412 protein-coding genes, 4 tRNA genes, 3 pseudogenes and 1 riboswitch (1 of these 420 cut by a window edge) are annotated in these 461,373 nt (G+C 60.1%); of the genes and pseudogenes, 203 read left to right on the top strand and 216 right to left on the bottom strand.

The window, feature by feature from the left end; all coding sequences use genetic code 11:
* Nucleotides 1–424: the 3' portion of an NUDIX hydrolase gene (locus IB285_RS03210; RefSeq protein ID WP_190786819.1), read on the top strand. Its footprint begins 164 nt before the window's first position; the window shows 424 of its 588 coding nt (coding positions 165–588); the start codon falls outside the window, past its left edge; its stop codon occupies nt 422–424.
* Nucleotides 421–1,215 (top strand): SDR family oxidoreductase, encoded by a 795-nt coding sequence (locus tag IB285_RS03205; protein ID WP_190786818.1) that lies wholly within the window; start codon nt 421–423, stop codon nt 1,213–1,215. The genes IB285_RS03210 and IB285_RS03205 overlap by 4 nt, the downstream gene beginning before the upstream one ends.
* 96 nt (nt 1,216–1,311) lie before the next feature.
* Here the strand turns inward: IB285_RS03205 and IB285_RS03200 are convergent, their stop codons facing one another.
* Genes IB285_RS03200 through IB285_RS03185 form a run of 4 tightly spaced genes read right to left on the bottom strand, consistent with a single transcriptional unit; the run spans nt 1,312 to nt 1,974 of the window.
* Nucleotides 1,312–1,524, bottom strand: coding sequence for a PspC domain-containing protein (locus IB285_RS03200; protein WP_190786817.1), 213 nt, complete (start codon nt 1,522–1,524; stop codon nt 1,312–1,314).
* Nucleotides 1,521–1,667: a hypothetical protein gene (locus IB285_RS03195; protein WP_190786816.1), complete on the bottom strand. Its 147-nt coding sequence runs from the start codon at nt 1,665–1,667 to the stop codon at nt 1,521–1,523. The genes IB285_RS03200 and IB285_RS03195 overlap by 4 nt, the downstream gene beginning before the upstream one ends.
* A gap of 46 nt (nt 1,668–1,713) precedes the next feature.
* Nucleotides 1,714–1,824 (bottom strand): enoyl-CoA hydratase, encoded by a 111-nt coding sequence (locus tag IB285_RS03190; protein WP_190786815.1) that lies wholly within the window; start codon nt 1,822–1,824, stop codon nt 1,714–1,716.
* 36 nt (nt 1,825–1,860) lie between these two features.
* A complete protein-coding gene (locus IB285_RS03185) occupies nt 1,861–1,974 on the bottom strand; it encodes an enoyl-CoA hydratase (protein ID WP_190786814.1) in 114 nt (37 codons plus the stop codon).
* 242 nt (nt 1,975–2,216) lie between these two features.
* On the opposite strand from IB285_RS03185, the gene recF reads away from it, so the two are divergent.
* A complete protein-coding gene (gene recF, locus IB285_RS03180) occupies nt 2,217–3,305 on the top strand; it encodes a DNA replication/repair protein RecF (protein WP_190786813.1) in 1,089 nt (362 codons plus the stop codon).
* 7 nt (nt 3,306–3,312) lie between these two features.
* On the opposite strand, the gene IB285_RS03175 is transcribed toward recF, so the two are convergent.
* Complete coding sequence (locus IB285_RS03175; RefSeq protein ID WP_234033052.1) at nt 3,313–4,071, bottom strand: arylesterase; 759 nt, start codon at nt 4,069–4,071, stop codon at nt 3,313–3,315.
* Nucleotides 4,072–4,121: 50 nt separating this feature from the next.
* Here IB285_RS03175 and IB285_RS03170 point away from each other — a divergent pair, with 50 nt between their 5' ends.
* Nucleotides 4,122–4,850 (top strand): ABC transporter ATP-binding protein, encoded by a 729-nt coding sequence (locus IB285_RS03170; RefSeq protein WP_199803411.1) that lies wholly within the window; start codon nt 4,122–4,124, stop codon nt 4,848–4,850.
* Nucleotides 4,847–7,396, top strand: coding sequence for an ABC transporter permease (locus IB285_RS03165; protein WP_190786811.1), 2,550 nt, complete (start codon nt 4,847–4,849; stop codon nt 7,394–7,396). Before IB285_RS03170 ends, IB285_RS03165 begins: the two co-directional genes overlap by 4 nt.
* A 182-nt stretch (nt 7,397–7,578) precedes the next feature.
* Here the strand turns inward: IB285_RS03165 and IB285_RS03160 are convergent, their stop codons facing one another.
* On the bottom strand, nt 7,579–10,281 hold the full coding sequence (locus tag IB285_RS03160) for a TonB-dependent receptor (protein ID WP_190786810.1): 2,703 nt from the start codon (nt 10,279–10,281) through the stop codon (nt 7,579–7,581).
* A gap of 407 nt (nt 10,282–10,688) precedes the next feature.
* Between IB285_RS03160 and typA the strand changes: the two genes are divergently transcribed.
* On the top strand, nt 10,689–12,521 hold the full coding sequence (gene typA / locus IB285_RS03155; RefSeq protein ID WP_190786809.1) for a translational GTPase TypA: 1,833 nt from the start codon (nt 10,689–10,691) through the stop codon (nt 12,519–12,521).
* Here the strand turns inward: typA and IB285_RS03150 are convergent.
* On the bottom strand, nt 12,518–13,405 hold the full coding sequence (locus IB285_RS03150) for a LysR family transcriptional regulator (protein ID WP_190786808.1): 888 nt from the start codon (nt 13,403–13,405) through the stop codon (nt 12,518–12,520). The genes typA and IB285_RS03150 overlap by 4 nt on opposite strands.
* Before the next feature lie 100 nt (nt 13,406–13,505).
* Between IB285_RS03150 and IB285_RS03145 the strand changes: the two genes are divergently transcribed.
* The 6 genes from IB285_RS03145 (at nt 13,506) to IB285_RS03120 (ending at nt 18,312) form a co-directional block, all read left to right on the top strand.
* Nucleotides 13,506–14,291, top strand: a complete 786-nt coding sequence (locus IB285_RS03145) for a hypothetical protein (RefSeq protein WP_190786807.1) — start codon at nt 13,506–13,508, stop codon at nt 14,289–14,291.
* 56 nt (nt 14,292–14,347) lie between these two features.
* Nucleotides 14,348–15,826 carry a sodium/proline symporter PutP gene (gene putP, locus IB285_RS03140; RefSeq protein WP_190786806.1) on the top strand — a complete coding sequence of 493 codons (1,479 nt, stop codon included), beginning with the start codon at nt 14,348–14,350 and terminating at the stop codon, nt 15,824–15,826.
* Between the two features lie 102 nt (nt 15,827–15,928).
* Nucleotides 15,929–16,330 carry a thioredoxin family protein gene (locus IB285_RS03135; RefSeq protein WP_190786805.1) on the top strand — a complete coding sequence of 134 codons (402 nt, stop codon included), beginning with the start codon at nt 15,929–15,931 and terminating at the stop codon, nt 16,328–16,330.
* A 33-nt stretch (nt 16,331–16,363) separates the two neighbouring features.
* Nucleotides 16,364–17,083, top strand: coding sequence for a cytochrome c biogenesis CcdA family protein (locus tag IB285_RS03130; protein ID WP_190786804.1), 720 nt, complete (start codon nt 16,364–16,366; stop codon nt 17,081–17,083).
* Between the two features lie 69 nt (nt 17,084–17,152).
* Complete coding sequence (locus IB285_RS03125; RefSeq protein WP_190786803.1) at nt 17,153–17,542, top strand: VOC family protein; 390 nt, start codon at nt 17,153–17,155, stop codon at nt 17,540–17,542.
* Nucleotides 17,543–17,673: 131 nt separating this feature from the next.
* Complete coding sequence (locus tag IB285_RS03120; protein WP_407925597.1) at nt 17,674–18,312, top strand: extensin family protein; 639 nt, start codon at nt 17,674–17,676, stop codon at nt 18,310–18,312.
* Nucleotides 18,313–18,321: 9 nt separating this feature from the next.
* On the opposite strand, the gene IB285_RS03115 is transcribed toward IB285_RS03120, so the two are convergent.
* From IB285_RS03115 to IB285_RS03085, 7 genes are all read right to left on the bottom strand, one after another.
* Entirely contained in the window at nt 18,322–18,978 is a 657-nt protein-coding gene (locus tag IB285_RS03115) for a response regulator transcription factor (protein WP_328705839.1), read from the bottom strand.
* A gap of 138 nt (nt 18,979–19,116) precedes the next feature.
* Nucleotides 19,117–19,863 carry a proteasome-type protease gene (locus tag IB285_RS03110; RefSeq protein WP_190786801.1) on the bottom strand — a complete coding sequence of 249 codons (747 nt, stop codon included), beginning with the start codon at nt 19,861–19,863 and terminating at the stop codon, nt 19,117–19,119.
* Between the two features lie 108 nt (nt 19,864–19,971).
* Complete coding sequence (locus tag IB285_RS03105; RefSeq protein ID WP_190786800.1) at nt 19,972–20,811, bottom strand: transglutaminase family protein; 840 nt, start codon at nt 20,809–20,811, stop codon at nt 19,972–19,974.
* Nucleotides 20,808–21,752 carry an alpha-E domain-containing protein gene (locus IB285_RS03100; protein WP_190786799.1) on the bottom strand — a complete coding sequence of 315 codons (945 nt, stop codon included), beginning with the start codon at nt 21,750–21,752 and terminating at the stop codon, nt 20,808–20,810. The genes IB285_RS03105 and IB285_RS03100 overlap by 4 nt, the downstream gene beginning before the upstream one ends.
* A gap of 16 nt (nt 21,753–21,768) precedes the next feature.
* Nucleotides 21,769–23,208, bottom strand: a complete 1,440-nt coding sequence (locus IB285_RS03095; protein WP_190786798.1) for a circularly permuted type 2 ATP-grasp protein — start codon at nt 23,206–23,208, stop codon at nt 21,769–21,771.
* A gap of 79 nt (nt 23,209–23,287) precedes the next feature.
* Nucleotides 23,288–24,070, bottom strand: a complete 783-nt coding sequence (locus tag IB285_RS03090) for an esterase/lipase family protein (RefSeq protein WP_190786797.1) — start codon at nt 24,068–24,070, stop codon at nt 23,288–23,290.
* Between the two features lie 85 nt (nt 24,071–24,155).
* Complete coding sequence (locus IB285_RS03085) at nt 24,156–24,701, bottom strand: DUF3617 domain-containing protein (RefSeq protein ID WP_190786796.1); 546 nt, start codon at nt 24,699–24,701, stop codon at nt 24,156–24,158.
* Between the two features lie 183 nt (nt 24,702–24,884).
* Here IB285_RS03085 and uvrB point away from each other — a divergent pair, with 183 nt between their 5' ends.
* The 3 genes from uvrB to IB285_RS03070 all read left to right on the top strand — a co-directional run bounded on the left by uvrB (nt 24,885) and on the right by IB285_RS03070 (nt 29,256).
* A complete protein-coding gene (uvrB, locus tag IB285_RS03080) occupies nt 24,885–27,080 on the top strand; it encodes an excinuclease ABC subunit UvrB (protein ID WP_190786795.1) in 2,196 nt (731 codons plus the stop codon).
* Between the two features lie 102 nt (nt 27,081–27,182).
* Entirely contained in the window at nt 27,183–28,646 is a 1,464-nt protein-coding gene (locus IB285_RS03075; RefSeq protein WP_190786794.1) for an amidohydrolase family protein, read from the top strand.
* A 43-nt stretch (nt 28,647–28,689) separates the two neighbouring features.
* Nucleotides 28,690–29,256 (top strand): hypothetical protein, encoded by a 567-nt coding sequence (locus IB285_RS03070; protein ID WP_190786793.1) that lies wholly within the window; start codon nt 28,690–28,692, stop codon nt 29,254–29,256.
* Here the strand turns inward: IB285_RS03070 and IB285_RS03065 are convergent.
* A complete protein-coding gene (locus tag IB285_RS03065) occupies nt 29,222–31,285 on the bottom strand; it encodes a protein-disulfide reductase DsbD family protein (protein WP_328705838.1) in 2,064 nt (687 codons plus the stop codon). The genes IB285_RS03070 and IB285_RS03065 overlap by 35 nt on opposite strands.
* Nucleotides 31,286–31,349: 64 nt before the next feature.
* Here IB285_RS03065 and IB285_RS03060 point away from each other — a divergent pair, with 64 nt between their 5' ends.
* Nucleotides 31,350–32,576 carry an FAD-dependent monooxygenase gene (locus IB285_RS03060; RefSeq protein WP_190788966.1) on the top strand — a complete coding sequence of 409 codons (1,227 nt, stop codon included), beginning with the start codon at nt 31,350–31,352 and terminating at the stop codon, nt 32,574–32,576.
* Nucleotides 32,577–32,582: 6 nt separating this feature from the next.
* On the opposite strand, the gene IB285_RS03055 is transcribed toward IB285_RS03060, so the two are convergent.
* From IB285_RS03055 to hemC, 3 genes are read right to left on the bottom strand one after another with little or no spacing between them, the layout of a single operon-like run.
* A complete protein-coding gene (locus tag IB285_RS03055; protein ID WP_190786792.1) occupies nt 32,583–33,518 on the bottom strand; it encodes a hypothetical protein in 936 nt (311 codons plus the stop codon).
* Nucleotides 33,519–33,575: 57 nt separating this feature from the next.
* Nucleotides 33,576–34,211 carry a uroporphyrinogen-III synthase gene (locus IB285_RS03050; RefSeq protein ID WP_190786791.1) on the bottom strand — a complete coding sequence of 212 codons (636 nt, stop codon included), beginning with the start codon at nt 34,209–34,211 and terminating at the stop codon, nt 33,576–33,578.
* A gap of 32 nt (nt 34,212–34,243) precedes the next feature.
* Entirely contained in the window at nt 34,244–35,167 is a 924-nt protein-coding gene (gene hemC / locus IB285_RS03045; protein ID WP_190788965.1) for a hydroxymethylbilane synthase, read from the bottom strand.
* Nucleotides 35,168–35,244: 77 nt separating this feature from the next.
* Between hemC and tsaD the strand changes: the two genes are divergently transcribed.
* The 11 genes from tsaD to IB285_RS02990 all read left to right on the top strand — a co-directional run bounded on the left by tsaD (nt 35,245) and on the right by IB285_RS02990 (nt 48,773).
* Nucleotides 35,245–36,291, top strand: coding sequence for a tRNA (adenosine(37)-N6)-threonylcarbamoyltransferase complex transferase subunit TsaD (tsaD, locus tag IB285_RS03040; RefSeq protein ID WP_190786790.1), 1,047 nt, complete (start codon nt 35,245–35,247; stop codon nt 36,289–36,291).
* Nucleotides 36,288–37,283 carry an NAD(P)H-dependent glycerol-3-phosphate dehydrogenase gene (locus IB285_RS03035; protein WP_190786789.1) on the top strand — a complete coding sequence of 332 codons (996 nt, stop codon included), beginning with the start codon at nt 36,288–36,290 and terminating at the stop codon, nt 37,281–37,283. Before tsaD ends, IB285_RS03035 begins: the two co-directional genes overlap by 4 nt.
* The gene (locus tag IB285_RS03030; RefSeq protein ID WP_190786788.1) at nt 37,280–38,830 is read left to right on the top strand and encodes a lipopolysaccharide biosynthesis protein; all 1,551 of its coding nucleotides are present in this window, start codon (nt 37,280–37,282) and stop codon (nt 38,828–38,830) included. Before IB285_RS03035 ends, IB285_RS03030 begins: the two co-directional genes overlap by 4 nt.
* Before the next feature lie 113 nt (nt 38,831–38,943).
* Complete coding sequence (locus IB285_RS03025; protein ID WP_190786787.1) at nt 38,944–40,608, top strand: vWA domain-containing protein; 1,665 nt, start codon at nt 38,944–38,946, stop codon at nt 40,606–40,608.
* 146 nt (nt 40,609–40,754) lie between these two features.
* On the top strand, nt 40,755–41,345 hold the full coding sequence (locus tag IB285_RS03020; RefSeq protein ID WP_190786786.1) for a hypothetical protein: 591 nt from the start codon (nt 40,755–40,757) through the stop codon (nt 41,343–41,345).
* A 79-nt stretch (nt 41,346–41,424) separates the two neighbouring features.
* Nucleotides 41,425–41,778, top strand: coding sequence for a response regulator (locus tag IB285_RS03015; RefSeq protein WP_190786785.1), 354 nt, complete (start codon nt 41,425–41,427; stop codon nt 41,776–41,778).
* A gap of 75 nt (nt 41,779–41,853) precedes the next feature.
* Entirely contained in the window at nt 41,854–43,791 is a 1,938-nt protein-coding gene (gene acs, locus IB285_RS03010) for an acetate--CoA ligase (RefSeq protein ID WP_190786784.1), read from the top strand.
* A 25-nt stretch (nt 43,792–43,816) separates the two neighbouring features.
* Nucleotides 43,817–45,628 carry a gamma-glutamyltransferase family protein gene (locus IB285_RS03005; protein ID WP_190786783.1) on the top strand — a complete coding sequence of 604 codons (1,812 nt, stop codon included), beginning with the start codon at nt 43,817–43,819 and terminating at the stop codon, nt 45,626–45,628.
* Between the two features lie 86 nt (nt 45,629–45,714).
* Nucleotides 45,715–46,893, top strand: a complete 1,179-nt coding sequence (locus IB285_RS03000; protein ID WP_190788964.1) for an acyl-CoA dehydrogenase — start codon at nt 45,715–45,717, stop codon at nt 46,891–46,893.
* A 210-nt stretch (nt 46,894–47,103) separates the two neighbouring features.
* A complete protein-coding gene (gene maiA / locus IB285_RS02995) occupies nt 47,104–47,745 on the top strand; it encodes a maleylacetoacetate isomerase (protein WP_190786782.1) in 642 nt (213 codons plus the stop codon).
* 17 nt (nt 47,746–47,762) lie between these two features.
* On the top strand, nt 47,763–48,773 hold the full coding sequence (locus tag IB285_RS02990) for a fumarylacetoacetate hydrolase family protein (RefSeq protein WP_190786781.1): 1,011 nt from the start codon (nt 47,763–47,765) through the stop codon (nt 48,771–48,773).
* On the opposite strand, the gene IB285_RS02985 is transcribed toward IB285_RS02990, so the two are convergent.
* From IB285_RS02985 to ald, 3 genes are all read right to left on the bottom strand, one after another.
* Nucleotides 48,770–49,657 carry a hypothetical protein gene (locus IB285_RS02985; RefSeq protein WP_190786780.1) on the bottom strand — a complete coding sequence of 296 codons (888 nt, stop codon included), beginning with the start codon at nt 49,655–49,657 and terminating at the stop codon, nt 48,770–48,772. The genes IB285_RS02990 and IB285_RS02985 overlap by 4 nt on opposite strands.
* Nucleotides 49,658–49,760: 103 nt before the next feature.
* Nucleotides 49,761–50,456, bottom strand: a complete 696-nt coding sequence (locus IB285_RS02980; protein ID WP_190786779.1) for an alternative oxidase — start codon at nt 50,454–50,456, stop codon at nt 49,761–49,763.
* Nucleotides 50,457–50,549: 93 nt separating this feature from the next.
* Nucleotides 50,550–51,635 carry an alanine dehydrogenase gene (gene ald, locus IB285_RS02975; protein ID WP_190786778.1) on the bottom strand — a complete coding sequence of 362 codons (1,086 nt, stop codon included), beginning with the start codon at nt 51,633–51,635 and terminating at the stop codon, nt 50,550–50,552.
* A gap of 179 nt (nt 51,636–51,814) precedes the next feature.
* Here ald and IB285_RS02970 point away from each other — a divergent pair, with 179 nt between their 5' ends.
* Entirely contained in the window at nt 51,815–53,266 is a 1,452-nt protein-coding gene (locus IB285_RS02970) for an NAD-dependent succinate-semialdehyde dehydrogenase (protein ID WP_190786777.1), read from the top strand.
* 6 nt (nt 53,267–53,272) lie between these two features.
* On the opposite strand, the gene IB285_RS02965 is transcribed toward IB285_RS02970, so the two are convergent.
* From IB285_RS02965 to IB285_RS02955, 3 genes are read right to left on the bottom strand one after another with little or no spacing between them, the layout of a single operon-like run.
* Nucleotides 53,273–54,496 carry an alpha-hydroxy-acid oxidizing protein gene (locus IB285_RS02965; protein WP_234033051.1) on the bottom strand — a complete coding sequence of 408 codons (1,224 nt, stop codon included), beginning with the start codon at nt 54,494–54,496 and terminating at the stop codon, nt 53,273–53,275.
* 22 nt (nt 54,497–54,518) lie between these two features.
* Entirely contained in the window at nt 54,519–54,905 is a 387-nt protein-coding gene (locus IB285_RS02960; protein ID WP_190786776.1) for a thiol-disulfide oxidoreductase DCC family protein, read from the bottom strand.
* A 30-nt stretch (nt 54,906–54,935) separates the two neighbouring features.
* Nucleotides 54,936–55,655 (bottom strand): hypothetical protein, encoded by a 720-nt coding sequence (locus IB285_RS02955; protein WP_190786775.1) that lies wholly within the window; start codon nt 55,653–55,655, stop codon nt 54,936–54,938.
* Nucleotides 55,656–55,826: 171 nt separating this feature from the next.
* Here IB285_RS02955 and IB285_RS02950 point away from each other — a divergent pair, with 171 nt between their 5' ends.
* Entirely contained in the window at nt 55,827–56,798 is a 972-nt protein-coding gene (locus tag IB285_RS02950; protein WP_190786774.1) for a transglutaminase-like cysteine peptidase, read from the top strand.
* Between the two features lie 21 nt (nt 56,799–56,819).
* On the opposite strand, the gene IB285_RS02945 is transcribed toward IB285_RS02950, so the two are convergent.
* The 6 genes from IB285_RS02945 to IB285_RS02920 are packed head-to-tail and all read right to left on the bottom strand — an operon-like array spanning nt 56,820 to nt 75,969.
* A complete protein-coding gene (locus IB285_RS02945; protein WP_190786773.1) occupies nt 56,820–58,085 on the bottom strand; it encodes an HlyD family type I secretion periplasmic adaptor subunit in 1,266 nt (421 codons plus the stop codon).
* Entirely contained in the window at nt 58,082–59,071 is a 990-nt protein-coding gene (locus IB285_RS02940) for a cell wall hydrolase (RefSeq protein WP_190786772.1), read from the bottom strand. Before IB285_RS02940 ends, IB285_RS02945 begins: the two co-directional genes overlap by 4 nt.
* Nucleotides 59,071–61,212: a type I secretion system permease/ATPase gene (locus IB285_RS02935; protein WP_190786771.1), complete on the bottom strand. Its 2,142-nt coding sequence runs from the start codon at nt 61,210–61,212 to the stop codon at nt 59,071–59,073. Before IB285_RS02935 ends, IB285_RS02940 begins: the two co-directional genes overlap by 1 nt.
* A 25-nt stretch (nt 61,213–61,237) precedes the next feature.
* Nucleotides 61,238–62,638, bottom strand: coding sequence for a TolC family protein (locus tag IB285_RS02930; protein WP_190786770.1), 1,401 nt, complete (start codon nt 62,636–62,638; stop codon nt 61,238–61,240).
* A gap of 16 nt (nt 62,639–62,654) precedes the next feature.
* Nucleotides 62,655–63,371 carry an OmpA family protein gene (locus IB285_RS02925; protein WP_190786769.1) on the bottom strand — a complete coding sequence of 239 codons (717 nt, stop codon included), beginning with the start codon at nt 63,369–63,371 and terminating at the stop codon, nt 62,655–62,657.
* A gap of 34 nt (nt 63,372–63,405) precedes the next feature.
* Nucleotides 63,406–75,969, bottom strand: a complete 12,564-nt coding sequence (locus IB285_RS02920; RefSeq protein ID WP_190786768.1) for a DUF5801 repeats-in-toxin domain-containing protein — start codon at nt 75,967–75,969, stop codon at nt 63,406–63,408.
* Nucleotides 75,970–76,443: 474 nt separating this feature from the next.
* Here IB285_RS02920 and IB285_RS02915 point away from each other — a divergent pair, with 474 nt between their 5' ends.
* The gene (locus IB285_RS02915) at nt 76,444–77,100 is read left to right on the top strand and encodes a hypothetical protein (RefSeq protein ID WP_190786767.1); all 657 of its coding nucleotides are present in this window, start codon (nt 76,444–76,446) and stop codon (nt 77,098–77,100) included.
* Nucleotides 77,101–77,105: 5 nt separating this feature from the next.
* Here IB285_RS02915 and IB285_RS02910 read toward each other — a convergent pair.
* Nucleotides 77,106–77,195 (bottom strand) — tRNA-Ser (locus IB285_RS02910).
* Between the two features lie 184 nt (nt 77,196–77,379).
* Between IB285_RS02910 and hspQ the strand changes: the two genes are divergently transcribed.
* Nucleotides 77,380–77,760, top strand: a complete 381-nt coding sequence (hspQ, locus tag IB285_RS02905; protein WP_190786766.1) for a heat shock protein HspQ — start codon at nt 77,380–77,382, stop codon at nt 77,758–77,760.
* A 21-nt stretch (nt 77,761–77,781) separates the two neighbouring features.
* Here the strand turns inward: hspQ and IB285_RS02900 are convergent, their stop codons facing one another.
* Nucleotides 77,782–78,681, bottom strand: a complete 900-nt coding sequence (locus tag IB285_RS02900; protein ID WP_190786765.1) for an ABC transporter permease — start codon at nt 78,679–78,681, stop codon at nt 77,782–77,784.
* Nucleotides 78,682–78,758: 77 nt separating this feature from the next.
* Between IB285_RS02900 and IB285_RS02895 the strand changes: the two genes are divergently transcribed.
* The 3 genes from IB285_RS02895 to IB285_RS02885 all read left to right on the top strand — a co-directional run bounded on the left by IB285_RS02895 (nt 78,759) and on the right by IB285_RS02885 (nt 81,007).
* Entirely contained in the window at nt 78,759–79,460 is a 702-nt protein-coding gene (locus IB285_RS02895) for a GcrA family cell cycle regulator (protein ID WP_190786764.1), read from the top strand.
* 91 nt (nt 79,461–79,551) lie between these two features.
* Nucleotides 79,552–80,076 carry a DUF1993 domain-containing protein gene (locus IB285_RS02890; RefSeq protein WP_190786763.1) on the top strand — a complete coding sequence of 175 codons (525 nt, stop codon included), beginning with the start codon at nt 79,552–79,554 and terminating at the stop codon, nt 80,074–80,076.
* Nucleotide 80,077: 1 nt separating this feature from the next.
* Nucleotides 80,078–81,007: a DUF481 domain-containing protein gene (locus tag IB285_RS02885; RefSeq protein ID WP_190786762.1), complete on the top strand. Its 930-nt coding sequence runs from the start codon at nt 80,078–80,080 to the stop codon at nt 81,005–81,007.
* Between the two features lie 20 nt (nt 81,008–81,027).
* Here the strand turns inward: IB285_RS02885 and IB285_RS02880 are convergent, their stop codons facing one another.
* From IB285_RS02880 to IB285_RS02850, 7 genes are all read right to left on the bottom strand, one after another.
* Nucleotides 81,028–81,711: a spermidine synthase family protein gene (locus IB285_RS02880; protein ID WP_190786761.1), complete on the bottom strand. Its 684-nt coding sequence runs from the start codon at nt 81,709–81,711 to the stop codon at nt 81,028–81,030.
* A gap of 32 nt (nt 81,712–81,743) precedes the next feature.
* Entirely contained in the window at nt 81,744–82,802 is a 1,059-nt protein-coding gene (locus IB285_RS02875; RefSeq protein ID WP_190786760.1) for a class I SAM-dependent methyltransferase, read from the bottom strand.
* Between the two features lie 156 nt (nt 82,803–82,958).
* Entirely contained in the window at nt 82,959–83,894 is a 936-nt protein-coding gene (locus IB285_RS02870; RefSeq protein WP_190786759.1) for a homocysteine S-methyltransferase family protein, read from the bottom strand.
* A gap of 129 nt (nt 83,895–84,023) precedes the next feature.
* Nucleotides 84,024–86,312: a polyribonucleotide nucleotidyltransferase gene (pnp, locus tag IB285_RS02865; RefSeq protein WP_190786758.1), complete on the bottom strand. Its 2,289-nt coding sequence runs from the start codon at nt 86,310–86,312 to the stop codon at nt 84,024–84,026.
* Between the two features lie 173 nt (nt 86,313–86,485).
* Nucleotides 86,486–86,755: a 30S ribosomal protein S15 gene (gene rpsO, locus IB285_RS02860; protein ID WP_190786757.1), complete on the bottom strand. Its 270-nt coding sequence runs from the start codon at nt 86,753–86,755 to the stop codon at nt 86,486–86,488.
* Between the two features lie 12 nt (nt 86,756–86,767).
* Complete coding sequence (gene truB / locus IB285_RS02855; protein ID WP_190786756.1) at nt 86,768–87,691, bottom strand: tRNA pseudouridine(55) synthase TruB; 924 nt, start codon at nt 87,689–87,691, stop codon at nt 86,768–86,770.
* The gene (locus IB285_RS02850; RefSeq protein ID WP_190786755.1) at nt 87,688–89,142 is read right to left on the bottom strand and encodes an SLC5 family protein; all 1,455 of its coding nucleotides are present in this window, start codon (nt 89,140–89,142) and stop codon (nt 87,688–87,690) included. The genes truB and IB285_RS02850 overlap by 4 nt, the downstream gene beginning before the upstream one ends.
* Nucleotides 89,143–89,200: 58 nt before the next feature.
* Between IB285_RS02850 and IB285_RS02845 the strand changes: the two genes are divergently transcribed.
* From IB285_RS02845 to galK, 4 genes are read left to right on the top strand one after another with little or no spacing between them, the layout of a single operon-like run.
* Entirely contained in the window at nt 89,201–91,357 is a 2,157-nt protein-coding gene (locus IB285_RS02845) for an alpha-galactosidase (RefSeq protein WP_190786754.1), read from the top strand.
* On the top strand, nt 91,354–92,859 hold the full coding sequence (gene glpD / locus IB285_RS02840) for a glycerol-3-phosphate dehydrogenase (protein WP_190786753.1): 1,506 nt from the start codon (nt 91,354–91,356) through the stop codon (nt 92,857–92,859). Before IB285_RS02845 ends, glpD begins: the two co-directional genes overlap by 4 nt.
* Nucleotides 92,856–93,935, top strand: a complete 1,080-nt coding sequence (locus IB285_RS02835; protein WP_190786752.1) for a galactose-1-phosphate uridylyltransferase — start codon at nt 92,856–92,858, stop codon at nt 93,933–93,935. Before glpD ends, IB285_RS02835 begins: the two co-directional genes overlap by 4 nt.
* A complete protein-coding gene (gene galK, locus IB285_RS02830; protein WP_190786751.1) occupies nt 93,932–94,981 on the top strand; it encodes a galactokinase in 1,050 nt (349 codons plus the stop codon). The genes IB285_RS02835 and galK overlap by 4 nt, the downstream gene beginning before the upstream one ends.
* Here the strand turns inward: galK and IB285_RS02825 are convergent.
* Genes IB285_RS02825 through IB285_RS02815 form a run of 3 tightly spaced genes read right to left on the bottom strand, consistent with a single transcriptional unit; the run spans nt 94,978 to nt 96,843 of the window.
* Nucleotides 94,978–95,694: a site-2 protease family protein gene (locus tag IB285_RS02825; protein ID WP_190786750.1), complete on the bottom strand. Its 717-nt coding sequence runs from the start codon at nt 95,692–95,694 to the stop codon at nt 94,978–94,980. The two genes, galK and IB285_RS02825, sit on opposite strands and share 4 nt — an antisense overlap.
* 28 nt (nt 95,695–95,722) lie before the next feature.
* A complete protein-coding gene (locus tag IB285_RS02820) occupies nt 95,723–96,274 on the bottom strand; it encodes a GNAT family N-acetyltransferase (protein ID WP_190786749.1) in 552 nt (183 codons plus the stop codon).
* On the bottom strand, nt 96,271–96,843 hold the full coding sequence (locus IB285_RS02815) for a thymidine kinase (RefSeq protein ID WP_190786748.1): 573 nt from the start codon (nt 96,841–96,843) through the stop codon (nt 96,271–96,273). Before IB285_RS02815 ends, IB285_RS02820 begins: the two co-directional genes overlap by 4 nt.
* A gap of 203 nt (nt 96,844–97,046) precedes the next feature.
* Between IB285_RS02815 and IB285_RS02810 the strand changes: the two genes are divergently transcribed.
* On the top strand, nt 97,047–98,633 hold the full coding sequence (locus IB285_RS02810; RefSeq protein WP_234033049.1) for an AbgT family transporter: 1,587 nt from the start codon (nt 97,047–97,049) through the stop codon (nt 98,631–98,633).
* 75 nt (nt 98,634–98,708) lie between these two features.
* Complete coding sequence (locus IB285_RS02805; RefSeq protein WP_190786746.1) at nt 98,709–99,281, top strand: YceI family protein; 573 nt, start codon at nt 98,709–98,711, stop codon at nt 99,279–99,281.
* On the opposite strand, the gene rbfA is transcribed toward IB285_RS02805, so the two are convergent.
* The 7 genes from rbfA to pspF all read right to left on the bottom strand — a co-directional run bounded on the left by rbfA (nt 99,278) and on the right by pspF (nt 106,929).
* Nucleotides 99,278–99,691 (bottom strand): 30S ribosome-binding factor RbfA, encoded by a 414-nt coding sequence (gene rbfA / locus IB285_RS02800; protein ID WP_190786745.1) that lies wholly within the window; start codon nt 99,689–99,691, stop codon nt 99,278–99,280. The two genes, IB285_RS02805 and rbfA, sit on opposite strands and share 4 nt — an antisense overlap.
* A complete protein-coding gene (locus IB285_RS02795; RefSeq protein ID WP_190786744.1) occupies nt 99,691–100,128 on the bottom strand; it encodes a PaaI family thioesterase in 438 nt (145 codons plus the stop codon). The genes rbfA and IB285_RS02795 overlap by 1 nt, the downstream gene beginning before the upstream one ends.
* Before the next feature lie 21 nt (nt 100,129–100,149).
* On the bottom strand, nt 100,150–102,690 hold the full coding sequence (infB, locus tag IB285_RS02790; protein ID WP_190786743.1) for a translation initiation factor IF-2: 2,541 nt from the start codon (nt 102,688–102,690) through the stop codon (nt 100,150–100,152).
* Nucleotides 102,691–102,749: 59 nt separating this feature from the next.
* Nucleotides 102,750–103,511: a DUF448 domain-containing protein gene (locus tag IB285_RS02785; RefSeq protein WP_190786742.1), complete on the bottom strand. Its 762-nt coding sequence runs from the start codon at nt 103,509–103,511 to the stop codon at nt 102,750–102,752.
* Nucleotides 103,492–105,135 carry a transcription termination factor NusA gene (gene nusA, locus IB285_RS02780; RefSeq protein ID WP_190786741.1) on the bottom strand — a complete coding sequence of 548 codons (1,644 nt, stop codon included), beginning with the start codon at nt 105,133–105,135 and terminating at the stop codon, nt 103,492–103,494. Before nusA ends, IB285_RS02785 begins: the two co-directional genes overlap by 20 nt.
* Complete coding sequence (rimP, locus tag IB285_RS02775; protein WP_190786740.1) at nt 105,135–105,704, bottom strand: ribosome maturation protein RimP; 570 nt, start codon at nt 105,702–105,704, stop codon at nt 105,135–105,137. The genes nusA and rimP overlap by 1 nt, the downstream gene beginning before the upstream one ends.
* 169 nt (nt 105,705–105,873) lie before the next feature.
* Nucleotides 105,874–106,929: a phage shock protein operon transcriptional activator gene (pspF, locus tag IB285_RS02770; RefSeq protein WP_190786739.1), complete on the bottom strand. Its 1,056-nt coding sequence runs from the start codon at nt 106,927–106,929 to the stop codon at nt 105,874–105,876.
* A gap of 195 nt (nt 106,930–107,124) precedes the next feature.
* Here pspF and IB285_RS02765 point away from each other — a divergent pair, with 195 nt between their 5' ends.
* The 11 genes from IB285_RS02765 (at nt 107,125) to IB285_RS02715 (ending at nt 111,358) form a co-directional block, all read left to right on the top strand.
* Complete coding sequence (locus IB285_RS02765; protein ID WP_190786738.1) at nt 107,125–107,298, top strand: hypothetical protein; 174 nt, start codon at nt 107,125–107,127, stop codon at nt 107,296–107,298.
* 155 nt (nt 107,299–107,453) lie between these two features.
* A complete protein-coding gene (gene pspA, locus IB285_RS02760; protein WP_190788962.1) occupies nt 107,454–108,269 on the top strand; it encodes a phage shock protein PspA in 816 nt (271 codons plus the stop codon).
* Nucleotides 108,270–108,272: 3 nt separating this feature from the next.
* Nucleotides 108,273–108,578, top strand: a complete 306-nt coding sequence (gene pspB / locus IB285_RS02755; RefSeq protein ID WP_190786737.1) for an envelope stress response membrane protein PspB — start codon at nt 108,273–108,275, stop codon at nt 108,576–108,578.
* Entirely contained in the window at nt 108,575–108,949 is a 375-nt protein-coding gene (pspC, locus tag IB285_RS02750) for an envelope stress response membrane protein PspC (RefSeq protein ID WP_190786736.1), read from the top strand. Before pspB ends, pspC begins: the two co-directional genes overlap by 4 nt.
* A 27-nt stretch (nt 108,950–108,976) precedes the next feature.
* On the top strand, nt 108,977–109,276 hold the full coding sequence (locus tag IB285_RS02745; RefSeq protein ID WP_190786735.1) for a hypothetical protein: 300 nt from the start codon (nt 108,977–108,979) through the stop codon (nt 109,274–109,276).
* On the top strand, nt 109,273–109,638 hold the full coding sequence (locus IB285_RS02740) for a hypothetical protein (protein WP_190786734.1): 366 nt from the start codon (nt 109,273–109,275) through the stop codon (nt 109,636–109,638). Before IB285_RS02745 ends, IB285_RS02740 begins: the two co-directional genes overlap by 4 nt.
* Complete coding sequence (locus IB285_RS02735) at nt 109,638–109,940, top strand: hypothetical protein (protein ID WP_190786733.1); 303 nt, start codon at nt 109,638–109,640, stop codon at nt 109,938–109,940. Before IB285_RS02740 ends, IB285_RS02735 begins: the two co-directional genes overlap by 1 nt.
* Nucleotides 109,940–110,281, top strand: coding sequence for a hypothetical protein (locus IB285_RS02730; RefSeq protein WP_190786732.1), 342 nt, complete (start codon nt 109,940–109,942; stop codon nt 110,279–110,281). The genes IB285_RS02735 and IB285_RS02730 overlap by 1 nt, the downstream gene beginning before the upstream one ends.
* On the top strand, nt 110,278–110,535 hold the full coding sequence (locus tag IB285_RS02725) for a hypothetical protein (RefSeq protein WP_190786731.1): 258 nt from the start codon (nt 110,278–110,280) through the stop codon (nt 110,533–110,535). The genes IB285_RS02730 and IB285_RS02725 overlap by 4 nt, the downstream gene beginning before the upstream one ends.
* Before the next feature lie 55 nt (nt 110,536–110,590).
* The gene (locus tag IB285_RS02720; RefSeq protein WP_190786730.1) at nt 110,591–110,998 is read left to right on the top strand and encodes a SufE family protein; all 408 of its coding nucleotides are present in this window, start codon (nt 110,591–110,593) and stop codon (nt 110,996–110,998) included.
* 12 nt (nt 110,999–111,010) lie between these two features.
* Nucleotides 111,011–111,358 (top strand): YbaN family protein, encoded by a 348-nt coding sequence (locus IB285_RS02715; protein ID WP_190786729.1) that lies wholly within the window; start codon nt 111,011–111,013, stop codon nt 111,356–111,358.
* Between the two features lie 3 nt (nt 111,359–111,361).
* On the opposite strand, the gene IB285_RS02710 is transcribed toward IB285_RS02715, so the two are convergent.
* The 3 genes from IB285_RS02710 to IB285_RS02700 form a co-directional block, all read right to left on the bottom strand.
* The gene (locus IB285_RS02710) at nt 111,362–111,862 is read right to left on the bottom strand and encodes a sterol desaturase family protein (protein WP_190786728.1); all 501 of its coding nucleotides are present in this window, start codon (nt 111,860–111,862) and stop codon (nt 111,362–111,364) included.
* Complete coding sequence (locus IB285_RS02705; protein ID WP_234033048.1) at nt 111,859–112,539, bottom strand: fatty acid desaturase; 681 nt, start codon at nt 112,537–112,539, stop codon at nt 111,859–111,861. Before IB285_RS02705 ends, IB285_RS02710 begins: the two co-directional genes overlap by 4 nt.
* Nucleotides 112,540–112,736: 197 nt before the next feature.
* Nucleotides 112,737–113,150, bottom strand: coding sequence for an acyl-CoA thioesterase (locus tag IB285_RS02700; RefSeq protein WP_190786727.1), 414 nt, complete (start codon nt 113,148–113,150; stop codon nt 112,737–112,739).
* A gap of 122 nt (nt 113,151–113,272) precedes the next feature.
* On the opposite strand from IB285_RS02700, the gene leuC reads away from it, so the two are divergent.
* From leuC to IB285_RS02655, 9 genes are all read left to right on the top strand, one after another.
* Nucleotides 113,273–114,703, top strand: coding sequence for a 3-isopropylmalate dehydratase large subunit (gene leuC / locus IB285_RS02695; RefSeq protein ID WP_190786726.1), 1,431 nt, complete (start codon nt 113,273–113,275; stop codon nt 114,701–114,703).
* A complete protein-coding gene (locus IB285_RS02690) occupies nt 114,703–115,110 on the top strand; it encodes a GFA family protein (protein ID WP_190786725.1) in 408 nt (135 codons plus the stop codon). The genes leuC and IB285_RS02690 overlap by 1 nt, the downstream gene beginning before the upstream one ends.
* Before the next feature lie 58 nt (nt 115,111–115,168).
* On the top strand, nt 115,169–115,336 hold the full coding sequence (locus IB285_RS02685; protein ID WP_190786724.1) for an isopropylmalate isomerase: 168 nt from the start codon (nt 115,169–115,171) through the stop codon (nt 115,334–115,336).
* Nucleotides 115,337–115,347: 11 nt separating this feature from the next.
* Nucleotides 115,348–115,947, top strand: coding sequence for a 3-isopropylmalate dehydratase small subunit (leuD, locus tag IB285_RS02680; RefSeq protein ID WP_190786723.1), 600 nt, complete (start codon nt 115,348–115,350; stop codon nt 115,945–115,947).
* 14 nt (nt 115,948–115,961) lie between these two features.
* On the top strand, nt 115,962–116,957 hold the full coding sequence (locus IB285_RS02675) for an NADPH:quinone oxidoreductase family protein (protein ID WP_190786722.1): 996 nt from the start codon (nt 115,962–115,964) through the stop codon (nt 116,955–116,957).
* Between the two features lie 76 nt (nt 116,958–117,033).
* On the top strand, nt 117,034–117,357 hold the full coding sequence (locus IB285_RS02670; protein ID WP_190786721.1) for a DUF1476 domain-containing protein: 324 nt from the start codon (nt 117,034–117,036) through the stop codon (nt 117,355–117,357).
* A 4-nt stretch (nt 117,358–117,361) separates the two neighbouring features.
* The gene (locus tag IB285_RS02665; protein WP_190786720.1) at nt 117,362–117,595 is read left to right on the top strand and encodes a BolA/IbaG family iron-sulfur metabolism protein; all 234 of its coding nucleotides are present in this window, start codon (nt 117,362–117,364) and stop codon (nt 117,593–117,595) included.
* A gap of 37 nt (nt 117,596–117,632) precedes the next feature.
* The gene (gene grxD, locus IB285_RS02660) at nt 117,633–117,965 is read left to right on the top strand and encodes a Grx4 family monothiol glutaredoxin (protein ID WP_190786719.1); all 333 of its coding nucleotides are present in this window, start codon (nt 117,633–117,635) and stop codon (nt 117,963–117,965) included.
* A 307-nt stretch (nt 117,966–118,272) separates the two neighbouring features.
* Entirely contained in the window at nt 118,273–119,061 is a 789-nt protein-coding gene (locus IB285_RS02655) for an NUDIX hydrolase (RefSeq protein ID WP_190786718.1), read from the top strand.
* A 5-nt stretch (nt 119,062–119,066) separates the two neighbouring features.
* Here IB285_RS02655 and IB285_RS02650 read toward each other — a convergent pair whose 3' ends face one another.
* The gene (locus IB285_RS02650; RefSeq protein WP_190786717.1) at nt 119,067–119,411 is read right to left on the bottom strand and encodes a hypothetical protein; all 345 of its coding nucleotides are present in this window, start codon (nt 119,409–119,411) and stop codon (nt 119,067–119,069) included.
* 123 nt (nt 119,412–119,534) lie between these two features.
* Nucleotides 119,535–119,611: transfer RNA gene (locus tag IB285_RS02645), tRNA-Arg, on the bottom strand.
* Between the two features lie 60 nt (nt 119,612–119,671).
* Here IB285_RS02645 and IB285_RS02640 point away from each other — a divergent pair.
* Nucleotides 119,672–120,535 carry a queuosine precursor transporter gene (locus tag IB285_RS02640; protein ID WP_190786716.1) on the top strand — a complete coding sequence of 288 codons (864 nt, stop codon included), beginning with the start codon at nt 119,672–119,674 and terminating at the stop codon, nt 120,533–120,535.
* Here IB285_RS02640 and IB285_RS02635 read toward each other — a convergent pair.
* From IB285_RS02635 to IB285_RS02585, 11 genes are all read right to left on the bottom strand, one after another.
* Nucleotides 120,526–122,109 carry a Ppx/GppA family phosphatase gene (locus tag IB285_RS02635; protein ID WP_190786715.1) on the bottom strand — a complete coding sequence of 528 codons (1,584 nt, stop codon included), beginning with the start codon at nt 122,107–122,109 and terminating at the stop codon, nt 120,526–120,528. The genes IB285_RS02640 and IB285_RS02635 overlap by 10 nt on opposite strands.
* Entirely contained in the window at nt 122,106–124,313 is a 2,208-nt protein-coding gene (locus tag IB285_RS02630) for an RNA degradosome polyphosphate kinase (protein WP_234033047.1), read from the bottom strand. Before IB285_RS02630 ends, IB285_RS02635 begins: the two co-directional genes overlap by 4 nt.
* A gap of 135 nt (nt 124,314–124,448) precedes the next feature.
* Nucleotides 124,449–125,489, bottom strand: a complete 1,041-nt coding sequence (gene virB11, locus IB285_RS02625) for a P-type DNA transfer ATPase VirB11 (RefSeq protein WP_190786714.1) — start codon at nt 125,487–125,489, stop codon at nt 124,449–124,451.
* Between the two features lie 12 nt (nt 125,490–125,501).
* Nucleotides 125,502–126,635 (bottom strand): TrbI/VirB10 family protein, encoded by a 1,134-nt coding sequence (locus IB285_RS02620; protein ID WP_234033046.1) that lies wholly within the window; start codon nt 126,633–126,635, stop codon nt 125,502–125,504.
* A gap of 37 nt (nt 126,636–126,672) precedes the next feature.
* Nucleotides 126,673–127,473 carry a TrbG/VirB9 family P-type conjugative transfer protein gene (locus IB285_RS02615; RefSeq protein WP_190786713.1) on the bottom strand — a complete coding sequence of 267 codons (801 nt, stop codon included), beginning with the start codon at nt 127,471–127,473 and terminating at the stop codon, nt 126,673–126,675.
* Complete coding sequence (locus tag IB285_RS02610) at nt 127,470–128,663, bottom strand: type IV secretion system protein (protein ID WP_190786712.1); 1,194 nt, start codon at nt 128,661–128,663, stop codon at nt 127,470–127,472. The genes IB285_RS02615 and IB285_RS02610 overlap by 4 nt, the downstream gene beginning before the upstream one ends.
* Nucleotides 128,660–131,107 carry a VirB4 family type IV secretion/conjugal transfer ATPase gene (locus IB285_RS02605; RefSeq protein ID WP_190786711.1) on the bottom strand — a complete coding sequence of 816 codons (2,448 nt, stop codon included), beginning with the start codon at nt 131,105–131,107 and terminating at the stop codon, nt 128,660–128,662. Before IB285_RS02605 ends, IB285_RS02610 begins: the two co-directional genes overlap by 4 nt.
* A gap of 42 nt (nt 131,108–131,149) precedes the next feature.
* On the bottom strand, nt 131,150–131,434 hold the full coding sequence (locus tag IB285_RS02600) for a type IV secretion system protein VirB3 (RefSeq protein ID WP_190786710.1): 285 nt from the start codon (nt 131,432–131,434) through the stop codon (nt 131,150–131,152).
* Nucleotides 131,435–131,443: 9 nt separating this feature from the next.
* Nucleotides 131,444–131,755, bottom strand: a complete 312-nt coding sequence (locus IB285_RS02595) for a TrbC/VirB2 family protein (protein ID WP_190786709.1) — start codon at nt 131,753–131,755, stop codon at nt 131,444–131,446.
* Nucleotides 131,756–131,801: 46 nt separating this feature from the next.
* Nucleotides 131,802–132,350, bottom strand: coding sequence for a lytic transglycosylase domain-containing protein (locus IB285_RS02590; RefSeq protein WP_234033044.1), 549 nt, complete (start codon nt 132,348–132,350; stop codon nt 131,802–131,804).
* A 370-nt stretch (nt 132,351–132,720) separates the two neighbouring features.
* On the bottom strand, nt 132,721–133,119 hold the full coding sequence (locus tag IB285_RS02585) for a tetratricopeptide repeat protein (RefSeq protein WP_190786707.1): 399 nt from the start codon (nt 133,117–133,119) through the stop codon (nt 132,721–132,723).
* Between the two features lie 324 nt (nt 133,120–133,443).
* Here IB285_RS02585 and IB285_RS02580 point away from each other — a divergent pair, with 324 nt between their 5' ends.
* Both IB285_RS02580 and IB285_RS02575 read left to right on the top strand, forming a co-directional pair.
* On the top strand, nt 133,444–135,003 hold the full coding sequence (locus tag IB285_RS02580; protein WP_190786706.1) for a hypothetical protein: 1,560 nt from the start codon (nt 133,444–133,446) through the stop codon (nt 135,001–135,003).
* Between the two features lie 120 nt (nt 135,004–135,123).
* Nucleotides 135,124–137,826 carry a TonB-dependent receptor domain-containing protein gene (locus tag IB285_RS02575; RefSeq protein WP_190786705.1) on the top strand — a complete coding sequence of 901 codons (2,703 nt, stop codon included), beginning with the start codon at nt 135,124–135,126 and terminating at the stop codon, nt 137,824–137,826.
* A gap of 49 nt (nt 137,827–137,875) precedes the next feature.
* On the opposite strand, the gene IB285_RS02570 is transcribed toward IB285_RS02575, so the two are convergent.
* The 9 genes from IB285_RS02570 to IB285_RS02530 form a co-directional block, all read right to left on the bottom strand.
* On the bottom strand, nt 137,876–138,901 hold the full coding sequence (locus IB285_RS02570; RefSeq protein ID WP_190786704.1) for an aldo/keto reductase: 1,026 nt from the start codon (nt 138,899–138,901) through the stop codon (nt 137,876–137,878).
* Between the two features lie 194 nt (nt 138,902–139,095).
* A complete protein-coding gene (locus IB285_RS02565; protein ID WP_190788958.1) occupies nt 139,096–139,836 on the bottom strand; it encodes an SDR family NAD(P)-dependent oxidoreductase in 741 nt (246 codons plus the stop codon).
* A gap of 50 nt (nt 139,837–139,886) precedes the next feature.
* Entirely contained in the window at nt 139,887–140,561 is a 675-nt protein-coding gene (locus IB285_RS02560; RefSeq protein WP_234033043.1) for a hypothetical protein, read from the bottom strand.
* 34 nt (nt 140,562–140,595) lie between these two features.
* Entirely contained in the window at nt 140,596–141,738 is a 1,143-nt protein-coding gene (locus IB285_RS02555; RefSeq protein WP_190786703.1) for an acyl-CoA dehydrogenase family protein, read from the bottom strand.
* Nucleotides 141,739–141,852: 114 nt separating this feature from the next.
* Nucleotides 141,853–142,434 (bottom strand): GNAT family N-acetyltransferase, encoded by a 582-nt coding sequence (locus tag IB285_RS02550; protein ID WP_234033042.1) that lies wholly within the window; start codon nt 142,432–142,434, stop codon nt 141,853–141,855.
* Between the two features lie 150 nt (nt 142,435–142,584).
* Nucleotides 142,585–143,400 (bottom strand): ferredoxin--NADP reductase, encoded by an 816-nt coding sequence (locus tag IB285_RS02545; RefSeq protein ID WP_190786701.1) that lies wholly within the window; start codon nt 143,398–143,400, stop codon nt 142,585–142,587.
* 142 nt (nt 143,401–143,542) lie between these two features.
* The gene (locus IB285_RS02540) at nt 143,543–144,238 is read right to left on the bottom strand and encodes a hypothetical protein (RefSeq protein WP_190786700.1); all 696 of its coding nucleotides are present in this window, start codon (nt 144,236–144,238) and stop codon (nt 143,543–143,545) included.
* A gap of 2 nt (nt 144,239–144,240) precedes the next feature.
* A complete protein-coding gene (locus tag IB285_RS02535; RefSeq protein WP_190786699.1) occupies nt 144,241–145,275 on the bottom strand; it encodes a Fe(3+) ABC transporter substrate-binding protein in 1,035 nt (344 codons plus the stop codon).
* A 60-nt stretch (nt 145,276–145,335) separates the two neighbouring features.
* Entirely contained in the window at nt 145,336–146,355 is a 1,020-nt protein-coding gene (locus IB285_RS02530; RefSeq protein ID WP_199803326.1) for an ABC transporter ATP-binding protein, read from the bottom strand.
* An 89-nt stretch (nt 146,356–146,444) separates the two neighbouring features.
* Here IB285_RS02530 and IB285_RS02525 point away from each other — a divergent pair, with 89 nt between their 5' ends.
* From IB285_RS02525 to IB285_RS02505, 5 genes are all read left to right on the top strand, one after another.
* Complete coding sequence (locus IB285_RS02525) at nt 146,445–148,070, top strand: ABC transporter permease (RefSeq protein ID WP_190786698.1); 1,626 nt, start codon at nt 146,445–146,447, stop codon at nt 148,068–148,070.
* Between the two features lie 355 nt (nt 148,071–148,425).
* The gene (locus IB285_RS02520; protein WP_190786697.1) at nt 148,426–149,427 is read left to right on the top strand and encodes an ATP-binding protein; all 1,002 of its coding nucleotides are present in this window, start codon (nt 148,426–148,428) and stop codon (nt 149,425–149,427) included.
* Entirely contained in the window at nt 149,424–151,127 is a 1,704-nt protein-coding gene (locus tag IB285_RS02515; RefSeq protein WP_190786696.1) for a magnesium chelatase subunit D, read from the top strand. The genes IB285_RS02520 and IB285_RS02515 overlap by 4 nt, the downstream gene beginning before the upstream one ends.
* Nucleotides 151,124–152,020, top strand: a complete 897-nt coding sequence (bchO, locus tag IB285_RS02510; protein WP_190786695.1) for an alpha/beta fold hydrolase BchO — start codon at nt 151,124–151,126, stop codon at nt 152,018–152,020. The genes IB285_RS02515 and bchO overlap by 4 nt, the downstream gene beginning before the upstream one ends.
* Nucleotides 152,021–152,034: 14 nt before the next feature.
* Nucleotides 152,035–152,202 carry a hypothetical protein gene (locus IB285_RS02505; RefSeq protein WP_190786694.1) on the top strand — a complete coding sequence of 56 codons (168 nt, stop codon included), beginning with the start codon at nt 152,035–152,037 and terminating at the stop codon, nt 152,200–152,202.
* 3 nt (nt 152,203–152,205) lie between these two features.
* Here IB285_RS02505 and IB285_RS02500 read toward each other — a convergent pair whose 3' ends face one another.
* Nucleotides 152,206–152,925, bottom strand: coding sequence for a hydroxyneurosporene dehydrogenase (locus IB285_RS02500; protein ID WP_190786693.1), 720 nt, complete (start codon nt 152,923–152,925; stop codon nt 152,206–152,208).
* A 119-nt stretch (nt 152,926–153,044) separates the two neighbouring features.
* Nucleotides 153,045–154,616: a 1-hydroxycarotenoid 3,4-desaturase CrtD gene (crtD, locus tag IB285_RS02495; RefSeq protein WP_190786692.1), complete on the bottom strand. Its 1,572-nt coding sequence runs from the start codon at nt 154,614–154,616 to the stop codon at nt 153,045–153,047.
* Nucleotides 154,617–154,720: 104 nt separating this feature from the next.
* Here crtD and IB285_RS02490 point away from each other — a divergent pair, with 104 nt between their 5' ends.
* The 9 genes from IB285_RS02490 to pufM all read left to right on the top strand — a co-directional run bounded on the left by IB285_RS02490 (nt 154,721) and on the right by pufM (nt 163,373).
* The gene (locus tag IB285_RS02490) at nt 154,721–155,863 is read left to right on the top strand and encodes an acetylserotonin O-methyltransferase (RefSeq protein ID WP_234033041.1); all 1,143 of its coding nucleotides are present in this window, start codon (nt 154,721–154,723) and stop codon (nt 155,861–155,863) included.
* A gap of 131 nt (nt 155,864–155,994) precedes the next feature.
* Nucleotides 155,995–156,930, top strand: coding sequence for a chlorophyll synthesis pathway protein BchC (gene bchC, locus IB285_RS02485; RefSeq protein WP_190786691.1), 936 nt, complete (start codon nt 155,995–155,997; stop codon nt 156,928–156,930).
* Nucleotides 156,927–157,916 (top strand): chlorophyllide a reductase iron protein subunit X, encoded by a 990-nt coding sequence (locus IB285_RS02480; RefSeq protein ID WP_190786690.1) that lies wholly within the window; start codon nt 156,927–156,929, stop codon nt 157,914–157,916. The genes bchC and IB285_RS02480 overlap by 4 nt, the downstream gene beginning before the upstream one ends.
* Nucleotides 157,917–158,012: 96 nt before the next feature.
* A complete protein-coding gene (gene bchY, locus IB285_RS02475) occupies nt 158,013–159,461 on the top strand; it encodes a chlorophyllide a reductase subunit Y (protein ID WP_190788954.1) in 1,449 nt (482 codons plus the stop codon).
* The gene (gene bchZ, locus IB285_RS02470; protein WP_190786689.1) at nt 159,458–160,939 is read left to right on the top strand and encodes a chlorophyllide a reductase subunit Z; all 1,482 of its coding nucleotides are present in this window, start codon (nt 159,458–159,460) and stop codon (nt 160,937–160,939) included. Before bchY ends, bchZ begins: the two co-directional genes overlap by 4 nt.
* Nucleotides 160,940–161,080: 141 nt before the next feature.
* Nucleotides 161,081–161,233: a light-harvesting antenna LH1, beta subunit gene (gene pufB, locus IB285_RS15075; protein WP_190786688.1), complete on the top strand. Its 153-nt coding sequence runs from the start codon at nt 161,081–161,083 to the stop codon at nt 161,231–161,233.
* A gap of 86 nt (nt 161,234–161,319) precedes the next feature.
* Nucleotides 161,320–161,514: a light-harvesting antenna LH1, alpha subunit gene (gene pufA, locus IB285_RS02460; RefSeq protein ID WP_190786687.1), complete on the top strand. Its 195-nt coding sequence runs from the start codon at nt 161,320–161,322 to the stop codon at nt 161,512–161,514.
* Between the two features lie 97 nt (nt 161,515–161,611).
* A complete protein-coding gene (pufL, locus tag IB285_RS02455) occupies nt 161,612–162,448 on the top strand; it encodes a photosynthetic reaction center subunit L (protein WP_190786686.1) in 837 nt (278 codons plus the stop codon).
* 1 nt (nt 162,449) lies between these two features.
* Complete coding sequence (pufM, locus tag IB285_RS02450; RefSeq protein ID WP_190786685.1) at nt 162,450–163,373, top strand: photosynthetic reaction center subunit M; 924 nt, start codon at nt 162,450–162,452, stop codon at nt 163,371–163,373.
* A gap of 155 nt (nt 163,374–163,528) precedes the next feature.
* Here the strand turns inward: pufM and IB285_RS02445 are convergent, their stop codons facing one another.
* The 7 genes from IB285_RS02445 to IB285_RS02415 form a co-directional block, all read right to left on the bottom strand.
* Nucleotides 163,529–163,786, bottom strand: a complete 258-nt coding sequence (locus IB285_RS02445) for a hypothetical protein (RefSeq protein WP_190786684.1) — start codon at nt 163,784–163,786, stop codon at nt 163,529–163,531.
* 55 nt (nt 163,787–163,841) lie between these two features.
* Nucleotides 163,842–164,324 (bottom strand): TspO/MBR family protein, encoded by a 483-nt coding sequence (locus IB285_RS02440; protein WP_190786683.1) that lies wholly within the window; start codon nt 164,322–164,324, stop codon nt 163,842–163,844.
* A gap of 10 nt (nt 164,325–164,334) precedes the next feature.
* Nucleotides 164,335–165,531 (bottom strand): geranylgeranyl diphosphate reductase, encoded by a 1,197-nt coding sequence (locus IB285_RS02435; RefSeq protein WP_190786682.1) that lies wholly within the window; start codon nt 165,529–165,531, stop codon nt 164,335–164,337.
* Nucleotides 165,528–166,901: a BCD family MFS transporter gene (locus tag IB285_RS02430; protein ID WP_190786681.1), complete on the bottom strand. Its 1,374-nt coding sequence runs from the start codon at nt 166,899–166,901 to the stop codon at nt 165,528–165,530. The genes IB285_RS02435 and IB285_RS02430 overlap by 4 nt, the downstream gene beginning before the upstream one ends.
* Nucleotides 166,901–167,803, bottom strand: coding sequence for a chlorophyll synthase ChlG (gene chlG / locus IB285_RS02425; protein WP_190786680.1), 903 nt, complete (start codon nt 167,801–167,803; stop codon nt 166,901–166,903). The genes IB285_RS02430 and chlG overlap by 1 nt, the downstream gene beginning before the upstream one ends.
* A gap of 248 nt (nt 167,804–168,051) precedes the next feature.
* Nucleotides 168,052–169,482, bottom strand: a complete 1,431-nt coding sequence (gene ppsR / locus IB285_RS02420) for a transcriptional regulator PpsR (protein WP_190786679.1) — start codon at nt 169,480–169,482, stop codon at nt 168,052–168,054.
* 12 nt (nt 169,483–169,494) lie between these two features.
* On the bottom strand, nt 169,495–170,406 hold the full coding sequence (locus IB285_RS02415; RefSeq protein WP_190786678.1) for a cobalamin B12-binding domain-containing protein: 912 nt from the start codon (nt 170,404–170,406) through the stop codon (nt 169,495–169,497).
* Nucleotides 170,407–170,647: 241 nt separating this feature from the next.
* On the opposite strand from IB285_RS02415, the gene bchF reads away from it, so the two are divergent.
* From bchF to hemA, 14 genes are read left to right on the top strand one after another with little or no spacing between them, the layout of a single operon-like run.
* Nucleotides 170,648–171,196: a 2-vinyl bacteriochlorophyllide hydratase gene (gene bchF, locus IB285_RS02410; RefSeq protein WP_190786677.1), complete on the top strand. Its 549-nt coding sequence runs from the start codon at nt 170,648–170,650 to the stop codon at nt 171,194–171,196.
* Nucleotides 171,193–172,485, top strand: a complete 1,293-nt coding sequence (locus tag IB285_RS02405; RefSeq protein WP_190786676.1) for a ferredoxin:protochlorophyllide reductase (ATP-dependent) subunit N — start codon at nt 171,193–171,195, stop codon at nt 172,483–172,485. Before bchF ends, IB285_RS02405 begins: the two co-directional genes overlap by 4 nt.
* 3 nt (nt 172,486–172,488) lie before the next feature.
* The gene (gene bchB / locus IB285_RS02400) at nt 172,489–174,057 is read left to right on the top strand and encodes a ferredoxin:protochlorophyllide reductase (ATP-dependent) subunit B (protein WP_190786675.1); all 1,569 of its coding nucleotides are present in this window, start codon (nt 172,489–172,491) and stop codon (nt 174,055–174,057) included.
* The gene (locus IB285_RS02395) at nt 174,047–177,685 is read left to right on the top strand and encodes a magnesium chelatase subunit H (protein WP_190786674.1); all 3,639 of its coding nucleotides are present in this window, start codon (nt 174,047–174,049) and stop codon (nt 177,683–177,685) included. The genes bchB and IB285_RS02395 overlap by 11 nt, the downstream gene beginning before the upstream one ends.
* A gap of 16 nt (nt 177,686–177,701) precedes the next feature.
* On the top strand, nt 177,702–178,598 hold the full coding sequence (gene bchL, locus IB285_RS02390; RefSeq protein ID WP_190786673.1) for a ferredoxin:protochlorophyllide reductase (ATP-dependent) iron-sulfur ATP-binding protein: 897 nt from the start codon (nt 177,702–177,704) through the stop codon (nt 178,596–178,598).
* Nucleotides 178,598–179,317 (top strand): magnesium protoporphyrin IX methyltransferase, encoded by a 720-nt coding sequence (gene bchM, locus IB285_RS02385; RefSeq protein ID WP_190786672.1) that lies wholly within the window; start codon nt 178,598–178,600, stop codon nt 179,315–179,317. The genes bchL and bchM overlap by 1 nt, the downstream gene beginning before the upstream one ends.
* Entirely contained in the window at nt 179,314–180,774 is a 1,461-nt protein-coding gene (locus IB285_RS02380) for a BCD family MFS transporter (protein WP_190786671.1), read from the top strand. Before bchM ends, IB285_RS02380 begins: the two co-directional genes overlap by 4 nt.
* 45 nt (nt 180,775–180,819) lie before the next feature.
* Entirely contained in the window at nt 180,820–181,620 is an 801-nt protein-coding gene (gene puhA, locus IB285_RS02375) for a photosynthetic reaction center subunit H (RefSeq protein WP_190786670.1), read from the top strand.
* Nucleotides 181,611–182,309 (top strand): photosynthetic complex putative assembly protein PuhB, encoded by a 699-nt coding sequence (gene puhB, locus IB285_RS02370; protein ID WP_328705837.1) that lies wholly within the window; start codon nt 181,611–181,613, stop codon nt 182,307–182,309. Before puhA ends, puhB begins: the two co-directional genes overlap by 10 nt.
* A complete protein-coding gene (gene puhC, locus IB285_RS02365) occupies nt 182,306–182,791 on the top strand; it encodes a photosynthetic complex assembly protein PuhC (protein ID WP_190786669.1) in 486 nt (161 codons plus the stop codon). The genes puhB and puhC overlap by 4 nt, the downstream gene beginning before the upstream one ends.
* On the top strand, nt 182,791–183,105 hold the full coding sequence (locus IB285_RS02360) for a hypothetical protein (RefSeq protein WP_190786668.1): 315 nt from the start codon (nt 182,791–182,793) through the stop codon (nt 183,103–183,105). Before puhC ends, IB285_RS02360 begins: the two co-directional genes overlap by 1 nt.
* Nucleotides 183,102–184,163, top strand: a complete 1,062-nt coding sequence (gene acsF / locus IB285_RS02355; protein WP_190786667.1) for a magnesium-protoporphyrin IX monomethyl ester (oxidative) cyclase — start codon at nt 183,102–183,104, stop codon at nt 184,161–184,163. Before IB285_RS02360 ends, acsF begins: the two co-directional genes overlap by 4 nt.
* Entirely contained in the window at nt 184,157–184,960 is an 804-nt protein-coding gene (gene puhE, locus IB285_RS02350; RefSeq protein WP_190786666.1) for a putative photosynthetic complex assembly protein PuhE, read from the top strand. The genes acsF and puhE overlap by 7 nt, the downstream gene beginning before the upstream one ends.
* Nucleotides 184,961–184,983: 23 nt before the next feature.
* A complete protein-coding gene (gene hemA, locus IB285_RS02345) occupies nt 184,984–186,204 on the top strand; it encodes a 5-aminolevulinate synthase (protein WP_190786665.1) in 1,221 nt (406 codons plus the stop codon).
* A 117-nt stretch (nt 186,205–186,321) separates the two neighbouring features.
* Here hemA and IB285_RS02340 read toward each other — a convergent pair whose 3' ends face one another.
* Nucleotides 186,322–186,909, bottom strand: a complete 588-nt coding sequence (locus tag IB285_RS02340; protein ID WP_190786664.1) for a plastocyanin/azurin family copper-binding protein — start codon at nt 186,907–186,909, stop codon at nt 186,322–186,324.
* A 250-nt stretch (nt 186,910–187,159) separates the two neighbouring features.
* Between IB285_RS02340 and IB285_RS02335 the strand changes: the two genes are divergently transcribed.
* Complete coding sequence (locus IB285_RS02335) at nt 187,160–187,954, top strand: DUF1499 domain-containing protein (RefSeq protein WP_190786663.1); 795 nt, start codon at nt 187,160–187,162, stop codon at nt 187,952–187,954.
* Nucleotides 187,955–187,960: 6 nt separating this feature from the next.
* On the opposite strand, the gene IB285_RS02330 is transcribed toward IB285_RS02335, so the two are convergent.
* Genes IB285_RS02330 through eda form a run of 5 tightly spaced genes read right to left on the bottom strand, consistent with a single transcriptional unit; the run spans nt 187,961 to nt 193,848 of the window.
* On the bottom strand, nt 187,961–188,566 hold the full coding sequence (locus tag IB285_RS02330) for a CDP-alcohol phosphatidyltransferase family protein (RefSeq protein ID WP_190786662.1): 606 nt from the start codon (nt 188,564–188,566) through the stop codon (nt 187,961–187,963).
* 12 nt (nt 188,567–188,578) lie between these two features.
* Nucleotides 188,579–189,871, bottom strand: coding sequence for a NupC/NupG family nucleoside CNT transporter (locus IB285_RS02325; protein WP_190786661.1), 1,293 nt, complete (start codon nt 189,869–189,871; stop codon nt 188,579–188,581).
* A 5-nt stretch (nt 189,872–189,876) separates the two neighbouring features.
* Entirely contained in the window at nt 189,877–192,015 is a 2,139-nt protein-coding gene (locus tag IB285_RS02320; protein ID WP_190786660.1) for an FAD-dependent oxidoreductase, read from the bottom strand.
* A 59-nt stretch (nt 192,016–192,074) separates the two neighbouring features.
* On the bottom strand, nt 192,075–193,199 hold the full coding sequence (locus IB285_RS02315; protein WP_190786659.1) for an FAD-dependent oxidoreductase: 1,125 nt from the start codon (nt 193,197–193,199) through the stop codon (nt 192,075–192,077).
* Between the two features lie 10 nt (nt 193,200–193,209).
* The gene (gene eda / locus IB285_RS02310; RefSeq protein ID WP_190786658.1) at nt 193,210–193,848 is read right to left on the bottom strand and encodes a bifunctional 4-hydroxy-2-oxoglutarate aldolase/2-dehydro-3-deoxy-phosphogluconate aldolase; all 639 of its coding nucleotides are present in this window, start codon (nt 193,846–193,848) and stop codon (nt 193,210–193,212) included.
* Between the two features lie 266 nt (nt 193,849–194,114).
* Here eda and IB285_RS02305 point away from each other — a divergent pair, with 266 nt between their 5' ends.
* From IB285_RS02305 to IB285_RS02295, 3 genes are read left to right on the top strand one after another with little or no spacing between them, the layout of a single operon-like run.
* On the top strand, nt 194,115–195,902 hold the full coding sequence (locus IB285_RS02305) for an ABC transporter transmembrane domain-containing protein (RefSeq protein WP_190786657.1): 1,788 nt from the start codon (nt 194,115–194,117) through the stop codon (nt 195,900–195,902).
* Nucleotides 195,899–196,942 (top strand): HlyD family secretion protein, encoded by a 1,044-nt coding sequence (locus IB285_RS02300; RefSeq protein ID WP_190786656.1) that lies wholly within the window; start codon nt 195,899–195,901, stop codon nt 196,940–196,942. The genes IB285_RS02305 and IB285_RS02300 overlap by 4 nt, the downstream gene beginning before the upstream one ends.
* A gap of 2 nt (nt 196,943–196,944) precedes the next feature.
* Nucleotides 196,945–198,411: a TolC family protein gene (locus IB285_RS02295; protein WP_190786655.1), complete on the top strand. Its 1,467-nt coding sequence runs from the start codon at nt 196,945–196,947 to the stop codon at nt 198,409–198,411.
* Nucleotides 198,412–198,424: 13 nt separating this feature from the next.
* Here IB285_RS02295 and IB285_RS02290 read toward each other — a convergent pair whose 3' ends face one another.
* The 5 genes from IB285_RS02290 to IB285_RS02270 all read right to left on the bottom strand — a co-directional run bounded on the left by IB285_RS02290 (nt 198,425) and on the right by IB285_RS02270 (nt 203,195).
* The gene (locus IB285_RS02290; protein ID WP_190786654.1) at nt 198,425–199,009 is read right to left on the bottom strand and encodes a nucleotidyltransferase family protein; all 585 of its coding nucleotides are present in this window, start codon (nt 199,007–199,009) and stop codon (nt 198,425–198,427) included.
* On the bottom strand, nt 199,002–199,895 hold the full coding sequence (locus tag IB285_RS02285) for an XdhC family protein (RefSeq protein WP_199803406.1): 894 nt from the start codon (nt 199,893–199,895) through the stop codon (nt 199,002–199,004). The genes IB285_RS02290 and IB285_RS02285 overlap by 8 nt, the downstream gene beginning before the upstream one ends.
* 70 nt (nt 199,896–199,965) lie before the next feature.
* Entirely contained in the window at nt 199,966–200,394 is a 429-nt protein-coding gene (locus tag IB285_RS02280; RefSeq protein ID WP_190786652.1) for a c-type cytochrome, read from the bottom strand.
* A 56-nt stretch (nt 200,395–200,450) separates the two neighbouring features.
* Complete coding sequence (locus IB285_RS02275) at nt 200,451–202,700, bottom strand: xanthine dehydrogenase family protein molybdopterin-binding subunit (protein WP_190786651.1); 2,250 nt, start codon at nt 202,698–202,700, stop codon at nt 200,451–200,453.
* 3 nt (nt 202,701–202,703) lie between these two features.
* Complete coding sequence (locus IB285_RS02270) at nt 202,704–203,195, bottom strand: (2Fe-2S)-binding protein (RefSeq protein ID WP_190786650.1); 492 nt, start codon at nt 203,193–203,195, stop codon at nt 202,704–202,706.
* An 87-nt stretch (nt 203,196–203,282) separates the two neighbouring features.
* Here IB285_RS02270 and IB285_RS02265 point away from each other — a divergent pair, with 87 nt between their 5' ends.
* Nucleotides 203,283–203,621 (top strand): tRNA-binding protein, encoded by a 339-nt coding sequence (locus IB285_RS02265; protein ID WP_190786649.1) that lies wholly within the window; start codon nt 203,283–203,285, stop codon nt 203,619–203,621.
* Here IB285_RS02265 and IB285_RS02260 read toward each other — a convergent pair.
* The 3 genes from IB285_RS02260 to IB285_RS02250 all read right to left on the bottom strand — a co-directional run bounded on the left by IB285_RS02260 (nt 203,618) and on the right by IB285_RS02250 (nt 210,248).
* Nucleotides 203,618–205,582 (bottom strand): tetratricopeptide repeat-containing sulfotransferase family protein, encoded by a 1,965-nt coding sequence (locus IB285_RS02260; RefSeq protein ID WP_190786648.1) that lies wholly within the window; start codon nt 205,580–205,582, stop codon nt 203,618–203,620. The genes IB285_RS02265 and IB285_RS02260 overlap by 4 nt on opposite strands.
* 78 nt (nt 205,583–205,660) lie before the next feature.
* Nucleotides 205,661–208,321, bottom strand: coding sequence for a TonB-dependent receptor (locus IB285_RS02255; RefSeq protein ID WP_190786647.1), 2,661 nt, complete (start codon nt 208,319–208,321; stop codon nt 205,661–205,663).
* Between the two features lie 208 nt (nt 208,322–208,529).
* Complete coding sequence (locus IB285_RS02250; protein WP_190786646.1) at nt 208,530–210,248, bottom strand: BCCT family transporter; 1,719 nt, start codon at nt 210,246–210,248, stop codon at nt 208,530–208,532.
* 245 nt (nt 210,249–210,493) lie between these two features.
* Between IB285_RS02250 and gdhA the strand changes: the two genes are divergently transcribed.
* Nucleotides 210,494–211,849 (top strand): NADP-specific glutamate dehydrogenase, encoded by a 1,356-nt coding sequence (gene gdhA / locus IB285_RS02245; RefSeq protein WP_190786645.1) that lies wholly within the window; start codon nt 210,494–210,496, stop codon nt 211,847–211,849.
* A 27-nt stretch (nt 211,850–211,876) separates the two neighbouring features.
* On the opposite strand, the gene IB285_RS02240 is transcribed toward gdhA, so the two are convergent.
* The 3 genes from IB285_RS02240 to IB285_RS02230 all read right to left on the bottom strand — a co-directional run bounded on the left by IB285_RS02240 (nt 211,877) and on the right by IB285_RS02230 (nt 217,546).
* A complete protein-coding gene (locus tag IB285_RS02240; protein WP_190786644.1) occupies nt 211,877–213,088 on the bottom strand; it encodes an Nramp family divalent metal transporter in 1,212 nt (403 codons plus the stop codon).
* Between the two features lie 3 nt (nt 213,089–213,091).
* Entirely contained in the window at nt 213,092–216,718 is a 3,627-nt protein-coding gene (locus IB285_RS02235) for a hydantoinase B/oxoprolinase family protein (protein WP_190786643.1), read from the bottom strand.
* A gap of 156 nt (nt 216,719–216,874) precedes the next feature.
* Nucleotides 216,875–217,546 carry an OmpW/AlkL family protein gene (locus IB285_RS02230; RefSeq protein ID WP_190786642.1) on the bottom strand — a complete coding sequence of 224 codons (672 nt, stop codon included), beginning with the start codon at nt 217,544–217,546 and terminating at the stop codon, nt 216,875–216,877.
* Nucleotides 217,547–217,717: 171 nt separating this feature from the next.
* On the opposite strand from IB285_RS02230, the gene IB285_RS02225 reads away from it, so the two are divergent.
* From IB285_RS02225 to IB285_RS02180, 10 genes are all read left to right on the top strand, one after another.
* Nucleotides 217,718–218,506 carry a helix-turn-helix domain-containing protein gene (locus IB285_RS02225; protein WP_190786641.1) on the top strand — a complete coding sequence of 263 codons (789 nt, stop codon included), beginning with the start codon at nt 217,718–217,720 and terminating at the stop codon, nt 218,504–218,506.
* Nucleotides 218,506–220,161, top strand: a complete 1,656-nt coding sequence (ccoN, locus tag IB285_RS02220; protein WP_190786640.1) for a cytochrome-c oxidase, cbb3-type subunit I — start codon at nt 218,506–218,508, stop codon at nt 220,159–220,161. Before IB285_RS02225 ends, ccoN begins: the two co-directional genes overlap by 1 nt.
* Nucleotides 220,162–220,172: 11 nt before the next feature.
* Entirely contained in the window at nt 220,173–220,937 is a 765-nt protein-coding gene (gene ccoO, locus IB285_RS02215) for a cytochrome-c oxidase, cbb3-type subunit II (RefSeq protein ID WP_234033040.1), read from the top strand.
* The gene (locus IB285_RS02210; protein ID WP_190786639.1) at nt 220,934–221,098 is read left to right on the top strand and encodes a cbb3-type cytochrome c oxidase subunit 3; all 165 of its coding nucleotides are present in this window, start codon (nt 220,934–220,936) and stop codon (nt 221,096–221,098) included. The genes ccoO and IB285_RS02210 overlap by 4 nt, the downstream gene beginning before the upstream one ends.
* Nucleotides 221,088–222,023, top strand: a complete 936-nt coding sequence (gene ccoP, locus IB285_RS02205; RefSeq protein ID WP_190786638.1) for a cytochrome-c oxidase, cbb3-type subunit III — start codon at nt 221,088–221,090, stop codon at nt 222,021–222,023. Before IB285_RS02210 ends, ccoP begins: the two co-directional genes overlap by 11 nt.
* Nucleotides 222,010–223,584, top strand: a complete 1,575-nt coding sequence (gene ccoG, locus IB285_RS02200) for a cytochrome c oxidase accessory protein CcoG (protein WP_190786637.1) — start codon at nt 222,010–222,012, stop codon at nt 223,582–223,584. Before ccoP ends, ccoG begins: the two co-directional genes overlap by 14 nt.
* The gene (locus IB285_RS02195) at nt 223,581–224,033 is read left to right on the top strand and encodes a FixH family protein (protein ID WP_190786636.1); all 453 of its coding nucleotides are present in this window, start codon (nt 223,581–223,583) and stop codon (nt 224,031–224,033) included. The genes ccoG and IB285_RS02195 overlap by 4 nt, the downstream gene beginning before the upstream one ends.
* A complete protein-coding gene (locus IB285_RS02190; RefSeq protein ID WP_190786635.1) occupies nt 224,030–226,165 on the top strand; it encodes a heavy metal translocating P-type ATPase in 2,136 nt (711 codons plus the stop codon). Before IB285_RS02195 ends, IB285_RS02190 begins: the two co-directional genes overlap by 4 nt.
* Nucleotides 226,162–226,317, top strand: a complete 156-nt coding sequence (gene ccoS / locus IB285_RS02185; RefSeq protein ID WP_190786634.1) for a cbb3-type cytochrome oxidase assembly protein CcoS — start codon at nt 226,162–226,164, stop codon at nt 226,315–226,317. The genes IB285_RS02190 and ccoS overlap by 4 nt, the downstream gene beginning before the upstream one ends.
* Nucleotides 226,318–226,558: 241 nt before the next feature.
* Complete coding sequence (locus tag IB285_RS02180) at nt 226,559–227,869, top strand: radical SAM protein (RefSeq protein WP_190786633.1); 1,311 nt, start codon at nt 226,559–226,561, stop codon at nt 227,867–227,869.
* A gap of 9 nt (nt 227,870–227,878) precedes the next feature.
* On the opposite strand, the gene IB285_RS02175 is transcribed toward IB285_RS02180, so the two are convergent.
* Nucleotides 227,879–229,060 (bottom strand): capsule biosynthesis protein, encoded by a 1,182-nt coding sequence (locus tag IB285_RS02175; protein ID WP_190786632.1) that lies wholly within the window; start codon nt 229,058–229,060, stop codon nt 227,879–227,881.
* A gap of 306 nt (nt 229,061–229,366) precedes the next feature.
* Between IB285_RS02175 and IB285_RS02170 the strand changes: the two genes are divergently transcribed.
* Nucleotides 229,367–230,866, top strand: coding sequence for an LTA synthase family protein (locus IB285_RS02170; protein ID WP_328705836.1), 1,500 nt, complete (start codon nt 229,367–229,369; stop codon nt 230,864–230,866).
* On the opposite strand, the gene IB285_RS02165 is transcribed toward IB285_RS02170, so the two are convergent.
* On the bottom strand, nt 230,863–231,633 hold the full coding sequence (locus IB285_RS02165; RefSeq protein ID WP_190786631.1) for an SDR family NAD(P)-dependent oxidoreductase: 771 nt from the start codon (nt 231,631–231,633) through the stop codon (nt 230,863–230,865). The two genes, IB285_RS02170 and IB285_RS02165, sit on opposite strands and share 4 nt — an antisense overlap.
* A 107-nt stretch (nt 231,634–231,740) precedes the next feature.
* On the opposite strand from IB285_RS02165, the gene IB285_RS02160 reads away from it, so the two are divergent.
* Complete coding sequence (locus tag IB285_RS02160; RefSeq protein ID WP_190786630.1) at nt 231,741–232,400, top strand: sterol desaturase family protein; 660 nt, start codon at nt 231,741–231,743, stop codon at nt 232,398–232,400.
* Nucleotides 232,401–232,408: 8 nt separating this feature from the next.
* On the opposite strand, the gene IB285_RS02155 is transcribed toward IB285_RS02160, so the two are convergent.
* The 5 genes from IB285_RS02155 to IB285_RS02135 all read right to left on the bottom strand — a co-directional run bounded on the left by IB285_RS02155 (nt 232,409) and on the right by IB285_RS02135 (nt 237,818).
* The gene (locus IB285_RS02155; RefSeq protein ID WP_190786629.1) at nt 232,409–233,602 is read right to left on the bottom strand and encodes a glycosyltransferase family 4 protein; all 1,194 of its coding nucleotides are present in this window, start codon (nt 233,600–233,602) and stop codon (nt 232,409–232,411) included.
* The gene (locus IB285_RS02150) at nt 233,599–235,167 is read right to left on the bottom strand and encodes a capsular polysaccharide export protein, LipB/KpsS family (protein WP_234033038.1); all 1,569 of its coding nucleotides are present in this window, start codon (nt 235,165–235,167) and stop codon (nt 233,599–233,601) included. Before IB285_RS02150 ends, IB285_RS02155 begins: the two co-directional genes overlap by 4 nt.
* A gap of 137 nt (nt 235,168–235,304) precedes the next feature.
* Nucleotides 235,305–235,964, bottom strand: a complete 660-nt coding sequence (locus IB285_RS02145) for a histidine phosphatase family protein (protein ID WP_234033037.1) — start codon at nt 235,962–235,964, stop codon at nt 235,305–235,307.
* Nucleotides 235,961–236,782: a 3-deoxy-manno-octulosonate cytidylyltransferase gene (locus IB285_RS02140; protein WP_190786627.1), complete on the bottom strand. Its 822-nt coding sequence runs from the start codon at nt 236,780–236,782 to the stop codon at nt 235,961–235,963. Before IB285_RS02140 ends, IB285_RS02145 begins: the two co-directional genes overlap by 4 nt.
* 49 nt (nt 236,783–236,831) lie before the next feature.
* Nucleotides 236,832–237,818 carry a KpsF/GutQ family sugar-phosphate isomerase gene (locus IB285_RS02135; protein WP_190786626.1) on the bottom strand — a complete coding sequence of 329 codons (987 nt, stop codon included), beginning with the start codon at nt 237,816–237,818 and terminating at the stop codon, nt 236,832–236,834.
* Nucleotides 237,819–238,034: 216 nt separating this feature from the next.
* On the opposite strand from IB285_RS02135, the gene kdsA reads away from it, so the two are divergent.
* On the top strand, nt 238,035–238,889 hold the full coding sequence (gene kdsA, locus IB285_RS02130) for a 3-deoxy-8-phosphooctulonate synthase (protein ID WP_190786625.1): 855 nt from the start codon (nt 238,035–238,037) through the stop codon (nt 238,887–238,889).
* Between the two features lies 1 nt (nt 238,890).
* Complete coding sequence (locus IB285_RS02125) at nt 238,891–239,922, top strand: phytanoyl-CoA dioxygenase family protein (protein WP_190786624.1); 1,032 nt, start codon at nt 238,891–238,893, stop codon at nt 239,920–239,922.
* A 32-nt stretch (nt 239,923–239,954) separates the two neighbouring features.
* Here the strand turns inward: IB285_RS02125 and IB285_RS02120 are convergent, their stop codons facing one another.
* Complete coding sequence (locus IB285_RS02120; RefSeq protein WP_190786623.1) at nt 239,955–241,079, bottom strand: polysaccharide biosynthesis/export family protein; 1,125 nt, start codon at nt 241,077–241,079, stop codon at nt 239,955–239,957.
* A gap of 251 nt (nt 241,080–241,330) precedes the next feature.
* Here IB285_RS02120 and IB285_RS02115 point away from each other — a divergent pair, with 251 nt between their 5' ends.
* Nucleotides 241,331–242,965, top strand: coding sequence for a glycosyltransferase family 2 protein (locus IB285_RS02115; RefSeq protein ID WP_190786622.1), 1,635 nt, complete (start codon nt 241,331–241,333; stop codon nt 242,963–242,965).
* A 56-nt stretch (nt 242,966–243,021) separates the two neighbouring features.
* Here the strand turns inward: IB285_RS02115 and wecC are convergent, their stop codons facing one another.
* Together wecC and wecB are read right to left on the bottom strand one after the other, a co-directional pair.
* Complete coding sequence (wecC, locus tag IB285_RS02110) at nt 243,022–244,278, bottom strand: UDP-N-acetyl-D-mannosamine dehydrogenase (RefSeq protein WP_190786621.1); 1,257 nt, start codon at nt 244,276–244,278, stop codon at nt 243,022–243,024.
* Nucleotides 244,278–245,417, bottom strand: a complete 1,140-nt coding sequence (gene wecB, locus IB285_RS02105) for a non-hydrolyzing UDP-N-acetylglucosamine 2-epimerase (protein ID WP_190786620.1) — start codon at nt 245,415–245,417, stop codon at nt 244,278–244,280. The genes wecC and wecB overlap by 1 nt, the downstream gene beginning before the upstream one ends.
* 219 nt (nt 245,418–245,636) lie before the next feature.
* Between wecB and IB285_RS02100 the strand changes: the two genes are divergently transcribed.
* The 7 genes from IB285_RS02100 to IB285_RS02070 all read left to right on the top strand — a co-directional run bounded on the left by IB285_RS02100 (nt 245,637) and on the right by IB285_RS02070 (nt 254,730).
* Complete coding sequence (locus IB285_RS02100) at nt 245,637–247,256, top strand: glycosyltransferase family 4 protein (protein ID WP_190786619.1); 1,620 nt, start codon at nt 245,637–245,639, stop codon at nt 247,254–247,256.
* Between the two features lie 249 nt (nt 247,257–247,505).
* The gene (locus IB285_RS02095) at nt 247,506–247,943 is read left to right on the top strand and encodes a hypothetical protein (protein ID WP_190786618.1); all 438 of its coding nucleotides are present in this window, start codon (nt 247,506–247,508) and stop codon (nt 247,941–247,943) included.
* A gap of 64 nt (nt 247,944–248,007) precedes the next feature.
* Entirely contained in the window at nt 248,008–249,750 is a 1,743-nt protein-coding gene (locus IB285_RS02090) for a glycosyltransferase (RefSeq protein ID WP_190786617.1), read from the top strand.
* Nucleotides 249,747–251,894 carry a glycosyltransferase gene (locus IB285_RS02085; protein WP_190786616.1) on the top strand — a complete coding sequence of 716 codons (2,148 nt, stop codon included), beginning with the start codon at nt 249,747–249,749 and terminating at the stop codon, nt 251,892–251,894. The genes IB285_RS02090 and IB285_RS02085 overlap by 4 nt, the downstream gene beginning before the upstream one ends.
* 8 nt (nt 251,895–251,902) lie before the next feature.
* Nucleotides 251,903–252,556: a class I SAM-dependent methyltransferase gene (locus IB285_RS02080; protein ID WP_190786615.1), complete on the top strand. Its 654-nt coding sequence runs from the start codon at nt 251,903–251,905 to the stop codon at nt 252,554–252,556.
* Nucleotides 252,557–252,671: 115 nt separating this feature from the next.
* Nucleotides 252,672–253,412 carry a class I SAM-dependent methyltransferase gene (locus IB285_RS02075; RefSeq protein WP_190786614.1) on the top strand — a complete coding sequence of 247 codons (741 nt, stop codon included), beginning with the start codon at nt 252,672–252,674 and terminating at the stop codon, nt 253,410–253,412.
* A gap of 88 nt (nt 253,413–253,500) precedes the next feature.
* Entirely contained in the window at nt 253,501–254,730 is a 1,230-nt protein-coding gene (locus IB285_RS02070) for a hypothetical protein (RefSeq protein WP_190786613.1), read from the top strand.
* Here the strand turns inward: IB285_RS02070 and IB285_RS02065 are convergent.
* From IB285_RS02065 to rfbA, 11 genes are all read right to left on the bottom strand, one after another.
* Nucleotides 254,708–257,470 (bottom strand): glycosyltransferase, encoded by a 2,763-nt coding sequence (locus tag IB285_RS02065; protein WP_190786612.1) that lies wholly within the window; start codon nt 257,468–257,470, stop codon nt 254,708–254,710. The two genes, IB285_RS02070 and IB285_RS02065, sit on opposite strands and share 23 nt — an antisense overlap.
* Nucleotides 257,471–257,482: 12 nt before the next feature.
* Nucleotides 257,483–257,896, bottom strand: a complete 414-nt coding sequence (locus tag IB285_RS02060; protein WP_190786611.1) for a hypothetical protein — start codon at nt 257,894–257,896, stop codon at nt 257,483–257,485.
* Between the two features lie 107 nt (nt 257,897–258,003).
* Nucleotides 258,004–258,651 carry an ABC transporter ATP-binding protein gene (locus IB285_RS02055; RefSeq protein WP_190786610.1) on the bottom strand — a complete coding sequence of 216 codons (648 nt, stop codon included), beginning with the start codon at nt 258,649–258,651 and terminating at the stop codon, nt 258,004–258,006.
* Nucleotides 258,648–259,430: an ABC transporter permease gene (locus tag IB285_RS02050; RefSeq protein ID WP_190786609.1), complete on the bottom strand. Its 783-nt coding sequence runs from the start codon at nt 259,428–259,430 to the stop codon at nt 258,648–258,650. Before IB285_RS02050 ends, IB285_RS02055 begins: the two co-directional genes overlap by 4 nt.
* Before the next feature lie 3 nt (nt 259,431–259,433).
* A complete protein-coding gene (locus IB285_RS02045; RefSeq protein ID WP_190786608.1) occupies nt 259,434–260,597 on the bottom strand; it encodes a capsule biosynthesis protein in 1,164 nt (387 codons plus the stop codon).
* A gap of 246 nt (nt 260,598–260,843) precedes the next feature.
* Nucleotides 260,844–261,659 (bottom strand): DUF5672 family protein, encoded by an 816-nt coding sequence (locus IB285_RS02040; protein WP_190786607.1) that lies wholly within the window; start codon nt 261,657–261,659, stop codon nt 260,844–260,846.
* Nucleotides 261,660–261,668: 9 nt separating this feature from the next.
* On the bottom strand, nt 261,669–263,069 hold the full coding sequence (locus IB285_RS02035) for a glycosyltransferase family 2 protein (protein ID WP_328705835.1): 1,401 nt from the start codon (nt 263,067–263,069) through the stop codon (nt 261,669–261,671).
* 380 nt (nt 263,070–263,449) lie between these two features.
* Nucleotides 263,450–264,508: a dTDP-glucose 4,6-dehydratase gene (gene rfbB / locus IB285_RS02030; protein ID WP_190786605.1), complete on the bottom strand. Its 1,059-nt coding sequence runs from the start codon at nt 264,506–264,508 to the stop codon at nt 263,450–263,452.
* The gene (gene rfbD / locus IB285_RS02025; RefSeq protein ID WP_190786604.1) at nt 264,501–265,349 is read right to left on the bottom strand and encodes a dTDP-4-dehydrorhamnose reductase; all 849 of its coding nucleotides are present in this window, start codon (nt 265,347–265,349) and stop codon (nt 264,501–264,503) included. The genes rfbB and rfbD overlap by 8 nt, the downstream gene beginning before the upstream one ends.
* Nucleotides 265,346–265,891: a dTDP-4-dehydrorhamnose 3,5-epimerase gene (gene rfbC / locus IB285_RS02020; protein WP_190786603.1), complete on the bottom strand. Its 546-nt coding sequence runs from the start codon at nt 265,889–265,891 to the stop codon at nt 265,346–265,348. The genes rfbD and rfbC overlap by 4 nt, the downstream gene beginning before the upstream one ends.
* Nucleotides 265,891–266,781: a glucose-1-phosphate thymidylyltransferase RfbA gene (rfbA, locus tag IB285_RS02015; protein ID WP_190786602.1), complete on the bottom strand. Its 891-nt coding sequence runs from the start codon at nt 266,779–266,781 to the stop codon at nt 265,891–265,893. The genes rfbC and rfbA overlap by 1 nt, the downstream gene beginning before the upstream one ends.
* Before the next feature lie 468 nt (nt 266,782–267,249).
* On the opposite strand from rfbA, the gene IB285_RS02010 reads away from it, so the two are divergent.
* From IB285_RS02010 to IB285_RS02000, 3 genes are all read left to right on the top strand, one after another.
* Entirely contained in the window at nt 267,250–267,759 is a 510-nt protein-coding gene (locus tag IB285_RS02010) for a PilZ domain-containing protein (protein WP_190786601.1), read from the top strand.
* A gap of 179 nt (nt 267,760–267,938) precedes the next feature.
* Nucleotides 267,939–268,364, top strand: coding sequence for a hypothetical protein (locus tag IB285_RS02005; RefSeq protein ID WP_190786600.1), 426 nt, complete (start codon nt 267,939–267,941; stop codon nt 268,362–268,364).
* A gap of 44 nt (nt 268,365–268,408) precedes the next feature.
* A complete protein-coding gene (locus IB285_RS02000) occupies nt 268,409–269,620 on the top strand; it encodes a cell wall hydrolase (RefSeq protein ID WP_328705834.1) in 1,212 nt (403 codons plus the stop codon).
* Between the two features lie 48 nt (nt 269,621–269,668).
* On the opposite strand, the gene IB285_RS01995 is transcribed toward IB285_RS02000, so the two are convergent.
* Nucleotides 269,669–270,361: a response regulator transcription factor gene (locus IB285_RS01995; protein WP_190786598.1), complete on the bottom strand. Its 693-nt coding sequence runs from the start codon at nt 270,359–270,361 to the stop codon at nt 269,669–269,671.
* Nucleotides 270,362–270,668: 307 nt separating this feature from the next.
* The gene (locus tag IB285_RS01990; RefSeq protein WP_234033036.1) at nt 270,669–271,202 is read right to left on the bottom strand and encodes a polysaccharide biosynthesis/export family protein; all 534 of its coding nucleotides are present in this window, start codon (nt 271,200–271,202) and stop codon (nt 270,669–270,671) included.
* Between the two features lie 341 nt (nt 271,203–271,543).
* Here IB285_RS01990 and IB285_RS01985 point away from each other — a divergent pair, with 341 nt between their 5' ends.
* From IB285_RS01985 to IB285_RS01960, 6 genes are all read left to right on the top strand, one after another.
* Nucleotides 271,544–272,296, top strand: coding sequence for a sugar transferase (locus IB285_RS01985; protein ID WP_234033035.1), 753 nt, complete (start codon nt 271,544–271,546; stop codon nt 272,294–272,296).
* A 290-nt stretch (nt 272,297–272,586) separates the two neighbouring features.
* Entirely contained in the window at nt 272,587–273,960 is a 1,374-nt protein-coding gene (locus IB285_RS01980) for an outer membrane beta-barrel protein (protein WP_190786596.1), read from the top strand.
* Between the two features lie 90 nt (nt 273,961–274,050).
* Nucleotides 274,051–276,165 carry a GumC family protein gene (locus IB285_RS01975; protein ID WP_190786595.1) on the top strand — a complete coding sequence of 705 codons (2,115 nt, stop codon included), beginning with the start codon at nt 274,051–274,053 and terminating at the stop codon, nt 276,163–276,165.
* A 73-nt stretch (nt 276,166–276,238) separates the two neighbouring features.
* Entirely contained in the window at nt 276,239–277,303 is a 1,065-nt protein-coding gene (locus IB285_RS01970) for a glycosyltransferase (protein WP_328705833.1), read from the top strand.
* Nucleotides 277,304–277,312: 9 nt separating this feature from the next.
* Complete coding sequence (locus tag IB285_RS01965; RefSeq protein ID WP_190786593.1) at nt 277,313–278,809, top strand: glycoside hydrolase; 1,497 nt, start codon at nt 277,313–277,315, stop codon at nt 278,807–278,809.
* Complete coding sequence (locus IB285_RS01960; RefSeq protein ID WP_190786592.1) at nt 278,806–280,293, top strand: lipopolysaccharide biosynthesis protein; 1,488 nt, start codon at nt 278,806–278,808, stop codon at nt 280,291–280,293. Before IB285_RS01965 ends, IB285_RS01960 begins: the two co-directional genes overlap by 4 nt.
* 48 nt (nt 280,294–280,341) lie before the next feature.
* Here IB285_RS01960 and IB285_RS01955 read toward each other — a convergent pair whose 3' ends face one another.
* Nucleotides 280,342–281,397, bottom strand: a complete 1,056-nt coding sequence (locus IB285_RS01955; protein ID WP_190786591.1) for an NAD-dependent epimerase/dehydratase family protein — start codon at nt 281,395–281,397, stop codon at nt 280,342–280,344.
* A 364-nt stretch (nt 281,398–281,761) separates the two neighbouring features.
* On the opposite strand from IB285_RS01955, the gene IB285_RS01950 reads away from it, so the two are divergent.
* Nucleotides 281,762–282,475 carry a hypothetical protein gene (locus tag IB285_RS01950; RefSeq protein WP_190786590.1) on the top strand — a complete coding sequence of 238 codons (714 nt, stop codon included), beginning with the start codon at nt 281,762–281,764 and terminating at the stop codon, nt 282,473–282,475.
* 63 nt (nt 282,476–282,538) lie between these two features.
* Here the strand turns inward: IB285_RS01950 and IB285_RS01945 are convergent, their stop codons facing one another.
* On the bottom strand, nt 282,539–283,414 hold the full coding sequence (locus IB285_RS01945) for a glycosyltransferase family 2 protein (RefSeq protein ID WP_190786589.1): 876 nt from the start codon (nt 283,412–283,414) through the stop codon (nt 282,539–282,541).
* 160 nt (nt 283,415–283,574) lie between these two features.
* Between IB285_RS01945 and IB285_RS01940 the strand changes: the two genes are divergently transcribed.
* The 9 genes from IB285_RS01940 to IB285_RS01900 all read left to right on the top strand — a co-directional run bounded on the left by IB285_RS01940 (nt 283,575) and on the right by IB285_RS01900 (nt 293,485).
* Entirely contained in the window at nt 283,575–284,849 is a 1,275-nt protein-coding gene (locus IB285_RS01940) for a glycosyltransferase family 4 protein (RefSeq protein WP_190786588.1), read from the top strand.
* A 37-nt stretch (nt 284,850–284,886) separates the two neighbouring features.
* Entirely contained in the window at nt 284,887–285,792 is a 906-nt protein-coding gene (locus IB285_RS01935) for a glycoside hydrolase family 16 protein (protein ID WP_190786587.1), read from the top strand.
* Nucleotides 285,793–285,819: 27 nt separating this feature from the next.
* Complete coding sequence (locus IB285_RS01930; protein WP_190786586.1) at nt 285,820–286,920, top strand: NAD(P)/FAD-dependent oxidoreductase; 1,101 nt, start codon at nt 285,820–285,822, stop codon at nt 286,918–286,920.
* A 151-nt stretch (nt 286,921–287,071) separates the two neighbouring features.
* On the top strand, nt 287,072–288,343 hold the full coding sequence (locus IB285_RS01925; protein WP_190786585.1) for a class I SAM-dependent methyltransferase: 1,272 nt from the start codon (nt 287,072–287,074) through the stop codon (nt 288,341–288,343).
* On the top strand, nt 288,340–289,716 hold the full coding sequence (locus IB285_RS01920) for a protoporphyrinogen/coproporphyrinogen oxidase (RefSeq protein ID WP_199803324.1): 1,377 nt from the start codon (nt 288,340–288,342) through the stop codon (nt 289,714–289,716). Before IB285_RS01925 ends, IB285_RS01920 begins: the two co-directional genes overlap by 4 nt.
* The gene (locus IB285_RS01915; RefSeq protein ID WP_190786583.1) at nt 289,716–290,612 is read left to right on the top strand and encodes a DUF707 domain-containing protein; all 897 of its coding nucleotides are present in this window, start codon (nt 289,716–289,718) and stop codon (nt 290,610–290,612) included. Before IB285_RS01920 ends, IB285_RS01915 begins: the two co-directional genes overlap by 1 nt.
* A gap of 33 nt (nt 290,613–290,645) precedes the next feature.
* Nucleotides 290,646–291,572 (top strand): phytanoyl-CoA dioxygenase family protein, encoded by a 927-nt coding sequence (locus IB285_RS01910; RefSeq protein ID WP_190786582.1) that lies wholly within the window; start codon nt 290,646–290,648, stop codon nt 291,570–291,572.
* A 28-nt stretch (nt 291,573–291,600) separates the two neighbouring features.
* Nucleotides 291,601–293,055 carry a GMC oxidoreductase gene (locus IB285_RS01905; protein ID WP_190786581.1) on the top strand — a complete coding sequence of 485 codons (1,455 nt, stop codon included), beginning with the start codon at nt 291,601–291,603 and terminating at the stop codon, nt 293,053–293,055.
* 7 nt (nt 293,056–293,062) lie between these two features.
* Nucleotides 293,063–293,485, top strand: a complete 423-nt coding sequence (locus IB285_RS01900; protein WP_190786580.1) for a hypothetical protein — start codon at nt 293,063–293,065, stop codon at nt 293,483–293,485.
* On the opposite strand, the gene rfbF is transcribed toward IB285_RS01900, so the two are convergent.
* Nucleotides 293,408–294,268, bottom strand: a complete 861-nt coding sequence (gene rfbF, locus IB285_RS01895; RefSeq protein ID WP_190786579.1) for a glucose-1-phosphate cytidylyltransferase — start codon at nt 294,266–294,268, stop codon at nt 293,408–293,410. The two genes, IB285_RS01900 and rfbF, sit on opposite strands and share 78 nt — an antisense overlap.
* Nucleotides 294,269–294,385: 117 nt before the next feature.
* On the opposite strand from rfbF, the gene IB285_RS01890 reads away from it, so the two are divergent.
* Nucleotides 294,386–295,312 carry an NAD-dependent epimerase/dehydratase family protein gene (locus IB285_RS01890; protein ID WP_190786578.1) on the top strand — a complete coding sequence of 309 codons (927 nt, stop codon included), beginning with the start codon at nt 294,386–294,388 and terminating at the stop codon, nt 295,310–295,312.
* Here IB285_RS01890 and IB285_RS01885 read toward each other — a convergent pair.
* Complete coding sequence (locus IB285_RS01885; protein WP_190786577.1) at nt 295,309–297,588, bottom strand: efflux RND transporter permease subunit; 2,280 nt, start codon at nt 297,586–297,588, stop codon at nt 295,309–295,311. The two genes, IB285_RS01890 and IB285_RS01885, sit on opposite strands and share 4 nt — an antisense overlap.
* A 198-nt stretch (nt 297,589–297,786) precedes the next feature.
* On the opposite strand from IB285_RS01885, the gene IB285_RS01880 reads away from it, so the two are divergent.
* Nucleotides 297,787–298,329, top strand: a complete 543-nt coding sequence (locus IB285_RS01880; protein WP_234033034.1) for a hypothetical protein — start codon at nt 297,787–297,789, stop codon at nt 298,327–298,329.
* Nucleotides 298,330–298,380: 51 nt separating this feature from the next.
* Here IB285_RS01880 and IB285_RS01875 read toward each other — a convergent pair whose 3' ends face one another.
* Nucleotides 298,381–298,944, bottom strand: a complete 564-nt coding sequence (locus IB285_RS01875; protein ID WP_234033033.1) for a LuxR C-terminal-related transcriptional regulator — start codon at nt 298,942–298,944, stop codon at nt 298,381–298,383.
* Nucleotides 298,945–299,381: 437 nt separating this feature from the next.
* Here IB285_RS01875 and IB285_RS01870 point away from each other — a divergent pair, with 437 nt between their 5' ends.
* The 4 genes from IB285_RS01870 (at nt 299,382) to IB285_RS01855 (ending at nt 303,979) form a co-directional block, all read left to right on the top strand.
* Nucleotides 299,382–299,882 (top strand): hypothetical protein, encoded by a 501-nt coding sequence (locus IB285_RS01870; RefSeq protein WP_190786574.1) that lies wholly within the window; start codon nt 299,382–299,384, stop codon nt 299,880–299,882.
* A gap of 138 nt (nt 299,883–300,020) precedes the next feature.
* Entirely contained in the window at nt 300,021–300,695 is a 675-nt protein-coding gene (locus IB285_RS01865) for a fimbrial biogenesis chaperone (RefSeq protein ID WP_234033032.1), read from the top strand.
* A 7-nt stretch (nt 300,696–300,702) separates the two neighbouring features.
* The gene (locus IB285_RS01860; protein ID WP_190786572.1) at nt 300,703–303,312 is read left to right on the top strand and encodes a fimbria/pilus outer membrane usher protein; all 2,610 of its coding nucleotides are present in this window, start codon (nt 300,703–300,705) and stop codon (nt 303,310–303,312) included.
* Nucleotides 303,263–303,979 (top strand): hypothetical protein, encoded by a 717-nt coding sequence (locus IB285_RS01855; protein WP_190786571.1) that lies wholly within the window; start codon nt 303,263–303,265, stop codon nt 303,977–303,979. The genes IB285_RS01860 and IB285_RS01855 overlap by 50 nt, the downstream gene beginning before the upstream one ends.
* Nucleotides 303,980–304,133: 154 nt before the next feature.
* Here the strand turns inward: IB285_RS01855 and IB285_RS01850 are convergent, their stop codons facing one another.
* Nucleotides 304,134–305,138: a DUF6607 family protein gene (locus tag IB285_RS01850; protein WP_190786570.1), complete on the bottom strand. Its 1,005-nt coding sequence runs from the start codon at nt 305,136–305,138 to the stop codon at nt 304,134–304,136.
* Between the two features lie 50 nt (nt 305,139–305,188).
* Nucleotides 305,189–307,348, bottom strand: coding sequence for a TonB-dependent receptor domain-containing protein (locus tag IB285_RS01845; protein WP_190786569.1), 2,160 nt, complete (start codon nt 307,346–307,348; stop codon nt 305,189–305,191).
* Between the two features lie 209 nt (nt 307,349–307,557).
* Between IB285_RS01845 and IB285_RS01840 the strand changes: the two genes are divergently transcribed.
* From IB285_RS01840 to IB285_RS01820, 5 genes are all read left to right on the top strand, one after another.
* Nucleotides 307,558–309,834 carry a M3 family metallopeptidase gene (locus tag IB285_RS01840; RefSeq protein WP_234033031.1) on the top strand — a complete coding sequence of 759 codons (2,277 nt, stop codon included), beginning with the start codon at nt 307,558–307,560 and terminating at the stop codon, nt 309,832–309,834.
* Between the two features lie 166 nt (nt 309,835–310,000).
* Entirely contained in the window at nt 310,001–310,369 is a 369-nt protein-coding gene (locus tag IB285_RS01835) for a cupin domain-containing protein (protein ID WP_190786568.1), read from the top strand.
* 1 nt (nt 310,370) lies between these two features.
* A complete protein-coding gene (gene fghA / locus IB285_RS01830; protein ID WP_190786567.1) occupies nt 310,371–311,216 on the top strand; it encodes an S-formylglutathione hydrolase in 846 nt (281 codons plus the stop codon).
* A gap of 235 nt (nt 311,217–311,451) precedes the next feature.
* Entirely contained in the window at nt 311,452–312,903 is a 1,452-nt protein-coding gene (locus IB285_RS01825; RefSeq protein ID WP_190786566.1) for a GMC oxidoreductase, read from the top strand.
* A 16-nt stretch (nt 312,904–312,919) separates the two neighbouring features.
* Complete coding sequence (locus IB285_RS01820) at nt 312,920–313,366, top strand: hypothetical protein (RefSeq protein WP_190786565.1); 447 nt, start codon at nt 312,920–312,922, stop codon at nt 313,364–313,366.
* A gap of 152 nt (nt 313,367–313,518) precedes the next feature.
* On the opposite strand, the gene IB285_RS01815 is transcribed toward IB285_RS01820, so the two are convergent.
* From IB285_RS01815 to IB285_RS01775, 9 genes and pseudogenes are all read right to left on the bottom strand, one after another.
* On the bottom strand, nt 313,519–313,974 hold the full coding sequence (locus IB285_RS01815) for a (2Fe-2S)-binding protein (RefSeq protein ID WP_190786564.1): 456 nt from the start codon (nt 313,972–313,974) through the stop codon (nt 313,519–313,521).
* A 15-nt stretch (nt 313,975–313,989) separates the two neighbouring features.
* Entirely contained in the window at nt 313,990–316,374 is a 2,385-nt protein-coding gene (locus IB285_RS01810) for a xanthine dehydrogenase family protein molybdopterin-binding subunit (RefSeq protein WP_328705832.1), read from the bottom strand.
* A 273-nt stretch (nt 316,375–316,647) separates the two neighbouring features.
* Nucleotides 316,648–317,631 (bottom strand): phytanoyl-CoA dioxygenase family protein, encoded by a 984-nt coding sequence (locus IB285_RS01805; RefSeq protein WP_190786563.1) that lies wholly within the window; start codon nt 317,629–317,631, stop codon nt 316,648–316,650.
* 54 nt (nt 317,632–317,685) lie between these two features.
* Entirely contained in the window at nt 317,686–319,020 is a 1,335-nt protein-coding gene (locus tag IB285_RS01800) for a TylF/MycF/NovP-related O-methyltransferase (RefSeq protein WP_190786562.1), read from the bottom strand.
* 751 nt (nt 319,021–319,771) lie between these two features.
* Nucleotides 319,772–320,482, bottom strand: a pseudogene (locus IB285_RS01795) (IS6 family transposase).
* A gap of 74 nt (nt 320,483–320,556) precedes the next feature.
* The gene (locus IB285_RS01790) at nt 320,557–320,823 is read right to left on the bottom strand and encodes a hypothetical protein (RefSeq protein ID WP_190786561.1); all 267 of its coding nucleotides are present in this window, start codon (nt 320,821–320,823) and stop codon (nt 320,557–320,559) included.
* Between the two features lie 2 nt (nt 320,824–320,825).
* Entirely contained in the window at nt 320,826–322,412 is a 1,587-nt protein-coding gene (locus IB285_RS01785) for a PepSY-associated TM helix domain-containing protein (RefSeq protein ID WP_190786560.1), read from the bottom strand.
* A gap of 27 nt (nt 322,413–322,439) precedes the next feature.
* Entirely contained in the window at nt 322,440–322,667 is a 228-nt protein-coding gene (locus IB285_RS01780) for a hypothetical protein (protein WP_234033029.1), read from the bottom strand.
* Between the two features lie 80 nt (nt 322,668–322,747).
* On the bottom strand, nt 322,748–324,778 hold the full coding sequence (locus tag IB285_RS01775; RefSeq protein WP_190786558.1) for a TonB-dependent receptor: 2,031 nt from the start codon (nt 324,776–324,778) through the stop codon (nt 322,748–322,750).
* Nucleotides 324,779–325,212: 434 nt separating this feature from the next.
* On the opposite strand from IB285_RS01775, the gene IB285_RS01770 reads away from it, so the two are divergent.
* Nucleotides 325,213–327,873 (top strand): TonB-dependent receptor, encoded by a 2,661-nt coding sequence (locus IB285_RS01770; RefSeq protein ID WP_190786557.1) that lies wholly within the window; start codon nt 325,213–325,215, stop codon nt 327,871–327,873.
* The gene (locus IB285_RS01765) at nt 327,873–329,255 is read left to right on the top strand and encodes an alkaline phosphatase D family protein (protein ID WP_190786556.1); all 1,383 of its coding nucleotides are present in this window, start codon (nt 327,873–327,875) and stop codon (nt 329,253–329,255) included. Before IB285_RS01770 ends, IB285_RS01765 begins: the two co-directional genes overlap by 1 nt.
* A gap of 81 nt (nt 329,256–329,336) precedes the next feature.
* On the opposite strand, the gene IB285_RS01760 is transcribed toward IB285_RS01765, so the two are convergent.
* Nucleotides 329,337–330,338 (bottom strand): AraC family transcriptional regulator, encoded by a 1,002-nt coding sequence (locus tag IB285_RS01760; RefSeq protein WP_190786555.1) that lies wholly within the window; start codon nt 330,336–330,338, stop codon nt 329,337–329,339.
* Between the two features lie 97 nt (nt 330,339–330,435).
* On the opposite strand from IB285_RS01760, the gene IB285_RS01755 reads away from it, so the two are divergent.
* A complete protein-coding gene (locus tag IB285_RS01755; protein ID WP_190786554.1) occupies nt 330,436–333,837 on the top strand; it encodes a TonB-dependent receptor in 3,402 nt (1,133 codons plus the stop codon).
* A 146-nt stretch (nt 333,838–333,983) separates the two neighbouring features.
* Entirely contained in the window at nt 333,984–335,552 is a 1,569-nt protein-coding gene (locus IB285_RS01750; protein WP_199803322.1) for an alkaline phosphatase D family protein, read from the top strand.
* Between the two features lie 326 nt (nt 335,553–335,878).
* Here the strand turns inward: IB285_RS01750 and IB285_RS01745 are convergent, their stop codons facing one another.
* Nucleotides 335,879–337,534 carry an alpha/beta fold hydrolase gene (locus tag IB285_RS01745; RefSeq protein ID WP_190786552.1) on the bottom strand — a complete coding sequence of 552 codons (1,656 nt, stop codon included), beginning with the start codon at nt 337,532–337,534 and terminating at the stop codon, nt 335,879–335,881.
* A 35-nt stretch (nt 337,535–337,569) separates the two neighbouring features.
* On the opposite strand from IB285_RS01745, the gene IB285_RS01740 reads away from it, so the two are divergent.
* Complete coding sequence (locus IB285_RS01740) at nt 337,570–337,725, top strand: hypothetical protein (protein WP_190786551.1); 156 nt, start codon at nt 337,570–337,572, stop codon at nt 337,723–337,725.
* 214 nt (nt 337,726–337,939) lie between these two features.
* On the opposite strand, the gene IB285_RS01735 is transcribed toward IB285_RS01740, so the two are convergent.
* The 7 genes from IB285_RS01735 to IB285_RS01705 form a co-directional block, all read right to left on the bottom strand.
* On the bottom strand, nt 337,940–338,740 hold the full coding sequence (locus tag IB285_RS01735) for a hypothetical protein (protein WP_190786550.1): 801 nt from the start codon (nt 338,738–338,740) through the stop codon (nt 337,940–337,942).
* A 20-nt stretch (nt 338,741–338,760) separates the two neighbouring features.
* Complete coding sequence (locus IB285_RS01730) at nt 338,761–339,477, bottom strand: Fic family protein (RefSeq protein WP_190786549.1); 717 nt, start codon at nt 339,475–339,477, stop codon at nt 338,761–338,763.
* 79 nt (nt 339,478–339,556) lie between these two features.
* The gene (locus IB285_RS01725; protein ID WP_190786548.1) at nt 339,557–340,141 is read right to left on the bottom strand and encodes a sulfotransferase family 2 domain-containing protein; all 585 of its coding nucleotides are present in this window, start codon (nt 340,139–340,141) and stop codon (nt 339,557–339,559) included.
* A 5-nt stretch (nt 340,142–340,146) separates the two neighbouring features.
* Entirely contained in the window at nt 340,147–342,387 is a 2,241-nt protein-coding gene (locus IB285_RS01720; protein WP_190786547.1) for a peptidase domain-containing ABC transporter, read from the bottom strand.
* Nucleotides 342,387–343,628 carry an HlyD family secretion protein gene (locus IB285_RS01715; protein WP_190786546.1) on the bottom strand — a complete coding sequence of 414 codons (1,242 nt, stop codon included), beginning with the start codon at nt 343,626–343,628 and terminating at the stop codon, nt 342,387–342,389. Before IB285_RS01715 ends, IB285_RS01720 begins: the two co-directional genes overlap by 1 nt.
* 386 nt (nt 343,629–344,014) lie before the next feature.
* A complete protein-coding gene (locus IB285_RS01710; protein WP_190786545.1) occupies nt 344,015–345,172 on the bottom strand; it encodes a copper resistance protein B in 1,158 nt (385 codons plus the stop codon).
* Complete coding sequence (locus tag IB285_RS01705; RefSeq protein ID WP_190786544.1) at nt 345,172–346,887, bottom strand: copper resistance system multicopper oxidase; 1,716 nt, start codon at nt 346,885–346,887, stop codon at nt 345,172–345,174. Before IB285_RS01705 ends, IB285_RS01710 begins: the two co-directional genes overlap by 1 nt.
* Before the next feature lie 76 nt (nt 346,888–346,963).
* Between IB285_RS01705 and IB285_RS01700 the strand changes: the two genes are divergently transcribed.
* Together IB285_RS01700 and IB285_RS01695 are read left to right on the top strand one after the other, a co-directional pair.
* The gene (locus tag IB285_RS01700; RefSeq protein ID WP_190786543.1) at nt 346,964–347,230 is read left to right on the top strand and encodes a metal-sensitive transcriptional regulator; all 267 of its coding nucleotides are present in this window, start codon (nt 346,964–346,966) and stop codon (nt 347,228–347,230) included.
* 14 nt (nt 347,231–347,244) lie between these two features.
* Entirely contained in the window at nt 347,245–347,991 is a 747-nt protein-coding gene (locus IB285_RS01695; protein WP_190786542.1) for a MauE/DoxX family redox-associated membrane protein, read from the top strand.
* Between the two features lie 82 nt (nt 347,992–348,073).
* On the opposite strand, the pseudogene IB285_RS01690 reads toward IB285_RS01695, so the two are convergent.
* The 10 genes and pseudogenes from IB285_RS01690 to IB285_RS01645 all read right to left on the bottom strand — a co-directional run bounded on the left by IB285_RS01690 (nt 348,074) and on the right by IB285_RS01645 (nt 357,212).
* Nucleotides 348,074–348,704, bottom strand: a pseudogene (locus IB285_RS01690) (tyrosine-type recombinase/integrase).
* Between the two features lie 126 nt (nt 348,705–348,830).
* Nucleotides 348,831–349,937: a M14 family metallopeptidase gene (locus tag IB285_RS01685; protein WP_190786541.1), complete on the bottom strand. Its 1,107-nt coding sequence runs from the start codon at nt 349,935–349,937 to the stop codon at nt 348,831–348,833.
* Nucleotides 349,938–349,948: 11 nt separating this feature from the next.
* Entirely contained in the window at nt 349,949–350,200 is a 252-nt protein-coding gene (locus tag IB285_RS01680; RefSeq protein ID WP_190786540.1) for an alpha/beta hydrolase family protein, read from the bottom strand.
* A 94-nt stretch (nt 350,201–350,294) separates the two neighbouring features.
* On the bottom strand, nt 350,295–351,551 hold the full coding sequence (locus IB285_RS01675; protein WP_190786539.1) for a DUF3526 domain-containing protein: 1,257 nt from the start codon (nt 351,549–351,551) through the stop codon (nt 350,295–350,297).
* On the bottom strand, nt 351,551–352,987 hold the full coding sequence (locus tag IB285_RS01670; protein WP_190786538.1) for a DUF3526 domain-containing protein: 1,437 nt from the start codon (nt 352,985–352,987) through the stop codon (nt 351,551–351,553). The genes IB285_RS01675 and IB285_RS01670 overlap by 1 nt, the downstream gene beginning before the upstream one ends.
* The gene (locus IB285_RS01665) at nt 352,984–353,703 is read right to left on the bottom strand and encodes an ABC transporter ATP-binding protein (RefSeq protein WP_199803321.1); all 720 of its coding nucleotides are present in this window, start codon (nt 353,701–353,703) and stop codon (nt 352,984–352,986) included. The genes IB285_RS01670 and IB285_RS01665 overlap by 4 nt, the downstream gene beginning before the upstream one ends.
* Nucleotides 353,704–353,722: 19 nt before the next feature.
* On the bottom strand, nt 353,723–355,921 hold the full coding sequence (locus tag IB285_RS01660; protein WP_199803320.1) for a TonB-dependent siderophore receptor: 2,199 nt from the start codon (nt 355,919–355,921) through the stop codon (nt 353,723–353,725).
* Between the two features lie 6 nt (nt 355,922–355,927).
* Nucleotides 355,928–356,284 (bottom strand): MerC domain-containing protein, encoded by a 357-nt coding sequence (locus IB285_RS01655; RefSeq protein WP_190786536.1) that lies wholly within the window; start codon nt 356,282–356,284, stop codon nt 355,928–355,930.
* A gap of 1 nt (nt 356,285) precedes the next feature.
* Nucleotides 356,286–356,879, bottom strand: coding sequence for a DUF1826 domain-containing protein (locus IB285_RS01650; protein WP_328705903.1), 594 nt, complete (start codon nt 356,877–356,879; stop codon nt 356,286–356,288).
* 242 nt (nt 356,880–357,121) lie between these two features.
* Nucleotides 357,122–357,212: transfer RNA gene (locus IB285_RS01645), tRNA-Ser, on the bottom strand.
* Nucleotides 357,213–357,666: 454 nt separating this feature from the next.
* Between IB285_RS01645 and IB285_RS01640 the strand changes: the two genes are divergently transcribed.
* A complete protein-coding gene (locus tag IB285_RS01640) occupies nt 357,667–358,707 on the top strand; it encodes a peptidylprolyl isomerase (protein WP_190786534.1) in 1,041 nt (346 codons plus the stop codon).
* Complete coding sequence (locus tag IB285_RS01635) at nt 358,700–359,017, top strand: DUF1905 domain-containing protein (RefSeq protein ID WP_190786533.1); 318 nt, start codon at nt 358,700–358,702, stop codon at nt 359,015–359,017. The genes IB285_RS01640 and IB285_RS01635 overlap by 8 nt, the downstream gene beginning before the upstream one ends.
* A gap of 29 nt (nt 359,018–359,046) precedes the next feature.
* Here the strand turns inward: IB285_RS01635 and IB285_RS01630 are convergent, their stop codons facing one another.
* A complete protein-coding gene (locus IB285_RS01630; RefSeq protein WP_190786532.1) occupies nt 359,047–361,137 on the bottom strand; it encodes a RelA/SpoT family protein in 2,091 nt (696 codons plus the stop codon).
* A 245-nt stretch (nt 361,138–361,382) separates the two neighbouring features.
* Between IB285_RS01630 and IB285_RS01625 the strand changes: the two genes are divergently transcribed.
* Nucleotides 361,383–364,667, top strand: a complete 3,285-nt coding sequence (locus IB285_RS01625) for an autotransporter domain-containing protein (protein ID WP_190786531.1) — start codon at nt 361,383–361,385, stop codon at nt 364,665–364,667.
* Nucleotides 364,668–364,740: 73 nt separating this feature from the next.
* Here the strand turns inward: IB285_RS01625 and IB285_RS01620 are convergent, their stop codons facing one another.
* Nucleotides 364,741–365,091, bottom strand: coding sequence for an I78 family peptidase inhibitor (locus IB285_RS01620; RefSeq protein ID WP_190786530.1), 351 nt, complete (start codon nt 365,089–365,091; stop codon nt 364,741–364,743).
* Nucleotides 365,091–365,945 (bottom strand): oxygen-dependent coproporphyrinogen oxidase, encoded by an 855-nt coding sequence (gene hemF / locus IB285_RS01615; RefSeq protein ID WP_190786529.1) that lies wholly within the window; start codon nt 365,943–365,945, stop codon nt 365,091–365,093. Before hemF ends, IB285_RS01620 begins: the two co-directional genes overlap by 1 nt.
* 45 nt (nt 365,946–365,990) lie before the next feature.
* On the opposite strand from hemF, the gene pdeM reads away from it, so the two are divergent.
* From pdeM to IB285_RS01600, 3 genes are all read left to right on the top strand, one after another.
* Nucleotides 365,991–366,698 carry a ligase-associated DNA damage response endonuclease PdeM gene (gene pdeM, locus IB285_RS01610; RefSeq protein ID WP_190786528.1) on the top strand — a complete coding sequence of 236 codons (708 nt, stop codon included), beginning with the start codon at nt 365,991–365,993 and terminating at the stop codon, nt 366,696–366,698.
* Nucleotides 366,699–367,023: 325 nt separating this feature from the next.
* The gene (gene infC, locus IB285_RS01605; protein WP_190786527.1) at nt 367,024–367,542 is read left to right on the top strand and encodes a translation initiation factor IF-3; all 519 of its coding nucleotides are present in this window, start codon (nt 367,024–367,026) and stop codon (nt 367,540–367,542) included.
* Nucleotides 367,543–367,722: 180 nt separating this feature from the next.
* Nucleotides 367,723–369,270, top strand: a complete 1,548-nt coding sequence (locus IB285_RS01600) for an SLC13 family permease (protein ID WP_190786526.1) — start codon at nt 367,723–367,725, stop codon at nt 369,268–369,270.
* Between the two features lie 168 nt (nt 369,271–369,438).
* Here the strand turns inward: IB285_RS01600 and IB285_RS01595 are convergent, their stop codons facing one another.
* A complete protein-coding gene (locus IB285_RS01595) occupies nt 369,439–370,176 on the bottom strand; it encodes a DNA/RNA non-specific endonuclease (RefSeq protein ID WP_190786525.1) in 738 nt (245 codons plus the stop codon).
* Between the two features lie 253 nt (nt 370,177–370,429).
* Between IB285_RS01595 and IB285_RS01590 the strand changes: the two genes are divergently transcribed.
* Nucleotides 370,430–371,746 (top strand): cystathionine gamma-synthase family protein, encoded by a 1,317-nt coding sequence (locus IB285_RS01590; protein ID WP_190786524.1) that lies wholly within the window; start codon nt 370,430–370,432, stop codon nt 371,744–371,746.
* Between the two features lie 35 nt (nt 371,747–371,781).
* The gene (locus IB285_RS01585; protein ID WP_190786523.1) at nt 371,782–372,615 is read left to right on the top strand and encodes an SDR family NAD(P)-dependent oxidoreductase; all 834 of its coding nucleotides are present in this window, start codon (nt 371,782–371,784) and stop codon (nt 372,613–372,615) included.
* Nucleotides 372,616–372,627: 12 nt separating this feature from the next.
* Here the strand turns inward: IB285_RS01585 and IB285_RS01580 are convergent, their stop codons facing one another.
* The gene (locus IB285_RS01580) at nt 372,628–373,098 is read right to left on the bottom strand and encodes a winged helix-turn-helix transcriptional regulator (protein ID WP_190786522.1); all 471 of its coding nucleotides are present in this window, start codon (nt 373,096–373,098) and stop codon (nt 372,628–372,630) included.
* 114 nt (nt 373,099–373,212) lie between these two features.
* Here IB285_RS01580 and IB285_RS01575 point away from each other — a divergent pair, with 114 nt between their 5' ends.
* Together IB285_RS01575 and IB285_RS01570 are read left to right on the top strand one after the other, a co-directional pair.
* Nucleotides 373,213–373,704, top strand: a complete 492-nt coding sequence (locus IB285_RS01575) for a nuclear transport factor 2 family protein (protein WP_190786521.1) — start codon at nt 373,213–373,215, stop codon at nt 373,702–373,704.
* Between the two features lie 7 nt (nt 373,705–373,711).
* Nucleotides 373,712–374,110: a DoxX family protein gene (locus IB285_RS01570; protein WP_268888659.1), complete on the top strand. Its 399-nt coding sequence runs from the start codon at nt 373,712–373,714 to the stop codon at nt 374,108–374,110.
* On the opposite strand, the gene IB285_RS01565 is transcribed toward IB285_RS01570, so the two are convergent.
* Nucleotides 374,107–374,640, bottom strand: a complete 534-nt coding sequence (locus tag IB285_RS01565; protein ID WP_190786519.1) for a J domain-containing protein — start codon at nt 374,638–374,640, stop codon at nt 374,107–374,109. The two genes, IB285_RS01570 and IB285_RS01565, sit on opposite strands and share 4 nt — an antisense overlap.
* 186 nt (nt 374,641–374,826) lie before the next feature.
* Here IB285_RS01565 and IB285_RS01560 point away from each other — a divergent pair, with 186 nt between their 5' ends.
* Nucleotides 374,827–374,991: a hypothetical protein gene (locus IB285_RS01560; RefSeq protein ID WP_190786518.1), complete on the top strand. Its 165-nt coding sequence runs from the start codon at nt 374,827–374,829 to the stop codon at nt 374,989–374,991.
* Nucleotides 374,992–375,009: 18 nt separating this feature from the next.
* Here the strand turns inward: IB285_RS01560 and pal are convergent, their stop codons facing one another.
* From pal to hisB, 13 genes are all read right to left on the bottom strand, one after another.
* On the bottom strand, nt 375,010–375,537 hold the full coding sequence (pal, locus tag IB285_RS01555; protein WP_190786517.1) for a peptidoglycan-associated lipoprotein Pal: 528 nt from the start codon (nt 375,535–375,537) through the stop codon (nt 375,010–375,012).
* Nucleotides 375,538–375,597: 60 nt separating this feature from the next.
* Complete coding sequence (tolB, locus tag IB285_RS01550) at nt 375,598–377,016, bottom strand: Tol-Pal system beta propeller repeat protein TolB (RefSeq protein WP_190786516.1); 1,419 nt, start codon at nt 377,014–377,016, stop codon at nt 375,598–375,600.
* Nucleotides 377,013–377,813 carry an energy transducer TonB gene (locus IB285_RS01545; RefSeq protein WP_190786515.1) on the bottom strand — a complete coding sequence of 267 codons (801 nt, stop codon included), beginning with the start codon at nt 377,811–377,813 and terminating at the stop codon, nt 377,013–377,015. The genes tolB and IB285_RS01545 overlap by 4 nt, the downstream gene beginning before the upstream one ends.
* Before the next feature lie 13 nt (nt 377,814–377,826).
* Nucleotides 377,827–378,270, bottom strand: a complete 444-nt coding sequence (locus IB285_RS01540) for an ExbD/TolR family protein (RefSeq protein WP_190786514.1) — start codon at nt 378,268–378,270, stop codon at nt 377,827–377,829.
* A 115-nt stretch (nt 378,271–378,385) separates the two neighbouring features.
* On the bottom strand, nt 378,386–379,087 hold the full coding sequence (gene tolQ / locus IB285_RS01535; protein WP_190786513.1) for a protein TolQ: 702 nt from the start codon (nt 379,085–379,087) through the stop codon (nt 378,386–378,388).
* Nucleotides 379,087–379,536 carry a YbgC/FadM family acyl-CoA thioesterase gene (locus IB285_RS01530; RefSeq protein WP_190786512.1) on the bottom strand — a complete coding sequence of 150 codons (450 nt, stop codon included), beginning with the start codon at nt 379,534–379,536 and terminating at the stop codon, nt 379,087–379,089. The genes tolQ and IB285_RS01530 overlap by 1 nt, the downstream gene beginning before the upstream one ends.
* Before the next feature lie 96 nt (nt 379,537–379,632).
* The gene (locus IB285_RS01525; protein WP_190786511.1) at nt 379,633–380,013 is read right to left on the bottom strand and encodes a histidine triad nucleotide-binding protein; all 381 of its coding nucleotides are present in this window, start codon (nt 380,011–380,013) and stop codon (nt 379,633–379,635) included.
* 1 nt (nt 380,014) lies between these two features.
* The gene (locus IB285_RS01520; RefSeq protein WP_190786510.1) at nt 380,015–380,329 is read right to left on the bottom strand and encodes a phosphoribosyl-ATP diphosphatase; all 315 of its coding nucleotides are present in this window, start codon (nt 380,327–380,329) and stop codon (nt 380,015–380,017) included.
* A 50-nt stretch (nt 380,330–380,379) separates the two neighbouring features.
* Entirely contained in the window at nt 380,380–381,162 is a 783-nt protein-coding gene (gene hisF, locus IB285_RS01515; protein WP_190786509.1) for an imidazole glycerol phosphate synthase subunit HisF, read from the bottom strand.
* Complete coding sequence (locus IB285_RS01510; protein ID WP_190786508.1) at nt 381,159–381,473, bottom strand: hypothetical protein; 315 nt, start codon at nt 381,471–381,473, stop codon at nt 381,159–381,161. The genes hisF and IB285_RS01510 overlap by 4 nt, the downstream gene beginning before the upstream one ends.
* A 3-nt stretch (nt 381,474–381,476) precedes the next feature.
* A complete protein-coding gene (gene hisA, locus IB285_RS01505) occupies nt 381,477–382,205 on the bottom strand; it encodes a 1-(5-phosphoribosyl)-5-[(5-phosphoribosylamino)methylideneamino]imidazole-4-carboxamide isomerase (RefSeq protein WP_190786507.1) in 729 nt (242 codons plus the stop codon).
* Nucleotides 382,206–382,296: 91 nt separating this feature from the next.
* On the bottom strand, nt 382,297–382,923 hold the full coding sequence (hisH, locus tag IB285_RS01500) for an imidazole glycerol phosphate synthase subunit HisH (RefSeq protein ID WP_190786506.1): 627 nt from the start codon (nt 382,921–382,923) through the stop codon (nt 382,297–382,299).
* A 54-nt stretch (nt 382,924–382,977) separates the two neighbouring features.
* On the bottom strand, nt 382,978–383,595 hold the full coding sequence (gene hisB / locus IB285_RS01495) for an imidazoleglycerol-phosphate dehydratase HisB (protein WP_190786505.1): 618 nt from the start codon (nt 383,593–383,595) through the stop codon (nt 382,978–382,980).
* A 136-nt stretch (nt 383,596–383,731) separates the two neighbouring features.
* Between hisB and IB285_RS01490 the strand changes: the two genes are divergently transcribed.
* From IB285_RS01490 to gmk, 3 genes are all read left to right on the top strand, one after another.
* On the top strand, nt 383,732–384,235 hold the full coding sequence (locus IB285_RS01490) for an SspB family protein (protein WP_190786504.1): 504 nt from the start codon (nt 383,732–383,734) through the stop codon (nt 384,233–384,235).
* 49 nt (nt 384,236–384,284) lie between these two features.
* Entirely contained in the window at nt 384,285–384,692 is a 408-nt protein-coding gene (locus tag IB285_RS01485) for a hypothetical protein (RefSeq protein ID WP_190786503.1), read from the top strand.
* 91 nt (nt 384,693–384,783) lie between these two features.
* On the top strand, nt 384,784–385,428 hold the full coding sequence (gene gmk, locus IB285_RS01480; RefSeq protein ID WP_190786502.1) for a guanylate kinase: 645 nt from the start codon (nt 384,784–384,786) through the stop codon (nt 385,426–385,428).
* Between the two features lie 47 nt (nt 385,429–385,475).
* On the opposite strand, the gene IB285_RS01475 is transcribed toward gmk, so the two are convergent.
* From IB285_RS01475 to IB285_RS01460, 4 genes are all read right to left on the bottom strand, one after another.
* Nucleotides 385,476–386,105, bottom strand: coding sequence for a hypothetical protein (locus tag IB285_RS01475; protein WP_190786501.1), 630 nt, complete (start codon nt 386,103–386,105; stop codon nt 385,476–385,478).
* A 78-nt stretch (nt 386,106–386,183) separates the two neighbouring features.
* Nucleotides 386,184–386,987 (bottom strand): SDR family oxidoreductase, encoded by an 804-nt coding sequence (locus tag IB285_RS01470; RefSeq protein WP_190786500.1) that lies wholly within the window; start codon nt 386,985–386,987, stop codon nt 386,184–386,186.
* A gap of 3 nt (nt 386,988–386,990) precedes the next feature.
* Nucleotides 386,991–388,130, bottom strand: coding sequence for an acyl-CoA dehydrogenase family protein (locus IB285_RS01465; protein WP_190786499.1), 1,140 nt, complete (start codon nt 388,128–388,130; stop codon nt 386,991–386,993).
* Nucleotides 388,131–388,277: 147 nt separating this feature from the next.
* Nucleotides 388,278–389,471: an acyl-CoA dehydrogenase family protein gene (locus IB285_RS01460; protein WP_190786498.1), complete on the bottom strand. Its 1,194-nt coding sequence runs from the start codon at nt 389,469–389,471 to the stop codon at nt 388,278–388,280.
* Nucleotides 389,472–389,693: 222 nt separating this feature from the next.
* On the opposite strand from IB285_RS01460, the gene IB285_RS01455 reads away from it, so the two are divergent.
* From IB285_RS01455 to IB285_RS01440, 4 genes are all read left to right on the top strand, one after another.
* Entirely contained in the window at nt 389,694–391,133 is a 1,440-nt protein-coding gene (locus IB285_RS01455; protein ID WP_190786497.1) for an MFS transporter, read from the top strand.
* 99 nt (nt 391,134–391,232) lie between these two features.
* Nucleotides 391,233–392,570, top strand: a complete 1,338-nt coding sequence (locus tag IB285_RS01450; RefSeq protein ID WP_190786496.1) for an acyl-CoA dehydrogenase family protein — start codon at nt 391,233–391,235, stop codon at nt 392,568–392,570.
* Nucleotides 392,571–392,620: 50 nt separating this feature from the next.
* Nucleotides 392,621–393,709, top strand: coding sequence for a Zn-dependent alcohol dehydrogenase (locus IB285_RS01445; protein ID WP_190786495.1), 1,089 nt, complete (start codon nt 392,621–392,623; stop codon nt 393,707–393,709).
* A gap of 224 nt (nt 393,710–393,933) precedes the next feature.
* Nucleotides 393,934–395,007 carry a phosphotransferase family protein gene (locus tag IB285_RS01440; RefSeq protein ID WP_190786494.1) on the top strand — a complete coding sequence of 358 codons (1,074 nt, stop codon included), beginning with the start codon at nt 393,934–393,936 and terminating at the stop codon, nt 395,005–395,007.
* A 3-nt stretch (nt 395,008–395,010) separates the two neighbouring features.
* On the opposite strand, the gene IB285_RS01435 is transcribed toward IB285_RS01440, so the two are convergent.
* Nucleotides 395,011–397,173: a S8 family peptidase gene (locus IB285_RS01435; RefSeq protein ID WP_328705831.1), complete on the bottom strand. Its 2,163-nt coding sequence runs from the start codon at nt 397,171–397,173 to the stop codon at nt 395,011–395,013.
* A gap of 427 nt (nt 397,174–397,600) precedes the next feature.
* On the opposite strand from IB285_RS01435, the gene dapD reads away from it, so the two are divergent.
* From dapD to IB285_RS01415, 4 genes are all read left to right on the top strand, one after another.
* Complete coding sequence (gene dapD, locus IB285_RS01430) at nt 397,601–398,437, top strand: 2,3,4,5-tetrahydropyridine-2,6-dicarboxylate N-succinyltransferase (protein WP_190786492.1); 837 nt, start codon at nt 397,601–397,603, stop codon at nt 398,435–398,437.
* Between the two features lie 72 nt (nt 398,438–398,509).
* Complete coding sequence (locus tag IB285_RS01425; protein WP_190786491.1) at nt 398,510–398,674, top strand: hypothetical protein; 165 nt, start codon at nt 398,510–398,512, stop codon at nt 398,672–398,674.
* Nucleotides 398,675–398,743: 69 nt separating this feature from the next.
* The gene (locus IB285_RS01420; protein WP_190786490.1) at nt 398,744–398,971 is read left to right on the top strand and encodes a hypervirulence associated TUDOR domain-containing protein; all 228 of its coding nucleotides are present in this window, start codon (nt 398,744–398,746) and stop codon (nt 398,969–398,971) included.
* A complete protein-coding gene (locus IB285_RS01415) occupies nt 398,971–399,162 on the top strand; it encodes a DUF3008 family protein (protein WP_190786489.1) in 192 nt (63 codons plus the stop codon). The genes IB285_RS01420 and IB285_RS01415 overlap by 1 nt, the downstream gene beginning before the upstream one ends.
* A 60-nt stretch (nt 399,163–399,222) precedes the next feature.
* Here IB285_RS01415 and IB285_RS01410 read toward each other — a convergent pair whose 3' ends face one another.
* Complete coding sequence (locus IB285_RS01410; RefSeq protein WP_190786488.1) at nt 399,223–400,542, bottom strand: dipeptidase; 1,320 nt, start codon at nt 400,540–400,542, stop codon at nt 399,223–399,225.
* Nucleotides 400,543–400,588: 46 nt separating this feature from the next.
* Between IB285_RS01410 and IB285_RS01405 the strand changes: the two genes are divergently transcribed.
* Genes IB285_RS01405 through IB285_RS01395 form a run of 3 tightly spaced genes read left to right on the top strand, consistent with a single transcriptional unit; the run spans nt 400,589 to nt 401,672 of the window.
* A complete protein-coding gene (locus IB285_RS01405; RefSeq protein WP_190786487.1) occupies nt 400,589–401,044 on the top strand; it encodes a cupin domain-containing protein in 456 nt (151 codons plus the stop codon).
* Complete coding sequence (locus IB285_RS01400; RefSeq protein WP_190786486.1) at nt 401,041–401,439, top strand: DoxX family protein; 399 nt, start codon at nt 401,041–401,043, stop codon at nt 401,437–401,439. The genes IB285_RS01405 and IB285_RS01400 overlap by 4 nt, the downstream gene beginning before the upstream one ends.
* Nucleotides 401,436–401,672 (top strand): DUF3253 domain-containing protein, encoded by a 237-nt coding sequence (locus IB285_RS01395; protein WP_190786485.1) that lies wholly within the window; start codon nt 401,436–401,438, stop codon nt 401,670–401,672. Before IB285_RS01400 ends, IB285_RS01395 begins: the two co-directional genes overlap by 4 nt.
* Before the next feature lie 29 nt (nt 401,673–401,701).
* Here the strand turns inward: IB285_RS01395 and IB285_RS01390 are convergent, their stop codons facing one another.
* The gene (locus IB285_RS01390; RefSeq protein ID WP_190786484.1) at nt 401,702–401,953 is read right to left on the bottom strand and encodes an SWIB/MDM2 domain-containing protein; all 252 of its coding nucleotides are present in this window, start codon (nt 401,951–401,953) and stop codon (nt 401,702–401,704) included.
* Nucleotides 401,954–401,980: 27 nt separating this feature from the next.
* On the bottom strand, nt 401,981–402,574 hold the full coding sequence (locus tag IB285_RS01385; protein ID WP_190786483.1) for a YbhB/YbcL family Raf kinase inhibitor-like protein: 594 nt from the start codon (nt 402,572–402,574) through the stop codon (nt 401,981–401,983).
* A gap of 233 nt (nt 402,575–402,807) precedes the next feature.
* On the opposite strand from IB285_RS01385, the gene IB285_RS01380 reads away from it, so the two are divergent.
* Nucleotides 402,808–404,253, top strand: coding sequence for a S41 family peptidase (locus tag IB285_RS01380; RefSeq protein WP_190786482.1), 1,446 nt, complete (start codon nt 402,808–402,810; stop codon nt 404,251–404,253).
* Between the two features lie 21 nt (nt 404,254–404,274).
* Here the strand turns inward: IB285_RS01380 and IB285_RS01375 are convergent, their stop codons facing one another.
* From IB285_RS01375 to IB285_RS01355, 5 genes are all read right to left on the bottom strand, one after another.
* Entirely contained in the window at nt 404,275–404,646 is a 372-nt protein-coding gene (locus IB285_RS01375) for a response regulator (protein WP_190786481.1), read from the bottom strand.
* A complete protein-coding gene (locus tag IB285_RS01370; protein WP_328705830.1) occupies nt 404,646–405,728 on the bottom strand; it encodes a PAS domain-containing protein in 1,083 nt (360 codons plus the stop codon). The genes IB285_RS01375 and IB285_RS01370 overlap by 1 nt, the downstream gene beginning before the upstream one ends.
* Before the next feature lie 133 nt (nt 405,729–405,861).
* Nucleotides 405,862–406,269: a GFA family protein gene (locus IB285_RS01365; protein ID WP_190786480.1), complete on the bottom strand. Its 408-nt coding sequence runs from the start codon at nt 406,267–406,269 to the stop codon at nt 405,862–405,864.
* A gap of 163 nt (nt 406,270–406,432) precedes the next feature.
* Complete coding sequence (locus IB285_RS01360) at nt 406,433–406,879, bottom strand: COG3650 family protein (protein WP_190786479.1); 447 nt, start codon at nt 406,877–406,879, stop codon at nt 406,433–406,435.
* 104 nt (nt 406,880–406,983) lie between these two features.
* Complete coding sequence (locus IB285_RS01355) at nt 406,984–407,556, bottom strand: fasciclin domain-containing protein (RefSeq protein ID WP_190786478.1); 573 nt, start codon at nt 407,554–407,556, stop codon at nt 406,984–406,986.
* Between the two features lie 195 nt (nt 407,557–407,751).
* Between IB285_RS01355 and IB285_RS01350 the strand changes: the two genes are divergently transcribed.
* Nucleotides 407,752–409,035, top strand: coding sequence for an FAD-binding domain-containing protein (locus IB285_RS01350; protein ID WP_190786477.1), 1,284 nt, complete (start codon nt 407,752–407,754; stop codon nt 409,033–409,035).
* A 77-nt stretch (nt 409,036–409,112) separates the two neighbouring features.
* On the opposite strand, the gene IB285_RS01345 is transcribed toward IB285_RS01350, so the two are convergent.
* The 3 genes from IB285_RS01345 to IB285_RS01335 all read right to left on the bottom strand — a co-directional run bounded on the left by IB285_RS01345 (nt 409,113) and on the right by IB285_RS01335 (nt 410,057).
* Entirely contained in the window at nt 409,113–409,463 is a 351-nt protein-coding gene (locus tag IB285_RS01345) for an HPF/RaiA family ribosome-associated protein (RefSeq protein ID WP_190786476.1), read from the bottom strand.
* Between the two features lie 85 nt (nt 409,464–409,548).
* Nucleotides 409,549–409,764, bottom strand: coding sequence for a hypothetical protein (locus IB285_RS01340; RefSeq protein WP_190786475.1), 216 nt, complete (start codon nt 409,762–409,764; stop codon nt 409,549–409,551).
* Between the two features lie 80 nt (nt 409,765–409,844).
* Nucleotides 409,845–410,057, bottom strand: a complete 213-nt coding sequence (locus IB285_RS01335; protein ID WP_190788944.1) for a cold-shock protein — start codon at nt 410,055–410,057, stop codon at nt 409,845–409,847.
* 460 nt (nt 410,058–410,517) lie between these two features.
* Between IB285_RS01335 and IB285_RS01330 the strand changes: the two genes are divergently transcribed.
* The gene (locus tag IB285_RS01330) at nt 410,518–411,492 is read left to right on the top strand and encodes a patatin-like phospholipase family protein (protein WP_190786474.1); all 975 of its coding nucleotides are present in this window, start codon (nt 410,518–410,520) and stop codon (nt 411,490–411,492) included.
* Nucleotides 411,493–411,844: 352 nt separating this feature from the next.
* Here IB285_RS01330 and IB285_RS01325 read toward each other — a convergent pair whose 3' ends face one another.
* The 10 genes from IB285_RS01325 to IB285_RS01280 form a co-directional block, all read right to left on the bottom strand.
* Nucleotides 411,845–412,027 (bottom strand): hypothetical protein, encoded by a 183-nt coding sequence (locus tag IB285_RS01325; RefSeq protein WP_190786473.1) that lies wholly within the window; start codon nt 412,025–412,027, stop codon nt 411,845–411,847.
* Nucleotides 412,028–412,207: 180 nt separating this feature from the next.
* Nucleotides 412,208–412,417, bottom strand: coding sequence for a hypothetical protein (locus tag IB285_RS01320; RefSeq protein WP_190786472.1), 210 nt, complete (start codon nt 412,415–412,417; stop codon nt 412,208–412,210).
* Nucleotides 412,414–412,617: a hypothetical protein gene (locus IB285_RS01315; protein WP_190786471.1), complete on the bottom strand. Its 204-nt coding sequence runs from the start codon at nt 412,615–412,617 to the stop codon at nt 412,414–412,416. Before IB285_RS01315 ends, IB285_RS01320 begins: the two co-directional genes overlap by 4 nt.
* Nucleotides 412,618–412,705: 88 nt before the next feature.
* A complete protein-coding gene (locus IB285_RS01310; RefSeq protein WP_190786470.1) occupies nt 412,706–412,963 on the bottom strand; it encodes a cold-shock protein in 258 nt (85 codons plus the stop codon).
* Nucleotides 412,964–413,406: 443 nt separating this feature from the next.
* The gene (locus IB285_RS01305) at nt 413,407–413,940 is read right to left on the bottom strand and encodes a Rid family hydrolase (RefSeq protein ID WP_190786469.1); all 534 of its coding nucleotides are present in this window, start codon (nt 413,938–413,940) and stop codon (nt 413,407–413,409) included.
* 46 nt (nt 413,941–413,986) lie between these two features.
* On the bottom strand, nt 413,987–414,448 hold the full coding sequence (locus IB285_RS01300; RefSeq protein WP_190786468.1) for a RidA family protein: 462 nt from the start codon (nt 414,446–414,448) through the stop codon (nt 413,987–413,989).
* Nucleotides 414,448–416,340 carry a phosphomethylpyrimidine synthase ThiC gene (gene thiC / locus IB285_RS01295; RefSeq protein WP_190786467.1) on the bottom strand — a complete coding sequence of 631 codons (1,893 nt, stop codon included), beginning with the start codon at nt 416,338–416,340 and terminating at the stop codon, nt 414,448–414,450. Before thiC ends, IB285_RS01300 begins: the two co-directional genes overlap by 1 nt.
* Nucleotides 416,341–416,376: 36 nt before the next feature.
* Nucleotides 416,377–416,487: riboswitch (TPP riboswitch) on the bottom strand.
* 82 nt (nt 416,488–416,569) lie between these two features.
* The gene (locus IB285_RS01290; RefSeq protein WP_190786466.1) at nt 416,570–417,181 is read right to left on the bottom strand and encodes a thiamine biosynthesis protein ThiC; all 612 of its coding nucleotides are present in this window, start codon (nt 417,179–417,181) and stop codon (nt 416,570–416,572) included.
* Nucleotides 417,182–417,271: 90 nt separating this feature from the next.
* Nucleotides 417,272–418,174 carry an MBL fold metallo-hydrolase gene (locus IB285_RS01285; RefSeq protein WP_190786465.1) on the bottom strand — a complete coding sequence of 301 codons (903 nt, stop codon included), beginning with the start codon at nt 418,172–418,174 and terminating at the stop codon, nt 417,272–417,274.
* A 47-nt stretch (nt 418,175–418,221) separates the two neighbouring features.
* Nucleotides 418,222–419,493, bottom strand: a complete 1,272-nt coding sequence (locus IB285_RS01280) for a metal-dependent hydrolase family protein (protein WP_190788943.1) — start codon at nt 419,491–419,493, stop codon at nt 418,222–418,224.
* Between the two features lie 162 nt (nt 419,494–419,655).
* Here IB285_RS01280 and IB285_RS01275 point away from each other — a divergent pair, with 162 nt between their 5' ends.
* Nucleotides 419,656–421,734 carry a S9 family peptidase gene (locus IB285_RS01275; protein WP_190786464.1) on the top strand — a complete coding sequence of 693 codons (2,079 nt, stop codon included), beginning with the start codon at nt 419,656–419,658 and terminating at the stop codon, nt 421,732–421,734.
* A gap of 226 nt (nt 421,735–421,960) precedes the next feature.
* Here IB285_RS01275 and IB285_RS01270 read toward each other — a convergent pair whose 3' ends face one another.
* A complete protein-coding gene (locus IB285_RS01270; RefSeq protein ID WP_190786463.1) occupies nt 421,961–422,944 on the bottom strand; it encodes a MipA/OmpV family protein in 984 nt (327 codons plus the stop codon).
* Between the two features lie 169 nt (nt 422,945–423,113).
* Here IB285_RS01270 and crtY point away from each other — a divergent pair, with 169 nt between their 5' ends.
* From crtY to IB285_RS01230, 8 genes are read left to right on the top strand one after another with little or no spacing between them, the layout of a single operon-like run.
* Nucleotides 423,114–424,322 carry a lycopene beta-cyclase CrtY gene (crtY, locus tag IB285_RS01265; RefSeq protein ID WP_190786462.1) on the top strand — a complete coding sequence of 403 codons (1,209 nt, stop codon included), beginning with the start codon at nt 423,114–423,116 and terminating at the stop codon, nt 424,320–424,322.
* A complete protein-coding gene (locus IB285_RS01260; protein ID WP_268888658.1) occupies nt 424,319–425,908 on the top strand; it encodes a phytoene desaturase in 1,590 nt (529 codons plus the stop codon). The genes crtY and IB285_RS01260 overlap by 4 nt, the downstream gene beginning before the upstream one ends.
* A 5-nt stretch (nt 425,909–425,913) precedes the next feature.
* Nucleotides 425,914–426,495 (top strand): LOG family protein, encoded by a 582-nt coding sequence (locus IB285_RS01255; RefSeq protein ID WP_190786461.1) that lies wholly within the window; start codon nt 425,914–425,916, stop codon nt 426,493–426,495.
* Nucleotides 426,496–426,518: 23 nt separating this feature from the next.
* Nucleotides 426,519–427,490, top strand: coding sequence for a phytoene/squalene synthase family protein (locus IB285_RS01250; RefSeq protein WP_190788941.1), 972 nt, complete (start codon nt 426,519–426,521; stop codon nt 427,488–427,490).
* A 33-nt stretch (nt 427,491–427,523) separates the two neighbouring features.
* On the top strand, nt 427,524–428,003 hold the full coding sequence (locus IB285_RS01245) for a nuclear transport factor 2 family protein (protein WP_190786460.1): 480 nt from the start codon (nt 427,524–427,526) through the stop codon (nt 428,001–428,003).
* On the top strand, nt 428,000–429,907 hold the full coding sequence (locus tag IB285_RS01240) for an acetyl/propionyl/methylcrotonyl-CoA carboxylase subunit alpha (protein WP_190786459.1): 1,908 nt from the start codon (nt 428,000–428,002) through the stop codon (nt 429,905–429,907). Before IB285_RS01245 ends, IB285_RS01240 begins: the two co-directional genes overlap by 4 nt.
* A 47-nt stretch (nt 429,908–429,954) precedes the next feature.
* Complete coding sequence (locus IB285_RS01235) at nt 429,955–430,497, top strand: hypothetical protein (protein ID WP_190786458.1); 543 nt, start codon at nt 429,955–429,957, stop codon at nt 430,495–430,497.
* Nucleotides 430,494–432,056, top strand: coding sequence for an acyl-CoA carboxylase subunit beta (locus tag IB285_RS01230; RefSeq protein ID WP_190786457.1), 1,563 nt, complete (start codon nt 430,494–430,496; stop codon nt 432,054–432,056). The genes IB285_RS01235 and IB285_RS01230 overlap by 4 nt, the downstream gene beginning before the upstream one ends.
* A gap of 102 nt (nt 432,057–432,158) precedes the next feature.
* On the opposite strand, the gene IB285_RS01225 is transcribed toward IB285_RS01230, so the two are convergent.
* Nucleotides 432,159–433,496: a multidrug effflux MFS transporter gene (locus tag IB285_RS01225; protein WP_407925596.1), complete on the bottom strand. Its 1,338-nt coding sequence runs from the start codon at nt 433,494–433,496 to the stop codon at nt 432,159–432,161.
* Between the two features lie 76 nt (nt 433,497–433,572).
* On the opposite strand from IB285_RS01225, the gene dinB reads away from it, so the two are divergent.
* A complete protein-coding gene (gene dinB, locus IB285_RS01220) occupies nt 433,573–434,709 on the top strand; it encodes a DNA polymerase IV (RefSeq protein WP_190786456.1) in 1,137 nt (378 codons plus the stop codon).
* Here the strand turns inward: dinB and IB285_RS01215 are convergent.
* The 4 genes from IB285_RS01215 to IB285_RS01200 form a co-directional block, all read right to left on the bottom strand.
* A complete protein-coding gene (locus tag IB285_RS01215; protein WP_190786455.1) occupies nt 434,706–435,185 on the bottom strand; it encodes an NUDIX domain-containing protein in 480 nt (159 codons plus the stop codon). The two genes, dinB and IB285_RS01215, sit on opposite strands and share 4 nt — an antisense overlap.
* Nucleotides 435,185–435,820: a 6-phosphogluconolactonase gene (locus IB285_RS01210; protein WP_190786454.1), complete on the bottom strand. Its 636-nt coding sequence runs from the start codon at nt 435,818–435,820 to the stop codon at nt 435,185–435,187. Before IB285_RS01210 ends, IB285_RS01215 begins: the two co-directional genes overlap by 1 nt.
* 84 nt (nt 435,821–435,904) lie before the next feature.
* The gene (locus tag IB285_RS01205) at nt 435,905–436,366 is read right to left on the bottom strand and encodes a Dps family protein (protein WP_190786453.1); all 462 of its coding nucleotides are present in this window, start codon (nt 436,364–436,366) and stop codon (nt 435,905–435,907) included.
* A 138-nt stretch (nt 436,367–436,504) separates the two neighbouring features.
* Nucleotides 436,505–437,125 (bottom strand): hypothetical protein, encoded by a 621-nt coding sequence (locus IB285_RS01200; protein ID WP_190786452.1) that lies wholly within the window; start codon nt 437,123–437,125, stop codon nt 436,505–436,507.
* Nucleotides 437,126–437,189: 64 nt separating this feature from the next.
* Between IB285_RS01200 and IB285_RS01195 the strand changes: the two genes are divergently transcribed.
* The 5 genes from IB285_RS01195 to IB285_RS01175 all read left to right on the top strand — a co-directional run bounded on the left by IB285_RS01195 (nt 437,190) and on the right by IB285_RS01175 (nt 440,572).
* The gene (locus IB285_RS01195) at nt 437,190–437,984 is read left to right on the top strand and encodes an SDR family oxidoreductase (protein WP_190786451.1); all 795 of its coding nucleotides are present in this window, start codon (nt 437,190–437,192) and stop codon (nt 437,982–437,984) included.
* 68 nt (nt 437,985–438,052) lie between these two features.
* Nucleotides 438,053–438,526 carry a MarR family winged helix-turn-helix transcriptional regulator gene (locus IB285_RS01190; protein WP_190786450.1) on the top strand — a complete coding sequence of 158 codons (474 nt, stop codon included), beginning with the start codon at nt 438,053–438,055 and terminating at the stop codon, nt 438,524–438,526.
* Entirely contained in the window at nt 438,523–439,281 is a 759-nt protein-coding gene (locus tag IB285_RS01185) for an enoyl-CoA hydratase-related protein (RefSeq protein WP_190786449.1), read from the top strand. Before IB285_RS01190 ends, IB285_RS01185 begins: the two co-directional genes overlap by 4 nt.
* A 23-nt stretch (nt 439,282–439,304) precedes the next feature.
* Nucleotides 439,305–439,928 carry a cysteine hydrolase family protein gene (locus IB285_RS01180; protein WP_190786448.1) on the top strand — a complete coding sequence of 208 codons (624 nt, stop codon included), beginning with the start codon at nt 439,305–439,307 and terminating at the stop codon, nt 439,926–439,928.
* A complete protein-coding gene (locus tag IB285_RS01175) occupies nt 439,925–440,572 on the top strand; it encodes an isochorismatase family cysteine hydrolase (protein WP_190786447.1) in 648 nt (215 codons plus the stop codon). Before IB285_RS01180 ends, IB285_RS01175 begins: the two co-directional genes overlap by 4 nt.
* Before the next feature lie 14 nt (nt 440,573–440,586).
* On the opposite strand, the gene IB285_RS01170 is transcribed toward IB285_RS01175, so the two are convergent.
* The 5 genes from IB285_RS01170 to IB285_RS01150 all read right to left on the bottom strand — a co-directional run bounded on the left by IB285_RS01170 (nt 440,587) and on the right by IB285_RS01150 (nt 453,184).
* Nucleotides 440,587–440,660, bottom strand: a tRNA-Gly gene (locus IB285_RS01170).
* 315 nt (nt 440,661–440,975) lie between these two features.
* Complete coding sequence (locus IB285_RS01165) at nt 440,976–449,468, bottom strand: hypothetical protein (protein ID WP_190786446.1); 8,493 nt, start codon at nt 449,466–449,468, stop codon at nt 440,976–440,978.
* A gap of 116 nt (nt 449,469–449,584) precedes the next feature.
* Entirely contained in the window at nt 449,585–450,778 is a 1,194-nt protein-coding gene (locus IB285_RS01160; RefSeq protein ID WP_190786445.1) for a TIGR03032 family protein, read from the bottom strand.
* Between the two features lie 142 nt (nt 450,779–450,920).
* Nucleotides 450,921–452,510, bottom strand: a complete 1,590-nt coding sequence (locus IB285_RS01155) for an alpha/beta hydrolase (protein WP_190786444.1) — start codon at nt 452,508–452,510, stop codon at nt 450,921–450,923.
* Nucleotides 452,507–453,184 carry a Fe2+-dependent dioxygenase gene (locus IB285_RS01150; RefSeq protein WP_190786443.1) on the bottom strand — a complete coding sequence of 226 codons (678 nt, stop codon included), beginning with the start codon at nt 453,182–453,184 and terminating at the stop codon, nt 452,507–452,509. Before IB285_RS01150 ends, IB285_RS01155 begins: the two co-directional genes overlap by 4 nt.
* An 833-nt stretch (nt 453,185–454,017) precedes the next feature.
* Here IB285_RS01150 and bchE point away from each other — a divergent pair.
* Together bchE and bchJ are read left to right on the top strand one after the other, a co-directional pair.
* Entirely contained in the window at nt 454,018–455,643 is a 1,626-nt protein-coding gene (gene bchE / locus IB285_RS01145) for a magnesium-protoporphyrin IX monomethyl ester anaerobic oxidative cyclase (protein WP_190786442.1), read from the top strand.
* The gene (gene bchJ, locus IB285_RS01140; RefSeq protein WP_190786441.1) at nt 455,633–456,253 is read left to right on the top strand and encodes a bacteriochlorophyll 4-vinyl reductase; all 621 of its coding nucleotides are present in this window, start codon (nt 455,633–455,635) and stop codon (nt 456,251–456,253) included. The genes bchE and bchJ overlap by 11 nt, the downstream gene beginning before the upstream one ends.
* An 89-nt stretch (nt 456,254–456,342) precedes the next feature.
* Here bchJ and IB285_RS01135 read toward each other — a convergent pair whose 3' ends face one another.
* Both IB285_RS01135 and tenA read right to left on the bottom strand, forming a co-directional pair.
* Nucleotides 456,343–456,672 carry a hypothetical protein gene (locus tag IB285_RS01135; RefSeq protein WP_190786440.1) on the bottom strand — a complete coding sequence of 110 codons (330 nt, stop codon included), beginning with the start codon at nt 456,670–456,672 and terminating at the stop codon, nt 456,343–456,345.
* Entirely contained in the window at nt 456,672–457,337 is a 666-nt protein-coding gene (gene tenA / locus IB285_RS01130) for a thiaminase II (protein ID WP_190786439.1), read from the bottom strand. The genes IB285_RS01135 and tenA overlap by 1 nt, the downstream gene beginning before the upstream one ends.
* 404 nt (nt 457,338–457,741) lie before the next feature.
* Between tenA and IB285_RS01125 the strand changes: the two are divergent.
* Nucleotides 457,742–459,253: pseudogene (locus IB285_RS01125) on the top strand (DUF4139 domain-containing protein).
* 175 nt (nt 459,254–459,428) lie between these two features.
* A complete protein-coding gene (locus tag IB285_RS01120) occupies nt 459,429–460,907 on the top strand; it encodes a DUF4139 domain-containing protein (protein ID WP_190786438.1) in 1,479 nt (492 codons plus the stop codon).
* Nucleotides 460,908–461,373 lie beyond the last annotated feature (466 nt).

The raw sequence follows: 461,373 nt of genomic DNA, 5'->3' as shown, positions 1-461,373 counted from the left end.
TGCGGACGGCACCCGTCATGTCATCCTGGTGAGCCAATACCGTGTTCCCCTTTCACGCTTCTGCCTCGAGATACCAGCGGGCCTTATCGGCGATGAAGACGGCGCAGAAGGCGAAGACGCGGTAAGCGCCGCCGCACGCGAGCTGGAAGAGGAAACCGGATACCGCGCCGACAGCCTCGAAGACTTGGGCGAGTTTTATTCATCGCCGGGGATGGTGTCCGAAAGCTTCACCTTGCTGCGCGCGACAGGGCTGACCAAGGTCGGCGAAGGCGGCGGGCTCGAAGACGAGACGATCAACGTGCACCGCGTCGCGCTGTCCGACCTGGCGAGCTTTGTTGCCGACTGGCGCGCTGCAGGACACGGCGTGGATGTGCGCATCGGCATGTTGCTGACACCGGAATATTTGGGAGAGAAACTGAAATGAGCACATCGAGAAAAGGCCGCTGCGAAGGCAAACTGGCGCTCGTCACCGGCGGCGCGCAGGGCCTCGGCCGCGCGCATTGCATCCGGTTGGCGCAAGAGGGCGCGCGCGTGCTCGCCACCGACATCAGCGGCGATGGCGCCGCCGAAACCGCCGAAATCGTCAACAGCGAAATGGGCGATGGTACCGCGTTCTCCATCGCGCATGATGTGACCAACTCAAACGCCTGGGAAGCCGCAGTCGAGGCCGCGCGCGAGCAGATGGGCGGGCTCAATGTGCTGGTGAACAATGCCGGAATCGGCGTTCCAGGCAATATAGAAGAGTGCGATTTCGCCGATTGGCAGCGCTGCTTCTCGATCAATGTCGATTCAATCTTTCACGGCTGTCAGAAGGCTTTGCCGCTGATGCGTGAACATGCGCCCGGATCGATCATCAACATCTCCAGCATTGCCGGGCTGATCGCGAGCGACACCATGCCAGCCTACAACGCGTCGAAGGCGGCGGTGTGGATGCTGTCGAAATCGATCGCATTGCACTGCGCGAAGAAGAACATGCAGATCCGCTGCAATTCGGTGCACCCGACCTTTGTCGACACACCAATCCTCGACGGCACGGCCAAGGCGCATAGCCTCGATAAAGATGTGTTGATGGACAAGCTCGCGCGGCAGATCCCGCTGCGCTTTGTCGGTGAGCCAAACGACATCGCCAATGCCGTGGTGTACTTGGCGAGCGATGAAAGCCGTTTCATGACAGGCGCCGAGATCAAGCTCGATGGCGGCATTTCCGCGATGTAGCAATCAAAAGAGGGGCCGCATGGCCCCTCCCGGTTTTATCAGATTTCAGGTCGCGCAGCTTCCCTTCAAAACCGGGTCGGCTGTCGGGTGCTGCACTCAGTCGGCGATCAGGGCGACTGCAAGATAGATCGGAATGGTCAGGCCAAAGCCGAGCAGCGTCGCGACAACAAGTCCGATGCGCCAGATGGTCGCGTCGACACCGGTCGAATTTGCGAGGCCGGAGCAAACGCCGAACAGTTTGCCGTTCTGTTTGTCGAGGCGAAATCCGTCCTGGGGCGGGCCGCCATTCCTGTGCGAGATATTGTTCATGCGAGCGCTCCTGCAAAAAACGGGGTGGCGGGGCTAGCCGGGACAATGGCCACCGCCATCAGCACGACCGTGATAATCGAAGCGGTCAGACCTGCTGCGATACGCGCGCCTGCGGTGCCGCCGAGATCAAAGAACGAGTACATTTTTCAAATTTCCTTTCAAGTCTGGATTGGATTTACTGGCTCGGATTTACGCCAGGCCGGGGCTGCCGGGGATGATGGCGTAAGCGAAGAAAGAGGCCGAAACGATCACCGAGAATGCTGCGGCGAAAATGCGAACTCCGGTTTCGTTGGTAGGCATGGTGTGGTTCCTTTTCAGAAAAGAGTGTGTTTGCGATCAGGCCATCAGCGAAGGGCTGGCGGGGATGATTGCGTAGGCGAAGAAAGCGGCCGAGATTGCGACAGAGAAGGCAGCGGCTGCGAAGCGGTTGGAAAGATCAGATACGAACATTGTTTGGTCTCCTGTTTGAGTTTTCAGTGTCTTTCGGGACAATCCCTTGGGACACCCGATACTTTGCAGGAGGCGTGCCAAACTTAAAAAAGGGCAGATTTCTGCGGTTTTCACACGCCGCCAACCTGAACGATAGCTTAACAAATCCCACACATTGGGAAATTTTCCCACCTCTTGGGATCGCTTATTTCAATGGTTGAGCGCTGGCGTTTGACGAACGCCGTGCTACCGCCTTTCTCCCGATGGCTCTGACCCGCATCACCCTCCAGAATTTCCGCAACCACCCGGCTAGCGAGCTGGAGAACACCGCGCATTTCAACCTGCTGGTGGGCGAGAACGGGGCGGGCAAAACGAACGTGCTGGAAGCACTCTCGCTGCTCAGCCCCGGACGCGGATTGCGGCGGGCTAATCTCGCGGATCTGGCGCGCAAATCCGGAGCGGAGTCTGTGACCGGCGCCTTTGCCATCGGTGCGAGCCTGATCGAGCAAGGTCAGACCTCGGCACGGATCGGCACCTATACGGAGCCCGACCGGCCAACGCGCCGCTTGGTGCGGATCAACGGAGCAGAAGCGAGCGCCAGCGCTTTGTCCGAATGGCACGCGGTGTCATGGCTCACGCCCGCGATGGACGGCCTCTTCACCGACAGCGCCGGCGCGCGGCGGCGCTTTGTCGACCGAATGACGCTGGCGATCGAACCGGGTCATGCGAAAAATGTCTCCGCGCTCGAAAACGCCTTGCGCGAACGCAACAAGCTGCTGGAGACGGGCGGCGATGCCCGCTGGCTTGACGCGATCGAAGCGCAAGCCGCGCAGCACGGCGCTGTGGTCGCGCAGAACCGCGCGCGGCTCATCTCGGAACTGGCAGACGAGCTAAGCGCCCTGCCCCCTGAACCGTTCGCTCGCCCGATCCTGACCTATCGCCCCGGTGGCCCCACCGATGTTGCTGAGCTGCTCGCCGAGTTTGCTCGCGCCAGGCCGCGCGACAGGGCGGCGGGCCGCGCTCTCACCGGCCCGCACCGGGACGAGCTTGAAGTCGTCATGGCATCTTCTGGCGTGCCCGCCGCCTCGTGTTCGACCGGCGAGCAAAAGGCGATGCTGATCGCGATTACCCTCGCCCACGGCGTGCTGGCCTCGTCAGGACGCCCGAGCGTGCTCCTGCTAGATGAAGTCGCCGCCCATCTCGATCCGGTGCGCCGCACCGAGCTGTTCCGCCGGTTGGGCCGAGGTCAGGGGCAGGTGTGGATGACCGGAACCGAGATGGCTCCATTCGCCGATATCGAAGGCTCGGCGGCGATCTGGCGCGTCAGCGGAGGGGCGCTGGAGCGGCTTTGAGCCCCAATCAGGCCGCGTCGCGCGTTTCTTCGGGCTCGGGAAGCGCCGCTTCGACTTCATCGACGGTGGAGGCCACCAGTTCCTCGATACCCTGCTCGGTCGGATGGATACGGTCCGCCTGGAACAGCGCAGGCCGCTGATAAATATCCTCGAGCCAGAACGGGATCAGCGCTGCATCATATTGCTCCGCGAGCTCGCCATACAGCGCATCGAAATCGGCTTGGTATTCAGGACCGTAATTCGGAGGAGCGCGCATTCCCATCAGCAGGACCGGAATGTCGCGGCTCTGCAATTCGTCCATCATCGCGGCGAGGTTGGCCTTCGTTTCCGCTGGCGAGAGGCCGCGCAAGAGGTCATTGCCGCCAAGTTCAAGGATGAAGAGATCGGGCTTTTCCTGCTGCGCTTCGAGCGTGAATTCGAGCCGCTGCCGGCCCGCAGCGGTGGTGTCGCCCGAAACCCCGGCATTGACCGTCCGCGCATTAACGCCCTTGGCGCGCAAGGCTAACTCAAGTTTTGCAGGATAGCTGTCCGATTTATCGACCCCGTATCCGGCGAACAGGCTGTCCCCGAATGCAAGGATCGTCACCTCTTCGCCCATTACCGGGATCGCAGGCAAATCGCCTTCGGTGCGGGCAGCACCGGATGCGGGAACCTGGGCTGCATCCTCGGCGTTTTCGCTGCATCCTGCCAATGCCAGCGGTCCAGCAAAGGCCGCGAGCATGGCTGCGATAAGAGTTCTCGTTTTCGACCAAGTGCGTTTCTGCATCTATCAGTCCCTCGGGTGGGTATCTTGTTGAGAGCCCTCCCCTATGCCATCTGGTGCCTGTGACCAATACTTCTTCTGGCGGTCCCCTTGCCGTCTCCGCCCGCAACCTCACCCTGACGCTCGGCAGCGATGCCGCGCCGACCAAGATCCTGCACGGTGTCGATCTCGATATCGCCAAGGGAGAGGTCGTCGCGCTGCTCGGCCCCTCCGGCTCTGGCAAGAGTTCGCTCATGGCGGTGCTGTCAGGGCTTGAGCGCGCGACGGGCGGCAGCCTGACTGTCGCAGGTGCGGATTTCTCCGGCATGGACGAAGACGGGCTGGCGCAGGCGCGCCGCGGACGCATCGGGATCGTGCTGCAGGCGTTTCACCTGCTGCCGACGATGACCGCGACCGAGAATGTGGCGACACCGATGGAGCTTGCCGGATCGGAAGATGCGCAGGCCCGCGCCAAGGCTGAACTGGAAGCGGTCGGCCTGGGACATCGCACCGACCATTACCCGACCCAGCTTTCCGGCGGCGAGCAGCAGCGCGTCGCCATCGCTCGCGCCATCGCGCCCCGCCCCGAACTTATCTTCGCCGACGAACCGACCGGCAACCTTGATGTCGGCACGGGCGAAGAAATCGTCAAATTGCTGTTCGAGCGCCGCGCCGAGACCGGCGCGACCCTGCTGATCATCACGCACGACAAGAGCCTCGCTGAAAAATGTGAGCGCGTGCTCACAATGGCGGACGGCCTGATCGTCTCCGACACCAAGAATGCAAAGACCGTCGCCGCATGACCGAGAGCGGCGACCTTAGCTGGAGCGGCGCCTGGCGCATTGCGCGGCGCGACCTCAATGCGCGGTTCCGCGGACTTCGGCTGCTGCTCGTCTGCATTTTCCTCGGCACCGGCGCGCTTGCTGCGATCGGCACACTGACCGCCGCAATCGAACGCGAGCTTGCGGCGAGCGGGCAGGTGCTGCTCGGCGGCGACCTCGAAGTCGAAGTGTGGCAGCGCGATCTCACTGCCGAAGAACAGGCCGCGCTCAGCGAATACGGCACTTTGTCGGGCGGTACGCGCCTGCAAGCCATGGCGACCGCGGGAAGCGGCGATAACAGCCGCGCGGCACCGGTTGAGCTGAAGGCGGTGGATGAAAGCTGGCCGCTTTACGGCACGCTAACCCTCGCGGATGGTAGCGAAACGGGCGCACCGACCGGCACCGACGCCTATCTCGCGCGCGGCGCTTTCGACCGGCTCGAGATCGAGATCGGCGACCGCTTCACCGTCGGCACGGTCGAACTCACCGCCGCAGGGATCATCGAGAATGAGCCCGATCGGCTGTCCGAAGGATTTCAGCTAGGCCCGACCGTGCTGGTGGCCGAAGACGTGCCGCTCGATGGCGGATTGCTGCAGCCCGGCTCGCTTTACCAGAGCAAATACCGCGTCGCCTTCAACGACCTTGGCGAGGACCCGGAGGCAATCGAGGAAGAGCTGAACGAGGCGTTCCCGAATGCCGGGTTCGATTTCCGCAGCCGCGACCGCGCGGCACCCGGCGCGGACCGGTTCGTGCGGCAGATGAGCGATTTTCTGACCTTGGTCGGCCTCGCCGCGCTCGTGATTGCGGGCATCGGGATCGCTGGCGGTGTGTCCTCCTATCTCGATGCGCGCCGCACCAGCATTGCAACGCTCAAGGTGCTTGGTGCGTCATCGCGCGACATCGTGTGCATCTACGCGCTTCAAATCGGCGTCGCCGCGATTATCGGCAGCGCTGCCGGTCTGGCCGTCGGCGTGCTGATCACACCGCTGCTCGGCTCCGCTCTCCAGGGATTGCTGCCGGTCGAGAGCGGATTCGTGATCGAGCCTGCACCTCTGCTGCTCGCGGGCGCATATGGCTTGCTGGTCGCCTTCGCCTTTGCCGCTGCACCCCTGCTGCGCGCGCGCTCTTTCCCGGCCATGGCTCTTATGCGCTCGCGGATCGTGCCGCTTTCGCGCGACAAACGCGCGCTGATCGCAACCGCTGCGGGGATCGCCGCGATTTGCGCACTGGCGCTGCTCACAACCGCGCAGCCGCAGCTATCTGGCGGATTTCTACTCGGAGCAGGCGGGGCGCTTATCGCGCTTGCTGCTCTCGGACTGATTATTCAGTACATCGCGCGCAGATTGCCGCGCCCGTCCAATCCGCTGCTGCGCTCCGCGCTCTCCAACATCCACCGGCCCGGCGCGCCGACGGGCTCGCTCGTCACGGCGCTCGGTTTCGGGCTGGCTGCCTTCGTGCTGCTCGCAGCGATCCAATCCGCCATCGATGGCAATATTGAGAGCCGCGTACCGCGCGAGGCACCGGATTACTTCGTGCTCGACGTGCCGGTCGATGGCCGGGATCGGTTCGAGGAGCTGATCACCACACGCTATCCCGCCGCGACGATCCGCGCTGTGCCGACCATGCGGGGGGCGGTGCTTGCCTATGGCCCGCAGGATGAGATGACCCGCGTCGCCGATCTCGAAGAGCTGCCCGAAGGCGCGTGGGTGCTGCGCGGCGAGCGCGGCATCACCTATTCCGACACGATCCCGGCAGGCAACCGGGTGGTCGAAGGCGAATGGTGGGACGCTTCCTATAGCGGAGAGCCGCTGGTCTCGATCGACACCGATTTCGCCGAGGCGGTCGGCCTTGAGATCGGCGATTACCTTACCATCGGCATACTCGGTACCGAACGCGATGTTCGCATCGCCAACATCCGCGAGATCGACTGGGAGAATATGGGTTTCAACTTCACTCTCGTCTTCTCGAGCAATGCGATATCCGATGCGCCCCATAATCTTTCGGCGACGGTTGAGCTACCCGATGTGGCCGACGCGCAGGAACAAGGATCATTGCTGAGAGACTTGGTGCAGGAGTTTCCTTCCAGCTCGGTCGTCGAAGTGGGCGAGGTGCTGACCGAAGCGCGCACGATCCTGCAGCAGGTTAGCCTCGCGACGCTCGCCGCCGCTGCGGTTGCGGTGCTCGCCGGGCTCGCCGTGCTCATGGGGGCGATTGCCGCCGCGCGGGCCGCACGGATGTACGACACCGTTGTCCTGCGCGTGCTCGGCGCGAGCAGAAGGCAGATCCTGATGATGCAGCTGGCGGAATACGGGCTCATTGCGCTGGCGCTGGCAGGCGTGGCGCTGGCGCTGGGTTCGACGCTGGGATGGGTAATCATCACCCAGCTGTTCGAATTCGACTGGCTGCCCGACTGGGGCGAGGTACTCGCAGTGCTTGGGCTCGGGCTCGTAATGGTGCTGGCCTTCGCGCTGGGCGGCTCGCTGCCGCTGCTGCGGGCGAAACCGGCACAGGCGCTGAGAGAGCTGTAGAGCTCCGGCATTCGCGAGCAGCTCCGAACAACCAGTGTCACTCTGATTATGCGGGTTAAACGCCGCGAGGGCAGCTTGACCGGCACTCAATCAGCCGACTTCCGTCACAGCACGACCGAATAAAAAAAGGCCCCGCCGGTTTCCCGGCGAGGCCCTCTTTATCGGTCAGTCCGATCAGGCGATCAGAACTTGAAGCGTACCACGCCGCCATAGGTGCGTGGGTCGCTCGGATAACCGTTCACGGTTCCGCCCTGTGCAACCCCGTCAAACACGGTGCTGATGAAGCGGTCGTCGAAAAGGTTGCGAACGAACGCACCGACTTCGAAGCCGTTGTTGAGCGCCAGCGTGATCGAGCCGTTCACCAGATCGACTTCACGGCGGAAAATCGTGTCGTTGTTGAACGGTGGGAGGTTGAAAGTCGGCAGACCGTTGTTGAGGTCCACGTTGCTTTCATGGTTGTAGTCGACACGGGTGATAAGCCGCGTACCGCTGTCCCATTCATGCGTGTGCGTCGCGCTGGTGGCGATCGACCAGGACGGGATACCGCCCGGACGCGCGCCCGACAGATCACCCAGGATGCTGTCCGGGAAGCTGTCGAAGAGCGGATCGAGGTGCGTGACCGCGAAGGTCAGCACGAGGCCATCAATCGCTGTAACGGTCGCGTCGAATTCGAAACCGCGAACCGACTGCTCACCTGCGTTCTCAAGCGTGAAGCCAAGGCCGCCGAAAACGAAGCTTTGGAAGTCTTCGATCGTCTGGTCGAACAGAGCGAGGTTGAAACCAACCCCGTCGAACTGGGCTTTCAGGCCCAGTTCGAACACTTCGGCTTCTTCAGGCCCGGCGATGCGCGTGCCGTTGGAAAGGTTGACTGTAGCAAGACCTGCATCGGTGATTGCCGAAGACGGAGCGAGGAAGGTCGAGTTGACCGGTCCCGGCGTGAAATCGTCGACAGTCGGACGGCTATCGCGCGACAGGTTGACCGAGCTGGCCTTAAACCCTGTTGCATAGCTGAAATAGACGTTCACCTCAGGCACGACCTCATAGGAAGCGCGCAGGAGATAGGTGAAATCGTCATCATTGGTTTCGCCCGGCTCGACGGCGTTCGGCACGTCGAGGAAGCCGGTCTGGAACTGCAGACCGGCAAGGCCAAGCAGCGGGTTCGATGCCGCATCAAGCGCAGCTGCCGACAGCGCTGCCTGAACTTCAGGAGGCAGAGCCAGGAATTCGTCCCGCGTCGTCACCAGCGGAAGCGCCGGGTTGGCCGCGGTTGCGCCGGTGATGAAGGTGTCGACGACGTTGATCTGCGCCAGCGGATCGCCAGCCGTTGTCTGGATGACGAAATCCTTGGAGTCGTCGGTGTAGTTGAAACCAGCGGTCAGGGTCAGGCCATCGAACGGTTCGAAATCGACCGTGCCGAAGATCGAGAACGCCTCGTTATCGAGCGAGTAGAACTCGTTGCTGAGCAGGCCGCCGCCGAGGATGCTCCCGGCCGGGAAGCCAAGCGCCGCCTCTGCGTCGAACAGTGCAGCTTCACCAGCTGCGATCTGCGCTGCAGGCGGAAGTCCGGGGATCGATGCGCCGATCAGCTCAGGTGCGCCGATGGCCGAATAGAACCCGGTGCTGGCCGCGACGAAGGATGCGAAATCGCGGAAGTCTTCGCCGATGGTCAGGAAGCTGTCCTGCTCGATCGATTCATCGAAATAGAACGCACCAAGCAGGAAGTTGATCGGACCATCGAAGTCCGAGGTGATCCGGAATTCCTGAGTAAAGGTGTTGACGTCTTGCGAACGGGTTTCGTTCGAAAGATCGGCGCTCGTAAAGTCGATGTCCTGGTTGAAGAAGTTATCGAGCTCACGGTAGGCGGTGATCGAGGTCACCGAGATCGAACCGAGGTTCCAGTCGATCTGGCCGGAGAAACCATAGTTCTCGGCGATGTTTACCGGCGCGATGTTCAGGAAGTTCTGGTCCTCGAATGGACCCGGCGCAGCCTGCCCACCGACAGCTGTGATAGCGTCGAGCGTAGTCGGGCCGGTCACCAGAGTAGCGACCTGGCAGCAGATTTCGTCGAGTTCGGAATAGTCCGCGATCAGGCGAATGCTGATATCGGGTGTCGGCTCGGCGAGGATCTGACCACGAAGTGTGTAGCGATCCCGGTCTGCAATATCGGTGTCGAGGTTGACGATTTCGCCGAAGCCGTCGCGCTGCTGGTAGCTGCCGTCGACAGAGAATGCGACCGTGTCGGTGATTGGACCGGTGATGTCGCCTTTGAGGAAAATCTGGTCGAAGTTGCCGTAGACCGCTTCGATGCTGCCACCCCATTCGAACTGCGGCGGACGGGTCACGACCGAAATAACACCAGCCGATGCGTTCTTGCCGAACAGCGTCGATTGCGGGCCGTTCAGAACCTCGATGCGCTGTACGTTAGCAAGGTCGTTCAGAGCGCCGGCGGAACGCGAACGGAAGACGTTATCGATGAACACGCCGACCGACGGTTCGATACCGAAGTTGTTGGCACCGTTACCGAAACCGCGAATGATGAAGGTGGTGTTCGACGAGCTCTGGAGCTGGCTGACGCGCAGAGAAGGCGTCACCGTCTGGAGGTCCAGCACGTCGCGAATCTGGGCGGCTTCCAACGTTTCGCCGGATGTCACGCTGACCGCGATGGGCGTGTCCTGCAATGTTTGCTCACGCTTCGACGCGGTCACGATGATGACATTGCTGCTGTCGTCATCTTCGAGCGTCAGCTCATCGGCATCATCGCTGTCGGCGAGGACACTGTTGTCCTGAGCGAGAGCGGCACCTGGCATGGCGACCGCGAAGGCGGCTGCACCGGCAAGCAAGGTAAAACGGTACGACCCGGCTGAGCCGGCTGAAATAGAACGCATGGAAGCTCCTCTCCAATATCCCCCTCGAGCGTCGGTTGCCGTAACGGCACGCGTCTCCGACACGCTTCACCCTCCGCTCGATTAGCTAATCTAATAGGGGAGGCGTTTGTGGGCGACAAGCTTGAAACCCGCGGCAAACCTCGGGAATCGGGGCATTGTTGCAACACCGACACACTGCCGCGATCACAATATGTAACACCGATATCGTCAAAGCTTGCCCAATGCCTGCACCTACGCTAGGCGCGCTGGCGCATGTTGCGTTGCAGCACCAATGGGGACCATCGGCGATTGCCGTAGCGTCATCTCGGCTGTCGCAAACCCGCCACATACCTGCACTAACCCGCGCGCTACGCCGCATTCCGGCCGATCTCATCCCTTGATCGGTCCCCTGACTGGAATTTTTGAACATGTCTTCCTCCTTGCGAAATATCGCGATCATCGCCCACGTCGACCACGGCAAGACGACGCTCGTCGACCAGCTTTTCCGGCAATCGGGCACCTTCCGCGACAACCAGCGGATCGAAGAGCGCGCGATGGATTCCGGCGATCTGGAAAAGGAACGCGGCATCACAATCCTCGCCAAATGCACAAGCGTCGAATGGGAAAATGAAGGCGAGACGACGCGCATCAACATCGTCGATACACCCGGCCACGCCGATTTCGGCGCCGAGGTCGAGCGTATCCTGAGCATGGTCGATGGCGTCATCCTGCTGGTCGACAGCGCCGAAGGGGCGATGCCGCAAACCAAATTCGTGACCGGAAAGGCGCTCGCGCTCGGGCTCAAGCCGATCGTCGTCGTCAACAAGATCGACCGCCCCGATGGCCGCCCGCAGGAAGTGCTCGACGAAGTGTTCGACCTGTTCGCCAGTCTCGATGCGAGCGACGAGCAGCTCGACTTCCCTTCGCTTTTCGCATCGGGCCGCGATGGCTATGCCAGCGACGACGAGAATCCGCGCGAAGGCACGCTGGAGCCGCTGTTTAAGCTCATCACCGAGCATGTGCCCGCGCCCGGCCTCGACACCGAAGGCAAGTTCAGCTTCCTCGCCACCCTGCTCGACCGCGATAACTTCATGGGCCGCGTCATCACCGGCCGCGTGCAGTCCGGCACGATCAATGTGAACGATCCGATCCACGCCATCGACATGGATGGCAATGTCATCGAAACGGGCCGCGCAACCAAGCTGATGAGCTTCGACGGGCTCGACCGGGTGCCGGTTGAAAGCGCCAAAGCGGGCGACATCATCGCGCTTGCCGGGCTCGAAAAAGCGACCGTTGCCAACACGATCTGTGATCCTTCGGTGACCGAGCCGATTGCCGCGCAGCCAATCGATCCACCCACCCTCGCCATGCGCTTTGCCGTCAATGACAGTCCGCTTGCCGGGCGCGAGGGTGACAAGGTGACGAGCCGCATGATCCGCGACCGCCTGCTGCGCGAGGCGGAAACCAACGTCGCCATTCGCGTGACCGAGGCCGACGACAAGGACGCGTTCGAAGTTGCCGGTCGCGGCGAGCTTCAACTCGGCGTGCTGATCGAAACCATGCGACGCGAAGGATTCGAGCTCGGCATTTCACGCCCGCGCGTGCTCCTTCGCGAAGAGGACGGCCAGAAGATGGAGCCGTACGAAACCGTCGTGATCGACGTCGATGACGAGCATTCGGGCACGGTCGTTGAGAAGATGCAGCGCCGCAAGGCCGACCTCACCGAAATGCGTCCCTCGGGCCAGGGCAAGACCCGCATCACCTTCTCCGCCCCGTCGCGCGGCCTCATCGGTTATCACGGTGAATTCCTGTCCGACACGCGCGGCACCGGCATCATGAACCGCCTGTTCGAAAAGTACGGCCCTTACAAAGGCCCGATCGAAGGCCGCATCAATGGCGTGCTGATCTCGAACGGCGATGGCGAGGCGAACGCCTATGCGCTCAACATGCTGGAAGAGCGCGGCGAGCTGTTCGTCGCCCCGCAGATGAAGCTATATGAAGGCATGGTGATCGGCGAGAACGCGAAACCCGACGATCTCGAGGTCAATCCGATGAAAGCCAAGCAGCTTTCCAACGTCCGATCCACCGGCAAGGATGATGCAATCCGCCTCACCCCGCCGCGGCGCATGACGCTGGAACAATCGATCGCCTATATCGACAACGATGAAATGGTCGAAGTGACCCCGCAATCGATCCGCCTGCGCAAGACGCTGCTGTGCCCGCACGAACGCAAGAAAGCGAAGCGCAAGAAGGAGGGCTAAAGCTCGGCGAAAGCCTGCGGCAGCTCGCCGAGGACCAGGCCACGCTTTTTCGTCATCGCGCTCGCGACGTGATCCATCACGAGGCGGATGCGCGGTGTGTATCGCAAATCCGGGTGGGTCAGCACCCAAATATCCTGTTGAGCCTCGGGCGGGGCATCGCCAAGCCTTACGAGCCCGGGCTCGGGATCGGCCATGAAACACGCTCCGCGGCTTAGGCCGAGGCCCTTCACCAGAGCCCGGTGGCGGGCCGTGATGTCGTCGATGGAAATAGCGATGGGTATTTCGGGGAAAGGCGAATTCTCCAGCCAGCCCGGCATGCGCGCTTCCGGACCGGGTGCGATCCAGCAAAGCTGATCGCGCGGCGTCGTCTCCAGGTATTCCCGGTTCGCGTAATAGGCCACGCAATTGGGATACAGACGCCTTCCGACAAGGTGATCGGGCGGCTGGAATGCCCCGCGCACGACCACATCAGCCTCTGAACGATCGAGATCGACAAAACGGTAGCTGGTTTGCACGCGCAGCTCGATCTCCGGATAGCTTTGCGCGAAATCGAGCAGGTCTTCTAGCAGGAGATATTGCGCAATCGCCTCTGGCAAGGAGAGCGTGACGACACCGGCCAGATCCTTATCGGAGGCTCGCTGATAGCGCGCGCCGGCAAGCGCCAGGCCTTCCATGTTTTCGGCCACATCGATCAAGGCCGAACCCAGCGGCGTCGGCACATACCCTTCAGGGCGCTTCTCGAACACAGCCCCTCTGGAGTCCTGCAGAACTGCGAGCCGCCGCGACACGGTCGTGTGCGTCAGGCCAAGCTCCAACGCCGCAGCTCGCAAAGTGCCGGCCCGCGCCAGAGCGAGGATCAAGCGGTAATCATCCCAATCACTCATTGGCACGTTCTTGCACCAAAAAAGGCATGAATCTAGCCGATCCATGAGAAATATCGGCGCTATTGGTGCAGGATCATTCCACTGGAGATGGGGTCAAGTCATGAATACACTTCACAAATCGGTATTGCTCGCAGCGACAGTTTTTGCAGGGACGATCGCGTGCACAGGCAGTTCGCTAGCGCAGCAGCAGCCTTCACCCCCGGCGGCTTCCGCACAGCCAGCACCGGGCTTTTCGGTGAAGATGAAAAAAGGCGAAGTTTTGCAGGTCATAGCCTCGGAGCTCCGGCCCGATAGCGTTCCGGCGGCGCGGCAGTACGGTCAGAGCGCTTTCCCGCTCGCCCAGACCCATGGCTTCAAACGACTGGGCCAGCTCAATGTCCGCGAAACCGTCATCAGCGATTTCGCGCCTCAGGCCTTCTCGTTCTTTTCATGGCCCAGCCAGCAAGCCGTCGATGATTTTGCGGCAGAGCCCGGCTGGCCCGCCATCAAGGCTGTGCGCCCGCAGGCATGGAGCGAGTTGAAGGTTTACAGCGCCGAACTGGAAGACGATCTCGACCTGCAGTTCGATCCCGGCAAGCACTATACAGTTCTGGTCGCCTGGCTGAACGATGATGACGCAGTCACGGATTACAACCGCTACCTGACCGGCATTGAACCGGCCGTTGAGCGGTCCGGCGGGCGGTTCATCTACAAGATGCGAATGCCCAGCATGGAAGCGCACGCCTCCGATCCGGCCGCACCGCACCAACTGACCTTCGTCGAATGGGAAACCACCGATGGCTTCGACCGGGTCCAGCAGTCTCAGGAATATCTCGATTTCCGGCAGTTTTTCGGCTCGAGCGTCAATCGCTTTGAGTTCTACTGGATGAAAACGCCCTCTCGATGATGAAGTAAGGGTGACTGTGGCCAGCGCGAGGTTCGTTTGTTACGGCGTCGCGCAATATGAACACAGCCACCCTCGCCTCGCTCGGCCTTTACTTCGCCCTGATGATCGCCATCGGGCTTTACGCCTGGCGAAAGTCCACCGCCGACAGCGAAGGCTATCTGCTCGCCGGTCGCAATCTGCCTCCCTCAGTGGCGGCGCTGTCCGCCGGGGCGAGCGATATGTCGGGTTGGCTGCTCCTGGGCCTGCCGGGCGCGCTATACGCGGCTGGGCTGGTCGAGGCGTGGATCGGGATCGGGCTGTTCGCAGGGGCCGTCGCAAACTGGTTCATTGTCGCGCCCCGTCTGCGTGAGCAGACCGAAAGCTATGGCAATGCGCTGACGATCCCGCAATTCCTCGCCAACCGCTTCCCGGACAAGGCGATTGCGCTGCGCGTGATTTCGGCGATCGTGATCGTGGTGTTCTTCACGGTGTACACCGCCGCGGGGCTGGTCGGGGGCGGCAAGCTGTTCGAGACCGCCTTTGCAGGCGCGCTGCCGTGTTTTGGCATGAGCGACTACATGCTCGGCATCGTGATCACCGCCGGGATCGTGCTCGTCTATACGATGGTGGGCGGCTTCCTTGCGGTGAGCCTTACCGATTTCGTGCAGGGCATCATCATGATGCTCGCGCTGGTCGTCATGCCGCTGGTCGTAATGTTCGGCAGCGGAGGCGATGCGGGCGGCTCGCTGGCCGAGGTGCCCGTGCCCGGCTTCCTGAGCCTGACCGAAGGGCTCACGGCGCTCGGCTTTATCAGCGCGGTGACGTGGGGCCTCGGCTATTTCGGCCAGCCGCATATCATCGTGCGGTTCATGGCGATCGATACGGTCGCGAAGGTCGCCCGCGCGCGGAATTACGGGCTGAGCTGGATGGCAGTGTCACTGGTCGGCGCGGTCGCAATGGGCCTCACCGGGCGCGCCTACGCGGAGCGCAACGGGCTGGTAGTGGACGACCCCGAGACGATCTTCATCATCCTGTCGGAATTGCTGTTCGCGCCTGCGATCACCGGCTTCCTGTTCGCCGCGCTGCTGGCCGCGATCATGAGCACGATTTCATCGCAGCTGCTGGTGTCTTCCAGTTCGCTGACCGAGGATTTTTATCGGCTGTTCTTGCGCAAGCAGGCGAGCGAAACCGAAGCGGTCAATGTCGGGCGCATCTGCGTCGCGCTGGTCGCCATTGCCGCAATGGTGATTGCGAGCAATCCCGACAGCCAGGTGCTCGGCCTTGTGGCAAATGCGTGGGCGGGCTTCGGCGCGGCGTTTGGCCCGCTCATCATCCTCTCGCTGACATGGCGCGGAATGACCGGCGCAGGCGCGGTCGCCGGTCTGGTCACCGGCGCGCTGGTCGCAGGGCTGTGGATCGCGCTTGGCCTCAATGCAGACTTCATCGGCGGAGAGGGATTGTACGAGATCGTGCCGGGCTTCATCGCGGCATGGGCGGCAATTGTCTTCGTGAGCAAGGCAACACAAGGCGAGATGACCGGCGTCGCGGCGGAATAAACGTGCGCGCGCCTGTAACTTTTTAGGCTCCGAAGGCGAACTCCATCGTGAACGTGCCGGCGCTTTGCCGGCATATTTATTTGATCTGGAGTGCCTTTTCCCATGACCCGACTGTTCATACTCATCGCAACGATTGCGGCCGCCGTAGTCGGCGCGGTGCAATTGTCCGCCGCCGCCAGCACCGATGGCTGGCAAATATACGACGAGGCCGAGTTCATGGTCGCTCAGGGCAAAGGCAAGACCATTGTCGTCGATGTCTATGCCGACTGGTGTCCCACATGCCGCGCGCAGGCCCCGATCATGGATGAGCTCCGAACTGAGAAGCAAAGCGACGATGTGCTGTTCGTGAAGGTCGATTTCGACGAAGAAAAGGAATTCCTTCGCCAGCACCGCATTCCGCGTCAGTCCACCATCCTGGTGTTCGACGGCGAGGCCGAAGTCATGCGTTCAATCGCTCAGACCGACCGCACCCGTCTGCGCCAGAAGGTCCTCGGCGCGCTCTGACGCGCCGACCTTCGGAGATCAGGCTGTTTCATAATGCTCGTTAGTGCGTCCCTCTCATTCGTCGCCGGACTGGTGACGATCCTCAACCCGTGCGTGCTGCCGCTGGTGCCGATCCTTGTCGCATCCGCCCTCGGCAAGAGCCGGTTCGGGCCGCTGGCGCTGGCGGGCGGCTTGGTGACGAGCTTCACGCTGTTCGGCTTCACCGTGATCGCATTCGGCTATTCGCTCGGCATCAACGAGCAGGCCGTGCGCGTTTTCGCAGGAGCCATGCTCGCCGCAGCAGGTTTCATCCTGCTCGTGCCGCAGGCGCAGGCGGCGCTGACGGCGGCTGCCGCTCCGATTGCGAATTTCGGAAACCAGCGTCTGTCGCAGCTGAGCGGTGACGGTGCTGGCGGTCAGTACGCAATCGGCCTGTTGCTCGGCATCGTCTGGGCACCGTGTGTCGGCCCGACGCTCGGCGTCGCGATTGCCGCTGCGAGCCAGGGTGAAAACCTCCTCGGAAGCTTCCTGATCTTCCTAATCTTCGGCCTTGGTGTCGCCGCCTCGGTCCTTACCTTTGCCTATGGATCGCGCAAGGCACTGGGCGAGCGGCGCAAATCGATGCAGACGCTGGCCAAATACGGCAAACCGCTGTTCGGCGGGGCGCTGCTGGTGGTCGGGATGATGGTGCTGACCGGCTTCGACAAGGTGATCGAGATTGTCCTGCTCGATGCCCTCCCTGATAGCATCATCCAGTTCACGACCCGGTTCTGATCCCTCCGTCCTTTTCTGCGCGTCGCCAATCGTTCATACTGCGGCCCGTCTGGGAGAGGGAGAGCGACGATGAACGACACAGCCGGCCCGCGGATCACAGGTTTGGGAGGCGTGTTTTATGTCGCCGCCGATCCCGAGGCGACCCGCGCGTGGTACCGCGATATGCTGGGCATAGACGGCGAATACGGGCCGCAGCTTGCCTGGTCGGATGAGCCCAAGCCCAACCCTTACTCGCTGATCAGCCATTTCAAAGACGATCAGTACATCAAGCCAGGCAAAGGCGGCTTCATGATCAACCTGCGCGTCCACGACCTCGATGGATTTTGCAAACAGCTGAAAGCCAAGGGCGTGAAAGTGCTCGACAAAGCCGATGAAGGATACGGCAAGTTCGCATGGATACTCGACCCCAACGGAGTGAAGATCGAGCTTTGGGAACAGGTGGCCGAGGAGCTGCCTTGAACGCCCGCCAAACCGTGCACCCTTAGTGTTTCGTTAACCATGAATCGGCGATACTCTTGCGCATGACGCATTTCGCCATCCGCTGCTCTTGGCTTTCGCGGCACACAGCGCTGCTAGTCAGTGCCTTATTGTTGGCCGCATGCGGGGGCGCGGTCCCGCAAGCGTCGTCTGGCCGGACGTCGAGCGACATGCCTCCGCCAAGCCGGATCGCCTCGACGCCGCCGCGAGTTGCGGGCTCGCAGTGCATTGCTGATTTGCAGGCCGCAGGCGCACGGTTCTCTGCCCTCCCGGATTCCTACACAGGGCCCGGATGCAACAAGATCGGCACCGTGCAGCTCTCGGCGCTCGCAGGCGACGGGTCACAATTCGGCATTACCAATATCGGCCCTGTCCAATGCCAGACTGCGTCCGCGTTCAGCGCTTGGGCGCGGTTTGGTGTCGACCGCGCGGCTCGCCAGATCCTTGGCAGCCCTCTCGCGCGCATCGAGACGATGGGCAGCTATGCCTGCAGGAACATCGCGGGATCCGGTCGCCGATCAGCCCACGCCACTGCAGGCGCTATCGATGTATCGGGTTTCGTGCTGGAGGATGGTCGCCGGATCACCTTAAGCGGCGACTGGGACGGCGGCAGCCGCGCCGAAAAGCGCTTCCTCAGAGTGGTGCATGAAAGCGCCTGCAAAAGGTTCGGCACCGTGCTCGGCCCGGATTACAACCGCGCCCATGAAGATCACTTCCATCTGGAAGGGACAGGCGCGAAATTCTGCCGTTAGGCCCGGCGGTCAGGCGCGTATAGCTGGCTCAAGCTTCGCCTCGAGCCGCAGCCGCACGGCGTCCGCCGCATGGCGTGCACCCAATTTCTGCATCATGTTCGCGCGGTGAATTTCGACCGTTCGCGGACTGATATCGAGCCGCCTTGCGATAACCTTGTTGCTGCTGCCTTCGGTCAGCCAGTCAAGCACTTCGCGTTCACGATTGGACAGATTGGCGATCCGCTCGCGCGCCTCGATCATCCGGCGCCGCGCGGTTCCGAACACTTCCGCTTCCTTCTCGATCCGCGCAAGGCACCGTGCCACCCGGTCTGCATCGAGCGGCAGAGAAAGGTAATCGAGCGCTCCGGCTTTTATCGCCTCGACGATCCTTCCAGGCCGGGGCTGCGCTTCGACCGCTATCAGCGGCAGCCAGATACCAAGCCTGCTAAGGCGTTCGAGGATGACTGCAACGCCGCCTTCCTCGGCATTGTCGCGCGCGATGATGATCCCTTCGCGCGGAGGATGCGAGGACAGTTCCGACAGGTCGCCGTAGACCTCCGAATGGTGGCCGAGCGAGAATCCCACCCGCGCCAGCTCCGCGCGATGACGGCTGGATGAATCGATGAAATGAAGAGAAGCCTTGCGTGACATGCCGAAGGTGAAACCACGTAAAACATCCGTGATCACGTCGGACCTCGACCATTTTCGAGTAAAACTGGCCACTGAGCAGAAAACAGAATGCGAGCATATGGAATTCCGCCAAAATATCATCCAAAGTGGAGATAACTCATGGGCGAGACGAGGCTCACCTGCGCCGAACGGTGACTATTCCTTCGGTTCGAACGTATATCCGGGCAGCGAATGGAAGGCCGATTTGAGCGCGTCGCCCCAGCCCGAAGAGATCGAATTAAAGTATTCGTCCTCCGCCGTAACTCGGTGTTCGTGAGTTGGCGCGAACTTGTCCTTCTCGATGACCAGCAGGTCTAGCGGAAGCCCAACCGAAAGGTTCGCCTTGAGCGTGGAATCGAACGAAACCATGAGCAATTTCACGGCGTCCTCAAAACTCATGTCTCGGTCGTACCCACGAATGATGATCGGGCGTCCGTATTTCGTTTCTCCAATCTGGAAGAACGGCGTGTCCCAGCTTGCCTCGATGAAATTGCCTTCGGGATAGATCATGAAGAGCCGCGGTTCCATGCCCGCGATCTGGCCGGCAACGATCATGGAAGCGGTGAAACGCCCCTTCCCCCTGTCGCCATTGGCGGTCTGACGTTCCTCGATCGTGCTGCGCAGCAGCTTGCCGATTTCGCTGACGACGCTGAACATTGTCGGGCCGTTCAGCAGGGTCGTTTCGCGTTCGTCGGGTTCCTTGGTGCGTTCTTCGAGTTTACTGACGACAGCCTGCGTCGTGGCGAGGTTGCCCGCAGTCATCACGGCGATCATCCGTTCACCGGGCACCTGCCAGCTGAACATCTTGCGAAACACCGAAATATTGTCGACGCCCGAATTGGTGCGGGTATCGCTCATCAGGACAAGCCCTTTGTCGACGATCATTCCGACGCAATATGTCATAAGGTCTCTCCGGATGATGGCGCAGGGATCGCATGCTGTCGCTGCTGCCCTATAGGTTGTTCTTAAGAAGCTGACGCCTTTGCAGCACGCCGGCGAACAGACAATCGCTTATTGCTGTGACTGTTCCTGCTCAATCTGTTCGTGCTGCTGCTCGACTGAGATATCGACTGTCAAGCGATCTTCCGAAGTGCCGAAGCTGATCCCGGTAATCGGAGCGGCATCACGATAATCGCGCCCCGTCGCTACCCGGACATAGCGCGGATCGGGACTGATCCCGTTGGAGATGTCGAAGCCAACCCAGCCGAGCCCATCGACATGCGCCTCGGCCCAGGCATGGCTCGCCTCTTGGTCGATGCGGTCGTTCATCATCAGGTATCCGCTGACATATCTGGCCGGGATGTCTGCCGCGCGCGCCGCACCGATGAAGATATGCGCGTGGTCCTGACACACACCCTGCCCGGCTTCGGCGGCTTCTTCGGCAGTTGTGGAGACGTGCGTGGTGCCCGTTTCATAAGCGACTTGCCCGCGAATGCGCGCAGACAGGGCATGCAGATATTCAAGCTTGTCGCCATCCTTGCGGTCGGCCAGATCTCGGATCAGCGCGCGCACTTTCGGCCCCGGTTTCGTCAGGCTGGTCTGACCGAGGAAACTCCAGAGCGGCAAATGGCCCGAGTGACGCCCGATAATGCCGCCTTCATCTTCGGTTTCGACCGTCCCGCTGCACGTGACAGTGACCTCGCTCGCGCCCGCTTCGACCGAGACCAGCGTTACCGTGTTGAAATGCTGGTCGTCATACTCAAGCTCGGCATGCGCGTTGGTGTAGCTCATATTCCAGTCGATGATCCGCTGGCCCTGCGTTTCCTTGGGCGTCAGGCGGAGACGCTGGAGCGCGTGAACGACCGGCTCCCTGAACTGGTAAGTGGTCGTATGGCGGATCGAAAGTCTCATGACTGGAACCGGTAATCTTCGGCGATGGCGTGCGCGATCGCGGCGTTGCGGGCCATGAAGTCGATCAGGAATTCGTGGAGGCCCTGCTCGAGAATCTGATCGACCGTGATGTCGCTGATATGCATGTCGGCAGCGCGCATCAGCTCGTTGCTCGACCCTTCCTGTCCGTGCAGACGCGCAAGCGCAGCGAGATTGTCCCTCAGCGCGCCGCGACAAAACGCAAGACTACGCGGGAAACGGTCATCGAGCACGAGAAACTCCACGATACCGCGCGCGTCGATCTGGCCGGCATTGAGCCAGCTGTAGGACTGAGCTCCGGCGACGGAGCGCAGCACCTGGTCCCATTGCCCTGAATCGAGGCTCGATCCGACATAGGAGAGCGACGGAAGCAGCAGGTAATATTTCATGTCGAGGATGCGCGCGGTGCTGTCCGCGCGCTCCACGAATGTCCCCGCATGCGCGAAATGAAACGCTTCGGAGCGCAGCATCGACCCATCGAGAGCGCCATGCACGCGCATCCCTGCACGGCGAATAGTGCCGACCACATCGCCGATCGCCCCGCGACCCACGGGGCGCGCCAGCAGTTCGTCTAGTCGCATCCAGCTCTCGTTGACGGCTTCCCAGACGTCGCTCGAAATCGTGGTCCGCGCGAGCCGGGCATTGGTCCGCACCGCTTCAAACATCTCGCGGACATTGGTCGGGTTCGCCTTGTCACGCAGGATGAAGTTCCAGGCGGTCATCCCGTCGTAATTGTCATGCTTGGCTTCGTAATTGGACTTCTGCCCGATCGTCGAAATAACCGACGCCCATTCTTCTTCGGCAGAATCGGTCCCGCGAGTAAGCGACATGCGCAGACCGGCATCGAGGAGGCGCGCGGTGTTCTCCGCCCGCTCAAGATAGCGGAACATCCAGAACAATCCGTTGGCGGTCCGGCCTAACATGATGTCTCTCCGGCCATCAGTCTTTCAGCACCCATGTATCCTTGGTGCCGCCGCCCTGGCTCGAATTCACGACCAGCGAGCCTTCCTTCAAGGCGACGCGCGTGAGCCCTCCCGGCGTGATATCGACACCGTTCGGGGACACCAGAACAAAGGGGCGCAGGTCGACGTGGCGCGGGGCGAGCCCTTTCTTCGTGAAAATCGGGCAGGTGGACAGCGACAAGGTCGGCTGCGCGATGTAGTTTTCCGGGCTCGCCTCGAGTTTCGCGCGAAAGGCCTTGATCTCTTTCTTGCTGGCGGTCGGCCCGATCAGCATGCCGTAGCCACCCGATCCGTGGACTTCCTTGACCACCAGCTCCTCCAGATTGTCGAGGACGTTGGCAAGACTGTCGGCATCGGCACAGCGCCATGTTTCGACATTGGGCAGGAGGGGCTTCTCACCGGTGTAGAATTCGACGATTTCCGGCATGAAGGAATAGATCGCCTTGTCGTCGCAAATGCCGGTGCCCGGTGCGTTGGCGATGGTGATGCCGCCCGAACGGTAAACATCCATGATGCCCGGTACGCCGAGCATGCTGGACGGTTCGAAGGTCAGCGGATCGAGATAATCGTCATCGACCCGGCGATAAAGCACATCGAGCGGTTTGTAGCCGCTGGTCGTGCGCATCTGGACCAGTCCGTTCACGACCCTCAAATCGCTGCCCTCGACGAGCTCCGCGCCCATCTGGTCGGCAAGGAAGGCGTGCTCGAAATAGGCTGAATTGTAGATGCCCGGCGTCAGCACCGCGACTGTAGGCTTCGCGCGGCCGCTATCCTTGAAAGCTGGCGGCGCGCTCGCGGCGAGCGAGCGGGCGAGGCGGCGCGGATAATTTGAAACGGTCTCGACCGGTACTTCGCTGAACAGGTCGGGGAACATGCTCATCATCGTCTCGCGGTTCTCGAGCATGTAGGACACGCCCGATGGCGTGCGGGCATTGTCTTCCAGCACGAACCATTCATCCGGCCCGGTGCGCACCAGGTCGATACCGACGATGTGGGTGTAGATACCGCCCGGCGGTGTGAAGCCGACCATGTTGGGCAGCCACGCATCGTTCTGACGAAAGAGCCGTTCGGGTACGCGGCCCGCGCGGATGATCTCCTGACGGTGATAGAGGTCGTAAAGGAAGCTGTTGAGCGCTCTCACCCGCTGTTCGATACCGCGCGTGAGCCGCCGCCATTCGCCCGCGCCGATAATCCGCGGCACCATGTCGAACGGGATCAGCCGCTCCTCGGCTTCGTCTTCGCCGTAGACGTTGAAGGTAATTCCCGTCCGGCGAAAACTGTCATCGCAATCTGCGCTCTTCTGGCGCATCCACGCGACTTCCTGTTCATCGTACCAATCGCAATATCCGATGTAGGGCGCACGAGTGTTGCCATTCCGGTCGAACATCTCGTCAAAGTTGTCGGATGGCCCGGCCATCAATCCCCCGGTTGGTTGGATGAGAATCAGTGCACCGTACCCGTCACGGCGCAAAAGAAAAGGTCGGGGTACTAAAGGATCAGCAGCGCCTAAGTTCCGACAAAACCGCCCGGATTGCCTCCGGTGAGTAGGAAAAGCCCATATGCGTGCAGCGCAGCGCGATCGCGCGGTCGCGTTCGCCGGGATATCCGGCGGCGCTGCGCGGGGCGATTGCGCCGTCGTTCGGGCTCCACAGCGCCACGGTTTCGACCGGAGGCTTGACGGCGAAGTCGCCTTCGACCGGCGGCTTGTCGACGCGGTGGCCGGTCACGAATTGATAGACGCGCCACACATTGTTGGCGCGCGGAGAGCCCGAAAACGGCGTCCCCATGGTGATCACCTTGCTGACATGCTCGGGCTGGCGCTTGGCCAGTTCGCGCGCATAGAGCCCGCCAAGGCTCCAACCGAGCAGCACCGCAGGCCGTTCATAGCGCTCGTGAACCTCGCTCAGGCGGTCGGCCAAGCGGTCGAGCGTCGTGTCGCTCGGACCCCAGTTCCAGCCCAGTTTCCAGCGCTTGGTCTTGTGCCCGGCGCGCTCGATCTGCCGCGCCATGTACCGCATGCGCGACGCGCTTGTGGCAAATCCGGGGAGGATCAGCACTATCTGCGGGGTGTCGCAGGCTTCGACATCGAGCGTGCGGAATGGCCGGCGAAGCGGCTCTGCGAGATGCTGCAACTCTGCCGCCATCCGCCACCATGCAGGCCGCGACACCGGTTCGGGCTCGGGCTCCCTTGCAAGCTCGATACGGCGTGCAAGCTCGCCGTCGCCCAGCGGAATCCGGGGCAGCTTCGGCAGATCGGGAAATCGCTCGCGCTTGCTCATCGGCCAGGCAGAATAGAGTGTCGCCGTGAATGACCCATGAAATCATCCATGTCGCGCGCGCAGCCTGCCCTCGAAAGCGCGCGGATCAGGCGTCGCATTCCCCGATCCGCTCCTGCACGAGCTTCATTTCCATCTTGGCGTTGCCGAGTTCATCCATGTTGCCTTCCGACATGACATTCATCTCGGAGCGGGTGGGCGAAACGGTGCCGGTCATCGCGATCTGCATTTCGCCCTGCCCTTCGGCGCTGCAGGTCATCGCCATATCGACATCCGTATCGTCGATATTGAGCTTGCTGATGGTGCAGCTGTCGTCCTGCCCCTCCTGCAACGCCTCACCAAAGCCCTGCTCCGCCATTTCCGGCGTCAGGCAAAATTCGAAGGTATTGCTCATCGAAGAGGCCATCATGTCCTGCATCTGCGGCGGGGCGCCGGGTATGTCGGCGCTCACGAAAGTCATCGACGCGCGGTATTTGCCCGGCTCCGGCCTGATCGTATCGCCAGCGGCCTCAGCCAGAGCGCGCGCTTCGCTGGCGGTCACGGTTCCATCGCCATCGGTATCGGCGTCCCCTCCGGGGCTGCCACAGGCAGTCAGGGCAAACGCTGCGATCGCGGGCGCGGCAAAATATTTCATTGAAATCCTCCAGAATTGACGGGCCGCTCGGCAATCGGGCCTGATTGAAATGCGTGAATTGGTGCCGATGCGACTTGTGTTTTGAGAGGAGGATAGGCGCACGCTCGCGCGCTCGCAATGCGCCTTTCGACCATGCGCCTCTCAGCGATTGCGAAACGCCGCTGTTGCTCCCATATCACCGCCATGTCCGAACTCGTTATCCGCCGCGGTCTGGAAGAACCCGACACCACCGGCGATTTCACGCCGCACCGTCCCGACCGCCCCGAAAAATCCATGCCGGGCAAGAGGTTCGAACTGGTTTCCGATTACAAGCCTTCGGGCGACCAGCCGACAGCGATCGCGGAGCTGGTGGCGGGCGCGCGCGATAACGAACAGACCCAGACGCTGCTGGGCGTCACCGGGTCGGGCAAGACCTTCACCATGGCCAAGGTGATCGAGGAATTGCAGCGCCCCGCCCTGATCCTGGCGCCGAACAAGATCCTCGCCGCGCAGCTTTACGGCGAGTTCAAGAGCTTCTTCCCAAACAACGCCGTCGAATATTTCGTCAGCTATTACGACTACTACCAGCCCGAAGCCTACGTCCCGCGCTCCGACACCTATATCGAGAAGGAATCGAGCGTGAACGAGGCGATCGACCGGATGCGCCATTCGGCTACCCGCGCATTGCTGGAACGCGATGATGTGATCATCGTCGCCTCGGTGTCCTGCCTGTACGGTATCGGATCGGTCGAGACCTATTCGGCGATGATCTTCGACATCAAGAAAGACGACACCGTCGATCAGCGCGAGATCATTCGCAAGCTCGTCGCGCTGCAATACAAACGCAACGATGCCGCCTTTGCGCGCGGGAATTTCCGCGTGCGCGGCGACAATCTCGAAATCTTCCCGTCGCACTACGAAGACATAGCGTGGCGGATCAGCTTCTTCGGTGACGAGATCGAGGAAATCAGCGAATTCGATCCGCTGACGGGCAAGAAAGGCGCTTCGCTCGACACGGTTCGGGTCTACGCCAATTCGCACTACGTGACGCCCGGCCCGACAATGAAGCAGGCGACCGAGGCCATCAAGTTCGAGCTGCAGGAGCGGCTCAAGGAGCTGGAGGCCGAGGGCAAGCTGCTCGAGCACCAGCGGCTGGAACAACGCACCAATTTCGATCTCGAGATGATCGCGGCGACCGGAAGCTGTGCAGGGATCGAAAACTATTCGCGCTTCCTCACCGGCCGCCTCCCCGGCGAGCCGCCCCCCACGCTGTTCGAATATCTGCCCGAAAACGCGCTCCTGTTCGTCGATGAAAGCCACCAGACGGTCCCGCAGATCGGCGCCATGTCCAAAGGCGACCACCGGCGCAAGATTACGCTCGCCGAATACGGGTTCCGCCTGCCATCGTGCATCGACAATCGCCCCTTGCGCTTCAACGAATGGGACGCGATGCGCCCGCAAACCTTCGCGGTCAGCGCCACTCCGGGCAATTGGGAGATGGAGCAGACCGGCGGCGTTTTCGCCGAACAGGTCATTCGCCCGACCGGTCTGATCGATCCGCCGGTGGAGATCCGCCCGGTCGAAGACCAAGTGCAGGATTGCATCCAGGAATGCCTCGCCACCGCAAAAAAGGGATACCGCACGCTAGTCACCACGCTGACCAAGCGGATGGCGGAGGATCTGACCGAGTTCATGCACGAAGCGGGCGTGAAAGTGCGCTACATGCACTCGGACGTCGAAACGCTGGAGCGTATCGAGCTGATCCGTGATTTGCGCATGGGAGTGTTCGATGTGCTGATCGGGATCAACCTGCTGCGCGAGGGGCTGGATATCCCGGAATGCGGCCTCGTCTGCATTCTGGATGCGGACAAGGAAGGGTTCCTGCGCTCGGAGACATCGCTCGTCCAGACCATCGGGCGTGCCGCGCGCAATGTCGATGGGCGCGTGATCCTTTACGCAGACAGCATCACCGGCAGCATGGAACGCGCGATAGCGGAAACCGACCGCCGCCGCGAAAAGCAGAGGGCGTATAACGAAGAGCACGGCATCACGCCGCAGACGATCAAGCGGGACATTGCCGATATCGTCGCAGACACAGCATCGCAGGACGGCGTCACAGTCGATATCGGCGATGAGGAAACCAACAACCTGGTCGGCCATAATCTGCGCGCCTACATCGAAGACCTCGAAAAGCGGATGCGCGACGCGGCGGCCAACCTCGAATTCGAAGAAGCCGGACGCTTGCGCGACGAAATCCGCCGGCTCGAAAACGACGAGCTGGGATTGCCGGAAGACCAGAAGAAAGCACCAAAGGTCGGCCGGTCCGACGCAGGCAGGCCCGGCACGCGCAAGACTCGCTATGGCAAGACCCGGTACAAACGGATGGGCGGTAAGCCGTAAATTCGGATCGGAAGGCGTTTGACGAGCTGTGGCCGATCTTTGTCGCAGCAGGCTTGGCGTTCTCGCGGCAAAGCGCAATTGTGCTGCCGGGAGGACTAGCACATGAAAACCTTCGATCTCGATCCGGATGGCAAAAGGCTGCCGATCCGGATCGACGAGACCAGCAATGGCGAATTTCTGCCCATCAGCCTTACCCCGGAGCAACACCTGACAAACCGGATCGCGCATGAAAGCGCGAGCGAGAATGCCCGGCGATTGGGCCTTGGGAGACGCGCATTCCTAGTATCGAGCGCAGGTGCAGCGGCGACACTCGCGGCCTGCAATTCGGCGAATCCCGGTGCCGGGGGCAGGTATGCCCTTCCCGAAGAGGCCGGTCTTGATCAGGCCGCAGCCGACAGCGTTCTTTCGGGAGATGAGTTCATCTTCGATGTTCAGACACACTGCGTCGATCCATCGGGGGCGTGGCGAACCGGAAAGGATGGTCAAATCTGGGACCAAGTCCTGCGCCGGGCTTTCGGACAATATGCAAAATGCGATGGCGACGGGTTCGAGTGTTATTCCGCACAGACCCTGGCCAAGGAAGTCTACCTCGACAGCGACACCGATGTGGCGGTCGTCTCCGCCCTTTGGGGCAGCCAGCAAAGCAACCCCACCCCGACCCACTACGCAGCCGAGGCGCGTGAAATCGTCGAAGCGATCGGCGGCGATGGCGCACGTTGCCTGATCCACGGAGGCTTGCTGCCCAATGATCCCGGCGACCTCGAAGCGATGGAAGCCAAAGCGCGCGTGCATAAGGTGGATGCCTGGAAGATGTACCCGCAATGGGGTCCGGAAGGGCGCGGGTTCTTCCTCAACGAAAGCGATCTCGCCAATTCCGCTTTCGAGGAGGCAAGGCGGCTCGATGTCCGTACGATTGCAGTGCACAAGGGCGTACCGCTCTATGGCCTTGAATATGACTATTCCGATCCCCGCGACATGGGACCGGCCGCGCGCGACAATCCCGACCTCACATTTCTGGTCTATCATTCCGGGTTCGAACCCGGCCGTACCTTGGAAGGGCAGTACAATCCGTCCGATCCGAAGGGTATCGACCGCCTCATAAAAAGCCATCAAGATGCAGGCTTTGGCCCGAATGAGGGCAACCTCTACGCAGAATTGGGATCGACTTGGCGGTATTTCATGGGACGACCTGAGGAGGCTGCGCATGTCATCGGCAAGCTGCTCAAGTATTTCGGGGAAGAGCGGATAATGTGGGGCACTGACAGTATCTGGTTCGGGAGTCCGCAGGATCAGATCCAGGCCTTTCGCGCCTTCGAGATTAGCGACGAATACCAGGAGCGCTATGGCTATCCGGCGCTGACGGATCGAGCGAGGCGCCGCATCTTCGGACTGAACGGTGCAGACGTTTACGGGATCGACATAGACCGCGCCAAAGCCTCTCGCGAATTGCTTGAGCGCCGGGCAGAGCGCCGCGGCGAGCGCAATCCCAGCTTCGCTACCTACGGGCCGAAAACCCGCCGCGATTTCATGAACCAGTGGCGCGATCATCGTGGGCGACCGGGTTGAACCGCTTGCCAAGTCCCACACGACGGCTCTAGCGCCGCCCGCTATGAAACGCTTCATGCCGCTGCTTGTGCTGGTCCCGATCTTCGGATGCAAACCGCCGCCGACCGATGCCGATCTTGCGCGCGACATGCCGCCACCGCCGGAGACGTTCGCGTCCGAGCCCCTACCCTCGCCGGAGACCGAAGGCGCGGTGTGGGCGCGATCGGCGGAAGAGGGACGGATCATTTACGGCATTCCGGGTAAGCCCGCGTTGCTTGCGCTCAGCTGCGTTGAAGGCGAACGCGAGGATGATGCCGGGACCATGCGCATCATCCGCCTGGCAAAGGCGGACGAAGGGGCGCAGGCGCTGCTCGCGCTGATCGGCAACGGAGCGATTGGCAGGATCGCAGTCGATGCGACCGAGATCGGCAATCGCAGTGTCTGGCAGGGCGATCTCGCCGCCTCCGACACCGCATGGGAACCGCTGGCCGGGCCGCGTAGCATGACAGTTACGGTGCCCGGCGCCGGGATCGTCTCGGTCAATCCGAGCCCGCTTCCCGAGCAGCTTCTTGGCGCATGCCGCGCTTCCGCGCAGATTACTGAGCCTGCTCCACCAGCAAGTCAGGAGTGAGCACCTGAGGCAGTTGCTCGGGCTCGTCGCCTTCTGCGGCATACCACAGGTAAAGCGGCACGCCCGCGGCGCCCCGATCGGTCAGGAACATGGTGATTTCCTCGTCGCGCACCGTCCAGTCGCCGACCATGGTAATGACGCCCGCTTCCTCGAATGCCGCGCGCACGGCCTCGCGCTCGATGGCGACGCTTTCGTTGACCTTGCAAGTGACACACCAGTCGGCGGTGAACCACAGGAAGACCGGCTGGCCGCTTGCGCGCGCCTCGGCAAGCGCTTCATTGCTGAAAGCGATCGGCTGGTGGATCGATTCCGATGGCTGCGAACCGGGTGCGGCGTAGCTGGATGGAAGCGCGAAAGCTCCGAAAATCAGGAATGGTGCAGCGACCAGAGCGAATGCCGGCCACGCCATCTTGCCCGCTTTCTGCAGGCGTCCGACTACGCCAAGCGCAAGGACGATCCCGAACAGCATTACGAGCGCGAACAGACCGAAGCCTCGCCCGCCCAGCTGCACCGTCAGCCAGATCAGCGCGAGCGCAGTCAGGCCCATGGGGATCGCCATGATCTTGCGAAAGGTCTCCATCCAGGGCCCCGGCTTCGGCAGCCTGCTGCGCAGCGCCGGAACAAACCCGATCAGCAGGAATGGCAGGGCGAGCCCCAGCCCCAGCATCGCGAACAGCATCAATGCGAGCCCGGTCGGGAGCAGCAATGCGGCCCCGAGCGCCGCTGCCATGAACGGCCCCGTGCAGGGCGTCGCGGCAAACGCTGCGAGGAGCCCGGTCGCAAACGCACCGCCCGGCTCTCCGCCCTGCGTGAACGACAGCGAAGGCAGCTCGAACAGGCCGGCGAAGTTCACCGTGATGACAGTCGCCAGAACCAGCAGCACGATAACCACGCTTGGCTCCTGCAACTGGAATGCCCAGCCGACCTGCTCGCCCGCTGCCCGCAGCGCCAGCAGCAGCGCACCAAGCCCCACGCATGCGAGCACGACGCCCGCTGTGTAGGCCAAACCTTCGCTCCGCGCCTTCGCTTCGCTCTCTGCAGCGCGGGCCAGCGACAGGGCCTTGAGGCTCAGTATCGGGAACACGCAGGGCATGATGTTGAGGAGCAGACCGCCCGCGAGCGCGCCGAGGATCAGCGTCCACAAAGGCGGCGTCTCCATGCCGATCGGGCCAGCGATAACGTCTCCTCCGGCAGGTACATCTCCGCCCATCGCTTCGAAACGCACGCCTGCGCCGTCTCCGAATGCAAGGATGCCTTCGAGCGCGCCGGCCTCTCCTGTTCCGAATTCATCGAGCGGTATCTCGGCGATCAGCGTGTCGTCCTCGCGCATGAACGTCTGTACCGCCGCGTAATCGACAAGCCGCTCATTCGCGACGAAGACATGCGGCTGGGGAAGATCGACCGCCGCGGGAAGCGGGACGGCGATGCGCAGGCGGGCACCGGTGATCTCGAAAGCGCCCGTAGCATCCAGCAGAGGCGCAATCTCGGCCCGCCAGCGCGTGAACTCACCGCCCTGCCCTGCGCTCAGCACAGCGTCCTGCGGCACGCACACACGGTCGGTGCAGGCAAGATATTCGACGAAGCCCGTTACGTCGGGTAGTCCCTCGATCTCCGCGTCCGCTGGCACCGTCACCGGCACGAGCACGGCATAAGTGCCTTCGTAAATGTGGTTCATCAGCCCGCTGATCAGCAACCGGTCGGGCACGGGATAAAGCGCCTCGCCCATCTCCCACCCTTCCGGCAGATCGAGCTGCAGCATCATTCCCTGCCCGGCATCCCCCGGATTGGACCAGTATCCGTGCCATTCCGGCGCGCTGGGCACGAAGCGGAGCGCGAGCATCCATTCCTCGCCCGCGACCGGCAATCCATCGGCGACCAACTGGACTGAAATGTTGTCATCGCCATAGCGCGCGGCGCGCGCCTCATCCTGCGCCGATACAGGAACGGCAATCAGCAGCATTGCGGTGCACGCAATAAGCCATGCAGCGAAATGACGGATGGCAGGGTGGAACATTCTTGCCTCGGACACGGCGAACCCTCTAGGCACTTGAGCCTATCTTCGCAATGAACGCGAACACACGGATGCAAAGATGATGAACGACACTCGCGATCTCCTGATCCTCGGCGGCGGACTGGTCGGCATGACCCTGGCGCTAGCGGCAGCGCGGCAGGGCATGTCCAGCCATGTGATCGACCGCGCCGATCCGGCAGACCTCACCGCAGAAGGGTTCGATGACCGCGCCACCGCGATTTCCACCGCGAGCTGGCACCTGTTTCGCAATATCGGCATTGCCGAGGGGCTGGAAGAGTTCGCCTGCGACATCGCCAGCATCGCCGTCACCGATCAGAACCTTCCCGGTCGCCTCGATTTCCAGCCAGAACCGCATGAAGGCACGCTGGGCCGGATGTTCCCCAATCGCCGCCTGCGCCTCGCTCTGTTCGAAGCGGCAGCGGAGGAGCCGCTCATCAACTGGGTGTCGAAGGCCGAAGTCCTCGAACGCCAGCGCAGCGAATTCGGCGCGGCGGCGGTCATCTCGCGCGAAGGAGGCGAGCCGGAAAAGCTGAAAGGCCGCTTGATGGTCGGCGCGGAAGGGCGCGGATCGCCCACGCGCGATGCGGCGGGCATCACGATCGCGAAATGGGATTACAAGCACCGCGCTGTCATCGCCGGGCTGACCCATTCGAAACCGCACGGCAATGTAGCGTGGGAAATCTTCTATCCGGCAGGGCCTTTCGCGCTGCTGCCGATGAACGACGATGCCGACGGTACGCACCGGTCCTCGCTGGTCTGGACCGTGTCGGAAGAAGACGGGAAAGCCGTTACCAAGCTGGGTGACCGGGCGTTCCTCGCCGAAGTGCAGAAACGCATGGGCGACGTGCTCGGCGAAGTGACAAGCGTCGGCGCGCGCTCTTCATGGCCGCTTGGATTTCATCACACGGCCAAGATCACGGGTGAGCGGCTCGCGCTGATCGGGGACGCTGCGCACGGCATTCACCCGATTGCGGGACAGGGTCTGAACCTCGGCCTGCGCGATGCGGCGGCACTGGTGGAAGTGCTCGTGGATGGCGCGCGCATCGGGCTCGATCCCGGCGATGCGCAATTGCTCAAACGCTACGAGAACTGGCGCGGGCTCGACAGCTTCATGGTCGCGCTCGCCACCGATGGACTGACGCGGCTGTTCGGCGTTCCCGGCAAGACAGCAAGCGCGATCCGCCGGCTCGGCATGGCAGGCGTTCAGCGCAGCGGCGCGCTCAAGACGTTCTTCATGGACGAGGCGCGCGGGGTATCGGGCGACCTGCCCGAGCTGCTCAAAGCGTAAAGCGGATTACTCTTCGCCGGACGTGCCGACCGGGCTCGGCTGGTTGACGCGGGTGCCGGTCCCATCGCGCAAACCGCTTTGATCGAGCACCGCAGCGGTCTCGATATTCTCAAGCGCTGCCATTGCGTCGCGAAACCGTTCCGCATCGGCGATCCAGCCCGCGGCCTTTTCGGCACCCGGCATGTTGCGGATCTCATCGATGGCATTCTGGTAGCGGCCCTGCTCCAGCGCATAGCGCGCCCGCTCGAGCCGGCGTTCCGGCTGCGGGGAAGGCGTGCTTTCGCGGCGGATTACGAACAGCTGGCTGAGCTCGCGCTGAAGCGCAGCCCATGAAGGCCCCTCGGTCGTCTCCGCCAAGTCCGGCCCCAACCCTTCAAGCCGCGCGAGCAATGTATCGAGGCGGATAGGCGGGTCGATGCGCGAAAAATTGATGATCGTGTTCACTGCATTGGGGCGCTCGTCCCCGAACCGCAGCCTGAGCTGATCGGCGAGATAGCCGAGCTCCGCCCCGCGTTCCACCGCGCGCCGCGTGGCAAAGGCGATGAGCAAGCCTTCGGCGCGGGCCGCATTTCCTGCTGCCGCCTGCGACTGCAGATCGAGCCGGGCAAGCCGCTGTTCGGCCGCGGCCAGGCGCTGATCCAGGCCGCCCTGCTGCTCGGCCAGGCCGCTCACGGCCTCTACCGCTTCATCGGCATTTTCCGGCTCGACAGATTCGGACAAAGGTGTGGGCGATGGTGAATTCAGCGGGCTTGGCGAGGCCGTGGGGCTCGCCGCCACCTGCACGGGCTCTCTTTCGGCCACGCTTGCCGCGCGCTGCTCTGTCGCATTGTACCACACGACATAGCCCACGAGCAGGCCGCCCAGTATGAATGACGCGATCCCAGCCAGCCAGACCCCCTTGCCAGAGGATGGCTTTCGCCGGCTACCGTATTTCGATTCCATCGTATCCCAGTCTTTGACCCATGGCGCGCCCCACCCGGCGCATACGTCCCGTTCGCATTACTGGCACAATGCTTTCACCATTGCCAGCAGTGCCGCATCGTCGGGGTTTTCGGAAACGTGGATAGCGCCCCATCCCTTGCCCGCAGCTGAAGCGATCCGCGGGCCGAGAGCCGCGATTTCATAGTCACCGCGATCGAGTTCCAGCCGGTCGCATTCGGCGGCAAAATGCGTCGCTGCCACTGCCGAGTGGAGCAGTATGATGGTTCGCTCTCCCCATTCGACGAGCGCGCGTTCGAGAGGCAATGCAACGCTTTCATAGGCGATCACGGTCTCGATCGTGATGTCAGCGGGCGCATCGAGCGGCACGTGCTGCGCGCCCGCTATCCGCAGCAATCGCGCCGGTGCCGCAACCGCATCGAGCACATTCTGCAAGCCGCCCGTGCCGACCGATCCGACGGTAAACCCCGCCTCGCGCGCAGCTTTTTCCGTGGTCTTTCCAACGGCATGGACAGGCTTATCGAGAAACAGCTGCAATTGCTCACCGCCATGCCGGATCGCATTGGCGCTTCCGATCAACAGACCATCGATGCGCGCCGGGTCGCGCGCCTGCCATGGGCGCGCGCGAATTTCGAACAGGGGCACTCCGGTGATGGGCAAGCCCATCGCTCGCCCGGCATCGATGGTGGAGGCCATCCCTTCTCTGGGCCGGATCGTGATAATCCGCGTCACTGGCCGGAATTGAACAATTGCCGAATATTCTCGCCCGCGCGGGTCAGCAGGTCATCGGCCAACGCCTCGACCGGAGCGTGGTCGCCTTTACTAAACTGCACAGTCCCCTCGACCCTTTCGCTGCCATCCTCGCTGAAAAGTGCCGCCCGCATGGTGAGCGCACCGCCATCCGCCTCGCACAGCACCGCCACCGGGCTGTGGCACGTCCCGCCTAGCTGGGCAAGCAAGGCCCGCTCCGCTTCGAGCTCGCCGCGGGTCTGCGCGTGGTCGATGGCGGCAAGCGCGGCGGTCGTCTCGGCATCGCCGGCGCGGCATTCGAGCGCGATGACGCCCTGCGCCGCCGCAGGAATCCAGGCGCCTGTATTCAGCGGATTGCCGACATCCGATTGCCCAAGCCGTTCAAGCCCCGCTGCCGCCAGGAATGTCACATCTGCCTCGCCAGCCTCAAGCTTTCCGAGACGCGTCGCAACATTGCCGCGAAACATCACGACTTTACAGTCAGGCCTAAGATTGAGCAGCTGCGAAGCGCGGCGCGGCGCGCTTGTCCCGACAATTGCCCCTTGCGGGATCGCGTCGATGCTGTCCGCCCCGACAAGCGCATCTCGCCGATCTGCGCGCGGGAGGAAGGCAGCAAAGTGAAACTCGTGCGGACGGATTGTCTCGACATCCTTGGCCGAATGAACCGAGGCATCGATGCGCCCTTCGGCGAGCCAGACGTCCAGTTCCTTGGTCCATAGCGCCTTGCCGCCAATTTCTGCGAGCGGGCGGTCGAGCACCTTGTCGCCGCTTGCCACGACAGGGACCAGCTCGACCTCATCCTCGCTCCAGCCGTGCGCGGCGCACAGCCGACCCTGCGTTTCCACCGCCTGCGCCATCGCCAGAGGCGAATTGCGCGTCCCCAAACGGATTTTGGGCCGCATCGCGTCGCCCCCTGCTTGTGCATTACTATTCATCGCTGCGCTTGCCCTAGCCCGCACAGTGATTAAGTGAAAGCGCGATGGGATCGGATGCGAAAATTGTCCTCGGTATTGAATCGAGCTGCGACGAAACCGCCGTCGCGCTGGTGGCGAGCGACCGCACGATCATCGCTCAGCGCACCGCTTCCCAGGAAGAGGAACACGCGCCCTATGGCGGCGTGGTGCCCGAAATCGCTGCGCGTGCGCATGCCGAACGGCTTGCGCCCATGCTTGAGGCGGTGATGGATGATGCCGGAATGAAGCTGGCCGATGTCGATGCGATTGCCGCGACCGCCGGTCCGGGCCTGATCGGCGGAGTGATGGTCGGCCTCGTCAGCGGAAAAGCTCTGGCGATGGCGGCGGACAAGCCCTTGCTCGCGATCAACCATCTCGAAGGGCATGCTCTGTCCCCTCGCCTCGCGGACGAAACGCTGGAGTTCCCCTATCTGCTCCTGCTGGTATCGGGCGGGCATTGCCAGATTTTGAGCGTCAAGGGCGTCGGTAAGTACCGCCGTCTCGCAACGACGATCGACGATGCGCTGGGCGAAGCGTTCGACAAGACTGCAAAGATACTCGGCCTCGGCTATCCGGGCGGGCCTGCGGTGGAGAGACTGGCGCGCGAAGGCAATCCGGACGCAGTGCCGCTGCCCCGGCCTTTGAAGGGCAGCAAAGAGCCGCATTTCTCCTTTGCCGGGCTGAAAAGCGCGGTGATGCGCGCGGCGCAAAGCGGCGAGCACAGGCACGCCGACATCGCCGCATGTTTTCAGCAGGCCGCGGTCGATTGCCTCATCGACAGGCTTGAGCACGCGCTGGCCGAGACAGGGCGCCTGCCCGCGCTCGTCGTGGCAGGCGGAGTTGCCGCGAACCAGGTGATCCGCGCCGCATTGGAAGAATTGGCTGCGACGCATTCGATGCGCTTCGTAGCCCCACCCTTGGCGCTCTGCACCGACAATGCGGCCATGATCGCATGGGCGGGCTGCGAACGGCTGCCATTGGGCGAAAGCGATCCACTCGATCTGAAAGCGCGCCCGCGATGGCCGCTCGACCCGGAGGCGGAGAGCGTTCGCGGCGCAGGGGTGAAGGCATGAGCGAGCGGGAAATTATCGGCGTAATCGGCGCAGGCGCATGGGGCACCGCACTTGCGCAAATGCTCGCCAGCGACGGGCGAGACGTGGTGCTGTGGGCGTATGAGCCCGAAGTGGTCGAAGCGATCAATTCCGCGCACCGCAACCCCGACTACCTTCCGAGCGCCCAACTGTCCGAAACCATCCGCGCGACCGGCGACCTGTCCGAGGTTGCCGATCTCGATACGGTGCTGTGCGTAACCCCGGCCCAGGTGCTCGGCACGGTGCTCGGCCAGATGCCGAAATCGCCGCGCGACCTCGTTCTGTGTTCAAAAGGTATCGAAGCGGGCTCCAAGCGGCTGATGAACGATGTTGCGCGCGGCGCCTGCTCTGACAGCGCCATCGCGGTTCTTTCCGGCCCTACCTTTGCGCACGAAGTCGCCGCGGGGCTGCCGACCGCGATCACGCTCGCCTGCGAAGGGGGACGCGAGCAATGGGACCGCCTCTCGCCCAGCATCGCGCGGCCCGCCTTCCGGCCGTATTACACCGACGATGTGACCGGCGCGGAAATCGGCGGGGCGATCAAGAACGTGCTCGCGATTGCATGCGGCCTCGTCGATGGGCTTGAACTAGGCCAGAACGCCCGCGCCGCGCTGATCGCGCGCGGCTATGCCGAGATGCTCCGCTTCGGCGAGGTCATGCGCGCGCGCGCCGAGACATTGAGCGGCCTGTGCGGCCTCGGCGATCTGGTGCTCACCTGCTCCTCCACCTCGAGCCGCAATTTCTCGCTTGGCAAATCGCTCGGCGAAGGCAGCAGCGCCGCGGATCTGATGGCGGACCGCCGGACCGTGGCAGAGGGCGCGCACACCGCGCCGGTGCTGGCCGAACTGGCGCAGGACCGAGATATCGCGATGCCGATCGTCACCGCGGTCAACGCCATCCTTTCCGGCGACAATCCGCGCGAAGTCGTCGCCGGGCTGCTCGCTCGCCCGCTAAAGGCGGAACGCGGGCAATGACCGCTCCTCCTGCTCAGCCCGAACCCGCCAAGGGCGGCGACGATATGGCGACCCTTGCCAAGGGCGGGCGCACCAATACGATGGGTTTCGTCATCCGCGCGCTGGGCGGCATCCCGTTTCTTTTCATCGGCTATCGGCTTTACGGGGTCGAGGAAATGGGCCGCTTCGCGGCCGCTTTCGTCATTATCGAGATCTTCGCGCTGATCTGCGCGCTCGGCGAAAAACGCGGGCTCGCCCAGCGCCTGACCGAAGGGACCGAGGAAGAGGGCGTTCCGCAAACCAATCTGGTCTTCGACGGGATGCTGACCTCTTTCCTGTTCTCGCTGGCTGCGTGCGCGCTGTTGCTGGCATTCCCGGTGATCATTTTTCCAAGCGGGACCAACAGTCCGTTCGATATCTGGATGATCGCGGCGATCCCGGCATTCGCGCTCACCGAAATCCTGCTCGCCGCGCAGGCGTACAAATACGACATCGCCACGACCGTCCGCGCCCGCGCCATTACCGAGCCGTGGACCAAATCGATCGCGGTCGCGGCGATCTTCTTCATACCGGTGGTGAGCGAGGGCGGGCTTGCGCTCGCTTACGTGACAGCGATCTACGCCGCGCTGGCGACCGCGCTGTGGTCGTTCCTGAAAACCTATGGATGGCCGAAGGGTTGGCGGCCACGCCCGCGCTATCTCGGCAAGATGACAGCGCGCGCTCTACCCCTGATCGGTGCCGATGTGATCGAACGCGGCACAAGACTGCTCGACGTCTTCCTGCTCGGCCAGTCCGCATCGGCAGGCGCGGTTGGCATCTACTTCTTCGCCAAGGAAGTCGTCAGCGTTCCGCAGAAGCTCAAGACCAGTTTCGAACCGATCCTTTCGCCCGTCATCACGAAGAACCTGAAAAGCGGCAATTACGCCGCGATCGCGAGCCAGGTGCAGAAGGTTGGCTTCTGGATCATCGCGCTGCAGCTCGGCATCGCGCTCGCGCTCGTCATTCCGGGGGAAGCGGTCATGGGCCTTGGCGGACCGGCGATTGTCGGCGGCACAGGCGCGCTGGCGATCCTTCTCGCCGCCGAGGTCGTCGCATCCATGGCGGTCGTGTCGGAAAGCGTGCTGGTCTATATCGCGCGCAAGCGGAACCTCGCAATCTCCGTCGGGATCATCGCGCTGCAGGGCGTGCTTACCGTTTCGCTGATCCTGCTGGCCGAGCGTCTTGGGCTGAACGAAGGGTTCAAGGCAGCGGGCGCGGCGCTTGCTTTGTTCATCGCGCTGCTCACCTCCAGCCTCGTAAAGGCGCTGGTGCTGAAGATATTGCTGAAAGCGCCGGTCGGCAATCTGCGGCTCGCGCTGTTCTGGGCGAGCGCGCCCGCGATCATGGTCGGGATCGGCTTCACCTTCCTTCCCGAATGGGTCGAACTGGTCTTTGGCGTGCCAGCGATCCTCGCGGTCTATCTTGCGGTGATCTGGAAACGCGGCTTTTCGGCTGACGAGAGGCAGCTTTTCAGCCGAAAGGTTGTCGCGGTCGAGACCGATGAACCGACCGCGGAAAAGGCCGCCTGACGCGCCAGCCACGCGCGCCGCATTTCATCGCCCTTACAGAGCGTTCAGTCGCTATTCACGGCCCACGTCCGACCTTCAAGTCGGGTTTTTGGCGGGTTAAAGGGGAGTGTGAAATGCGCAAGTTTCAACTGACCGGTGTGCTGGTTCTAGGTATCATGATCGCGAGCTGCGCGACGCCTTACAAGGACAGCAATTCGAACCAATCGGAGCCCGCGAGCGATCTCGCCGAAGCTTCATCGCCACCACCACCAGCCGAAGCCGTTCCGATCATGGTCACAGGATCGCGCATCGCAGATGGCTCGCAAGCCGCACCGGGTGCCTTCGCGCAGTCGCGGCATGGAACTTACATCCCGCCCGTCCGCGTCGCAGTCGATCCGGGGCGCGAGCAATATGACGGCGAAGAGGTCTCGCCCGTCAAACTGGTCAATGCAGAGCCTGTCTCCACTTTCTCTGTCGATGTCGATACCGGCGCCTATGCCAACACGCGGCGGTTCCTGTCGCAAGGCATGACGCCGCCGAAAGACGCGGTCCGGACCGAGGAGATGATCAACTATTTCCGCTATGACTACGATCGCCCGGCAGACCGGTCGCAGCCCTTCACGGTCAATACCGATGTCGCGCGCACGCCGTGGAACGACAACACCTATCTGATGCGTATCGGCCTGCGCGGATACGATATCGACACCGCGGAGCGCCCGGCTGCCAACCTCGTCTTCCTCATGGATGTCTCCGGTTCGATGAACAGCGCGGACAAACTTCCGCTGGTCAAGACAGCTTTATCGGGTCTTGCCGGTGAGCTGTCCGAGCAGGACCGGGTCTCCATCGTCGTCTATGCCGGCGCGGCCGGCCTTGTGCTTGAGCCGACCAATGAGACGGACAAGATCCGCCGCGCGCTTGATGCACTGTCGGCGGGCGGTTCGACCGCAGGCGGCGCGGGTCTTGAGCTTGCTTACAACATCGCCGCTGACAATTTCATTGAAGGCGGCGTGAACCGCGTAATCCTCGCGACCGATGGCGATTTCAATGTCGGCGTGTCGGACCGCGATGCGCTGGTCGAAATGATCGAGCAAAAGCGCGACAGCGGCATCACCCTCACCACGCTCGGTTTCGGCACGGGCAATTACAATGAGGCGATGATGGAGCAGATCGCCAATCACGGAAACGGCAATTACGCCTATATCGACAGCGCGCTCGAGGCGAAGAAAGTGCTCGGCGATGAGATGAGCTCTACGCTCTTCACGATCGCCAAGGACGTGAAGATCCAGGTCGAGTTCAACCCGGCGGTTATCAGCCAGTATCGGCTGGTGGGATACGAAAACCGTATCCTTCGCGAAGAGGATTTCGACAACGATGCGGTCGATGCAGGCGATATCGGCGCAGGGCATCAGGTCACGGCAATCTATGAAGTCGTGCCGACCGGAAAGCGCGGCTGGATCGCGCCGCGCCGCTATGAGGATCGCCGGTCTGGCGAAGCGGAGCGGCGCATGGCCGAAGCAGCGCATGTCAAACTGCGGTACAAGCTGCCCGATGGCGACACATCGCGGCTGATCGATCAAGTGGTGATGAGCGATGCCTTTCTGGAGGCTGGCAACCCTACGGGCGATTTTGCCTTTGCCGTTTCGGTCGCAGCCTTTGGCCAGCTGCTGCGCGGCGATGAGCTGATGAACGGGTTCGGGCACGAAGACATCGGCGCGCTCGCGGGCAGTCAGGACAATTTCTGGCGGCAGGAATTCCTGCAGCTGAACGCGCTGGCTGCGGGAATGCGCAGCGGCGGGTAATCCGAACCTATCTTGAGTGATCTAGGTCGGTGGGCGCACGATAGCGCCTGCCGGCCCTTTGTTTTGCGCGCTCCCGCTTTTGCAGTCGAGCGGGACGCTGCTAAAGCGCGGGCAACTGACACGATTCACTGACAAGGTATTGTTCTATGTCGCCAATGCTTGCCGAAGCGCTCCCGTTCATCCTGATTGGTGTTCTCCTGCTGATCCTCGCGATCTGGTTGCTGTCGCGTCTCAACAAGAAGACCGATGTAATCGGTGAGACTGGGGGCGACGTGCTCGACGAAGGCGCGCAGCGCGCGGCTCGCAACCAGGCGCTGATCGACGCGCCAGCTTCCGTTTCGCAGGATGTCGGGCAGACATCCGCCAACGCCAATTCGGACAAGGTGGCCGCTGCGGGCGCGATGGCCGACGCCGAAGCTGGTGTATCGGTGGCGCCGACTGTCGGCGACCCGGTACCCGAGCCTGTACCAGCTCCCACTCCTGCGGCTGTGGGCGAAGCGGACGATCTGAAACAGATCAAGGGGCTTGGGCCCAAACTTGTCACGATGCTCGCGGAACTCGGCGTCACTCGGTTCGATCAAATCGCCGCTTGGAGCGATGCCGATGTGGAACGCGTCGATGCCAAGCTCGGCCGGTTCAAGGGCAGGATCACCCGCGACCAATGGGTAGAGCAGGCAAAACTGCTCGCTGCAGGCGATCAATCGGGTTTTTCCGAAAGATTTGGCCAGAATAAATAACAATTAAGGGAACATAATTGCTCCACATGTGTTACGCACCGATTGGGATCGGAAAAAATGACCATGCAGGGGAGACATTATGAGTCATAAAATTCTGGTCGCCGAAGACGAGTTGATCGTCGCTTTCGATCTCTGCGAGACCGTCGCCGAGGCTGGTTTCGAGGTCGAAGGGCCTCATACCGGTATCTCCGATGCGATGCTCGCCTTCCAGAAGGAAAAGCCTGATCTTGCGATTCTGGATATCCAGCTCGACGATGGCATCGTCTACCCGCTGGCACAGAAATTGGCGGACGAAGACGTGCCGATCATCTTCCATTCCGGACGCCACACCCGCGAAGAGGTGAAGGCGCGGTTCCCGCAGGCCAAGACGCTGGCAAAGCCGTGTCCTCCTGCCGCGATGATCAAGGCTGTGAATCAGGTGCTCCACGCCTGATCGGGCAGCGCAATGCCGCTTTTCTCTTAGCTCGCAAACGCCTAGGCTCTGCTGGCGCAATCAAGGAGAGCAGGCGTGAGCGAACAGGTTTTTCCGGTTCCCGACCACTGGGCCGAAACCGCCAAAATCACCGAAGCCGAATATCATGAACGCTATGCGCGTTCTCTCGCCGACCCGGAGGGTTTCTGGAGCGCCGAAAGCCAGCGGATCGACTGGATCGAGCCCTACGAAACGGTCAAGGACGTGAGCTACCACGAGGCCGATTTCCGCATCGGCTGGTTCCTTGGCGGAAAGCTCAATATCTGCGCCAATGCGCTCGACCGGCATCTCGAAACGCTCGGCGATACGCCCGCGATCATCTGGGAGCCGGATGACCCAGACACGCCCGGGCGCACTCTCACCTACCGCGAACTGCACGAACAGGTCTGCACCTTCGCCAACGTGCTCAAGGCCAATGGTGTCGAAAAGGGCGACCGGGTTACGATCTATCTGCCGATGATCCCCGAAGCCGCAATCGCGATGCTGGCCTGCGCCCGGATCGGGGCCGTGCATTCGGTGGTGTTTGCGGGCTTCTCTCCCGAAGCGCTCGCCGGGCGGATCGAGGATTGCCAGTCGAACATCGTCATCACCGCCGATGAGGGCCTGCGCGGAGGCAAGACCGTGCCGCTCAAGGCGAATGTCGATGCCGCGCTGGAAAAGGTCGAGGTCGGCCGCGTGATCGTCTACCGCCACACAGGCAGCGATGTCGATTTCCACGCGGTTCGCGATGTCTGGTGGCACGATGCGATGGAGGTCGCAGCGCCGCTCTGCGACCCTGTGACGATGGATGCCGAAGATCCGCTCTTCATCCTCTACACCAGCGGTTCGACCGGGAAACCCAAAGGCGTGCTGCACACGACCGGCGGCTATGCCGTCTGGACCAGCATGACGCACGAATACGTGTTCGATTACCGCCCCGGCCAGGTCTACTGGTGCGCGGCGGATGTCGGCTGGGTCACCGGGCACAGCTATGTCGTCTACGGACCGCTCATCAACGGCGCGACGCAGGTGATGTTCGAAGGCGTGCCGAATTACCCTGATCACAGCCGGTTCTGGCAGGTCGTCGACAAGCACAAGGTCGAGATATTCTACGCCGCCCCCACCGCCCTGCGCGCGCTGATGCGCGAAGGCGATGATTGGGTGACGCGGACCGACCGCTCCAGCCTGCGACTGCTCGGCAGCGTGGGCGAGCCGATCAATCCTGAGGCGTGGGACTGGTATCACCGCGTTGTCGGAGAGCGGCGCTGCCCCATCGTCGACACCTGGTGGCAGACCGAAACGGGCGCTGCGATGATCACACCGATGCCCGGCGCGACCGCATTGAAGCCCGGCAGCGCCAGCAGGCCGATGTTCGGCGTCCAGCCCGCGCTCGTCGATCCGGAAAAGGGCACCCTCCTCGATGGAGCGACCTCCGGCGCGCTCGTCATCACAGACAGCTGGCCGGGCCAGATGCGCACGGTCTATGGCGATCACGACCGGTTCTTCCAGACCTATTTCAGCCAGTATCCCGGCTATTACTTCACCGGCGACGGCGCGCGGCGAGACGAGGACGGATATTACTGGATCACCGGAAGGATCGATGATGTCATCAACGTATCCGGTCACCGCATGGGCACAGCCGAGGTCGAAAGCGCGCTGGTCGAGCACCCGCTCGTTTCGGAAGCCGCGGTGGTTGGCATGCCGCACGAGGTCAAAGGGCAAGGCATCTACGCCTACGTCACGACCAATGCCGGGACCGAGGACAGCGAGGACCTGCGAAAGGAGCTCGTGCAGTGGGTGCGCAAGGAAATCGGCCCGATCGCAACGCCCGATATTCTTCAGTTCGCGCCCGGCCTGCCCAAGACCCGTTCGGGCAAGATCATGCGCCGCATCCTGCGCAAGATCGCCGAAAACGACATGAGCAATCTCGGCGATACCTCCACCCTTGCCGACCCTGCGGTCGTCGACGATCTGGTCGCGAACCGCCCGCAATAATTCTCACCTCCGGGGGACTTTACCAATGAACAGACTTCTTGCCGCCTGCGCAGCTATCGCCCTTATCTCGGCACCGTCGCAGGCACAGCCTGATGAAGCCGCGGAAACTGAGGCCCGCCCGGTTGGCGAGCAGATCGGTTCGGGCGGACGGCCCGTTGGTGCGATCTGGAGCCGCAGCCCGGTCCATGCCGAAAACGGCATGGCGGCGACCGCGCATCCACTCGCGACGCAGGTGGCGCTCGATATCCTGAAAAGCGGCGGCAATGCGGTCGATGCGGCCATCGCGGCCAACGCCGCGCTGGGCCTGATGGAGCCGACCGGAAACGGTATCGGCGGCGATCTGTTCGCGATCATCTACGATCCCGCCACCGGAAAGCTGCACGGCATCAACGGCTCTGGCCGTTCGCCTTCGGGGCAAACGCTGGACCAGCTCAATGAGAAGCTCGGCGGCGCGGACAGCCTGCCGCCGGTGGGCGTTCTGCCAGTGACCATTCCCGGGACGGTCGATGCGTGGTTCGCGATGCACGAACGGTTCGGATCGAAGCCGATGGCCGACATCCTCGCCCCGACCGTCACCTATGCCCGCGAAGGCCATCCCGTCGCCCCGGTCATCGGCATGTATTTCGACCGTGCGCTCAAAGCGTTCGAGCGGCGGCAGGAGACCACCCCGTTCGAATTCGACAATGCCCGCGCAACATGGTTTGCGGACGGACCGCCCAAAGCAGGCGAAATCTATCGCAACCCCGACCTTGGCCAGACGCTGGAGACAATCGGACGCGAGGGGCGCGATGCGTTTTACGAAGGCGCTCTGGCGCAGGTGATGGTCGATTACCTCCAGCGGCAGGGCTCCGCCTACACGCTCGAGGATTTCGCCAACCACACCAGCACCTGGGTCGATCCGGCCTGCGTCACCTATCGCAATGGCTTCGACCTGTGCGAACTGCCGCCCAACGGACAAGGGTTTGCCGCGCTGCAAATGGTAAACATCCTGAAGAATATCGACCTTGCCCAATGGGAGCGCGGATCGCCCGAAGTCATCCATTACATCACGGAAGCCAAACGGCTCGCCCATGCGGACGTCGCGCGGTTCTACGCCGATCCAGATTTCTCGCCCTTCCCCATGGAGCTGCTGACCGATGAATATGGGCGCGAGCGCTTCGCCCTGATCGATCCGGCACGCGCGACGCCCGAATTCGCGCCCGGCACCATCGAGATCGAGCCCAAGCTGGAAGGTGAAGGCGACACGACATACCTGACCGTGGTCGATGGCAATGGCCTGATGGTGAGCCTGATCCAATCGAATTACCGCGGCATGGGATCGGGTCTCGTCCCCGATGGGCTTGGCTTCATGTTTCAGGATCGGGGCGAACTTTACAGTCTCGATCCCGATCATCCCAACGCCTACGAACCTTCGAAGCGTCCCTTTCAGACGATCATTCCCGCTTTCGTCAAAAAGGACGGGCAACCGTACATGACGCTGGGCCTGATGGGCGGCGGGATGCAGCCGCAGGGCCACGTGCAGGTGCTTATCAATATCGCCGATTACGGGATGAATTTGCAGGAAGCGGGCGATGCTGCGCGGATCAATCACGATGGCGGCCGGCAGCCGACCGAACCGCTCAGCGGACCGTCGAAAGACCCGCTCGGCACGCTGAATGTAGAGCCCGGCATCCCGGCGGAAACTGTGGCCGCGCTGGAGGCGATGGGGCACAATGTGCGCCTCGTCAGGAACGGGATCATGTTCGGCGGGTATCAGGCGATCGCGCGCGATCCGGAAACCGGTGTTCTCACTGGGGCGACAGAGATGCGAAAGGATGGCCAGGCGCAGGGCTATTGATCGCGCTGCAGCGCGCCCCTTGCCCCATGAGAGACAAGCTGCGAAAGGGGCACACAAACTAGTTTCAGGAGTAACTTGTGGCCGGAATGGTGCCGTTTAACTGGGAAGATCCCTTCGATCTGGAAACCCAGCTGACCGAAGACGAGCGGATGATCCGCGATACAGCGAACGCCTTTGCGCAGAGCGAACTGCAACCGCGCGTTATCGAGGCGTATCGCAACGAAGTATCCGCACCGGAACTGTTCCCGCTGATGGGTCAGGCAGGCTTGCTGGGTGCGACCATTCCGGAAGAATATGGTGGCGTCGGTGCAAGCTATGTCGCCTACGGCCTGATCGCGCGCGAGATCGAGCGGGTGGACAGCGGATACCGATCAATGGCGAGCGTCCAGTCCAGCCTCGTCATGCATCCGATCCACGCATACGGATCGGAAGAGCAACGCCGCAAATACCTCCCCGGTCTTGCTTCGGGTGAACTTATCGGCTGCTTCGGCCTGACCGAGCCCGATGCCGGTTCGGACCCGGCGGGCATGAAAACCGTCGCGAAGAAAGACGGTGACGGCTACGTGCTCAACGGCGCAAAGACCTGGATTTCGAACTCGCCCTTCGCCGATGTATTCGTTGTCTGGGCGAAATCCGAAGAGCATGGCGGCGGCATTCGCGGTTTCGTACTCGAAAAGGGTACGAAGGGCCTCTCCGCGCCCAAGATCGAAGGCAAGATTTCGCTGCGCGCCTCGACCACGGGCGGGATCGTCATGGAAGATGTGAAGGTCGGCGCGGACGCTTTGCTGCCTGACGTGCAGGGGCTTAAGGGACCGTTCGGCTGCCTCAACCGCGCGCGCTATGGCATTTCATGGGGCGCGATGGGTGCGGCGGAATTCTGCATGCACGCCGCGCGTCAATACGGTCTCGACCGCAAACAGTTCGACCGGCCACTAGCCGCGACGCAGCTATTTCAGAAAAAGCTCGCCGACATGATGAGCGATATTGCGCTCGGGCTTCAGGCGAGCTTGCGCGTCGGTAGGCTGATGGACGAAGGCCGGTTTGCACCGGACATGATCTCCATCGTGAAGCGCAACAATGTCGGCAAGGCGCTCGATATCGCGCGGCAGGCCCGCGACATGCATGGCGGCAACGGCATCTCCGAGGAATATCAGGTGATCCGCCATATGGTGAACCTCGAGACCGTGAACACCTATGAAGGCACGCACGATGTCCATGCGCTGATCCTGGGCCGCGCGATCACGGGAATTGCGGCGTTCGGGTGAGGTTGCGCTGTCCTACACGGAGCCGGACAGGCATGGTGGGTGAATGATCGGAACGACCGCCCTCCCCGCCCATTGGGTCTTCATGGGTTCTACGCCTCTTGCTTTCCAAATCGGGCCGAATGAGGTGCGGAAAAAACAATCTCAGGACCGTGTAACATGCGGTCCATACGTGCTCCATGAGCGACGAACCGAGGCAGTGGGAGGGACAACATGAAGCTCTATGGCTACTACCGCTCCTCGACCTCGTACCGGCTGCGCATCGCGCTCGAGCTGAAGGGCCTTGAATACGAACAGGACCCGGTGAACCTGCTGGAAAGCGCGCAAAAGGGCGAGGCGTATACGAGCCGCAACCCGTTCGCCTCTGTCCCCATGCTGGAGGCAAAGGGCCGCGACCGCGCACAGTCGATGGCGATGCTCGAATGGCTGGATGAGGCCTATCCGGAGAACCCGCTTCTGCCCGCCGATATCGAAGACCGCTACACCGTGCGCGAGCTGGTCTATGCCATCGCGACAGAGCTACACGCGCCGCTCAACCTGCCGGTGCTCAAGTACCTAAAGGACCCGCTCGGCCATTCGCAGCGCGTGGTCGATCACTGGTATCGTCACTGGCTCAAACGCACGCTCGTGCCGGTCGAGAAACGGCTCGCCCAGCTCGATACCGGCGACTTCCTGATGGATGCACCCGGCATGTTCGAGGCGGTGCTGATCCCGCAGATCTACAACGCACGCCGGTTCCACTACGACCTGTCGGAAAGCCCGCGCATCTGCCGCATGGAGACCGCGTGCCTTGCGCTCCCCGCCTTCCAGCGCGCGCATCCAAACAACCAACCGGACAACCCCCAGAACGCATAGAGAAAGGCTGAAGCCTCATGAAACTCGCAACGCTCAATGACGGAACCCGCGACGGCAAGCTCGTCGTCGTGTCGAAGGATCTCACCCGCTGCTGCGCCGCAGGCTACATCGCGCCGACGATGCAGGCCGCGCTCGACAATTGGGAACGCGTGGCGCCCGAGCTTGAGGTGCTTGCGCGCGATGTCGAGCATGAGGCGGTGCCGTGCGAGCGGTTCCATGAGCGGCAGGCGCATTCGCCCCTCCCCCGCGCCTACCAATGGGCGGATGGCTCGGCCTACATCAACCACGTCGAGCTGGTGCGGAAGGCGCGCGATGCCGAGGTCCCGGACAGCTTCTATCATGATCCGCTGATGTACCAGGGCGGCAGCGACGGCTTCCTGCCCCCGCGCGCGGACATCCCGCTGGGCGATCCGGCGTGGGGCTGCGACATGGAAGGCGAAGTGGCTGTGATCACCGATGACGTACCGATGGGCGTGTCCGCCGAAGATGCAGCGGACCACATCAAGCTGATCATGCTGGTCAATGACGTGAGCTTGCGCGGCCTGATACCGGGCGAACTCGCCAAGGGCTTCGGCTTCTTCCAGTCCAAGCCCGCCAGCGCCTTCTCACCCGTCTGCGTCACGCCCAACGAGCTGGGCGATGCATGGAAAGACTCACTTATCCACCTGCCGCTGATGGTCGACTACAATGGTGAACCGTTCGGCCGCGCAGAAGTGGGAGTGGATGCCACGTTCAACATGGCGCAGCTGGTCGCTCATGCGGCAAAGACTCGCAACCTGTGCGCGGGCACCATCATCGGTTCGGGCACAATCTCTAACAAGGGCGAAGATGGCGGTCCGGGCAAGCCGGTGGCCGATGGCGGGCTCGGCTATTCCTGCATCGCCGAAATCCGCATGATCGAGACCATCCGCGACGGCGAGCCCAGCACCCGCTTCATGCGCGCAGGAGACACAGTGAAGGTCGAGATGCGCGATGCCGACAACCACTCGATCTTCGGCTCGATCGAGCAGACGGTGGTGGAGGTCTAGCCCTCGCCCCAGGTGCGGCACTCAGGCGCGATGGTCCAGCCGAGGTCGGCGAGCATGGCCAATGCGAGCGGATCGTTCGAGCGACGTGTTGTCCCGCTCGATCCGTTATCGGCCATCATCGGCTCGGGCTGGCGCGGGAGCTCCGCTGCATGAGATAGGGAGAGCGGAACAACGCCCACAGGATAGCCGCGATTGGCTTTGGTCGCTTCCGGACCGGTGAAATGGATCGTCGGGTTCGCAATGGCGAAAGTAAGGTCTATCGATCCATTCTCGAAGTCCTGCAAACCCCGGCCATCGGCCAGTCGCAGCAGGCTGTCATAGACGCTCGGTGTTCCGTCCTGCTCGTTAAGCGCGAAGCTGTAGTCGAAGTAGTCCACATACTCGTTCGGCATGCCAAGCGTCGAAATCGGGTCGCCCTGCCACGGGGTAAAGGTCGTGGTCGACAAGCCGAGGCCATGGCCAAGCTCGTGCATCATCACGCCCACCATGTCCTTCTGCTTCTCACCGATGGCCTCTTCGCCCGCGTAGTACCAATCGGTTTTGGCCGAAAAGAAGATGTTGATGTCATCCTGATCGGCGAGCCGTTCCCCCGCAAACGCATTGGCAAGAGCGCTGGGGTACCAGACGTCGCGCAGCGGGAGAAAATCGCGGTTGCGAAAAGCCGCCTGATAAGCAAATCCGCTCGGCCCGCGCTCGATCCACTGCACCCGCACGCGGATGGGCACGTCGCTGACAAGGCAGGGCGCGAGGATGTCAACGGCCATCTGGAGCGACGGCATCGCTTCATCCGGCACGCCTTCGTAAACAAGCTCGAATTGCGCTGCGTGCGCACTTGCCAGAGGACCAGCAAACGCCGCTGCCAACACTATCGCACTACTTGCCAACACCCGCATCATTGCTCTCCAACAACCACCTCGCTGTCAGATACGCACAACCATGTGAGATGGCTGCATTTTTCGTCCGGAAGTGAATGCGATCGGACCGAAGTCAATCTGCGAGCGAGCGGCGCCGCGCGATCTTGCCCTCGCGCCGCTCGTCGATCTTCTCCACGAAACAATGGTTCACATCGCGGTGCTCCGCCTCATCGGCGCGGACTGCGATGATGACATCGCGCAGGCGTGCATCGCTCGGCAGCTGCCAGTAATTGATGGCGATCTGCGGCGCGGGCACATTCTCATGACGTCCCGCATCGACCTCTGCCAGATACTGCGTGTAGCTGAAAACGGCCTCCTCTTCGAAATAGCCGACCACGCGGTGAGCGGTGCGCGGCGCGAAGAGGTAGAGGAAGAAGTAGAAGTTGTAGAAGATCATCTGGACCGCGACGATTAGACCGCGTTCGAACCAGTTCGGCTGCGCGATTTCGATGAAGGTCATAAGGTGCATCCGCTCATTCTCCGCCTCATCGAGCAGAGTGCGAATCCAGCCTTCGTCGTCGCGCATATTGCGCAAAGCCTTCAGATGCTGCCACAGGCCGCCGACCATTCCCGGCACGGCGGCTACCGTTTCCAGCACCACAGCACGGTGGCCGTATCGCTGAGCAAAGAAAGTGTCCGCGAAGAAGCGTAGCAGCTTTACGAACGCAAAGGCGACCCGATCACTTATGGATTTCGGCGCTACGTGGACGGCAATGTCGGCATCGAAATTGACCTGCCGAACCAGCGGACGGGAATCAAAATGTTGCATGGGGCTCTCCATCGATTGCCCCATGAATATGGTGGTTTTGGTCGCCAGATTCCCGCGAAACCGCTACATCAAGTGTTCGATTTCGCGCAACAATCAGAAGCCGAGGCTCTCGGCGACTGCAGAATTCACAATCTTGCCCTTATGCACGTTCAAGCCGAGCGCGAGATGCGGATCGTCTTCGCATGCCGCTTTGATCCCCTTGTTCGCGAGAGCCAGACCAAAGGGTAATGTTGCATTGTTCAAGGCATAGCTTGACGTATGTGGAACAGCGCCCGGCATGTTAGCGACGCAATAGTGAATGATATCATCGACGAGATAGGTCGGGTTTTCGTGCGTTGTTGGCTTCGAGGTTTCGAAACAACCGCCCTGGTCGATCGCCACGTCCACCAGAACAGCGCGGTGCTTCATCAGCGGGAGCATGTCGCGTGTGATCAGGCGCGGCGCGCTGGCACCGGGGACGAGGACTGCGCCGATGACCACGTCAGCCTCGGTAATGGCGTCCTCGATCGTCCCGGCATTCGAGTAGCGCGTTGTCGCACGGCCCTGAAACATATCGTCGAGCTCACGGATTCGCGGCAGCGAGCGATCCAGGATTTCGACGTTTGCGCCGAGGCCTACTGCCATGCGCGCAGCCTGCGTGCCGACCACACCGCCGCCGATGACGACAACCTTCGCCGGGAGCACGCCAGGAACGCCGCCCATCAGGATGCCCCGCCCGCCATTGTTCTTGTGGCTCGCCTGCGCGCTCGCTTCGATCGAGAGGCGTCCGGCAACTTCGCTCATCGGAGCCAAGAGCGGCAGCGAGCCGTCTGGCGCTGTGACCGTTTCATAAGCGACCGCAGAAACGCCGGATTCCATCAATCCGCGCGCTTGCTCGGGGTCTGGCGCCAAGTGCAGGTAGGTGAAGAGTATCTGCCCCTCACGCAGTTGCACCCATTCGTTCGGCTGCGGTTCCTTGACCTTCACCACCATGTCGGCGCGCGCGAAGACTTCCTCGGCGCTGTCGACAATCTTCGCACCGATTTTCTCGTAGTCCTCGTCAGTCTTGCTGATGCCTAGCCCTGCGCCGCTCTCGACAATGACATCGTGACCCTTGGTAACGTATTCGCGCGCGGCTTCAGGCGTCAGTCCGACGCGATATTCGTGGTTCTTGATCTCTTTGGGGACGCCGACGAGCATGATTCTCTCCTGGGGAAGCGGACTCGGAACGCCATAATGCCCGCGCAACAAAGTTTCAATTGAAACAAACAGGATTACAGGGCTAGGTTGCCAGATCACACTCCGACCGGCGTAGCTCGCTCAACCGCTCAGTCCCCGCCGGTCCAACACATCTCGAAAGCATCATCAGGAGCCCCGCCATGACCGCATATCCAACCGTCAAGATGTTGATCAACGGCGAATGGGTTGCCGATGGCGGCGACGGCACCATGCCGGTCCACAACCCGGCAACGGAGGCTAAGCTCGGCGATTGTCCCAAGGTGTCGAAAGAGCAGCTCGACGCTGCGCTTGCTGCGGCTGAAGAGGCCTTTCCCGCCTGGGCTGCCACTCCCGGTGCGCAGCGGCACAAGATCATAAGCCGCGCCGCTCAGTTGCTACGGGATCGAGCGCCAGAGATTGCGCGGGTGGTAACACTCGAAATGGGCAAGCCGCACGCGCAGGCGCTTGCAGAAACCGTGGGTGCGGCGGACCTTATCGATTTTCTTGCAGAAGAAGCGAAGCGTCAGGGTGGGCGGCTTGTCCCAGTGCGCAGCGCAAACCTGCTGCAACAGCGCGTGACGCAGGAACCGATCGGCCCGGCAATGTTGTTCACTCCGTGGAATTTCCCAATCAACCTTCCGGCGAAAAAGCTCGCAGGTGCGCTGTCGGCCGGATGCTCGTGCATTCTCAAACCCGCAGAAACCACGCCCGCATCTGCGCAATTGCTGGTCGAGTGCTTTACCGAGGCGGGCGTACCGGCGGGCACGATCAACCTCGTCTACGGCGATCCGGCGATGATCTCGGAGCACCTGATCACTGCGCCCGCGACGCGCAAGGTCAGCTTCACGGGCTCGACGGCCGTCGGCCGTCATTTGGGCGCATTGGCGGCGCAGGGGCTCAAACGCTTCACCGCGGAACTCGGGGGACACGCGCCGGTCGTGATCGGAGAGAGCGCAGATTTCGACCGGACCGTTGCGGCCTGTGCCGGGACCAAATTCCGCAATGCGGGGCAGGTCTGCGTATCGCCCACGCGGTTCCTCGTCGCGCGCGGTATCTATGACAAGTTTGTCGCCGAATTCGCGCGGCGATCACAAGAACTCAAGGTGGGCGATGCAAGCAGCGACGATGGCGTAGAGATGGGGCCGCTGGCGCACGCTGGGCGCGTTACGGCAATGCAGGACCTGATGGGCGCAATGGGCGGCAAGCAGGGCGAGATCGTCGCCGGTGGATCTGCAATCGAACGCTCCGGCCACTTTTTCCAGCCGACAGTCATCGCAGGACCATCCGCCGAAAGCCGATTGATGACGGAGGAGCCGTTCGGCCCGGTCGCCGGGATCGTGCCCTATGACGACATTGAAGAGGCTGTGAAAATCGCCAATTCGCTGCGTTACGGCCTCGCCGCATATGCCTTCACCGCCGATCTCGATGAAAGCCACTACCTCGGCAATTCGCTGCGCGCCGGTATGGTCGCGATCAACCACTTTGCCGTGGGATCGCCGGAGACACCGTTCGGCGGGACCGGCGATAGCGGTTTCGGATCGGAAAGCGGGGTCGAAGGATATCTTGGCTACACCGAGACCAAGCTGGTTACAGTCGCGAAATCCGGCGGCTGAGGCGGTTTAGCAATCGGTTCTGCGAACGCCGGCGGCTCTGACATCCTCGAGTGTCGGATAACCGTTCACCGCCATCAGCAGGTCGGCTTCTGCCTGCATGGAACGGAGCACCCATGCAGCGCCCTCGGCTCCGCCAATCGCCAAACCGTATGTGTATGGCCTGCCAACGCCTACCGCCTTCGCGCCTAGAGCGATGGCCTTCACAGCATCGGAGCCGGAGCGAATTCCGCTGTCAAACAGGACCGGGACGTCGCCAGCCGCCTTCACGATGTCCTCGAGCAGGTCGATCGTCGCGATGCCGCCATTTGCCTGCCGCCCACCGTGGTTCGAGCAGTAGATCGCGTCGGCCCCGGTATCGACAGCCCTGCGCGCGTCGTCGGGATGGCAGATGCCCTTGAGCACGATCGGCATCTTGGTCACGGATTTGAACCATTTCATGTCCTCCCATGTCAGAACCTGCCCGAACACCTGAGCGAACATGCCTATCGCCGCCGCAGGATCTTCCTCAGGCGGTTTCTCGAGCAGCGAGCGGAAGACCGGATCACAGAAATAGTTCATCAGCACTTTCCCGCGCAGCTGCGGGAAGTTGGACGCGTTGAGATCCCGGGGCCGCCAACCAGTTACCCATGTATCGAGCGTAACGACCAGCGCCGAATATCCTGCCTTTTCGGCGCGCCCGATCAGGCTTTCTGCAAATTCGCGATTGCGCGGCGTGTAGAGCTGAAAGAAAGCTGGCGTATCGCCGCACGCCTTTTTCACGTCCTCCAGCGGATCGTTGGAAAGCGTGGACGCGCAGAACGGGACGCCGGTCATCGCAGACGCCTTGGCCGCGGCCATATCGCCGTGCTGGTCCTGCGAGGCCTCTCCGTTGAGGCCAATCGGGGCCATGAACAGCGGAGAATCGAATGTGTGACCGAACAGTTCGATCGAAAGATCGCGCTCGGTGCAGTCCACCATCATGCGCGGCACCATCCCCCAGTGGTGAAAAGCGGCAGCGTTGGTATCCTGGGTGTGCTCATCGCCGCACCCACCTGCGACATAGTTCGTCAGCATTGGACCGAGCGCCTCGTGCGCACGCTTTTCCAGCGTCGCGAAATCGACCGGGAAGCGCGGCAACTGACCACTCAGCCCGGCATTGTAGATCTCGTTCTGCATTCCGCCGAAATTGCGCATGTGGTGTTCTCTCCCGTCGGGTTTGTTTCGGCGAGAGTGAACCAGATGCGCTGCCATGGGCAAGCGCTTTGTCGCTCGATCACCCCAAGCGGCGCGCAAGACGCTGCAATTGCGGGCGGATGCGCAAATGCCAGACGTAAAGCCGCTCGAGTACTCTTAGGACCATAGGATTTCGGGCAATCAGCCCAAGTGGCCGCATCGCGGGAATGGCGCGCCACATCGCTGCGAAGGCGGCGGCGCCATTAACGATCTTCTCGCCCTCTCTGGCGTGAAAGCGCTCAAGCAACGTTTCCTGATCGATCGGGCAGCCTGGATCAGCTTTGTCCGATACGTCGATGAAGTGAATGGCGTCGGCGCGATCAAGCTTGCGCATGAACGCGATCTCGCGCTGGCAAAGCGGGCATGCGCCATCGAACCACACAGTGACGGCAGAGTTGTCAGATCTTTGTGCGGTATCGCCACTCATCCGGCCCATGTGACCTTTTTCCGCCGAGATTCAAGCGCGCGAGACGGCCTTTCCCGAAGCCGTGGGTTTGGTCTGGATCGTGAAATAGATGATGAGGCTCACGCCGATCACGCTTGGGCCCGCCCAGATCAGCGGATTGAACACCTGCTCGGGCACCCACCTGATCAGGCCTACCGAAAGAAACGCTGTGTAGGCGGAAATGCCCATGCCGAGCAGCGCCCTGAAATGCTCACCAACATAGCTTTTCGGATGGACGTCCGCGCGCCATACGAAAACCTGTTGCAGCGTCATGGCGATGATTCCGACCACCGCGACGAGCTGCATCAGGGGATGCCCAACCCGGATGCCGAAGTAACCGCACCAAGCGCCCGAAATTACCACGGCCAGCATCACTAGCTGGTATCGCGGCGACCGAAGCGCCGACCGATCCTTCGCATGCCGGATCACGGCAAGCCCGTAATCGACGAAGCCGATCGTGAGCAGGCCCAGATACAGCATCATCCAGCCAAATAGACCGGCAAACAGCTCCCGGTCGGTGACGGAGGGGATGCGCTCCTCGGGCCCGTAAAGCGAAAGCAAGGCCATCGCTATCGCGAGGGCTCCTGCGATTGCAAATCCGTAACAGGCTACACGGCCCCCTTTGCGGTGAATGCCAGACCCCTTCTTGGTCGCTACAGGCACCCAAAACGCAATCAATCCGGTCGCACCTGCAACCACGTGAATCCAGATAAGCAGTTCGAACAGGTGCATGGGCGAAGCCTGAACACTTTAAGGATGCTGCGCAAGTCCGGCTCTGGGTCGGAGCGGGCATCTACCGCCGTTGATCGCTTCTCGAAGGCTGGTCCTGCCACGTGCCTGGTTAACTCTCGTTTACCTTTTTCGAAAACCAGATTTTACAGGTCTGTCGGCATTTCGGCTGTCATGCCCAAGTCGCATACATCGAAAAATGTCCTTCTCGCCGGCCTTGCAGGCCTGGCGACCATGGCTGCGACGCCTGCCAGCGCAGCGACGACGCTGGCGGCAAACGTCATGGTCAATCCCATGGCAATCGCGCTCGATATGCAGCTTCCCGCCGTGAAAGCGCAATGCTTCGAGAGCGACGCAGGAATATTTGGATACGCAGCCAATAGCGGCGGCTCCGGCCAGCCCAGCAAAGGCGCAGCAATACTCGGCGGCGAAATGAGCGCGCTCGACCGGATCAAAGCCCGTCAGGCCGCAGCCACCGTCCCTAGCAGCTTAGTCAAGCCAGCCTTCGCCCAAGCGGCTTCTGCCAAGCGCATGACGCCGTCTGCGTCAGGGGTGCGCACGCCCTCCGCGAATTGCGCCACCTTGGGCAAGATCGCATCGACTGCGATCGGTGGTACACGCGGCTGGAGCGACAATCCGAACGAGTTTTTAGCCTCTAAGCGCGTTCGCATCGGCAAAACGAATTTCGATCGCGAATGGCAGCGCGTCGGTCGTCAGAGCATGTCGGGCACGTTCCGCCGTGCGTTCGGCAGCGATACCGACCAAAGCCGCGCGATGATCGAACAGGTCAATCGCTGGGTGAATAGCGAAATCAGCTATGTCGAGGATCGCGACCTGTTCGGCCGTGCCGATTACTGGGCTGGCGCTCGCTTGACCATGACGCTGCGCAAGGGCGACTGTGAAGATATCGCGCTGACCAAGATGCAATTGCTCGCCGCCGCGGGTTTCCGCCGGGAGGACATGTTCCTGACGATCGCGCGCGACACCGTCCGCAACGCCGACCACGCTCTACTGATTGTCAAACTCGGTGAACGCTTCGTCGTGCTGGACAATGCAACGGACAAGGTACTCGATGGCGCGTACTCGCACGATTACGCTCCGGTCCTCAGCTTCAACACGAAAAGCGCCTGGGTACACGGCTACTGATCCGGGCGGATCGGTTTTCGATCAGCGCTCGGTAAGGGCCCTGTCGAACGCCTTGGACACCGGTTTTAGCAGATAGCTCAGGATCGTGCGGCGGCCCGTGAGTATCTCTACATCGCAGATCATCCCGGGAACGATCGGTAGCGATTGCCCCGCCCGCTCGATCGCGGCGCGGTCCGTTTCGATAAGGACGGTGTAGTACGCCTCACGTTCGACCTCATCGAAGATGCTGTCGGCTGAGACCTGCTGCACAACGCCGTTGAGACCGCCGTAGATAGAGAAATCGTAGGCCGTCACCTTTACGTTGGCGCGGTCGCCCACCTTGATGAAAGCGATATCGCTTGGCGCTACGCGGGTTTCGACGAGAAGCTTGTCGCCCACCGGCACGACCTGCATGATCTTCTCACCTGCGTTCACGAAGCCGCCTTCGGTGGTGATCTGCACATCGTTGACGATACCGTCAGCTGGCGCGCGCAATTCGTTGCGCTGCTGGCGCGCTTCGGCACCGCGGATCGTCTCTTCGTTTACCGCGATGCGCGTGTTGACTTCGCTGCGTTCGTTGAGCGCCTGCTGGCGGAAGTCGAGCCGCGCCGAATTGAGGTCGGCCTGCGCCTGGCGAATAGCGGCAGAGGAGCGTCCCGCTGCCTGCTGCGCCGCCGAGAGCCTACCCCTGAGATCGGTCAATTCGCGCTGCGCCGTAAGCAGCTCGGTGCGCGGCACAATGCCCTGCCCCGCGAGCGGTTCAAGCATGTTCACCTGCTCGCTGGCAAGCCGAACGCTTTCACGCAGAGACGAAACGGTCGCCTCGGCTTCGCGAAGGTCGCGGCGGCGCTGTTCCACAGCAGCAGCCAGCGATCGTTCGCGCGCATTTGCGGCGGCGACACGCGCCTGCTGCAAGTTGCGTTCGTCGGCGCAAATGCTTCCCTCTTCGCAGCCTAGCGTCTCTCCGGATGCCTCCTGAGCCAAACGCTCGGCCCGCACGGAAAGCCGCTGGTTCTCGGTCTGCAATTGACCCAGTTCCGATGCCGATTGCGCATCGTCGAGCCTCACAAGGAGCTGTCCCTTTTTGACCGACTGTCCGCCGCGCACGAGGATTTCCTCGATCACGGCCGGCTCCGCTGGCTGGACAAGCTGAGCCTTGCTCGATGGAATAACCCGACCGGTGCCGCGGGTAATGCTGTCGACCTGCGCAAAGGCCGCCCAGATCAGCAGGATGGCAAGGCCGACCGCAGATATCACGATCAACCGGCGCGGCGCGTCCAGATTGGCCCATTTCGAGAGCACGCTCATTGCGAAATTTCTCCATCACTGCCGCTCGCCGCGGCTTGCGACTGAACCGTAGCGCTATAGCTGCTTTCAGCGGACACAGGATCGGGAATTGTCAGGCGCCATTGCTTGGTCGTGTCGATCCGCCCACCGACATCGGCCGCCGCGTGACGATCCGCCGGATCGGGTGCCACCGTCAGACCCGGCACCCAGGTCTCTTTGACTTTGGCCGCTTCCAGATCGGCCGCCGCTGACGAAAACCGCGCCCAGTTTATTTCGGGAATACGCTCCGAGCGCGCCCAGTTTGCAGCAAAAGCGCGCGGCTCCCCGGCCCTTCCGGGAAAGCGGTAGAAGATATGCCGACCGATCACGTCGAGCTTGGAGAGTGTGTAGGCCCATTTCGGAACAACATAGTCAGCGTGATAGTGCGTTGCTGTCCCAACCGAACGCATCTGGTTACCGGACAGTGCATCTTTCGCTACGCGCTCGGATTCCTGCCATTGCCTCTTCAGCGGCGCCCGCGTGAGGGCCCCATCGCAGGTGAAGCTGAATTGGCACACCGGCGCATTGACGCCTTCATAAACGACCCCGCAGACCGAGTTGGGATAGGCCGGGTGCCGCATTCGGTTCAGAACCACCTGAGCAACCGCCCGCTTGCCATCGCGAGGCTCATTCGCGGCCTCGTAATACACGGCCTGCGTCAGGCACTTCAGGGCATTGGAATATGCACCCGAACCGAGCGCGATAGGCGTGTAGGCGGAGAGCGAACGGGTCTTGCCCTTGACCACGGCGATCCGGGCATTGCGCGATTGCGCATCGCCGCCGGACAGGAGGACGTCCTGTCCGTCGCCGGTCGACATTTCATCGAGTTGGTCGCTGATTGCGGGCCCGAGCTGCTGCTCGATCGATTGCTGCGAAACGCGCTCGATAGGCAAGCTCGGTGATGCGGCGAGGGTCACAACCGCGCCCAGGCACATCGTCCGTATCACCAGCTTACCATATGTGTTCATTACGTCAGACCATCCAGATTAGCCCCGGCTGACTTGATGACCTCCTTGATCGGGCCATCCGCAACCACGCGGCCATTGCTGAAAACGATAATGCGCTCACACAGCGCGAACAATGCCGGGCGGTGCGTCGCAATGACCAGTGTCTGATTTTCGGACAAAGAAGTGCGCAATCGTTCAACAAATTGCTTTTCCGTCTGGCTGTCCATCGCGCCCGTCGGCTCATCCAGGAACAGCAGCTCGCACGGTGTCACGAGCGCGCGTGCCAGCGACAGGAAGGAGCGCTGTCCGCCCGACAGCCGCCTGCCGCCTTCACCGACCGGGCGATCGAAACCGCCGCTATCGCGTGCGAGGAACTGGTCCGCGCCAGTCTCGCGCAGGGCATCGAGAATGCGCTGGTCGGTCGCCTCGCGCCGTCCGAGCGACATGTTGTCCCTGATCGATCCAGAGAACAGGTCGGCGTCCTGGCCGACGAAGCGCAGCGTGTCGCGAAGCTGGTCCGGCCGGTGCTGCGCTGCGTCGAGGCCGTTGACCAGCATCGCGCCTTCGCTTGGCTCATAGAGGCCGCAAAGGACCCTGCCGAAGGTCGATTTGCCCGAAGCGACGCGGCCAACCACTGCAATGCGCTCACCCGGCTTGATCTCGAGATTGATGTTCTCGAGCGCAGGCTGGCCGCTCTCTGGATAGGAGAAGCGCATATCCTTGAACTGGATCAGCGGCTTGACGATCGAAGACGGCGCCAGCGATCCGCCCTTCTTGCGCTCGTCGCTGGCCTCGAACAGGCGTTCGATGCTGCTGAGCATTTCGGTAGCCTGCCGTCCGCGCGTTAGCAGAAACGCGATCTGCCCTGCAGGAGCAAGCGAACGCGAGGCAAGCATCACGATTGCGATGATGGCACCCATCGATATCGAGCCCGCCGCGAACAGGTAATAGCCGCCGATGATGAGCGAGACCGTGGACAGCTGTTGGAATGTCTGGGCGAGGCCGACCGCCACCGAATTGATATTGCGCAGCTTCTCCTGCGAATTCGCCCCGGCATCCGCTAGCCGATACCAGCGGCCGAGCGTACCGCCCTCACCGCCCATGCTCTTGAGCGTTTCGATCCCCGCCAGGGACTCCACCAAAAGCGTTTGCTGAAGCCCGTAATCGGCCTGTGCGTCCTGGGCCGCTTCGGTGACCTTGCGCTGAAGCACGAAGCCGGCAACCATCATGGCGGCAATGATCACGAGCGGGATCAGCGCGAGCCACCCGCCGATAATGGCGATCACGCCGACGAATACGAACAGGAACAGCAGGTCGATGACCAGCACGACGGTCGTCGAGGCGAAGAAATCGCGGACAATCGCATATTCCGATACGCGCGCCGCAAGTGCACCTGTGTGCCCTTGCCGCTCTTGCAGCGGAGTTGCGAGCAACCGGCCGAATATCTTCTGCGAAAGCTTGAGATCGAGCCGGCGCGAAATCTGATCGAGTACAGCCGTCCGGCCTCTTCGCAGCGCAAACTCCAGCGCGAAGACCAGCAGCACGCCTACGCCGAGCACCCATAGGGTCTCGGTCGCGCGGTTTGGGATCACGCGGTCGTAGACGTTCATCGTGAACAGCGGCAACGCCACCGCCAGCAGGTTGATGACGAGCGAAGCAAGGATCACCGGCCAGAATGACCGTCGTTCCTTGCGCAGTTCGCTCCAGAACCAATGCCCGCGCGCCTTTGCATGCCACGGGGCTTCCCCCTCGCGCTGGACATCGGGATTGCTGAACACCGAATAGAGCCGGCCCGCATAGGCGCTGGCCACGTCTTCATAAGGAACCCAGTTTTCCTGAGCGATTTCAGGAGACCAAACGAGCATATCGGTCGCGCGTGCGTCGAGCACGATCACGAACCGTTCGTCCTTTAGCTCCACAAGCGCGGGATAGATCGCCTCGGCCTGAGGCAGCTTGGCTCCTTGCCGTGCATCGAAATGCACACCTGCCAAGTCCAGTGCCGTGTCCGCCTGGTGCCACGGCAAACGCCCATCCGCCTTTTTGGGCAGCTGGGCGAGAGCCGATGGCGACAAGCCATTGGCGTGGCGTGCAGCCAGTTCGGCTACGCACAGAGATAGGCTGTCGACTTCAACGCCCAGCGATGGTTCATCTACCTTGGTCATCAGTCAACACTACCAGCGCTTCCCTTTACTTGGGGTATACGCGCCGCTGCAGTTCGGCCTCTACCGGAGGTCCGTAATCGAAGCGGGCACGCTCCTCCTCTCCCGCGCCTGTACCGGGTGAAACGCCAAGCGCGTCGAGGAAGTTATTCGTCGCGGCCAGGATCTGGTAACGCGCGAATGTTTCCGAGAAACGCGCCGTTTCTAGGCGAACCTGCGTGTTGAAACGCGTATTCTGCGCGTCGAGTACGTCGAGCAGCGAGCGCCGTCCGATATTGAACTGGCTGCGGTAAGAAAGCAGCAGGTCGTCCGAGACGGTCGACTGACGCTCAAGCGCGGTGAGCACGCGGCCCTGCGTTTCGAGAGCATTCCATGCGGACCGCACGTCCTCTTCCGCTTCGCGCTGACGCTGGTGAAGCGCATAGCGAGCGATCGACGACTGACGGACCGTTTCCTGAACCCGCGCGTGGCGGATACCGCTATCGAAGACGTTCCAGCGGAAAACGACGCGGCCCTGCACATCGTTCGTTTCGCCCGAGAAGCCATCGATATCGTCACCGATGCGTCCGCGAACTTCGAGACCGATCGTCGGGTAGAGGTCGCCCTCTGCGGATTTCACAAGTGCGTTCGCCGCATCGACATCCGCCTGCGCTTCGCGCACCAGCGGGTTCCGGATGCGAGCCTGACCGATCGCCTGATCGAGGGCGGTCGGAACCTGTGCGGAAAGCTCGGGCGGCATCGTTGCGGAATACAGATCCAGGCCGGTCAGAGCTCGAAGACGAATTTGCGCATCGACGACGTCGCGGTTCGCTTCCTCTTCGCGAACGATCGCTGCCTGCAGGCGTTCTTCGGCCTGCTGCTGATCGGCAATGCTGATCGAGCCCTGCTCGACGCCCTGCGTGAGGTCGCCAACCAATAATTCGTGGAAGCGGCGATTGTCGCTTGCCGCTGCCTGGATGCGCTCCTGAAGCAGCACGTCGAGATATTGCCGCGAGACCTGCAGCGCGATGAACTCCGAACGCTCCAGAACCCGAAGCGATGCACCATCGACGCGCGCCGCCTGGCGCAAAAGTTCGCCGCGACGCCGGCCGAAATCGATTGCGGTCCATTCACCGGTAATGGCCGCTTCGAGCGGGAAGAGCTCGTCGTCGGCAATGCCGAGGTTGCGGCGCGTGGTGTTTTCGAGCCTGCGAACGCCGGCAGAGGCCTCCACATCGATCCGCGGGCCGAACAGACCTTCGGCCTGCTTGCGCTCGAACTGGATCGCTTCCTTGTTGTACTGTGCCTGAAGGATTTCAGGATTGGCCCGCATGGCGGCGTCGATCGCTGCCTGCATGGAAATCACGTCCTGCGTTTCCTGAGCGTAAGCAACAGGAGCGGCGCTGGCGAGCATGGCGGCCATTACGGCTGGAACTAAGAGCTTTTTCATTGTTTCTTCCCTCACCTCAACGCGATACGGTTATCTCGACCCGGCGGTTTTCCGGGCTTCGAATACCATCGGCAGTCGGGACCCGAGGGTTGGTTTCACCCTCGGCGCTGATTGACATCCTGCTGCGATCGATACCGAGACCGACCATCAAATCGGCGATGGCCTCCGCACGGCGTAGCGAAAGAGCTTCGTTGTATGTGTTGCTCCCGGCACGGTCCGCATGGCCGACGACGCGGAACGAATCCCATCCGCAGGTTTCGGCATTTCCGGCGAGGAACTGGATCGTCTGGGTCGCACCTTCCATGGGCTCGGCGGAATCAAATCCGAAAAACACAATGCCGGGCTGCTGATCCGTGCACACCTCTGGAGCCGGTAGTGGCGGAGGAGGAGGCGGCGGAGGGGCAACCGGGCGGCGCGGGATCTGCGTCATCAGGCCATAGGCATAGTCGCACTTCGCGATGCTCGCCTCGTCGCGCGTATCCGATTTGAGAAAGCCGAGAGCAATCGCGCATTGCGCCTTGGCCTCATTGGCCCAAAGGTAACGCGGATCGTTGGCGGCGACCACATCGACATTATTGGTAGCAGCCAATGCTGCGTCGTAACGCGTCTGAACAGCGCCCCGCAGCTCATCGGTGTCATTGGTCGCCAGATCGGCGCTCAGTTCCTGCGCCGAAAGCGAGGCAGGAACCGCGGCACCAACAATGGCCAGTGCACTTATCACGGTGGTCTTCATTCGCATTTAAGTTCCCCCCACGGGTTGTATTCTTTTAGGCTGGCACGGCGTTCGCAGCGGCTTCATCCGCATGCGAATCCGGCATTGCCATCGGTTTCATGGAAGTGATCGAGCTTTCAACGACTTGGTCGAGCAGCTCGCCATTCACAGCGCCAGTTTCCGCTGCAAGATACCCGGCGGCATCCGAATCTTCGGTTAATTCGTCGATCAGACTTTCGAATTCAGCTTCGATTGCCATGTCGGCGAAAACCGCTTCGGCGCCCTCTTCCAATCCTTCTCCTGAACCATCGTCCCCTCCGGCAACTTCGGCATTTGCCTCCATCGCCAGCAGCGCTTCCATGGCCTGATCGATCTGCACAGTCCCGCTTGAATCGCCGGTCTCCGCAAAATTGAAGACCGCCGTGTCATTCGAGCCACTTGTAAGCTCAGTCGGCTCAACGCTCGCTTGATCGGCGTTAATGGCGAGGTCGTTCGAACCGCCCTCGGCCCCGTCCTCATTGCTGCGCATTGCATTATCGCTTGGCGCAGCATCGTCAGAAGCGTCTGGCGCAGCGAGCAACTCTTCGGAGTCCACCGAAGTGTCGGAAGCCTGGTTTGTCACCGTGGGCACTGGGTCGACAGTTTCCAGCCCTTCGAAAGACGCAAGGTCCACAGCTTCGATCGGATCGCGCTCGACCGAGTATTCGGTTGTCACGAGCACCGCCGAAGCTGCAGCTGCTGCCAGAGCGTGCTCCTGAGTGCGCGACTGGCGTTCAGCGACGAACGTGGTGTCCGCCACTTCGCCTTGCTGCCCGTTCGCGAAGGTGAACGCCGATTTGCCGTGGATGAAGACATCGCCATCATGTGCGCTGCTCTCATTGCCATCGGAAACCAGTCCGATAGACGTGATGCCGGCATCCAGCAGAGAGGTGAATTCACCTTCATCGGCCACACCGTCGCTGTCAGCGTCCTGCCAAATCCCGAACTCAGCAAACGCATCGTCGGAACCATCGAGCACGCCGTCCTGGTTCGTGTCGAACCGAGCTGCGATCGCTTCGAGATCGGTGACACCGTTGCCGCCGAATACGAATTCGGAAGCATCGGTCACTTTCCCGTCGCCGTTGGCGTCGAAAGCGAGAATTGCATCATCCGCGCCGACCCAGCTGGTAGCTTCGGCAGCACCGTCACCGTCGAAATCGTAGCTGACACCGGCCTCAAGGCCGAGGAACTCGGTCCCATCGCCATCGAGATCGAGCACTACCGGATCGATCGTGGTCCCGCTGATGAGCGTATTGAAGTTCGTGACGGTCACGCCTTGCAGCTGGACCAGGGAATCCTGCGTCGGGGTCGCCGTCGCATTGTCCTGATAGTATACGAAGGTATCGCTTCCTACGGCGAAGGCGACGACAGAATTGTTGTTACCGATGTCGTTGTTCTGCAGGTAATCGACGACCGCCGCGACATCGCTCTCGCTCGACAGCGTCAGCGCGTTGCTGAATGTGTCGCTGTCATCGAAGCTGATGATACCATCGACCACCGAGTGCGATTTGATGGTCGCACCGTTGATCGTCAGGGTCGAGTCGGTTCCGTCAAAGCTAGCGCCCTGAGCCGCCTGCACCGTCAGACCGTCGAAGTTCAGCCGGTCGTTCGCGAGATCGAAGTCGACGATCACGTCGAAACCCGACACCGTGCCCGCATCGCCCGATCCACCGACTACAGCGAACGAGTCCCCATCGCGCAGGAAGAACTGGTCCGAACCGCCATTGCCCACGAGAATGTCTGCACCATCCCCGCCAACCAAGGTGTCGTTGCTCGAGCGGCCGATGAGAATGTCGTCCTCGCTCGTCCCGTCCAGCTGGTTTTGGCCGGACTGCGCGCGGTTGACCGTCACAAATGCGTTATCGGCGTTGGAGGTGTAGACGAAGCTTCCGCCGTCACTGTCATTGTCGGTGAAGATCACGTCCCCGCCAGACAAAGCCACACCGGTTGCGTCGGTAACGGTTCCGATGCCGGTGATCGACGTCGACGGATCATCGTTGGCTTGGAGCCATGCCTGATCGATCGTGACAGGCGATCCAGCGTTGGTGATGACCGTATCGTTTCGCGTGAGATTGTTGTTTTCCGACACTGCTTCGATATCGATCCGCAGGATAGCACTGTCGATATCACCGTCATTATCGGTCACAAAATACTGGAAGTTTTCGACTTCCGCGACAGATGTCTGCGGCGGCTGATAGGTAAAGCTTCCATCCGCGAAGTCGAATGTCAGCTCACCGCCAAACACAGTCGTCGCTGTAAAGCTCGTGCCAGAAATCGAACCGCCTGAGCTTGGCGTGATCGTGCCCATACCATCGAAGGCAAAGGTCACGCCGTTCACCACGATCGCAGTAACTTCGATGCCGTTCGCTGCCGGTGTGTCGTTAGAGAGCACATTGCCGGAAATCTCGGGGACGACGACTTCGATCAGGGTATCAACGAGATCCGCGAAGTCCGCGGCGAGAACCGGAGCACCTTCGCCGTCCACATCGATGTCCTGAAGCGGACCGACGCTAATGCCGCCGCCGACGCCGACCGACGTTACGTTAACATCGTTAGCGTTGACGAATGCCTGCCAATCGGCAGCAACCGTATCGCTCAGCGCGTTGTTCGTGCCGGTATCGCGATTGGGGTTACCGTCGCTCAGGAAGAACACCTGGTTGTTGGCGTCCGGATTGGCAGCAATGACCGCTCCGAATTCATCGATTGTTAGATCGATACCAGCGCTGAAGTTGGTGAAAGCGTCTTGAACGCGGTCACCGCCGAGCTGGTTATTAAGGCCATCCAGCGCTTGAGCGAAGCTGGCGAAATCTGTGAAATTGCCCTGCGCAATCGCATCGGCAACGCCGGTCTGATCGCCCGAGAAGGTCACCAAAGTGAGCGTCACATCCCCAGTCGTGTTTTCGAAGAGCTGGAATGCAGCATCTTTGACGGCCTCAAGCTGGAGGTTCAGCTCGTTCGAATTCAGCGAGCCGCTGAAATCAAGAACGAAAGCCGCATTGATGTCCTGATCGACAACAGTCGTGGTGGTGAGATCGTCCTGCGCATCAGGCGCATCATCGACGATGTTGATGACGAAGTCGTCCGAGACCGTGTCGCCATCACCGTCCGCCAGCGTAACGGAAACAGGCAGGTCGAAATCGACATTGGTTTCAGTAGCACCAACCTCAGCGATGTTCAGTTTCACAGCGCCGGAGACACTGTAAACATCGACAAAGGCCACGAATTCTCCTGGAGGCGCGGTGATCGTCACCGTCTCCGTCGAATTGTTGCCTGATCCCACTTTCGTAATCGACTGGGTCGTCCCGTCGGTAAAGTGGGCAACGTATTCTACGTTGTCGCCTTGACCGAAGTTCTTCATCGAGAAGCTGATGAAGGTGGCGTTGAGCAGATTGGTTCCACCCGGAGGGCTGTAGTCGCCCGGACCGTCATAATCATCGAGCGCGCCAAGGTCGAAGCGCATGAACTGACCCTGGTCGAAGTTATTGCTGTTGATGCCGAACCCGGCATTCGAACCGTTCACTCCAGCAACTTGATCGAGGTCAGGAATTCCTCCAGCCTTCCACGCTGCCAGTTCGGCGGGTGTAAGCAGACCGCCATTGCCGTTCGGCTCCCAGCCGGTGACGAATACCAGCTCATCACCTGTGCTGTCCTGCGAAACTATTCGGCTGAGTGCCGGTCCGGAACCGAATGCACCGTCGCTGCCGATATCGACAACGGTCACTTCACCATCGAGCGGTACGATAAGGTCGAACTCATATTCGCCGGACGAACCAGCATCGGGATCGACCGTGATCGTAAAGACTTCGGTATCACCGGCATTGAATGTGCCGCTACCGTCGCTGTCAACAAATGCGGTCAGCACGTTGCCGTTCTGTACAGTTGTCAGCGGTTGCCCGCCCACAGTCAGCCCGGTCACGTCGGCCGAAATGGTCTCGACAGTGCCGGGACCATCCGCACCGAAATCGATATTCAGCGATCCGGTCAACGGAGCTGCGTCCGCATCGTTCGCGGCGGTTTCGTCATCGATTGGTGCAATGAGCGTCGGCGCATCGTCCTGGAACGAGATGAGGCCGCCGATTGCCGTCGAGGCGGTCGAGCTGTCGCCATCGGCATCGGTCGCGGTGACCGATGCGACCAGCGCACCGCTCGCTATGGAAACGGTTTCGTCCGGGCTGGAGGCTCCGCCTGTCGGATGTTCAATGGAGAGATACTGCACCAGGCTGACCGCGCCGGTGGCGCTGTTCACAGCGACGGCGAAAGCTGCCTTACCGGACTGGTCGCCCACGCGGCCAACAACGACATCGCCTTCCTTGAATAGAACGATATCCGTGCCATCCGTGGTGTTGAGACCCGATTCCACACCCGCGCTCGACACGTCGAGCGAGAAGGAGACAGTGCCGGGTCCGTCAGCGCCGAAATTGGTGCCAGTAAATGCCAGACCGTTGATGTCCTGAGCATAGCCGATGACCGTGCCTGCCACATCGGGATCATCGCCTGTGTTGGTCACAACGGCGAATGCGGCAATCGGACCGGCCACGTCTTGCGCTTCACCGTCAATGCCGGGCGTCTCGTCATGCGAAACGCTGAGACCCGAGGCGTCGATCGCGGCGAGCGGACTGTCATCGTCGATCGTGATGCTGATCGATCCATTGGCAGTGTCGCCTTCGGCGTCGCTGACGATTACGCCAACGGAGAAAGACTGGTCGTCTTCGCTGGTGCCATCAGGGTGGTTGATCGGAGCCAGCAGGGTGAAGGTGTACGCACCCGTCGCAACATCATTGATCACGAGCGTGAACACGTCTTCGCCGGTGACTGCGTCTTGACCAGTGAGCGTGCGCGTAGTCGCATCCCACACGGTTTCGACTGCGTTTCCTGCGAGCGTCGTCAAGCCGGTGTCGGTAACCGCGGTCAGCGTGATCGAGCCGGGGCCGTCGGTCCCGAAATCGATACCCGAGAGGTTACCGGTCTGTACCGTCGCTTCGCCAGCGACGTCGCCCGAGCTATCGCCGTTACCGGCGATCCCGCCGAGGCCTTCTTCATCGACCGTAACGGTCGCCGCATCGGCGTCGATCGAGGGGCCTTCGTCGGTGATACGCACCTGGAAGGTTGCCGTGGTGGTGTCACCGTCACCATCGGTGATGGTGTAGGTGAAGGTTTCCACCTGGTCGGTGAAGGGCGCGGTGATGTCCGTTGCCGAGGTGTAGAGCAGGTTACCGCTGCCATCGATCGTGACTGTTCCGCCCAGGCTGCCGACTGCGATCGTGACTGCAGGGGTGCCGACACCGTCTGCACCGTAGCTGTCATTCGCGGTGATGTCTGTGACATTGCCGATGTTAACGCCGCTGTCGTTATCGTCGACCGTCGCGATAATGCCGTCATCGGTCGCAACCGGCGTATCGTCGTCGACATTGATCACCAGCGATCCAGTCGCGGTATCGGTGTCGCCGTCGGTCACGGTGTAGGCGATCGGGAACAGGAGGTTGTTCTCGGTATCGCCGGGGAAGTGCCAGATATTGGCGGTCTGGGTAACAGTGTAATCGCCATTGCTCGGGTCGAGCGTGATGGTCAGCACCGCGACGAAGTTGCCTGTGCCCTGCTCCTGCTCGACAATGATGTCATCGCCCGAAGCAACGTAGCGGAAGCCATTCGGCGAACCGGTCGTCTCGAATGCGATTGTGCCGCCGTCATTGCCGAAATCGTGGTTCAGCGTTCCGGTGGTGAACTGTGCATCGACGTTGTCGTTCGGTCCGCCAGGATTTCCGCCCAGAACATCGTCGTCCACCCGGACCACATTGTTCGGTCCCGCAGTCGGTACATCGTCGGTGAACGAGAGGTTTGATCCGATATCGAGCGCGGTGCTGGCCGTGTCGTCATCGTTGTCCGTGACAGTAGCGATCAGTTGTACGAGGCCGTCCGATGCTAGCGAAACGATCGAGCCGTTCGCGCCGGTGCTGAGTTCGTGATCGACCGCGCGGCTCTGGTCGAGCACGACTTCGCCGGTATTGTCGACGGTGACCGTGAACACTTCCTCACCGGTCGCAGCAGCTGCCGCATCGACGCCTTCGCGCCCGACAACCACGCCTGCTTCGAGGAAGAGGAAAACGCTGTTTCCACTGAGCGTGTCGATCAGGCCGGAATCGCTTCCATTGATGACCGAAAGCGCAAAGCTCGTGCTTGCTGCGCCGTCTTCACCGCCGTCGAAAGTGAAATTGTCAGCGAAGTTTGCATCTGCATCGTCACCGAAATCCGCGTCGCTCACAGTCAGGCTGTCGTTGACGCCCGAAAGCGTGACCGACGGACCATCATCGAAGAAGGTCAGAGCGGCGCCGATAGCGACCGTCGCGCTGTCTGTATCGCCATCGCCGTCTTTGATGGTCACAGTTGCGGAAATCTTGCCGGCGAGGTCGAGCGTGTCGTTGTGCTCGCCCGCGCTGTCGTCGCCATCTACCAGATGCTCGAGCGCGACGATCTGCGTCAGCGTGATTGTGCCATTGGCGTTGATCTCGACGGTGAATGCCGGCTGCTCGCCATTACCATCGTCGAAAACGCCGGTGATCACGGTCGGGCTCGTCGCAACCAGAGTGATCGGATAATCGCCGACCGCGGTTGCAAGACCGCTCGCCGCATTGTCGATCACCAATGCGAATTCTGTCCCGTTAGGGCCATCTTCACCAAAATCGGCCGTGAAATTGAGGATCGAAGCGGCTGACGTAGCACTCGTGGTGAGGCCGTCAGTCTCATCGACACTGACAGTGCTTCCTACCGACACGCCGCTGAGTGCAGGCCCGTCGTCGAGGAAGGTGATCCCGCCAGCGATGTTTGCGGTCGCGGTGGCAGTGTCGCCATCGCTGTCCGTGATTGTGGCACTCAGCGTGATCAGGTTGTCAGCTGCGAGGCCGGTGGGGTCGTTATCATCGGTCGTGTTAACATGCTTGACCGCGCTCCGCTGATCAAGCGTTACAACACCTGTCGCAGCATCCACTGAAACCGTGAAGACAAGCGCACCGGTGCTTTCGGTACGCCCTTCGACAACGCCGTTGTTTACGGTCAGGACGACCGCTTCGTTCGTTGCAGTGTCCACCAGCCCGGTCGAGCCAGCATTCACGCCGAGGGTGTAATTGCCCACGGTGCCCGGTCCGTCTGCATTCGCGTCGGAGGTGAACAGGCCGGCGAAATTCGCCATTGCATCGGTGCCGAGGACGGTTTCATCGACAGTCAGCGCACCAGCCGAAGGCGCGCTTGCGGTGATCGTCGGCAGATCGTCCGAAATCAGCAAATTCACGGTTGAGCTGGCCGTGCTGCCATCGATGTCGGTTGCGACGACATCGACATCGCCGAGATCGGCGAGGTCATCGGCATTGATGGTCGGGTGATCGTCGAAATTGTCGTTCAGCGTTGCCGTGACAGTCGCTGTCGTGCCGGTGACCGACAGGTCCAGCGTAACCACCAGGCGGCCGCCATCGGAGCCAGTGATCTGTGTATCGCTGACACGGACCCAATCGAGGCCGCCATTGAGGCCGCCAATGCCTCCGAAAGCGATGGACGCGATGTCGTCCGAACCCTCGGTGAAAACGATCGTATCGCTGCTGGTTACCGACCCCGGAGTCGAGCCGTCCGGCAGGTTCTGGTCATCGACCGTCAGGATGATGTCTGGACCGGCCGAAGGATCGGCACCATCAGTGATCAGGATCGGCTGTTCTGCCGTGTCGAAATCACCGTCACCATCGGTCAGCGTGTAAGTGAAAGAGGCATCGACCGGGCCATTTTCTTGATCGAGGTTCGCGGCCGGATCGAAGGTCCACGTGCCATCGGGAAGGATGGTGTAAACGCCGTTCGGTGTCGTCACGCTCGTTGGCGTTGCGGTCTGAGCGACCGGATAATCGGTGCCGTCGATGGTGATGACAGTGACCGTTGCTCCATCCGCACCAGGCGTGTCGTCGACACCGTCAGTGAGCACGTTCCCGCCAATAGGAGCTGCAGCGTCCTCGGCGACATTGATGCTCGCCTGATCGGTAGCGGTCGGAATGTCGTCGGTGATGTTCACGTCGATCGACCCGTCACCGATAAGCGCGCCATTCGTATCGCGAACTTCGTAGGTGAAGCTTTCTGCAGCATTCACGACGTTCGCACCGTTTTCGTCAACCGCGTCGGTGAACGGCGTATCGAGCGTGTATGTGTACGCGCCTGTCTGCGTGTTCAGAACGATGGTCCCGTAGATCCCGTCGATCTGCACTTCGTTAGCGCCGGGGCCTGCAATGGCTCCATCCAGCGAGAAGACCAGCGTGCCGGTCGCACCGACAACCGTGATCTGACCGCCATTGTCGGTCGCACTGCCGGAGAGCGGATCGCTCCCGCCTGGCAGACCCGCTTCGTTTACGTTGACGTCATTATCGGAAACGACGCCCGGCGCGTTGACGACGTCAATCGTCAGCTCAGCCTGAGCCTCGTCACCATCGGCATCGATGATTGTATAGGTGAACACATCCGCCACATCGACATTCGTCGCATCGGCGGTGGATTGATAGGTGTACTCACCGGTCGTGGCATCGACCGTCAGAACACCCAGAGTGGTCGTGATGACCAGATTGCCCGACGCATCCACGGTGGTCTGAGTGATCGTGTCGTTGACGCTGGTGATTTCGACGATCGCGCCTGCAGCGCCGAAACCATCGGCACCTGGCGCATCCACGCCGTCACCATTGTCGTCTGTGAGCAGGTTGCCGGTGACGCTCGCGCCTTCATCGACGGTGTTCGAGTTGTCGGTCGCAATCGGAGCGTCGTCGACAATCGTGATGTCGAGGGAGTCGCTCGATGTCGAACCGTCGGTGTCGGTCGCGACGACAGCAAAGCTGTCGGTGAACGAACCGTCATTGCCGCCCGTGTGAAGCAGCGAATTGTCCTGCAGAGTGTAGCTGTAGTTTACCGTCGCGCTGACCACGTCGCCGGACGCATCCGTGGTGGTCGCCACGCCGGTGATCGTCAGCAGACCGTAAATCGGATCATCAATTGTCACTGGGAAGCCGACGGGATTGTCGGCATCGAAGACGGTGATGCCGCCAACGGTCAATGTCGCAAGACCATCCTGGCTGGTTACTTCGAACGAGCCGGTCTGCGTCAGCGCTGCAGGGTCCGAAGACGTTCCATCGGGCAGATCGTTCTCGAACAGCGTCTGCTCCGATCCCTGTCCGTCGAGACCGGTAATCACGACAGGATCATCCGCGCCGTTGATAGTAATTGTGACGGTGGTGGTGCGGACATCCCCGTCACCATCGGTGATGGAGTAGGTGAAGGTCTCGGTCAGGTTTTCGGTTTCATTGAGACCCTGAACAGTCGCGTTGTTATTATCCAGCTCGTAGCTGTATGCACCATCGGCGCCGATCGTGAGCGAGCCATAAGTGCCCATCACTGGCGTGCCGACCTGGCCGGTTACTTCGCTGGTCGAAGTGCCTGCTGCAACACCGGTAACGCTGGCGCCGTCGGCGCCCTGCACGTCGGCAACGCCATCGGTCGCGTTGGCATCGGTGCCGCCACTGCCGGTCAAAACATTGCCGTCGGCAATCAGTGGTCCATCTTCGGTCACGCTATCGAAATCCGCGATCGCTGTAGGAACATCGTCCACGATCGCGATTTCAAGAGTGCCTTCGCTGACATCGTCGTCCTGATCTTCGACACGAACGACGAAGCTGTCTGACGTGTTGTCGCCGCTGGTATTGGTTTCGAGGGTATAGGTGTAGCTGATCGAACCCGCATTGATGGCGGTGATCTCAAGCGTGCCGAACGACCCGGTGAAGGTTTGGCCGACCGTGGTCACCTCGGTGCCGTCGATCAGCACCGTTGCCGGTCCGTCTTCTGCAGAGAATGTGAAAGTGCCCGCCGTTGTCTCGCTGTCGGTTGCAGCTGCTGAACCGGCAGGAGGTCCATCAAGGCCCGCCTCGTCGACGGAGGTGCCAGCCTCGCCGCTCACCGGCAGGTCGAGCGTGGTCACGCCATCGGCGATCGAAATCACCAGATCGGCGTCGGCGGTGTCGCCGTCACCATCGGTGATTGTGTAGTTGAACGTGTCGGTGACACCGCCCGGTGTGCCCGGATCACGGGTGTAGCTGAACGTTCCGTCGGCAGCGATGGTGAGGACACCATATTGGCCCTGCACGGTTTCGCCCGCATCGCCTGAACCGCCTGCTCCGGTGTAGGACGTGACAACCGCGCCATCCGCGCCCTGCGTGTCATTGGTGATGACGTTGCCGCCGATCGGGCCGAATTCGCCCGCAGCGATCGAGCCAGTGTCGTCTTCGGCGGTTGGCGCATCATCCACGATCGCGATCACGAATGAAGTGGTCGCCGCGTCGCCATCGCTGTCGGTGACCGTAACGGTAAATGTATCGCTGTCCGGATCGGTCAGCGTATTGTCGGTCAGTTCGTAAGTGTAGGAATACTGCGTACCCGTGAGCGTAACCGTAAGTACGCCCTTGGAGGTCGTAACAGTCCCGCCATTGGTGACGTCAACCCCGTTGATCTCGAGCGATCCGACGGTGTCATTACCGGTGTCGATCGCAATCAGGCCGGAGGTGAATTCGCTGTTGCTTGTCTCATCCGAACCAGCCGGCTCGTCGCCGCGCGCAGCCAGACCTGCCTCGTCGACAGTATTGTCGCCCTCGACGGCGATCTCGGGAACGGAGTCCGGCTCCAGCTCGAGGGTCACGGTTGCTGTCGAAGTGTCTCCGTCGCCATCGGTGATGGTGTAATCGAATGTCACTTCACCCTCTTCACCGGGGCCCGGCGTGTAGGTGAAAGTGCCATCGCCATTGTTGACAAGCGTGCCCGTGCCGCTGAGCGTTCCGTCAACAAAGGCAATGTCGCCTACCTCGACGTCGTCGGCACCGACAATGTCGTTGTCGAGCACGTTGACAGTGACCGGTGTGTCTTCGGCTACCTGGCCTTCATCGTCATCCACCGCTTCGGGTTCGTCATCGACAATCGTGATAACCAGCGTGTCTTCGGCTTCGTCACCGTCGAGGTCGGTTACAACAATGTCCACTTCGACGGTGGTGTCATCGCCATCGGTGTTGTCGCCGAGGGTATATTCGTAAATGATGCTGCCCAGACCGGTGACAGGATCATATGTCAGATCGGTCACAACCAGAGTGCCTGTGCCATCATCGATGACGGTTTGCGGCAAATCACCCGGCGTGACTTCGACGCCGTTGAGTGTGACGGATCCGAGTCCGTCCGGCGACGAGAACTCGATCACACCGCTGGTGTTTTCAGCAGGGTCGCTGTTGTTATCCGCAATACCATCGGCAATTTCGCCCGAACCGGCAGGCTCATCGCCGCGCGGCGCGAGCGCGCCTTCTTCCACAACGGTTCCTGCGCCGGTGCGCGGAACGCTGGTTATGACACCCGGCGCGTCACCGATTTCGATAACAAGCGTTGCCGTCGAGGTGCTGCCGTCCTGGTCAGCGATGGTATATTCAAAGGTGTCCTCGACCCCGCCCGGCGTATTGAAATCGCGGACATAGGTGTAGCTGCCATCGGCATTGAGCGTCAGCGTGCCGTATTCACCCTGCAGCGTTTCGCCCGGCTCGGCGGTGCCGCTTGCATTGCTGAAACTTTGCACAGGTCCATCTTCGGCATAGCCATCGGCGCCCGAAACGTCGTTGATCAGCACATCTCCGGTGATCGCATCATGCGAACCTGCCGGAACCATGTTGAAATCGTCCGCTGCGATGGGACCATCATCGGTAATGTTGATGGTGAGCGTAGCCTCACCTGAATCTTCATTCGTATCGATTGCAGTGACCTGGAAGACGTCGGAAACGTCTTCGGTCGTGTTGTCGGTAAGCGTGTAGGTGAAAGTCACTTCGCCAGCATCGAGGTCGAGCCCGGTGATCGTCAGCTCGCCCAGAGGCGTGGTGATGACCTGCCCCGGACCGGTCAACTCGATACCGTTGATCAGGATGGCCGAGAGTCCATCGAGTGCATCGACGACGATCCTGCCGCTGGTGCTCTCGCTATCGGTTTCAGCTTGAGTGCCTTCGGGTTCGTCGCCGCGGGCTGGCAGGCCGTCTTCGTCGACGGTGGTCACGGCATTCGGCACACCGATCGGATTGTCGACGGTCTCGATTACGACTTCCGGCTCGTCATCGCCGAAAGGAAGGATTTCCTCCTCCGGCTCTTCCGGGAACTGCAATTCGGTGAATGGCAGAAGGTCGCCGATGTCGAAGGCTGGCTGGATCTCACCTTCATCGCCAGCAAAATTGCCGCCCGAACTCTGGGTTGCACCGGCAGCTGGTTCCGGCTCGCTACCGGTAAGGAGCTGAGCGACTGTTTGCGGCGGTACGGCAACGCCTTCGACTACGATCTGCGGTACGAACACGGCGCCATCGGGAATAACGATACGCGATCCGTCGGCCAGCGTGATCACGAGATCGCGCCCCTCTACCGACAGATCTTCCAGCGAAGCGCCCGGCGGAAGCGTGATGACGTTATCCTGAGCAGGCAAAACGATCTCATTCGATTCGCTGATCGAATCGGTCACGAAATCTTCAGTGCGGTCCTGATTGGCGTCGTTTTCGAATTTCATCGCTTTGCCGTCCTTGCTCGCCGGATGTCACCGACTTTTTGGGCGCAAGCGCGACTAACCTCACGTAACAAAGCACGCTCGGCAACTCTTCGCTCACAGCCCCGATTTACTGTCCTTAAGGCGATTCAGCGCTGAAAAAGCACAACCCCCCGCAACATTGGATCAATTTGACCAGCTTTTCGCATTGGTTTCAAGTTCGTTTACCAAACCAGTGAACCATAAATAAGTCTATGTAATATATAAATTAACTTATCAAAACCCACATCCGGAAATGGATTAATTGGTTAATGGGATCGCGAATCGTTGTCCGAACCTCGAATCGGCTCGGCGAATCTAACGTCCTGAAAATCAAGGAATCTGACGGCGGCGAATGACGGAAATGATCCAATTCGTTAGACAAATGGGAACCAAATCGGGCTATACGGCGCGTTTTCAGGCGCGCTGTCGCCGGTCGAAAACTCTGGGGATCGTGTGGTGGAACAGCCGCCAATCAAAAAAGGTATCGGAGAGGACAAGCTCCTATTCGCCTGTCTGACGGCCGCCATCATCCTGCTGATTGGTGGAGCTTCGCTGCCCTATTTTATACAACGATCAGACGTTCTGGCGTCCGCCGTCTCGCGTTTCGCGCTCCCGGCGCTGGTTGAGAATACGTCCGAGACGAATGCCGAGACCCAACAGAACGCTGCCACCACGGCGACAAGTCCGCAAAACTCCGCCCAGGCGCAGGCCGCGGCTGCGCCCAGCGAATCCATTGCAGATCAATCAGGCGCAGGATCACGCGCATCTCTGAGCATCGGCGATCCGTCGCTTGCCGCAATCGATTTTGATCTAAGTGATCAATCATCGCCTGGAGGCGGCGAGGTCCCAGTGGGAAGTGATCTCATAGAGGTGCGCAAATCGCTGATTACAGAGGGAAAAGAACTCGGATCGATGACTGTGACGATCGATCAGAACGCGCGCATTTTCGTTCGCGGACAAGAGCTTCAGACGCTGCTCAACCAATCGGAAACATCGCAAAGTATGCCTTCGCGCCTTGCGTCGAACGAACTCGTTTCCTTCCAGCAGGTCCGTGATGCCGGGATCGACATACGCTACGACCCGATAGACGACCGGATAGTGCTGCATCCATAAGGAAGTGGCGGAGAGACAGGGATTCGAACCCTGGGTACCCGTAAGGGCACAGTAGTTTTCGAGACTACCCCGTTCGACCACTCCGGCATCTCTCCGCGTCCCTGTTTCAAGCCGCAAGGTCGAAGTTTTCAGCGGCGTTTCTCAGACAGGAAGGGCGCGCGTTAGCGCAGGCATTTCGGCTTGCCAAGACCTGTTTGATCACAAAAATCGGGCATATCTTGGCCCTGCGAAGATGATCCTGCTTGTTTTGCAGTCCGCAAGGTCCATATTCTCCAAGCTATGGAACGCTCAGAGTTCTTTTCGACACAGGCTGGCCGAACGATCAACGCGCCGCGGCAGACGCGCACGCGGTTCGGAATCGGTGATGTCGTACGGCACCGCATGTTCGATTTTCGCGGTGTCGTTTTCGATATCGATCCGGTGTTTGCGAACAGCGAAGAATGGTATCAGTCGATCCCTGAGGATATCCGTCCTCCCCGCGATCAGCCGTTCTATCATCTCCTCGCCGAGAATGAGGAAGAGAGCTACGTAGCGTATGTCAGCCAGGGCAACCTGCTGGCTGACGCCGTTCGCGGCCCGGTGGATCACCCGACTGTTTCCGAGCTGTTCGAGCAGTTCAAGGATGGCCGCTACAGGATGCGTCGTTCCCTGACCCACTGATCGGCGCAGGAGAGCGTCGGATCAGGTCTTGAGCTTCCATCCGGAGCGCAGCACCAGATAAACCGCGACGGCTACGACCGCATTGAAAATGCCGATGCCGATCGCAGCCATCATCACATCGTTGGAGCTTCCGATATCGCTTTCGCCAAGGAACCCGTAACGGAAGCCGGAAATCACGTAGAAAAACGGATTGGCGCGGCTGATCGCCTGAAAGGTTGGCGCCAGATTATCGAGCACGTAGAATGTGCCCGACAGCAGGGAGAGCGGCGCAATGATGAAGTTCGTGATTGCCGCGTTGTGATCGAATTTCTCGGCCCAGATCGACGTGGCAAGCCCCAATAGGGCGAGCATCACCGATCCCATCAGGCCGAACCAGACGACCGCCCAGCCATGCGCGAACGAAAGGCTCACGTCGGGCCATAACACCATGGCCAGCGCAACTGCACAGCCAACGGCAATCGCCCGCGTCACCGCTGCAAGCACGATACCGCTCATGAGTTCGCCGGGCGAAAGCGGCGGCATCAGCAGGTCGATAATCGTGCCTTGGATCTTGCCTGAAAGCAGTGAGAACGATGAGTTTGCGAACGCGTTCTGCATCATGCCCATGACAATCAGTCCGGGCGCAACGAAGCTCGCAAAAGGCACGCCCAGAACTTCGCGCCCCCCACGGCCCAATGCGACCGTGAAAATGACGAGAAAGAGCAACGTCGTGACCGCCGGAGCCCAAATCGTTTGCGTCTGCACCTTGAGAAACCGGCGCACCTCCTTCATATAGAGCGCAAACAAGCCCGTGCGATTGATACCGGTGATCACCGGCTCGCCGCGCGGGGGAAACCGGATGCTCTCGCCGGTTGCAGTTTCCTCGGGAGCGGCGTCCGAAACGGTGCCTGCAGTGGAATTGCGTGAAGCTTGCTTTTGCATGGCTTCGGCGCCTAGGGCCTTGGCCCGAGACTGACAAGCCGAACACTTGGACAGAATTGAGAACGGAATAGGCATTTATGAGCTGGACTGACGAGCGCATCGCTACGCTCAAGAAGATGTGGGAAGGCGGATCGACCGCCAGCCAGATCGCCGAAGAATTGGGCGGTGTCAGCCGCAATGCCGTAATCGGCAAGGCGCACCGGCTGGGGCTCAAATCCCGGCCTTCCCCCGTGAAGGCGAACGAGAAAAAGAAAGCTGCCAAAAAAGCGGCGAGCAAAACGTCGGCGAACACCAAGAAGGCGTCTGCGGCCAAGGCTCCAGCTGCAAAACCCGCTTCCCGGCCTGCGCCATCGCCTGCTGCATCGACGAGCACCAAAGCAGATGCGCCGGCCAAGAATGACGGATCGCCTTCGCAGCCGGTTCCCAATCCGACGCCCGAACTCCCGAAAATCGTATCGGTCGGACCCGGGGGCTTTCTGCGCCAGGGACCAGGCGACCAACAGCCTCCGATCCCGCCTGCACCGCCGCGGCGCCTCGTGCCCGCGAAGCCGAGCCCCGAAATCGCCGACAAGACCAGCCTGCTCGATCTGTCGGACAAGGTCTGCCGCTGGCCGATGGGGCATCCGGGCGAACCCGATTTCCATTTCTGCGGAGAGGCCGTGAACCCCGGCTTCCCGTATTGCGTCGAGCATTGCGGCCGCGCCTATCAGGCACAGCTGCCGCGCGGTGCTCGCCGCCCGCCTCCTCCCTTGCCGTTCGGCGGCCCGCGCGTGCGCTGAACCCACCATTCGAATTCTGAAGGCCCGCCGGTTGCTATCGGCGGGCCTTTTGCTTGGACCTTTCCGACATCCCCTCGCACAGGAGACAAACATGCCCCTTTCGCTTCACGCCGCTTACGTTCCGAGCGCCCTGCAGATGCTGGGCACGGCCGACCATCTGCTCGACGTGACCGAGAAGTGGTGCGCCGAGCGTGACTGCGACCATTCGGCGATCATGGGCGCGAAGCTGATCGATGACATGCTGCCATTCTGCTATCAGATAAAAAGCGTTGCGGAGCATACTGCGGGCTCGATCGAAGCCGTTCGCGAGGGCGTTTACAGTCCCGATCTGAATCCACCACCAAGCACCTTCGGTGAACTGCGTGCGAAACTGTCGGACGCGCGAGATGTCATGAATGCGCTGAAAGACGAGGAGATGGAAAGCTGGATCGGGCGGGCCATGCGGTTCGAGTTCAAGGAGCGCGGCATGGATTTCACGGTTGAGAACTTCCTCCTCAGCTTTAGCCAGCCGAACTTCTATTTCCACACAAGCGCCGCCTATTCGATCGCCCGTATGCTCGGCGTGCAGATCGGAAAGATGGACTTCATGGGCGCAGTGCGCATCGAGAGGGACTAAGATGTTTAAGCCAGCATCTTTGATTGCCACCACTGCGGCTGCCTTCGCAATCCTCGCTCCGACCGTAGCATACGCCGACATTCCTGACCCGGTCCGCGCGATGATCGACGCCGCTCTCGCTTCCGGCGACGAGGCGAAAGTGCGCACCGTGATCGAGGTCGCGCGCGAGACCAACCCCGACGATGCAGCCGAATTCGACGCGATATTGGCGGAGTACGAAGCGGAGCTTTCGCTGGCAGCGGCGGAAGAGGAAGCCGCCAACGAAGAGGCCATTCGCAGTGCCGGCCTCTTCGAGAACTGGTCGGGCGAAGGAGAGCTTGGCGCTTTCCGCTCCACCGGCAATTCATCGAATACCGGGGTGACGGCTGGCCTGGCTCTCACCCGCGAGGGCATCGACTGGCGCCACAAATTATCGGGACGGGCCGATTTCCAGCGGTCGAACGGCGTTACCACGCGTGAACAATTCGTTGCCCGGTACGAGCCAAACTACAAGATTTCGGAACGCCTTTTTGCCTTTGCGCTTGCGCAGTATGAGCGCGACCGGTTCCAGGGCTTCTCCGCGCGCTACTCGATCTCTGGCGGCCTCGGCTATGACCTTATCGCGGAAGAAAGCGTGACGCTGTCCCTGAAAGCTGGCCCAGCATGGCGCCGCACGGAGCGGATCGGCGGAGAGACAGAAAACAATCTGGCAGGGCTAGCCGAGGCGGATTTCGATTGGCAGCTCGCCGAGAACATCGCCTTCACGCAAGACGCGAGCGCCTTCATCCAGAGCGGATCGAGCACTTACATTTCGGAAACCGGGCTGCAGGCCGGAATCTCCGACGCTTTCCAGGTGCGGCTCTCCTACGCGATCGAGCACGACACCGATCCACCGGCGGGCGCGGTCGAGACCGACACGCTCAGCCGCGTCACTCTGATCTACGGGTTTTGACGAAGGAGGGGCTCTGCAGGCTACTTCCGGCGTGCGAACCAGATCGTGTGCCGGGGACCCTTGTTGTTCGGTCGCGCTCTGACCTCGCGCATCTCCACGTCAAAGCCTGCACCAATTAGCCTCTGGGTAAACTTGTGATCGGGTGCAGCGGACCAGATTGCGAGGATACCGCCGGGATTTAGCGCCTCACGTGCCTTGGCGAGACCCGTGCGCGTATACAGGCGATCGTTGGGGTCGCGAACGACGCCGTCCGGCCCATTATCGACATCGAGCAGAATGGCGTCGTATTTCTCGCAGGTGCCGTCATTGGCATCGTCGATCAAAGCGCCGACGTCGCACAATACAATATCGCCGCGCGGGTCCTCGAGCGTGTCTCCGGTGAGTTCCGCCAGCGGACCGCTCGCCCATTCGAGCACCTCGGGCACAATCTCAGCCACGCGGACTTCGGCACTCTCAGACAGCGCGTCGAGCGCTGCGCGGTAGGTAAAGCCCATGCCGTATCCGCCGATGAGAATGCGCGGTGTCTTCGCAGATAATTCCGCAATGGTCAGCCGCGCCAATTGCTCTTCGGAGAACTGCATGCGCGTTCCCATCAATTCATCACGGCCAAGCATGATGACGAAATCACGGCCATGGCTGATCAGCGTCAGCGTGTTTTCGCTACCCGGTATGGAGGCGGTGGCAATGGTTTCGCGCGGAAGCATGGCCCGGCCCTAGACCAGGCTAGGCTGTAAAGTCACGCAGTCGCTTCAAGGACCATATTGGTCGGCGTTTCGGCGGCGCGTTTGACCTCGCCAAAACCGGCTTCGTTCAGCACTTCGGTAAGGCGCTTCTGGCCGGCCTGCGCGCCAAGGCCCAAGCCGACGTCCTGCGAAACCGAATTGGGTGTGCAAACCGTCGTCGAAAACGCGTAGAAGATCTGGCCAAGCGGGTTCATGTTCTCCGCCATGCTGTCGCCGGCCATAGGTTCGACCAGCATGAACGTGCCGTCTTCCTTCAGGCTTTCGCGAACATGCCTCGCCGCGCCCACCGGATCACCCATGTCATGCAGCGCGTCGAATATGCAGGCGAAATCGAAATCGCCGCCCGGATAATCCTGCGCGGTCGCGACCGAGAACTCGATATTGTCGAGCCCGGCGGCATGCGCCCTGCGCCGCGCCTCCTCAATCGATGGTTCATGGTAGTCGATGCCGACGAAATGCGAATTGGGATAGGCTTCCGCCATCAGGATCGTCGACGAACCTTGACCGCAACCCACATCTGCGACCTTCGCGCCCGATTTGAGCTTATCATCAACACCACCCAGGGCCGGTATCCAGTTTTCGGTCAGGTTCGCCATGTAGCCAGGGCGGAAGAACCGATCGGTCCCGCAGAACAGGCAATTCGAATGATCGCCCCACGGTCTTCCCTTTCCGCTGCGGAACACTTCGACTGCCTTCTCGTGCTCTTCGTATTGAGACACGACCGCCATGATAAAGCCCTGCATGCAGGCAGGCTGCCCTTCTTGGCCGAATACCAGCGCCTGCTCTTCACTGAGTGAAAAGGTGTCGTCTTCGGGATGGTGTGTCACATATCCGGCGGCGCAAACCGATCCGAGCCATTCATGCAGGTATTTGGGATTTCTCCCGGTCTTCTGCGCGAACTGATCGAGGGTAAGCCGCCCCTCTCCGTCCAGTGCATCGAACAGCCCGGTCTGATCGCCGAGATAGGCCATGTAGAGGCTGAGGGCACCAGCGACATCGCCGATTACCTTGCCTGCCAAGGCCTCAAGTTTTTCCATATTTACTTCGCTCATCACACGTTCTCCGATTGAGTTTAACGTGCGACCCGGTTGGCTTCCTCTCGCGACTCGTCGCCGCGGCAATACCTTATCATCATTCGCTGCGGCGCGCGGATGGCGAGTGTTTTACCGATTTAATACAGCATAGCGACAAACTGTGCTCTGTAGGGGTTAAGCGGTCACGGCGTCGGCGATTTCAGCGATATGCCGCACATCGCTACCACAGCAACCGCCGAAAATGTTCAGCCACGGCATCCGCTCTCGCAGTACGACATATTGCTGGCCGAGCTCATGCGGATCGCCTGCGTCCAGTTCAGGCGCTTCGTCCAGCTCGGCATGGCTCATCCGCGATGCGTTGGCGCGGATCCCGCGAATTCGCTTGCGCCAATCGCCTTCGCTGACGGCATCCATGAAGTGATCGGGATGCGCGCAATTGATCATGAAATAGGTTGGATAGTTGTCGGAGCCGTGATCGACAGCTTCCACCGCCTCGTCCAAGGGCTGCCCATCGGGCAGACGTCCGTCGGTTTCGACTGTGAACGACACCACTGCGGGCATTCCCTGGCTCGCAGCGGCGCGGCAGAACCCTGTCGCTTCACTTGACTGGGTGAAAGTCAAAGCCGTCGCCATGTCGGCCTCCGTGGTCACCAACCAGCCTAGCTGCTCCGCAAAATAATCGGCGGCATCCTCCGCAGAGATAACCTCTTCCGGTCGATAGGCATCGCCGCGCGGTCCGATCGGCGCGTTGACAATGATCGGTTTTTTGTTGCCCGCCTCGGACCGCAATTGCGCTACCAACGACACTGCGTCGGCATTGGCCTCTTTCAGAAAAGCCGCGTCCTCCTTCAGATCCGCCGACCAGTGAGTATGCGCTTTCCACGTTGGTGCGTCGAGGATCAGGCCAAGATCTTTCTTATCTGCAAGCTCGATAAAGCCGCGCAGATAATCCGCCAATGCTGCGCGCCCAACGGGTTCAGGCAGCAATGTGTGAGAAGCAAATTCGCGAATGTCGATCCCGCGATTGAAGATTATGTCAGTTTCCATGCCTGCATCGGCGAGAAAAATATCTTTGCCAAGCTGCGGCAGTTCGCTTCGATATTGAGCCATTGCGCGTCTCCTCGAAAACATTGCGCTTGATAGCATGCTTGCCGGCCTGGTGCCGAACTCTGCAACTTCATGACATAAAAAACCCGCCAGGATCGCTCCCGGCGGGTTTCTTGCTAGCTATGACGACGATTAGTCCTTCAGGAAGTCCGGCATTGCTGCGGGGCCATCATTGCCCCCGTCGCGCCCGCCGCGGTCTCCGCCGCCTTTGAGTCCGCGACCGCGGCCACCACGGCGATCACCGCCACGTCCGCCGCCGCGACCTCCGCGGTCGCCACGCGGTTCGCGCGGCGGGCGGGTGTCTTCCAGCTCTTCGCCGGTTTCCTGGTCGACAACGCGCATCGACAGGCGGACTTTGCCGCGATTGTCGATCTCGAGCACCTTGACCTTAACTTCCTGTCCTTCGGACACGACGTCGGTCGGTTTCTCGACCCGCTCGTTCTTCATTTCGGAAACGTGGACGAGGCCGTCCTTGCCGCCCATGAAGTTCACGAACGCACCGAAATCGACGATGTTCACGACCTTGCCATTGTAGATCTTGCCGACCTCGGCTTCTTCCACGATGCCTTCGATCCACGCCTTGGCGGCTGCGATTTCGTCTGCATTCGAAGAGCTGATCTTGATCGTGCCTTCGTCGTCGATATCGACCTTTGCGCCGGTTTCGGCGACGATCTCGCGGATCACTTTGCCACCTGTACCGATGACGTCGCGGATCTTCGACTTGTCGATCTGCATCGTTTCGATACGCGGCGCGTGCTTGGAAACTTCACCGCGCGAGCTGCTGAGAGCTTCGGTCATCTTGCCGAGGATGTGGGCACGACCGGCTTTCGCCTGATCAAGCGCCTGTGCCATGATTTCCTGCGTGATGCCGGCAACCTTGATGTCCATCTGAAGGCTGGTGATGCCCTCTTCAGAACCGGCAACTTTGAAGTCCATGTCGCCAAGGTGATCTTCGTCACCCAGAATGTCGGACAGGACGGTGAAATCATCACCTTCCAAGATCAGGCCCATTGCGATGCCCGAAACCGGACGCTTCAGCGGAACGCCTGCATCCATCATCGAGAGGCTGCCACCGCAAACCGTCGCCATCGAGGACGAACCGTTGGATTCGGTGATATCGGACAGCACGCGGATCGTGTACGGGAATTCTTCGGCATCGGGCAGCACCGGGTGGAGCGCGCGGTAAGCAAGCTTACCATGGCCCGTCTCACGGCGGCTGGTAAAGCCGAAGCGGCCCACTTCACCGACCGAATAGGGCGGGAAGTTATAGTGCAGCATGAAGTTGTTGTACGACAGGCCTTCGAGACCGTCGATCATCTGCTCGGCGTCCTTCGTGCCCAACGTGGTGGTGCAGATCGCCTGCGTTTCCCCGCGGGTGAACAGCGCCGAACCATGCGTGCGCGGAAGCAGGCCGACCATGGCTTCGATCGGGCGAACTTCGTCGGTCTTGCGGCCGTCGATACGCTGACCATCCTTCAGGATCGCCTTGCGCACGATGTCGCTTTCCAGCTTCTTCACGAGCTTGAGGCGGCCCATATGTTCCGCCGGATCGCTCTCGGCGAGGTCCGCATAGTGATCGCGTGCCTTTTCACGGGCGGCGTTCACGGCGTCCTGACGGTCGCTCTTGTCGGTAATCTTGTAAGCTGCTGCCAGATCATCGCCAATGACGCCGCGCAGCTCTTCCAAAGCAGCCGACTTGTCTTCGACCGGATCGAGTTCCCAGGGATCCTTGGCAGCCTGTTCGGCGAGATCGATAATTGCGCCGATGACCTTGCGGCTTTCCTCATGCGCGAACATCACGGCGCCGAGCATCTGCTCTTCGGTGAGTTCTTTCGCTTCGGATTCCACCATCATCACTGCGTCCTGCGTTGCAGCGACGACGAGGTCGAGATTGCCGTCTTCGCCCAGCGCATCTGCGACGGTCGGGTTGAGGACGTACTCGCCTTCATTGTTGAAGCCGACGCGCGCTGCACCGATCGGACCCATGAATGGCAGACCCGAGATGGTGAGCGCAGCCGAAGCAGCAATCATGGCAACGATGTCAGGCTCGGTCTCACCATCATAGGACAGGACCTGAGCGATCACGTTGATCTCGTTGTAGAACCCTTCCGGGAACAGCGGACGGCACGGACGGTCGATAAGACGCGATGTCAGCGTCTCTTTTTCGGTTGCGCGGCCTTCACGCTTGAAGAAGCCGCCTGGGATGCGGCCGGCAGCGGAGAATTTTTCCTGATAGTGAACGGTGAGCGGGAAGAAGTCCTGCCCTTCCTTCACGGATTTGGCGGCGGTGACTGCGCACAGCACCACGGTTTCGCCATAGGTGGCCAGAACTGCGCCGTCTGCCTGACGCGCGATCTGCCCTGTTTCCAGAGTGAGGGTTTTCCCGCCCCACTCCAGCGATACGGTTTTCTTGTCGAACATTGATTTTCCTTCTGAACCCGCCTGCCACATTGCATCGCGGGGCCTACTGATTTCCGGGTGTGCCGGCCCGGTCCGGTACGGAGCGTCTGTCTGCTCCAAGGTCGCGAACCGGATGTTCGCGAGCCCAAATGCGAAAAAGGCGGCCCGTTGGAGCCGCCTTGATCACGAAACTCTTATTTACGCAGACCCAGCTTCTGGATCAGTGCGTTGTAGCGCTCGACGTCCTTTTTCTTGAGGTAGGCGAGCAGGTTGCGACGCTTGTTGACCATCATCAAGAGGCCGCGGCGCGAATGGTTGTCTTTATGATTGCCTTTGAAATGATCGGTCAGGTTGCGGATGCGCTGGGTCAGGATGGCTACCTGTACCTCAGGGCTTCCGGTGTCGCCCTTACCCTGGGCGTGGTCCTTGATGATCTTGGCTTTTTCTTCGGCAGTTACCGACATGGTATTCTCTTTCTACTCAGCGACATCGGGAAGGTTGAAACCCCTTACGACTTTCGCCGCGCCATCCATGATTTCCATGAGCGCCACCGGCACATTGTCCAGCATCGCACAGTAAAGCCCGGATGGTTGGGGCAGCTCAGACAGGACCCGGCCCTGACGGACCGCCTGCGCGCTAGTCTGATCGAGGATGAGGGCCGGGATGTCGTCCAGCCCCGCCTCGAGCGGCAGGAGGAGGTCTTTCAATGGCGCGCCACTACCGATTTCGTTGAGATTGTCCAGCGAAATCGCCTGATCTTGAAGAAAAGGGCCGGCCTTGATGCGGCGTAAATAGGTAACGTGCCCACAGGTTCCAAGAGCGCGGGCAATATCTCTCGCAAGAGAGCGGATATATGTCCCCTTGGAAACGTGGGCGGTGAAAGTGATTTCTTCCGGCATATGCGCGTCAACGCATACCTCAAGCGAGTGGATCGTGACCGAGCGCTTTTTCAGCGCGACCGCTTCGCCCGCCCTCGCCCGGTCATATGCGCGCTTTCCATCGACTTTCAGCGCAGAATAGGCAGGCGGGACCTGCTCGATCGGACCCGTGAATTGCGGCAGCACCGCCTCGACCTCAGGTAAGGATGGTCTTTCCTCGCTGCGCTCCACGACCTCGCCTTCGGTATCCAGCGTGTCCGTTTCTTCCCCGAACCGGATCGTGAATTCGTAAATCTTGCTGGCGTCCAGCATTCGGCCCGCCAGTTTCGTGGCTTCACCAAGTGCGATCGGCAACACGCCTTCCGCGAGCGGGTCGAGCGTGCCGCCATGGCCGACCTTGGTTTTGGCGTAACCCCCTTCGCGCAGGTTGCGCTTCACGGCGGCAACTGCCTGCGTCGATCCAAGCCCGCGCGGTTTGTCGAGGATGATCCAACCGTGCGGAGGCGGCTTCTTTTCAGTCATGCCGGTCGCGGCTGTGCGTCGCGGCTGCCTATCGCCAGTTCGGCAGTCTGTCCGAAGACCAGCCGGTTCGACGCCAGGGCAACCGTGACGGCCAGGATGAGCGTCGCCGCCATCCCGTGAATGTAGTGCGCTGGCTGCCAATACATGCTCCAAACCGCATAGAACGCTACGCCGAAGACCACACCGATCATCGCGGCGGCGGCTTTCACATTGCGGAAGCAAAGGCCAACAATAAAAGCGCTAAGGATCGGCATCGAGAGCAATCCATAGAGCTGCTGCACTGTGTTGATGAGGCTTTCCTGCGTGGCGAAGAACGGGACGAGCGCGAGCGCAAGCACGCTCATCACGACTGACACAATAGCACCCAGCCTCCCGACACGCGTCACATCTTCGCGGACATAGGCCTCATGGATATCGCAGACATAAAGCGCGGCGCTGGCATTCAGGATCGAGTTGAAACTGGTGAGGATCGCCGCGACGATTGCCGCCGCAAAAGCACCTGACAGCCACACCGGCATGACCTCCGCGACGATCATTCCATACGCTCCATCCGACGGAACTTCGCCGAACAGCTTGTAGCTGACGATGCCCGGTACGACGACGATGAGCGGGACGATCAGCAAGCGGATACCTGCCGCTGCCAGCACGCCCTTCTGCGCTTCGCGAATGTTGGGTGAAGCCATTGCGCGCTGAGTGATGGTCTGGTTGGTCGACCAATAGAAGGTCTGGATGAAGATCATGCCCGTAAGCAGCGTGTGCCACGGGATATCGCTGTCATCATCGCCGATCAGCGTAAGCCGCTCTGCCGGGATACCCGACAGATCGAAGTCGATCGCCACAAGCGCGAGATAGGCCACCAGAATAGCCAGCCCGAGCACAAGCACGCCCGAATAAGTGTCCGACACGGCAACCGCTCGCAGGCCGCCGAACACGGCATAGGCCGCTCCGATGGTAGCGAGGATGATCGAGGAGATCATGAGGTTCTCGATCCCCCCGTCGAGGTCCAGCATCGACAGGAAGAAACGCGATCCGCCGTAAAGAATGGCCGGGAGAAAGATGAAGAGATTGCCTGCAAGAAACAGCACCGAGATCAGCGCACGGATGTTCCTGTCACCGAACTTCTTTTGCAGGAGTTCGGTCGTGGTGGTGCAGTTCTCCCGGTAGTAAACTGGCAGAAACACAAAGGCGAGAATGAAGAGCCCGGCAACCGCGGCAAATTCCCACCAGGCGACAAGCAGCATCTGATTGCCGTTCATGCTCACCAGCTGATCGGTCGAAAGGTTGGTGAGCGTGATCGAGCCGGCAACGAAATACCAGCTGAGCGAACCTCCAGCGAGGAAGTAATCGCGCTCATTCTGCGGGCCTTTGCGGGTCCCTCGGACATGCAGATAGGTTGCGAGCGCGATGAGCGCGGTAATGGCGATGAAGACCGCGACCTGGATCGTGTTCATGAGGCTCCCCTTAGATCGGCCTTGTCCTAACGAAAGGACTGCCGCATGGCGATGGGCAATGACCAAGCTGCGCCCTGCCCTCCCCAGCTATATCGAACTGCGCGCGGGCGGTGTGCTCGTCGTAATCGAGGCTCGGACGGGGGAGCGGCCTGTCATGCTGTATGCAGGCGCCGATATCGCTCAAACGAGCGGCTCCGAGCTGGCATTGCTGGCGACGCGGCAACATGCGCCCGGGAGCCCGTCCGTCCCGCTGCGCGGCTCTCTGCTGAACGAAATTGCGACGGGCGCGTCTGGCGCTCCCGGCCTTCTGGCGCACCGCAGGGGCCGCGATTGGGCAATCGATCTGAGGGTTGCGAGTGTCGAGCTGGAAGGGTCGGGCTCGGCCACGATCTTCTGCAACGACTTGAATTCAGGGATTGCAGCTCGCCATGATTTATCAATCGAACCCGAAACCGGAATTCTGCAATCTGCGACCACGATCGAGAACGAGGGCGACGGCGAGCTCGATATCGAGTGGTGCGCCGCTCTTTGCCTCCCGTTCGATGTCCGACTTACGCGCTTTATGAGCTTCACCGGCAAGTGGGCAGGTGAATTCGCCATCGAAGAAATCCCCGCTTTTCAAAGCAGCATTGTCCGTGAAAACCGGTCAGGGCGCACCAGCCATCATAGTTTCCCCGGCGGCATTCTCGCAGCGCCGGAAACCACGGAGACCTCTGGACCCGCGCTCGCTTTTCATCTCGCATGGAGCGGGAACCATCGTTTACGGATCGAGCGGACATCGGATACTCTGGCTCACCTACAGGCAGGCGAGCTGCTTCTCCCTGGAGAAGTCAGGCTGGCCAAAGGGGAAAGCTATCGAACCCCTGACTTCCTCACTTCGTGGTCGAATAATGGGATGAACACAGCGAGCCAGGCGTTTCATGCTTATCTGTCGAAGGGAACGGCCGGTCGGCGCACGACATCGAAGCCGCGTCCGGTGCACTACAACACCTGGGAAGCCGTTTATTTCGGCCATGACGAGGCAACGCTGATAGGTCTTGCCGAGCGGGCAGCGGAAGTCGGGGCGGAGCGGTTTGTGCTCGATGACGGCTGGTTCGGTTCACGGCGCCATGATGGAGCAGGTCTTGGCGATTGGTGGGTCTCACGAGACATTTATCCGCAGGGTCTCCATCCGCTCGTAAACCGAGTTCGAGAACTCGGAATGGAATTCGGGCTTTGGTTCGAACCGGAAATGGTCAATCCCGACAGCGACCTGTTCAGAGCACATCCCGATTGGGTCCTGGGCGTCGACGGTGTCGAGCCCATCCCATCACGAAACCAGCTGACGCTAGACCTGACCAGGTCAGAAGTGCGCGAATACCTTTTCGAGCGGATGAGCGCGCTCGTTGGCGAGTACGAAATCGATTACATCAAGTGGGATATGAACCGCGACACGCATGTCCCCGGCAGTGGCGGCAGGCCCGAGATGCGCAGGCAAACGCAAGCGGTCTATGCCCTGATGGACGATCTGCGCGCTGCGCATCCCGAGCTGGAAATCGAGACTTGCTCATCGGGCGGAGCGCGTGCGGATTTCGGCATCATGCGCAGCGCCGACCGTATCTGGACTTCGGATAATAACGACGCGCGAAAGCGGCATGAAATCATGCGCGGTGCCAGCCATTTCTTCCCGCTATGGGCGCTGGGCAATCATGTCGGACCGCGCAAATGCCACATCACCGGTCGGCGGTTCGACATGGCGTTTCGGGTGGGAACCGCGATGCTGGGTCACATGGGGATGGAGCTCGATCTGCGCGCGGAAAATGACGCCGATCTCGCCGTGCTCAAGGCTGGAATTGCTCTGCACAAGAAACACCGCAACCTGATCCACGAAGGACGGTTCCACCGGCTCGCATCGGCCAAAAGCACGAACCTTGTCGGGACGGTGGCGCATGATCGCAGCGAGGCGCTGTTTTCGTATGCGGTACTCGATACCGAGCTTACCACCCTTCCGCAGCGTATTGTTTTTGGCGGGCTCGATGATGCGCGGCGTTACCGCGTCCGGCTCGTCTGGCCGCAGCATAACCCTTCGATCAGCACGCCCTCGATCCTCGACGCAGCCGATCTCGGCGGCGATGGCCATGTTTTTTCAGGTGCAGCGCTGATGACTCATGGTATGCAGCCGCCGCTCACTTTCCCCGATACGTGCCTGATCTATCATCTAGAAGCCTGCGAATGAACGATAGCGACAACACCCCATACGACCTGCTGGTGATCGGCGGGGGAATAAACGGTGCCGGCATCGCCCGCGATGCAGCGGGCCGCGGACTTAAGGTATTGCTCGTCGAAAAGGACGATCTCGCGAGCCACACATCCAGCGCATCGACCAAGCTGGTGCATGGCGGCCTGCGCTATCTGGAGCACCTGGAATTCCGATTGGTGCGCGAAAGCCTGATCGAACGCGAACGGCTGCTGCAAATCGCGCCCCACATCATCTGGCCGCTCAGGTTCGTTCTACCGCACGACAAGGGTCTCCGTCCCAGCTGGATGCTGCGGCTCGGCCTGTTCATGTATGACCACTTGGGCGGACGGAAGCTGCTGCCGCCGACCCGCACGCTCAATCTCCGCGAGGAACCGCACGCCTGCGTCCTCGAAGACCGGCTGACCAAGGGTTTCGAATATTCCGATTGCTGGGTCGAGGATTCGCGCCTCGTAGTGCTCAACTGCCTCGACGCGCTGGAACATGGGGCCGTTATCCGTACCCGCACGGAATGCACCAATCTGGAGCGCGGACCGAAGGCATGGACAGCAACCTTGCGCGGCGATTCCGGGGAAGAGCATATCTCCGCCCGAATGGTAGTGAACGCGGCGGGCCCGTGGGTCGACAAGGTGCTTGGCCGGGCGGTGCCAGGATCGCATCACGAGAACCTGCGCCTCGTCAAAGGCAGCCACCTGATCTTCCCCCGGCTTTTCGAAGGCGATCACTGCTACATCTTCCAGAACAAGGACGATCGCATCATCTTCGCGATCCCCTACGAGCGCGATTTCACGCTGGTTGGGACAACCGATCAAGGGTTCGAAGGCGATCCGACCGGCATCGATATTTCAGCGGAAGAGGCAGCGTATATCTGCGATGCGGCCAACGAATATTTGCGCGTCGATGTTTCGCCCGATCAGGCAGTCGCGAGCTACGCCGGTGTAAGACCGCTCTACGATGACAAGTCGGCTTCCAATTCGACAGTCACCCGCGATTACGTCTTCGAGCTTGACCGCGGGGCGGACGATCGGGCGCCGGCCTTGCTCTCAGTGTTCGGAGGCAAGATTACGACCTATCGCAAACTCGCCGAACATGCGCTCGAAAAGCTGCAAGTTCCCGGAGCGTCCTGGACCGCATCGAAGGACCTGCCCGGCGGCGATATCGATCCGCAGCGTTTCGATGAATTCCTCGCGGAAACAGCACGGCGGTTCCCATGGCTTCCTGAAGGCGCGGTCAGCCGGATGGGGCGCGCTTACGGCACACGGATCACCACAGTGATCGGCGATGCTCAAGGGCTGAACGACCTCGGCCCCCACATTGGCGGCAACCTGTATGCGCGCGAGCTCGAATATCTCGTCGAGCATGAGTTCGCGAAGACAGCGGAAGACGTCCTCTGGCGCCGCAGCAAACTGCGCCTGCATCTGGACGAGGAAGCGCAAGCACGCGTCCGCGATTGGTTCGCTCAGCTAAAGGTCACTGCGTGACCTCAGCTGTTCGTTTGCCGCGCTCGCTCGGGGGGAAGGAGATCTTCCGCCGCGATCATCGTAAAGCCGATGGCCGGATGCTGCACCTCTACGGTCATGATCCTCACAGCGCCACCCTACAAGCAGAGAGTTTGGACGACATCGCGCAGGGCGGTGAAATCCGTCACCATCCGCTCCGGGATGAATGGAATGTCTACGCCGCGCACCGCCAGAACCGCACCTTCAAGCCTTCCGCAGCCGAAGATCCGCTTGCGCCGACCCTGCCCGGTGGCCCGCTGACCGAGATACCGTTCGAGGATTTCGAACTGGCGATCTTCGAGAACAAGTTTGCTGCCTTTCATCCCTCCGCGTCGGACGCCGCCGATATGGTTGGGGTCGCCACCGAACCAGCGAAGGGCGCCTGCGATGTCGTGGTGTATGGGCCCGAGGCACAGGGCAATCTTCACACCATCGGCACCGACCGGCGACAGGTGCTGATCGGTGCGCTGATCGATCGCTATGAAACACTGTTCGCGAATGGATGCGGATACGTGCTGCCGTTCGAAAATCGCGGTGACGAAGTGGGCGTGACCTTGCATCACCCCCATGGCCAAATCTACGGTTTCGAGCGCGTGCCGCTCGTCCAGCAGCGCGCTGCAGACGCCTTCGCGAGCGGATACGATCTTGCAAGCGAGATCACCACGGCGATGCCGGACTACGGGATCGGAGAGGCGGGCGGTATTGCAGCATTCGTGCCGCGCTTTGCCCGTTTCCCTTACGAAGTCTGGCTTGCCCCGCGCATCCGCCGCGAAGGGCCTTGGGACTGCACCGATGGGGAGTTGGAGGCACTCGCCGAATGGCTTGGCGAAGTCACGCGCCGGTACGACATTTTGTTCGAGCAACCTGCCGCCACGATGATGGCATTTCACGCCGCGCCGTCCGGTGGATCGGCGGGCTACCACTTCACCGTCCAGTTCTATCCGCTCCTTCGCGCACCGGGGCGCATGAAGTACCTGGCCTCGGTCGAGCAGCACAGCGGCACCTTTACCGTCGATGTCATGCCCGAGGCAGCGGCGATTGCCCTGAGAGAGCTATGACCGGGGGCCCAACCGTTACCGCCCGCGCGCAGGGCCGCGTCAATCTCATCGGAGAGCACACCGATTACAATGGCGGCATGGTGCTCCCCGCGGCGCTCGCCGTCGGGCTCGAAGTTACGCTCTCGCCGCGCGGCGACAGCGTCGTCGCCGTTAGCTCGAACAATTACGATGCCCCCGCAATTCGCGATCTTGCCGACGACGCAGTTGGCGAGTGGGCCGACCCCTGCGTCGGAGCCTTGCGCGAGGCCAATTCGATGGGATTGCTCGATGGCGGCGCGGCGCTTGATGTGGCTTCGACTATCCCGGAGGGGTCGGGTCTTTCATCGTCGGCTGCGCTCATCGTCGCCGTGCTCAAAGCCGCGCGGGCGCTTGGTCCGGGCGGCCCCAGCGATATCGACCTGGCCATCGCAGCCCGGCGCGTCGAGAACGATTACATGGGCGTGCCGTGCGGCATCATGGACCAGATGGCGGTTGCATTGGCATCGCCTGGCACGGCGATGGCGCTGGACACTAAGAAGCTCGAATACGGCCTGGTCCCCCTGCCTCAAACACACGAAATGGTCGTTATCCATTCGGGGGTCACGCGCAAGCTGACGGACGGGCGCTACGCCGCGCGCAAGAACGAGTGCGACGCGGCGAAAAGGTATTTCGGGACCAATGATCTTTGCCTCCTCAGCCTGGAAGCAGTCGAGTCTGCCGATCTCGAAGACGCTCCCAAGAGACGCACGCTTCACTGTATGACCGAGAACGCGCGCGTTCACACCGCCATTGCCGCGCTGGACGCTAACGATATCGCGTCATTCGGCGCGGCGATGAATGAAAGCCACATCTCGATGCGCGACCTGTTCGAAATGTCCCTCCCAGACATCGATGCGCTGGTGGACAGCGCAGTCCAGCTTGGGGCGGTCGGCGCGCGGCTGACCGGCGGCGGATTTGGCGGCTGCATCGTCGCCTGCGTTGACAAAGCTGAGCGAGAGAATTGGCTCGAGGAGTTGTTGGCAAAGCACCCCCAAGCGCGCTTCATCGACGCGGTCAGCGGCGCCTAGTTGCCCGACACGAATTCGGCCACGCCCAGATAATAATCCATCGCCCATTCCACGGGCGGCATGATGAACTGGGAAATCCAGCCGGTGCCGAACGCCCAGCTTGCGGCGATCAGCGCGATCAGCAGGAACATACCGACCTGCTGCAATTTCTGCCACTGAGCACGCGCGGACCTGGGGAGCAAACCGCCGACGATGTGCGATCCGTCGAAGGGCGGGATCGGCAGGAGGTTGAATAGGCCCAGAAAGACATTGATGAGCATCGAGTAGAACAGCATCGTCGTGAGCGGGCGGAAATCGCCTGCGGCATCGACCAGGATCATGGACGAAGTTTCGCTGGTGCCGAAACCCACGCCGGCCGGGGCAAACAGTCCGAACAGCACTGCCGCAACGAAAGCGATGACGAAATTGATGCCCGGCCCCGCCGCAGCCACTGCCATCATGCCGTAACGCGGATTGTCGAGCCGCCGCTGGTTTACGGGCACCGGCTTTGCCCAGCCGAAGACGGGCCCTCCGAAAAGCGCGAGCATTCCGGGGACCAGCAAGGTCCCGACCGGGTCGACATGGGGGATCGGATTCAGCGTCAACCGTCCCTGCTCGCTCGCGGTGTTATCGCCTAGCAGCTTTGCCACGTATCCATGCGCCACTTCGTGGAACACGATTGCAATGACGAGGCACGGTATGAGGACTAGCGCCAGTGTAAGTGTTTGCAGCATGGTGAGTAAGTAGGGACGGCTGGCTCGGTCAGCCAGCCCATTCGTCCGGCAAAAGCCCGAAAACCGCTGTATCCCGCCGGTATCCCGTCCAGGTGACGCGGTTCTGACGCAGCACGCCTTCCTGTTGCGCCCCAAGCTTCAGCACCGCCGCCATCGAGCGTTTGTTGCGCGTATCGACCCGAAACTCGACCTTGGTGAAGCCGCAGGCAAACGCGTGGTCGATCATCAACTTTTTCATCACGGTGTTAAAACCGGTCCCCCTGACCGATGGCGCAATGTAGGTTCCGCCGATCTCGACCACGCCAAATGCGTCCGGGTTGATGTAATTGCTCATCCCGACCAGCCGATCCGCCTGAGTATCGATGAGTGCGAATTGCACCCAGCTGTCGAGCGAGTGGAAAGCCGCCATCGCCTTGTCGAAATCCTCGCCGAGCATGTTGACCGGATAAATCTGCCAGATGTCGGGATCTTCGGCGCACGCGGCTCTCAGCGGTTCCACATGGTGCTGCGCAAACGGCTCTATGCGTACCTGCCCGCTCTCGAGCACTGCAGACAGAGATAAGGTATCGGGCTTCGTCATGCGAGCGCCTCGCTAAAGTGTTTGCGGCAAAGCGCCAGATAGCGATCATTGCCGCCGATTTCGGTCTGCGCGCCTTCGGCAACCGGCTTCCCGTGTTCATCGACACGCAAATTCATGCTCGCCTTGCGCCCGCAATGGCACACGGCCTTGAGCTCGACCAACGCGTCCGCAATCCCCAGCAGTGCCGCCGAGCCCGGAAACAACTCGCCCTGAAAATCGGTTCGGATGCCATAACAAAGCACCGGGATGCCCGCCTCGTCTGCGAGCCGTGCCAGCTGCCAGACCTGTTCTTTGGTCAAGAATTGCGCTTCATCGATCAGAACGCAGTCGAGCGGCGTGTCCGCGTGCACAGCGCTTATCGCCGACCACAAGTCGGTGGTCGGCGCGTAAAGCCGCGCTTCCGCTTCGAGGCCAATGCGGCTGCGCACCATCCCTTCCGACCGGGTATCGAGTTCCGCGGTCCAGAGCATCGTCTTCATGCCCCGTTCGCGGTAGTTGAAATCGGCCTGCAGCAGGGTGGTCGATTTCCCTGCATTCATGCTGGAATAGTAAAAATAGAGCTTTGCCATCGGACCGAGATTGCACCGCAGCCATCCTTGGGCAAGCGCCCGCAGATCGGTGTCCCCGAACAACAATGGCGCGCCATCAACAGGCAGCGCCATTCAGAGGGCAGACAGGCACAGTCCGCGATGCTAGCTCGGCAAAAAGCTGACTAGGCAACGGGGACACACACATGGCGAGCGCAGCTCCGGCTGAGACAAATAAAGAAGGCATGACCGGCATACTTGGCTGGATCGAGAGGAGCGGCAACAAACTGCCCGATCCCGTCTTCCTGTTTTTCTACCTGATCATCGCGCTGGTTGCCGTGTCGATCGTCAGTGCGCTTCTCGGCGTATCGGCGCTGCATCCCACGACAATCGACGAAACCAGCGGCGCACCGCTACAAATCGAGGCAGTCAGCTTGCTGTCGGCTGAGAACATCCAGCGGTTATGGGTCGACATGCCCAAGACGTTCACGCACTTCCACCCCTTGGGTTATGTTCTGGTGGTGATGCTAGGCGCAGGTGTCGCCGAGAGATCGGGCTTTTTCGCCGCCGGAATGGCGAGCGCGGTCAAGAGCGCGCCCAAGAAGCTGCTGACGCCCGTCGTGGCGCTGGTCGCGATGATCGGCAACCATGCCGCCGATGCCGGTTACGTCGTGCTCATTCCGCTCGCAGGCATTCTGTTTGCAGCTGCAGGACGGCACCCGCTGGCAGGTATCGCGGCGGCATTCGCAGGGGTTTCAGGCGGGTTTTCCGCCAATATTTCACCGGGTCAGCTGGATGCGCTCCTGTTCGGCATAACCGAAGAGGCTGTCGCCTCGAGTGCGCTGGATCCGGCATGGACGGCGAATATTGCAGGCAACTGGTATTTCATCAGCGTCATGACCATCGTGTTCCTGCCGATCATTTGGTATGTCACGGACAAGGTTATCGAGCCGCGTCTCGGCCCATGGACAGGCGGCGCAACTGCCGGCGTCGACGACGACCAGAGCCCCGACCCCACTGCTCATGAAGGAGAGCTTGCGGCGAAGGGGCTTCGCCACGCTGGCCTTGCAGCGCTGTTCGTGGTCGGTCTGTGGGTGCTGATGGTGTTTGCACCGGGCACCCCGCTCATCGACGAGCCAGCTTGCGATGGCGTGGCCGACTGTTCGATCCACACCCAGCTTGCGCCGCTTTACCGCTCGCTCGTTGCAGGCTTCTTTTTACTCTTCCTGCTCGCTGGATGGGCTTACGGCCGGGCGACGGGCACGATCAAGGATCACCGCGATCTTGTCGGCATGATGTCGGAATCAATGAAGGACATGGGTTACTACCTTGTTCTCGCCTTCGCCGCTGCGCACTTCGTCGCGATGTTCGGCTGGTCAAACCTAGGCCTGATATCCGCAGTGCACGGCGCGGATGCGATCAGGTCCACCGGACTGCCGCTGCCGCTTGTGCTGGGCCTCATGGTCCTTTTCGCAGGCCTTCTAAATCTCTTTGTCGGATCGGCCAGCGCTAAGTGGGCGCTGCTCGCCCCCATTCTCGTGCCGATGCTCATGCTGCTCGGGATCAGCCCCGAAGGCGCCACCGCGGCGTACCGCGTCGGCGACAGCGCAACCAATATCATCACGCCGCTGATGGTATACTTCCCGCTGATCCTCGTTTTTGCCAAGCGCTGGCAGAAGGATTTCGGCCTCGGCAGCCTGACTGCCATGATGGTTCCTTATTCGATCTGGCTGCTGGTTTCTGGCACGGTGCTGATCGTCATCTGGTTCTATCTCGGCATTCCGCTGGGGCCGGATGCGCCTGTCGGCTATGCCCTGCCCGGCGCGGGATGAGCGGTGCCATTCGGTAGACGGCGCTGAAACCTTTGGGTCTCCTTGGCCGTACTCTGTGGTACTAGGAGCCTACCGATGCTGAAACGCCGCCTCTTCATTGCGCCCCTGCTGGCGCTCGCCGTACTCGCCAATGCGAGTGCGCCTCGCCAGTACACACTTGATGCAGGCGCGAGCGAAGTGACCGCGAAAGTCCCGTTTTTCGGCCTGTCGAGCAAATCGATGAAGTTTCCCAAGATGTCGGGCGACGTTCGGATCGTACCGGGCGCTCCCGAACAAGCCGTAATCGATGTGACTTTCGATGCGACCGCTCTCGAAGCGCCGGACGAAACCACTTTGAAGCGGCTGCGCGGCGAGAAGTTTTTCTGGGTCGAAAGGTACCCTACCGTCCGCTTTGTCGGAAAGTCTTTGAAACTGGAATCCGCAACTGAAGGGACGCTCGCCGGTGAACTGACTGCGCGCGGCGTTACAAAACCGCAGGTGCTGGATGTGACCTTCGAGACCGACCCGGTAACCTCGCCAGCCGGCGCGCCGGTCGAATTTACCGCGACGACCACGATTGATCGGCGCGAATACGGAATGAAGAGTTATCGGCTGATTGTCGGTAACAAGGTTGACATCACCATGACCGCTCGAATGGTGCCAAACTAGCCCCCAGTGTCGTCGCCCGGTTCCAGGTCGCGGGCAACCTTTGGATCGCGCAGCAGCTCTTCGATCCGGTCGGCCTCCGCAAAGCTCTCATCCTTGCGGAATTTGAGCTTGGGCGCGAATTTCAGACCCAACCGCTTCGCAACCTCTCGCTGCAGAAATGCGGTATTCTGACGGAGCGCGTGGACAATGTCGTCCTCGCCAGCCCCAAGCAGCGGTTTGACATAGGCAGTTGCGTTGCGAAGATCGGGCGTCATTCGGACCTCGGTCACAGCAATATTCGCAGCGCTGACCACATCGTCATGGACTTCCTGTCGCGCAAGCAGCTCGGAAAGGATATGACGCACGCGCTCGCCTACCTTCAGCACGCGAACCGACTGCTGCTCTGCCGTAAAGGGATCCTTGCGCGCCATCAGCCCATTCCCGTTTCGTTCGGCGTTGGCCGCGGCGTTGGTAGAGCGGTCGACGTGGCCCGGGCCATTATCGTGCCGTCCTCGGCAAGCAATTCCCCTTCGAGGAATACGACGCGCCGACCTGCCTTGACCACCCTGCCCTTCCCGATGAGCGGGCCTTCCGGAATCAAACGAATAAGCGTCATCGACAATTCGAGATTGAGCGGCGCCATCTCGCCGCCGGTCGCCGCGACATAGGCATAGCCCATCACATCGTCGAGATAGCCTGCGACCAGGCCGCCCTGCACACCGCCCCGCCAGGTGCACATCTCGCGTTTGACGGTAAAGCGCATGGTCGCGGATTGCGTGCCTTCGTCGAAGGAGACGAATTCTGAGCCAAGCAGTGCGGTGTGCGGCGAACCGTCGGAATCCGACGCGAACTGATCCTTCCAATCCATGAGCCCGCCCTACACTACGCCTCAGACTTCTAGTGTCCGCTCGCGCTCCTCGACCTCGAACACTTCGAGCTGGTCGCCCGGCTGAATGTCGTTCGTGTCTTCCAGCACGACGCCGCATTCGAGACCCGAGCGGACCTCGTCGACATCGTCCTTGAACCGCCGAAGCGACGCGATGGTCGTCGCCGATACGATGACATCGTCGCGGGTGAGACGTGCGAAGAGGCCTTTGCGAATGACTCCGTCCTCGACGAGCAGGCCTGCCGCCTTGTCCCGTTTCCCGGACCTGAAGACTTCCTTGACCTGAGCACGACCGACCACTGTTTCGATGCGCTCCGGACCGAGCTCGCCTGCCATTTCCTTGGCGACTTCCTCTGTCAGGTGATAGATGACGTCGTAGTACATCATCCGCACGCCATCGCGTTTCACCAGCTCGCGTGCCTTGGCATTGGGCCGCACGTTGAAGCCGATGATCGGCGCATTCGAAGCCGCGGCCAGGGTGACATCACTCTCGGTGATCGCACCAACACCGGCATGCAGAACGCGCACCTTGATATCGTCGGTCGAGATGTTGTGCAGCGCATTGACGATCGCTTCGACAGAACCCTGCACGTCGGCTTTCACCAGCACGGGCCACTCGATCACGTCCGATGCGAGGTTGTTGAACATCGTATCGAAGCTGGTCGGAGCCAGTGCCGTGCGCTGCTCGGTCGCTTTCTCGCGGCGGTATTCCGCCACTTCGCGGGCACGCTGCTCGTTTTCGACCACGGTCAGCTGATCGCCAGCCGACGGGACACCGCCAAGGCCGAGGACCTCGACAGGCATCGAAGGCCCAGCTTCCTTGATCTGCTTGCCCTGATCGTTGACGATCGCACGCACTCGGCCGCTTTCTGTGCCGACGACGAATGTATCGCCGCGTTTCAGCGTACCGCGTGTGATGAGCACGGTGGCGACCGGCCCGCGGCCCTTATCGAGCTGCGCTTCGATCACGGTAGCGTCCGCTTCCCGATCCGGGCGAGCCTTCAACTCAAGCAGTTCAGCCTGGAGCTGGATTTTCTCGAGCAGCTCGTCGAGCCCGGTGCCCTTGGTTGCGGAAATTTCCACATCCTGGACGTCTCCCGACATCGCCTCCACAATGACTTCGTGTTCGAGCAAACGGCTGCGAATATTGTTCGCGTCCGCTTCGGGCTTGTCCATCTTGTTGATCGCGACAATCATCGGAACGTCGGCGGCCTTGGTGTGATTGATGGCCTCAATGGTTTGCGGCATGATGCCGTCATCCCCGGCCACAACCAGCACCACGATATCCGTCACGTTCGCCCCGCGTTGACGCATTTCGGAGAATGCGGCGTGCCCCGGCGTGTCGAGGAAGGTGATCTTCGCCTTGTCCTTCGTTGTAATCTGGTAGCTGCCGATATGCTGGGTGATGCCTCCGGCCTCGCCCTTGGTCACATCGGTGCCGCGCAGCGCATCGAGCAAACTGGTCTTGCCGTGATCGACGTGACCCATGATCGTCACAACCGGCGGACGCGGCTTGAGCGTCTCTTCCGGATCGACGTCCTCCTCAGTCGAGATATCGACGTCGGCCTCGGACACTTTTTCGATATTGTGGCCGAATTGTTCGACCAGCAGTTCGGCGGTTTCTTGGTCGATCGTCTGGTTGACGGTGACCATCATATCGAGATTGAAGAGTTCCTTGACCAAGTCGGCGCCCTTCTCGCCCATACGCTTGGCCAGTTCGCCAACCGTGATGGCTTCGGGAACGACCACGTCGCGGATCTGCTTTTCGCGGGGCTTGGCCGGACCACCCTGTGCACGGCGCTCTTTCTCACGCGCGCGCTTGAGCGCGGCGAGACTGCGGGCGCGGCGGCCTTCATCCTCGTTGAGCGCCTTGGTAACGGTCAGTTTGCCCGAGCGGCGCTTGTCCTTGCCGCCGCCAGTGTCCTTGGCAGCGCGCTTGTCTTCCTTCTTTTTCTTTTCCGGGCGCTTCGGCTCGGGCCGCGCGACGGGAGTGAACTTGCGTGCCGCTGGCGCTGCATCTGCCTCGCCTTCTGCGCTGGCATCGGCTTTTGCAGCCTCGGCCTGCTTCTCCGCCTCGGCGTTGGCCTTGGCGTCCTCAGCGGCCCGCTTTTCGGCCTCTTCTTCAGCCTTGCGATTTTCCTCGCGCTGCTGAGCCTCTTTCTCGTCGCGCTTACGAGCTTGCTCTTCCTCGCGCTTGCGATCCTGTGCAAGCTGTTCGAGGCGCTGCTCTTCGGCTTCGCGCTGAAGGCGCTTAACGCGCTCCTGCGGGGTTTCGCCAGCAGGCGCACCCTTGGTGGATTTAGCAGGCGCAGGCTTCTTCGCCGCCGGGGCCGGTGCTGGCTCTGGCGCGGGTTGCGGTGCCGGTTCCGGTGCGGGCTCGGGCGCAGGTGTCTCACCCGGCTTCAAGAGCTTGCGGCGGCGCTTGACCTCAACCGCGACCTTATTGGTGCGGCCGTGGCTGAAGGTCTGCTTAACCTCGCCAGCATCGACCGCCCTTTTAAGGCCTAGCGGTTTACGGGTGCGTTTTTCTTTTTCGTCGCTCATTCTAGCTCAATTGTCCTTCACGTATTTATTCTGTCGTCGCCGCGTGCCTCGGCAAGCTTTTAGCTCGCTTCACCATTCGGCCGATCACAAGAGGCCGTAAGGCCGCTCACAAAGCTCGTAAGGCGCGCTGCCGCCTGCGCTACACGCGAAGCCGCGCGTTTCTGATGCGGTGCGCTGGCATCGCCGGGTTGCCCTGACACGCCCAGATGGACAACATTCTCGCGGCCCAATGCCACAGACAGAGTGTCGCGGTCCAGTGGCAAGACCTGCCCGCGTGCACCGGAACCTTCGATTTCAGCACCGACTCGCCATGCCTGGTCGAGCTTTTTGCGTCCGTCTGCGCTGCTGTCGCTCGCGTGGAGCAAGAGACCGAGCCGCCCTTGGCGAGCCTGCTCCTCGATCCGGCTGGAGCCGAGCACAAGATTGCCTGCGCGCAGTTCCAGGCCCAATCGATCGGTAAAGTGCCGGGTCAACGCCATTTCGACCTGCTGCGGCAAATCTTCCGAGTAGGAAAGCGTTACGCCTTCCGGCCCGCCTCTGAACGCGCGCATCAACGCCCGCTTGAAATGGCCCTCCGCGATCGCCGCTTCAAGTGCACTGCGGTCCGGCGCGATCCACGCGCCGCGCCCGGGCGCTTTTGCGCCGGGATCGGGCAGCACCTGGCCTTCGGGCGAAATCGCCAGCCGCACAAGCGTATCGCGCGGGTGGCTTTCTCCGGACAGGATGCAGCGCCTCTCGCTCCCGGAAGCGTTATCGGCTTTCCGGGTGCGGGGCGTTTCAGCGATGTCTGAACTTACGCGCTCATTGGGTGGAGTCCGCATCGGCGGCCTCCTGAGTTGCGGGCTCGGAGACGTCTTCGTCTTCAAACCAATGCGCGCGGGCGGCCATGATGATCTCGTTGCCCTGCTCTTCCGAGAGGCCGTACTCACCAAGCACGCCACCCTTGTCCTGCTCACGCTGCGGACGGCGCATTGGCGGCCCATCGGCGTTGTTGCGGCGACGCGGTGCTTCGCGCTTCTTCGCGATCAGTTCGTCGGTTGCGAGATCGGCAAGATCGTCGAGCGTCTTGATCCCGGCCTTGCCGAGCGTGACGAGCATCGCTTCGGAAAGATGCGGGATTTCGGCGAGGTCATCTTCGACGCCGAGTTCGCGGCGAGCGGTGCGGTGCACCTCTTCCTGACGCTCGAGCGCTTCGACCGCGCGGCTCTGGAGCTCTTCGGCGAGGTCTTCGTCAAAGCCTTCGATCGCGGCGAGTTCCGCCTTGTCCACATAGGCAACCTCTTCGAGCATCGCGAAGCCTTCGGCGACGAGAAGCTGCGAAAGCGTCTCGTCGACGTCGAGCTCTTCCTCGAACATTTTCGAACGCTCGGCGAATTCCTTGGAGCGCTTCTCCGAAGCCTCTTCTTCGGTCATGATATCGATCTGGTGACCGGTGAGCTGGCTGGCGAGACGCACGTTCTGACCGCGGCGACCGATGGCTAGCGAAAGCTGATCATCGGGCACGACGACTTCGATACGGCCCTCTTCTTCATCGAGCACAACGCGGGCAACAGTTGCCGGCTGGAGCGCGTTGACGACAAAAGTCGCGGTGTCTTCCGACCAAGGGATGATGTCGATCTTTTCGCCCTGCAATTCCTGCACGACGGCCTGAACGCGGCTACCCTTCATACCCACACATGCGCCGACCGGATCGATCGAACTGTCGTGGCTGATGACGCCGATCTTGGCGCGCGAACCCGGATCGCGAGCAGCGGCCTTGATCTCGATGATGCCGTCGTAAATCTCGGGCACTTCCTGCGCGAACAGCTTGCGCATGAAATCGGGTGCTGCGCGGCTCAGGAAAATCTGCGGCCCGCGATTGTTGCGCTCGACCTTGGTAATGAGCGCGCGGACACGCTCACCGACACGGGCGGCTTCGCGCGGGATCTGCTGGTCACGGCGGATCACGCCTTCTGCACGGCCAAGGTTGACGATGACGTGGCCGAATTCGACCGACTTGATTACCCCTGTGATAACTTCGCCTGCGCGGTCCTTGAACTCTTCGAACTGACGCTCGCGCTCGGCATCTCGGACCTTCTGGAAGATCACCTGCTTGGCGCTCTGCGCGTCGATGCGGCCCAGGTCGACCGGCGGAAGCGGATCGACGATGAAGTCGCCCAGCTTTGCATCATCTTTGAGCTTGGCAGCCTGCTTTAGATCGACTTGCTTGAAGTAATCTTCGACCTCTTCGACCACCTCGACAACACGCCACAGCGTAAGATCGCCGGTCTGCGGATCGAGCTTCGCCCGAATGTCGTTCTCCGCGCCGTAGCGATTGCGCGCGCTTTTCTGGATCGCTTCTTCCATCGCTTCGATGACGATCGACTTGTCGATCATCTTTTCGGAAGCGACCGAGTTTGCAATCGCTAGGAGTTCTGCCTTGTTGGCGGAAATGGCACTGGCCATCAGTCGTCTGCCTTTTCTTCTTCGATTTCGTCGGCACCGCTCGTATCGAGCGGCTTGGTGGCGGCGATGAGCGCGTCTGTGAGGACGAGTTTCGCCGTGTGTATCTGTTCGCGCGGCAATTCAACCGCGCCATGTTTTTCATCGGTCAGCTGAACCGTTCCGGATGCGATGCCGTCAAGTTCGCCTTTGAACACGCGCTGGCCCTTCTCATCGCCCGACCAACCCTTGGTCATCACGATGCGAGCCTCGTGCCCGGCCCAGTCGGAAAAATCCTTCTCGCGTGTCAGCGGGCGATCGATGCCTGGCGAAGACACTTCGAGATGATACGCCCCTTCGATCAGGACATCGCCAGCCTCTTCATGAGCGTCCATCATATCGGAGATCCGGCGAGAAAGCTCCGCGCACTGCTCGATCACGAGCTGGCCCGTTGACGGATCCTCAGCCATGATCTGCAACGCCTCACCGCCGTCACCGGCTTCCGATGGCATCATTTTCACGCGCACAAGCTCGAACCCAAGGGCTTTCGCCTCAGGCTCGATCAATTGTGTCAGGCGTTCTATGTCGCTCATCAAGTCTCCATTATGACCGACATATGTGACAAAGCCGATCGGTGCCGGCCCCGTGCGGCGCCAGCATCCAAACTTTGAACCAACAATGTCGGGATGAGGGGGAAATAGTACCGGTCCCGATGATTAGCAAGCCTTATTCGGCGCGCTTCAAAGTTGAGATCGGGAAAAGCTAAGCGTCGCCCTCTTCCATCAGGCCATGCTTCTTGATCGCGTGCCGCAACTGGTCGTAGCTCAGCCCGAGCGCCTTTGCCGTTTGCCGCTGATTCCAGCGATGTTTGCCGAGAGAATGCTCCACGATTGTCCGTTCGTGCGCATCGACCGCCGCGCGCAAATCATCGATCTGATCGAAAGAATTGCTGGCCGCCGATGTCGCAGGTTGCGGTATACCCGTCCCGGCAGGCTGATGCACGGCGACGGAATTGTTCGGCCTGTGCGGCGGGGCCTTCGGCTTCCACGGGCTTTCGAACGGATCGAATTGCGCATGCGCGATAGGACTTTCCGGGTCGTCCCATCGATACACCGCACGCTCGACCACATTGCGAAGTTCGCGCACATTTCCCGGCCATGCGTATTCTTCCAGACTGGTCATGACATGGGGCGCAAATCCAGGCCAATTGTGCCAATCGAGCTCGGCCGCCATGCGTCGGGCGAAATATTCCGCCAGCACTCCGACATCGCCGTCTCTCACCCTTAACGGTGGCAGAGTAATCACTTCGAAGCTCAGTCGGTCGAGCAGATCGGCGCGAAATTCGCCGCTTTCCGCGAGCGCGGGCAGATCATCATTGGTTGCTGCGACGATCCTGACATCGACCCGGATCGGTCTCGACGCGCCAATGCGGGTGACCTCGCCATATTCGACCGCCCTCAACAAGCGCTCCTGCGCGCCCATCGACAAAGTGCCCAGTTCATCGAGAAATAGAGTGCCTTTGTCGGCTTCTTCGAACCGTCCCGCCCTCGCTTTGGTAGCACCCGTGAATGCGCCTGCTTCGTGTCCGAACAGTTCGGCCTCGATCAGCGTTTCGGGAAGTGCCGCGCAGTTCATCGTGACCAGCGGCTCGTCCCAGCGAGTGGAAAGACGGTGGAGACGTTCGGCGATCAATTCCTTGCCCGTTCCGCGCTCTCCGATGACTAGAACGGGCCGGCTCATAGGCGCCGCGCGCGACGCCCTTTCCACCGCATCGAGGAAGGCACCTGACTGCCCGATAAACTGATTATCCCGCTCCATGGCCAACCTATAGTGATATTTCCCAATGTTTGGCAAAAAATACCAACGCGCCTATTGGTACAGGCGGGAAAAGCGTTGGAAATCGAGGGTTTTCACAGTTTGGCACACGGCTTGCTTATACTTGGGCAAGGCTGGCGAGAAACGGCATGGGGCCGAAAATCGCCAAGGCGGGAGTATCGCAAAGTGTACAAGAACATGTTCTTCGCGAAGAAATTTTGGACCAGCAAGCTTGGTCATGCTTCTATCGCAAGCATTGCTGCAATGACCGTGATGGTCGTGTTCACTTCGCAGTTCGAAGCGAACAATGCGCAAGCCAACATTCTCGCTCATCCGCATCCTGTCTCTGCCACCCTGGTCGAGATTGCTTGAGCGTTCTGGTGAGCAAGAACGAAACCAACCCCCTTGGGCCGGAGCGGGCAAAGTCCCCCGCAAAGCCTGCCTCGAGCGCAGACATCTCTGCCCGCGCTCGTAAAGGCAGCACCGCTCCGGCCCGCCCAAACGGCTCCCTTCAACGCCAGGGCAAGCTGTCCCGGCTTGATGCCGAAATCGAAGCCTTGCGTCGCAGCCCCACCCCGACGCAATCTCATGAGCGCGAGCGCGACAACGATTCGCAGCAAAGCGCCACCAACCCGTTCCTAGATGGAGTAGCCTTCATGGGTATTTTCAGCCGCACCCGCGACATCGTTGCGGCAAATTTCAACGATATGCTCGACAAGGCGGACGACCCGTCGAAGATGATCCGCATGATCATCCTCGAAATGGAGGAGACGCTGGTTGAAGTGCGAGCAAGTGCGGCGCGAACGATCGCAGATCAGAAGGAAATGCACCGCCACGTCGTGAAGCTCGACCGGCTCCAGGCCGATTGGGGCGAGAAAGCACAGCTGGCGCTGTCGAAAGATCGTGAGGATCTGGCCCGCGCCGCTCTCGTCGAGAAGAAGAAAGCCGCGAGCATGGCCGACCAGCTGAAGGCTGAGATTGCTGTGCTCGACGATGCCCTGCGCGCTTACGAAGACGACATTCAGAAGCTTCAGCATCGCCTGCGCGAAGCACGCAGTCGCCAGACGGCCATCGCCGCGCGGCTGGAAAGCGCGGAGAACCGCGTGAAGCTTCGCACGCTGATGAGCACCGAACGCACGGACGAGGCGCTTTCGCGTTTCGACCAACTCGAACGCCGCGTCGATTACGCCGAAGGGCGCGCGGATGCACTGTCAATTGCGGAGGAAGGACAGCCTTCGCTCTCTGACGAGATTGCCGCGCTCGAAGGTGCCGACGCGATCGACGATGAACTTGCAGAAATGAAGAAGGCGCTCGGCAAGCCCGACGCCGAGAAGGGGGAATAAACCATGCCATTCGAAGTCGTAATGATCGTCTTCATCGTCCTCATCGCGCTCCCGTGGATGGTTATGCATTACATGACCAAATGGAAAACCGCTGCAACGATCACGAGCGATGACGAGGTTCTGCTCGAAGAACTCTACAACCTTGCCAAGCGGCTCGACGAGCGGATGGACACAGTTGAACGCCTCGTTGCGTCCGATGACCCGTCATTCTCTCCAGTAAAGCGCCTGATCGCCGATCAGGAGTCCGACAACCAGCAGCTGCGCGAACTGGAACAGCTGATCGCCGAAAAGAAAGGATCCAAGGCATGAATTCGCCCCGCACCACCATTTATCGCGACAAAGCCAATGGCAAGTTGATGGGCGTGTGCGCCGGGATTGCCGAATACACAGGCATTAATGCGCTGTGGATCCGCCTTGGCGTGGTTGCTCTTACCGTGGCGCTCGGTTGGCCCATCCTCGCATACCTTGCCGCCGGTTTCATCATGAGCAAGAAGCCGCCGCATCTCTATCGTGATGAAAGCGAGCAAAAGTATTGGCAGCGCGTCCGGCAGAGCCCGAAACGCACGGCCCGCGAAATCCGCGCCAACTTTCGCGATATCGATCGCCGGCTGGCCGCAGTCGAAACCCACTACGTCAGCAGCAATCCGCGGCTGACAGCAGAGATCGAGCGCCTGCGCTAAGCCGAACTGTCAGAGAGGAAATACGTCATGGAATGGATGGTGGGATTTGCGCCGTTCGCGATGGTTCTCGGTATCATCTGGATCGTGCAGCGCGGCAAGCTCGAAGAAAAGAAACTGGCGGCGACGGCCGAGGCAACGGGCGAAAAGGCGGCGCAATATGCCAGCCGCGTCCAGGAGCTCGAAGACCGCGTCAAGGTGCTTGAGCGGATCGTGACCGATCGCGGATACGACGTTGCTACCCAGATCGAAGCGCTCCGCGACACCGTTAATGTTGAACAGGAAGGATCAGGCGTCCCTCTGACAATTAACGACAGGGAAAAAGCATGAGTATCGACGTTGCCGCGAACCTAGCCCCACATCTCCCTTGGATAGTCGGCGGCGGTCTCGCATTGGGCGCCGCTGCAATCGGGGGATGGATTCACACCACCCGGCTGCGCATCAAGCACGGCTATCCGCTCGAGGGGACATGGGGCCAGGCGCTCAAGCCGGCGTCCGATCATGAAGCGAAACAACGCGTCACCCTGCTCACGCAGGAAAACGCCGAATTGCGAGCCGAGCTTTCGTCGATCAAGGACCGCATGGCCAATGTCGAGCGGATTGTGACAGACGGCGGATATCAACTCGGCAACGAGATCGAACAACTGCGCGAGCGCTCGCTTGAGCACCGCCCCGACGAAGGGAACGCCTGATGGACAGCGATCTCGTCATTGTGTTCGGAAGCATTATCATCATTGTTCTGATCACTGGATTAAGCATCAACGGTATCGTGTCGAAAGTGTACGATTATAAGCGATCGAAGGCCGGAATGAGCGCTGCTGATCGCGCAAATGGTTTGAAAGTCAGCGAAATCTCGGATCGTACCGACATGATCGAAGATCGTTTGCGTTTGCTTGAACGGCTCGCGACGGATCGCGGACAGCTGCTCTCCGACGAAATCGAGCTGCTGCGCGGAGATTCCGAGGAGTCCCGCAAGCTGGAGAACAGTCAATAATGAGCTGGCTCAGCGTCGCCTTGATCGTATTCGTCGTCCTCTGGATTTACGAGCGCGGCCGGAGCAACAGGCTCCGCCGGGAGAACCGCCAGATGATGAGCCGGTTCGACGGCGCTCGTTCGGAGCGGCACGATAACGAGGCGGCCACCAAGACGCCGGATGAAATCGACGCAGCTGAGCTCGCCGAACTACGCGAGCGCGTGCAGGTGCTGGAACGGATCGCAACAGACGAAAACAGTTCCGAGGCGCGCAAGGCGCAGCGGATTGCCCGAGAGATTGAGAGCCTGCGCGGAGATATTGCGCGGCGCTCTTCGAAGACGACGGAGGACTTGAGCGAATGATGGACCCAATTTTCGTGATCGCAGCCACCTGTCTTGTCGGCATCAGCGTAGTGGCGTTTTCCCTGCTCAAGGCATGGCAAGGCTGGCTGGAGCTGAAACGCGAAGAGCTCGAGCGACCAACCGGCTCTCGCACCGGCATCGACGCTGCCGAGGTCGAGGGCGGTGCTTCGGTAGGTGCAGCGCGCATCGAGATGGCCGATCTCAAGGAACGGATCAAAAAGCTCGAAGCCATCGCGAGCGGTGTGGAGCTTTGACGAGGCGCACATCATAACCGGTGGACTTGCTGGCATGCGCTCCTAAATAGCGGCCATGCGAACGCTGCCAGACATTCTCGAAGAGTATGAATTCCTTGAAGGAGACGAGCGCTACCGGCTCCTTATCGAGCTTGGGCGCGAGCTCGAGGACATGCCCGAGGCGCTCAAGACCGATGCGACCCTGGTGCGCGGATGCTCGGCAGCGGTTTGGGTTTACCCGACAGAGCAGACCGACAAGCTGCACTTTCTGGCCGACAGCAATGCAGCCATCACCAAGGGCATCGTTGCGCTGGTGATCTCTGCCGTACAGGATAGGCCCGCCGACGAAGTGGCGCGTATGGATGTGACTGCCGCGTTGGAACCGTTCGATCTGAAGAACCAGCTATCCTCGAACAGGACGCAGGGCGTCCCGAACATGATCGCATTGGTGAAAGAGCACGCCGCACGCTTGGCCGCGGCTTAGGGAAAGGCGGCGATGCGACTGCTCTATCTGGCAGGAGGCATCATCGCTCTCGCACTGGCGGCAATCGGCGCGGTGCTCCCGATTATGCCGACTGTCCCTTTCCTCCTCGTCGCGGTGTTCTGTTTTGCGCGCAGCAATCCCGAGTGGGAAAAGCGGATCGTCGAACATCCGAAATGGGGCCCTCAGATACGCGATTGGCGCGAGCACCGGGCGATCAGCCGTCCTGCCAAGCTCGCGGCAATAGGCGCGATGAGCGTAGGCGCGGTATTTACGTGGTTCACCTTGGGTGAACCCTACGTCTGGATTTCACTTACGATCCTGGTCGTAGCGGGAAGCTGGATCGCGACCCGAAACGAATAGGCGTCAAGCTCCGGCGCTTTCGCGGACCACGGCCTGGCCCAGCTCCTTTTGCTTGCGCAATTCGGCTTTCAGATTTTGCGGGTCACGGGCGATGACAAACCCGAAACTCACCCCGCCCTCTTTCCCGATTGTCGCATGGTGCAGCTTGTGCGCCTGCACCAGACGCTTGGCATATCCCTTCTTGGGGACCCACCGGAAAAATCTCTGATGGACCAGTCCGTCATGGATGATGGCGTAGATCACGCCATACAAGTTTACGCCAAGGGCCGCCCACCACAGGGCATCCCAATACAGCGCGCCGAAGATATAAATCGCCGCATTGATTGTGCCGAACACGACCGCGAACAGGTCGTTCTTTTCGAACGTATTATCGTGCGGTTCGTGATGATCGCGGTGCCAGCCCCAACCCCAGCCATGCATGATGTATTTGTGCGCGAACCACGCGAACAGTTCCATTCCGGCAAGCGCGGCAAGCGTGACTGCTATTGCCTCGAGCCAACTCACGCCGCGATCTCCTTTCCTGACTTTCCGAGCCCTACACCGGCACGGCGAGCGCTCGGCAGCGCCCACCACGGCACGTCCGGCCGCCGGTGATGCTCCAGATGATAGCCGAAATGAAAACAGGTTGCGAGACTAGTCAGAGTGCCAAACTGATCGCTGCGCGTGTTGTGACTGTCGGCAAAATCCAGCTCATCCATCCCGGCCTGGTGCCGGTGAGGACGGAAGGTGCCGAAGTAAAACAATTGTAGTGAGGAAAGCAGCGCAGGTGCGCCGTACAGTAGAACGATCTGGACCATAGGAATGCCGATCACCAGCCAGTAAATCCCGACAACCGTGTGCACGAAGAGCAACGATTGCCAACCGAAGTACCTTTTGAAAAACGTACCGTACCAACGGAAAAAGTCAGCAGGGTTGTTTTCGTCGAAATCGGGGTCTCCGGCTTTTCCCGCGAGTTTGTGATGGGCGAAATGCGCGTCGCGAAGCTTGCGCCATGCAAAACCTGCGTAAAGGAAAAGCAAAACGGTACCGATCGCTGAATTCACTTGAGGGCGCCCGGGAACCAAGCTGCCGTGCATAGCGTCGTGGCAGACGATAAAAACCCCGACGGAAAGCCAAACCTGAACTATAGCGAGCGCCAGGGCGAACGGCAGACTCGCCCAGGTCAGCTCGAAAATGAACATCGCGTAGGCGTGGATCCCCAGCCACCCGCCGGCGATCAGCGCGGCAAGCGCTAGGCCGATTGCACCTTGCACAGTGCGGCTCGGAAGGGTGAAACGCTGATGCATCTTAGACAAATACGCACGGCCAGCTCATTCGGGTGCGTATAGAGATTCGAGTTCGCGCTGCAAATTGCGAAGCGATGAATGCTTGTTGCAGGTCAGTCGACGTCGGAAAAGAAGAGCTCGCGCATGTGCTCGCCGATCCGCGCCGGTCGCAGCGTTTCGGCATCGATACAGCACCAGCTGGACTTGACCTCGGCCAGGACATCCTCACCGCGGCGTATGATAGTATGATAAAATGCGCGCGCGCCTTTGAAGTGCTCCAGCACCGTGCTCGCCGTGACATCGTCCTCCAGAAACGCCGGCTTGCGATAGGTAATCTCGTGCTTGAGTGCGACCCAGGCCTTCGAGGCGATTTCCTCTGCCGGGGCGAGCTTGTTCCAGTGAGCCAGCACCGCGTCCTGAACCCAATTGAGATAGCGCGCATTGTTCACATGGCCCATGAAATCGATATCCTCGGGCAGGACCTTGATCGGAAAGGCGAATGGAGAGGCGGTTGGCGCTGCTGACATGAGTGTTAATTAGCCTCGAACTCCTTTCATTTCCATGACGAATTGCAAACCAATCGATCGGTAGCTTGCCAGTGTTGCGCAATCGCCGCTAATCTCGCAGGCCAAACCACTGGAAGCGATAAATGGCGAGCAAACCGCGTACCCTTTACGAGAAAATCTGGGACGATCACGTCGTCGAGACACGCGACGATGGCACCGCGATAATCTACATCGATCGCCACCTTGTACACGAAGTCACCAGCCCGCAGGCGTTCGAGGCGTTGAGATTGGCGGGACGTCCGGTGAGACGCCCGGAGCTCACTCTCGCCGTGCCCGATCATAATCTGCCGACGACGAAGCGGCGCGATGCGAGGGGAAACAAGGTACCCATCGCCGACCCGCAGAGCGCCGCGCAGCTTGAAGCGCTGGAGAAAAATGCGCCCGATTTCGGCATCAGATATATCGGCGACGCCGACGCCCAGCAGGGCATCGTGCACGTTGTGGGACCTGAGCAGGGCTTTTCGCTGCCGGGCACGACAATCGTTTGCGGCGACTCGCACACGGCAAGCCATGGCGGTCTCGGCGCCCTTGCTTTCGGCATCGGCACGAGCGAGGTCGAGCACGTTCTGGCAACGCAGACTCTCCTGCTCCAGCGATCGAATTCGATGGAAGTTCGCGTCGAGGGGGAGCTTGCCCCCGGCGTGACCGCCAAGGACCTGATCATGCACATAATCGGCGTGATCGGTGCGGCGGGCGGATCGGGCTACGTCATCGAATATCGCGGCCCGGTGTTCGAACATATGAGCGTTGAGCAACGCCTGACCGTTTGCAACATGAGTATCGAGGCCGGCGCCCGGGCAGGTCTGATCGCGCCCGACGAAACCGTGTTCGATTACCTGAGAGGCAAGCCGATGGCTCCCAAGGGGGCGGACTGGGATGAAGCAGTCGCCTATTGGCGCACGCTCCATACCGATCCGGGGGCGCAATTCGACAAGTCGGTTGTGATCGACGCGGCCAATGTGCAGCCATCGGTGACTTGGGGCACCAGCCCGGAAGATGTGGTTGCGATCGGCGCCAACGTACCCTCACCAGAGAGCTTTGCCGACGAAAGCAAGCGCGCGGCGGCTCGGAAGAGTCTCGATTACATGGGGCTGACGCCGGGCACCAGGATGACGGATATCCCGGTCGAGAACATCTTCATCGGATCCTGCACCAACAGCCGCATCGAGGATTTGCGCGCCGCAGCCAGTGTCCTGAAGGGCCGTAAGAAAGCAGACAATGTGCGCTGGGCCATCGTCGTGCCGGGATCGGGACTGGTGAAACAGCAAGCCGAAGAGGAGGGGCTCGACCGCATCTTCCTCGATGCCGGCTTCGAATGGCGCGAACCGGGTTGCTCGGCCTGCCTCGGCATGAACCCGGACAAGGTTCCGCCAGGCGAGCGCTGTGCCTCAACATCGAATCGCAACTTCGTGGGTCGTCAGGGACCGGGCGCACGCACGCACCTGCTGTCCCCTGCGATGGCGGCCGCGGCGGCGGTGAAAGGACATCTTGCGGACGTGCGAGAACTGAGCTGATGCGCGCGACTTGCTTGTGCGGCGCAGTCGAGATCACACTGCCCGAGCGCCCCACCAGCGTTACGTTCTGCGATTGCTCGCTTTGCCGAAAACTCGGTGCGGTCTGGAGCTATTTTTCAAAAGGCGCCGTTGCGGTGACCGGGCCCACGCGCGCGTTCGCCCGCTCAGATGTTCCGCACCCAAGCGTCGAGGCGCATGTGTGCGACACCTGTGGCGCGACCACGCATTGGCTCGCGACGGAATCCTCCGGCCATGACCGGATGGGAGCGAACATGCGATTGTTTCATCCAGACGATCTGGTCGGGATGGAAGCGCGATTTATGGACGGCCTCGGATGGGATGGGGTAGCTGCTCCGCAACAAAGACGGTCTCCAGGAACGATCGGCGAAGACGTTCTCGTCGCTTGATCGCTGCGACCGCCAGACTTCTCTTGCAACGTTGCTAGGCCCAGAGCATTGTGATTCCATGACCAAAGACACGAAGACCAAAGCCGCTATTGGTGCGGCAGCCACGATCGGATCAGCCGCCATTGCGGCAGCGCTGCTTTACGCTGGCAAACGCTTTAAGCAGAAATCCGCTGAGGCCGAAAAATCAGGCACGGTCCCGTCAGGCGAGCCGCCGGAAACCGACTGAGGGAGATCGCCATGGATGCGCTTTCCACGGTCGAAGGCCGCGCCATTCCATTTGGCGCGAAGAATGTCGACACCGACATCATCATCCCTGCCGAATGGCTGAAGACGATCACGCGCGAAGGACTTGGCGAAGGTGCCTTTCAATCGGTGCGGGCCGAGCCGGGCAATGTGTTTGACGATCCGGCGTACCAAGGCGCGCCGATCCTGATCGCGGGCGATAACTTCGGCTGCGGGTCGAGCCGTGAGCATGCGGCCTGGGCAATCCTCGACCTTGGCATCCGTGCGATCGTCGCGCCATCCTATTCCGACATCTTTTCGGGCAATGCGGTGAAGAACGGGATTTTGCCCGTCGTCCTGCCACAGGAAGCAATCGATCGCCTGATGGAGGTCGCGAACGAAGGTCACGAGATAAATGTGGACCTGGAAACACAGACAGTGACCACGCCGTTTCAGGACCGCTATTCTTTCGACATAGACCCTTTCCGCAAGCATTGCCTGTTGCACGGTCTCGACGAAGTCGCGCTGACCCTTGAGCGTCAAGCTGCGATCGGCGAATTCGAGCAGTCGCGCGCTGGAGCGCGGGATTGGCTCACCAAAGGCACAGCGATTTAATGGAGACTTCGAGAATGAAAACAATGCGCAGCCATGAAACCGGCGGCCCTGAAACGCTAAAGCTGGACGAGGTCGAAACACCCTCGCCCGGCAAAGGTGAAGTGCTGGTGGCGGTCAAGGCCTGCGCGATCAACTATCCCGACACGCTGATCATTCGCGACATGTACCAGTTCAAGCCGGAGCGTCCCTTTGCTCCCGGCGGCGAGCTTGCCGGGGTGATCGAAGCGATCGGCGAAGGAGTCGAAGGATACTCGATCGGTGACCGCGTTCTGGCCGTGATCGGAAATGGCGGGCTTTCCGAAAAGATCGTGGTCCCGGTCGGACGGATGTTCCCGATCCCGGACGATGCGTCCTTCGAAAAGGCCGCTTCGCTGCTGATGACTTACGGCACCACGATCCACGGGCTGAAGGATCGCGGCCACATCAGCGAAGGCGACACGGTTCTCGTCCTCGGCGCTGCCGGCGGCGTCGGTCTGTCCGCGGTCGAATTGGCAAAGGCGTTCGGCGCGCGGGTCGTCGCGGCAGTTTCCAGCGAAGCCAAGGGCGAGGTCGCGAAGAAGGCGGGCGCTGATGAAGTGGTGATTTATCCACGCGAAGAGATGGATAAGGCCGCCTCGAAAGAGCTCGCCAACGCGTTCAAGGCGGCGTGCGGCCCCGAGGGCGCAAACATCGTCTATGATATCGTCGGCGGTCAATATTCCGAACCGGCTCTGCGTTCGATCGCCTGGGAAGGCCGGTTCCTGGTCGTGGGATTTCCGGCAGGCATCGCCAAGATGCCACTCAATCTCACGCTCCTGAAATCGTGCGATATTTGCGGCGTGTTCTGGGGCGCATTTACCGCCCGGGAGCCGGCGAAATTCGTCGCTCAGGTCAAGGAACTCTTTGATCTGATGAAAGCAGGCAAGATCGATCCGCTGATCTCGGAGACTTTCCCGCTCGAGCGTGCGGGCGATGCCATCGCCAAGCTGGAAAACCGCGAAGCTGTCGGGAAGCTCGTCGTCACTATGTAATAAGACGCTGCGCAGCGCTTGTGAGGCTCGACACCTGCCCCTATTTTACAAATCACGATCTTCCGGAGGGAATTCAATGACAGATTTCAAGGACCGCGAACGCGCGGAAGAAGCCAAATTCGCCATGGACGAAGAAACTGCGTTCAAACTGGCAGCACGGCGCAATCGTTTGCTGGGTGAATGGGCTGCAGGGTTGATGAACCTGACGCAGGAAGAAACCGACGCTTACAAGAAAGCTGTCGTCCAGGCCGATTTTGAAGAAGCCGGCGATGAAGACGTCATTCGCAAACTGCTCGGTGATCTGACGGCTGCCGATGTCGACGTGACGGAAGCCGATATCCGGCTGAAGCTTGAAGAAATGACCGTCGAGGCGAAGCGCCAGTTGATGAGCGACAGCTAAAATCATGCCGATGTCCCGTTCCGCAATCGAAACGGCGATTGCCGCCACTCTGCCGGGCGCGAAAGTCGAATTGACCGACCTGGCCGGTGACGATGACCATTGGGCGGTCAAAGTCGAAGCGCCGCAATTTGCGGGCAAAACCCGCGTCCAGCAGCACAAACTCGTCTATGCGGCGCTAGGCGGGCGGATGGGCGGTGAACTGCATGCCTTGCAAGTGACCACCGTGGTCCCCACGTAAACTCCCGAGAGACACTTTAATCAAAGGCCGCATTACCATGGCTGATACCAACACTCGCATCTCCACCCTTGTCGGCGAGAATGACGTCGTCCTTTTCATGAAAGGCACACCGCTTTTCCCGCAATGCGGCTTTTCCAGCCGCGCTGTCGCGATCCTCGACCATTGCGGTGTCCAATACGAAAGCGTCGACGTGCTGCAGGACATGGAAATTCGCCAGGGGATCAAGACCTATTCCGATTGGCCGACCATTCCCCAGCTCTACGTGAAGGGCGAATTCGTCGGGGGCAGCGACATCATGATGGAAATGTTCGAAGCGGGCGAGCTTAAACAGATGTTCGACGATAACGATGTTGCCAAGGCGGAAAGCTGACGCGCCTTACCCCGCCCATTTTGGCAAAAAAGAAACCGCCTTGCCGACCAAAGCAAGGCGGTTCTTTTTTGATCGGGGAGATCTGACCTAGAGACCAGAAAAGGTCGATCTCGTTTCGAAGACCACTTGGGCTGCCAAATACCATGCACTTGCCGTGCCAAACGCTTTCGGAGCATTTATTACAACAACTTAGATGATTAACCGCAGGTCAGAACTTTCGTCTGTGTAAAGTATCCCGACAGGTTGGGATACCCCATGACACTGCTGCCTCTTGGCAAGCAGGCGCAGAAAAGCCATCACCGCAGCCATGTCTAAATCGTCAGGCCCAGAAGGCATACCCGCCGCCACAATCGTCATTTTCCGAAAAGCTGCCGACGGCGGACCGCCTGAGCTGCTTATGACGGTGCGCTCGCGCAATATGGCCTTTGCCGGCGGAATGGCGGTGTTCCCGGGTGGACGTGTCGATCCAGCTGACTTCGATCTGGCAGAGCAAGTATGCCAAGACCTGGACGGCAGCTTGACGATCGATGAAGCTGCGCACCAGATCGCCGCAATCCGCGAAACGCTCGAAGAAACGGGCCTCGCCTTGGGTCTCTCCGGAGACATAACGGCCGACAGCGCGAAACAAGCTCGCTCTATGCTGGAAACCGATGGAGCGCTCGCGCCCGTGCTAAAAGCACTCGGATGGGAGCTGGATTTTTCGCAAATCGTCCCTTTCGCGCGCTGGTTCCCCAAGAACGAGAACATTGCCCGCGTATACGACACACGGTTTTATCTCGCCGACCTTGGTACCGGCGCTGTCGATGTGTCGATCGACAATTCGGAGAACACGAAATTGTTCTGGGTTAGCGCGCAGGGCGCGCTCGACGCAGCCGAGCGCGGGGAGATCAAACTCATCTTCCCCACCAGGCGTAACCTGGAGCGGCTTGCGCTGTTCGGCAGTTTCGAAGAAGCCCGCGCTCAGGCCGAAGCCATACCCGTCAAAACCATCATCCCGCGGATCGATGACAGCAATGACAAGCCAATGCTCACGATCCTCGAAGATGCAGGCTATCCAGTGACGTCCGAACTGCTGGATACTGTCGCGAGAGGCTGAAAGCGTCAGCGCCGCGAAACGCGAAAGCGATCTTCGCGGAAATCAGCGACGCGGTATCCACGCTCCCACATTTCCTTGCGGTAATCATAGCGCGCATCGGCGATCTCCCGCCGATATTCCTCATGCGCTTCTCGGCGATCCTCGCGGTCGGTCGCCCGCCGCAGATCGCTCGCAAGTTCACGCTTTGCTTCGCTGATGTCGGTTTTGTAATCGAGCCAGTAGGAATTGCTGTCATTGTTCGGCGCGATCGGCAAACCGCGATCACGCTCCACGATGATGGGGTGCGCAATTGCAGCTGCCGGCACGGCCATCATGCTCAGGACGAAAGCGGATTTGGCAAGATTCTTCATTCGAAATCTCCTTCACTTTGCGACGGAGAGGAGAATGAACGAACCGACATGAATACCGCACGACAGCGTAGTATCGCGAGCCATCGCTGCCACCAAAGGTGGTGTCCGGGCGATGAGTAAAGTTGGCGCGCCCGGCAGGACTCGAACCTGCTGCCTCAAGATTAGAAGTCTCGCGCTCTATCCAGATGAGCTACGGGCGCGCGCCGCAGCTCCAATAGCGCGCTTTGCCGGGCTTTCAAATCACGCTAGGGCCCCGGTCTATGGATAAGCCTGACCCAGCCGTCGATTTCGACGACGATCCAAGTGACGGAATAATTGCCACAAGCAGCGCGCCAGTCGCTTTCCGCTATTACGATTTCGTCATGGCGGCTTTCGTCGCGATCCTCTTGCTGTCCAACATAATCGGCGCCGCAAAGCTGACTTTTGTCGAGGTCGACTGGTGGCCATCGGGTTGGTGGCCGGCGGCCGATGGGGTCTTCATCTATGGGGCGGGAATCCTCTTCTTTCCCTTGGGCTACGTCATCGGCGACATCCTGACCGAAATCTATGGCTTTGCGCGTGCGCGCAGGGTGATCTGGACGGGCTTTGCCGCGATGATCTTCCTCGCTTTCATGAGCTATGTCGTCGTCAGCCTGCCAGCGTTCGATCAGTGGACCTGCGCCGCGTCGGACAATCTGGAAATCTCAGGCAAGCCGGGCAGCGTGCCGGGCTTCATCTGCCAGCAGACTTACGAATCTGTGTTCGGCAGTACCTGGCGCATCGTCGTCGCCTCCATCACTGCGTTCTGGGCAGGCGAATTCGTAAACTCCTATGTCATGGCTAAGATGAAAGTCTGGACGAAGGGCAAGGCGCTATGGACCCGGACGATAGGATCGACCGTCGTGGGCCAGGGCGTGGACAGCCTCATCTTCTATCCGGTCGCATTTTACGGGATCTGGACCACAGAGGCGGTTGTCACGGTCATGGTGACGAACTGGCTGCTCAAGGTGATCTGGGAAGCAGCGCTAACGCCGGTGACCTATGCCGTAGTCAATCGCCTCAAGAAAGCCGAAGGCGTCGACTTGTTCGACACCGACACCGATTTCTCGCCGTTCTCGGGCAAGGAACGGCGCGCTCAGGCCTGACGCGGCTGGGCGGCGAACTCTGGCAGTTCCTCTTCTGCCGCATACAGTTCACCGTCCGCCACCGTTTCGACCGACCAATCGAGACCCAATCGGCCCGCCAAAAGCTTCATGTCCTTCTCGGTCGGGATGCCGCATAGCGCCGCATGGCTTTCTTCGAGGCGTAGGACAAGCGCGTCATCGCGCACGATCAACCGGCTGACCTGGAGGGAACGGCGCGAATTGGCGCCGAGCCTTCGCGCGACCCTGACCGCCAACCCCCAGCATATCGCTTCCTCAAGGGCTTCCTCGCTCGCAAGCTCAGTGACGCTTTCAGGGAGATCGAGATTGTTGCCGTTGGCCGCGATCGCCGCGGCGAGCATCGCGCGCTCTTCACTCGACACAGCGATCCAGCGCTTGTGGAGCGCCCATTCGACCGCCTGCGGATGCCTGATATTTGGTTCAATCTGCATCGATGCGAGCGCAAGCATCGTTGCCGCTAGACGCAGCCTTTCGCTGCCATGTTTGCGCGAAGGCGCCGCATCCACGGTCCACCCCGCTATCTGTGCAGCAAGTGTTGGCGGAGCGCCGCGCTGCGATGCGAACACACCGACGCCTGCAAGAAGCGGGTCCTGCGCTTTACCGTGCGCTGCAAGCCTATCGTAAAGCAGACCCTCGCGGAGCCCCCAGGAGGAGACCACGAGCTCGCTTGGCTCGATACGAGACAATAAAGACTGAAGGAGCACCGCCGCATCGGGCAGTTTCTCCGCCCGCATCGATGAAATCCTGTCACGGTCCTTGAGGCTCTCGGGCGTTTCCGCAGCCAGCGCCTTGGCTAGGTTCTGCGACCGCTTGCTGTCCAGTTCGAAACCGTGGGGATCGGAAAGCGGATGTCCCTCCTCCTGCATCGCGTAAACAGCCATGCAGCGCCAGGTGCCCCCGACAAGGTATAATGGCTGTCCTTTGCCAATCGGGTTTCCATAGTCGCTCGCACCCTTTTTCAGCGCTTTTTCAAGCGACTTGCGCATGGCGGAATCGCCGGACTTTTCACCGCGGTAATCTGGCAGTCTCAAGGTGCCCAAAGGTAGGGAGACGGCAGACCCCGGCTTGCCGTCCTGTATCTCGACGAGTTCCAGACTACCGCCGCCCAGATCGGCAACGACTCCCGTAGCGCCGGGGAATGCGCCCGCCACCCCGCTCGCACTGAGGCACGCTTCCTCCTCGCCGGAAATTACCCGCGGATCGAACCCGAGTTTACGCAGTTCGGCAACGAATTCGCTCCCATTGCTGGCGTCCCGAACAGCGGCTGTGGCGACTGTTTCAACGTCGTCGATACCTAAATCATCGAGCAGCAGGGCGAAACGGCGAAGGCCGCGCATCGCAAGCTCAATCGCTTCTTCCGCGAGCTCTCCCTTGCTCGCTATGTCGCGGCCCAGTTTCGCTGTTACCTTCTCGTTCAACAGCACGGTGGGTGCGCGCATAGTCCCGCCGTAGATGACCAATCGCACGGTGTTCGATCCGATATCGAGGATGGCGCGTTTCGGGATATAGCCTGAGAAGGTTCCATCGCGGTCCGCCCGCTTTTTCTGATAACTCATCCCGAGCGGCCTTTGCGCAGAGACAGTTTCGGCACCGCGCCCGCCTCCAGCGCTCCGCCGCGTCCGGAAAGCGATGGGTTGGTCATGAAGTATCGATGACAATTGAACGGTTTGCCGTCCGTCTCGACCCGGGAATAGCCGCCGTCGGCGTGCAGCCACCAGCTTTGCTCGGTATCGAGCATGTTGGCGAGCAGCACCTGCTGGAGCACCTGATCGTGGACCGTCCGGTTGAGTATCGGGATCAGGCTTTCCACTCGGCGGTCCAGATTCCGCCCCATCAGGTCGGCGGAGGAGATGAACACCGCCGCGTTCGGTCCCGGCATGGCCCGACCATTGGCGAAGGCATAGATGCGGCTGTGTTCGAGAAAACGACCGATGATCGATTTTACTCGGATATTCTCGCTCAATCCGGGAACGCCGGGACGCAGGCAGCAAATGCCGCGTACGACCAGTTCGATCCTGACACCCGCTTGGCTGGCTGCATATAGCCGGTCGATCATGCCCTGATCGGTGATCTGGTTGCACTTCATCCAGATGCCGGCGGGCTTGCCCTTCCCGGCATTCGCGATCTCGGTATCGATACGGCGGTACAATTCTTCGCGAAGGTTCAGCGGCGCGATCGAGATCAGCTCCAGCGCGTCCGGTTCGACATAGCCAGTGACGAAATTCATCATCTTCGCCGCGTCCCGGCAAAGCTTCGGATCGGCGGTGAAGAACGACAGGTCGGTATAGATCTTCGCAGTCACCGGGTGATAATTGCCGGTCCCGAAATGGCAGTATGTGCGGAAGCCATCGTCTTCGCGGCGCACGACCATCGCGACCTTCGCGTGCGTTTTCCAGTCGGTGAAGCCGTAGATCACCTGCACTCCGGCGCGCTCAAGCTTGGTCGCCCAAGTGAGATTCTGCTCCTCGTCAAAACGGGCCTTCAGCTCGACCACCGCGGTGACCGATTTGCCTCGCTCCGCTGCATCGATCAGCGCGTTGATGACGGCGGACTGCGATCCCGCCCGGTATAGCGTCTGCTTGATCGCGACCACATCCGGGTCTTCGGCTGCTTGCCGGATGAAATCGACCACCACTTCGAAGCTTTCGTAGGGGTGGTGAATGATGATGTCTTTTTCGCGAATTGCCGAGAATGCATCGCCGTCATGCTCTCTAATGCGCTCGGGGTATCGCGGTGAATAGGCATCGAATTTCAGGTCGGGCCTGTCTTCGTTCACGATCTCGGCAAGGCCGTCGATCCCGATCATGCCGTCGGTCTTGATCACGGCCGCCTCATGCACGCCCAGCTGTTCGAGCAGGATCGCCTCGGCCTTCGGATCGAAATCGTCCTCCAGCTCCAGTTGGATCACTTGCCCGCGCCTGCGGCGCTGAATGGCGCTGCGGAATGTGCGCACGAGGTCTTCGGCCTCTTCCTCGATCTCGATATCGCTGTCGCGCAGAACCCGGAAAAGGCCGTCGCCCTCGATCGTGAAGCCGGGAAAGAGCTTTTGCGCGTAGCGCTGGATCAGGCTTGCGATTGATATGTAGACCGCCTCGCCATTGTCGCCCGGCGTGCTGGGCACGCGCACGAACCGCGGTAGCGCGCTGGGGATCAGGATCATTTCGATGATCTGATCCTGGTCGGCATCCCGGGTCAGCGTGAACAGCAGCCCCATGCCTTCATTCTGAACGAACGGAAACGGATGCGCAGGGTCGAGTGCTTGAGGAGTGATGACCGGCAGGATTTCCTCAAGGAAGAAGGACTTGAGCCACTCATGCGCTGCGGGATCGACTCGCTGTTCGTCGGCGACATGGATGTCGGCCTCGGCCAGGCTGCGATGAATATCGCGCCAGATATCCTGCTGCCACTCCGACAGCACAGCGAGTTTTTCGCGTATGGCTGACAGCTGCTGAGTCGGGGTCTGGCCGTCGATCGAGGGTTTGTCGATGCCGCGCTGCGCCTGCCCCACCAGACCAGCGACACGGATCATCATGAACTCGTCGAGATTGCTGCCCGAAATCGATAGGAAACGTAGCCTTTCGAGCAGCGGATACTGGCCGTTGCACGCCTCGGCCAGAACCCGTTCGTTGAAGGAAAGCCACGACAGCTCACGGTTGAAGTAGGGATTTTCCTGAAGAGCACTTGCGCTTACGCGGGGCGGCGGCGCGGGCGAAACCGAAGCCTCTCGCACTGGGTTATCGATCGTCGGCGTGCTGCTCATCGCTCTGCTGTCGGTTCCTCGTTCAAGCCATCGTCCCTGCACTGCGCGCGCAAGGAGCGATTTGTACGCGGTGTAGATGAGCCGCCGCGCGTTGTCACAGGATTCCGAACGATCCCCGCGCCTTACGGTTTCAGTTTAAACGAGCGAGCGGCTGTCTGCTATCTGGGTGATACCGCGCTTGCCGTTCGCATCGCGCCCCAGCTGCACGATCACATCGATCACGCTGGCCGAATAGGCGATCGTGTCGGACCGGCTGAGCCCGATCCCGGTCTGCATGACCATCAGAGACAATTGCTCAAGCGCACCGCGCAGCGAATTGGCGTGAATGGTCGAAAAACTGCCCGGGTGCCCGGTGTTGATCGCCCGAAGGAACGAGACACTTTCAGCGCCGCGAAGCTCGCCCAGCACAATACGGTCAGGGCGCAGCCTCAGCGCCGCTTGCAGCAACTCGTTCGCCGTGACTTTCGCCTCACCGAGTTCGCCCTTCACCGCGACAAGACCGACCGAGTTTTCGCCCGGCGTTTTCAGCTCCGGTGTATCCTCGACCATGACCACCCGCTCATGCCGCGGAATCTCGCCGAGCATCGCGTTGAGGAAGGTGGTCTTACCTGTGCTCGTGCCGCCCGAAATCAGGATCGTCCGGCGGTGTCTGATCGCTTCGCGCAGATAGGCAATCGGCTCCGCCTGCGCATCAGGCATGACGACTTCGGCCTCCCCTGTTAGCGGGCCACTATCATAGGCATCGAGAGGGAGATCGAGCCGCCGGTGACGCCGGATCGCCATGACCCAATGTTTCCGGCTTGCGGGAGGGCCGCAAAACTGAATGCGCGCGCCATCCGGCAGAGTGGCACCCAGAAGCGGGTGTTCGCGGTTGATCCCCTGATGCGATACGCGGGCGACCTGCTCCGCCAATCGCTGGATCAAGCGATCGTCGATTTCCGGCGTGACTATCTTTTTGATCCCGGGATCGGCGGCATCTTCCACCCAGACCTCTCCGGGCTGATTGACCATTATCTCCGTAATTGTGTCGCGGTCGAGCCAGCGCCGGAATGGCTCAAGGTAGGATTCGAGATAGACGCTGCGCTCTCCGCCAAGAGCCTCGTCGCCAAGCGGCGCCGCGCTTTCCGCGTCGTGACCGCCTACCGAGGCTGAAAGAGGGTGGATGTCGGCGCTCATCGCGGTTCTAGGTCACTGCGTGACTGTGGTGAAGTCGAGATCGCGCGCGGTGAATACGCGGATAGGCTCGCCCATGCGTACGCGGATGGTCGGACCGATCTGCCCGTCCTGCTGCGCGGCAATGCTCGCAGCGCCCTGCCCGGCACCGCCAAGAACGACTGATGCACCGCCTGTGCCGATCGCGGAGAGACCGCCGATCACCGAAAGCAGCATTGCCGAACCGAAGCGGCGGAAGAAATGGTTGTCGACTTCACCTGCGAGACCGGTGGTCCCGTCAAAGGCGACTGCGGGCGATGCGATATCGATCGATGCGCCGTCCGGCCTGATGAGGCGCTGCCAGATTACGTAAGCACGCTTCTGACCGTTCTGCACCCCTGACTGATACTGACCGATCAGGCGCGATGAGCGCGGCACCAAAACCTTCGTGCCGTCGAAGCTGCGGACGTCCTGGCTCACGACAGCGCGGACATATCCGGGCACGTCGGTGTTGATCGCGGTTTCGAGGATTGCAGGGATCAGAGTGCCCTGCGTGACAGTGGTCGATGGGTTGGTCATCGCCCGGGCTTGCGCAGGCGCGCCGCCGACTCCACCAATTCGGCTCGCGAAAGCTGCTGCCGCGCCTTCCGCTCCGCTATCGCCGGTGCTCGGCATGCCGGTGGCGGAAACCGCTGCAGGTGCTTCGACCAGCTGCGCGCCCTGCGCCGCAGCGCTCGCATCGTAGATCATCGTCGGGCTGGCATACGGATTTGTGGCAGCGACGCGCGTGGCATTCGGATCGTTGGCGAGGACCGGCGCGGGCGCAGGGTCGGGGCGCACCCTTACCTCCTGCGGCGCAATCGCAGGCGAAACTCTAACCGGCGCAACCACCTGAGCAGGCGCTGCAGGCTCAGGCGTAACGGCAGGCTGCTGCTCTGGAATTTGCGCCGATTGCATTGCCCAGAAAGTGGTCGCGCCGAGCAGGCCCACAATCGCGACACCGGCAGCCAGACCAAACCCATCGCCTTTGGCTTTGCGATCGACGATGCCGGGGAACCCGTTACGGCTTGCAAGATCGATGATCTCGGCGGACTCGTTCTCTCGTGGATCGAGTCCGTTTGCGCCGTCTTTGCCGCGCGTCTTGGGCGGAAGTCGCATAGCCAAACGCATCACGTCATCTCCATTTCGGTGGCCGTGTCAGTCTTGATCATGACCCTGTTCCTTTACCTGCTTCGCTTCGCGCGCTGGTGCGAACCGGGCCATTGTTGGTCAGAGTGGCAACATCGCCGCCCGATCGCAGGATAAGCTGCGATGGGACGGTATCGAGCACGACCGTTTCACCGCGCACGGTGAAGTTCACCGGCCCTTCGTCCCCGTTATGATTGGTGACGAGAATGGCCGGGATGGGCGTCCCTTCCGGCCAGGTCAGGAATACGGCCTCGCCATTGTCGTAGGCGCGCACCGGGATGAGATCGCGGTCACCATCGGAAGCCCAGGCGAAATTGAGATCCGCTGGATCGGCGACCGCATAGGGATCGTTCGCTGCGGCGAGTTCGGTGGGATTGGCTGCCGCGCGTGCAGCTTCCGCTTCTGCTGCAAGCCGCGCTTCCTCGGCCGCGCGTTCCAAGTCGGGATAGCGGAACTGGAGGACGTAAAGCGGCGCATTTCGCGGGCGCGCGATCAGGTCGAACAGGTATGTCCGCTTGTTCGTCACCACGGTCATGTTCGTCTTCGCATTGGGTGCCAGCGGTTTGACGAATAGCAGTGATTGCGCTTTGTTCGGCTGCACCTGCCAAGCCTGACTGTCACCGATAGCGACATTCTCGATCGCTTCGTCCGGAGCGAACTTGATCGTGGTCTGAACCTTTACCCGGCCATTGATTTCCACGACTGCCGCCTCGTCGTAAACGAGTGTCTGCAAGCGGGAATCCTGCGCCGCCGCGGGGCTTGCGCTCGCGAGCGCCAAGGCACACAGGACGGGGAGCCGAAAGTTGTCGGCGCGGGTCATTCGATATTCTCCGATTTTCTCTGAGTTTGCGCGGCACCATCTCGCTGCGACGGCGAGCGGAACCGGTTGCCGATCCCGCGCGTGCGCGAACCGGCGGGAGTGAGCGGCGCCGTTTGGCCACCGCCAGAAGATGTCGCGAAGACTTTGGTCTCGCGGATACTCGTGCCGTTCGCGCTACCGGCGTCGTTCGCAGCTACGATGGTAGCTTGAGCGGCCACTTCGGTTCGCGCTCTAGCCGTTTGGCCGCTGGAAGGAATTGTCTGCGTCGTGCGCGATTGGACTGGCGCTGCGACGGCAGGCGCGGCCGCCGGACGTGGGGTCTCCATCCGCGCCTCCTTAGTCGGCACCAGCCCGAACACCTGCCAGTTCGACACCATCGTGCTCGCAACCTTCAATGCCATGAGCATCAACGCGACGTGCACAGCGCCCACAAGGAAGAAAGCCATCGCGGCCTGTTGATCGATCTGCCCCGGCACTGCGACAAGGGACGCGAGGATCGGGACCGCCATCTCGAGCATGATCGAACCGCCGAGCACTGCAAAAAGCGGCGCCAGTGCAAGCATCGTCACGCCTTTAAGCCACCCGGTGAAAAGCCCGCGCGTGCCATTGAAAAGCGCAAGCACGACAAAGATCGGGCCGACCGCCAGCAGCAGAGCAAGGCCGATGCGCGCCGTAACCAGCAAGCCGACCGTGCCCAATAGCAAGAGCAAAGCACCGAGCCACATCATGCCTTCGGGAGAGAAGGTGCTGATGTCGGTTGCACCGCCGCTCGCGTCCTGAACAGCGATAAAAACGATGTCGAGTTTCTGCGCGAAGGTCGCCGTGGCAGAACCGCTGGTGCCGGTGAGTATCCCTGCAATCTGGTCCGGCCCACCGATAAAAATGTTGTAAAATATCGATGAGAACGCCGCGAAACTGGTGGCGAAGGTCAGCACCAGGCCAAGCGTCATCAGTTTCGGCACCAACGCTCGGATCGAAAGGTTCGATCGGCCGAGCATCAGGCTGATGCCGAAAAACGCGACATAAAGGACCAGCATCAGCGTCAATGCGAGCGCGAGTTGCCCATCGCTACCGAACAGCCTGCTGAACGCCTGCTCGCTGACTTGCGAAGCAATGCAATCGACCGCGGTCAGCGCCGCGGCGACGCCGGTTCCCATGTCCTGAGCGGCGAGATCGCAGGTGGTGGTCATTCCGCGGCCTGCCAGACCGGTAACGGAACACCGTGTTCGTCCACTTCGCCTGAACCATCCGGCCACGCGCTGCCGGTGAGCGCCGGATACCACTGCGAAGGATCATCGCCGACGGCCTCGCGCAGCAGATCGAGCCTGCGCACAGAAGCTTCGCGGCCCGAAAGCACAGTCAGCACTTCCGGGGCGCCGGACAAATCGAGCCGTACAACAACGCTCGCATCGGGCTGTCGCACGAGGAAACAACGGGAATGCGCGGGTAGGCTGCGGATGAGCGCAAGTTCATGGTCCGTCAGACCGAAGCCGTCGCAATAATCCTCAGGGCGGGCGCGGCTGTTGGGCATGAACACCATCGTCGCCGTCTGTTCGACGAGAGCGGTCGAAATGCGGCTTTCCAAGGCATCACGCGCCGATTGCGTCGCGAATCCGACCAGCGCATTGCGCTTACGCAAGGTTTTGAGCCAGTCGCGAATGCGCGCGGCGAACACCTCATCGTCGAGCGCCTTCCAGCCCTCGTCGATCAGGATCATCGTCGGCTTGCCATCCAGCCGCTCATCAATGCGGTGGAAGAGGTACATCATGACAGGCGTGCGCAGGCGCGGGTTCTCGAGCAATGCCGTCATGTCGAAGCCAAGCACGCGCTGTTCCAGATCGAGCGCGTCGCGTTCATTGTCGAACAGCCATGCGTGTTCGCCGCCCTCGCCCGACGCGTGACCGATCCACGCGCCCAGCCGGTCGGCCAGATCGCCGGGCTCGGGACGTTTCGCGCCCGCAAGCAGTTCCTTGAAATGGCGCAGACGGCGCAGGTTCGCATCGTTCTGATACGCGGCGTCGACAGCGGAGTTTATGAGCGCAAATTCTTCCGGCCCATCTGCCTCGAGTAACACGCCCAGCCAATCGCGCAAGAATGCCCTGTTGGAGGGCGTGTCCGGAAGCGCCAGCGGGTTGAAGCCGGTCGGCTCGCCAGGACAGATCCGGTCATAGCGCCCGCCGATCCCGCGAATGAACAGCTCCCCGCCGCGATCCTTGTCGAACAGGATTGTGCGCGGTTTGAATTTCTGCGCCTGCGCAGCGAGGAAGTTCATCACCACGGTCTTACCCGAACCCGATGGCCCGATGACCGAGAAATTACCAAGGTCACCGTGATGGAAGTTGAAGAAGAACGGCGTCGCGCTCGTCGTTTCGAGCAACGTAACGGCGTCTCCCCAATGGTTGCCACCGGCCTGCCCCAGCGCAAACCCATGGAAGCTGCCAAAACTCGCCATATTCGCAGAGGAGATCAATGCGCGGCGAACGATATAGTCTTCATTGCCCGGGAATTGCGCCCAGAAGGATGGTTCGAGATTGGTATCTTCGCGCACCGCGATGGCGCCGGTATCGGCGAGCGCCGCCGCACATGCTGCGGTGGCGTCGTCCAGCTGAGTGAGTGTTCGTTCGCGCACGAGCGCCGTCAGGTGATGATCGCCAAAGCCGACCGCCCCGTTCCCCAGGGCATCGCGCGCGGCCATCATGTCTGCACGCTCAGCCGCGGCCTCTTCGTCGACCGACCGCGACCTACGCAGCGCAAGATCGATCCGCTCGCGCGCGGTTGTCCGCTCGTTGGGGGCGTAGCTTTCCGTGACGATCATTTCGTATGGAAGCCGCAGCAACGGGTCGAGCAGTCCGGGAGAGGTCGCCTCGGGATAGTCCTTTAGCCCGAGGATCGCGGAGAAATCAGGCTCGCCCGATCCGCGTAATTCCATCGCATCCAAGCCGAAGCTCGCTCGGCGATAGGGAAGCATGTGACCGATATCGGTTTCGTCGTGCGGCCGCCGCACCGGTCGCATCTCGCCGTTGTAGATTGCGGAGAGCAATTCGAGCATTTCCGAGTTGGTCCCGCCGCCATGACTCGCATAATCGGACAGCACGCTCGCGCCATAGGAGGAAAGCGATGCGACGAGGCCGGTCGCCGCCGCTTTCAGGCTGCGAAGGTCTTTCGGATCGGCTAGTGGCTCTTCCTTGCTGCGGCGCTGCCAGAATTTGCCCAGCCGTTCAGGAAGCCCCGTCTTACCGCGCGCTGGGCGGCGAATGAGCGTTACGAACTGGTCGTTGATGAACAGGGAACCGCCAGCGAGCCGCTCTTTCCACCGTGTATCGATATGGCGTGAAAGCGGATCGTCGAACTCCGCGTCCAGTTCCACCTCGACCCGGCGGCGGATGACGTGGTGATAAAGCACGAACCGGGCATCGAGCGTTGAGCGCAGCATCACCTCGCGAGTGGCTGCATGCGCGCTCAATGCATCGGAATCCTCGGTTTCGAACAAAAGGCCCGGGACCTGGATCGCGGTCATCACCGATCCATCGCGCAGCAACACGGTGCTTTCGTCGATCAGGCGTGCATAAGGCAGGCGATCGCCGGCGCGCGCCTCCTTGGCGCTCCACGCTGCTGGTCCGATCCATTTCTTCATTTCGAACGGCCCTCCTTCGGGTGGCCATTGGCAATTCGATAATCAGGGGGTGTAGCTGTTACATCCCCAGCGTTTAAAATTCGGCACGCGCGGGCATTTCGAAACCTTGGTGATCCAGAGATCGAAAATCCGCGGTTCCCTGATCGATGCGAAGTATCCAATAGCGTGCATCACCACCGGAACCGGCAATATCCACCAGCTCTTCAGGATCAGAAACGCGATCGTCGTCACCATCAGGTTGATGATGAAAAAGTTCATCGTCACGCCCGCGAACATCTGAGGGCGGGTAAGTGCGCGGTGCACCGGATGGCGGGAAAGATCGCTCATGCGCGCTCGCTATCCTGCCGCCGATTGGATACCGGCAACGATAGTTGTCGCACCGAACAGGATGAAGACGCCCACGATGACGGTCGCACCGAAACGCCAGTTCATGCGGCCGGTTAGCATCATGAAGCCGATCGCCGCGACCGCCATGACAGCGACAGTCGTGGCAACGGTGCCAAGCAGCGTGCCCTGAAGCCAAAGCAGCGCATTGTTGATCGGCCCGGAGCCCGCAGGATCAGTGCCCTGCGCAAAGGCGGCGGTGGGCATTGCAAACATCATAAACAGAGCAGCCGCACGGGCTGAAAAGCTAGCAATCGAATTCATCAAGTCCCCATTTTCTAAGACATCGCCTCGTGAGAATACGCCGCCCCTACGGCGCATCCGGGCGCGAATGATCGGAAAGGCGGCCGATAATGGCCGCGACATAATGCTTGGTTTCGCGGATGTTCGGAATGCCGCCAGCGCGGATCACGCGCCCCGGACCGGCATTGTACGCCGCAAGCGCTTTTTCGAGATCGCCATCGAAGCGGTCGAGCTGTTCGCGGAGATAGCGCGCCCCGCCCTCGAGGTTCTGGATCGGGTCTTCGGCATCGACGCCCAGATAAGCCGCGGTGCCCGGCATCAATTGCGCCAGCCCGCGCGCACCGGCATGCGATACGGCGTTCTCGCGCCAGCGGCTTTCCTGCCAGACGAGCGCCTCGAGCAGGCTCGGGCTGAGATCGAACCGCTGGGCTAGCTGCTGAACGGTGTCTGCATAAGTGGCGGGAACAACAGACGCGTGGCGCGCAGGGTGCGCGACGATACTGTCGGGTATGCTGAGCGTGCCGGTCTCCGGATCTGCCACGATTTCAGCGGTCACGGGCGGCTGAGAAGCGAGATCGCCGGCAACCCACCGGGCGCCGTTGCCATCGACCTCCATTACGTCGGCCTTCGCCTGGCAAGCGCTCGCTGCAATAACAGCAGCAAGACAAAATTGGCTCGCTCTCGCAAGAATCATCCTGAGCCCTCCAGCACCCCCCTTTGGCTATTCTAAGTGACAGCCGGGTGACAGTTCCAAGTGATCAAGAGAGGCAAAGCTCGGTCAGATCGAGAGACAATGGCGCAAACGCACCTGCATCTTCAGCGCCCCGCCCGCTAAACCACTCAGGTCATAACCGGCTCATTTGACGTGAAATTGGTAAACGTGCGCTTAACAGCGCTTGCTCTGCGCCTTGGTCAAAGGTGCCGTGCAGATACAGTTCGGGGCACCCCGCTCGCACGGAATGCCCCAAGCTGAATGATCGGAGGTGTTACTGGCGCAGCGCAGTCCGGCTGCTCATACGAAGGTCGCCCGCATCAAGCATGCGTAGCGCCTTGCGAGCGAGACGGCGCGAATCCGTCAGCTGACCGCCTGCAGTTTCGAGCTCGATTGGTTCCGGCGTCGTCAACGCTGCCTTGAAAAGTGCGCGCGCTTTCACATCGTCCCCGCGATGAGCATGAGCGATACCGAGATTGATAAGCACGGCAGGATCATTCGGGTTCGCATCGAGCTCACTTTCCAGCACCCGCATAGCCTCGACACCCTTGCCTTCGGAAAGCGATGCGGCCCCCAGCTTTGCGTCAGGTTCGACCCCCAACAGCGCAGGCGCGGGTTCGCCGATAACCGGGTTGGCGGCGGCAATTGCCATCGCGATAGCTGTGAGTGTCATTGCATGTCTCCAATCTCGTGTTCGAGTAATGTGAAACATCTTTCATCAAAATGCAATATAAATGAAACATTGTCATCTAAGAGCCATGAAGTCCTCTAATATCTTGTTTTTATGGTATGTTTCTGAGTTTGATCAGCGTCACAGCTCGCGCCAAAGCGGGATTTTTCCAAAATCCCTGTCACATTTGAGTCACAAACGAGCAAATCGTCGCGTTTTGCCACGGTTACGTAATGCTGCAAAAATTCTGTCATGCGCGATCACTAGCGCGGCCCCTGCGAACTCAATCGCACTTATCGATTCTCGGTTTTGAGGGGACCGCTCGCTGTGAAAAAGATTCAACATACACTCGTCCTTGGTGCCAGCATCATCGCTCTTTCAGGCTGCGGCGCGGACGAAATCGTCTCACCGGGTACGAGTGGCGATATCATCATCAACAACCCGACCCCGACACCGGGGCCAACGCCAACACCGCCTCCAGCATCCGGCGTGACACCCGCCGCTGGCTGCCCGACAATCAACACTGCGGGCGGGCTCACCGATGCGGGCACAATTTCCGGGCCGACCGGAGAGTACCGCGTCTGCCAATTGCCGAACACGTTCGACGTGGACGACAATCTGCCCTTCGTGAACGGTCTTCTTTACGAGATCGTCGGACGGGTGAATGTCGGCACTGACCAGGGCTTCAACAGCACTGGAACCGATGTCACGGTTTCGATCGAACCTGGGGCCATCCTGTTCGCGCAGGGCGAATCGTTCTTTGTGGTGAACCGCGGCAATGCGATCGAAGCCAACGGTACTGCGACCATGCCGATCGTCTGGACAAGCCGAGACAACGTCCTTGGCGTTGCAAACGACAACAGCCAGGCACAGTGGGGCGGCGTCGTTCTGCTCGGGCGGGCTCCTGTGTCGGACTGCTCGGATCTGACGTTCAACACGCCTGGAAACCCAACCGCCAATTCGCAGTGTGAACAGCAACTCGAAGGGACAGTGGTTGCCACACCGTTCGGCGGCACGGACAGCGCGGACAGTTCCGGCTCCATTACCTTCAACCAAATCCGTTTTTCGGGCTTTGAACTGCAGCAGGCGAACGAGCTTCAGTCGCTGACCACCGGTGGAACCGGGTCAGGCACGGTGATCGAGAACCTGCAATCGTTCAACAGTTCGGACGATGGTCTCGAATTCTTCGGCGGTTCCGTCAACGCGCGGAACATCGCTGTCATCGGCGCATCGGACGACTCGCTCGACGTGGACAGCGGGGCGCAGGCCAATCTGGAAACGGTTGTCGTGGTACAGCGCACCGGCACCGGCGACAGCCTCATCGAATTCGACTCTCCCGATGATCTCGCCGACGGGACGCCGGGCAATGCGCTGCCGCAGTCGACGCTTCAGGTGAACAATTTCACGTTTGTGCAGCGCTCGTCTTCCTCCGGGCAGGCCGTCCGCGCCCGCGGCGGGGCGGCTCTGGGTCTGACGAACGGCGTTATCGACATCGACACCGATGACGACGTTTGCATCCGGATCGACGAACAGATCACGCTCGATGCCATTATCGGGTTCGATTCCATCGTGTGCGACGGTGTCACACGGCCAGTTCGCGGCGACGCCGGCGTTTCCGATCCGGAAGTCCAGGCAGAGGTCGATGCCGGGACGAACAACGATCTGACCTTCATGCTGTCGCTCACGAACACATTCGTGAACGGAGCAAATGAAAACGGGCATCCGGTCTTCGATGCCACAGCGCGCTCGTCGTTCTTCACGACTTCGACATTCATCGGGGCAGAGGACGACAACGTAGCCGACAATTTCGGCGACTGGACGTGCAACTCGTCGATCATGGATTTCGGCAGTGCGACCGGCGCGTGCACCTCGCTCCCGGTTTACTGACGGCGCGCTCTTTAATCATGGGGAGGCGCTGCGCGGACCGCGGTGCCTCCCCAATCGCATCTATCGGGCCGTCATCGGCCCGCCACGTTTTAAGACCTAGCATTGAAGGGGTCTCAGGTTATGTCGATTGGCAAGCGTCTTGCAGGACTGCTGCTTCTTTCCACCTCGCTCGCATTCCCGACCACGCTCTACGCGCAGTCCGCTAATGTTGCCGATCCTCCGCAAAACGACGACGATGCGATCGACGATGTTGATGCTGGCCAGGAAGAGGATGAGGTCGAGGAGCCGGAAATCTCTGTGCCCGGGGGCGGGATTATCGTTACCGGCCGCCGGAACCGGAACCCCGAACGCTCATCGACCCAGGTTCTCAATGTCCTCTCCGAAGCGGATATTGCGCGAACCGGCGAGAGCGACATTGCAGGCGCGCTCGGCCGCGTGACAGGTCTCTCCGTGGTCGGTGATGGCCGCGTCTTCGTTCGCGGTCTTGGCGATCGCTATTCGCTTGCGCTGCTCAACGGTTTGCCGCTGCCAAGTCCCGAGCCACTGAGCCGGGTCGTTCCGCTCGACATCTTCCCGACCAACGTCATCGCCTCCTCTCTGGTGCAAAAGACGTACTCGGCAAACTATCCGGGCGAATTCGGTGGCGGCGTCATCAACCTCACGACGAAGGCCGTACCGGTCGAGGACTTCCTCACCGTCAGCTTTTCAGTCAGCGGCGACACCGAAACGACATTCGAAAATGGCCTGACCTATTTCGGATCGGACCTCGACTCATTCGGTTTCGACACGGGAAATCGCGATATCCCGCCAAACCTCCAGGCGTTCCTGGACAGCGGGGAGCGTGTGGGCTCGGTGCCCATCGCCATCAGCGAAGGGATCGCTGCGGAGTTGCTGCCCGTCAATTTCGTGACTTTGCAACAGGAGAATTCGCAGCGTCCCAATTTCTCTGGCTCGCTGACCGGCGGCGCATCGTTCGAGCTCGGCGGAGACACCTATCTCGGCGTTATCGCCACGGCTTCGCTGAAAAACAGCCTGCGCAATCGCACAGTCATAAGTCAGGGCGGCAGTTCCGACCTTTCAGAGCTTTTCCAGGATTTCCGCACCTTCATCACCGATGAGAACGTGCTGTTCAACGCGCTCCTATCGTTCGGGCTCGACACCGGTCCGCATACGATCCGCTGGACCAATCTGTACATCCGCGACACCTTGAAGACCGCGCGTCTCGAAGAGGGAACGGACATTCTGCCCGGTTTCAGCGGCTTCGACTTCCAGAACCAGCAGACCGCGTGGTTCGAACGCCAGCTGATCGATACGCAGCTTGTTACCGAGCTCGACTTCGACGCCATCAATGTCGATCTGCGTGGTGGGTATGCGCGGACCGACCGCGAAGCGCCGTTCAACACGACGGTCAGCTACACCCGGACCAACATCCCCGGTGATCCGTTCGGCGATCGCTTCGTCGCCTACTTCAACCAGCTTTCCGATGCTGGCATCACGACCATCGCATTCGACGATCTTCAGGAAGAATTGTGGTTCGGCGGCGCCGACCTTTCCTATGAAGTGGCGAGCAATTTTGAAGTGACTGTGGGCGGCGCCTATTCCGACACGACACGCCGTTCGTCGAGCCGCGAATTTCGCCCCTTCATTACCGGCGATATGCTCGGGGACGAGATCGTCCCGGCGCTCGGCCTGCGCAGACCCGGCGACATCATCAATGACGCGACGCTGGCTGGGTTCAATGTCACACTGACCGAAGCCTCGCCCTTCCCGGTCTTCGATGCAGGGATCGAGATCATTGCGGGCTACGGGCTTTTTCGCTGGCTACCGACCGACACTCTGACGCTCGAGGCGGGTGTTCGCTACGAAGACGCCTCGCAATTTGTCGCGCTCGATCAGTCGATCTTCAACACACCGATTGCAGGGGCTACTCCGACCAACCTCGACAACGACTACTTCCTGCCCGGCGGCACTGTCACCTGGGAGCCGATCGACGACCTGCAATTGCGCCTGTCGGCTTCGCAGACGATCGCCCGGCCGCAATTCCGCGAGCTCGTCGAGCAGACCTATTTCGATCCGGAATCGAACCGCAGGTTCCGCGGCAATCCGCTGCTCAACGACAGTGAGCTCATCAATGTTGAAGCGCGCGCCGAGTACTACCTTGGCGGGCCAAACCGCGTCAGTCTCGCCGGGTTCTACAAGGAGATCGACAATCCGATCGAGAACACGCTCGTTTCGGCCTCCGGGCAAGTCCTGACCAGTTTCGCCAACGCACCGGCGGCGGAGCTGTACGGCGCGGAGCTCGATTTCGTTTACGGGATCGACCTTTACAGCCTTGGCGGGACCTTCTTCGAAACCAAGCAGCTCTTGCTGCTCGCGAACTACACGTTCTCGCAGTCCGAGATTTCGGTCGGACCCGACGACATCTCGCCGACCACATCCAACCCGAACCAGCTTTCCGCCCTCATTTTCGACGATGGCGCTCCGCTGGTCGGCCAGTCCGATCACGTCGCCAATGTCTCCATCGGGATCGAGGATACGGAGAAGACCCAGCAGCTCACTTTCCTCGTCAATTATGCGAGCGAGCGCGTGACTCTTCGCGGCGGCGCTTTGCCAGACGTGGTCGAGGACCCGGGTTTCACTTTCGACCTCGTCGCGCGCTCGGACGTGGGCGCCTGGGGCGTTCCGCTTGAGCTGTCATTCGAGGTGCGCAACATCTTCGGCCGCGACAACTTCGAGTTTCAGGAGCTTGGCGAGAACCGGATCGAAATCAACACGTTCGAAGTGGGCACCTCCTTCTCGCTTGGCGTGAAGGCCGAATTCTGAGGGCAGAGCAGCGGCGCGATGGCAGTGTGCTGTCGCGCCGTTTGCACGCTCACTCGCCGACAACGCTGACCTGATCCATTCCGCTCATCGGCGTTCCCATGCCGGTCGGCCATTTCGGACGATAGGGCGCCTCGAGGCGCTCCACTTCCTCATCCGATAGCTCGATCTCCAGAGCCGCGACAGCAGCGTCGATGTGATGCGGCTTGGTCGCGCCGACGATGGGCGCGACCATGGCGGGTTTCGTAAACTGCCAGGCCAGTGCGAGGCTTGCCATTTCAACTCCGCGTTCTGTTGCCAGTTCATGCAAAGCGGCGATCACGGCGCGGTCTTGCTCATCGCCATCCTGGTAGAGGACCTTGCCGAACCCGTCGGTCTTGCTGCGGACCGTCTCCTCGCCCGGTGGCCGCGCCAGCCTACCACGGGCGAGCGGGCTCCACGGGATCACGCCCACGCCTTCGTCCTCGCACAGCGGCAGCATCTCGCGCTCTTCTTCGCGATACAGCAGGTTGAGCTGGTTCTGCATCGCTATGAACCGCGTCCAGCCATTCGCGCGCGCGACCTCCTGCGCTTTGGCAAACTGCCATGCGTACATCGACGATGCGCCGATATAGCGCGCCTTGCCCGCCTTTACGATGTCGTGCAGCGCCTCCATCGTCTCCTCAATCGGCGTGGCGTCATCCCAGCGGTGGATCTGATAGAGATCGACATAGTCCATGCCCAGTCGCAGAAGGCTGTCATCGATTGCCTGCATCAGGCTCTTGCGTGACAGCCCGCCGGTATTCGGAGCATTGCGCCATGGCAGATAGGCTTTGGTCGCGACGACGATCTCGTCCCGCTTGGCGAGCTCGCGCAGCAGCTTGCCGGTCATCTCCTCCGACGTACCGCCGGAATACTGGTTCGCGGTGTCGAAGAAGTTGATGCCCGCCTCCAGCGCTTGCCGGAAGAACGGGCGGCTTTCCTCCTCACCGAGCAGCCAGTCGCCATGCCAACCCTTGGTCGTGTCGCCATAGCTCATGCAACCAAGACACAGGCGCGAGACCTTGAGGCCGGAATTGCCGAGACGGGTGAACTTCATGCGCGTTTCCTCTCCAACAGGGTGATCAAGCGATTACAGTGACTTAGCCGAGACATGGACCGCATGTTACACGGTCCTAAGGCGAAAAACCGGGGCTGTGTTTCGAGCATGCTTTCCGACCTGGATTGCTGAGCTTTGGTCATGGCGGTATCTGGCACGAATTGACGCGAGTAGGAAAGCTCAACTCGCGGCGATCAACTCAGCGTCAGACCGCCATCGACCACGATCGTCTGCCCGGTGACGTAGCTCGACAGCGGCGACGCCAGGAACAAAGCCGCCCCGGCCATATCCTCCGGCGTGCCCATGCGTCCGAGCGGGATTGAACGCAGCGCGCCTTCGCGGCGGTCGGGGTGATCGGTGGTGACGCTGGTCAGCTTGGTCGGGACGAGGCCCGGTGCGACACCGTTCACACGAATGCCATCGCGCGCCCACGCTTCGCCGAGTGTTTTGACGAGGCTCGCCGCGCCCGCTTTGGATGCTGCATAGGCAGGCGTACCGATGGTCGACTTGAACGCCGCGACCGACGACACCACGATCATCGCGCCATTGCGATCCGCAAGAGCGGGATGGAATGCGCGCGCCACGTCCATGACCGAGTTGAGGTTGACGTCCACGACATCGTCCCAGCCCTCGCGCTCGAACTCCTGGCGCTTGTACCGCACGATCCCCTGGCTCTGGACGAGTACATCGACCGCGCCGATTGCCTCCGCCAATGCCGACGCAGCATCGCGATTCGTCACGTCGAGGCAGTGATAGGCGAGCCCGCGAAAATCGCTGTCTTCAGCTTCAAGATAATCGCCCGCATCGGGCCGCGTGCCGGTGACCATGACCTCCGCCCCGTGCGCGCGAAAGCCTTGCGCAATACCATTGCCGATCCCACTCGATCCGCCGATCACGAGGATACGCTTGTCAGTGAATTCGAGTGGGTTGGTCAGCATGATGCCGTTCCTTTGGCTGGTTCGCCCGGATCAATCGGATGAGGGTATCACGAGTGGTAATACACCAGTGCGGACAAACCTAGCCACGTTGTAAACATCACCAGGTAAGGCCAGCGGCTTGGCCAAAGCCTTGCCACGAAGAGCGTCGCCGCCGCCGTTCCGCCCAGAGCGAGCAAGGCCGCCCATGCTCCGAACATTCCGGCCTCGGCAAAACCGGTTTGAATTGCCAAACTGGCCCATTGCGCGGGCAGCAACGCCAGCAGCCATTCCGGCAGCGCGCCCGGCATTGCCAAAGCGGTAAGCACGATCGCCGCTTCACCGGCGACCACGAACAGGGCCATCAACCAGCCTTTGCCGCCCATGCTCTTTGCGAACAGAGCGCCGCGCGCTGCGAAACTGATAGTCGCGGCAAGAACCGCCAAACCGAGCGCAGGCATATAGGGCAGCAGGGGCTGCCCGAGAGCCTCGGCTAGCAACAGCAGGCCAATACCGACCGCCAGACCGAGCCACACGCCTGTAGCAAAGCGTCCCGCCGCTGCCGCCGCGATCATTCCGGTGCCCATCATGCCGATGGCGAGTATCGGGCCAATCGCCGAATTCAGCGGCAATGAAGATTGCCCCTGCGCAATCAAAAGCGTCGCGGTGACGGGAGCCACAATGCCGATAAGCACCATGCAGGCCCACGCCAGCACGGGCCAAACCAATGGTGGAGGTTCGGGCAATGAGTTTATCGGACCGATATGGATTTGAGCGTCCTCAAATCGAGCGGCTCACCACTTCCTTCATGATCTCGCTCGTGCCGCCATAGATGCGCTGCACGCGCGCGTCGCGCCACAGGCGGGCGATGGCGTATTCGTTCATGTAGCCCGCCCCGCCATGCAGCTGAAGCGCGGCATCGACGCATTCCCATTGCATTTCGGTGTGCCACAGCTTGGCGGCGCTCGCCTCGTCAGTGGTGAGTTCGCCGCGCAGGTGACGCGCGATCGCCCAGTCGAGGTGGGCCCAGCCGACCTGCAACTTCGCCTTGAGATCGGCGAGCGTGAACTTGGTGTTCTGGAATTCGAACACCGTGCGCCCGAAAGCTTTGCGGTCCTTGGTGAACTTCACCGCTTCATCGAACGCGCGCTGCGCCCCGCCCTGTGCGGAGACGGCAATGCTGAGGCGTTCCTGCGGAAGTTCCTCCATCAGGTGGACGAAGCCGCGCCCTTCGCCGCCCAGAATATTGGTCTTGGGCACGCGCACATCCTGGAAGAACAATTCGGAGGTGTCGGCGGAGTGCTGGCCGATCTTGTCGAGATTGCGCCCGCGCTCGAAACCCGGCGTATCGGCATCGACGAGGACCAGGCTGGTGCCCTTGGCCCCCTGCGCGGGATCGGTCTTGGCAACGACGATCACCACGTCGGCGTTCTGGCCGTTGGTGATGTAGGTTTTCGATCCGTTCACGACGAGGTGATTGCCATCCTCGATCGCGGTGGTCTTCACGCCTTGCAGGTCGCTGCCAGCCCCAGGCTCGGTCATGGCGATCGCGGTGATGATGTCGCCCGAGATCATGCCGGGCAGGTACTTTTCCTTCTGTTCGTCGCTGCCGAGCCGCTCGAAATAGTTGACGGTGATGTCGTTCTGCAGGGTGAAGCCTGCGGATGTGCCGAGATAACTCAGTTCCTCCGCGAGCACGCAATTGAACCCGAAATCGAGGCCGAGCCCGCCATTCTCTTCCTTGACGGTCGGGCACAGCATCCCCGCCTCGCCGAGCGCTTTCCAAGCTTCGCGCGGGACGACGCCCTCCTCTTCGTGCTGGTCGAGGTAGGGCTCCATATGCTCTGACAGAACTTTGCGAACGGTGTCGCGAAACGCCTCGTGATCTTCATTGTAGGCGGTGCGGTACGAGGTATCGAGCATGGGTCGGTTTCTCTCCGGAGATGGGTTTTGTTCTGGAACCGAATGAAGCGGCTGCGACCGCGCGGGTCAAGCGCGAAAGATGCAAGTTTAGGGTCCCGGGCGGTATACCAACGGTTACCCGCGAGCCCGCCTGAACATCGGTGTCATCAACGGCGAGCTTTTCGTTTCGATCTTACCCATCACTTCGAAGCCATGTCGTTCGTAAAGCGAGATGTTGCGTGGATTGGAAGATTCGAGATAGGCGGGCAGACCCTCCGCATCGCATTTTTGCAGCGCATGCTTCATCAGTGCCGCCCCAAGACCGCGTCCCGCCTGGGACGGGTCAGCCGCGATCAGAGGTAGATACCAGTGCTCCTCGTGCGGATGGAAATCGTCCATTTGCGCGAAAAAGGAGCCGATCTCTTCCATGCGTTCAGGTGCGACCGTCTCTTCGAGAATGCCTTCGATCGCGTCATCGTCGGGCGAGGAACCCGGTGGCAGCCACATTGCGGCAGCATGTCCGCAGTCTGTTTTGTAGACGCCAGACTGGTCAAAGCCGGCGCCGCCGAACGCCAACGCGAAGCGCGGCATGGCAATTAGAAAGGTCTCGGCATCAGGCCAGACCCACCGGGCAATCGGATCGGCACCAAAACCAAGTGTAATTGTCTGCAGGATCGAAGACCGCTCTTCTGGAACAGCTGTTTGAACATGAGGCATTGGCATCCGAGCAAGCTCCTAGTCTCGCGGCCCGTGCCGCGTTTAACACATTGGGATTGGCTTGTCCGGCCGCTGCGGCAAACGGAATTTGCCAATTGGCAGGTAGGCCTAGGCGTCAGCCACTATCTCAGGGCCGAGCTTGATGACGGCCTAGCCCACAAACGCGCGCTCGATCACGAACTGGCCCGGCTTGTTGTTCGCGCCTTCTTCGAAACCGCGGTTTTCCAGATCGCCGGCGTGGTCCTTAATCATGGCCATCGAGCCGCACAGCATCACGCGGTCATCCTCGGGGACGAATTTCTGAGGACCCTTGCTCTCCTTGAACAGCTCACCGCTGTCGATCAGCGTCTGGATGCGGCCTGTCGTGCGGAACGGCTCGCGCGTTACCGTGGGCACGTAGATGAAGCGTTCGCGGTCTTCGTCTTCGAGCAGCGGATCGCCTTCCAGCTTGGATTCGAGCAGTTCGCGGTAGGCAAGCTCATCCTTGTGGCGAACCGAGTGGACCACGATCACTTCGTCATACATCGCGTAGACTTCGGGATCGCGCACCAGGCTCATGAACGGGGCAAGGCCCGTGCCGGTCGACAACATAAACAGCCGCTTGCCGGGCAGCAGCGCATCGGTGACGAGCGTGCCCGTCGGCTTCTTGCCGAGATAGATCGGATCGCCTTCCTTGATGTGCTGGAGGCGCGATGTCAGCGGGCCGTCCTGCACCTTGATCGAGAGGAACTCGATCTCTTCAGCATAGCTCGGGCTCGCCATCGAATAGGCGCGCAACAGCGGCTTTCCATTGTCGCCCGGCAGCCCGATCATCACGAACTCGCCCGAGCGGAAGCGGAAGCTCGGCGGACGCGTCATCTTCAGCGAGAAAAGCGTGTCGGTCCAGTGGTGGACATGCGTGACAGTCTCGACGGAAAGCGCGCCGCTTTCCTGAAATTGCTCACGATCAGTGATGGGCTGGTTCAAAACTTGGGCCTCGAATGTGAAGTCTGCGCCGCAGATCGCGCGGCAATATCGGTGGCGCAGATGGACGTTTCACGCCGCTGCATCAAGGTAGATTAGTAATAAGGGGTGAAAGAGCCGCTTGCGGCAGGTGCCGCCGGTCCCATCACGAAAGCTGCGCTGTCACCTTGGCCGCCTGCTCGGCAACCGCATCGGGATCGGCGGGTGTTTTGGGGATCTTCGGTGCGCCTTCCGGCCAGAGCGAAATCAGCGCATCGATGTCTGATTTGACCTCCGCCGCCTTGGTCGAGGAAAGACCGTCTGCCAGCCGGCGCGCGACCACCGCAAAGCCCCATGCGTCCTGATACTCGCCCGCATCGGTGACCGCGCCGTCGGTCACCCCGACCCGGTATTCTTCGGCGACCAGGTCCATCAGGTAAGCGATCAGCACTTCCGCATCGCCGCCCGCGGCTGCGCGCATCTCAGCGAGATTGGCCTCGACCTCGGCCAGTCGCGGCTCGATCTCGCCCGCCGGGCGCCCGGCTTCGAGCGCCTCGGAGACCGCTTCGAACGGTGCGGGATCGAACCCGATTGCATCCAGCCCTTCGCGCTCTTCCGCATAGCTTTCGGAGACGGGGTGGAGCAGATGCGGACCGCCCGCTGCGCCTTCGCCCGCACGGTACAGCGCGATGCCGGCTTCGACATGGCCCGCCATGAAGGCGAGCCGCTTTGCTAGCTCATCGGGATCGGCGGCAGCCTCCGCCGTCGCGGGTGCATCGGCGGGCGCTTCGCCCATGCACCCGGCGAGTGCAAGCGACGCTGCAGCGGCGAGCGCACCCAGAGGCAGGAGCGAGGACTTCACGCTCAGTTCCAGCCGGCGCGGTCGAATATCTGCACCGCCTCGCGCTGATTGCTTCCGATTTCCGAAGCATTCAGCGTGTCCGGTTTGAAATCGCCGAGCATCTCGACCGCCGAGTTCGCTTCGAGCCCGCTGACCGCCGGATATTCGTTGTTGCCGTCCGCGAAATAGCGCTGCGCGCTTTCCGAGGTGAGGTATTCAAGGAAACGGACCGCATTTGCGCGGTTCGGTGCCGTCTTCACCACACCGGCACCGCTGATATTGATGTGGGTGCCGGCGCCGTCCTGATCCGGGAAAATCACGCCAAGCTGGTCGTAGATCGCTTTCTGCTCCTCGTCGCCACCGGCAAAGCGCGCGAGGTAATAGGTGTTGACCACGGCGATGCGGCATTCGCCAGAGGCGACCGCTTCGATCTGCGCCGTGTCATTGCCCTGCGGATCGCGCGCAAAGTTAGACACCACGCCTTTCGCCCATTCCTCCGCCGCTTCCGCGCCGCGATTGGCGATGATGCTGGAAAGCAGCGAAATGTTGTAGATGTTGGAGGAAGAGCGAATGCAGATTTCGCCCTCGAATGCCGGATCGGCGAGGTCGGCATAGGTCTCCAGTCCCTCGGGCTCTCCGGCTTCCTTGTTGTAGATTATCACACGGGCGCGCGTCGAAAGGCCGAACCAGAGGTTTTCGGGATGGCGCAGATAGATCGGCAGCCGCTCTGCCAGCACGTCGCTTTCTACCGGCGAGAGCACCCCCGCCTCCTCCGCACGCCACAGGCGGCCCGCATCGACCGTGATGAGAATGTCCGCGGGCGAGAATTCATCCTCGCTCTGGATCCGTTCGATCAGGGCATCAGCCTCCGCCTCGATCAGATTGACCTCGATGCCGGTCTGCGCGGTGAAATCCTCGTAAAGCGCAAGATCGGTGTCGTAATGGCGCGAGGAATAGAGATTGACCTCTCCGGCATCGGTTTCTGTCTCGGCGTCTTCGCCCGGCGCGCACGCCGTCATGGCAAATGCCAGCAGACCGGCTGCAATACTCTTTTTCATCGAAGACCCTTCCATCCAAGTTTTGCGATTGATTATCATTATTATGAAATGACGCAAGCTCTATGTGCGCGCAAATGCACGAACGCTGTCCGATTTAGGAGTCACCTTATAGCGCTTATCAGCCACTGCCTCTGTAACTGTTTCCACCGTGATCTCCTGCCCGTCCGGCGCCGAAAGCAGCACACGGTAACCATCGCCCACCGGATGGACGTCCCGCACGGAAAGTCCTTCTGGATCGGGCGCGAGGTCGAGCGCATTCGCGAACAGCAGCAAATCCATCTCCGCCGTATCGGGCAGCGCGCCTGTAACTGTTTCCTGAAGCCACGTGCCGAACGCCGTGCGTAATCCCGCGCCTTCGCGCGACGCCGGCACGACCTGCGCGCCGCCGAAAATCGCACCGACGGAAGCGGCGGCAGGAGACCGGTGCAATTCATCGGGCGTGCCGAACTGCACGATCCGGCCAGCCTCCATCACCGCGATCCGGTCGGCAATATCGAGCGCTTCGGAAGGGTCGTGCGTCACAAGAACGCTCGTCGCGCCCTGCTCTCGCAGCAGGATACGGCAATCGCGGCGCAGGCGGCGGCGCAGGACGATGTCGACGCTTGCAAACGGTTCGTCCATCAACAGGACCTGCGGCCCGGGAGCCATGGCCCGGGCGAGCGCGGCGCGCTGTTGCTGCCCGCCGGAAAGCTCATGCGGATAACGCGCGCCCAGCCCGCCGAGACCGGCGTGATCGAGCCACCTATCTATGGTGCCGCCATTTTTTCCGCCCAGCCCAAAGCCGATATTCTGCGCGATCGTCATGTGCGGAAACAGCGCGCCATCCTGAAACACCATTCCGACGGGTCGCTTTTCGGGCGGCGGATTGTGGCTCGCCTCCGCCAGCAGTTCATCGCCCAGCCGAATGCTTCCCTGCTGCACCGGCAATAATCCGGCGGCGAGGTTGAGCAAGGTTGACTTTCCGCAGCCCGACGATCCAAGCAGACAGGTGATCTCACCCGTCGGCGCGGTGAAGCTGATATCTTCGAGCGCCTGCACGGGACCGTAAGCATGGGCAATATGACGAAATTCGAGGGTCAATTGTGGGTTCCGGCTAAAATGGATGCGCGCACGTGGTAAGCCGCCTTAGGCAAGTTGATGCATCCGAAGCAAGCGTGCCTCGCGCTTCGATGCGAGGCGCGCGCGCGGATGGCTGGCTGGTGCTCACCATCCTCGTCGCCGCGCTTGCGGGCCTGCCAATCGCCGCGATCCTGTTTTCCGCGCCAAGCGGAGGGATGGAGGCGCTATCGCACCTCGCAGGCTCCGTGCTGCCGCGCTATGCAGGCAACACGCTGCTGCTGATGATTTTGGCGGGCGGACTGGCGCTGGTCACCGGGACGGGGTGCGCTTGGCTGGTCAGCGCGGCCGATTTTCCGGGACGGCGCATTTTGAGCTGGGCGCTGGTCCTGCCGCTGACCGTGCCTGCCTATATCGCGGCCTATATCTATGCCGACCTGCTCGACTTTACCGGACCTGTTCAATCGGGCCTTCGCATGGTCACATCGCTGCAAGCGGGAGAGTATTGGTTCCCGCAAATACGCTCGCTCACCGGCGGCGCGTTCGTGCTCGGGATCGTGCTCTACCCCTATGTCTACCTGCTGGCCCGCGCGGCCTTTGCCGCACAGAGCCAGGCACAGTTCAAGGCCGCGCGCAGCCTCGGCTCGTCGCCCGGGCAAGCGTTCGTCAGGGTGGCCGTTCCCGCCGCGCGCCCGGCCATTGCTGGCGGATTGGCGCTGGTCCTGATGGAGGTGCTCGCGGATTTCGGGGTCGCGCAATATTTTGCGATCCCGACCTTCAGCACCGGCATATTCCGTAGCTGGCTGCTGATGGGGGACAAGCAGGCGGCGCTCAAACTCGCCGCGATGATGCTGGTTTTCGTCATCGTACTGATTGCGCTGGAGGCGTCGACCCGCAGGGGCCGGAGCGACAGCCGGGACGGGCTTTCGGGCGGCAATGATGGCCCGCTGATCGCGCTTTCGCCTATGGGCAAGGCCTGGGCGGCGTTCGCCTGCACCCTGCCGGTGTTGCTTGGTTTCGTCATCCCAGCGGCGCACCTGCTCTGGCTATCCTTCAGCGACGTGGCGCTTCAGGCTGCTGGCGATCTGGGTACCTATGCAAGCGGCAGCCTTTGGCTCGGTCTTGCGACGTCAATCACCTGCCTGCTCACCGCGCTCGTGCTCGCTTTTGCCAAGGCGCGGTCGCACAGTGGGGTAGTAAGAGTCGCCATCCGCTTTGCAACGCTCGGCTACGCTCTGCCGGGCGCTTTGCTCGCTGTCGGATTGCTCGCACCACTCGGGGCTGTCGATGTCGGCATCACCCGATTTGCCCGCGACAATCTGGGCTATGGCGGTGGATTGCTGCTGACGGGGACGAGCGTGATCCTGATTTACGCGCTGTCGGTCCGGTTCCTCACCGTGGCGTACAATTCGATCGATGGTGGCCTGTCGAAGATACCGCCATCGCTCGATGCGGCTGCAAGGTCTCTGGGAGCCACCCCGTCGCGAGTGCTCACCCGGATCTATGTCCCACTTCTGCGTCCAAGCCTCGTCGGTGCGGCGGCGCTCGTCTTCATCGACACGGTGCGCGAATTGCCCGCTACGCTGATCCTGCGGCCCTTCAATCTCGAAACGCTTGCCACCCGCACATACCGCCTCGCCAGCGACGAACGGCTGGTCGAGGCATCGATCCCGGCGCTGATCTTGCTGGCGGCAGGCTTGCTCCCCGTGCTGCTGCTCAACCGAATAGCGAAAAGCTGACCGGCCCCGAGTGTCAGGGCGAATTGTCACATCAATTCGTCAGAGGCGCTTGTCCAATCGTGCGGCAGCGTTCACAAGAGCCGTGAGAGCCTGTCCCTTGCAGGCAGTGATGCCTTGACGGAGTCAATTTTGGCTCAGCGGAAGGAGTGAGGAGGAAGCCATGCCAATGCATAGTGACCGACGATCGACGCAGCGCTGGGCCAAAATTGGCCCGCCCCGTCGGGGTTGCGCTGTGCAGTCCCGTGGCAGCGTTGCGTCGCTCGAGCGGACAACCAGTCTGCGCTTCGCGCCGCACCTCACCACGAAACTGCACAGCGCAATCGAGGCGTCACTGCCTGCAAGGGACAGGCTCTAAATGGCTAGGTTTCCTTTCTCTGCAATCGTCGGACAGGACGAGATGAAGCAGGCGCTGCTCATCGCGGCGGTCGATCCCAGTGTTGGCGGCGTCATGGTCTTCGGTGATCGTGGCACCGGCAAATCGACCGCGGCGCGCGCGCTCGCCGGACTGCTTCCCCCGATCTCGGCGATCGAGGATTGCCGCTATGGCTGCACCGGGGAAGAGCGCGGCACCTGCCCCGATCCGTGCACGTCGGGCCGAGTGCGCAAGCGGGACGTGCCTTTCGTCGACCTTCCGCTTGGCGCGACTGAGGACCGTGTGATCGGCTCGCTCGATCTGGAGCGCGCCTTGAGAGCGGGTGAGAAGGCGTTCGAGCCGGGCCTTCTGGCGAAAGCGCATCGCGGGTTTCTCTACATCGATGAAATCAACCTGCTCGAAGATCATCTGGTCGATCTGTTGCTCGATGTCGCGGCTTCGGGTGAGAACGTGGTTGAGCGCGAAGGGCTTTCGGTTCGCCACCGCGCGAAGTTCGTGCTGATCGGCAGCGGCAATCCCGAAGAGGGCGAACTGCGCCCGCAGCTGCTCGACCGCTTTGGCCTTTCGGTCGAAGTGCGCACGCCTGAGGACATTGAAACGCGGGTGGAGATCATGCGGCTGGTCGCCGCGAACGAACGCGATCCCGATGCCTTCGCCAAGGAATGGGCGGAACAGGACGACAAGATCCTCAAACAGATCGCGCGCGGCAAGGCGAAGCTTGCCAAGCTGGAGCCGGGCGAAGATGTGCTTAGAGATGCTGCGCAATTGTGCATGGCGGTCGGCGCAGACGGCCTGCGCGGCGAGCTTACCCTGATGCGGGCGGCGCGCGCGCTGGCTGCGCTAAAGGGCGCCCGCTCGGTAAAGCGCGAACACCTGATCGCGGTTGCGCCATCGGCGCTCCGGCACAGGCTGCGGCGCGACGTGCTCGACGAAACCGGATCGACCGTGCGGATTACCCGCGCCATCGATGAATTGTTCGGATGACCGGGGGCGGGTCTTTGGGGACCGCGCCCGATCCCATCCACGATGCCGCCCTCGCGGCGCAATTGCTCCTCATCGCGCCCGCATCGTTCAGCGGGATAGTGCTGCGCGGATCGAGCCCGGCGCGCGACGCGCTGATCGCGGCGCTCGGCGACCGTGCGAAGACGCGCAAGCTTCCCGGCCATATCGACGATGAGCGCCTGCTCGGCGGGATCGATCTCGCCGCAAGCCTTTCAGCAGGTCGCCCGGTCGAGCAATCCGGACTGCTGGAAGAAGCGAAAGGCGGCTTGCTGATCGTGCCGATGGCAGAGCGAATTGGCGATGCGATCGCAGGCCGGCTCGCCCAGGCGCTCGATCGCGGAGACCTTGCGCTGGTGCTCCTCGACGATGGGGCAGAGCGCGAAGACACACCGCCCGTCAGCCTGATGGAAAGATGCGCGTTCCACTGCGACCTGACGCATTCGCGCGCTTCCACCACCGATGATCTGGAAGCCTCGCACGCGCCTGACCTCGATGCCGTCCAACCACTCGAGGACAAAGCGCTCGAAGCTTTGGCCGCGACCGCTGCTGTGCTGGGCGTTCCCTCGCTGCGCCCGCTTATGTCGGCCGGGCAGGCCGCGCGGGCCCATGCAGCTCTTTCGGGAAGGACTCGAGCCTCTGACGCCGACCTTACTGCTGCGGCCCGGCTGGTGCTGGCGCCGCGAGCAACCCAGCTGCCGCCACTGGATGAGCCTCAGCAGGAAAGCCAACCGCCCGAGCCGCCGCAGGATCGCGGAGATGAGCAGCGGGATACCGACACGAAGCGCCCCGATCAGCCGCTCGATGAAATGCTGGTCGAAGCCGCTTCGGCGGCGATCCCGGCAGACCTGCTGGCTCAGCTGGCGAAGGGGCAGGCACCGCGCCAGACTTCGGGAAGCGGATCGGGACAGCGGCGCAAATCGGGCATCCGCGGAAAGCCGCTGAGCGCGCGTCCCGGCATGCCGCGCGGCGGAGCGCGCCTTGCTCTCATCGACACACTGCGCGCTGCAGTGCCGTGGCAGGAAGTTCGCCGCCGAGAGCAGCCGGATGCAAGTGTCGGCGCGATCCTCACACGGAAAGACGATTTGCGGGTCCGCCGGTTCGAGGAAAAGGCCGCCCGCGTCACGATCTTCGCCGTCGATGCCTCCGGCTCGGCTGCCGCCGCTCGCCTTGCCGAGGCAAAGGGCGCGGTCGAGCTGATGCTCGCGCAGGCCTACGTCACCAGAAGCGAAGTGGCCCTGATCGCGTTTCGCGGGGACAGCGCCGAACTTCTGCTCCCGCCCACCCGCTCGCTGACGCGGGCGCGCCGGGCGCTGGCGGAATTGCCAGGTGGCGGAGGCACGCCGCTCGCGATTGGGCTCAACGCCGCGCGCGAAACCGCCCAGAGCGTAATCGCCCGTGGGCGCAGCGCGAGCCTCGTCATACTCACCGACGGACGCGGCAACATCGCCGCCGACGGATCGCCGGGACGAAAGCAGGCCAGGGAAGATGCGGAAGCCGCCGCCAGGGCGATCGCGCGCGAGGGGATCGATGCACTGGTGGTCGATATCTCCGCCCGGCCTGGATCCGATGCGCCTGCCCTCGCGGATGTGATGCAGGCCCGTTTCCTCGCTTTGCCCCGGGCCGATGCGAAATCGCTCCACAGCGCGATTTCCGCAATGCAGCCTGCGCACGCCGCGGCATGAGCCGCGCGCTCGCCTGGGACCGCGAAGGCACGATCTGGCCCAACCGCAGCACGAGCGCGTTCGTGCCGGTGGGGCGCACGCGCTGGCACCTTCAGCGCATGGGCTCTCCCGATAAACCGGTCCTGTTGCTGCTGCACGGAACAGGCGCCTCGGTGCATTCCTGGGGGCCGTTGATGCCGCTGCTGGCCGACACGCATCACGTGATCGCGCCCGATCTGCCGCGCCACGCTTTCACGAGCGGACATCCGCCCGAGGACATGTCACTCCCACGAATGGCCAGCGCCCTTACCCGGCTGCTTCGCACGATCGACGCCGTGCCATCGGCGATCATCGGCCATTCTGCTGGCGCCGCACTGGCGCTCCAGCTGGCGCTCGATCACGCTTATGCCGGGCCGATTGTCGGGCTGAATTCTGCGCTGCGCCCGTTTCCGGGGCTAGCGGCACAGCTGTTCCCGGCGGTCGCCAAGCTGCTGTTCGTCAACCCGCTCGTCCCGCGGCTCTTTTCCGGGGCGGCGGCGCTTTCCGGCGACACCGACCGCTTCATCAAGCGCGCGACCAATTCGTCGATCAGCGCAGAGGGCATCGCCTGCTATGAAGCGCTGCTTTCCAATTCGCGCCACACGAAAGGCGCGCTGGCAATGATGGCCAATTGGGATTTGCCGACCCTGCGCACCCGGATGCAATCGGTCGATAATTCCGTGCTCATGGTGCATTCGGACAGGGATGCGGCGATCCCGCTCGACTGGGCGCGGGAGGCGCAGGGGTGGCTGGGCGAAGCAACGCTGGAGGTGATCGAGGGTCTTGGCCACCTTGCGCACGAAGAAGCACCGGAGCAGGTTCTGGAGCGCATCTCCCCCTTCCTCGCGGCCCATGCTATGGCAAGCGCCGGCTAACGAGGACCGCGCGCATGGATGGCAATTTCGGCTGGATCGAGATCGTTTTCTTCTACGGGATCGCGATCAGTTTCGGCGCTTGGCAATGGTGGAAGATGGACCGCGACCTCAAGCAGATCCGCAAGGAAAAGGCCGAGGCCGAGGCCAAAGCCGACGGCGGTGACGACGCGTCAAAGGAATAGAGTTCATCGTTTCTGACGCGGCATCCGGTATGGCAGCATGAACTGCACCAGCGGCGATGCGAAGCGCCGCATGTCGAGGCTTTCCTGCACCGATACGACGTCTTCGCCGTAGAGCTTGGAGGCGAGCTCCGAACGCGCATAGAACGGCGTATCCTCCCATGTCCGGCTTACCTCGGCAAAGCCGATTTCGGACCGCGTGCGGCGCGCAATGCCCCATTTGCTGCTTGGAAGATCAGCAGACGGCGGCAAATCGGTTTCGTCGGGAATGCCGTCCGCGCCGAAGCGAATGGCGCTGGCAAAAACCGAACCATCGCCGCGTTCCCCTTCATAGCAGACCACCGCGCCGCTCTTCATATGCGCGCGCGACCAGTGCCAGGTGCGAAAGCCGTCTTCGAGCGGTTCCGACCCGCGATTGTGATCGAAATAGCCCGATCCGCTCCAGCGGACGCGCGGCTCGTCCATCGCGACCTCGATCCGCGCGCGCGGGGCCATACAGTGCCAGATATGATTCTCGCGCGCATCGAGTGCGAAGCTTGCCGGATTGAGCGCCTCGGGAATGACCCGCACCTTGCCGCGCACTTTGCGGCGCAGCGGATTGAACAGCCGCTTGTCGCGCTCTTCGATCGTGATTTCCAGCGCATCGCCTTTCCATTCGACGTGGCTGGGGCCGATCTGGAGGTTGGTGACATCGTGCGAAACGCTGCCCGCCGGTCGCTCTGTCATGGCCCAGCGCGCGCTCGGCCCATAAAGTGCGACGTTCAGCGAGCAGTGATCGAGCGGATCGCCGCGGCCGCTCTTCTTGTAATAGGGGGAAAAGACGCTGCCCAGAAAGGCAATGATCGTCAGCCCGTGCTGCCCGTCTTCGCTGATCGCATCGATATACCACCAGGTGTAGCCGCCCGGTGGAACCGCCGCATCGAAGCGAGGTCCCGTTCGATCGTTCGCGCTGCCAGCAGTCCTGACAAGGCAGCCATCGGGACCCCGGCCGCTGGGTGCGTCGCCCCGCCCGCGCAGTAAAGTCCCGGTATCCTCGTCTTCGGCCCCTGCCGCTGGAAAGAAGCCGCCCAGCCGTGCGACGCTCTGCCATAAAGGGCGCCGCCGGTGGCCGGGAACAACCCTTCCCACGTTTCCGGTGTCGCCAGCTGGTGCGGCATCTGCTCCTCCAGCGCCAGCCCGCATCGTCGAAGGCTGCTCCTCATGGCGAGTGTGCATGTCTCGATCTCCTCGGCTGAGTAGTGATGGGTGTCGCCATTGGCAGGGGCGTTGACGATGATCTGGATACGCTCGCGGCTGCTCGGTCGCGGATTCCCGGCGGCGCGCTCGCTGGCGCTGCGATCCTGTGCGCACAGGTAAACGGTGGGGTCGGATGGCGGGCGTCCGCCTGCGATATCGGCAAACTCGCGGGCGTAATCGGGCGAGAAAAACACGTTGTGGTGGCTGAGATCGAAGCCGCTGGTTTCGGCGTGAGCGAACCACACTAGGGCGGACAAGGATCTCTTGCTCTTGGGCATCGCGCGGACAGACTGTGCGGCGTGCTCGCCGAACTTGCCATCGGACAGCGCCGCGGGATCGGCGTTGGAAATCACGATATCGGCCGGGACCGTGTCGCCATTGGTCAGCCTGACACCGCTCACCCGGCGGCTCTCGATCAGGATCTGCGCCGCGTGGGATCCGGCCATGAAGCGAACGCCCTTGCTCTCGGCAAGTTGGCGCAGCGCATTCGCGAGCGCGCTGATCCCGCCGTCGATCAACCAGACGCCGCGCGCCTCGGTGTGCGCGATCAGCATCAATGTCGCGGGCGCCTGAAACGGATCGGACCCGCAATAGGTTGCGTAGCGCCCGTAGAGCTGCTGCAGGCGCGGATCGGCGAAATGCTCGCCCAGCGCCTTCCACAAATTGTCGAACGGCCGCATCGCCATTGCATCGCCAATACGGTGCAGGCCCATGCGCCACATCATCGGAAGCGGGGTCGAAGCACTGTCGCCGCGCAGGAAAGGCTCGTCCAGCACTTCGTAAATGCGGCGCGCTTCCTGACGGAATGCGCGGTATCCGGCGGCGGCATCGACTCCAGCGAAATCGCCGATCGCCTCTTCGCTGCGCACGGGATCGGCAAAGAGATCGAGCGTGCCGCCGTCAGCCCAGGCGTGACGCGCGATCACCTCTGCGCAGCGAACGTCGATATAATCGTCGAGCCGCGCGCCGCAGGTGTGGAAGATCTGGTCGAACACATCGCGCATCGTGAACACGGTCGGACCGGCCTCGATAGCCTTGCCATCAACCTCGACCGTCCGGGCTTTGCCTCCGACCCATTCCTCTTTCTCGATCACGGTGACGTCATGGCCGCGCGCAGCCAGCATGGCGGCGCTGGCAAGCCCGCCCATTCCGGCTCCGATAATCGCGATCCTGTCTCTCACCGCTCTCCCCTGAGCTGCGCGCTATTGCCGCGAGTCTCGCGGCGCTGTGCGGACAATATCATTGACCTTACTCTATCATCTGTCCAATCAAATGGACATATGAGATGTCAAATCACTCGGAAATGACCGAAAAACCGTCATGGAAGGTCCGCTGGATCGCGCGCCGCAACGCGGTTTTTGCCAGCTCTCGGTTTCAGTACTGGGCCGCACGGATACCCTTCATTCGCTCGGTCGCCCGCACCCGCGCCACTCAGATGTTCGACCACCTTGTCGGCTTTTCCTATTCGCAGGTCCTGCGCGCGGCGGTAGAGAGCGGCTTGCTCGACCTGCTGGCAAAAGGTCCGGTGAGCGCGAGCGTGGTCGCAGGCGAGATCGACCTGAGCGAAGAGGCCGCCCTACGCTTGCTGAGGGCTACGCGCGCTCTCGATCTGGCAGAAGAGGCCGGCCCCGATGGATGGATGCTGGGCCAGCAAGGGGCGGTGCTTCAGGCCGACCCCGGTACCCAGGCGATGATCCGGCACCACCGCCTGCTCTACGCCGATCTTGCCGATCCGATCGACCTGCTTCGCCGCGACCGCAAGGAGCCGACGGCACTCTCGCGCTATTGGTCTTACGCCGGAGCCCTGCACGGCGCGGCCGAACGAGGGGCGGAAACGCAGGAATACTCGCAGTTGATGGCCGCGTCGCAGCGCTTCGTCGCAGACGAGGTCATCGGAGCGTTTCGCTTTCCCGGACACGCCAGCCTGCTCGATGTCGGCGGAGGGCACGGGGAATTCATCCGCCGTGTCGGCGCCGCCTACCCGCAAATGCGCCTTGGCCTGTTCGATCTGCCCGAAGTGGCCGAGGCCGCGCGCGAACCGCTGGCGCAGTCAGTCGGCGCAGACCGGCTCACCTGCCATCCCGGCAACTTCTTCGAGAATCCGATCCCCGAGGGGTACGACATCGTCTCGCTGGTACGGATCCTCCACGATCACGACGATGAACCGGCAATGGCGCTGCTCAGAAACATCCGCGGCAGTCTCCGCCCCGGGGGCAGACTTTTACTGGCCGAACCGATGGCGGCTATCCCCGGTGCAGAAGCCATGGGAGACGCGTTTTTCGGCCTCTATCTTTGGGCGATGGGATCGGGCCGTCCCCGCACGCCTGACGAGATCTCCACAATGATGCGCGAGGCTGGATTCTCGCGCACTCGGGTCGTCCCCACTGCACAACCGGTGATCGCCAGCTGCATTGTCGCTCATGCCTGACGCCTTCGGTGTCTGATCAAATTGACACCTATGCTTGTAAGGCGTACCACACACTTGGAGAAAGTATCTCTTGCCACTGACCGAGTCGCCGTTTTCGGGGCCGGAAAGATGCAGAGGGGGAAGCGCAGAGGATGAATTCACTGGCAGTCATACTCGAAGGACCCGAGCGTCTTGCGCTTCGGGAGCTTGAGTTGACGCCAGCAGGTCCGGGCGATGTCGTGATCGATATCGCGTGGAGCGGTATCAGCTCCGGCACTGAAAAACTGCTGTGGACGGGCCGGATGCCTGATTTCCCCGGCATGGGTTACCCGCTTGTCCCCGGATATGAATCGCTGGGCCGCATCATCGATGCAGGCTGCGATGCGCAGAGCCGGATCGGCGACTGGGTCTTTGTCCCCGGCGCGAATTGCTACACCGATGCACGCGGGCTGTTCGGCGGAACGGCCAACCGCGTGGTCGTACCCTCAGCCCGCGCACTACCTGTGCCCGAACGCCTCGGGCAATCGGGCGTACTCTGCGCGCTTGCTGCCACCGCACTTCATGCAATCAACGGCGGAACCCCGCCCGATCTCATCATCGGGCACGGTGTGCTGGGCCGATTGCTCGCCCGCCTGACAACCGCGATTGGTGCACCAACACCGACCGTGTGGGAAACGAACGAAGCCCGCAGAACCGGGGCGCAGGGATATGAAGTACTCGCTCCCGAAGCGGACGAACGCCGCGATTACAGCGCGATTTACGATGCCAGCGGCGATGCGAGCATCGTCGATGCTGCTACCCCGCATCTGGTTAAAGGCGGCGAGATCACACTCGCCGGCTTCTACGCCGAGCGGGTCAATTTCGCCTTCCCCGCCGCCTTCATGAAGGAAGCACGCCTGCGCATCGCCGCCGAATGGCAACCGCGCGATCTCACCCAGACGCTGGATCTGATCGAAACAGGCAGGCTCGATCTCTCAAATCTCATCACGGATGCCCGCCCTGCCTCCGCGGCAAGCGAAGCGTATCCTCAGGCTTTCAACGACCCTGCCTGTCTCAAAATGGTTCTCGATTGGAGTGCCGCTGCATGACCATGCTGGACGTCCACACAGAAAGCCTGCGCGAAGAAGCGTCGCAGGAGCCCGATCCCGTCCACACCGGCGAAGTGACCAGCGAAACGAAGGTCATCGCAATTTACGGCAAGGGTGGTTCGGGCAAGAGCTTTGCGCTTTCCAATCTCAGCTACATGATGGCGCAGCAGGGCAAGCGCGTGCTGCTGATTGGCTGCGATCCGAAATCGGACACGACTAGCCTGCTGTTCGGCGGCAAATCCTGCCCCACCATTATCGAAACCTCCTCGAAGAAGAAGCTCGCAGGCGAGGAAGTCACGATTGAAGACGTCTGCTTCCAGCGTGACGGCGTGTTCGCGATGGAGCTGGGCGGACCCGAAGTCGGTCGCGGCTGCGGCGGGCGCGGCATCATCCACGGCTTCGAACTGCTCGAAAAGCTTGGCTTCCACGAATGGGGCTTCGACTACGTCCTGCTCGATTTCCTAGGTGACGTGGTATGCGGCGGGTTCGGCCTGCCGATTGCACGCGACATGTGCCAGAAAGTGATCGTGGTCGGATCGAACGACCTGCAATCGCTCTACGTAGCTAACAATGTCTGCCACGCGGTCGAATACTTCCGCAAAATGGGCGGCAATGTCGGGGTTGCCGGCATGATCGTGAACAAGGACGACGGCACGGGCGAAGCGCAAGCCTTTGCCGAGGCGGTGGATATCCCGGTGCTTACGGCCATCCCGGCCGACGAGGACATCCGGCGCAAGAGCGCCAACTACCAGATCATCGGAAAGCCGGGCGGCGAATGGGGAAGCCTGTTCGAAGAGCTCGCCACCAATGTCGCAGAGGCGCCGCCGCGCCAGCCCACCCCCCTCGACCAGGATGGCCTTCTCGACCTGTTCTCGCCCGAAGATACCGGCGGGAATGTCGAACTGATCCCAGCCACCCAGGCCGACATGCGCGGCGGCGTTTTCGAACAGAAACCATCGCTTGAAGTGATCTACGACGAGGTCTGATTGACGGATTTCTCTGCCTCTGACGCTGAACGCACCCCCGACCGGATCGAGCTCGATTCCGGCAGCGGTGATGGCTGCCATGGAGGCAAGGACCGGATGCAAGAGGCCGCCCGCGCTGCGGGCAAGAGCGAAATCCTCGATCAGTATGCCGCGGACTATCCCGTCGATCCCGAGCGGGGTCCGCACGACCAACCGCAAAGCATGTGCCCTGCCTTCGGGTCGCTCCGAGTAGGGCTGCGGATGAAACGCACTGCGACCGTGCTGTCGGGCAGCGCGTGCTGCGTTTACGGCCTCACTTTCACCTCGCATTTCTACGGGGCGCGGCGAACGGTCGGATACGTGCCGTTCTCATCCGAAACGCTCGTCACCGGGAAGCTGTTCGAGGATATCAAGGAAGCGGTCGAAGACCTCGCCGATCCAGAACAATACGACGCGATCGTCGTCACCAACCTCTGCGTGCCGACCGCCAGCGGCGTGCCGCTGCGTCTGCTCAAGAAGCAAATCAACGGTGTGCGCATCATCGGCATCGATGTGCCCGGCTTCGGCATTCCCACCCATGCCGAGGCGAAGGACGTCCTCGCCGGCGCGATGCTGCAATATGCCCGCACCGAGGTTGAGCAGGGCCCCGTCGCCGCGCCGAAGGAGCGCTCGGACAAACCGACCGTCGCGCTGCTCGGGGAAATGTTCCCGGCAGACCCGGTCGTGATCGGGCAGATGCTCGAACCGCTTGGCCTCGCCGCAGGTCCCGTTGTCCCGACGCGCGAATGGCGCGAGCTTTATTCCGCGCTCGATTGCTCGCTCGTCGCTGCGATCCATCCGTTCTACACCGCCAGCATCCGCGAATTCGAAGCGGCCGGGCGCCCGATCATCGGCTCCGCACCCGTCGGCGGCGATGGCACCGTCGCATGGCTGCAGGGCGTACGCGACGAACTCGGCATCCCGCAGGCGAAAGTCGACGGGGTCAAGAACGCCATGGCTGGCGCGATCAAACAGGCACTGGCCGCCAATCCGATCAAGGGCCGGATCACCGTATCCGGATATGAGGGATCGGAATTGCTCGTGGCCCGCCTGCTGATCGAAAGCGGCGCGGATGTGCGCTATGTCGGCAGCGCTTGTCCGGCAACGTTGTGGTCGGACTTGGACCGGCAATGGCTCGAAGAGGTCGGCGTGAAGGTCAATTACCGCGCCAGCCTTGAAGAGGACATTGCGGCTGTCGACGAATTCAGTCCCGATCTCGCCATCGGCACCACTCCGGTGGTCCAGCATGCAAAGGCCAAGGGCATTCCCGCGCTGTACTTCACGAATCTGATCTCGGCGCGTCCGTTGATGGGGCCCGCAGGCGCAGGCAGTCTCGCGCAGGTCGTCAACGCGGCGATGGCCAACAAGGAGCGCTTCGACACGATGCGCGATTTCTTCGAAGGCGTCGGCGACGATCATGCGGCAGGCGTATGGGAAGACACGCCTGTCGACCGGCCCAAATTCCGCAAGAAATACGCGGCTCTCAACGAAGCGGCGCGCAAGGCGTCCGAGGCGGTGGGCACATGACCTTGGTCCTCGATCATGACCGTGCCGGCGGATATTGGGGCGCAACCTATGTCTTCACGGCGGTGAAGGGCCTACAGGTCATCATTGATGGCCCGGTCGGCTGCGAGAACCTGCCGGTGACCAGCGTGCTGCACTACACCGACGCCCTGCCCCCGCATGAGCTGCCCATCGTCGTCACCGGCCTGGGCGAGGAAGAGCTCGGCAAGACCGGCACCGAAGGCGCGATGAAACGCGCCTGGGAAACGCTCGATCCGGAGCTGCCTGCCGTGGTCGTCACCGGATCGATCGCCGAAATGATCGGCGGCGGCGTCACCCCGGAAGGCACGAACATCAAGCGGTTCCTGCCGCGCACCATTGACGAAGACCAGTGGGAAAGCGCGGACCGCGCGCTGACGTGGCTCTGGACCGAATTCGGCCCGAAAAAAGCGCCCAAACCCAAAGAGCGCAAGGAAGGCGAAAAGCCCAAGGTCAACATCATCGGCCCGAGCTACGGCATGTTCAACATGCCGTCCGACCTCGCCGAAATCCGCCGCCTCGTCGAGGGGATCGGCGCGGAAGTCGGCGTCGTTTTCCCGCTCGGCTGCCACCTCGCCGACATACGCCAGCTCGGCACTGCAGACGCCAATGTCTGCATGTACCGCGAGTTCGGCCGCAACCTCTGCGAAGTGCTGGAGAGACCCTATTTCCAGGCACCTCTTGGGCTCTCCAGCACCACAAGATTCCTGCGTGCGCTTGGCGAGGAACTCGGACTCGACCCCGAACCGTTCATCGAGCGCGAGAAGCACACCACGATCAAGCCGCTGTGGGACCTGTGGCGCTCGGTCACTCAGGACTTCTTCGGCACGGCCAGTTTCGGGATAGTCGCCAACGGCACCTATGCCCGCGGTATGCGGCACTTCCTCGAAGAGGACATGGGGCTGCCCTGCGCTTTTGCATTTTCGCGCGAAGCGGGCGTGAAACCAAAAAACGAGGATGTGCGCGCAGCCATTCACGCGAACCCGCCGATGGTGCTGTTCGGCAGCTACAACGAACGCATGTATCTCGCCGAATGCCCGAGCGGTTTCGGACCGACCGGCACCTTCATCCCGGCAAGCTTTCCAGGGGCGGCGATCCGGCGGCATACTGGAACACCCTTCATGGGCTATTCCGGCGCGACCTACATCGTGCAGGAGGTCTGCAATGCGCTGTTCGATGCGCTATTCCACATCCTGCCGCTCGGCACCGAAATGGACAAGGTAGAGGCGACCCCTGCCCGCAGCGAAACTGAAGTTTCCTGGGAGGAAGCAGCTAAAGTCAGGCTCGACACCCTCGTCGAAGCGCAGCCCGTCCTCATCCGCATTTCCGCCGCGAAACGCCTTCGCGACGCGGCCGAACGCACCGCGCGCATGCGCGGCCAAAGTGCAGTCACGCCCGACTGCCTCGACAAACATTTTTCTGGCCAGAATCAAGGGGCGCAGCTCGAGGGAGAGACCGTATGACCTGTCATGCAGTCACCTTCGCCGCGCCCGGCATCCAGATTGCCCTTATCCGGGGCACACCAAATCCACGTGGGGGATCACGCGGGGATGCCGACGGAGGCTTCGGCCTTCACTCCAACCAACTGATACGGAGACATTTCTATGAATGATCCTGAACGCATTGGGACTCACCTGACGCCTGAAGAGGCAAAGGAGATCCACAAAGGGTTTATGGGCACGTTCACGTTGTACGTGGCGATCGCTGTCGTGGCACACGCACTCGTGTGGTTCGATAAGCCCTGGTTCCCAATTTAATCCTCCGCTTGCTCCGTCATGGACCGGGGAAAGATCCGCGGGTCGTGGCTGAAATACGCAACTGAAAATCTCAAAGGAATTTCATCATGTGGAGTATTTGGCTTCATTTCGACGTCCGCCGCGTTCTCGTGGCTCTGCACGTCGGCCTGGCTGTTCTGGCCTTTTCGATTCACTTCATCCTGCTCAGCACGGATCGCTACAACTGGCTCGATAACTCGACCACTGGCAATCCGACCGCGACCGCTGTGATTGAATCATCGGAAGCGCCGGTAGCTCTATAGCGGCCACTAAAGATGCGAGGGGGCAGGTTCGCCTGCCTGCCTCCTACTTCTTTCGGTAAAACAACAAAGCCCGCCATCAGGCGGGAAGGATGGACCTATGGCGCTCCTTAGTTTCGAGCGGAAATACCGCGTGCGCGGTGGAACATTGATCGGCGGTGACCTCTTCGATTTCTGGGTCGGGCCGTTTTATGTCGGATTCTTTGGGGTCTTGGTGGCAATCAGCGCGCTTCTTGGAACGATGCTGATTTTTGCTGCGGCCATCGAAGGTCCGACCTTGAACCCTTGGCTGATCGACATTCAGCCACCGGCGGAATCGTATGGCCTCGGCCTCGCTCCGCTATCGGAAGGCGGCTATTGGCAGGTCATCACGGCCTGCGCGATCGTCGCATTCTCTTCGTGGGTACTCAGGCAAGCGGAAATCTCTCGCAAGCTGGGCATGAGTTTACACATCCCGATTGCGTTCAGCTTCGCTGTCTTCGCCTATTTCACGCTGGTCGTCATTCGCCCGGTCTGGATGGGCGCGTGGTATCACGGGTTTCCCTACGGTATCTGGTCGCACCTCGATTGGGTGTCGAACACCGGATACATGTATGCGAACTTCCATTACAATCCGGTGCACATGCTGGCGATCACGTTCTTCTTCACGAACTGCCTCGCCCTCGCGCTGCACGGCGGACTTGTGCTTTCGGCCGTCAACCCAAGCGACGGGACCGACGTGAAAACGCCGGAATACGAAGACACCTATTTCCGCGATTTCATCGGCTATTCGGTCGGCACACTCGGCATTCACCGGGTGGGCCTGTTCCTTGCGCTTAACGCAGGGTTCTGGAGCGCCATCTGCATCGTGATCTCGGGAACCCTTTATGTCGGCAGCTGGCCGGAATTCTGGGATTTCTGGAGAAAGATCCCAATCTGGGAAGGAGGGCCGATCTGATATGGCTACCTATCAAAACATCTTCACACAGGTGCAGGTAAAGGGTCCGCCCGAAATGGGCGTACCGCTCCCTCCGGGCGAAGACATCCGCATCCCTTCCACCGGGTACAATTACTGGATGGGCAAGATCGGACAGGCACAGTTCGGCCCGATCTATCTGGGCACGCTGGGCGTGATCTCGCTGGCTTTCGGTGCCGCCGCGATCATGATCATCGGCCTTAATTTCTGGGCCGAAGCAGGCTGGAGCCCGCAGACATTCATGCGAGAGCTGTTCTGGCTATCGCTCGATCCGCCCGGCCCCGAATATGGGTTCAGCCCGTTCGTGCCTCTTAACGAAGGCGGGTGGTTCATCCTCACCGGCGCGTTTCTGACGATATCGGTGCTCGCCTGGTGGGCGCGGACCTATCGCCGGGCGAAAATGCTGGGCATGGGGATGCACATTCCGTGGGCCTTCGCGAGCGCGATCTGGCTGTTTCTAGTGCTGGGCTTCATCCGCCCACTTCTGCTGGGCAGCTGGGCCGAGGCGGTTCCTTACGGCGTGTTCTCGCACCTCGATTGGACCAACAACTTCTCGCTGATCCACGGCAACCTGTTCTATAACCCGTTCCACGCGCTTTCGATCGTGTTCCTCTATGGCTCCGCGGTCCTCTTCGCGATGCACGGCGCGACAATCCTCGCGGTCGGACGCTATGGCGGCGAGCGGGAGATCGAGCAGATCACCGACCGCGGCACAGCATCGGAACGGGCCGGCCTGTTCTGGCGCTGGACCATGGGCTTCAACGCAACGATGGAATCGATCCACCGCTGGGCCTGGTGGTTCGCGGTGCTGACGACGTTCACCGGCGGTATCGGCATCCTGCTGACCGGAACGGTGGTCGATAACTGGTATGTATGGGCGCAGGAGCACTATTACGCTCCCAAGTGACGCGCCTGAGAGGGTAGAGCTTTAGCCACGGCGATACGCTCTACCCGTCGGCATAGAGAAAAGCCCGGCCCGTGTGATGCGGCGCCGGGCTTTCTGTTTGTGTAGTTTAACGGAAAATGTGCCGCGGCGCTGGGGACCGCGGGCCTGCCTGTGCTTCAGCGCCGAGCTTTCATCCGCATACGCAGATCGAAGAGGTGCAGCGGTAGCGACAGCGCGAGCGGCGCTGCGATCCAGTACCACTCCGCACCGACCAGCGCTGCGCGCAGACCGAGTACGAGCAGCACCGCCGGTCCAAGCAGCCCGGCAATCTCCGCCCAGCGCCAATTGCGCAGCCGGAGCCACACCGCTTCTAATGCCAAGACCAGCAGGATCATATCCGCCGCGTGCCCCGATTGCAGGAACCAGTCCATCATTTGAGTTCTGCCGGGCCGACGTGCTCATCAAGCGCCGGGACAGTCCAGTACTCGATCAAATGAAGGGACCGTTGAGGTCGATAACCGCCCAGTTGAGCGCACCCGCAATCCCCACCCAGATCAGGTAAGGGACCAGCAAAGCCGCCGCGAGCCGAGAGAACCGGCCGCAATAGACGATCAGCGCGAGAATCGAGAGCCATAGGAACACCAGCTCGATCATGGCCCAATCGGGGCGCTGCAAGCGGAAGAACAGCAGGCTCCAGGTGATGTTGAGAAAACCGTTGAGCGCAAACAGGCTGATGACCCATTGGGCGCTCGCGCTGGTGGGCGCCGCGCGCCATGCGGTGATGCCGGAAATCCAGATCAGCGCATAGATGATCGTCCAGACGATCGGGAAAATGCCGTCGGGCGGGTTCCAGTCCGGTTTTTGCAGGCTCTGATACCACGGCCCGAGATCGGTAATCGTTGCACCCAAGGCCGCGACGCAGCCCGCTGCGATGGTCGCGACGAATACTGTGAGAAACCAGCTGCCCTTCATGGGAAGAAGCTTAGCGCGTGGCGGCCCGCATTCCCAAGAGGTGCGCGCAATCTTTCAAGAAGATTTTTACATGCGCCATCGGTTTCTTACGCACGAGCTTCTTGTTCATGTACGCCTGCCAAGTGAGCTGCTGCACATCCTTGTCGTCGCACATGGTCACGAACCGCTCGCGGCGTTTGTCGCTGGAATACCAGAAATATTGCATGATCCCGAGGATCCAGAACACGCGGCCATGCTCTTTCATGAAGCGGCTGCGCGCGCGTTTCAGCGCCTTGGCCTCGCCGGTTCTCAGGAACTCGCTGGCGGCATCGGCGACATAGCGCCCGCCGGTCATGGCGTAATAGATGCCCTCGCCCGATGCCGGCGCGACGATGCCCGCCGCGTCGCCCGCGACGATCACGTCCTTGCCATTGTCCCAGCGCTTGAGCGGCTTCAGCGGGATCGGTGCCCCCTCGCGCCGCACCGTCTCGCACCGTGTCAAATCGAGCTCGGTGCGCATCTGCGATACCGCGCCGCGCAGAGAAAACCCCTTGTTCGCGCTGCCCACGCCGATGCTGGCCGTCTCGCCGTGCGGGAAGACCCAAGCGTAGAAATCGGGCGAAAGCTTGCCCTGGTAAAACACGTCGCAGCGATTGCCGTCGAAAGCCTCGCTGTCATTGGCCGGTGACTTGATGATCTCGTGATAGGCGAACACGCATTTTACCCGCTCGGCGCCGGGCAGCGACTGTTTCGCGACCGCCGATCGCGCGCCGTCTGCACCAATCACGCAGCGCGCGCGCGCACGTTCGATCGGGCCGCCCCGTTTGCGGCGAAAGGTCACCAGCGGGTGCGGGTGCTCGTCACGCTCGATCTTTTCGAAGACCGCGCAAAGCCGCTCGGCGCCGGACATCCGGGCTCTTTCGCGGAGCCACTCGTCGAATTCGTCGCGGTCGACCATGCCGACATAGCCGATCTCGCCCACCGGCATATCGACCGAGCGCCCGGACGGCGCGATCATGCGGGCGCAGCGTGCGCGCGCGACCAGCAGGCTTTGCGGAATGTCGAAGTCTTCGAGCATGCGCGGTGGGACCGCGCCGCCGCACGGCTTGATGCGCCCGCCTCGTTCCATCAGCAAGACGGAATGGCCGGCCAGCGCCAGATCGGTCGCGGTGGTCGCGCCGCATGGCCCGCCGCCGACGACGACCGCGTCATAGATTGTCTCGTTCATGCGAACACCTCTCCCTCGCCTGCTGTGTCCAGGCTCCTCTTTTCTTGATGTGCTGGCTGAGCGCCCGCGCTGGTGGCGCGGATCGCGAGTGCGGCGGCGAGCACGAACAGCCCCGCTTCGATGGCGAAAATCAGCTGAAACGCGCTGCCGTCACTGGCGAGCGCGCGGCGCGCGGCGTCGACACCGACCGCGCCGATCAGCCCGCCAAGCCCAAACGCAATCGCCTGCGCTGCGCCCCATACACCCATGCGCACGCCTTCGCGGGTTTTCCGACCCGACCCGGCAAGACCCATCATGGCGCCGATGGCCGCAACGGCGAACAGGCCGTTACAGAACCCGAGCGCGAATACATTCGGTGCAAGCGGCCAGCCCGGCCCTGCTATGGCAGCCACAGAAAGCCCGGCGAGCGCGAGCGCAGAACCGAGGCAGCCGAAAACGATCCAATGCCGCAGCTCGATTGGCATCCGCCCGGCAAAAGCGCTGCCGCCTATCCCGGCGACAATCATCCCCGCCAGCACCCCGCCGCTTTGCATTCCGCCGAGCTGGGTCGACTGACCGGGCGTCATCCCGAAGACGAGGCCAGCAAAGGGTTCCAGGATGAGGTCCTGCATATTGAACGCCATCATCGATACGAAGATGAAGATCGTGAAACGCCGCGCAGCTTTTTCATGCAGGATTTCGCGCAGGGCTTCTCCGAAACTCGGCGTGGGACCGTCCTTTGCGGTCTGGGCGAAACTGTTTGCCTGAATGCCGCCGCGCGGCTCCAGCCGGAACACGGCCAGCGCGGTGATAGCCACGCAGGTCATCAACAGGCCTGTTGCCACGGTGAGCAGCCGCTCAGGAGAATAGGGCTGCAGAAGCGCGCCGACGGTAATCGCGGAAACCACGATACCCGTAACCATCATGATCCAGGTAACGGCCGCCGCAGCGGCGCGGCGTTCCGGTGCCACGCCGGAGGCCAGGAGCGCCAGCGCCGAGGTTCCGCTCGCACCCACACCCACACCGATCAGCGTGTACGCGATCACGCCCACAGCCATGGCCAGCGCGAAACTGCCGCTCATCATCACGGTTGTCTGCACGGCCATGATCGCACCCAGACCGAGCACTACGATCCCGCCTAGAACCCAGACAGCGCGGCTTCCGCCTTTGTCTGATCCGTGGCCCCATAAAGGACGGCACAACTGGACTGCATAATGCCAGCCGACAAGGCCTGCCGGGATTGCCGCAGCGAGAGCGTATTCGACCACCATCAGCCGGTTGAGCACGGTGGTTGTCAGCATCACCATCGCGCCGATCGACGCCTGGACCAATCCGATCCTGATAATCGCGAGCCAGCCGAGGCCCTTGCTTGTGATGCCTGAGCTCGCCATCACAGATAGCCTCCAAGACCGAGTGCGGCGGCAAGCATACCGAGCACGTAGAGCGTCACCCCGATGCCGTTATACCATGGCGCATATTTCTTCGGATCGCGCAGCAGGCGCGGCATGGCTGCGAATTGCGCAACGAGAACGACGCTGACGAGCACTGCCGAAAGCGTGTATCCCCACCACGCGAGCAGCGCGATCACCGCGACCTGCGCCGCCGCCATCACCGCGCAGGCAAACCTGGCGGCACCGCCAACGCCCATGATCACCGGCAGAGATCTAAGCCCGGTCGCCCGGTCGCCTTCGACCGCCTTGAAATCGTTGAGCGTCATGATGCCGTGCGCGCCCAGGCTGTAGAGCACCAGCACGACCAGCACTTGCGAAGACGGCAAAGCGCCGAGCATGACGGTCGCCCCGGTAAACCAGCTCAAACCCTCGTACGTCAGGCCGACAACCGCCGGGCCGGTCCAACCGCTCGTTTTGAACCGGAAAGGCGGCGCGCTGTATCCCCAGGCAAGCGCCAGTCCGATCAACGCGGCGATGAACACCCATATGCCTAGCATCCACGCGACCGCAGCCGAAAGAGCGGTGCCCATCAGTGCGATGTAAAGGCCCCAGCGTCCCGCTATCCGGCCGGAAGGTATCGGGCGGTCAGGTTCGTTTATGGCATCGACTTCGCGGTCGAACCAGTCGTTCACTGCTTGGCTGGTGCCGCAAACGAGCGGTCCTGCGAGCAGGATACCTCCGAGGACGAACAGCCATCGCCCATCGAGCCCGACACCGGACGACACCGCGCCGCACATGAAGGCCCACATCGGTGGGAACCACGTAATCGGCTTGAGGAGCTGGACGACATCGCGGAGCGCCGGAATCGGCGCGAGGCGAGTCGAGACCGCAGAGCGTTCCATGGTCAGAGGCTATGCCTGACAGTCTCGGGCGTCAAATTAAATTGACACACTTTCGAGGCAATTGCAGAAAACTCACACGACTTTCGGCGCGCGGAGGTTTTTCGGGTCTGCACAAGTTGACAAGGCAGTGTCGTCCCAGAATGACGTTCGACACATTTTCGGATGAGAACGCCAGATCCCAGCGTTGATGGCCTGCGCCCCGCTCTCGCTCGAACTCGCGGCGTCGGCGCGCGCCTTAGCGGCTGGTGCTAACCGCCATCTTCAGGATCGGATGGCAGATTGCCGAGCCCATAGCGATGAAGCTTCGAATAGAGGCTCTGGCGCGAAAGGCCCAGGATTTCCGCGGCCGAAGCGCGATTGTCCGAAGTATAATTCAGTGCAGCCTCGATACACAGCCGCTCGATCAGATCCGTCGATTCCCGCACGATATCTTTCAAGGACATCCGCCCGACGAGATCCGTCAGCTGCTCGACCGAACGCGGCAGGTCTTCCGCCCCGGGCGGCAAGTCACGCAGGCGGCGTCCTATAGGCCGGATAACGAAGGCATAAAGCGATTCCTCGCCGCTGCTGCGAACGGCCGAGAGCTCGACCGGTTCGCCATCGGGCTCTCCGCCCGCCCGCAGCACCGTGCTGACATTGCGCGCAGCTCCGTGCTGGTCAATTTGTCCCTCGATCAAATCGAGGTCGATGCCGGGCCGCCCGATGGTTTCGGACAGGTGCCTGCCGCGCAGCTGGTCGACGCTCGCCGCGTGGACAAGCTCAACGAAAGCGTGGTTTGCGCTGATGATTTCGAGATTGGCATCCGCCATGACGAAGGCATCGGGCATGCAGTCGATCAGGTCGAATAGCGGCGAATCCGCATTGTCGTCATTTTCGCCGGCCGGCATCAGCCTGAGCAGCAGAAACTTACCCCGATCCTGCGTGAACCCCGTGATCGCCGCGTTTACAAGCCGGGAGCCCTTGGCCAGCCGAAGCTCGATCGGCGCCACCGAATCCGACGCCATCGCCGAACCGGCGAGTGCCTGCAGCGCATCGCGTGAGCCCTTGTCCATCAGGCTTGGCAGTTTCTTGCCCGGGAGAGCGCCCGCGCGGTGACCGGTCATCGAATGCGCAGCCGGGTTGGCTTCCCTGATACGCAGGGTGGACGCTTCGACGATCATCACCGCTTCGGACGACAGTTCGAACAGCATTCGGTAACGCGCCTCAAGCTGGCGCATACGCAGGTAATCACGCTCAAGCGATTGCTGGACCTGCAGCAATCGCTGCTGGTGCTTGCCCGCATCGCGCAGATCGCGCCCGAACGCGATGCGGTGTTCACCGCCATTTACGCTCAGCACAGCATAGCGGATCGGGACATCACCCTTGCGTGTGGGGTGGTTGACCTGCCGCCAGTGCTGCACCTCACCGCGGCGCGCTGCGGCAAGCATCTCCATGACCTTTGGCCGGCTTTCCTCGGTCACGGTTTCGATCCAGTTGGTGCCGACCCAGTCATCGAGTTCGGGGAAATCGGACGGATCGAAAGCGGCATCGAGGATCGTGCCGGCATCGTCGAGCACCAGCGTAACGTCGCCGGCAACCATCGCGAGCTTCATCGCTGCATCGGCATCGAGGCTGTTGAACAATTCAGCCGCTTTACCGAACGGGTTTTTGCCTTCGATACTGTGCTTACGTGTTAGCATTCATGGTCCCGGTTAGCGCATAGCTTGCGCTCGCGCTGGCTTGGATCGGACCAGTCTGTCGGCCTCCTCAAGCGCATCACGAGCGTCGGCGCCGGTCCCATCGGCTCCCACTTTGGCGACAATCGATTGATCTTCGTTGATCATCTTGCCGCCGATTAAAACAGATATGTCCGGATTGGCTGAAACGCTTCGCATTGCTGTGATCAAATTTGTGATCGTCGCGCTAGGGCAGTGCCGCGAAACGGTCAATCCTGCCACGTCGAAGTGATTGTTGGCCAGCCGGTCGAGCAGCTCGCGCCGCTCTCCATTGGGAAGCGCTTCGCTGTGCCAACCGGCACGTGAAAACACCTCGTCGATCATCAGGGCCCCAAAGCTGTGCTGGTCGCCGGGCATCGCTGAAAATAGCGCACGGCGTTGATTTGCTTTGTCTTCGACCGGAGCGGCAGGCACCCGGGAAGCAAGATCGCGCATCACCTCCTGCAACCGCCACAGTCCCATCGTGACATCGACGAAATCGCATTCGTCGTTTTCCCACATTTCGCCGAGTTTTCGCGCAGCCGGAGCAAGCAGATCGAGGTAAATGGTCTCGACGCTCACGCCGTCTTCCAGAAACCGATCGACTTCCGCTAGGAGATTCGCCGCCTCGAGACTAATCGGGAGCTTTGCGAAGTCGCGCGCATCTGACGAGGCAATGCCAATCTCGTGGCCGGATCGGCCCGTCGACTTGCCCGAGGCATGCGCCATCAGCAGGCGCGGAATAATCTCGCCTTCGATGATAGCGTTTATTGAATCGTCGGAGAGACGGGCGTCGCGCTCTTCCTGATCCGTTTCGGCGTCTTTTCGCAGACCCAGCGGATTGGACATCACCCTTCGCAGCGCCGCCTGGCCTGCTTCGAATACGCCATTCCCTTTGGTGTTCGCCATCAGACCCTCCAGTCTCCCGGTCCACAATGCCGGGAACGGCGCGGATCGCGTCGCTGCTGATGGAGCCGGAAGATGTCCGACTTCTCTCCCGCCAGCGACTCAGACTTACGCCTTTTTCCAGCAATGAGCAATCACAGCCGCGCGCACTTGATGTCAAGTCAACAAGACGTCAACTCTGATTGACACTCTGCGTTGTCATGGAGTAGTTATCGACTCGAGAGGGAAAGGTAGTCTCGAAGAGATGACTCGGCAGGATCAGGTATCCCCAGTCGCCTCCGCAACTGAGACGCTGCGGACTGACGACAATCCAGGGATCAAAGGGGCGCTCTATTCAGCGGATGAGCGGCGACGCCGGGACGAGTCAGGCTGGACCATCGTCCAGGGCGTGCTCGCCCCGCTCCAATTCCTTGTCTTCATCGCCAGTCTCGCGCTTGTCATCCGTTATCTGATGACCGGCGAAGGCGCGTTTGCCGCCGACATGTCGATCGTGATCAAGACGCTGGTGCTCTACACCATCATGGTGACCGGTTCGATCTGGGAAAAGGTCGTCTTCGGCCGCTGGCTCTTCGCCCCGGCCTTTTTCTGGGAGGACGTGTTCTCGATGCTCGTCCTCGCCCTCCATACGCTTTATCTCGTCATGCTGCTCGGCGCATTCGGCACGGTCGATCAGCGCATGTTCGTCGCTCTCGCGGCATACGCCGCCTATGTCGTGAATGCAGCGCAATTCCTTCTCAAATTGCGCGCCGCACGGCTTCAGGCATCGGCTGAGCCTCTGGCGGTTCCGGCATGAGCGCGGCCTCCACCCTTACCGGCTGCGCCACTCCGTCCGAAACGGCGCAGCGCCCGGTCCTGCGCGAACGGGGCCAACGCGAGGTGTTCTGCGGTCTGACCGGGATCGTCTGGCTCCACCGCAAGATGCAGGATGCGTTCTTCCTCGTCGTCGGCTCGCGCACCTGCGCGCACTTGCTGCAATCGGCAGCGGGCGTGATGATCTTCGCCGAGCCGCGCTTCGCCACGGCCATCATGGAGGAGCGCGATCTCGCCGGAATGGTCGATTGCCAGGACGAGCTCGACCGGGTCGTCGGAAGGCTGCTGGAGCGCCGGCCTGATATCAAGACCTTGTTTCTCGTCGGCTCCTGCCCTTCCGAAGTGATCAAGCTGGACCTCGCCAAGGCGGCCGAACGCCTCGGCGCGCAGCACATGCCTGCGGTGCGCATCCTCAACTATTCCGGCAGCGGCATCGAAACCACTTTCACCCAAGGCGAAGATGCTTGCCTCGCCGCGCTGGTGCCGGAAATGCCCGCGGCCTCGCCCGATGCGCCGCAAGACCTGCTGATCGTCGGCTCGCTTCCGGACATCGTGGAAGACCAGTTTCTGCGCCTGTTCGCGCAGCTCGGTATCGAGCGTGTCGGTTGCCTGCCCGCCCGCAATGCCCGCGACCTTCCCTCGATCGGCCCGAATACGCGGTATCTCCTTGCGCAGCCTTTCCTCGCGGAGACGGCGATGGCTCTTGAGACGCGCGGCGCGCAAAGGCTCGATGCACTGTTTCCCTTTGGCGCAGAGGGCACGACGAGCTGGCTCAAGGCTGCCGCCGATGCGTTCGACGTCGATGAAATGCACTTCAACCGCGTGATCGCGCCGGGCCGCGAACGCGCCAAGCGAGCGATTTCGCATGCCAAGGCTCAGCTGGAGGGCAAGCGCATCAGCTTCCTGCCGGATTCGCAGCTCGAAGTGCCGCTCGCCCGTTTCCTTGCGACGGAACTGGACATGGTACCGGTCGAAGTCGGCACGCCTTACCTGCACCGCTCCCACTGCGCTCAGGAACTCGATCTGATCCCGCCGTCTGCCCGGATCAGCGAAGGCCAGGATGTGGAGCGCCAGCTTGACCGGGTGCGCGCGGACAAGCCCGATCTGACCGTTTGCGGTCTCGGCCTTGCCAACCCGCTCGAATCCGAAGGCCTGAGCACGAAATGGGCCATCGAACTCGTTTTCTCGCCGATCCACGGCTTCGACCAGGCCGGCGACCTTGCCGAACTCTTTGCGCGCCCGCTTCGGCGGCGTGACGTGCTGGAGGTATAGGCGATGCAGCTATCCGTCTGGACATATGAAGGCCCGCCCCATGTCGGCGCGATGCGCGTCGCGACCGCGATGGAGAAGCTGCACTACGTCCTCCACGCACCGCAGGGCGATACCTATGCGGACTTGCTCTTCACCATGATAGAGCGCCGGGCAAAACGCCCGCCGGTTACCTACACGACGTTCGAAGCACGCGACCTGGGCAAGGACACAGCCGAACTGTTCCAGACCGCTGCGCGCGAAGCGGCCGAGCGGTTCGAACCGCAGGCCATGATCGTCGGCGCGTCCTGCACCGCCGAGCTGATCCAGGACGATCCCGCCGGTCTCAGCGAAGCGATGGACCTGCCCTGCCCTGCAATCCCGCTGGAACTGCCGAGTTATCAGCGCAAGGAGAACTGGGGCGCTGCCGAAACCTTCTACCAGATCGTCCGCTCGCTGGCGGACAAGAAGGTAGTCCGCCTTGACCGCGAAGGCCGCGCAGCGCGTGCCAACATCCTCGGCCCGTGTGCGCTCGGCTTCCGCCACCGCGACGATCTCGTCGAAATCCGTAAGATCCTGGGTGCGCTGGGCGTCGAGGTCAATCTGGTGGCCCCGCTGGGCGCGACCCCGCAAGACATAACGCAGATCGGCGCGGCCGATTTCAACATCGTTCTTTATCCCGAGATTGCTGACGAAGCGGCTCGCTGGCTCGAAAAGACCTTCGACCAGCCCGCCATTCGCAGCATCCCTATCGGAGTGGGGGCCACAAGTGCTTTCATTACCGACGTCGCCGAGTTGGCAGGTGCAGATCCCACGCCTGCCCTCGGCGACAATCATTCCCGGATGCCTTGGTGGAGCCGTAGCGTCGATTCGACCTATCTCACTGGCAAGCGCGTCTTCATCTTCGGCGATGCAACCCATGCCGTCGCCGCCGCCCGCATCGCCCGCGACGAGCTAGGCTTCGAGGTTTGCGGTCTTGGCTGCTACAACCGCGAATTCGCCCGCGAAGTGCGCGCCGCTGCCAAGGAATACGGCGTCGAGCCGCTCATCACCGACGATCATCTCGCGGTCGAAGAAGCCATCGCCGCGGCATCGCCTGAACTGGTGCTCGGCACGCAGATGGAGCGCCACATCGCCAAGCGGCTTGGCCTGCCATGCGCGGTCATTTCCTCGCCCGTCCACGTGCAGGATTTCCCGGCACGGCATTCACCGCAAATGGGTTTCGAAGGCGCGAACGTAATCTTCGACACCTGGGTCCACCCGCTGGTCATGGGGCTAGAGGAACACCTGCTCACCATGTTCCGAGAAGACTTCGAATTCTCGGACGAAGCCGGACCGTCGCACCACGCTGCACATACTCCCAGATCATCGACAGGGTCCGCGCAGAGCGCCAATGCCGATCGTCCCGAAGAACCGATCGTCGCTGCAAATGACGGATCGATCTGGACGAGCGAGGCCGAGCGCGAGCTCAAGAAAATCCCGTTCTTCGTGCGCGGGAAAGCGCGCCGCAACACCGAAGCGTTCGCTCTCGATCAGGGCCGCGCCGAAATCGATCTAGAGACGCTTTACGACGCGAAAGCGCATTATGCCCGGTAAGGCACCCGCCTCGATCCTGGCGCACAGGAAAACGCCGGTACGGGTGGTGATCGTCACGCTCGACAATCATCTGAAAGGCGCAGTTGAGCGTGCGGGCCATGCCCTCTCGCAAGAAAACATCTCGCTAACCCTGCACGCGGCCGCAGATTGGGACCGCGACACCGCATCGCTCGAAAGCGCGAAACAGGCGATCGAGCAGGCCGATATCGTCATCGCAACGATGTTGTTCCTCGACGATCACTGCCGCGCGATCATGCCGACGCTGGAGGCTCGGCGCGAACATTGCGATGCGATGGTGTGCCTGATGTCGGCAGGCGAGATCGTGAAGCTCACCCGCATGGGCGGCTACAGCATGGACGCGCCTGCGAAAGGTCCGCTCGCGCTCCTGAAGAAGCTGCGCGGATCGAAGAAGCAAGGCGCAAGCTCCGGCGCGGGCCAGATGAAGATGCTGCGGCGTCTTCCCAAAATCCTGAAATTCATCCCCGGCACCGCGCAGGACGTGCGCGCCTACTTCCTCACGATGCAATATTGGCTCGCCGGATCGGATGAGAACGTGATCGCCATGGTGCGCTCTCTGATCGACCGCTACGCGGCGGGCGAGCGCGCTGGTCGCCGCGGTATCACGAAAGCAGAGGCGCCGCTCGAATATCCCGAAACCGGCGTCTATCACCCGCGCAGCAAGCAGAAGATTTCCGAAAGCCTGCGGGTCCTGCCGCGCGGCAAGGCGCCGAACGGCACGGTCGGGCTCATCCTGCTCCGCTCCTATCTGCTCGGGCGGGACAGCGGCCATTACGACGCTGCCATCGCCGCGTTCGAGGATGCGGGGATGAAAGTCGTTCCGGTCTTCGCCAGCGGTCTCGATGCGCGGCCTGCAATCGAGAAATTCTTCCTCGACCAGCACGGTCAGCCGGTGGTCGATGCGATCGTCAACCTCACCGGCTTCTCGCTCGTCGGCGGCCCGGCCTACAATGACGCGGAAGCGGCCCGTGAGGTGCTGGGCTCGCTCGATGTGCCTTACCTCGCTGCGCATGCCATCGAATTCCAGACCATCGAGGAATGGCGCAAGCGCCTTCAGGGTCTGCTGCCGCTTGAGGCGACGATGATGGTCGCGCTGCCTGAACTCGACGGATCGATCGTGCCGAGCGTAATCGGCGGACGGGCTGGCGAAGGGGCGGTGTGCAAAGGCTGTGAGCGCGAGTGCGAGCGTCCTGCATCCGATCACCTGCGCCCGATGCAAGGCTGCCCCGAGCGCACAGAAGCCATAGCCGCGCGGGTCGGCAAACTGATCGAACTGCGCCGCAGCGAGCGGGCGGAGCGCAAGCTTGCCGTGGTCCTGTTCAACTTCCCTCCCAATGCCGGGGCCACGGGCACGGCGGCGTTCCTATCGGTCTACGCTTCGCTCCACGCCACGCTCCACCGGCTCGCCGCCGAAGGGTATAGCGTCGAGGTCCCGGACACGGTCGACATGCTCCGCGATGCTTTGCTGAAAGGGAATGGCGAGCAATTCGGCGCGGATGCGAATGTCGCGGCGCGCATTCCAGCCGACGATCATGTCCGGCGCGAACCGCATCTCGCTGAAATCGAAGCGCAATGGGGCCCCGCCCCCGGCAAGGCGCAAAGCGATGGCGGCCATATCCAGGTGCTCGGCGCTCATTTCGGCAACGTCTTCGTCGGCATCCAGCCTGCCTTCGGATATGAAGGCGATCCGATGCGTCTGCTGTTCGAGGGCAACTTTGCGCCGACCCATGCCTTCAGCGCGTTCTACCGCTGGATCCGCGAGGACTTCGGCGCGCACAGTGTTCTCCACTTTGGCACACACGGCGCGCTCGAATTCATGCCGGGCAAGCAGGCCGGGATGACCGGCGATTGCTGGCCCGACCGGCTGATCGGCGATTTGCCGAATTACTATCTTTACGCCGCCAACAACCCGTCCGAAGGGATGCTGGCGAAGCGGCGCTCGGCCGCCACGCTCGTCAGCTATATGACGCCGCCACTGGCGCAGGCGGGGCTCTACAAGGGGCTGACCGAACTCAAGGCGAGCGTTGAGCGTTGGCGGATCACTGCCGACGACGGCGAAGGCCAATCGGAACGGGCCGATCTTGCCGAGATCATCCAGGATCAGTGCGACGCGCTCGACATCGAATGCGGCGATATCGGCGACCTTGCAGGCAGGCTCTACGAACTCGAAGAGGCGCTGATCCCACACGGATTGCACGTGCTGGGTACAAATCCCTCCGGCGCGCAGCGCGATGACATGCTCGATGCCATGCTCGAAGCGTCGGGCGATGAAGAGAATACCCGCGAGAAGCTCAGCGAACAGCTCGATGCGAGCGATGAGCTCGGCTCGCTGATCCATGCGCTCGATGGCGGTTATGTCCAGCCGGCCCCCGGCGGCGATATCGTCGCCAATCCCGATGTCCTCCCAACGGGCCGCAACGTCCACGGGTTCGACCCCTTCCTGATCCCCAGTGCCTACGCCTGCCAGCAAGGCCGCGACCAGGCCGAGCGCCTGATCGCCCGTCATGTCAGCGCGAAAAGCCTTGGGGGCGAGCTCTTCCCTGAAAGCATCGCCATGGTGCTTTGGGGCACAGACAACATGAAATCCGAAGGCGTCCAGATAGCGCAGGCGATGACGCTGCTCGGCGCAAGGCCGCGGCGCGACAGCTACGGCCGCCTTTGCGGTGCAGAGCTGATCCCGCTCGAAGAACTGGGACGCCCCCGGATCGACGTGGTGATGACGCTTTCCGGCATTTTCCGCGACCTCCTGCCGCTGCAGACGCGGATGCTTGCCGAAGCCGCGCTGCTGGCAAGCCAGGCGGACGAGCCCGCCGAGGCGAATTTCGTCCGCAAGCACACGTTCGCTCATGCAGCGGCGCATGGCTGCGACCATGAAACCGCTGCGCTGCGCGTCTTCTCCAATGCCGAGGGGGCGTACGGCGCGAACGTCAACCAGATGATCGATGGCGGCGTGTGGGCCGATCCCGATGAACTCGCCAACGCTTTCGAGATCAACAAAGGCTTTGCCTACGGCGTGAACGGCGCGCCCGTCCAGCAGCGCGAATTGCTGCAAAGCGCGCTTAAGGACGTCGAATTCACATACCAGAACCTCGAAAGCGTCGAAGTCGGCATCACCGATCTCGATCAATATGTAGATGGCCTGGGCGGGGTGAGCCGTTCGGTTGCGCGCGCAAAGGGCGAAGACGCTCCTGTCTACATCCTCGATGCGACACGCGGGAATGCCAAAGTGCGGACCCTCGCCGAACAGATCGACCTCGAAACGCGCACGCGCACACTCAATCCGAAATGGTTCGAAGGCATGCTCGATCATGGTTTCGAAGGCGTGCGGCATATCGAAATGCACGTGACCAACACGCTCGGCTGGTCGGCAACGACCGGTCAGGTGCAGCCGTGGGTCTACCAGAAGATCAGCGAGACCTTCGTCCTCGACGAGGAGATGCGCCGCCGCCTCGCCGAACTCAATCCGAAAAGCTCCGCGCGCGTCGCGGGACGCCTGCTCGAGGCGTGCGATCGGCACCTCTGGGAGCCGGATGAAGAGACACTCGCCGCTCTGCGCGAGGCCAATGACGAACTGGAAGACCGCCTCGAAGGCGTCTTTGCGGCAGAATGACACAAGGGATGAACCGATGAACCTGCACACACCGAAATCCGGCTTCACCAAGCCCGACGGCGAGGGATCGGTCCAGGTCCAGCTCGACCCGCGCGACCAGATCAAGGGCGCGAAGGTGTTCGCGGTCTACGGCAAAGGCGGAATCGGGAAGTCGACTACCTCGTCGAACCTCTCGGCGGCGTTTTCAAAGCTCGGCCACCGCGTCCTCCAGATTGGGTGCGACCCCAAGCATGACAGCACTTTCACGCTGACGAAAAAGCTGATGCCGACGGTTATCGATGTACTCGAAACGGTCGAGTTTCACTCCGAGGAATTGCGGCCCGACGATTACATGTTCGAAGGCTATAACGGCGTGATGTGCGTCGAAGCAGGCGGTCCGCCGGCAGGCACGGGCTGCGGCGGCTATGTGGTCGGCCAGACGGTCAAGCTGCTGAAACAGCACCATCTGCTTGAAGACACGGACGTGGTGATTTTCGACGTGCTGGGCGATGTCGTGTGCGGCGGATTTGCCGCGCCTTTGCAGCATGCGGAGCGCGCGCTGGTTGTCGCTGCGAACGATTTCGACAGCATCTTCGCCATGAACCGCATCGTCGCCGCTATCGGTGCGAAGTCCAAGAATTACGACGTGCGCCTAGCGGGCGTGGTCGCCAACCGCAGCCGCGAGACCGATGAGATCGACCGCTTCTGCGACAAGATCGGGATGCAGCGGCTCGCGCATTTCCGCGATGTCGATGCGATCCGCCGCTCGCGCCTCAAGAAATGCACGCTCTTCGAAATGGGCGACGATCCCGAAGTGGTCGCTGCGCAGGACGAATATCTCCGCCTCGCAGCGATGCTGTGGGCGGGCGTCGATCCCACAATCGCACAGCCGATGAAGGACCGCGACATCTTCGATTTTCTGGGGTTTGAATGATGGCCACACGATCACCATCCGCATACGAAGCCGGTCCCTATGCCGAGCGCCGCGAGGCGCTCGCGACCTATTTCGACAGCACCGCCAAACAGGCGTGGATCGACCTCACATCGAACGCCAAGGTCAGCGGGATCCGCGCGACGGTGCGCGCCGGCCGCGAGGAGATGCGCTCGACCTTGCTCGACTGGCTACCCGGCGATTTACGCCGCACCCGCGTGCTCGATGCGGGCTGCGGCACGGGAGCGCTGGCGATCGCGGCTGCGTGCCGGGGCGCTGAGGTTACGGGCATTGATGTCGCAGGCGGACTTGTCGAAGTCGCCCGCGAGCGCACGCCGAGCTTTATCGGACATGGCCGGATCGACTGGATGGCGGGTGACATGCTCGATCCCTCGCTCGGCACCTTCGCGCATACCGTGGCGATGGATTCGCTCATTCACTACGCACCTGAGGATCTTGTTGATGCGGTCGAGCAGCTGGGCGAGCGCACCACTACGTCGATCCTCTTCACCTTCGCGCCGCTAACGCGGCTGCTGGGCGCAATGCACACAGTCGGCAAGGTCTTTCCGAAGAACAACCGCTCTCCTGCGATTGTACCTGTATCCGAAACCGAGCTGCGCGCCCGTCTCGGCCGCCTGAGCGACTGGAAGATCGGCCGCACACAGCGTGTATCGAGCGGTTTCTATACGAGCCAGGCGCTCGAACTGGTAAGGCGTGGATGAGCGTTTCGCCCCGCCCTCCTTCCAACGCGCCGGCCAAGGCTCCGGCCAATTGGACTGAGTTCGTAATGGCGATGCTGCCATTTGCGGACGCGGCGAGCGCGCACCTGCCGCTGGGCCGTCTGCTGCGACTAGCCATGTTCCAGTTTAGCGTGGGCATGGCGACTGTCTTGCTCAACGGCACACTGAACCGCGTGATGATCGTCGAATTGCAGACGCCTGCGTGGATCGTCGCGACGCTGATTGCCGTGCCGCTGCTTGTCGCCCCGTTCCGCGCGCTGATCGGGCACAAGTCCGACACGCACAAATCGGTGCTCGGATGGCGCCGCGTCCCTTACATCTGGCTCGGTTCGCTGCTGCAGTTCGGCGGGCTTGCGATCATGCCGTTCGCATTGCTGCTGTTCGACAATCCCGACCGCTTCACCATCGCGGTCGTTGCAGCCGCGGTATCGTTCCTGATGACGGGCGCGGGCTTCCACATCACGCAAACGGCGGGCCTCGCGCTGGCGACCGACCTTGCGCCCGAGGACAAGCGCCCCCGCGCCGTCGCTCTGCTTTATGTCATGCTGCTGGTCGGCATGATGTTCTCCGCTTTCGTGATCGGCGGGCTGCTGATCGAATTCACCCCCACGCGGCTGGTGCAGGTCATTCAGGGCGCTGCCGTTCTGACCATGATCCTCAACATCGTCGCGCTGTGGAAGCAGGAGCCGCGCAATGTGGAAATTACCGCGCCCGACCGCGAAACGCCCGACTTCCGCGAGCTGTGGCAGGCCTTCGTCAAGGATGGCCGCAACGCCCGCCTGCTGACGGCAATCGGGATCGGCGCTGCAGGTTTTGCCATGCAGGATGCGCTGCTCGAGCCCTATGGCGGCGAAGTGCTCGGCCTGTCCGTCGGAGCCACGACCAGCCTTACAGGTGCCTGGGCATTCGGCGCGCTGATCGGCTTCATGCTGTCCGGCCGCATGCTGTCACGCGGCGGCGATCCGCTGCGTATTGCCGGGCTGGGCCTTGTCACCGGCATTGCTGCATTTCTCATCATCGTCTTTGCCGCGCCCTTCGCTTCGTCTGCCATGCTGTTCGTCGGTGCCGGAGCGATCGGGTTCGGGCTCGGCCTGTTCTCAGTCGGCACCCTGATAGAGGCGATGAATCTCGCGCAGAACGCCTCCGCCGGGCTCGCCCTTGGAGCATGGGGCGCCGTTCAGGCGACCTGCGCGGGCGCCGGCATCGCCCTTGGCGGGGCGCTGCGCGACACGATCTTCGCGATCGTCGCAAGCGGCGATCAGACCGCCGCGATCTCCACACGGGCGACGGGATACACCTCCGTCTACGTGATCGAAATCCTGCTGCTTATCGCAGGCCTCGCCGCGATCGGACCGCTTGTCGGTAGCGCTCGCAGATCCGCCACCGAATTACGGGAGGGCGCGGGCCAGCCGTTCGGCTTGCGCGAATTCCCGACATGAATGCGGCCGCCGTTCTCAGCCGCAAATACCGAAAGGATGTGACCCATGGATAACACATACATAGTCGGGACGTTCGACGTCGCCGAACTCGCCTTCTTTCTTTTCCTGTTCTTCTTCATCGGCCTGGTGATCTATCTCAACCGCGAGAGCCGCCGCGAGGGCTATCCGCTGGAAGATGAATTCACCGGCAAGGTCGAAACCGGCCTTCCGCTGTCCGATGCGGGCAAGAAAACCTTCAAGCTGCCGCACGGCCGCGGTGTCTATGTTCCCGAAGATGTCGCACGCGATCCGGTCGAAGTGCCCGGCGTCCGCACGTTCCGAGCAGGCGGTGCGCCTTACGCCCCGACGGGAGATGCGATGAGGGACGGGTTCGGTGCGGCATCCTATGCCAATCGCAACGACTATCCCGATCTCACCTTCGATGGGAACCTTCGCATCGTACCGCTCGCAGACAGCCATGATATCGTGATCGCGCCAAACGATCCCAACATCGTCGGCTGGCCGGTGATTGCTGCCGACAAGAAGGTGGCCGGAACCGTCAGCGACATCTGGGTCGATCAGTCCGAGCATATCATCCGCTACATCGAAGTTACGACCAATGCCGGTACCAAGGTTCTGGCTCCGATGAATGTCGTGGCGGTTCAGACCAAGGGTCTCCTCACAGGCATCCTGCCGGACAACCCCGAGCAGGTCGAAATCAGCGCGATCACGTCCGCGCAGTTCGATGCGGTGCCGCAGCTCGCCAAGGCCGGTCAGATCACCCGGCTCGAAGAGGACAAGATCATGGCCTATTACGGCGGCGGTTATCTGCATGCCACGGCCGAACGGAGCGAGCCGTGGCTGTAAACACGCCTTCTCCCGAAGCCATGGGCCCGAGCGCCGATGGCGACCCCATGGGCACGCCTGCGGCCGATGAGAAAGTGCTGTGGCAAGGCCGGCCAAACCTGTCGGTCCTCGCCCGCACCGCGTTCCACACGCGCATGGTGGCGATCTATTTCGCCGGTCTGATCGCTGTTTCGCTGGCTTTCGGGAACACGAACGCCGCGATTGTCTGCGCGGTGCTCGGCGTGGCGGCGCTTGCAATCCTGCAAGGGCTTGCATGGCTGAGCGCACGCAGCACGCTCTACATCCTCACCGACACGCGGCTCATCATGCGGATCGGCATGGCGATCGAGACGCGGATCAACATTCCGCTCAAGCATGTCGGCGCGGCCCATCTCAAGAATCGCGGCAAGGGGCACGGCGATATCGCGTTGGAGCTGAATGGCGAACGCATGCTCGGCAACCTGCTCCTGTGGCCGCACGCGCGGCCATGGAAGTTCACGAAGCCTCAGCCAATGCTGCGCGCTGTCCCGGACGCTGCCGAAGTTGCCCAAACGCTTTCGGATGCGTGTGCGAAATTCTCGGCAATCGAACGCAATTTGACCGAGATCAAGGAAGACCGAGCCGGAAACGGCCAGCAGGTGAACGGCCCTGCTGCACGCGCCGATAAAGGCGCGCTTCCGGACCGCGGCCTTGAAGGAGCGCCCGCATGATCGTTCGCGAGTACGAAGAAGACGAGATCACCGTCCACAAAGTGCCTCTCATCATGATGGGCAGCGTGGCGGCGATTTGCCTGGCGCTGACTGCGGCGGTCAGCCTGGGGTTCGTCGATCGTACGGCCATCGCAAACGATGTTCGCGCCCAAGAAGGCGTTACCGCGACCGAGACACGCAGCCTCAAATTCTACGATGAGGCCGATGGCTCGGTCCGTGTGGAGGATGCGATAAGCGGCGAGGAAGTCGCGCGTTTCGGGGTCGGACATGGCGGTTTCGTGCGCTCCAGCCTCCGCAGCCTCGTGCATGAGCGCCGGATCCGCGGCATCGGCCCCGCGACCCCGTTCGACCTCGTCGAATGGAGCGATAGCTCGCTGACACTGCGCGACAGCACGACCGGCGAAAGCGTCGAACTGGCCTCATTCGGGTCAGACAACCGGGCGGTGTTTGCCGCCATGCTAGAAAAAGAGGAGACGCGTTGATGGGATCCAGCGCCAACCATCCGCACCACCGCGCAAGGCGGTTTGATACGCCCTGTACGATTTCGGTCGAGCAGAGCTCCGACCATTTCCACGCACACGTCGAACTCGACGGCGAGGTTGAATTGCAGCCGGGCGACAAGGTCCGCGTGCACGGCGAACCGATCACCATTCCCTTCGGCCACAGCGCCGTTTTCGAGCGCGCCGCCACGGTGACGCGCGCCGGGCCGCTTGAGCGCGCGATCACGCGCCTCGCCGCCTATTTCGACCTCAAGGAACTCTACGAGGTCAGCTTCAATCCCGGGAGGATCAGATGAACGCCTACAAGCCGATGACGAGCGAAGACGCGATGGCGCTCGCGACCCAGGACACAATGCTGACCCCGCGCTTCTACACGACCGATTTCGATGCACTGGATGCGATCGACGTATCGCCGGTGCGCGAAGAATGGGACCAGCTGATCGCGGACATGCTGGGCGACCCGAACAAAAAGCATTTCAAGCACAATGACAGCTTCAAAGGCGTGATCGAAAATCTGGAGCCGGAACTGCGCGAGGAGTTCAAGGACTTCCTCGTCAGCTCGATGACCTCCGAATTCTCCGGCTGCGTGCTCTACGCAGAGATCGCGAAGAGGACCAAGAACCCGGATGTGAAGCAGCTGTTCAAGCTGCTCGCGCGCGACGAGAGCCGCCATGCCGGATTCATCAATGAAAGCTTGAAGGATGCGGGCATCGGGGTGGACCTTGGCTTCCTGACCCGCACCAAGAAATACACCTATTTCAAACCGAAGTTCATCTGGTACGCGGTCTATCTGTCCGAGAAGATCGGATATGCCCGCTACATCACGATCTACCGGCATCTCGCCGCCAATCCGCAGAACAAGTTCCACCCGATTTTCGACTGGTTCGAGGAATGGTGCAACGACGAGTTCCGCCACGGCGAGGCTTTCGCAATGCTCTTGCGCGCAGATCCCAAGCTGCTGAAAGGCCACAACAAGCTGTGGATCCGGTTCTTCCTGCTTTCAGTCTACGCAACCATGTACGTCCGCGATCATAACCGCGAGGTCTTCCACAGGGCCCTCGGCGTCGATCCGACCGAGTACGATTACAAGGTCTTTACGATCTGCAACCAGATCAGCCGCCAGGTCTTCCCGGTGGAGCTGGATATCGACAGCCCGGCCTTCCGCAAGAACATGGAGGCTCTGCGCCAATCGGCCTTGAAGATCGAGGAAGGCAAAGCGCAGGGCGGTCTTGGCGGCCTTGCAAAACGCGTGAGCGGCGCTGCGGGTGCAGGCTGGAATTTCGCCAAAATGTATCGTCAGCGCACCAAACCAAACTCCCTTCCCCAATCGATCCGGCTGCAGCCTGCATGGTAAGCTGGAGCGGCCATATTGTTCCGTTCATCGTGACGGTTGCGATCTGGTTCGTCGCCACCGGGCTAATCGCCTGGGCCGACAACCGTGAACGCGCGACCTTTTCGCGCAGTGTCATGATCGGCGGTGCGTGCGGAATTGCCGGTCTGATCACCATCCTGATCGCGTCACAATCGACCGAGCTTTGGGCGGTCTACCTTGCATTCCTGGGCGCGCTGATGGTGTGGGGCTGGCATGAGATCGGCTTCCTTACAGGCGCAGCGGCCGGGCCGCGCCGAGAGCCTGCGGACGCGGGATTGCGCGGTGCGCGGCGGTTTGCGCAGGCGAGCGCCACAGTGATCCATCACGAGGTTGCGCTGGCGCTTACGGCGCTTTTGCTGATCTCGCTTTCTTGGAACGCGCCCAACCAGATCGGCGCAACGGTGTTTGTCTTGCTGTTCGCCCTCAGGCTGACGGCCAAGATCAACATGTTCGTCGGCGTACCCAATTCCACGGCAGAGATGTTGCCGCTGCACCTCGCCTATCTGAAAACCTATTTCGGCCGGAATCGCATGACCGCGCTTCTCGCTCTTTCAATCGCGGCCATCACCGCCATGGGTGGGTGGTTCGGTTCGCTCGCGTTAGCGGCACCCGTCGGCAGCGCCGAAATGGTCGGGGCGAGCTTGCTTACGACCTTGTGTTTTTTGGGAGCGCTCGAGCACCTGTTTCTCGCGCTCCCCTTCAGGGACGGAATGCTGTGGGGTTGGGCTTTGCCGAGCCGCGATGCAGGCAGACCGCCGAGCACGGATTTAGGATCATAGAGATGCAAGCAGAGGGAAATCCGATGGATTACGAAGCTTATTTCGCAAGCGAGCTTGACGGCGTGCGCGAAGAAGGACGGTACCGCGTCTTTACCGATATCAAGCGGCATCGCGGCAAGTTTCCGCATGCGACGCGCTTCGTCGATGACGAGACACAGGCAGTGACAGTCTGGTGCTCCAACGACTATCTCGGCATGGGTCAACATCCCAAAGTGATCGAAGCGATGCACAATTGCCTCGACGAATGCGGTGCAGGTGCAGGCGGCACTCGCAATATCTCGGGCACCAATCACTATCACGTCGAGCTGGAGGCCGAACTCGCCGACCTCCATGGCAAGGAAAGCGCGTTGCTATTCACATCGGGCTATGTCTCGAATTGGGCTGGGCTCGGCACGCTGGCTGCGAAGATACCCGGCTGTGTCGTGTTTTCCGACGCGCTCAATCACGCCTCCATGATCGAAGGCATTCGCCACAGCCGCGCGCCGTACAAGATCTGGAAACATAACGATCCCGAAGATCTCGACCGGATGCTGTCAGAATTCGGCCCCGACGTGCCGAAGCTTGTCGCGTTCGAGAGTGTGTATTCGATGGACGGCGACATCGCGCCCATCGCCGAAATCCTCGACGTGTGCGAAAAACACGGCGCGATGAGCTATATCGACGAGGTCCATGCCGTCGGTCTCTATGGGCCGCACGGGGGCGGCATTGCCGAACGCGAAGGGCTGATGGACCGGATTACGGTGATCGAAGGGACGCTGGGCAAGGCGTTCGGCGTAATGGGCGGATACATCGCGGCCTCGGCCAACCTTGTAGATTTCGTTCGCAGCTTCGCAAGCGGCTTCATCTTTTCAACCGCCCTGCCTCCCGCTGTCGCAGCCGGCGCAGCGGCAAGCATTCGTCACCTCAAAATGAGCAATGAAGAACGCGAGGCGCAGCAGGACCGGGTTCGCCAGGTGCGCCGCCAGCTCGATATCATGGGCATCCCTCACCTCGACAATCCCAGCCATATCATCCCAGTGATGGTCGGCGATGCGCACAAGTGTAAGCGCATCAGCGATTGGCTGATGGACAATCACGGCATCTACGTGCAGCCGATCAATTACCCAACCGTACCGGTGGGGACGGAGCGACTGCGCCTCACGCCCTCACCCGTTCATGGCGACGGCGATATCGATGCGTTGATCACCGCACTCAGCGAAATCTGGTCGCAGTGCGAGCTGGCACGAATGGCAACGGCAGCCTGATCACGCATTTGCGGAGCCGTGCCAGGGCGCGGAATTCTCGCAAAAGAAAAGGGCGGCGCGGAAATCCGCGTCGCCCTTTCTATTTGGTCTTGGCCGTAAGGCCCCGAAGACTTGGTCTCAGAGCATGCCGCCCGATTCCGCTTCTTCGAATACCTCGTTGAATTCACGGCCAGCGAGACCCGGGTGGCTCACGGCTTTTGCAGCTTCGAGGTTGTCGGTCATGCCGTCACCTTCAACGATGATCAGACCGATCATACCGGCTGCGTAGTGCGGGACGCACTGATAGCCATAGATGCCGGGCATCGGCAGCACGTAGGAAACTTCCTGGTTAATCTCGCCTTCCCAGCCGCGTGCACCTTCTGGGATCATGCCGTCGATCGAAGACGACTGGTGTGTGGGATCGGTCGGGATGAAGCGAACCGTATCGCCAACCTGTGCCGTGATCAGGCGCGGTTTGAAGACCTGCAGACCGCTCGAATCGTCGGGGTCGCGCGTGTACATGTTGATGTCGATGACCGTACCGTTGGCTTCCACTTCCGGCTCGGTCGGCGCAGCAGCTGTTTCCGGAGCCGCAGCTTCAACTTCAGCCGGTGCAGCAGCGGTTTCTTCAGCCGGTGCAGTTTCTCCGTCGGTGCGGCCGCCACAGGCCGAAACCGTAACAAGACTTGCCAGCGCGATCGCGCTCATCAGGGTAGTACGCTTCATGTCTGTATTCCTCTTTATGACTTCAAACCCGCACGGGGGCAGGCATAAACCAGTTCTTGCGGCAGTGAAAATCGTGGAGTGGCACAGTTTCTCTCTCGCGCAGTCCGTCCCTTCCGCGTGACCTCAACGCACGAGCCGTATTCAGTTTCCCAAGAAAATTCCTCTCCATTGGGCGACCGCTTCCCTGCCCTGACTTGTGGCACAAAAGTTCGATCATTGCCAACCGCTGCGGTGGCGCTAAACAGGCGGCATGAAGAACCTATCGCTGAACAAGCTCGTCGCAGTGCTGATTGTCATCTTGCCGCTCTATTTCATGATCGCGGCCCTGGGGACCAAGTTCGGTCTGTGGAGCTGGCAATTCAGTCTCGGCACGCTGATCCGGGATGGCGGTCCGATCCTGCTGGGCCTGACGGCGCTGATCTCGCTCATCGCGCTGATCCTCGCGGTGGTGAAGAAACCTCGCAAAGGATGGTTGCTTCCTGCAGCCGGTATCGCGATCCCGGCGGCGGTTTTCGCGATGCTTGCAACAACCGGCTCGACAGCTGAAGCAAACCCGATCCACGATGTCGCGACGGATACATCGAACCCGCCTCAATTCTCCGCATCGACGATGGAGGCACGTGCGGCATCCGAAGCCAATCCGCTAAGCGATTACCAGACGCCGCTGGGCGAACTCGACATGTACACCGGGGCTGCGCCGGAGCTTGCAATCAAGTCACACGCACAGATCATCAACGAAACCTATGCCGATCTCTCGCCGCTCCCGCTTGGCGGGGCGAGCAGAGCAGATGCGATCGCAGCCGTGGCGGCAGCGATGGGCAATCTGGGGTTTGCGGACATCCGCACCGATGCCGAAGCCGGCCGGGTTGAAGGCGTGGCTGAAACCTTCTGGTTCGGGTTCAAGGATGACGTTGTCGCCCGCATTGGCGAGAATGAGATCGATTTCCGCTCGGTCAGCCGCGTAGGGCGAAGCGACCTTGGCGCGAATGCTGCGCGGATCGCCGAGCTGCGCGAGCGAGTGTCGAGCCAAATCGGTCAGCGCTAAGGCGCCTCAGTCCTTGAACTGAATGACGGCAAGCGCGCTGCGCTGGATCACCGTCAGTACGCATAGCGCCGCGTAGCCATATGCGAGTACCGGGAACCATGCCGGGAAGAGGCACATGGCGATGAAGACCGCGATGGTCTCCGTCCCCTCAGCCAGGCCGGTCGAATAGAAGAAGCTCTTCTTGCCATGCGCGTCGGTCTCTTCCCCGCGACTGGCAGCAATCACCGCGAAAGCGAGAAAGCTCACGCCGGTTAGGACGAAACTGGCGACCAACACGAGAGCGGGGAGAGTATTGCCCGCTGCAAACACGCCGAAGCCTAGCGGGATCGATACATAGAAAGCGAAATCGGCTACGATGTCGAAATACCCCCCGAGCGGGGTCGGCCCCTTCACTCGCGCCACGGCTCCATCGAGCCCATCGGCAATGCGATTGGCGATGATCAGCGCCAGTCCCGCCCCGATATGACCCAGCGCAATCGCCGTTGCTCCAGCGAGGCCCAGAACCAGACCGCCTAGCGTCAGCATATTGGCGGTGATGCCGGCCGATGCGAGGGCATGGCCAACCCGGTTGAGCGGCGGATCGATCAGCGGTCTCAGCTTTGCATCCAGCATAGTGTGCGAACTCTAGTTTCCGATCGTGACAAGGCCGATCCACGCCCCTGTCATCGCCGTCGCGAAATTGCCAGCGATCCAGCTCTTTATACCGAGCCCCGCAGCCTCCGCGCGGCGCTGGGGGCAAAGCGTACCGATGGTCGAGACCAGCAATCCGATACTCGCCAAGTTCGCGACACCGCACAGCGCGTAGGTCACGATGAGCAGTGAGCGGGGCGACAAGCTGCCGGCGGGAAGCGCCGCCAGCTCCAGATACGCGACATATTCGTTGAGAATCGCCTTCGTCCCCATCAGCCCGCCTGCAGCTTGCGCTTCGGCCCACGGGACGCCGATCGCCCACATCAGCGGTGCAAATATCCAGCCGAATATGCGCTTCAGCGTCAAAGGCTCATCAGCAACCAGTGGCAGCAGAGCGAGGGTTTGATCGGTCAGGGAGACGAGTGCAAAGACGACGATGATCACCGCGATGACCGCCAGGAACAGCTGCATTCCGTCCATCGTGCCCTTGATGATCGCATCTATGCTGTTTTCGAATTTCAAGCCGGGCTCGTCTCCGCCCACGCCCGATCCCTCGGTTTCGGTCGCGGTGTCATCGGCCTTGGCCGGGACCATGAGCCTCGCGACAAGCAGTGCGGCGGGAAGCGAGACCAGAGACGCAGAAATCATGTGCCCGACCGCATTATCGACCGTGTCGCGCAAGGTCGTCGCGTAAAGGATGAGGATCGCACCGCTTATGGTCGACATCGCCAGCACCATGATCTGAAACAGCTCTGCCCGGCTCATCCGCTCAAGATAGGCCCGCACCACCAGCGGGCTCTCGACCACTCCCAGAAACATATTGGCCCCGCCCGACAGGCCCACGACCCCGCTTACTCCGAGGGTTCTTCGCAAAAGGAAGGAGAGACCACCCACCAGCCAGCGTAGCACGCCCCAGTGCCAAAGGAGCGCAGCAATCGCGCTGAAAACGATGACCAGCGGCAGGATCTGGAACGCGATGATAAGCGGCGGCTCGGCACCCTCTTTCAGCTCGAACGGCAGCGGGGCGCCGCCGAGATAGCCGAACATATATGACGACCCATCGAGCGCCGCGCGCTCGATCGCGGCCACGCCGTCATTCGCCAGGGTCACGGCGCTCCAGATGAAGGGTACGCGCACGATCGCGAGCGCGAGCAGGCCCTGCAGCGCGATCGCCCCTCCTATCCACAGCCAGCCGGGCCGTCCCTTGCGATCTTCGCTAATCGACCACGCGATCAGCAGCAGCACCGCAATGCCGAATATTCCGCGTAGCTGATCGACCCCCTCCAAAGCTGTTATCTACGCCGCCAGGAGTGGTATTTCTCGACCCAGTTGAGCAAGCCTTCGGGCTTGTTCGCGCGCTTCCAATTGCCCGCTGCGAACTTGTTTGCCTCTGCCATGGTCGGGTACGAATGGATCGTGCCAAGGATCTTGTTCAGGCCGATCTTGTGCTTCATCGCGAGCACATATTCGGCGAGCAGTTCACCGGCATGGCTCCCGACGATCGTTGCGCCAAGGATCGTGTCCTTGCCCGGAACCGTCAGCACCTTGACGAAGCCCTTGGTTTCGCTCTCGGTAATGGCGCGGTCCAGATCGTCGAGCTCGTAAGTCGTCACCTCGTATTCGGTGCCCTGCTCTTTCGCTTCCATCTCGTTCACGCCGACCCGCGCGAATTCCGGATCGAGGAACGTCACCGCCGGGATCACGCGGTAGTCGGCCTTGAACTTCTTGAATTGGCCGAACAGCGCGTTGACACTGGCAAACCAGGCCTGGTGGCTGGCGGTATGCGTGAACTGGTATGGCCCAGCCACGTCGCCGGCGGCGAAGATGTTCGGAAACTTGGTCGCCAGGAACTCGTCCGTGTTGACAGTCTTGTCCGTGTCGACCCCGATATCTTCAAGGCCAAAGCCCGTGAGCCGAGCCTTGCGCCCGACGGCAACGATAAGAGCGTCGAACGGAATGCTCGTCTCCCCTCCATCCGCCTCGGCAATCAGATTTCCGTCCTCGATGCGAACAGCCTTGTGACTGGTCAGCACCTTCACGCCGGAATCTTCGAGCACAGATTGGGCAAGCGCTGACACTTCCTCGTCTTCGCGGCCTAGCACGCGGTCGCTCATTTCGACCTGCGAGACGCTTGATCCAAGACGGGCGAGCGCCTGAGATATCTCGCAGCCGATCGGGCCACCGCCAAGCACGGCGACCCGCGCGGGCGGCGCATCCATTTGCGCAAACGCATCCCACATCGTGTCGCTCGTCAGATAACCGCTGCCGTCGATCCCTTGGATCGGCGGCACGACCGGTTCTGCGCCGCTGGCAATGATGATGCTGCGCGCGGTGAGGCGCTGCGTCTGACCGTCATTGCCTGCAATCTCGACCGTCCATGGATCGATGATCGTGGCATAGCCCTTTACGACATCGACGCCGAGTTCGGTGTAACGCTCCACGCTGTCATGCGGCTCGATGGCCTTGATGATGCCCATCACGCGTGCGATCGTCTCGCGAAACGGCACTTCGGGATCGACCGGCTTCAGGCCGTATCGGTCGGCGTTGCGCATGGTGGATGCAACCTTGGCGCTCTTGATAAGGGCCTTGGACGGGACGCACCCTGTGTTGAGGCAATCGCCGCCCATTTCGTTCGCTTCGATGAGTGTGACCTTCGCTTTCACCTGCGCAGCGATATACGCCGAAACAAGCCCGGCCGAACCTGCACCGATAACGACCAGGTTACGGTCGAAGCTCTTCGGCTTGGTAAAGTCGGCATAGACCTTGCGCCGCTTGATAATGCCGATGATGCCTTTGGCGATCCACGGCGCGATGCCCAGTAGTACGAACGACCCGATAACGGTGGGCGTGAAGATGCCATTGGCACTTTCAAGGCTCGCGAGCTGTGTCCCTGCGTTCACGTAGATGATCGTGCCGAGCAGCATGCCAATCTGGCTGACCAGAGCATAGGTCAAAACCCGGATCCGCGTCAGACCCATGACCAGGTTGATCACGAAGAACGGAACGGCGGGCACCATCCTCAGTGTGAAAAGGTAGAACGGGCCATCGCGCTCGAGACCATCATTGATTGCCTTCAGCCGGTCCCCAAACTTCGCCTCGATCGTGTCCCGAAGGACAAACCGGGACGCGAGGAAAGCGAGGGTGGCCCCTATGGTCGACGCGAACGAAACCACGATCGTCCCGACCAGCAGGCCGAACAGGGCGCCGGCTGCAAGTGTTAGCAGCGCTGCACCTGGAAAAGATGCGGCGGTCGCGATGACATAGATCAGGAAGAACACCCCGATCACCAATGCCGGGTTGTCACGATAGATCTGCTGCGCGTTGGCGACCTGTTCCTTGATCCCTTCGATCGTCAGATAGGCGCCAAGGTCGAAATAAAAGTATGCCGCAACAATGGCTGCTAACGCGGCGATGATGGCAATTTTCTTCATATCAAGCCCCTTCTAGCGCGCCTGTTCGCCGGTTGCCGCCGGATGGTTACACATGAGCATCATCCGCCCCGCGCCAGTTCCGCGTAGGTCGCTATCCAGCGCTTGTCGATCCAATGTTTCAGCTGCACCACCCATGGTCCCTGGGCAGCGAAGGGGCCATAGCTCGCGATAGCCGAGCCATTGCCGGTGTTGAGCAGATAAAGGTTGTTCCAGCGCCGCCGGTAGGAACGCTGAGGTTCCTTTCCCGCAAGCACCTGCCGCAGGTTGTCGGCAAGGACAGGCCCGGCGAAGACTGCATGCACGCCGGAATGCGGAATGTGTCGGTCCTGCCGGGCGGCGACATCGCCCACCGCAAAGATGTTTGGATGCGATGTCGAGCGCTGATGGCGGTCGACCGCTATGAACCCGTCCGCATCGCAAGCGAGCCCGCTTTCGCCCGGCCAGTCCGGGGCAGCGCTGCCGGTCGCTGCAACAACCAGATCGACCGGTTCGATCGATCTGTCAGCGGCGACGAGCCAACCGTCTTCAAAACGTGCATTGCCCTCGATTAGCCTGATCTCCTGATCGCGCGTTTCGGCCAAGACGCGCTCGCGAACAGGGTCCGCAAATCCTGGTAGCAACCCCTCATCGCCGGTCGCCAGGACGATGTCGGGCCGAGGATCGAAACCGCTGGTATTGCGTAGGGCGAAAGCGAGCTCCACACCGCCTGCACCGCCGCCGACTACAGCGATCCGCACCGCCTTGCCGCGCGCCGTGTGACGCCATGACGCCAGCCTATCCACGAAAACATCGATCGGACGAATATCGATCAAGCGCGGATCATCGCCGACAACGTCGCGCGCCCTGCCAACTCCGCCTGTATCGATCGAAGCGTAATCGAATTGGATTGTCTCTCCGGACGATGTCGTAGCCGTGCTCCGATCGAGATCGAGCCCGCAGCATCGGTCAAATGCCAACTCGGTCCCTGCGCGTCTGGCCAGGGCTGTGAGATCAACCAGGCCGTCGTCCGCCCGGTGCTCGCCGGCGATCCACCCCGGCACCATTCCGGAATAGCGCAACATCGGATGCGGCGTCAGCAGCGTCGCCCGTTCCGCCGGAAGCCCATGCTTGATCCAGTCGGCCAGCACCGCGACATGCGCGTGCCCTCCTCCGATCAGCAGGATGTGTTTCTTGGCGTCGGGCAAGTCGGGCGTCTCAGCCGCGCACCGTTTGAGCCAGTTCGACGGCCTGCTGCGCCAGCGCCGTCACCGTGTCATAGTCGCCCGCAGCGATTGCTTCTGCCGGTGTGAGCCAGCTTCCGCCGCAGGCAAGAACGTGAGGCAGCGCAAGAAATTCCGTAAGGTTCGCGGGCGATACACCGCCGGTCGGCATGAAGCGCATCTCGCGAAACACCGAGCCGAATGCCTTGAGCATCGGAACCCCGCCCGCGAGGCTTGCCGGGAAAAACTTCACTTCGCGAAGGCCCAGCGCATAGGCGCGCTGAACCTCACCAGCCGTCATCGTGCCGGGAAAGAAGGGTAGCCCCTCGTCCAGACAGTATCGCGCAATCTCATCGACGAGTCCGGGCGATACAATGAATTGCGCGCCCGCCCTATGAACCTGCCGCGCCTGATCGATCGTCAGCACGGTTCCCGCGCCAACGATCAGGTCGTCACCCGCGTCGCAAATCGCCTGCATTCCAGCAAGCGCGCCCTCGCTACGCAACACGACCTCGACAACGCTGAGACCGCCTGCATCAAGCGCCTTCGCGGTGGCGACCGATCGGTCCGCATTGCTCTCATCGATCAGCGGTACGATCGGCGCGGCGCGCAGCCGTTCATTGAGATCGCGCATATGTAATATCCTCTGTGCCTTGCCGGACCCGTTCCGAGTAATTTTCAGTCGCAGCGCCAGAACTTACAAACTGCTCGCAGTTTGCAAACATCTCGGCCAAGCAATTTTTCTAATTACAGAATTCGATTTTACGGAACCTGTTCCTACACGGAACGTTTGAAGTGCGCTAAGGCAGGCTTTATAGCGCTAGCTCGTCCGGCTGGGATACCGGTATGAGCACAATGACGAAATGCTTTTTTCGACGCTGATTGGACGGAATTTTGGCCATGGCCCCGGCGCCCGACACTGCTAGCTACGGCTCTCGAGTATCCCTGGTGAAGTTTTTTCGCCGGTTTTTTGAGATCTTGAAGCCTGAAGCGAGCTTTTACTGGCTCGCTCTCGTCTATGGCGTCGGCATCAGCCTGCTTTCGCTCGCGACGCCGATTTCCGTGCAGATGCTCATCAACACGGTGGCTAACACGGCGCTTGCGGCCCCGCTTGTCATCCTTTCGGTTTCGCTGTTCGGATTGCTGGTGCTGTTCGGACTTCTCAACGCTCTGCGGATCCATCTGATGGAGCTTTTCGCGCGGCGGTTTTATGCCCGCATGGTGGCGGAGATTTCCCTGATCTCCGTCTATGCTCAGAACCCGTTTTTCGATGACAACAAACGGCTCGCGCTGTTCAACCGCTATTTCGACGTCATCATCGTGCAAAAAGCGCTTCCGGTGCTCTTTATTGGCGGTTTCACCGTCGTCCTGCAGGTTGCCGTCGGGTTCGTCCTCGTGTCGCTGTACCACCCCCTGTTTCTTGTGTTCACGCTCGTGATGAGCGCGCTGATCTGGGTGATCTGGCTTGTCTGGGGCAGCCGCGCCGTGCGGACCGGGATCGATCTGTCCCACGCGAAGCACGAAACGGCCGCATGGCTTGAGACGCTCGGCGGATCGAATGGCTTCTTCAAATCGCAGAGGCGGATCGATTACGCCCTCGACCGCACCGATCACTACACTCACGGATACATAGAAGAGCGCAAGCGGCATTTTCGGCAGCATTTCTCACAGACGATCGCGTTCCTGCTGCTGTACGCGCTGGCGAGCGCCGTACTGCTTGGTCTTGGCGGCTGGCTCGTCATTCAAGGGCAATTGACGCTCGGCCAGTTGGTCGCGGCAGAACTTGTCCTGTCGGTGGCGTTCTTCGGTGTTGCGCAGCTTGGCACCTATCTGACCTATTTTTATGATCTCTGCGCTGCGGTGGAAGAGCTGACCCTGTTTTACGACGTCGAACAGGAAGAGCCGGCCGGTGACAGCCCGGTTAGCGGGGAAGATCACACCATCGTTTTCAAGAATGTCCGTGGCAAGGCGCGGCACGAAATCGCCGAATTCAATCTCGAAATTCCGAGCGGCGCAATAGTGATGGCAGCGGCAAGTCAGCCCGGCGTTCAGCGTCTTTTCACTAACCTGCTGCGAATGCATGAGCTGCCGCAAGGCGGCTTTGCGACAATGGGCGACATCGATTTGCGGGAAATCGAGGCCTACAACTTGCGCAAAGACGTGCATGTGCTCGAACGCCCCAGTTTCGTAGGAATGACCATTCGCGAGTATCTTGGCCTCTCCTGCCCGCAAACCGCACCGAAACGGATGGTCAACGCCCTTGAAACTGTTGGCTTGACCGAGACGATTTCGAATTTCGAAGAGGGCCTCGATACTTCGATCGCGTCGACCGGCTGGCCGCTTTCCCCGGTCGAATTGCAACAGCTCAAACTGGCTAATGCTTTGCTCGAACAGCCGCGCATTCTCGTCTTGAGCCAGCTTTTCGATTTGCTTGACGAAGACAATTTGTCGCGCGCCGTTACCGAACTGCGCGAACAGGCGTATTCGACGGTTATCTGCTTCTCGAACCGACGTATCGATCTCGGGTTCGACAGGTTTCTGTATCTTGAGGCCAACAAGCAGACCTATTTCGAGAACTTCGATGATTTCTGCATGGCAGTGAACCAGAAGCCGCCACGTAAACCTTCGGGCCCGCGTCCGCTGTCGCCGCCGAGCAATATCGAAAGCCGAGGGGTCGCCGGCACATGAGCATCATCACGCCCACGAAAGAGGACCTTTCGCACTTTACCACGCTCCAGCAGATCCGGACGCCGCTGATCATGCGGACAGTTTACGTGCTGGTTCTCGCTGCAATTGTCATCCTTGTCGGGTTTCTGATCTTCGTGCCTTGGGTTCAGACGACCGGCGGCCAAGGCGTCGTGACGACCCTCAATCCGAACGAGCGCCAGCAGGAAATCAACGCGCTCGTCTCTGGCCGTATCGAAGAATGGTATGTCCGCGATGGCAGCGCGGTGCAGAAAGGCGATCCGATTGCGCGCATTGCCGACATCGATCCAAGGTTGGTCGAGCGCTTGCAGGCGGAACGCCAGCAGGTCCAGATCCAGCTTCAATCCGCGCAGAACGCGCTCGCCACCGCGCAGATCGACGAACGCCGCATGGCAGAGCTGTTCGCGGCCGGCCTGACTGCCCGCCGGGATTTCGAGCAGGCACAGATCCGGGTCGAGGAAATGCGCGGCCGGGTTGCCGAGGCTCAAGCCAATCTGACTCGGGCAGAGACTGCACTTTCCCGCCAGTCGGAGCAGTTGGTGGTCGCCCCGCGCGATGGCTTTATCCAGTCAGTCAATGCCGGTGACGCGGCAACGCTCGTGAGTGCCGGCGACGTGCTGGCATCCTTCGTCCCTGAAACGACCGAAAGGGTGATTGAGATATTCGTCGACGGCCGCGATGTCGGACTTATCCAGCCGGGTGAAGAAGCCCGTGTCCAGTTCGAAGGCTGGCCCGCCGTGCAATTCAGCGGATGGCCCTCGGTTGCGATCGGAACCTTCGCAGGCAAGGTGACCACTGTCGACCAATCGGCGCAGGCAGACGGAAGGTTCCGCGTCCTGATCGCGGAAGACCCGGAGGGCGAGGAGCCTTGGCCCGAGGAACGCTACGCCCGCTTCGGTGCGTCGGTGCGAGCGTGGGTGCTGCTCGAAACCGTCCCGGTTGGGTACGAAATCTGGCGGCAGCTCAACAACTTCCCCCCTGAGCTGCCCCCTGCGCCGGACACGCAGGGCCAGGCGCTCTAGCCATGAAATATCTGACCGCCTGCGGACTGGCTGCTGCGTTTTGTGTGCTGGCGGGGCCTTCACACGCGCAGGATATCGAACCGCTCGGCGATCCTCTCGAAGAAGCGCTGAAGACCGGACCTTTGCTGCCTGAGGAAGTGCTGCGAAGCTCCGCGCTTACATTTCCGAGCATTCTGGAAAGCTTTCAGCGCGAAGCCGCCGCCCGCAGCGACCAACTTTCCGCCGATGGCGCGTTCGACCTCATGCTCAAGGCGGAAACCTACGACCGGCTGACAGGCACGTTCTCCGGCGGTTACGCCGAGGTGGGCGCGACCCAGCCGCTGCGCCCTCTTGGCGCCGAAGTCTTCGCGACCTACCGTCTTTCAGACGGTACATTCCCGATTTACGAAAACATCTACAACACCAACGAACTCGGCGAATTCAAGGTAGGCGCGCTGTTTTCGCTGCTACGCGATCGCAGCATCGACCAGCGCCGCTTCACGATCGAGGACACCCGGATCGCAGCGAGCCAGGCCCGGCTCGACGTCCTGCTGGTACAACTGAATGTGCAGCACGAAGCGCTCAAGGCATACTGGCGCTGGGTCGCGGCGGGGAACGAAATCCGCGTGTACGAGGAGCTGCTCGAAATCGCGCAGGCGCGCACGGTCGGCCTGTCGCGCCAGGTGAGATCGGGGGCGACACCCCGCATCGCGCTGACCGAGAACGAACAGAATGTCATCCGCCGGAAGACGCTGTTGGCGGAAGCACAGCGAAATTTCGCGACTGCTTCCAACAGCCTCGCCTATTATCTGCGCGATCGCGACGGGCGGCTCATCACCCCGACGCGCGAGCAATTGCCGAGCGCGGATATCCTTGATGTCCTGCCCGACATGCGGACGCTGATTGCGGCGGGTCGGGACGATATTCTTGAGACCCGTCCTGAGCTGCAAAACTTTCGCCTTGCGATCCAGCGCGCGACCAACAAGGTTGAGTTGCGCCGCAACGATCTCCAGCCCAAGCTGGATCTGAACGTCGAGTTGTCGAGAGATTTCGGCGAGATCGGCGATGGCGGCCCCACTTTCGATTCTACCGACGCTATTGTGGGCGTGACGTTTTCTGTCCCTCTGCAGCGGCGCGAGGCCCGCGGGCGTTTGCAGCGGGCCGAAGCGGAACTGCGCGAAATGGAGCTGCAGCAACAGCGCGTTGCTGACCGGATCGAGGTCGAACTCGACAACATCCTCACCAATCTCAACGCCGCCTTGGAACTCGCGGAGCTCGCAGACGATGAAGTTGAGCAGGCGAGCGCAATGGTGGCTGCGGAGCGTAAGCGCTTCGATTTAGGGGCAGGCGACTTTTTCCTGGTGAACCTGCGAGAAGAGAGCGCGGCAGATGCGCAAATCCGCGCGATTCGTGCCGACCTGACTGGGCGATTGGCAGCGGCGGGATATTCGGCAGCGACAATGAACCTCGATGAATTGGGCCTGGAATAGCGCCTCCGCTGTTCTAGGCGTACCTCGCGAGATCCTCCGGAGTATCGATATCGACAAGCCAGTCCGGCGGACAGTCGATCGCGACACCGCTTGAAAGCAAGGTGCGCGCGCCGCCATCTCCGTCGGATTCTGAAAGCGTCTCGAAATGATCGGCGCCGAATATCGCTGGCGGCATGCGGACTGAGCCACTCGACGATGCCGCGATACAGCCCGATCCGCCGTCTTCGGCAGTGGCGGCTAACGCCCGGAAATGCTCCGCGGGCACAAGCGGCATATCGGACAGCGCAATCAGGAGCCCGCTCGCTCTCGCCGCTTGCGCAAGCCGCGCTGCGCAGGCCACGGAAGTTCCCATTCCGCGCTCGGCATCCGGATTGACGTGCGCGGCAAAGCCCGTCCGTTCCCACTGCTCGGCGCATGGGTGTTCTGGCGAACCGATGATGACCCAAGCAGCCTCAAATAACTCGCGCGGGATTGCGCGAGCGGCCAAACAGCCCAGCATCTCGCCGCGAAACTCTGCGGCCAGCTTGTCCCGCTGCCCAAACCGGCGGGACGATCCCGCCGCCAGCAGTGCGACAGCCGGCTTGCGAGCCTCAGCCAAGAGCTTTCCCGAAATCGGTGTCCTGATAGGTCCGGATGATCTCCGCCAAGGTTGATAGCGCCAGCGTTTGCGGATCGCGGGATGAATGGAACACGCCGATCGGGGCCTTCATCGCGGACAATTGCTCTTCGCTTATGCCGCGAGCCCTAAGCGCCTCGCTGCGCACGGCATGGGCTTTCCTGCCGCCCATTGCACCGAGATAAAAATGCGGAAGCTCGATTGCCCGTGCCATCAGGTCGATTTCCCAATCATGGTCATGGAAGAGGAACACGAATGCGGTCCACGGATCGCTCTGCAAGAGACCCGTCTCCGACGTCCGCTCAAGACCGATCACCTCGGTCGGTCCATTGCGGAGAGCGTCTACCACCCTCTCATCCGGCGTGTAGACCCGGCTGATGCATCCCATCGTGCTGGCCATGCGCTCAAGCGCTTCCACTCCTGCGCCGTGGCCGACAATGGCAAGCAGCGGCTCGGGCCAATGCCCGAACACAGCCTCCCCGGCGGAAGCATCGTATGACGGTGCGCGCCAATCCGACAGGTGTGATGCACCCTCTTGTGCCAAGGCCATCGAGAACGGTTCGCGGTCCGCGATGGATTGCAAGCACCGCTCGGCGAGGTCGCTTGCGCCCAACGGTTGGAAGTGTAGGTCCAGCCCACCACCGCAGGGCAATTTGATATCGATGTAGCGCGATCCCGCGCCGAAGCGCACTATGCGGGGCTCGCCCGATCGCAGCGTATCGACAGCCTCGGCGACCACCGCCGCTTCTATGCAGCCGCCCGACAGCGATCCCGCATAGCTGCCGTCTTCGGCCACGCCCATGATGGTACCGGGATTGCGCATCGACGATCCCTCGACCGCGCAAACCGTCACGAGAACGGTGTCCATCCCAGCGGCCCGGCGATCCTGCAGGAATTCGAAGACGTATCGGAAATTCACTTGCGTCGGGGTCCCGGAATTACTCGTCCAGGCTCGTAAGATAAGCGATGATCGCAGCTCTGCGCTCCGCATCGCCAACTGCACCGGCGACCATGATCGTGCCTGGCAGGGTCCCTGCCGGGTCAGCAAGGAAGCGATCGAGCTGTGCTTCGTCCCATGTGATCTGCGAGGTCGCGAGCGCCTCCGAATATGCGAAGTCACCGAGAACGCCCGCCTGCCTGCCGACCACGCCGTGCAAATTGGGTCCCGCCAGTGATGGCTCGCCCGCTTCCGCGACATGGCATGCGCTGCACATTGCAAAAGCGGACTTTCCTGCTGCGACCAGATCAGGCGCATCCGCAGGGACGGAAGGTATCGGCGCTGGATCGCCCGGCTCACGCACCACGATCTGCTCGACGACCGCCTGCTCCTCCGAGCCGCCGCAAGCAGAGACGGTAAATGCAAGCAAAGCTGCACTCAGTGCTGCCTTACACCGCGCAGACCTTTTGCCCCTCTGGCTGTCGATCATGCGAATTGCTTCGCGATGGGCAACTCACGCAGGCGTCTGCCGGTTGCCGCGAAGATTGCGTTGGTGAGAGCAGGAGCCGCAGGGGGAAGACCCGGTTCACCAGCACCGCCCACAGGAATATCGCCCGAATTGATGATCGCGACCTCGATCGCAGGCACTTCGTTCATCCGGAGCATCTTGTAGTCATGGAAATTGCTCTGCTTGGCCGCGCCATCGACGAGGTCGATCTCGCCATACATCGCCGCGGTCAGGCCGAACACGATCCCGCCTTCGATCTGGTTGCGGAACCCATCGGGGTTCATAATGAAACCGGCATCGCAAACCGCCCAGCAATTCGTCATCTTCGGCTTGCCGGCCGCCATGTCCACCTCGATCACTTCAGCCACGATTGTCCCGAAGCTCTCGACAATGGCTACGCCCTTCGCCGTGTCTTGGGCAGCGGGCGCGCTCCAGTCGCTCATCTCTGCCACTTTCCGCAGCACTGCGGCGTGACGCGGCGAGTTACCCAGCATGGCTAGCCGATATTCAAGCGGATCCTTGCCAGCAGCATGGGCGGCCTCGTCAATGAAACTCTCGACGAACCAGCCTTGCTGCGAGTGGTCCACCGAGCGCCACGCTGCAAATGGCAGGTGCAAATCCGATGCCGCGACACGAACCGAGGTGTTGGGAATGTTGTACATCGCCGGCACGCTCGCCTCTGCCGGGTCGTGTCTTTGCGTGAAGATGCTCGCATAGCCGACCAGCTTTCCGTCGGCACCGAGAGCCGCCTTGTGCCTGCTGAGGTCTGCTGGACGGTAAACACCCTTCTGCGTGTCCTCTTCCCTGCTCCAGATCATCTTCACCGGATAGCCGGTCGCCTTCGCGATCCGCGCGGCCATCGTGACGTAATCGTTTTCGAGCCGCCGCCCGAAAGCGCCGCCGAGATAGGGGTGATGCACGGTGATGTCGTCTTTGGGCAGACCGATCGCTTTCTCGATCGCCGTGCGCGCCATGAGCGGAACCTGCGTGCTGGTCCAGACATCGCATTTCCCGTCCTTGACCAGCGCCGTGCAATTGACCGGCTCCATCGGTGCATGCGCGAGATAAGGTACCCGGTATTCCGCTTCGATCAACGTGTCGGCATCGGCAAATGCAGAAGTAGCGTCGCCTTTTGCCGCGACTTCATCGCCGCCATCGTCGCCGGCCTCATCCAGCGCCGCCGCGAACGCTACAAACTGATCTTCGGTCGAGCGGGTCGGGCTTTCGGCCTCGCTCCATTCGATATCGATCGCGCCAAGTGCCTGCTGCGCCTCCCAATAGCTGTCGCCGACCACCGCGACAAAATCCCCCATGTTCAGGATCTGGAGCACTCCAGGCATTTGCATCGCGCGCTCAGCATTCATGCTCGTGACACTGGTGCCGTTTACCGGGGGGCGCACGACCGCTGCGTAGCTGAGGTCGAGCCCTTCGGGCGCTGCGTCGATGCCGAATTGCGCTGTCCCATCGACCTTTGCCGGGATATCCGTGCGCGCCTTGCTTTTGCCCATGAGGCGATACTCGGCGGGCGATTTCAGCTGGGGCGTGTGATCCATCGGCTGCTCGGCGGCAGCGGCGGCAAACCGCGAATAGGGCGCTGATCTGCCGGACTGCTCGTGGAACAAAGTGCTGTCGCGTGTCGTGATTTGCGATGTGGGCACGCCCCATTCCTCGGCTGCCGCCCCTTTAAGCATCTGGCGCGCCGCAGCGCCGGCAATGCGCATCTGGTACTGGCCAGTCGAGCGAATGGAGGAGGATCCGCCGGTGATCATTGCGTCGGTAAAGCGCCCAATCTGCGTGAACAGGCCATCCCACGTCGGCTCGATCCAAGCTGCCGCATTCATCGTGAACGGTGCGACGAACATGCGCGCGGTATCGCTGACGACATAGCTGCCGTCGGCAGGCGCCTGCATGACGCGGACATCTTCCCACGCAGCGTCGAGTTCATCGGCCAGCATCTGTGCAAGAACCGAATGCGCTCCCTGCCCCATTTCGCAGTGCGGGACGATTGCGGTGACGATATTGTCCGCATCGATCTTGACCCACGAATTGACGAGCTGCTCGCCTGCCCCAGCCGCAACCTTGGGGCGCAGCGCGTCTACCGGGTTGCCCGGACGAACGCCGATCCCGATCAGCAGGCCGCCGCCCGCCAGCACACCGGCGCCGATAAATCCGCGCCTGCTCCACTTCGCAAGGCTGCCGCGCTCTTTCTTCGAATTCAGGTCGCTCATGGCTCAGGCCTCCCCCGCCATGCGCTCGGAAAGCGGCTGTTCGATCCCCGCGGCGACTTTGATCGCACGGCGGATGCGGGTGTAGGTGCCGCAGCGACAGATATTTCCCGACATGGCCGCATCTATATCCTCGTCCGAAGGAGCAGGATTGTCGCGCAGCAAGGCGGTCGCCGCCATGATCTGGCCGGACTGACAATATCCGCATTGCGGCACCTGCTCGCTGATCCATGCCTGCTGGATTTTGGTGAGTTCGCCATCCGGACCGGCGATCCCCTCGATCGTCGTCACCTCGCGGCCCTCCGCTTGGGCGAGAGGCGTCGAGCAGCTGCGCACCGGCTCACCGTCCAGATGAACCGTGCAGGCCCCGCATTGCGCAATGCCGCAACCGAACTTCGTGCCACTAAGGCCAAGCTTCTCGCGCACGACCCACAGGATCGGCATTGCCGGGTCCGCGTCTATCGTCACGGGCTGCCCGTTGAGTGTGAAACTTGTCATCGATAGTATCCTGCGCTGCGCTGGGTTGCAGTTCGCAATCTATCTCACGCGGTGACTTATGGAAAGAGCAGCGTTATCGCAGGCTCTATGGAACAGACGACCTTTGAGACTTTCATGGCGCTCGACATTCGCGCGGGGACGGTCGTTTCGGCCGAGCCGTTTCCGGAGGCGCGCAAGCCCGCGATCAAGGTGGTGGTCGATTTCGGCAGCGATTTGGGCACGCGCAAAAGCTCTGCTCAGATCACCGACCATTACACGCCCGAGGAACTCGTGGGTCGCAAAGTGATGGCCGTCGTCAATTTTCCTCCGCGCCAGATCGGCCCGTTCATGTCCGAAGTACTGGTGCTGGGATTTCCCGATGCGGACGGGGCCATCGTCCTCGCGGCACCGGGCGAAGGCGTGCCAGATGGGGCGCGGCTGGCTTAAACCAGGTCGCCTAGTGCCTCTTTCAAGGGGGCAAGCCACGGCTCGAAAGGCTGCCACGCGCCCTGCCCTTTTCGATTGATCGGTTCGCGCACCTGTTCGCTCGAGGCAGTGCGCACCGCCCGATCGGTCTTGTGAAACTGGAGACACGCCTCTTCGAACGGAAGCCCGAGAAAATCGAGCATTCGCCGCGTCTGCCCTTCGAGATCGTCGAGCACATCCTCATGCTGGACGCGCAGGACCTTGCGTGGAAGCACCGCATCCCAATGGTCCATCAGATCGACATAGTCGGCATAATACCGGCCCACCTCATGCAGGCCATAGGTGAATTCCTGGCCCTCGGCGAAGAGCTGCTTGAACCCTGAAAAACAGCAATCCATCGGCGCGCGGCGGGCATCGATGATTTTCGCATTCGGCAGGATAAGGTGGATCAGGCCGATATGGCGGAAATTGTTCGGCATCTTGTCGATGAAGAACGGCGCGTCCTGCCGGTGAATGCGGGTGTTTTCTATGAAATCCGAACCGAATTTTGCGAGCTGTTCTGCAGTCAGATCATGGAGGATTTCGGGATAGCGCGACTGGCCGGCCTTGCGGCCTCGCAAGCGGTGCGCGAGCGCGAGAATGTTTGGAAGTTCCAAGGTTCCATCGATCTGCGAATGGCTGGCGAGGATTTGCTCCAGCAGGGTCGAGCCTGCGCGCGGCAGGCCAAGAATGAAGATCGGATCGGGCGCGCCATGCCCCTTACCCGCCTGCCTTTCGAACAGGTCCGGCGTGCAGATGTCTTTTTGCTTGGCCAACTCGGCGCTCATGCTGTCGGCGCTGTAGCGCGTTTGCGCTCGCTTCAGCGCGTTGCCTTGGTCGTAAAAACCAAAGCTCGCCTCGTAATCGCCGCGGTCTTCCAGCGCTTTGCCGAGCGCGAATGAAATGTGCACGCGGTCCATGAAGGCAAGGTCGGGCCGCTCTGCCTGCTCCTTCATCGCCGCAAGTTCGCTGTCCTCGAACCGATAGGTCTTGAGGTTCGCAAGGGCATACCAGGCATCCCCGTGGTAGGGTTTTGCCGCTATCGCCTGCCGGTAGCTGTCGATCGCTTCGCTCTGCGCGCCGGTGGTCTTGAGCGCGTGGCCCTTGCTCGTCAGATTGGCTGGATCGTTCGGAATCTTCTCAAGCACTGCATCGAACAGCTTGAGGCCGCGATCATATTCTCCGGTCTGCATGCTCTCGATCGCGAGCCGGGACTGGAACAGGACATTTTCGGGATCGCGCGCGTAGAGGGTCTCTGCTTCCTCGCGCGCTTTCTTGAAATTCTGTCGCCTGCGCAGAGCGTCGATATAATCGAGGCGCAGCTGGATATCGTCGGGCGCAAAAGTCACCGCGCTTTCGAGCAGGAATTCGGCATCGTCCAGAATGCCAAGTTCGATTCCGATCTGGGCGAGAAGCCGCATCCCCTCCACGCTGCGAGGGTTCTGGCGCAGATAGTGGCGGCAGATTTCCTCGGCGCGGATCAACCGCCCTTCCGCCAGGTGATTTGTTACCGCGACCAGTTCGCGCGGAAGGTTCACCAAACGCTGATGCTGCGCATATGCGGCGCCAGCTTCAGCGGTTCTGCCTGCTTCGCCCAGCAATCTTGTCTGTTCGCGCCAGCTTGCCTCCAGCGCCGGGTTGAACCGCACCGCGCGAACAAACGCCGAGAGCGCTGCGGCCTTGTCTCCCTGGGCGAGCGCGAGGTGCCCCTCCTCCTGCCAGGCTCGGCCGTATTCGGGCATCGCCGCATGAAGGTTGGACAGGTGCTGCGAAGCCTCGTCGAAACGCTTCAGATAGCGCGAGGCGACGGCCGCAAGGTAGAGCGCCTCACCGTCCGCAGAATCGTCGGCAAGCATGGCCTCAGCGACGTCGAGACCGCCGGAGAAGTCGCCCGCCTGCATCTTCTGCTGGGCGCTCTTCAAGTTGGTATCGCGCGGCGTCATGTTGCTGCCTTAAACAAGCAAACGGCGGGAGTGAACCTGTCTGCCCACTCCCGCCGCCAGCTTTTTAGTCCGATCGGATCAGTAGTCGAACGACACGCGCATGCCGACCGTCAGCGGACGGTTGGTAATGATGCGTTCGCGGTCATTCCCGAAAATGCCGGAGATTTCGGCGCGTTCGTCGGACAGGTTCTCGCCGAACACTTCGAAGCCCCAACGGTCGGCCTTTATGCCCACCGCCAGATCGAACAACGTGTAGCTATCAAGCTCGATCTTGTTGATTTCGATTATGTCGGTGAACTTCGAATCCGAATAGGTCACCTGCGGCTGGATATATGCCTCAAGCGTGTTCGACAGATCCCATTCGTACCGCGCGCGAAGGTTGCCCTGGAAACCCGGAGCGTAGGCGAGTTCCTCACCTTCGATCACATCGGTGGTCGGGATGAGCACTTCCGTTATTTCGGTATCGAGGATCGAGAAAGCACCCGCAATTGTCAGGCCCGGCACAGCATAGGGTGCGATGGTGAAGTCGGCCTCGATCCCGTAGATCTCGGCATCGGCCGCATTGGACGAGAAGAACAGGTTGGTGATCGAGGGATCGAAAATCTGCGTTTGCAGGTTCGAGATATCGACGAAGAACGCGCTGCCGTTGAAGCGGAATTGCCCGTCCAGCAGGTCGGTCTTCCACCCGAGCTCGTAATTCTCCACCTCGTCAGTGTCGACTTCGAACGGAACGACGAAGCCGGTCCCCGGTGCCACAGCACCGCCAGGACGGTTCAGCAGTCCGGGCCGGAAGCCCTCCGAATAGGTGGCATAGAACAGCAGGTCTTCGGTTGGCGTCACCGTGAGAGTGCCTTTAAAGATAGTGCCGCTCGTCGATGCAGTGTCGGGCGCGCGAACAGCGTTGAACACCTGCTGCGCCTGCGCTGCGGAAAGACCGGCTGCCTGGATTTCTTCGAGGCTGTCGTCCAAATCGAAAGTCTGACGCAAGGCGGGATCGCACGATCCGATGAAGGTGAATTGACCATCACCATTGTAAAGATCGCTGATGTCGGTGCCGAAGGCGTTCTGATCGACGTCGCTGAAGCTGTTGCAGAACGAACCGTTGGCGCTGCCTTCGAAGTCCACCTCGACATCGTAATAACGCGCACCGAACGTGGCCGTGAGCAAGTCGGGCACGATATCGAAGCTCGCTTCGCCGAAAATGCCGAATTGCTCATCGGTCCGGCGAATGTCGTTGCGGAAGATCGTCGAGGCCGGGAACGGGCCAGGATCGGAAATGAAGCCTGTCGTCTGCGGAAAATTCGGTGCGAACGGACCAAACGGCTGCGCGACCACATTACCCGGATAAGCGAAGTCGACGCGCTCTTCGAGGCTGAGATCGGAGTAGAAACCGCCGCCCTGGAACCGGATGCGCCAGTCTTCAGGTGTGCTGAAACGCAGTTCCTGCGTGAACACTTCGGTGTTGCTGAGCGAGTTCACGAAGAGGTTCGGCGGCTGACACGTTCCAGCCGGATCGACACCCGCACCCGGATAGCTGACCGAGCCATCGCAGATGTAGTACGGCAGATACTGACCGGCGAACAGGTAATCGGTGTAGTCGGCGCGCTGTTCCGCTTCGCGATCGGTGTAGGCGCCCGTATAGATGACATCGAGCATCGCGATACGGCCTTCGACCGTCCAGCTGGTGTTCGAAAAGTCGTCTTCCAGGCGGTCTTCCTCAAAGCGCGAGATTTCGAGGTCATCGAGGCCGTCCAGTTCGGGATCGGCGAAGAATACGCCGTCGCTCTCAAGGCTTTGGCGTTGGTGCGACACGGTGACCGTCCAGTCCGGGGTGACTTCCCACAGACCGCTGACACGGAAACCGGTGTACTGCGTGTCGTTGAAGTCGTCCTCGGCAATGCCTGCATTGTCGGCATCCAGGAAAGTGACACCGCTCAGATCCGCGGTCGACTGAAAGCCGGCGCGATTGGCATTCACCGGCACACCGTTCTCGCGAACGAAGCCCTCGGGACGGAACCGTGCGCTCTCGCTGAGATTGATGGTGCCTGGAACGTTGTCGATATAGCCGCCCTGGTCATCGAGATAGACCACGCCGCGCAGCGCTATCGTCTCTGACACAGGGACGTTGATCATCGCCTCGCCCTGGTAGCTCGCCTCGCCCCCCTTGGTGAAGGAGACGCCGGTCGAAAACGCAGCGTCAAAGCCTGAGAGGCTGGGTTTGTTGGTGATCAGACGGACCACGCCGGCCTGCGAGCTTGCGCCGAACAGCGTGCCTTGTGGACCGGAGAGGACCTCGATCCGCTCAAGGTCGGCGGCGTACACGTCAAGGTTACGGCCCGGCTGCGAGAGCGGCTGGTCGTTGAGATACAGCGCCACGTTGGGAGCAAGCCCCGCAACGCCTGCAACCGTGATGTTGGGCGTGGTCGAGGCTAGGCCGCGAATGTAGATCGTGCTCTGGCCGGGGCCGTTGCCCCCTGCGGTCACCGAAGGAATCTGCTCAAGGTAATCCTCGAACGTATCGATGTTGAGCTCTTCAAGCTGTTCGGCACCGATGGCGGAAACGGAGACCGGCACGTCCTGCAGGTCTTCGGTGCGGCGCTGCGCGGTGACGACAATAGTTTGCACGCCCCCGCGCTGCTCGGCCTGTTCGGATTGCGCGGTCGCTTCCTGAGCGACGGCAGGTGATGCAATAGCGATTGCGAGCGCGCTTGCTGACGCGCCGCCGACGAATTTCGACATTAAAATGCCCCTGATTTGGCCTGAACCGGATTGCGATGCTCAAATGCACCAGCGACATCCAGTCACGCGCGCAGAAAGGCAAAGAAGTGCACGCGTTTGAAAGGGCGATAACAATCGGTTACTCGGCCGGCCACCGGACGCACTGATTATTTCCAGAACTGTTTCACGATGTTGCAACTTGGCAACAGAGGACGGGCACCTGAACACTCTACGGCTGCGGCAGACCATCCCAGTCTTCGCAACCCTCGGCTGTCGTTGGGATGCCGTGCTTCTTGCGGATCAGGTCGAAAACGACAGCCTTGATGATCGACACGGCCATTGCGAGCACCACGAAAGAAAATGGCAAGGCGCCGATAATCATGGTGATCCGGATCGCGTCGATGCCGCCGAGTATCAGCATCGATCCCACCACGAATGCGAGCGCAATGCCCCAGAAGAAGATATGATATCGGCGGCTGCCTTCATCGTCACCCGCGCCGTTGATCGTGTTGACGATCAGGATCGCACTGTCTGCGGACGTGATCAGGTATGTCATCAAAAGCACCACAACCAGCCCCGAAACAACCAATGCCATTTCAGGACTCAGCATAACCGCGAGCGTCGCGTAAAGCTGGTCCGATATGCCTGTGCTCATAATCGCCCCGTCGGCGACACCGCTTAGTTCGAGATCGATTGCCGTCCCGCCGACCATCGCCATCCAGATGAAACACATCAGCGATGGGACCATCGCCACGCCAAAGACGTATTCCCTGATCGTACGCCCCCGGGAAATACGCGCTATGAACATACCGACGAAGGGCGCAAAGGCGATCCACCATGCCCAATAGAAGACAGACCAGTCGAGCTGCCACTGGACAAGGGCGTCGCCAGCCGCGTCGCCCGCCGACGAAAACAGCGTTAGCGAATGCGCGGGAAGAGTGACGAAGTAATCCCAAATGCCGACCCCCAGCAGCTTCAGGCCGTAAAGCCCCGAACCAACAAAGGCGAAAAGCGCCAAGAGGGCGAACGAAAGCGTCATGTTGATGTTGGAAAGCCACTTGATCCCGCGGCCGACACCCGAAAGCGCGCTGATCGTTGACGCGCCCACCAGCAACAGAAGCGCCACCACGATCGCCATCGGCGTTGCCGAACCATCCTGGGCCAGTAGCCAATCACCAAAGCCAATCCTGTGCAGCCCGGCGACGAATTGCTGCACTCCAAGTCCCATCGTCACTGCCACCCCAAGAATCGTTGCAACCACAGCGACGATATCGACCACATGACCGGCGAGCCCGGACATGCCTTTTCCGAACAGCGGCGCAAGGCTTGACCGGATCGTGAGCGGCAAACCTCTCCGGTGAGAAACATAGGATATCGCGAGGCCGACCAGCGCATAAGTGCACCACGCGCCGAAACCCCAATGCAGGAAGGTCCACATGTAAGCAGGGCGGACGGCCTCCGCCGACTGCGCTTCGATCGTGCCTCGGATGATGTCGGGGTTGCTCGCAAAGTGCGCGAGCGGCTCACCCGTTGAATAGGTGAGCATTCCGATGCCAATCCCGGCCCCGAACAGCATCGAGACCCAGGAGAAGAACGAAAACTCGGGTTTCTCGTCAGCCGAGCCAAGGCGAAGCCTGCCGCTGCGGGGAAAGATCGCCAGCGCGAAACACACCGCGATCAAGCTAGCCACAAGATAGACATACCAACCGCTAAAACTGGAAATGATCGTCGAATTGGCGAGCTGAAGCGTATCGCTGGCCCTGACCGGGAAGAAGATCGCCCACATGATGATGAGCGAAACGATGATCTTCGCCGGGATGGAAACCTCGCGGCTGAAACCATCGTAAAACCCGCGATCATGCGTGGGTATGGGCAAATCGACGATCGGTGGTTCGATCGGCAGATTCTGCGACGATGATGATGAAGGCTCAGCAGTCTCGCTGGTCATGGAAGATTTTCTCGGGTCTGTTGACCGTCAGGCCATTGGCATTTTCGGTAAGCGCGGTCGGCGCGCTGTGCGCGTTGGATGACGAAATCCGGCGCTGGAAGATGCGCGGACTCCTAAAGACCTACCTGCCTTTTGCAACCCGAGCTCCGAAATACGCCTCGTTCTCGCTCCAGCGGCCCGTCGTTTCGAGGGGAACGAATGCCGCGACTACCTGTTTTCCAATCAAATTGATTTGGAGAACAAAATTGGCCGTTTCCGACCACGTCGACATCGAAAAATTCATGGAAGGCGTGAAGAAACGCAATCCGGGACAGACCGAATTCATCCAGGCCGTCCAGGAAGTGGCGCAGGACATCTTCGAGTTTATCGACGACAAAGAGGAATATCACGAAGCGCAGATTCTGCGCCGAATTGCCGAGCCCGATCGTGTCGTCTCGTTTCGAGTCTGCTGGGAAGACGACAACCACAACATCCGCGTCCAGCGCGGATGGCGCGTCCAGAACAACAATGCCATCGGTCCTTACAAAGGCGGCATTCGGTTCCATTCGAGCGTGAATGAGAGCGTTCTGAAGTTCCTCGCCTTTGAGCAGACGTTCAAGAATTCGCTCACCGGCCTGCCAATGGGCGGCGGCAAAGGCGGTTCGAACTTCAATCCGAAAGGCAAGAGTGACAGCGAAGTCATGCGGTTTTGCCAAAGCTTCATGACGGAGCTCTATCGCCATATCGGGCCGGATACGGATGTTCCGGCGGGCGATATCGGCGTCGGCGGGCGCGAAATCGGCTATATGTTCGGGCAGTACAAGCGGATCACCAACCGCTGGGAGGGCGTGCTCACCGGCAAGGCGATCGAATATGGCGGATCGCAGATGCGTCCCGAAGCCACCGGCTATGGCGCCGTCTATTTCCTGCGTAACATGCTCAATCACAAGGACGACGGCATCGAAGGGAAAACCGCTGTCATTTCGGGCTCAGGAAACGTCGCGACCCATGCTGCGGAGATGATGACGAAGCTGGGCGGCAAGGTCGTGACGCTGTCCGACTCCGACGGTTTCATTCACGATCCAGACGGGATCGATCAGGACAAAATCGACTGGGTGAAGGATCTGAAGAACAACCGGCGCGGACGGATCAGCGAATACGCCGATGAATTCTCGAACGCGACCTTCTACGAAGGCGAGCGCCCTTGGCATGTCGAATGCGATCTTGCTCTGCCATGCGCAACGCAAAACGAGTTGAACGAGGACGAAGCCAAAGCGCTGGTCGATAATGGCTGTATCGCGGTTTCCGAAGGCGCGAACATGCCCACCACCCTCGACGGCGTGAAGGTCTTCCATGATGCGAAAATCATGTACGGCCCGGGCAAAGCAGCCAATGCCGGCGGGGTTGCGGTTTCGGGCCTGGAAATGAGCCAAAATGCCGAACGCATCAGCTGGAACCAGGACAGGCTGGGCGACATGCTGACCGAATTGATGGAAGGCATCCACGGCAAGTGCGTCGAATATGGCGACCAGGGAGAGGGATATGTCGACTACGTAAAGGGCGCCAATATCGCCGGGTTCAAGAAAGTCGCCGACGCCATGCTCGCCTTCGGGGTGGTCTGATCCGACGCAACCGAGTGTCTCACGGCTTCACGAGAAAGCGGCGACGATCAGCCTCACACCGAGCCCGGTTGCGATGAGAAGCACGCCTGCGCCAAGAACGTTTGCAATTTTGCCGTTCGCATAGCGCCCTAGGACCGCCTTCTGGTTGACGACATAGAGCAGGAACGCGGCGATGATCGGCAGCAAGAGGCCGTTCGCAAATTGCGCCGTCACTATGATCTCGATTGGACGGATGCCGGTTAAGGACAGAGCAGCCCCGATGAGGATGACGCTGAGGCTGATGAGCCGGAACGCCCACGATCTCTGACCACCCGCGAACTGCAATATCTCCGTCATCGCATACCCGGTCGCGAGCGGCGCGGTGATTGCGCTCGTCAACCCGGCAGCAAACAGTCCGACCCCCAGCACGTATTTCGCACCTGAGCCAAACAGCGGCTCGAACTGGCGGGCGAGATCGCCTGCGCTCTCGGCAGACATTCCTGCAGCAAATAAACTCGCCGCCGCGGTCGACGCGATCAGGATGGCGATCAATCCGCCCATACCGATTGCGATGGCGGTGTCGGCGCGAACGGCGGTCAAATCCTCGGGGCCTGACCATTTGTTGCGGACGGCGCTGGAGTGAAGGAAGAGGTTGTACGGCACAACTGTAGTGCCAATCAGCGCGATCACTGTAAGCAGCGCGCCATCGGGTATCGAGGGCACGAGCAGCCCTGTCGCCATGCCCCCGAGGTCCGGTCGGACGATGGCGAATGTCGCAACAAATGAAGCAGCCATGATCGCGACGAGCGCAAGCAGGACTCTTTCAACCAGTTTATAAGTCCCAGCCAACAGCAAAACAGAAGCGAGAAGCGCGATTGTGACGATACTCGCGGCAAACACTGCTTCGGACTCTCCCGCAATCGCCGCAATACCGAGCGCAGCGCCCGACAGATTGCCCGCTTCGTAGGCGGCGTTTCCAAGGTAGAGCGCGAGGCCGACGAGAACGATCAGCGGCCAACGCCAGATCGAGCGCTTGAGCAATTGCGCGAGCGTCTCGCCCAGCCCTCTCTGGGTGACGACGCCCAGCCGGGCAGCCATCTCCTGCAGCACGATCGTCGCGAGAGTAGCAAACAGCAGCGCCCAGAGCAGCGCGTATCCGAAATTGACGCCAGCCAGCGTGCATGCAGTCACGGTGCCCGGCCCGATAAAGGCGGCGGTCACGAGCGCGCCTGGGCCAATGTTACGGATACGCTCGATCACAGATTACTTGAGCTTCGAAACTGGACCATATCCTCCCCCTGTCGGAGACTGGATAACGATCCGGTCGCCAACCTGCACCTCTGCCGAGCCGCATCCGCCGAGATTTTCCACCGACCCGTCTACGCGCTCGACAAGATTGCGGCCAAGGCGCCCGTCCTTTCCGCCTGCGATCCCGACTGGCGGGACCGTGCGGTGGTCCGACAAAATCGAGCAATGCATCGGTTCAAGGAAACGGATGGCGCGCGTAATTCCATCACCCGCATTCCATTGTCCCCGCCCGCCAGAGCAGCGATCGATGCGGAACTCGTCAAGCAAGACAGGGTAGCGCTGCTCAAGGATTTCAGGATCGGTCATGCGCGTATTCGTCATATGCGTATGCACCGCTGCCGCGCCATCGAAGCCCGGACCTGCCGGAGCCCCTGAACAGATCGTCTCGTAATACTGATACCGCTCATTGCCGAACGTGAAGTTGTTCATGGTGCCCTGGCTCGAGCCAAGCTCGCCCAGCGCACCGAACAACGCATCTGTGATCGCCTGACTGGTCTCGACGTTCCCCGCGACCACGGCCGCCGGGAATTTTGGGTTCAGCATCGATCCTTCGGGTACGACGATATCGAGCGGCTTCATACAGCCGGCATTGAGCGGAATATCGTCCGCGACGAGGCACCTGATGACGTAGAGAACCGCCGCCTTGACCACCGCAACAGGGGCATTGAAAGCGCTGTCCTGCTGCTCGCTGGTGCCGGTAAAGTCGATAATTGCCGTGCCGTTTGCCCCGTCCGTATCTATCGCTACCTTGATAGTCGCCCCGCTATCGACAGTGAGAGCGAACTCGCCGCCATCCAGTGTTTTGAGCAAGCGCCTGACCGCCTGCTCGGCATTGTCCTGAATGTGCAGCATGTAAGCATGAACGGTGTCCAGCCCGTAAGTGCCGACGAGTTTCCGAAGCTCGGTCGCTCCAGCTGCGTTGGCCGCGATCTGCGCCATCAGGTCGGCGATGTTCTGTGCGATATTGCGCGCTGGGTACGGGCCGCTCGCAAAGGCAGCCTCGATCCGGTCGGTCTGAAATGTGCCGCTTTCGACCAGTTTGAGATTGTCCAGCAGCACTCCTTCTTCATGGATCGCGCGTCCCTTCGGCGACATCGATCCCGGTGATATGCCGCCGACATCCTCGTGATGTGCCCGGCTGGCGACGAAGAAGAGGATATGCTTGTCATCATTGTCGAAAACCGGCGTCACAACCGTGATGTCGGGAAGATGCGAGCCGCCATTGTGCGGATTATTCTGCACGAAAGAATCGCCCGGTTCGATGTCCTGACCGCTTTCGATGATGGTGCGCACACTGGCATCCATTGATCCCAAATGCACCGGCACGTGCGGCGCGTTGGCGACCAGGTTTCCCGAACGATCGAAAATCGCGCAGGAGAAATCGAGCCGCTCCTTCACGTTCACCGATTGCGAGGTGTTGCGCAGAACGATGCCCATCTGCTCGGCGATCGACATGTAGAGATTGTTGAATATTTCGAGCGTCACCGGATCGACTTGTGATGAAACTTCCATCCGATCATGCGTCAGGTTGCATTGGGACAGGATCAGGTGCCCGAATGCGTCGATCCGCCCTTCCCAACCCGGCTCGATAATGATCGTGCCGGTGGGCTCGATAATCATGGCTGGACCGGCGATCTCGTGACCAAAGCCAAGCGACGCGATGTCAAAGATTGGGGCATTGTGCCAACTGCCCTTCGCGAAAAGCCGCGTACGCCCGGTGGCCTCGGCAGCGTCAGCTCGCTTCTCCTGCTCAGCGTCCACCGGGGGGCTATCACCAACAATGCTGCACTCCACGATCAAGGTGTCGAGCAGCACGGCCTTGTCTGGCGAAACAAACCCATACTGCCGCTCATGCGCTTTTTCGAAAGCAGAACGCATCGCCTCCGGTTCCGCGACCGGCACGTTGATGGTGGTTTCGGTGCCCTTGTACCGAAGTAGTGCCTTGGCCTCGATCAGTGCCTCAGCGGCTGCGAGGCCCTGCGCCTCCAATTCTGCGCGCGCCTCTTCAGCCAATTCGGCAATCAAAGCTTCGATGAGATCAGCCACCCCATTGTCGATATCGCGCCCGACAACCCGCTGCTTTTCGACCTTGGTGCTCGCGAGCCCCATTCCGTAAGCCGACAGCACCCCGGCAAACGGATGCAGCAGGATCGTTCGAATGCCCAGCCGCTCCGCCACCAGGCATGCGTGTTGGCCTCCAGCCCCGCCGAAGCAATTGAGAACGTAATCTTCGACATCGTATCCGCGCGCGATCGATATCTTCTTGATCGCCTGTGCCATGTGCTCGATCGCGATGTCGAGAAAACCTTCGGCGACCTCTTCAATCGTTCTGCCGTCTCCCAAGGCTGCGGCAATTTCGGCAAAGCCTTCACGCGCGGCTTCCACATCGAGGGGTTGGTCCTGCTGAGGACCAAATATTTTCGGGAAATGTTCAGGGCTGAGTTTGCCGAGGCAGAGATTTATGTCGGTCACCGCAAGCGGGCCGCCATTGCGGTAGCAGGCCGGCCCCGGATCGGCGCCTGCAGATTGCGGCCCGACCTGGAAGCGCCCATCTTCGAACCGCAGCACCGATCCGCCGCCCGCTGCGACCGTGTGGATATGCAACATCGGCACGCGCATCCTCACGCCCGCGACTTCAGTTTCGTAGACCTTTTCCAGCTCGCCCGCATAGTGCGACACATCGGTGGACGTCCCGCCCATGTCGAAGCCGATCACCTTGTCGAAACCGGCCTGCCGAGCAGTTTCCACGCAGCCGATAATCCCGCCAGCGGGTCCTGACAGGATGGCATCGCGACCGCGGAAGCTGGCTGCGTCGACCAAGCCGCCGGACGACTGCATGAAGAGCACTTTCCCTGGCTCGCTAATTTCGCCGAACGCCTCAGAGAACCGTTCGACGTACTCTCGCAGGATCGGGGTCAGATAGGCGTCCACGACAGTCGTTTCCGCGCGCGAGACTATCTTGGTCAGCGGGCTGACTTCGTGGCTGCTGGACACTTGTTGAAAGCCGATTTCGCGCGCGAGATCCGACAGCGCTAGCTCGTGCTCGGGATATTTGTAGCCGTGCAAAAGGGCGATCGCGATCGAGCGATATCCATGTTGATAAGCAGCTTCGAACAGGGCGCGCGCCTGCTCCAGATCGAGCGGTCTTTCCATTGCGCCCGAGGCTCTGATCCTCTCATCCACCTCGATCACTTCATCGTAGAGGAGTTCGGGTTTGCGAATATCGAGAGCGAAGGTATCCGGCCGCGCCTGATATCCTATCTCGATAACGTCGCGATGGCCGCGTGTCGTGACAAAGACTGTAGGTTCGCCAGCCCGCTCCAGCAGAGCATTGGTGGCGACGGTGGTGCCCATCTTAACGGCGGCGATCAATTCGCTCGGGATCGGATCGGTTGCTGCCAGATCGAGGAATTGCCGAATGCCGTGCAGCGCTGCATCGTCGTAACTGCCTGAGTTTTCCGAAAGGTATTTCGCGGTCCGCAGGTCTCCATCCGGCGACTGTGCAACGATATCTGTGAACGTGCCCCCGCGGTCGATCCAGAACTGCCATTGTCCGGGCGGTTGTGTTCGGCCTGATGCCATGTCCTTAGGTGTTGCTCCGCGCTCGAAGCCCGCTGGGGGCTCGCCGCGTCATACCCGACCAGTGGATCAAGCCAACGAGAAAATGTGCGCACCCAAATGAAACGGCCCCACGCGCGATACGCCCGCAGGGCCGTGCCATTTGGGATAACGGGCCAGTCAGAACCGGTAGCTGACCCCGGCGCTCAGAAGCCAAGGATCGAGATTGTGTTCGGTTTCGATCACCAGCGTATCACCGGCAAACCAGCGCGCGGTCGTGTCCACAAAATAGCGCTTGGCGTCGAGAGTGAACCCAAAACCCGAATCTCCCACAGGAATATCGACCCCGGCCTGCAGCGCGAAACCGAATTCATCGGAAAGGTCGGTGTCGGTCACGCCAAGCGGTATTGTCGCCGCGCCGGGTTCATCGCTCACCCACAGAAAATAGGCTGGGCCTGCGCCGATATACGGTTTGATACCTCCCGCATCGAAGTGATATTTTGCCGTGATCGTGGCTGGAATAAGCTGCGCATCCGACACCAGCTCAGTGCCGGCTGGAAAGCCCGACACTGTGTCGACATCGTGCTGCGTTATGCCGACAATCGTTTCGAAGGAAACGTTGTTGGTCACAAAGTATTCGATCGAGACCTTCGGGATCACGTTGTCGTTCGCCCTGGTATCGAGATCCGCAGGCAGGCCGACAGCGTCGACGGTGACTTCATCGATTTCACCGTCGGGTAGGACGGCGGTTCCCATCAATTTGATCTGGACGTCTCCGGTGCGATCCTGCGCGGCGGCCGGCGATGCGACCAGCGCAACAGCAGCGCTCGTGATGGCTAGGATAGTCTTCATGGTCTTGTCCCTGACAACAGCAGCGGCCGCACGATGCGACCCAGGATTATTGCTGTTTCTGACGCTGGATTAGCCGACCGGAAATTGTACGCGCATTGATCTCGATCAAAGACGAAGCAGCATTTCGGGAGCAATCAGCAAGCGTGAACAAGCACCGCTGTAAGGCTGATTATGAACCAACTGGCGTCTTTCGATATCTTCATGCGGACAGCATTCGGGGTCGAACCGGCAGCGCGCGCAGGCCTGCAACTAAGAGCAATGGCCGTCGCGACATCGCTGCGCTCCCATGAAGAGGCGCAGCTCGGAACCGCGGAAAGCAAAGTGCTGTATGTCGGATCGGGCGCGACGAAGCTCGCGGCCTGCGCATCGGGCAATCGTGAGCAGATCATCGCTTTTCATTTCGGTGGAGACATTTTCTCAGTCCCTGCTGACGATCTCCATTGTTACAGCGTCTGCTCCTTAGAACCCACGCACCTGCTTGTTTTTCCGGCCCGCGCTTTTTTCGACTGCGCATCGGGTGATCCACGCATCGCGAGAGCGCTGCTCGAGCGGCAGCGGACGGCATTGCACCGCTGCCGCGACAAGGCAGTCGCGCTCGGTCAAAAGAGCGCGCTCGAGCGGCTTGCAGGGTTCCTGCTCGCGATGGCCGAGAGGATCGGTACCGGGGATGGCAGCGAACACATTCTCGACCTCCCGATGTCGCGCCGGGATATCGCTGACTCACTCGGATTGACGAGCGAGACGGTCAGCCGTCAGCTCGGCGCCCTTCGCAAACAAGGCCTGATCGAAACCTGCGGTCGGGCGCGCATCGTCGTTAGCGACCTCAAAACCCTCGCCCATCTTTCCGGGCACTGCCGGAAATCCGAGCGAACGACCACCATCGATAGCGATTTTGATCTCGATCAATGTGAGCAATCGCAAGCCCGACTAACGAAACCTCAGACAGGAGGACATTCGTAATGGAAAGCGTTGTAGGCCGGTCCGGCCTTTGGTTCGTTCTGATCATTCTGGCGCTCGCAGCCTATGTCGGCGCGCAAGATCCCGGCTTTGCGGCGCATGCCCTCATCATCGCCATTGTGGCCTTCGGGCTGATGATAACGACGCTCGCGAAATACGATCCGATGGCCAAGGCGCAGAGCATCTTCCGTATGCCGGAAGGTCCATCGCGCTATTACGACGACGTGATCCGGTGGGGCGTCATCGCCACCGTTTTCTGGGGAATGGCAGGGCTTCTTGCAGGCCTCGTAATTGCCTTGCAGCTCGTATTTCCGGAACTCAATGTCGAACCTTGGCTCAATTTCGGCAGGCTGCGCCCGCTGCATACTTCGGCGGTCATCTTTGCTTTCGGCGGCAACGCGCTGCTCGCGACCAGTTTCTACGTGGTCCAGCGCACCTGCCGTACGACGCTTGCCTTTCCGGGTCTCGCCCGGTTCGTATTCTGGGGATACCAGCTCTTCATCGTGCTAGCCGCGACCGGATACCTTCTCGGCGTCACCCAATCGAAGGAATATGCCGAGCCCGAATGGTATGTCGATCTGTGGCTGACGATTGTCTGGGTCGCCTATTTCGTGGTTTTCGTCGGAACCATCGTGCGCCGCAAGGAACCGCACATTTACGTCGCGAACTGGTTCTATCTCGCATTCATCATCACCATCGCGATGCTCCACATCGTCAACAATCTATCGATGCCGGTAAGCCTGCTGGGATCACGCAGTTACAGCGTCTTCGCGGGCGTCCAGGATGCACTCACGCAGTGGTGGTATGGCCATAACGCGGTCGGATTCTTCCTGACTGCCGGCTTCCTGGCGATGATGTACTACTTCGTGCCGAAACAGGCGAACCGGCCGGTCTACTCGTACCGCCTGTCCATTATCCACTTCTGGTCGCTGATCTTCCTCTATATCTGGGCCGGCCCGCACCATCTCCATTACACGGCGCTGCCCGATTGGGCGCAGACGCTCGGCATGGTTTTCTCGATCATGCTGTGGATGCCCAGCTGGGGCGGAATGATCAACGGCCTGATGACGCTGAACGGCGCGTGGGACAAGGTTCGGACCGACCCCGTCATCCGAATGATGGTGCTGAGCCTCGCCTTCTACGGAATGAGCACATTCGAAGGGCCGATGATGAGCATCAAGGCGGTGAACAGCCTGTCGCATTACACCGACTGGACCATCGGCCATGTGCATTCGGGCGCACTGGGCTGGAACGGCATGATCACCTTCGCCTGCATCTACTTCCTCGTCCCGCGGCTCTGGAAACGCGAGCGGATGTATTCGCTGCGCATGATAAACTGGCACTTCTGGCTCGCGACGCTCGGCATCGTTTTCTACGCGGCGAGCATGTGGGTCGCCGGGATCACGCAGGGCCTGATGTGGCGTGAATACGATGCCAACGGGTACCTGGTGAACAGCTTCATCGACACCGTCACCGCGCTCAAACCGATGTACATGATGCGCGCATTCGGCGGACTGCTTTACCTCGCAGGAGCCGCGGTCCTCACCTTCAACGTCTGGATGACAATCGCCGGAAGGCTCCGCGAAGAAGCGCCTCTTTATCAAGCCGCCTACGATGCCGAGGCAGACCGCCCACTTGCGCCGCAACCCGCTGAATAAGGAACCGATTGATGGCTGATCCAATGGTCAAGGAAACGGTCAAGGGCCACAAGCGTATCGAGCGCAACGTGACACTGATGGCGGTCGCCACGCTGGTCACTGTTGCGATAGGCGGCTTGGTGCAGATTACCCCGCTGTTCTATCTCGACAACACGATCGAGAAAGTCGACGGAATGCGTCCGTACACCCCGCTCGAGCAGGCGGGACGCGATATCTACATTCGCGAAGGGTGCTACACCTGTCACAGCCAGATGATACGACCATTCCGCGACGAGGTTGAGCGGTACGGTGCCTATAGCCTCGCGGCGGAAAGCATGTTCGACCACCCATTCCAGTGGGGATCAAAACGGACCGGCCCCGATCTTGCGCGCGTTGGCGGCCGTTATTCCGACGAATGGCATGTGCAGCATTTGAACGATCCGCAAAGCGTCGTTCCGCAAAGCATCATGCCGAAATACCGTTTCCTATCGGAGACCGAACTGCACGTAGCCGATGCGGGTGCGATGCTCAGCGCGCTGCGTACGGTCGGTGTGCCTTACACCGACGAAGACATTGCGCAGGCCGAGAACGATCTGATCGGTCAGGCCGATCCCGACACCGACCTCGTCGATTTCGAAGCCCGCTATCCCAAGGCTCAGGTTCGCGATTACGACGGCGACCCTTCGCGCGTGACGGAGATGGATGCGCTCGTTGCCTACCTGCAGATGCTGGGGACACTTATCGATGTGAACAGCGCAGCCGCTCAGCAGGAACTTGCCGAGGAGACAGGCCGGTGACCGATTACGAGACCCTGCGTCAGTTTGCCGATAGCTACGGACTTTTGGCGATGGCCATCATTTTCGTGAGCCTTTGCCTCTGGCCTTTCCGCCCGGGCGCCCGCGACAAGAACCACTATGCAGCGCAATCCATCCTTGAGGACAATGATGATGGCGAATGAAACCGGACCCGGAAAACGGATCGACGAGCCAACCGGCACGGAAACGGTAGGCCATGAATGGGACGGCATCGAGGAGCTGAACACCCCGCTGCCGCGCTGGTGGCTTTGGACCTTCTACGCGACAGTGGCCTGGGCGATTGCCTACACCGTCTTTTACCCCGCGTGGCCGATGATCGACCGTGCGACATCCGGAGTACTCGGTTGGTCGAGCCGGGGCGAGCTGGCCGAGGATATGAGTGCAGCAGACCTCGCACGCCAAGACGTGTTCGAGCGGATTGCAGCGACGGATATCGAGAAAATCGCATCGTCTCCGGAATTGCAGCAGCAGGCGATTGCGGGCGGAGCGGCCGCATTCCAGGTGAACTGCGTTCAGTGCCACGGCGCCGGTGCGGCGGGGATCGCAGGCGGCTATCCCAATCTGAATGACGATGACTGGCTGTGGGGCGGCGACCTTGAAGCGATCGAGAACACGTTGCTTCACGGCATCCGGTGGGAGGGATCTGACCAGACCCGGCTCAGTTACATGCCCGGCTTCGAAGGCATATTCGACGAGGCGCAGCTCGACGCGCTCGTTCAACACGTACTGTCGCTAAGCGGCAGAGCGCAGCCAAACGCATCCGGCGCAGAGACATACGCGGTAAACTGCGCTGCCTGCCATCAGCCTTCGGGTGAAGGAGATCAAATCCAGGGCGCGCCTGCGCTTAACGATGCGATCTGGCTTTACGGCAGCGAAGCTGCGCAGATCCGCCAGCAGATCCTTTATCCGAAACACGGCGTCATGCCCGGCTGGAAGGACCGCCTCGATCCGGCGACGATCAGAATGCTTGCAACCTATGTCCATTCGCGCGGCGGCGGGGAAGCATCGCCGCAACCGGAAGAAGCGCAAGAAGAGGAAGCGACGGTCGCCTTCAATGGCCAACCCTGACGAACCCGGCAAAGAGCATCCCAAGCCCGATGCCAAACCGCCCCGCGACTGGGGCGGCGCGCTGGATGTAGCCGAGGCGGAGCCGATTGCTGCGACGCAGCGCCATGCCCCCAAGCAGCCCGCGCCGGCGAGCGTGCCCGAAAAGCTCTACGAAAAAAGCCCGACCGTGCATAACAAGCGGATCGACGGGCCTTTCCGAAGATTCAAATGGGCGGTCATGATCGTGACGCTCGCGATCTATTACGGAACCCCCTGGATACGCTGGGACCGGGGGCCCTACGCTCCCGACCAGGCGGTGTTGATCGATCTTGCTAACCGCCGGTTTTACATGTTCGGCATCGAAATCTGGCCGCATGAATTCTATTATGTTGCAGGCCTGCTCATCATGGCGGGCATCGGCCTGTTTATCGTGACGAGCGCCGTCGGCCGGGCATGGTGCGGCTATGCCTGTCCGCAAACCGTATGGACCGACCTGTTCCAGCATATCGACCGATTTTTCGATGGTGATCGCAATGCTCGGGTGCGGCTCGACAGCGCACCTTGGGGCGCATCAAAGATTGCGCGGCGCAGCGGTAAATGGACAGTCTACCTGCTCATCAGCTTCTGGACCGGCGGCGCTTGGATCATGTATTTTGCCGACGCGCCGACGCTCACCTACGAATTCTGGCGGGGCGATGCCGCGCCGATCGCCTATGCAACCGTCGCGGTCCTGACCGCGACCACCTTCGTGCTCGGCGGGTTCATGCGCGAGCAAGTCTGTATTTACATGTGCCCGTGGCCGCGCATCCAAGCTGCGATGATGGACGAAAAGTCGCTGCTGGTGACGTACAAGGATTTCCGCGGCGAACCGCGCGGCAGCCTCAAGAAATCCCAGAAAAACCCCGGTGATTACGGCGACTGTGTAGACTGCCTGCAATGTGTCCAGGTTTGTCCGACGGGTATCGACATTCGCGAAGGTCCGCAGATTGGATGTATCACCTGCGCGCTCTGCATCGATGCGTGCGACCGCGTGATGAAGGATGTCGGAAGGCCGCGCGGCCTTATCGATTATGCAACACTCGAAGATTGCGAAGCGGAAGCGGTCGGCAAACCAGCTCGCCCGGCCTGGCGCGCATTGCTGCGTCCACGCACTCTCGCCTACCTCATGATCTGGAGCGGCATCGGAGGCGCCATGCTGTTTGCGTTAGGCACCCGCACGCACACCGAAATCTCTGTGCAGCCCGATCGCAATCCGGCTTTCATACTGCTCAAGGACGGATCGGTTCGCAACGCCTACACACTCAGGCTGCGCAATATGGAGAGCCGCCCGCGTACAATGGAGATAGCGCTCGACGGTCTGCCGGGTGCGGTTTTGTGGACCGATACGATCGGGCAGGAAAACGCAGCTCGCTCGCAAGCAGTCGATGTGCCAGCTGACGCGACCCAGACCGTGCGCGCTTACGTCGTCGCGAGCCCGGATACCGCCGAACAGAACTTCTCCATCCGCGTCACGTCGCTCGATGAACAGCGGGAGACGGACGCCGAGCAAACCCTCTTCACCAGCCCCGGAGCAGCACAATGAAACGTGAATTCACAGGCCGCGACATGACGAAGGTGATGGTCGGCGGGTTCGGCATCGTCGTTGCAGTCAATCTTCTGATGGCAACACATGCGGTCAGCGGCTTTGGCGGGGTGATCGTAGAAAACACCTATGTTGCCAGCCAGAAATTCAACGAGTGGCTGGGCGAGGCGGAACGCAGCAAAGCGCTCGGCTGGACTGCCGAAATCGGTCGTGGTCACAGCGGGCATCTGGAAGTCAAGACCAACGGTGTGCCGAATGGCGCGATCGTGTCAGCGGAACTCAGGCGGCCTGTTGGAGAGCGTGAAACAACAGCACTCGAATTCGCCCGCGCGCCGGGAGAGACCGGAACATACCGCTCGGTCAACCCGGTCGCACCGGGGCGTTGGATCGTCCGCTTGCACATCGAAAGCGGCGGGCTCAGGTGGGCGGAAGAGCGCAAACTCAGATGAACGCGCCAACGGAAATCATCGCCGATGACAAATCCAGGCTAATCGACACCCGTCTGACCGCGCCGGGCATTCGCTGCGCAGGCTGCATCGGCAAGATCGAACGCGATTTGTCGGAACTTGATGGTGTCGAGTCCGTCAGGGTCAACTTTTCCGCGAAGCGCGTGGCGGTACTGCACGACCCCGCGATTGGCGAAGAGCATTTGGCTGCCGCGCTACGCGAGCTCGGTTTCGAGTCCCAGCCGGTCGCCGACAATCCGCTGGGCACCGATGATGCGGAAAGCAAAAAACTGCTGCGAGCGCTCGCCGTAGCCGGCTTTGGCATGATGAACGTAATGCTGCTTTCGGTCAGCATCTGGTCCGGCGCCGAAGGAGCGACACGCGAGCTGTTCCATTGGCTTTCGGCGGTCATCGCACTTCCCGTAATCGCATACTCCGGAAGGCCGTTCTTCGCTTCCGCGTTGATGGCCCTTCGGTATCGCCGCACCAACATGGATGTTCCGATATCGATCGGCGTGCTGCTCGCGACAGGCCTGAGCCTTTACGAAACGGCGACCGGCGGAGGACACGCCTATTTCGAGAGCGCGGTCATGCTGTTGTTTTTCCTGCTGAGCGGCCGTGCGCTCGATGCCTCGATGCGCACGCGAACCCGTGCAGGTATCGGCGCGTTGCTGGGGAGCATGGGAAAATCGGCAACCGTCATTGCACCCGATGGATCGACCGCACGGTTGCCTGCCGACGAGCTTGAACCGGGCATGCTGGTAATGGTCGCCGCTGGAGAAGCCCTCGCAGCCGATGGAGAGGTCGACGAAGGCAGCAGTGCGATCGACAATTCGATGCTGACAGGGGAAAGCGCGCCAGAGAATGTGAGCAAAGGCAGCCTGGTCCATGCCGGGGCAATCAACCTCGGCGCGCCATTGCGGATACGGCTTACCAGAACGACGTCCGACACTGCGATTGCGGAGATCGCGCGTCTCATGGACGAAGCGGGGCAGTCGCGCAGCCGGTATGTCCGCATCGCCGATCGTGCATCGCGGCTCTATGCGCCTGCCGTGCACACGCTCTCGCTGTTGGCCTTTATCGGCTGGATGATCGCAGGCACGGGGTGGCACCAATCGCTGGTTATCGCGATTGCCGTCCTCATCATCACCTGCCCTTGCGCCATGGGGCTTGCCGTTCCGGCTGCGCAGGTGGTCGCCTCCGGAGCTTTGCTGAAGCGCGGCCTGCTCGTAAAGGATGGCAGCGCGCTTGAACGGCTTGCCGAATGCGATACGGCCCTGCTCGACAAAACAGGCACGCTGACGCTGGGTGAGCCGCGGCCAGACATTTATGCATTGGGAAGCGATGACAGGGCGATAGCGCTGGCCCTCGCCCAAACAAGTCGCCACCCTCTCAGCCGCGGCCTGACGAGCGCATTGCGCGAGTGCGATACAAAGCCGGAAAGACTTGAGTGCGTACGAGAGATCGAGGGCTGCGGCGTCACGGGAAATTGGGACGGACGGGAGGTCGCGCTGGAGCGCACATCACGCTCCGGCACCGAGATCTCGGTCAGCCTACGCGTAGACGGAAGGTCCCAGCTGATCGTATTCGAAGATCCGATGAGGCCCGACGCTAGCAAGACTGTAGCAGCCTTGAAGACATTGGGGATCAAACCGAGCATCCTGTCGGGTGATCGTAGCGGTGCAGTCCAGGCCGTCGCCAATGAGCTGCAACTCGACGCGCAAGCAGGCGCAACGCCGCAGGATAAATTGCGCGCTCTGGAACTCTTGAAACGGAGCGGTCGGAAACCGCTAATGATCGGGGACGGGCTGAACGATGGCCCCGCCCTCGCCGCGGCGCATGCCTCGATCGCTCCGGGAAACGCCAGCGATGTCAGCCAGCAGGCAGCCGATGCGGTCTTTATAGGTCGAAATCTGATGCCGGTCGCGCTCGCCGTGCAGGTCGCGCGACGGACGATGAAGATCGTGCGGCAAAATCTCGGCTTCTCCGTGCTCTATAATGTTTGCGCTGTCCCGCTAGCGCTGTTCGGCTTTGTTACGCCTTTGATCGCGGCCATCGCGATGTCGATCAGCTCGCTGGTCGTGGTGGCCAATTCGCTGCGCCTCGCCCGCTCGGCCAAGGAACCGAGCGCGTGACCGGGCTCACGTTCCTGATTCCCATCGCGCTTGGAATGGGCGCCCTAGGACTCGCGGTGTTCTTTTGGGCGATGAAGCACGGACAATTCGAGGATCTGGACGGAGCCGCTCAGCGCATCCTGATCGATGAAGATGAAGGGGACGATGTATGAATTGCTCGGCGCTTTTGGGAAGTTTCGCGCTGATCTCCCTGACGATCGGTCCGCCATCCGCGAAAGAAGAGCTTTTGATGGCCGAACTGTGCGGCGGCGGGACGATCGCGATCCCAATCGGCAACGGCACTCCCGAAAAAGAGCCTCCCTGTTCTGCTGGAGCCTGCCACGCTGTCAATTGCCGTAAATCGTTTGATCCAGATCAACGACGCAAAGGCAATCCGCCTCCATCAGGCTGAGTATGTGGACCTATCATTCAGATCTGCTCGAAAAAGCAGTGCCGCGCTACACCAGCTATCCGACCGCTGCCGATTTCGGACCCATTGATCCGGTGGAGCTTGGAGCGGCGATCGAGCGTGCTGAAGGAGACGTCTCCCTCTATCTGCATGTCCCGTTTTGCGAGAAGATTTGCTATTATTGCGGCTGTAATACCGGAGCCTCCGGCAGGCGTCAGCGAGTGGAGTCCTACCTCGATGCGCTGCATGCCGAACTGGCAACCGTATCCACCCTGCTACCCGACTCAGCGCGTGTCCGGCGCATCGCCTTCGGGGGCGGTAGCCCCAATGCGATAAGGCCGGATGAGTTTCTCGGTCTTGTCGAGGCGATAAACCGGCAATTCGGCACTGTGACTCCCGCCTGGTCTATCGAACTCGATCCGCGCTCGATGACCCGCGAATGGGGAGCGGCCATCGGCAGCGCCGGCATTACTCGGGCCAGCATGGGCGTCCAGACATTCGCTGCGCATTGCCAGAAAGCGATCGGACGCGAACAATCGGACGCGCTCATCTGCCGCAGCATCGACTGGCTCCGATCCGCAGGCGTCACGTCACTCAATTTCGACCTGATGTATGGCCTTCCCGGTCAGACCGAGCGGGATCTGGAAGACAGTCTCGAATATACGCGCCTTCTCGCGGCCGACCGGATCGCCTTGTTCGGCTATGCCCACGTGCCGCAACTCGTACCGCGGCAACGGATGATCGACGAAGCCGTTCTCCCAGGCAATCGCGAGAGGTTCCAGATGGCGAGGCTAGGGCATGAGTTTCTCACCAGCCATGGCTATGACGCAGTCGGGTTCGACCACTTTGCCTTACCGCATGATCCTCTAGCTGCCGCAGCAGGAAGCGGCACATTACGGCGGAATTTCCAGGGGTTCACCGATGACAGCGCCGATGCCGTGATCGGGCTCGGCGCCAGCGCTATCAGCGCATTTCCAGAGTTGCTGGCGCAGAACGAAAAGAACAGCGGACGCTATCGGATGATTGCAAGCCAGCGCAGATTGTCGGCTTCCCACGGCGTCACACGCTCACGGCGAGACCGATTGAATGGCGCGGCGATCGAGAAATTGCTGTGCCAAGGCTCGGCTGAAATCACTTTGTGCCAAATGCCTCAGGTGAGGGAGCGACTGACGCCCTTCCTCGATCGCGAATTGGCCGTGCTCGACGATATGACGCTATCCATCACCCCGGGCGGACTGCCCTACGCGCGCAGCATCGCCGCGCTATTCGATACGTTTCGGCAAGAGAGGAAGAGGACATTCAGTTCCGCAATCTGACCGCCGATCTTATTCGACCAGAAGTCGCTTGCCCTCGAAGCGCGCCACCGCGTGCCGCACCACTTTGTCGAGCGCTTCATCCGAAAAGAAACCTCCGGGAATCAGGCACTTTTCGACGAGCACCCGGCGATATGCATTGAATGTGGCCAGATCTGGAGGAGTGGCCTCATCCCAGAACCGGTCGATACCGCCCTGGAACGTGACATCGGCAATATCGTACACGGCTTGGCCCAAAGCGATGACCGGGACACCCATAGCCAGAGCAAGTGTCCCGCTGGTGCTATTGATGACCACCATCCCTTCGGCCTGCTCAGCGACCGGCACGATATCGCCCCAGCTCATGTAATCGACGCGATCAGCGACACCCAGCATGGTCGCCATCGACCGTGTTTCCTCACGCCAATCGCACACACCGTTGTCGAGAGGATGCTCCTTCACCAGCAGGCGAGTATTGTCAGGCGCATTCTCGGCAAATGACCTGATGACCATCATCAGCGCATCGGTCATACTGGCGAAGGGAGAATGAAGCCGAATTTGCGCGTCGGAGGCTAGCTGCAAAGGGAACAAATAGTACGGTGCTTCAGACGCGAGCAGATTTTCGACAAGCTTTTCCGAACGTTTGCGACGTTCTTTCCCGCGGACCAGTTTGCGTGCCCAGCCAATCCCTTCGATCAAGGGATGCCAGGGTCGGTGGTTGGCCCAGTGCGGATAATACCAACGGCTTAAAACATCCGCGACGTTATAGAGCAGTCCTTCGAGCGCACGCCTTTTGAACGAGGACGGCACCTGCTTGTGCTCCGGAACGGGCGGGAGTTCCGCCGCCACCCTGCGATACCAGTCGGGATCGCGCGGCAGTGTCGAATGCCCGTTTACGCCGCCGAGCTCAAGGGTTACCCAATCGGGCCGGATATATCCCTCTTCAAAGACATGAACCGGTATATGCAGCTCGCGGCATACAGCTGTGGCCGCCATATGATGTGCGCGGCAATCACCGAACAGAACGACGTCAGTTATGCCCTTTTCTGCGATGATCGAGCGTAAGGTGTCAGGCCATTCTTCCAGCGAATCGCGGTAGTCGATGCCCCCAGGAAGCCGCCAAAACATCCGGTCGCCGCCATTGAAATTGACTTTGTACACCGTGTGGCCGGAGCTGATCAGTTCCTGCCCCAAGCGCCGGAAAAGTCGGCCCATGAGGCCCTGCAGCAACAGCACCGTACGGGGAGATTTCGTATCACCGCGTTTTTCGTGATCGTCGCCGTATAGGGAGATGGGATCCCGGGCGACTCGTCCGCCGCTTCCGAGGCTGTTTTCAAAATCGCGCAAACTTTGAGAAATCACTACACCTAACCCTTTAATGCGCTCATACGCACCTTTGCTGCAAAAGCGAAGAGGATCAATTGCGATATGACCGCAAAAAGGTCTAAGCGCGGCAAAAGGTTACTGCAACGCACAGGATCGTCGATCGCGCACGCCACACCTCATTGATATGACTACACAGTGATCAATCCGTTCCCCGTACTCGCGGCCGTCTGCCTCATCGCGCTTGCGATCAATGCATACGCTCGCCCGGTGCCGCTGCGCCAATTGCCCGTTAGCAGCGCACATTGGCTTATCGTTCTCATGTCATCCGCAACGTACGGTGCGTTGCTGGCGCTAAGCGGTAACGCCCTGCTGGCGGCGGTGCTGGTCGTCGCGCTGCATCTCTTGCTGGTGGTTGCGTCGAGCGCGAAACGCCGGGTACTCGGTGAACCACTCCTTTTCTCGGATCTGGCGCTGGTCGGCGCGGTTTTTCGCCATCCTCAGTTCTATTTTTCGGCGCTTGAAACTTGGCACAAGGCGACCGGAATTGCCGCACTAGCGGTCATCTTCGCCGCGCTTGCGATTCTTTTCGAAGAGAATTTGCCGTTACGGGTCGGGGGACTGGTGATCGCTGGGGTTTCCCTATTGCTAATTTTCGTCGTCTTGAAAACGCGACCATTTCGTAGTCTGGGTAGATCGCCCAATATCGAACTGGACGTCGCGAAACTCGGCCTATTGCCAACTCTACTGATCTATTGGATCCGTTGGATTGCTGACAGCAAGCAAGGGCGGGTCGCAACGAACTCTGATAGTAATAGTGCGCAGCCGAGAGCTCAGGAAACGCAGCCGGAGCTTCTGGTGGTAGTACAGTGCGAATCCTTCGCCGATCCTGTCGAGCTTTTCGGCAACCATGCGCTTCAGCTGCCTCATCTCGAACAGGCTAGAAGCGCGGCGCTGCAATGGGGCAATCTCGAGGTGAGCGGCTTTGGCGCCTACACCATGCGAACCGAATATGGCGTCCTTTTCGGTCAGGATGAGGAGGAGCTGGGCTTTCGGCGATACGACCCCTATCTCACCGCAATCAACGACTCCGACTTTGCATTGCCTCGCCGATTGGGAGAAGAGCGTTGGCAAAGCCATTTCGTGCATCCTCACGACATGCGCTTCTACAACCGACATCAGATTTTGCCCCGGGCCGGCTTCACAGAGCTGGTGGGGAGTCATGCATTTGCCCCGCCATCACCCTCGGAAGGCAGATACGTGACCGATGGGGCGGTGGCAGACAAGATTCTCGAACTCGCCGGCAACGCCTCTTCACCGACCTTTCTCTACGCCGTCACGATAGAGAACCACGGCCCTTGGGCGGAATCCGGATTGGAGGAGGCAGGTTCTCTTCTCGACGATTACAATCGTCTTGTCCGTGCAGGAGACGCGATGCTTGGTCAGTTGATCGAAGGCCTTTCGGAGCAGAGGAAGCCCGCGCTACTTGTCTTCTTTGGAGATCACAGGCCAAGCATTCCAGGCTTTAGCGAGCCGGGAGGCGACCGACACACTCCGTATGTGATATTGAAGCTGGACGAGCACGGGCAAGTTATTACCGCCGCAAATGAGCGCCGCGACATCAGCCCGGCAGAGCTGCATCATGCGATACTGGGTTTCGCAACTTCGCCAGAGAGCTTTGCAAAAGCAAACTCTTAAGACTCAAGGCTCCTGAGAAGCCTGTCCCGCAAGCCGCTCGGGAGCATCGGGTCGAGCGCTTTGAGCAAAACGAACGGCCAAGGCGTTACATAGTGCCTCTTGCCTTTCTCGGCAGCGTTCGCGATGCGCCGGGCCGCCTCATCTACACTCAATTCCATCGGGCGTTTGTCTGAATTCGCGCGCGCGGCCGCCGTATCGAGAAAACCGGGCGCGGCTAATGTTACAATGACACCATGGGGCTCGACGGCGACACGCAAGGCGTCCGAGAATTTTGCCAGACCCGCTTTGGAACCCGAATATGCGGCCGCAAACGGAAGCGAATGGTGCCCGGCAGCAGATCCGATCAACACAATTCGGCCTCCTCCTCGCTCAGCCATACGCCGCGCCAGTGCTGCGGCCATGGAAGCGGGCGCGGTAAAATTGACTTGCGCGGTCCTGTGCACAGTCGATGGATCCTCGACGAGCTCGCCAGATCCGCGGGTATCGCCGATCCCAGCAGCCAAGTAAGCAAGGTCGAAGGTCGCTCTGCGATCTTGTTCAATTACGGCTTCGACGGCCCCTTCGATATCCATAAGATCATGGCTGAAGCTACGTGCGTCGGCACCGCGTTCATCGACCTTCGAGGTGATTGAGCGAAGCTTGCTCAAGTCTCGTCCCCATAGCGTCAAAGAGGTACCAGGCCGAGCGTGATGCAGCGCAAGAGCGCTACCCAATTCTCCGGAAGCACCTGTAAGGAGAATATTCGTGAAATCGCGCCGAATCGTCATACCGTGACCATTGCGCCACATAGCTGTGCATGTGAGTGGCCAATACTATACACTTTAACGCTTGATCCTTGACATTTAGCGACCTTTTCTGTCGTAACGGATGCACTATGAAAGTGCCTACGGCCGAAGAAAAACGACTGATTATTTTCGACAACCCCCTGCTCGAAAAGATGACCGTCACGTCTATTGGCTGGTTTGCCCTCATTTGGGCTACCTTGCTGCCATTGCTCGTGCTCGCGGGATGGGGAACTGCTTCGCCACTGGCCGCAGCAGGGCTGACGGCTGTCGGTGTGCTGAGTTGGAGCCTGTTCGAATATATCGCGCATCGGCACATCTTCCATTGGGATCCCGATTGGCTGCCTGCCAAACGAATGATGTTTGCCATCCATGGTAACCATCATGTCCAGCCGGCTGATCATCTGCGTAATCTCATGCCTCCGGTTGTCAGTGTGCCCGTTGGATTGCTGATCTGGGGCCTCTCCTACATGGTCGCGGGGGGAGCAGGAACGTGGTTTTGCCTTGGCTTCATGTCGGGTTACGTCGCTTATGACGTGACGCATTATGCGTGCCACCAGTGGCCGATGCGAGGCCCGATTGCGAAGATCGTCAAGCAGCATCACATGCGCCATCACTTCGTTGCCAATAATGCGAATTTCGGAGTCGCCTCGATTTTCTGGGACAAGGTTTTTGGCACCCAGATCGACAGCGTCGCTGGCCGCTCGCACGTAGCCGAAAACGCCGATCATCTAGCGGAACCTGCCGAGTAACGTGCGCATCATTTAGCGGCGTCCTCGATTACCTGCGCTGCGATCGACATGTGATCGCTCCAGTCCGGCGCATTCCAACTTTTCAGACGATCCAACTGCGCTTGCCGCGCTGGCCCACGCTTCGCATAATCAAGTATAATCTGCCTCCAACCGTGCCCATCTAGTGGGTCCAGATACTCCGGCACGTCCAATCCAACTTCGCGATGCGCGGCGATGTCGCTGGCGATCACCGGCGTGCCCACGGACAATGCTTCGGCAATGGGCATACCGAACCCCTCGGCGAATGACGGCATGAGCAGCGCGGTCGCCCCGCGAATCATCGCTGCCAATTCCAGATCTCCGCAGCCATTCACCTCCTGCACATGTGGTTCAAGCACGGGGCAACGATCGAGGAGGTCGAGGATTTGCTCATTCTCCCACCCTCGCCTGCCGATTATGACGAGCCGCGGGATTTCTTTCGCGGGCAGTGCGGCCGCCATGTCCCTCCACAGATGGAGCAGCAACAGGTGGTTCTTGCGCGGCTCGATCGTCCCGAGACAGAGGAAATACGGCCTCCCGTCGGCAAAACTGTGGTCAGCCGCCGCAGCAATTGGGTGAGTTCCCAGCAACGCAGCATGAATTGGTGGCACGGCTTTCTGCTGGCCCATGATCCAGCGCTCCAAAGACCGGCCGGTTGCCTCGGAATTCACAATCACCGCATCTGCCAGATCTGCGACAGTCGTCATCCGCGCCTCGTGCAGTTCGGCTCCGCCTGGCCGCGCATATTCGGGATATTCGATGGGTATCAGGTCGTGAACCATGCAGACGAACCGCGCGTCCTCCCGGGCGAGTATTCGCCGCACCTTGTCGGTCCGGATCAAATGATGGGGCGAGACCTGCACCAGAACATCGGCGGACCCCACTCCTGCACTCTTCGGAAGAAGGCGGCGGATCCAGGGCAGGACCGACGGGAGTGATCTTTGCCCCTTCTGCGCGCCGGTGTCCGCCCAGCGGCTGTCGAGCTCATCCAGATAATCCGCCGCAACTCCAGACGGTATCCTGCCGTACACGCCTGACGGATGCACGGCGGCGAAGCCCAAATCCCCGCCATAGCGGCCCGACAGCCCGCGGGCATAAGCCATCTCAACGCGGTCTACACCCGATGGGCTCGAATGGCGAACCCGTGAAATAAGGCGCGAAATATCGAGGACTACCCGAGTCAATTTTTCCCTTCCAAACGGGACCGAGCCCGAAAGCGCGTCATGATTTTACCTTGAAAGCGGCGGATGGGCTCCACCCAGCTCTGGCGGTTTGGCATTTGCTCTTCCGCCATGCGTTCGACAAGGATTTCCGGCGGACAGGGCAGACCGGTCACGGGGTCGAGATATCGCGGATAGAGCAGCAAAACGCCTGCGACCAATTCGTCCAATGATAGTACGCGCGCCCTTCTCTCCGGCACTGAGCCAATGTCCGTCGTCAGGCCCCAGCCCGCATAGAACGGCGTGCCATGGCAAGTCACGTCAAGCCCGCGCAGCAGCGCCTCAAACCCGGAAAGGGAGGTCAACACATGCACCGCGTCGACCGAGCCCAGGAGGTCAGCCATGGTCCCTTCGCGCACGATGCTGTCGGCAAACTTGAGCGCATCGTCATCCGCGACCGCCCCGGCTCTATGGCCAGCGTCTACGTCAGGATGCGGTCTCCAAACGAGGTGGGCGCCAGGCTCCAATTCTCTCGCGCGCCTCAGTAGCTCCAGATTGGAGGTCAGCCCGCCCCCACCATAAACGACCGACATATCGTCTTCGACCTGGCCGGGGACCAATACGATCCGACCTCGGGCAGACAGGGCGGGTGCTTCTGGATCGCTCGCGGAACCGCGTGCGTACTTGCTGATCCGGTTTTTGACGATCGCCTGCCGAAGTTTCCGAGCGCGCTCGAGCAAGTCTCCTGAGAAAACGGTGTTCGCAAGTATTTCCTCGAGATCGGACGGCGCATCCGGATCGTAGTGTATGCCCTGCCGGTCGACTATGACTGATGACGGCGGGACGAGGTTTGTTCCCAGTCCCACGGAACGCACGAACCCGTCTTCGACGCGCACGAGCGGAATCCCGCGCCGCTTGGCATCTTCCAAAACGGACGGAGATATCCGCGAGGGCCAGATGGCGAGCGCGCCGCCGCGCTCCTGAGCGATATCCAGCGCCCTTGATGCGTTTGACACAATGCGCAGGGACACCTCCGGCACCCACAGAAATCGGCGGATTTCATCCCGTTTCCACCAGCTTATCCCGCAAGCGCCCACAATGGTCTGCGACGGCCCACCGCGATTGGCATCGATTGCCCGGCGCCAGTCGGCGAGCAGCCTGATCGCCGCCAGCGGCTCCAACCAACCGTGTGAGAACGGGTCAGGCATCGGCCCCGCAAGCTCTGCCGCCGCTCGCTGCTTAAGTGCTTCGCTGTCGTCGTCTGGCGAGCCGAAACGACCGGGAGACAGAACCTGTACCGAGACACCGGCAGTGTTAGCCAGCGCAACCCACTCATCGTCTCCGTGCGCGATCAGGTGGTCCACTTTCGAGAGCACCGACCAAGGATCTATATCGCACGTGGTGTCGAAACCGGATTGGTCGTGTTCATGCGCCGCATGGTCGCAGGGGATACAAAACACGCCGCTCCCGCATTGGTCCCGCAGTTTCGACGCCTCGTCACTTGAGCGAGCGCGAATGGCGACATCGACCGGCGTTTTAAGCTCAGCAGGTTTGGCCCAGAACTCGCCGCCGACTCTGGCGGATCGCAACGCGTCAGACACCTCCGCGCGCGAGGCCGCGTCAAGCGGTTCGGAAGCCATACCTTCTTCGCTGACCGTTCCTGTGCGCGCTCCGGGGAAAGGAGGCATGCGAAGCACGCGGCTCGATACACCCGTTCGAGATAACGTCACGGTCGAACGCCCCATTCGGCAAGGCGAAGCACCCCTTCATCATCCTTTACGATCGCCCCATAGCCGCCGGTCGGCAGCTTTAGAGAACCCAATCTTACGGCATCCCCTAGCAGCGACTCGTCAGCCAAAAGCGCGAACCGAGCGGCCCCGTTGCTCGTTACGAGGAGAGTTGCGCCGTCAGCATCCGAATTAGCCGCGAAGAGTTCACGCCATGCGGTCATTCGGCTCTCGGGATCGACAACCCAATCCGACGGCACTTGGGCGGTTTCATCCCAGGCTTTCAGAGCGTGGTCGCCGATCCGATCAATGACTTCGCTTTCAGTCTTGTTTTCATCCGGTCCGTGGTCGATCTCCTTAAGGAAATCCGCAAACTCAAGATCCGGAGCATTAGGGAAATGCGAGAGCGCGGCCTCAGCCGTTTGCCGCGTCCGAGCGAGCGGAGACACCAAAACCCGCACAAACTGCCAACCTTTTTGCACGAAATGCCGACCGAGAGCGGCGGCTTGGTCAACACCTGTTGCCGTCAGTGGCAAATCGGTTCGCGCCCCAATCCGCCGCGGCTTCTCACCGGATTCAAAGGTATTGCCGTGGCGAACGATGACGAACATGCACCGGCTTTTAGCGGCTGCTCCGCGCACCGCAATCGGTAGTGTCATGCAGGAAAGGGATCCCCCATCTCCCTGATCGCGGCCTCCGCCAGTTCAAGGTCGGCGGGAGTATCGATCCCTGACAGGCCAAGCTTTTGCGCTTCGACTGGTACAGTGGCGATTGTCTTGCCGTGCTCAAGAAAGCGCAACTGCTCCAGACCCTCCAGCACCTCATATCTGCCGGGCGGCGTCCGCACGAACCAGTCGAGCGACTGCATGGTATACGCATAAAGCCCCTGATGCTGCCATACGGGCGAGGGACGCTCGGCATCCCGCAGCGATTTCTCGTTACGGAGCGCCGGCAGGATCGCTTTGGAAAACCACAAGGCGCGGCCATCTTCGGCTCTTACGCAGGTCGTACCGCTGAAAGGCGCATTTTGCTTGTGCGCGCGCAATAGGTCCAGCCTGCCCCAATCCAGCTGGAACACCGGCGTCGCGACCTCCGATCCGCTTTTCCGAAGTACCGCGATCAGAGCGGCGACGGTGTCCGGCGATATAAACGGTGCGTCGCCCTGAAGGCAGATCACACGCTCGGGCTGCGCACCCAGTTGAGATGCCGCTGCATGGGCCCTGGCGGTCCCTGAATCGAGAGTAGGATCGGTCATCACGACGCCTGCTCCGATTTCTTTTGCGTGATCCGCGATGCGCTGGTCGTCCGTTGCGACCACGACGTCGCAGCCTTCAGTCAGCGATGCGGCACGGCGCGCATTGGCAACGACGCGCTCAAGCAAAGTCCGTCCAGTCAGCTTAAGCAGGGGCTTACCCGGCAAGCGGGACGATCCGTACCGGGCCGGTACAACGATGATGTCAGTCTGGGGTTCGCTCATCGCCGATAGCTAGCACGCCTGCGGAGCAGGCAGCACAACAAAAACGCGATCAGCCGATACCGAGTTTCACGAGATCGTGCATGTGCACGATGCCAAAGAGCTTGCCCTTATCGGTTACGAACAGGACCGAGACGGCGTTCTCGTTCATCAACGAAAGCGCATCTGTCGACAGCATGTTCGGATCTGCGGTAACAGGTCGCGGCGACATGTGTTGTTTGATCGCATCGTCGAGATCGTGCAGCGCGATCGAGCGCCGCAAATCACCGTCCGTGAAAGCGCCGACTAGCTGATCGTTGCCATCGACCACCGCCGTACAGCCATAACGTTTACGGCTCATTTCGATCGTGGCGCTGCGCAGCGTCGCGTCGACCGTGACCTTCGGCACTGCATCTCCGGTGCCCATCACCTGGGTGAGCGTCGTCAAACTAGCCCCAAGCTGCCCGCCTGGATGGAACGCGCTGAAGTTCTGAGGCGAAAAACCGCGCGCGCGGATCAGTGCCACTGCAAGCGCATCGCCGAGCACCATCTGCATCGTGGTAGAGGAAGTCGGCGCCAGCTCGTTAGGGCACGCCTCCTTCACAACCGGCAGAGCCAGACAAATGTCGGCTGCCTCGCCGATCCAGCCACTAGGATTAGCTGTCGCTGCGACCAGCGGGATGCGGTTCAAGCCACAGAAATTCACGATATCGCCCAGCTCTCTGGTGGTGCCAGACCACGAAATTGCGAAGACCAGATCCTCACGCGAAATCACGCCAAGATCTCCGTGGCTCGCTTCACCGGGATGCAGGAAAAGAGAGGACGTGCCGGTCGAGCAGAACGTTGCCGAAATCTTGCGAGCGACGTGCCCGCTCTTGCCAATCCCGGTCACGATAATGCGACCTTTGATCGACGTAAAAAGCTCTACCGCACGCTCAAATGCGCGACCGAGATCGGATCCGGCAAGCGAATGCTTTAGATCTTTCAAACCGTGCATCTCGACATCGAGAGTCTTGATGGCTGAAGTCAGGTGACCTGAGGTGAGGGTTTCGTTTATCATCGGGGGAATTTCTGCAAGCCTATGGCAATTTATTTTTCGAAGGTTATTTAAGCCTTAAGACCCTGCGAGGTCGGTGCAAAACCAATCGCTCGCCCGGCACGGCGATGTCAAGGCACAGCAAGTCAAAAGGCGTGTTGATGGGTTGCAGCCTGTAACACTTGCGACGAAGTGTTGAAAAATTGACACATATTCGGACCCCAGAAGGAATTCTCATCAATGAAACTTTGTGGCCGCAAAGTAACAGGAAGCAGTCCGCTCTTCGTGATCGCAGGTCCGTGCGTTATTGAAAGCGAGGCTCACTCACTCAAGGTCGCGAGTACGCTGGCCGAAGTCGCTGAGCGGTTGAAAATCTTGCTCATTTTCAAGAGTTCCTTCGACAAGGCAAACCGCACATCCGGGGAATCCTTTCGCGGCCCCGGCCTCGAAGAGGGGCTCAAAATCCTGGAAAAGGTGCGGGATAAAACGGGGCTGCCGGTGCTGACGGATGTTCACGAACCGGCGCAGGTTGCCGCCGTGGCGCAGACCGTGGATGTGCTCCAGACACCCGCGTTTCTGGCGCGTCAGACGGACTTCATCGCGGCCGTCGCTGCATCTGGGAAGCCAGTGAATATAAAGAAGGCGCAGTTCATGGCGCCGGCAGATATGCAAAATGTTGTCGCGAAGGCACAGCGAGCTGCCAAAGCAGCGGGCCACGACCCCGATAATTTTCTTCTTTGCGAACGGGGTGCGTCCTTCGGCTACAACACGCTCGTCTCGGATATGCGAGGTCTCGCCATCATGGCTGAAACGGGCTGCCCCGTGGTTTTCGATGCGACCCATTCGGTGCAGCAACCTGGTGGCCTTGGATCGCGCTCGGGCGGCCAGAGCGAATATGTTCCCTTGCTTGCGCGTGCTGCGGTCGCAGCAGGTGTGTCGGGGATTTTCATGGAGACCCACGATGATCCCGCGTCTGCTTTGTCCGACGGACCAAACGCGTTGCCACTCGACAAGTTCGAGGGCCTGTTGACCAGCCTCATGGCGATCGACGAGATCACGAAATCGGCTCTCAAATCGGACGTTGAGGTCGGCTAAAATGAAGGTTCTCGAGAGTGCCAAGACTATAGTCCTGGCACCTATCCATGTCTTGCAATTGGCCACTTCCGCCAAAAGCTTTCTCGATCATCCACTGATCGGGTCCGAGCGGCTGAACCGCATGGGGCTTCACAAGGCGCGGGTCCGGATCGCCGACGCGCTCTGTCGATCGCGACGCAGGCGTCTAGCGCGCCACGTTCCTGCGGAGTGGAAAGAAGCGTTCGACCGCGACGGCTTCGTCGTCGTCGAAAACGTCGTGCCGGAGGAAGACTTCGCTGCCCTTCGGAGCGCCATTCTTGAGACCGAATGGCCTGCGCGTGAGATGCGCCAGGGTGATGCGATTACGAGGCGGATCGCTATCGATCCAGACATGCTTGCCCAGGTCCCGGCTTTGAAACGGCTGTTGCACCGCAAGGATATCAACGCGCTGTTTCATTACGTGGCCAGCTTTCGCACCACGCCTTTGCACTATGTGCAGACCATAGTGTCGAAAAATGGCCACGAGGGGCCGGATCCGCAGCAGGAGATACATGCGGACAGCTTCCATTCCTCCATGAAAGCATGGCTGTTCCTCAATCCAGTTACAGAGGAAGACGGCCCGTTCACCTATGTCCCCGGATCGCATCGCTTCACGCCGGAGCGGATCGCTTGGGAGCACAACAGAAGTCTTCGCGATCCTCATGCGATAGATCGCCTTTCAGCGCGCGGCTCTCCCCGAGCGGATGACGAGGAGCTTGCGGAAATGAACCTCGGCAAGGCCACGCCCCTTCCGTTACCGGCCAATACTCTGGTGGTCGCCGATACCGGCGGTTTTCATGCGCGCGGCCCTTCGCAACACGCAGGATCGCGCGTGGAGATCTGGTCCTACGCCAGACGCAATCCATTTCAGCCTTGGGTGGGCGGTGATGTCTTAAGCCTGCGCGGGATTGCGGAGCGGCGCATCGGTTGGCTCTGGGCCTTCCGCGATCGCTTCAAGGACCAGATCGGTCAGCCATGGCAGCCTGTAGGAAAACGGCGCCCTGCCGAGGATTGAGGCGACAACTCCCCAAAAAACTGGTCGCAAGGCTAGTTGTCCAGGTTATTTGCTACAGCGGTCGCGGTCACGATCGGCGTGAACAATTGACCGATTGTCTGGATCAGCCTCAGAGGCTGGTTCGATGCGGAGTTTCCGAAATACAACACGTCGTCGTCGCGCAATGCGAACTGCTGCGCCAAAAAGAATGTCGGCGTCTGCATCATGTTGAAGTGATACACCGTTGGCTGCTTTCCTTCCTCACCCAGGTACCGAAACAAAAAGATCGCTTTCGGGTTGCCCGTACCAGCGCTCGGTCCGCCTGCCATGGCAATCGCCTCGACAACGCTCATGCGATCTTGCGTGAAAGGGAATTGTTGCACCCGCCCTGACGCGCCCAGCACGGAAAATGTCATCGGCTCGGCAACAATGGTGAGACGGTCGCCAGGGTAAGCGCGCAAACCGTTGTAGGTGCCCGCCAAAACGTCGCTCAAACGAAGCCTTGCCAGGTTTTCTCCGCGTTCGACTAGAAGAACAAGGTCCTTGGCCTCACCCCGATAGCCTCCAGACAGTGCGATCGCATCCGCAAAGCTTTCGCGATTGGTCTGAAGGACCAGCCTGCCAGGTGTGGCGACCTCGCCGCCGATGATGACGGAATTACCTACGACCTCCTCGAGAGTGACGGACACCTGAGGGTCTTGAGATAGGCCTCGCAGACCGTTGCGGATCTTCTCCTGTACGTCGGCAATGGTATCACCGAGCACGAAAATCTCGCCAACATATGGGATTTGGATCATTCCATCATCGTCAACGCGGCGCGGCGGCAGTTCCTGCGCGCGAACGGAAGGATCGAATGCACCCTCTGATGCTGAAGACCTGCCCTGCCCGGCGAAAAGCGACACGCCCGCTTCGAATATCGTAATGGAGAGCAAATCGCCGGGTCCAATCATGTCGGAAGGTGGCGGCTCACGATCTGGAAGCTGCAATGCCACCGGCACAACCTGTGCAGGTATGGCAGAGATCGAATCGACTGACACAATATCGATATTAAGTCCGGTTTCTTCGGCCTCTTCAGCGCTTTGCCTGATCTGGCCGCCGGTAGGGCCGCTTGAGGGCAGAGTGGAGCAGGCGCCAAGCGAAAATAGCGCGACTGCCGATAAAAACAATTTCAGTTTCATGATGAATTCGTTCGAGACTAGCGTATGGGACGCTCCTCTATCGAAGAAGCAGTGTCAGGCCTAGCCCGTTGCCAAACAATTTCAAACAACGAGCCTCCAGCAATGCACCTCATGGCGGATTGCTGGCTCGCACACGGAACCTGCTGCTGCTCACCGCAACCAGGCCGGATCGGCTCATCGCGGTGGGATGGTGGAAGCTCATCGGAAAAAAGCTGCGTGCAAGAAATCGGTTCGAGGCTGCGATCGCAGCGATGCCTTTTGCTCATGAGCGCTGGCTGTATGACTGTGGACAAATCGACCTCGCTGAAATTGCGGCCGCTAAAGGGAGCGGACGCGAGATCGCGATTTGCGCGCACGTCCATCTTTCGCACGAAGACGATCCCGGCGAGGCGCTCGCGACCATCGGATCCATTCAAAATCAAAGCACTCCGGCTGCTGCAATTCTGATTACGCACGAGCATGGCGTCGGAGCTTTATCCGGCAAGCACGCGCACCGGCAAACTGTTCTCGGGGAGTATGGCAGCAGAGCTCACGGTCTCCGCGCTACGCTTTTCAAAGCACAGGAACTCGATATTGATTGGTTAATCCCGATCGAGGCTGGCAGTTCCCTCCCCCGACATGCGATCGCCGCCTATTCGGCGCACCTGCTCAGAGCGGAAGGAGGCACCATTCCAGCACTCCTTTATGGCGACGAAGACGAATTCTCGCCCCGACTCAAAAGCGCCGATGCCTGGCTGAAACCAGAGTTCGATCTCCGTATGCTCTGGTCGCAAGACTACATAAGCTGCGCATGTGCGCTGCATGTGGGGCAAACGCTGAGCGTTTTCGAAGCGGCCGATGACAAGGAGCCTCTTAGTCTATTTGAGATGATCGCCCGATTGGCGACCGACGAAAGTCGGGGCGTAATCGAACACGTGCCGCGGGCGACCGCGCGTACGGCTCCCAATCGCTGGTGCAAGAGCGATCCCGCACTCATTCCTGCGATCGATAAGACGCTCAGCGACTTCGAGACCATCACGCCCGGCCCTTTCGGCACCGTGCAAGTGCGCTGGACACTCCCGGAAACGAAGCCGCTCGTGAGCGTGATCGTTGCCACCCGAGACCGGGTCGAGCTGCTCGAAACATGCGTCGAAGGCGTACTCAACGATACCGATTATCCCGAAATCGAATTGATCATCGTGGACAATGATAGCCGTGACCCCGCCACACTCGACTACATGGAGAAAGCTGCGCGCGACCCGCGCGTTCGCCTCGTCCGCTGGCCGCATCCATTCAATTATTCGGCAATCAACAATTACGGCGCGACCTTCGCGAAGGGGGAATATCTTTGTCTGCTGAACAACGATATCGAAGTCATCGAGCCGGACTGGCTGACCGAACTCCTGCGCGAAGCCTGCCAACCGGGCATCGGAGCCGTCGGCGCCAGGTTGTTGTATCCAGACAGATCGATCCAGCACGCCGGTGTCGCCATTGGGCTTGGAAACGCGGCAGGACACCCACATCGCGGGCTGGAGGAAGGCGACCCCGGCTATTACGCGCAAGCGTTGATTGCGCGCGGTGCGAGCGCAGTCACCGCTGCCTGCCTCTTGGTCGCTAAGGAGCATTTCGACGCCGTTGGCGGACTGGATGAGGAGCATCTAGCGGTGGCTTACAACGACGTAGATTTTTGCCTTAAGCTGCGCGAGCAAGGTTTGCGGAACATCTACACCCCGGCGGCGACTCTGATCCATCATGAAAGCAAATCGCGCGGTCAGGATTACGCGCCGGAAAACCTTGAGCGGTTCCTGAAGGAACTCGAAGTCTTCCAGAATCGCTGGAGCACCCGCGGGACTATCGATCCGTGGCACCACCCAAGGCTTGATCGCAGCAGCGAAGTGTACCGTTAGCGGAACCGCAAGGGTTCTGCTTCCAGACCGCGATCTGCGTCAGCGGAGCGGTGAAACTAAAGTCCGACAACGTCGATGAATGCGGTACCTTCGGATACCTGCTCGCTCACACCCGCAAATTGAGAATGGCGCACGAGGACACAGATTACGTCGGCCTCGGAGAGGACTTTGTTGATCGGCGTCAGAGTGATCGGCAAATCGGCGAGTGCGGAAGGCAACTGGTCGATATGCGGCTCCACCGCCATTACCTGGCAACCGAGCTTTCCGAATTCCTCGGTGATCTGCAACGCAGGGCTTTCGCGAAGGTCATCGATATTAGGTTTGAAAGCGAGGCCGAGGCACGCGACTTTGATATCGGCCATGCTGCGCGAGGTATTGGCCGCAAGAGCAGCGAGGATGGCATCCTTACCCTTCTGAACCACCCAATCCGGTTTTGAATCGTTGATTTCTCGTGCGGCCCGGATGAGGCGAGCCTCTTCGGGCGCAGACGAGACGATGAACCAGGGATCGACAGCGATGCAGTGCCCACCTACTCCCGCCCCGGGCTGCAGGATATTGACGCGCGGATGACGGTTCGCGAGCGAGATGAGCTCCCACACATTGATGCCGAAACGGTCGCAGATGATGCTCAGCTCGTTGGCGAACGCAATCTGTACGTCGCGCGAGCTGTTCTCGGTGAGTTTGCACATTTCAGCGGTGCGCGCATCCGTCACGACGCAATCGCCGCGCACGACCTTTTTGTACATCGCGACGGCCATCTCGCTGGCCCGATCGCTCATGCCGCCGATGATGCGATCGTTTTCTATGAGTTCTGTCAGAACCTGCCCCGGAAGCACGCGTTCGGGACAATATGCGATCTGAACATCAGCGTCGTCGTGAGCGGACTGCGGGAAAGTGAGGTCCGGTCGAGCCTCGGCCAGCCACGCTGCTAGCTTCTCCGTCGTCCCGACAGGGGAAGTGCTCTCGAGTACCACCAGGTTGCCCGCCTCCAAGACAGGCGCAATCATCCGCGCTGCCGAAGCGATGTAGGACAGATCGGGCTCATAGCCATCCTTGAACGGCGTCGGCACAGCGATGACAAACGCATCTGCTGGCTCCGCATTCAAAGTGGCGTGGAGATGACCATCGGTGACAACCTTGTGCACCAGCCCATCGAGATCGGGCTCCACCAAGTGAATCTTACCTGCGTTGATCGTCTCGACAACGTGCTCGGAGACGTCGACGCCGATCACTCTTGTCCCGTGCGCTGCGAACAACGCCGCGGTAGGCAGGCCGATATAGCCAAGGCCAACCATGGAGATACGATCAAACATCAATTCGTCCTTCGTTTGTCTTTGCTCAAGCCCGTGAGCGTCTCGGCAATTCGCTCAGCCGCCTTCCCGTCCCCATATGGGTTCATGGCCCGCGCCATAGCGTCATAGGCGTCATCATCGTTCAACAGAGACAGCGCGGCGTCGCGGATCTTGGCGGGGTCTGTTCCCACAAGCTGGACCGTGCCTGCGTCGACCGCTTCAGGTCTTTCGGTCGTGTTTCGCATGACCAAAACCGGCTTCCCTAAGGAGGGAGCTTCTTCCTGCACCCCGCCGGAATCGGTGATCACGAAATGCGAGCGGCGCATCAGCCATACGAACGGCAGATATTCCTGCGGCTCAATGAGGTGGACATCGGGCGTATTGCCAAGGATCCTGTTCACCGGGCCCTGAACATTGGGATTGAGATGGACCGGATACACGATCTGCGCATCGCCCTGATCGCTGATGTCTTTCAAGGCGCGGCAGATGTTCTCGAAACCTTCGCCGAAATTCTCTCGGCGATGCCCTGTTACGAGGATCACTCTCCGACCTTCTTCGATAAACGGAAAGCGTGCGCGCAGTTCGTCGTCGAGCGCTTCGTCGGCGTCGAGATTGGCAACCACCTGATGCAGCGCGTCGATCACAGTGTTGCCGGTGACGATTATCTGAGCGTCATCGACATTTTCCGCAAGCAGGCTCTGACGAGCCGTTTCAGTCGGCGCGAAATGAAGGTCGGCAAGACGACCAACAATCATCCGGTTGGCCTCTTCAGGCCAGGGTTCATACATGTTCCCGGTGCGTAGCCCGGCTTCGACGTGGCCTACAGGAACTTGCGCATAAAAAGCAGCGAGGGCACCGGCCATCGTCGTGGTCGTATCGCCGTGAACCAGCAGGCGATCATAACCCCCGTTTTTTAAGACGTCTCGCAACGCCACGATGATGTTTGCCGTGATGTCCGTCAGGTCCTGGCCTGGCTTCATGACATCGAGATCGAAGTCAGGAGCGATATCGAAAAGCGAGAGCACCTGGTCCAACATCTCGCGATGCTGCGCCGTCACGCAGACATCGAGCTTCATGCCCGGAACTTTCTTGAGCCGGTGAACAACCGGCGCCATCTTGATCGCCTCCGGCCGAGTGCCGAACACCATGAGAACTTTCACTACGAATCCTTGGTTGACTTGAGCCCCGCACGACGCGCTATGCGGATTTCACAAGGACTTACAAGCCCACCAACGGCCAATACGTCCACGTCAGCCTAAATGCGATCGGGTTAATTGCGATGAAACGGAGGCTTAACGACCGCCCGATTGAAATTGGCCTCCTAAACCGTCATGGCCTCGACAGGTATATGCAAAGTCTAACAAAGGTCGCGTACCGAAATGAAATGCGATGACGAGCAGGCGCAACATATGGCATTGGGATTGGCCAAAGCTGCCAGCGTTCTGGCTTCGCAAGGCAGAGAATCGTCGCTCGACATCGCCAAAGACGCGGTGGAAATCCATGCTGACGCGCTCACTCTTTCGACCTATTGCAAGATCGCACTCAGGTTTTTTGATATTGGCGGTCTTCAGGACAGCATCGCGAGGTCGCAAGCCCACCGCCTTAAAACCCCCGAGCTCCGATCACTTATCGACGCAATAAGAGCAGGCCCATTGGCTGTGGTCGACTTCGTGCAGAGATTATCGAACCACAAGCCGCCGAGTTTCGCGCCGACCGCGCATCGGGTTCTGTACGTGCTGCATAAATCGCTTCCGCACGCGAACGATGGCTATGCTATGCGCAGCCACGGACTAGCCAAGGCGCTAACCAAAAGCGGCCTCGAAGTCGTTTGTGTCACTCGCCCAGGCTTTCCGACTGATCTCCTCGCTGATGACGGTAAGGCCCAATATAGTGATGCCATCGCGCAAGTGGACGGTGTGGATTATCAACGGATCGACGGTCCCAAACGGACCGATTTCCCCCCGAGATTGAGCGATCATATGGTGCATGCATCAGTCGAATATTTGGAGCATGCCGCGGAAGCTTTGATCGCCGAAATATCGCGTCACCGACCGGCTTGCATTTTGGCCGCTTCGAACTTTGTGACCGCGCTGCCCGCCTGCATCGCTGCGAAAGAAACTGGGTTGCCGTTCGTCTATGAAATCCGCGGCCTCTGGGAAGTGAGCCGCGCCGCTCGCGATAGTCAATTCATGTCAAGTACGGCTGGCCGGCAAGAGCGGTTTTTGGAGTCTGCAACTGCAGAAGCAGCCGATTCCGTCATTGCGCTGAACACATCCTTGCGTGACGAACTGGTAAGCAGAGGACTACCGTTCGAGAGGATTTCTGTCGCCCCCAATGCGTGCGACCCTAATTTGTTCGCACCGAAAGCGAGAGACGAAAATCTCGCCTCTAAATTGGGACTGGCACCAGAGACACCCGTGATCGGCTACGTCGGATCATTCAACAAATACGAGGGGTTGGACGATCTCTTGATTGCTTGCGCCCAACTGCGACGAGAGCATCTCGATTTCCGTCTTCTGTTGGTCGGAAGCGAGCCGCACGATCCGACTGGTGCATATCTGGTGACGGACGAGCTTAAGCATCTAGCCGAGCGCGAGGGATTGGCAGACTGGTTAATCATGCCGGGACGCGTGCCTCATGATGAAGTCGCCAATTGGTATTCCTTGATCGACATCGCCCCGTTTCCGCGAAAACCGGAATTGGTCGCTGAGCTGGTCTCTCCGCTCAAACCTCTGGAAGCAATGGCTATGGCAAAGGCTGTCGTAGTGTCTTCTGTTGGCGGAATGAAAGACATCGTCCGTCATGAGCAGACCGGCCTTGTCTTTCAAAAAGGCAGCGGTTCGTCACTCACGGCGGCATTGAGGACGCTGATAGCGGACAAGGCACTCCGGGATAGCTTTGGTTCTAATGCTCGCAGGTGGATCGTCGATCAGCGGACTTGGCCACACACGGCAAAGATCATAAATTCCGTCTTGGAGTCGCTTCTCAGGGATAAATGAGGTGCTCGCGAGAGCCGGTCGCCCAACACGTTTGGCGAAACCAACGACTATCTCTGACAGGTCGAGGATCGAGTATTGTGTGCATTTCTCAGGCCCTAATGACTTTACTTAGGCCGACGGCAAAGTCATTAAGCGGGCTAACCGCGAGGCTTTGACTGCGGAGCGCATTTCAGCGCAAAATTCCACAACGGGCAATCGATGAACCTACCAACGCCACAGACCGATACCCTCGATCCAATTAGGGCAAGCATGCAGCAGCAGTTGGAGCGCTTGTACATCCAGTCCAAGTTGAAGGAGATCGAAGTTGCCCGGTCCAATTCGACAAGGTTGGTTTTCGGCAAGAGGCCTGAGCCGCCACAACTCGCTGAACGGATTCTAATGCGGGTGTCCGCCAAGCGGCGCGATCTGCGACTGCAAAGCATTCTGACAGCATCGGGCCTGCTCGATGAGGAATGGTATTTGCGCCAATATCCTGATGTCGCGGAGAGCAACATGACGGCGGCGCACCATTATCTGCATCATGGTGCGCAGGAAATGAGAGATCCGGGACCGGCTTTCTCAACCCGCGATTACCTTTCAATGCATCCTGACGTTCGAGATGAAGGCGTCAATCCTCTGCTCCATTATCTACATTTCGGCTGGGCGGAAATGAGAGCAATCAGGCCAAGTGGGCTGCGCGCCTCCTAAGCTTACCCCCATCGTCGAGAATTCAGCAGAGCTGATCTAAAATCCATTACAGGCCCTATTGCAAATGACGCAAAACCAAATCCCGGACGAACTCGATTGGCGTCTGCCTCAACGCTTGGCCTATGTGGTAGATCGCAGCTTGCCCTATTCGAACGATGCATACGCTTATCGAACGCACGCTATCGCTCAAGGCATGGTAGCGAACGGTTTTGAAGTCATTGTTTTCAGCAGACCGGGGCATCCATGGGACCTGGAAGAAGTTGGCAATTCCAAGTATGTCCCCCTCGATACAACGCGCGATGGTGTCCGATACATTTTTCTTCCAACCTTCGATGATCCGGATATCTCGCGGCGCGAACGATTGCGGAATGTCGAACGCACGCTGTTTGAAGCGCTATCGATATTCCGTCCCTCCGCGATCATGGCTGTTTCCAACTGGGAGAATGCCAGGCCTGCGGCAAACATCGCGCGCCGACTGAGCATCCCATTTCTCTATGAGGCGCGCGATCTTCCGCAATTGTCGGAGGGGGATCACGATCAAAGGAACGAAGAAGAAACTCCTCCGGATCTCAACAAGCGGCGAGAAGCCGAGATCATACGCGCATCTGCTGGTTTGTTCGCCGCGACCAACGATGTGAGCGCGGACTTGATTGCGCGCGGGAGCGCGCCGGAGCGCACCTATGTGATATCAAATGGCGCTTGGTCTAAGCCGCCGCAGGCTCCGATCCTGAGGCGTTCTCAAATCGGATGCGAAGCCAGGCATTTACTCGGCTGCTTCGTTTCGCCGTCATCTCCGGACGACGCTCTCAACCTCGTTCGATTGGTCGCAGCCATTCGTGAAAACGGTGTCGATGTTGATGCTCTTCTCATTCATCATCCAGAAGGTTCAAGTGATGATGGTCCGGCGGCCGCCGCGCCTGAGCGGAACGCGATTTCGAACCTAGTTTCCGATCTCAGATTGGGAGGGCACGTTCATGATGCGGAAGATACTTCTTTCGATGAAATCGGTGGTTACTACGCGCTATGCGACGCTCTTATGTTCTGGTCCGATGGGGTCAGCAACAGGTCGGACTCAGCGGCAGCGCTGGTGCCATATCATGCTGCGTCTTACGGAGTCCCGATCTTCGTTTCCGACCACCCCCACTTGAAAAAGTTCGCAGCAGAAATCGATGCAGAAGTCTTTGATTCATCACACCTGCGAGGTCAGGCAGAGTCGCTGCAAGAGTTCCTACAAGGTGATCACGCGAAATTCGTAGATGAGCTTCCTGCAGAGACCTATTGGGAGCAGAGGGTCGCTCCGCTCGTCAGCATGATGACGTCGATATCGAATGAAGAGATTTCGCGTCAAAGGCGGCAAAATGCGATGGGAGCTCCCGCCTTGGAAACGAGCGCACCTCCATTCGACTTGAAAGCTATTCCCGAAACGATGTTCGCGCCTGAGCAATCGCTCGCTATCGCGGCTATTGGTCCTTGTGAAGAATTACGCGACGAAACGCCCTCTTTCACCTCACTGACGCGGACCAATATCTATTCGCACCTCGCTTTAGCGCCACCTGGACTTTTCATTGTAGACTGGGCTGGATTGCAGCGAGAGAAAACTCCTTCGGCGTATGATGAATGGTCCGCCCTTTGGACCATTTCGGACATGAGGCTCAACAGACAGATGATGGATGCATGTCGCATCGCTGCCAACCGTGGCTGGCGCTTGGTCGTCTTCGGGCCGGTCCACGGCTCCGAAGCGCCATTATTTCGCACTGTCTCGGGACTTTTCGACGTCCAAGCTCAAGATGAAGAAGAAATAGCATGATGAGGGTCGCAATCCTCGGCGAGCAAAACTTCAGCCTGATCGATGGCTCCACGATTTGGCTTTTGAACGTGTGCAAACTGATATCCTTGCAGCACGATATCGAACCGGTCCTGGTGCTCAGCCATCCCCTCACCAACGACCTTCTGGCGAAGGAGCTTCCGGAACGGGTCAAGATCGTTCGCTTCGAAGAAATCTCACATCTTCTCGCTCCCGGTGCCGATCGTCTCGATGCAGCCTCGGCTTCGCTCGCACTTGGCGTTGCCGAAAGACTCCATGGACCGTTGGATCGGGTATTTGTGCGAGGCGCGCGCTTCCTGGAAAGCTTGGTTCATGAACCGGATTGGCGGCAACGCGTCGTTGCCTACACTCCTGAAACTCTCCCCGATCTGACCCGCCCGGAACCCGCATGGTTACTAGCGGCACGCGAGGCGCGAATTCCTCTAGTGGTTCAGTCGGAGATCGCGAAGCAGGCGATGGAGGCATTGTCGAATTACCCCGCGCAGGTCGTGCACGTGGTGCCTCCAATAGTTTTCGACGACGCCGAGCGAGAGCCGCGCGCGAACTCACCTGTCCGCTTATGCTACTCCGGAAAGATCGATCCGAATTATGGCATCGATTGGCTTTTGGAATTCTGTGAAACCTTGCCGGATCAATCCGATCTTGCTGCTACGATTATCGCCGGAAAGGACTCTTTCCGGGCTCGACATCCTGAATTTTTCAAGAAGTTTGATGTATTTCGGTCCGATGTCCTGTCCGGATTTGTCCAGAATGTCGAGTACCATTCGAACCTCTCACACGCCGAAGCGAAAGCTCAGATGTCGAAAGCTCATTTCGCATTTTGCCTTCGTCATGCCAAATACGACGATGTCATTGAGATTTCGACAAAGATCGTCGAGTTTAGCAGCTTGGGTGTGCCACCGATCTTAAATGACACTGCTCTAAACCGTTCCTTATTCGGTGAGGACTACCCTTACTATGTCGACATCCTGTCAGAAAACGTGGTCGAACGTCTTCATGAGATCATGGCCAGTGTTGGCACCGAAAGCTACGAACTCGCGCAAGCTAGGACGACCGAAATTGCCTCCCAATTCTCGGCATCGAAGCTCTCCGACAAATTGGGAACGGCAATTCGCGGCTTCTCGGATGCCGCGTTCGTCGATGAAGGAAGTAAGCGCAGGATCCTGATCGCAACGCACGAACGCAAGTTCCTAAATCAATTTCTCGATCAGGTTCGCGGCGATCCCAATATCGACATTGTCTGGCAGCACTGGAAGACGACGACGCAGTATGGGCCCCAGGCACCCAATGTCCCGCCCGACGTGGACACCGTTTTTTGCGAATGGGCTTGTGAAAACGCAGTTTGGCATAGCCACAACAAACGTCAGGGAACGAAGTTAATTGTACGGCTTCACCGATTTGAAGCGTTCCGCGATTTTCCGGCTCGTATAAATTGGGAAGCAGTGGATGCGTTGATCGTCGTGTCGGAATATTTCCGCGATATGATGGTGGAGGATCACGGCGTAGATCCTGACCGCATCCATATACTTCCCCAATATATCGATTGGGACCAACTCCAGCGTTCGAAGCATCCAGATGCAAATTTCACGCTCGGTTTGGTTGGAATAAATCCTTTCGATCACAAGCGTTTCGACCGCGCGATCGACTTTTTTGCCAAGCTGCGACAAAAGGACCCTCGGTTCCAGCTGGCGGTTCGCTCGGTAATGCCTTGGCAGATCGGCTGGGTCTGGGACGCAGATAACGACGACAAGGTAAAGTTCGAGAACGTCTTCAACCGGATTTTCGCCGATCCGGTCTTGCAGGGCTCGGTTCGGTTCGACCCGGCCGGCCCCGATATGGAAGAGTGGTACCGCGGGATCGGCACGATTCTATCCAGCTCGGATACGGAAGGCTGCCATACATCTGTGATGGAGGCGCTCGCCTCCGGAAGCGATGCAGTAGTGTATAATTGGCCCGGCGCTCGTTCGCTTTTCGACGAACATGTCGAAGACGATATGGCCGATGCTGTTGATCGCGTTATAGCGTTCGCAGATGATCCGGCTCAGCCCGAGAAAAGAAGAGCCTTTTCGCAGAGCATGAAACAATACGACGTCGTGAAATTCACCAGAGATTTTTTCCAGCTTTAAGAGGTCATATGACAAGCCAACCAGAAATGACTTTCGAGATTGTCGAGCAGAAGCGCCGTGCGTTCTCGAGAGCGATCAAAGAGTTCCACAACACCGGCGGCCGGTATCATAACCCAGCTTCAGAACTTCCTCCGTCAAAAGTCGAAGGCTGCGAGGTCCTGATCAATCGTCTTGCACTGATAGATAAAGTCAAAAAAGGCGGCGTGATCGCCGAAATCGGAGTCGACCGTGGAGATTTCTCTCTTGAGTTGTTGACCCGCTGCGAACCCCTGAAACTGCATCTTTTCGACATCGATATCGAGCGCCTCGTAAACCCAACGATCCTTGAGGAACTGGAGAGCGGCGAAAACCGAGTGAAAACTCATGTCGGGGATAGCGGCCTCAACATGTCGCGAATGCCGGACAACTATTTCGATGTAATCTATATCGATGCAGATCATCGATACGATGGCGTGAAGCGCGACATTGAGGCCTCCGTGCCAAAGCTCAAGTCCGACGGCGTGTTGATCTTCAACGACTATGCTGTCTGGTCGCCAGCCAGCATGTACCATTGCGGTGTCGCGCGCGCAGTTCACGAGTTCTGCCTGAACAATCCGTGGAAGTTCCGCTATCTCGCACTCCAGCCCATGATGTACAACGACGTCATGCTGGTTCGCGAATAACCACGTTAAACTCTTTTCATAAGGGTCCGCACGGCGTGCACAGCGAGCGTTGCTCGTGGGACACGCGCGTTGATGGGGCACCACCTACACCGCACTGTTCAATTCAGGAGTAAATATGTCCATCATCGATCGCGGAGCCAAGCGATTTCGACGGTATAGTCTAGACCACGCCAAATATTTTGGTTCACGACCATCAGGTCGGGTACTCGATTTTGGATGCGGGGCAGGTGGCTTCGTTATTGCGGCACTGCAAGAGGGCTTGGACGTCGCGGGGATTGAGGTAGACCCGGGTCGGGAAGAGGAATACCGGGAGAACGCCGAAAGCGTCGAACCCCGGGCTATGGACTGTTTGACGATGTATGATGGTCGCTTGATGCCCTACGCGTCCAACAGCTTCGATCATTGCTATACCTGGTTTGTCTTCGAGCATGTTACTTCCCCGCAGGCGTCTCTGCGCGAGATAATTCGGGTCTTGAAGCCTGGCGGGACGCTTTCACTTTTCGCCGACGACACGCGAAATTGCTGGGACGGTCATGCCGAGTCACCATGGCCACCCTACTTCCCGCGTGAATTCGCCGACGCTTATGCGCAAGGTCTGGGACTTCCCGAGCAAGGCCAGTTTCTCACCGACCATGTGGTATATATCAGTGCGCCAACGATCCTTGAGATCCTAACAACACTCGGGATGCGTATCGTCTATGCAAACAGCAAACCGGAGATGGACCCGGCTCTTGCTGCAGAAGGGGTTCAAGTGACCACGGCCGACGAAGCTCGCGCGCTCGGTGAAAGGGTCGCCTCCCGCAAACCATGGAAATCGCCGACGGAAAACCTCACCATATTCGCGATCAAAGACTGACAGGTCTTGTCGGGCGACGAGGATAGACACTTCTTGCTGCAGGCAACGATGCAACGCCATCCGTCTGCATAATGGAGAGATAGTTACATTGAACAAGTCATCAGACCACAAGCTCTCCCAGACCCCTCTCTATTCGGTGGACTCACCTGAGTTGAGACATCTGCCGTTCTTGTTTTGGTTGATCGAAAATCATCGGCCACAATCGCTGGTGCAACTGGGTTTCGGCGATGGCGTGGCCTATTTCGCCGCTTGCCAAGCCGTAGACCAGCTGGGCCCTGATAAGCAATGTGTGTGCATCTCTTCGGGCAGTGATGAGAACTTGGCGCGCACCGACCTGTTGATGAGAAACGAAAAGCTCTACGGGGAGTTCTCTGACCTCAAAATACACGACCAGCGCTATGCACCGCAATTCGTCGGCAAGGGCGTCGACTTACTCATTCTGCGCGTGCCGGAAAACGGGCATCAAGCAGACTTTCCGGCGAAGGCGTGGCGCGATCTCTTGTCTGACCGAGGAATCGTGCTTCTCCTCGGTACGGTTGCCAATTCCGCCGAAGATCAAGCTGTCCGAGCATTAGAATCAGCGTTTGAGACACCTGCGAAAATTGATCTCGTCGACGAGACAGGAATGTACGCGTTGCTGATTGGTGCGCAGCAGCAAGACTGCATTCGCGAACTGGCAACTACCCACGCCGACAGTGGTGAACCTCATCGCATAGGTACTCTATTGCAAGAGCTGGGGTACGACGTCGCGGTCGCCAATCGAGGAACGGCCTCGCGAGATAGCGCGATGACAAGCGGCGGCGCGCCCGACTTTGAGAAACTGAGGGCGAGATATGAGCAGGGGTTGATCGAAATCTCGCGGCTTGGCCACCTGCTCGCGAGAAATGAAAAGGAATTAAAGCGGATCACCCTCCAGTGGGAAGATGGACTGCTGCAAAATCACATTCGTTCCAAGCTCGAAGCGACGCAGTCGAAATATGAGGGAACCAAGGCAAAGACCTTCAATCCAATGGCCCGCAGACGTCATAAGAAACGCTTGGACGAAGAAACCCAACTTGTCGAAGCGTCAGGACTTTTCGACCGGGATTGGTACTTGGCGGTCAATCGGGATGTTCAAGAGAGCGGTATCGATCCAGTCCGTCATTTTGTGTCGGACGGTGCATACGAACTCCGCGATCCCGGTCCGCTTTTCAGTTCCTTCAAATATCACAAGGCCAACCCGGACGTCACTAATGAGGGCATTCCGGCGTTGATCCACTATCTCAAGAGTGGACGAAGTGAAAACCGCCAGATCTTCAAGGTAGGCGACCTAGGCTAGAGGCTAGAGCGAGTTTCTGGATCGAGTGCGCACGACGCCTTGCCGCCCGGCTCATTTTGCGAAGCTGCAATCGTGAAGCATCTAGGGCCAGCACAGCATCAACGATCCAGGACACTGAGTCGGCCGGGATGACGAAGCCTGTCTCACCGCTCACCGCCAGCGATGGCGGCGCACCGCGATCATAACAAATCACGGGCCGACCTGCGGCCATGGCCTCCACTACAGTGCGGCCAAAGCTCTCGGCGAATTTCGACAGGCTTACAATTACATCCGCTTGGTCGATCGCATCGATAGGACGCGGCGCATAGCCCATGACTTCCACGTTTGGGGGCAGCGGGCTTAAGGAAAGTAAGTCAGGGGTCTGTGGACCGAAGATCAGAAACCTGACAGGCTGTCCCATCCACGCGATAGTTCTCGCCGCAGCGACGAACTCCCTGACACCCTTTTTCTCGATATTGCTGCTTATCAAGGCAATTCGAAGAACGTGCCCTGGGTCGTAGGGTAAATCAAACAAGGACGGATCGACGGCGTTCGGTCTGACTGTACAGCGTTCTGGGCATCCCAGCCATTCGCGGACTGACTCCGATGGCATGATGAAGCGGTCCGCCTGCTCTAGCAGCTGCAAGCGCAAAGCCTCGGGGCTCATACTCAACGCGCGGCACAGCGGCATATCTTCGGCCGGCAGTTCGCGCACGTACATGACACTCGGTACCGATTCAGCGCGCGCCGCCAATAATGGTGCCTCCAGGACCACCGTATTCACGTGCACTTCGGCCGGTCGGTACTTCACGATCAGGGACCGGATGGCTTCGACCGTTTGCGAATTGACGGGATGCAGGCCGCTGCGCCAAATTTGAGGGAGAATTTCGACAGCGGCGCTGATTTCGAGCAGCCTGCCAAGATATTCTTCGCTCGGCATACTTGGCGCCACGACTACTGGCGCAAATCCGCCGCGAACCAAGCGCGCGACTACATCCAAAAAACTGCGCTCCGCGCCGAACAACGTCTTGCCCGCCGTGTGCGCAAAAACGAGCACAGTTTTTGTTTCTGGTAGCAAATCAGCAAGCGCGCCTTCGAAGTTTGGAAGGCCACTCGTGTTCCCAATGCCTTGCTCCCGATGGTGATGGAGCAAAGGATTTACCGCTGAACCCAGCTGGTTAGCCTCGCGGTATGCGCTCGTGCTGAAAAGTGGTCCCGGATCGCGCCCTTCCTTTGCGCCCGTCTTTAGGTAATGACGCGCGGCGCTCATTCCAGATTGGAGAACATCCGGATATGCGAGTTGATACCATTGCTCATCCAGAAGATGTGATGCCGTGAGCAGATCATAGTCGCCTTCCGGCCCTTCGGGATCGCCAAGCGTTATCGCATTCGGAACTCGAAAGGGGCGCTGCGCTGGATGACGCGCCAGCCGCAGGCCTTGCACATTATCTGCCGTCTCATGCCAAACATGAGCGGATTCCATGTAATCCCGTCTAACACCCGCAAATTGTGTGCGAAGATGAGTCGCGCTTTGATTAGTCAGCGACTCAGGGAGCGTTCGCGCAAAGGCGAGCGGGACCCCGGGGCACACCTCCTTTATCGAGTTGGCCCCGAACGCAGATCGTATCCGGTAATAGTATTCTGTATCAGCATTGACCTTGACCCGGTCCCAGTAGCCCAGTTGTTCTCTCAACTCGGCGCGGATCATCAGTGAGGAAACATTTCGATAAATCCATCCTTCCTCCATGCGCCAACGAGTCATCTCGATGTTGTTGCCTGCTCGCACCCAATGCGAGACTGTGGCCTTCAGAGTTCGATCAGCGATCAATGGCTGCACCTGCTGCTCTATTTTTTGCGGGTGCGACCAATCATCGGAATCATGAACGGTAACGAATTTGCCTCGCGCCTCGGCAAAGCCAGTGTTGCGCGCGGGGTAAGCCCCTTGATTCTTGCCAAGATCGATTATGCGAAGGCGTTCGTCGTGTGCGGCCGCTGCACTCGCTATCGCAAGGCTATCATCCGACGAGCCATCATTAACCAGCAGGATTTCCAAATTTTCCCAGCTTTGCGCCTGTAACCCCTTGATCGCAGTTGATAGTTCTCTGGCTGCGTTAAACACCGGGACGATAATGCTTACTAATGGATCATCGGGAGCCCCTTCCCGTCGCGCCATGCTTGGTCCGCCTCGTAGACGATCAAACAAGTGCCCGTTTCCTCCGCCGAGCACCACCTCGGCGAGCTCGGAAGCGAAATAGATGTCGCTGAGAATGGCTGAGAGATCGGCTACGGTTTCGCCCTTAGCTTTTGCCAGCAAGAAGCGAGCTAAGCGGAAATCGTTAGTTTCGCCAAAGCGCGCTATGCCCTGTTCAAATATTAGCTCCGCGCTTGCCGCATCGCCGCAGTCCAAGCACAATTCTACAGCAAGCAGATACGGACCGGGATGCGCAATCAGCTGATCCTTGGCTGATTGGGAGTGGAAGGCGAGGATCGCTTGTCGAGCCTTCTCCAAGTCGCCCTGCTCCGAATACCAACGCGCGAGCACCCATCCTGCCGAAGCTCGCTCAACCGCTGGTCCATGATCAAGCAGCGCTTCCAGACGAGGCAGGACGCGCCCATGATATCCGCGCCACAATAGGTGATCCAATTCAGGCGCGTGGGCTTGTGCCGACAAACCCGCACGGACGCCCTTCTCGCGTTGCAGCCATTCGAAACTCTCGCGGTGGTCGCCTTCGCCGCCCCGAAGTTCAGCCCCCGATATCAAGTGCGGCCTCCATCAAAAAAGTGGTCGACCTTCAGCACGACCGACCTCGAGATAATGGACCAGCGCCGGCCAATTCGCTTTAGCAGCGTCAGGGTTGGCCATGTAATAATCCATGCTGTTGAATTCCGGGCCAGGGTCACGTCCTTCAAAAGCGCCCGCACGAACATAGTGCTCGGCAGCATTCATCCTGCTCCCGGCAACATCATCGTATTTTTTCAAATACCACTGCTCGCTGAAAAACGCGCTTTCGCCGACCAGCTCGGTTTGGCGAGCGATCGATGGCAACCCTTCAGCAGGTCCGTCCAAGACGATGGAATACATGCCATGTACCAAGCTTATTGCTACCTTGTGTCTCTCATTCAGATCGGCAATCTCGGCGCGCAGAATTCGTTGGATATCGAGATCGTATTGATCCTCTGGTGTCATCGTGCCTTGCACCCATTCTTGAAATCAATGCTTGAACTCTCTGTCAGTCATGTCGGAATAGATGGTGCATCCCGCCACGTTTGATGAAGCTGTCCCACATTGACGGTTTAGAGCGCTTCGTAAATAGAAATTGCCTCGCCAACATCTTCGTAAAGCGTCGCAATTCCGTCGTTCAGCACGACCGCTTTGTTGCAATACTTTTGGACAGTCGAGAGGCTGTGAGAAGCTAGCAACAAAGCTCTATCCTCTCGTTTTTCGAAGAATTGCTCCCGGCATTTCTGCTGGAAGTTCTGGTCACCGACCATGATGACCTCATCGATCAAATAGCACTCGAATTCGATCGCCAAGGACAGAGCGAATGCCAATCTCGCGCGCATTCCCGAAGAGTACAGCTTCACCGGCATGTGGAGTTGGCTTCCAAGCTCAGTGAAATCTTCTACAAAAGCCCGCATCTCCGAATAAGGCTTGTCGTAGATACGCGCGATGAAGCGCGCGTTATCGTACCCCGTAAGGCTGCCTTGGAAGCCTCCGGTGAACCCCAGCGGCCAAGAGCAACTCATCTTGCGGACAACCCTGCCAGCGGTCGGCATCTCGACACCGCCGATCAAGCGTATGAGGGTCGATTTACCAGCGCCGTTGCGCCCCAGCAGACCGATGCGATCGCGAGGATTAATCGTAAATTCGACACCGCGCAGCACGGCCTTGTCGATCTTCCCTGTGCGGTAATTCTTGTAGATGTTGCGACAGTAAATCATGTCAACGTCAATGTCCGCCGCACGCGTCGGCAAAGGATAAGCCCTATAAGCATGAGAACGATCGTCAACCCGAACGCTTTTGTCAGATCGTAATACGGCGTCACTAAGTCACCGAAAAGCCCGTAGCGCATAAGTTCCATGCCACTCACCAGAGGAGACCACATGAGCGCCTCTCTCGCATTGGGAGGCAACCAGGCAGCAAGATTGAATACGCCGGAAAGCGGTATCGAGATGTAAACGCTTATCGGCACGAGCTTTTCGACCACTTCCGACATCTCGGATAGAGGGGCTAATACAACGCAAACGGAAAGAACGAACGCCACGTAGACTGCCCAGCCAGCAACGAGTGCACCCACATTCGATGGCACCGGAAACACATCGAAGAAAACCAGAACGATCGCGGCGAAGGTGTAGGCCATCATCGCCCCAATCGCTTCGATCGTCACACGAACGAAGATGAAGTCGAGAACCTTGACCTGTCGATGGTAGAGAAGTGGGCCGTTTGTCTGAAAAATCTTGGCTGAACGGCCAAACGAGTGGCGCAGAAAAGTAAGCGGGATATATCCGCTCACCACGAAAGCGATCACGCTGAAGCCATTGTTCTCCGGGCCACGGACGAAAGTCCAGACCAATCCCACCAGTCCCGCGAATAGCAGCGGCTCAGCCATGACCCACAAAAAGCCGATGTTTTCGCGGCCAAATCGTGTCACGAGCTCCCGGATCAGCAAGGCCTGAATGACCTTCAACTGGATCCGCAATCCCTCCGAAAAGCGTTTCATATGCTAGTCTTCGGGCGAATGCTCACGCACACCAACTGCCAGCATCCAACCCACGAGATAGAGGCACAGGCTCGCGAAAATCACAGCCAAGATATTCGTAAAACGAGAAGGAAGGATCGCGTCATCCGGGCGATTTGGCTCGACAACTCGCTCAAGATAATATTTTTGCTGTTGAGCCTCTACCCTCGCTTGTTCCAGCGCGGCGTTGGCGATGGTCAGAAGTTCTGTCGCGAACTCCTGTTCAACTAGAAGGTTTTCGTATTCCGTCATACGCGAAGCCAAGCCATCCGGACCGCCAACGGCCCGCGCTGTTTGCGATGCGACTTGCTGCGACACGGCGGCAATACGCTCCTCCAAGGCCGGAATCGAAGGGTGATCGGCGGCAATGCGCTTCATTTGTGTCAGTTGCGCACGCAACGCCGCTTCTTGTGCAATGAGCTCATCCGATACTGCCAATACACCCAAGCCCTGCTGCTGAGGGTCCAGAATTTGAGCAGTATTCCGATAGGCTCCGAGCCGAATGCGGGCATCGCGAACTCTTTCCTGAGCTTCAGCCACCCTGGCGTCGGCCTCTTCAATGGCTTGGGAATTGACGCGCTCATTAAGGCGATTGACCAGTTCTTCGCTCAGCTGAAGGAGGCCGAGGTTGATCGCCTGCGCTTCCTCCGGAGTGAACGCCTTGACGCTCAATTGAGTAAGGCCGGTTTCCGGGTCAGGTAAGGCCGTCACCATGGAGCCGTAATATGCGTAGAGATCTTCGAACGATCCACTTTGGTAGATTAACGGGAAACGGCTCAAAAAATCAGCTTCCTGAGACGCAAATGCGCCTCGTACGTCAGTGCGTTGCGTCAAGCCGGCCAGAGCATCGCGGGATTTTATGTAACCAATAATCTCGCTTGCCTGCTCTTGGCCCCCACCTAGTCCAGTGCCTTGCAGCAAGGCGCCAAGCGATCCGGTGCTCGCTCGCTTCTGATCCGGAGCCTTGATGACGAACTGGGATTCCGAAACGTACACATCCGCCGCGATAAAGCCGTAATAGAGTATCCCGAGCAGCGATGGCAGCACCACGAACGCAGCGAACCACCGCCAACGACGCAGCAACGCTACAATCCGGTTTTCCTTCACGGTTGCCTCGGCCTGGCGTTGTAATTCAGGATCGTGATGCATGGGCAATCAATATCACTTAGTGGCAATCAGGGGCAGCTTCTCGCCTCTGCAGAGGTAGCATTGGCGCAGCGGCGTCGCGGTGACTAGCAGCAGTCAGATGAATATCCCAAGAATAATTGGGGTTTTGCGTCGTTCTGCGCCGTGCGTCAGGAGGCTCTCAGGGCGGACGCAGCGCCCTAGGCGAACGCCCATCGCATGACAAGCGAATTGCGCCGGCCGACTTGCCAGCCGACTTGGACGCCCAGATCAGCGTTTGGGTAAGATCATGTCGGCTACACGGTCTCCGAGCATCCGAAGCGAACGTCGTCCGCCATTTTCTCCGTTGTTCACCGCACGCCGCAGGGCCCGAAAGTCGGGCTTCAAGCTACCCCGTTCGTCGAGCGAGAGATAAAGCTCCCAGAACAGCTCCGGCCCCAGCACTTCAGGCATCAAAAACACGCCGTGATAGCCGAAGGTCCGACTTGGGTCGCTCGCGCGTTCGGCAGAGAACATGTCCGCCAAATCGGCCGGCCCAAAACGCATTCCCTGCTTTTCAAGCAGCGCGCGATTGGTGCGACAGATGGCAATGTCTTCAGGATGGTGACTTTGGAAGTCGGGCGAGAGGCAAGCCTCCATCAGTCTGCGGCTGCGGAGCGAAAAGCCGCCATTTCCAACGCACCTCCCATCGTCAAATTGCGGCCAGCTCGCACCGATATAATCGTATTCCAGGAATTCCGAGGACCAGCGATCTGGATCGATGATGTGCCCATCCCATTGAACGACCAGACAGTGGCTGCTTTGGATATGCTTGACGAGTTCATCGACGATGAAGTGCGAATACGCCGAAGAAGACCTGAGCTCCTCGATCCGAACCACCCGGATTGCATCACTGATGGGCAGCCCTACCTGGCTCACATCGACATCGGTGAACAGGATCGCTTCGGCAGGCTCCACATACGCAAGGCTTGTCTCGATCGCCAGAATGGTCGCCTCGACATTCGTTGAGCTAGCGGCGCAGATCGTGACCTCGGGCAATTTCAGACGCTCGGACGGTATCGGCGACATGAGGGATTTGGCGGACATCGGCACCTTTTAAAGACGTAATACGAATTGCTCGCTATAAGCGCTCAGCATGGGGTGATGGAAGGGATCCACAGCACGGCCATCTTCGCTTTGGGCAGTATAGGGAGAAAACTGTCCCCATCGCTTCTGCAGCTCATCCAATTCCTGCGCGAGGCGCGCAGCACCAGCAGGGTCCCGGTCTTGACCGCGTGATACGGATTCGTGGTGAACAAGCGTCGCGCGGGGTTCGTAGAGGGAGCGCCAACCTCTTGCGTTCAGCTTCAAACATAGATCGACATCGTTGAAAGAGACGGCAAAATGATCGGCGTCGAACCCGCCCACCGCAAGAAATTTTTCCTTCTCGACAACCAGGCAAGCAGCCGTGACAGCCGATACAAATTGCGGAAGCGAGTGGCGGTGGAAATAGCCGGGCTCTCCTGGCTTTAGCAACCGATGGGCATGCGCCGCGCCGCCGCCAATTCCCATTGCCACGCCAGCGTGCTGGATCCTGCCATCGGGATAAAGGAGGCGAGCGCCGACCGACCCCACATCGGTGCGGCGCGCCTGGTGCGCGAGGATCGTCAGCCACTCAGGATCGACCACTTCGATGTCGTTGTTGAGGAAGCACAGCATATCCCCGGTCACTTGTGCCACAGCGCGATTGTTGAGAGCGGCGAAGTTGAAAGGGCCATCGTCGCGAAGGACTTTGGCAAAATCAGGCTTGATATCTGCTAGGTATTGCAATGCTTCCGGATCATCGCTGCCATTGTCGATGACGATAATCTCAATTGGGCCCGGGTAGTGTGTGCCCGCCAGTCCGTCGAGACATTTGCAAAGGAATTTCAAGCCGTTGCGGGTTGGGACGATCACACTAATGGGAGAGAGGGCTGCTGAGCCTTGTTCCGAGAGTGCAATCGGTGGGACAGTCTCTGGTAGGGGACGACTGCGTCTATGATGGAGAATTCCGTGCAGGTGTACGATTTCCCCGTCCCCGCTCTTATTTACGGCATCTGCGATCAGGTCCGCTGCCCAATCTTGCGAGCGAAACGCATCGGCGCTGTTATCGCGCAGCCTGACAATCGCGGCCCCTGTCAGAAAATCGAAATACCGGTGCAGTTCGCTGTTCCAGTCCGGTTTCAGGTGCGGATCGGTCCGGCATCCCTTGTCATCGATAAGGTCATCGTCTGCGTAAACCAGATGAGTGTTGTCGGTCACCGTCGAAGCTGCCTGGCGGTACAGTGCACCCGCCCCCGACGCGAGTAAGTCGCCACTCACCATGGGCAGCACCCACGCATTCCGGCGAGCCAAACGGTCAATCAGGTCCGTTTGAGGGCGCCCGGACACAATTTCTGCCGCGATTCCCTCTCTTTCCAGGCTTGCAAGCGTGCCTGCTTTACCATCGCCGTCTTCGACCAGCGCGACGATGGTCACGGGGCTTCCGCTAACTTCATCAGCGCGCGCGAATTGGTCCCTGCCCAGCGCAAGCCATAATGCGTATGCGCTTTTCGACCGGCCAAGAAGCGGTGCGAGGGCGATCCGAGCGCGCAGCCGTTTGCCCAATATCCGCCACCACATCGCGCGGGCATAAGTTGCAGGATTCATCGCGATAGCGTCGGCGTGCACCCGCAGTCGCAGCCATGCCAGCCGCCATGATCCACTCGCCTGAGCGCGCGGCTCAGGCGAAGCTGTCACAGTCTTTGGCTGGTGGTCGTGCATCCTGGAGCGCGTACCGGGAAACTGATTTCGAAACAAATCGATCTGTCAGACTGGTCTGCGTTACTCTTCCGCATCCGATTAATCGGCTGGCTGAGTCATGCTCTATCAAGAAGAGCGCGCCACCACGCTTCGTTTTCCAGATACCAGCGCAAGGTTGCTTTCAGGCCGCTTTCGAAATCATGGCGGGGCTTATAGCCAAGCTCATCACGCGCCTTTGTCTCGTCAATCGCGTAGCGGCGGTCGTGCCCCTTGCGATCGGCAATGAAGGTCTTGAGTTCGCTCGTCGCCCGACCCCTTGCGGCAGGCGCATCGGGATAGCGTGCCGACAACCCATCAATTTCCTCTAACGCGCGATCGACCTCGGAGCAGATGCGATCGATAACGGTCATGTTGGGCAGCTCTTCACCACCGCCGATATTATAAGTCTCCCCAGGCTGCCCGCGGTCGAGGCACACCTCGATCCCGCGGCAATGATCTTCGACATGAAGCCAGTCGCGCACATTCATTCCGTCGCCGTAGATCGGCAGGTTCCGACCATGAAGAGCGTTCAACAGAAACAACGGAATGAGCTTTTCAGGATATTGAAACGGCCCGTAATTGTTCGAACAATTGGTCGTCGTGACCTCAAGCCCGAAGGTATGGTGGTACGCGCGCACGAGATGATCGGATGAGGCTTTCGATGCCGAGTAGGGCGAGTTCGGCTGATATTGATGTGTTTCGCTGAAGGCCGGATCCTCGGGACCGAGAGAGCCGTACACTTCATCGGTCGAAATGTGGTGAAAACGATGCGCGCGCCCACTGCCTTCGTCCAGCCAGACAGCGCGGGCCGCCTCCAAAAGGCTATTGGTCCCGAGAATATTCGTATCGATGAACGCGTCCGGCCCGGTGATCGATCGATCGACATGGCTTTCCGCTGCGAAGTGGACAAGCGATGCAATGCCGCGCTCGCGCAAAAGCTTTTCGACCAATTCGGTATCGCGGATATCGCCGACCACAAGCTCCGCCTGTTCGACGCTTTCGATCGTTGACCGATTGCCAGCATAGGTCAGGCTGTCAAGGACGGTGATCGTGTCGTCCGGGTGGCGATCCGCCCAATAATGGACGAAGTTTCCCCCGATGAAGCCGGCACCGCCGGTCACAAGCAGGTTAGCCAAGTTCTTGTTCCTCTTTCAGCATTTTGCGCAGGTTTTCGCGCCAGTGAGTGTATCCGTCGTCCAAAAGGTCGCGCGCCTTGCTGCAATCAAGCAGCGAAAAAGCTGGACGCGCGGCGGGGGTTGGATAGTCGCTGCTCGGGATGGGGTGGATCGGTATCTCGCGATTGAGCAGACCCAGCGCCAGCGCCTCTTCCTGGATCGCCACGGCGAAATCATACCAACTCGCAACCCCGGCATCGCTGTGGTGGAAAGTGCCCGGGGCCCCTTTCGCCACCAGACCCCAGATCACGCGCGCAAGTCCAGGTGCCCAGGTCGGCGCGCCAATCTGATCCACTACAACCTTTAGCTCAGGCTTCTCCTTCATAAGCCTGAGGATGGTTCGCACAAAATTCTGACCACCGGCCGTGTAAACCCAAGACGTCCGAACCAGGAGGTCGTCTTTGCGGAGATGATCCTCGCCTTCTGCCTTGGTTCGGCCGTAGACGGAAATCGGCGCCCGGTCATCCTCGGGGCGGTAGGGCCGGCTAGATGCACCGTCGAAGACGAAGTCGGTCGATACGTGCACCAATTTGCCCGGATGTGCCTCGACGAGCGCCTTCACCGCGCCTGCATTGATCGCAGCTGCCATTTCCTCTTCGCTCTCTGCCTTGTCGACAGCTGTATAGGCGGCCGCATTTATGACGAGGTCCGGCTCGACGCTCTCGACCAAAGCAGAAATGGCGTCACCATCAGTGAGATCGCATTCGCTGATGTCTACGGCATGAATGTTTGCATGGCTTGGCGAAGTGGCGAGCAAGCTGCGACCGAGCTGCCCTTGCGCTCCCGTGACCAGCACTTTCACCCGAAAGGCTCCACTTCGCTCAAGGTGCGGCCTTGCTGGTCCTTAGCCGACAGCTGCACCTCAAGCCCATCCACCGGCCAGTCAATACCGACGGACGGATCGTCCCATGCGAGTGAATGCTCGCTTTCGGGGGCGTAAGGAGCATCGCACTTGTAGAGAAAGTCTGTCTCGTCTTCGAGCGTAAGAAACCCGTGAGCGAAACCCTGCGGGACCCAGAACATGCGTTTGTTGCCTGCTGAAAGCTCGACACCCGCCCACTTCCCGAAAGTTGCAGAGCCGCGCCGAAGATCAACCGCCACGTCGAACACAGCGCCATTGACAACCCTCACCAACTTGCCCTGTGGTCCTGGGTTCTGGAAATGAAGCCCGCGCAGCACGCCCTTTTGCGAGCGCGAGTGGTTGTCTTGAACAAAGCTCGCATCGATGCCGCAGTCGGCAAACCGCTGCGCGTTCCAGCTTTCCAGGAAGAACCCGCGATCATCGCCGAAGACCTGTGGCTCGATGACCAGCGGGCCGTCAATCTCGGTCGGCAAGACCTTCATCAGCGCGGCCTCTCATCGAGCAGCGACATCAGGTATTCGCCATAACCCGATTTGACGAGCGGCGCGGCGATGTTTTCCAGCTGCGCGTCGTCGATAAAACCCTGTCGCCATGCGATCTCTTCCGGGCAACAGATTTTAAGGCCCTGCCTTTCCTCGGTAATGCGGACGAATGTCGCCGCGTCGAGCAAAGAGCCATGCGTTCCAGTGTCGAGCCATGAATACCCGCGCCCCATTATCTCGACGGACAGAGCACCGTCTTCGAGATACAGGCGATTGAGGTCGGTGATTTCGAGCTCGCCGCGCGCCGACGGTTCGAGCTGGCGCGCCCGGTCCGCAACGGTGCCATCATAAAAATAGAGGCCCGTGACCGCGAAGTTCGATTTTGGCTGCACGGGCTTCTCTTCGAGCGAGGACGCCTTCCCGTTGCTGTCGAAATCGACCACTCCATACGCCTCGGGATTGTTCACGCGATACGCGAAAACGCTCGCCCCGAAAGACCGCGCATTCGCGCTGTCGAGTATGTCGGGAAGGCCATGACCATAGAATATGTTGTCGCCCAAAACCAGCGCGCATGGATCGTCTTTGATAAAATCCGCACCGATGAGGAATGCTTGAGCCAGACCTTCCGGCTTCGGCTGAACCGCGTAGGAAAGCGAAACGCCGAAGTTCGACCCATCGCCGAGAAAGCGTTGAAACTGTTCCTGGTCCTCCGGCGTGGTGATAATTAAAATATCCCTGATCCCAGCCAGCATCAGGGCCGACAGGGGATAGTAGATCATCGGCTTGTCGTAGACCGGCATCAGCTGTTTAGACACACCGCGCGTCAGCGGGTACAGCCGGGTGCCCGATCCTCCTGCCAGAATGATCCCTCTACGTGAAACCGAACTCACCACATTGTCCTTGCTTACATCTCAGTCTGGATCGCCGCTTCGCAGCATTGACCGGCGAGGACAACCCAAATGGGCATGACGCGCCCGCTTAATCGGATTTTTCCCGCGAGTTAGCTTGCCGATGCCAAACGAAAAGCATGGCTTCTCGCAACCCTCTCCAAAATCGCCACACAGCCGTGCTACTTTGTGACAATCGCGATTAGCCAACTGGCAATAGCTTGATCGCGAAACACCGCTCTTCGAGGGTATTTCAGTAGCCTTGCCAGCACACATTGGCGAAAATCCGCCGGTTCTGCCGCAACGCAGCACTCCGCCCTGCCCCTTCTGCGCCGTTGATCTATGCACCGCGCATTGACAACACGTGCAAAAGGAGCGGCAGGTTCATGCTGGCACAATTGCAGTGCCAACGCAGCCTGTGTTTATTTCGTGGCTCATTGTCAGGGTCTGTAGAGTGGGACTTCTTACCCTATGGGAAATCTTACGCGCCCATTGCAGGCTGAGATCGTCGCCGAGAGGCGTCAGAGTGAGCGCAAGCAATTACGCCTGGCCACCTCCGTTGGATCATCAGCCGATGCGAATAGAGCGCTCATACATGACCTTTCGGGTTCAGGTCTGCGACTTGAAACCGACGCCGAGCTCTCCGTTGGCGACATTATTCAGGTCGGGCTTCCCTTGATCGGACCTGTCGATGCAAAGGTCATCTGGCGCGAGCTTTCATTCCTTGGGTGCGACTTTGTCGAGCCGATCTCGCAAGCGGCGGTCAATGCCGCTCTCCTGAAATCCTCAAAGGACTTGGGAGAGGTCGCAGACAATGCCGATGTCGATGAAGTGCCGATCGGGGTCAGGCCAACGCTTGATATGATTACGGAATGGAAGATCGAGTTTGATCGGGAAAAGGGTGCAAAGGGTCATCGCGTGGTCGGATTCCGGCAAACAACCGATGGTATGCTGATCGCGATGGTCTCCAAATCGGGCTGAAGAGAGACCCGATCGAACCGTGCAAACGCCCCCTACACCCTCTTTAGGGTAATATCGCTGCGCCTCACGGCCGTGCTAGCAGGTATCCCGACCGGTGACGGCGGCGCGATCCCGCGCGGCCAACATCGCTTTGATAATCAGCCGGCAACAGCCGAATCATTGAGTACGGGGTGACAATCATGTCCGAGGAAACGGGAAACCAATATTCGCACTGCCTTGCGACGCTCGAAGAAGCTTTGCGTGAGGCCGAAAAAGCGTTTGTTGATGCCGACACTCGCTATCTCGAAGCACAGCGGGATCGAAAGATCGCGATGGAAGCAATCAACCAGCACCAGATCGAGATCGATGCAGCCGTCGCAGAACTGAGGAAAATCAGCATTCCCGGCACGCGCTGGCACCTCACCCGAACAGACGAAGACGACACGCTCGAGCTCAATGCCGAAGACATGGTGCCGGCCAGTTCAAGGGCGAAAGCGTCGAAGCCGGATTTGGTCTCCAGCGAAGCTGAAGCAGCGTTGGCCAAGAAATTCGACCGTCTCAGGAGCCACAGCGCAGCGCGATCGGACGATCCAGTCCTGAAGGTGGTCGCAAAACCGGGACGCTAGCGAGGTAAACCGGCCCCCGGCTCAACATCGCGGAGGGTATCTCGATGGCAGTCGACCCAGCAACCGAAGAGCATGATACCGGTACAGGTTTAGCGCTCCCTGGGCCGAAATCTGGTCGCGGGGCGCTTTTGGTTGGCCTTGGTCTGCTCACCGCGGCGATTGCCGTTCTTGCTGCTTCTGATTCTTGGGGCGAGAATCAAGAACAGCGGCAGCTTCGCGCTGACACGAAGAGCACCGAAACGAAGCTTGGTCGGTTGTCAGCCTCTTCGCGCGATCGCGTCGCCATACGTCCCGCCAGCGAGAGGGCGATAACAGAAGGTGCCTTGCGTCCTTCGCGCGCCTTCAAGCATTCCGGCAACGCAGAGGATAGAGCCAAGGCGATCGACTGCCTTGCTTTTGCCTCATGGTATGAGGCTGGCGATAGCCCGCCCGATCAACGTGCGGTGATGCAGACAATCTTGAACCGGGTCAGCCACACAGCCTTCCCAAATTCGGTTTGCGGCGTGGTTTTCGAAGGATCGCACCTGACCACCGGCTGCCAGTTTACCTTTACCTGCGATGGGTCGATCGAGGCGCGACGCCCGAGCGAGCGCGCGATGACGCGGGCTCGCAAACTCGCAGAGCAAGCGCTCGATGGGCAGGTCGATGACAGTATCGGGACCGCGACCCATTATCACGCCAACTATGTCGACCCATGGTGGGCGAGCCGTCTCGACCGCGTTGCGATTGTTGGTCCCCATATCTTCTACAAATGGCGGGGTTCCGCAGGTGTTCTGGCCAAGCCGGGGCGGCTTGACGAAGAGGTGGAATTCCGAGAGCTGGCCGCAAAACATAGCGACTATCGGGCGGCGGAATCTGATCCCACGATAGTAGCCGAGCAGAACCCGCAATTGGCGCAGTTGAGCGGCATCGCCCCGTCACCGATTGCCGCCGCCCGCGCGATCTCTTCAAACATTCATTACATGGCGGTCGGCAGTGAGGCAGCCAATGGCCGGTGGGCGCTTTCCGCGCTAAAGACATGCCGAGGGAAAAAGTCCTGCCAGGTAATCGGCTATGGCAATGGAGCCGAAGCCGCTCGAAACCGGAATGCAGGGCTTTCAGCGCGGGACCGTCCTCTGTTTCTCTTCGTCAGAGATGCCGCGACGGGCATGGAAATCGCGCTATGGGATTGCGAGAAGGTGACCCGCAAGAACACCTCTCAGTGCCTCCCCGGCGAGAGGGCTGCACTTGAGAAGCTGATGAAAGAGCGATCCTGAGGCACGGAAGACACCGGCCTCATTTTCGTGACCGGTGCTCGCGGCAAACTAGGCATGCATTGGTTGCGGCGCGGTTTCAGTGGGGAGCTGGTGAAAGTTGGAGAACCCTCGAGAGCTGGCCCACATCGCCGCCTGCGTCCGGTTTCCGACATCGAGCTTGCGCAGGATCGCTTTCACGTGAACCTTCACGGTGGCCTCGCAGACATCGAGCTCTCGCGCTATAACCTTGTTGGAGTAACCGGCCATCAGGCAGCAAAGAACATCGCGCTCGCGTGCGGAAAGCTTCGCATCTTCCAGTTCCGTTGCAACATCCCCGCTAGGGACATTCTGATCGAAGCTGTGCTTGCTCAGAACGTCGGCAAGCTCGGATGGCAGGAACTTCTGCCCGAGGGATACGAGGCGCAAAGCGGTGATGAGCGGCTGCGAGTTCATGGATTTGACGATATACCCATCGGCTCCCGCTTCGAGGCATTCGACAAGACAACTCATATCGAACTCGTCAACGAGGACCGCGATCTTCGCGTCGGGATAGGCGGCGCAAACTTCCTCGATCGCCTTTCTTTGGGCGCCAGCTTCAGGAAGGTCGACGACGACCGAGATGTTGCTGTCCAAGTCAGCCTTGGCCACGCGGTCTGCGCGGGCACTGGCGACAACAACATTGAAACCGTCTGAAGACAGTATCTGCTGCAATCCTTCGCGTGAGATATCGTTCGAGCTAATCAAGCACAGGTCGCTGGTCATTTCAAAAATCCCGTAGAATCAGACAACGCTGCGACCCCGCCGGTCCGAGCCGTTTGCCCCCACATTCTCGTTTGTTTTTGATCTTGATCCGTGGAAGCGACTCCGAACGGTTAAGGGATTGTGCGTAACAACGCCGTTTTATGCAATGATTAATTAAAAAGTAAGGCCTTGACGCGCGTGCTATGGCGTGAAGAACGGCTAAAAACCGCGACTTCAGCGCCTCTCGATGGTTTCGGATCTGTTACTCAGTAGGGTTAATCTTGGCTCGGACTGAGCCATCTTCCAGAGATATTGAGGACCCACTCAACTAGAAGAACGATTCGCGAATGGTAATTGTATCGCCAGGAGCGATTCTCAGCGCAGCCTTGTCGAGTTTAACGATCCGCCCCTCGGACCATGTCTGACGTTTCAAAACGATCTTGTTCTTGTCAGCACGCGGTGTGAAGCCTCCAGCTTTGGCGATGGCCTGCTCCAAGGTGAGTTCGCCATTGTGCGCGTATTCGCCCGGTGTCTCCACCTCACCGAGGATGAAAAACGTGCGATGCTCGATGATCTCAATCGAAACGCGCGGATCAAGGACGTAGCCTCCATCGGCCAAGCTTTGCTCGACCATTGCTGCAACCTGCTGCGGACCCTTGTCCTTCACCAAGAGAGGATCGATCAATGGCAGCGAAAGCACACCTCCCGCGCCAACATCGAATTCGCCGGTGAGCGTTTCTTCGTCGAACACTGTCACTCGCAACTGGTCGCCAGCATCGATCAGATAACGTTCGGCCAGTCCGCTATTGGCATCAGCGGCGCTGATCGAAGTCAGTCCGGAAGACGCGCATGCGGATGCCAACAAGCAAAGCCCGCCGAGCAAAAATGCTCTGCCAGATGCCAGTGCCCGAATACACGCCTGGATGCTCATCGTTGCTTTCCTTTTCTACATCGCGCTGGTGCGGTCATAGCTCGACAGACTTTATCCGAGGCCGCCGCCGGGCGATATTACCATTTGGAGGTGTTTTCCGAGACTTAGTCGCCGCTCACGATAGCCCATTTGGGCGTGACTCCTTACACCCGATGCGCGGTTGTTTGCTCAGTCATTTTCGCCGATTTTTCAGATTGCTGGGGCTTTCCGATTCCGAATGCCTCGGGCCAGATCAAGGCGCCTTCAATTCTGATTTCGAGATCGTGAGACCGATGCACACGACCAAGCATGACACCACCTTAGCGATCCACGATGATCATGATGCGCAGGACACTGTGTTCACAATGGCCCCGTCGCTATCGGATAACGATCTGATTTCGATCGGGACGGACCTGGCAGCCGAAGTCGAGGTCTCGTCGGGACCGATGAAACGCGCGCTCGACATCGTCGTCGCCGCGTTGATGCTTGTCTTGCTAGCGCCGGTAATGCTGCTGGTCGCGATAGCCGTGAAGGTGAGCAGTCCCGGCCCCGTGCTGTTTCGCCAGGAACGTGTCGGCAGCCAGGGGCGCCACTTCAAATGTCTGAAGTTCCGCACGATGCATGTGGATGCCGAAATCAAACTGGCGCAGCTGCTTCGGGCCCAACCCGACTTGCGACTGGAATGGCAGTGCAAGCAGAAACTGTCCGCGGATCCTCGCATCACCAATATCGGCAACTTCCTGAGGCAATCCAGCCTTGATGAATTGCCTCAGCTCTTCAATGTCCTGCGCGGTGACATGAGCTTGGTCGGGCCCCGGCCTATCATCAGAGCCGAAGTGCCGAGATACGGCCGGTACATTACCAGTTATTTCAAGGTTAAACCCGGTCTCAGCGGTCTGTGGCAGATATCCGGCCGCAATGACGCATCCTACGCCCGAAGGGTCGCTGCGGATGTGCTGTATGCCCGGTCGCGCACCTTCGCGATGGATCTCAGGATCCTCTTGATGACCGTACCTGCTGTAATCTCGGGGAAGGGATCGTGCTGATGCGCCGCGTGCTCGACAGTCAGATCGCGTATACGATCAAAGCCCAAAGCAGCAGCGAGGCTGGCAGCGCGAACAGAAAGCCGCGGGCGAAGCTTCGCTTTCCCACTGACGGGACTTCGCCGCGCCGTTCCGAGGCTGCGAGCGAACTTCCTTTCGGCATTCTCATCTTATTCATTTGGATTAGCGACCTACTACTTTTGCGCCGGAGACAACACGCGGGCGGTCAAGCTGTCAAGGCGGGCGGGATCACGAGTGATCCAAATCGGATCGATTGCGCTCGGGCCAATCGAATGAGCTTCGCTGTGTCGCTTTCGCGAGCGGCTCAGGACATCATCCTGTTGCTCCGGCTGATCGACTCCCCCTGGGGCGGACGTCGGCGCAGCGCGTACAGAGTCATTTCGGTACGCGCACGCTGGAGCACACGCAGACAGAAGAAGCGGGCAATCCGCCTCGCCGCTCTGGTTTGCATAAGCCTTGCCGCCTCCCGGCCGGCTTACGCACAATCAGATGAGGTGGTGACGCCTGTCGAGTTGTTCGATCCTGATGCGGGAGAGGGAGTGCGCATATCGCCGGGTTTCATTCTTTTCCCTCAGGCGACGGTGGACCTCACTTACGATACCAACATCTTCAATCTCGATGAGCTGGCGGAAGAGGATACGCTGCTTTCCTTCAGGCCCACCGCGGTAATTGCGTCCGACTTCTCACGGCACGCAGTCCGGCTTGAGGCAGGCGCCGAGATCCGCCGGTACTTCGATTTTTCGACCGAGAACAGCGAACAGTTCCGCACCAACCTAACCACGCTGCTGGAGCTTGGAAGCGATATCGATTTCGAACTGGGCGGAGGATATTCGCGCGGGATCGAGCAACGCGGTTCTGCGGGCGACGCTTTCTTCACCGATACGCCGGTCGTCTTTCACGACAAAAGAGCTGGCTTCGAGCTTTCGCGTGCCGGGAACAGGCTGGAGCTTGGCATTGCCGGGAGCATTTTGAAGCGCGACCATTCCGATACGAGCATCAACGGGGTTCCATTCGACCTGTCCTTTAGGGATGTCGATATTCTGAACGGGGTCGTGCGCGCCGACCTGAGGTTGAGCGACCGGACAGAAATATTCGCCGAATTTGGTGTCAGAGAGCTCAATTTCGACATCCTGTCCGATCCCAATCGCGACACCGATGGGTTCTACACCCTCGTCGGCATCTCCTATGAGCTCTCATCCTTGGTCGAGCTTGAAGTGGGCGCTGGCTACATTGAGCAATCCTTCGAAGACCCCCTCGTCGAAACTGCGCAAGAAGTTAATTTCCGACTCGAGGCCAGTTGGACACCCAGACCGGAATGGCGATTCACGGCGCGGGCGGCCCGCGATGTCGATCCTGGACGCGTGCTTGAAGCCCCCGCCATCATTGCCAGCTCCTTTCGCCTTACGGCCGAACGCGCAGTAAGCGACCGCCTCTTGCTGAGTGCGGATACGCTTTACCTTGAGGAGGATTTCCGCGGACTTCCCCGCACCGACCGGCGCTTCGCTATCAGCGGGTCGGCCACGTACCGGTTGGCGGGCCGGATCGGACTCATAGTCTCTGCGGGTTTCAGAGATCAGGACGGCGGTGAATTCGGACGCAGCTTTGACGGCGCGTTCGTTTCCGCCGGTGTGAGGGCGGCTTGGTGATGCACTCGAACACGCCAAATAGACGGCAATCGGATTTGATATCCTCGCGTTGGGGGATGGAGGTTGGGTATGAATGAAGCCCGGAACTTGATGACAATCGACACCGCGGGATCGGCACTTGCGCGTTACGATGAGTACCCACCCGTCGCGTCCGACCGCATGGACCTCAGCGAAAGCGTCAGCTTTTTCAGGAGGCACCTGCGCCTGATCATCGGCGTCATGCTGCTCACTATCGCGGCGGGACTTGCTCTGTCCTTCCTGCTGGGAGCAACCTACCGCGCAGTGTCGACGGTGATGGTCACCAACGATGCGGCGATCGTGACGCAGTCGACCGCCGCGACCGCGCCCCAAACGGTCCTATCGAGCGAGCTTCTCGAAACGCAGGTCGAGATCATCCGATCGCGAGAAATGGCCCAGCTCGTCGCCTCATCACTCGGCCTCGTCAATGGGCTCGCATCGGAGGATCGCCGAGAGCTCATCGACAATCTTCAGGAAAATGTGTCGGTCGGACGAGCCGGCGAAAGCTTCGCGCTTTCCATCGCTTTTGAAGCTGAAGGTGCCGAGGAATCGGCAAACATTGTCAATGAATTCACCCGCCAATTCGTCAATTGGGAGCTTTCGACCGAGCAGCAGCGCAATGCCGATGCCCGGGAAATCGTAGAGCAGCGCCTTGCTGAACTGAGAGATCAGGCGCAGGCCGATACACAGGCGCTGCAACGATACCGTATAAGCAACAACCTGCTCAGCACGTCCGGCGCTTCGCTGACCGAGCAGGAAATCTCGACATATAACCAGGCCGTGACGACGGCCCGTGCCGAAGCCGCCGAAGATCAGGCACGTCTCGCCACCGCGCAGGCGCAGCTTCGTTCCGGTTCGATTGGCGACGACGTAGGCGAGGCGCTTGGTTCGCCGGTCGTCTCTTCCCTGAGATCTCAGGAAGCGCTCGCAGCGGCCGAGGTCGCCGACCTGTCAGCCAAGTATGGGCCAAACCATCCGCAGCTCATTCGTGCACAGAGCCAGCTCGCGGAGGTCAGACAGCGCATCGAAGCCGAGATCAACCGCGTCATTTCCAATCTGGAAGCGCGCCAAGCAGTTTCGGCGCAGCGGCTGGCCTCGCTCAATACCAGCCTTTCTTCTGCACGGGCCAAACTCTCGCAGAACAACGATGCAATGGTCGGCCTGAGCGAACTCGAACGCGCTGCCGAGGCATCTCAGGAAATCTATCAGACCTATCTCAACCGCTTCAAGGAACTTATCGCCGCAGAGGGGAGCGAGACGCCCAATGCCCGCGTGCTGACCTACGCGGAAACGCCGATCTTCCCCTACTCGCCGAACATCCCGCTTAATGTCGCATTGTCGCTGGTCATCGGCCTGGGCCTCGGGGTGCTCGCAGCCTACATCCGCGAATCTCTGTTCCAGGGCCTTTCTACCCCGGACGATGTCGAGCGCGAGACCGGCGTTCCGTGCATCGCGTCGATCCCGCTCCTTTCGTCGGTCAGCAGCGAATCCGATCATCCGGCAACGGCGATCCAGGACGCGCCGAAATCGCCGTTTGCAGAAAGCTTCCGCTCCTTGGGAGCTTCGATAGACCTCGCAACGCACGGTAAGGCAAAGGTCATCGCAATCACGTCCGCTTTGCCGAATGAGGGAAAGACCGTCGTCAGCTGCTGTCTCGCCAGCGTTCTTGCCGCAGGCGGTCAGCGGACAATGCTCATCGATTGCGACCTTCGTCGCCAGGGGATCAGCCGCCTGCTTAACATGCAGGAAGGCCAGAAGGGGCTTATCGATGTGCTGGATGGCAGCGCGCCTCTCGACCTATCGGAATATGATGACGAGAACGTTTTCTGCGTTCTCCCCCTTTCACCCAGCCGGGAAGAGCCGGAGCACTTGCTGCGCGGCGAGGAATTCGTCGAACTGCTCGAAAAGCTGAGCGGACATTTCGATCGCATCATCCTCGACCTGCCGCCAGTGCTGCCAATTGCAGCCACGCGTATCCTCGCGAGCCGGGCAGACGCAGTGGTGTTTGCGTCCAGATGGCGGTCCACCTCGAAAGTGGCGGCGAAGGCGGCGCTGCGCAGATTGCCGCCCGAGCACGTCAACCTCGTGGGCGTCGCCTTAACGGCCGTGGATATGAAGCGCCGCTCGTTCCTCGATCCCAATGATCCCTATTTCTATTACTCGCAATACGAATCGTATTATGCATAGTCCCGTGGCCGCTCCGGGCCATGCCCGCAGCTCTGCATCCCGCAGGCCCTTTTCCGAGCCTCGTGTTGCGATTGTGCATTACTGGTTTGTGGCGATGCGCGGCGGTGAGCGGGTGGTCGAGCGGCTGCTACACCTATTCCCGAATGCCGACCTATTCACCAATGTCTATGATCGTAGCAAGATGTCAGCGCGGCTGGCCAGCGCACCGATCGAGGCCGGGTTCGTCAACCGCCTGCCCTTCGCGAGATCGCTGTACAAATACTATCTGCCGCTGATGCCGATGGCGCTGGAAGGGCTCGATCTCAGCGAGTACGATCTCGTCATCAGCAGCGAGTCCGGTCCGGCCAAAGGCGTGATAACGCGGCCCGGCTCCGAGCACATCTGTTATTGCCATTCGCCGATGCGCTATATCTGGGATCACTATCACCAGTACCACGCAGAGGCATCGACACCGGCGCGCCTTGCCATGCCGTTCATGTATCACCGTCTGCGGCAGTGGGACGTCTCCTCAAGCGCACGCGTCGACCAATTCATCGCCAATTCCAATTTCATCAGGCAGCGGATCGAGAAGGTGTGGCGCCGCGATGCCCATGTCATCCACCCACCCGTCGAGACAAATCTTTTCAGCCAAGCTGACGAGGTCGCGCCCAATTACCTGTGGGTTGGTCAGATGGTCCCGTACAAGCGGCCGGACCTCGCAGTCGAAGCCTTTAACGAGAATGGCCTCCCCCTCACGATGGTCGGCACCGGCGGCATGCTCAAGAAACTCAAAGCGATGGCCCGGCCCAACATCACATTCATCGAACGGCTCGATTTCGCTGCCTTGCGTGAGGTATATGCGACATGCCGGGCGTTCATCATGACCGCCGAAGAAGACTTCGGGATCACTCCTGTCGAGTGCATGGCATCGGGCCGCCCGGTCGTGGCCTTCGGCCGAGGCGGCGCGCTCGACAGTGTGGTTGAAGGTAAAACGGGTATCTTTTTCGATCGGCAGGACGTCCCCTCCCTCGTTCAGGCGATCGATGACATGGAATACTTCCTCGATCATTTCGAGCCGCAGGCAGCGATCGAACATGCCTCAAATTTTGCGCCCGAACATTTTGACCGCAGGTTTTCCAGCATAGTCGAAACGACCTGAGGCCCGGCGATGGAGCTCACCTATATCGGGGTCGTTCAGGCGATAATCGGACTATACATCGTCCTTCTGGGAAGCGTGCGAAGCGCGATCTTCTTCCTGATTTTAAGCGCGATCCTGATGGGCTCAGCTGCAGTGGTGCTGCCAGCGCTGGGCGGCTCATCCATACCCCCTGTCCAGTTTGCGCTGCTGTTCACCACGTTGAGGATCCTTGCGCCAAAAGGCGGATATCTCGGTTTCCTGCCCGATGCGGTGGGCGACAACAAATGGCTCATCTTCTTCGCGATGTACGGCATGGCCAGCGCCTACTTGGCGCCCCGGCTGTTTGCCGGATCCTTCGATGTCTTTCCAATGCAGCCGATCGAATATCTGGGGCCATTCGGCACTGTGCCGCTCGCTCCGACGCCGCAAAATATAACGGCGACCTTCTACATGTTCGGTGCCGTCATGCTTGCCCTCAGCTGCAATGTGATGTCGCGGATGCCCGGAGCAGCTGCGGCTATGATCAGCGCGATCATCACCGCGAGCTGGATCCACATCACTTCGGGCATTCTCGATCTGACGATGCGCGGCACCCCTTTCGAAGACTTTCTGGCGATTTTCCGAAACGCCAGTTACGCGCAGCTCGATGCGACAGCGTCCGGCTTTGTTCGGATCAGGGGACTTCTGGCCGAAGCCTCGATCTATGCCGGCCTGGGCTTTGCGCTGTTCGTTGCGACTGCGGAGATGTGGTATCGATCGATCCGGTCCAGTGTCACTGGATGGACTGCCATCGGTCTTGCCATGATGCTGGTGCTCAGCACCGCCTCGACAGCCTATGTAGCGCTGGCGGTTTATGCCGCTCTATTTATGCTCAGGGCCATCCTCTTTCCGAGTGCTGCTCCAGCGGGCAAGCTGATGAGAGCGGCGATTGCCGCGTTTGGGGCGGTATTCTTCCTGTGCGCGCTCTTCATATTCGTACCGCAACTTCCGATTGCGATCTGGGAGCTCATCGCCGAAATGACGTTCGGCAAATCGGAAAGCCTGTCAGGACAACAGAGGCTGTTCTGGGCGATGCAGGGGTGGCACGCGCTTATCGCGTCATACGGGCTGGGCATCGGTCCGGGAAGCTTCCGCTCATCGAGCCAGATCATGGCCGTGCTTGGGTCGGTCGGTATCTTCGGATTTGTCGCTTTCGTGCTCTACCTCGTGCGGACGTTCGAGGCGACGCGGCGATCGAGCTGGGGGCTGGGAGCGACACCCAGAAAAACTCTGGGCGGAGCGCTCGGGTCGGCTGCGATCCTATGCCTGATACCGGCAAGCATTTCCGGTCCATCGCCTGTTCCCATGGCGTTCTTTTCGATCATGGCCGGTGCCGCGATCGCACTGCGCCGTCCGGTGCAGGAAGCAGTTGAGACAAGCCCTGACGCTGCGCTTGAGCGTGGGGGCCTGCGCTCGTTTCCAGCAAAAGGTGCCCGGGGGCCGAGGAAAACGGTCCTAAGACCCAGCAATCGGGTTTGCGCACGATGAGCCTGCGCCTTGGCGTGATGCGAGGCGCCCTTTCGCTTGGTGGGGTGAACATCGCGGCCAATGTGCTGAGCGCCGGCGGATTGCTGGTGCTGGCACGATTGCTGACCCCGGAAGATTTCGGGATCGTCGCCATTGCAACGGCCATCCTGGTGCTGGTGCAATCGTGCACGGAGCTTTCGCTCAACAATGCGCTCATTCACAAAGAGAAGGTGGACCGGTCCCACGTCGATACGGCGTGGACCATGGCCCTCATCCGGTCGGGCATTATCTGCGCGATATTCGCAGTGTTGGCGTGGCCACTGTCGATCGCCTACGGAAATGCCGAGCTTGTCCTCGTTTTCCTCGTTGCGGGCGTCACAGGGGCAATCCTGGGTCTGGAGAATCCGCACGTATGGCTCGCGACGAAGCAGATGTCGTTCGCGCCGCTCGCGATCGCCCAATTCCTGCGCCGCGCGCTCGGAATAATCTTCGCGATCGCACTCGCTTTCATGCTTCAATCCTTTTGGGCGATCATTCTTGGCAGTCTTGCGGGCGCGATCGGCGCCACGTTCCTCTCTTATATCCTGGTGCCATATCGCCCCCGGCTATCGCTGGCACATGTCAGAGAGATATGGTCGTTTTCCGGTTGGATGTTTCTCAGCCAGATTTTCGAGACGCTCAATTGGCGCGCCGATCAGCTGATCGCCGGTCTAGCCGTTTCGAAGGAGCAGTTGGGCATTTATGCGATGGCCGACAACGTTGCCGCCATCCCTTCGCGCGAAACAGTCCATCCCATTCGACACGCGCTCTTCCCTGGCCTTGCAAACATCTCGAATGACATGGAACGGCTCAAAGCCTCGCAGCAGCGCGCACAATCGACAATCGCGATGCTTGTGGCCCCGTTGGGAGTCGGCCTTGCTCTGGTCGCCGAGCCCGCCGTTGCTTTGGCGCTTGGCAGTCAGTGGGAAGGCACCGTGATATTCGTCCAGATCATCTCGATTGCCTACATCGTCGGAACCTTCAGCATCGGCCTCCAGCCGCTCGCAATGTCACTCGGCAACACGAGGCTGCTCTTCCTGCGAAACTTCCTCGCCGTCTGTGTGAAAGTCCCGGCAATCATGGTCGGATTTTTCTCAGCGGGACTGCTGGGCGTGGCATTTGCGCGGCTTGCCAGTGACGTTTTCGCCGCGCTGGTCGAGTTCCTTTTCATCAAGCGACTGATCGCGATCGGTTTGTGGCGACAGCTGGCAAGTCACTGGCTGACCGTCGCGGGTCTCGGCGCCATGACAGCAGCAGTGCTGACCGTCAGCGCGGCGATGCCGCAGGACGGGATGCCGCTAGTGGTCGATCTGTTCGCAAGAATATCGGTCGGAGCAGTCACCTACGCCGGAACAATCGCAGCAATCTGGTTTGCGAGCGGCCGCCCCGAGGGGCCAGTTGCGATAATGTTCGACGTCCTGCAACGGATCAGGTCATCGCGAAGTCAATCCGCACTCAGCGCGTAAAAAGGATCGCCGTAACCCCGGTCACGGTTTGGCCGGGTCATCTGCGAGTCAGACGCCTTCGAGCTGGCGCATCGGGAACAGATCTTCGTTGAGAGAGCCTTGCTCGATCCGCTGCTTCATGTGGGCAATTCGTTTGAAACGCGGGCCATCGAATTGTTCGAAAGTGAAGCCCACCGATCGATATGCATCGTAAAGCTGCTCGATCCCGCGCCGGCACGTCCATTGCGGCTTGAACCCATGCAGCTTGCGCGCGAGATAGTTGCAGTCCACCCGGTAATTGCGAACATCCGGACTGGCATTCTCCGAAAAGCCAATCTTCGATCCTGGCACGACATCGCGCACCAGCTCGGCGATTTCGCGGATTTGGTAATTCTCGTTCGTCGTGCCGATATTGAAGACTTCTTTGTGAACGTCCTGCCGGTCGGCTTCGATGATCGCGATGTAGGCTGCCGCGATATCTTCGACATGGACGATAGGTCGCCAAGGCGATCCGTCGCTCATCAGGTGAACCTCACCGGTCGTGCACGCCCATGCCGTCAGATTGTTGACCACCAGATCGGTGCGAAGAAGCGGCGATAGGCCGTAGGCGGTCGAAGCCCTCAAAAAGGTGGGACTGAATGTCTCATCGGCGAGCGCTCCGATCCCCACTTCGGCTTCAACCTTGGACACGCCGTAAGCGGTCACCGGATTAAGATCGCCAGTCTCATTGATGAAATCATCGCCCGATGCCCCGTAATTCGAGCATGAGGATGCGAATGCGAAGCGAGTTATCCCGGCCTCTTTCGCTAGCCTCGCAAGATCGATCGATCCTTGCGCATTGATCTCCTGCGTCAGCCCCGGTCGATAGTCGCCCAGTGGATCATTGGAGAGTGCTGCGAGGTGAATGACCGCATCGATACCGCGCAGTTTGTCGGCTGCTTCGGGATCCTTGACGAATTCGCGCACGTCGCCGCCCAAAGAGGTGATGTCCGCCGCACCGGGAAGGAAGTAGCACCCCTCGAACAAAGCGCTGTCGAGACCGACGACTTCGTGACCTCTGCTCAGCAGCTTCGGAGTGAGTACGGAACCGATGTAGCCAAGATGCCCAGTGACAAGAACTTTCAAGGTGCGCGTCCTTTTCTACAATTACCCCTGCGCATCCTCAAACTGGCGCATGGATTTCTCATTTGCGAACCTACGCGCGCGGTGCTTTGTTCGGGAGGGGCGCACTGTGCTTAGACCAAACGCGCCAGAGCCTAATCCTTCCGGGGAGCGGCAACCCCTCGGAAACATGCCGATCCACCGACTTACGGCAAGAACGCGCCGGTCGATATCGAACTAGTCCAAGATTGCCTTCGCATCGCCACCCGATGCCCGCTATCTCTCGAGGTTAACCATAACCAATTGAGCAAGAACAACGTTCGAACCCAGAGGCGTCGTGCAAACAATCTCGGATCGCAGGTCCGAAATCACATCAGGGAGTGTGTTCATGAGCGGCAAAGAGGGAAGCGTCTTCATTCTGATGAATGACGCCATGCCGGGTTTCGCGCGGATCGATTTCACCGCCAAGGACGACGTTGCGGCCAGGGTCCTGAAGATCAACCAGTCGGCTCTTCCGGTTCCCTTTCGTATCTACATGGCTGCGTCGGTTTACGATTGGAAAGCGCTTCAGCAAACGCTGAGATTCCTGTTCAGGGAGCAGTTCGACCCGGACGATCCCGAATACTTCACCGGCAACCCGGAATTGCTGCGCGCTGCGATCGAGCCCGCCGCTAGCGCGGTGCACGAATTCAGCGACGAGGAGATCGGTATTTCGGCCGCCAAGCGATCACAGATGGATCGCCTGCGTTCTTCACACGAGGCGCTGAAATTCATGTCCTTGAATGCTGCCCCAGGCACGATCCTGTATTTTTCGAAAGACCCGTCGATTTCCTGCACTGCGCTCGAAAACGGGCTGGTAAAATTCGAAGGCAAGGAGCTCTCACCGGCGATCGCTGCCCGACAGGCGATGCGCAAGCTCGGCTTTGAGTGGAATGAGCTTGCGGGCACCGATTACTGGACTCCGCTTGGTTCGAGCCTTGGCGGGAATGCGAAGGCGGCGCCGTCAGCCATGCGGATGGAAGCTGAAATGCCGGAGGCACCGATCGTGCCGAACGAGGTTGACGATTCGCCAGTAGTGTTCGTGAGAAACACCAAACTCTGAACTGATGACCAACGCTATCGGACGGGCATATCCCTGTCTGCCGACGGGATCGGAAAATCGCCTTTAGAGTTCGAGAATCTTCTCCGGTTTCGATTTGCCCAGCGCAAGATCGAACAGTCCAATCAAATTCCCTCTCAGCCTCCCGCGGCGATCCACGAAGGGTTCGGGCCGGAATGAGCGGACCGCATTCACCATCGGGTACTTCACCAGATGCCCGTACAATTGCGAGCGCGTAGTCGTTCCTTTCGCGAGGAGATAGCGCGCATTGGCGATCTGTGAGTAGCCAAGGCGGATCCCAGACACCCGCCCGGCCTTGACACCTCGATGCGCACCAATCAGCCGATCAAGCTTTATCAATCGGCCCTCGCCAAGCAGCTGGTTGGTCAGGTCAAGATCCTCGAGCCATCCGTAAAGGGGCAAACGCTCGTCGAACCGCTTCTCCCCCAGCGCGGAAGTGCGCATCGCCATGTTGCAACCGTAAAGTCCGTTGACGTCCGTTTCTCGTGGGTAGCCGGTGGGGTAAGCCTCGGCGTGCGCGCTGATCGCGCTCACCGCTTGGACGCGCGTCAGGCCAGGGCCGCATACGCCATCGGCGACGACGAGGCCGGTCATTCCGACGACGTCCGGTGATTTATCGAACGCAGCCTCCAGCCGGGCGAGATAGGTTGGGTGCGGAACGAAGTCATCGTCGAAGAACACGATGATATCGCTTGACCCGATCGCCAGCTCCAGCCCCGCGTTTCGCTGCGCGCAAAGCCCTTTGGTGGTGCAGATCAGCGTCTCGTTATCGATGCGCGAATCCCGGTCGGGAGCATCGTCTTCTGTCGTCACCGCAAAGATGGTTCTGTCAGGCAGCCTCGTCTGATTGGCGAGATCCTCAACAAGATCGTCGGCCTCTGCCCGTCTTCCCAAAGTTGCGACAATCACGGTGATTTGCATCGGTGTGGCTCCAGTGCGTTCGGCCCTCAACCGGCCCGGTCGGAACGCTGCTTCATGCGTTTGCTATAAATCCGAACGCGCTCCGCTTCGAGCCGCTCTATGAAGGTACTACCAATGATACCGTGAGAATCCGGGCACTTCTCCATATGCTCAGATTATCATGATCCCGAGCCGCATCGTCATTATCAGCGATCAATCCTCCGCGACTGGGGGTGCGGAAGCACTCGCGCTGCTGTCGGCGCGTTTGTTCGACGAAGCCGGTATCCCGGTCACCTTCGTTACCGGCGATGAGGGTGCGGATGCCCCCCTCCCGGCATCGATCGAAGTCGTCTCGCTGGGGCAGAAACCGCTCATGCAACGCAGCTTTGCCAAGGGCGTTCGCGATGGCCTCTACAATTCCGCAGCGCGGCGAATGGTCGAGCGCACGATTGCCCGGCTCGACGCTCCCGACGTGGTTTATCACTTGCACGGGTGGTCGCAGATTCTCTCACCCGCGGTTTTCGCAGCACTGTCCGGGGTGGAATCGCGATTGGTCATTCACGCGCACGATTTCTTCATGAGCTGCCCGAATGGCGGGTTCTTCAATTTCGTAAAGAACGAGACTTGTCATCTTACCCCGCTCAGCCAGAAATGCCTCGCGACCAATTGCGATAAACGGAGCCCTGCGCAAAAGGCATTTCGCGTGACGCGCGCGGCGGTTCGCGCGCGCACTTTCTCCGGTCGTAAATCCCCTGCGCTGGTTGCAGTCATTCACCCTTCGATGAGCCCGTTCCTCAGCAAGTCCGACCTGTCGCTGGAACGCCTGCGGACGGTGCGCAATCCAGCGAGCGCGTTCAGCGAGAGCCGGGTCGCGGCAGAGAAGAACAACGACATCTTCTTCATCGGCCGTGTCGCGCGTGAAAAAGGGGTCGAGCTCGCCGCGCAAGCTGTCCGCATTTCCGGGCACCGGTTGCGGATCATCGGAGAAGGTCCCGAAAGGGAGACCCTCGCTAAGCGCTATCCCGAGGTCGCGTGGGAAGGTTGGCTTAGTCATTCGGAAATCGCCGACATCATCGGCACTGCACGCGCGCTCGTCATGCCCAGCCTCGTTCCGGAACCATTTGGTCTCGTCGCGCTCGAGGCGCTCCAAAGCGGCGTTCCGCTCGTGGCGTTTCCCGATTCCTTTGTCGCACAGGAAGCGTCGAAATTGGGATGCTGCTTCATTGCTTCGGAGCGCAGCCCGGAAAGCCTGGCGGAGGCTTTCGCGAAGCTTGGTGACGATGTCGCGGTGAGGGAAGCGAGCCAGCGTGCGCATATTGCATCGGGCGCGCTCACATGTTCCGAAATCGAGTGGCGGGACAGCCTGCTGGCTCTTTACGCTGAACAACTCGCAGCTTCCGCCGACGTGGGAGGAAGTGTCCCCGCACAGGCCGAACGAGATGCTTTCGCTACCTGACCCGGCACGCGTTGCTTTTCAAGGAGGACGCTGAAAAATGCGAAGTGAGGACCAAAGCTCGCCAGTGTCGCCTTCGAAGGGGCAGCGCACGGGAATTACCAATTTCACTTTCGTTCTGTCGTTAGGCGCGCTCGTGGCGTTCGCAGGACCATCAGACCTGCCTGTCGGTGCGTTGGAAAACCAGTCGTCCGAAATCGATCTCAGCGATTTCAAACCATCTTTTCGTGAAGACTTCGACGAATTCGACGTCTCCGAATATGATTGTCTCACAAGATGGACGACCCATACGCCCTGGGATGGCGATTTCGGAAGTGCCCGCTTTATGGGACCGAGCGATGGCTTTCCCTTCACCACCGAAGACGGGATCCTGACCATCGAGGCTCGCAAGAACGCGGATGGGAAATGGGAAAGCGGGATGCTGTCCTCATGGAACAGGTGCAATAGCGGCTTCGCTCAGAAGCTGGGCTATTTCGAAACGCGGGCCCGTTTACCGGCAGCGGCAGGGTTCTGGCCGGCTTTCTGGCTCATTGGGGCGGACCGCAGGGACGGCGTGGTCGAAGTCGATATCTTCGAATATTATTCGCACCAGGATGACGAGATTTACCAGGTCATTCACAAGCACAGAGCCACCGAAGACGATGAAAAGATCACCGAAAGCCGGCCGCACGACGTGCCGGCAGGATCGCTCACCGAGGAGTTCCACACCTATGGCGCTGAGATTACCGAAACCGAGGTGATCTTTTATATCGACCGGAAAGAAACCTGGCGGGTCCCCTCCCCTCCCGAATTTCAGCAGCCAATGTATCTTCTCGTATCCTTTGCCGCGGAGGATTACCGGATGAACGATCAGACGCCGGATTCGGTGAAGATGGAGGTCGACTACATCCATGCCTATCAACGCAGGCCGGTCGGCTCACCGCACTTCAAACCCCACCCCAAGTAACTTGATTATTCGAGCGTTCGGGGCCGCATGGACGAGGTAGAGTGCATCGTTATAGGCGGCGGTGTTATCGGCCTTGCCTGCGGAGCCTCCATCGCCCGATCGGGCCGCGAGGTCCTGGTGCTGGAGGCGGAAGACGCCATCGGCACCCATACCAGCAGCCGCAATTCCGAAGTCGTGCATGCCGGTATCTACTATCCGAAAGGCAGCTTGAAAGCGCTGCTTTGCCGGCGCGGCCGGGACATGCTTTATCGCTATGCTGAAGAACGCAGCATCCCGCACCGACGGATCGGGAAGCTGATCGTTGCCACATCGCCCGAGCAACTGGCGCAGTTGGCACAGATTGCCGATCGCGCAGCAGGTAATGGCGTGGAAGACTTGCGGCATCTGTCACCGCGCGATGTGTCGGCGATGGAACCAGCGCTTCGCTCGAGCGGCGCGCTGCTCTCACCATCGACCGGCATTATCGATAGCCACGCCCTGATGCTCGCATTGGAAGCTGAGTTGCAGGAACACGGCGGGATGGTGGTCCTGCGTACTGAAGTAACCGCAATCGAGCCGCAATCATCGGGTTTTATAGTGGAAACTAGGGGCGCGGAGGCCGGGCGCATAAGGGCACGTCACATCATCAACTGCGCAGGGCTGCGCGCTATCGGGCTGGCGCAGCAAATAGCTCAACTGAATGAAGACACCGTTCCGCAGGCCCATTTCTCGGTCGGTCACTATTACCGGCTCTCCGGCCCATCGCCGTGCGAAAGGCTCGTGTACCCGGTCCCGGAGCCCGGCGGCCTTGGCATTCACCTGACATTGGACCTGGCAAATCAGGCAAAGTTCGGGCCGGACGTGCGTTGGATAGCGGAACCTGATTATCGCTTCGATGATAGCGCACGGGACCGGTTTGCCGCCGCTATCCAGACATATCTTCCGGGGATCACCGCAGACGATCTGGTGCCAGACTATACCGGCGTACGCCCCAAGATTGTCGGACCGAACGAACCCGACGGCGACTTTCGCATCGATGGTGCGAACCACCACGGCGTGCCAGGCCTGATCAACCTGTTCGGGATCGAATCGCCGGGTCTGACCGCGTCTTTGGCGATCGCCGATCACGTGGCCCAAATCATCGATTAGTGGGTGACCAACAGGTCGGCACAAAAGCCGGTCTCGGTAGACGTAGTACTCCCGATGGTTAGTTGCGGGCGTCCGAGGCGTTGCCGTATTATCATATGATAACAGAGGGGCTTTCTCAGTTCCCTTTTCTGCGATTTCGGAAGGGACATCGATGCATCAGGCAGGAACGCCGAAGAGTTCAGCGCTGACAGCGCTGAAAAACTGCCGTCACTGTTCTCAGCCGCTGGTTACGCAGCTGTCCAATCTGGGCTTGAGTCCGGTCGCCAACGATCTCGTCCACATGGCCCAGCAAGACGAGCCGGAGCTTCATTATCCTCTCGAAGTGCGCGTCTGTGACAATTGCCTGCTGGCGCAGGTGGTCCACACGCTGAAATCGGACGACCTGTTTCGCGCCGATTACACCTATTTCTCCTCGCATTCCTCGACATGGCTCGACCATGCGAAAGCCTATGTCGAAGCGATGCAGAAGCGGCTTGCTCTGGGCGCGGCCAGCAAGGTTGTAGAGCTGGCCTCAAACGATGGATACCTCCTCCAATATGTGAAGGCGGCCGGTATTCCGTGCCTCGGCATAGAGCCGACCGAAGGGCCCGCCGAGATGGCGAGGTCATCGGGGCTGGATGTGCGGAGCGAGTTTTTCACCGAAGAGCTGGGGAATGCGCTCGCGGATGAAGGTTGGACAGCCGACCTGATCGTCGCGAACAATGTGCTAGCGCACGTGCCGGACATCAACGATTTCGTTCGCGGCGCAAAAGCACTGCTCAAACCTGAGGGGATCGCGACTTACGAGGTGCAGCATCTGCTCCGTCTGATGCAGGGCAATCAGTTCGACACCATCTATCACGAGCATTTTTCCTATCTCTCGCTGTTTGCGGCCGAGCGCATTTTCGAGGCTGCGGGACTGAGAGTATTCGCTGCCGAAAGCCTGCCGACGCACGGCGGATCGGTGCGCTTCTATGTGTGCCACGCAAAGGCGTCATGGCGCGATGAGCCCTCGCTTGAGCAGATGCGCGAAGAAGAGCGAGCCTATGGTCTGGACAATCCCGCGACCTACACTGCCTGGAACCGCGAGGTTCAGGAGACCAAGATGTCGCTGATCCAGCTCTGTCTCGACCTCAAGAGGCAGGGCAAGACGATCGCCGCCTATGGCGCGCCGGCCAAAGGCGTGACGCTGCTCAATTATTGCGGGATCGGATCGGATATCATCGATTTCACGGTGGATCGTGCTCCCTCCAAACAGGGCAAGCTGATGCCAGGTGTTCGCATCCCGATCCTTGACCCCTCGCATATCCGCGAGGTCAAGCCGGATTTCGTGATGATCCTGCCCTGGAACCTCAAGGAAGAGATCAAGTCGCAGATCGATTATGTGCGCGAATGGGGCGGACAATTCATTGTTCCCGTCCCCCAAGCGGCGATCGAAGCTTGACGACGGTCGGGGGCTGCACTTTGGTAAACGATCCGAACATCGCAATCATCGGCGCCGGTTTTGCCGGTTTCGGCGCGAGCCATCAGCTGCGCGAGCTTGGCGTCGAGGCAACCATTTACGAGAAGCGGTCTGTCCACGGCGGCCACACCTCAACGCACTCCTATGATGACGGGTTTCTCTTCGATGAGGGGCCGCACATCTCTTTCACCCAGAACAAGAGGCTCCAGGAACTCTTCGCCGAAAGCATCGGCGGAACCTATGAAAAGCTGCGAGCGAGCGTGAACAATTACTGGCAAGGTCACTGGATCAAGCATCCGGCCCAAGTAAACCTTCACGGTCTGCCGCATCAGGTGGTGATCGACAGCATCAAGGACTTCGTGGCCGCCTCGCATGCTCCGAAGGATTCTCACAAGATCGAGAATTACGAAGATTGGCTCATCGCCGCATTCGGCAAGACTTTCGCTGAGACATTTCCAGCCGTCTACACTCGCAAGTATCACACGACCGATGCAAAGAACCTGACGACCGACTGGTTGGGGCCGCGGCTCTATCGACCCGAGCTTGAGGAGGTTTTGCGCGGGGCGCTCGTGCCCCAAGCACCCGACGTGCATTACGTCGACCATTTTCGCTATCCCACCGAAGGCGGATTCGTCTCGTACCTCAACGGGTTTCGCAAGCGCTCGCGCGTGGAGTGCGACAGCGAGATCGTGGAAATCGATCCCAAGGCGAAATCGCTGCGCACCTCTGATGGACGCGTCATCGAATACGACTCCATCATCTCTTCCGTACCGCTTCCACGGCTCATCAGGATGATCAAGGGGGCGCCGCCAGACGTGGTCGAAGCCGCCGGCAAGCTCGCCTGCACCGAAGTCGTGCTGGTCAATATCGGTGTGTCCAAGCCGCATGTTCGCGATGATCACTGGACCTACTTCTACGATGAAGACATCGCCTTTGCTCGGCTGAGCTATCCTTCGAACTTCTCGCCGAATGTCGCGCCGAAGGGCTGCACCGCCTTGCAGGCAGAGGTCTATTTCAGCGACAAATGGAAACCGCGCGACAAGCCTGCCGAGGCCTACATCGAGCCTGTGATCGACGGATTGCTGAAGGCGGGCCTGATCGATGGCCGCGACCAGGTGGTTCACACCAGCACAATCGTCGCGCCGTTCGCCAATATCATTTTCGATCACGACCGCCCGGCAGCGGTGAAGCTGATCCACGGATATCTCGACGATATCGGGGTCGGCTATTGCGGGCGATTTGGCGACTGGGGCTACATCTGGACCGACCAGGCATTCGCGAGCGGAGAGAAAGCTGCGCGCAGAGCCTTGGACAGAATGGCGAAAGGCGAAGTCGCAGCGGGGGTGGGAGCGTAATGACCGGATCGCGGAGAAACTTGGTCCTCGTGCGTGTGGGGGCAAAGTCGCTGCACAGGGACTGGCTCGAAGGGCCGGAGGAGCGCAACTGGGACCTGCAGCTGAGCCAATATGACGATGATCCCGACATCTGCAAAGGCGGAGACCTGCCGCTGTCGGTCGATAAGGGGACCAAGTGGGACAGTATCTATCGGTACCTTACGGCCAATCCCGATCTGCTCGACCGGTACGACTACATCGCTTTCATGGATGACGATCTGATCTTCACCAAACGGGATCTCAACCGATATTTCGAAATCTGCGCCGAGCACAATCTTCGCATTGCGCAGCCATCGCTGCACCGCGACAGCCACTTTTGCTATTCGATCCTGCTGCAGTTCCCACGGACCAAACTGCGCTACACCAATTTCGTCGAATGTATGGCACCGGCCATCAGCACCGAGTATCTGCGCAGCTTCCTGCCGCATATGTCGCAGGTCATTTCCGGTTGGGGCATGGACCTGATCTGGGCGCTGACGATGCCCAATCCGGCATTCAAATCCGCAATCATCGATGAGATTTCGATGGTTCACACGCGGCCCCACGCGACGGGCGCGGTGTACGATGCATTCTCCGAAAAGCGGCTTTCTCCTGAGCAGGAAATGAAGCGTCTGAAATCGGGATATTCCGGGGTTCCGGACAAGATGGTTGTGTACGGCGCGATTGATCGCGAAGGAAACCGCATGAGCGGCGCGACGGTGCAGCGTCTCAACAGCCTGTCACTGCTCGCAAATTCGTGGCGTTACCGCGAACCGGTCCGGGCCATTAGATCGGGCGCGGCCATGCTTTTGCGCGCGATTACCCAGCCGAGCTACGTCCCGCAGACCGTCCATAAAATCCAGCATGAGAGCGCTTGAACCATGAGAGAAGGCGACAAGAACTCAATCGCGATGACCGTGGGGTTAAACGGCGATATCGACGCGCACGAAAGAGCGATTTACCGCGGCCAGATCAACTTGGTGCCGCCGAGCGCCGCCGGAATGCGCTTGTGCGAGCACGCGCAGGCCATGATCGAGGAAGCGTTTCACCCGCATGATCCGCGCACGGCGCAGCACGTCCTCGACGTCAGCGACTTCGTCAGCCGCGCGGCCGAGGTCAAACCGCGTTTCATTCACGACGCGCAGACGCGGGTTTTGCAGAAGCAATACCTCACGGAATTGGGTTTCGACCCCGAGCGGACTTATATCGATGTTCCGCGCATGCGCGTCGTCAGCAGCGATGGATATCTCGTTTCGGGGGTAGGCCATAAACAGCCGCCGCACCGCGATACGTGGTGGTCGGCGCCGATGCAGCAGATTCAGTTCTGGCTTCCGATCTTCCCGATGACGCGCGAATGCTCGATGGAATTCTACCCGCATTACGTGGAGACCGGCGTCGCAAACTCGTCCGAAGATTTCAACATCTACAAATGGAACGCGACCGGTCGCAAGAACGCCGCGAAGCACGTAAAAGGCGAGGACAAGCGCGGCATCCCTCAGCCGCGTGCGGCATTGGAGCATCCGGCGGCGGTGCAAATGGTCCTGCCGGTCGGCGGCGCGGTCGTCTTCTCGGCCAACCAGATGCACGCAACATCGGACAACGTAACCGGGACGACGCGCTTCAGCATCGATTTCAGGATCGTGGATATCGAGCATGTTCGCGAAGGCATCGGCGCGGCCAATGTCGACAACGCCTCGACCGGCACTGCTTTGCGTGATTTCCGGCGAATGGCCGATGATGAACCAATCGCGCCGGAACTCGTCGCCCAATACGATGTCGGTGACGAAGTCACGGATGGCGTCCTGCGGTTCGAGCCCGGCGAACCGGTGAAAGCGTGATGCCGTACCCCCAACTCCAGTTGCGATCATGAAATTTGTTTCGCCCGAACAAGCATCAGCGGAAACGGGATGGGACGTCGTAATCATCGGATCGGGATTCGGTTCGCTCTTCTTCCTCAAGCGCTATCTCGAAAAGCGTCCCGCCGACCGGATTTTGATCCTGGAGCGTGGTCGTAACAACTCGACCGAATGGCAGCTGGAAAATCGACTCAACTCGGACATTCCACCTGAAGAAACGTACATCCATGGCGAAGGCAGCGGGAAACCGTGGGATTTCACCATCGGCCTTGGCGGCAGTACCAATTGCTGGTGGGGGCTGACGCCGCGTATGCATCCGTCCGACTTCAAGGTCGGGACAAGCACCGGGAAAGGGGCCGACTGGCCGATCGATTACGACGATCTTGTCCCGTACTGGCAGGAGCTTGAACAGGTGATGCTGATCGCAGGTTCGAGCGATATCGGCAGGGTCTATCCCGGCACCGAGAATTATCCGCAGCCCGCACACCAATTGACCACTGCCGACGAGATCATGGTGCGAGAAGGCAACGGAAATCACTTTCCCATGCCCACCGCCAAGCTTTCTCGCTCCGTCGGCGCGCGCGGGCGGTGCTGTTCCACTGCAAAATGCAATCTGTGCCCGGTGGGCGCAAAATTCACAGCCTTCAACGCGATGCAAGATACGCTCAGCCATCCGTCGGTTTCGATCGCGGTTGGTTGCGAGGTAACCCACCTGGATGTCACCGGCGGCTCTGTTTCCGCGGTGAATTTCAAGCACGCCGGCCGAGAATACGCTGCCAAGAGCGATCTTTGCGTCCTCGGGGCGAACGCGATTCACTCACCTTTCATCTTCCAGCGATCCGGGATCGCAGGCCATGGGGTTGGCAGGTACCTGGGCGAGAAAATGCTTGCCGATGTCGAGGTCATGCTCGGCGGTCTTGATCACTTCGATGGCGGGACGGATTCCACGGCAATCAACGTCTCGATCCTTGAGGAGGGCCGCTCGGCCGAGTTCGCAAACTCGATCTATCTGGTGAAGAACAATCTGCTCCACGGTTTGCGGCTTGAGCCTGGAAGATGGCGCCAGACGCTTCCGATCACGCTCTATGTCGAAGATGTGTTCGACTATGAAAACGGCGTTTTCGATGACGGCAGCGACAAGCCGGTGGTGCGTTTCAACGGCTGGTCCGATTATGCCATGGCCGGTCTCGATCACGCGATAGCCCGCATTCCCGACATATTCGCGCCTCTGCCGATTGAGGACATTCTGGTTCACGGGATCAAGCCCACCCTCGGTCACATCCAGGGCTCCCTGCGGATGGGGTGGTCGATCGAAGACTCGGTTGTCGACGCTGGCATGATCGCACACGCCGCACGAAACCTGTGCGTGGTCGGAACGTCCGTTTTCCCGACGCCGGCTAGCGCTAACCCTACTCTAACCGCCGCGGCCTTGTCCTACCGCGCTGTCGATCAAATGCTGGGATGAGAGCATCATGAAGATATCGCGCCGACAGATGCTTTTGGGTGGGACCGCAACCGCAGCGATTGCGGGTATCGGCGGTATCCGTGTGTTCACTGGCGAGATCGAGCCCTTCATTGCAGGCTTTGTTCGGCATGCCCTGCCCGAAACCCGCTTCGCAGAGGGTTCGGCAGAGGATTTCGCCAAGGATTACCTTGCAAAAACTGAGGTCGAGCAGAGCAAGATCGATCAGCTCATGCGCGCCCAGCGCATTGTCGGTTATGACGGGCTCGATCTGCTGTTCGGCGGCAATTTAAGCTACGAAGGATTCAAACGCCGCGTCGCCACGATGTTTATGCTTGGGTCGGATTTCTTCAGCTTAGACGGCAGTCAGGATCCGGTTCGGTATGTCGGTACCGCCGATATTTGCGGCAACCCATTCGCGCGGCTGACCTGAAGGTTTTTCGTAGACCATCCGCCACGGGCAATCGGGCTGCGCCCAGACCTCTTCGAGATAACTCTTGTCCCGCAATGTATCCATGCATTGCCAGAAATCGTCGTGCCGGAATGCCGCCAACTGGTTCTGGTCGACGAGCTTGTCCATCGGCTCACGTTCCCAAACCGTCGAGTCCCCATCGATCAGGTCGAAAACTTCAGGCTCGCAAACGTAAAATCCACCATTAATGTGCCCGCCGTCGTCGAGCCCCTTTTCACGGAAGCCGGTGACCGAAACGCCGTCCTCGCTCATCCCGAGCGCACCGAAACGCCCAGGTTGGCGGACCGCCGTGACCGTTGCCCATTTGCCGTGCCTTCCATGATATTCGAGCAGTCGGTCGATCGGTACGTTCGACACACCATCGCCATAAGTGAGGCAGAACGGGCTGTCGCCGATCACCGAACGCGCACGTCCCACGCGCCCACCGGTCATCGAATCCGCCCCTGTGTCGATGAGGGTCACTTTCCAGTCTTCGTCCACGGGATTGTGAAAATTGACCTCTCCGCTGCCGAGATCGATCGTGAAGTCGCTGCCCAGGCTACGATAGTTTAGGAAGAAATCCTTGATATATTCGCCTTTATACCCGCAGCAGATTACGAAGTCTTTCAAGCCGAAATGGGCGTAATGCCGCATCACATGCCACAGTAACGGCTTACCCCCGATTTCGACCATTGGCTTCGGACGAACAGAGGTTTCCTCGCTTATACGTGTGCCAAGCCCTCCGGCGAGTATCACGACTTTCATTGCGCACTCCTTCGTCTAAACCACCTTGGCGCTCGCAAAACTGTAGAGGATCGGGGCTATCGTATCATTGGCGCATTCGGATTAGCTTGGATGGGCAAGGGAGGGGCTCAAGGAAGGATGGCGATTCGGAACGACCTCGTGATGGTGACGGGCGCGAGCGGCTTTATCGGACGGGCGCTCGTTGATCAGCTTCATCGGCAGGGTGCGGCAATTATCGCCCTGGGGAGTGCGCCGAAGGGTGCCCCTCTGGAGGGCGTCGAGTGGCGCAGTGTCGATCTGCTTGACGATGCCGCTGCGAGGACGCTTTTTGCAGAATACAGGCCGAACACCCTTATTCACGCCGCATGGGCTCGCGCGCAATCGGGAGGGCTGTGGCACCTCGAAGAAAACTGGACTTGGCGCGATGCAAGCCTACGATTGTTTCGCGAATTTTGGGATCAAACCGGTGGCCACATAGTGGCGTGCGGAACCTGCGCCGAATACGATCCGCCCGCAGATGGCAACTGTATCGAGGGAAGCACTCCGATCGCGCCTTCGTCCATTTACGGGCAGGCAAAAGCAGAACTCGCCGAAAAGGCATTCCGGGAGGCAGAGGAGGCGGGCGGCATGCTCACCTGGGCCCGGTTGTTCTATCTTTTCGGCCCGTACGAGGCTCCGGCGCGGCTGGTGCCTCAGATCATCGATAGTCTGCTCGCTGGCGAACCCGCGAAGACCGGAAGCGGCAAGGCGGTTCGTGATTTCGGCTTCACTCGCGACATTGCTGGCGCGCTCACCGCGCTCGCCGCCCATAGGTGCGCGGGCGCTTTCAACGTCGGAACCGGGACCGGAGTCTCGATCCGCTTGCTTGCGACGCGCATTGCAGCCCTTTGCGAAAAAGAGGATCTGCTGCGCATCGGCGCGCTGGCCGACAGGCCGGGCGAAGCACCGCGGATCGTGGCCGACGTTAATAAGGTAAGAGCAGCGACCGATTGGCTGCCGGACTATGATCTCGAGGCGGCGCTAAAAGAGACGATCAGGTGGCGGAGCCAGGAGCTTAACGCCTAACTGGCTGCGGATGCCAATCGCTTGCGCTCCAGCACGGCGAGCACTGGCAGCAATATGAAAAGGTCGGCAAGAAGTGCGAGCGTGAAAATCGCGATGCACATCCCGCCGAAGAAAATGACTGTCGGCATTTCACTGAGGAACGCGGACGAAATTCCGATGGAAAGCACCAGCGTGGTCGTCATCAGCGCGGGCGCGACATGCTTCATCACCGCAGGAACATCTGCAAACGTAAACGAGCGGCCCTTCTCGCGCCGGTTGATATCATAGCGATTGAGCACGTGAATGGTGTCGTCAACGGCCACCCCGAACGCAATCGACAAGGCGATCGCGCCGATGAACTGCAAATGCCAGCCGCTCACCATCAGCCACGCCCCGACCACGAGGACAGGGATAACGTTCGGCAACACTGCGGCCAAACCGAAACGCCACTGACCGAACCACAGAGCGATAAGGATCGGACACGCAAATGCGGCGATCAGGAAACTGATCGTCAGTTCCTTGATCATCTTGTCTGAAAGGACAGCTGCGAGTGCGGTAAGGCCGGTTATCGGCTCCGCCGACAGCGCCCCTAAATCGGCCTGGTCCAACCGCGCATTGATACCGTCCATCAATTCGCGGATTTGAGGCGAGGGTTGGTCGGCGACGCGGAAAGAGAGCTTGAACCCGTTCCCGGTCTCACCGATCAACTCGGTCTGCGCACGCTCGGGTAGCTTCTCAAGCATTTCCGCGACATCGTCCGCAGAGGCCCCCTGCCCTGCATCGCGCAATATCCGGCGCAGGCTGTGCAGTGAGTAGATCCGATTATTCGGGAAAGCAGCTTCGAGGTCCTCGTGCACCGACGCCAGCACATCCAGATTGGGCTCTGAGACAAGTGCCCCACCCTGCTCCTTCTGTCGCAGCACGATATCAAGCGACTGCGTCGGACTGCTAATCGCCTCCGCCCGCTCCAGAGCAAGCAGGATCGGATCGTCGTCATGCAGATATTCGTTAAAGCGATGGGTGGTCTGAACTGGCAGAAATGCAGCGAGCAACACCGCCGCCGCGACCACGCTGACACCCAACACCGTAAACTTGCGCCGAAGCAGCCACTGGGTCGTACGGCCGAACAGTTCGCTCCAGTATTTCTGCGGCAGGACTTGTCGTCTCAAGGCGCGTTCGATCGGACTTATGCGCCAGGTCAGCGTGAAGACGAGGGGATGGACGACAATCGCGGCAAACAGCGACATGCAAAGACCGACCACTGCCGCGAGTGAAAACACGCGAATGAGCTCCGAGTCCGAATAGGAAAGACCTGCCATCGCGATCATAGTGGTAAGACCCGTGAGAATGCAGGGCGATGCGATCGCTTGCATCATCCCGCGGATGGATTCGTTGCGCCCCGCCCCTTGCCTTGCAAATTTGCGCAGCTCGAATGTCATGTGGATGCAGTTGGCCATCGTGATCACGAGGATCAGGATCGAGATCGAATTTGTAAGCACATTCATTTCGAGACCAAGCCACCCCATCGCGCCCAGGGTGAGCAGGACAGCAAAGATTGGAGCAATCCCAGTGAGCAGTCCGACCACCAAGCTTCGGAAGAGAAACAGGGACGTGATAAGGCCGAGGAGCCCGCCAATTCCATTGAGTAGGCCCTGTTCGGCGATGATCCGGTTTACGATGGTATTAAGGATCGGCAGCGTCCCGGTCAGCTGGAAATTGAGACCCGCTTCGGGCGGGACCTGCGCAAACAATTCGCGAAACTCATCGATGATCGGCTGCACCTGCTTATCATCGACCCGCTGCTCCTCGACGGCGTAAACGAGAATGGTCTCGGTCCGCTCGGCATTGAGCATCGGCACAATCGTCCAGGGAGAATCCGCGACTTCGTCCAATGCGTCCGAAACGTCATCATAGGCCGATAGATCGCCCTCAATGACCGACTGAAACGACTCTGTTTCTGTGTCGTATTCCTGCATCGAGAAAATGGAATGTGCGAAGTCCACGCCGTCGATGAGCTGACCATCGAATACCAGATCCTGAAGCAGGGTAAGCTGCTCGCGATCGAAAGGCTGCTCCGACGTGACGAGCACCACGATTTCGCTATCGCTTTGCGGGTATTCGGCGGTGTGCTGCGTAAAGCGCGCATATTCATCGAACGAGGAAACAAAGATATCGCGGGCGCCGTCTTCGACCCGAATCTGACTCGCGCCTGCCAGCGAAACCACCAGGAGCCCCAAAACCAGCACAAGCAATGCTCTTTGCTGTCGGCAAATCGCGCCGACGAGATGCCCAATCATTTCGACCCGAGTAGCGATGATCTATCCGTCCTCGAGCGTGCCGAAAATTCGCAGCCGCGACAATTTGAATTCCCCCCGCGGCGCTGAGTGCCGCGATCCGATCAGCGAGATGTCTTGTGATGCCACTTAGGTAAAGCTAAGCTCTTTCGCCTAGGTTCCCGCAAAACTTCAATCCTCAACAGGCATAGTCGTACTCAGATGAAACGGAAACAGCTTTTCAGGGCAATTTACCTGTCTGCAGCATTTTTTGCGCCAATCGCGCTGCTGCTGCCGATGTCGGCCAATTCGCAGTCAGGAGCGGCAAGCAAAATACCCCTTTCCGAAATCGAAGGACAATGGCGAGGCGACGGCTGGGCAGTGCGCGAAGAGGGAGGGACGAAAGAGGGCGTCCGTTGCCGTATGAAGACCCGTTACCAATCGGGCTCACGAAGGCTCAATATCAGCGGTAAATGCGCTGCGACCAGCGGGACCTATACCCTGCTGGGGCATATCAAGGATTATCCGAGCACCGATCGCGTCACCGGGCGGTGGGTCAATCCCCGCGGCGTCGGGGTGGTCAACATCGCCGGTAATCGAAGCGGAAACCGACTGACCTTCTTCTATGAGGCGAAGGACAAGGAAACCAAGGAAAAGGTCCGCTACAAAACCGTTTGGGACCTAAGCGGTGATGGCTTTTCCCTGAGCACCGGAGTGGGCGGTGGCAGCAATGATGAGCTGGGCAAGATCACCTTCCGCCGCTGAACGCCTGCCTCACTCGGCGAAAACTCCCGCAGGGCAGATAGCCCAAGCTCTCTAAAGCCCCGCTCGTGCCGCCAACACAGCTGCCTGTGTCCGGTTACTGGCGTCGATCGCGGTGAGCAACCTGCGTATCATGCCCTTTACCTTGCTCTCATCGCACGCAAATCGGTTGGCGATATGTTTGTTAGTCGCCCCATCGGCCAGCATTTCGAGAATTTCCCACTGACCGCGATCGAGGTGCGCCTCATTCAACTTGTGCATCTCTCGCGACAGGCATTTGCAGCACGTGCCGCCAATGCAGACCGAGCTCGCTTTCGATGCGAGTTCGACAGCGTGATACATATCGTCCGATCCGATATCGAGGGGAACGCCAGAGATATCGCTGCGGATGGCGCGAAGGCGCTGGAAGGCTGAGCCCTGTTCAGACGAGCCGATAGTCAGCCAGCGGCTGAAACGGCGGGCGATAGCATCGACTTTATCCGATGATCGAAATGCGTCGCCCGGCGCCGCCTCTACAACTACCATGACATCGGGACTGCAATCGATGGGAACGTCACCAAAGCTGGATTCTGCGGCAAGAACGGTCACTCCGCGTTCCCGAAGATTGTCGGAAACCATGTCCAACAAGAAAGTGCTGTGGCAAACTATTGCCGCACTGGTTGACTTTGTCATCAAGATCCATCCCCGAAACGATTCTGTTTGCGCGATCGCCATACCGATTCGCGCTTTGTCACTGAAAACTAACCCTTCGTTATCTTTCGTCCAACGCGGATGACGTTTTAGTACTAAATTGACAATTTCGCAGAGCTTCACCGCCTTTGGATAGGTCGGCTACTCTTTAGTGTTGCGCGCTTGATCGAATTATTCCGAAGTCATCAAATTCGCAGATCGTGGATCTTTTGATCGGCCCTGCGGGCAAATGCCCACTTTTCTCAGTTCTCGAGAGGCTTAGGCTTCAGATCACGGGCGCCCCATCACAATTCGAAAATCAACCGATGGGCAGAATTCGTCTCTTCCGAGGCGATCGACCTGAACCAAGTTTTTGGAGAAGATACATGCGTACTATCAATAAAGCCCTTATCGCGGCCGCAATTCCGGCCATCGCCATTGCAGCTCCTGCACAGGCACAAGTTGGCGGCGGCCAGATTACTGGCGTCGTCCCGGCAGTCTGCGAAGTCCAGGATCTGTTCGCGTCCATCTCGTTCCCCGACATGAACGCTGGAACGACGCTCAGCGATGGCGTGACGCTTACGTGCAACGATGTCGATGGCGCGACCGTAACGCTCATCAGTTCTGAGGGCGGAATGGAAAGCGACGACAACGAAGACGAGGAAATCGAGTACCAAGCTACCCTTACCAGCGGTGTACTTGCTGCCCCTCTCGTCCTCGATACAACCGGCGCATTCAACAACGATGTATCGGCCAGCACCACTATCGCTGGTTCGCCTGACCTCGCAGCAGGCGCGGCTGGTACTCTGGAAATTGAACTGCTCGAATCTGCCAGCTGGGCAGGTGGCTATTCGGACACCATCACGGTGCAGCTGACCGCCTCGTGACCGGTGTGCCGCCGGCTCGGGGTACGCGGCCCAGCCGGCGGCATTTCCGACAATCCTTGTAATCAGCATGAAAGGTCAGCCATGCTTCATTTCAAATTCAAGCCGACGCTGTTGGTTGCTAGTTTAGCAGCAGCGATTATGGCGACGCCTGCCGCACAGGCCCAGCGTGTCGAACCGATGCGGTTCGAGTTGGAACCCTCGGGAAGCGGCACTCAGACCACCGTTTTGGTAACCAATACGCGGTCATTCCCGATTACGATCGAGGCGATTCCAAGCACTCTGACGATCGATGAGAACGGCGAAGAAACGCTCACTCCGGCTGAAGACGATTTTCTCATCTTCCCACCGCAAGCGGTGATCGCGCCCGGCAAGAGTCAGTCGATCCGTGTGCGATATATCGGCGACGGAGTGCTCGATCGAAGTCAGGCTTACCGTATCGGCATCAATCAACTTCCAATCGATATGCGCCAAGAAAGCGAGACCGGTGTATCCGTAACGGTCAATTTCGCTACGCTCGTCAATGTGGTCCCGTCAGGCTCCCGAAATGATCTTTCAGTTACCGAAATCGTAACAGCCGAGGATGGGAACTGGCGCTTGCGCATAAGCAACGATGGCAACCGCTATGCGCGATTGTCCGATTTCGACATTCGCCTCACCCAAGGCGGGCAGTCAGCGCAGATCGACAATCGCGAGACTCAAAGGTTGTTCGACAAGAATCTCGTCCTGCCCGGAAACCAGCTCTACGTGACCATGCCTGCACAGGATGGCTTTGATCCTAGTGAGACGACGATAACGCTGGTCGAATCGTCGTGATCAGACGATGTCACTCGATTCTGCGATCCTTGCAACGGCGCTGATCTCGACGAGCCAAGGCGGCGGCGACGCTGAGTTCAGTCCCGACGATTTACGAGCGCACAAGGCCGTTGCGCTTGACCTTCCCGTCTCGCTCGACGGAATTTTGCTCGGCGAAGTCGTAGCGAAAATCAGGGGGACGGAGGTATCCGTCCGCCCGGAAGATATCCTCGCGCTGTTCGACGGAGAGATCGATCAGGCGACGGTCGACAGTGTGCTCGCATCGGAGGTCAGCGCTGAGGGCTTCGCCACTCTGCAAGCTCTCGCCGCGGCCGGCCTCATCATTGAGTACGTCCCTGAAAGCCTATCCTTGACAGTCGAATTGGCAATAGCGCAGCGAGGTGTGCGTCAGGTCAGCCTTAGAAACACGGTATCGCTCGACCCGGAGTCTGCTCTTCAACCGGCTGGCTTTTCTGCCGGTATCACTGCGATCAACCGGGTTGCCCATGTCCATCAACAGCCGCGCATCGGTTCAGAGTTCGAGCCCTTTCGTTCGGACGTATTCGGCTTCGTCAATGTTGGCGGTTTCGATGGCTGGACGCTCGCGTGGGAAGCAAATATCGAAACGGGGCGCGACGACCTTTTCGAGCGCCGCGATGTCGCGCTGATCAAGGACGATTTCGAAAACGCCACCCGGCTGACCATCGGCGATTTTCGGACGCAGCCATTTACTAACCTGCAAAGATCCGTCGATTTCGTCGGCGTCAGCTTCCGCCGCGCTTATGAGGAAATTCAGCCCTTTAGAGTGCTTCGCCCGAGTGGCCGCCAGTCCTTTACATTGGAGCGGCCGGCCCGCGTCACGGTCGAGGTCGACGGTCTTATCGCATTCGATCAGCAATTGCCGCCGGGCGCGTACGATCTCAGTGACTTTCCCTTTTCGACCGGATCGAACAGTGCGGTGATCATTGTCGATGATGGTGCCGGTCCGCCACAGGTCACGAGCTTTTCAGCGTTCATCGATAATGAGCTGCTTGGAGAAGGACTCAGCCGGTTCGATCTGAGCCTGGGCCTACTCAGTTACGGCGCAACAGCCTCTCCAAGGTATTCGGATGATCCGGCCCTTTCTGCCAGTTACGAGGTCGGTGTAACGACCAGCCTGACACTTGGCGCCCACATAGAAGCCTCCTTTGACCTTATCCAGGTCAGAGGAAGCGTCGCCATCGCGACCGAGGTGGGGATTGTATCGGGAGAGACGAGCGTCTCGCAATCGTCCGATGGCTGGGGCGCATCGGCCGCCATCCAGTATCGCAATGAGTTCGAAACGGGCGCCCTGCATCACACCGTCGCTGCGCAAGTGATCTGGCGCAACGAGCATTTGCAATCTCTTGCCGGGCCCGAGGTCCGGGAGCTTTCTGTCGATCTGCGCTGGCTTGTTCAGGCGGAGAATGTCCAGTTCAGCGCCGATGCATCGCATCGCCGCGTTCATGGGCAACGGACACGCTCGCTGGCGTTAGGCGCGACGTGGCGAATGATGCGCGCCAACTTCAATGCACGCGGACAGGTCGTTCAGCGCGAAGGCCAATCCGATGATTATCGCGCGACCCTATCCGTCTCGATCCCTCTCGGGAGAAGGTCGAGAGCTCGCGCACGGTTCGGCACGGACGGCGATGCCAGGCTGGAATATCAGCGCTTCGGCGGCTTCTCGGTCGGCGAAAGCCAGTTCCGCGCACAGATTTCGCGGGACCGTGATGGCTTTTTCGAGGGCAGCGGCCAGATCCGTCACATCAGCAACCGGGCTGAATTGCAATTCGACCACCAGACCCGCGAAACACCGCTTGGCACGTCGTCGCGTTCAGAAATCACAGCAGCGATCGGCATCGGATTTGCCGAGGGCGCGGTGCAGTTCGGGCGGCCCTTCGATTCCGGTTTTGTCATCGTCAAGCGGCATGAGAACATCAGCGACCGCCGCGCATCGCTGGATGAAAACGGGATCGGCGAAGCGGCACACAGCGATCCATTCGGCGCGGCATTCATACCGCTGCGGGCTGGCTATTCCAACTATGCCTTCACGGTGCAAGTGGATGATCTGGAGCCCGGCTACGACCTCGGGATCGACCGGGTCGAAGTGCTGCCGCCGTTCAGGGCCGGTTACCGCGTCGATATTGGCAGCGAGATTCGCGCGACAGTCCTGGCGCGGCTTATCTTGCCGAATGAAGAGCGGGTGAGCCTTGCTACCGGCACGATATACACCGCCGATGGCAATACCGAGGTCGCGCGGTTCTTCACCAACCGGACCGGCCGGCTGGTTGTCGAAAACCTTGAGCCTGGAACCTACCGGATCAGGATCGACGGATCGAGCAACCTTTCAGCGGAAATCACAATCGCCGAAGATGAAACCGGCATCGTCCAGAAGGGCGAAATCAAACTGGAGCCTTTCGACAATGAAGCTATTTCGAACATGCGCAGCGATAGCGACCGCACAAGTGCTCTTTCCGACGCTTCTGTCCGCTCAACCGATCCTCGAGATCGAGCAGCCCGTCGCAACCGTCTTCAAGCCATTTCAACCTCTGCCGGAAGGCGAGGTGACCATGATCCGGATCATTGCACCACCGGACAGCGATTTCGACGGCGAACTTGAAATAACACCGACGGATGCGGCCGAATTCACGTGGCCATGCACCACTCCGATCGATGCACGGCTTAACGGAAATCTGCTGGTGCGCAGAGCAGCCAGCTACGTAACCGAAATATCGCTCTCTGCTGACGAGGAGCTTTACCTGACGCTTCGCTGGCGACCGGAAGAGCGCGCATTTGCAGAACCTGGTCGGTGCGACATGCTGATAGACGTAAAGTTACTCGATAACCTGGGCACGGTCTTGGATGAGCAGATAGAAGTCCCGATCGCGCTACAGGTCCTTACCGACACGGCATTGTCGATCGCCGGCACTTCGGGCACGACCAATGCCGATCGAACGTTCGCCTTCATCGATTTCGGCGAGCTTGAGACCGGCGAGCAGGCGTTCATCCTCTTCAACGCTCAAGCCAATACGGACGTCGATTTCACAATCCAGTCCGAAAACGGCGGAGCGTTGGTTTCTCAGGATCAGGCCGAGCACCGGATCGAATATTTCGCCACCTTCGACGGTGAACCCCTCGCCCTCGCTTCCGACCAGGTGGTCAGGCGACGCCCCGAGGCGAATCTTCAGGGCTCGCAGTACCGGCTGGACATCCGGGTCGGCGACGTTACCGGCGCGTTCTCCGGCACATATCAGGACAACATTACCGTAGAGATGATCGCGCAGTGATTGCGGGCACGCGTATCTGTGGCAGCTAACGGTTGATGCCGCAGGTAGGTGAGCTTGCGAGGGCAAGGCGACGGGGGCTTAAGGCCGCCGAAACCGGTTCGTGTTCGGCGACAGGCAAACCCCGTCAGGCCTCCTACGCGCCCTTCCGGCTCAGTCACCCACCACTGCGCGATGTGCCTTCGTCGATTAATGCGACAGCCTTTGCACTGGCGGCCTCGACCGTGGTGTCTCCTGTTTTGATCGCGTCGGCGAGTTTCAGCAGTTCACCCGCGATTGACGTGCCAACATCGGCCTCCTGTGCGATTGCGATACCACCAGATTCCGTCGCCACCTGATCCCACTTCCGGCGGATCGCCGCCCAGTATTCATGGGTCTTGTCCCAATAGGTTTCGGCGGCTGCGACGTTGTAATCATCATAGCGTTCATACGTGTTGAGCACGTATTCCTGAACGACCGGCACCAATTCTCCGCTCCCTTGGGCGGACGGCATCATCTTGGTGTTGTCCTGCCAGTGAATCCAGCCGGTCGGGGTCATCTGGTGGCGGTTTATGCCGACATAGCGATCGTAAATCGGATCGCGCACCGCGTCGCGGCGAGCCAGCGGGCGGGTCGTCCAGTTCGACCGCCAGCGCTTCACACCATTGGTCGTCTGCCACTGTCCCCAACCGGCATAGCGTGGACTGTCGTCGACCTGGTAGACAGTCTGTGACCATCGCCCTGCCCTCATCGGTTCGGGCACATCGACCAGCTTCCAGCTGTCGCCGCCTTGATAGGTCAGGATCTGCTCTGGCTCATACTCCCAATCCTGGCGCCAGTGCTTGACCACATAAGGATTGTCGTTCGTGCCAGTCACGAGGAGGTGCTGAAGCACGATCTTCGTGCCGGTATCCTCGATGACCCGAACGGATTCGTACCCGCTGGTGACCTTCCGATCGATCGGCTCATACCCGTCTTTCCAAGCGGTGGATTCCTGCATGTCGAAAACGACGGCGAAGTCTCCTGCCATCGACAGAATGGTCTGACGGTCGGCTTCGAATGCCGCCTCTTCCGCCGCTGCGCTGCGTTCGATCGGATCATCAGCCAGCGCCGGGGTCGGGGTGGCTGCAAGCGCCAGCGCAGCAAGCCCGGCCGCGAGGATGGATTTGCTATTTATGTACATAGGGGACTCCCATTGAATGATATGCGAATGATACTCATGTGCAGTTGTGATTAAAAGCCCTTCGACCAAGTGAGGGCTGCCTTCAAGTTCCGGCCTGGCTGAAAGACGCCGGCATTCACTACCTCGAAATCGGCATCGCCGACATTGTCGATCCCCAAGTCCACGCGAAAGTCGCGCAGCGGTCCGTTCTCTGGTTCGTAGACGAGGTAAAACTCGCTAACGAAGTAATCGTCCCGCACATCCTGCGGCTCGTTCACCTCATCGAATTCGGTCGCGTAGGTCAGACGCGTACCGATGCGCAGTCCGGTTTCACCCAGGCGCGCGCCGAGGTCGACAAAGAGGATGTCGGGCTGAATGAGCCCTTCCAAGAATTCGCCCGTATCGATATCCAACCCGTCGATCGTGGAGAAGTGACCGCGAGCATAGAATATCTCGGATTCGTACCCGAACTCGATCTCTATCCCGTCAATCTCGGCCGCGGTGATGTTGACGTTCTGGCTCGTGTTTCCGAACTCGGCCCCTGAACCGCATGGAGGTACGAAGGGGCTGGCAACGAAGCAGCCTGCTGGTGTGTTCACATCGAGCCCAATCAGGTTATCGACGTCGCTATTGTAGTACGATCCCTTCACCCACAAACGGTCGCCGCGCTGGATCAGGTCATCGAAATCGAGGCCTGCTCCGATTTCCCAGGTTTCGGATTCCTCCGCCTGGAGATCGGGATTGCCGATAAACAAATTGCTCACAAATACGGGCCCGCGCGGCCCCGGAGGGGCGGACAGGTTCGGGATCACGAAGTGGGTGCCATCAGCAAAAGCTTCGTTGAAGGACGGTGCGCGGAAGCCCAGCGCGTAGTTCCCGAATATGAGCAGCTCCGGTATCGGTTTGTAGGATGCGCCGATCTTGGGTGAGAACTCTTCGTCATCGATCCCGAAGCTCTCGTCTGTGGCGCTCGATTCAAACGAGTCCCAGCGGATGCCCGGGATGACGCTGAGATAGCCAGGCAGACCGAATGGCGTATCAAGCTCGAATTCTGCCTGGATGAACAAGCCCACAAAATCCGTTTCGGCATCCGGCACGCCGCCCCGTGTCATGTCGCTGGTAGCGGTGTCGAGCCCACGCTGTTCGTCGCGGTAGTATTCTCCGCCATAGGTCAGCGTCAGCGAACTGGCCTCGCCGAGCGTGAACCTTGAACGGTTATCGATGAGAATGCCGAACGTTTCGACCTCGCGGTCGGTAATCCGCGGATCATCGACCTCATCTTCTTCCACGGCATTGCGGCTGTAATACCCGACAATATTGAGATCGAGCGCATCGCTGGTCGGGTTCCAGTTGAGCCCCAGCTGTGCGGTGTCGTTTCGGGCGTCTCGGAATACGAGATCATTGTCAGGCCCTGCCAGGTTATTTCCTTGAGGGTTCTGAGGATCGGTCGAATCCCCTTCGAACCGGGAATAGGATGCTGTGATCTCCAGGCTGCTCGTCGGTCGAGCTGTCAGCTTGAGCAGCGAAGAGGTGATCGCGTCATCGGCGGGCAGCAGCGCGCCATTGCCAAGCTCGATATCGCCGGAATCGCGGTAGGTGATATGGCCGAGCGCATCCCACACTCCGTCCGAGGATTGTCCAGCGACGGTGCCGCCAACGCGGAATTCATCGTTCACCGATTGGTACCCAGATGTGAGCCGTACCGCGAAGCGCTCGCCTTCCCCGAGCATGTCTTCTGCTGTGATTGTGCGGGTCGCGATCACGCCGCCCAGCGCGCCCGATCCATAGAGAGCGGAGCTTGGCCCGCGCACCACTTCGACCGTTTGCACGAGTTCGGGATCGATGAAAAACCGCCCATCATGCCCGGAAACGAAGCTCTGGCGCGCACCGTCCTGAAAGATCAGGATGGCATTGCCGGACAGGCCGCGAATGCTGGGCACATCGCCGGTGCGGCGGGGGCCGGAATCGAACGTCGTCCCGGGGATGGCAGCAAAGACGTCCTGCAAGGTCGATGCATTGAAATCGTCGATGATGTCGCGATCGATTACGGTGACCTGGCCTGGATACTCAAAGCTCAGCGTAGCGTTCCGTGTGGCAACCACTGTGATCTGGCCGCCATTTTCGGCGGCTGCGTCCGATCCATCGTCTTCACTCGCCGATGCGAGCGCGGGATAATACGCCAGCGCCGCACATGAAAGCGCGGCACCGTATTTCATTGGTTGAAGGGGCATCGAGTCTTCCTGCTAATGCGACTGACTCTCATTACTATTTAGAGGCTCGATGTTCGTCAAGCGATCATTGCTGAGCATTGCCGCGAAAAAGCTCGCACTTGAAATTGGCGCTCATCCCATGTTCAAGCCCGCCCATCGATAAACAGAAAGCCACCAATTGTTTGCAGGCCCTTCTAAGGGGCCATCATTTTGAACACGGAAGAAACCCAATGACCGCCGCGAAACTGCCATCTATCCTTATGTCCAGCACCGCACTCGCCCTGCTTGCGGGCTGCGCGACCTACACCAATGGAGCCGATGTGGACCCGATCACCGCAGCCGAAGCCGCCCAGGATTACGCGCCCGACATTCCTGAAGGCACCGGCTATTTCGCCAGCGAAAGCAGGCTGCCGTTTCATGCGCCGGATTTCACCCAGATTTCCGAGGACGATTACCTTCCGGCATTCGAACAGGGAATGGCCATCCAGACGGCGGAAGTTGCAGCCATTACGGGCAACCCTGCCGCGCCGGATTTTGAAAATACCATCGTGGCGCTCGAACGCTCTGGCGCCATGCTTAGCCGGGTCGCCAGCGTCTTCTTCCAGCTTACCGGAACGAACACGACCGACCGTCTCGATGCGATCAATACGGAAATCAGTCCGCGCCTGTCCGCACACAGCGACAGCATCACTCTGAATCCGGAGCTCTTTGCGCGTGTGAAGGCGGTCTACGACAACCGCGCCGCCATGGCGATGACAGTGGAAGATGCACGGCTGCTCGAAAACACATATGACAGCATGGTTCATGCCGGCGCGCTGCTTAGCGATGCGGAGCGCGAACAGGTCAAGGTGATCAACACCGAGCTTTCGACGCTCACCACCGAATTCGGCCAGCTCGCGCGCGATGCAATGGCCGATCAGCCTCTGATCGTCGACACGCGAGAAGAGCTGGCAGGCTTGTCGGATTCCGATATTCAGGCGGCGGCCGATCTCGCTGCGGAAAAGGGGTTTCCCGGAAAGTTCGCGATCGCGCTCCAGAACACGACCCAGCAGCCGCTGCTGCCGGTGCTGGAAAACCGCGAAACCCGCGAAAAACTGTTTCGCCTCAGCCATGACCGCGCCGACGGCACCAGGGCGGTCGATACCCGCGACCTGATTGCGCGGATAGCGCTGCTGCGCGCGCAGAAGGCGGCGCTGTTCGGGAAGCCCGATTGGGCGAGCTACACCATGTATGACCGCATGGCGAAAGAGCCGAAGACCGCGCTCGATTTCATAGAGCAGATGGTACCTGCGCTGGCCGCGACCCAGCGCCGCGAGGCGGAATTGCTGAACGCTGCAATCCGCGCAGATGGCGGCGATTTCACGGTTCAGCCCTGGGATTGGTACAGATACGCCAACCGCATCAAGGCCGAACAGTTCAGCCTCGATGAGGATGCCGTGATGGAATACTTCCAGCTGGACCGGGTCCTCGAAGACGGCATCTTTTTCATGGCGAAGGAGCTTTACGGCCTTACCTTCGAACGCCGGGACGACATCCCCGTCTATCATCCGGACGTCTGGATCTACACCGTGTTCGAGGAAGATGGATCGGAGCTCGGCCTTTTCTATTTCGACCCGTTCCAGCGACCGTCGAAGCGCGGCGGTGCGTGGATGGGTAACTTTGTCGACCAGAGCGACCTGACCGGCAACAAGCCTGTGATCTACAATGTCCTCAATGTACCGAAAGCGCCTGCCGGTGAACCGCAACTGGTCAGTTTCGACTGGGTCAACACGGCGTTTCATGAATTCGGCCATGCGGCGCACGGGCTCTTTGCCGACCAGCGCTATGAAAGCCTGTCGGGAACAGCCACGGCGCGCGATTTCGTCGAATATCCGAGCCAGGTGCACGAGATGTGGGCGACATGGCCTTCGATCCTGTCGAACCATGCCAAGCATTATGAGACCGGCGAAACCATCCCTGCAGAAATGATCGAGCGCATCGAAGCGGCGGCCAAATTCAATCAGGGCTACGATTTCGGCGAAGTGGTGGAAGCGGCCTTGCTCGATATGAAATGGCATGCGCTCAGCCCCGACGAAGCGAGCGCGTTGGTTGGTGACCCAGCCGCCGTAGACGCGTTCGAGCGCCGCTCGCTGACCGATCTTGGGCTGGAAATCGAGCTTGTGCCGCCGCGCTATCGCAGCACATACTTCAACCACATCTTCTCATCGCCCGCTGGCTATTCGGCCGGATATTACAGCTATCTGTGGACCGAGATGCTCGACCGTGACAGCCGCAAATGGTTCCGCGAAAATGGCGGACTGACGCGGGCGAACGGCGAGCACTACCGTCAGACCGTGCTCAGCCGCGGCGGGACGCTCGATTATTTCGACATGTTCGAAAACTTCGCCGGACGTCAGCCTGACATCCAGCCGATGCTCGAGGCACGGGGGCTTGTCGGCGGCGATGAAGCAGCCGATAGCGAAGTGTCCGATGGAGCCTTGCCGCCGAGTGCGGTCGGCGAAGAGTAACCGGGCACTGAGGCACCGGCCATCCGGTGCCTCACATCTGCCGTATCCGGCGCTTCTTGTGGTATAGATAGCTGGTGATCGAAGTCCGACGATATGCTTCGCCTAACTTCAGGGAGTGCAGTCCAATGCGTTGTGCCGATACAATCTGCCGTGTGATGGCAAGCTGATGGCGAACAAGACACCGCACAAGGTGGCCCTGCAAGATAAATTCGCGCTGTTTTCCGACCAATGGGCGCCGCGCCTTGCAGCTCGTTACAATGGTAACGAAGTCCGTCTCGCCAAGGTCGAGGGTGAATTTCACTGGCATCACCACCCGGACACGGATGAGCTCTTTTTCGTTATCGAGGGCGATCTCGAGATGGAGTTTCGGGACCGGACCGAGCATATGACGGCAGGCGATCTGATTGTCGTACCGCGCGGCGTCGAGCATCGTCCCTGCGCTAGGGCAGGCGAAGTAAAGCTGCTGATCATGGACGCAGACGGCACGCCCAACACAGGCGACGAGGAAACCGCCTTCAAGCCGATAGAGGTCTGACATGGCACTCGAAACCGTTTCCGTGGCGCGCAGCCATGGCGGCGTGCAAGGCGTTTACTCGCATGCATCCAGTGAAACCGGCACCCAGATGACCTTCGCTGCATTCGTTCCGGAGCACGCAGCAGGCGAAAAGCTGCCTGTGCTGTGGTACCTCTCCGGTCTTACCTGCACCCACGCCAACGTAATGGAAAAAGGCGAATACCGCGCCGTCTGCGCCGAGCACAGGATCGTGTTTATCGCTCCCGACACCTCTCCGCGCGGCGACGATGTCCCGGATAGCGCAGAGGAATACGATTTCGGCAAGGGCGCGGGCTTCTATGTCGATGCGACCGAGCAGCCCTGGGCCGAGCATTACCGCATGCGCAGCTATATCGAGCGCGAATTGCCCGGCATTATCGCAGACAACTTTCCGGTCGACCTAGAGCGGCAATCCATAACCGGACACTCGATGGGCGGGCACGGCGCGCTCACCATTGGGCTCAGAAACTATGAGCGGTTCAGGTCGATCAGCGCATTCAGCCCTATCGTTGCGCCCAGCCAAGTCCCTTGGGGTGAAAAGGCCCTCGGCCGGTATCTCGGCAACGATCGCCGGGCGTGGCAAGAATACGATGCGGTCGCCCTAATCAAGGACGGTGCGCGTCACGACCGTATCCTGATCGATCAGGGAACCGCGGACGATTTCCTCGAAGAGCAATTGCAGACCCACCTTCTGGAAAGCGCCCTAAGTGATGTCCAGATGGACGCGACCATCCGGATGCAGGACGGCTATGACCATTCCTACTTCTTTATCTCGACATTCATCGCCGAACATGTCGCATGGCACGCAAAGGCGCTGAGGGAGCAGTGAGGCGCGAGCCGCCCGCGCGCCTGTGACCGTGGCGGCGTATGAACGCCTTCGGTTGATCGAGAGGTCCGCTCAAGCCGAACCGCACTTTGCGCGCAGTCCCAGTCGTCTCCGGTCTACCGCTTTAGGACAGGTTGAGGCGCTAGACCGAAAGAGCTAATATTTCCTCCAGTGTGTCGCAAAAACCCGATCGGGGTGGAGGCTGATTAGTCGGTCTCGGGGTATGTTGGGACACGTCATGGAAATCAGTGTCGTCCGCGCGAGCGCAGTCGAAAGCCACCACTGGGACGTGATCGTTATCGGTTCGGGCTTCGGATCGCTGTTTTTCCTCCAAAACTACCTCAAACGAAATCCCAATCAGCGAATCCTCGTCCTCGAATGGGGTGCGCATCACACCCAGCGCTGGCAGATCGATCAACAAAAGAACTCGGCCATCGATCACAACGCGACGATCGAGAACGAAAGCAAGAAAGACTGGAATTTCAGCATCGGACTCGGCGGGGGGACGAATTGCTGGCAGGGCATGGCTGCGCGCATGCATCCGCACGATTTCGAGCTTCAGTCACGGTATGGCGTCGGTTTCGACTGGCCAATATCCTACGACGACATCGCAGATTATTATACCGCGGCCGAAGCCCTCATGGAAGTTGCAGGAGCGAGCGATGCAGGTAGGGTGTTCCCCGGTTCAGCGAGTTTTCCGCAAGCGCCGCATCACCTCAGCACCACAGAGCGGTTGATCAAGAAGGACCGCCCGGACACTTTCTTCGCCGCTCCTCAGGCCAAACTGACGCAGGGCAAGAATGGTCGCGGAGCGTGCTGCAATAACGGCACCTGTTCATTCTGCCCTACAGGTGCCCGGTTCTACGCAGTCGAGGGGATGCGCGACCTCTGGGAAGCGCCGAACCTATCCATCTGCACCGGCGCGAGGGTCCGGTTGATCGAGGCAACCGGGGCGAATGCCGAAGCCGTCGTGTTTGAAAGCGAAGGCCGCGATTTCCGTGTGAAAGGGGATTTGATCGTCCTTGGAGCGAACGGGATACATTCGCCATTTATCCTGCAGCAATCGGGTATACTTGATGGCGGCCCCGGCAAATATCTCGGCGAAAAGATGCTCGCCTTTGTCGAGATCATGCTCGACGGGATCGATCACTTCGACGGCGGCACTGCGACAACCGGGTTCGAACTGAGTTACATCGATGGTCCGCACCGGTCGGAGCACGGAGCAGTGCAGTATTGGACCAACAACAGTTTCCTATGGGGCGGCCTACGGCTCGATCCTCCGAACAGGTACAGAGAAGTGCTCCCGATCGGGATCACTGTCGAAGACTTGCTGTATGAAGAGAACGCAGTCGTCGATGAGGGAGGAGACATTCCCGTTGTGCGGCACGGCGGATTTTCGGATTACGCGCATAAGGGCCTCGACTTTGCGACCAGCAAGATTCCCGAAGTGTTTTCCTCACTGCCTATCGAAAGCGTTGAGCTCCGCCGGATCTTGCCGACGACCGATCACATTCAGGGGTCTTTGCGAATGGGCAGCGATCCGGCCATTTCTGTGGTCGACAAGCGGCAGATACACCAGCGCCTGAGGAACCTGGTGGTCGTCGGAACTGCGGTATTTCCGACGACCAGTTGGGCTGTGCCAAGCCTTACCTGTGCAGCGATGTCGCTGAAGCTGGGCAATGAGATTTGAGACCGGGAATGCTGCGATGACAAACACCTCGACATGGACCACGCGCCGCAAGATCCTCCTTGGAATAGGCGCGAGCAGCCTCGTGGGAACGGCGATACTCGGCGGCAGGATTGCTTATGCAAAACCGGAGGACCTTGTGAGCTTCATGACCAAGCGCGCCTTGCCGAATGCGAACATTCCGGATCGAATACTGAAGGAGTTTTCGGCCGATTACGTCTCCGGTCTTCGGGCAAATCGCCTGGAAAACCTCAACACGCTGGTCCTGCTATCGGCTGGACTGACCGCAGGCGGTATCGATGCACTTCTCAGCTCGACCGAAAAGTACAAGAATTTTCGGCGCACAGCAGTCACGCAGTTCATGGTGCGGTCCAATTTCTTCGCGACCGAGGGCGGGAAAACGGCACCTTTGGAGTATTATGGACGACTGACATGCGGGCTAAATCCCTTTGCTCGCTTCGGTTGAAGCAGCGCGCATGGGAGGTCTGCATGGCCAATTTTGAATAGGTGCTCTGGGAAGCTTCCTCCTCACCGATATCTGTGTGAATATCCTTTCGGGAATGGGTGAGACTTAGCGGCTCACCCACTCAAGATTCAGAGCCAATATCCTGTTCCGGTTCACGCCCGCGATGCAGCTTCCTTGATGGCGCGGCGGATGCTCATATAGGTGGCGCAGCGGCAGATATTGCCGCTCATCGCGGTGTCGATGTCTGCATCCGTCGGGCTGGAATTCTCCGCCAATAATGCGGTCGCCGCCATGATCTGACCGGACTGGCAGTATCCGCATTGCGGAACGTCGTTTTCCACCCAGACCTCGCGTATCGCGTCGGCGGCAGGCCCTTCCACACCCTCGATCGTCGTGATTTCCGAGCCTTCGAGTGAATCGTGGGGCAATACGCACGAGCGTGTCGGCGCACCATCGATATGGACGGTGCACGCACCGCATTGGGCCACGCCGCAGCCGAATTTGGTGCCGGTCATCTTCAGATGATCGCGCAGCACCCATAGCAGCGGCGTACCTGGTGCGGCATCGACCGTCTCGTCCTTACCATTGATTTTCAGTGTCCTGGCCACGTGTGCTCTCCTGGATCAGGCTGTTTCAGTCTCGGGCAATGAGAGCCTGCTGCCTCTCGCCCCAATAATTGGTAAAGTCCGGATCCGGTGCCCGGTCGCATTGAAGATCGCGTTGGTGAGTGCGGGCGCAGCAGGCGGCGTCGCCGGTTCACCAATACCCGCTGGCCGGGTGTTCGACTGGATGATCTCGACATCGAATTCGCGCGGTGCCTCGCCCATCCTCATTACCCGCCAGGACGGGAAATTGTCCTGCACAACCGCGCCGTTTCGCGCAGTGATCTCTCCATACAGAGCGTTCGAAAGGCCGTAGATCGTCCCGCCCTCCATCTGTGCGCGCGCGTGCCGCGGATTGACGACCGTCCCTGCATCCACGGCAAGCCAGATACCGGGGATGGTCAGGGTCCCATCGGGGCTCACTGCCGCTTCGATCACCGTCGCGATGTAGGATAGGAATGACCGATGAACGGCGATGCCAAGGCCATGCCCTTCCGGCAGATTGCGGCCCCAACGAGCCATGTCAGCGGCCTTTTCGACTACGTTCGACAGGCGGCCCGTTTCGATCGGATAGTCCTCGATCGAAGCGTCGTAATTCGGATAGGTCGCACCTTCGTCGCCCGGATCGAACGTCCGCGCCTTACCAATAAGCTCAAGAAGGTATTCTTTCTGATCCCGCCCAGCTGCATGGGCCATCTCTGCGGCGAAGCTCTGGACGGCGAAGGCGTGGTAGATGTTGGAAACAGACCGCAGCCAGCCGATCCGCAAATGCCCCTTCGCATCACCGGATTCGACCCGCAGGTTGGGCATCGCAAAAGGCACATCGGTCGCGCCCAAACCCATCTCGCCATCGGTCGGGGTCGCCATTCCATCGGAAAATGTCGATGCGATCGGAGGGAATACCGTGCGGTGCAGATAGCTCGTACATTTGCCATCTTCGTCAAGCCCCGCCTCCAGTCGCTGCGCGCTTGCCGAATGATAGAAGCCGTGGCGCACTTCGTCCTCACGGGTCCAAGTAACCTTGACCGGCTTACCGACTTCTTTCGCGATCAACGCGGCTTCGACGGCAAAATCGGGCTTCGATTTACGGCCGAACGCCCCGCCCAGCCACGTCGCATTGACGGTGATGTTCTCCTTGTCGATCTCAAGCAGATCGGCAATCGTCTGGCGGGTCGTCTGCGGATCCTGCACGCAGGCCCACACTTCCAGCTTGTCGCCGGTCCACTGCGCGGTCGCAGAAGGCGGCTCCATGGGTGATTGCGAGAGGTGCGGCGCGTAATACTCCGCCTCGATGCGCTGGGCAGCGTCTGCCATTCCCGTTTGCACATTGCCGCGCTCACGCCGGACAGTGCCGGGACGCCTTGCCGTGCGCTTCATGGCCTCGCCAAAGCTGACGGATTCGTACCGGGCATTCGGACCATCGATCCACTCGATATCGAGCGCGTTGCGTCCCTGGATCGCGGCCCAGGTGTTTCGGGCGATCACCGCGACGCCGCCCATCGGTTGGAACAAGGCTGGCGGTTTCGCATCCCGAAGCCGAACGGTCTGCAGCATGCCCGGAACCTCAAGCGCTGCGGTATCATCGACGCTCCCTACCCGGCCGAAGACCTGCGGCGGGCGGGCGACAACCGCGTAGACCATCCCGGGACGGTCGACATCGATGCCGAATGTTCCCTGCCCCCGCGTGATAAGCGGAATGGTCAGCGAAGGGATTTCCTTGTTGATGAAGCGCCATTCGTCCGGCTCTTTCAGGTTAATCTCATCCTCAGCCGGAATTTCGAGCCGCGCGGCAAGCTCGGCCAGGTTTCCGTAGGAGAGCGTGTCGCTGTTCTGCGAATTGCTGACGAGACCTTCGGCAGCGGAGCATTCGGCCGGGTTCATTTCCCAGAACAGTGCCGCGGCTTCAGTGAGCATGGAACGCATGGCTGCACCCGCGATACGCAGCCGATGGAAATTGTACCTGACGGAGCGTGAACCATCGGTATTCTGATCGCCGTAGCGCTCGTGCCCTTCGGCCTGCACGATCTGCACCTTGTCCCAGTCCGCTTCGAGCTCGTCAGCCACGATCTGTGCCATCGAGGTCCAGACCTGCTGCCCCATCTCGGATCGGTGGCAGGTAATCTTGACCGTGCCATCTTCCTCGATCGCGATCCACAGCGCCGGGGTCGCGTCTCCACCAGCGACTTGCGTCAGCGGACTTGCGCCGGGATCGGGCAAGTCGAACGCGTTCGCATCCACATCGGGTTCTACGTAACTCGAGCATCCGGCGAGCGTCACACCGATAACGAAGAGGCCCGATCCTGCAACGAAACTGCGCCGGCTGAGGTTCGTGATCGAAGCCCCGCTGCCCTCGTCAGCTCCGGATTGCGCCTTCCCGGGGATGATCCCCATATTGCGTAGAAACACGAGACTCTCCTTTGTGCGGAGGCAGTGTAACGCCAGTTTCTACGAAGTGGTAGCGCACATAACGTGTTCGCTTTTTACTCGATGGCGCCTCGTTTGGTCCGAAAGACTGTGCATTTACGGCGCTATGCCAACGGATTTTTCGACATTCCGCAAGCTCGGCAAAAGCCAACATCCATGACAGCAACGACGTGGATCCACTTAAGTCATTGGAAAGGTGCCAGAACCTGCGATCGGGGTGAGTGCGTTGATCTAGCAAAGCCAGAAATATCTTGGCTACCTAACGAGGCTTTTGACCAACTTGCCAGCTCTCCCGACCACAGAACGCCGGAGCCCCTTACGCGAAGGATCGACTACGGCTTCGCCAAGATACGTGCTTTGTTTGGGTTTCTGATCCGATACCGAAGTGTGGTTGCGAAGCGTTAGCTGACCGATCGTTTCGTCGGAAAGAGCTGGCGTGTAATAGATGCAATCATCAAAAAAATAGTGTGTTACCTGCGACCACCTGGTGAGCGTTGGATCAAGCTGGCGACTTCCGCCGTGCAAGAGGTTCGCGCACCAGATCAATGCCTGGCCCTTGCGCGCCAGAAAGGGTTCTTCGGTCTTTTGGTACGTCTGACACAATGCCTGCCATGCATCGGCATAGGGATCTTGAGCCGAAGCGAGCTCGCTTCCGTAGCCGCGCCGGCCGATCATCGCATTCGTCATAATTGGCCAGCGGTGCGATCCCCTCACGTAAAACAAGGGCCCTGCCTCTAGAGAGACATCTTCCATCGCAACCCAAACACCGCACATGAACCTTTCGGGCAGACTTGAGAAATGGACCGCGTCGGCGTGGGCCGCCTGCTGGGTTCCAACAGGAAAGTTGAGTGTCTGAAACGGGAAAGGACGTCGGCCATACAGTTTGCCGAGTAGGTCCAGCATCTTCGGATTTGACGCAATAGCGCGAACATCTTCGTCAAAGGTCCACGCGTCCTGGATACGGCGCTCGCCTTCTGTCTTGTCTGCCGTTGGAATGTCCAAAGGTATATCAAAGCGAGGACCAAGATTCTTCTTAATCCTCTCGATTCGCGCGTCTATTTCGGTATCGGGAAAGTCGATGATCGCGAAGCCATGTGCATTGAGATCCCGAGCCAGTGCTCGTTCTTGATCCGAAAAATCGGAGAGTTCTTCGCTCTCGAATATCGGAGACTCGATGAAGGGTACACCAGGAAAGAGCGCCGAAGATTTGGTAGGCCTGTGACCAGTCTGATCTGACATCTTCAATCGCCCAAATTGTTCTGAGAAAAAACCAAACGCGTTGGTGTTCGAAAACTATTCGAACACTTCGTCGCGAAGGATACTGAGCAGGTAGGTAAGTGACTCGTGCTGCAAGACTGGGATACCTGATTCACGTGGCCACAATGCAGCGGTGTGCCCGCACAGAAAATGCCCGGTCAATGGACGGCCTAGCTCCTCAAAACGCTCAAGGACAGGCGGGATCGGATTGTCAGGTCGGGCGGAAGTGACAACCTCACCATTCTGAAACATATCGGCCACGCACTCATGACTGAACAGCGCGGCCTGGGGATCCAGCTGGTCAGCGACGACAATCAAGTCTTTAGCCGACACTTCGAGATCGACATCCATCCAAAGACACATGAGTTTCGGAGGGCGGTAGTCGCGAAAGGTGTCCGCGTAGAATCCCTTGTGAAACGTCACTTGCTCTATTGCTCCGAGACGACGCACATTTTCGGTTACTTCTTCCAAACTCCCCGCATAGTCGCCCTTGGTATATCCGCTCCCATCTGCCTCGGGCAGACCCTCGAAAGAGTCAAAAACGTGCATTCTCAGGCCGAGTTGTTGACAGGCAAAACTCAACATGGCCGAGCTGAATCCCTTGAAACATCCGAACTCGGCGAAGTCGCCTGTCACGTCATGAGAGCGAAGAACATAAAGGTGATGCGCTATCGACAAGATTTCAGAGACGGAATTGGGTTTGCCATGAAAATCCGCCGATCCGGGGCGAGCTTTCGGATTCGCGGTGGGGAAGAAACGTTCAACGAACGCGAAGTGCGCCGTAACGGCTTGCAGATATCGGACATAGTCGGCGATCGCGCGCGTCTCACGTAGCGAAGGAACGACCAGGATTTCCCGCAAGCCGTCGATAAATCGCTTCTGACCCGCCGCGGATCGCAAGTCGTCAACATAATCGGACTTAAAAGCCGCCACAACGTCAATCACAGGTGATGGAAACGGTCCCGCTACGTCCAGTTTAGTCGCTGATGCTAAACGTTCGATCAAGGCATCTCCGGCCACCTTAACCATCGCCAATTGTGCTTCGGACCTCGAGAGTCCTTTCGCCCGGGCTATCACTTTAATGTTGCTTACGCGATGCGTCGGAATTGCATCTTCAGGAACATCGAGCGAAAAGCCACTGGAGCGAGCTTGCGAATAGTCAGGCAGGCTCAATTCGACGTCCGGACGGTCTCCGCCAGTTGCCGATCTCGCGGCGAGCGTGCCATCGAGCCATGCTTCGACCTCGACATCCGCACCATCTCGCGCTGCCGCCCAGCCGCTTAACTTGCTGACAGTGTGTGCATCAAGATTGCCGCGAACCCTGCTATTTGGGCGCACGTGTTGCATAATTCTTTTAAAGGTATTCATCATCGTCGACAGGCGGATAAGGGTCCGAGGGGATTTTATTTGAGTATGCGCAGAAAGCTAAAGTAGCATCTTAGCTTTAGCAAATCTTTTAGACTCTTATTGGGCGCCGGCGGTTCTTTGGGTATGGCTGTCCAAATCGAAACGCCAGCTGCCCGTACACATCTGCATCCTTCACCTGATCCCGGCTAGGCAGCCGAGACATTTGGCGCCGTGGTCGAGAGTATAGCGAATGGGATCCTGTGCGCAAAGACCCACGGAACATGCTCGCGAAACAGAGAGAATTCGTGAGGCTAAGACCACTGTCTTCGCCGGGAGTCTGTTTGGCGGAAACGGAGGGGCACTTACGCCGATCTACACCCGAAATTGCAATCCTTAGACTGTTTGAGGAGGCGCTTCTGCCGGTATGTCAGCAAGCACGCACGCCACGGGGAAGATCGGCATGCCACCTTGACCTGCGTGCACCTGCAAAAGAGGTTGAGCGAACGGTTTGCGCAAGATCTCCATGCATCCCGAGTAGCTTTAGATCAGGATCGACCGCGCCGCATTTACTGATCCTACGACTGCGCTCGTATCAGACGTACAGTGCTACGCGATATTCGCCGACAGCAGCGACTGACCTGTTGGAGTAGTCTGCCTCCACTTAGACTGCGGCAAACCTCGTGCTTCTTGTACTCGGAATAACGGTCCCTGAATCGGAAAGTGGAGACGACTGACCAGACTGGACTGTTACAGTCTTCTGGCGGGTGTTGTCATTTTAACGCGAACTCGTCTCCGCTAGAGCTGCGGAGCGGGTGGTCTTATATGTCTGTCGGTCGATGAGGTGACGGTCGGAGCTGAAGTGGTTGTGGACGTTGGCAAGGACGGAAGCGAACTTCCGGAGAGACTTCATCCTCCTGAAGCGCTGCATCACCCGTTTTCGTCGCCTGAATGGTAAGTGTGAATTCTCCACCCGGTTGTTCGCCCAGCGACCGATTTCTTGGCGATCTTGGTTTCCAAGTTCGCTCAAGGCAGCTTTGTAGGATGGCAGGCCATCGGTGGTGATTGCCTCGACCAGTCCGTGGTTCTTCAGCGCCTTCTTCATGAAGCGCTGAGCCGCTTTCTTGTCTCGTTTCTTGGTAACATAGCGTTCGAGCACCTCGCCCTTTAGGTCGATCGCTCGCCGGAGGTAGTGGGGCTCTCCATTGATCTTCACAAACATCTCATCGCGTTGCCAGCGCCACTGCCTGAGGCCGTGCATCCGGTTAATCCGCTGCCAAGTGATATCCGCTGCGAGCATGTGAGCAAATTTGTTCCACTAGAAACGAACCTTCTCATGGCCAATGTCGATACCGCGCCTGGACAGCAGATCCTCGTCGTTCCGCAAGCTCAGCGGAAAACGGATATACATCATCACCACAAGCCGAATGACCTCGGACAATGAGTTGAAGCGCTTGAGCGGACTCGCTGATTTGCGGTGCCGAGCCATGTGTACGCCGTACCCTCGCCGCCTCATTTCGCAACAGATGTATTTAGTCTGACGACATCTTCGCGAGCTTCTAGCTACGTTCGCGACAAGGGCGCAATAACAAGCAGCCATCCTAAAACCGTTATAGCAGCGAACCAGACAAAGAATGCCGCTGCATCACCGAGCGCCAGCAGCACAATACTTGGCAGGATCGTGAAAGCGACCAGAAACGGGCGTAGCGCATCTTGTCTTGGGTCTGCGACCATCCCGAAACTTCGCCGTCTCTTTGGATCGCGGAGCATTAGGCAAAAAACTCCGATAAGGCTGAATGCGACCGCGAGAATGGACAGGATGAGCGTCATTGCTACTCCGCCGGAACAGTGGCTTCTTGAGCGACTTCGATCGTTCTACCGCGCCATAGCCGAAGCGGCTTCAGACACGATGCGCCAGCGATGCCGAATATGAGGTCCAACATAACCACAACCGGATCGATGGGCGTAATTATACCCCAGCCATCACCCATCGTTACCATTCGCAAGACTGGAAGCAGCAATAGCAAAGTGCCAAGCATTTGCCGATAGAGACGCGCCAGATTGGCCTCGTCCAACCGAGCCAAGAAGCCCAGCGCGATGGGGGGAAGGCAACCCACTATAAAGCCAAGCGTCGTCGTCATTTGCATCGCGTCAGTCGGCACGCCGACGAAGAAGCCAAGGGCAGCTCCCGTCAAAGCGATAGGCAATCCGTATCCCATTACAGTGATGACGCGCCCAAACCCGCGCCAAAGACGGTTTTCTGCGCGCCGCTGAACCCAAAGGCGCATACCGCTCAGGGTGACGAAAGCCATGGCAAAGCCAAGCGAAACCCAGACGAATTTGGAGATAAGGCCTGCAAAGGAACCGTAGTGAAGCGCACTCATAAGGTTGAAGCCGACATTGCCTGCTGACGGTACGGTGCCTAGCACGGGTTTGGTATTCAGGAACTCGCCGTTGGCACCGCTGTAAACGAGATTCTGGGCTTCGATGCTTCCTTCAACGGGAGCGTGAGTGGTTGTCACGATTGCGTCCGCGCGGCCATAGTGGCTGATCGCGATAAAATCGGGAACGGTGCCAGCTCTCGCAGTCGAGTCGACCACAATGCGATCAAGATCGCCAAGAGGTGTAGGCGTCTCATCACCTTCCGGCATCTCTCCCAGCATCGTTGAAAACATCGCAATCTGATCACCACCAAAGGCGGTTTTCGCGACGATAGGCAGGCCAAGGGCACCAGCGAAGCTCAGGAACGATCCGGTAAACGCCAACACGAAGGCGAAGATCAGGCTCCAGCTTCCTGCGAGTACGTGGCGATCTCGCTTGTGTAGCAAGGCGCCGCTGTATCGCGGGGCGACGAAGATATCCTTCAGCAGGTGACGGTGAACCAGAAGCCCTGTCCCGGCGGCAAGAAACATGACCAGTCCAAGAATTCCTGTCGCGTACAGGCCCCAAGGTTCCGGCAAATGAAGATTGACGTGCAGATCGATAATAAAGTGATCAAGCGCGCTCAGCGGGTCGGTCCCGAAGAGCTCTGAGCCATACCCTTCCCGCCGCATGATTTCTTCGCCGGTCGAGGGAACGATCTCAACCATCTGACCCAGATCATCAGGAACGCCCGATGCGTTCATGGCATGAGTATGAAAGAAGACGATTAAGTGCCCCGCCGAATTGGGGTAGATACTGACGTCCTCGGAATATTCGGGTTTCACGGTCTGAGCGATGGCGGTCACGCGCTCGTGCAGGCCAGGTCCCAGCGCGTCGCCTGCGTCCTGACCACCCGCCGACCAGCGCCCAATCTCCATGGCCATGACGGCGACAGCACCCGTTACGATCACGACATAGAGCACGAGGCCCAATATGGTGCCGGACCACCCATGGACGGCGAGAAGACGTTTGGTGCGTGCTTGTGAAAGTGTGATCATGGCTTGTGCCTCTCGTTCCTTGCGCGCCTACCAACCGCCCGAACTGTGGGCGATTGCCGCCTTCACCAACGTGGCGGCAATCAACACGATCGCAGCGCGCGGCATGTTTTCCTCAAGAAGAACATAGAAGAAGGCGAGCGCCCACCACGCGGGCAGTGAAATCAACGCGAAAGCGAGATGGTCTACACCGGCGGCTCCTCTGGGAAACCAAACCGGCATGGCCGCCATCGAGACAACAGCAAATATAATGGCCATAGGTCCGGCCAAGACCCACCGGAGTACCAGCGATGTGGTCAGTTTGCGTGAGGGCGCCTGGCTTTGAGCACTCGTCTCCATCACTCAAACGCCACTTGCAGACCAACACCGAAACGGATGGGATCGGCGAGGGTCGCGAAAGGAACCGGTGCGTCGAGAGCCAGATCGGTTTCGATATCGCTATCGAATAGATTCTCGGCAAATGCGTAAAGCGTTACGCGGCCAAGATCGTATCGAGCGTTCACATCCACGACAGCATAAGAGTCAACCTCGTTCACCGGGACATTATCGCCGGTGCTGAAGTAGGAATCGACGTAGCGTACCTGCCCCGAGAGGCGCAGCTTTGACGTGGCATCGAAAGAAGCTCCAGCAAATCCGGTTATGCCCGGTGCTGCACCGAATTCGAACGTGCCGAACTGGCCGGGCGAGACCAGTTGCCGAAACTCAGCTTCCAGCAGGCCGAGGCTGCCGAAGAGTTCAAGGCGATCGGTAACCTTGTATTCCGCGGTCATCTCCAGACCGTAGGTTTGCGCGCCGTCGACATTGGCGATGTTGAAAAGTGGCGTCCCGAGGCCGAGCGTCTCATCGAACCCGACAATCGATACCGTCTGGAAATTGTCGTAGTCCGAAAAGAAGATGTTCCCGTTAAGTGTTAGACGGCCATCCAGAAGGACGGTCCGCGCAAAGGCATCGAAAGTCCAAACCGTCTCTTCGTCAAATTCCAGTATCTCACCCGTGAAAGAGTCGACCGTGACGCCTCCGGGGTTGAAACCACGGCTTGCGGATACGCCGACACGGACATTTTCCGAAACATCGTAGGCCAATTCCGCCTTCGGCAAGAACGCATCGAACTCCGCCTCGAAATCGATCGGAGCGAAGAAGATAACACCCTCGCGGGTTTGTTCATCGCGCTGATAGCGTAAGCCCGCCGACAGTTCGAGCCGATCGGTGATGTCGTATTCGCCTTTCACGAACAGTCCGATGCTTTCCTGCTCGTCCGATATTGTCTCCTCGCCGACGAAGAAAATCGTTTGGGGCTGATTCTGATGGATGTAGAACAGGCCCGCAAGACCCCTAAGCGATCCGCCCGCCGGGTCATACGTCAGGATGGTCTCGTTGCTGACCCGCGTTCCGGACGTGGTTGCGAAAACGTCTTCGTCGTTCCCGAACTCTGTGTTGAATAGGATCTGGTCATAATCGGATACGGCGAACTGGTTTGTCAGGCGTAGACTATCGTTAAAGTCGTAGGCGACATCCACAATGGCAGTAACAGCGTCAAATGTCTCCAGCGTACCGAAAAAAGGCACTGACATGCGATCGTCGAACGGTTCGATCACCGATTCATCGGTTGGCCGATTGCCTTCGGCGTAAGACAGGGTCAGCTTGGCCTCGAGATCGGGAAGCGCTGATGGGGTCCAGAGCAGTTTGCCACGCAGCGTGACCGCTTCCAGTTCATCCAGATCCAGCGAACTGTCATTATCTGAATAGTCGGTAGCAGAGTCGGTGCGGCGGTAATCAACGGTCAGCCGGCCTGCCAATTGGTCATCGATGAGTGGCCCGGACACATATCCAGCGCTTTGGAGACTATCCAGATTGCCGACCTCGACTAATGCGCCTGCCTCAGTTTCGAATGTCGGATCGTTTGTGTAAACGAAGATAGCGCCACCAATTGCGTTTGCGCCTTGCGTTGTTGTTTGAGGCCCCCGGAAGACCTCAATCTGCTTGATATCGTAAACGGACGTCGCACCAAAAACGTATTCGAAAAAGCCTGACGAATACCCATCGACGACGGTCGTAACCCGGGGCCGCGGGCCAGCGGAAAAGGCAAAGCCTCCGACGAGCGCGCCGTTTGTATCCACACCGCGGATGATGACGGGTTGCGCAGGCGCCGGTTGAACGATGTTCGGAATTCGCTCGAGAACATCTTCGACATCGTTTGCGTAGGGCAGAGCCTGCAAATCATCGCCCGTGAATACCGATACCGAGGTCGCAGTTTCGAATTCGGTCCGCTGCAGCCTCTGGCCTCGCACGACGATCTCGTCAGTTGTCGCAGCTTCCTTCCCGACCGAGATATCGTCGGACGAAGGCGCGTCCTGCGCATGCGCCTGCACGTGCAAGCAAAGCGAAGCGAGTAGTGCGCTTGCGCCCAAAAATATGAATGCCTGATCCAAAATCGGCCCTTCCAGAACTTGCGAAAGATTCGCAATTTCAAGATGATTGCATAATTTGCGAATGATTTGCAACTGCAATATAGAAAGGGTTTGATGGAGGTTTACCGTTAGCGGCCCTGCCCTGCTTACGTAGCGAACCATCGCTCTCTAAGGCCTAAGCTGCGCTCGTCACGCTCTGACATCCAACACCTTTCAATTAGTTTGTTGCACAGTCAGTTGGTTTCCAGTTTGATAAGCAAATGGACGGTGACTCCCGCTCTTCGATTATTACCAGAACAGTCACAATTTTCATCCCATCGAAATGGAACTGTGCGCAAGCGGTAACAGTCATTCTCTAGTCAAGGACCGACTTCGATTGGAGGGAGGCTTGGCACATGCGCACTACCTGCACGCTCGCCTGGGGAGGGATCGCAGTTGTCTATATTACAACTGCTTCGAACGCTCTTGCGCAGGAAAGCGAGAGCACTATCATCGTAACGGCTCAGCGCGCCGATGAGACCGCCATCGACCGAAAACGCGAGGCGATAAATATCAGAGACGTCATCGAACGCGAAACGATCGAAAGCTTTCCGGACCAAGACATCTCCGAGACCCTCAATCGCCTGCCTGGGCTTTCCATCCAGCAGTCTGCAGCGAGAGGTTTTCGCAGCCAGTTCGTGACCGTTCGCGGCATTCAGCCTGAGCTCAACAATGTCACGATTGCTGGACAGGAGATCATCTCGACCCAAGGCGATCGCGCCATCGCGCTGGATCTTCTCCCTTCGAACGCGGCATCGGTCGTCGAAGTCTACAAGACGCTTACGCCCGATCTTGATGCCAATGCGATTGGTGGGACGGTGAATGTAATCCCGCTCAGTCCGTTCGATTTTGAAGGGACTACGTTCGATTTCCGAGCTTTGGGCGGAACGACCAGACAATTTGAAGCAATACGAAGCGACGACGCGATTACGATCAATGAGAGCTTTCCGCTGGATATCCGTGGGCGAGGGACCGTTCGGTTCGGAGCCGACGGGCAGTGGGGCCTTGCAGTTGCAGGAAGTTACTTCCAGCAAACCCTACCAGTTGTCCTCAACCAGTGCGACGACTGGCGCTTTGCCGCGGGTGATCCGGGCGAGGTGGCCGAAGACTTGCAATTCTGTGAAGGGCAGCGGCTTGAAAGCGGGCAGCGAGATATCGAACGCTGGGCTGTCAATTCGACCCTCGAATGGCAACCGACCCCCGGCGCGCGTTTGTTCATCACGGGACTGTACAATGAAAGCGAGGAGGACAACGTTTCGCTTCAGACGGAGTACAACTTCGCCGACAATTTCGAAAACGTGGTCTCCATATCCCCCGAGGTCTTCTTTAACGAGGCCGTCGAGAACGAAAAGGAGCTCGACGTCGATAACGAAACGGAGGAATTCTATTTCTTCGTCGGTGGATTCGAATTTCGGGACGGTCCGTGGTTTGTCGATGCGTCTGCCAGCTATTCGCGCGGCGAGTCCAACGAGCTGGTGCGCGAATGGTCCTTCAATTCGGTCAATTTCCCCTCGACCGCCGATTTTACCCTCTCCCGACCGTTCGCCACACCCCAAGATGCAGCAGCGTTTAATGATCCAGCGAGTTTCGAATTCGATGAGATCGACATAGAACCTACTCGAACCGTGAGCGATACGGAGCAGTACCAGCTCAATATCCGTCACTCATTTGGTGACAACGGCTTTGGAGGCTTCGTCCAAGGCGGTTTCAAATATCGGACGACAAGCGCTCTGAATGATCGTGACGAGAACCAATTCGAAGCGACGCCGGGCGGCCCCCTCGACGGCGCCACTCTTGCCGATCTCAACCTCGGGATCGATGGTGGGACCGTTTTTGGTCTGCCGATCGGGCCAACGATAAACCCTGTTACCGGCGAGGCTTTTGTCGCCGCAAACCCAGGTGCGCTCTTCTTCAACGAGGCAGCTTCCATCGACGATGCAGGCGAGTCCGATTTTCAAGTTAGCGAGGACGTCCTTGCGGCCTATCTGCTCGGGCAGTTGGATATTGGCCGGGTTAGCTTGATCGCCGGCTTTCGTGTCGAATGGACGGATACAAGATCAACGGCGGCTCTATTCAATGCAAGCGACCGAACTCTTTCGGAGCTTGTCGAGACAAACGAGTACAGCGATTTCTTGCCCTCTGCGCAGATTCGCTGGGAGCCCGGCGATGCCTTGCTGGTTCGCGCGTCTTATGGACAGTCGCTCGGACGTCCGCTCCTGCGTCAGCTCGCCGGGTTCACCGAGATTGACTTTGAAAACGAGGATATCATCTCGCCTACGCAGGTGACCATGGGCGATGTCGATCGTGGAAATCCGCAGTTGCGTCCATTTCGTTCCGACAATTTCGACATCTCGCTCGAATGGTATCCGGATGCCAATTCGGTTTTCGCGATTGCTGGCTTTTATAAAGACATTGCCGATCCGGTCTTTGGTGGATCGGTCACATTAGATGATGCGACCTTCGGCGGTATCACCTTTGACGAGGTTGAGATTTCTCAGCCGCAAAATGCAGGTAAGGCCAGTATCCTGGGCTTCGAGGCTCAAATCGATCACCGCTTCAGCTATCTACCCGGATTTCTTTCGGGCTTCGGGCTTCTCGCCAACTTTGCCTATATCGATGGCGATTTGGAGGACGTTCCAGGACGCGAAGGCCAGGTTCTCCCGCTGTTCCAACAGCCGGACTACATCGCGACGGTTTCTCCCTATTACCAATCCGGGCGGCTTACCGCGCGCATCGCCTGGAGTTACACCGGAGAGCAGCTGTTCTCCGTAAACGAAGGCATGCCCTCACAAGGCGTGGACGTGCTTGGTGATGGTGAATTCGACCTGTTTCAGGATGATCGTTGGACGCTAGATTTCCAAGTTGGCTACAGGTTGCTTGAAAACTTCGAGGTCTTCGCCGCGGGCGAGAATGTAACCAGCGAGTCCTTCGAGACGTTTCAGGGTCGGGAAGCCAATCGCGAGTCTGCCATACGCGAACCCTCGACCTATTGGTTCGGCGCTCGGGTATCTTTCTGATGCCCGTTCGCCGCGACATCGTGAAGGGAGCTGGGGCCGCACTTGCCCTTTATACTGGCGGACATATCCCAGCCAGCGCGCTTGATCGCTCCGATTTTGGCACGCCGCGATTGCTGCTTGGCCCGATGATGGGTGACACCGGCGCGGACTATGCCACCATCTGGATGATGGCGAGCGGACCGTTTTCTCTCGTCGTGGAATATGCAAGAGACGCGGAGATGACGGATGCGGCACGTGTTCCGGTCATCCGCCCTGATCCTGCCCAGGATCACGTTGTAGTCGCTCGGCTGACAAGCCTTGAACCTCTGACAGAGTATTTCTATCGTGTTCTGGTCGAAGGCGAGCGAGACCGATATCGGCGCGGCATGCCGCTTGGCAAATTTCGCACTGCGCCAGCTGCAGGCAGCGAAAGCGCCTTTTCGCTCGCATTCGGATCATGCGCCCGCATACAGCAGGACGCCAAACAACCGATTTGGAACGCGATTGCGGACGCGAAACCGGATTTCTTTCTATGGCTCGGCGATAATATCTATGCGGACAGCCGCGACCCTTCTGTAATCGCGCTCGAATACCACCGGCAGCGCGGGGTTCCATCTTACCAGCGTGTCGGCCGCGATGTTCCGCAGCTCGCTGTTTGGGATGATCATGATTTCGCTCTCAACGATCATGATCGCACCAATCCAGTTAAGGTTGAGGCGCTGGAGGCTTTCAAGCGCAATTGGGCCAATCCATCCTATGGCCTCGCTGACGCTCCAGGAGTCTTCTTTCAAAAAACCATCGGAGCGGTCGACCTTTTCTGTCTAGACAGCCGTTACCATCGCGATCCCAATACGCAGCCCGACCGCCCTGGGAAGACACTGCTCGGCGAGAGACAGCGAGAATGGCTGATGGATGGGCTAAAGCAGAGCAACGCCATCTTCAAGGTGCTGGCATGCGGGAGTGGCTGGACCACCGCTAAAGGGCCCGGCGGCGACAGCTGGGCTTCTTTCCTTTCGGAACGTGACGAACTGCTAAGGTTCATTCGCGACGAGCGGATCGAAGGCATCATCCTAGTGTCCGGCGATACGCATGTCGCCGAGTTTAATTGCATCCCGCAATCGGTCGAAGGCGGCTACGACCTTTTCGAGTGCGTAAGCTCTCCGCTTGCGCAGCGCCCCTCGCAAAGCTGGCTCGAGCGTACGCCCGACATCCGAATGGTCACCCCATACAATATGAGCTCCAATTTCGGCATGCTGGATTTTGATTTTGACGGACCATCGACTGCGACGTTCTCAGTCCGCGACCTATGGGGAAGGCAGGCATGGCCGCCCTTCGTCATCGCAGAAGATATGCTCAAGATGGGAGTCACATCTTGGCGTGAGCTCTCCCGTCTTTCCGCATGACGAGCCGGTTTCCGACCTTTGCTCGACAATGCCCGGTCGTGGCGCCATTTCAGGCCCAGTAGTCAAGGTGGTCGCCACAGTTTATTGCTTCGCCCGAAACTCGCTGGGGCTTGCGCCTGTCAGTTTTCTGAAGGTCGTCGAAAAGTGGCTCGGCGATCCGAAGCGATAACGGTCGGCTATCTCCGCGATCGTCTTTCTTGTGGATCGCAGATCGTGTTTCGCGGCATCGATGCGGCTTGCCAGTAAATAGGCATACGGTGTTCGGCCGGTTGCCAATTTGAAAACGTGTACAAGGATCGTCGCATCGCGTTCGGCTGCCCGGGCAATGTCGGCCAGACTGACAGACTGCGTGAGGTTGGACGCTATGAACTGTATGGCTCGGCCTACAACTGCGTCGTCGGTCTTGAAGCGGTTTGGTAGCATCTGATTGCCGACGGATGACCAGCGCAGCAATGCTCGCATGATCGTATCGTTCACCAGAGCTTCGGCGGTGAGCTTCGAAAAGACATGCGGTGCTTCGAACAATGCCAGCAAAGCCGACTGGATCCGGTCCATCCGGGGCCACCGGCATGGTTTTCCCATTTCGACGAAGACCGGCGCACCGCCGTCAAGAATATCCGATACGAGTATATCCAGATAGTCCGGAGAGAAATTGAGGCCGATGAGACGATGCGGTGATACGCTTCCGCGCTCGCTCAGTGCCTTGCGGTAAAGACCTGTCCCTGTCGGAGCGAAGCTGGTCGTGTATTGGCCGAACTCCCAAAGCTCCTCGTTCTGGCCGTTGACGCGCATCACCGAGCGTCGATCATTGAAATTGAAGTCGATCAGGTGCCCGCGTGCATCGAACTCAAGTTCGAAGTCTTCGCCGCAAAGATATGTGAGGTCGAACCCATCGAATTCGATCCGCCTCAGATTGTCTGATTTCCAGGCGCCTGGCGGACGTCCTTCCTTGAAAGGTCTCCCATGACGGTCCCCGATCGCATCGATCGACAGCGGCTCGGCCACATCGGGATGCACCATTTGTGCTGGATTGGGACGGCTCGGATGCACGACGCTCTCCCACAAAAGTGTGAGACCTTTCAATATTTGAAAGATGCTGCACCGTCGTGACGTTTTGGGGTCATAGCCGTGTCTTAGCCCGCTTTTCACGGGAACCATCCTGTGGGGAGTATTCAAACACATGATCGCCAAAATTTCTGCCGCCGCTTTTGGCGGTGCAATATCGTTGAGAACCGGCGCAGCTGCCGCTGCCATCGCTGCCGCCATAAGCGCCTCGCCGGCCGCGGCGCAGGTCACATATGCCGAAATGACAGGCGAGGTGCGCCTTGAAGACGGCAGCGCTGCCGAGGGAGCAAGCGTGGTAATCACGCACGTCCCTTCCGGTTCGCGTGTGTCGACGCGCGTGAACGCACAGGGTCGCTTCACCGCGAATGGTCTGCGTGTCGGCGGGCCTTACACGATCGATATTCGCGGTGAAGACATCCGTTCGATGCAGCTGACAGACCTGTTCACTGCTGCCGGCGATCCGCTGGCCATCAATGTGACGGTAAAGGCATTCGACCCGAGCGACGATAATGTCATTGTGGTGACTGGATCGCCGTTCGACAGCCGCTTCGGATCGATCAATACCTACGGCGAAGACGAAATTCGCGAGCAGACGACCGTCGATCGGCGCCTGCAGGAGATCATCCAACGCGATAGCCGTGCCTTTGTCGATTTTGGACAGCCCGAAGACGATCAGGGCGTATCGATCCTAGGATTCAACTCTCGCCTCAACAACCTGGTCGTGGATGGACTTTCGCAGCAAGATACGTTCGGCGATAACTTTACCGGTCTTGCGACGCGGCGTTCGCCGATATCGCTCGATGCGATTGAGTCTCTTTCTGTCGAGACTGCACCGTTTGACGTCCAGAATTCCGGGTTCCAGGGCGGATTGATCAACATCATCACGAAGTCGGGCACGAACGAGTTTTCCGGGTCGTTCCGCTATCAGCGTTCTGGCGGTTTTCTAACCGGTGACGAGATCGGTACCGACGAGGATGGCGAGCCGATCGAGCTTGCGGATGATCCCGCCGAAAACGCTTACATAGCGATCTTTGGCGGCCCGATCATCAAAGACAAGCTGTTCTTCTTCCTGTCTTATGAGGAGTATGACGAATCCGAATTCCTTGGAAGTTGTCCTTTCGGCATACCCTGTGACAATCCGGACGATGCCATTACCGTGGACATTTACGATCAGATTCGGGCGATCAGTCAGGCCCAGTACGGGTTCGATCCCGGCGATTTCAACGATATTCTGAATATACCCAATGGCGAACGAAAGTACCTTGCCAAGCTCGATTGGAATATCACCGATGGTCATCGCGCGCAGCTCACCTTGCAACGTACCGAATCCGAAGGCATCGACGTAACCCGCGCGCCTGGCCTGGATAGTCCATCGACGGCGGTGGCGTTCGAACAGGACGTTCCCATAGGCATTTCGGGCCAAGTCTTCTCGCAATGGACCGATGATTTTTCGACCCAAGTCCAGTTCGGCTTTATCCGAACGGAGCGGACGACCGTACCGCTCAGCGGAGACACCGACTTCGGCCAGGTGCTGCTGAGCGATGTTGGTTTTGCGCTCAATGATGACGGAACGTTAGAACTTGATGAACTGGGCAACCCGATGCCTGACGGCAATCTTGCCATCGGAACCGATGATTTCGATCAGAACAACGCGCTCGATGCGGATCGCTGGCAATTCAAGGCACGCGGCGAATACCTCCTCGCCAATCATGCGGTCAGCTTCGGCTACGAATTCGACCGCCGCGATATCTTCCGACAGCGTGCACCCGGAGGCAGCGGTATCTTCCAATTCGATCCGATCACGCTGGCCGATGGCACCGAGCTCACTTCGATTGAAGCTTTCGAGCAAGGTTTCGCATCTCAAGTGACCGCGACTTTCCCAGTTTCAGGCGATATCCTCGACGCCGCGGCGGATTTCACACTCGATCAACACTCATTGTTCGTTCAGACCGACTGGGCTGCAACTGACAATCTCGATCTGCTTTTGGGACTGCGATACGAAGTCTTCAGCTCTGATGACACACCGCCTGAAAACCCGTTCTTCGTCCAGCGCTACGGGTTCTCGAACGCGTCGAGCCTGGATGGACGCGATGTGCTGCTTCCGCGGTTCGGTTTTAACTGGCGACCGGCCGAGCGAACGACACTGCGCGGCGGTGCCGGCATTTTCGCAGGTGGTGCGCCGGTCACTTGGTTCACCGAGCCCTTCCTAACAAACGGGGTTACGCTAGCAACGGCGCAGCTGAGTGCGGAAGAATTGGGCGGGCCAGTTGATCCCAATCAGCTCCCCGACGCAATTTTAGCAGAACTCTCACAGCTGGGTGATGGGTTGGTTGAGGGCCTTGATGGCGACGTATCGTTCATCGCGCCCGATTTCGACATTGTCCGAAATGCTCGTTTCTCGTTAGCGGTAGACCACATTGCCGACTTCGGTCCTTTGGGCAATGGCTGGCGGATTACCGCAGAGGCGGTCTACTCAGACGTTCTCGATGCCCTGCAATTCCAGGATATCCGCCTCGCGGAAACGGGCGAAATCCTGCCTACGGGTACGCCGAGATTTATCGTTCCGACCGACAACCCGCTCGACACCAGACCCGGCAATTCGCTGACCGTTGCGAACGGTAGCGCGATCCAGGATATCGGCATATTCAACACCTCGGAGGGCCATAGCCTAGCACTCACCTTCGAAATAGGAAGGGAATTCGATCTTGGCAGCTTGGGCGTTCTCGGGTTTTCAGCAGGGTACACCTATATCGAGTCCGTCGACGTCTCTCCGGCCAACGATACCGATGACCTCGATGACGTGTTTGAAACCGGTGCCTACGATAACGTCAACAACCCTACACCCGGCCCCTCGATCCAGGCGGTACCGCACAATGCGGTATTCAATCTTGATTGGCGCAAGGAATTTGCCGAGGATTTCGCACTTTCGATAAACGTTTTCGGAAACTATCGCTCCGGACGGGCGACGAGCTTTATCACCGACGCGAACAACGCGATTACGCCGAACAATTTCGAGGGGCTCGATCTCACCGGGCTGGAACTGCTTCAACCAGGCTTTTCCAGCCGAGCCAGCGGACGGCTTCTCGCCTACCTTCCAGATGGGCCCGATGATCCGCGGGTGCGTTATGCACCCGGCTCGAGCTATGATCAGATCGCTGCGGTCGAGGAAGCGTTCGACCTTTCGGAATTCCGCGGCCAGTTCATTCCCCGCAACACGATCCGGGCCGAGGACACTTTCCGCATCGATTTGAATGTTCAGCTAGAGGTGCCTTCGCCGCTTCCTGGCAAGTTCATTTTCGATGCCGGGATGTTCAACTTTCTCAATTTCCTCGATCGAGACTCGGGTGTCATCCGGCGTTTTTCGATCCGAGAAACGTTTTATGATTCTGTGTTCGATCCCGAAGCCAATCAGATCGTAATCGCTGACATTTCTGCGGCCGACGCGCTTGTTGAGGAAGAATTCATCGCTGCGTCGTCGGTTTGGCGTGCGCAGCTCGGCGTGAGATATTTGTTCTGAAGCGAGAGTTTCAGTGATCTTCGGGGCGCCAGCCCCTCATCTGGCGCCCCGTCAACTGCACTTTCTCCGCGCTTCGGACCCCGAACCGTAACTCCGAAAGGATAAGAGAAATCGCCATGTCTGATTTTCGGTCGAACCGTCTTGATATGAGCCGCCGCTTTGCACTCAAAGCGTTTGGTGGCAGCGCTATTGCCGGGCTGTCGCTCGGACCTTTTTCGCATGCGATCGCAGCGCCCGTGTTCCGGACTTACCCATTTCAGCTTGGCGTTGCTTCCGGAGAACCAGAACCCGATGGCTTCGTCATCTGGACCCGGCTCGCCCCTGAGCCTTTCGAAATCGGCTACGGCATGCCGTCAGCTGCAGTCGAAGTGGAGTGGCAGGTCGGAGCCGACGAGCGTATGCAAGAAGTGGTCGCATGGGGCACGGCGCTTGCCCGGCCGGAATTGGGGCATTCCGTCCACGTAGAGGTGGGCGGACTCCAGCCGGCCAGGCCATATTGGTATCGCTTCGTTGCCGGGCGCGAACGCAGCGCCATCGGGCGCAGCAAGACCGCACCTGCGCTCGGTCAGCCTACCGAGCAAATGCGTTTCGCAATCGCCGGGTGCCAGAACTACGAACAAGGGTATTACACCGCGCACCGACACTTGGCCCGGGAAGAGCCCGATTTCGTTTTTTGCTATGGCGATTATATCTATGAAGGGCGCGGCAACCGCTTCCGCAACCGCCGCGACGGTCCGGTTGAGACGGTGAGGCAGCATTTCGGCGATGAGATTTATTCGCTCGACGATTACAGACGCCGGTATGCCCAATACAAGATGGACGTCGACCTTCAGGCTGCTCACGCGGCCGCACCGTGGTTCATGACTTGGGACGATCACGAGATCGACAACAATTGGGCTGCTAATCTCGATCAGGACGACACGCCGCCGGTTGCTTTCGATCTGCGCCGTCAAATGGCGATGCAAGCCTACTATGAAAACATGCCGCTGCGTCCCTCGGCACTGCCCGTCGGCCCGGCCATGCAGCTCTACCGTCAGGCACGGTTTGGTGACCTGCTCGACCTTAATCTGCTCGACACGAGGCAATATCGCACCAATCAGCCCTGCGGCGACCGCTGGGTTGAGAACTGCGAGGAGATCGAAAGCCGCGATGCCGAAATGCTCGGCCGCAGGCAGGAAAGCTGGCTGGCCGAAAAGCTGCGCGGCACAAGTAGCCGCTGGCAGGTGTTGGCACAGCAGGTCATGATGATGGACCTCGACCGCACGCCGGGAGAAGGTCACAATCAGAATACCGACAGCTGGGCAGGATATCGCACCCCGCGCGAGCGCATCTTGCAGCAGATACGCGATGCCGGTCTCAAGAGCGCCATTATCCTTACAGGAGACGAGCATCAGAACTACGCGGGGCAAGTGCATCTCGATGGCAAGCGACCACTGGCAGAGCCGATAGCCAACGAATTCGTATCAACCTCGATAAGCTCAGGCGGCGATGGCGAAGACCAACGTGAACGCACCAAGGGCATCCAGGAAGAGAACCCGGCCAGCCTGAAATGGCACAATTCGCAGCGCGGCTATGTGCTTTGCGATGTCAGTCCCACTCAATGGGTAACGGAGTTCAAGACCTTGAATCGCGTGACTGAGCGAGGCGGCACCATCGGAACGCGCAAACGCATGATGGTCGAGCAAAGTGTGCCGTCGTCTCTTAACGAGACGTAATTGGAATGGGGCGAAGTGCTGGGCCGTTACCAACTGTCAGTTTTACGAAGGAGGATCGCAGAAGCCAGGCATCAAGGTAGTCAAGGGCAGAAGCGATGGCGCCTTGAGCATGATGCTCGACAGGCGGCCGAGGGCCAGATCCGGCAAAAGACGAAATGGTCGGCACCGCTTTGTCGGACCACATGGCAATGCTGGAAAGTCCCCACTGTCAGTCTTGCTCTCGTGTTTGTCTGTGCTCTACAAAACGTTGGCTTTTGCGAAATTCCACTGGCCACAGGGCAAGAAGTGCGCACTAACTTCCTAATTAGTTAAGCAAACAACACCGCTCAGTTGATCCACGACCAAGTTTGCGGATCGTCAAATAGGTCGGCATGACCTCGGCGCTCTATTACAGTCTGGCGAGACTTAATGCATTCGGCTTGGCGTTCGGCAGGAACACGTCGGTCTTGAGATCCGATGAAAACCACCAAGTTAGGGATCTTGCACGCTAACGCGACGCGCTTTTCAAGCCAGTCAACTAAATCCTGGCGATGTTCGCTAGTACCGAAAGCAAGTCTCTCGGCTCTTTCCTGCAAAGAGTCCTTGATCAAGGGGTGGCCTCCCATTGAGCGCTCAACCGAGAGCCGGGTCAGCGGTGCAAGCAATACCAATTGCGGATTTCCCTGCCTCTCTGACAACGTAGCGGCAAGATCCACCGCAGCCATGGACCCGAAACTCTCACCAATGACAATGATCTCCGAATACCCACTCTCATCAATCCAGTCGACGATGGTTGATGTCAAACGCGAAAGATGATCAGCCGTCACACGCGCACGGGCCTGTTTCTCGGCCTTCAAGGCGATGTCCGGTCGGCGTGCTCCAATCCCATCCACCTCGAGTACGTCATATCCGGCCGCGATAACCATTTGCGTCGTTTTGGAAGGGAAGCCGTCGCTCAAGGAGCCGAAGGGCCCACCTGGGAAACGTATAGCAAGTTGGCTAGCATTTCTCCCGCCGGACGAGGAATGCCACAGAGCAGCGACGCTCCTAACCCCAATGCGGAACATCAATGGTGCAGTTGTGCTCTGGGCAAGATCCTCACCACAGATTTCGAACGCCTTCCTCATAGAGGCCTCTTTAGGAGCGGCTCTGCGCGCGATAGTATGTATGCCGCTCGGTCCAGCGACGAGTACGGAAAGCGTGCCATCACTAAAGACTGCGTCTTTCACAACGCCGGCTAGTTCTTCGATGTTGAAGCTGCGATCCTCTGCACTCGCACTTAGCATATCCTGACTACCTACTCGTCCACCAGTCGCGGGGGCGAACACTGGCCGTGCGAGAGGATACTCCTCGAGCTCGTCTTGACCGGCACTCAAAGCTTCCGGGTAGCCCATGTCGAACAGTGTCGGCCCATTCTGGTCGACCGCGACTTCCACTAATGATCGCGAGGGCCAATAAGTCGATCGCTCCGCTAGCACCATGGTACTCGAGAAGCGACTGGCAGGATCGCTATCAGCTCTCAACGCCTTAGCTAGCGAAGGATCATCGATCGCCCTGCGAAGGGCACCCCAAGCGTGGGACTTGACGTTGGCACGTGTCCACTCCTCAGCAAGTGGCCAAACGCGCAAACGGCCAGTTCTCACATCGAGGAGGCCGTAATGACGACCGTTGAGAAGCATCTCCAGCAAATCGCCCTCACGCCGCCAGTTGAGAGCAGAGACTTCGCCTTCTAGGCTTAAGAAGCGTGGGGGAACACCATCCCCGATCACTCCGATCGTAGAACTGGTGGTTAGACCGCCCGGACGAAGAACGGTTGGCTTTCGATCGAGCCACACTGCGTAAATGCTTCCCTCGGGATGCGCCGCAATCCGATTGAAAGAGCAACGATTGGCAATCGTGTCAGGCTCGATTGATAGATTGATCGGTGCCGCCTGCTCATGCTCTGTAGGCGTGCAGGCTGCGAGACTGAGACACGCAAATAGAAGCAACCTTTCAGCTCCCATTTCAACCCTTGGGGCCCTCAACTCTTTCGACTGGCATGAAAACAGACTGGAGTGCGAAAATCCCGAAGGCGATGCTGACAAAAAGAGCGATGGAAAAACCAACTCCAGAGCTAAAGGAGTTTACGAGAAAATACAAAATGATGCCTCCCAAAGGCAGGAAGAAGTTCTTTCGGATCACCAACTCTGTTTGACAATTCCCACATCTGAAAGGGCTCCCAAGTCCCAATTGAGTTTTTGAAAACGGGATGGGCGTCCCGCAATGGGGGCATTTTTGCCGGATTTGCACTTTTCCCTCGCTACGAAATCTCGTGTTACAAGTTAGACCAGAGTTGCGATGATCTCTTGAAGGCAATGGGTGTTGGAGCCAACTGGTCCAACACCCACCTTACGTCGCTACGATGAAGATCAGGGAATATTGTAGTGCGGGTCGAAGCCGCCTCCACCTCCTCCGGGGGGTGGGTAGTATGGATCGCTACCTGGACCGGGATTATTGGGAATTCCAAATATGTACAGTAGGAAATCATATGTCTGAGTCGCAGGCCCCCAATTTGGATTAGCGGGTTGGTAGCCAGTGCTATCAACCGCCTCTGCCAACACCGTATCGTAAGCGGTTGCTAGGTGATCGACGACATAGTTGGCTGCGCCCGGAAGGAGATAGCCTGCCGCGACACCTGCTGCGAAGCCCGCTAGTGGGCCAGCGGCGGCAGTGACACCGGCACCGACGGCAAGTGCTCCGACGAATGCAATTGCATCGGCGAGTCCGGCGTCGCCGTTAAGCAGATCATCTGTCAGCTGGTAAGCCTCATAGGCGTCGAACACCTTACCCAGCTCATCGAGGCTCTCAACGAGATCACTTGCCCTGAAGGTCTGGTCACCCACCTTTATGTCGAAATCGTGCCCTAATTCATCCAAGTAACTTTGGATATCAGCCTGCAGCGCTTCGACCGTACCTTCAACAATGATCTCCGTTTCTTCATCCATTCCCGGAGGGGGAGGTGGTGGGTCGTCGTCCCCGCCTCCGCCGCCTCCTCCACCGCCATCATAGCCGCCTGAGCCGCCGCCCCCGCCATCGCCCCAGCCCCAGCCCCAGCCACCGCCGCCGCCACCGCCACCGCCGCCCGGTGGTGTTCCGGTCACGACGATCTCATTGCCGCCGCTGACCAAGGCGAGTTCCTCATTTGTAAGAGGACGAAACTTGTTGTGCATGAATCTCTCCATTTGCGTTTTCAGAACTGGAATTGAAACGATCTATTTGAATTCTTTGCGACCTCCTTTATTTTCGTGATTGCCGAAATCATGAAGCGGTAAAATTCATCTGGCTGGTCGAAAAACTCCCAAGCCCAAAGAGCGTTTAGGTAAGCTTTTTCATTTGCGAAGATGAATGGGCTGAGCGGCAGAAGCGGGGCCGGCATCAGACCTTGAGCGTGCAGGTAAGCTTGGAAAAGCAAGCGCGCGGTCCGCCCATTCCCTTCAAAGAAGGGATGCGCCACTAGAAAATCAACGAACAGCCAGATTCCACGCTCAATCGCCTGATCGGGCAGGCATGGTTTATTGAATTCCCGCAACCATTCACGCAGAAATGTCCGCGGCTCCTGATCGCAATCGAACCGGAGGAGGTGGCCGGACTTGAACCTCGTACTTACGATCTGGCCGGCCCGCATTGCGACGCTGCCACCGAGCAGGCGATTGGCATCAATTACCGCGTCAATGTCAAATCGATTTTCCGCGATCCGTAGCCAGATGAAATAAGCAGCCAGCTCGCTCGCAGGTCGCCCCTGCAAAATATCGCCCCAACGCGGGACGAAGTCGACGCCAAGATAAGCCAGGCAGTCCGTCCCGGTGAAGGGCTGGGAGAAATTTGCGAAGCGTTTCCGGTGCAAGTCCTGTTCGAAGCCGATGGGCCACCGGTCCGGTCCAAGCCCTTCGACATCGAGGCTAGACAAGTCCAAGGTCGCTAGTTGGTCCTTCAACCCGCTTGGTAGGTCGGGCTGAGGCATCCGGCGCAACTTAAGGGTGTCGTCCTCAATCCGGAACAAAACCGAACTCCTCGATAGTTGCCCGGTCGAGATCAGCGATTATCGACATCGAGCGATCTGTGAAATCCGCGCTGCCCATTCCGCGATGCGAGGGTGTCGAATTTTCGTGCGGAAGCGCACCGGTCGTACCAAAACGGTTGGCGAGTGCCTCGCGCGCCTCCGCAAGCTGATCGAAGCGGTACACTTTCGAAACGCCGCGCCACCACAACTGCTGGTCCATGCCAAACCAGTTGCTCTTCGTTTCCGATCGCGCATTGAATTCGACCCATTCGTTGAGATCGAAGCGGGCAGCGATGACCGCTGAAAAGTTGTTGCCCATCATCGCCGCGTAGGCGGGACTCCGCTGGAACCGGTAAAGCGAGGCGTAGCGTTCCCAAGGATTGCGCACGAAGGCGAATGAGAAGAATTTGTCCCAGTCGGACTGGAAGAACTTCTTACGAATTAGCTCGCTCGGCGCATGGGCGAAACGGAATGGTTCGGAATCATCCAGTCCGAGAAACTTGATAATCGAGCGACCACCCGTCTTCGGATTGTGAACGAAAATTAGACTTTTGGGGTGGTCAAAGAACATGGTGCTCAAGCCTCGCCCTGTAATTCAGTTTCGGCCTCTTGCCGCTTTGGCTGGGCTTTCCCCTCCACACGGCCTTGGAGCAACTTTTTGATTTCCTCGGACGCCTTTTGCGACCGCTGCGGTCCGTTGGGCTGCTCGCGAAAATATCCTCCGCGACATTCGAAGACGCGTTCGGCGACTTTAAGTGTCGCTGGCCGGTGCGCCACCGCGATCCGAGTGATTTCGAGACCTTTCAGCGCGTCGAGGATTTTTGCCTCATTCTCTGCGTCGAGATTAGCTGTTCCCTCATCGAGAATGAGGAGTTTGGGGTCGGGATAAAGTGCCCTTGCAAGAAGCACGCGCTGCAACTGTCCGCCGGACAGCACTGAACCCATATCACCAACGAGCGTCTCGTAGCCCATAGCCATCGCCTCGATATCGGCATCGATCTGCGCCATGCGAGCGACCTCGCGAACGCGCACCATATTTAACTCGGGATCAAAGAATGCGATGTTCTCGGCGAGCGATCCAGCATAGAGCATGTCGCCCTGCGCCACCGAACCGATCGCACGACGATACTTGGCCTTGCGATAGGAGGAGATCGGGCGTGTACCGAGCCGCACCTCTCCTTGCGTCGGTTCGAACAGGCCCATCAGTACTTTCATCAACGTAGTCTTGCCGCCCCCTGATGGACCGGTGATCGCGATAAATTCGCCAGGTTCAATCTTAAGATTGACGCCCTGAAGCACCATCTGCTCGTTCGAACCGTACCGGTAATACACCCGACTAAGCGCCAGCGGCTTCGTGAAGTCGGGATTCTCGTTGCCTTTATCCTCGTCGTTCTCCTCCAGCGGTGACAATGCAATGTCGGCAATGCGCGTAAGATGTACCTTGACGATCTGGTAATTGATTGCCTGTTCGGTGAGACGCATCCCCGCATCGAGGAATTGCTGCTTGTAGGCCTGAAATGCGAAGATCATTCCCACAGTCAGGATGCTGTCGAAAGCAAGGCCGATAGCGACATAGACGAAGATCACCCGCTCTATGCCGATCACGAACTGGCCAAGTGCGTCGAACGCGGCCTGCAACCGACCGAGCTTGACCTGCGCGTTGACCGCATCGGCCTTACTCTTCTGCCAAAGCCGCTGACGGTTCCCTTCCTGTCCGAAAGCCTTGATCGCCGAGATGCCGCGCACGCTTTCGATAAAGTTCGTGTTTTCCTTCGCCATCGTCGTGATGACGTCGAGATTGCGCAGCTTGATTGATTGTAGGAATGCTAATCTAAGGCCGGCATAGGCCGTCAGTGCCGCGCAAGCGACACCGCCGAGTAGCGGCGAGTAAATGAACATGAGTGCCAGCGTGAGGATCGCCATCAGCCCGTCGATAAATGCTGCGATCATACCTTGGCTGATCAGCTGGCTGATTGGCTGCGTCGAACCAAACCGTGAGATGATGTCGCCAACATGGCGCTTCTCGAAATAGTCGAGCGGCAGGCGAACTAGGTGACGAAAAAGGTTAGTGATCACTTGGTAGGAAAGCGAGTTACTCAGCGTCACAAGAATCAGCGATCGCAGCCAGCTTGCTAGCAGGTTCACCACCGTCAGCCCGCCGAAGCCCAGAGCTAACATCAATAGCAAGTTGGTATCGAAAGCAGGAAAGACCGTATCGATCGAGATCTGAAGGAAGAACGGCGTCGCCAGCACCACCAGCTGCATAACCAACGACAGCAATACCACTTGACGAATTGTGCCCCAAAACCCGGTCATCTTTGACCACAACTGGGTGATGTTCATTTGCTTGCGGTCGATTTTCGGCTGGAAGCTTTCGGAAGGCAAAAGTTCTAGGGCGACGCCGGTCCAGCACCGCGACACCTCCGCCTCGCTCAACACTATCGCGCCGCGCGCGGGATCGTGCATGTGATAGCGTGTTCTTCGCACCCCGCCGGTGACAGCGGTGAGGACTACGAAATGATTGAGGTTCCAGTGCAGTATGGCTGGCATCGAGAGATGCGGGAGATCGTCAATATCCCCCCGTAGCGGCCGGGCATTGAAACCGACATCCTCCGCGACCTCCATTATTTGCTTCAGGTTTGCGCCCTTCAGGCTCATACCAAAGCGCTGACGCAGCGCGATAAGGTCGGTTTTGTAACCGTGGAAACCGGCCACCATTGCTAGGCATGCGAGGGCGCACTCGCTGGCCTCCCCTTGCGGGAGGTAGGGCGTTCTCCTCCGCCCTGAGAATTCGATGAGATCGACCGGTGAATTCATCAGGTTCTGTTCAGAACAGCGTTGAGGGGCTGGAGAAGCCAGGCAAGGAATGTCTGGCGTTCGAGCACGATATTAGCCTTCAACGTCATACCAGCCTGGAGAGGCGCGGGTTTGCCGAAGCCTTCGATATTCTGCTGATCGAGGTGGACTCTCACGCGGTAGACCGGCTCTTCGAATGGAAAGGGAATATCAGTCTCTCTGGGGTCGACCGCGATGCGCGAAACTGACACGACCTTGCCGCCGAAGCTGCCAAACCGTTGGTAGGGGAAGGCGTCGTAGAGCAGGCGGGTTTCCTCACCTGGTTCGACAAATCCGATTGAGCGGGTGGGCGCGTACAGTTCTGCGGTTAGCTCAGCATCGGACGGAACGATCACCATAAGCGGTCGGCCCACCTGCGATGGCCGTCCCTTGCCAATTGCGAGCGCCGTCACTCTCCCGCTTATCGGCGCTTTAAGCACGTAGCTGCGCTCCCCCTCCAGGCGCGCCTGCTCCGCGGCCATGGCCTGCAGGTTCTCATTCAGCTGCGAGATGCCCTGCTGTGCTTCAATATCGACGCTCGCCAGCTGACTGCGCGCCTGTGAGGCCTGCGACAGACTTGCAGTTCGGCGCTGCTTGAGATTAGCCAGCGCCTGCTGCGAGGAAAGCAGCGTTTGCCTTCGCCGCTCGAACTCCACCCGTGAAACGAACCCCTTTTCGACCACTTCCACGATTTGGTCGAAAATCTGCTGGTTGGAAGCGACCACCTGTTTCTGCAGCTCGATCTGCTCGGCGAGATTGGCGGTGTCCTGAGAAGCCGACTCAATGACAGCTCTAAGACGTGCGCGCTCTGCGGAAGCCCGACTGGTGGCAAGCGACATTTGCGCTTGGGTCAGCGCTCGGCGCTCAGTCAGGGCTCCGATACCTCTACCCGCGACCTCTCCGCCCGCTGCGGTCTCGCGGTCGGAATTGATCTCAAGGAGCACTTGCCCCTGCTCAACGAACTGACCCTCGTCAACGAGAAGCTTGGTCACTACGCCAGATTGCGGCGCTACGATCTTAGCGCTGGCGATGTCGGTCTTAAGAATTCCGGGTACAGTCTCTATCCGCGCATAAGTTCCGATCGAAACCCAGACCGCACCAATTGCTAAGACTGCGAAGAGTACACCCGCGAAAAGCTTGGTCGTGACAGGCTGTGTGAAAACGACCTCACCATGCAAGCGCTCGGACGTTTGTTCCAGAGCCTCTGGACGAAAGATGTTCATCAAAAACGGCGACCCAAAGCGTTCGACTGACGCCTGAGGTGAGCATGTTCTAATCGTCAATTACTAGCCTACAGAATTCCTGTAGGGCACGGAAAACTAGGGATACTGTGCCTGTGAAGAGTTGAAGTGAACTTGTGTAAAGATGAACTGAACATCGAACTGCTGACCAGCGGTGCGCATCAGGTCGTTTTCAGTGCTCGGAACGGGCCCGTGCAACATTCGCATCTCACCGACTCACCGGTATTGGTGAAGTGAAAGACGCCCAGAGCACAGGCAAACTGTTTCGAATTGCGGGCCAGCCTGTGGGCCGATTCCGGACCGTCCGCCAACAGGCTGACATCATTGAGAAGCGGACATAGAGGCTCAGGTTTGCTCCGCAGAACCGGTCAGAACCAAGCGCGCAGTCCCACCAAGATCTTAAGCCTGTCAGGATCTTCACCCGAGGCCCGGGCTATATCGGCGGTCTCACCGAGTGCAACTTCGTATTCGATGCCGATATAGGGCGCGAATTCGGGCTGGAACTCGTACCGCAGCCTTAGCCCGGGTTCGATTGATGTGACCCCTGCGCCGATCTCACGTTCGGGAATGTCCTGCGCGGCCAGCTCGATTTCGATGCGCGGCTGCAGGATCAATTGCTGGGTGATACGCTGATCGTATTCACCTTCGATCCGTGCGGTGAGATCGCCTCGATCCGACAGAAACAGCGCGCTGTCGATCTTGAACATGTAGGGCGCAAGGCCCTGTATGCCGACCACCAGATGCCCGCGCGTGTCGGGTTCCGGATCGAAGCGGACGCCGGCCTGAAAATCGAAGAACGGGCCGATGGCGCGGCTGTAGAGCGCCTGAATCTCGGCCTCTTCGAGCTCGCCGCCGAACTCTCCTTCGCCTTCGGTCTTGAGGACAAAGCGATTGATGTCGCCGCCGTAAAAGGCTTGTGCGTCCCACAAATAGCCGTCTTCGCCGCTATCCGCAGCGATCCGCGCCTCAATCCGTTCCAGCATGACCATGCCGGTGCGCATTCCGCCATTTTCACGAGCGAGATTGCGGCGGCTGGGCGCCATTGCGTTCTCGCCCCAGATCGCATCGGCTGCATGGCGCGGGCCGTCGAACGCGCGATCGGGGACGGCGGTTTCAGGCGCTGCGCCCGGTGCGGATTTATCGACTGATCCGCCGTGCGCGCTGTGATCCATTTGCGAATGGTCCATCTGCGAATGGTCCATGCCGCCTTCATCGGTCTCGGCCCCTTGCTGATGCTGGCTGTGATCCATTTCAGCATGGTCCATGCCGCCATGGGCCATCTCGCTGTGTTCTGTTTGGCCTTTCTCGCCGTGCTGCGAATGGTCCGTGCTCTCAGGCGGGTCCGCTTCATTCTTGGGCGGGCATTTTTCGGGCGGGAGATGGCCCATCGCGCAGTGATCGACTTCGGTGTCTGGTTCAGACTGCTCCGGCTCGGTGCCGTGCTGATGCGATCCGTGCGCCGAGTGATCCTGGGCGCCAACCGGGGCGGCGGCGAGTGCCGCGGTCGCAAACAAAAGGAAACGCATTAGGAGAGCGAGCCTTCCGGGAACGGACGCACCGTCACCACCTGCATCATGCCCGCATGCATGTGATAGAGCAGGTGGCAGTGAAATGCCCAGTCGCCCGGTTCATTGGCGGTAAGGTCGAATGTCGCTGTCCCGCCCGGCTGCACGATCACGGTATGCTTCAAAGGCTGGTGCATGTGATCCGCACCGTTCACCATCTCGAAAAAGTGGCCGTGCAGATGGATCGGATGCGCCATCATGGTCTGGTTGACCAGCTTCACGCGAACGCGCTCGTCATAGCCAAAGCGGATCGGGTCATCGGTGACGCTGGTAAACTTCTTGCCATCGAAGCTCCACATATAGCGTTCCATGTTGCCGGTGAGATGGATCTCCATCTCGCGGTCCACTTCGCGGTGCGGGTTCATGTGCTTGGCCTTGAGGTCGGTGTAGCGCAGCACGCGGTGTGGAACCTTGTCTAGGCCGAGGCCGGGAAAGTCCATCCGGTCGGTCGGCATTGGCGCGACCATATCGATGCCGGGACCGACTTTGACATCGGCGGGCAGCAGCGAGGTATCGCGCATGTTGTGATCCATATCGGCCATATCGCCCATGTCGTGCCCCATCGCCGCATGCGCCGAATGGTCCATCATCCCCATATCGGTCATCGTCAGGGTAGGCGTCTCACGCAGTGCAGGCGGCGTCGCGATATGCCCTTTGTGGCTTGTTAGGCTGGCAACTCCCATACCGCTGCGGTCCATGGCTTCGGCGACGATCGCATGGCTGCCGTCAGCAGGCGCGACAATCACGTCATACGTCTCCGCAACGCCGATCTGGAACTCGTCGACCTCGACCTCGTCCACGTCCTGCCCGTCGGCCTGAATGACCGTCATCGGAACGCCGGGAATGCGGACATTGAAGAAGCTCATCGCGCTTCCGTTGATGACGCGCAGGCGAACCCGCTCGCCAGGCCGGAACTCCAGCTGGAGGTTATCGGCAGGCCCGTGGCCATTTATGAGGTAGGTGTAAGTCGTGCCCGTGACGTCCGAGATATCGCGCGGGTTCATCCGCATCTGACCCCACATGCGGCGCATTTCGCCGGACATCTCGCCCTCGCGCATGGTCTGCATCTGGCGATTAAAGTAATGCTCGCCGACCTTGAGCTTACGCATGATCTCATGCGGGTGAATCGGCGTGAACTCGCTCAGCAGCACGACGTAATCGCGGTCGTAGCGCGGGTCTGGCTCATTACTTTCGACAATGATCGGACCGTAATGACCGGCTTGCTCCTGAAGCCCAGAATGGGAGTGCCACCAATAGGTGCCGTTCTGGCGCACCGGAAATTCATAGGTGAAGGTCTCACCCGGCTTGATACCGGGGAAGCTCACACCGGGGACGCCGTCGAACTGGAAGGGAAGCAGCAATCCGTGCCAATGGATCGAGCTGTCCTCATCCAGATTGTTAGTGACGTGCAGGCGAATATCCTGGCCTTCGCGCAAACGAATCAGCGGGCCGGGCACGGTGCCATTGACCGCGAACGCATGACCAGACCGCCCGCCGGTGGTGAAATGCGCATCGCCGATCGAAAGGTTGATATCTTCGCCGGAACGCTCGCCAAACCCGTTTTTCGCATGCGCCAGTGCGCCACCCCGCGCCCAGGCGGGCATGGGAAGGGAGGCCGCAGTCGCGAGGGCGGCAGTGCTGGAAATGAATGCGCGGCGAGATGTGTTTAGGACCATCGTATCTTTGTTCTTGTGCGAATCTTGATGCTCAAATACTATACCCCCCTATGGTATGTGAAGGAGTTACCGCACGATGCCCTCCAGCGATAAGATCAAGAGGCTAAATCGGATTGCTGGCCAGGTGCGCGGCGTAGCGCAAATGATCGAGGATGACCGTTATTGCATGGACATCCTGCACCAGATCGCCGCGATCAAGTCAGCCCTCGCAAAGGTCGAGAGCCAAGTTCTCAAGGACCACGCCGCTTGCTGCGTGGCAGAAGCGATTGCAAGCGGCGACGAAACCGAACAACGCGAAAAGTTCGAAGAGCTCGTCGAGCTGCTGGAACGGACGCGCAAGTAAGTCTTTGATTTGATATGAAACAGCCCAAGATCGCCAAACTCTATCGCATGGTGATGGACGACCATGTCTGCCCCTATGGAATCAAGTCAAAATGGCTGCTCGAAAAGCGCGGTTTTGCGGTGGACGACCACCACCTCACCACGCGCGAGGAAACCGACGCCCTCAAGGAAAAGCATGGCGTCAAGACGACCCCGCAAACATGGATCGGGGATGAGCGCATAGGCGGCTATACCGATCTCGCCGCGCATTTCGGCAACCCGGTCGAGAAGGAAGGCACGACCTATCAACCCGTCGCTGCCCTGTTCGGAATGATGGCGTTGATGGCGCTCGGCGCCGCGTGGGTCGCGACAGGCGAGATCGTCTCGATCCTCTCCGCCGAATGGTTCGTCAGCTTCTCGATGTGCGGCCTTGCCTATCTCAAGCTGCGCGATATCGAGAGCTTCTCGACCATGTTCCTGAACTACGATCTGCTTGCGAAACGGTGGGTGCCCTATGGCTATATCTATCCGTGGGCAGAGGGTCTGGCCGGCGTGCTGATGACAGCGCATATCCTGAACGTCATCTCGATCCCCGTGGCGCTCATCATCGGGACCATCGGCGCGGTCAGTGTGTTCAAGGCGGTCTACATCGACAAGCGTGAGCTCAAATGCGCCTGCGTGGGAGGGGATAGCAATGTGCCGCTGGGCTTCGTGTCATTGACCGAAAACCTCTTCATGATCGGCATGGCGATCTGGATGCTGGTTAAGCCAGCGCTGCTTTAGACGGACGGAGCTTATTGGGGCATGAGAGTAGTCCCGGCCTAAAAGGAACGCCAAAAAGCGAAGGTGCTCCTCTTAGTCGAGGTCAGACCTCTGTTGCTTCGGCAAGCTCGAGCGCGACCTCGATATCGACACCGAGGTATCGCACCGTCGTTTCGATCTTGGTAAAGCGTAGTAAGATTTGAACCGCTCGCAAATTTCCTGTTCACTTGTAGATCAGAGCAGCTTTCGTCCTGCGTAGTGAATGTGTTCCGTAGTCTCGCGGGCGTAATTCGATTGCGCTCACCCGTTCGTCAACGAGGCGCGCACACTGGCGTGTGCTCAAATGGCGAGAATTGTCGATCCGACTTGGGAACGTATACTCGTCGACGCTCCCACCGCGCTCTTCCAGCCAGTCGAGGAGGCTTTTGCGCGCGGTGCTCATGAGCTCGAACCGGACCGGATTCTTTGTCTTTCGCTGAACGACCATAGCGCGATGCTTGATCTCCGGACCGTTCGTTAGGTCACCCGTCTTGATTGACACCAAGCCGCAGCCCCGGGCTTGCTGTCGAGTGCAAGATGGAAGAGAGCCCGGTCTCGAACCCGGCCTTTGCGTTCTAGCCAGAAGCGTATCTTCCAGACCTGCTTTGGCTTGAGCGGCTTGTTGGCGCCAATAATGTGTCCTGCATTCCCGGGGGTGCGTCCCATCCGGCACGATCGTAGCGTGAGTAGCCCATTTCAGGTCTCCTTTGATCGGAATGATCGCAGGAACGCTATCAGCCATATCTAATCGAGATCAGTGTGGCAGATGGTTTGGATATGTTCGACATCCGACACGGGCTGCAAACTTTGCGTGCCCCTCACTAGAAAGCGTTTGTCGGAATCCCGATCGTCATCACCGGGTCGCCTTCGCGCATCGAGGGCCCGCGTTTGCCGTAGAGCGCGTATCCATCAATCGGTGAATATAATCGCTGGACTTCTTTTCCCGTATAGTCGCGGATTGTCCCGATGAAATCTCCCTCAAACACATAGCGACGCTCGAGGTCGACCGGGAAAAACAGCCCGGAATGCGTGGCGCGAACAGCTGTTGTGCTTTCGAATAGCCGCAGCGGCGGAGGGACGTTTTTGCGAGGTTTGTTCCAAATATCAAGAATCCCCAGCGCGTTCTCGACACCCGTCGCGACAGCCTCAGCGTGCTCTTCCTTACGGCTGCCATTCTGTCCAATCTCGACGAGTACGGTGGGGATGCCTGCTGCGACTCCTTGCCGATTAAGGGAGCGGCCAGTGTCTATCTGTTCTTGCGTGTTCATCGAGTAGCGCACGATATTGGGAAAGCCGAAGCCCTTCGCCACCTCAAGCGCCAGATCGAAGTCGGTCGAAAGCGGCCCGCCATAAACGCCTAGAAAGGGCTCAAGGAATTCACCGGCATCTCCTGAGTGAAGGTCCAGCAGAAAGTCTGCCCGAGCCACGACTTCGCGAGACAGTATATTGGCGATCCGCTCAGTTGACGTCCCGTGGGGATCGCCCGGAAAACTCCGGTTGAGGTTCTTGCGGTCAATCGGGTTGAGGTGAGGCGTGCGCCACTCAAACGACGGGATGTTGGCGACACGAACAAGGATGAGTGTGCCCGATAGATCTTTAGGGTCGATGCGATCGGCAAGTCGATCCGCTGCGAGAATCGAAGCAAACTCGAACCCGTGAACGCCTGCGACGGCAGCGAGCACAGGCCCTTCCTTGTTGCCGTGCAGGACGGTCACGGGAATGAACGTATCTGGCTCACCTTCGCCACCTACAATCTCCAGACGAAGGTCAAGACGCGTTCCTGGTTCGACTTGGCGATCGCTGATGGTGAGCGCATCCGTCATCTGCGCGGATGCGGGTCGTCCCGCGATCAATACTGAGAGAGTTAGCAAAATCGCGAGGAGCGTGAAGGCGCGCTGGAAAGAAGATAATGCTTCGTCTTTGTACATGGGCTCCATCTCTAGTCGTTCCGCAGATGAAGGTCGAACCAACGGTCCATCGCCGTCCGAACGCGCTTCCAGTGCTCGATCAGCGTATGCGAGCCATCTTCCGGGATCATAACTTCAAATAAACGTTCAAGCCGCGCGAAATGCTGTGCCATTGTCAGCATGTTGTCGACTGCTACCCGATCATCGTCAGCGCCATGCACCAACAGGATCGAAGTCGAAGGGGAAATGCGTTCGGGCCAAGAGGCGGCGGACCCGGTCGCCATCGATTGCGAGGCAAGATCAAGCACGGGAAGCACAGCGCATAATTTTACGATTGCTCTCCTTGACACCAGCGATCGTGTATGCGGCGCCATACGTTCAGCTTTCTTGCGGGTCGTAGGCGGGCAGGTCGCTGAGCGCGTCCGCATCAAACGGCTCTTCGGGGAACATCAGCGGATAATAAAAGGCCCGCAACTCACCGTGATAGGCGCGCACCTGGTTTTCATAAGCGATCATTGATCGGGCGTCTGTTCCAGCCAGCTTTTCAAATGCACGTTCGACCAGTGATGTAGGCGATAGCCAAGAGGCCAAACCGGCCTGTGCGTCGCGCGCAAGCCGAGCTTCTCGGTATTGTGTCGCCAGAGGCTCGACCACCTGATCTCCGACCTGCTGGAACGCGTAGTACCACTTCCACTCGAAGCCCTCTTCGCCAATCTCAGAGTGGTCTGCATATTCGGGATGGCGCTCGACAAAAGGCTCCATCGTCGCCTCTGCGGGCAAGTCCCATGCGTCGTTGACCGTTTCGCGCTGAAGTAAGAGGATTTCGCCACCATCGGGCACGGGATTGGCCGCCTCGATGGCGGCCTTGGAGACAGCAGGAACGACAATCGCCAAAGCAAGCCATAGCCCGATCAGCGAGGTCAGCAGGATGGACGGCGAAGCATCAAGTCGACCGATGAGTTCGACGATCAGCCACCAGACAAGCAGCGAAGCGACTACGATACCGCTCGCCTGCAAAGCGAGACTCGCTGCTGTCCCTTCGATCATGGCTCCGACCCAGAGCGGTATCAACAGGAGCAGAACGAGTGCGGTGACGCGAACAAGCGCTCGGGGAAGCCAAAGGGATCGCGATGACCCAGCGGTCGCCACAAGTAGGTCATGTCGCCGCATGGTCCGCTCGGAGGCTCGGAGATCGTAGAGCAGTAGGATCAGCAGCAGTGGCGCGACAGAAGCGGCCAGGAATGCGAAGTCGAAGCGTCCGACGAGCCCGAAATCAGCATTGCGCGTATCGGCCTCGTGAATCTGTCCTTCAAGCGCGAGCATCCGAACACGGTGTTTCCATGGGCTGCTGTCACGTTGTCCCATCGCCGCGAACGCAAAGTCGGAAGGTGGCGCGTAAGTCAGGTGGAAAGCGTAATATGCTGCACTCCCCCAATCCTCTTGGCCTTCGAGAGCGTTTGCGCGATCGGCTGCGTCCTCTTTGATCAACGTGGCGATGGTTTCGCGCTGCTCGCTAACCTCGGCAATGCCGAAAGTCACTGCAACAATCGAGAGGACGAAAGCCAGCAGCAGCCAGAAGAGCGCACCGCGATCTTTGATGAGGAAGCGAGTTTCTCGCGTCAGATGGCCGAGCATCAGAGCTTCACCTTGCGAGACGCGATATAAACCACACCGGTGGCTGCAATCAGCCATGCGATAAGGATCGCGAGCGAAAGCATCGCACGATCCATGCGTTGGCTAGCGCTATCGGGTGCGAAACGGAACTCGTCGAGCACCCGCCATGCGCTCGCATTAATAGTCGCTGCCCGCGATGCTTCCTCTCCGTTGTTCCGATTGAGATCGACTTGGTAATCCAAAGCGGTGACGTGCTTCTCGTTAAGCGCCTGCACAAAGCCAAACCGCAGGTCCTCGCTCTCGCGCAGGAAGCGGTGATGTGTTGCGAGATCGGTCCCTGCCAAGGTGCGCGACGCAGAGCTGATTGCGATTGTAGGTGACACAACGCCAAACAGTCCGAATAGACGAGACTGGCTCGCCTCAAGCCCCATGCGCTTTTCAGCATAAGAGTTAAGGAGTTCGGTCAGCTCGGCTTCCGAAAAAGAAGCCACGACGCCCCGCCAGTTGATCGGCAGCTCTTCGATGGTTTCGACGCCGTATTGCTGCAGTACCTGCGCCTGAAGCTGCATGAAGGCCGGATCGGCAGCGTTGTGCCCATCGCCCAGCTTGCGCTGCTCCGCCAGCATGACAAGGTCGCTCTCGATTTTGCCCGGCGCATCGATCGCTGCGCTGCTCGCATTGATCGCGAAACGCGGGACAATCAGCGCCGCAAAGAGCCAGACGAAGATCAGCGCACCAAGCGAAACCGCGCGCTGTTTGAGGAGGATTGAGGCGGCAAGGACAATCGCTCCCCAAACGCAAAGGTAGACGAAATACCCGGCGACCAATGAGATGGCAGCGAGCGCGCTTTCGCCTAGGCTGATTGAATAAGCTGCCACGCCGATGAGGGGGATCATGAAGATGGCGATCACCGCAAGCAGGGCAGTCGCCTTGCCAAGCGCTAGCCTGGTGCCAGATTGTCCCTGCGCAAGCATCACAGCCAGCGTGCCGCTTTCGCGTTCGCGCAAGAAAATCGCATGGCCGAGCACGATGAGAAGAAGTGGCAGAAGCAGTTGATACAGGCTCGCAGGTGTAAGCGATGCAAATCCTCCGAGATCAGCGGCAGCCTTGGTATCCGCAAACATCGCTGTGTTTTGGCGGTGCCCTTCAAGAAAGATCGATTGACCGGTTACCGCGTCGACCCCAGGTTCGAACACGGCCAGCGGGGGCGGAGGACGAAATGCGTAATGACCGTAGTGGACCATCCGGTGTGGATGACGGTCAGGCTGCGCGAAGAATGTCTGTTCGGCTGCGACTTGCTGTTCGATACGCTGCGATTGCTCTGCCGCAATGCGGTTGACGGTAAGCACGCTCGTCGCCGCCAACAGCACTGCGACGATGAGCGCGGCTACAACGACAACCTTTGAGCGCAGCCAAAGACGCCACTCTTCGCGGGCGATTCGTGTGACCGTGCTCATGTTGCCTCGCGACCGGCAAAAGCGGCGTGGACCGTTTCGGTATCGATCCGCTGGCCGTTTTCGGCTGCAAAGCTGCCCACCAGTTTACCATGCCTCAACAAACCGACCCGGTCTGCAACTTGGCAAGCGCCATAGACATCATGGGTCACCATAAGGACGGTCTGACCGCCTTCGGCCAACGTTTTTACAAGGTCATGGAATTCGTCGATCGCGACCGGATCAAGGCCGGATGTTGGCTCGTCAAGCAGCAGGATCGGCGTCTCGCGAAGCAAGGCGAGGGCAATGGCGCTCTTCTGACGCATGCCCTTTGAGTAGGATTGCAGTCGGCGGGAACGCGCCTCATTCGGCAGCGCCACCCGATCCAGAGCAACGTCGATCTCATCCTTGGTCGCTGACTTCCCAGCAAGATCGAGGAAGTAGTCCAAGTTCTCATAGGCTGTCATGTGCGCGTAGAGTGAGGCGGCTTCGGGCAGGTATGCAATCGCGTTCCGCGCGGCAGCGACATCGCTTCCCACGCTTCGACCATTGACCAGCACTTCACCGCCGGAAGGTTCGAGAAAACCGAGGAAGGTCAGAAGTGTGCTAGATTTGCCGGCACCGTTCCCACCGAGTAGTGCGAAAATCTCGCCCTTGGCCACAGTGAACGAAACACCGTCGAGAACGGCATTTCCTTCACGGACCAACGAAAGTGAACGAGCTTCGAGTGGCGACGCCATGTTCATCCTCTACCAGATATCAGAATGAGAACCGCGCCGAGACGCGCGCGGTCGTCGGCGCGCCGGGCTGAACCCACACGTCGGCGAACGAGTTGGTGAAATAGGTTTCATCAAACAGGTTGTCGATGTCGCCGCGGATGGTGAAGCCGTCTGCGATTTCAATTTCTCCGAACAGTCCAAAGATGGTGTAATCCGGCAAGAAGAAGTCGAAGCCGGTAAAGCCCAGACGCTCGCCAACATGGAGCATGCGACCGCCAATCGTCACAGGCACGTTTGAGACATCGAAATCCTGGCTAACCAAAATGCTGAGCTGGTTCTCAGGTGAATTGATCAGCGGATCTCCGGCTTCGATCAATGCTCCAAAGTCAGCGTCGGGCTGTGTGGTCTGGAATTCCGCATCGGTGTAAGCGTATGACAGGAAGAAATTGAAACCGCTATCGAAGGCGAGGTTAACATCGAATTCGATCCCACGGCTCCTCGCTTCGCCCGCATCGATCGAGAAGAATCCTGCTGCCGTCGCCTCGGGACTGTCATCATTCACGAGGATATTGCTCTGATCGACTTGGAATGCTGTCAGCGTGACGATGCCCTGTACATTATCGAGATACGCAGCAAGGTCAGCCTTCACGCCGAATTCAAACGAGTCAGTAACGTTCGGAGCAAATTGATTGCCCTCAAAGGTCGATCCCGTTTGCTGTCGGAAGCCCTCGCCATATGAGGCATAGAGGCTGACGCCGTCATCGACCTTGTAGACCGCGCCGACTTGCGGAGAGAAACGGTCATCGTTGGTGGTGATTGTGGTAACCGGATCAGCGCGGAGATTGGTCAGATCCTGTTCGAAATCATCGAACCGTCCGCCGATGCGAATTTGCAGGCGATCGGTGATGTCGATCTGGTCCTGGATATAGATACCAAAGCCCTCGAGCACTTCTTCACGGTCTGTGTTCGGCCCTGGCGTGGGTATCGGGAACTGGCCGTAGACCGGATTAAAGGCATCGAGAAAAAGATACGTCGCTGGGTCGAGATCGGACACCGCCGTACCATCGGGAATGAATGGCGGACGGAAGCGTAGGATGAAAAGGCTGTTCTCGAACCGATCGTAGTCTGCGCCAAACAGCAATCGATGGCGAAACGGACCGGTGTTGAACTCACCTGCTAGCTCAGCGCGTGCGACGAAGTATTCTGAGTCAAAGTCACGGAAGCGGAAGAAGCGCGAGATCGTCTGTCCGTCGATAAAGAAGGTCTGACGACCAGCAAAATTGTTCTCTGATGCGTTGCCAATGAGCTCGGTTTCGCGATAGCCGACACCGGCGAGCAGGCTCCAACTGTCAGAAAAGTCGTGCTGCAGCTCAAACTGGTGGCCGAGGACTTCGGTTTCGATCGGGCCGTCCCCCGGCTCTCCGGTAAACGTTCGAATGGGGCTGAAACCGAACTCTTCAGAAAAAACGACACCGCGATCGAACGGGATCTCCTGATCCGTGTATTCTAATTCGTAGGTCGCTAGTGTGTTTTCACCAAGGCGCGCGGTAATCGATGGATATATGCCAAACCGCTCAGTCTCCACGGTCTCGCGAAAGCTGCCGGCATCCTCATAAAAGCCAGCGATACGGACACCCACGTTGTCGCTCAATGTCGTCTGTAAGTCGATGTCCCCGCGATAGAAATCAAAGGCACCGCCTTGAAACTGCACGTAGCCGGATGTCTCAAATTGCGGCCGTTTGGTAATTAGGTTGATAGTCCCGCCCGGTTCGCCGCGACCGTAGAGCGCGGACCGTGGCCCTTTGAGAACTTCGACCGCCTCAATGCCGGAAATGTCGCGCGGACCGCCAAATCCACGCCCAGCGTTAAAGCCGTTAAGCAAAAAACCGCTGGGCAAATTGATGTCGCCCTGAAAACCGCGCACCGAAAACGAGTTCCAAAGCCCGCCAAAATTGTTCTGCCGTGCAACCGAGGCAGACAGATCGAGCGCTTGATTGAGATCTAGCGCATTGGAGTCACGCAGCAGGTCTTCGTCAAGGATTTGGTCCGCATTGGGCGTTTCAAGCGGCTCGAAATCACCGCGATAGGCACGTCGACCAATAACGATCATCTCGTTTTCAATCGCCTCCGCCTCTTCGGCAGTCTCAAAATCCTGGGCAATAGCCGGAGCTCCGGTGGCACCGAGGACGAGAAACGAAGTGGTTACGAGAAGCCGATTGATGCGCATGAGAAATTCCATTCAGGATCAGTGATTTCGATAAAGTCGGAAGAGGTGTGCTCCGGCCAAGAGCACTGCTCCTGAAACCGTCGGAAGGGTTTCGTCGAAACCGAGCGGCTCGGCGACCAGCGCGAGCAAAAGCAGGGCAACCCCCGTAGACGCTGGAAGCACGAAGGAGGGCTGGCGCGCGCTGTGCGCTACGGAAAACGTCATGATCGCAGCAGCGATGGCGAGCGAAGTGAAGAGCCAGTGAACCCACTCCGCATCCGCCACCAATCCGAGAAACGGCATACTGATCGCGGCCAATGGCAAAACGGCGCAGTGCACCACACAGATCAGGCTAAAGCCGATTGCGGCCTGATCGATCTTCGCGGTGCGCGCCACGTCAATCCTCCTCGGGAGGGTTGAGGACCAGAAGCAAGCGCTTCTCGCCGGTTCCATCAATCGGAGGCGAGCGGTGAATGGCTGGTGTGTCTGTCGCGAGCTTGCCTTTGAAAATGCCTACGTTGCCCGGAGACATCGAGTTGATATTCCGAGGCTCGTCGCCTTGCTTCATTCGGGCAGCATCCTGTTGACAAAGCCATTGCGTGCCCGACCCGACATAGGTGGTGATCAGGCGGGCCTTCACATAGTCGGCATGCCATTTTCTGCAGGAGTTTGTTGTGACGACCTCAAGTCTGACTTCCACCTCGGCGAGGCCAAGTATTGCGCAGTAATGGTCTGCTAAAACGGAAACGTCAGCGATCAATTCGTCTCGCTCGGCTACGTCTGCATACCCTGCACTAGCGAGCTCGTCGTGCTGCCGTTCGCGCAACTGCAACGGTGCTGCTCGGAACCTAACGTCGCGAACATCACCCGACAGAAGGTCCTCGAAAGGACGATGCGACTTCCGCTCCCAAATTGCCAGATTGCAGGCAGGATCGAGAACGTCTCGCAGGATGTTGGAGGACGCGGAAATCGCGGCTGAGAATTGGAGCACTTCGGACACTTAGCTCTGCGACTGGAGAAAACGTTACAACGTATCATGCCGCTAGAGGAATGAAGCCTCGCTTGTAAATAGCTTTCTAGCTTTTCCGCTGTTCCACTGTTCGGTTTGGGATTGGTTTCGGGCCGAATAGACGCGCTGTTAGATGCGCCTGTTATAGCTTGAGACGCACGAACCGGCCTATCCCTCGGGCTTGCGTGGACGACCTGAAACTAGAGACGGGCGCTCAAGATAGATGGCGGAGCGGGTGGGATTCGAACCCACGATACGGGGTTACCGTATACACACTTTCCAGGCGTGCGCCTTCGACCACTCGGCCACCGCTCCGCATTCTTGTTCGCGCTGCCGCTTGGCTACTCGAGCACGGCGGCAGCGAGGCAAGAACCGGCGCGGATAGCGATGGATGCGGCTGGAGGCAAGGCGAACCGTACTCCGGCGGCGTCAGGGACCGAAAAACATGCTATACCGAGTCGCATTGGATGGCGCTGCGCGGAATGGCATTCCCTGCGAACGCTGTCACAAGAGCCCCTTTTCGCCCTCGAAAACGTGCGAGAAGGGGTTTTTGTTGGGCGTTTCTGCCGTTCGCTTCAAGACGCTGGACGCGAGCCATCGGGCTCGCTTGGCTTCCCCGCGGCAGCGGCAAAGCGCAGTCGCGCTTGCGGCGCGGCGCGCAGGGTGGCGTTCCTTTCCGGGTTTCCTCGCTCATACGACCTACAGGTCGCATCGCTGTGGGCGGGCGGTCGCCCTTGCGGCGCGGCGCGCCGGGTGGCAGACCTGATCTATGAAAAGAACGCTCCTTACCGCTGCTGCGGCGCTCTCGCTTTCCCTGCCCGCTTCTGCCCAGGATGAACCGGAAGGTGCACCCTCACCCAACCAGATCGTCGAAACGGCCTCGCCCAATGAATGGGTCGCGATCGACGCGGAGGACCTCCTTATCATGACGCTTGCTCCCGATGCTGATGGGAGCGAGCGCCAGGTCATTATCCAGCTGATCCCGGGACCTTTTTCGCAAGGCTGGGTAGCAAACATCCGCAGCCTCGCTCGCGCGCACTGGTACGACGGGATTTCGGTCAACCGCGTGCAGGACAACTATGTCGTACAATGGGGTCATCCCGGATACGACAACCCCGAAAGCGGCGAGGCGGATACGAAGCCATTACCTGATGGGCTGAAAGTGATGAGCGACGAAGACTATGTCGTCCAAGGTCTTCGCAACCGAAACTGGAGATCGCTTCATTGGTTGGTCGCGCACGGCGAAGATCTACGCAGGCGATCTGACCCGGACCTCTCGCCTTCGATGCCCGCGTCCATGCGCACGGCGCCCGACAGTTATGGTGCGGAGCCGGGAATTTCAGGCGGGTTCCCGATTGCGAAGTTTGCAGGCAACAGAGGGTTCGGGCCGGTCCATTGCTACGGCATGGTCGGCGTTGGTCGCGGATATTCGCCCGACACCGGAAGCGGCGCGGAGCTTTACACCGTTATTGGTCATGCCCCGCGTCATCTCGACCGCAACATCGCGCTGGTAGGGCGCATCATTGCTGGAATGGAACACCTCTCATCGCTGCCGCGCGGGACAGGTACGCTCGGTTTCTACACCGAGGACGAGGCGGAATTGCGCACGCCGATCCAGTCAACAAGAGTGGCGAGCGATTTGCCTGTCGCTGAGCGCCCCGCCTTCGAATACCTGTCGACCGAAGGCGATACGTTCGCCCGGTATGCAGATGCGCGTGCCAATCGCCGCGACCCTTTCTTCATAGTGCCTGCCGGCGGAGCGGATATCTGCAATATCCCTGTGCCTGTCCGCTCGGCGACAAGTGAGTGAGAGCCTCACCGCGCGCCTGCCGCTGAAGCGTTGGCAGGGCGACCGCGGCACCTATCATCTCGTTGTGCTCACCGGGGCCGCGGCGGAGACTGTCGCCATGCATGCGCGGCTCCACCGGCTGGAATTCGGCCGCCAGCGAGGCTTCGGATCGGTCAAGGTCGTCGCGCATGTGGGCGATACCACTTGGAAAAGCTCGGTATTCCCGCAAAAGCAGCAGACCGAATGGGTGCTCCTCATCAGCAAGAAAGTGATGGCGCGTGAAGACCTTGCGGAAGGCGACGCGGTAAACCTCGAACTGGAGCTGCTTTAGATTTTCCGCACAAACCAGACGCGATAAAATCAGATCCGCTCTGCCTGTGCGACTGCGTCGCTCGCTCTCAGGGCGCTGATGATGCGATTGAGGTGCGCCAGATCCTGCACCTCTGCATCGATCTCGTACGAAGTAAACGGATGATCCAGCTGGGTCTGGACGAGGCTGGTGACGTTGGTTTTGTTCTGAGCGAATATCCCGGCCATTTCCGCCAGCGTCCCCGGCCTGTCGTAGAGCGTGACCGATAAACGACCGACTGCGCCGTGCGATCTCTTGCCCCATGACAGGTCGAGCCAGTCGGTGTCGACACCGTTGGCAAGCTCAAGACAGTCGATAGCGTGCACCAGCACGGTTTCGCCCTTGCGCCTGAGGCCGACGATCCGGTCACCCGGCACCGGGTGGCAGCAGGTCGCGAGCTCGAAAGCGACGCCCGGCGTCAGGCCCTTGATCGAAATCGCCCGCTCGCGCACCGACCACTCTTCGTTTTCATCGAGGTCCGCAGTGCAGCCTGGGACGAGCGCTTCCATAACCTCCCGGTCGGTCAGCTTTGCCGACCCGATGGCAAACATCAGGTCCTCGGGACCCTCCATATCCAATCGTTCGATGGCAGCGCGGATCGCCTTTCTACCGATGCGAGCCGGGACACGCGCGGCGATTTCATCGAACAGCTTGGACCCGATCTGGGCGACCTCCGCCCGCTCCTTCAGCCGCACAGCGCGGCGGATCGCGGCCCGAGCCTTGCCGGTTACGACAAAGCCGAGCCACGAGAGCTGCGGCTCAGCGCCCGCTCCCTTGATAATCTCGACCACATCTCCGTTGTTGAGCGGGGTTCTCAGCGGCATGTGCCGCCCATTGATCTTCGCGCCCACCGTAGCGAGACCCAGGTCGGTGTGCACGGCAAAGGCGAAATCGACCGAGGTCGATCCCTTGGGCAGCTGGAACAGCGCGCCTTTCGGCGTGAAGGCGAAGATACGGTCCTGATAGATCGCCAGCCGGGTGTGTTCGAGCAATTCTTCGGCGTCGTGGCTTGCATCGACAATCTCGATGAGATCGCGCAGCCATCCGACTTCACCATCGGCCTTGTCATGCTGTTTGTAGGCCCAATGCGCTGCGAGCCCGAATTCGTTGCGCTGGTGCATCTCGCGCGTGCGGATCTGAACTTCGACCCGCATCGAATTCTCATACATTAGCGAGGTGTGCAGGCTGCGATAGCCGTTGTTCTTGGGCGTCGAGATGTAGTCCTTGAACCGCCCGGGCAGGAACTGCCAAGTCGTGTGCAGGATGCCCATGGCGCGGTAGCAATCCGCCTCGTTCTCGGTGATGACGCGGAACGCCATGATGTCGGTCACCTGCTCGAAGCTGACGTGACGCTCCGACATCTTTTGCCAGATCGAAAAGGGATGCTTTTCGCGGCCCGAGACCTCGACAGTCATCCCCGCTTCGGCAAGCGCCTGTTTGATCTTCAGCGCGATCGCATCGACCTGCCCGCCGTCCTGACTGCGCAATTGCTCCAGCCGCTTTGTGATGGTGGCGTAGGCTTCGGGTTCAAGCTCGCGGAAAGCCAGAGCCTGCATCTCGCGCATATATTCATACATGCCCACCCGCTCGGCGAGCGGCGCATAGATATCCATCGTCTCGCGCGCGATGCGCTGGCGCTTCTCCGGCTTCTTGATGAAGTGAAGCGTGCGCATGTTGTGCAGCCGGTCGGCAAGCTTCACCAGCAGGACGCGGATGTCCTCCGACATGGCGAGCAGGAACTTGCGCAGGTTCTCCGCCGCCCGCTCATTTTCAGGCATCGCCTCGATCTTGGAGAGCTTCGTCACGCCATCGACAAGGCGCGCGACATCGGAGCCGAAATTGGCCTCGATGTCCTCGATCGTGACCAGCGTATCTTCGACAGTATCGTGCAACAGGGCGGTGATGATGGTCTGCTCGTCGAGCTGCAGATCGGTCATCAACCCGGCGACTTCGATCGGATGCGAGAAATAGGGATCGCCGCTCGCGCGTTTCTGAGCTCCGTGCTTCTGGACGGTGTAGACATAGGCGCGGTTCAGCGCCGCTTCGTCAGCGTCAGGATCGTAATCCTTGACCTTTTCTACGAGTTCATACTGGCGGAGCATCCTCTCGAATATGTGCGCAGCGCGCAGCGGGGGCAAGCTTTTAGGCGAAGTCTGGCGGTCCGTTTCTGTATCGAAGGACCATATCTTCTACGCAAACCCTGTTAGCTTACACAAAATGACTGCAAATTAATTGGTTAGTGCCCTTTCCTTGCGTTCAGAATTTCGTAATCTATCGCCTTGGAGGGGCATACTGGCGAGTCGTTTCGCCGGAATTTCTCCTCTGTGTATCTAATGAGGGGACTTTCATGAACACGACCGCACGTCGCAGCGGATTGCTCGCCGCTGCATCCGCACTTTCTCTTGGTTTTGCCAGTTCAGCTTCGGCTAACGAGCTTGGCAATTCGGATACCGGCACGCAGCCGGTGGGCGGGATCGATATTTCCGCAATGCTCGCAGAGAGCGCGGCGTCGACCGTCTCGCTCAATCCGGGAGATTCCGAAGACTCCCCGGGTATCGTCGTGCGCGAAGGGTTCGATCCGAACCAGTTCCCTCCCGATGGCATCCTCGATCCGGAGAATATCAACGGCATCGGCCAGATGATCATCTGGAACGGCGATGGCACCGTCGGCACCTGCACCGGCTCGCTCGTGAACCCCCGCATGGTGATTTTCGCCGCGCACTGCGTCAACAGCCGCCCGCAAGAAGCATACGGCGCGGCCGCTGGCGGCGTGCCGATTTCATTCGGTTTCCAGAACGACACATTCGACGGGATCATAGGCTGGCTCGAGAGCGGATTCACCACATCCGTGGCGAACGCGTATTATAATGCCGAGCACATCTGGTACGACCGGCGCTCCGCGGAAAATCCATTCGGGGACTTCCTGAGCGCGGATGTAGCCATTGCTACTCTCGATACGCCTGCATTCGACATCCCGACTTGGGCCTTGCTCTTCACCCCTCTCGATGGCCAAGAACACGTCACGGTAACCGGCTACGGCAACACCGGTGTCGGTACCGAAGGGTCGGTCAATTCAGGTGGCTTTCGTCGCCGCGCCGCGGAGAACTATGTCTCCTTCCTCGGCTCATTCGATGATCGCGACGGTTTCCTGTTCGGCGACGAGCCCGGTGCGCTCCCGCAGAACCTATACTGGACGAGCTTCACCGACCCCAGCGGGACTTACGATCCGGACAACGGCCAGTTCGATTTCCGTCTGTTCGGTGACGATGATGTCGCCCTCCCCATCGAAGGCAGCACAGGCGGCGGCGATTCCGGCGGCCCGCTGATCGTCGATCAAAAGTACGACATCCCGGTCGTGGCTGGCGTGCTGTCCGGCGGCTCCCGCTATTTCGCTGATCAGCCCTTTGGCAGCTATGGAACACACTCCTTCTATCAGCCGCTGCATGCGTTCTGGGACCTGATAGTCGCCAACAACCCCTATGTGTATGCGACAAATAAGGCCGGTATTGGCGAGTGGACCGATCCCGATCACTGGGTGCAGGCAATCGATCCCAATTACGTGATCGACCTCGATGGCGAACTTATCAACCGTCTTCCTGACGCGCGCGGCGCTGGGATTACTGGCGACGGCGCGAAATTTGGTGAGCTCTGTTTCGACAGTCAGTTCTGCACCCCGGTTGAGCAAGACGCGGTAGTCGGTTCGGACGGGGAAGCCCTGCAGGTCGAAAACGGTCCGGGTACGGAGAACTTCGTCCCTAACAACGTAGTCGGCATCCCGGGCGTTCAGCGTCCGCGCTATTTCGACGTCACCCTGTCCGCCATTGGCTCGACCACACTGCGTGATGCGGACATCGAAATCGACCGCCTCACTGTAAGCGGGCTTACCAAGTTGAACATCGCAAGCAGCGGGTCGCTTACTACGCTGGGTGACTTCACCCAAATTGCCGGCTGGACCAATGTTGATGGTATCCTGCAGGCGCGCGAGTCATTCCTGCTAACGGGCTTCCTTACCGGAAGCGGCACGCTGGTCTCTCCATTCGTAACGACCGGATTGACCGCCATCGTCCCCGGAGGCGCCAACAAGTTCGGCACGCTGACTATCGATGGCAACCTCATCATGACCTCGGGAAGCTCGCTCTTCATCGACGCGAGCCGCCGCGGGTCTGATACACTTGCTGTTACCGGCCTTTTGTCATTGTCCGATCCAACGGACGCTGGAAGCGTGGGGCCGACGCTCGTATTCAACAAAGCTGGCCGTGCACCGCGTCACGGCGACGTCGTCACCATCGCTACAGCCGGTGGCGGGATCGAAGGTACCTTCGGCAATATCGCCAGCTTCCAGGGCGTACTTCGTCCGGAGCTGACCTACGGCGAGAATGCCATCACCGCAGAGCTGCGTGCAGGTGCACTTGTCGATATTATCGGTCGCAAGAGTCGCACGGCCAGAGCTTTTGCCCAGGCTCTCGATCAGCTTCGCGACGGGTTTTACGACAACCTCTACGATCTGTACGGCGTGATCGACGTGATGGACGGCGCCGCGCTGACGGCAACGCTCGACAGCCTCGCTCCGAGCAACATTTCGAGTTCGACCATACTGCAAAACCGTCAGAGCCAGCTGCTGAGCTTTGCGGTCAATGATCGTCTCTCGATCATGGGCAGCGGCAAAAGCGGCTCGCTCGCGATCGTGGGTGCCCCCGAAGCGATGCGGATGGGTCTCGCCTCGGCGACCGGCAATCGCGACGTCCGCATGGGCGTTACCGATCTTACGCCGCGTTCCGGCGCATCCACTCCGCTTCCTGAAGGGTTCTCCGGCTTCATTTCCGGCGGTGTCTTCGGCTCAACCGATGGCAATTCGGCTGGGATCAATGGCGGCGGCCAGTTCGGAAACTATTTCGGAATGGGTCTCGAGCGCAGCGTTTCCGATCGCGCGAGCTTCGGCATCGCGCTCGGCTATGCTGAGGGCAGCGAGCTGATTGGCTCGTCGGAAAACCGGTCGCGCACAACGCAGGTGTCGGCCTACGGCGCATACGATCTCGGCGGAAACGCTTATATCGGCGGCGTAACCACGCTTGAGACGATCGATCTCGATACGCAGCGCGACGGGTTCGACGGTGTCGCAGCGCGGCAACTCAACGGCGCAAGTTCGATGAGCCGCTATGCCGTTTCTGCCGAAGCGGGCGTCAACGTGCCCGTGATGAAGGGCGTCACCTTCACCCCGCGTGCGCAGCTCTCCTACGACCGGCTGAACCTCGGCGGGTATCAGGAGCAGGGCACGCAGACCGCACTGGCGATCGATTCGCTCGCGATGGAATCCGTCACCGCACGCGGCGGCTTCAAGCTTGCCGGGCAGCATCAATTGCGCGGCAACTGGTCGATTACGCCTGAGCTGCGTGCCGACTACGTTCGCCGGGTCGCTGGAGGGAATGACGATCTGACCGTGCGGTTCGCAGCTGCGGACCAGGTCGGCATCGTCCTGCCGCTGGCAATCGGTGAGCAAAGCTGGAGCGAAGTTCGCGGCGGCGTAAGCGTCACGAACGGTCAGTTCAGCTTCGGCGCCGGGTTCGAAACTGCCATCGACCGGAACGCCTTCCGCGATGATCGCGCAACGGTTGAGGTGGGCTTCCGCTTCTAGGAATACTGCCAATCAAGCGGGGAAGGGCTGCGGAGCAATCCGCGACCCTTTCTTTATGAGGGCTCAACGATCCCTATCCGCAATAGGCGCGGGTGATGCGATTGTCCTGATCGAGCTCGATCGAAAGCCTGCCGGTTGCGCCCTCGGCGGAGACGGGCTCGCCCACGGGCAACAACCGCAAGGACAGCGCCCCGCTTGTTGCCTCGATTTCGGCCAAGGTCCGAGTGGTGGCCTCACGCCCGACAAATTGTTCGAGACTGTCATCCGTGCACGCTCTGTTGGCGCGCAGGAACTTCTCGACCGCCTCTTCGCCGCCTTGCGCGCGCGCAGTGGTAGGCGATGGTTCGGTTGTGGAGCAGCCGGCGAGAGCGCCAGCGAGCAATAGCGAAAGCACGCGCCCCTTACAGGTGCCCGCCGCGCGCATCAGCTCCAGGTCGCTCGCGGCGGCAAACTCATCAGAATCGCGTCGATATTGCCGCCGGTCTTGAGGCCGAAAATCGTACCGCGATCGTAGACCAGGTTAAATTCGGCGTAGCGTCCGCGATATTCGAGTAACTGCGCCTCATCCTCGGGTGTGAAGTCGCTCTCCATCCGCTTGCGTACGAGCTTGGGATAGATCTCGAGAAATGCTTTGCCCACATCCTGCGTGAACGCAAAGTTGCGATCCCAGGAAGGATCGTCATCACATTCGAGATGGTCGTAGAAGATTCCGCCGACACCGCGGTGAACCTCGCGGTGTGGCAGGTAGAAATATTCGTCCCCCCACTTCTTGTAGCGATCGTAATAGGTCGGGTTGTGCGCCGTGCAGGCCGCGCGAAGCTGCGCATGAAACGCCTCGGTGTCGTCCGCATAGGGGATCGGCGGGTTGAGGTCCGCGCCGCCGCCGAACCACGCTTTGCCCGTGGTTAGGAACCGCGTGTTCATGTGGACCGCGGGCACATGCGGGTTCTTCATGTGCGCAACCAGCGATATGCCCGTCGCGGTAAAGCCGGGATTTTCGGGATCGGCACCGTTAATATTGGCCGCGAACTCTTTCGGGAAATTGCCGCGCACGGTCGACACGTTCACCCCGACTTTTTCGAACACCTTGCCTTTCATCAGGCCCTGAGTGCCGCCGCCCGGGTCATCGTTGCCCTCTTCTTCGCGGCTCCACGGTGTGTAGGTGAATTGAGCGTTCGAGCTCGCTTCGCGCTCGATCTCTTCGAACGCAGCGCATATCTGATCGCGCAGGCTTTCGAACCAGCCGCGCGCTCTTTGTGTGTAAGGTTCCCAATCCATGAATGACCTCTTGCCAAAGCCGCCAAGCCACGGCAAGTGAAAGCCATGGTTCCCGTTTCGTTCGCCCCTCTCCCCTTTGCCGGGGAGGAGCTTGTCCTGATGAAATCGCACGGCGTTTACTGGCCGCGCGAGCGCGCCCTGCTGGTCGCCGACCTGCATCTGGAAAAGGGCAGCTGGTATGCGAGGCAAGGCCAGATGCTCCCCCCATACGACAGCCGTGAGACGCTGGAGCGGATTGCCGACAGCGTGAAAGCGACAGGTGCGCGGCGCGTGATCACCTTGGGCGACAACTTCCATGATGACGCGGGCACGGACAGGCTCGATCCCCATGCCACCGGCATGCTGGAGGCGCTGACGCGCTCGCTCGACTGGGTGTGGATCACCGGCAATCACGACGAAGAGATGAGCCGCGCGTTCGGGGCCACTCTGGTCGAGGAGCTGGAGCTTAACGGCATCATCCTTCGCCACGAGGCGAAACGCGGCGAAACGCGGCCGGAGCTTTCGGGCCACTACCACCCGAAAATGCGCCTCAAAGTGAGAAACCGCCACATCGCCAGACCGTGCGGCGTCCTCAGCCGCACGGCTGGTCAGGGAGACCGGATGATCCTGCCAGCCTTCGGCGCCTACACCGGCGGAATGGATGCAGGCTCGCTGGAGATTTTGCGCGCGCTCGGCCCGGCAAGCGAGATCGACGCGGTGCTTCCGGCAAAGGGCAAATTGGTGCGCTTCCCGCTTTTTCGCGAGGCGGCTTAGTTTGCTTTCCGCACGCCATCCGGCGTGCGATTTCCTCGCGCTTACGGCGCTGCGGGCGGGCGGTCGCGCTTGCGGTCGCTACGCGCCCGTGCTCCGCGACGAGATAGCAATGTAATGCTGGCTCGACGCCGCAGGCGTCGCGAGGCCGACTGGCCGTCGCCGCTTATGCGGCGGAAGCCAAGCGAGCCGGATGGCTCGCGCCCGGCGCTTGAGGGCGCAAACAAAAGACTCCCCTAGCGTTTCGCTCTCGAAAACCTTACATAGCTGGCGCAACCCAAAGGCTTTCACAGGAGATTCCCACATAGCCCGTCCACCTCGACGTTCGATGGCCCCGCCCACTAAAAGCGGCCCTCGCTACGATCAGTTTATTCAAGTCCCCAAGGTCCGCGTTATCGATGACGAAGGCGAAAACCTTGGTGTGATGTTCACCCGCGAAGCCGTCGAGCAGGCGCAGGACAAGGGTCTGAACCTTGTCGAAGTCTCGCCCAATGCCGACCCGCCGGTGTGTAAGTTCCTCGATGTCGGCAAATATCGCTTCGAAGCGCAGAAAAAAGCCAATCTGGCGCGCAAGTCGCAGAAAACGCAGGACATCAAAGAAGTCAAAATGCGTCCCAACATCGACACGCATGATTACGACGTGAAGATGCGGAACGTGAACAAGTTCATCGACAATGGCGACAAGGTAAAGGTCACGCTGCGCTTCCGCGGGCGCGAAATGGCGCACCAGCACCTCGGCATGGACCTGCTCAAACGTGTTCAGGAAGATGTCGAGGAAATCGCCAAGGTCGAAGCGTTTCCGCGCCTCGAAGGCCGCCAGATGCTGATGGTGCTCGCGCCGAAATAAGCGCACAGCGATCCGGATTTTTGAAGGCGGGCGTCCTCTGGGTTGCCCGTCTTTTTCGTTTGGAATGATCGGGATGGAATCGCGGCCATCAACTGGTGACGAATGCTCCACCGCAGCTTGCCGCCCTGCGTTCTTCACTGATACGCCCACGTACATGGGATCAGAGGGAAGCACACCGTCATGACAGCGCGCCGGATCGGCCTGTTTCTCGGCCCGCTGGTCTTCGCGATCACGATGCTCACGCCTGCTCCGGCTGGGATGAATGCGGAGAGCTGGCTGGTCGCCGGCCTCGTTATCTGGATGGCGACATGGTGGATGACCGAAGCCATCCCGCTCACCGCAACCGCCCTGCTCCCTTTCATTTGGCTCCCGCTCGGCGGAGTGATGAGCGCGCGCGATGCCGCCAGCGCGTATTACGCGCCGATCCTGTTCCTGCTGCTCGGCGGCGCGTTCATCGCGCTCGCTATTGAGCGCACCGGATTGCACAAGCGGCTGAGCCTCGCGATCCTCAAGACCATCGGGACGGGAGGTGGTCAGACCCGGCTGCTGCTCGCCTTCATGATGTCGGCGGCGATCCTCTCGATGCTCATATCCAACACCTCGACCGCGCTGATCATGATGCCGATGGCGCTCGCTGTTTTATCTGGCGGCGCTCCCTTGTCGGGTGCGGATCGGTCATCCGACCGACCCTTGGCCGCGGCCACCCGCGCCCTCCACCCTTCCACCCGGAGCCTACCGGGATACAATCCGGGTGGAAGGGTGGAGGACGCGGGTGGCCCCGGTGCGAGCGAAAGCGAGCCGCGGCAAGAAGGCATCAACGCCGCGCTTCCGATGGGCATCGCATTTGCCGCGACTATCGGCGGGCTCGGTACGATTGTCGGCTCTCCGACCAACGGGATTGCAGTCGCCCTGCTCGACAGCATGATCGGCCTCGAAATCAGTTTCGCTCGCTGGATGGCATTCGGATTGCCGATCGTGATCATCGGCGTCCCGCTTGCCGCATTCATCATCAGCCGGGTGCAGAATATCGCAGCGCACTCCTTCGACATCGAAGCAGCGCGCGCCGCGATAGACGATCACGCGCCGTGGTCGCCTGCCGAGAAGCGGCTGGTCCCCGTCGTCGCCGTTACGTTCTTTTTGTGGACCACGCGTTTGTGGCTCGCGCCCTACTTGCCGGAAAACAGCTGGACCGACGGCACTATCGCAGTGATTGCCAGCCTCGCCCTGTTCCTGTTGCCGGACGGCACCGGACGTCCGCTGCTGGTCTGGCAGGAGGCCAATCGTGCGCCGTGGGACGTCATCATGATGTTCGGCGGCGGCCTCGCGCTAGCAGCGGGTATGCAGGCGAGCGGACTTGCCGAATGGCTCGGCAATGCGCTGCTCCCGCTCGAGACGGTCCCGCTGGTCCTGATGGCACTCGCAATCGTTGCGATGGTCGTTCTGATCACCGAATTCGCCAGCAACGTCGCAACCGCCAGCGCTGTCATTCCGGTGGTCGCGAGCCTCGCCGCCGCTCTCGGACTGGGCGAACAGGCAATCCTTATCGCGATGCCCGCAGCGCTCGCGGCGAGCTGGGGTTTCATCCTGCCCGCCGGGACCGGACCCAACGCCATCGCCTGGAGCACCGGGCGGCTGAGAATCGAAAAGCTCGTTCAGGCCGGGATCGTGCTCGATATCATCGGTATCGGTATGATCGTTGGGATGGTCTGGATGATCGCGTCTATTTGATTCTCGCACCCCAACCGGGGCGCGATATCCTCGCTCACGCGACCTTTCGGTCGCATCGATGCGGGCGGCCTTGCTGGTGGCCTTTTGGCCAGCTGCGTCTTCGACTTCGCTTCCGCCCTTGCGACACCTTCGGCGTCGTTCAACTCCAGAATTCAGCGGCCCACTTGCTCACCACATCGATCCTGTGCGCGACTTCGCGGTGTGGAGGTCCTCGCGCGAGATCCGGTCCCAGAACCGCCCGCCGACCATTTGCTCCGCATCGTAGGTCTTGACGAGGAAGCTATCGAGATCATCGGTCTGCCGCTTGTTCGGTATCTCGAACGTCCACAGGCGGAAGCGCCCGCGCTTGTTCTCCGCCAGCACGCTTTTCATGAATGCATGCGGCACAGGAACGCTGATTCCGAAATCTTCCTGCTCCTTGCCGATGCGTTCGACCTTTTCGCCGAAATAGAACACCGGGCAGGTCAGCACGTAGGTTTCCAGCGTGCTCGGACGTGCATCCAGTTCGCGGATTTCGTTTTCCAGCCTCGCCCAGATGCCGCGATTGAATTGCGGCTTCATGGGAGACATGTTGGACAGCAGGAACGTCTCGGAATTCTGGATGTCCTGTAAATCCTGGTTGGCGCTCGCGACAAGATGTCCGCGATCAAAGCCGCTGCCTTTGTAAGCTTTGAGGCCTGCTCGGAACCGTTTGGGAATACGGGTATCGGCGCGGAAATTGTCGAGCCGTTCGACCATTGCCATCTCGTTCACCAGCTCGCGGTCGCGATTGATGATTTCGAGCGTCCATTTCGCCTGCCGGAAATACCACGAATAGCCGATGGAGAAATGCCGCCCCGTCAGGATCTGGTCGCAAACCGGCGCGCCGTAACGCAGCTCGCGCTGCATCTGGAAAGGATCGTTCACGGACATCGTTTTCCCTCCGGCCAAAGCGTCGGCCATGACCATTGCCGGTCGCTGCTCCCCCCGAAGATACACGCGCCGCGGCCTATGCAAAACCAGCAAGAACCCGTTGCAACTGAAACCAGTTCTCGGTAGTTCCGAGACTAACAAACGGCCCGTGCGGAGAGGCGCTTCTGCGGAGGTTAGGAGCGGGTGCCTGGCGGTCCGATAATTGGCTCCAGCCTTCCTTGGAGCGTTGTTCAGGAAGGATATCCGCATGACGGACGCCATCGATGCCACCGACACCCCAACTCCGCGCCGCAAACCGAAGCCCGAAAAGACGAGCATTGGCGGGCGCGAGCTGAAGCCATCCACGCTGATGATGGGGCACGGCTTCGATCCGGTCCTGTCCGAAGGCTCACTGAAACCGCCGATCTTCCTCACATCGACCTTCGCCTTTCCCAGCGCCGCGGACGGAAAGAGGCATTTCGAAGGCATTACGGGGCAGCGCGAAGGCGGCGCGGAAGGCCTCGTCTATTCGCGCTTCAATGCGCCGAACCAGGAAATCCTCGAAGATCGTCTCGCCATCTGGGACGGCGCGGAGGACGCGCTGAGCTTTTCCAGCGGTATGACCGCCATTTGCATCCTGATGCTCGCCTATGTCAGCCAAGGCGATGTGATCGTGCATTCGGGGCCGCTCTATGCCGCATCGGAAGGCTTTGTCTCGAAGGTTCTGAGCAAGTTCGGCGTCAGCTACATCGATTTCCCGGCAGGTGCGACGCGCGAAGAGCTCGAAGATGTTCTGAAGCGGGCGAAGAAGCAGGCGGGAGAAAATGGCGGCAAGGTCGCGATGATCTACCTCGAAAGTCCCGGTAATCCGACCAACGCGCTGGTTGATATCGAAGCAGTCAAGGAGGCTCGCGATGCCAACCTCAAGTGGGATTGCCCGATTGCCATCGACAACACGTTTCTTGGGCCGCTGTGGCAGCGCCCGCTCGATCACGGTGCGGACATCGTTGCCTATTCGCTGACCAAGTATGTCGGCGGTCACTCCGACCTCGTGGCAGGCTCGATCGCGGGTGCGAAGAAATGGATGGACCCGGTGCGCGCACTGCGCAACACGATGGGCGGAATCGTTGATCCCAACACAGCGTGGATGTTGCTCCGCAGCCTCGAAACCGTGGAGCTGCGCATGCAGCGCGCGGGCGAGAACGCGGCGAAGGTGTGTGCTTTTTTGAAGGCCCATCCGAAAGTCGATGGTCTAGGTTATCTCGGCATGATCGAGGATGCGCGCCAGCAGGATATCTATGATCGGCACTGCCTTGGCGCGGGCTCTACCTTCAGCGTCTTTATCAAGGGCGGAGAGGCGGAATGCTTCAGGTTCCTCGACAACCTCACCATCGCCAAGCTCGCGGTCAGCCTGGGCGGCACGGAAACGCTGGCCAGCCACCCTGCCTCGATGACGCATCTCTCGGTGCCCCATGCGCGCCGCCAGCAGCTCGGCATTTCCGATAGCCTGGTGCGGATCAGCATCGGCATCGAAGACCCGGACGATCTGATCGCCGATTTCGAGCAGGCTCTGGAACACGTCTGAGGACTGGCCTACTCTCCCGGCCAAGGGAGAGTGAAATGCCAGACAGAAAGCCTGTATTCCTCGTCATCGGAGCGGGGGCCGGGATCGGTGGGCACGCCGCCATGCGATTTGCCGCGGGCGGTTACCACGCGGTGCTGGCCCGCCGATCCGACGAGGAGAGCCTTGGCAGGCTGATCGACCGGATCGAAGCGGATGGCGGCAGTGCCACCGGCACGCTGCTCAACGCCGCTGAGGACGGGTCGATCGAGGAACTGGTCGAAAGGGTAGAGCGCGATATCGGGCCGATCGAAGCCGCGCTCTACAATCTCGGCGCGCAGATCGGTAACCGCAAGCTGCACGACACGCCGCATCGCACATTCGAGCTGGGCTGGCGGCTCGGCTGCTTCGGCGTCTACCGGCTTGCGCACGCCATGTTTCCGGCGATGGTCGAGCGCGCAAAGAGCGGCAATCACGGCACGCTGCTCGTCACTTCGGCCACATCGGCGGTTCGCGGGAATGCCGGACAGCACAGCCACGCTGCGGCGATGGGAGGGCGCAGGATGCTGTGCCAGACGCTGAATGCGGAATTCGGGCCGCAAGGGATCCACGTGGCGCATATCTTGGTCGACGGCGCAGTCGACGCCCCCGACACCTTGGGCAAGCTGCTCGGCGACAAGTTCGAGGCATTCAAGGCAGCGAAAGGCGAGCAAGGCGTGATCGACCCCGCCGAAATCGCCGAGACGTACTGGCACCTGGCCCAACAACCGCGCAATTGCTGGACTCATGAAGTCGACATCAGACCGTGGACGGACGTCGCGTGGTGGAACGACAATCCCAATCCGGAGATCGATGCAAGCGGAAAGGGTTTCGCCGGACCGAAGGGCGGTTAACCGCGCCGCCTCTCAACCGACTCGCCAATCGATGTCCTCCGCCGCAATAGGCTTCCCGCACTTGTCGCATTTGAGGACTGGATGGAGCTCGTGCCCGCAAACCGTGTGTATCAAGGAAATCGTGGGTTCGGCATTTTGCGCAACCCAGTCATCGCTCCATTTCATCAGCAGCACGATCGCTGGATAGAGCGCCTTTCCCTTCGCTGTCAGGACATATTCGTACCGGGGCGGGCGCTCACAGTAGGGGTGTCGGTCGAGCAATCCGTCCGCGACCATCCGCTTCAACCGCCCCGTAAGGATACTTGGCGAAGCCTTGGTATTACGCAGCATCTCATCGAAGCGGCGGACACCGAAGAATGCTTCGCGCAGTATCATGAAGGTCCATCTGTCTCCGACCTGGGACAGCGCCAATTCGATAGGGTCATCTTTCGGCCTGGCCCCAAGCCCTGGTTCGGATGAATGACGGGCTGAACTCTTTTCCATTGACACTTTCATTTCGATAGTTACTTCCCTGACTACTGATTTGATAGTAACCTCATCGCGCGAGCATCGCAATGCGCGGCCATCATATCTCCCATTCTGAAAGGGAAATTGACTATGCTGAAATTCGCCCCGCTCATCCCGATCACTCTTGCGATCGCTCCGCCGGTGTTCGCCACTGAGGCCGCCGATCACGATGCACTGAACGGCGTGGTCATTCCGATGTTCGATGCAGTGCTGGCAGAAGATATCGAACGGGTTGAACCACTGCTTGCCGAAGATGCTCGGATCCTTGCGATGTTCAATCCGACCGGAAGGACGGGAGAAGGATCACCCCGCCAGTTCCCTCTGCTGACCTATTTCAAGATCGTGACGGAAAACTACGATAACATCGCTTTCGTCAATCGCACCTACAGCATCGCTGATGACGGGCGAACAGTGTGGATGGAAGCGGATGGCGATCTTCGCGTGGCAGCCACCGGCGAACCATATCGCAATGCCTACGTGTTCAAAGTCTCAATCGACGACAACGGCAAAGTCGCCGAGATCAAGGAGTGGGTGAATACCGTCACGCTCAATCAGCAGGGTATCCCTGCCGGTAGCGATTAAGCATGCCATGACTTTGAGCGGAATACTCCTTCACATAGGACGGGTTGCATTGGCGGCATTTTTCGTCCTAGCCGCGGTCAACAAGATCATGAACTTCGACGCGACGACCATAGGAATGGCCGAGGTCGGGCTTGAGCCTGCTGCGGTTCTGCTGCCGATGGTAATTGCCCTCGAAGGTCTGGGCGGGTTGTCCATTGCGTTGGCCCACCGACGTGCCTGGATATCTGCTGCTGTGCTCGCCGTTTTCACATTGGCTACGAACGCTTTTTTTCACCGTTTCTGGGAGCTGGATGGGCTGATGGGACAGCTTGAGCTATCGCTTTTCTTCAAGAATGTCGCGATCGCTGGCGGGCTGGTTTACATCTCAGCGCACCTATATCGCCATAGCAATCGCTTGGAAAACTAACCCCGCCACTCGCGCCGTTCTTCGGCTTGCCGCAGCACTTCGTAGGACACCTGGATCGCCTGGAACTGCTTGGCAGCTTCCTCGTCGCCCGGTTTCACGTCGGGGTGAACCTCTTTCGCCTTGGCGCGGTAGGCTTTCTTGATCGCGGGGTAATCGGCATCGGCCTCCAGCCCCAGCACCTCCAGCGCCATCATCTCGTCGGCGCTCCTGCTGCCATCGCCAGAGCCGGTCCAGCCGTAATGCGAAGCCTCGGCATAGCCTGAGCTTTCCTGCCGCTCGGCCTTGGCGCGCTCGGCCTTCTGCTCCTTGTCGAGCCCTTCGAAGTAATCCCAGCCCTTATTGTATTCGGCCGCGTGCTTCTGACAGAAATACCACCGGTCGGGGCTGTTGGGCGACTTTGGCGCTGGACACAGCCCCGGCTCCGCGCAGCCGTGACGGTCGCATTCACGCTGAGCCACCGCTTCGCGAGAGCTGTCGTAGGAGCGCCAGCGCGGGAAACCCCAATCGTTGGATCGACGCGCGGCGCTCATCGAATGCACCGTGGGACAAGGATGGGGGGAATGCAGTTGGTCGAAAGTATCACGCGGTCAATCTAGGTCATGTGGTGCGGAAAGCAAAGGCAACGCATGGAGGGGAACCAGTTGCGAGATGAAATGTTGCATTGCAACAGTTCGTTTACGAGAAGGCACCTATAGGCTGCCGACAAAGAGAGAATGATGAGCCAGCAAGTCGCCCTTTCCAGCCTATTCAGCGTGCTCGCGCTTGCGAGCCTGTGTCTTGCTGCGGCCAATGGTCAGTTCGCAAATGCCGGCGATGCTCCGCTCTCGATCAGCCAGCCCTACACAGTACAGGCCGAGCTTTCGCCCGGCCTGCAAGGGTAATCGAAGAGCCTCAGCGCGTCAGTTTATGATGACGCTGGCGGCGCGGCGGTTCTGCGCCCATGCCGCTTCATTTGAGGCAAGCGCCACAGGGCGCTCCTTGCCATAGCTGATAGTGCGGATGCGGTCTGTTCCCACACCCAGGCTGACCAGGTAATTCTTCGCCGCATTTGCGCGGCGCTCACCCAGTGCCAGGTTGTATTCGCGCGTGCCGCGTTCATCGGCGTGCCCTTCGATCGTGAAGGTCAGCTGCGGGAACTGCGCGAAATACTGCGCCTGCTCCTGCAGGGCGGCGGCATCCGAGCTGTCGATGTTGAAACGGTCGGTATCGAAATAGATCGTCGTGGATGAACCGACAGCGTTTTCGAAGTGCTGCTGACTTCCGACGACCGGTCCACTCGGCTGAGCGGTCGTTTCCGCTGGCGCCTCGACCGGAGCGGGCGGCGGCGGGAGCTCCTCTGGCGGCTCTTTGGAGCACGCGGCGAGCGTCGTGGCGGATGCGGCGACCAGAATCGCGGTGCGGAGCGGGGTTTGGGGGATTGAGTTCATTAGCGTCATCCTTTCAGTACGGGGCTGAGTTCCCCTTCAGGAGGTAACAATTCAACGCATTCAGGGCCGGATCGGTCCCCAGGCGGGGTCCGAGGCATCGACAGGCGTAGGGAGCCTGCGTTCGTTCCGGCCTGTCAAGTCGACTTGCCACAGGCCAGAGCGTCCCGTGTTCCGCTCTGTGCGGAAGAACTGGATGATCCGGCCATTGGGCGCCCAGGTCGGGGCCTCATCCTGCCATCCGTTCGTAAGGACACGAAGGTTACGCCCGTTCGGGCTCATAACCGAAACATTGAAGTCACCGGCAATGCGAGTGAACGCGATCTGATCGCCGCGCGGGCTCCATTCCGGCGTCGCGCAGCGTCCGCCGAAGAAGGTGATGCGGCGCTGGTTCGATCCGTCCGCATTCATGACATAGCATTGCTGCGAGCCCGAACGATCGCTTTCGAATACGATCCGCGATCCGTCGGGCGAATACGAGCCGCCGATGTCGATCCCGGGCGTATCGGTCAGGCGTGTCACCTGCCCGCCTGTGACGGGCACACGGTAGATATCGGTGTTGCCTGCTACAGCCATCGAAAAGAGGATGTGCCTGCCATCGGGTGACCAACGGGGGGCGAGCGTCGGGTTGCTATTCTCCGTCACCAGCTGCTGCTGACCGCTGCCGATATCGTAGACATAGATGCGCGGATTCCCGTCGACATAGGACAGGTACATGATCTTGGAATAATCCGGTGAGTAGCGCGGGGTGAGCGCGGTTGCGCTGCCCAAGGTTAGGAAGCGGTGGTTCGCACCGTCGCTATCCATAACCGCGAGGCGCTTCACCCGCTTGTCCTTCGGTCCTGTCTCCGCGATGTACGCGATGCGGCTGTCGAAGAACGGGTTTTCGCCGGTCAGCCGGGCGTAGATGAGGTCGGAGCATTTGTGCGCGGCGCGCCGCCAGTCTGCTGGAGGGACGACCCAACCTTCGCGCACAAGCTCATCCTGAAGCGCGACGTCGTACAGATAGCACCCAACGACGAGGCGATTATCATCGCGCGCGCGGACATAGCCGTGCACAAGCATTTCCGCCCCGCGCCCGCTCCAGCTGCCCCAGCTTGGCGCGGTGATCTGGCCGAAGCTCGGCTGCGGCAGGCTGTCGGGTCCGACTGGCTTGAACAGGCCGTTATTGCGCAGGTTCGCGGTGATGACGCGCGCCACTTCGCGCCCGAGTGCTTCGGTGCCGCTCGCATTCGCCGGGGTCGGCTGATCGCGGTCGGTCGCGAAAGCAGGAATTGCTACACCAATATCTGCCCAGTCGCTTTCATCGGTGACGGTAAAGGTCAGCCCACCCTCTTCCGCCTGTTCACCGGATGCCTCGACACCGGTCGTTTCGACGGTGCCGCCCTCACCCAGCGGTTCTCCCAGATCCTCGCTTTGCGCAAAGGCCGCGCTGGAACAGGCGGCAGCAAACAGGGACAGGGCAAAAAAGGTCGTTTTCATCGTGACAGGTTCCTATCGAAGCGGGCGCCGCGGATCGACTTCCACGCATTGTAATATTCGTCAGGCAGGTCGAAGGGTGCGGCGAGTTGCACGGCGCGGATTGCGCGCTCGGCATGAAGTGACTTCTGGGCGCGATTGGCAGCGTTTTCGCCGCTCTGGCGCAGTACGCGTGGACGGCCTTTTAGCGATCCATCTTCATTGAGATCGAAGGCAAGCTCGGTCACCAGCAGTTCGGCATCCACACCATTGGGCGCGTTCCAGTGCGGACGGATTTCCCGCACGATGGCCTGAATGATCGAAGCCTTGGCGCTCGGGCCGATTTCCGATGCAGGGATGCGGGCTTCGTCGGTCGATGTCGAGCTGCCGCTGCCCGGCAGGAAATCGCTGCCGATCCTGCTCCCACCACCGCTGGTTGTAGTGCGGGCGGTGTCCTGATTGCGGTTCGTCCGGGAGCGGTCGGGCGTGGGATTGGCAGGCGCGCTGGTCGTGCGGGTGGTCGCCGGCGGTGATGGCGGCGGGGTTTCCGTAGCCGCTTCGGCCGGGTCTGTTTCAGGCTCCGCGCCCAGTTGCTGGTCCAGTGTTGGGGCGATTGCCGCACGGCTTTCCGCCACGGGATCGGGTGCGGTCGCTTCGAGCCCGATATCGCTCGCGAGGCTGACGGTCATGCGCTCGGGAAGGATGGCGCCGTCATCGCGCACCGGCTGCAGGACGAGCAGCGCCACCACGCCGATATGCAGCGCGATGGCGACGGGTATCGCAACCCGGTCTTCGCTTCGCAAAAGAGCAGTCTCTCCCATACTCGCCCCTTGGCTATGGCTCCGTGCCTGAACCGCTGGTGACCAGCGAGATCGAGTTGAATCCCGCCCGGTTCAGCTCCCCCAGAACAGCCATGGTCCGCCCGTAATCGACCGCCCGATCGCCGCGGAACACGATGATGGGTTGCTGCCCGTCGGCGCCGCGATCGATCTGAGCGAGCGCATCGGGAAAGCCGCCGACCGGCACCGCTTCGTCTTCGATGTAGATGATCCCGTCGCCATCGACCGAAATCGTGATCTGTTCGGGTGTCTGGTCGACCGGGTTGGCGCGGCTATCGGGCAATTCGATCGGGACGCCGACAGCCAGCAGCGGCGCGGTGACCATGAAGATGATGAGCAGAACGAGCATCACGTCGACGAACGGCGTCACGTTGATTTCCGCCATCGGCGCGCGGCGCGAACGGCGACCCGAGCGCGAGGAGGAGAGATTCATGGCCATGCTGCATCTCCCGGCTGTGCGAGCAGCCGCAAGCGCGACCGCGCGCCCGCAGCGACGCGACCTTCAGGTCGCATGAGCGAGGAAATCGCGTTCGCGGATGCGAATGCGCAAATCATCATGCTTTGTCGAGCTCCCGGCTGAGCCCGGCATGCACCTTGTCGGCAAAGCGCTGAAGCTTCGCCTCGTAGCGGTTCACGCGGTTGGAAAAGCGGTTGTACGCAATCACCGCTGGAATGGCGGCAAACAGGCCGATCGCGGTTGCGAAGAGCGCCTCCGAAATACCCGGGGCGACGACTGCGAGCGAAGAGCTTTCCTGCGCGCCGATCTGGAAAAAGCTGTTCATGATGCCCCAGACCGTGCCGAACAGACCGACGAACGGTGCGACCGATCCGGTGGTCGCGAGGAAGGTAAGCCTGGTCGCGAGTTCATCCGCTTCCTCGGCCACCTGGCTTTCCATAGCAGCACCGATCCGGTCGCGCGCCGCGCCCCTGTCGATCGCGGCATTGGAAGTCGATTTCTTCCATTCATCGAGGCCCGCAGCGGCAACCCGGGCGGCGGGCACATCGCGGCGCTGTTGCTTCGTCAGCGTTGCCTCACGATCGCGGGTATCCCAGAAATCGGCCTGATAATCGCTGGATCGCCCTTCGAGCTTGCCGATCCGCATGCTGAACGCGACGATGATCGTCCAGACCCAGATACTCGCGAGGATCAAACCGGCCATCACCGCCTGCACGACGATGTCGGCATCGAGAAACAGTTCGAGCGGGTCGAGCCGGGCCGAAGGAACCGCAGCGAGAAGGTTGAGCGAGATGGTCATTAAGCCTCTTCATCCATGAATGACTGAAACGCCGCGCGCCAGGGCGCGGGCTGGCGCCGCGGGCGCCCCTCTGGTGTGAGAAACGCTGCGCGCACCTGCGCCGTGGCGAGTATCTCGGCCCCGCGCCGGGCGACCTGCTCCATGCGCACGCTCGCCGCGGCGATTTCGGTGCTGGCGGTGGTTATGACGACATCGTCGTCCAGCTTCGCCGGTTGCATGTATTTGACGGTAATCTCGGTAATCGCATACGCGCCATCGCCGGTCTCGATTGCATCGCGCTGATCGATGCCCAGCAACCGCAACAGGTCCGACCGCGCGCGCTCGAACCAGCGCAGGTAATTGGCGTGATAGGTGATACCGGAAAGGTCTGTGTCTTCGTAATAGACGCGAACGGCATAGAGATGACGTGTGCCGTCGATCACGCCGCCGGGGAAATTCGGTTCAACCATTGTGAAGCCACCTAGCGCAGCGGAGAATCGCTGCAAAGCGGCGTTTGCGATTAGCCACATGAATGGTGGTGAAACGAGTCCCGCATACGACGAAATTCACTTTCGCCAGATCATCGGCCCCAGCGGCTGACCGCCGAAGATGTGGACGTGCAGATGCGGCACTTCCTGTCCGCCATGCGCGCCGATATTCGCCATCATCCGGTAGCCTGGTTCGACCAGCCCCTTGCGCCGCGCGACTTCGCCGACAGCGCGCACGAAACCGCCGATTTCCTCGTCCGACGCCTTGGCGGAGAAGTCGTCCCAGCTGACATAGCGCCCCTTCGGAATGACCAAGGTGTGGATTCCCGCCTGCGGATTGATGTCTTCGAAGGCGTAGGCCCAATCGTCTTCGTATACTGTATTGGACGGGATCTCTCCGCGCAGGATTTTCGCGAAGATGTTCTCGTCGTCATACGGCAATGTCGGATCGATCGGCATCTTATTCCTTCCTGCTGGCCTTCTCTTCAAGGCCTGAAAGCCCCTCGCGCCGCTCCAGCTCGCCCAGCACGTGATCGAGCGATACGCCCTTCGCATCGAGCAGCACGAGCAGGTGGAACAGGAGGTCGGCGCTTTCCCCGACCAGTTCCTCATTGCTTCCGGAGACGGCCGCGATCACCGCCTCGGTCGCTTCCTCACCCAGTTTCTGGGCGATTTTCGGCAAGCCCTTCGCGTTGAGCTTTGCGACATAGCTGGTCTCCGGCGATGCAGCGCGCCGGGCGGCGATGGTCTGTTCGAGGCGTTCAAGCGTGTTCATGGTCGCGCTTCTCTCGCAAACCCCGCGCGCGGGCAAGCGTCATGTCCCGTTTAGATCCCACGTGCCGGCAGGCCAGCATCGCGCAGCGCCTTGTGCGCGTCGCTGATCGAGTGCTCGCCGAAATGGAAAATCGATGCGGCAAGAACGGCGCTCGCATGGCCTTCGCGCACGCCGTCGACGAGGTGGTCGAGCGTGCCGACGCCGCCGCTGGCGATCACCGGGATGCTGACCGCATCGGCGATCGTGCGGGTGAGTTCCAAGTCGTAGCCTGCCTTGGTCCCGTCGCCGTCCATGCTGGTGACCAGCAATTCGCCTGCGCCCAGCTCCGCCATCTTCTTCGCGTGTCCGATCGCGTCGATACCGGTTGGCTTGCGCCCGCCATGGGTGAAGATTTCCCACTTGGGCCCGGGGGCGCCGACCGTGGGGACGACCCGCCGTGCATCGACGCTGGCGACGATGCACTGGCTGCCGAATTTCTCTGCGATCTCGCGCACTACCTCGGGCCGCTTCACAGCCGCGCTGTTGACCGCGACCTTGTCCGCACCGGCAAGCAGCAGCGCCCGCGCATCCTCGACCGAGGCGACGCCCCCACCGACCGTCACCGGTATAAAGCAGACCTCCGCCGTTCGCCTGACGATATCGAGCAGCGTCCCGCGCCCTTCATGCGTTGCCGAGATATCGAGGAAGCATAATTCGTCCGCCCCCGCCTCGTCATAGGCGCGCGCCTGTTCAACCGGATCGCCTGCATCTTTCAAGTCGACGAAATTGACCCCCTTCACCACGCGCCCATCGGCAACGTCGAGGCAAGGGATTACGCGGATACGGACGGTCATTGCGAAGCGCTTTCCTGTTCGGCCTGCTGAGCGCTAGGCGTAGTGAATACTCCCGCAAGGCATTCATCGCCCACGCAGTCGTCCCCCGTCTTGAAACCGATAATCAAATACGGCCAGAGGAAGCTCGCGAAAAACGCGCCAGCCATGCCGTACACCATCCCGTTCGTGCCGAAGCGCGGCTCCAGGAACTTGGCCACCGCCAGCGCGAGCAGGAGAAACACCACGACATTGATCATCGCATATTCGATCGTGCCGACGGTGATGCCCGCGAGAAATGTAAGGCCGAGGAACATGCAACCCATCTGCCGCATGGTTCAAGCCCGCGCTCCCATCTGGATCGCCGCTGCCAGATCAAGCCTGCCTTCGTAAAGCGCCCGTCCAGTGATCACGCCTTCGATCCCTTCATGCGCGTTGAGTGACAAGACGTGAATGTCGTCCAGCCCCTTTACCCCGCCGCTCGCGATCACGGGGATATCGACGCGCTGGGCAAGCTCGACCGTCGCATCGATGTTTACGCCCTTTAGCAGTCCGTCGCGGCCGATATCGGTGAAGAGCAAGGCCGCGACGCCAGCATCTTCGAACCGGCGGGCGAGATCGACGACAGGTACGTCCGATACTTCCGCCCAGCCCTCGGTAGCTACATGTCCGTCCTTTGCGTCCACCGCGACGACGATGCCGCCTTCCCATTCCCTCGCCATTTCACGCACGAATTCGGGGTTCTTGAGCGCTGCCGAGCCCATCACCACGCGCGCAACGCCAAGGTTGAACCACCCCTCGACCGCGGCGGCATCGCGAATTCCTCCGCCCAGTTGCACGTAACCGGGGAATGTCTCGACTATGGCTTCGACAGCCTCGCGGTTCTCGGTTCGACCTGCAAAGCTGCCGTCGAGATCGACGACATGCAGGTGCTCTGCCCCCGCCTCGGCGAAGATCATCGCCTGCGCTGCTGGATCATCGCCATAGATGGTGGCGCGGTCCATATCGCCCTCGGCGAGCCGCACGACTTCGCCGCCTTTGAGGTCGATGGCGGGAAATACGATCATTGCGTTTCCTTTTCGCGTGCGTGACGCGCATCCGCGCGTCCCTTGATGCCGGGCCTGCCCAGCACGCGAGCGATAGCGAGCCGCGAATACATCACGGCTTCCATGTCAAAAACCTCTCCAACGTCGCGAGACCATACGCCTGGCTCTTCTCGGGATGAAATTGCACGCCCGCGATATTGCCCCGGCTGACCGCGGCGACAAGACCCTCTCCGTGATCGGTGAGCGCGGCGATGTGATGCGGATCGTCCACCGCGAAGTGGTAGGAGTGGAGGAAGTAAGCCTCACCCTCTTCGATCACCGCGTGGCCGCGCGCATGCGGCATCATTGCGACATCGTTCCAGCCCATATGCGGGACTTTGATCGCGGGATCGTGCGGCTCGATCAGCCGGACCTCGCCCGAAATCCAGTCCAATCCTTCATGCGTGCCATGTTCCAGACCTCGGGTCGCGAGCAATTGCATGCCGACGCAAATGCCGAGAAAGGGTGCGCCGCCCAGCCGAACGCGCTCTTCCAGCACTTCGACCATGCCGGAAACGGCGCGCAGTCCGTCAGCGCAAGCCTTGAACGCGCCGACACCCGGCAAAACAATCCGGTCAGCCCTGCGCACGAAACCCGCGTCGGCCGTGATCGTGACGTCCGCGCCCACAGCCTTCAGTGCATTATGAACCGAATGGAGGTTGCCTGCGCCGTAATCGATGAGCGCGACGCGGTTGGTCACCCGTCTACCCTCCAGCCGCACAGCGACCGTAGGGGCGTGCGCAAGCGAGGGGTCCTAACCACCGAGCTGCCCCTTGGTGCTCGGGATCGCGCCGCCTTTGCGTGGGTCGCGCTCGACCGCGATCCGCATCGCGCGGGCGAAGCCTTTGTAGATGCTCTCGCAAATGTGGTGGTTGTTGGTGCCGTAGATCAGCTCGATATGCAGAGTGATCCCGGCTGTCTGCGCGACCGAATGAAACCAGTGCTCGATCAGCTCGGTGTCCCATTCGCCCAGTTTTTCCTGCGTGAAGCCCGCTTTCCAGACGACGTATGGCCGCCCGGAAATGTCGAGCGCGACGCGCGAAAGCGTTTCATCCATCGGCGAATACGCGCTGCCATATCGCCCGATACCGGCCTTGTCGCCGAGCGCCTCTGCAATCGCCTGACCCAGCGCAATCGCCGAATCTTCGGTCGTGTGGTGCTGATCAACATGCAGGTCGCCCTCGACCTTCATCGCAATGTCGATCAGCGAATGCTTCGAAAACTGTTCGACCATGTGATCGAGAAATCCGATCCCGGTCGATACGTCGTATGTGCCGGTGCCATCGAGATCGACTGTGATCGCGATTCCGGTTTCAGCGGTCTTGCGCTCGATCGTGCCCGTGCGGTGGGTGTTTTCAGCGGTATTGGCCATGACCCGGCGCTATACGCCGGTCAGCGCGCAGCGCAAGCGGCGGCGGAGTGCGAAAGCGGAAGCAATGCGGCGAATTATTTATTCATGTCCCGGAAAGGCTTGACCATCGCCGCGACCCTCGTCACCACTCTTGTGCATGAGCGAAGAAACGCCCGATAGCCTGATCCCGTACGATGAGATCGTACAGGAGGCGCTGCGCGCCGTCGTCGGACGCGTGCTCGGCCAGATCGAGCAGGGCGGGAGCGAGCTTCCGGGCAATCACCACTTCTACATCACGTTCAAGACCGGCGCCGCCGGCGTGTCCATCCCGCCGCATCTGCGCGAACGGTTTCCGGACGAGATGACCATTGTACTCCAGAACAAGTTCTGGGACCTCGACGTCCGCGATGACGGATTTTCGGTCGGCCTTTCGTTCAACCAGATCCCGGCCAAGCTGCAGGTGCCCTTCGCGGCGATCACGGCATTCGTCGATCCGGCAGTGGATTTCGGCCTCCAGTTCCAGGCGACGGCGGAAGGCATGTCTCCAGAAGCGCACGAAAGCGCGGAGAATGACGAGCCCGAGGACGGTATGGATCCGGACAATGGCGGCGATGACGATGGCTCCAATGTCGTGACCGTGGACTTCGGGAAAAAGAAGTAAGCCGCGCGCTTGCGGAAACGCTTTGATCTTCGTGCGTTGATGGTCTGATATGAAGAAACCACGCCCAGACCGCTTTACCCGCACCTTGGCAAAGGCTGACGTCGAGGAAGAGACGCGCACATCGCTTCTCATCCCGAGCCCCAACCCGGCGACCAACCTGCTCATCACCGATATCGTGGTGCGCGGTGCGAGCACGCTTTTCCGCAAGAATATCGAAAAGAAAGTCGCCAAGGCGAGCTATCGCGACGAGGCAAAAGCGGAGTCTCTTCTGGATGGCCGCACTATGCTGACATCGCTTGCTCTCTACGGCGCGAGCAAGTTGGCGACACGCTCCCCGGTGGGACTTGGGATTGTCGCAAGCGGCCTCGTCGTCAAAACGCTCTACGACCGCGGAAAGTCACGCCAGCTCATGCGGAAACGGCAGACGAAGCGACTGTCCAAGCGATCGGGCAAGTAAAGGCATCGCGGGACATAACCGGCGGGCAGTTCCCCTCGCCCCTTGATTTCCCGGCGCGCTTTGCGGCATCGGGGTGTTCTTTGGGGAACCCATGGCCGAATTCAAAACCATCGATAAGCTGCATCGCCGCGGACTGCTGTTCATTCTGTCCTCGCCATCGGGCGCGGGCAAGACCACCCTGTCGCGCATGTTGCTGGCCGCCGATCCCGACATCAAGCTCTCCGTCTCCGCCACCACCCGCCCGCCTCGCCCGGGCGAGACCGACGGCGTGCACTACCACTTCGTCAGCGACGCCAAGTTCGATGCGATGGTCGAGGAAGACGACTTTTACGAATGGGCCGAGGTGTTCGGATATCGTTACGGAACCCCGAAGGGGCACATCCGCGAAGGGCTGAAAGCGGGGCAGGATTACCTGTTCGATATCGACTGGCAGGGAACGCAGCAGCTCTATCAGAAAGACCAGCAGGACGTGGTCAGCGTGTTCATTCTCCCGCCGAGCCTGCCGGAACTGCGCCGTCGCCTAGAAGCGCGCGCGCAGGACAGCGACGATGTGATCGACGGCCGCATGGAACGCGCCCGGGCGGAAATCAGCCATTGGGCGGAATACGATTACGTTGTGATCAACGACAATGTCGATGAATGCTTCGACCGGGTGCGCGAAGTGCTCGATGCAGAACGGATGCGCCGCACGCGGCAGACCGGGCTGATACCCTTCGTGCGGGAGTTGATGGGTTAAGGTTTAGCGACCCTGGTACTCAGCACACGGTATGCGACAGCGGATGGTCAGATCGCGTCGCGGCGTTGACGTTCGTCCAGCTCTTCCAACAGATCGTTCAGCTGCCGCTCGATGATCGCCCCGCTATCGCCGCCACCGTAATTGAGAACGCCGCTTGAAAAAGTCGTGCCGAAGGTATCGGCAAGCGATTTCGTCTGGAGGATGCCGCTGGCGAAATCGCGCGTGGTCAGGCTGTCGAGCGGATGGACGAAGGCACCCCAAACCAGACCCTGCCCAATCGCGTAGCGCGCATCCAGCGCGGTGTCGAAATTGGCCTGCATCAGGCGCTCCATCGCGCCCTCCGGAAGCTCGCTGGCAGCGGCGATCGGTGTAATGATCCGCATACGGTCGGCATCGGTATCCGTCACCACGACGATCATCCGCTCCTCGACCTTGAACTGCCAGTTGTTGCCGGTGCGCTGCGCATCGCCGTCGAGCGCTGCGATCACCTCGCTCATTCGGTCGAGTGCAGCCTTTGCCTCAGGAGCGAGTTCACCGCTCTCGGGCGCAGCCTCCTGCTGATCTGCATCGGGTGGCGGCGCGCCGTCATCCTGTGCTGCGAGCGCCAGCGGGAGCGATATCGCGGCACCAGCGGCGAGAACGCCAAAAGACAATCGGCGGGGTGAGCGAGCAAGCATGCAGAACCTCCTTGGAAAAACGCGTTCCAACAGGAGGTTCGGCGAGCCGCTCGCCAAGGTTACATTCGCGCTGCTACCTTATCCGGCGGGATCGTTAAAGATGTTAGGCAGGAAAGCGTTCACCACGCCGCCATCGACCGTCACGGTGTCGCCGACCACGTAATCACCAGCACGGCTGCACAGGTAGATAGCGGCGGCGGCCATGTCTTCCTTCGTTCCGATCCGCTTGGCCGGGATCATCGACGCACTGGCATCGGGCGCGTTCTTCGCGGCTTTGTTCATCTCGCTGGCAAAGGCACCGGGCGCGATCGATGTCACGATGATGTTGTCCTGGATAAGCCGCGCGGCCATCCGCCGCGTCAGCTGAATCACGCCTGCCTTGGATGCCTGGTAGGCGTAGGTTTCCCAAGGATTGATCTTTTGCCCGTCGATCGACGACACGTGAATCACCTTCGCCGGATGATCGCCTTTGCCGCCCGCGACTAGGAGATCGTGCAGCTTCTGCGTTAGGAAAAACGGCGTCTTGACGTTGAGATCCATCGTCCGGTGCCAACCAGCCTCGTTGAATTCGAGATAAGGCTGCCCCCACGCGGCGCCTGCATTGTTGATCAGGATATCGAGCTTGTCCTCACGCTTCGCCATTTCATCCGCGAGCGTCTGGATGCCGTCCATCTGCGACAGGTCGGAGGGAATGCCGATCACCTTGTCCGCGCCGAACTCCTTGATGGTCTCCTCCATCTGCTCGACCTTGCGAGCGGAGATATAGACGCGCGCGCAGCCTGCAGCGAGCAGGCCTTCGACGAACATCTTGCCGATGCCGCGGCTGCCGCCAGTAACCAGAGCGATGCGGCCATCGAGGCCGAAGAGTGATTGAATATCCATGGATCAGTACCCGCTCAGTTCGGCAACCCGGTTGGCGTGGAAATACGCATCGCCCAGGAATTCCTGCAAAGCGCGGTCGCGCTTCACATAAAGGCCGATGTCGTATTCGTCGGTCATGCCGATGCCGCCATGCATCTGCACGCCTTCCTTGACCGCAAGACCCGCTGCCTTGGCGACCTTGGCCTTGGCAACGGAGCTCATCAGCTCGGCGCTCTCGGCTCCTGCATCGAGCAATTGCTGGGTCTTGATGACGACAGCGCGGGCGATTTCCACTTCGGAATAGAGGTGGCTGGCGCGGTGCTGAAGCGCCTGGAATTCGCCGATCAACCTGCCGAATTGCTTGCGCTGCTTTAGGTAATCGACGGTCATGTCCATCGCCCCGCTTGCAACACCTACACCCTCTGCGGCGGCGCCGACACGGCCGGCAGTCAACACCGCATTCAGGATATCGCGTCCGCCATCGACGTCGCCGATCACCGCATCGCCATCGAGCTCGACCCCGTCAAACTTGATGTGCGAGGCGACCGAGCTGTCGACGAGACGGACCGCGTCCTGCGTCATGTTGGCCGCATCTTTCGGGACAGCGAACAGGGTGATCCCGTCTTCATCCTCGTCCGATCCGCTGGTGCGCGCGGCGACCACGATCATGTCCGCGCTCGCGCCCTGCACCACGAAGCTCTTGGACCCCGTCAGCTTGAAGCCATTGCCGGATTTTTCCGCCTTGGTTGCGATGCGGCTGGGACGGTGTTTGGCCGTTTCGTCGATGGCGACTGCGAACACGCTTTCGCCTTCGATCAGACCGGGCAGGTAACGCCCCTTGATGTCGTCCGAACCGTGCTTCAGCGCGGTCGCCGTAAGCACGGACGATGTCAGGAACGGCGACGGAGTGAGATTGCGTCCGATCTCCTCGAGCACGATGCCCGCCTCGACATGGCCCATGCCCAGCCCGCCATCGTCCTCGGCGACGAGCATTCCGGTGAAGCCCATCTCGGCCATCTGCTTCCACAAGGCGTGGCCGAACCCGTCAGGGCAATCGCGGTCGCGCCAATGGCGAAGTTGTTTCTGGATGTTGCCTTCTTCGGCCATGAAGCCGCTGGCAGTGTCGGCGAGCATCGCCTGATCGTCGTCGTGATAAAGGGGCATTGAAAATCTCTCTCCGATTTTCCCCTCTCGCTTGCGGGAGGGGCAGTGAGACTTGCGAGTTTGCTCGCTAGTCGCAGCGGGGTGGGTAGGTGCTACGTCGTATGCCCACCCCCGGCCCCTCCCGCGAGTGGGAGGGGAGAATGGCTGTTACGATCCCGGCAGATCGAGGATGCGCTTCGAAATCACATTCAGCATGACTTCCGATGTGCCGCCTTCGATCGAGTTCGCCTTGGTCCGCAGCCAGTTGCGCGACGGTTTGCCGCCGCTGGTTTCTTCGCTTTCCCATTCGAGAGCGCGGCTGCCGCCAGCCGACATCATCAATTCGTGGCGACGCTTGTTCAGTTCGGTCCCGACATATTTCATCATGTTGGGCTGCGCCGGATGCGCCTTGCCGACCTTGATCTCGTCGAGGAACTTCTCGCCCATCGCGCCATAAGCCAGCGCATCGACATCGAACATTGCGAGTTCCGCGCGTAGGACCGGGTCGAGTTCGTCGCCGGCTTTCGCCGCGTGGCGCTTCATCGCCGCGCCGATCGCACTGGTGCGGTCGCCGCCGCCCGCGCCCGAAATCATCTCACGCTCATGGCCGAGAAGATATTTCGCGACGTCCCAGCCGCGATTGATCTCGCCCACATAGGCAGGGATGCCTTCGCCGTAGCTCTTGGGCACCTTCACATCGTCGAAGAAAGTTTCGCAGAACGGCGAGCTACCGCTGATGAGCTTGATCGGCTTGGTCGAGCAGCCTTCGGTCTCCATGTCGAACAGCATGAAGGTGATGCCCTGGTACTTGTTCTCCTTGTCGGTGCGAACAAGGCAGAAAATCCAGTCGCATTCATCCGCATAGGAAGTCCAGACCTTCTGGCCGTTGACCAACCAGTGATCGCCCTTGTCCTCGCCAAAGGTCTGAAGGGAGACGAGGTCGCTGCCCGATCCCGGTTCGGAATAGCCCTGACACCAACGGATTTCGCCGCGGGCGATCTGGCCGAGGAAGTGCTTCTTCTGCTCCTCCGTGCCGAAATGCAGCAGCGCCGGGCCGAGCATCCAGATACCGAACGAGCTCAATGGCGGGCGCGCGTTGATGCGGCCCATTTCCTCGCGCAGCACCTTCGCCTGTGCGGGATCAAGGCCGGCGCCGCCATATTCCTTCGGCCATGCCGGAACGGTGTAGCCCTTGTCGCGGCAGGCCTCGAACCAAGCTTTCTGCGCGTCGTTCTTAAAGGTCGCGTTGCGCCCACCCCAATAGACGCCTTCTTCGTCACGCACCGGCTCACGCATTTCCGGCGGGCAATTGGCCTCCAGCCATTCACGGGTTTCGGTGCGGAAGCTTTCCAGATCGGACATCGCCGACTCTCCTCGTTTGATCTCTCACTTAACGCTTACGTTATGGTAATTGACCGGTTTCAAGCAAGGACCGATTTGCGAGCAACCAGGCGCACCGCAGTGCCGTAGCGTCAGGTGGTTTCCGTTGACGCAATGCGCGTGGCGCTTAGGCTGGCGGGCAAGAGTTGGGAGATATCGCATGATCGGATTCGGCATGTGCCACACGGCACAGGGGCAGCGATAATGGGCCTTGTGAAAGGCAAGCTGCCGATGCGCCTGAAGCTGATCCACGGCTTTGGCGCGGTCGCGTTCGGGGTCAAGGATACCGGCTTCCAGTTCTTCCTGCTGTTCTTCTACAGCCAAGTGCTCGGTATGGAGGCATCGCTCGTCAGCCTTGCCCTGCTGTGCGCGCTTTTGATCGATGCCGTGGTCGATCCGATCCTCGGCAACCTGTCCGACCGCACGTATACCAAATGGGGCCGGCGCCTGCCGTGGCTTTACGCAGCACCGATCCCGCTCGCCTTTGCATGGGTGCTGATGTGGTCTCCCCCGGGCGGAGAAGCGCCGACGTTCTGGGGGTTGCTGGCGATCGCGGTTGTGGTGCGCATTCTCCTGTCGGCCTGCGAAGTGCCCTCGATCTCTCTGCTGCCCGAGATCACGAGCGATTATGACGAGCGGACGACCCTTTTCCGGTTCCGCTATATCTCCGGATGGCTCGGCGGGATCTTGATGATGGTGCTCGCTTACACTGTCTTCATGCCGGGCGAGGACGGACTACTGAACCGCGATGGCTATGTCGGCTGGGCGATCACCGGCGGCAGCCTCATTGTCCTGTCGGTGATGGGGTCTGCGCTTGGCCAGCACCGGCTTGTCGCGCATCTGCCCGAGACCAAGCCAGAGCCGTTCACGATCCGCGCCTGCTTTGCGGAAATCGTCGAGGCCTTCCGCGAGCGCGCCTTCCTGATCTTCGCCGCCGGCGGGCTGGCCGCCTATGTCAATCAGGGTCTCACCTTCTCGCTGACCAATTACCTGACACTCTATGTCTGGCGGCTGGACACCGCGCAGATGCCGCTGCTGCCCGAAGGCGTGACTGCCCTGAGCCTCTATCCGCTCGCGCTGTTCGTGTCGGCTATACTCATGTTCTTTGTCGTCGGACCAATGCACAAGCATCTGGGCAAGCCAAAGAGCGCGGCCATCTCCGCCCTGGGCACGGCGCTGTTCACGCTCAGCCCTTATCTCGCGCTCTACGCCGGTGTCTGGCCGCCGCTCGACACGGCTTTGTCGGGACTCATGCTGCTTGCGCTGCTGATCGTCGGCAACACGCTCGGTATCGTGGTGCTCATTTCCGCAAGCTCGATGATCGCGGAAATCGTCGAAGCCTATCTGGAACGCACCGGCAGGCGCGCGGAGGGCGCGTTCTATTCGGGCAATTGGCTGATCCAGAAATGCGCGACGGGCCTCGGCATCTTCCTGACCGGGCAAGTGCTATCGGCCATCGATTTCGCTAGAGACGCCGCCCCCGGCGAAGTGCGTGCGAGCACAATCACCGATCTGATCGTTTTCTACGCGCTCGCCACCACTGTTTTAATGGCCATTGCTGCCTATTGGCTGGGCCGTTTCCCGATCAAGCGCGAGGACCATGAAGCGCGGGTCGCCGCCCTAGCCGCGCGCCAGACTGCATGACCCCACAGCCATAAATGAGAGCTTGGCGCGGCCAGATGGCTCTGCCACGGTTGGCCCAACAGATTCGATTGCAATTCAGGACTAGAGAGGAAACCCCCAATGGATTTTCAACCCACCGAACGCCAGGTCTATTGGCGCGACCGCGTGCGTGATTTCATCGAAACGCATGTCCGCCCGAATATGGACACTTACAAAGAACAGGATGCCGAGGGCGATCGCTGGAAAGTCATCCAGATCATCGAGGACAAGAAGAAGCTCGCCAAGGAAGCGGGCATCTGGAACCTCTTCATGCCGCCGCGCAATGAAAGCCACCACCACGTCGATGACACCTTCGAATTCGAAGGTCCGGGCCTCACCAACCTCGAATACGCGCTGTGCGCAGAGGAAATGGGCCGCATCGGCTGGGCTTCGGAAGTGTTCAATTGCTCCGCGCCCGACACCGGCAACATGGAAGTCTTCCACCGCTACGGCACTCGAGAGCAGAAGGAAGAATGGCTCAAACCCATCATGAACGGCGAGATCCGTTCCGCCTTCCTTATGACCGAGCCTTACACCGCGTCCTCCGATGCGACTAACATCGAAACCCGGATCGAACGCGATGGCGATGAATATGTCATCAACGGGCGCAAATGGTGGTCATCCGGCCTTGGCGATCCGCGCTGCAAGGTCGCGATTGTCATGGGCAAGACCGATTTCGAGGCGAAGCGTCACGCCCAGCAGTCGATGGTGTTGATGCCCATCGAAGCGCCCGGTGTGAACATCATCCGCCACCTCCCCGTCTTCGGCTATGACGATGCGCCGCACGGCCACATGGAAGTCGAGATGAAGGACGTGCGCGTCCCCGCCACCAATATGCTGCTGGGCGAAGGGCGCGGCTTCGAAATCGCACAAGGCCGCCTCGGCCCAGGCCGTATCCACCACTGCATGCGCACGATTGGCGTCGCCGAAGAAGCGCTTGCCAAGATGTGCAAGCGACTTCAGGAGCGCGAAGCGTTCGGCAAGCCGATCTACAAGCATTCGGTCTGGGAAGAACGCGTCGCGCGTGCCCGCATCGATATCGACATGACCCGTCTGCTCTGCCTGAAAGCGGCCGACATGATGGACAAGGTGGGCAACAAGTCGGCGAAACAGGAAATCGCGATGATCAAGGTCCAGGCGCCGAACATGGCGCTCAAGATCATCGACGATGCGATCCAGGCGCATGGCGGCGGCGGCGTGTCGAACGATTACGGGCTCGCCAATGCCTACGCCCACCAGCGCACGCTGCGCCTCGCCGATGGTCCGGACGAAGTTCACGCACGCTCGATCGCCCGCATGGAGTTCGGCAAGCATGTGCCAGAAGCGGGTCCGACCGCAAACGCACTGCGCGGTGACAGCGGACGCGCGGCCAACGATACTGGCGGGTTCAGCTCGGGCGATATGGGCGCCACGCGCTAAGGCCGATCTCCCCTCCCGCCTGCGGGAGGGGAATTAAGGGGAGAGAGAATTTGGCAAGAGCAGCAATCCTTGAAAAACCGGGCGAGGGACTTGTGATCGGCGATATCGACGTCGCCGAGCCGATGCCGCACGAAGTCCTGATCGACACCAAGGCCTGCGGCCTTTGCCATTCCGACCTGCATTTCATCGACGGGCATTATCCGCACCCACTCCCCTGCATTCCGGGGCATGAGGCTTCGGGGGTCGTGCGCGCGGTCGGCTCCGAAGTGAAGACAGTGAAGCCCGGCGACCACGTAGTCTCCTGTCTCAGCGCGTTTTGCGGAACGTGCGAGTTCTGTGTCACCGGGCGCATGGCATTGTGCCTTGGCGCGGCAACCCGCCGCGGCAAGGACGATGCTTCCCGCATGACCAGGAATGGCGGCGAGCCGGTCAACCAGATGCTCAACCTGTCGGCGCTGTCCGATCAGATGCTCATCCACGAAAACGCCTGTGTCGCGATCGACAAGGACATGCCGCTCGACCGGGCCGCCGTGATCGGCTGTGCGGTTACGACCGGCGCGGGCACCATCTTCAACGCGTGCAAGGTGACGCCGGGTGAAACCGTGCTGGTCGTCGGCTGCGGCGGAGTGGGGCTTGCGACGATCAATGCAGCGAAGATTGCCGGTGCGGGTAAAGTCATCGCCGCCGATCCGCTGCCCGAAAAGCGCGAACTGGCAAAGGTTCTGGGCGCGACCCACACGGTTGATGCAACCGCAGGCGATGCTGTCCAGCAGATCATGGAAATGTCGGGCGGCGGCGTCGATTGGGGGATCGAAGCTGTGGGCCGTCAGGCTTCGGCCGATCTTGCAGTGGCTGCGCTCAAGCGTGGGGGCACCGCCGTTATCCTCGGCATGATGCCTCTGGATTGCAAAGTCGGCCTCAACGCGATGGATCTGCTTAGCGGCAAGAAACTCATGGGCGCGATTATGGGGATGAACCATTTCCCGGTCGATCTTCCGCGTCTTGTCGATTTCTACCTGCGCGGCCTGCTGGATCTCGACACAATCATCGCTGAGCGGATCGGTCTGGAAGACGTCAATGCAGGGTTCGACAAGATGCGTGAAGGACACCATGCCCGCAGCGTCGTGATGTTCGACTGACCTTCGCCTCCGGTCTGTCCTACATTGATGGCGTGCGATAATGCAGCCGCAACTCAAGCGAACGCCAAAGGCCAATAATCGATGAAAAATGAAAGCTTACACATCCAACAGGACCTTCGGCGCGTAAACCGCAAAAATGCTGGGGTTTCGGTGGATTTTGGAATTTCACAAAGGGTACGGTTGCGTGGTCCATCGCGTGCCCTGCCAATATGGGAAAACGCAGCATGACCGACATCGATTTCGACAAGGAGATGGTGGGCACGGTCGAGGTGTCGGAGAAGGACAAGCTTGACCTCGCCAGGCTGACCGAATGGTTCGAGGCCAATGTCGAGGGCTTCGAAGGACCGATCAGCTACACCAAGTTCAAGGGTGGCCAGTCGAATCCGACCTACAAAATCGAGACGCCTAGCGCGAACTACGTGCTGCGCCGTCAGCCGTTCGGCAAGCTGCTGCCGAGCGCGCACGCGGTCGACCGCGAATACAAGGCGATGACCGGGCTGCATCCGACCGGCTTCCCGGTCCCGCGCACCTACGGCCTGTGCGAAGACCCCGAGGTCCTCGGGTCCAAGTTCTTCGTTATGAGCATGGCCGATGGCCGCTCGCTCTGGAATGGCGCGCTGCCGGACAGCTCTCCTGCCGAGCGGCGCGAGCTATACAACGCGCTGATCGACACGATGGCCGACCTTCACCTCAACAAGCCGGACGAAATCGGTCTTGGCGATTATGGCAAACCAACCGATTACTGCGCGCGCCAGATCAGCCGCTGGTCGAAGCAGTACAAGCTCTCCGAAACCGAGCACATGCCGGAGATGGAGCGCCTGATCGAATGGCTGCCCGAGACGATCCCGCCGCAGCATGAGAGCAGCGTGGTCCACGGCGACTACCGGCTCGACAACGTGATCTTCGCGCATGACGAAAACCGGATCATCGCGGTGCTCGATTGGGAGCTATCGACGCTGGGCGATCCGATTGCCGATTTCAGCTATCTGATGCTGAACTGGTTTCAGCCTGCCGATGGGCGAGCCGGGCTGCTCGGGCTCGATCTGGAGGCGCTGGGGATACCGTCGGTGGAGGAAGCAGTGGAGCGCTATGTCGAGCGCACCGGATATCCTGTGCCGCCGATGGATTGGTACTTCGCGTACAACCTGTTCCGGCTCGCCGGGATCATGCAGGGTATCAAGAAGCGCGTGATCGACGGCACGGCCTCCTCTGCCCACGCTAAGGCGATGAGCGACCGCGTGGCGCCACTCGTCGCCCGGGCTGCGGAATTCGCCCGCGCGGCAGGTATGCCCGATTGACCGTCAGAACGATGCGCTGAAGGTTACGAGCGCGCCCATATCGTCGGGAGCGGCCGCGAAATGCCCCGGCTCGCGGCGGTAGAATGCGCTTGCCCTCGCATAGCCGAACAGCAGCGGCCCGCCCCAGGTGAGCTCGCCCATGATCTCTCGACCTTCCGGCGAGAGTAAGAGCGTCTGGCGACCAATGATCGGCGTCTCGCTGGCGTAATCGTAGGCGACAGGCAGGTCGAGATTGAGCCCCCCGCCACTGACGCGCAAAGGCTGGCTCACTCTGATGCCAAGGGTGTCGCCAGCTGCAAGCGTGCTCAGCCGAACGAGGTCTATCGACCACGCATCGGTATCGATCCGCGATCCGGCACCGATCAAGGCGCCGCCGCGCGGCTGCGTGACCCCTCGCCTGAACGCCGCCCCTGCGCGCCAATTGCGCCCCAGACGCTGAGCGATGTCGGCATCCAGATAGAGAGTGTCCGCGCCCTGCAGACCCAATACGGAGTTGAAGTGCCCTCCGAGCAAAGTATCGTTCTCGGATAGCCATGTCAGCCCGATAGCGGTTTCGGTCGTACCGAACGCGCGGTCTGCGGCGAGGCTGAAACTGTTGGTCCGCCGCCTTTCGCGCACGCCGTAGACGACATCGGTCGAGCGGCGGTTGTCCCCCAGCCACGCTCGCCCGCTTTCTGCCGCGAAGGTCAGACCCCAGGCACCAATCTCGCGCCGCGCCGCAAAGGAAACGTCGCTGCTGGCGAGAAACCCGGTATCCGCTCCGGCGCGCGGCGCGATTGCAAATGCGGGTCTGCTTTGCCCCTGCAATTGCCCGACCAGGCCTCGCGCGCTTTGGGTAATGCCGAACCCCAGCTGCATGTCAGGAGCGATCCGCGCGGCCACGCTTGCGGCGAGCATCCGTGCGCCTTGCGCTTCTTCCGGTGTAAGCTGCAGCTCGCTCGACCAGCCGAGCCCGCCGCCACGCTCTCCTTCGGCAATGGTGACTGCAAAGGACAGTCCCTCACCGCCAGCAGAGCGCGAAATGCCGCCAGTTTCGACCGCGCGGCGCAGACGTTGGACCTGCGCCGCGTTCGCCGCGTCATGCCCGAGTTCGGCGTCGTAGGCCCGCTGATAGCGATCGAGTACAACCGTATCGATCGAAACAAACGTCAGTGCATCTCCCATCGCTGGCGACCCGAGCGCGAAGCTCTCACCCGGCGCCAGGATATTGGTCGATCCCGCAACGGTCGTGGTCCCAGACGGCTCGAACGCTGCGGCAATGTCGAGAATCCCGCTGCCAAAAACGCTGTCCAGACCGGCTTCGCCGGCATCGCGCGCTGTTTCCAGAAGGATCTCGACTATCTCGGAACCGGTCAGATTGGGGAAGGCCTGCGCCAGGATTGCAACGGCACCCGCAACCTGCGGAGCGGCGAAGCTGGTGCCTGAAAAAAGCGTGACGAACTGCTCCCCGTCGATTGTCTCGACGAAGATTTGTCCGTCTTCGTAAACGCAGCAAATCCGCTCACCAAGAGCGGCAATGAAAGAGGATGAGAAGTGGCCCGCGCGGTTGCTGAAATCGGAAATCTCACCCTGATCGTCGACCGAGCCGACAATGATGACATTGCCGCCGCCTGCCTGCTGGATACCCGATGCGAAGGGATCGGGCTGGTCCGGGTCGATCGACGGATTGCTCCCATCTCCGCCGTTCCCAGCTGCAACTACGACGACAACCCCGGCATTGGCAGCACGGGCGACAGCGTCCAAGATATCTTGAGAGGCCGGACCGCCGCCTAGGCTCAGGTTCACGACGGTGGCCCCGGCATCGACCGCGAGATTGATACCCGCTGCAATGTCGGTGTTTCTGAAGTTGCATCCCAAGGTCGGATCGTCGGGCGTGTCGGTGCCGCACGATCCGGGTTCGTCAGCGCGCACGGCGAGGATATCGGCATCGAATGCTGTTCCGACCACGCCGGTGTTGTTGAGTGCGGCTGCTGCAACCAGCGCGACATTCGTGCCGTGATCATCAAGCGGGTTGATCCCGCGATTTGCCACGACGTCGACGGACCGGGGATCGATCCGCCCAGCAAATTCCGGACTGTCGCTGTCTATGCCGGTATCGATCACGGCGATGATTTCGCCGTCTCCAGTTGCGCCCTCCCGCCAAGCGGTGTCCGCACCATGAAACACGGGTCCGTCTGACCGTCTTACCTCGGCCGTGTCGAAACTGACCGGCGGTGGTGGAGGCGGCGGAGATGCGGGAGGAGGAGGCGGCGGTGGCGGAGGAAGCGAAGCGATAGGCGTGCTGGATGAAGGACCTCCGCCTCCGCAGGCGCTGAGCAAAACGCAAAGCGCAGCGGATGCCACCAATTTGCCAGCACAGACCTTTGTGATCCGCAGAGGAGGCTCGGGCTTCCGGGCGACAGACGCGTTCAGGGGGTTCTGCATAAATGCGACCTCTTATAGAATTCCCCTAGTTTCCTGAGCATACGCCGGAAAAGTTAATGATCGCAACACGCGCGGCGCTGACCGGTGAATTTGCTTCTCACCTTGTGGCATTCACGTTGTGCAGCTAGCAGCGCTTCAAACTGCAAACCCTTCGCCTGCCAGAGGTACCATGACCGAAACACTCATCGCTGACATCGAAACCGCCTGGGAAAACCGCGGCGACGTAACACCGGGCAGCGAGGTTCGTCATCCTGTCGCAGAGGCCTTGGCGATGCTCGACAGCGGTGAAGCGCGCGTGGCGGAACCCGATGGGAATGGGGGTTGGCGGGTCAATCAGTGGCTCAAGAAAGCTGTGCTTCTCTCTTTCCGGCTGAAAGACAACCGCGTGGTCGAAGGTGGGTCTGCAGGCGATCCGGCTTTTGACAAAGTGCCGACCAAGTTCGCAGGATGGGGCGACAACCGCTTTCGTGAAGCTGGCTTCCGCGTGGTGCCGGGCGCGGTCGTTCGGCGCGGCAGCTTTATCGGTAAGGGCGCTGTCCTAATGCCGAGCTTCGTGAATATCGGTGCCTATGTCGGCGAAGGCACGATGGTCGATACCTGGGCGACGGTCGGTTCGTGCGCGCAGATCGGCAAGAATGTGCATCTATCCGGCGGCGCAGGGATCGGCGGCGTGCTGGAACCTTTGCAGGCCGAACCCGTCATCATCGGTGACGGCGCCTTTATCGGCGCGCGCAGCGAAGTCGCAGAAGGCGTCCGCGTTGGCGAAGGGGCAGTGCTTTCGATGGGAGTTTACCTTGGTGCATCCACCAAGATCATCGACCGGGCGACCGGCGAGATTCATATGGGTGAGGTGCCGCCATACGCGGTCGTCGTCCCGGGTACACTGCCCGGAAAGCCGCTGCCCGATGGATCGCCCGGTCCGTCTCTCTATTGCGCGGTCATCGTGAAAACGGTCGACGCGCAAACGCGATCGAAAACGGGGATCAACGACCTGCTTCGCGATTGATTTTTCAGCCTTCCCGCGACCGGGCTTTCGGCCCGGCGCGCGCTCGGCTATAGTGTTTCAAACGGAGTTCACATGGCATACGAAGACGACAAAGAAATCCACATCGAAGACGATGATGCACGCGGGGCGCACACAACCGGTGTCATGCGCTATGTCCTCGGCATAAGTCTGTTGCTTGCGATCATTGCGATGAGCGTGATCTGGATTATTCCGGCGCTTACAGGCTCTGCCAACTGACGGGGCGCATCCCGGAACCCGATTGCCGTTCCGCTCATTGATCTCCCGAAACCAATCAGGAGACCAAAAATGAGCAATTCCAACAGCTTCCAGACCAACCAGTACGTCAAATGGAACTGGGGCAACGGCGAAGGCAAGGGCCAGATCACCGAGCGGTTCGAGCGCGAGGTCACCCGCACGCTGCAAGGCACCGAAGTGACCAAGGACGGTGACGAGGACAATCCCGCATACCTGATCAAACAGGAAGACGGCGACGAAGTGCTTAAGCGCGGCAGCGAGCTTGAGGCGCAGGACTGATGCCCGAAGCCAAGAGCAAGGCGCAGCAGCAGGCTGCTGGTGCGGCCCTGTCCGCCAAGCGCGGCGAAACCGACAAGTCCGACCTGCAAGGCGCCTCTATCGGGATGTATGAAAGCATGAGCGAGGAGGAGCTGGAAGAAATGGCTTCCACCTCGCGCGAAGACCTGCCCGAAAGTGTCGACGAAGACTGAAACAGCTGACGAAGCGCGCGCTGGGGCCCTCGCCCCATGCGCACTCTTCTCTGGCCAGCTTTACTCTTCGCTCGGCAGAAGGCTCTCGATCGGAGCCCGATCCGCGACCCGCGCCGAATAGCGTTCCGCCTCTCGCAGCACCCGGATCGCATTGCGGCTCGAGATAAGTTCCAATTCCACCTGCGAGTATCCGCGCCTGGCAAGCTCAGCGAACAGCGCCGGATAGCCAGAGACGTCTTCCATGCCCACCGGACCGGTCGGCATACCATCATAGTCCGCACCGATGCCGATATACTCGACCCCGGCGACCTGTTTGATATGATCGATGTGGTCGGCCATGTGGCTGATCATCGTCTGCGGCTCAGGATTCTCCGCATCCCATTCCGCCATAGCCGCCTCCACAACGTCTGGCTGGCCCAGATATAGCGAATTCTGCCGCGCCTCTTCCGCCTGCCGCTCAGCATACCACTGGCGGCGCTCGTCGTTGAGGAAACCGGGCAGGCCGACCACCATCACGATCCCGCCATTCTCAGGCAACCTTGCGAGCACGCTATCAGGCACATTACGGGCATGGCCGTTGACTGCGCGCGCGCCGGAATGGCTGAAGATCACCGGCGCTTCGGCGACGTTCAGCGCGTCCATCATCGCTTCTTCGCTGACATGGCTAAGGTCCACCAACATGCCGATGCGGTTCATTTCGCGGATCACGTCCATGCCGAAATCGCTGAGACCGCCATGTTCGGGCTCATCGGTGGCGCTGTCTGCCCACGGGGTGTTGGCAGAGTGAGTAATGGTCATGTAGCGCGCCCCCAGAGCGTACATCTGGCGCAGCACGGCCAAGCTAGATCCGATCGAATGGCCGCCTTCCATGCCAAGCAGCGATGCTATCCTCCCATCGGCCATCGCGCTTTCGACCTGATCGGCCGTTTCAGCATAGGCGAGAGTACCCGGATAGCGCGCGATCAACCGCTTCATCACGTCGATCTGTTCCATCGTCATCTGTACCGCTTCCGGTTCGCTCAGGCTGACCGGCACGTAGACGGACCAATATTGCGCACCCACTTTCCCCTCGGCGAGGCGGGTCAGGTCGGTGTGCATCACCCTGCCCTCTGGATGGGTCGAGCCGGTTCCCGTCGTGTCGGTAAAATCGAGGTTGTTGATCTGATTGTCGAAACGCGCGCGAAGCTGAATGGGGACGTCGTTATGCCCATCGAAAACCGGTGCCGCTTCGAGCGCGGCCCGGGCGGTCACCACTGCGGGATCGGTCTCCACCGCAGGAGCAACATCTTCTGCGACGCTTTGCGATGATGCAGGGCTCGCAAGCACCATCGCAAGGGCAGCGAGAGACAGATTGAACGGGGAAATAGCGCGATATTGCATATTCGGTGGAACTCCCGGTAACTGCCCGCAACAAAAGGGGCATTACATGATCGCGACTGATAGCGCGGACCAACTGATCGAACAATTGCAGCTTGCGCCGCATCCGGAGGGAGGCTGGTACCGCGAAACTTACAGGGCCGCGCCGGAAGCATCGGGGCGAGCGCGCGGGACCGCTATTCTCTTCCTTCTGAAATCTGACGAAAGCTCCCACTGGCACCGCGTAGACGCAGACGAACTCTGGATCTGGCAGGGCGGCGACCCGCTTGAGCTGATGATTGCCGAGACGGATAGCGGCCCGGTGCGCAGCGCCTTCCTTGGGCCGGCTCCACGCCAAGGGCACTTACTGCAATGCGTCGTACCGACGGACGCATGGCAGGCCGCCCGCCCGGCGTCACCTGCTGAAAACGCTGCCGGATACACGCTCGTTTCCTGCGTGGTCGTGCCCGGTTTCGACTTTGCCGGTTTCGAACTTGCACCCGCAAATTGGGCACCGGGCCGATGATAAAGACCGCACTGCGCGTCCTTCTTGGCATATTCTATGGCTATGCGGGCTACGCGCATCTTGCCCAGCCGGAGCCGTTCCTTGCGATTACGCCGCCATGGGTGCCCTATCCGGACGCGGTGATCTGGTGGACCGGCATCGCCGAGATTGCCGGAGCCATCGGTCTGCTCCAGCCTTTCTCGCTTAAGCTGCGCCAGGCGGCGGGGATTGGTCTGGCGCTCTACGCGCTGTGCGTCTGGCCTGCGAACATCCATCACTTTGCGATGGACATGGCGAGCGAAGATGGCGGGCTTGGTCTAATTTATCATATCCCGCGCATGATCGCGCAGCCACTGTTGATCTGGCTGGCCCTTTGGACCGGCGAAGTGATTGGACGCAAAGCTGTTCAACCATGACGGCGGCTGAAAACGCGATCAGATCATTACTGGAGGAGCGCGCGGCGGGCCGGACAATCTGCCCCAGCGAAGCGGCGCGAAAGCTGGCCGGTGCAAACCCGGATTGGCGTCAGCATATGGACGATGTGCATCGCGCGGTCGATACCCTGATCGCCGCCGATGAGGTTGTCATTTCGTGGAAAGGTGAACGAAAAGAGCAGCGGCGCGGGCCGTATCGCATCGCGCGCCGCTAGCTCCTCCCGTAAGGTGTAAGGCGTGCGCCTTAGCTGAGATGCTTGGACACCGCAGCAGTCATCTTGAACATGGAGATCTGCTCTTTGCCGATCACCGCGCCCAGTTTGTCGTCAGGGTTGATCTGACGCTTGTCCTTGGAATCCTGCAGGCCGTTGGCCTTGATGTATTCCCAGACTTTCGAAGTAACCTGAGCGCGCGTCATCGGGCCTTTGCCGATTACGTTCTCGAGTTGACCTGAAAGTTGCACCGGTTTCTGCAGTGCGTTGGTCTTGCCAGCCATGGTATTTCTCCCTTTTAAGATGGCGGATTAGTCGGTTTCGTTTTCGTCCCACGCCATTCCAACATCGGCTTCAACGCCGGTGAACGGTGCGGTCAGAACTGCGCAGGCAGTGATGCTCCCCTTGATCGAGGCGACAAGGTCCTCGCGGCTTGCGCCAGGCATCAGGGTAAGCGGAAGATCGGTTGCGAACAGCTGGAACACATATTGCCGCTTCTCGCCGACAGGTGGGTCGGGAAGCAGCCATTCGGAGTTGCCGTGCGCGTTTTTACCGCTGCGCGGCGGGACCTCGCCCTCAAGTAGCTTGCCGCGCTGCCCGGCAAGCCCCCAGACGAGCCAGTGGCACTGCGGCCTATCGCCGTCGCTCGTCGCGTCTTCCACGATGAGGACAAGCTCCTGCGATCCGGGAGGCGGCGCGCTCCACTCCAATGGCGGTGCAACCGCGTCCTCTTCCTTCGCAGTAAAGCACGGGTCCAGTTCTTCACCGGCATCGAACGCGGGGCTTGTCAGCGCAAATCCGCCGCGCCCAAGTGAACGCGCATCGCCTAGCTCGGCAATGGCAAGCCCTGGATGACGCGCTGCTGGCGGCAGTTTGGCGGTGAGCCAGTCGGGAATGTCAGGCATGATTCTGTCGTTCCATATTTTGATAGTTAGTCTCATCGGGGGCAGGAAACGAGGTGCGCGCCCCCGATTTGCCCCGGTTTCTGCGGAAAACCCCGAGAAATGGGACGAAATACGGGGGTAATGAGAAGGTAAGGCCGCGCCTAGCTTGCCGAAGCGGGCCCGTCACTGCATGTTAATTGCCTCTTCTTATAGCCCAATTCCTGGATTTTCTTTGTTTTCGGAGTCGCATCCCCATGCAGATCGGTCGTAGCGCGCTTTCCGCAACCCTGGCGCTTGCGCTTGCAGCGTGTGGCGGTGGCGGCGGGTCCAGCACATCAACGACCAGCAATAGTCCGGCTCCGACACCAACCCCTACTCCGCCGCCTGTGCAGACCGGATGTTCGATCAGCGAACAGCAGCAAGTCGCATTCGACATCATAGACGAGTGGTATCTCTTTCCCGATCTGATCGCTCAGAATGTCGACCCTGCCGACTTCACCACGACGCAAGGCTACATCAACGCGTTGACCGAACCAGCGAGAGAAGCAGGGAAGGATGACTTCTTCAATTTCGTGACCGTCGCATCGGAAGAAGACGCGCTGATCGAATCCGGATCGACCGCCGGGTTCGGCATCCGGTTAAGCTACGATACGGTCAACAACCGCGTGTTTCTTGTCGAAGCGTACGAGAACGGCTCCGGATTCGGCGCAGGAATGGACCGGGGAACGGAAATCCTCGCGATCGGCACCTCATCGGCCAATCTGGAAACCGTATCGTCTCTGATGGCTTCCGGAGGTCCGCAAGCGGTGGTCGACGCACTTGGCCCGACAACCGCCGGGACCGCGCGGGTGCTCCGTTTTGCGCAGGTGGATGGGGCTATCGTCGAGGCGAACATTACGAAGACTGAGTTTTCGCTCGATCCGCTTTCCGACAGGTATGGCGCACTCACCTTGAGCGATGGCGGGAAGCTGGTCGGATATATCAATCTGCGCACTTTCATCGTCGATGATGCAACCGAGCAGCTCAGCACCGCCTTCAGTCAGTTCGGATCGCAGGGTATCGACGAGGTGATCATTGATCTGCGGTACAATGGCGGCGGGCTCGTTCGGGTTGCAGAAGCCTTGGGCAATCTCCTGGGCCGCGATGAGGTGGGTAATGTGTTCAGCCAGACCGTTTGGCGGGAAAGCAAATCGGATCGCAATCGCACCACCCTTTTCGAGAGCACGAGCAACGCACTTGCGCCGGCAAAACTGGTGTTCATAACGACGCGCAGTTCTGCATCGGCGAGTGAGCTCATTGCCAATTCGATGCGGCCCTATTTCGCGGACAGCGATATCGCACTGGTGGGAACGAACACCTCAGGCAAGCCCGTGGGCCAAAGCGGGTTCGATGTCGAAAGCTGCGACCTGCGGTTTCGGATCGTGACCTTCAAGACGGACAATGCCGTTGGCGAAGGCGAATATTTCGATGGGCTCGCACCGTTCTTCGCGACCACCTGCCGCGCGAACGACGATATCACTGTCCAGCTCGGCGATCCTTCGGAAGCATCGATCGCAGCTGCGCTCGATTTCTTGGGTGGGCGAACCTGCACTCCGATCTCGGGAACGACCGGACTGACGGTACAAAGCGTCGGCGGCCGGGAAATCCTCCAGCCCGTCAGTCCGAGTGCGGCACAACACGAAATTCCCGGGCTGTTCTAATTCGCGAAGCGAGTGCAGCGCTCAGCAATCGTCGTTGACCGCACACGCTATCGCAGCAGCGATTACCTTCTCCGCCGGGAATGGCTTGGCAACGAGTTTCGCATCGAGGGTACGGATGGTCTCATCATGGCGGTCCAGATCGCCGGAATGCAGAATGTAGGGGATCGAAAGATTCTCAAGCTTGCGTGCAACGGGAAGACACGTCTTCCCCGCGCCAAGCGATACGTCGAGAATGGCTGCATCGATCGTATCGGCCTTGTCGATAAGTTGCAGCGCTTCGCCGCACGAAGCCGCGCACAGCATCGTACAGTCCTGGTCCTCTCCGCTGAATTGCAGATCCATCATGATGAGCGGTTCGTCTTCCAGAACGAGCAAGGTGCAAGGCCGCGGCATCAGTTTGCTCCTGCCGGGAAGGTCACGACAGCGTTGAGGCCGCTTTCATTCCAGGTGCGGTTGATCGAACCTCTTCCGGTCGAAAGCAACCGGTCGACAATTGCGGTGCCGGTCCCGTCTTCAATCGCTGATGGGTCAACCCTCGGCCCGCCTGTCTCGATCCAGTCGATGACGAGACTCTCGCCATCATCCGACAGGCCCCACTTGACCTCGACCTTTCCGCCTTCGGCAGCCCATGCGCCGTATTTCGTGCTGTTCGCGGCCAGCTCGTGCAGAACAAGCCCAATCACGGAGATGGTCGTAAACGGCATGCTGACACCGTTGCCGCGCAGGTCCAGCCTCTGCCCGTCTTGATCGTAGGGCGATAGCACCGCCCGGATTGCCTCGCCGATAGCAATGCTGCCACTCGACGCTTCATCAAGAGTGGTTTCGTAGGCGCGGCCCAGTGCCTGAATTCGGGCGTTGATTTCCGCAGCCTCACTTTGGATCCCGCGAACGCGCCCGGTCACATTGACGATCCCGGAGATCACGGCGAACATATTCTTCATGCGGTGCGAAAGCTCGCGCGCCATTTCCTTGGCATGCTGCTCCTCCGCGCGCGATGCGCGCACATCGGACACGTCCCACTGGCTGCCGAAGAAGTATACCAGCTCGCCCTTGTCGTTGTAGATCGGACCCAAATGCAAGGCGTTCCAGAAAGTGGTGCCATTCTTGCGGTAATTGAGGACTTCGACGACGACGACGTCTTCGGTTTCGAGAGCCTTGCGAATCCGCGCTACCGATTCCTGATCGGTTTCCGGCCCTTGCAGGAAACGACAATTGCGCCCGACAATTTCGTCTTCGGAATAGCCGGTCAGCCTGCGAAACGCTCGGTTCGCGAAAACGATCGGCATATCTTCGGCGTGGGGGTCGCACAGGCATATCGCCATCCGCGTCTGAGCCATCGCCTGCTCGAACAGGACGCCCGATGCGCCAGAGAATTGATCGCTCGTATTACCGGCCCGAAACCGTTCAGGCGCATCGTCAAAGCGCATGGACGCCTGGTCCGCACGCGACGGACCGCGTTCGTCATCTGTATTCACTTTTACCTGCTTTCCTGCTGCTCGCGTCGCTGGCTAAAGGGGGTTGGCGCAGCGGAAGCAGTCTGTGTCTTGTGTTTCCCTCTCAACGGAAGAGTAGGGGCTCCGTTCCAAGAATTCGGCGGATTTGCGTCTGCTAGAGCCCTTCGGGAACCGTCTCGAAACCAGGAATGCTATCTAGATCAAGCCATTGCTGCTTACTTTTGGTGTAGCATTGAATTTTCGGTTCGAGGTTGGAAGTGTCATCCAGGGTGCCCGCTTTGATGAACATGAGCCCATCGGTGGTTTCGAGCCGGGTGAATACGGGTGAACCGCAAGTATCGCAGAACTGTCGTCGCACAGTGGCTCCGCTATCGCCCTTATCATTGTAAGTCTTCACCTCGCCATGGATGTCGAGGTCCGCCTCCTGCACCCCCACGATGATGGAAAGCGCGCTTCCGGCTTGGCGCTGGCAGTTCTTGCAATGGCAGATCACGCACATCACCGGGTCGGCATTCAATGAGTAGCGCACCTTGCCGCAAAGGCATCCGCCGGTCTGTGTCATGGTATTTCCCCTCTCCCCCATTTATCTTCGTTGATCGGAGCAGGTCCGATCGCAGGGGATCGCTGATGGCTATCGCACCCCGGCAGAGAATCTCAATCGCCAAAAGTGAGGATCGCCCGTTCGCGGTGGGAAAAGCGGGATTATCCTCAGTGTGAACCGGTGATCAGGGCGTTGCTTCGCCCTCGAATGGCTCGTCGCCTGTATATCCGCACCCGAACAAGGTTGCATCGCCGAAGGCCACTGTCGCGGTGTAGGGATAGGTCCGGTCGCTCATGCCGTCGCTGCACGCGCCTGGCGTTATCGCGATCTGAACCAACCGGCCATTCATATTGCCGGAAAAGCCCAGCCCATTGTTCCCGGCAAAGCGTTCAACCTCGAATATCGTGCCTTCAGAATTCTCTGGCGAGGTGTACCGGGCGAGGTGCGTGCCGCCGTGCGGCGACACTTCGATGCCCCAGAAAGGCTCTGTGCCCAGCAGCGTGATTTCGGTTTCGCTGGCTATGCTCGTGAAGATCTGGCCATCCGGATCGATATCCTGCTCCGCCGAACAGCCTGCAAGCGCCGACAGCCCGCATAAGGCGATGTGTAGTGGCTTGATTATCGATTTCACTGCTCACCCATCCTCTGTTCTGTAGCCGGGTTAGTGTGAGGCGCCCCGAAACGCAAAAGGCGGGCCCCACGGACCCGCCTTCGCAAAGTGTATTCGATCAGTAATTACTGCGGCATCAGGACCGTATCGATCACGTGAACGAGACCGTTCGACGCTTCGACATCGGTCGCCGTTACCGTTGACGTGCCGCCTGCTGCGTCGGTCAGGACGACAGCACCGTCGGTGACGTTTGCGGTCAACGTACCACCGCCTACGGTGTTGATGGTGTAGCCTTCATCACCGGCTTCTTCGATTGCTGCGGTCAGTGTGGCCGCATCGACTGAGCCTTCGACGACGTGATACTTGAGAATCTCACCCAGCGTTTCGGTGTCGTTAGTGGTAAGTTCGGTCAGCGTCTCTTCCGGAATTTTTGCAAACGCATCGTTGGTCGGCGCGAATACCGTGAAGGGGCCTTCGCCTGAAAGCGTTTCACCCAGTTCGGCGGCAGTCACCGCGCTTACGAGGGTCGAGAATGTTTCGTCACCCTGCGCGACTTCGACGATGGTGCCCGGTGCGGTTGCCTCGGCAGTCACGGCCGTGTCATCGGCGGTCACCGTATCGCCGGTGTCAGCTTCGGCGCCGCACGCTGCAAGCGCGAGAGCGATAGAAGATGCGATCGTCAGTTTAAGCGTTTTCATGGTTTATCCTTGAATCTTTGGAGGTTTTTCGTTTGCCGGGCTGCGAGTGGATGCTCGGCCCTGTTGCATATACGAACGGTCACCTCGCTCGGATGTTCCGAAATTTATGTCCGTACCGCGTAATTATGTAACGCGGCGACCGGCTGGCACTTTCCGTTCCTCGGAACCTGCATCGCCTCGTCAGGTTGTCTCATCATGCATTTTGAACCAACCCGTGCCGCCGCTCTGTCGCGTCTTCTCGAATTCGTCCCGCGCGCCGGAAAAGCCTATGCGAACAGCCGCAATTACGACGACGGCCATGAAGGCGAGGCTGCGCGGCGCAATGTCTCGCAGCTTTCTCCGTGGCTGCATGCCGGCCTGATCAACGAGGCGGAAGTGCTCGATACAGTGCTTGCGCACCACAGCCCGCGCGCAGCGGAGAAATTCATCTCCGAGGTGTTCTGGCGCATCTATTTCAAAGGCTACCTCGAACAGCGCCCGACTATATGGCAGGCCTTTGGCGAAGATCGTGTGGCGGCCTATGCCAAGATGGATGGCAATGCCGGGCTCAGCACAGGGTACACCGAGGCTATCGAGGGAAGAACAGGCATCGCCGCGTTCGACCATTGGGCACGCGAACTGACGGAAACGGGCTATCTGCACAACCATGCACGCATGTGGTTTGCGAGCATCTGGATCTTCACGCTCAAACTCGACTGGACGCTTGGCGCGGACTTCTTCCTGCGTCATCTGATGGACGCTGACGCAGCTTCGAATACGCTCAGCTGGCGATGGGTGGCCGGGCTGCACACGAAGGGCAAAACCTACCTGGCGCGGCAGGGCAACATTGCGCGCTACACCGCCAATCAGCCGGACGGCCCGCTGGAAGCCGAAGGGCTCGCGAGCGAAGCGCCGGCACTGGATGAAGAGGCCGATCACCGGCGCCAGGAGTTGCACTTGCCGAACGCTGTAGAGAACGAGCAGTTCAAAGATCCATATGCGCTACTGCTCCATGACGAAGGCGCCAGTCATGTGCCGCTCGATCTGCCTGCACCGCCTGCGTTGGTCATAAGCGCCGCTCGGCCCGAAGCGAGATCGCCCGGGCAAATCGGGGAGCGGGCACGCGAATTCGCTCGTGGCGCGGTGCAGAGCGGAGCGGAGGCGGCAGCAAGCGCCTTTGATTGCAAGGTTCGAACGTGGAGCCCGGGCGACAATCTCGCAGATATTTTGGACGAAGAGGATGTCGACCGCGTCGTACTGCCGTTCCTGCCGGTCGGTTGGACAAAAGATGCCTTGATGCCCGAACTGGCTTCGATGATCGAAGCAGGCACCGCCATCCAACTGATCGGAGAGCTGGACCGCGCGACATGGCCCTTTGCCAAGGCGGGCTTTTTCGGAGTGAAGAAGAAGATCGACAGCGTGCTGGCAGAGACCGGAATTACCGGGACCGGAATTGCTGGCGCCGAGCGCCAATTAGCCGCGATGGAAACGAGCGACTGACTGCTCGCTTGCGATGGTGACTAAGGCGGCGGAGCAACTTCGCTCCCACCGCCTCGGTGCTGGAGAGACTGTGCGGCCTAGCCGTCTATCGCCTTTTCCGGGCGCGAATCGTGTTTGTGCTTTTCGCCTTTGCCGAAGTGGCGCTCGAGCCGCTGAGCAAGGGTTGTCGCAGCTTTACGCGCGGCGCTGTCCACGTCTGCCGCTTTTCCGGTGACACCGATAGGCTTACCGCCGCGCGGACGCGCTTCGATTGTGCAATGCTTGTCATCGTCGCCGCCCTTCCGCGCATTCTCGTCCGAGACGTGAACTTCGAGCCGCGTCAGACGGTCCTCGAACCGCGCAAGCCGCTGGCGGACCTGGTTCTCGATCCGCTCCGCAACATTGGCCGTTCCCATGACGGAACTGTCTGAATTGAACTGGAATTGCATCGGGGGTGCTCCTCTTCTCATGATCTCTCCGACGAGTGCATCGTCTGAAGTATCATATGGGAAGTGAATGCCCGATGTGGAGTGCCTATTGCTGCTCCAGGGCCTCTGCCGCACGCTTCGCCGCGCGTTCTTCCTCGGCCTTGGCCCGATCGCGAGCAACGGCCTGCGCCTGGTTGGCAAGAGCGCGCCAGGTCTTTTCCGAACGCAGCTCCCGCTCGCGCACGTTTTCGAGTTTTGCTTCTTTCGCTTTCGCCGCGGCCTCATCGGCGCGGTCGCGATAGAATTCGTAAGTCTGGGCCATGAATGGCTCCTGCTGGAGTGAAGGGGCGGTCGGTCGAATGGCGGGGCGCGGCAGCTATCCGCCGCGCCCCGCCGATATGCTCAGTCGGCAGCCGACAAGTTGACGGCGCTTTCCTTGCCGTTGCGGCCCTGCTCGACTTCGAAGTTCACGCGCTGATCCTTGTCCAGCGAATGCATCCCCGCGGCCTGAACGGCCGTGATGTGGACGAAGCTGTCGGCTGAGCCGTCGTCGGGCTGGATGAAGCCGTAACCCTTGTCGGTGTTGAAGAATTTTACTGTGCCAGTCTTGGCCATCATGTGTTCCTTTCAAAGAACGTAGAAGCCCGGCTGCAAGATTGCAGATGGGGTCGTGCGTCAAATCGTTCAGGGAAAGGAAGTCGTCGTCTGGTGTCGCCGGGCCTGATGCGCGGTGGCAAGGGCGTTAGGCGAGTAGTCAAATTTCGAAGTCCGTCGCAAATTCCGACGTCGGCAAAGTCGATCTAGCACGGGTTCGCCCGAACACCTAATCCCCGCTCCCACGCGCCTAGTTCACCCTCCCTTCGTCCAGACCCGCACTTTCAGCGTTTTCAAGCGCTTACCCGAGACATGGACCGCATGTTACACGGTCCAGAGGGCAAAATCTCCGCGCCTCAAACACCGCCCGCACACCCGGCGAAATACCCTCAAACCCCCGATGTAGGAAAGCCCGCGCCCGATTAACCGACCTCCCAGCGCAAACATGGTATGATCGCTCCTTCATTGCAGGAGAGAGCACATGGCAGGCGGTTTGGCGGTGGTGTTGAGCGGCGGCGGGGCCAAGGGCGCGTTTCAGGTCGGCGTGCTCGACGCGCTAATCCGCGAAAAGGGCGTCGATTTCGAAACCGCGGTCGGCACCTCGACCGGGGCGATCCAGGCAGCGGCGGTCGCGCAGGACGATATCGGGCGGCTGATCGACTTCTGGCGCGGACTCACCAGCGAAAGCAGCATTTACCGCAAGCGGGGCGGCACATTGCTCGCCGCGATCACCGGCAAGGATTCGATCTATTCGACCGGGCCGCTGCGCAGCCTGCTCGACCAGTTCATCGACGATGCGGCGATCCGCGCGACCGGCAAGAACCTGCGCCTCGCGGTGGTCAACCTGACCAATGGCGAGCTGCGCATCGTCGGCGAGAACGCGGACGGGATCGCCAACTGGGTCTATGCCAGCTCTGCCATGCCGTTCTTTTTCCCTCCGCTGGAGACACGCAGCGCGCTGGGCGTGAGGGAGCAATGGGTCGATGGCGGCGTGCGCGATGTGACGCCGCTCGATGCCGGCCTTGCCGAGCGCCCGCGCGCAATCCTCGTCGTGCGTGCCAGCGCCCGGCCCGCCCCGGACGAAGCCAAGAAATACGACAACCTGCTGGAGATCGCCCTGCGTTCGGTCGACCTGCTTTCGCGCGAGGTTTCGCAAAACGACATCAAGAACGTCGATCTAATCAACGCGCTGATCCTGATGCGCGATCGCCAGCGTATGGACCTAATGCAGACCGGCCTCGATGCCGCGACCATCGACGCGGTGATGCGCCGGTTCGACGATCTGGTGAACCGTTTCCGGCTGGTCCCGATCAAGGTGATCGAGCCCGAAAGCAACCTCTACGACACGCTGGATTTCGAACCCGACCTGATCGAGCAGAACATCCAGCGCGGCCGCGAAGCGGTGCTGGCGCAGTGGGATATGCTCTCGACATTTCTGGGCGCGTCCGGGGATTAGGAAGGCGAAGCGTTAGCGCCCGGCGCAGTCTGCCCGCCTGTGCTCCATTTGAGCATATTTCATTTCAGCAGACGAGGCGCTTTCGCAGTCGAGCCAGCTCTTCGCCAAGCTATGACATAGGTCGGGTCACCTCTCATGGGCGCTCTCGCCGGAATGCTTTTAGGCGCGACTGTAATGCATTATTTGTCCAAATGGCGGGGGGCGCTCGTCAGGGCTCCATCCGAGTAGAGTTCGAATTTCCGGATAGCGTGTAAAGGCGGGCGTGCAGCTTTCGAAACGCTTAGAAGCTCGCCGCAACTGCGGGTACTGTAACGGCCATTGTATTGATGGCCAGTTCTCGCTCGCGCACGGTTTAATGGCCAGAGCGTATTGCCCAGCGATGATCGACGACACCGCCTTCGCGGCGAGATTCGCGAATGCGCTTCGCATAATAATCGACAAGGTCGAAATAGGTTTCGCGATCCGCGCGATCGGTGCTCTGACGCTCGTTCATTACGGCCCGCTGATGCTGATAGAGTAGCTCATTGAGATCCATGGCGGTTATCCTTCCGTGGTGCGCTCGCACGCCAAAAGCGGCGCGGATGCGCAGGCTAAGAGGCGTAATGGAAGGAAGGAAGCGCTGGTTGAGCGCCGTAGGCCGTCAATCGCGACTGGTAGCTGCGGTGTTCTATACAGGTAAAACAGGGGCGAGGCAAACTAAGAGATACCAGTTGCGCTATTCCTCATTGACCATTCTCTGTCGGTCACGTTCGGCAATAGCCTGTGAAAGATCGGTGTAGCGATACGGGCCGACGATGTATTCGCGGACGATGCGGCAGGTAATCCCATCGGGAAGAGCGTTACCGTAGGCGTCGTGAGAACCCGCTCCGTTCTCGTCGGGAACCGCAGTGTGCTTGGCCGGAGCATTATCGTTAGACTGGGTCATGACAGTTTGAATCTTTCTGCTTCGGCTTTTGTTGCCGGCTCACCGGCACCTGACGCGTCATCGCGTTTACGGATCCGGCGAAGCTTCTTTGCGATTGCTGAGATAAGGTCAAATTCAATCTCGCGCCTTTTTGGGGTGTCGGCTTTTCGCGCCCTGACAGACGCAAGCCTGCGTGCGCGCAGCAATTCCTTGATTGTCATTCGATGCTCCGTGGGTGGTCAATGAAAGCCAACAGGCCAGCCATGCCGGAGCCGCTCTTTAAAAGCGCGCCCCGACATGTTGACTGGCCTAGCCTTGCTGTTGGCGTGCCTGAGCCTTCTGGCCCTGCGGTGCATGGTTCTGCTTTGGATGCATGCTGGTCGCATGAACATTGCCGCCATTCACCTCACGCGTTTCGTAGCTGTAGGGCTGACCTTCGCGGGGTTCCTGTGCCTGGTTCTGCAGGTCGGACTTGTTGAACGGCAGGGCGGTGTCACCCTTCTGGGGCGTGATTGTGCCAGCCCCTTTGGCTGCATTGTATGATTTGATCGTACCGGAGTAGGCCATGATAATGGCATCCTTCTTTTGCGCGCAATCGGTCGGAAGCGATCGTTTATGCACGACGCTAGGAGGCGGAAAAGAAGGAAAAGGGAAACTTCAAGGCACCCCATGACCGTCGATCTCGACTGGTAGCTTAATTTATATGGGTGATTAGTTGCCGAATTCAAGTACACGAAATTTAAGAATCTCCTAGATTATGAGAGGTTACAAAGTTGGTTTTCAAGAATATGGATCAATCTATGATTTAATTATTTGAATATTATTTATTCTATGGTTCCTTCGCATCCGCTTTGGCCTCTGCGTTTTTGATAGACCTTTTTCGCCTTTCAAATCATCGTCCACGAGGTCCCTCCCCGATTTCTGATTTACGGCGAGTTTACACAGTTTCTGGCTTACCCAGATCGAGGCGGATTCAATATCATCAGCCGACCTTCTCGGCGCTTAAGGGTCTATTCGGCGCGCGCTGCTTCAACAAATCCGCTCACCCGTGCCGTCACCTTGATCTCCAGCTCCCCATCCGGTGTGAACAGCCGGTCGATGTCGATTGCGGTCCAGGCGGGAAAGGGGGCTTTCACGAAGCGGTTTTTGGCGGCTGCGAGCGCGGGCAGCGATTGCTCGATATCGACGTGATAGGTCGTGATGTCGACCACATCGTCCCAGCTCGATCCGGCGCGTTTCAGGGTTTCGCCGATTGCTTCCAGGCTGCGCGTATAGGCCTCTTCGCGGGTCAGCCCCTCGGGCGGCGGGCCGAGTATCACGCCGGAGAGATACACGGTGTCGCCGTGGATCGCGGCTTGCGAGAAGCCGAACTGTTCAAGGAACGCGCGCGCCTCCGGATCCTCGGGCATGATCGTCTCAAAGGGGGCCGGTGCGGGCGCGGGTGCAGGTGTGGCTTCTGGCGCTGCCTCGTCCTGCGCCATCGCCGACGTCGTCAATCCTGCAAGCAGCGTTGCCGCAGCGATTGCATGTGCGAACGTCTTCATAGTGTCGTCTCCTCTTGCGATTGACGGGGCGTGCTGCCCTTCCCGATCAGTCTTGCGGGTTCCACGCGATGCATTCAACCTCGATCGCCGCGCCCCCTGCGAGCGCCTTCACCGCCATGGTGGATCGCGTCGGGAAGCGCCCCTCCTTGAAGTACGTCCGGTACACCGCGTTGAAGGCGGAGAAGTCATCGATATCCGCGAGCCACACGGTGCATTTGAACAGTGCGTCATGGGTGAGATCGTACTTTGCGAGCGTTTCGCCGATCCGGTCCATCGCGCGCCGCGTTTCGGCTTCGATGCCGTTGGCTTCGCCCTCGCTGTCGCCGCGCGCCAAACCGATCTGCCCGGCAAGATAAAGCGTGTCGCCCACTTGCACTGCTTGGGAAAAGGGCAGTGTCCGGCCTTCGAGAGGCAGAAACTCCGGGCCGTCCTGCGCGCTGGCTGATATGCTCCATCCGGCTGCGATCAGCGTTGTGGCGGCGAGGCTTGCATGTGCGATGCGGCGCATCACTGTGCTTCGTCCTCGGGCAGGTAGAGCTTCTCGCCCTTTGCCTTGTACACCCGGCTCATCTCTTCCATGCCCGCCTCGTTCTCGGCGCGCTCTTGCGGGGTGTTTTCGCCCTTCAGGTCTTCGGTCGCAAGGTAGCTGTCCGAATTCTGCTTCGCCGCAAACTCGCGCACTTCCTGGCTGATTTTCATCGAGCAGAACTTCGGGCCACACATGCTGCAGAAGTGTGCGGTCTTGGCGCCTTCTGCGGGAAGCGTTTGGTCGTGATATTGCTCCGCCGTGTCGGGGTCGAGGCTCAGGTTGAACTGGTCGCGCCAGCGGAACTCGAAGCGCGCTTTCGAGAGCGCATCGTCGCGCACCTTGGCGGCCGGGTGCCCCTTGGCGAGGTCGGCGGCGTGGGCGGCGAGCTTGTAGGTCACCACGCCCACTTTCACGTCGTCGCGGTCGGGCAGGCCGAGGTGCTCCTTGGGCGTGACGTAGCAGAGCATCGCGGTGCCGTACCAGCCGATCTGGGCAGCCCCGATGCCGCTGGTGATGTGGTCGTAGCCCGGCGCGATATCGGTGACGAGCGGCCCCAATGTGTAGAACGGAGCTTCGCCGCACGCCTCCAGCTGCTTTTCCATGTTCTCCTTGATCTTGTGCATGGGCACGTGGCCCGGCCCTTCGATCATCACCTGCACGTCTTGCGCCCAGGCGCGCTTGGTGAGCTCGCCCAGCGTGTAGAGCTCTGCGAATTGCGCTTCGTCATTGGCGTCGGCGATCGAGCCAGGGCGCAGGCCGTCGCCCAGCGAATAGGCGATGTCGTAGGCGGCGCAGATCTCGGAGATTTCGTTGAAGTGCTCGTAGAGGAAGCTTTCCTTGTGATGCGCGAGGCACCATTTCGCCATGATGCTGCCGCCGCGGCTGACGATGCCGGTGACGCGCTTCGCTGCCATCGGCACGAAGGGCAGGCGCACGCCGGCATGGATGGTGAAGTAGTCGACGCCCTGCTCGGCCTGCTCGATCAGAGTGTCGCGGAATATCTCCCAGGTGAGGTCTTCGGCGACCCCGCCGACCTTTTCGAGCGCCTGGTAGATCGGCACGGTGCCGACCGGCACGGCGGAATTGCGGATGATCCATTCGCGCGTGTCGTGGATGTTGCGCCCTGTCGAGAGGTCCATGATCGTGTCCGCGCCCCAGCGGGTCGCCCAGACCATCTTGTCGACTTCCTGCGCGACGTCCGAGGCGACCGCGGAATTGCCGATATTGGCGTTGATCTTGACGAGGAAATTGCGCCCGATTGCCATCGGTTCGCTTTCGGGGTGGTTGATATTGTTGGGAATGATCGCGCGGCCACGGGCGACTTCGCTGCGCACCAATTCCGGGGTGATGACATCGGGGATTTCTGCGCCCCAGCTTTCGCCATCGCGCACATGGTCAGCGGCGATTTCGCGGCCAAGGTTCTCGCGCTCGGCCACGTACTCCATTTCGGGTGTGATGATGCCTTTGCGGGCGTAGTGGATTTGCGTAACATTGTGGCCTGCCTTGGCTCGCAAGGGACGCTTCACGGTATTGGGGAACTGCGGAACACCGCCTGAACGGTCCGGGCCGAGCTGACCGTTGTCTTCCGGCTTTACCTCGCGCGCGTCGTATTCCTCGACATCGCCGCGCGAACGAATCCAGTCAGAGCGCAGGCCGGGGAGGCCAGCATTGATGTCGATGCGAGCATCGGGATCGGTGTAGGGGCCGGAGGTGTCATAGACGCGGACCGAAGGCTCGCCGCCTTCAAGGTCAATCTCGCGCATGGCAACCCGCACGCCAGAACCGGTGCGTGCCCCAACGTAGACCTTGCGGCTGCCACGGATCGGTCCGGTGGTAACGCCGATTTCTACTGGGGAATTGATGTCGGCCATGTCTCGCTCTCCTTGTGACGGAGTGCGGGCCTCGTGCGATCATCGACCAGCCCACTCCCTCCGCCGATGCTAATCGGTTCAGGTTCGACGGGTCGGGCAGCGCTACCTGCCCCTCTCAGCCACCAGCTGGCTCCCCGGGGATGGCCGCACCTTACCCACGCAGCGGCGGATGGTCCAGTGGATTACGGCATCGGCGCGAGCGGCTTTGGTCGCCCGCCCAGCGCCGCGATTACGCCTCGGCGCTGTCCTCGCGCACCGCATGGGTCAGCGTGAAGGCAAGCAGCAATGTCGCCGCGACGCCCGCCGCGCCCGATGGGACAACATCCATACGTCCGAACGCCATCACGATGAAGTTCGTCACAACCGCAGCAATGCCTGCGAGTACGGCGAGAACGCCGATCACCTTGGCCGCGCCGGTGCCGGTTCTCATCTGGCCGAGCCCGAAGGTCAGCGCCGCAAAACCGAGCAGCACCTTGGCCGCGTTGTAGACGAAGAACGAAAACGCGACGACTGCCCCGGCTGCCGGACCCGCAGCGTCTATATTGCCTGCCATTTCGCCAAACGGGCCGAACATCGTGATGCCCACGCCCACCTGAACCACATTCAGGATCGCGCTGGCAAAGATCGCGCCCCACCCGACGGTATGCAGGCGCGATTGCACGAGAGGGCTCGCCGAAAAGGCTGCAATACCCAGGAACAGCAACGCCTCGACGCCCCAGATCGGCGTACGCACGATGTCCGGTGCACTAAGGTAAAGCGCGGTGTAGAGCGCCTGTGTCGCGACTACGGACACAAGCAGGAATGCGACGATTTGCGCCGCGCGGTGTGCGGTAAAGACCATGTTTAACCCCTGGTTCTCGATAGAATAAGCCAGCTGTTCGGTGACGGAGCCTGAAAAGTTACACCGGACGAAAAATTTTTTGCGGCACCATTATTCTGTGACGCTTGGCACCGGTACGCTCTGCCCCTCTTCTGTGAAGTATGGGCGGCCGTTATCGGAAAGCCATCCCGGCTCCTCGACCGGCACGTGCATACCGGCAGCAGCCTCTGCATTCAGCGTCCGATCGATCAGGCTATCGATCTCGTCCTCGCGCAGAAACCAGAACGGCACGATGGCAAGGCCGGTGCGGGAGCTGCTGAGAAATTCGGAATGCGGTTCGAAAAACTCGGTGCTGGTTCCGGCATCACCCAGATGCATCACGCGGTGCGTTCCGTCTGCGGCATCGCTCGCCGAGACGCGGTAGGTGATGTTGTGCACATCGGCATGGCGATCGGGCCAACCGTTATGCGGAGACCGGAACGCCTCGATAGTAGCGCCCGCGATTGTCAGAGGCGGCGCCTGCTCCCCATTGCCCAGCGAAATTTCATCGATGCGCGCGGCGAAGGCTGGATCCCAGCCATCATCCTCCCGCATCATGTCCACCGCCTGGACTGGCGCTACGAGCCTCACTTCGCTCTGAGCACCCAGCAACCGGTTCAGGTGCCGCGCGGAGAAGTGATCGCCATGCGCGTGGCTCACAAACACCGCGTCGACCCCGTCATAGGGCGGCGCTCCCGACACGATCCGGTCGATCAGACCCATGTCGAGCGGCTGGAGCGATCCGAAGTGATTGTCATAGATCGGATCGAACAGGAACTTTACCGGATCGCCAGGATCGCCGATATTCGCGCTGACCCCGGCGTTGAGGATCGCGGTCGCGTTAGCCCCGGCCTCGGTGAGCGGGGCCTGGTCGGGCAGCGAGCGCTCACCCACCTCTTCGCGCGCATGTTCCGCCGTGCAGGAGGCAAGCGAAATGGCCGCTGCGAACGCTGTCGTGTGGTATCGGAGCTTCATCGCCTGTTCTCCCATGGCAATCTTTTATCCAGCCCGATGCAGCAGCTTTATTCGATAACGCGGCCCCGGACCATCACGAAATCGACATCCTCCAGAACGGTGATGTCGGTGAGCGGGTTGCCTTCAAACGCGATGATATCGGCTGAATAGCCCGGCGCGATACGGCCGATCTCGTTGGACATGTCGAGCACCTGCGCTGCGCCCGTTGTCGCGGCCGCCAACGCTTCACGGGCGCTCATGCCCTGCTGCATCATCAGCGAAAGCTCCTGCGCGTTGCGACCGTGGTCGAACACACCGGCGTCGGTTCCGAACGCAATGGTAACGCCCCAGTCGCGCGCCTTGCCCATGAACACTTGCGCTGTTTCAGCAACGGCGCGCACCTTTTCCTCGACAACGGGGGTGTAGATGCCTTTGCCGAGCCGCTCCGAAATGCCTTGGAACGCGATCAGGGTCGGGACGAGCACGGTGCCGTTTTCGACCATCGCTTCGGCAGCAGCCTCATCGATATATGTGCCGTGCTCGATCGTATCGATCCCGGCCTTCGCGGCCATTTCGATGCCGCGCGCGCCATGCGCATGGGCCATGACCTTTAGGCCGAGCGAGTCTGCGGTGTCGGCGATGCTCTTCATTTCATCAAAGGTGAAGTGCGCTTCCAGACCGCGGCCCTGCTGGCTGAGAACGCCGCCGGTCGCGGTGATCTTGATCGTATCGGCGCCGTTTTGGCTCGCAAGACGGACCTTCTCTGCGCATTCGACCGCGCCGGTGCAGGTGTAGCCGCTGTCCAGTATCTCGTTGATCTCAGGCCGGAAGCCGCTAACATCGCCGTGTCCGCCGACAATCGCGAGCGCCGGACCGGCGGCGATGATCCGCGGTCCCGGAATCAACCCCTCCTCGGTGCCGCGCCGCAGCGAAAACGCGGTATGTTGCGCACTGCCTGCTTCGCGCACGGTGGTAAACCCGGCGAGCGCGGTGAGGCGCGCGTTCTTGGCGCCGACGACGACGCCCCAGTCATCGGGCTCGGTTGCTTCCTTCCAGAAATCGCCGCCCGGATCGCCAGTCAGGTGGGTGTGCAGATCGATCATGCCGGGCATGATCGTCTTGCCCTCGAGATGGATCATCGTCGCGCCTTCGGGCACGTCCTGCCAGCCATCTTCGATGCTTACGATCCGGCCATCGGTCACGGTCACGGTCGCGCGCCCGGTCGGCTCGCTTTCGGCATCGGCAATCACGCTTTCCGCATGGATCACTGTGGTGTCGGCAGCGGCTGGAGCCGCAAGCAGACCGATCACGGCCGCTGCGGGAACTGTGAATGCGCGCATGAATTTCATAACAAGCCCCTCTTCTCTCTTTCGCCTTGATGGCAAGCAGGAGCGCCGAGCACAAGTTCAAAGCGGGCGCGTCGCTGGCGCTTCATTTGCCATCCACCGGCTGATCGTTATGAAGGCGGGCAATATTCAGCCAAACAGGGACAACAATCAGACATGCCCAGCACCATCGCGAAATCCACTGCCTTCACCGCCACGCTGCTCGCCAGTGCATCGCTCGCCGCGACCGCGCAGGCCCGCCCGATGACACCAGAAGACGTCGCCAAGCTCGAAGGCGTAGGCGCGATGGCTATCTCGCCGGACGGCAGCCGCATCGCCTACACGACATCGGCCCTGCCCGACGTCACCGAGGGTGAAGAGAACGGCAGTTTCCAGCAAGAGCTGAAGGTTGCGACGGCGCCCAATTTCGACCGGACCTACCTGCCGGACGACATCAGCCCGGCAGGCGTGGCGTTTTCGCCCGATGGCCGGTTCGTCACATTCCTGTGGGCGGACGAAGATGACAAACGCGCCGTGTGGGGCGTGCCGGTCGATGGCGGGACTTACGTGAAGCTCGCTGGCGTGGATGATGCTGGCGTTCAGTCGTACAAATACAGCCCCGATGGCGCGACGATCTACATGTTGACCGGTGCCGCCGAGGACAAGCAGCGCGAAAAGCAGGCCGGTGGCGGCTTCAACGCGCGCGTGTACGAAGAAGAGTTCCGGCCTGCGCGCATGTTCGCCGCGACCGTCGGCAGCGAAGTTGATGAAAACCCGCGCGAGATCGCCGTGCCCGGCTTCGTCAGCGCATTCGACATCTCGCCGGACGGCTCCTTCGCGATCATCGATACGACGCCGACCCCGCTCGTCGATGACAGCTTTACCAAGAAGCGGGTCAACATCATCGACCTGTCGACCGGCAATGTCCGCGCCGAAGTCGCCACGCCGGGCAAGATCGACGATGTCGAGATTTCGCCTGACGGATCGCAGCTTTCGCTGATCGCTGGCGTCGACATGAACGACCCTGCGGCGACGACGCTGCACTTCGTCGATACCTCCACCGGTGAATTCCGTGCGCACAACCCCGATGCGGCGGAAGCGGTCGTCGATGCTGAATGGCTCGATGACGGACGCCTTGCCGCGATCGTCCATATCGGCGTTCGCAGCGTTCTGCGGATGCACGATGCCGCGGGTAATCTGCTCGAGGAAATCGACCCGGGCGAGCTTATCCTGACCCGGATCGAGGCCGAGGGTGACCGCATCGCCGTCGCCGCGAATTCGCCGAAGCACCCGACCGAGCTGTTCGTTCTCAACAACGGCTCGTTCGACCGCTGGACCACGCACAATCCCTGGCTCAGCGAGATCACTTTCGGAGAGCAGCGCGCCTACACCTACACCGCGCGCGACGGTCAGCAGGTCGAAGGCGTGCTGATCGAGCCGGTCGGCGGCGCGCCTGCTGGCGGCGCTCCGACGATCATGAACGTCCACGGCGGACCGGAAGCGCACGAATCGAATGGCTGGCAGACCGCCTATTCGAAGCCCGGTCAGGTCGCCGCGGGTCAGGGCTATGCCGTATTCCTGCCGAACTATCGCGGGTCGACCGGATATGGCGTCGCCTTCGCGAAGCAGCACCAGGGCAATTACACCGATCCCGAATTCACCGACATCGTCGATGCGAAGCGCGCACTCGTCGCTGACGGGATCGCCGACACCGACCGCACCGGCATCACCGGCGGTTCCTATGGCGGCTATGCCAGTGCGTGGGGCGCGACCTATCACTCCGACGAATACGCTGCGAGCGTGATGTTCGTGGGCATTTCAAACCAGGTATCGAAGTTCGGCACCGGAGACATTCCCTACGAAATGTATAACGTGCACAGCCGCGCTTGGCCGTGGGATGATTGGACCGCGATGCTCGAAGTGTCGCCGGTCTATCACGTCGACAAGGCCAACACGCCGATCCTCATCATGCACGGCGAGGAAGACACCCGCGTCGATCCGGGCCAAAGCCTGGAGCTTTATCGCTCGCTGAAAGTGCGCAAGCCCGAAGTGCCGGTACGCCTCGTCTTCTATCCGGGTGAAGGCCACGGCAACCGCCTCGCCGCCAGCCGGTACGATTACAACCTGCGTATGATGCGCTGGTTCGACACCTACCTGAAAACCGGCGACCGCCGCGCCGAGCTCCCGGCCTCACGCCCGCAGCTCGCAGAAGGCGCTGTCGGTGCGAGTGCCGACGAGGGCAACGGCGAGGATTAAGTGATCTTGATTTCGCACCCCATCCGGGGTGCGATTTCCTCGCTCACGCGACCTGCCCGTCGCGTCGCTGCGGGCGCGCAGTCGCGATTGCGACGGCTCGCGCCGCCGTATCTCGAGGTGATCCATTCGAACCCGCATGGGTTTGCAAGGCCGACCGGCCGCCGCGGCTAATGCCGCGTAGCCAAGCGAGCCGGATGGCTCGCGCCCGGCGCTTGAGGGTCAAGAATTAAAATGTATACCCGACCCCGATGCCGCCGATCAGCTGGTTCGCGCTCCCGCGGATCGAAGTGAACGGCGTATCCGCCGCGTCGCCGATCAGTCGCGAATAACCGGCAATGCTGTAAATGTTGAACCCGCCATTCAGCGCGTTCCCGTCCAGATCGACGGTGAGGATCGCGAGCGCGCCGACGCTGTTGAGCCCGCCATCGGCGGTGAATTCCGGCAACCCGCTATCCGCGCTCTGCTGCGGCGTCACCGTGTAATAGTAATCGGCAAAATCATCGTCGACGAAGCTGAGATTACCTGACAACTGCAAGGCGACACCGCCGCCGATGGGCGTGAAATATCCGACACTCGGTTCAACCAGCATGCCGTTATGCGCGCCAAGGATATCCCAGCGCACCTGCGTGTTGAGGGAGAGCCGGTCGCCCCTTTTGAACACGCCGGGGAAAGTCACCCCGCCCTGCGCGCCCACCTCGATCGCGGTTTCAAGATCTTCGGTGAGTTCGACCACCGGGTCTTCGATATTGCCATCGCGGTCGTTGCGGAAACGGAATGCCGGACCGAAGGAGAAGGTCGTCTCTGGCGGCGCACCCGTCGGCGCCTCGGACAGGAAATCGAGCGCGAAGCCCGGGCCATTGGGGCTGACACCCACACCGGCCACCCGGCCAACAATCAGCGGCAATGGAAAGACGATGTAATTGTCGGACCCCGAATAGCTCGGCACCAGACCTGCACCAATGCCGATGGTTGCCCATGTGTCGTCGAACACTGGTTTCCCGCCGGGAAATCCGCCCGGCGGCCCTTGACGCTCGCTGCCCTGTGTTTGTCCCTGCGGCCTGTCCTGTGGCTGCGCGCTGGTCTCGCTCTCCGCTTCGGCCAGGTCGAAGCCTTTCTCCTCACCCGTGCCGCTCGTGGCGGCGGCAGGAGCGGCAAAGGCTAGGCATGCGGCAAAGGTTGTTGCCGGCGAGAGCAAACGTAGTTTGGACATTGAAGGACGCTCCTAGAGACCGGCATCACTCTGCCAGACCGAACTTTAATGAACGCTGGCGTTTTCCGTTCCAGAGTTACTCGCCCGGAAGCGCTCCGGATGCGGCGAAATATCAAGCCGTGCCAGTGACATTGCCCGGAAGCGCCGGTTCGCCTAGGGCGAGCGTCGAATGACCGACTCACAGTTCGATATCGCGATCGTTGGCGGCGGCCTGGCCGGCGGATTGATCGCCCTTGCCCTCCATCAGCGTCATCCCGGTCGCCATATTGCCCTGATCGAAGGGGGCACCGTTCTGGGCGGAAATCACCGCTGGAGCTGGTTTGAAAGCGACCTCGACAAGGTTGGCAAGGCGCTGCTCGAACCGATCCCGCAGACCGAGTGGGACAAGGGATACGACGTGCGCTTCCCGAAATATTCGCGCACGCTCGAAACCGGGTACCGGTCGATGTCATCGGCGGACTTCCACGAAGCGCTGTCCGCTGTGCTGCCCGAAGGCACCTTGCAGCTGGGACGCCGCGCCGCGTCGCTCGATGCCGCAGGCGTCGATTTCGAGGATGGCACGCGCATCGCGGCGGGCACCGTGATCGACTGCCGCAGTTTCACCCCGAGCAAGCACCTGCGCGGCGGATGGCAGGTCTTCGTCGGCCGTCATATGCGCCTGCCCGGCAGCCACGGTGTCGAGCGCCCCGTGATCATGGATGCCGATGTCGAACAGGTGGCCCCGCACGGCAATGGCGGCGCGTACCGGTTCGTCTACGTCTTGCCGCTTGGGGAAAAGGACGTGTTCGTCGAGGATACCTATTACGCGGATGAGCCTCTGCTCGACCGCGCGATGCTGTCTTCACGGATAGACAGCTATTCGCACGCTCACGGGTGGGATGATCACGCGGTCGTCGGCCATGAAAGCGGCGTACTGCCGGTGCTGACCGGCGGCGACTTTGCCGCCTATCAGGACGAAGTGCGCATTCCCGGCGTGGTGATCGCGGGCGCGCGCGGCGGCTTCACCCATCCGCTTACCAGCTATACCATTCCGATAGCGGTCGGAAACGCACTTGCCATCGCGGAAAAGGCCGATCTACCCGCAGAGCGGCTCGCGGAAATCATGGAGTCGCGTGCGCGCCGCCATTGGCGCAGCACCGGATATTACCGCCTGCTGGGAAGATTTTTGTTCTTCGCAGCGGACCCGGATGCGCGCGTAAACGTATTCCAGAGGTTCTACAGCCTTCGCAAAGGGCTGATCGAGCGATTTTACGCGGCGCGCTCTTCGCGGTTCGACCGGGTCCGCGTCCTTTGGGGCAATCCGCCCGTATCTATATTTCGCGCGATGACCGCGATGTTCAAGCGAGGGAAACCCCTCAAATCGGAGAAAACGGCATGAACGCCGATATGCACGATACGCCCGGCCTCAACCTGTCTCCGTCGAGCGGCGCGGGCAAGGGCATCAATCCCGACATCGCGAAGAAATACGAAGGCAAGACCGCCTGCGTGATCGGTGCGGGCTTTGGCGGAATGGCGCTGGCGATCCGGCTGCAATCGGCCGGCATCGCGACCACGGTGGTCGAAAAGCGGGACAAGCCCGGCGGCCGCGCCTATTTCTGGGAAAAGGACGGCTTCACTTTCGATGCCGGTCCCACCGTCATCACCGACCCGCCTTGCCTCAAGGAATTGTGGGAGCTGACCGGCCACGACATCGCCGAGGATGTCGAGCTGATGAAGGTCCATCCGTTCTACCGGCTCAACTGGCCCGATGGCACCAATTTCGATTATTCGAATGACGAAGACGAGCTGAACGCCGAAATCGCCAAGCTCAATCCGGACGACGTTGTCGGCTATCAGCGTTTCCTCGAATATTCCGCAGGGGTGTTCGAAGAGGGCTATGTGAAGCTCGGGCACAAGCCGTTCCTCGATTTCAAATCGATGCTGAAAGCGGCACCGGCGCTGGTTAAGAAACAGGCGTGGCGCAGCGTCTACGATCTCGTATCGAGCTACATCAAGGATGAGCGCCTGCGCGAAGCCTTCAGTTTCCACACGCTGCTCGTCGGCGGCAGCCCGATGAAAACCTCATCGATCTACGCTCTGATCCACAAGCTGGAAAAGGATGGCGGCGTGTGGTGGGCGCGCGGCGGAACCAATCGTCTGATCGCCGGAATGGTGCGCCATTTCGAACGGCTCGGCGGCGTAATGCGCCTCGATGACGGGGTGAAGGAAGTCCACACGCTCGGCACCAGGGCGACCGAGGTCGAAACCGAAAGCGGCTGGAAACAGCGCTTCGATGCGGTCGCTTCGAACGCCGACATCATGCATTCCTACAAGGATTTACTGCGCGGGTCCGAGCGCGGGCGGAAATACGCCAAATCACTGAACCGCAAGAGCTATTCACCCTCGCTTTTCGTTGTCCATTTCGGCCTTGAAGGAGCATGGCCGGGAATTGCGCATCACATGATCCTGTTCGGCCCGCGCTATAAGGGTCTCGTCGATGACATCTACAAGCACGGCGTGCTGCCGCAGGATTTCTCAATCTACCTCCACCACCCGACCGTGACCGATCCAAGCATGGCGCCCGCGGGCAAGAGCACGTTCTACGCGCTCGTCCCCGTCGCGCATATGGGCAAGATGCCGGTCGATTGGGACCAGGTCGGGCCGAAGCTTGAAAAGATGATCCTCGATGAGATCGGCCGCCGCCTGATCCCCGACATCCACGACCGGATCGTGACGAAGTTCAGCTATGCGCCGAAGGATTTCAAGCACGATCTCAACGCGCATATGGGCAGCGCCTTCAGCCTTGAGCCGGTGCTGTGGCAGAGCGCCTATCTGCGCGGACACAACCGCGACGACGTGATCGACAATTTCTATCTCGTCGGCGCAGGCACTCATCCGGGCGCGGGTATCCCAGGCGTGGTCGGCAGCGCGAAAGCGACCGCAGGTATTGTGCTGGAGGACCTGGCGATTAAAGCCACCGCATGAGCACGATGAAACGTATCGCCGTCTATTGCGGCTCCGCCTCTCCCGAAGACCCGCGCTATCTCGAACTCGCTCGCGACGTCGGCGCGGGGCTTGCCGAACGCGGTATCGGCGTTGTCTATGGCGGCGGCAGGCTTGGCCTGATGGGCGCGGTTGCGAACGGGGCCAAACAGGCTGGCGGCGAGGTTATCGGTGTCATCCCGGAGGCGCTGGTCAATTCGGAAGTCGCCAACCACAATTGCGATGAACTGATTACCGTCAGCGGCATGCACGAGCGAAAGCAGCGCTTTACCGACCTCTCCGACGGGTTCGTCACCCTGCCTGGCGGCGTCGGCACGATGGACGAGCTGTGGGAGGCGATGAGCTGGGCACAGCTGGGCTATCACTCGGACCCGGTCGGCCTGCTCAACGCCTTTGGATTTTACGACGATCTCATCCGCTTCAACGCCAAGATGGCGGCGGTCGGCTTTGTCCGCCCGGCGCATCAGAACATCCTGATTTCTGCCGACACGCTGAGCGAGCTTCTCTCCAAGATGGAAAGCTACAAGCCGCACACGCCGATCTTCAAGATGAAAGCCGAAGAGCTTTAGTCATGCGTGGTCAGGCTGCGCCCATGACCGTGGATCCCGAACGCCGGGCGGCTCTGGTCGATCATGCCCACCGGGTGATCAAGCACGGCTCGCACAGCTTCTCTGCCGCATCGCGCCTGTTCGACGAGGAGACCCGCGAGCGGGCATGGCTGCTCTACGCCTGGTGCCGCCAGTGTGACGACATCGCCGACAATCAGGTGATGGGCGGCGAGCTTGGCGACCAGTCCGACCTCGAACAGCGGCTCGCGCTGATCCGTTCGCTCACCGACAAGGCGTTCGCTGGCGAGCCGACCGGCGATCCCTCTTTCGATGCACTCGGCGTGGTGTCGCGCGAATGCGGCCTGACGCGGGCCATGGCGGAGGATGTCATCGCGGGCTTTGCGCTCGATGCGGACGATTGGCGCCCGCGGACGAAGGCCGACATGATGCGCTATTGCTATCACGTCGCTGGCGCGGTCGGGGTGATGATGGCGGTGGTGATGGGCGTCGACCCACGCGATCAGGACACGCTCGACCGGGCGTGCGACCTCGGCCTTGCCTTTCAGCTGTCCAACATCGCGCGCGACATTGTGGAGGACGATGCGGCGGGCCGCTGTTACCTCCCCGCAATGTGGCTGGTCGAGCAGGATATCGAGCCCGGCCAGCATACGAAGCCGCACCACCGCGAGGAACTTGCCGAAATGGCCGCGCGGCTGGTCCACCTCGTCGAAAAGCATGAAGCCGCGGCCCGCGTCGGCGCAGCGCGCCTGCCTTTCCGCAGCCGCTGGGCGGTGCTTTCGGCCGCGCGCATTTACGGGGCAATCGGGCGCAAGGTCCGCGCGCGCGGCACCGAGGCGTGGAATTCGCGCACCTATGTGCCCCGCTGGGAAAAGGCATGGCACGGCGCGCGCGCATTCCTGTCCGCAGCAATCAACCGCGAAAAACCACCCGCCGACCCGATCACATGGGGCATCGCCGATTTTCGGCCAAATTCGGCCACGCCCTCCAAGGCTTGAAGCGAAAGGCCTGCTGGCGTAGCGCTTCGGGCCATGAGAGGATTTTCAGCTTTTGCAGCGCTCGCGCTGCTCTCCGCCGCCCCGGCAGCCGCCGATCCAGCCGATGCCGCAGCCGAGCAAGCCCGTGTGGCCGCGGCAGTCGAGGGCTTCATGGCAGCATTCAACGCGAAGGATGCAGACGCCATGGCGAGCCAGTCGATCGCAGGCGCGACCGTTACTGTAATCGAGGAACAGGATGGCGAGGACCGATTGCGGACCCAACCGCTCGAAACCTTGATCTCGGGCATATCCGCAACCGGATCCGATATCGCAGAACCGATTTGGGATATGCGGGTGATGCAAGAAGGCCCGGTTGCGACAGTCGTCGCGAATTTCGATTTCCTGATCAACGGCGTTCGCTCGCATTGCGGCACCAACGTCTTCAACCTCGTTCGGGTAGAAGGAGAATGGAAGATCGCCGGGATCGCATACAGCCATATCGAGGAAGGCTGTCTGGGAGCACCGGAGCAATGATCGCCAAGCTCCTCATCGCCAATCGCGGCGAGATCGCCTGCCGCATCATCCGCACCGCGCGGGAAATGGGCGTGGCGACGGTCGCGGTCTATTCGGACGCCGATGCCAAGGCGCTGCATGTGCGCCAAGGCGACGAGGCGGTGCACATCGGCCCCTCGCCCGCTGCCGAAAGCTATCTCGTCGGCGAAAAGATCATCGCGGCGGCGAAGGAGACCGGCGCTGAGGCGATCCATCCGGGCTATGGTTTCTTGAGCGAGAACGCTGACTTTGCACAGGCGGTTATTGATGCCGGACTGATCTGGGTCGGGCCGAAGCCGGAAAGCATCCGCGCGATGGGCCTCAAAGACGCGGCGAAAGAAAAGATGATCGCGGCGGGCGTGCCGGTGACGCCGGGTTATCTCGGCGAGGACCAGTCGGTCGAGCGCCTGAAGCAGGAAGCCGACGCCATCGGCTATCCCGTTCTGATCAAGGCCGTCGCAGGCGGTGGCGGCAAGGGCATGCGCAAGGTCGATGCTCCCGAGGACTTCGAGGCCGCACTCGAAAGCTGCCGGCGCGAAGCCAAGGCCAGCTTCTCCAATGACGAAGTCCTTTTGGAAAAATGGATCACCTCGCCGCGCCATATCGAGGTGCAGGTCTTCGGCGACAGCCACGGCAATGTTGTCCACCTGTTCGAACGCGACTGCTCGCTGCAACGCCGCCACCAGAAGGTGATCGAGGAAGCCCCCGCGCCGGGCATGGACGAAGCGACGCGCGAAGAAATCTGCGCCGCCGCCGTGCGCGCTGCCAAAGCGGTCAATTATGAGGGTGCGGGCACCATCGAATTCATCGCCGACGCCAGCGAAGGCCTGCGCGCCGACTGTATCTTCTTCATGGAAATGAACACCCGGCTTCAGGTCGAGCATCCTGTGACCGAGGAGATCACCGGTGTCGATCTGGTGGAATGGCAACTGCGCGTCGCAAGCGGCGAGCCGATCCCGCTGAAGCAGGAAGAGCTCAGCATCAACGGCTGGGCGATTGAGGCGCGGCTCTATGCGGAGGATCCGGCGAAGGGATTTTTGCCGAGCACGGGGCGGTTGGACGTATTCAGCTTGGACGAGTCACTGTTCGAACTCCGCGTAGACACAGGGGTCGAAACTGGTTCGGAAATATCTCCGTTCTACGATCCAATGATAGCGAAGGTCATCGCCCACGCACATGACCGGGAATACGCAATGATGGAATTGCAAGCCGAGTTGGCGAATACAGCCGTATGGCCAGTTACCTCGAATTCAGGATTTCTATACAATTTGCTTGGATCCGAGGCGTTTCAGAAAGCCGAGCTAGACACCGGTTTCATAGATCGAAATCTTGAGCAGCTATCTTCCCCGCCTACACCGGATTTGGACGCTTTGAACGCCGCACATCAGGCGCTAACTGGAAGCGCATCACCTTTTTCGTCTGAAGGCCCCGACCAGATGATCGAGACAGGCCTCTCAAACTTTCGATTAAATGCCGCACACAAAACAACGACGGTTCTTCGCGATCATAGTGGAGAGTCCTACACTTTCAAAATCGATGCGAAACTCGGGCACTCTTTCCGATGGGTACGTGGCGAGCAGGCGATAGTTCCGCTCGACGGTTTCACGTTTGCTTTTTCATCCGGCCCGGTTCGCGGCACCGGCCAAGCCTCCGCCGCCGACGGAGCGATCCTCGCCCCTATGCCGGGCAAGGTCATCGCGGTCGATGTGGCCGAGGGCGATACTGTCACCGCAGGCCAGCGCCTGATGGTGCTCGAGGCGATGAAGATGGAGCACGCGCTCACCGCGCCGTTTGACGGGACTGTCTCCGAGCTCTCCGCCAGCGAAGGTGGACAAGTGCAGGTCGAGGCGGTGCTGTGCGTTGTCCAACCCGAGGACGAGGGCTGAGCCGCGTGCGCGAAGCAATTGCCGGGGCGCTTTTCGCCGCCATTCTAATGCCGGCCACCATTCTGGTGCATGAGGCAGCGCATTATCTCGGCTATATCGCTTTCGGTCTGCCCAACCCCACGCTCGCTTATGCGTTCAGCGGTTTCGAGGGAATGCAGAGCTTCTGGCAGGCACTTAATTCGGGCGACACGGAGGCAGCGCGCGCGATAGCGCCGATCGTTCCCGTCGGGATCACGGCGCTGCTGGGAGTGCTGGCGACCTTGGCCATGGGAATGCTCGGCATTTGGGCATTGAGCGCGAGAGATTCGCTCGTCGGCGGAGCGCTGGCGTTCACGGCGCTATTCCGTTCCGGTGCGATCGCGCTTTTGTACGTGGCAGGTAACCCGGAAAACTCCGACGAGGCGCATATCGCAATCACCTTGGGATGGCCGGATGTCCTGCTTGTCATCGCCGGTGTGCTGGCGCTCACTTTGACCGGCTGGCTGCTTTACAAACGGTTCGATTGGAAAGTGCTTATGGGGGTGGCGCTGGGCAGCGGCGCTTCGCTCGCCGCGTGGATGACCAAGATCGGTCCGATGATGCTGCCATGAGCGCGCCAAGCACCTGGGCCAAGGAACTCGAAGAACTTCGCCGCCGCGAAGCGCTGGCCGAGGAGATGGGCGGCGCTGACAAGGTTGCGCGCCAGCATGGCCGCGGCAAGATGGATGCCCGCGCGCGGCTCGCGGCACTCTGCGATGAGGGCAGTTTCCGCGAAATCGGCAAGATCGCCGGTAAAGGCCACTATGACGAAAACGGCGACCTGCAAGGCGTCACCCCTGCTCCGTTCCTGTTCGGCAAGGCCTCCATAAACGGCCGCCCGGTCGTCGCAACCGCAGACGATTTCACCATTCGCGGCGGCGCGGCGGATGCGGGCATTGCGCGCAAGATGGTGCAGGCCGAGATGATGGCGCACGAGCTGAAGCTCCCCATCATCCGCATGATCGACGGGACAGGCGGCGGCGGCAGCGTCAAGACGCTCGAGCAGATCGGCGCGACATACATTCCCGCCGTGCCCGGCTGGGGCGATGTGGTTGAGAACCTCGATACGGTTCCGGTGGTTGCGCTGGCGCTCGGCCCGACAGCGGGGCTCGGCGCGGCGCGGACGGTGGCGAGCCATTATTCGATCATGATGCGCGGGCTCTCGCAATTGTTCGCCGCGGGACCTGCCGTGGTCGATGCAATGGGGGCCGGGTACGAGCAGGCGAAGGACCACGCGCAGGCCAAAGAAGAACTCGGCGGCGCAGACATTCACACCCGCAACGGCGTGGTCGATGACGAGGTCGGATCGGAGGGCGAGGCGTTCGCGCGCGCGCGGCACTTCCTTTCCTTCATGCCCGAACATGTCGGCCAACTCGCGCGCCGCTCCAATTGCACCGATCCCGTCCACCGCCGCGAGGAAGCACTGCTCGGCCTAGTCCCGCACGATCCGAAAGCGGTCTATTCGATGCGCCGATGCATGGAGATGGTGCTCGACCAGGGCACCGTGTTCGAGATTGGCAGGAACTGGGGTCGGGCGGCGATTACCGCACTGGCCCGGCTCGATGGCTGGCCCGTCGCAGTAGTGGCCAGCGATCCCAGCTATCTCGGCGGATCATGGGAGGCGAAAACATCCGAAAAGGTCGAACGCTTCATCAAGCTTGCCGACCAATTCCGACTGCCCATCGTCCACCTGGTCGACAATCCCGGCTTCATGATCGGGCGCGAGGCGGAGATGGCGGGCACGATCCGGTACGGCGTGCAGGCAATGAACGCGATCTACCGCGCCAGCGTACCGCTCGCCAGCATCGTGCTGCGCCGCGCCTATGGCATTGCAGGCAGCGCGATGAGCAATGCGGACCGGTATCAGTACCGGTTCTGCTGGCCGTCGGGCGATTGGGGCTCTCTGCCGATCGCGGGCGGGTTGGAAGTCGCTTACAAATCCGAACTGGAAGCGAGCGATGATCCGGCAGCCGAGCTCGAGGCGATCAAGATGCGGCTGGCGAAAGTCACCTCGCCGTTCCGCAGCGCCGAACGCTTCAATGTCGAGGACATCATCGACCCGCGCGACACACGGCCCCTGCTATGCGAGTTCGCCGAGCTCGGCTGGCGGAAGCTCGAGAGTGAGCGTTGATCGGCCCTCAGGGCCGCAAGGGCAACCGCCCGCCCGCAGCGACGCGACCTTCGGGTCGCATGAGCGAGGAAATGGCATGCCGGATGGCATGCCGAAAAATATCTATTCAGCTAGCGTAGCGCCGGGGCCCATCTCGTCTTCGGGCGGACCGAACAGCTTGCCCTTTTCGCTGAACAGCACCAGCGCAAGGCATACCAGCCCGCCAGCGAGGAGCGACAGAGCGAGCGGCTGCGCGGTGCCGTCGTAGGCGTAGCCGATGGCCGCGCCCAGCAGCGCCGCCATGGTCAGGCGCACAAATCCGTGAACGCTGCTTGCCGCGCCGGCGATGGCGAAAAACGGGTTCATCGCGATCGACCCGAAATTGCTTCCGATGAACCCAAGCAGCATCATGTTCACTGCCATCAGCGGAACGAATTGCCACAGCGTCTCATCCGGCTGGAATGCAAAATAGACTTGCACGGCGGCCACGATGATGAAGGCGATGAGCGCGCTGTGGCTTACCCGGCGTGCGCCAAAGCGTTCGACGATGCGCGAATTCGACCAGCTGGCGAGCGCCATCGACCCGGCGCAGATGCCGAACACAATCGGGAACAGGTCGCCCGCGCCGAAAGTCTCGGTGATGAGCTGCTGCGATGAGTTGATGAAGCCAAACAGAGCGCCGAATACCACTGCGCTGCCGAACACATAGCCGACGACGCTGGGAAGGCTCAGTGCGCGCGCCATGTTGCCCGCGATAACCTTGGGCCGAATTGGCTGGCGATGCTCTTCGCACAGACTCTCCGGCAGGCGGAAATAGACCCAGCTGCCGATGATGATGCCCTGCAAGGCCATGGCGATGAAGATAGCTCGCCAGTCCGCAAACAACAGGATCAGCTCACCGATGCTCGGGGCGAGCGCGGGTACCATCAGGAAGATCACGAAAATGAGGCTCATCATGCGCGCCATCTTGTCGCCGCCCACCCGGTCGCGAATGATCGCCGGGGGAAGCGCAACGATGCCTGCCCCGAAGAAGCCCTGCGCCGCTCGAACCGCAATCAACGCCTCGAACGACGTGACCAGAGCGCTCGCGAAGGATAGCGCGATATAGACGCCGATCGATCCCAGCAGGATGGGCCTGCGCCCGAACCTGTCCGCCAGCGCGCCCGGCACCAGCGCACCGATGCCCGCCGTCAGCAGGTAGACGCCGACGACGAACTGCCGGTCATTGCCCTCAACCGCCAGCGCCAGCGCAAGATCGTCCAGCGCAGGCAGGATCGCGTCGATGCCGAAGGCCTGCAAAGCCATCAGCAGCGCCATCATCCAGATGAGCTCGGTCTCGCCCATCGTCCGCTGGTCGCGCGTCGCACCGCGTTTCGCGGTTGGCGCAAGGGGGGTGGACGTGATCGCCATCGGCGGCCCTTTGCCCTGAGGCTCGCCGGAAGACCACTGTTCTTTTCGCATGTGCACAAAATCGTCCACCGGGTGGAAAGTTCCAGCAACAGTTTCTTCGCGCGCGCCAAGCTCCTATTCTCATGCAATGGCCGATGCCGCTCCCCCAACTGACGAGACTGACGAAGCAGCAGGACTGCGCAAGATCATCCATGTCGACATGGATGCCTTCTTCGCAAGCGTGGAGCAGCGCGATCATCCTGAACTGCGCGGCAAGCCGGTGGCGGTTGGCGGCTCCGGCGGGCGCGGCGTCGTGGCGGCTGCCAGTTACGAAGCGCGCAAGTTCGGCGTGAAAAGCGCCATGCCGTCGGTCACGGCAAAACGGCTGTGCCCCGATCTCATCTTCGTGCGCCACCGCTTCGACGCCTACAAGGAGGCCAGCCGCCAGATCCGCGCGATTTTCGAACACCACACGCCGCATGTCGAACCGCTGAGCCTCGACGAAGCATTCCTCGACGTGACCGAAGACCGGCTCGGAATCGGCAGCGCAACCCGGATCGCCGAACTCATCCGGCAGGAAATTCGCGCAAAGACCAAGCTGACAGCGAGCGCGGGAGTGTCCTACAACAAGTTTCTGGCCAAGCTTGCGAGCGATCAGAACAAGCCCGATGGCATTTGCGTGATCCGGCCTGGCCAGGGTGCCGATTTCGTGGCGGGGCTTCCGATCCGCCGGTTTCACGGCGTTGGCCCCAAGGCGGAGGAAAAGATGAAACGCCTCGGCATCGAAACCGGGGCCGATCTCGCGGCGAAGGACATCGAATTCCTGCGCGCCAATTTCGGTTCCTTCGCGGATTACCTTTATCGCGCCGCGCGCGGAATCGATCTGCGCCCGGTGCGCGCGCACCGGCGGCGCAAATCCATCGGCGGGGAGCGCACCTTCAGCGACGATATCTCGAGCGGCGCTCAGCTGCGCGAGACGCTGGATAACATCGTGGATATCGTGTGGGAGCGCGTGGAAAATGCCGAGCGGGACGGGAAGCGGCCGCGCGGTCGCACCGTCACTCTCAAGATGAAATTCACCGACTTCCAATTGATGACCCGCGCCAAGTCGGTGGCGCATTGGGTCGAGGACAAACGCGAGTTTGCGCGCCTTGGCAGGGAGCTTCTTGAGGAAGCGCTCCCGCTACCCATGCCAATCCGCCTGATGGGGCTTACCCTGTCGAACCTCGACCATGGGGAGAAAGACGAGCCCGCGCCCGATAGTGCGCAGCTTTCACTGCTCTAGGGCGAGGCTGTGCCCCGTTTCTTCCATGCGGCGATGCGCGCTTTCGTCAGTTCGCCGAGCGGCTCCGGTAGCGAGTGCGAAGGGAAGTATCGCGCCTCTACGACTTCGCGGCGATCGGGCTTCGGCTGAACATTGCATGTCGCCGTCAGGATATAAGCGGTGTGCGGCGAGCCGGACAGGACCTCATGTAGCCGGGCAACCTCGTGCAAGGCTTTCAGCTCGATACCCAGTTCCTCGCGGACTTCGCGCCTCGCGCATTCCTGCGGATCCTCGCCGCGCTTCAAGCCGCCGCCCGGCAGCGCCCAGACTTTCGGTCCGTAGGAATGGCGCAGCAGCAGGACGTCGCCCTGCAGATTGGTGACGACCACACTCACGCCTGCAATCGGTCTCCCCAGGAAACGCCGCCAGCGGTGGCGGAGCCTGTGCGCGATCGGCATGATGGCGCGGTGGATCGGAGCGGGGATCAGGCCGAGCATCAGGTAAAGCAGGTCACCGGAATGTCGCCGCGCGCTCCGGCACCGCGCAGCAGCCGGGCGATGGGAAGATCGTTCGCACCCTCCGCCGCCTGTTCGAACACCTCCCGCTTGTCGCTCGCCCCGCCCAGCGTGAACAGGATGGTGCCCGTTTTCAGCAAAGCAGGAAGCGTCAGCGTGATCCGGTCGAATGGCGCGTGCTCGGGCAGCGGATCCGGCGTGAGACGGCGCACGGATTGCGGATCGTCAAGCTGCGGATCGATGTTGGGGAACAGCGAAGCAATGTGGCCATCGGGCCCCATCCCGAGCCAGGTGAGCGCAAAAGGCGGCGGCTCGCTGCTCTCCGAAAGCGCGCAGACCGTGGCACCTGCCGGTTCGAGCAGCGCGCGCATTTTCCCGGTATTGGACGCTGTGTGATCCTCAGGGACAATCCGGTCATCGTTGGGCCAGAAATCAAGACGGGCCCAATCGAGCTCGCGCTTCACCAGTTCGCCGAGGATGGGAAACGGTGTCGATCCGCCTGGAATAGTAACCGCGACGACGCCTTCGGTTGCTTCGAGCGCTGCCGCCAGCCGGGCTTCAAGCCAATCGGCAATGACGCTCGCTGCGGCGCCGTGAACGAATGTGATCGGGTCCATGCACCGCGCTATAGCAAAAGGGCCGCTCCCGGCTAACCGGAAACGGCCCTTTGGAGTATTAGCGACTGAGCGCCGCGTAGCGCTTTATCCGAGGATCGATGTCAGGAACCACGTGCGCTCTTCGGCCATGTCGGTCCAATCGTCGATAAGACCGTCCGTGGCGTTATCACCTGCGTCCTCGGCGAGTGATTTCATACCCTTCAAGCGCTTGACCATCGCCGCGTTGTCGTCGCGCAGTTCGGTCACCATGCTATCGGGATCGAGCGATGTGGAATCCTGATCCTTGACCTGCGTGGCGCTGGCGATCGAACCGATCGAAGTCAGCGTATCGCCGCCGATCTTGCGCACGCGCTCACCGATATCATCGATCTGGTCGCGAATTTCGATGGCCTGCTCGTCGAAGAGTAAGTGCAGGTCGCGAAAGCGCGGGCCCTTTACGTGCCAGTGGAAGTTCTTCGTCTTGGTGTAGAGCGCGAAGTGATCTGCGAGCAGTCCGTTCAGCTCTGAAATCAGCGCGGTTTTCGAATTGTCGTTGGCGTCTGCCATTTAGTCTATCTCCTGACGTTGGATGTGCGTCGAACGCAAAGGCCGCTTGCCTCCGCATCGCGGTGTCTTTGCCAATTAACGGCGCAAGGGGCATTCGGTTTCGCGGAGAGATCAAATCGCACTTATCGCATTTGGCGATCAGAGGGCCGCGGAATAAGCGTTCAATCCGATCAGGAATGCCGCAACTATCAGACTGGCCGCAAAAACGCGCCTGATCCAGATCAGCGGCAGGTGCTCCAGACCATCCTTGCCCATGTGCCAACCGCCAGCGATCGCTATCGCCCCGCCCAAGACGCCGCCGAGCATCGGCATCCAGAGGTCGGTTGCCAGAGCGGCGATCGCAAAGATCGCCAGACGCGGCCCGCTCATCAGCTGGCGTACGAACAGGACGACCGCGATGGCGACATAGCTGCGCGTGGGCTCCTTCATGGCCTTGAGACGCACCGGAATAGCCACGTCGAGCGCAGCCAGTATCAGCGCGACAACCGGCAGGAGGCTCGCAGGGTCCGAGGGGACGAACGCGGCGATGCTCCATCCAGCATAAGCGGCCGCTGCAGCGCTTACAGCGGCGACGGCGATACCCAGCACAAGCATCGGCCCTGTGCGCCCGGCGGCGTCCGAAAACTGGCCGACAATCAGCTGGTCGCGCGCGCCCAGTGAGAGCACGAAAACCGAGATCAGGGTGGGCAGGACAATCGACATCGGCAGGCGCTTTAGCACGCGATGCTCGCTTGGCCATTGCTGGGCCGACTGCTTCATTTGGCGGGTGGCATGGCCATTCGAACCGGCCTAGGCAACGGCGAAAGATATTGAAGGAGAGACGATGAAACTCGAACAGGGCATGGCCGCAATCGTAACCGGCGGCGCATCGGGATTGGGCCGGGCAAGCGCAGCAGGCCTCGCCGAACTGGGCCTGAAAGTCGCGATCTTCGACATTAATGATGAGGCGGGCGAGCAGCACGCCGCAGCCATCGGCGGCACCTATCACCATGTCGACATCACCGATGAAGCGAGCGCAGTCGAAGGCTTCGCCGCCGCGCGCGCGGCGAACGGTCAGGAGCGCGTGACCCTCCACTGCGCGATGACATCGAAGCGCGGCAAGACGATCGGTTTCGACAAGGCGACCGGTGGCTACAAACGCCTGCCAACGGAGGATTACGCCTTCGGCGCCGAAGGCATCCTTGTCGCGAGTTACCGTATTGCCAGCCTCTCCGCGCTCGGCATGGCGAACAGCGATCCGGTGAACGAGGATGGAGAACGCGGCGCAATCACGCTCACCGCCAGCGTCGCGGCGCAGGATGGCCAGATCGGGCAGGTCATCTACGGAAGCTGCAAATCCGGCGTAAACGGCCTCGTCCTGCCTATGGCGCGAGATTTGATGGACCTCGGCATCCGTGTGAACTCGGTCATGCCGGGCATCTTCGCGACACCATTGATGCTCGGTATGAAAGACCGCAATCCGCAGATGTGGGATCAGCTCAATGCCAGCGTCCCCTTCCCCAAACGCCTCGGCGAACCGGAGGAGTTTGCCTCGCTCATCTGCGAGATTGCCCGCAATTCCTACATTAATGGGCACCAGTTCCGCTTGGATGGCGCGATCCGTATGCCGCCGAAATAGGCTGCCGGGTCGCCGTTAGAACCGTGCGGCATTGACAAATCCTGCAATTTAGTTCGTATGCGAATTAAATGGCGATCAGACTGCGACTCTTCGATCAGCTCCATGCTGCACACAGCGCGCTGTTCCGCGCCGCCGACGCACGCCTGCGCGAAACGATCGGACTTGGGACCGCCCAGCAGGCGATCCTGTTCTTGCTCGTCAAAACTGGCAGCATGCCGCTCAGCGAAGTCGCGCGCCGCGTCGGACTCGGCAAATCCGGGCTCAGCGGGATGGTCGACCGCATGGAGAAGGCCGGCCTTGTCGAGCGGCAGCGCAGCGAAAGCGACGGGCGCAGCATCATGCTCGCGATCCTGCCGCGCGGGCGGGAAATGGTCGATCAATCGCTTCCCATCACCAAAGCCATCAATGAGGAACTGCTCGAGCCGTTTTCGCAAGAGGACCGCGCGACGATTGCCCGGTTCCTGACGCACATCACCAACGCGGCCGAACCCGTGGTCGAAAACAACACCTCTCTCCAAGAAATCGAAAGCACAGCAGCATGACAGACCATATTCGCATCGAAACAAATAACCGCCTCGTCACCGTAGCCTTCTCCCGCCCGGACAAGAAGAATGCGATTACCCAGGATATGTACCAGGCGATGGCGGACGCCGTGAATGCCTACGCCGCGGATGAAGAAAACCGCGCGCTAATGATCAAGGGCGACGGGGATTATTTCACATCAGGAAACGACCTGCGCGATTTCGCGACCGCTCCTGCCGATCACGACATCCCGCCGGTTGTTCAATTCCTCCACGCTATCAAGGATTGTCCGAAGCCGCTGATCGCGGCGGTGAACGGCCCGGCGATCGGGGTAGGCCTCACTCTGACGCTCCATTGCGACCTCGTTTTCGCTTCATCGAACGCCACCTTCAGCGCGCCATTCGTCAAGCTCGGCCTGGTGCCGGAAGCGGCCTCCTCGCTGCTTCTTCCCGAAGTGATCGGAACAGCCGCCGCCAACGATGTCTTCATGACCGGTCGTACTCTCACGGCACAGGAAGCTCTGGCGATGGGCCTGGTCTCCCGGGTCATCGACGAGAGCGAGTTCGCCGATGCCGCCGCGGCCATCGCCCGCTCGGTCGCCGAAAGCGCGCCCAACGCGATGAAGCACACGAAAGCATTGGTGAGGGACAAGAACTCGGCAATAACCGAGCGCATGGCTAGCGAAGGGCGCATATTCTCCGACCAGCTGAAATCGAGCGAATTCAGCGAGAGCATCGCCGCGATGAGCGAAAAACGCGCAGCCGTTTACGCCTGAGCGATGCGGGCGGGAGGAATAGAATGACCGATCTCCCGCTCGACCCATCTCGCACCGCACTGATCGTCATCGATCCGTATAACGATTTCCTGTCGGCGGGCGGTAAGGGTTGGCTGCTCAACCGCGCGACGATCAAGGCGCTGGGCACCAATGCCAATCTCGAACGGGCAATTGATTACTGCCGCAATAACAGCATTCACATCTGCTTTGCGCCGCACGCGCGTTACCGCAAGGGGCTGTTCGATAGGCGCCGGTATTTCAATCCGTCGGTCTATCTGGCGCGCATCTTCCAGACTTTCGCCCGGAGCGGCTGGGGCGGGAAATTCCGCAAATCCGTCTCGCCCGAAGTGGGCGATTTTGTTGCCAGCGAGCACATGGTGTCGAGCGGGTTTGTCGGCACCGATCTTCACGAGCACCTAGCTTCCAGAAACATCTCGCGTTTGCTGCTCTGCGGGTGCCTTTCCAACACATGCGTCGAGTCGACCGCACGCAGCGCGATCGAGCTTGGCTACGATGTGACCATTCTGTCCGATGCACTGGCCGCTATGACTATGGCAGATCACCGTGCAGCCATGGAAAGCGGCTTTCCCGTATGCGCCGACCGGGTGATCTCGGTCGAGCAGCTGGTGACGGGCGCCGCCCGATGATCGCCCGCCTCGTCGATCGCACAGGCAAATGGCTCGTGCGCAGGAAGATGGCCACTTACGCGCGCTTTGATCCCACGCGCACATGCGTGCTCGTGCTCGGCGCTCAAAGAGCGTTTCTCGATCCCGAAAGCGCGTGGCAGAGGACGATCAAGCACCCCGTGGCGTCTGCCGTGCTGCGGACCTTTCTCGAAGCAAGCCGCACCAAGGGCTGGCACATCGTGCACTCCCCGGTCGATCTGGATGCGGCGCAGGCGAAGGGCTCAAGCGCTCGTTTCTTTCGCCAACAAATCCGGCTAGGCGCGCTGGATATCGATCGGGATGGCGGGCAAATCCCTGAAGAGCTGAGGAACGCGTCCGACAGTCTTTCTCATCCATATGCCGGCCTCAATGCGTTCACCAACACGGACCTCGCCGAGCTTTTGGAGGCGAAGGATATCGGCCATGTCATCATCGCAGGCGGCGTGGTGAATGCCGATGTCGATTCCACGGCGCGCATGGCCGTCGAGCTGGACTACGACGTGACGATTGTCTCAGACCTTGTCGCCGCATTGTCAGAGAAGGACCGGGCCAACACACTGCACATCACCCTCCCCCGCATCGTCGCGCGCGTGCTAACAAGCGCGGAGCTGGAAGGGGCGGGATAACACCCGAAAAAGAATGGAGCGGGTGAAGGGAATCGAACCCTCGTCGTCAGCTTGGGAAGCTGCTGCTCTACCATTGAGCTACACCCGCTTTTCAACGGCTTAGCCGCCTATTGGCTGCACTGTTTACAGCGTTTTTTACAGCCGCTCCCTGAAAAAGGTCGTTTGTCGATCTTCCGCTGCCTCGTCAATGCTCATTTCCAGACTAATGTGGGTGGATCTCCCAGCAACATCAGACCTCCTGCTTCAAACAGACGTCGCAAGGGTACTCGCAATAACCAATGACACTTGTGCCCCAAACCCAAGACAAGGCGATCCGAAATCTTAGTGCCCGAACGCGGCCGTCGATAAGGCCGAAATCGTATCGCGACATGCAGCAGGCGGCGATGAAGCTCTAAACGATTTGTCAGAACCTCACCTTCAATCCAACCTTTCCTCCGAAGCTGCTGTAATCGTCAGAGATGTCGCTCTCGGCCTGGAAAAAGCCCGAAAGCGGCCCGTCACCCTCTAGTGTGATACCAGCTTGTACGTTGGCATAAGTGCCGATCGCGTTGTTCTGGAACTCGACGACATCGGCGAACGCACGGAAAGCCACGTTTGCATCGCCCTCAAACTCGCGCACGGCGCTTGCATCAAGGTAATATCCAATCGTCGTATTGCCCGATGACTGACGATATCCGCCCAGTCGCAGACCCGCCGTACCGCGAAAGCCATCGACATTGTCGAATTCGAAAGCCTGCCCGGGAAATGCGAGATCGTCGAGATCGGTTCGCTGCAGATCGAGGCTGATACGCGGTTCCGCATAGAGAGCGTCACTCCCGAATCGGTAGCCGGTCTCGATACGGACGCCGAAAGCGTTTGCATCGATGTCCGCGGCAAAGTCGCGGCGCACGGGATCCGAGAAATCTCCTGTAATGCTGTCGAATTTGGCCAGGGCCTCCGCGTAGAAACCGCCCGAGGCATAGCTTGCGCCCACGCCGATATTCAACGCATCGAATAGCACTGTGCTACCGCCCGCATCCTGCCGGAAGGAAGAGCTCGAATACCCGCCCGTGATACCCAGAACGAGACCTGTCGCCGCGTCGAAATCGACGCCCGTCTGTACACCGAAGAAGTCTTGGCTGTAGCTGAGATCAGCGTCTTCCAGGCTGAGGCCGGTCGGATCGCGGAAGATCTCGTCACGCTGAGAGGAGACGCCGTAAGCGACTACCCAGACAGGCGATATCTCGTCATCCGCAAAGCGAGCATTGGCGCGGTGATCGGCCCAGGCATCGGCGCTGCGATACCACAGGGCCTGTGCCGCCTCGGCGATCTTGGTGGCCTCGAACACCCGTTCTTCAAGGTCCACCCCAACCACGAAGTCGCTTTCGATCTCATCGAATTGCAGATCGAAGGACAGGAACGGCGATGCTGAGCCTGACGCCTCGACAACGCTGAAAGCGTCCGCTTGCGTCCCTTCGCCAGCATCGGCGATGACCACGTTGTCGCCAAAGGAGAAGCTAAAGTCGACCAGGTTCAAAACCAATTCGGTGCTGCCCGTCGCAGCTCCGCCAATGGTCAGGAGGTCGCCCGCTCCTTCGGAGAAGTTCACATCGAGCTCCACTCTACCGCCGTCACCAACGAAGTCGCCGGGTGTGGTGAACACACCGCCAGTCTGCCCGTTGACGAGGCTTAGGGTGCCGGAGTTTTGCAAGCGTTCAAGTCGATCGAACTGGACGTTGCCCGCAATATTCAGCGTGCCCGAGTTTACCAGAGTATCGGAACCCTCGCCGAAGTCGCTTGTGCCTGCAGCAGCAAAAAATCCACTGTTGATGAATTGGTCATCGGCATCCGCAAACTGGATCGCGCTTGTGATCGCACCCGAGTTGGTGAGTGTGATCGGACCGGTCGCCGCACCACTTGCAAAGACCGCGAAATCGCCGCCGCTGAGATCGCCGCTATTGGTGATTGTGACAGTTCCGCCAGCGGTTGCGAAGGCGATGCCATTGGCCGCGCCGCTCGTCTGACCGCCCACATCAATCGCTATCGTGCCAGTGCCATCCGTGCTCGCCGCGATGCCGCTTTGTGCGCCCGAAATCGTGCCTGCGCTTTGCAAATCAATTGCGCCGCCCGTGCCGCCGCTTGCGACGGCAGTGATACCATTGCCACCGTTGCCGATAATCGCATCGATATTGCTGACAGTGATCGCACCGCCCTGGGTAAGAAGATCGAGGCCATCTGCGCCAAGCCCCTCAACCAGGTCGATCGTCCCGACTGTGATGTCGGCTGTCACCGGCCGCACATAGATGCCGTCGGTCGCGCCGGTTACCGTTCCGGAAGAGCCCTGGATCGTCACATCGCCGCCGGTTGATCGGGCATCGATGCCAAATCCGCTTGTCCCTGTGACCACAGCGGTCGAGCCAAGCGTGATGACCGTCGCGCCGCCGACTGCATTGGTATCAATGCCAACCGCGCCGCTGACTTCGTTCACGAGCAAGCTGATATCGCCAGCGCCTGTCTGTTGGGCCTGAACGCCGATGGTCGCGCCCGTCACCGCGCCAGCATTGCTGTCGATCCCGATATCTGCACCTGTGCTTGTCGCCAGAATGCCTGCCGCGTTTGTGCCCGTAACATTGGCGGCAGTGATGGTGAGCGCGCCAGTTCCGGTGTTTTCCGCGGTTATGCCATAGGTTGCTCCGGTGACGTCTCCGGCAGAGCTGTCAATCCTGAGCGCACTGCCTTGGCTTGCCGCGTCGATCCCCGCTTCGCTACCTCCTGAAACGGATGCAGTAACGATCGCGAGTTCGCCTTCACCAGAGTTGAGCGCAAGGATTCCGTTCCTTCCGCCGACGACTGTCCCAGAAGAGCTATCGATACGGATCGAACCTTCGCCCTCGGCGCCTTCGAACCCATCATAGGCCGCAATGCCGTTGAATGCGGCTGCGCTGACATCGGCTACCACGATCTCTACGTCACCAGCGCCATATTGCACGACACGAACACCCGATCCGGTCGCATTGATAGTGCCTCCGCTGCTGTCGATGATGACATCCTCAGCGCTTGGATCACTTGTTACCGAAATCCCGACGCCCTGCGTAATTCCCGGCTCCGCCTCAAGCGCAGCCACATCTCCAGTGACGACCCTGGTCGAGCCGGCGCCTCTGTTCAAAACGACGATCCCGCTGGTGCCGCCTGACACGTCACCGGCGCTTGTATCAACCAAGATATCGGTGCCGCTGCCGAGAGAAAAGAGGCCCGAGGAGTTGCGGCTGGTTACATCGCCTGTGACGACACTCGTTGTCCCGGTGCCATTGTTGACGGCGATAACCCCGTTACTCTCGCCGACCAATGCGCCAGCGGTGGTGTCGATTACCAGCTCCGTTCCCAAGTTTCGCGCTTCGACGGCATCACCGCCAAGTGCTGTCACGTCACCTGTCGTGATGACCAGCTGTCCGCCGCCTTCGTTGAGAGCGTCGATGCCATCATCTCCGCCCGTCACATCGCCAGCGACGCTGTTGATCACTAGGTTCGAGGCATCGTCGTCGTTGAAGCCATTGATACCATCGCCCACGGTCGCGTTGACGTCCGCAGTCTCGATAGTCGTCGACCCGGTTCCCGTATTGCTGGTCGCGATACCATCGGTGAGGCCGGTTACGGTGCCTGCCGTGGTATCGACAACCACATCGCCGCCCTCAGTTACGGCGTGGATGCCTTCACCGCCCGTACCTGTAACGTTCGCGGTGGTGATGGAAAGCCCGGCAGCACCGGGAGCACTGTTGACTGCACGAATGCCAATCGCAGCGGACACTTCATAAGCGGTGGTGTCGATGAAGACCCCGCTACCATTCGTACCGGTTGCGTTGACGCCATAGGCATCGCCGGTGACAGGGCCTGACGTGCCGATCCTGACTGTTCCGCCAAAATTGGCATAGGCAGCAATCCCAACCCCGCCCGTCGCCGTGATACCGCCGTCAAAGCCGACATTCTCGATGATGATGTCGCCGCCAAAAGTGCTGGCAAAGATACCATTGCCGCCAAGGCCGGTAATAGTGCCGATATTGCTGACGGTAATATCTCCGCCAGCTGTTGTCAGGTTTAGTGCATCACCGTTCTGGCCGGTGACGCTATCCAAGTCAGACACTGTGATGCTCGGGCCTATTGCGTTCGTTACAATAATCCCTTCATCGGTAAAATCGGCGTCCAGAACTGAAACGCCTGTGGTGATAAGACGAATACCGTCGGTTGCACCGATCACATTACTGTCTACGCCAGCGCCGCCCCTGACGACGATGTCCGCTTCACTGTCCGAGGTGGATGCGAGGATGCCTTCTGCGCTCTCCCCCCTCACATTCCCGACCGTGATTGTCAGATCACCCGAACCCTGGTGGTTCGCATAGATCCCGCGATTGCCGCCCGTCACCGCGCCTGCGCTGGTGTCGATGTCGAGGGTCGTCGAGTCTGCGCCGGTGACCATGTAAACGCCATCGCCAGTCGTACCGGTCACATTGGCGGTGACTACGGACGTCGAGCCGGTGCCGTAATTGCGAGCGTTGATACCATTAGCACTGCCATTCACGGAGCCTGCACTGCTGTCTATGGTCAAATCACCTGTAGTGTCGGCGTTCACCACATCGATACCGTCTGCACTGTCGCCTGTAACATCGGCAGTGGTGATGGTGGCATTTTGCCCATCACCATAATTGCGCACAAAGATACCATTTTGCGCGCCTTCGACAGGACCAGCGCTCGTGTCTAGCAAGAGCGCGTCGCCATCAATCCCGTTATAGATATCGACGCCGTTGTCAGCTTGTCCGGTGACGGCTGCGGTCGTAATCGAGACTGCGCCGCTGCCGAAATTGCGTACAAAGACCCCGCGATTGCCACCCATCACCGCGCCAGCGCTGCTATCGATGGTGAGATCGCCCGCAGTGGGATCATTGATAGCTTCGATTCCGTTGCCAAGGTTACTTGCACCCGTAACGTCTGCGGTAGTGATACGCGTGTAACCAGTGCCCGCGTTCACTACTACGATGCCGCTCCCGGCACCCTGTACCTCTCCCGCAGAAGTATCCAGCGTGATGTCCGTTGCAGTTGCAGCGATGTTGGTGGCGTAGATCGCGTTTCCGGAGAAGGTTGAGACATCCCCGGTTGTGATCGTTTGGCGCCCAGTGCCTCCGTTTGTCGTCACAATCCCAACGAAGCCACCATCAACCTCGCCAGCAGACGTGTCGATAATGAGATCGCCCGCGGTCGAACCGATGTTCGCCGAAATTCCCGTATCCGAACCAAAGACGTCTGCGGTCATGATAGAGGTGATGCCAGAGCCCAGATTGCTTGCTCTGACACCCACGCTACCAAAGCCACTACCGCTGACGCTGCCAGCGGTGCTGTCGATGATGACATCAACGGTGCCGACCTGATTGCTTCCGCGTATCCCGTCAGCCCCGGCGCCGATAACATCAGCGGTCGTGATCGAGAGCGAGCCGTAGCTCGAATTGCTGGCAAAGATGCCGGTTGAGCTGCCTTCGACTGTGCCAGAGCTGCTGTTTATCGTCAGGTCGTTGCTGTACCCTTCGTTCGACGCGTTAATGGCGCTGCCGCTGGTGGATGTGACGTTTCCGGTGTTGATGACCGTATCGCCGTAGCCTGCATTGGTCGTGCGAATACCGTTGGTCTGCCCGGTCACGTCGCCCGCTGTACTGTCGATGGTCAGATTGTTTGCGTCGCTGTCCAGATCGACAAAGATGCCGTAACGGCTCGTACCCACAACATCGGCGCTCGTCACATTCGCATCGCCAGTGCCCCTTTGGCGGACAACGACGCCGTCCGCTCCGCCGGTGATGACGCCTGCGCTCGTGTCAACACTTACCGTTCCCACCCCGTTGCTCGCATAGATCGCCGTGAAGTCTTGAGCCAACACATCTCCGGTGGTGATCGACACGTCTCCCGTGCCAGAATTGCTCGTCGAAATTCCGGTTGTGCGCCCCGTTACGAGGCCCGCTGTCGTGTCGATGACAAGGTCGCCCGCAGTGCCTCGCACCGAGGCGTCGATGCCGTCTTGGCTCTCGCCATTCACGTCAGCTGTGGTGATGGTCGTGACGCCGCTGCCCTCGTTCGAGGCAAAGACACCAAAGGTTGCGCCGTTCACCGCGCCCGCGCTGCTGTCGATGGTGAGAGCACCCGCATTCTCGGCGTTGCGTGCGTCGATACCAAAGGCGCTCCCGCTCGTCACGTTCGCGGCGGTAATCGATGTATCGCCTGTGCCGTTGTTGCGCGCGTTGATGCCGTCCTGTTGGCCAAACACACCGCCATTGCTTGTATCGATCGTGAGATTACCCGCCGACACGTCGTTGTATCCGTAAACGCCATCACCGCGACTGCTGGTCGCAGCGGCGGTGGTGATAACCGTATCGCCGGTGCCTTCGTTGCGCACGTTGATACCGGCGCTGGCCCCGTTAACCGTTCCCGCCGTGGTGTCGACAGAAACGTTTCCTCCGCCCTGCGACACAGAGATCGCGGCTGTGTCGAAAGAGCCGCTGGAAACATCTGCCGTGGTGATGGCGATGTCGCCAGTCGTGCCGGAATTGAAGGCGACGATACCGCCCTGTTCTGCGTTTACGCTGCCAGCCACTGTGTCGACAGAAATGTTACCGCCAGCGCCCAACACCCGAACTCCGGCAGAGACATCGGTGGTCACATTGGCGGTGGCAATGTCGATATTGCCCGTGCCGCGATGCTCGACTTCGATACCGTACTGGAAGGCAGAAACCGACCCGGCGGCCGTGTCGATGAACACGTCTCCGGCTGCCGGTCCTGCATCGAGATCGATACCGCTGTTGTTCTGACTGCTGACATCTCCGGTAGTGATGCGGGTGATGCCAGAGCCATAACTGCGCGCTCTTATGCCGTCGTTGAAGCCGCTGACTGCGCCTGCACTGGAATCGATGATCATGTCGCCACCGTCTGCGGACGAGTTAATGGCGCGAATGCCATATCCTTCGTTGCCGCTAACATCGGCGGTCGTGATCGAAAGATCGCCGGCCCCGGCATTTCGCGCCACTATGCCTTCATCAAAGCCGGTGACCGAGCCTGCGGCCGTATCGATCGTCACGTCCGCGCCGAAGGTTCCCTCACCATCGTCGTTGACATTGATCCCATCTAGCCTGTCGGCGTTCACATCGGCTGTGGTGACGGTGATATTCGCACCGACGCCTTCGCTGCGAACGTTGATGCCGAAATCGTTGCCGCTAACCGTTCCGGCGGTGCTGTCGATGGTGACATCGCCCGAATTGTCGCCGGTTGTGATGAAAATGCCGTCAAGGCCGCTGGCGGTAACGTCAGCGGCCGAGACGGTGGTGTCGCCCGTACCATAATGACGCACGTTGATGCCGTAGACATCGCCCGATACCGTGCCGGCGGTTGTGTCGATCTCGACCCCGGTCGTGTTCGCCCCGTTCCGGACATAGATCGCGTCGCCGCCTTCGCCGCTGGCATCCCCTGATGTCACGTCGGCGGTGGTAATCCGCGTTACGCCCGTACCATCATTCCTGACACGAATGGCCGCGCTGTAGGAGTCAACGCTGGAGACCACCGAACCGGCCGAGCTATCGATGATGATGTCGGTGCCGGTCGCCTCGTTTGTGGCGTAGATGCCGAAGCCTCGTTCGCCTTCCACATCGGTGGTTGTGATCGTGATGGAGCCGATTCCGTTGTGCCTGACTTCAATTCCGTTTTCGGACCCGGTTACATTGCCAAGGGTGCTGTCGATGGCGACATTGCCCACCCCAAGATCGCGGTCGACTTCGATCCCGTTACTGTCTTGGCCTTCCACGTCGGCGGTGGTGATTGTGACATCGCCATCGCCGGCCTGGCTTACACGTATCCCATCTGTGCCGCCTTGAACGAGCCCGCCGGAGGTATCGATATCGATATTGCCTCCATCACTATTGATCCGCATCCCGCTGTAATACTGACCGGTCACGTCCGACGTCGTGATAGATACGTTTCCGCCCTGATAATTCCGAACGTAAATACCGTTCGCAGCACCCAGAAGGCTACCCGCAGTGCTATCGATCGTCGTACTTCCTGACGAGTCACTTCGCACATCAATAGCTGAGCCATTTGCACCAAGGAGGCTGCTGTACTGGCCGCCGTTGACATCACCAGCCACGATCTCGACATCGCCCATAGCATTCTGGCCGACCTGTATGCCGTTAAACCCACCACTTACGGTGCCCGCTGTCGTATCGATTGTGATCGTCGCATCGGGGTTTGCGTCTTCTGATGTGCTGGCGAAAATGCCCGTCGAATCCCGACCGGTTACATCTCCACCTGTAGTGATGCTGATATCGTCGTCGGCCAGATAGACGTCGATACCGTAATCATCGCCGGTGATCGTGCTTGAGCCGCTCGATTGCTGGATCGTAACTGCGCCGGCATTTTCGATAGAGATGCCATCGCCCCCGGAGTTCGGCACATCGACCTCGAAGCCGTCTTCGATAGTGACGATCACATCATCGCCGTTGGTCGCGGGGCTTAAATCCTGCTCTGTCGTAGCCGGACCGCCATTGTCCTGACAAAGGATTTGACCCGGCGTGACCTCGACGCACTCGTCCTGCGCCTGCGCAAACGCTGGCGATTGGGCGGCGAGCAAGGCCACAGGCGCGGCGGACCATTGCAGCAGACGGCGGACCATACCTCGGGTCAGATCGGTCGACCCGCCGCCTGCTGCGGCGCCCCGCTCTGCCGCAAATGTGACCAGGCCAAGTTCAGGGGAATAGCTTGCAGCCACCCCCTTGAATTTGGTCACACGGCCACCGCGCAGCATTGCAGAGTTGCTCCAGCGCAGGAAATTCCCGGCTCCGCCAAAGATGTAACGGGATTGGGAAGCGGAATTTTGCGTTTGATCGTGATGTGCCATGTTCTTGACCTTTGGATGTCGCCGCGTGACGAAACAGCGTTGATGTGTGATGGGGTCGCCCGGCCTTGCGGGGGTGTCGCAAGGCCGGGCTGGAGATTGGCGCGTGCGCCTGTCTGTTAGTTGTTTTGTGGCCGCTCGAACGTGATGAGCGATGCCGCATCGGGCGATGTTGGAGAGACCGTCATCGGGCAGCGAAAGCCGGGGATCAGCTCAACATCGTAGAGCTCGCCGATCTTTCCATCGATCCGGAACCAGTCGACGCAGGCGCCGCTGGCCGTGTCGATCACCTGCACGCCGCACCATGGCTCACTGTCAGCATCCTTAAGCCGCTGATCGAGCGCGAGCCCTTCAAAGCGCTTGTAGCGCGGCTTGGACAGGCCGATGAAGGCGTACTTTCCGTGGAATGCCAGCCCGCGCAGGAAGCCAGGGCAAAATGCCACCGGCTTGAACTTGCCCATTTTGGCCTTGCCTTTGGGCAGTTCCACGAAGCCAAAGTTGCCCGTGCCCGCATCGAGCACCCAAAGCCTGCCGTCATGCCAGCGCGGCGAGTGGGGCATCGAAAGCCCTTCGCAGATGATCCTGTTTTTCGCGATGTCGATGACGACACCGCCATCGGCGCGGCGATCGCGCCACCCATCGATCGTGTCGGACTTGGAAACCGCCGTAACATAAGCAGGCTTGCCATCTCGCATCGCGAGGCCGTTTATGTGGCAGCGATCTTCGTCGACGATGTCGCTGATGAAATCAGGCTTCCAGATCGGCTCGAAGGAATGGCGTTGGGATGGCTTGGCAAGACAATTGTAGCGCGTGTTGACGAAGATGATTTCGCCCTGGACATCTACTCCGACATCATGCGCATCGAGCTGCCCTGTGATGAAGTTCGTGCGCGGCATGAAGCACGCGTCGTATGTCTGGTTGATCCGCTGATCCGGCTCCAGGATATTGGCAAACCGCATGAGGTGCGCGCCGGTCGAAAGCACCAGGCCGCCGTGACCATCGGTGGAAAGGCCCATCGGCTTTGGCATGGCTGATTGGTGCAGTTGAGCCGCACCCTGGGCATTGCTGCCAAGCATGTAGAGCAGCCCGGACTGGTAGGAGGTAAAAGCGAGAGAGGCGTTCATGTCCGCAAGTCGCCGGATCAGGCCGCCTGACAGAGAGTACTCGGCTGTGCCCGATCCGGGCGACGTTTGGCTGGCCGCGACGTGCTGCCGCTGCTGCGCAGTCGAGCTGACCTGCGCGCCTGTGTGCTCCGGCTCTTTTGAATCCACCTTCGGAGGAGGCGCAACTGTGGTGTTTTGTGAAGTGCTCATAGTCTGACCCTCTATGATGAGGGCACAACTGGCGCGCCCCCTTAGCGGGTCACGACATCCCAGACTGCCATGTTAGCGAGCGTGGTGGGGAGCGTTGTAAAAGCGTTGTAATCCACAGCGATTGCGTTGAAATCGCAGGCTTTCAGGGCGATGCCAGAAAATCCTGGACCAGTTCGACAAACCGGGTGGACGCGCTTTCCCGGCCAAGGAGTAAGTGATTCTGGCTGTCAACGCCCGCCAGTTGCGCCCCCGGGATACGCGATGCGAGCAAACGACCGGTTGCGAACGGTATGCGCATGTCGCCCCGACTGTGCACCACCAGCGTCGGACACTGAATCTTCGCAAGATCATCGCGCACATCGATGGTGGAAAAGGCCTCCAGAAACCGAACAGCATTCTCCGAACTGGTGGTCAGGCGCTGAAACTCATCGAACCAGTCGAGCTCTTCCATACTCGCGTCGGGCATGAAGGTTCGCGAAAACACATGCCGATAGGCGGGATTATCCATCCCCCAGCCTGTTTCGGTTAGCACCATCACTGCCTCGCGCTCGCGCACTTGCTCGGGTGTCGCATCGTATCGCCACCCTTGATCGTAGGCGCCGAATAGCACCAGTTTCGACACGCGCTCGGGATACAAGGCTGCAAACCTGATCGACACGGCTGCGCCCTGGCTGATGCCGAGGAGCGGGAAGCGATCCAGCCCGGCCGCATCGACGACATGCTCCAGATCCTCGACAAATTTGTCGAAGGTGATTTCATCGACATCCCAGTCGGACAGTCCGCAGCCTCGCTCATCATAGCGAATGAAGTGGTTGGTCCGGGACAATTCCTTGAACAGCGGGCTCCACACAGGAGCATCCCAGTCCAGCTCCAAATGATTGAGCCAATTGGCGGCCTTCACCAGCGGCGGACTGCCGGTATCGCCAACACTTGCCCAGGCAATGCTTACGCCGTCCAGACCCTCGACAAACCGGATTTGCTGCTCGGTCGGTGCCAGCTCCTGACGCCGACCCACATCAGCACCCTTCGACTGCTCGATCTCGAAGGATGGCGGCTCAATCCCCGCTTCGCCGAAGGAGTTTGTGAGATTGGATGCAAGGCTCAGGGCTGCCGGCCGCCCGGCAGCAAAGTATTTGCATTCAAATGCAGTGAAGGCTGCACCGCGCGAATACGGCGCCACCTTTATCCAGCGCTCCGCCCATTTATCGCGGATTTCCCAGGGCAGATCAGTGTCACGGGCGAACCGCTTCGCCACGCTACCCCGCAGCCTGAGATAATCCTGACGATAGCTCTCGACCCAGGTCATGTAAGTCGAAAGGTTGGGCAATTCGCAACCTTCGAGAGGAAGGCCCGTTGTCGCCTTCCAGATTTCATCGGCATCTTTCTCTGCGTAGCCGGTTTGATTGCCCAGCGCGTTGAGTCGATCCTTGTCCAAGGTGACAAGTTCCGTATCGATCCATACCGCTTCCCGGTCTGAATTCAGCACCTCGAGATCATCGATATTGAGCAGACCGCGCAGTTTGGAAAGCGACCAACGCAGGCCTGCCAGTGGGTCATCCGTGGTATCCCAGAAGAGCTCGCACAGGGACTGACGCGTGTGCCGCCTGCCGGAAATCGCAAGATAGGCGAGCAACGCACGCGTTTTGCGAGACGATGGCAATGGCATGAGAGCTTCGCCCCGCCGCAGCTCAAATGCACCAATGGTTTGGATTTCAAGCCCTGGGTCGCTCATGGCTGCGCCCACATGCGCAGCAGGTTTGCTATCGCTTTGTCGAGCTCGAGAAGTTCCTCAGCCTCTTGCGGTAACTTGCGTCGCAAGGACTGGCGCATCTGCTCCAGTTCATACAGCATCTGCCTTTGTGTGGGGTCGGCAATCATGCTCTCAAGCCAGCCAACGCAAACGATCCGCTCTCCAGCGGTGACCGGCTTCACCTCATGAATGCTTGAAGAAGGATAAAGCACCAGATTGCCAGCGGGCGCCTTTGCCGTTTGTGTAAGACCATCGGTGTAAACGACCAACTCACCACCCTCATAACTGTCCGGCGAACTTAGAAACAGCGTGAAAGAGATGTCGCTGCGCATCCGAGCATCGCCCTGTCCCATGATCGCATTGTCGACATGCGGACCATAGAATCCGCCATCTTTGGCTTTGCTCACCATGAGGTGCGAAAAACGCCGCGGACGTGCCGCTGTGCGGAGCGTGGGATTGGAAATAATATGAGGCACAGTCAGCTCGCGCAGCTTTTGCCCGGCGGGGTCATCCATCACCGCCTGCTGATTGCGCTTCACCGCCTGCGCCACCTTCCCAGCAGTATTCCGTCCATCCACCCAAGTGAGTTGCTCGGCTTTTCTTTGAATTTCGGCGAGCTTCTCAGGATCGGCTATCGCGGCAATGGAAAGGATCAACGTTTAAGCTCCGCTGGTCCGAGGGGGTTGCTGGACGACGTAAGCTTACTTGGCATTGGCATTGGACGGCGACCTCGTTTCACTGTTTGTGGCGCGCTTGATGGTGCCGCGCGATCATATCTGCCGCAGCGAGGCCCTGCACGACAAGCAATAAATCGGTTTGGTAATGACGAATTGAGCGGGGTGGTCGTTTAAGAACGAGAACGCATGACACCCTTTTTAGCGAAAACCAGGATCGATTTGGTCAAAAACGGTTCCGCAGTCCGACGGCCGCAACCACCTGATGAATAACGCGAAGACTAAGACCACTGTCCATTGCGCCATTGTCGGCATTTAGCGGTCAGAATTTATCGCACCAACGGAGTTTTGACCTTCCTTGGTCGAGCTTCAAACCTTAACATTTCAGATACTGTCAGCCGACGGAGAATAAACGGTCCTATGCGCGAAAGAGGCCTCGCCTTTAAGCATGGCCTAAATTCGGGATCGATCCAAGGTTCGCGTCCTTCGGTTCGTACCGGACAGCCGGCTCGATTGTGTGAACATGGCGCGTGATAAGACGATCTATCGCCCATCTGGGATACCCTAGCTAATCTATAACACTGAGCTATCCACCACCTACCACGGCGCGGCGGACGCACCTGTAATCGGATCATCTCTCGAGAGTCCGCACGTTTGCTCCCAACAACGCTTAAGCTTCGCGACGTAGCGATCCATGACCAAGCGAGAATCTCGTTCAGGCCGGTTTGATTCATCTCAATGCAGCGCCGCGCCGCCTTGGTCAGAAATGGTCTTAGGGATCGAACTGACTGACACTTGGCCGGGAGCATTTCGCCGTGCACATATTATTCGTCCACCCTAATTATCGTTCCGGCGGCGCTGAAATCGCAGGGACATGGCCACCAGCCTGGGTAGCCTACCTGACCGGACCGCTCAAACGCGCCGGGTTCGATGACATCCATTTCATCGATGCGATGACGGAAGGCTTCTCTGATGACGAACTTGCGCGCCGCATGGACGAGCTCCAACCCGATATTGTCGGCACCACTGCGATCACGCCAAGCATCTACGCTGCGGAACGTGTTCTCGAAATCGCCGCGCTCACTAATCCAAGTGCGGTACGCGTGCTCGGCGGGGTCCACGCCACTTTCATGTACAAGCAGGTGCTGACTGAAGCGCCTCATATTGACGTGATCGTGCGCGGCGAAGGCGAAAACATCGCCGTTGAACTGTTTAGCGCTATTCAGGAAGGCCGTTGGCCGCGTGACCGCGCGCAGATCAAGGGCCTTGCTTATCGTGAAGTCGACAAGATCATCGCCACACCCGCAGCGGAGACAGTCAAGGATATGTCGACGCTAAAACCCGATTGGGATGTGCTTGACTGGAACCTCTACACCTACCTGCCTCTGAATACGCGGGTTGCGATCCCCAATCTCGCGCGTGGTTGTCCGTTCACCTGCTCGTTTTGCTCGCAATGGAAGTTCTGGCGCGACTATCGCATTCGCGATCCTAAGGATGTGGTCGATGAGATCGAGGATCTGCACCAAAACCATGGCGTCGGCTTCTTCATCCTTGCGGACGAGGAGCCGACGATCAATCGCAAGAAATTCATTGAGTTCTGCCAGGAACTGATCGACCGCGGCCTGCCGGACAAGGTCAAATGGGGAATCAACACCCGCGTCACCGATATCTATCGCGACCGCGAATTGCTCAGCTTTTATCGCGAGGCAGGACTGGTGCATGTGAGCCTTGGCACAGAAGCCGCCGCCCAGATGAAGCTCGACCGCTTCAACAAGGAGACCAAGGTCGAGGAAAACAAGCAGGCTATCAAGCTGCTGCGCGATGCCGACATTTTCGTGGAGGCGCAGTTCATCGTCGGACTCGACAACGAGACCGAGAAAACGCTCGAAGAGACCTACAGGATGGCGTGGGACTGGCAGCCGGACCTTGCCAATTGGGCGATGTACACGCCCTGGCCGTTCACGCCGCTGTTTGAGGAAATCAAGGATCAGGTCGAGATCCACGATTTCTCGAAGTACAATTTCGTCACCCCGATCATGAAGCCCGCGGCGATGGAGCGTGGCGAGCTGCTGGACGGGGTGATGAAGAACTATCGTCGGTTCTATATGCAAAAGGCGCTTTTCCATTATCCCTGGCGGGGGACCGGGTTCAGGCGACGATATCTGCTGGGATGCCTTTATGCTTTCCTTCGAGCAGGTTTCAAACGCACCTTCTACGATCTCGGCAAGGCCGGATATTGGGGGCCGCAGACCAAGAAGCAGCTCGATTGGCACTTCGACGAGAGTCGCAAGGTGGCAGCGGATGCGGCGACCGATTGGCAAACGAACGCGGATCGCGCAGCGCAGGCCAAAGCTCGCCGCGAAGCCGTACGCAAACAGATGAAGGAGCGCGGCGTGCGCCGCACCAATGAGCGGCAGAGGGACCGGATCGATGCTGATTGAAGGGCCCTTGATTGCAGCGACCGATGCCGCCGACAGAACGGCTAATGCCTTGATCGGCCCGCACGCTGTGATCCATGCTGTTGCGGCCATGCGCGAGCATCTTGGCGAAGAAGCGACCTGTAATATCTTGAAGAGCGCTCAGCTACCCGAACTGCCATCAGGTGAACGCATGATCCCGGAGACCGATGTGTTACGCTTGCATCGCTGGCTAGCGCTACGCGAGCCGACCCGCTGCTTCACAATCGCAGGTGAAGCGGCGAAGCGAACCGCCGATTACATCATCGCCAACCGGATCCCGGTGACTGCTTCGTGGCTATTGAACGCCCTGCCTGACAGTATATCCGGGCCGATGCTCATGAGCGCAATCCGCCGACACGCCTGGACATTCGTCGGCGCGGGCCGCTTCACGCCAAACGGAGGATGGGAGTTTGCGATAGACCGGTTCGAGGCCAGCGATCCGGTCCCGCTGCCCGATTCGCTATTTCACTGGTACGGCAAGGTTTTCGAGCAATTGTTCAGACGCCTCGTATCTCCCGACTGCAGCTGCGAGCTTGATAGATCGACCTCACCCATGCCATATGGCCGCAAGTACTGCATCACCCGCAGATGATTGGCGCTGCTTGAGATCGTGAGGGCCGGTTAGGTAATAGCAGGCGCGCGCGAGGTGAGCCTGTGCTGCGCCTTCGCCCTCCTGATTTTTCAGAATTGCGACCCGCATCGTTTGCGCTCCGTTTCGACAAAGGCGCGGGCATCGGCTCCTGCGTCCGTCCCGTCATATAACCCAAGCTTTCGAGCCAGTACGAAGAAGCCTGGCGCGGGTAATTCTGCCCGAGCCTTCGACACGACAAGGCTCGCAAGCTGCGGTTCATTATCGGCAGATTGGCTGCGCATCAGGTCTTCGATCAGAAGCGCGGCCTTGTGAATCGTATGCGGCGGTTGGAGCTGTAGTGATTTTGCAATCTCGGCATAGGTGAGCGTTCGACCCGAGCGCGCCGCATCGATCAGCAGGGACTTAAGCGCCTCGCGCATTATACCAGCCAACCCTCCTGACGGTACGCGCTATCCCAGAACATCCATTCGAGCTGGGATGAACGGCGATAGGCACGATGCATGTTCTCGATACTGCGCGCCGAGCATTTGGCGGCGACTTCGTCGAGCGTCGCGATAACCGCGTCGACGGCTTCGGAGAAATCATCGCCCGCATAGGTCTCGATCCAGACGCTATAGGGATTGTCGGGCGTGGCGGTCGCATGGATTGCCCTGCCCACCTCGCGATAAATCCAGAAGCAGGGTAGAAGTGCAGCAAGGCCAACCTCGAACGGCGCCTGCGCACAAGTGGCCTGCAGATAGCTGACATAATGATTGCAGGCAGGACTGAGTTCGGTGGACGCAAAGTCTTGCGGTGAGACGCCGAATCGTTCGAAATAGTCGGCATGGAGCTCGCGTTCGACGATGATTGCCACCTCGGCTGCCTTCGTGAACTGGACCACGTGATCCGCACTCCAACCTTTGGCCGACACCAGCGCAAGGCTGCGCGCGAAGCCTTCGAGGTAATGCGCATCCTGAATCATGTAGTGCCGGAATTTCTCGGTCGGCAGCGCGCCTTCGGCAAGCTCGCGATTGAACGGCATATCGCGGGTGGTTTCGAAGAGCGGCAGATTCGCCTGCCATGCATCCTTGGTGAAGCGGGCCATTCGGAGACTCCTTATAAATATCTCTGATTCAAGCGCTACCACCCACCTATGTCCTCTTTATATGCTTGGTAATCGCCCCGGCAGCAGCATCTTCAAATCGCGCAATGAATCAGTGACCAGATTGTTAGGACGGTTTGCATCTTGTGCCCGCGAGCTTGGAAGCGGACCGTAAGTGGAAAGCGTGATTCTAGCTGATCAGTCTAAATAGCGGTCGTTGCGCTTCCGAGCCATTTGCGAGCAACTCCCAACGGCTGTGGTCTCCCAAAGGTGCCATCACGCTTATCGCACCCAGACGCACTGAATAAAGCTGCTTGTCTAGTTACTAAAGGACAAGGCAGAGTATGTTCATCATAGTAACTCTATGACATCCTGCGGGTCTAGGTATGCTTGGGGAGCTATAAAGGATGTCTGCAGTCAAACTTGCGAATTTGGCGGGTATGTTTTCATGCTTGGCGATTATTGGTGCTACCGGCTCGGCGGTTCATGCGCAAACCGATGACAATCCGAGTCAACAAGGTGATGTATCGGTCACAATCTACAATAGCGGCATAGCCTTGGTACGGGACGAAAGGCAAATAAAACTACCTAATGGCACAACCCGTGTGCCATTCCCGGATGTCTCGGCTCAAATCCGTCCTGAGACAGTTACCCTCAACGGTGTCGGGTTCGACATTCTTGAGCAGAATTTTGATTTCGACTTGCTATCTCCCGGTGCGCTTATGGCCAAAGCAGTGGGCTAGGACGTAACTCTGCTGCGCACTAACCCAGCGACGGGCATGGAAACGCGCGAAAGAGCAAAGATTCTGGCCGTGAACGGCGGTGTGGTGATGCAGATCGGCACCCGGATAGAGGTGTTGCGCGATGATGGACTTCCAGTGCGCGTCATCTTTGATCGCATTCCACCCAACCTCATGGCAAAGCCCACGCTTTCTGTGACCTTGGATTCTGAGCGTGAAGGCACTCGTCCTCTTACGCTCAGCTACCTTTCGAGCGGCCTTGGCTGGAAGGCCGATTATGTCGCCTTATTTGACGAACAACGGAGCCAGATTGATGTGCAAGGTTGGGTTACACTGACCAACAACACCGGCACCACCTTTTCCAATGCACGCACTTTATTGGTCGCAGGGGAAGTTGCGACGCTTCAACAAGGATATTCGGACCGCAGCAATCGCAACAATAGACCGCGTGGAAACCGATCCGGAGTAGAATCTGCCAACCGGGAGCGTCTTGGTGATTTCTATATCTACCCGCTTGAGAAGCGCACAACGATAGCGAATGCGCAGCAGAAACAGGTAAGCTTCCTAGACGCGGGCGGGGTCCCCGCCATGCGCGGTTATCAATACACCAATGGCTGGCGTAATCAAAGTGACGAAGCTGACAGTGTTCAGACCATCCTGAAATTCTCAACCGCTCGTGCTGGCGGCTTAGGCGATGCTCTGCCGGCCGGTATTGTACGGGTCTATCAACGCGACGCGCGAGACAATGCGCAGTTTACCGGCGAAAGCGCAATCAGGCACACACCTGGCGGGTCTGAACTGGCGATTTCGACGGGCGAGGCCTTCGATATCAAAGTCAAGCCAACCATCGTGGATCGCAGTAGGATCAGCTCGGACGAGTGGCAAAACACATATCGCTATCGCATAAACCGTTCTGATGGCGCCAGCCAAACCACTACTATCAAGCGCAATGTGACCTTTTATCGCACACAGATGCGCTACACACTCACTAATGGAAGCAACCGTGCAGTGATGGTGGATCTAGCGCAATCGGGGCTCGACAACTATTGGGATGATACGCGTGTTGTGAGCGAAAGCCTCGAAGGCACGCAACGAAACGCGGATGTTAGAGTATGGCAAGTGCCGGTGCCTGCCAATGGCGAGACTGAAGTCAATGTGACGTTCGACACCCGGTATTGACGTCATGTTGCAAGAGCTGATCCGATGCTTCAGACCATGGCTCACGGTGCCGCGAGCCCCGAAGCACTCACCCACCTATAGCTTGATACCGCTCAACCTTACTTTGGCCTGCCTTGCGGGAATTGGGACAACTCCGGTTCTTGCGCAATCGGCGGTAACGTCACCCGGCCCAGATGTGGTTGAAGTGTCGATCTACCGAGGCTCCAATTCAGAAAGTCCCAGGCTATACTTGGGGCGCCTTCAGGGTTTTGCCCTAATCAGTGAAACGCGTGAAGTGACGGTACCAGCTGGTCCCGTAATCGTTCGCTTTGAAGGGGTCGCAAGCGGTATCGAACCCGCAAGCGCTCTGGTAAAGGGTATCGGCATCGATGAGAAGAACCAAAATGCCAACTTATTAAGCCAACGCGGCCTGCTCGACCATTTTACCGGGCAGCAGGTTACCATTAGACGGACAAACCCTTTCACTGGCAAAATCATCGAAGAACAAGCAACCATACGCTCGGGCAGCGACAGATTGCTTATCCAAACAGATCAAGGATTTGAAGCTGTGGCTTGCACGGGCCTCAATCAAACCCTTGTCTTCGACCGGGCGCCTCAGAACCTATCGGCGAAGCCAACGCTTTCGGTTCGTATTCCAGACCAACCCGGCGGCACTTATACGATGACGCTGACCTATCTTGCATCCAACTTCGATTGGCGCGCCAATTACGTTGCGGAGCTAAATGATGAGGGTACGCGGGCTGACATTCTGGGCTGGCTCACCATGGCCTCTAGCGATTCGACGAGCTTTTTCGACGCGCGTGCGAATGCGGTTGCAGGCGAGGTCTACAGGGAAAATGAGGACTATGAGAACACCCTCTTTTCGTCCGGCTTTCGGCCGGTCCGCTATCAATGCTGGCCTAGTGAAAGCACAGGTCAGTTTACAGAAGGTCTTTATCAGCGACGCCCTTTCGCAATCTCGACCGCCCCTTCGCCGACTGCACGAAGGCAAGAATCGGACCTTCTGGAAGGCCCTTTTGATGGCGGCGTGATTTTGGTGACAGGCTCTCGCATCGCCCAGCGAGAAGATTTGGGAGATCTCAAGCTCTATCGAATTCCGTTTCCCACAACGGTTGCTGCGAACAGCCAAAAGCAAGTTGCCTTTATTCAAAAGCAGAATGTCGAGGGCGAAATAATCTATCAACTCGAGATAGGGCGTGGTGACAACTTTGATCGCATAAACAGAGTTTTTCGTGCTACAAACAAAGAGGAAAATGGGTTGGGCGAACCACTACCGTCAGGGCAATTTGCATTCTTCCAACAAATCCTTGGGCTACGCCAGTTGGTTGGGGAAGATCGCATGGATGACAAAGCGGTAGGCGAAGAGGTCGAGCTGGATCTGGGCCTTGCAAGCAATGTCATTGCTTCAATCGAACGTGGCTGGTGGGATGAGAAAAATGATCGTTGGGAAGAGTTCACGCTTACAGTGCGCAACGCCAGTCCGTTGCCCATCACGTTCGAAAGCGAATTCCTTGATGACGAGGATTACGAGCACAAGCGCTTTAATCAGCGAATGCGCAAACGCGATGGCAGACCGCTATGGCGCACCGAAGTTCCGGCCAATGGTGTTGTTGATCTACGATATCGTGCGTATGAGAAAGAGATGTCCGACTAGAGCTTGACCGTTGATCAGATGATCAAGACAGCGGTTTGAACGTTACGTGCTAGCATAAATCGGCCTTCGATTGAGCGGTTTGGACCTGTAATGAGCTGTGAGCCAAGTACCTGTCTCGCATACTCGTGTCGCCAAGAGCTGCTCGTCCGCTTCCATCGCTCACCAGCTCAGTCGATGCCAGCGTCGGTACGCGGTCAGATCTATATCTTCTCGGCAAGCGTGAGAGCGCCTTTTATATCAGGTCCTAAGTGCCGCACAGTGCACTCAATCTTTGAATGACCAAGCGCAAGTTGGCTTGCGCGGAGTTTGCCTGTGGCTTCGCAGATGATTGAAGCCGTGGTTCGGCGAAACGAGTGTATCCCATGTCTTTCGGGCCGCAAGCCGATAATTGCCCCCCTCATCAACAAGCCAAGCGTATTGCCACGTGCTCAAATGACGGGTGTGATCAATTAGGCCTTAGGAAGAC

Source organism: Erythrobacter rubeus (genome assembly GCF_014705715.1).
Taxonomy (GTDB): domain Bacteria; phylum Pseudomonadota; class Alphaproteobacteria; order Sphingomonadales; family Sphingomonadaceae; genus Erythrobacter; species Erythrobacter rubeus.
The sequence above is the reverse complement of the archived record's forward strand: the minus strand, read 5'-3'. Positions and strand labels throughout refer to the sequence as shown.

Bases quoted from the DNA above. Each gene is read 5' to 3' on its own strand.
- IB285_RS01835 (WP_190786568.1), top strand. From the start codon at position 310,001: ATGGCGAACAAGACACCGCACAAGGTGGCCCTGCAAGATAAATTCGCG.
- IB285_RS02765 (WP_190786738.1), top strand. From the start codon at position 107,125: ATGTTCTTCGCGAAGAAATTTTGGACCAGCAAGCTTGGTCATGCTTCT.
- IB285_RS02605 (WP_190786711.1), bottom strand. From the start codon at position 131,107: ATGAAGAAATGGATCGGACCAGCAGCGTGGAGCGCCAAGGAGGCGCGC.
- IB285_RS02515 (WP_190786696.1), top strand. From the start codon at position 149,424: ATGACCGGGGGCGGGTCTTTGGGGACCGCGCCCGATCCCATCCACGAT.
- IB285_RS01235 (WP_190786458.1), top strand. From the start codon at position 429,955: ATGCCGGCCACCATTCTGGTGCATGAGGCAGCGCATTATCTCGGCTAT.
- IB285_RS01410 (WP_190786488.1), bottom strand. From the start codon at position 400,542: ATGCAATATCGCGCTATTTCCCCGTTCAATCTGTCTCTCGCTGCCCTT.
- IB285_RS02875 (WP_190786760.1), bottom strand. From the start codon at position 82,802: ATGAGCGAAGTAAATATGGAAAAACTTGAGGCCTTGGCAGGCAAGGTA.
- hemA (WP_190786665.1), top strand. From the start codon at position 184,984: ATGGATTACGAAGCTTATTTCGCAAGCGAGCTTGACGGCGTGCGCGAA.
- IB285_RS01620 (WP_190786530.1), bottom strand. From the start codon at position 365,091: ATGCGCGCGGCGGGCACCTGTAAGGGGCGCGTGCTTTCGCTATTGCTC.
- IB285_RS01455 (WP_190786497.1), top strand. From the start codon at position 389,694: ATGGGCCTTGTGAAAGGCAAGCTGCCGATGCGCCTGAAGCTGATCCAC.
- IB285_RS01390 (WP_190786484.1), bottom strand. From the start codon at position 401,953: ATGGCTGGCAAGACCAACGCACTGCAGAAACCGGTGCAACTTTCAGGT.
- bchJ (WP_190786441.1), top strand. From the start codon at position 455,633: ATGCTGATTGAAGGGCCCTTGATTGCAGCGACCGATGCCGCCGACAGA.
- IB285_RS02295 (WP_190786655.1), top strand. From the start codon at position 196,945: ATGAAATATCTGACCGCCTGCGGACTGGCTGCTGCGTTTTGTGTGCTG.
- IB285_RS03190 (WP_190786815.1), bottom strand. From the start codon at position 1,824: ATGCCTACCAACGAAACCGGAGTTCGCATTTTCGCCGCAGCATTCTCG.
- IB285_RS01275 (WP_190786464.1), top strand. From the start codon at position 419,656: ATGCCCAGCACCATCGCGAAATCCACTGCCTTCACCGCCACGCTGCTC.
- tsaD (WP_190786790.1), top strand. From the start codon at position 35,245: ATGGGATCGGATGCGAAAATTGTCCTCGGTATTGAATCGAGCTGCGAC.
- pufL (WP_190786686.1), top strand. From the start codon at position 161,612: ATGGCGCTCCTTAGTTTCGAGCGGAAATACCGCGTGCGCGGTGGAACA.
- IB285_RS02675 (WP_190786722.1), top strand. From the start codon at position 115,962: ATGAAAACAATGCGCAGCCATGAAACCGGCGGCCCTGAAACGCTAAAG.
- IB285_RS01340 (WP_190786475.1), bottom strand. From the start codon at position 409,764: ATGGCCCAGACTTACGAATTCTATCGCGACCGCGCCGATGAGGCCGCG.
- IB285_RS01790 (WP_190786561.1), bottom strand. From the start codon at position 320,823: ATGACGCTCATCCTGTCCATTCTCGCGGTCGCATTCAGCCTTATCGGA.
- IB285_RS02055 (WP_190786610.1), bottom strand. From the start codon at position 258,651: ATGATTTACTGTCGCAACATCTACAAGAATTACCGCACAGGGAAGATC.
- IB285_RS02935 (WP_190786771.1), bottom strand. From the start codon at position 61,212: ATGACCAAGGTAGATGAACCATCGCTGGGCGTTGAAGTCGACAGCCTA.
- IB285_RS01700 (WP_190786543.1), top strand. From the start codon at position 346,964: ATGCCCTCCAGCGATAAGATCAAGAGGCTAAATCGGATTGCTGGCCAG.
- IB285_RS03015 (WP_190786785.1), top strand. From the start codon at position 41,425: ATGAGTCATAAAATTCTGGTCGCCGAAGACGAGTTGATCGTCGCTTTC.
- IB285_RS01575 (WP_190786521.1), top strand. From the start codon at position 373,213: ATGCTGAAATTCGCCCCGCTCATCCCGATCACTCTTGCGATCGCTCCG.
- dapD (WP_190786492.1), top strand. From the start codon at position 397,601: ATGACCGAAACACTCATCGCTGACATCGAAACCGCCTGGGAAAACCGC.
- IB285_RS01980 (WP_190786596.1), top strand. From the start codon at position 272,587: ATGAGCTTCGCTGTGTCGCTTTCGCGAGCGGCTCAGGACATCATCCTG.
- IB285_RS01665 (WP_199803321.1), bottom strand. From the start codon at position 353,703: ATGGCGTCGCCACTCGAAGCTCGTTCACTTTCGTTGGTCCGTGAAGGA.
- IB285_RS01485 (WP_190786503.1), top strand. From the start codon at position 384,285: ATGAAGAAACCACGCCCAGACCGCTTTACCCGCACCTTGGCAAAGGCT.
- IB285_RS02085 (WP_190786616.1), top strand. From the start codon at position 249,747: ATGATGAGGGTCGCAATCCTCGGCGAGCAAAACTTCAGCCTGATCGAT.
- IB285_RS01600 (WP_190786526.1), top strand. From the start codon at position 367,723: ATGACAGCGCGCCGGATCGGCCTGTTTCTCGGCCCGCTGGTCTTCGCG.
- IB285_RS03205 (WP_190786818.1), top strand. From the start codon at position 421: ATGAGCACATCGAGAAAAGGCCGCTGCGAAGGCAAACTGGCGCTCGTC.
- IB285_RS01630 (WP_190786532.1), bottom strand. From the start codon at position 361,137: ATGCTCCGCCAGTATGAACTCGTAGAAAAGGTCAAGGATTACGATCCT.
- IB285_RS02955 (WP_190786775.1), bottom strand. From the start codon at position 55,655: ATGCACCTGTTCGAACTGCTTATCTGGATTCACGTGGTTGCAGGTGCG.
- uvrB (WP_190786795.1), top strand. From the start codon at position 24,885: ATGTCCGAACTCGTTATCCGCCGCGGTCTGGAAGAACCCGACACCACC.
- IB285_RS03175 (WP_234033052.1), bottom strand. From the start codon at position 4,071: ATGCAGAAACGCACTTGGTCGAAAACGAGAACTCTTATCGCAGCCATG.
- IB285_RS02505 (WP_190786694.1), top strand. From the start codon at position 152,035: ATGGATGGCAATTTCGGCTGGATCGAGATCGTTTTCTTCTACGGGATC.
- IB285_RS02115 (WP_190786622.1), top strand. From the start codon at position 241,331: ATGCCTTTTGCTCATGAGCGCTGGCTGTATGACTGTGGACAAATCGAC.
- pal (WP_190786517.1), bottom strand. From the start codon at position 375,537: ATGAACTCAATCCCCCAAACCCCGCTCCGCACCGCGATTCTGGTCGCC.
- IB285_RS01755 (WP_190786554.1), top strand. From the start codon at position 330,436: ATGATCGCCAAAATTTCTGCCGCCGCTTTTGGCGGTGCAATATCGTTG.
- IB285_RS02405 (WP_190786676.1), top strand. From the start codon at position 171,193: ATGAGCGCGGCCTCCACCCTTACCGGCTGCGCCACTCCGTCCGAAACG.
- IB285_RS01960 (WP_190786592.1), top strand. From the start codon at position 278,806: ATGAGCCTGCGCCTTGGCGTGATGCGAGGCGCCCTTTCGCTTGGTGGG.
- IB285_RS02670 (WP_190786721.1), top strand. From the start codon at position 117,034: ATGACAGATTTCAAGGACCGCGAACGCGCGGAAGAAGCCAAATTCGCC.
- IB285_RS01585 (WP_190786523.1), top strand. From the start codon at position 371,782: ATGCCAGACAGAAAGCCTGTATTCCTCGTCATCGGAGCGGGGGCCGGG.
- IB285_RS02610 (WP_190786712.1), bottom strand. From the start codon at position 128,663: ATGACCACCACCTGCGATCTCGCCGCTCAGGACATGGGAACCGGCGTC.
- IB285_RS01260 (WP_268888658.1), top strand. From the start codon at position 424,319: ATGAACGCCGATATGCACGATACGCCCGGCCTCAACCTGTCTCCGTCG.
- ccoN (WP_190786640.1), top strand. From the start codon at position 218,506: ATGGAAAGCGTTGTAGGCCGGTCCGGCCTTTGGTTCGTTCTGATCATT.
- IB285_RS01215 (WP_190786455.1), bottom strand. From the start codon at position 435,185: ATGCTCGGCCTGATCCCCGCTCCGATCCACCGCGCCATCATGCCGATC.
- ccoP (WP_190786638.1), top strand. From the start codon at position 221,088: ATGGCGAATGAAACCGGACCCGGAAAACGGATCGACGAGCCAACCGGC.
- hspQ (WP_190786766.1), top strand. From the start codon at position 77,380: ATGGAACGCTCAGAGTTCTTTTCGACACAGGCTGGCCGAACGATCAAC.
- IB285_RS02180 (WP_190786633.1), top strand. From the start codon at position 226,559: ATGTGGACCTATCATTCAGATCTGCTCGAAAAAGCAGTGCCGCGCTAC.
- IB285_RS03135 (WP_190786805.1), top strand. From the start codon at position 15,929: ATGACCCGACTGTTCATACTCATCGCAACGATTGCGGCCGCCGTAGTC.
- IB285_RS01580 (WP_190786522.1), bottom strand. From the start codon at position 373,098: ATGGAAAAGAGTTCAGCCCGTCATTCATCCGAACCAGGGCTTGGGGCC.
- IB285_RS03185 (WP_190786814.1), bottom strand. From the start codon at position 1,974: ATGTTCGTATCTGATCTTTCCAACCGCTTCGCAGCCGCTGCCTTCTCT.
- IB285_RS02595 (WP_190786709.1), bottom strand. From the start codon at position 131,755: ATGAATTCGATTGCTAGCTTTTCAGCCCGTGCGGCTGCTCTGTTTATG.
- pufM (WP_190786685.1), top strand. From the start codon at position 162,450: ATGGCTACCTATCAAAACATCTTCACACAGGTGCAGGTAAAGGGTCCG.
- IB285_RS01870 (WP_190786574.1), top strand. From the start codon at position 299,382: ATGCGTACTATCAATAAAGCCCTTATCGCGGCCGCAATTCCGGCCATC.
- IB285_RS01745 (WP_190786552.1), bottom strand. From the start codon at position 337,534: ATGGGAGCTGAAAGGTTGCTTCTATTTGCGTGTCTCAGTCTCGCAGCC.
- IB285_RS01520 (WP_190786510.1), bottom strand. From the start codon at position 380,329: ATGAACACGCTTGAACGCCTCGAACAGACCATCGCCGCCCGGCGCGCT.
- hisF (WP_190786509.1), bottom strand. From the start codon at position 381,162: ATGACCGTCCGTATCCGCGTAATCCCTTGCCTCGACGTTGCCGATGGG.
- pufA (WP_190786687.1), top strand. From the start codon at position 161,320: ATGTGGAGTATTTGGCTTCATTTCGACGTCCGCCGCGTTCTCGTGGCT.
- IB285_RS01680 (WP_190786540.1), bottom strand. From the start codon at position 350,200: ATGGCGACCGGGTCCGCCGCCTCTTGGCCCGAACGCATTTCCCCTTCG.
- IB285_RS01335 (WP_190788944.1), bottom strand. From the start codon at position 410,057: ATGGCCAAGACTGGCACAGTAAAATTCTTCAACACCGACAAGGGTTAC.
- IB285_RS01460 (WP_190786498.1), bottom strand. From the start codon at position 389,471: ATGTCCGATCTGGAAAGCTTCCGCACCGAAACCCGTGAATGGCTGGAG.
- bchM (WP_190786672.1), top strand. From the start codon at position 178,598: ATGGCCACACGATCACCATCCGCATACGAAGCCGGTCCCTATGCCGAG.
- IB285_RS01825 (WP_190786566.1), top strand. From the start codon at position 311,452: ATGGAAATCAGTGTCGTCCGCGCGAGCGCAGTCGAAAGCCACCACTGG.
- IB285_RS01365 (WP_190786480.1), bottom strand. From the start codon at position 406,269: ATGACACAGACCGGCGGATGCCTTTGCGGCAAGGTGCGCTACTCATTG.
- IB285_RS02285 (WP_199803406.1), bottom strand. From the start codon at position 199,895: ATGGACACCGTTCTCGTGACGGTTTGCGCGGTCGAGGGATCGTCGATG.
- IB285_RS01210 (WP_190786454.1), bottom strand. From the start codon at position 435,820: ATGGACCCGATCACATTCGTTCACGGCGCCGCAGCGAGCGTCATTGCC.
- pufB (WP_190786688.1), top strand. From the start codon at position 161,081: ATGAATGATCCTGAACGCATTGGGACTCACCTGACGCCTGAAGAGGCA.
- IB285_RS01840 (WP_234033031.1), top strand. From the start codon at position 307,558: ATGACCGCCGCGAAACTGCCATCTATCCTTATGTCCAGCACCGCACTC.
- IB285_RS01135 (WP_190786440.1), bottom strand. From the start codon at position 456,672: ATGCGCGAGGCGCTTAAGTCCCTGCTGATCGATGCGGCGCGCTCGGGT.
- IB285_RS02575 (WP_190786705.1), top strand. From the start codon at position 135,124: ATGTCGATTGGCAAGCGTCTTGCAGGACTGCTGCTTCTTTCCACCTCG.
- IB285_RS02925 (WP_190786769.1), bottom strand. From the start codon at position 63,371: ATGAAGACCACCGTGATAAGTGCACTGGCCATTGTTGGTGCCGCGGTT.
- IB285_RS01350 (WP_190786477.1), top strand. From the start codon at position 407,752: ATGCATTTTGAACCAACCCGTGCCGCCGCTCTGTCGCGTCTTCTCGAA.
- IB285_RS02275 (WP_190786651.1), bottom strand. From the start codon at position 202,700: ATGAGCGACCTGAATTCGAAGAAAGAGCGCGGCAGCCTTGCGAAGTGG.
- IB285_RS03195 (WP_190786816.1), bottom strand. From the start codon at position 1,667: ATGTACTCGTTCTTTGATCTCGGCGGCACCGCAGGCGCGCGTATCGCA.
- IB285_RS02270 (WP_190786650.1), bottom strand. From the start codon at position 203,195: ATGACAAGTTTCACACTCAACGGGCAGCCCGTGACGATAGACGCGGAC.
- bchZ (WP_190786689.1), top strand. From the start codon at position 159,458: ATGACCTTGGTCCTCGATCATGACCGTGCCGGCGGATATTGGGGCGCA.
- IB285_RS02785 (WP_190786742.1), bottom strand. From the start codon at position 103,511: ATGCGGACTCCACCCAATGAGCGCGTAAGTTCAGACATCGCTGAAACG.
- IB285_RS02615 (WP_190786713.1), bottom strand. From the start codon at position 127,473: ATGACCCGCGCCGACAACTTTCGGCTCCCCGTCCTGTGTGCCTTGGCG.
- IB285_RS02260 (WP_190786648.1), bottom strand. From the start codon at position 205,582: ATGACGCCGCGCGATACCAACTTGAAGAGCGCCCAGCAGAAGATGCAG.
- IB285_RS01890 (WP_190786578.1), top strand. From the start codon at position 294,386: ATGGCGATTCGGAACGACCTCGTGATGGTGACGGGCGCGAGCGGCTTT.
- IB285_RS02550 (WP_234033042.1), bottom strand. From the start codon at position 142,434: ATGCCTCATGTTCAAACAGCTGTTCCAGAAGAGCGGTCTTCGATCCTG.
- IB285_RS01570 (WP_268888659.1), top strand. From the start codon at position 373,712: ATGACTTTGAGCGGAATACTCCTTCACATAGGACGGGTTGCATTGGCG.
- IB285_RS01405 (WP_190786487.1), top strand. From the start codon at position 400,589: ATGATCGCGACTGATAGCGCGGACCAACTGATCGAACAATTGCAGCTT.
- IB285_RS01750 (WP_199803322.1), top strand. From the start codon at position 333,984: ATGAGCCGCCGCTTTGCACTCAAAGCGTTTGGTGGCAGCGCTATTGCC.
- IB285_RS01155 (WP_190786444.1), bottom strand. From the start codon at position 452,510: ATGAGCGACCCAGGGCTTGAAATCCAAACCATTGGTGCATTTGAGCTG.
- IB285_RS01735 (WP_190786550.1), bottom strand. From the start codon at position 338,740: ATGCACAACAAGTTTCGTCCTCTTACAAATGAGGAACTCGCCTTGGTC.
- IB285_RS01880 (WP_234033034.1), top strand. From the start codon at position 297,787: ATGAAACGGAAACAGCTTTTCAGGGCAATTTACCTGTCTGCAGCATTT.
- bchL (WP_190786673.1), top strand. From the start codon at position 177,702: ATGAACCTGCACACACCGAAATCCGGCTTCACCAAGCCCGACGGCGAG.
- IB285_RS01345 (WP_190786476.1), bottom strand. From the start codon at position 409,463: ATGCAATTCCAGTTCAATTCAGACAGTTCCGTCATGGGAACGGCCAAT.
- IB285_RS01305 (WP_190786469.1), bottom strand. From the start codon at position 413,940: ATGAAGACGTTCGCACATGCAATCGCTGCGGCAACGCTGCTTGCAGGA.
- IB285_RS01225 (WP_407925596.1), bottom strand. From the start codon at position 433,496: ATGCGAAAAGAACAGTGGTCTTCCGGCGAGCCTCAGGGCAAAGGGCCG.
- tolB (WP_190786516.1), bottom strand. From the start codon at position 377,016: ATGAAAACGACCTTTTTTGCCCTGTCCCTGTTTGCTGCCGCCTGTTCC.
- IB285_RS01725 (WP_190786548.1), bottom strand. From the start codon at position 340,141: ATGTTCTTTGACCACCCCAAAAGTCTAATTTTCGTTCACAATCCGAAG.
- IB285_RS02050 (WP_190786609.1), bottom strand. From the start codon at position 259,430: ATGAAACGCTTTTCGGAGGGATTGCGGATCCAGTTGAAGGTCATTCAG.
- IB285_RS01285 (WP_190786465.1), bottom strand. From the start codon at position 418,174: ATGAAGCTCCGATACCACACGACAGCGTTCGCAGCGGCCATTTCGCTT.
- IB285_RS01530 (WP_190786512.1), bottom strand. From the start codon at position 379,536: ATGGTTGAACCGAATTTCCCCGGCGGCGTGATCGACGGCACACGTCAT.
- fghA (WP_190786567.1), top strand. From the start codon at position 310,371: ATGGCACTCGAAACCGTTTCCGTGGCGCGCAGCCATGGCGGCGTGCAA.
- infB (WP_190786743.1), bottom strand. From the start codon at position 102,690: ATGAGCGACGAAAAAGAAAAACGCACCCGTAAACCGCTAGGCCTTAAA.
- IB285_RS01975 (WP_190786595.1), top strand. From the start codon at position 274,051: ATGACAATCGACACCGCGGGATCGGCACTTGCGCGTTACGATGAGTAC.
- thiC (WP_190786467.1), bottom strand. From the start codon at position 416,340: ATGGCCGACATCAATTCCCCAGTAGAAATCGGCGTTACCACCGGACCG.
- IB285_RS01385 (WP_190786483.1), bottom strand. From the start codon at position 402,574: ATGCCTGACATTCCCGACTGGCTCACCGCCAAACTGCCGCCAGCAGCG.
- IB285_RS02360 (WP_190786668.1), top strand. From the start codon at position 182,791: ATGGGATCCAGCGCCAACCATCCGCACCACCGCGCAAGGCGGTTTGAT.
- IB285_RS02340 (WP_190786664.1), bottom strand. From the start codon at position 186,909: ATGAAGCGTACTACCCTGATGAGCGCGATCGCGCTGGCAAGTCTTGTT.
- IB285_RS02395 (WP_190786674.1), top strand. From the start codon at position 174,047: ATGCCCGGTAAGGCACCCGCCTCGATCCTGGCGCACAGGAAAACGCCG.
- IB285_RS02640 (WP_190786716.1), top strand. From the start codon at position 119,672: ATGGATAAGCCTGACCCAGCCGTCGATTTCGACGACGATCCAAGTGAC.
- IB285_RS01195 (WP_190786451.1), top strand. From the start codon at position 437,190: ATGAAACTCGAACAGGGCATGGCCGCAATCGTAACCGGCGGCGCATCG.
- IB285_RS02555 (WP_190786703.1), bottom strand. From the start codon at position 141,738: ATGCTCGATACCTCGTACCGCACCGCCTACAATGAAGATCACGAGGCG.
- puhA (WP_190786670.1), top strand. From the start codon at position 180,820: ATGGATAACACATACATAGTCGGGACGTTCGACGTCGCCGAACTCGCC.
- truB (WP_190786756.1), bottom strand. From the start codon at position 87,691: ATGACTGAAAAGAAGCCGCCTCCGCACGGTTGGATCATCCTCGACAAA.
- IB285_RS02000 (WP_328705834.1), top strand. From the start codon at position 268,409: ATGGCAGTCGACCCAGCAACCGAAGAGCATGATACCGGTACAGGTTTA.
- IB285_RS01230 (WP_190786457.1), top strand. From the start codon at position 430,494: ATGAGCGCGCCAAGCACCTGGGCCAAGGAACTCGAAGAACTTCGCCGC.
- IB285_RS03075 (WP_190786794.1), top strand. From the start codon at position 27,183: ATGAAAACCTTCGATCTCGATCCGGATGGCAAAAGGCTGCCGATCCGG.
- IB285_RS03095 (WP_190786798.1), bottom strand. From the start codon at position 23,208: ATGGCCGGGCCATCCGACAACTTTGACGAGATGTTCGACCGGAATGGC.
- IB285_RS01670 (WP_190786538.1), bottom strand. From the start codon at position 352,987: ATGAGCACGGTCACACGAATCGCCCGCGAAGAGTGGCGTCTTTGGCTG.
- IB285_RS01250 (WP_190788941.1), top strand. From the start codon at position 426,519: ATGACCGTGGATCCCGAACGCCGGGCGGCTCTGGTCGATCATGCCCAC.
- IB285_RS01770 (WP_190786557.1), top strand. From the start codon at position 325,213: ATGCGCACTACCTGCACGCTCGCCTGGGGAGGGATCGCAGTTGTCTAT.
- IB285_RS01315 (WP_190786471.1), bottom strand. From the start codon at position 412,617: ATGACAATCAAGGAATTGCTGCGCGCACGCAGGCTTGCGTCTGTCAGG.
- IB285_RS01675 (WP_190786539.1), bottom strand. From the start codon at position 351,551: ATGCTCGGCCATCTGACGCGAGAAACTCGCTTCCTCATCAAAGATCGC.
- IB285_RS01860 (WP_190786572.1), top strand. From the start codon at position 300,703: ATGTCACTCGATTCTGCGATCCTTGCAACGGCGCTGATCTCGACGAGC.
- IB285_RS01165 (WP_190786446.1), bottom strand. From the start codon at position 449,468: ATGGCACATCACGATCAAACGCAAAATTCCGCTTCCCAATCCCGTTAC.
- IB285_RS01995 (WP_190786598.1), bottom strand. From the start codon at position 270,361: ATGACCAGCGACCTGTGCTTGATTAGCTCGAACGATATCTCACGCGAA.
- IB285_RS02690 (WP_190786725.1), top strand. From the start codon at position 114,703: ATGCGCGCGACTTGCTTGTGCGGCGCAGTCGAGATCACACTGCCCGAG.
- tenA (WP_190786439.1), bottom strand. From the start codon at position 457,337: ATGGCCCGCTTCACCAAGGATGCATGGCAGGCGAATCTGCCGCTCTTC.
- IB285_RS02500 (WP_190786693.1), bottom strand. From the start codon at position 152,925: ATGACAGAGCGACCGGCGGGCAGCGTTTCGCACGATGTCACCAACCTC.
- IB285_RS03150 (WP_190786808.1), bottom strand. From the start codon at position 13,405: ATGAGTGATTGGGATGATTACCGCTTGATCCTCGCTCTGGCGCGGGCC.
- IB285_RS01240 (WP_190786459.1), top strand. From the start codon at position 428,000: ATGATCGCCAAGCTCCTCATCGCCAATCGCGGCGAGATCGCCTGCCGC.
- IB285_RS01560 (WP_190786518.1), top strand. From the start codon at position 374,827: ATGAGCCAGCAAGTCGCCCTTTCCAGCCTATTCAGCGTGCTCGCGCTT.
- IB285_RS02650 (WP_190786717.1), bottom strand. From the start codon at position 119,411: ATGAAGAATCTTGCCAAATCCGCTTTCGTCCTGAGCATGATGGCCGTG.
- IB285_RS01820 (WP_190786565.1), top strand. From the start codon at position 312,920: ATGACAAACACCTCGACATGGACCACGCGCCGCAAGATCCTCCTTGGA.
- IB285_RS02870 (WP_190786759.1), bottom strand. From the start codon at position 83,894: ATGGCTCAATATCGAAGCGAACTGCCGCAGCTTGGCAAAGATATTTTT.
- acsF (WP_190786667.1), top strand. From the start codon at position 183,102: ATGAACGCCTACAAGCCGATGACGAGCGAAGACGCGATGGCGCTCGCG.
- IB285_RS03105 (WP_190786800.1), bottom strand. From the start codon at position 20,811: ATGAGACTTTCGATCCGCCATACGACCACTTACCAGTTCAGGGAGCCG.
- IB285_RS02740 (WP_190786734.1), top strand. From the start codon at position 109,273: ATGAGTATCGACGTTGCCGCGAACCTAGCCCCACATCTCCCTTGGATA.
- IB285_RS02700 (WP_190786727.1), bottom strand. From the start codon at position 113,150: ATGTCAGCAGCGCCAACCGCCTCTCCATTCGCCTTTCCGATCAAGGTC.
- IB285_RS01490 (WP_190786504.1), top strand. From the start codon at position 383,732: ATGAGCGAAGAAACGCCCGATAGCCTGATCCCGTACGATGAGATCGTA.
- bchY (WP_190788954.1), top strand. From the start codon at position 158,013: ATGCAAGAGGCCGCCCGCGCTGCGGGCAAGAGCGAAATCCTCGATCAG.
- IB285_RS01940 (WP_190786588.1), top strand. From the start codon at position 283,575: ATGATCCCGAGCCGCATCGTCATTATCAGCGATCAATCCTCCGCGACT.
- IB285_RS01625 (WP_190786531.1), top strand. From the start codon at position 361,383: ATGAACACGACCGCACGTCGCAGCGGATTGCTCGCCGCTGCATCCGCA.
- IB285_RS02705 (WP_234033048.1), bottom strand. From the start codon at position 112,539: ATGTTCATTTTCGAGCTGACCTGGGCGAGTCTGCCGTTCGCCCTGGCG.
- IB285_RS02715 (WP_190786729.1), top strand. From the start codon at position 111,011: ATGCGACTGCTCTATCTGGCAGGAGGCATCATCGCTCTCGCACTGGCG.
- IB285_RS01850 (WP_190786570.1), bottom strand. From the start codon at position 305,138: ATGTACATAAATAGCAAATCCATCCTCGCGGCCGGGCTTGCTGCGCTG.
- IB285_RS01440 (WP_190786494.1), top strand. From the start codon at position 393,934: ATGACCGACATCGATTTCGACAAGGAGATGGTGGGCACGGTCGAGGTG.
- grxD (WP_190786719.1), top strand. From the start codon at position 117,633: ATGGCTGATACCAACACTCGCATCTCCACCCTTGTCGGCGAGAATGAC.
- IB285_RS02685 (WP_190786724.1), top strand. From the start codon at position 115,169: ATGACCAAAGACACGAAGACCAAAGCCGCTATTGGTGCGGCAGCCACG.
- IB285_RS03050 (WP_190786791.1), bottom strand. From the start codon at position 34,211: ATGGCCTCCACCATCGATGCCGGGCGAGCGATGGGCTTGCCCATCACC.
- IB285_RS02300 (WP_190786656.1), top strand. From the start codon at position 195,899: ATGAGCATCATCACGCCCACGAAAGAGGACCTTTCGCACTTTACCACG.
- recF (WP_190786813.1), top strand. From the start codon at position 2,217: ATGGCTCTGACCCGCATCACCCTCCAGAATTTCCGCAACCACCCGGCT.
- IB285_RS02810 (WP_234033049.1), top strand. From the start codon at position 97,047: ATGACCGGCATACTTGGCTGGATCGAGAGGAGCGGCAACAAACTGCCC.
- IB285_RS03100 (WP_190786799.1), bottom strand. From the start codon at position 21,752: ATGTTAGGCCGGACCGCCAACGGATTGTTCTGGATGTTCCGCTATCTT.
- IB285_RS01780 (WP_234033029.1), bottom strand. From the start codon at position 322,667: ATGGCCATTATATTTGCTGTTGTCTCGATGGCGGCCATGCCGGTTTGG.
- IB285_RS02890 (WP_190786763.1), top strand. From the start codon at position 79,552: ATGCCCCTTTCGCTTCACGCCGCTTACGTTCCGAGCGCCCTGCAGATG.
- IB285_RS03090 (WP_190786797.1), bottom strand. From the start codon at position 24,070: ATGAGCAAGCGCGAGCGATTTCCCGATCTGCCGAAGCTGCCCCGGATT.
- IB285_RS02520 (WP_190786697.1), top strand. From the start codon at position 148,426: ATGGCTAGGTTTCCTTTCTCTGCAATCGTCGGACAGGACGAGATGAAG.
- IB285_RS02720 (WP_190786730.1), top strand. From the start codon at position 110,591: ATGCGAACGCTGCCAGACATTCTCGAAGAGTATGAATTCCTTGAAGGA.
- nusA (WP_190786741.1), bottom strand. From the start codon at position 105,135: ATGGCCAGTGCCATTTCCGCCAACAAGGCAGAACTCCTAGCGATTGCA.
- IB285_RS01300 (WP_190786468.1), bottom strand. From the start codon at position 414,448: ATGCGCCGCATCGCACATGCAAGCCTCGCCGCCACAACGCTGATCGCA.
- IB285_RS01470 (WP_190786500.1), bottom strand. From the start codon at position 386,987: ATGGATATTCAATCACTCTTCGGCCTCGATGGCCGCATCGCTCTGGTT.
- IB285_RS02945 (WP_190786773.1), bottom strand. From the start codon at position 58,085: ATGAGCGTGCTCTCGAAATGGGCCAATCTGGACGCGCCGCGCCGGTTG.
- IB285_RS02335 (WP_190786663.1), top strand. From the start codon at position 187,160: ATGAAGAACCTATCGCTGAACAAGCTCGTCGCAGTGCTGATTGTCATC.
- IB285_RS02440 (WP_190786683.1), bottom strand. From the start codon at position 164,324: ATGAAGGGCAGCTGGTTTCTCACAGTATTCGTCGCGACCATCGCAGCG.
- IB285_RS01930 (WP_190786586.1), top strand. From the start codon at position 285,820: ATGGACGAGGTAGAGTGCATCGTTATAGGCGGCGGTGTTATCGGCCTT.
- IB285_RS01705 (WP_190786544.1), bottom strand. From the start codon at position 346,887: ATGGTCCTAAACACATCTCGCCGCGCATTCATTTCCAGCACTGCCGCC.
- IB285_RS01395 (WP_190786485.1), top strand. From the start codon at position 401,436: ATGACGGCGGCTGAAAACGCGATCAGATCATTACTGGAGGAGCGCGCG.
- IB285_RS02135 (WP_190786626.1), bottom strand. From the start codon at position 237,818: ATGATAAACGAAACCCTCACCTCAGGTCACCTGACTTCAGCCATCAAG.
- IB285_RS02430 (WP_190786681.1), bottom strand. From the start codon at position 166,901: ATGGCGAGCTCAGGCATCACAAGCAAGGGCCTCGGCTGGCTCGCGATT.
- ccoO (WP_234033040.1), top strand. From the start codon at position 220,173: ATGGCTGATCCAATGGTCAAGGAAACGGTCAAGGGCCACAAGCGTATC.
- IB285_RS01525 (WP_190786511.1), bottom strand. From the start codon at position 380,013: ATGCCGATCGATCCGACATTGCCGTATGACGACGAGAACATCTTCGCG.
- IB285_RS02230 (WP_190786642.1), bottom strand. From the start codon at position 217,546: ATGAAGACTATCCTAGCCATCACGAGCGCTGCTGTTGCGCTGGTCGCA.
- IB285_RS02970 (WP_190786777.1), top strand. From the start codon at position 51,815: ATGACCGCATATCCAACCGTCAAGATGTTGATCAACGGCGAATGGGTT.
- IB285_RS03020 (WP_190786786.1), top strand. From the start codon at position 40,755: ATGTCGCCAATGCTTGCCGAAGCGCTCCCGTTCATCCTGATTGGTGTT.
- IB285_RS01945 (WP_190786589.1), bottom strand. From the start codon at position 283,414: ATGCAAATCACCGTGATTGTCGCAACTTTGGGAAGACGGGCAGAGGCC.
- IB285_RS01465 (WP_190786499.1), bottom strand. From the start codon at position 388,130: ATGCCCCTTTATCACGACGACGATCAGGCGATGCTCGCCGACACTGCC.
- IB285_RS02940 (WP_190786772.1), bottom strand. From the start codon at position 59,071: ATGAACACATATGGTAAGCTGGTGATACGGACGATGTGCCTGGGCGCG.
- wecC (WP_190786621.1), bottom strand. From the start codon at position 244,278: ATGTTTGATCGTATCTCCATGGTTGGCCTTGGCTATATCGGCCTGCCT.
- IB285_RS02930 (WP_190786770.1), bottom strand. From the start codon at position 62,638: ATGAAAAAGCTCTTAGTTCCAGCCGTAATGGCCGCCATGCTCGCCAGC.
- IB285_RS01565 (WP_190786519.1), bottom strand. From the start codon at position 374,640: ATGAGCGCCGCGCGTCGATCCAACGATTGGGGTTTCCCGCGCTGGCGC.
- IB285_RS01415 (WP_190786489.1), top strand. From the start codon at position 398,971: ATGCCCGAAGCCAAGAGCAAGGCGCAGCAGCAGGCTGCTGGTGCGGCC.
- IB285_RS01270 (WP_190786463.1), bottom strand. From the start codon at position 422,944: ATGTCCAAACTACGTTTGCTCTCGCCGGCAACAACCTTTGCCGCATGC.
- infC (WP_190786527.1), top strand. From the start codon at position 367,024: ATGGCCCCGCCCACTAAAAGCGGCCCTCGCTACGATCAGTTTATTCAA.
- IB285_RS02175 (WP_190786632.1), bottom strand. From the start codon at position 229,060: ATGGGCCGACTTTTCCGGCGCTTGGGGCAGGAACTGATCAGCTCCGGC.
- IB285_RS01885 (WP_190786577.1), bottom strand. From the start codon at position 297,588: ATGATTGGGCATCTCGTCGGCGCGATTTGCCGACAGCAAAGAGCATTG.
- IB285_RS03200 (WP_190786817.1), bottom strand. From the start codon at position 1,524: ATGAACAATATCTCGCACAGGAATGGCGGCCCGCCCCAGGACGGATTT.
- IB285_RS01450 (WP_190786496.1), top strand. From the start codon at position 391,233: ATGGATTTTCAACCCACCGAACGCCAGGTCTATTGGCGCGACCGCGTG.
- IB285_RS01695 (WP_190786542.1), top strand. From the start codon at position 347,245: ATGAAACAGCCCAAGATCGCCAAACTCTATCGCATGGTGATGGACGAC.
- hemF (WP_190786529.1), bottom strand. From the start codon at position 365,945: ATGGATTGGGAACCTTACACACAAAGAGCGCGCGGCTGGTTCGAAAGC.
- puhC (WP_190786669.1), top strand. From the start codon at position 182,306: ATGATCGTTCGCGAGTACGAAGAAGACGAGATCACCGTCCACAAAGTG.
- IB285_RS01710 (WP_190786545.1), bottom strand. From the start codon at position 345,172: ATGCGTTTCCTTTTGTTTGCGACCGCGGCACTCGCCGCCGCCCCGGTT.
- IB285_RS03055 (WP_190786792.1), bottom strand. From the start codon at position 33,518: ATGGAATCGAAATACGGTAGCCGGCGAAAGCCATCCTCTGGCAAGGGG.
- IB285_RS02635 (WP_190786715.1), bottom strand. From the start codon at position 122,109: ATGAGTTATCAGAAAAAGCGGGCGGACCGCGATGGAACCTTCTCAGGC.
- rimP (WP_190786740.1), bottom strand. From the start codon at position 105,704: ATGAGCGACATAGAACGCCTGACACAATTGATCGAGCCTGAGGCGAAA.
- ccoG (WP_190786637.1), top strand. From the start codon at position 222,010: ATGGCCAACCCTGACGAACCCGGCAAAGAGCATCCCAAGCCCGATGCC.
- IB285_RS01255 (WP_190786461.1), top strand. From the start codon at position 425,914: ATGAAACGTATCGCCGTCTATTGCGGCTCCGCCTCTCCCGAAGACCCG.
- IB285_RS02045 (WP_190786608.1), bottom strand. From the start codon at position 260,597: ATGCATCACGATCCTGAATTACAACGCCAGGCCGAGGCAACCGTGAAG.
- IB285_RS02920 (WP_190786768.1), bottom strand. From the start codon at position 75,969: ATGAAATTCGAAAACGACGCCAATCAGGACCGCACTGAAGATTTCGTG.
- IB285_RS02225 (WP_190786641.1), top strand. From the start codon at position 217,718: ATGAACCAACTGGCGTCTTTCGATATCTTCATGCGGACAGCATTCGGG.
- IB285_RS02265 (WP_190786649.1), top strand. From the start codon at position 203,283: ATGGAACAGACGACCTTTGAGACTTTCATGGCGCTCGACATTCGCGCG.
- IB285_RS01785 (WP_190786560.1), bottom strand. From the start codon at position 322,412: ATGATCACACTTTCACAAGCACGCACCAAACGTCTTCTCGCCGTCCAT.
- IB285_RS01420 (WP_190786490.1), top strand. From the start codon at position 398,744: ATGAGCAATTCCAACAGCTTCCAGACCAACCAGTACGTCAAATGGAAC.
- IB285_RS02525 (WP_190786698.1), top strand. From the start codon at position 146,445: ATGCGAGGCGCGCGCGCGGATGGCTGGCTGGTGCTCACCATCCTCGTC.
- IB285_RS02250 (WP_190786646.1), bottom strand. From the start codon at position 210,248: ATGACCAGCGAGACTGCTGAGCCTTCATCATCATCGTCGCAGAATCTG.
- IB285_RS01540 (WP_190786514.1), bottom strand. From the start codon at position 378,270: ATGGCCATGAATCTCTCCTCCTCGCGCTCGGGTCGCCGTTCGCGCCGC.
- IB285_RS01190 (WP_190786450.1), top strand. From the start codon at position 438,053: ATGGCGATCAGACTGCGACTCTTCGATCAGCTCCATGCTGCACACAGC.
- IB285_RS01660 (WP_199803320.1), bottom strand. From the start codon at position 355,921: ATGGAATTTCTCATGCGCATCAATCGGCTTCTCGTAACCACTTCGTTT.
- IB285_RS03160 (WP_190786810.1), bottom strand. From the start codon at position 10,281: ATGCGTTCTATTTCAGCCGGCTCAGCCGGGTCGTACCGTTTTACCTTG.
- IB285_RS01280 (WP_190788943.1), bottom strand. From the start codon at position 419,493: ATGCGCGCATTCACAGTTCCCGCAGCGGCCGTGATCGGTCTGCTTGCG.
- rfbF (WP_190786579.1), bottom strand. From the start codon at position 294,268: ATGAAAGTCGTGATACTCGCCGGAGGGCTTGGCACACGTATAAGCGAG.
- IB285_RS02850 (WP_190786755.1), bottom strand. From the start codon at position 89,142: ATGAACACGATCCAGGTCGCGGTCTTCATCGCCATTACCGCGCTCATC.
- IB285_RS01915 (WP_190786583.1), top strand. From the start codon at position 289,716: ATGACCGGATCGCGGAGAAACTTGGTCCTCGTGCGTGTGGGGGCAAAG.
- IB285_RS01685 (WP_190786541.1), bottom strand. From the start codon at position 349,937: ATGTACAAAGACGAAGCATTATCTTCTTTCCAGCGCGCCTTCACGCTC.
- rfbC (WP_190786603.1), bottom strand. From the start codon at position 265,891: ATGAAGGTCTTGCCGACCGAGATTGACGGCCCGCTGGTCATCGAGCCA.
- IB285_RS02140 (WP_190786627.1), bottom strand. From the start codon at position 236,782: ATGAGCGAACCCCAGACTGACATCATCGTTGTACCGGCCCGGTACGGA.
- IB285_RS03130 (WP_190786804.1), top strand. From the start codon at position 16,364: ATGCTCGTTAGTGCGTCCCTCTCATTCGTCGCCGGACTGGTGACGATC.
- IB285_RS02805 (WP_190786746.1), top strand. From the start codon at position 98,709: ATGCTGAAACGCCGCCTCTTCATTGCGCCCCTGCTGGCGCTCGCCGTA.
- IB285_RS01330 (WP_190786474.1), top strand. From the start codon at position 410,518: ATGGCAGGCGGTTTGGCGGTGGTGTTGAGCGGCGGCGGGGCCAAGGGC.
- IB285_RS01985 (WP_234033035.1), top strand. From the start codon at position 271,544: ATGCACACGACCAAGCATGACACCACCTTAGCGATCCACGATGATCAT.
- IB285_RS01200 (WP_190786452.1), bottom strand. From the start codon at position 437,125: ATGAAGCAGTCGGCCCAGCAATGGCCAAGCGAGCATCGCGTGCTAAAG.
- IB285_RS01865 (WP_234033032.1), top strand. From the start codon at position 300,021: ATGGCGACGCCTGCCGCACAGGCCCAGCGTGTCGAACCGATGCGGTTC.
- IB285_RS02195 (WP_190786636.1), top strand. From the start codon at position 223,581: ATGAAACGTGAATTCACAGGCCGCGACATGACGAAGGTGATGGTCGGC.
- virB11 (WP_190786714.1), bottom strand. From the start codon at position 125,489: ATGAGCGCCGACATCCACCCTCTTTCAGCCTCGGTAGGCGGTCACGAC.
- IB285_RS02885 (WP_190786762.1), top strand. From the start codon at position 80,078: ATGTTTAAGCCAGCATCTTTGATTGCCACCACTGCGGCTGCCTTCGCA.
- IB285_RS02570 (WP_190786704.1), bottom strand. From the start codon at position 138,901: ATGAAGTTCACCCGTCTCGGCAATTCCGGCCTCAAGGTCTCGCGCCTG.
- chlG (WP_190786680.1), bottom strand. From the start codon at position 167,803: ATGGAACGCTCTGCGGTCTCGACTCGCCTCGCGCCGATTCCGGCGCTC.
- IB285_RS01715 (WP_190786546.1), bottom strand. From the start codon at position 343,628: ATGAACATCTTTCGTCCAGAGGCTCTGGAACAAACGTCCGAGCGCTTG.
- IB285_RS01875 (WP_234033033.1), bottom strand. From the start codon at position 298,944: ATGGTTTCCGACAATCTTCGGGAACGCGGAGTGACCGTTCTTGCCGCA.
- IB285_RS01720 (WP_190786547.1), bottom strand. From the start codon at position 342,387: ATGAATTCACCGGTCGATCTCATCGAATTCTCAGGGCGGAGGAGAACG.
- IB285_RS02960 (WP_190786776.1), bottom strand. From the start codon at position 54,905: ATGAGTGGCGATACCGCACAAAGATCTGACAACTCTGCCGTCACTGTG.
- IB285_RS03165 (WP_190786811.1), top strand. From the start codon at position 4,847: ATGACCGAGAGCGGCGACCTTAGCTGGAGCGGCGCCTGGCGCATTGCG.
- IB285_RS02255 (WP_190786647.1), bottom strand. From the start codon at position 208,321: ATGTCGAAATTCGTCGGCGGCGCGTCAGCAAGCGCGCTCGCAATCGCT.
- IB285_RS02725 (WP_190786731.1), top strand. From the start codon at position 110,278: ATGATGGACCCAATTTTCGTGATCGCAGCCACCTGTCTTGTCGGCATC.
- hisB (WP_190786505.1), bottom strand. From the start codon at position 383,595: ATGGCCAATACCGCTGAAAACACCCACCGCACGGGCACGATCGAGCGC.
- IB285_RS02490 (WP_234033041.1), top strand. From the start codon at position 154,721: ATGTCAAATCACTCGGAAATGACCGAAAAACCGTCATGGAAGGTCCGC.
- maiA (WP_190786782.1), top strand. From the start codon at position 47,104: ATGAAGCTCTATGGCTACTACCGCTCCTCGACCTCGTACCGGCTGCGC.
- IB285_RS03005 (WP_190786783.1), top strand. From the start codon at position 43,817: ATGAACAGACTTCTTGCCGCCTGCGCAGCTATCGCCCTTATCTCGGCA.
- IB285_RS01380 (WP_190786482.1), top strand. From the start codon at position 402,808: ATGCAGATCGGTCGTAGCGCGCTTTCCGCAACCCTGGCGCTTGCGCTT.
- typA (WP_190786809.1), top strand. From the start codon at position 10,689: ATGTCTTCCTCCTTGCGAAATATCGCGATCATCGCCCACGTCGACCAC.
- IB285_RS01905 (WP_190786581.1), top strand. From the start codon at position 291,601: ATGAAATTTGTTTCGCCCGAACAAGCATCAGCGGAAACGGGATGGGAC.
- IB285_RS02320 (WP_190786660.1), bottom strand. From the start codon at position 192,015: ATGAAGAAAATTGCCATCATCGCCGCGTTAGCAGCCATTGTTGCGGCA.
- tolQ (WP_190786513.1), bottom strand. From the start codon at position 379,087: ATGACCATCTCGCTCAACCTTCTCGCTGCGGTTCCTTCGGCCCGGCTC.
- IB285_RS02235 (WP_190786643.1), bottom strand. From the start codon at position 216,718: ATGGCATCAGGCCGAACACAACCGCCCGGACAATGGCAGTTCTGGATC.
- pspC (WP_190786736.1), top strand. From the start codon at position 108,575: ATGAATTCGCCCCGCACCACCATTTATCGCGACAAAGCCAATGGCAAG.
- IB285_RS02480 (WP_190786690.1), top strand. From the start codon at position 156,927: ATGACCATGCTGGACGTCCACACAGAAAGCCTGCGCGAAGAAGCGTCG.
- IB285_RS03085 (WP_190786796.1), bottom strand. From the start codon at position 24,701: ATGAAATATTTTGCCGCGCCCGCGATCGCAGCGTTTGCCCTGACTGCC.
- IB285_RS03060 (WP_190788966.1), top strand. From the start codon at position 31,350: ATGAACGACACTCGCGATCTCCTGATCCTCGGCGGCGGACTGGTCGGC.
- kdsA (WP_190786625.1), top strand. From the start codon at position 238,035: ATGAAACTTTGTGGCCGCAAAGTAACAGGAAGCAGTCCGCTCTTCGTG.
- pspF (WP_190786739.1), bottom strand. From the start codon at position 106,929: ATGGAGCGGGATAATCAGTTTATCGGGCAGTCAGGTGCCTTCCTCGAT.
- hisA (WP_190786507.1), bottom strand. From the start codon at position 382,205: ATGATCGTATTTCCCGCCATCGACCTCAAAGGCGGCGAAGTCGTGCGG.
- IB285_RS02305 (WP_190786657.1), top strand. From the start codon at position 194,115: ATGGCCCCGGCGCCCGACACTGCTAGCTACGGCTCTCGAGTATCCCTG.
- IB285_RS02990 (WP_190786781.1), top strand. From the start codon at position 47,763: ATGAAACTCGCAACGCTCAATGACGGAACCCGCGACGGCAAGCTCGTC.
- IB285_RS02655 (WP_190786718.1), top strand. From the start codon at position 118,273: ATGTCTAAATCGTCAGGCCCAGAAGGCATACCCGCCGCCACAATCGTC.
- IB285_RS01590 (WP_190786524.1), top strand. From the start codon at position 370,430: ATGACGGACGCCATCGATGCCACCGACACCCCAACTCCGCGCCGCAAA.
- leuD (WP_190786723.1), top strand. From the start codon at position 115,348: ATGGATGCGCTTTCCACGGTCGAAGGCCGCGCCATTCCATTTGGCGCG.
- IB285_RS01180 (WP_190786448.1), top strand. From the start codon at position 439,305: ATGACCGATCTCCCGCTCGACCCATCTCGCACCGCACTGATCGTCATC.
- IB285_RS02010 (WP_190786601.1), top strand. From the start codon at position 267,250: ATGGGAAATCTTACGCGCCCATTGCAGGCTGAGATCGTCGCCGAGAGG.
- IB285_RS01950 (WP_190786590.1), top strand. From the start codon at position 281,762: ATGAGCGGCAAAGAGGGAAGCGTCTTCATTCTGATGAATGACGCCATG.
- bchC (WP_190786691.1), top strand. From the start codon at position 155,995: ATGAATTCACTGGCAGTCATACTCGAAGGACCCGAGCGTCTTGCGCTT.
- IB285_RS03110 (WP_190786801.1), bottom strand. From the start codon at position 19,863: ATGACATATTGCGTCGGAATGATCGTCGACAAAGGGCTTGTCCTGATG.
- IB285_RS01640 (WP_190786534.1), top strand. From the start codon at position 357,667: ATGAAAAGAACGCTCCTTACCGCTGCTGCGGCGCTCTCGCTTTCCCTG.
- IB285_RS02745 (WP_190786735.1), top strand. From the start codon at position 108,977: ATGGAATGGATGGTGGGATTTGCGCCGTTCGCGATGGTTCTCGGTATC.
- eda (WP_190786658.1), bottom strand. From the start codon at position 193,848: ATGCGCGATCTCAATGAACGGCTGCGCGCCGCGCCGATCGTACCGCTG.
- IB285_RS02980 (WP_190786779.1), bottom strand. From the start codon at position 50,456: ATGCAACATTTTGATTCCCGTCCGCTGGTTCGGCAGGTCAATTTCGAT.
- galK (WP_190786751.1), top strand. From the start codon at position 93,932: ATGACCGGGGGCCCAACCGTTACCGCCCGCGCGCAGGGCCGCGTCAAT.
- IB285_RS02415 (WP_190786678.1), bottom strand. From the start codon at position 170,406: ATGGCGAACACCAAAGGGAATGGCGTATTCGAAGCAGGCCAGGCGGCG.
- IB285_RS02815 (WP_190786748.1), bottom strand. From the start codon at position 96,843: ATGGCAAAGCTCTATTTTTACTATTCCAGCATGAATGCAGGGAAATCG.
- IB285_RS03025 (WP_190786787.1), top strand. From the start codon at position 38,944: ATGCGCAAGTTTCAACTGACCGGTGTGCTGGTTCTAGGTATCATGATC.
- IB285_RS02880 (WP_190786761.1), bottom strand. From the start codon at position 81,711: ATGCTTCCGCGCGAAACCATTGCCACCGCCTCCATACCGGGTAGCGAA.
- leuC (WP_190786726.1), top strand. From the start codon at position 113,273: ATGGCGAGCAAACCGCGTACCCTTTACGAGAAAATCTGGGACGATCAC.
- IB285_RS02005 (WP_190786600.1), top strand. From the start codon at position 267,939: ATGTCCGAGGAAACGGGAAACCAATATTCGCACTGCCTTGCGACGCTC.
- IB285_RS02330 (WP_190786662.1), bottom strand. From the start codon at position 188,566: ATGCTGGATGCAAAGCTGAGACCGCTGATCGATCCGCCGCTCAACCGG.
- rpsO (WP_190786757.1), bottom strand. From the start codon at position 86,755: ATGTCGGTAACTGCCGAAGAAAAAGCCAAGATCATCAAGGACCACGCC.
- glpD (WP_190786753.1), top strand. From the start codon at position 91,354: ATGAACGATAGCGACAACACCCCATACGACCTGCTGGTGATCGGCGGG.
- IB285_RS01935 (WP_190786587.1), top strand. From the start codon at position 284,887: ATGCGAAGTGAGGACCAAAGCTCGCCAGTGTCGCCTTCGAAGGGGCAG.
- IB285_RS01205 (WP_190786453.1), bottom strand. From the start codon at position 436,366: ATGGCAGACGCCAACGACAATTCGAAAACCGCGCTGATTTCAGAGCTG.
- IB285_RS02160 (WP_190786630.1), top strand. From the start codon at position 231,741: ATGAAAGTGCCTACGGCCGAAGAAAAACGACTGATTATTTTCGACAAC.
- IB285_RS01965 (WP_190786593.1), top strand. From the start codon at position 277,313: ATGGAGCTCACCTATATCGGGGTCGTTCAGGCGATAATCGGACTATAC.
- IB285_RS01310 (WP_190786470.1), bottom strand. From the start codon at position 412,963: ATGGCCTACTCCGGTACGATCAAATCATACAATGCAGCCAAAGGGGCT.
- IB285_RS02620 (WP_234033046.1), bottom strand. From the start codon at position 126,635: ATGCGTTTGGCTATGCGACTTCCGCCCAAGACGCGCGGCAAAGACGGC.
- IB285_RS02445 (WP_190786684.1), bottom strand. From the start codon at position 163,786: ATGATGGACTGGTTCCTGCAATCGGGGCACGCGGCGGATATGATCCTG.
- IB285_RS03035 (WP_190786789.1), top strand. From the start codon at position 36,288: ATGAGCGAGCGGGAAATTATCGGCGTAATCGGCGCAGGCGCATGGGGC.
- IB285_RS02630 (WP_234033047.1), bottom strand. From the start codon at position 124,313: ATGAGCAGCACGCCGACGATCGATAACCCAGTGCGAGAGGCTTCGGTT.
- IB285_RS02585 (WP_190786707.1), bottom strand. From the start codon at position 133,119: ATGACACTCACAGCTATCGCGATGGCAATTGCCGCCGCCAACCCGGTT.
- IB285_RS01740 (WP_190786551.1), top strand. From the start codon at position 337,570: ATGAAAACAGACTGGAGTGCGAAAATCCCGAAGGCGATGCTGACAAAA.
- IB285_RS01805 (WP_190786563.1), bottom strand. From the start codon at position 317,631: ATGTCAGATCAGACTGGTCACAGGCCTACCAAATCTTCGGCGCTCTTT.
- pspB (WP_190786737.1), top strand. From the start codon at position 108,273: ATGCCATTCGAAGTCGTAATGATCGTCTTCATCGTCCTCATCGCGCTC.
- IB285_RS02120 (WP_190786623.1), bottom strand. From the start codon at position 241,079: ATGAAACTGAAATTGTTTTTATCGGCAGTCGCGCTATTTTCGCTTGGC.
- hemC (WP_190788965.1), bottom strand. From the start codon at position 35,167: ATGCGGCCCAAAATCCGTTTGGGGACGCGCAATTCGCCTCTGGCGATG.
- crtY (WP_190786462.1), top strand. From the start codon at position 423,114: ATGACCGACTCACAGTTCGATATCGCGATCGTTGGCGGCGGCCTGGCC.
- dinB (WP_190786456.1), top strand. From the start codon at position 433,573: ATGGCCGATGCCGCTCCCCCAACTGACGAGACTGACGAAGCAGCAGGA.
- IB285_RS01925 (WP_190786585.1), top strand. From the start codon at position 287,072: ATGCATCAGGCAGGAACGCCGAAGAGTTCAGCGCTGACAGCGCTGAAA.
- IB285_RS02590 (WP_234033044.1), bottom strand. From the start codon at position 132,350: ATGGAGGTCGATGGCAACGGCGCCCGGTGGGTTGCCGGCGATCTCGCT.
- IB285_RS02965 (WP_234033051.1), bottom strand. From the start codon at position 54,496: ATGGCAGCGCATCTGGTTCACTCTCGCCGAAACAAACCCGACGGGAGA.
- IB285_RS01185 (WP_190786449.1), top strand. From the start codon at position 438,523: ATGACAGACCATATTCGCATCGAAACAAATAACCGCCTCGTCACCGTA.
- pdeM (WP_190786528.1), top strand. From the start codon at position 365,991: ATGGTTCCCGTTTCGTTCGCCCCTCTCCCCTTTGCCGGGGAGGAGCTT.
- IB285_RS01375 (WP_190786481.1), bottom strand. From the start codon at position 404,646: ATGCCGCGGCCTTGCACCTTGCTCGTTCTGGAAGACGAACCGCTCATC.
- IB285_RS02535 (WP_190786699.1), bottom strand. From the start codon at position 145,275: ATGAAAAAGAGTATTGCAGCCGGTCTGCTGGCATTTGCCATGACGGCG.
- IB285_RS02145 (WP_234033037.1), bottom strand. From the start codon at position 235,964: ATGACACTACCGATTGCGGTGCGCGGAGCAGCCGCTAAAAGCCGGTGC.
- IB285_RS01325 (WP_190786473.1), bottom strand. From the start codon at position 412,027: ATGGATCTCAATGAGCTACTCTATCAGCATCAGCGGGCCGTAATGAAC.
- IB285_RS03125 (WP_190786803.1), top strand. From the start codon at position 17,153: ATGAACGACACAGCCGGCCCGCGGATCACAGGTTTGGGAGGCGTGTTT.
- IB285_RS02040 (WP_190786607.1), bottom strand. From the start codon at position 261,659: ATGTCCGCCAAATCCCTCATGTCGCCGATACCGTCCGAGCGTCTGAAA.
- IB285_RS02075 (WP_190786614.1), top strand. From the start codon at position 252,672: ATGTCCATCATCGATCGCGGAGCCAAGCGATTTCGACGGTATAGTCTA.
- IB285_RS02950 (WP_190786774.1), top strand. From the start codon at position 55,827: ATGCCCAAGTCGCATACATCGAAAAATGTCCTTCTCGCCGGCCTTGCA.
- IB285_RS02600 (WP_190786710.1), bottom strand. From the start codon at position 131,434: ATGAGCGATCTTTCCCGCCATCCGGTGCACCGCGCACTTACCCGCCCT.
- IB285_RS02125 (WP_190786624.1), top strand. From the start codon at position 238,891: ATGAAGGTTCTCGAGAGTGCCAAGACTATAGTCCTGGCACCTATCCAT.
- IB285_RS01400 (WP_190786486.1), top strand. From the start codon at position 401,041: ATGATAAAGACCGCACTGCGCGTCCTTCTTGGCATATTCTATGGCTAT.
- IB285_RS02825 (WP_190786750.1), bottom strand. From the start codon at position 95,694: ATGCTGCAAACACTTACACTGGCGCTAGTCCTCATACCGTGCCTCGTC.
- bchO (WP_190786695.1), top strand. From the start codon at position 151,124: ATGAGCCGCGCGCTCGCCTGGGACCGCGAAGGCACGATCTGGCCCAAC.
- IB285_RS02100 (WP_190786619.1), top strand. From the start codon at position 245,637: ATGAAATGCGATGACGAGCAGGCGCAACATATGGCATTGGGATTGGCC.
- pnp (WP_190786758.1), bottom strand. From the start codon at position 86,312: ATGTTCGACAAGAAAACCGTATCGCTGGAGTGGGGCGGGAAAACCCTC.
- IB285_RS01845 (WP_190786569.1), bottom strand. From the start codon at position 307,348: ATGCCCCTTCAACCAATGAAATACGGTGCCGCGCTTTCATGTGCGGCG.
- gmk (WP_190786502.1), top strand. From the start codon at position 384,784: ATGGCCGAATTCAAAACCATCGATAAGCTGCATCGCCGCGGACTGCTG.
- IB285_RS02665 (WP_190786720.1), top strand. From the start codon at position 117,362: ATGCCGATGTCCCGTTCCGCAATCGAAACGGCGATTGCCGCCACTCTG.
- ald (WP_190786778.1), bottom strand. From the start codon at position 51,635: ATGCTCGTCGGCGTCCCCAAAGAGATCAAGAACCACGAATATCGCGTC.
- IB285_RS03030 (WP_190786788.1), top strand. From the start codon at position 37,280: ATGACCGCTCCTCCTGCTCAGCCCGAACCCGCCAAGGGCGGCGACGAT.
- IB285_RS01510 (WP_190786508.1), bottom strand. From the start codon at position 381,473: ATGCGGCAGATGGGTTGCATGTTCCTCGGCCTTACATTTCTCGCGGGC.
- IB285_RS02095 (WP_190786618.1), top strand. From the start codon at position 247,506: ATGCAGCAGCAGTTGGAGCGCTTGTACATCCAGTCCAAGTTGAAGGAG.
- IB285_RS03145 (WP_190786807.1), top strand. From the start codon at position 13,506: ATGAATACACTTCACAAATCGGTATTGCTCGCAGCGACAGTTTTTGCA.
- IB285_RS01175 (WP_190786447.1), top strand. From the start codon at position 439,925: ATGATCGCCCGCCTCGTCGATCGCACAGGCAAATGGCTCGTGCGCAGG.
- puhE (WP_190786666.1), top strand. From the start codon at position 184,157: ATGGTAAGCTGGAGCGGCCATATTGTTCCGTTCATCGTGACGGTTGCG.
- IB285_RS01245 (WP_190786460.1), top strand. From the start codon at position 427,524: ATGAGAGGATTTTCAGCTTTTGCAGCGCTCGCGCTGCTCTCCGCCGCC.
- rbfA (WP_190786745.1), bottom strand. From the start codon at position 99,691: ATGGCGCGCAAGGATCCCTTTACGGCAGAGCAGCAGTCGGTTCGCGTG.
- IB285_RS01425 (WP_190786491.1), top strand. From the start codon at position 398,510: ATGGCATACGAAGACGACAAAGAAATCCACATCGAAGACGATGATGCA.
- IB285_RS02190 (WP_190786635.1), top strand. From the start codon at position 224,030: ATGAACGCGCCAACGGAAATCATCGCCGATGACAAATCCAGGCTAATC.
- IB285_RS02795 (WP_190786744.1), bottom strand. From the start codon at position 100,128: ATGGATTGGAAGGATCAGTTCGCGTCGGATTCCGACGGTTCGCCGCAC.
- IB285_RS03000 (WP_190788964.1), top strand. From the start codon at position 45,715: ATGGTGCCGTTTAACTGGGAAGATCCCTTCGATCTGGAAACCCAGCTG.
- IB285_RS02845 (WP_190786754.1), top strand. From the start codon at position 89,201: ATGACCAAGCTGCGCCCTGCCCTCCCCAGCTATATCGAACTGCGCGCG.
- IB285_RS02900 (WP_190786765.1), bottom strand. From the start codon at position 78,681: ATGCAAAAGCAAGCTTCACGCAATTCCACTGCAGGCACCGTTTCGGAC.
- IB285_RS02895 (WP_190786764.1), top strand. From the start codon at position 78,759: ATGAGCTGGACTGACGAGCGCATCGCTACGCTCAAGAAGATGTGGGAA.
- IB285_RS02380 (WP_190786671.1), top strand. From the start codon at position 179,314: ATGAGCGTTTCGCCCCGCCCTCCTTCCAACGCGCCGGCCAAGGCTCCG.
- IB285_RS01320 (WP_190786472.1), bottom strand. From the start codon at position 412,417: ATGACCCAGTCTAACGATAATGCTCCGGCCAAGCACACTGCGGTTCCC.
- IB285_RS01910 (WP_190786582.1), top strand. From the start codon at position 290,646: ATGACCGTGGGGTTAAACGGCGATATCGACGCGCACGAAAGAGCGATT.
- IB285_RS02080 (WP_190786615.1), top strand. From the start codon at position 251,903: ATGACAAGCCAACCAGAAATGACTTTCGAGATTGTCGAGCAGAAGCGC.
- IB285_RS01800 (WP_190786562.1), bottom strand. From the start codon at position 319,020: ATGATGAATACCTTTAAAAGAATTATGCAACACGTGCGCCCAAATAGC.
- IB285_RS02090 (WP_190786617.1), top strand. From the start codon at position 248,008: ATGACGCAAAACCAAATCCCGGACGAACTCGATTGGCGTCTGCCTCAA.
- IB285_RS02820 (WP_190786749.1), bottom strand. From the start codon at position 96,274: ATGACGAAGCCCGATACCTTATCTCTGTCTGCAGTGCTCGAGAGCGGG.
- IB285_RS02060 (WP_190786611.1), bottom strand. From the start codon at position 257,896: ATGACACCAGAGGATCAATACGATCTCGATATCCAACGAATTCTGCGC.
- IB285_RS01475 (WP_190786501.1), bottom strand. From the start codon at position 386,105: ATGCTTGCTCGCTCACCCCGCCGATTGTCTTTTGGCGTTCTCGCCGCT.
- IB285_RS03070 (WP_190786793.1), top strand. From the start codon at position 28,690: ATGAAACGCTTCATGCCGCTGCTTGTGCTGGTCCCGATCTTCGGATGC.
- bchF (WP_190786677.1), top strand. From the start codon at position 170,648: ATGACTCGGCAGGATCAGGTATCCCCAGTCGCCTCCGCAACTGAGACG.
- IB285_RS02735 (WP_190786733.1), top strand. From the start codon at position 109,638: ATGGACAGCGATCTCGTCATTGTGTTCGGAAGCATTATCATCATTGTT.
- bchB (WP_190786675.1), top strand. From the start codon at position 172,489: ATGCAGCTATCCGTCTGGACATATGAAGGCCCGCCCCATGTCGGCGCG.
- IB285_RS01855 (WP_190786571.1), top strand. From the start codon at position 303,263: ATGATCCGGATCATTGCACCACCGGACAGCGATTTCGACGGCGAACTT.
- IB285_RS01290 (WP_190786466.1), bottom strand. From the start codon at position 417,181: ATGGTCTTTACCGCACACCGCGCGGCGCAAATCGTCGCATTCCTGCTT.
- IB285_RS01355 (WP_190786478.1), bottom strand. From the start codon at position 407,556: ATGAAAACGCTTAAACTGACGATCGCATCTTCTATCGCTCTCGCGCTT.
- ppsR (WP_190786679.1), bottom strand. From the start codon at position 169,482: ATGCTAACACGTAAGCACAGTATCGAAGGCAAAAACCCGTTCGGTAAA.
- IB285_RS02435 (WP_190786682.1), bottom strand. From the start codon at position 165,531: ATGAACGAGACAATCTATGACGCGGTCGTCGTCGGCGGCGGGCCATGC.
- IB285_RS01765 (WP_190786556.1), top strand. From the start codon at position 327,873: ATGCCCGTTCGCCGCGACATCGTGAAGGGAGCTGGGGCCGCACTTGCC.
- IB285_RS02730 (WP_190786732.1), top strand. From the start codon at position 109,940: ATGAGCTGGCTCAGCGTCGCCTTGATCGTATTCGTCGTCCTCTGGATT.
- IB285_RS01160 (WP_190786445.1), bottom strand. From the start codon at position 450,778: ATGAGCACTTCACAAAACACCACAGTTGCGCCTCCTCCGAAGGTGGAT.
- IB285_RS01545 (WP_190786515.1), bottom strand. From the start codon at position 377,813: ATGGGAGAGACTGCTCTTTTGCGAAGCGAAGACCGGGTTGCGATACCC.
- putP (WP_190786806.1), top strand. From the start codon at position 14,348: ATGAACACAGCCACCCTCGCCTCGCTCGGCCTTTACTTCGCCCTGATG.
- IB285_RS02165 (WP_190786631.1), bottom strand. From the start codon at position 231,633: ATGACGATTCGGCGCGATTTCACGAATATTCTCCTTACAGGTGCTTCC.
- IB285_RS01900 (WP_190786580.1), top strand. From the start codon at position 293,063: ATGAAGATATCGCGCCGACAGATGCTTTTGGGTGGGACCGCAACCGCA.